Raw genomic sequence first — 454,198 nt, 5'->3', positions numbered from 1 at the left:
AGGTCGCGGCGGCGGCCGGGGTGGACGACCTGCGGATCGTGCACGTGCCCGCGGACGCGATCAACGCTGTCGACCCGGAGTGGGGTGCGGCGCTCCTCGGCGACAAGGCGAACAGCTCGGTGTTCGACAACAGCAAGGTGCGCTCGCTCGTGCCGTGGTACCGGCCGCGGATTCCCTACCGGCAGGGCGTGCGCGAGGTCATCGCCTGGTACGAGGCGCACCCGGAGGAGCAGGTCGTCGACGAGCGGCTCGACGGGCTGATGGACGAGCTCGCGGAGCGCTGGGCGGTCTGACGCGGGGCGGTCGCACGGCGCACGGCGCACCGAACCGCGAAAGCGACATCGAACCGGGTTGGGGACCTGGTTCGATGTCGCTATCCGAGTGCGACTCGCGGGGCGTGCACGGGACGACCGCCCGGGAGGCACGGCGCGCGCCCGCAACGTCAGCTGCGGGCGCGCAGGACCTCGCCGAGCGCGTCGACCGCGTGGCGCACCTCGTCGTCCGTGACGACGAGCGGCGGTGCGAAGCGGATCGTCGACCCGTGGGTGTCCTTCACGAGGACGCCCCGGTCGGCCATGTCGTGCGCGATCTCCTTGCCGGTGCCGAGCGCGGGGTCGATGTCGATCCCCGCCCAGAGCCCGGCCACGCGGTGCGTGACGACTCCGTGGCCGACGAGGTCGTCGAGCAGACCACGGAGCAGCGGCTCGCCGTCGAGTGCCCGCTGCTGGAACGTGCCCTCGCCGAGCATCGCCACGACCTCGGAGCCGACGGCCGCCGCGAGCGGGTTGCCCCCGAACGTCGAGCCGTGCTCGCCCGGACGCAGGACGCCCAGGACGTCGCGGCGACCGACCACGGCGGAGACGGGGACGATCCCGCCGCCGAGCGCCTTGCCGAGCGTGATCAAGTCGGGTGTGACGCCGACGCGTTCGACCGCGAGGGTGTGGCCGGTGCGGCCGAGGCCGGACTGGATCTCGTCGGCGACGAGCAGCGCGCCGAACTCGTCGCAGACCTCGCGGACCGACGGCAGGTACGACGCCGGCGGGATGACCACGCCGCCCTCGCCCTGGATCGGCTCGAGCAGCACGGCGACGACGGTCTCGTCCATCGCGGCCCGGAGGGCGTCGGCGTCGCCGTACGGCACCGTGCGGAACCCGGGGGTGAACGGCCCGAAGTCGTTCCGGGCCGAGGGGTCGTCCGAGAACGACACGATCGTCGTCGTGCGGCCGTGGAAGTTCCCGGACGCGACGATGATCGTGGCCCGGTCGGTCGGCACACCCTTGACCCGGTAGCCCCAGGCTCGGGAGACCTTGATCGCGGACTCGACCGCCTCGGCCCCGGTGTTCATCGGGAGCACCATGTCGGTGCCCGTCAGGTCGGCGAGCGCCTCGGCGAACGGTCCGAGCCGGTCGTTCACGAACGCGCGGCTCGTCAGGGTCACCCGATCGAGCTGTGCACGTGCGGCGTCCAGCAGGCGGGCGTTGCCGTGGCCGAAGTTCACCGCGGAGTACGCGGCGAGCCCGTCGAGGTAGCGCTTCCCGTCGACGTCCGTCACCCACGCCCCGTCACCCGACGCGATGACGACGGGCAGCGGGCTGTAGTTGTGGGCGAGGGCACGGTCCTCGACGGCGAGCGCAGCAGCGGTGGCGGTGCCGGTCGCGGTGGTCATCAGGACCGCGCGACCGAGTTGCCGGTGCCGACCGGGTGCAGGTCGAGCGTGCAGCACTTGACGCCGCCGCCGCCGAGCAGCAGCTCGGAGAGGTCGACGCCGATCGGGTTGTAGCCCTTCTCCCGCAGCTGCTCGGCGAAGGTCGTCGCGCGCGAGGCGATCACGACGTTGTAGCCGTCCGAGTAGGAGTTCAGGCCGAGGATCGCGGCGTCCTCCTCGGTCGCGATGATGGCGTCCGGGAAGCGCTCGCGCAGGATCGTGAGCGAGGCCGCGTCGAAGGCGCTCTCGAGGTACGCGATGTTCGAGCGGCCGGAAGCGTCCGGCTCGGGGTCGAGCACGGCGATCGCGGTGTCGAGGTGGTAGAAGTTCGGGTTGACCAGCTTGAGCGTGACGACCTCGCGGCCGTAGATGCGCGCGAGCTCCTCGTGCGACGTGCTGTCCGAGCGGAAGCCGGTGCCGGCGAAGATGGTGTCCCCGATGAGGAGGAAGTCGCCCTCGCCCTCGTTCGTCTCCTCCGGCTCGGCCACGGTCAGACCGGCGCTGCGGAACCAGTCCATGTACGCGGGGCCCTCGGGCTGGCGCTCGGGGTACTGGAACTTCGCGCCGTACGCGACGCCGTCGAGCACGAACCCCCCGTTGGCCGCGTAGACCATGTCCGGCAGGCCCTCGATCGGCTCGATGTACGAGATGTCGAAGCCGAGCTGCTCGTAGACGTCGACGAGCGACTGCCACTGCTCGACGGCCTTCGACGTGTCGGTCGGCTCCTCCGGGTGCATCCACGGGTTGATCCGGTAGCTGACCGTGTAGTGGGTCGGCTTGCACATGAGGATCGTGCGCTTCGTGGCGACGCGGGTCGGTGCGGCGAGGGATTCGGGAGCGGTGTTCGACATCAGTCCTCCTGGGGGACCGGGGCCCGAGCCTGCCAGGAACCACCACTGGACGAGTTGCAGAGCTCCGGCGAGATGCAGGCTCACTCGCCGTAGCGGACCAGGTCGACGCCGATCGAGAGTCTTGCACACACCGTCCGGGCAGTGCAGTCACGGAAGCATCACGGAGTGGCACCCGTTCGGGTGACGCACATTTCGTGCGCGGGACCCACCTGACGTGCAAGAAGCACGCGTAGCATTGGTGCAATGGATTCGCTCGACCACCGCATCCTGGACCAGCTCCGGGAGAACGCCCGTGCCGGCTACGGCGACATCGGGTCGGTGGTCGGACTCTCGGCCTCCGCGGTGAAGCGTCGCGTCGACCGGCTCGTCGCGGACCGGGTCATCCAGGGCTTCACGATCAAGGTCGACCCGGCCGTCGAGGACCGCGGCACCGAGGCCTGGGTCGAGCTCTACTGCCGGGGCACCGTCTCCCCCGACGAGCTGCGCTCCCTGCTCGACAGCGTGCCCGAGGTGATCGACGCCGGCACCGTCACCGGCAGCGCCGACGCCGTGGTGCACATGCGGTCCAGGGACCTCCCCGCCCTCGAGGAGGCCCTCGACCGGGTGCGGCTCGCACCGCAGGTCGACCACACCCGGAGCGCCATCGTGCTGTCCAAGCTGGTCACCCGCGAATCCGCCTGACGGCTCCCCGCCCTCGGGCGCGTAGGTTCGCCCCTGTGGGACGGAAGACGACAGCCGGGAGGCGCGGTGTGCCTCCCGGACGGTCCGTGACTGCCCGCCGGACGGTCGCCGCCGCCACCGCTGCGTACGCGGCCAACTGCCTCTGGGGCACGGCCGTCGCCGTGCGCCTCATCCGGACGGAAAAGCTCCGTGTCGTGCACCACGGGCTGTTCGTCGTCACCGCGACGCTGACCGTCGCCGCTGCGACCACGCCGGCCTGGACCCGCGACCGGAGCGGGCTGTTCCTCCTGCCCGCACTCGTCCCGCTCGCCGTCGCTCCACGCACGAACCCGCGCTCCGGAGCACACTGGAGAGTCGCGGTCGCCGCCGCACCGTCCTACCTGGGGGCGATGCTCGCACGCCGCGGACCAGAGAGGTAGCAGTGGAGCTCTTCGAAGCCATCCGACGTCGACGCACGACCAACGGCGCGTTCCTGCCCGACCCCGTGTCCGAGGAGCACCAGCGCCTGCTGATGGAGCTCGCCGGGCGTGCGCCGTCGCAGCTGAACAGCCAGCCGTGGCGGTTCGTGCTCGTCGAGGAACGGGCGACGATCGACCGCGTCGCCGAGATCAGCGGCTCGTCGATGACCCGGACGATGGCCGAGGGCACGTTCTTCGAGCGGTACAAGCCGTACTTCCGCTTCTCACAGGCCGAGATGGACGAGCGGCGCGACGGGATGCTGTTCGACAAGCTCCCCGGGCCGCTCAAGCCGTTCACGAAGCAGGTGTTCACGAAGCGCGGGCAGTTGCTCATGAACACCCTCCGCGTGCCGCAGACCCTCGGCGAGGAGAACCGGAAGCTCGTCGCCGGGTCGCCGCTGCTGCTCGGGGTGATGCTCGACCGCCACGAGTACCGGAAGGAGGAGCTGTCCGGCTTCTACTCGGTGTTCAGCATGGGCGCGGCGATGGAGAACATCTGGCTCGCCACCACCGAGCTGGGTCTCGGCATCCAGTTCGTCTCGTTCCCGATGGAGACCCCGGGTGCGTGGGAGGAGATCGAGGGGCTGCTCCGGGTCCCTCCGTCGCTGGAGTTGATGGCCGTGTACCGGATCGGGTACCTGCCGCCCGAGCGTCGGCGCCCGGCCATCGACTGGACGTCGAGCGAGCGGAAGCGGCCGTCGCAGTACGTGTTCCGCGGCACGTGCGACACCCCGCAGCAGGGGTGGGACGACGCGCCGTCCACCGGCGGGGCGGACCTCCGGTGACCGCGATCTCGTCGGTCGCACCGCGGTTGCCCGGCCGACCGTGGATCCAGCAGGACTGGCTCGACGTCGTGTTCGTGCACTGGCGGGTGGACGTCTCGGCGGTCGCGCCGCACCTGCCGGCCGGCGTGCGCCCCGACACGCTCGGAGCGGACGGCGTCGACGACGGCGCGACCACCTGGGTGGGACTCATCGCGTTCCGGTTCACCGACACCGCGTTCCCGCCCGTCCGCGTGGGTCGCATCGGCGACTTCGTCGAGGTGAACGTCCGCGTCTACACCGTCGACGACCGGGGCCGCCACGGCGTCGTGTTCCTGTCGCTCGACGCCGGCAAGCTGCTACCGACGCTCGGCGCCCGGGTGGCGACGGCGCTGCCGTACTGGTGGGCGCACGCCGAGTTCCGCCGCCCGGAGCCCGACCGGGCCGCCTACGCGATGCGACGGCACGGCACCCACACACGCTCGATGGTGGACGTGCGGATCGGCGACCCGATCGAGGAGCCGTCCGCGCTCGAGACGTTCCTCACCGCGCGGTGGGGCATGCACGTGCACCGGGCCGGCCGGACGCGGTTCTGGCCGAACGAGCACGAGACGTGGCCGCTGCACCGGGCATCGATCGTGCACCTGCGGGACGACCTGGTCGCCTCGGCGGGGCTGCCGTTCGCGCTGACGGAGCTCGAGCCGGACTCGGTGCTCTACGCGCCGGGGGTCACGACGCGGTTCGGTCTGGGGCGCTGAGCGGTTCGTCGGCGAGGTCAGGGTCGGACGTCCTCGACGCACCTCGTCGGTCCACGACGGCCGAGACGACGCTGACGGGCACGATCACGATGCCCCAACCGATCCACCGCGACGCGTGGGCATCATCGACACCCGGAACGGTCAGGGCCACGACGGCGAGCACCGCCGACAGCACGGCGACGGCGGCGGCAGCCCAGGACCGGCCGAGGAGTTCGAACCGGGAAGGGTCGTCGCGCCGGATCGTCCGGGCACCGGCGAGGCCGAACACGACCGCGAGCAGGATCGTCTGCGCTCCGACGACGAGGGCACACAGCGCCAGCGCGACCCCACCGACGCTCCACGCGGCGACGCGGACGCGGTGGAGTCGCCACGCGGTCACCCGACCGGGGAACTGGTAGGCGCGGTGCCCCACGAGGCCGAGCGCGACCGCGCCCGCGATGCCGACCGCCCCGGCGACGGCCGTGGCGGGGAGCGCGCCCGAGAGGCCAGCACGGTGCAACCAGGTCCCGAGCGCGACGAGGCCGAACGATCCGACGAGCTGCGCCAGCGGCGGGCCCCACCACTCCACCGGACGGATCGGAGCACGCCGGAGCCACCGGGGCACGATCGCCCCCGCGTCGTCCCGCTCGTCCACTCCCCCATGATGCTCGCCTCGGGTGGTGCAGGCCGTCCGGACGGGTGCGGCGTGGGGGACGGCGGGCTGGGTGGGGCGCGATGCGCGCGTCGGTACAACGGATCAATGACACGTGTGGCTGTGGTGACGGGTGGTTCGGCTGGACTCGGACGGGCGACGGTGCGCGAGCTCGCCGCCCGCGGGTGGGACGTCGCCGTCCTGGCACGAGGGGAGGACGGTGTGGACGCCGCGGTCGCGGAGGTCGAGGCAGCTGGCCGCCGCGGGCTCGCACTCGTGGCCGACGTGTCGGACCGCGACGCCGTCGAGGCTGCGGCCGACCGCGTCGAGCAGGAGCTCGGGCCGATCGACCTGTGGGTGAACGGCGTGATGGTCGGCGTGTTCGGGAAGTTCCTCGACACCGCGCCCGAGGACTTCGAGCGCGCCCTGCACGTGACCTACCTCGGCTTCGTGAACGGCACCCGCGCCGCGCTCTCCCGCATGGTCCCGCGCGACCGCGGACACGTGATCCAGGTCGGGTCCGCCCTGGGGTTCCGCGGCATCCCGCTGCAGGCCGCCTACTGCGGGGCGAAGCACGCGATCGTCGGCTTCACCGAGTCCGTCGTGTCCGAACTCGAGGAGCAGGGCAGCAGCGTCGCGGTCTCGCGCGTGGACATGCCGGCGCTCAACACGATCCAGTTCCAGTGGGTGAAGTCGAAGCTGCCGCACCACCCGCAGCCCGTCGCACCGATCTACCAGCCCGAGGTCGGGGCGCGCGCGATCGCCACGACGGCCGAGCGACCCCGCCGCCGCACGTGGGTCGGTGAGTCGACCGTGTACACGATCCTCGGCAACCGGATCAGCGGGCGCTTCGCCGACTGGTACGCGGCGAAGACCCTCGTGTCCGGGCAGCAGGCGCCGCAGAAGGACGGCGACCAGCTGGGCGACAACCTCTACGAGCCGATACCCGGCGACCACGGGGCACACGGCGTGTTCGACGACTCGGCGCACGCCTGGTCCCCGCAGACCTGGTGGGTCGAGCACCGGCGACTCGGCAACGGGATCCTCGGAGCGGCCCTCGGTGCCGCCGGAGCGATCGCCCTCGCGGCGGGACGACGCCGGTGAGCACGGTCGAGACGCTCCGTCTCGTGGTGGCGACGGGCCACGCGGTCCGGCTGGTCGGTCGGCGCGGCACCACGGTGCTCGACGCGGTGCTCGCGGTCCGCCAGACCGGCCAGGCAGCGCTCGTCGGTCGTTCCGGCTCGCCCGACGCCCACACCCTCAGTGCGGTCGTGGACGTGCTCCACGGCACCTCGATGGTGCCGGTCGCGCTGTTCGGCGGGCGGCTCCGCGGGTACGCCGCCGTCCAGGTGCTCCTCGCGACCGCGCTCGCCGTCGCGGAGGTCGCCGCGGTCGGGCAGGGTCACGGCCGGCGTCACCCCTGACGTCCTGGTGTCGGAGGTGGTCGGTACCGTCCCGACATGACCACGACCTACTCCGTCGCATCGTCGCTGGACGGCTTCGTGGCCGCACCCGGTGACGATCTCGAATGGCTGCTCCGGTTCGGGTTCGAGCCGTTCCAGGAGCACCACGACCGGTTCCTCGCAGACGTCGGTGTGCTCGTCATGGGAGCGACGACGTACGAGTGGCTGCTCGAGCACGACGACACGTGGGCCTACCCGGACCGACCGACGTGGGTCTTCACGAGCCGTGCGTTCCCCGTCCCAGGGGGTGCCGACGTCCGGTTCGTGTCGGGAGCCGTCGCCCGGCACCACGACGCGATCGTGGCCTCGGCCGGCGGTCGCGACGTCTGGGTGGTCGGCGGTGGGCTGCTCGCCGCGCAGTACCAGCAGGCCGGCATCCTCGACGAGCTCCGGGTGACCGTCATGCCCATCGCCCTCGGGGCGGGTGCGCCGCTGCTGCCGGTCGCGGCTCCGACCCCCGTCTTCGACCTGGTCGGCACCACGTCCTTCGACGGCGGAGCGGTCGAACTGCACTACCGACGCACGGGCGCCTGACGCGGCGCCGGAGCGCCTGACGCAGCGGGGGCGCCGAGCAGCGGAGGACAGCACGACCGCGCCGCAGGGCGGGGACGGCTCCCGGGAGGCGCTGGTCACGCGACGTCCACACGGAGGGTGCGCAGGGCCTCCGAGCGGTCCGCGTCGAGGCCGGGCCGCTCGGCGGGACGCTCGACGTCGAACCCGTGGACCGCCGCGTGGAACGCACCGGCGACGGTGGTGCTGCTCGGCGCACAGCGCATCGATCTTCCCCTCGGGGAACGGCCGACCTGCAGCGCGCCGTCGTCAGACCCGGAGCTCCTGGAACTCGGGGTCGAGGTCGCCGAAGCGGTGCGCGGTGATCGACACGGACTGCTCGCGGAGGAACGGGAGCATCTCGATGACGCCGGACTCGACCACGGGTGCGTCGTGGATCGCCGTGTCCACGCTGACGCCGAGCGCTTCCTCGAGCGCGAGCGGGTCACCGCCGAGCAGGCGGATCCGGCTCCCGGGGCCGCCGAACGCGGTGTGGCGCGGCCGGTCGTCGGGCTGCGCGAGCACCTGGTCGAGGGCGTCCTGCTGCTCCTCGTCGGGGTCGCTCCACCGCTGGTCGAACACCGCACCGGACGCGGCGCGGGCGAGGAACTCCTCATCGCTCTCGACGACGTGGTCGACGACGTCGAGCGGGGAGCGGGAGGACGCGAGCAGCTGCGTGAGCGGCCCGGGCAGCGGCCGGGCCGTGCTGAGCATCAGGTGTGCCCGGGCAGCGGTGGCGGCAGCCAGCACCCGGACGAGGTCGCCCGTCGCGGAGTCCTCGGCGTGCCGGACGATCACCGACTGCGGGCGGTAGCGGAGCACGTTGCGCTGCACCACGAGCCCGGAGTCGTCGTGCGATCTGCCGTAGTGCGACTCACGGGCGCGGACGTCGCTCAGGGCGCCGGCCCGCACCTGGTCGAACTCCTCGAACGACAGCCCGCTCCTGGCCGCCTCGACGAGCGCCGTCACGCGCGGCGGGAGCCCGTGCAACTGGATGCTCTTGTGGACGGTGCGCTCGGTCCGCTCCCACCGGCCGAGCGTCGCGACGTAGAGCGGTCCGCCTGCCTTGGTGCCGGTGCCGACGGACGACCGCTTCCAGCCGCCGAACGGCTGCCGACCGACGATCGCGCCGGTGGTGCTGCGGTTGACGTACAGGTTGCCGGCCTGCACGGTGGCGAGCCAGTCGGCGACCTCGTCGACGTCGAGCGAGTGGATGCCGGCAGTGAGGCCGTAGTCGGTCCCGTTCTGGATCGCGACGGCCTGCTCGAGGGTCTCCGCCCGCATGATGCCGAGCACCGGACCGAAGTACTCGGTCTGGTGGAAGTCGCTGCCGGGCCGGACGCCGTCGCGGATCCCGGGGGACCACAGTCGACCGGAGTCGTCGAGCGGCGTCGGCTGCACGAGCCAGGACTCGCCCGGACCGAGCTCGGTCAGCCCGGTGAGCAGCTTGCCCGTCGGCTGGGCGATCACCGGGCCGACCTGCGCACCCGGGTCGTCGGGCCACGCGACCCGGAGCGTCCGCGTGGCGTCCACGAGCTGACGTCGGAACCGCTCGCTGTCGCCCACGGAGCCGACGAGCACGACGAGCGACGCGGCGGAGCACTTCTGTCCGGCGTGCCCGAACGCGGACTGCACGATGTCCTGCACGGCGAGGTCGATGTCGGCACTCGGCGTGACGACGATCGCGTTCTTGCCGCTCGTCTCGGCCGTCAGCGGGAGCCCGGCGCGCCACCACCGGAAGGAGCGGGCGGTGTCGGCGCTGCCCGTGAGCAGGACCCGGTCGACCGCGGGGTGGGCGATGAGCTCGCGGCCGAGGGCGTCCTCGTCGAGGTCGACCAGCTGGAGGAGCGAGTGCGGCACCCCGGCGTCCCAGAGCACGTCGGCGAGGAGCGCGCCGCACCGCTTGGCCTCGGGCGCCGGCTTGAGCACGACCCCGCTGCCCGCGGCGAGCGCGGCGAGCACCCCGCCCGCGGGGATCGCGACGGGGAAGTTCCACGGCGGGACGACGACGGTCAGCCGCGGCGGGACGAACCGGGCTCCGTCGCCGTCGAGCGTCGCCAGCCGGCGGGCGCTCTCGGCGTAGTAGTGGGCGGCGTCGACGGCCTCGGTGACCTCGACGTCGGCCTCGCTCAGCGTCTTGCCGGTCTCCGCGGCCATCACCTCGACGAGGTCGGCACGTCGCGTCTCGAGTTCGTGCCCGATGAGGTCGAGCAGTTCGGCGCGGTCGGTCGGGTCCTGGCGTCCCCAGTTCACGCCGGCCTGCGCGGTCCGGGCGACGATGCGCTCGAGCGTCGAGCGGTCGACGACCCTGGCGCCACGGATCGTCTGCGCCCCGAGCTGGGACCGCGGGACGCGCCGCAGGACGTCGAGCGCCCAGGAGCGGTTCGCGGCGATCGAGGGGTCGGTGTCGGGAGCGTTCCGGAAGCCGTCGCGGTGGTCGGGCTCCCCGAGCGGACGACGGCGGTCCTGCGTGCGGTTCGTGGTGGGGACCGGCTCGTCCAGGGCGGCGACGGAGGCCAGGTACCGGCCGTGCTCGCGTTCGAAGACGCTGGCGTCGCGGTCGATGTCGAAGGCTCCGGAGATGAAGTTCTCGGGACTGGCGCTCTCCTGCAGGCGGCGGGCGAGGTAGGCGATCGCGGAGTCGAACTCCTCCGGCTGGACGACCGGCGTGTACAGCGTGATCCGGCCGACGTCGGCGCGGACGGCTTCAGCGTGCGTGGACGCCATGCCGAGCAGCATCTCGACGTGGACCGCGTCGGTGACCCCGCGGCGCTGGGCGAGCACCCACGCGGTCGCGAGGTCGAAGAGGTTGTGCCCGGCCACGCCGATCCGGACGGCGTCGGTGCGTTCGGGCGTCAGGCCGGTGTCGAGCAGCCGGAGGTAGGCGGTGTCGGTCTCGCGTTTGCTGCCCCACGTCGCGAGCGGCCACTCGTGCAGGATCGCGTCGACGTGCTCCATCGCGAGGTTCGCGCCCTTGACGAGCCGGACCGTGATCGGTGCTCCACCTCGGGCCCGGCGCGCCTGGGCCCAGCTCGTCAGTCGGTCGAGGGCCCCGGCGGCGTCGGGGAGGTACGCCTGGAGCACGATCCCGGCTTCGAGTCCCGTGAACTCGTCGCGGTCGAGCAGCGTCGTGAACACCGCGAGGGTGACGTCGAGGTCGCGGTACTCCTCCATGTCGAGGTTGATGAACTTCGCCGGCCGCCCCTCGGCCAGCCCAGCGGCGGCGAGGCGGTACAGCGGGACGAGCCGGTCGACCACGCGCTCCACGGTCTGGTCGAACGCCCACGCCGACATCTGCGGCACGACCGAGCTCGCCTTGATCGACACGTGGTCGACGTCGTCGCGGGAGAGGAGCTCCAGGGTGCCCTGCAGCCGACGGTCGCTCTCGGCGGTGCCGAGCACGGCCTCGCCGAGCAGGTTGACGTTGAGTCGGATGCCGTCGCCGCCGACCTTCGCGAGCGCCGGGCCGAGCTTCGCCGGGGTGGCGTCGATCACGAGGTGTCCGGTCATCCGGCGCAGGATCCGCCGCGCGGTCGGGATCACGGCCCACGGTGCCATCGTCGCGAAGCCGCCGCCGATCGTGACCGCGCCGCGGAGGTACCAGGCGAGGAACTCGGGCACGTCCTGGCTGAGCTTCTCGAGGTTGCGTGCGGCGACCCGCGGGTCCTCGGGCCGGACCACCCGGTCGACGAAGCCGCGGGTGAAGTCCAACCCCTGCTCGTCGCGGAGGACTCCCGCCAGCCGTGCCGCACCCGGGTCCGGCTTGGTGCCCGCCGAGGCCGCCAGCCAGCGTCGCACGAGGGCGACGGCGTCGTCGGTGCAGTCGGCGATGCGGGGACTCGGCATGCCCCTGATCGTATGCGCCCACACCGACGCTCCCTCGGAGGACGCCGTGCGTCACCGGAGCGTCATCCGGACGGATGAAACCGGGCTCGTCCGGGTCGCCCGTCGATACGCTGTCGAGCATGGCGACGCAGGACGACGAGGGCCACGACTGGGCCACGTGGGACACCTACCACGACGCCTGGCGACGGCTGGACCGTGCGCTCGACCACGCCGTGCAGGAGGGCGCCGGCATCTCGATCCCCGAGTTCGAGATCCTGATCGGCCTGCACCGTGACCCGGACCACCGCCTGCGGGTACGCGACATCGCCGCGGGCATCGGCTGGGAGAAGTCCCGCGTCAGCCACCAGGTCACGCGCATGGTGGCGCGTGGCCTCGTGGAGCGCGCCGACTGCCCCACCGACGGTCGTGGCAGCTGGGTGTCGATGACCCCGGCGGGCCGTCGCGCGGTGTTGTCCGGCATCCGCGCGCACACCGGTGCGCTGGAGGAGCTGTTCTGGAGGCCCGTGGGGACGGACGCGGACACGCTGCGGTCCGTCAGCGAGCGCCTCCACACCGCGATCGGTCCCGTGAACCTCGAAGCCGAGGCCGGTTAGAGGTCGACGTCCGCGAGGACGCGGTCGTCGCCGCGGAGCCGGACCTGCACGCTGGCGATGTCGCTCCGGGGGACGGTCGTCGAGGCCGACAGCCCACGGGCTGCCTCCCCCGCTGCCGACCACGACGCCACCGTCTCCGCCGTGCCGTCGTCGCGCACCACGACGAGGTCGTACTGGACCGATCCGTCGGCCGCCCAGGACTTCCCGCCGTACGAGCAGCCCCAGTCGAAGCGCGTCCCCCACGGCTCGCCGCTGACGGCCAGGTCGACGTCGAGACCGCGGGCGCCGACCAGCGAGTACCGATCGGCCGGCCCCTGGGAGGCCGCCTGCACGTCACCGGGGTCGACACGGGCGGTCCCCACGGCGAGCCCGCCGAGCACGGCCGCCAGGACGGCCGCCGCCGCGGTCGCGACGACCCACACGCGACGGCTGCGCCGGCGGCGCCGGACCCGGTGCGCGACGGACGCGAGGGTGCCCTCGGAACCGGTGACGGGCCTCCCGTCCGACTCCGCGATCTCGACCGCCTGGTCGGCCGGGAGCTTCCCGAGCAGGCCGGGCAGCCCGACCAGCTCGGCGACGGCGGCCGCGCAGCGGTCGCACGTCTCGAGGTGCCGCTCGTACTCGAGCCGCTCGTCCGCCGGCAGCGAGCCGAGCACGTAGGCGGCGTCCCACTCGGCGTAGCGGTCGTCGCTCATCGGGTCACTCCTCGTTCCTGCAGTGCGAGCCGGAGGGCCCGCAGACCGTAGTGCAACCGCGACTTCGCGGTGCCCTCCGGGATGTCGTGCCGCCGGGCGATCTCCGGCACGGTGTGGCCGAGCCAGTACGCGTCCACCACGACCCGGCGGTGCTCCGGGCTGAGCGAGGCGAGCGCGTCCGCCACGACGATGCGGTCGAGGACGGCGTCGGTGCGGTCGGCCTCGGCGCGGTCGACCGGGTGCTCCGTGCCGTGCTCGTGTCGGTTCCGGGCCGACCGGGCGTCGTCGACCACGAGGTTCCGGGCGACCGTGAACAGCCAGGCCCGAACGCTGTCGGGGGTCCGCTCGAGCACGGCCGGGCGCTGCCAGGCGCGGACCATCGTCTCCTGCACGACGTCATCGACGGCGTGGCCGTCCCGCGTCAGGTGTCGGACGTACCGCGTGAGCGCGTCGCCGTGCTCACGATGGAGCGTCGCGAGCAGCTCGTCGGCTCCCCTGCCCGTGGCCATCACTTCTCCAGGTCGAGCGAGAACTCGACGGAGCCCTTCGGGTCCACGGTGACGAAGCCGAGCGACGGCGCCTGGACGCCGTAGTCCTCGAAGGTGATCGGGACGCTGCCCGCGACCTGCACCCTGCCGTCCTTCCCGACGGCGACCTGGGCGTCGGCGGTGACGGGCTTCTGCACGCCGTGGAGGTCCATCGTGCCGGTGAGCGTGACGTCCTGGGTGGAGCCGTCGAGCGCGCCGGAGACGTCGACGGGCTCGGTCAGCGTGAAGGTCGCCGTGGGGTGCTGGTCGGTCTGCAGCGCGGTGGTGCGGAAGTACTCGTCGCGGGCTGCCTCGGGCGTGCTGATCTTCGCGACCTGCACGGTGACGGTCGCCTTCGTGAGGGAACCGCCGCTGACCTCGGCGGTGCCCTCGACGTCCTCCGTGCGTCCGACCACGTTCACATCCTGGCCCTGGAGCACCTCGTGGACGCGGTAGCCCGCGAACGAGTCGCCCGTGGACTTCCAGGTGCCGTCGGCCTCGGCTGCCGTCAGCGAGCCGCTGCCGCCGGACGGCGCCGCGCTGAGCGACGGGGCGGCCTCGGCCTGCGCGTTGACGGTGTTCGCGTAGATGACCGGGCCGGCGATCGCTGCGGCCGCGCCGACGACCACGACGCCGGAGGCGATGCCGATGATGACCTTGGTGCGTGTGCGGAGTCCCATACCGAGGACACGAGACAACGCCCCGGATCGTTCACCGGGTGCTCGACCCGCGTGTCGATCCGTGCCAGGCTCGGAGGGTGGAAGCGCGTACACCGGTCGTCGTCGCCGTGGCCCGTGACGGGGGTCACCACTTCAGCAAGCCGCTCGTGGACGAGGTCGTGCTCGTCGCCGGGTGGGGCATCGAGGGGGACGCGCACGCCGGCACGACCGTGCAGCACCGGTCCCGGGTGGCGCGGGACCCCTCGCAGCCGAACCTCCGCCAGGTGCACCTGCTGCACGCCGAGCTCTTCGACGAGGTCGCGGACGCCGGGTTCGAGGTCGCTCCGGGCGACATGGGCGAGAACGTGACGACGCGCGGCGTCGACCTGCTCGGGCTGCCGACCGGGACCGTCCTGCACCTCGGGGAGTCGGCGCGCGTCCGGGTGACCGGCCTGCGGAACCCGTGCCAGCAGATCAACGGGTTCGAGCCGGGGCTGCTCAAGGCCGTCCTCGGGCGCGCGGAGGACGGGAGCGTCGAGCGGAAGGGCGGCGTGATGTCCGTCGTGCTCACGGGTGGAACCGTCCGACCGGGCGACGCCGTGCGGGTGGAGCTGCCCGAGGGCGAGCCGGAGCCGCTGCAGCCCGTGTGAGGCGGAGGGGTCGCCGCGAAACGCGCGCGGCTCGACGTCCCGTGCGTCGATCGACGTGTGCGACGTCGAAGCGCGCGCGTGTCCTCGACATCCGCCTGGCACAGTGGATGCGTGCAGCACCACGGAACCGTCGTCATCGCCGGCTGCGGCGACCTGGGCACCGAGGCCGGTCTCCGCTTCGCGGAGCGCGGCCACCACGTCATCGGCCTGCGCCGTCGCGGCGAGCTCGTGCCGGCTCCGCTCGAGGGACGGAGCACCGACCTCAGGACGCAGGTGCCGACGATCCCCGACGACGCGGCCGTGGTGGTCGTCGCGACAGCGGCCGGCAGCCGGGACGTCGACGCGTACCGGGCGACCTACGTCGACGGACTCCGGAACGTGCTCGACGGGATCGACGCGTCGGGTGCTCGGCCCCGCCTCGTCGTGGTGTCGTCGACCGCGGTGTACGACGTGGACGACGGGAGCGAGGTCAGCGAGGACACCCCGGCACGTGGCGGCACCCCGACCGCCGCGGTGCTCGTCGAGGCCGAGGAACTCCTTCAGCAGCGCGCACCCGGTGCCGTCCTGCTCCGACTGTCCGGCGTCTACGGCCCGGGTCGCGAGCGACTGATCGACCAGGTGCGTTCCGGCAGCGCCCGACTCTCGCCGGGCACCTCCCCGCACACGAACCGCATCCACCGCGACGATGCGGCCGAGGCGCTCGTGCACCTCGCGACGATCGAGGACCCGGCGCCGACCTACCTCGGGACGGATGACGAGCCGGTGCGCCTGGACGACGTGCTCCGGTTCCTCGCCGCCGAGCTCGGCGTCGAGGAACCGGCCCGGGGCGACGGCGACGGACGACAGGCGGGCGGGGACAAGCGCCTCTCGAACGCGTTGCTCCGCTCGTCGGGCTGGGCGCCGCGCTACCCGACCTTCCGCGAGGGCTACCGAGCCGTCCTCGCCGGCGAGGGCACGCGGCACCCCTGACGCGCCGCACCCCGTCCGTCCGGTGGTCGTGCCGCCGCGACGGCGCTCAGACGCGGATGAGGTTCGGCGCGAACCGGCACCAGTAGTCGGTGATCGGCCCGTCGGACTCTCGGATGCCGACGCCGAACGACTGCCCGTCGACGACCCACGACCCGAGCACCGGGTGGTTGTGCCCGTTCCGGCCGGGGAAGTCCGGCAGCTCGTGGTACTGCTGCCACACCCGCTCGCCCCCGGTACCCGCGCGGCGGTACTCGGTGCCGTTCGACGTCACCGAGCCGTCGGCGCGGTGCACGGCGATGCCGTCGCCCTCGCGTCCGAACACCGGCTTCACCACGAAATCCGTCATCCCACTGGGTCCGTCGGCGAACGAGGGAAGCAGGTTGTCGTGGCCCGGGAAGAGCCGCCACAGCGCGACGAGCAGGAGCTTGTTCGAGAGGAACATCTTCCACGCCGGCTCGTACCAGCGGCCGAGGCGGCCCCGGTCGGACACGAGGAACGCGCCGAACTCCTGGTCACCGGACGCCCGGTCGTCGCCCGACACGAGGTCCTCCCACGGGTAGAGCTTGAAGAGGTTCCGGATCACCGGCCACTGCATGCCCGGCGCGTCACCGGGCAGGGTGTAGGCGCTCCGCGACGACCCGACGGGCTCCTCGTTGCCGACGAACTGGCGGGCGGCGGCGTGCCAGCCCACGTCCTTCATCTCGATGCCGGTGTGCTCCCAGCCCGCCTCACCGGCGAGGTCCCGCATGTAGGCGACGGTGTCCCAGTCCTCACCGGCGGTGTCGAGGTCGGAGTGCGCCACGAACAGGCGTCCGCCCTCCTCCGCCCGGAGCGACTCGTGCAGGAGCGTCCGCCAGCGTGCGACGAGCGCCTCGTGGATGCCGTTCCACTGGTCGGTGTCGGCGGGCAGGTCACCGGAGCCGACTCGGTCACGGAGCCAGTGCCACTGCGTGACCGACGCCTCGATCAGCCCGGTCGGCGTGTCGCCGTTGTACTCGAGGAGCTTCGCGGGCGACCCGTCACCGGCGTAGGCGAGATCGAAGCGGGCGTAGACGTCGGGTTCGCCTTGCTCGAGCGACCAGGACGCGAGCTCGAAGCCCTCCGGGGTGAGCCCGAGCGTGCCGAGCTCGCCGGACGCCAGGTACCGCGCGGCCTCGAGGCTCATCCGGTGCAGTTCCTCGGTCTGCTCCTCCAGCGCCTCGACCTCCGGGAGGGTGAACACGTAGGCCGCGCCGTCGTTCCAGTACTCGACCGCCGTCCCGTCCTCGCGCTCGGACCGGGAGTAGACCAGCCCGGTCTGCTGGATCTTCCGCTGCCAGTCCGGCCGCTCGGTGAACTCGACGCGCTCCATCAGCCACCGAACCCGCCGTGCTCACCGGACCCGCCGAAGCCACCCTTCGACACGGAACTGCCGCGGGAGGAGACGCCGGACTCCGCGGTCTTGCCGGCCGGGAGCGAGGTCCGTCCGCCGGACACCGTGTCGCCGACCGCCGGGACCTTCGTCGTCCGGCTGCTGCTGAGCGGCAGGAAGTACCAGCCCGCGTGCCCGCCGTGGTTGTTGCAGTCGTCGTCCGGCAGCCGCTTCTGGGTCGCGTTGTCGCGGCAGATCTTCGCGTAGTCGGCGTCGACGCCTGAGCCCTCGCCACATCCCGTGAGGGACGCGGCGAGCGCGGCGACGACGCCGATCGAGACGACCCGAGACGCGCGGCGACGATGACGATCAGCACTCACGAACGTCGACACTAGGCGGTCCGCGTGACGGCGGCACGGCGTCGGTCGCCGCGCGCAGCGACCAGGTCGCGGACGGGAGGCCCGTGGCGGCGCCGCCACGGGCCTCCCGTCCGTCCTGTGGTCGCGTCAGCGACCGTCAGTGCTCGTCGTAGTGGTCATCGTGCCGAGCGTGGCGGTGGCCGTCGTGGACGAAGTCGACGTGGTCGCCGTGCTCGACGGTCTCGTGCTCGCCGCCGTCGTGCTCGTGGTCGTGCTCCGAGACGTCGTGCTCGGCGATGCGGTGCTCGTCGTCGCCGGGTGCCGGAGTGGGGTCGGTGTCGGTCATGATTCCTCCTGAGATCGGTTCTCAGCAGGAGGATACGGGTGAGGACGGCGTGTGTCCGGCGACTGTGTCGACGCTCAGTGGTGCCGGTGGTCCTGGATCGTCATGCGCGGCCCGAACGACGGCTTCCGGAAGCCCGAGCCCCCGATGAGCCGCACGACCCGCTCCCGGTGACCGCGGTACGGCTCGAGCAGCTCGAGCATCCCGTCGTCGTCGACCGGACCGCCCGTCAGCGCCCACCCGACGAGGGCCGGCACGTGGTAGTCGCCCACGCTCGGAGCATCCGGATCCCCGTGCGCCCGCTGGGCCGTCTCGGCGGCGGTCCACCCGCCGACACCGGGCACCGACTGCAGCCGGTCGGACACCACCGCGCCACCACGGCCGAGCGCCAGGGTGCGCTCGAGGGCCGGCGCGACCCGCATCGCGCGCATCACGGTGGCCGAACGCCCGGGCTCGATGCCGGCACGGTGCCACTCCCAGCTCGGGATCGCCGCCCACCCGGACGCGGTCGGCTGCACCCACATGTCGGCCGGGGCCGGACCGGGGGCGGGCGACCCGAAGCGCCGCAGGAGGTACCGCCACGCACGCCATGCCTGCCGCGAGGTCACCTTCTGCTCCATGATCGCCGGCACGAGGGCGGCGACCACCGCGTTCGTCCGGAGCAGCCGCAGGCCAGGCTGGCGGTGCCGAGCATCGGCGAGGAACGGGTGCGCGGACACGTCGAGCGCCGACCAGTCGTCACCGCGACCGAGCATCTCGGGGGCGTGTACCACCGCCCACTCGGCGCCGTCGCCCCAGGCCGAGACGGCGATCGCGTCCGGTCCGGCCCTGCGCACGAGCACCGATGCCGGCCCGACCGGCGTGCGCAGTGCGAGCCAGGTGTCCGCACCGACCACGCGGAACGCGGGGTCGCCGGAGCCGCGCTGCAGTGGGCGGAGCGTCGCGCGGACGTCCACCGGGCCGTCGGGGCGGTACACCGTGTCGATCCGTCCGGCCGCGTGGTGGGGACCACCGGCCGCGCGGCGGGCAGCGTCGGCCGCGTCGTCGACACCGCCTGCGGCGGAGGCGGGCGCAGCGAGGGACACCCCAGGATGGTAATGCGGAACCACCGTCAGCCATGATGGGCGTGTCCCACCACCACCGACGATGGAGTTCCCGTGCGCATCGGCATCCTCACCTCCGGCGGCGACTGCCCCGGCCTCAACGCGGTCATCCGCGCGATCGTGCTCAAGGGCATCGCGATCTACGGCCACGACTTCGTCGGGTTCCGCGACGGCTGGCGCGGCGTGGTCGACGGCGACATCGTGCCGCTCGGACGCAAGGACATCCAGGGCATTGCGAAGCAGGGCGGCACGATCCTCGGCACGAGCCGCACCAACCCCTTCGAGGGCGAGCGCGGTGGCGTCGAGAACATCGAGCGCACGCTGCAGCGGCACGGCATCGACGCCATCGTCGCGATCGGCGGCGAGGGCACCCTGGCCGCCGCCAAGCGCCTCACCGACGCGGGCCTGAAGATCGTCGGCGTCCCGAAGACCGTCGACAACGACCTCGGCGCCACCGACTACACGTTCGGCTTCGACACGGCCGTGGCGATCGCTACCCAGGCGATGGACCGCCTCCGCACGACGGGCGACTCACACTCCCGCTGCATGGTCGCCGAGGTCATGGGCCGCCACGTCGGCTGGATCGCCCTGCACTCGGGCATGGCCGCCGGTGCGCACGCGATCCTCATCCCCGAGCAGAAGACGAGCATGGAGCAGATCGCGCAGTGGGTGCGCGCCGCCTACGACCGCGGCCGTGCACCGCTCGTCGTCGTCGCGGAGGGTTTCGTGCCCGACCACGAGGACAACGCCCACACCGAGCGCGGGCTCGACGCGTTCGGGCGGCCACGGCTCGGCGGGATCGGTGAGCGGCTCGCGCCACTGATCGAGGAGATGACGGGCATCGAGACGCGCGCCACGACCCTCGGGCACATCCAGCGCGGTGGCACGCCGACCGCCTACGACCGGGTGCTCTCGACCCGTCTCGGGCTCGCGGCGATCGACTCGGTCGTCGAGGAGCGGTGGGGCCGCATGGTCGCGCTCAAGGGGACGGACATCGTGCACGTCTCGTTCGACGAGGCACTCGGCGAGCTCAAGACCGTGCCGCAGGACCGGTACGACGAGGCCGCCATCATGTTCGGCTGAGTGGCGCAGGACCGGGCAGTGCCCACCCCCGGCGAAGCCGCCACCATGCTCGGCTGAGTGCCGCAGGACCGGGCAGTGCCCACCCCCGGCGAAGCCGCCATCATGTTCGGCTGCGCCCGGTCGACCTCCGGACGGTCGCCCCGCGACCCGGCCTGGAGGCACGGGGTAGCGTCCGACGCGTGACCCGCGCCGTCCTCGTCTCCAGTTCCGCACCGCCCGCCATCACCGATGTCGACCTCGCCGACCCCGCCGATGGCGAGGTCCTCGTCGACGTCTCCGCATCGAGCGTCAACTACAAGGACGGTCTCGCACTCGCCCGGAACCCAGGTGTCGCGCGGGTGGACCCGCTCGTGCCGGGCATCGACGTCGTCGGGACGGTCTCCGCTCTCGGACCTGGTGTGCGCGACGTCGCGATCGGCGACCGCGTGACGTGCAACGGCGCCGGCCTCGGTGAGACGCGGCACGGCGGGTGGGCCGCACACACGATCGTGCCCGCGGACGCACTGGTCGTGCTACCGGACGACGTCGAGGACTCCTTCGCCGCCGCGATCGGCACCGCGGGCTTCACGGCGCAGCTCAGCGTCCTCGCGCTCGAAGGGATGGTCGCGCCCGACGACGGCCCCGTCCTCGTGACCGGCGCGTCCGGTGGGGTCGGAACCGTGGCGATCGCGCTGCTCGCGGCCCGCGGGTACTCCGTGACGGCGTCGACCGGACGGACGTCGAACGCCGAGTCGCTCCGGCGTCTGGGCGCGACCGAGGTGGTCGACCGGGCCACGCTGTCGGACCTCGGCAAGCCACTGCAGCGTGCGACCTGGGCGGGTGCGGTCGACAGCGTCGGGGGCGCGACGCTGGCCAACGTGCTCGCCGCCACCCGGTGGGGCGGAGCCGTGACGGCCTGCGGACTCGCCCAGGACTCCGCCCTGCCGACGACCGTGATGCCGTTCATCCTGCGCGCCGTCTCGCTGCTCGGCATCAACTCGGTCGAGGCGCCGCACGCGCTGCGGCAGCGGGCGTGGGACCGCCTCGCGACCGACCTCGACCCGGCGCTGCTCGCCGACGTCACCCGCACGGTGTCGCTGTCCGACGCGATCGCGGTCGGGGCCGAGGTCGTCGCCGGCCGCGTGCACGGTCGCACCGTCGTCGACGTGACGGCCCGGTGACCAGCGAAATACTACTACCCCATCATTTCACAAACGCTTGCACATTGACACGTTAGGATTGGAGTACAACACGCCCGACCCGTGAGGAGCAGCGATGCCCGTCCCGAAGTCCACCGTCGAGAACTCGCCGCGGAAGCTCCTGCGCGACGTCGTGCTCGAGAAGATGCTCGCCGCGATCCAGGACGGCACCCTGCAGGCCGGCGAACGCCTCAACGACGACGAGCTCGTCGCGTGGCTCGGCGTCAGTCGCACCCCCATCCGCGAGGCCATCGCGAAACTCGTCGACTACGGCCTCGTCGAGATGGAGGCGAACCGCTACACGCGCATCGCCTCGCCCACGCTGCAGCAGTTCGACGACACCCTGCAGGTCCTCGGCGGGTTCACCGAACTCGCCGCGAGGTGGGCGGTGCCGAAGCTCGACGACGCCGCCGCCGCGCAACTGCTCGACATGCTCGAGGCGCTGCGTGCCGCGGCCGACTCCGAGGACCGCTCCTCGATGAACCAGCACATCGGCGCGATCGTCACCTTCCTCATCGGCGCGACCGAGAACGCGCTGCTCGTCCAGCTGTCGACCTCGCTCCTGCCGCGGACGAACTTCCTCGCGCTCACGCACCCCACCGGGGTCTTCTGGGACGTCAAGCACTTCATCGACCCGCTCCGAGCGGCCGTCAAGAAGCGGGACGGGGAAGCTGCCGGAGCATCGATCCGCACGCTCACGACGACCGTGGAAGAGCACGCCGACCACGTCCGCGAGGTCGCGCCCACGGAGAGCACGCTCGCGCAACAGGGTCGGAAGCGCTGACGACCGGGGCCGCGCGGTGACCGACACGCTGATCGAGGCCACCGGCGTCCGGGTGACACGATCCGGCCGTGACCTCCTCCACGACGTCGACCTGACCGTCCGGCAGGGCGAGCACTGGGCGCTGCTCGGGCCGAACGGCGCCGGCAAGTCCACCCTGCTCGCCGTGCTCGGCGCGACCGGGCACCCGACGGCCGGCACCGTGGAACTGCTCGGACGTCGGCTCGGTCGAGTGGACGTCCGGGAGCTCCGCGAGCGCATCGGCCACGTCGACCCCCGGCACCGCATGACCTCGCCGCTGACCGTCCTCGAGACCGTCCTGACCGGCGTCACCGGGACGACCGACCTCATGCTCCGGTGGACCCCGACGACCGAGCAGGTCGCCGCTGCCGAGCAGCACGTCGCCGACGTCGGGCTCGCCGCACGGCGTGACGCCCGGTGGCCGGTGCTGTCCCAGGGCGAACGCGGGCGAGCGCTCATCGCCCGGGCCCTCATGGCCGAACCGCGGCTGCTGCTGCTCGACGAACCCGCGACCGGGCTCGACGTCGCCGCCCGCGAGCACCTGCTCGAGACCGTCGATGCGCTGCGGCACCGGCACCCCGAGCTCGGCAGCGTGATGGTCACCCACCACCTCGAGGACCTGCCGACGTCGACCTCGCACGCGATGCTGCTGCGTGACGGTCGCGCGGTCGCACAGGGCTCCGCGGACGAGGTGATCACGTCGTCCGCGGTGTCGCACGCCTTCGACTTCCCGCTCGCCATCGTGCGGTCGGAGGGTCGCTGGCACGCACGCCGAGCGGTGTAGGCGACCCGCGCCTCCAGGCCGGTCCCGCGGAACCAGGTTCCGGACGCAGCGGACGCGCCGGAGTTGCTACGCCGTGGCGGCCGCCGCCGCGCGTGCCGCGGCCGGCAGCGCGTCGAGGACCCGCCCGACCGCACGGTCGTCGTGCGCAGCCGTGACGAACCACGCCTCGAACACGCTCGGCGGCAGGGTGACGCCCTGGTCGAGCATGCTGTGGAAGAACGGCGCGTACCGGAACGCCTCCTGCGCCCGCACGTCGTCGTAGTTCCGCGGAGCGGTGTCCGTGAAGGCGAACGAGAACAGGTTGCCGGCGTGCTGCACGGTGTGCTCGACCCCCGCCGCCGACAGCGCCTCGCTCGTCGCGGTCGCGATCGTCGCCGCCGTCCGGTCGAGGTGCGCGTAGACCTCGGGCGTCGCCGCACGGAGGGTCGCGATCCCGGCGGCGACCGCCAGCGGGTTCCCGGACAGGGTGCCCGCCTGGTAGACCGGGCCGAGCGGCGCGAGGAAGTCCATCACCTCGCGTCGACCACCGAGCGCGGCGAGCGGCATGCCGCCGCCGATGACCTTGCCGAACGTCACGAGGTCGGGCTTCCAACCGGCGCCGTCGGGCACGACCTTCGACGCCTCGAGGCCCCACCAGCCGGCCGGGCCGACACGGAAACCGGTGAGGACCTTGTCGACGATGAGCAGCGCACCGTGCGACTGCGTGATCTGCGCCAGAGCACGGTTGAACCCGCGCTCGGGGGCGAGCACGCCCATGTTCGCGGCGGCGGCCTCGACGATCACGGCGGCGATCCGCTCGGAGTGCTCGTCGAACGCGCGGCGGACGGCATCGAGGTCGTTGTACGGCAGCACGAGGGTCTGCGCGGCGGTCTCGGCGGTGATGCCGGCGGACCCGGGCATCGCCAGCGTCGCGACCCCCGACCCGGCCTCGGCGAGGAGCGAGTCGGAGTGGCCGTGGTAGTGCCCGGCGAACTTCACCAGGAGGTCGCGGCCGGTGTAGCCCCGCGCGAGACGGATCGCCGTCATCGTCGCCTCGGTGCCCGTCGACACCATGCGGATCTTCTCGATGGGACCGTCGCCGTCCACCGAGACCCGCTGCTTGACGAGTTCGGCCAGCTCGGTCTCGCCCGGCGTCGACGCGCCGAACGACAGCCCGCGCGACGCCGCCTGCTGCACGGCCTCGACCGTGCCGGGGTGGGCGTGCCCGAGGATCGCCGGCCCCCACGACGCGACGAGGTCGACGTACTCGCGACCCTCGGCGTCGGTGACGTACGCGCCCTTCGCGGCGGTCAGGAACCGGGGCGTGCCGCCGACCGAGCCGTACGCCCGCACGGGCGAGTTGACGCCGCCGGGGATGCTGTTCTTGGCACGCCCGAAGAGCTGGTCGTTCGTGGTGGTCGTCGTGGTCGTCATTCGGGGGCCTTCCCGGTCGAGGCGACGCCGGACACCGCCGCGGTGCTGCCGGACGTGCGCAGGCCGGCCTCCTGGTTGAGCTTCCGTGCGACCTCCACCGCGAAGTAGGTGAGGATCGCGTCGGCACCGGCGCGCTTGATGCCGACGAGTGCCTCCATCGCGGCGGCGTCGCGGTCGATCCAGCCGTTCTGTGCCGCTGCCGTGATCATCGCGTACTCGCCGCTGATCTGGTACGCCCACACGGGGACCTCGGAGACGTCGGCCGTCCGGGCGAGCACGTCGAGGTAGCTCATCGCGGGCTTCACCATGACGACGTCGGCGCCCTCCTCGATGTCGAGCAGCACCTCGCGGAGACCCTGCCGCCCGTCCGCGGCGTCGATCTGGTACGTGCGGCGGTCGCCCTGGAGCGAGGATGCGACGGCTTCGCGGAAGGGCCCGTAGAACGCGCTGGCGTACTTCGCCGAGTACGCCAGCAGCGCGGTGCCGCTGTGGCCCGCGGTGTCGAGGGCGTCCCGGGCGGCGGCGATCTGGCCGTCCATCATGCCGCTCATGCAGACGAGCTCGGCCCCGGCCTCGGCCTGGGCGACGGCCATGTCGCGGTAGCGGAGCAGCGTCGCGTCGTTGTCGACCGAGCCGTCCGCAGCGAGGACCCCGCAGTGCCCGTGGTCGGTGAACTCGTCGAGGCACAGGTCGGACTGCACGACGAGGGCGTCGCCGACCTCTTCGCGGGCGACCCGTATCGCGACGTTGAGGATGCCGTCCGGGTCGGTGGCTCCGGAGCCGGTGGCGTCCTTCGAGGTCGGGACGCCGAACAGGTTCACGCCGCCGATCCCCTGCTCCGCCCCCTCGACGAGCGCGCGCCGGAACGAGTCGAGCGAGTGCTGCGACACGCCGGGCATGCTCGAGATCGGCACGGCCTCGGTCGCGCCCTCGCGGATGAACATCGGCAGCACGAGCTCTGCGGGGTGCAGACGGGTCTCGGCGACGAGACGGCGCATGGCCGGGGTGGCGCGCAGTCGGCGGGGGCGGACCTGGGGGAACTGTCCGGTCACGATGACCTTCCTGATCGGGGTGCTTCTGGTGCTTCTGGTGCTTCGGTTCGGAGTGCCTCGGCGACGGCGTCGAGCAGGGCTTCCGCGGAACGGCTGCGTGCCACGACGTGCACGGGCAGGCCGACCTCGCGTGCGGCCGATGCGGTGCCGGGGCCGATGCACGCGATCCGGGTGCGGGGGTCGAGCGGGGTCATCCGGCGGGCGACCTGCGAGGCGACGCTGCCGCTCGTGACGAGCACCGCGTCGGGTGCCCGGTCGAGACGGACCGGCTCGTCACCGGTCCCCACGGTACGGTACGCGACCACGTCCTCGACGTCGATCCCGCGGGCACGCAGCCCCTCGACGAGCGTGGGGGCGGCCAGCTCGGAACGCGGGAAGAGGACACGTCCGGCGGATCCCGGGAAGGCAGCGACGAGTCCGGCGGCGGACTCCGTCTCGGGCACGAGGTCGACCCGCCAGCCCGCCTGCCGCGCAGCCCGCGCGGTCGCCTCACCCACGCAGGCCACGCACACCCCGGCCGGGAGGCGCGACACGCGTCCGGCGACCACCCGCACGGCCGTCGCACTGGTCACCGCGAGCCAGGGGGCGGTCGAGCCGGCCCCGTCGGCACCGGTCGCGTCCGCCGGGGCCGCGCCGTGCCTCCCGTCCGACGGCGCGCCGACCGCGTCCGCGAGCCGCGCGAGCGCGGCGTCGAGACCTGCCGGGTCGGCCGGCGGCGCGTCGGTGACGAGCGGGACGACGACGGGGTCGAGCCCGCGCGCCCGCGCCGCGGCCGCGACCTGCTCGCCCCAGGCGCCACCACGAGGGACGAGCACGACCGGGCGTCGTGGCTCGTCCTGCGCGGGAGCGAGGCCGTCCGTGGCTAGTCCGTGCTGGTCGCCGTCGTGGTCCCGGTGCCCGACGTCGAATCGTCATCCGCCGGCTGGGCGGCGGCCGGGGTGGCCAGGCCGGGTCCGGCCGAGTGGTCACCGTCGGCCGGGGCGTCCGACACCGACGACGCGAGATCGGCGAGCTCGGCCGCGCCGTTCTCGAGGAGCTCGGCGGCGACCCGCCGTCCGACGTCGAGGGCTTCGTCGAGACGTTCCTGGGCAGATCCGTCGAGGTGCGCCGCGTGCGACGCCGTCCGGTACTCGGACCCGTCGGGTCGGTACACGGTCGCGCTGACGAGCAGGAGTTCGGCGTCCACGACCGCGGTCGCACCGATCGGGGCCGAGCACCCGGCCTCGAGCTTCGCCAGGACCTCGCGTTCGGCGGTGACCGTCAGGCGGGTCGGCGCGTGGTCGAGCTTGCGGAGCGCGGCGAGCAGGTTGCGGTCCGACTCGTCCGAGCGGATCTCGACCGCGAGTGCTCCCTGCCCCGGGGCGCTCGGCCAGAAGCCGAGGTCGAGGAGCTCCGTCGCGGCGCCCAGGCGGTCGATGCGCCCGAGACCGGCGGCGGCGAGCACGACCGCGTCGAGGTCGTCCTCCACCCGACCGAGCCGGGTGTCGATGTTCCCGCGGATGTCCACGACGTCGAGGTCCGGACGCTTGGCCTTGAGCTGCGCGACCCGGCGGGGCGAACCCGTGCCGACCTTCGCACCCACGGGCAACGAGTCGACCGTGGCGCCGTTGCGCGCGACGAGGACGTCACGCGCGTCGGCACGCTTCGGGACCGCCGCGATCGTCAGGCCCGGGTAGGGCGCGGTCGGGAGGTCCTTGAGCGAGTGCACGAGGACGTCGACCTCGCCGGCGACGAGTGCTTCGCGCAGGGCGCTCGCGAACACCCCGGTGCCACCGAGGCTCGCGAGCGACGCGCGGTTCGTGTCGCCCTCGCTCGTCACCTCGACGAGCTCGACCGGTCGGCCGGACGCCTTCGCGAGCCGGTCGGCCACGTCCTGCGACTGGGACATCGCGAGCCGGCTGGCGCGGGTTCCGAGCCTGATCGGGGTCGGCGTGCCCTGCTCGGCCGCCGTCTGGTCGCTCACGGGGCGAGGCCGGCGGCGGCGGGCTTGAACCCGGCGCGCACGTTCTCGCAGCAGCCCGGACGGCAGACGTCGTACCAGGGACCGAGGTCGGTCAGGTGCGGACGCTCCGAGGTCGGGACGCCGTTGACGCGCTCGAGCACGAGGTCGATCAGGCCTGCGACGTACGCCGGGTCGACACCGGGCGTCTGAGTCCGGATCGACCAGAAGCCGAGCTCCTGCGCGGTCTCGGTCGCCTCTTCGTCGAGGTCCCACATGACCTCCATGTGGTCGCTCACGAAGCCGAGCGGGACGATGAGCACGGCACGGGTCGGACCGCCCTTGAGCTCTTCGTTCATGTAGTCGTTGATGTCGGGCTCGAGCCAGGGCTGCGTCGGGGGCCCCGAGCGCGACTGGTAGACGAGCTTCCACGCGGGCTTGCTCGTGCCCTGCAGGTGCGCGTGCTCGGGTTGCTCGAGGAGCTCCGCCCACGCCTGGTCGAGGACCACCTCGGCCACCGCGAGGTGCTGCGCCTCGTACGCGCCGTGCTCGTCGAAGCCGCGGAAGTCGGGCCCGGAGCGCGCAGCGTCGGCCGAGGGGATCGAGTGCGTCGAGAAGAGCACGTGGAGCTCGGTCGCGAGGTCGAGGCCCTCGTTCTCCGCGATCGCCTTCGCGAGGCCGTCACGCACGCCGTCGACGAACGGCCGGACGAAGCCGGGGTGGTCGAAGAACTGCCGCACCTTGTCGATCTTGATCGTGTCGATCAGGCCCGTGGCGTCGAGCACGCGGGCGTAGTCCTCGCGGTACTGCCGGCAGCTCGAGAACGACGAGTACGCGCTCGTCGCGATCGCGATGAGGTTCGTGAGTCCCCGGTCTGCGGCCTCCGTGAAGGCGTCCTCGAGGTAGGGGTCCCAGTTGCGGTTGCCCCACAGCACGGGCAGGTCGATCCCGCGCTTCGCGAGCTCCGCCTCGAGCGCGGCCTTGAGGGCGCGGTTCTGCGCGTTGATCGGGCTCACGCCGCCGAAGTGCCGGTAGTGGTGCGCGACTTCCTCGAGACGCTCGTCCGGGATGCCACGGCCGCGGGTGACGTTGCGGAGGAAGGGGATGACGTCGTCCTGCCCCTCCGGACCGCCGAACCCCGCGAGGAGGATCGCGTCGTAGGCGGTCGGGACCTCGACGTGCTCGGGCCCGTCGGCGGCCGCGGGGGTCGCGGCGAGGACGGCTCCGCGTCCGTTCGTGATCTGGCTGGTGTCGGTCACGAGAGCACCTCCGGCAGCTCGGCGGTCGTCACGCGACGACCCGTGTAGAACGGCACTTCCTCACGGACGTGGAGGCGTGCCTCGGTGTAGCGCAGGTCGCGCATGAGGTCGACGAGGTCCACCAGGTCGGGGCTCTCGAGCGGGAGGATCCACTCGTAGTCGCTGAGGGCGAACGTCGCGATCGTGTTGGTGAGCACCCGCCGGTACTTCGCGCCGGCGATGCCGTGGTCGCGGAGCATCTTCGAGCGCTCGTCCTCCGGCAGCAGGTACCACTCGTAGGAGCGGACGAACGGGTACACCGTGATCCACGCCTCGGGGTCCTTGCCGCGGAGGAACGCGGGGGTGTGCCGCTTGTTGAACTCGGCCTCGCGGTGCATGGCCATCGCGTGCCAGACGGGCTCGGCGTCGCGGAAGAGTGGGGTGCGGCGGATCTCGCGCAGCACGGCCTGGATCGCCTGTGCGTCGTCGCCGTGCAGCCAGATCATGACGTCGGCGTCGGCGCGGAAACCGGAGACGTCGTAGAAGCCCCGGATCGTCACGCCACGGTCGGCCGCGGCGGACACCACGCCGTCGAGCTCGGCGACACCGGCGTCCCCGGCCGGGGTGACGGCGCCGACCGGACGGCGGAAGACGGCCCACAGGGCGTAGGCCGTCAGGAGGTTCGGGTCGATGCCGGAAGCCGGGTCGGTCTCGTGGGCGTCGCCCGGAGCGGGCACGGTGGAACTCATGGGTCCTTTTGTCCTATCGGTTGCCAGGGATTACCTCGGCCCCCTGCCGAAGAGCGCCCGACGAGGACGGACCCGCGCGGCGACGATGCGTCGGCCGGTCACCGCCGTCGGAGCACCGCTACGACGATACCCCCGACCACCGCCACGCCCGCTGCCAGCCCGGCCAGGTACGGCACCGGGTTCTCGTCCGCGCGCTGCTTCACCTTCGCGGCGGCGATGCCGAGCTGCTTCGGGACGTTGAGCTTGTCCTCGATGGCGTCGAGGGTGTCGAACAGCTGCGCGCGGGTCGCCGCGACGCGGTCGGCCAAGTCGTCGTGCTGGTCGGTCACGGTTCCTCCGTCGGTGGTGCTGGTGCCGGATCCGGCTGTCATGGTGCGCGGTGTGGTGCTCGGAGCGCCTGCGTCGTCAGAACCGGCCGCCGACGTCGGGGCGCCGGGAGCCGTACTGCGTGCCGGGGGTCGGCTTCTTGCCGAGGCCCTTCACCGCGTTGACGTCGTTCTTCACGCTGTCGATCGTGCGCTTCGGGGTGAGGGGCAGGCCCTTCTTGAAGCGCTTCCACCCGATCAGCCCGAGGATCGCCGCCACGATGAGCATGACGACGGCCACGATCAGCGCGGCGAGCCACGCCGGCATCACGGTCGCGAGGCCCATCACGGCGGCCGTCAGGAGCACGCCGATCGCGTAGAGCACGATGACGAGCGCCGCGATGAGGAGCCCGGCCGCGAGCGCGAAGATCTTGACCTTCGCCAGCATCTCGGCCTTGAGCAGGTTGAGCTCACCGGTCACGAGCTCCTTGACGAGCTTCGGGACGTCGCCGACCAGACCGAACAGCGAACGCGGCTTGCGGTCGCGGGTGTCGGTCATGAGGTGTGAGCGTCCTTCTTCTGCCCGACCTTGCGGACGACCTTCTTGGTCTGCTCGCCGACGAACTCCGCGACGTCCGGGGTCTTGTCGGCGATGAAGTCCTCAGCCTTGTGGACGCCCTTCTGGAATCCGTTGCTGTTCCAGATCTTGCCGCTGACGGTCTTGATCTGCTCGTACCGCGCCCGTCCGGCTCGTGATCCCAGGACGTACCCGAGTGCTGCGCCGGCGACGAACAGGAGCTTGCCTCGCATGTGCGATTCCTCCGTTGGGTCAGTGTGCGGTGGTCATGCGCCGAGCGGAATACGTCCGGCGTTCCCCCAACAGTAGCCCTCGGCCGCTGGCGGGTCCGCCCAGGTTCACAGGTCCGCGTCGTCCAGGATGCGTTCAGCGGCTGCCCGGGCTGATGCGACGATGCCGGACAGGCCACGACCGGTCGTCGCCTCGCCGATCCCGACGACGCCCTCGGCCAGTCCGGCGGCGGTGGTGTCCGGTCCGTGCCAGCGGACCCGGGCAGCGCCACGGACGCGGTCCGCCCCGAACCGCACCCCCAACAGGGTGCCGGCGTCACGGACGGCTCGCGTCCCGGTCGGGTCCGCCGGGTCGACCGGGAGGCTCGTGGCCACGTCCGGCAGGTCCGCCCCGTTGGATCCGGTGTGCGTCGACGGTCCCGTTCCGGTTCCGGCGGCGTGCGTCGCGTAGCTGAGCCGGAGGACGTGCGCGCCGCCCGTGGCATCGGCGAGCCAGGGCCACTTGACCGTGGCGTGCGTCAGGGCCTTGGCGCCGACACCCTCGGCGTCCGGGTGGACGAGCATGCCCGTCCCGCGAGGGGCGGCGTTGAGGGCGGGTTCGTCGACGACGAGCGTCACGAGCTCGATCCCGGTGCGGTCGGCGGCCGCCGTGCGCTGCGGGTCGGCCGTGGAGGACAGGACGTGGTCGGCCACGAGCGTCTCGGTCTCGCCGTCCGCCCCGGTGACCTCGACGTGGTGCTCGGACACGGCGGTCGCTCGCGTGTGCAGCCGGACGTCGACCCGGTAGGTCTCCGTGTCCGCCACGAGTTCGTCGACCAGGCGCACGATCCCGCCACGGATGCCCTGGACCGCGGAGCCAGCGGCGGCGCGGGATCGGAGCGCGAGCACCGCGCGGCCGAGGGAGCCGTCCCGGAGCAGTGCGGCACGCAGGCCCGGTGCCGCCCGGTCCGGATCGAGCCGGTCCGGGTGCGTCGAGTGCACCCCGCCCGCGATCGGGACCACGAGGTCGTCGAGCACCCGCTCGCCCATCCGCTTCCGGACGAGCTCGCCGAGGGACGCCGCCTTCGCGCCGACGGGCGACGGCAGCAGGGAGTCCATCTGCGCGCGGAGCCCGGCCCTCTGCCCGATCACGGCGAGCACGTCCGCCGCCATCGGCGTGCTCGGGATGCCGAGGAGGCCCGTGGCGGGGATCGGCGCAGTGCGGCCGTCGCGGGTCATCAGCCAGGCGCCGCGCTGGTCCGGGGTCACGATGTCGTTGCCGAGCCCGAGCTCGATCGCGAGCCGGCTGACCGCGTCCGTCCGCGTCGCGAAGGAGTCCGCGGCCATGTCGAGGTCGATGCCGGCGACCGTGTGCCGGCGGACCATGCCACCGAGCACGCCGGACGCCTCGACGAGCACCACGTGGGCACCCCCCTTGGCGAGGTCCCGCGCGGCGACGAGGCCGGCGACACCACCACCGACCACGACGACGTCGGTCACGCCGGCTCTCCCGCCGTCCGGCCGTCGCCCAGGGAGTGCACGAGCTCGACGACGCGGGTGATCACGGTCGGGTCGGTCTCGGGCGGGACCCCGTGGCCGAGGTTCGCGACGTGCGCGCGGGCCGAGCCACCCCGGCGGACGACGTCGCGCACGTGGTCCTCGAGCACCGGCCAGGGAGCGGAGAGCATCGCCGGGTCGATGTTGCCCTGCACGGTGACGTCGGTGCCGACGCGACGGACGGCCTCGTCGAGCGGGATGCGCCAGTCGACACCGACACCGTCGACCACGGCGGAGTCGCCGCCCAGGGTGGTCATGTCGTGCAGGACCTCGCCGCTGCCCACGCCGAAGTGGATGCGGGGGACGCCGAGGTCCGCGACGTGCTCCAGCGCGCGGGCGGAGTACGGTGCGACGGAGGCGAGGTAGTCGGCGCGCGGCAGCGACCCCACCCACGAGTCGAAGAGCTGCGCGGCGGAAGCACCGGCGAGCACCTGCGCGCGGAGGAAGGCACCGGACACGTCAGCCGCCCAGGCGAGCAGCCGCGACCAGGTCTCCGGGTCGGCGTGCATGAGCGTCCGGGCGCGGATGTGGTCCTTCGACGGACCGCCCTCGACCAGGTACGCCGCGAGGGTGAAGGGCGCGCCCGCGAACCCGATGAGCGGCGTGCTGCCGAGCTCGGCGACCGTCCGGGCGACGGCCTCCGAGATCGGTGCGAGCGACGCCGGGTCGAGCGGCTCCAGGGCGTCCACGTCCGCTGCCCTGCGGATCGGCGCACCGAGGACCGGGCCGCGACCGGGCACGATCTCGACGTCGACGCCCGCGAGCTTGATCGGCACGACGATGTCACTGAAGAAGATGCCGGCGTCCACCCCGTGCCGCCGGACCGGCTGGAGGGTGATCTCGGACGCCATCGCCGGGTCGAGGCAGGCGTCGAGCATGGCCGTGCCGACGCGAAGCTCGCGGTACTCCGGCAGCGAACGCCCTGCCTGCCGCATGAACCAGACGGGGAGGCTCTCGGGACGGTCCCCACGGAGCGCACGGACGAGCGGGGAACCGCTGGTCAGGCCGGAGGTGAGGGGGTGCGTCCCGGGGAGGGCGGAGGCGGGGGCGTCGGTCACCGGACGATTCTCCCACCGCCTGTCGGGGTGCTTCCCGCACATCCGTGCAGGGAGCCGTCCGCACACCGAGCGCGGGTTACCATGGAACACGTGCTCATCTGTCTCACGGCGTCGCACCGCAACGCCAGCTTCGACCTCCTGGAGCGACTGAGCATCGGCGCACCGACCGCCGCGAGCCGTCTCGTGACCGACTCCGACGTGTTGGACGGGGCCGTCGTCCTGGCCACGTGCAACCGCTTCGAGGCCTACCTCGACATCGCGGGGGACGACCGTGACTCCGCCGTCTCGGCCACCGTCGACGCCGTCGCCGCCGCCAGCGACCTCTCCCCGACCGAACTCCGCGACTCCGTCCGGGTGCTCGGCGGCAAGGACGTCGTGCAGCACCTCTTCGCGGTGTCGAGCGGCCTCGAGTCCGTCGTCGTCGGCGAGACCGAGATCTCCGGGCAGGTGCGTCGTTCCCTCGAGGACGCCCGCTCGAACGGCACGACCACCTCGGACCTCGAACGGCTCTTCCAAGAGGCAGCGCACACCTCCCGCGGCGTCAAGACCCGCACCCGCATCGGCGCCGCCGGCCGCTCGCTCGTCCGGCTCGGCCTCCAGCTGGCGTCCTCCCGGGTCACCGACTGGGCGCAGACCCGCGTGCTCCTGGTCGGCACCGGCAGCTACGCGGCGACGACCATCGCGGCTCTGCGCGACCGGGGCGCCGTGAACATCCAGGTGTTCTCGCCGTCGGGTCGCGCGGCCTGGTTCGCGGCGAAGCACGACCTCGTCGCGGCCCGCGACCTCCGCCAGGCGATCGGGTCGAGCGACGTGGTCATCACCTGCACCTCGAGCGAGGTCCCGGTCGTCGCGCCGGCGGACCTCGACGACGGCGTCCGCCGGATCGTGATCGACCTCGGGCTCCCCCGCAACGTCGACCCCGCTGCGGCCGGTGTCGACGGCGTCGAGTTGCTCGACCTCGAGACCATCAGCATCCACGCCCCGATCAACGAGCTGAACGCCGAGTCCGAGGCACGCGCCATGGTCGACGACGCCGTGTCGCGCTTCCGTGCCCAGGCGCTCGAGCAGTCGACGACCCCGGCACTCGTCGCGTTCCGGAAGCACGTGTTCGACATCCTCGACGACGAGATCGACCGTGCGAAGCGTCGTGACGGCGACCCCGAGTCCGTGGAGCAGACCGAGCGTGCGCTCCGCCACCTCGTGGGCGTCCTGCTGCACCGCCCGTCGGTCCGCGCGCGTGAGCTCGGACGCGCCGGTCGCGGCGAGGAGTTCGTCGGCGCGCTCGACGCCCTGTTCGGCGTGCAGCCCGCCCCCGAGACGCAGGTACCGAGCCCGGTCGTGCCGCTCGCGGAGCGCACCGCGCCCGGCCGCGACGAGGCGGACCGCACCGACGAGGCGGACGCGAGCTGAGCCTCCCGTCCGCCCCGACACTGCGCGTCAGCGCGCTGCTGCTGGTGCGTGACCGGAAGGTGCTCATGGTGCGCGCCCGCGGGCGCGACGTCCTCTACCTGCCCGGCGGCAAGGCCGAGCCGCACGAGAGCGACGTCGAGGCCGCCATCCGCGAGGCGTTCGAGGAGACCGGGCTGCGCCTGACGGCGCGGGACCTCGAGGCGTTCGGGACGGTGGTGGAACCCGCGCACGGGCAGGCACCAGGCACGATGGTGGCGATGGCGCTGTTCACGGTCCGGCCTGGAGGCACGCTCGACTCCGCCGCGCCCGTCGCCTCGGCAGAGGTGGACGAGGTCGAGTGGGTCACCTCCGCGGACGCGGACCGGTGCCCGCCCGCGGGTGTGGAGACGCTCCGACGGCTCGTCGCCGCGGACCTCGTCGACTGACGAGCAGGACGCCCGCCACTCGTCCTCGTCGGTCGCTACTCGTCCTTGTCGGTGTAGTGGCCGACGCCCTCGGTACCGGTCGGCTCCGGCTCGCCGGGGATGTCGCTCTCCACGTACTCGCCCTGCTCACCGTCCGGCGTCGGGCGGCCTTCGCCGGGGATGTCGCTCGACACGAACTCGCCGACGGGCTCGGAGCTCGCGACGTGCTCCTCGCCCGGGATCTCGCTGTCGGTGAAGGACCCGGCGCGGGGTTCGACGCCGTCCGCGCGACCGTCGTCGCCGCGTGCCTGCTCGTGCTTGTCCGTCATCTCGGTCTCCGTCGTCCGTGGCGCGGGCGCTCCCGTGCCGGTGACCGCGAGTGTGCCCGCGGAGGCTGGATGCTGCCCGAGTCCGGGTCGCTCCGCGGTGGTTGCGTGGACCCATGTATCGAAGCGCCGTTCCCAGGGTCGTGTCCGTCGCCGTCGGGCTGGTCGCCGTCGGTGTGCTCGCCGGGTGTGCAGGCGGTGGTGCGGCGACGCCGACCGCCGCGACGTCCACCGCGACCGAGACGGTGACGGCGACGCCGTCGTCGTCCGCGTCCCCGACGTCGTCCGCGTCATCGTCGTCGACCACGTCCGGATCGTCGTCCGGCACCGGGTCGACCGGGTCGGGCTCGTCGGGGTCCGTGGCGGCGTGCGCCACGGCATCGCTCGCCGTCGGATCGGAGCCCGGCAGCGGCGGCGCCGCCGGGAGCACGATCTTCCACATCACGCTGGAGAACACCGGCTCCGCGACCTGCACGCTGCAGGGCTGGCCGGGTGTCTCGTTCGTCGGCGGCGGAGACGGGCAGCAGATCGGCGCCGCGGCGTCCCTCGACCGGTCGTCCCCGCACCCGACCGTGACCCTGCGGCCCGGGCAGCTCGCCGTCGCACCGGTCAAGGTCGTCCGAGCGGAGAACTTCCCGACGTCGGAGTGCACGCCGGTGACGCCCGACGGCTTCCGCGTGTACCCGCCCGGATCCAGGACGTCGCTGTTCCTGAAGGACGAGGGCTACACGGCGTGCCGGTCGTCCGGTGCGGCCTTGCTCAGCGTGCAAGCACTCGTGCCGGAGGGGCAGGCGACCGACTGAGGTCTGCCACGATGGCCACATGGTGACCATCGCGACGGGCATGCCCACGGTCGACGAGCTGCTCGACCTGTACGGGGCGGTCGAGTGGACGGCGTACACCGGCGACCCGGAGCTGCTCGTCGCCGCGGCCCGAGGCTCGCACGCCGTGGTCACCGCCCGCGACGCCGGTCGTCTGGTGGGACTCGCGCGCACGGTGTCGGACGGTGCGACGATCGTGTACGTGCAGGACGTCCTCGTGCACCCCGAGCACCAGCGGTTCGGGATCGGTAGCGCCTTGCTCGCCGAGGTGCTCCGCCGGTACGAGCACGTGCGGCAGACGGTCCTGCTGACCGATGCCGAACCCGGCCAGCGGGCGTTCTACGAGTCGCTCGGGTTCGTCGAGGTGCACGACGTCGCACCCGGTCCGCTGCGGTCGTTCGTGCTGTTGCGCTGACGTCCTGCCGGTGTTCGTCCCACACGGAAGCGCCGCTCCCGGGGGTCCCGGGGGCGGCGCTTCGGTGTGGTGCTGGGTGTTACTTGATCTTGGCGGTGATGGTCGCGGTGCCCACGAGCAGGCCACGCTTGACCGCGTCGGTGCCGAACGTCTTGTTCAGCAGCCCGGCAGCGTCCTCCGAGATGTGCACCGTGGTGCCGGTCAGGACCGCGTTGTCGCCCTCGAGCTGCAGCGGCTTGAGGGTGCCGCCCCACAGCTCGAACAGGTACGCGTTCGCTGCAGCGACCTTGCCGTTGACCAGCACGTCACCGTAGAGCTTGGACGAACCCGGGTTCACCACGAAGTTCTCCAGCGTCACCGTCGTGTCACCGGCCTTGAGCGTCAGGCCCGAGTCGTCGTGGTTGAGCAGCCCCTGCACGTACGGACGGTACGAGCCGTCCGGGTTCCAGTACGTCACCGAACCGGCCGTGATCGGGAACGACACCGACCCGTCCTCGAGCTTGGCGTTGCCCGACACACCCGGGGTGAGCTTCAGCGCGGTGAGGGCGTCGGTGAAGCCCGAGTCGAGCTTCACGGCCGTGGTGCCACCCAGCACCTCCGGCACCGACGCGACCGGCGCGGGGATCTTCGACGAGCTGGACGACACGGTGTGCACCGACGGGGTCGACGCGTTCGCGGCGCCGACACCGAACGCGGCGCCACCGAGGACGAGCGCGCCGGTCGTGGCGAGGGTGATCGAGGTCTTCAGGCTCTTGCGCATGGTGTTCGTTCCTTTGCTTGGTCGCGCTCGGCGCGGCGTTCGATGGCGCGCCGAACCCACCCGGTGACGGGTGGAGAACCAGCTGGTTGCGGCTGGTGAGCGCTCCGGGTGGTTCCCGGTCTGTGCAGGGGATTCGACGCCCTCCGCAGAGTGGATTGGGGCGACTTCTCACCGTTACCGTTCCGTGACATCAGGCGGTCGGTAGCCTTGCCCCGTGGCCGCCACGACCCAGCAGGACCCCGCGACGGAGCAGACGGTCGTCGACCACGGCAGCGCGCTGCTCGGTCGGCCGCTGCACCCCGTCCGCATGCTCACCGGCGGACAACACGCCCGCACCGTCCTCGCCGTCGACGGCGAGCAGCACGTCGTGGTCAGGACGTTCCCACCCGGGGACGACGCCGTCGTCCGGGAGGTGTCCGTGCTCGGGCGGCTCTCGCCCCTCGGTGGGCTCGCGCCCCGGCTCCTCGCACACGGAACGGTCGGGCGCGTCCCGACCATCGTGACGTCGGCGCTGACGGGGACCGTTCCGTCCGTCTCCCTCGACCTCGACGCCGCCGCCGAGCAGCTCGGTGCAGCCCTCGCCCTGGTCCACGGACTCGACCCCGTCGGACTGCCCGACGACGGGCGGGAGCCGAAGCGCACCGCGGGACGCCTGGGTGGTGCTGCACGTCTCGCCTGGCCGACGACCGACCAGACCCGGGTCCTCACCCACGGCGACTTCTGGAGCGGGAACGCCGTGTGGCAGGGCGACCACCTCACCGGGATCGTCGACTGGTCGGGCGCGATGGCCGCCCCGCGGGGTGTCGACGTCGCCTGGTGCCGACAGGACCTCGTGCTCCTCGGCGCTCCGTCCGCAGCCGATCGCTTCCTCGCCACGTACGAGCGCGAGCGCGGTGTGCGGGTGGGCGACGTGCACGCGTGGGACGTCCTCGCCGCTGCTCGGGCCGATCCGTACCTCGAGTCGTGGGAGCCGAACTACGTGGGCATCGGGCGCGCGGAGGTCACGGCGCGGGTCATCCGGCAGCGGTTCGACGCCTGGGTGCGGCGGCTCCTCGGCTGAACCGCTGGCCGCCCGTGCGAGTGCCTGCGCGCGTGACCGCCCGATCAGCGACGAGCGGGCAGGTGCACGGCCTCGAGCACCTCGGTGCCCATCGTGCGCAGGGCGTCCACGACCGCCAGCCTCCGCTGGAGCGTCGCGTCGTCGAACGTCACCGTGACCGCGTAGCTCACCGACGATGCGGGGCCGCGGAGGATGCCCGCCTCAGCGCGGACCCCGAGCGACGAACCGGTGGCCGAGACGAGCTGGAGTCCGTGGTCGAGCGAACGGTGCGCGAGCGGGTCGAGCGCGAAGGAGCCCGCCACGAGCGAGAGGTCGCTCGACAGGGACAGCCACCCGAGCACCCGGTTCGAGACGGCCTCGTCGACGACCTCGCCGAGCGCGAGCCCGCGGAACAGCCAACTGAGCTCCCCCGTCGCCGCCACCGAGGCATCGGGCGCGTCATCCGGACCCCGGCGGTCACGGACGCGGTCGATCAGTGCCGTCCGCTCGATGCCGAGCGACTCCGCACGCTCGCGGACCGCATCGATCCCGACGGTCGAGAGCAGCGCGTTCATGGCCCAGGCGTCGGACGTCGCGCCCACGAGGGTCGCGAGGTCCGACACCTGCATGGTCGACTCCTGCAGGAACTGCCACAGACCAGCACCCGTCGCGGTGTCCCGGGCCATCCGCTGCAGACGGTCACCGTGCAGACCACCGTCCTCGAGCAGCGCAGCCACCTCGATGAGCAGCAGCACCCGCCCGAGGCTCGCGACCGGCTGGACCAGTGTGTCGTCGACCGCGAGCAGCGCCTTGCCGGTCGACGTGTCGATGACGGAGGCGCTGACCCCCGCGCCGTCCCTCGCCAACGCGCCCAGTGCCTCCAGGGTGGCCCCGAACCGCTCGTCGGCGCCGCCGCGGTGGCGGCCGTGCGCGCGACCACCGCCGCCCCCGCGCGGTCGGTCGCCGTCGCCGTCGCCGGCGCCGGTCTGGCCGTGACGGCGCCGCCGGGACGGCAGCGCCGCATCCGGCTCGACCATCACCAGATGGCGACGCGCTCGGCCGGGTCGAGGTACATCGAGTCGCCCTCCGTCACGCCGAACGTGTCGTGGAAGCCGTCGATGTTGCGCACGACCTGGTTGCACCGGAACTCGTTCGGGGAGTGCGGGTCGATGCTGAGCAGGCGCGCGGCCTCCTGCGGACGGATCGCCATCCGCCAGGCCTGGGCCCAGCTCAGGAAGAACCGCTCCGCGCCGCTGAGACCGTCGACGACCGGCGGCTCCTGACCGTCGAGGGACAGCAGGTAGGCCTTCCACGCGATCGAGAGGCCACCGAGGTCACCGATGTTCTCGCCGATCGTCAGGGCGCCGTTGACGTGGCCGTCCGGGACCTCGGTCGGGACGAGGGCGTCGTACTGCGCGATGAGGGCCTTGGTGCGTTCCTCGAACGCGGCGCGGTCGGCCTCGGTCCACCAGTTCTGCAGGCGGCCGTCCCCGTCGTACTGGGATCCCTGGTCGTCGAAGCCGTGCCCGATCTCGTGGCCGATGACGGCACCGATCGCCCCGTAGTTGGCGGCGGCGTCCCGCCCGGCGTCGAAGAACGGGAACTGCAGGATCGCCGCGGGGAACACGATCTCGTTGAAGCCCGGGTTGTAGTAGGCGTTGATCGTCTGCGGGGTCATGAACCACTCGTCGCGGTCGATCGGCTTGCCGATCTTGCCGAGCTCGCGGTCGACCTGGAAGTTCGCGACGGCGCGGACGTTGCCGATGAGGTCGTCAGCGGAGACCTCCAGCGCGGAGTAGTCGCGCCACTTCACCGGGTACCCGATCTTCGGCGTGAACTTGTCGAGCTTGTCGAGTGCACGCGCGCGCGTCTCGTCGGTCATCCAGTCGAGACCCGTGATGCTCTGCCGGTAGGCCTCGACGAGGTTCGCCACGAGCTCGTCCATCTCGGCCTTCGAGGTCTCGTCGAAGTGCTCCTGCACGTAGATGCGGCCGACGGCCTCGCCCATCGCACCCTCGACGAGCGAGACGCCGCGCTTCCACCGCTCGCGCTGCTTCGGTGCGCCGGTGAGTGCCGTGCCGTAGAACGAGAAGTTCGTCGCGGAGAACGCGCTCGTCAGGTAGGCCGCCGAGCCGCGCACCACCTGCCAGCGGAGCCAGTCCTTCCACGCTGCGAGCGGCTCGGTGCGGAGCAGGCGGGCGAGTCCGGTGATGAACGAGGGCTCACGGACGACGACGGTCTCGAACGCGCCGGCCGGGGCGTCGATCGCCTCCCACCACTGCTGCAGGTCGATGCCCTCGGCGAGCGCCGCCACCTCCGACCACGGCAGCTTGTTGTAGGTCTTCTGGCTGTCACGCGTGGTGACGTTGTCCCAGTGCTCGGCGGCGAGCGCGGTCTCGAGGCCGATGACGTTGTCGCTGCGCTCGCCCGCGTCGTCGAAGCCCGCGAGGGGGAACATCGCGGCGACGAACTCGCGGTACTTCGTACGGATGTCGGCGAAGCGGTCCTCGCGGTAGTAGGACTCGTCCGGCAGCCCGAGTCCGCTCTGCTCGAGGAACACGACGTAGGACTCGGGGTCGCCCGGGTCGTTGTCGACGAACAGCTGCAGGAAGCTCGGCAGACCGAGGCGCTCGAAGCGGCCGACCATCCGGACGACGTCCTCGACCGAGTCGACCGCGTCGACCTCGGCGAGCAGCGGCTCGATCGGGCCGGTGCCGAGCGCCTCGAGCCGCTCCTCGTCGACGAACGCCGTGTAGAGGTCGCCGACCTTGCGCTCCTCGGTGCCGGGTGCCGCCTGCTGCGACCGCTCGACGATCTCCCGGACGGCGAGTTCCGCCTCTTCCGCGAGGATCGTGAACGCGCCGTACCGCGCCTTGTCGTCGGGGATCGGTGTGGCTGCGACCCAGCTGCCGTTGACGTGCCGGTAGAGGTCGTCCTGGGGGCGCACACCTGCGTCGAGCTCGTCGGTGTGGATGCCGGAGGTGCTTGCGACGTCGGTCATGGCGTCCACGATAGCCACGGTTGCCCTGTGCGCGGGCGGACGGCCGGAACGGTCACCAGCGGCGCTCCTCCACAGATCCGGCAGGTCCTCGTCACGGGCATCCGGGTGCCACTACCGTTTCTGAGCATGGGACTCCCTTGGAAGCTGCACGGCGACGGCCGCACCGTCTCCGCGACGACGATCGTGGCCCCCGACGAACGCCTCGGCTGGGGGCGGACCGTCGGTCTCGGCGTCCAGCACGTCGTGGCGATGTTCGGGGCGACGTTCCTCGTCCCACTCATCACGGGGTTCCCGCCGTCGACCACGCTGCTGTTCAGCGGCATCGGCACGATCCTGTTCCTGCTCATCACCGGCAACCGCCTGCCGAGCTACCTCGGGTCCTCGTTCGCGTTCCTCGCCCCGATCGGCGCCGCGACGAAGATCGGCGGCATCCCCCTCGCACTGTCGGGCATCATCGTCGTCGGGGCGCTGCTCGCGGTCGTCGGGCTCGTGGTGCACCTCGCCGGTGCCGGGTGGATCGACCGGGTGATGCCGCCGGTGGTGTCCGGTGCGATCGTCGCGCTGATCGGGTTCAACCTCGCCCCGTCCGCGAGGAAGAACTTCGTCGAAGCGCCCGTCATCGCGGTGATCACGCTGCTCACGATCATCCTCGTGACCGTCCTCTTCAAGGGCCTCATCGGACGGCTCTCCATCGTCATCGGCGTCGTCGTCGGCTACGTCGCGGCGATCGTCGCGGGCGAGGTCGACTTCTCGAAGGTCGCGGCGGCACCGTGGATCGGACTGCCGACGTTCACCGCTCCGGCGTTCGACGCCGGCCAGCTCGCGATCTACCTCGGCTTCGTCCCGGTGGTCCTGGCGCTGGTCGCCGAGAACGTCGGCCACGTGAAGGGCGTCGGGCAGCTGACCGGCCGCGACCTCACCCCGCTGACCGGCCGGGCACTGTTCGCCGACGGGGTCTCGACGGTCCTCGCCGGCATCGGCGGAGGCTCCGCGACCACGACCTACGGCGAGAACATCGGCGTGATGGCCGCGACCCGGGTCTTCTCGACGGCCGCCTACTGGGTCGCCGCGATCGTCGCGGTCCTGCTCGGGCTCTCCCCGAAGATCGGCGTGATCATCTCATCGGTGCCGGCAGGGGTGCTCGGGGGCGCGACGACCGCCCTCTACGGCCTGATCGGCATCATCGGCATCCGGATCTGGGTCGAGAACCGCGTCGACTTCGCGAAGCCGAAGAACCAGCTCACGGCGGGGATCGCGCTCATCATGGGCATCGCGGACTTCACGTTCGCGTTCGGCAGTGCCACGTTCGGCGGGATCATCGTCGGCACGGTGGCGGCGATCGTGGTCTACCACGTGATGGACCTCATCGGTCGGGCCCGCGGCACGGACCCGGCGACGCCGGCGGCGTCCGATGCGGACCACGCCGCCACTGGCGCGGTTCCCGCGGAGCCACGCGTCGGCTGAGACGCAGGATCAGGTCTGACGGGAGGCACGGTGCGGGCCCGCCCCGTGCCTCCCGTCAGACGCGGCGCGAGCCGCCAGGATGGTCGGGTGACCCAGAGGATCGAGAGTCGTCGCGTCGACCGGGACATCGTCCGGCTCGCCGTGCCCGCGCTCGGCGCCCTCGTCGTCGAGCCACTGTTCCTCCTGACGGACACGGCGTTGATCGGTCACCTCGGGGCGACACCGCTCGCCGCCGTCGGGATCGCGAGCGCCGTGCTCCAGACCGTCACGGGGCTGCTCGTGTTCCTCGCGTACTCGACCACGCCAGCCGTCGCCCGTGCGCTCGGAGCCGGTGACCGACGCGGAGCCGTGCACGCCGGGATCGACGGCATGTGGCTCGCGCTCGTGCTCGGGGTCGTGCTCGCCCTGGTCGGCTGGCCCCTCGCCGGACCGCTCGTCGGCGCGTTCGGCGCCTCGGCCGAGGTCTCCGCCGCCGCCACCGCCTACCTCACCCTGTCGCTCGTCGGACTGCCGGGGATCCTCGTCGTCACCGCGTCCACGGGACTCCTCCGCGGGCTGCAGGACACCCGGACCCCGCTCGTGGTCGCGACCGTCGGCTTCGTCGCGAACGGGCTGCTGAACGCCGCGCTCATCTACGGAGCCGGCTGGGGCGTCGAGGGGTCCGCGGCCGGGACCGTGCTCGTGCAGTGGGCGATGGCAGCGGTCTACGTCGTGATCGCGGTGCGGGCGGCACGGGCGTCCGGTGCCCCGTTGCGCCCCGGTGCTTCGGGTGTTGCGCGCGCGCTCCGCTCGGGGGCCTGGCTGTTCCTGCGCACTGCATCGCTCCGGATCGCCATGCTCGCGACCGTGTCGGTGGCGACGGGACTGGGCACCACGGGGCTCGCCACGACCCAGGTCGGCCTCACCGTGTTCTCGACGCTGGCGTTCGCGCTCGACGCCCTCGCCATCGCCGGCCAGGCGCTCGTCGGGCACGGGCTCGGCGCTCGCGACCCGGACCGGGTCCGCCTCGTGACCGGTCGGCTGGTGCTGCTCGGGATCGTGGGCGGCGTGGTGCTGGGACTCGTGACCGCCGCGGTGAGCGGGGGGCTCGGCCCGGTGTTCTCGGACTCGGCTGCGGTGCAGCGGGCGCTCCCCCTGGTGCTGGTGATCGTCGCCGTCGGGATGCCGGTCGCGGGCTACGTCTTCGTGCTCGACGGGGTGCTCATCGGCGCCGGTGACGCGCGGTACCTGGCGCTCGCGGGCGGCGTGAACCTCGTCGTGTACCTGCCACTCCTGTGGTGGGCGGGCGGGACGCTCGCTGGGCTCTGGGCTGCGTTCGCGCTCGGGTACATCGGCGTGCGCGCGGTGACGCTCGGGGTGCGGGCGCACCGGCGGGGCTGGATCGAGGTGGCGCTGGCCCGTTGAGCGGCGGCGTCCGCGCGCCCTGGTGAGGGCGCGCGGGTGCCGTGACAGCGACAGTTGTGCCGTGTCGCTTTCGCGAGAGCGACAAGAACCGAGCGGATCCCCGCGGCAGACTGTCGCTTTCGCGGAAACGACGATCGCCGGCGCGCGCCGCGCACTGGCGTCAGTGCGCGGGCGGGGGCGCCGTCGTGTCGCCGATCCGGAGCTCGGAGCGGAAGGCCGCTGGTTGCGCCGGGGCCCCCTCGAGCATGGCGATCGCCGCCCGGGCCGCGGCCTGACCCTTCTGGACGAAGGGCTGCACGAGCGTGGTCAGCTGCCGGATCGGGGTGCGGTGGAACAGGCTGTCGTCGACGGGGATGCCGTCGAACCCCACCACGCTGACGTCCTCGGGCACGCGGAGTCCGGCGTCGAGCGCCGCCGAGATCACCCCGACCGCGAGGACGTCGCTCTGCACGACCACCGCGGTGGGGCGGGGTCCGTCCGGGGCGAAGAGCGCAGCGCCCGCGATCCGACCCTCTTCCACGGAGCTGCCCGCGGCCTCGTACGCCCGGGCCGCGGGGAAGACACCCCGGACGCCGCGGAGGCGCTCGAGCGAGGTGTGCGCGATGCCCTCGGCCTCGCGCTCGGGGCTGATCGGGCCGCGTCGGTGCGTGCCGTCCAGCGGCAGCGTCACGACGACGAGGTCGGTGTGGCCGAGGTCACGGAGGAAGGCAGCGGCACGGCGCGAGGCCTCGCGGTTGTCGAGCTGGACGGGGACCGCGCCCTCGATGTCGTCGGCCTCGATGGCGACGACGGGGATGTTCCGCCGGCGGAGGACGGCGACCGCCGGGTCGATCCGGACGTTGCAGCCGACGAGCACGACGGCGTCCACCGGCGCATCGACGAGCGGCCCGACGAGGCCGGCGTCGTCGAGCGGACTGCGGACGAGCAGCAGGGAGGTCCCCGCCTCGCCCGCGACCTCCGCGATGCCGTCGAGCGTCAGGACGTTCACCGGGTCGCGGAACGCGTCGCTCAACCGCTCGTCCATGACCACGCCGATGACCCCGGACCGTCCGCGGCGGAGGGAGCGTGCTCGTGGGTCGGGCCCGCCGTAGCCGAGTTCCGCGGCCGCCGCGAGGACCCGCTCGCGAGCCTCGTCCGAGACCGGACCGGCTCCGCTGAACGCGAGCGATGCGGTCGAGGGAGCCACGCCGGCGGCCCGTGCGACCGCGGCGAGGGTCGGGCGCGCGACACGACGACCCGTCGTGGGTCGCGCCGCGCCGTTCGCGCTTGCCGGTTCGTCCATCGCCCGTTAGCGTAATCGTCATCGACGGTCGAATCGATTCGACAGAGCAGCCGACACGCATGACGACGCAGCTGTCGAGTGACAGCCACGCGTGACCACGCACCAGCACGGAACCCGGAAGAACACCATGACGACGACGTCCGCCCGCACCGCACCGACCACCCGCGCGTGGATCACCGCCGTGTTCGCGGCCTTCACCATGTCCGGCCTCGCGATCGCCACCTGGCTCGGTCGGATCCCGAGCGTGCGCGACTCCCTCGGCGCGACCACGTTCGAGATGGGGCTCCTCGTGCTCGGCATGGCGGTCGGCTCGATCGGTGGCCTCACGTTCGCCGGGCACATCGTCGCCAAGGTCGGGGCTCGTCGGGGCGTGCAGGTCGCCTCGGTCTGCCTCGCGGTCGGGATCGTCTTCGCGGGCTTCGCCCTCACCTTCGGGTGGGGCTTCGCCGCGATCTGGACCAGCCTCGTTGCGTTCGGCTTCGGCAACGGGCTCGTCGACGTCTCGATGAACGTCTCCGGTGCCGCCGCCGAGAAGGCCGGCGGCCGCACGATCATGCCGCTCTTCCACGCCGCGTTCAGCGTCGGCACGCTCGCGGGTGCCGGCATCGGCGCGCTGACCGAGGCGCTCGACGTCCCCGTGGTCCTGCACTTCGCGGTCCTCGGTGTGGTGACCTGCCTCGTCATGCTCGCAGCAGCCGCACGCTTCGGCGACGAGCACCGGTACGACGAGCACACGAGCACCGAGACCAGCCCGACGCCGGTGCAGCTCACCCGCTGGCAGGTGTGGGCGCAGCCCTCGACGCTCCTCATCGGCATCATCGTGCTCGGCATGGCGCTGGCCGAGGGGTCCGCGAACGACTGGCTCCCCCTCGCGATGATCGACGGCCACGGGCTCGACAACGCCGCGGGCTCCGCGGTGCTCACGGTGTTCCTCGCCGCGATGACCGCGGGACGCATCGCCGGCAGCCCCCTGATCGACCGGTTCGGTCGCGTCCCCGTCCTCCGGGTCAGCGCCGCCGTCGCCGTGGTCGGCCTCGGCCTGCTCATCTTCGTGGACGTCATCCCGATCGCCGTCCTCGGCGTGGTCCTGTGGGGTCTCGGCGCGAGCCTCGGCTTCCCGATGGGGATGTCCGCCGCGGCCGACGACCCCCGCTCCGCCGCGCTCAAGGTCAGCGCGGTCGCGACGATCGGCTACGTGGCCTTCCTCGCCGGGCCGCCGCTCATCGGCTTCCTCGGCGAGCACGTGGGGCTGCTCGGTGCCCTGCTCGTGGTCTTCGTCTTCATCATCGGCGCGGGCCTGGCGTCCGGCGCCGCCCGCGAGACGGGCGCAGCTGCCGAGGCGCTGCGCAGGCGGCGTGCCGGGGGCGGCGACCACGGCGGAACCCGCTCGGCCGCCCGCGACCACGGCACCGGCGGCGCCCACGGGGCCGGACACGACCAGCACGCACGCGGGGCGGCACCCGACCACCAGGCGGACGCGACGCAGCACGGCGGGGGCGACCCGCGCCTCCAGGCCGACCACCCAGACCACACGGACCACACGGCCCACTCGGACCACCCGACGGACGACACGATGGCGGACCCGGCGTCGTCGGGCGGGACACGCACCGACCGTTAGGATCGCCGGGTGCGTCTCGTCATCGCCCGCTGCTCCGTCGACTACGCGGGGCGACTCTCGGCCCACCTCCCCCTCGCCACGCGCCTGCTCATGCTGAAGGCGGACGGCTCGCTGCTCGTGCACTCCGACGGCGGCAGCTACAAGCCGCTGAACTGGATGAGTCCGCCGTGCTCGATCGAGATGGGCGAGCCGAGCGAGGAGCAGGCCGAGGCCGGCATCACGCAGGTCTGGACGGTGACCCAGAAGAAGACGCAGGACAAGCTCGTCGTCAGCCTGTACGAGGTGATCGCGGACGAGACCCACGACCTCGGCGTCGACCCGGGGCTCGTGAAGGACGGTGTCGAGGCCCACCTGCAGCAGCTCCTCGCCGAGCAGATCGAGCTCCTCGGCGACGGGCACACCCTCGTCCGCCGCGAGTACATGACCGCAATCGGTCCGGTGGACATCCTGGCGCGGGACGAGGCCGGGGCGAGCGTCGCGGTCGAGATGAAGCGGAACGCGAACATCGACGCGGTGGAGCAGCTCACCCGGTACCTCGAGCTCATGAACCGCGACCCACTGCTCCGTCCCGTGCAGGGCGTCCTCGCGGCGCAGACGGTGGCACCGCAGGCCCGCACCCTGGCCGAGGACCGCGGCATCCGCGTCCTCGTGCTCGACTACGACGCGATGCGCGGCATCGAGGGCGGACACACCCGCCTCTTCTGACGGTCGGTCGGCTGACGGGACGCGCGCATCCCGACGTCGCGCGCGTCGATCGACGGGTGCACGGTCGAACCGCGCGCGTTTCGTGGACCGCGCTCACACACGACCGGGAGGCACGGCGCGGGCCCGCCCCGTCGGCGCGCGCACCGGGACGGCCCGGTCCAGGGCCCCCGGCTAGGCTGGGCGGGACATGACGCGCCCGTTCACCGCCATCCTCTTCGACCTCGACGGCACCATCAGCGACTCCGCTCCGGGCATCCTCGAGAGCATGACGCACACCTTCACCACCGTGGGCGTCCCCGTGCCGGACCACGCGACGCTCATGTCGTTCGTCGGCCCGCCGATCCTCGACACCTTCCACGACGCGATGGGCATGGACGCCGAGCAGGCCGAGCACACCCTCGCCGTGTACCGCGAGCACTACCTCTCGCACGGTGCCCTCGACTCCGCGATGTTCCCCGGCATCGACGTGGTGCTGCACACCCTGCACGAGGCCGGGCTGCCGATCTCGACCGCGACGAGCAAGCCGGAGACCCCGGCGACGTACATCCTCGAGCACTACGGCCTCACCGGCGACATCGACATCATCACGGGCGCGAGCGACGACGAGGTCCGCAGCTCGAAGGCCGACGTGGTCGCGGAGGCGCTGCGCCGACTCGACGCCCGCGGGTTCGACGTCAGTCGGCCGGTGCTGATCGGCGACCGCAGGCACGACGTCGAGGGCGCGGCCGCCCACGGCGTCCCGACGATCTTCGCGGCGTGGGGCTACGGCTCCCCGGACGAGGCCGAGGGCACCGTCGCCCGGGCCGCGACGCCGCTCGACCTCCTGCCGATCCTGCTCCCGTGACGGGCGCCGTCCGCACCGGGCTCCGCGGGGCCGCGTGGCTGCTCCCCGCCGCGGTCGTCCTCATCGCGCTGAACCTCCGTGGGCCGATCGTCGCGACCGCGCCGGTCATCGGCGACGTGCGGGCCGACCTCGGGCTGACGGCGAGCACCGCCGGGCTCCTGACGACCATCCCGGTGCTCTGCTTCGCGCTCGCGACACCGCTGGCGAGCTGGGTGATCGCGAAGGCGGACCCCGAGCGCGCCGTGTCGCTCTCGCTCGTGGTCGTCCTGGCGGGCACGGTCGTCCGCTCGCTGCCCTCGTCGGTGGCGCTGCTCGTCGGGACCGCGATCATCGGCATCGGCATCACCATCGGGAACGTCGTGATCCCGGTCGTCATCCGACGCGACACGTCCCCGGAGCGGGTCGGACTCGTCACGGGCGTGTACACGTCGGCACTCAACGTCGGGTCGATGATCACCTCGCTCGGGACGGCGCCGATCGCGGCGGTCTGGGGCTGGCCGGTCGCGATCGCGATCTGGGGCGTGCTGGCCGTCCTCGCCGGCGTCGGGTGGACGTACACCGTCGGCGCCCGGGCAGCTTGGCGTCGACCGGCCGTGGTCGAGCCCGTCGTCGAGACCGGGCCGATCGACCAGGTGCTCGGCACCGGGGCGGTCCGGACGGTGGACGACAGCGTGGGCGTGGCCCCGGTGCGTCCGGCCCGGCGGCTCATCACGTGGGGGCTGACGCTGGCGTTCGGCGGGCAGGCGTTCTCGTACTACGCCCTCACCGCGTGGATCCCGACGCTGCTGCACGACGAGATCGGCTTCTCGAAGGAGTCCTCCGGCGCGAGCTCGTCGGTGTTCCAGATCCTCGCCGTCGTCGGGGCGCTCGGGGTGCCCCTGCTCGCGACGAGGTGGCGGCCCCGGGCGATCATCGCGCTCGTGGCGTTCTTCTGGCTGGCGATGCCGCTCGGGCTGCTGTTCGCGCCCCAGCTCTGGTTGCTCTGGTCGGTCCTCGGCGGTGCGGCGCAAGGCGGTGGCATCACGGTCATCTTCATCGTGATCGTCCGGATCGTGTCGAGCGACGCCGATGCGCGGCGGATGTCCGCGTTCGTGCAGGGCGGCGGGTACCTCCTCGGCAGCGCCGGGCCGCTCGTGGCCGGGTCCCTCCACGGCGCCACGGGTGACTGGACGGCACCGCTGCTCGTCGTCCTCGTGGCCGTGCTGACCCTCGGCGTCGCGGGGACGATCTCGGCGCGTCGCGTCGGCTGACGGGCGCCGCGTCCGCCGAGACCTCGGCGTCGGCTGAGCCGCAGGCCGGTCGAAGCCGTACGTCCGCTGGACGTTCCTCGAACGACCCGCGGATCGACTCAGCGCGCCGGCCGTCTTCGCGGCGCGCTGGCGGCGGTGTCGCGGCGCGCCGTCACCCGGCACCGCCAAGGTCCAGGGGTGGACACCCGACGTCCGGCCAGATGGGCCGATCACCACCCCGCGGCACGGGTCGCGCTGCTCGCCGTGTTGCTCGGGTCCACGGTGCTGCTCGGGTGGAACCTCGCCCGCGGCGGTGACGCACCCTTCTACGCGGCGGCCGCCCGCTCGATGTCCGGATCGTGGCACGCGCTGTGGTCCGGCTCGTTCGACCCCTCGGCGACCGTGACGCTCGACAAGCTCAGCGGCTTCCTCGTGCCGCAGGCGCTGAGCGTCCGGCTGCTCGGGGACTCGACCTCGGCCCTCGCGCTGCCGCAGGTGGTCGAGGGCCTCGTCACGGTGTGGGCGTGCTCGGTGGTCGGCCTCCGCTGGGCCGGGGTCGGGACGGGACTCGTCGCTGCCCTCGCCGCGGCCACCACGCCGATCTTCGTGTCGGTGTTCGCGCACCCGATGGAGGACGCCCTCGTCACGGCCGCCCTCGCCGTCGCACTGCTCTGGTGGCAGCGCGCCGCGATCACCGGGACCTGGTGGCCGCTCGTGGCGTCCGGCCTGGCGGTCGGGGTCGGGTTCCAGGCGAAGATGCTGCAGGCGTGGTTCGTCCTGCCCGCGCTGGTGCTCGGGGCACTGCTCGCGGACGCCCGGCCCGGTGGACGACGGTGGAGCGTGTGGGTGCGGCTCGGGCGGTCCGCGGTGCTCGGCGGCGTCGCCGTCGCGGCCTCGCTCGTCTGGGTGGTCTGGCTCGCCCGGACGCCCGTGGGGGTCCGGCCGTTCGTGGACGGCTCGACGGACGACGACCCGTGGGCGATGGTGTTCGGCTACAACGGGATCGACCGCTTCCGGCCGGGGGCGTTCCCGGGGGCGGTCGCCGTGCGCCCTCCGGCCTCGTCCGGGTCGTCCCCTGACACGCGCCCGCTGACGGGACTGCTCACGCCACACCTCGCCTCGCAGGTCTCGTGGCTGCTGCCGGCCGCGCTCTTCGCCGTCGTCGTCGGTGTCGTCGTCCTGTGCCTCCGGCGAAGCGACCGGGCCGCGCCGCTGTGCGGTGGTGCGTTCGGCACCCGAGCCGGAGCGGTCACGCTCGTCGTCGTGGCGGTCTGGCTCGTGACCGCCGGGGCCGTGCTGTCCGTGGCCCGGATCCCGCACACCGCGTACGTCGCCGCGGTCGGTGTGCAGCTCGCGGTCCTCGCCGCCGTCGGCTGGTGCGGAGCCGTCGCCCTCGCACGCTCCCGGTCAGCGTGGCTGCGTGCCCTGCCGGTGGTCCTCGCGGTCGGGCAGGAGGCGTGGTGGCTGTACCTCGCGCACGGCGCCGACGAGCCGGCCGTCCTCGCCCACGTGGCGCACGTCGTCGCGAACGCGACCCTCGTCGCGGCGGTCGTCGCGCTGCTCTGCCGACCTCGGCCGGTCGTGGGTGGACCGTCGGGGCTGCACCGTGCCTCCCGAGCGGTCATCGCGGTCGCCACCGGACTGGCCGTCGTCGCGGGACCGGCCGCCTTCTCGCTGCAGGCGCTCGACGCGGCACGCGACGGCAGCGGGCTCGACGCGTCGGTGGGTCGCACGGCCGACCCCGCGGAGCGGTTCCGTGTCTCGTCGCCGGACTGGCGCGGCGGCGAGCCGACCTCCTACCCGACTGCGCTGCGCCGGCTCGTCACGCTCGCGGAGCGCATCGACGGTCACCGCCACGGTGCCCCGCTGTTCCTCACCGACACCTGGCGGCTGTCGTCCCGCATCATCTCGGCGACCGGGCTGCCGGTCCTGACCGACGGCGGCTTCTCCGGGACCGTCCCGGTGTTCACGACGCACCAGGTCCGGGAGCGGATCGACCACGGACTCCGCGTGGTCGTGGTGCGCGAGGGCACCCGCCTCGACGACCCGGTGCTCCGCGCGGTGCTGCTCGGCGGGTGCCGGACCGTGGCCGACGTCCTCGCGGGTGGGCACCACGCCCGCGGGCGGTGGGCCATCGCCGGGTTGCGCTGGTCGGTGTGGCGCTGCGGGTTGCCGGGGCCGACCGTCGGGCGGGTGCTCGTCCACCCGGCCGACGGGCACGGCCCGGTCGAGCTGCTCGTCAGGCCTGCTCGAGCACCTCGCGCAAGGAGAGCGGTCGCCGACCGGTGACCCGTTCGACGTCCCCCGAGACGTGCGCGAGCGCTCCCTCCGCGATCGCCGTGTAGGTGCTCACCCACGCGTCGGCCTGCCACGGCTCCGGCTCCCAGCGGGCGCGGGATGCGTACGCCTCGTCGATGGTCTCCGGGTGGTACGTGACGGCGCGCCCGCGGACCTCGGAGACGATCGCCGCCGCCTGCGCGAGCGTGATCGCGGTCGGTCCCGTGAGTTCGTACGTCCGGTCGAGGTGCGACGTCGGCGCCTGCAGGACGACCGTCGCGGTCCGGGCGACGTCGGCGCGTGCGACGGCGGCCATCGCTCCGTCCGCCGCCGGCCCACGGATCACGCCGTCCTCACCGACGAGGTCCTCCACGAAGTCGAGGTAGAACGAGTCCCGGAGGAACGTGTGGGCCATCGAGGTCGCCCGGATCGCCTGCTCGGTCGCCCAGTGGTCGCGGCCGAGGGTGAACGTGGCGTCCTCCGCCGCGCCGACGAACGACGTGTAGACGACGTGGCGGACCCCCGCCGTCGCGGCGGCGCCGACGAAGGTGCGGTGCTGCGCGAGGCGGTCCTGGGCTTCGGCACCGGACACCATGAGGAGGAGGTCGACGCCCTCCAGCGCGGACCGGCTCGCCTCGGCGTCGCCGTAGGAGGCGACCGCGACCTCGGTGCCCGGGAGCTGCGGCGCACGGGAGGCGTCCCGGACGATCATGCGGAAGGGCACGCCGGCCGCGGCGAGCGCGTGGGCGACCGCGCCGCCGATCTTGCCGGTGGCGCCGGTGACGGCGATGGTCATGGTCGGTCCTCTCGTGGGGCGCGGGGCCTCGCGGCCCGCGTCGGTCGGGTGGCGTGCGTCGGTCGGGTGGCGCGCGTCGGTCGGGTCGTCACGTCCGGACCGTCCTGGAGGCGCGGCTCACCGTGGCAGCGACCCGTGCGGCGTTCACGCCGTCCACCTCCAGCGCCCACGCACGCGCCGCGTCGTGGTCGCGGCCGTGCCGCATGTGGCGACCGACCAGGCGGTCGACGCGCACCGCGTCGTCGACGACGCAGGCCCAGGTCTCGGTGAGGAGCTCCGGCAGTCCGGTCCACGGTGCCTCGGCGTCGAGGAGGTAGTTGCCCTCGGTCACCACGAGCCGGGTCGTGCTCGGGACGGCGATGCTCCCGGCGACGGGCTCGTCGATCCGTCGGTCGAAGTCCGGGGCCCAGACGACCGGTTCGTCGGCGGTCGCGAGTCGACGGACGAGCGCGACGTACCCGGCAGCGTCGAAGGTGTCGACCGCGCCCTTCCGCTCGTGCCGGCCGAGGGTGTCGAGTGCGGCGTTCGCGAGGTGGAACCCGTCCATCGGCACCTGGACGGCCGTCCCGGCTCCGAGGCGTTCGTCGACCGCGACGACGATGCGTCGGGCGAGCGTCGACTTCCCCGCACCGGGGGCGCCGGTGATGCCGAGGACCACGCGGTCCGCACTGCGCGCGAGGTCGACGGCTCGCTCGACGGCCTCGTCGACGGACATCTCCTGCTGCGGCACGGTGTCATCCTCGCAGGCGCGGTGGTTCACTGGCCGCATGGTCGATGCGACGAAGGCGTTCAGCGGGTTCTCGGTGCGTGACGTCGCCGAGGCGCGGGCGTTCTACGAGGGGGTGCTCGGCGTCCCGGTGACCGAGGAGCACGGCATGCTCTCGCTGCAGGTCGGCGGGACGCACGTGCTGGTCTACCCGAAGGGTCCGGCGCACGAGCCGGCGTCCTTCACGGTGCTGAACTTCCCGGTGTCGGACATCGACGCGGCGGTCGACGAGCTCACCGCAGCCGGTGTCGCGTTCCTGCACTACGACGGCGCGACCGACGAGCGGGGCGTGAACCGGCAGGGCGGCCCGCTCATCGCGTGGTTCACCGACCCGTCGGGGAACGTGCTGAGCCTCCTCGAGGAGTAGGCCCGCTGCGACCGCGCGGCAGTTCCCCGCCGAGACGGCCGCCGGTCCGCTCAGTCGGTCAGCGTGTGAGCGCTCCCGCCCACGCGAGCGCGATCGGCACGAGGAGCCCGTGCCGGTGGTGGGGCAGCTCGGCGATCGGGATCCAGCGGGCCTCGTCCGTCGAGCCGTCGAGTTCGTCACGCAGTTCCCCGCCGACGATCGTCGCCCGGAACACGACCTGCACGGCCTTCATCGGGCGCCCCTTCGCGCTCGCGTGCATGCGGCGCTCGGCGGGGACGACGTGGTGACGGATCCCGAGCAGGGGGCCGACGCGCGCCTCGAGTCCGGTCTCCTCCCGCACCTCCCGGACGACGGCCTGCTCCACGGTCTCGTCGAACTCCACACCGCCGCCCGGCAGCGTCCAGGTCCCGGCCTCCGGGAAGCGCAGCTTCGCGAGGAGCACCCGGTCGCCCTCCGTGACCACGGCGTAGGCCGCGAGCCGGGTGTCGTAGTCGGTGTACTCCATGACCCGACCATGCCAGCAAGGTGAGCGGGTGTCGTCCAGCCGCGCCGCGCCTCCCGGCCGACGCGACACCACGCTGAGGCGGGTCGGTCAGACGGGAACCGTGCTCCACCCGGCCCGGAGCCGGGCGACCGCCCGGTCGAACGCGCCGAGCGGCTCGGTGTCGTCACGGAGCACGGCCTGCAGCTGCAGGCCCTCGTACAGGGCGACGAGCTGCTCGGCCGCGTGCCGTGGCGACGCGCCACGCGGCTCGCGCCCGGCGACGACGTCGCGGGTGAGTCCGAGCGTGATGTCCTCGAACGAGCGGGCGTACTGCGCCCGGAACCAGCCCTCGGCGGGGTGACCCGGTGTGGACGCCGCACTGAGGAGCGCGATCCGCAGCCGGACGAGCGCGGGTTCGTCGAGGCCGGCCTGCAGTCGGGCGCGGAGGTAGGCCACCACGCCGTCCCGCTCGGCGACGCTCCACAGCGCCCGCCGACTGCCGTTGTTCCACCGGTCCATGACCGCCACGATCAGCAGGTCCCACAGCGGGTAGGCGCGACGGACGTCGTCCTCCCCGAGGCCGGCCGCGCGGGCGACCTCGGCGAGGCCCACGCTGTGGAAGTCACCGGATCGGTAGGCCGCGACGGCACCGGTGACCACGCGGGACCGGAGGTCGACGTCGGAATCGGGCATGCCGTCGATCCTGTCCCGACCACCGGGCCGGGAGCACCGCCCAGTTCAGGGGGTCAGTCCGCTCCTCGCGCCACGCCCGCTTCGCCGGCAGCGGGCCGCGAACCGCGGGCAGCAGGTCAGCCGCGGTCGAACGCGATCGTCTCGTCGTCCGGCTCCTCGACCCGGCCGGTGCGCGCGAACCCGGCCCAGATCGCCCGGATGCGGCGACCGCGCTCCTCGACCGCCGGCCAGTCCCGCTCGGGCACGAACGCCGACCCCGCCCACGCCGCGCGGCCGCCGAGCAACATCGGCAGGTCGCTCATGTGCACCGCGCCGGTGGGCCGGGCCGTGGCGCCCCGGAGCAGGCGGTACGACGTCGCTCGCCCGCCCGCTGCTCGGTGCCGGTCGCGGAACCGCCGGACGTCGCGTCCGTAGATGACGTCGGACAGCGGTCGGACCAGCCACCAGCGCACGAGCGAGCGCAGCGGGCGGATCCGGGTGACGGCGGCCAGCGCCGGGACGGCCCGGACGAACATCGCGGCCTCGTCGACCGCCGAGCCGATGAGCACGTCGATCCGGGGAGCCACCGCACGCCAGGCCTCGGCGGCCCGCCGCTCTGCCGGCAGCGGGTCGTGACCGTACTGCGTGCCGAAGGGCATGCCCCCGCGGAGGCCGAACGGCGCTCCCGCCCGCGTGCCGGCCAGCTGTCGCTCGAGGACCTCGTCGAGCGGGGTGGTCGCATCGACGACCCCGACGGCCCGGAGCACCGCGCGGGTCATCCGTGCTCGCCGTCGGGAGATGCCGAGCGGAGCGCTCTGGATGACCACGCGACGGAACAGCCCCTCGGTGCCGCTGCTGATCATGAGGTGCGCGATCGCGTCGCCCCCGGCGGACTGCCCGAACAGGGTCACGGAGTCCGGGTCGCCGCCGAAGGACCGGATGTTGCCGTGGACCCACCGCAGCGCCTCGACGAGGTCGAGCAGCCCGAGGTTGGCGGGGACGCGCTCCCCGTCGCCGAGGAACCCGAGCACCCCGAGCCGGTAGGTCACGGACACGACGACGACCCGCTGCTCGACGACGAGGTCGCGGGCGTCGTGGATCGGGAGGTCGCCACCGCCGATGACGTAGGAGCCGCCGTGGACCCAGACCATGACCGGCAGCAGCTCGTCCTGACGCAGGTCGGCGGGCAGCGTGATCGTGAGGCGCTGACAGTCCTCGTCGACGGCGAGGTGCTGCATCGGCGGCAACAGCTCGTCGACGAAGGCCGCGGGGGGCTGCGGCGCGACCGGAGCAGGGGTGTCGGCGACGAACGGCGTGGTGGACGCGGGTACGGGTCGGGGTCGGCCGAAGCGCTCGGCGACGGCGTAGGGGATCCCCTGCGCTCGGACGACGTCACCGTCGACACGGGCCTGGACGGTGCCGACCGGGGTGGGGAACGCGCGCAGGTCGGTCATGCGTCCACGCTACCCACGAGCGAGACGCCTCCTCACGCGCGAGACGCCTCCCACGCGCGAGACGCATCCCCACCCGCGTGAGGTCCTTCCCCGCGCACGGCACGTCCATCCCCGCGCGCTGCACGGCCGGCGCCGTCGGCTCAGCCGCGCACGACCGGGCGCAGCGAGCCCGCCGCCGCGAACGCCGCGACGAAGAGGACCGCGACGAGCCACAGCGCGGTCAGCGCTCCCACGTGCTCTGCGACCGCACCGACCAGGGGCGGGCCGGCGAAGTTGGCGAAGTACCCGATGGACGCGACGACGCTCACCCGAGCCGCAGGGTCCGCACCGCTCTGCGCCGCGGCGGACATGCCGAGCGGGAAGCCCATGGAGACCCCGACCGCCCACAGGACGACCCCGGGGGAGGGTCACCCACGAGGACGGCCCGAGGATGAAGAGGACCGCGCCGACGATCCCGAGCGCCGTCGTCACCCGGACGGTGCGGACCCGTCCGAGTCGGTCGACCACCGGTCCGGCGGCGACGCGCGTCACCGCCTCGGAGACTGCGAACACGGTGAAGAACAGGGCGCCGACCGCGGGCGTCCCGCCGTGCCCGTCCGTGGTCGCGAGCGCGAGCCAGTTGTTCGCCGATCCTTCACCCAGCTCGACCCCGAGCATGACGACACCGATGAGGAGCAGGCGGACGTCCGTCCATCCCCGTGCCCACCGCCGGAGCCGCTGCCCGGGCGTGAGCGTGGTGTCGGGTTCCTCGGCGCGGCTGCCGTCCGGCACGGCACGCACCGCGAGGACGCCGACCACGAGGATGATCGCGGCCTGGCCGAGCAGCTGCTGCGTCGGGGTGACACCGAGCCAGGCACAGAGCGCGGCGACGCCTGCTCCGAGTGCGGCGCCCCCGGACCACGCCGCGTGCATGAGTGGCAGGAGCGTCCGCCCGGCGCGGACCTCGATGGCGGTGCCCTCGACGTTCGCCATCACGTCGAGCGACCCGATGCCAGCGCCGGCCACCACGAAGCCGACGGTCGCGAGCGGGGCGGAGTGCGCCGCCACCGCGATCCCGACGAGTGCGACCGCGGCGGGTACGACCACCACGACCAGGGTGAGCGCCCGCCGCCCGCCCAGCCGACGGAGGAGCGGAGCGGCGCCGAGCAGGCCGGCGACGCTGCCGACGGTCACCCCGGCGAGCATCACCCCGATCGTGCCGACGTCGACGCCGAGGTCGGCACGCAGTTCCGGGAGACGGGGACCCCACGCTGTGAGGCTCACGCCGCCGATGGCGAACGCGACGATGATCGCGTTCCGCCAGCGGGCGAGGGCAGGGGCGTCGACGTCGACCGGTTGCACCCCGCCATCGAACCCGCTCGACCGGGTCACCGCAAGCGCACGGCGGACGGCGCCGCAGGGCACCCCCGTCGACCGCGAGCAACACGGCGTCGAAAACTACCCACCGGGTGGTTTTTCCGGTAGCGTCGTCCTCGATCTCGCCGTGGAGCATCGCTCCTCTGCGGGCTGCGACGACCAGGGCCGCGACGACACCGTCACGGCGACCAGTGCCGCGACACCAGTCAGGACCGAAGGAGCCTCTGCAATGCCCACCACCTCTGTGCAGCTCTACTCGCTGCGCGACGCCATCGCCGAAGACCTCGACAAGGCCATCGCCCGGGTCCGCGAGATCGGCTACGAGAACGTCGAGCCGTACGCGTTCGTCGAGCGCGTCGACGACCTCGAGCGGGCACTGCAGGCCAACGGTCTCACGGCGCCCTCCGGTCACGTCGCCGTGATCGACGCCGAGGACACCGCCCCGATCTGGGACGCCGCGAAGCGCCTCGGCATCCAGACCGTCATCGACCCGTTCATCCCGACCGACCGCTGGCAGACCGCCGACGACGTGAAGAAGATCGCCGACCGCGTGAACGAGCTCACCGCCGAGGCCGCCGGCCACGGCCTGCGGTTCGGCTACCACAACCACCAGTGGGAGTTCACGAACAAGGTCGACGGCCGCACCGTCTACGACCTCTTCGTCGAGCAGCTCGCGCCCGAGACCGTCCTCGAGGTCGACACCTTCTGGGCGACCGTCGGTGGTGCGGACGCCCCGGCCGTGCTCCGCTCCCTCGGCGACCGAGTGGTCGCGATCCACGTGAAGGACGGCAAGGTCGACGGTGACATCCTCACCGCCCTCCCCTCCGCCGAGAGCGCCCTCATCGTCCCCGAGGCGCTCCAGCGCGCGTTCGAGAACCAGAAGCCGGCAGGCCAGGGCGACGTCGACGTGGCGGGCATCCTCGCCGCTGCGCCGCAGGCGATCCGCGTCGTCGAGTTCGACGCCTACGCCGGCGACGTGTTCGAGGGCATCGCGGAGTCGCTCGAGTGGCTCGGGACCAACGACACCGCCGGGAGCGCCGCGTGACCCGCGTGGGTGTCGGCATCATCGGTGCCGGCAACATCTCCGACCAGTACCTCACGAACCTCACGCAGTTCGCCGACGTCGAGGTCCTGTTCGTCGCCGACCTCATCCAGGAGCGCGCGAAGTCCCAGGCCGAGAAGTACGGCGTCCCGTCGTACGGCACGGTCGAGGAGCTGCTCGCCCGCGACGACGTCTCGATCGTGGTGAACATCACGATCCCGGCGGAGCACGCGAAGGTGGGCCAGCAGATCATCGCCGCCGGCAAGCACACCTGGAGCGAGAAGCCGGTCGCCACCACGGCCGAGGACGCCCAGGCGCTGCTCGCCGCTGCCGAGGCCGCTGGTGTCCGCTACGCGACGGCGCCGGACACCGTGCTCGGTGCGGGCATCCAGACCGCGATCCGCGCCATCGCCCGCGGGGACATCGGCACGCCGCTCACCGCGACGACGATGTTCCACGTGCCCGGCCCGGACCAGTGGCACCCGGACCCCGAGTTCCTGTACGCGCAGGGTGCCGGACCACTGTTCGACATCGGCCCGTACTACGTCACGACGCTGCTCCACGCGTTCGGCTCCGCCTCGCGCGTGCAGGCCGTGTCGTCGAAGTCGCGTGAGACCCGTGTGATCGGTTCGGGACCCCGCGCCGGCACCGAGTTCCCGGTCGAGGTGCCCACGCACCACGCCGCGCTCATCTCGTTCGCCGACGGGCAGTCCGCGCAGACGACGCTGTCGTTCCAGCACGCCCTGCCGCGCAACGGCTTCGTCGAGATCAACGGCTCGGAGGGCACGATCGTGCTGCCGGACCCGAACGTCTTCGACGGTGACAGCACGCTGTGGACGCTCGGCGAGGACGAGCCGACCACGCTGGCGCACAAGGGCTCGACCTGGGGTCGTGGCACGGGTGTCGTCGAGATGGCCCGTGCGATCGCCGAGGGCCGCCCCGAGCGTGCCTCCGGCGCCGTCGCCTCGCACGCGCTCGACGTCATGCTCGGCATCCGTGATGCCGCCGAGTCCGGCCAGGCCGTCGAGATCGCCTCGCGCATCGCGAAGCCGGAACCGCTGCCCGAGGACTTCGACCCCGCTGCCGCGGTCCTCGCCGAGGGCGTGAACGCCTAGTCACCCGCACGATGAGGGGCCGGTTCCGTCAGGAGCCGGCCCCTCCGGTGCGTCCGCGGTCCGTCGTCGTCGGCCGGGAGGCGCGGCCCGCCTCCGCCGGGTCGCCGGCGTCGGCCACCATGATGGTCGGAGGCCGCCGGGCGGCGGACGAGCAGGAGGGCCCAGCATGGCAGTACCGACGACGGACACCGAGGTCACCTACCCCGCGGGGGCCCTGACGAGCGAGGGGACCGTCGTGTCGGTCGAGCCCGCCGGTGACGACCGGTGGGCCGTGTTCCTCGACCGCACGGCCGCGCACCCGGTCGACACCGCGTGGCCGGACCAGCCCGCCGACCGGGTGACCCTCCGGACACCCGACACCGCCCACGAGGTGGCCGAGGTGCGCGTCGCGGGGTTCCACGACGGGCACGTGCACATCGGTGACGCCCTGCCCGTGCGGACCGGCACCGAGGGGTGGGTCTTCGGCGTCGCGCACGTCGTCGTCGGTACCCCGCCGCAGGTCGGCGAGCCCGTCACGGTCACCGTCGACCCGGAGCTCCGCGCCGCCCTCAGCGTCGCGCACAGCGCCTGCCACCTCGCCGCCCTGGCGCTCGACGCCGTCCTCGCCGACCGCTGGTCGAAGCCGGTGTCGACGGACGCGCTCGGCCACCCGGCGTTCGACTCGCTCGCGATCGTCCGGTCCTCGATCCACGAGCACCGCTCCGTGGACGACTACCGGATCGGGAAGTCGCTCAGGAAGAAGGGCTTCGACCCGACGGCCTTCGACGATCCGGAGGCGATCGCGAGCCAGGTCACCGCGCAGCTCCGGTCGTGGACGGACACGGGCGGCGCGATACACGTCGACGCCGAGGGCACCGGTCTGTCCGCACGGCGGCAGTGGCGGTGCGAGCTCCCGGAGGGCACCGCGACGATCCCCTGCGGCGGCACGCACCCGGACTCCGTGTCCGAACTGGTCGACCCGGTGGTCGTGATCGCGGTCGAGGACGTCCCCGGCGCCCGGCTCGTCACCATGACGACCACCGTCGCGCCCCGCTGAGCGTTCAGTCGGAGCGCGGCACCAGTCGTTCGAGCATCCGGAGCACCCGCTCGCCGTCGACCGCGTCCGGATCGAGCAGCCACTGCACCTGCAGACCGTCCGACGCCGCGATGCTCAGGCTGGCGAGGTCCACCGCGTCGACGTCCTCCCGGATCCGGCCGGCAGCCTGGTCGGCCCGGATCCACTCGGCGAGCTCGGCGCGCAGGGACGCGAAGCGCTCGCGCATGAACTCCCGCGTGGCCGGGTGACCCTCGCCGACGGCATCGGCGGACAGGGTCGTGTAGAGCTGCACGAGGCCGGGGACCGCGCGGTTCCGGACGGCACTGTCCCGCATGTCGCCGATCGCCGACTTGTCACGTCCGGGGTCGGCCTGCGACCGGACCTCGTGCTCGTGGTAGACCGCGAGCAGGAGTTCGTCCCGGCTGGGGAAGTAGTGCCGGAGTGCCGCGTGGGTGATCCCGAGGGCGTCGGCGACCGATCGGAGGGACGAAGCGTCGACTCCCTGCGCGGCCACCATGCGGATCATCTCGTCGAGGATCTGCGCCCGGCGCTCGGCACCCTTGCGGTACCCGCGTCGCTGCGGGACCGCGTCGTCGTCGGCCGGGGTGGTCACCCCGCCAACTTACCGCTGGAAGGTTTTCCGCGCGACCGCGAGGTCAGGCGCCCTCCGGCACGACGGTGTACTCGTCGACCGGCTGCGGCGATCGCGCACCGATCGCGTCGACGACCGCGGAGAGTGCCCGCGTGAGCACCTGGTTGTCCCGTTCGGAGAGCCCGTCGAGCACCTCGACCACCGCCTCGTGGAAGGACGCGTAGGACGCGCCGATCTTCGCGGCGGCCTGGTCGGTCGGCTCGAGGACCTGCTGGCGGCGGTCCGTCGGGTGCGCTGCCCGGATCAGGTCACCCGATGCGACGAGCCCGTCGACGAGCTTGGTGACGGAGGCGTTGGACACCGACAGCATCACCGCGAGGTCCTTCGGCCCCATCGGCCGTTCGTCGCGGTGCGCCTGCAGCAGGTACCGGAGCGCGAGCGACTCGTTCTTCGTCAGACCGGTCTCGACCCGTGCCGCCTCGATCTGCTGCTCCTCGGCGTGCTGCAGGCGCAGCAGAGCGTCGACAGCGGTCTTCGCGGCGGCCGAGCGGGGCTGGCGGGCGTAGAGGTGGGCGTGCTCACGGCGGACGACGGTCAACGGCATGCGGTCATGCGCTCCTGGTCAGACGAGGGGGGCCGAGAAGAAGTCGGCGTAGGACGGTTCGGTCTGCTTCGAGAGCAGCGACGGGTCGTCGATCCGCCGCTGGACGAAGGCGTCGATCACTGCCTGGTCAGTGAGGCCGACGCGAGGGTGGCTCCGGCCGCTGGCTGCGAGTCGCGGCATCCCCGTGTACGTGCTGCGCATGTCTGATCCCGCCTTCCTGCTGTGGTCGAGGTGTCCGTGCGGACACCCGAACTCTTTCACGACGTGAACGGTTCGTGCAACGAACAGTTTTTGTTCTGGACGATTCGCGCACTGAACCACCTGGACGGTGCCCCACAGCGATCTCCGAGCGCACTGTTGGCACTCTCTGGGTTCGAGTGCTAAAACTGATGCCAGTTGAGTCGAGGGGACTCAACAGGGACCACCAGAAGGAGTTGACGACGATGACGATGAACTTCGACCCGTTCCGCGAGCTCGACCGCCTCGCCGGCTCCCTGCTCGGGAGCGCCGGCGGACCGCGTTCGATGCCGATGGACCTGTACCGCACCGGGGACCACTACGTCCTCGACGTCGACCTGCCGGGCATCGACCCGGGCAGCGTCGACGTCGACGTGGACGGCTCGGTCCTCACGATCCGCGCCGAGCGCACCCTCGGCGCCCCGGAGGGCTCGCAGTGGATCACACGCGAGCGGCAGCCCGGCACCTTCGTCCGACAGCTGACCCTCGGCGACCACCTCGACGCCGGGCGGATCACCGCGAACTACGACAACGGTGTGCTGAGCATCACGATCCCGGTCAAGGAGTCGGCGAAGCCGCGCAAGATCGAGGTCGCGGTGGGCGGCGGCTCGCAGCAGCTCGCCGTCGGCAGCGGGACCGCCGAGTAGGTCGGAGGTGCGGTGGCAGGACTGCTGAACGCACTGATCGCGATCGCGGCCGTGACCGCCGCGCTCACCGCGACGAGTCTCGACCGGCGGGTGGCCCTGGTGCTCGGGGCGACCGGCAGCACGGTCGGCTCGTTCCTCGCGTGGGTGGTCGCGCCGGCCGCGTTCTCCGGGCTCGTTCCGTGGGCCGCCGCGGTCCTCGGGACGGCGGCGCTCACGGCCGGGTGGAGCGTCGTCCGGCTCTACGACGGCGTCTTCAGACCGCCGTCGGAGCCGGCGGACGACACCGGGACGCTGGCGACGACCGCGCGGTGACGACATGACGGACTGGAGGCACGGTGCCGGCTGGCACCGTGCCTCCAGTCCGTTCGTCGGTTTCCGGGGGTGCACGAAACGCGCGCGTTCCGACGTCGCACCGGTCGATCGACGGATGCCGCGTCGAAACGCACGCGTTTCGTGCTGCGGACTACTCCTTGTTGAGCTTGTCCTGCACGGTCCCTGCGGTCTTCTCCACGACGTTCGGGAGCTCGGTCGTGCCGTAGAACCGCACGTCCGGGTGCGTGGGCGGCGGCATCGGCGACGTGGTCGTCGGCCCGTCGTGGTACGTGTACTCGCCCTTTCCGTCGAACGAGGGGCCGCTCGCCCAGGGGCCGTTCGCCGCTTCCTTGCCGTCGGAGAAGTTGAGGTACTGGTAGTTGACCTCCTGGTTCTCCTTCGCCTGCGGGAAGTTGCTCGGCACCGGGAAGTCCTCGATGCCCTTCTCGCGGAGCTCCGCGGCGGCCGTCGACCACATGTTCTGGTGCATGGTGTCGCGCGCGAGCAGGAAGCTCAGCAGGTCACGGATGCCGTGGTCGTCGGTCATGTGGTACAGCCGGGCGACCTGCACGCGTCCCTGCATCTCGGCGTTCGCATTCGCCGTGAAGTCGGCGAGCAGGTTGCCGCTCGCGGTGATGAACGATCCCTGCCAGGGGTTGCCGTTGCTGTCGACCGGGCGGGCGCCGGCACCGGCGACGATGCCCTGCTGGACGTCCGTACCACCGACGATCGCGGCGACCGTGGGGTCGTCCTGCACGGCGTCCTCGGTGATGCCGAGCGGGCTCTTCTCGAGCAGCTGCGCGATCATCGTCGCGAGCATCTCGACGTGGCCCATCTCCTCCGCGCCGATGCCGAACACCAGGTCGCGGTACTTGCCGGGCATGTGCATGTTCCACGCCTGGAACTGGTACTGCAGCGCGACGGTGATCTCACCGTACTGACCGCCGAGCACCTCCTGCAGCTTCCGCGCGTAGACGGCATCGGGCTTGTCCGGGGTGGACTTGAACTGGAGTTCCTGCTTGTGGAAGTACAAATCGTGCTCCTGTCTTCGTTCGGTCGTTCGGTTCAGAGGATCGGGGTACCGCCGGTGACGGCGACGCGGGCACCGGAGACGTAGCTGCCGTCGTCGCTCGCGAGCAGCACGTAGACCGGGGCGAGCTCCGCGGGCTGCCCGGGACGACCGAGCGGCGTCTGCTTGCCGAACTGCTCGACCTCCTCGGGCGGCATCGTCGAGGGGATGAGCGGCGTCCAGATCGGCCCGGGCGCGACGCTGTTGACGCGGATGCCACGCGGCCCGAGCAGCTGTGCCAGCGCCGCCGAGAGGTTCGCGACGCCCGCCTTCGTGACGTCGTAGGGCGCGAGGTCGGGCTTCGGGTCGTCGGAGTTCACCGAGCTCGACCCGATGATCGCCGACCCCGGCCCGAGGTGCGGCAGCGCGGCCTTGACGAGGTGGAAGTAGGCACTGAGGTTCGTCGCGAGGGTGTGGTCCCACTCCTCGTCGCTGATCTCCTCGATGGTCTCGTGGGTCATCTGGTACGCCGCGTTGTTCACGAGGACGTCGAGTCCACCGAGCTGCTCGACCGCGGTGGCGACGACCGACCGGCAGTACGCCGGGTCGCTCACGTCACCGGGCAGCAGGACGGCCGTCCGACCGGCCTCCTCGATCCAGCGCTTCGTGTCCTGGGCGTCGTCCTCCTCGTCGGGGAGGTAGCTGATGAGCACGTCGGCACCCTCACGGGCGAAGGCGATCGCGACGGCCTTGCCGATGCCACTGTCACCGCCCGTGATGACCGCCCGCTTGCCGGTGAGCTTGCCGGACCCCCGGTAGGACCGCTCGCCGTGGTCGGCCGTCGGGCTGAGCTCCTGGTCGCTGCCCGGGGGCTGCTGCTGGTCGGTCATGTTGCCTCCTGATCGCTTCACGTGCCGGTCGGACCTCGGTCCCGCGCCGACCGGTCTTCGTCGACGCGCCCGATGGTCGGCTGCGCGCTCTGGACGGGTGACCGGGAGTGGCCCGATCACGCGGGCAGCGTGGCCGGATCGCGCGAGCACGTGTGGTGTGGCTCGCGCGTAGCGTGCAGCACATGGACCTGCAGCTGTCGGATCGTGTCGCACTCGTCGTCGGGGGGAAGGGCTACATCGGACGGGCGGTGGTCGACCGTCTCCGAGCAGAGGGGGCGACCGTCGTGGTGGCCTCCCGGAACGCCGGGGACGACGAGCACAGCGTGTCGATCGACACCGCGTCGCAGCCGTCCGTCGACGCCGGAGTCGCATCGGTGGTCGAGCGGCACGGACGGATCGACGTGCTCGTGGTGACCGCCGCCCCGAGTGCGCAGACCCTCGACCCGGCCCGGAAGTCCGACCCCGAGCAGGTCGCCGAGGCGATCGACGGCAAGGCGCTCGGCTTCCTCCGCGTCGCGAACGCCGTCCTCCCCCACCAGCGCGATGCTGGCTTCGGCCGCGTCGTCGTGGTCAGCGGCCAGAACGCCTACATCGCGGGCAACATCACGGCGTCGCTGCGGAACACCGCGACGAACGTGATCGCGAAGAACCTCGCCGACGAGTTCGCCGGCACCGGCGTCGCCGTGAACGTGGTGAACCCCGGAACCGTGACGGACGAGCCCTCCTCGGAGGTGCAGCGCGGAGCCGGCGGGGAGTCGAGCCCGCAGCAGATCGCGGACCTCGTCGCCTTCCTGTCCTCACCGCTCTCGGCGCTGAGCGGGGAGTCGATCTCGATCGCGCACCGGATGCTCGGGTCCGTCGTCGTCTGAAGCCGCGGTGCGGCGGCCCGGAGGCCCGGCGCGGGGCCGCCCCGCGCCTCCCGTCCGCCTCGTGGCACGTCACGCGCCCGGTCCACGCGCCCGGTGCGGGGTCACCGTGGGGCATGGACAGTGCGGAGCAGGACGTCGTCGGGCTCGTCGGGTACGCCGCCGATCGGCTGACGGACCGGATGACGGGCCTCACCGACGACGAGTGGGTGTGGCAGCCGATCCCCGGGGACGCGGAGGTCACCGTGCGGTGGCGGCTCGACCACGTCGTCGAGGTGCTCACGGCGAGCCGGAACCGGGAGTGGCTGGGACTCGCGGCGACGGCCGACCCGACGCCGGACGGTCCGGTGACCGCCGCCGAGGCCCTCGTGGCCCTCGATGCGGCGATCCGAGTGTTCCTCGCGACGGCGACGGAGGCCAGCGACACCGCGTCCGAGCCGATGGGTGCGGTCGCCGGGCCGAACGCTGCGGCGACGAAGCGGTCGTTCGTCCTGCACGTGGCGGACGAGCTGGTCCACCATGGGGCCGAGGCGGCACTCCTCCGCGACCTGTACGCCGCGCGCTGAGCATCGTGCTGGTGTCCGACGCCTGACCGATCGGTAGGCTCCCGGGCGTGACGAAGGTGTTGATCACCGGGATGTCGGGGACGGGCAAGTCCTCGGCACTGGAGCGGCTGGCGACGCTCGGCCACCGGGTCGTGGACACCGACGACCCCGGCTGGCGTGCCTACCACCCGTACCCGCACCCGTCCGATGAGGCACACCGGGGCAAGTGGCTCTGGGTCGAGGAACGGATGACGGCGCTCCTCGACGAGGAGGACGATCGGGCGCTCTTCGTCCAGGGGTGTGTCCGCAACCAGGACCGCTGGTACGACCGCTTCGACGCGGTCGTGCTCCTCGACGCACCACTCGACGTCCTGCTCGAACGGGTCGCGCGCCGGACGACGAACCCGTACGGGAAGACCGCGGTGGAGCGCGCGATGATCGAGGCCGACTTCGCCGAGGTGCTCCCCCTCCTCCGTGCGGGGTGCACCCACGAACTCGATGCGACCCGGCCGATGGCCGACGTGGTCGCTGACCTGGCCGCCCTCGCTCGCTGACGACCGGACGGTGACCGCGTTCGTCCCCGCGGCCGATGCGCTTCGGCCGTCCGCCCGATGCGGTCCCGCCCCGGTTCGTCGAGGCTGAGGAGCATGGACTCCTCGATCAAGCACGTCATCGCCACCCTGTCGGTCTGCGCCGGCATCGTCGCCGTCACCGCATGGGCGCTCATCGCGATGTCCCCCGTGGCGTGAGGCGCCGGGCCGACCCCTCCCAGGGCCGCGGGGGCGTCCCGGCCCGCAGCCGAGCGACGGACGCCTCCGTGCGATGATCGGACCCGTGACGGAAGGGCGCACGTTCATCCGACCGCTCGCCACGCGCTCGATCGTCGTCGACGTGGTCTGGGCGGTCGTCGCGGCGCTCGCGTTCCTCGCCCCCGTCGACCTCGAGCTCGAGCACGCCAGCGTGCCCGCCGTCGTCGCGGCCGCCGGGGCCATCGCCGTGCGACGGATCTCGCCGTCCGTCGCGATGCTCCTCATCGTCGCCCTCGGGTTCGTCCAGGTCGCCGGCGGCGAGCGTCCGTCCCTGGTCGACCTCGCGATCTTCGTCGTCATCGGCACCACGGCGATCGTCGGCACCCGCGCCGAGGTGGTGCTCTCCGGCCTGCTCGCGTTCTTCGCCGGAGTGGGCGCGACCCTCTACCTGACCGTCACCGGCTTCCGGTTCGCGGTGCTCGTGAACGGGCCGCGCGACCAGGCCTTCCTGGCGATGGCGGCTCCTGCGGCCGCCCTGCTCGCAGTCTGGGCCGGCGGCCTGGCCGTCCGCGCCTTCCGCTCCCGTGACCGCGAATCCGAACGGCGCGCCCATGCCGAGGCCGCGCGGTCCCGAGCCGAGGCCGTCGCCACCGAGGCCGAGGCCACCGCCACCCGCGCCATCGACGTCGCGGAGTCGGAGCGGATCCGAGCGGCGATCGCCCGCGACGTGCACGACGTCGTCGGCCACTCCCTCGCCGTGATCATCGCCCAGGCCGACTCGGTGCCGTTCCTCGCCGACGAGGCGCGCGTCCGCGAGGTCAGCGCGACGATCGCCAGCACCGCGCGCAGCTCGCTCATGGAGGTCCGGCAGGTGCTCGGGCAGATCGACGGCACCGGGGACGCCGGTCCCGCGACGCTCGACGAGATCGTGCAGGGCATCCGCGACGCCGGGGTCACCGTGGAGCACACCGTTCGTGGCGTCCCGCGTCCGTTCGGCCCGGACGCCGGCACCGCTGCCCGCCGGGTGCTGCAGGAGATGCTCACGAACGCACTCCGGCACGGCGCTCCGGGCATGCCCGTCACGGTCCGTGAGACCTGGCGCTCCGCGGACCTCGTCCTCGAGGTCGAGAACGTCGTCGGCGGGGGCGCCACCGGCGGTTCCGGCCGCGGCGTCGACGGCATGCGCTCCCGGCTCGCCGCGCTCGACGGCTCCTTCGACGCCGCGGTCCTCGACGACGTGTTCGTCGCCCGCGCCCGCATCCCGATCGACATCCCAGGGGGGAACCACCGATGACCGACACGACCGACCAGGGGACCGGCGCGACCGACCAGCCGACCGGCACGCCCGCCGGAGCCACCGGCATCGCCGGCTCCGCGCCCATCCGCGTCCTGCTCACCGACGACCAGGCGCTGTTCCGTGCGGGACTCCGGGTCGTGCTCGACGCCCAGGACGACATGGTCGTGGTGGGTGAGGCATCGGACGGCGCCGAGGCCCTCGCCACGATCCCGGCCGTCCGCCCCGACGTCATGCTGCTCGACATGCGGATGGCGGGCATGGACGGCGTCGAGACCGTGCGCCAGCTCTTCTCCGGCGCGGTCGGCGGACCGATCCCGCGCGTCATCGTCCTGACGACGTTCGGCCTCGACCCGGCGGCGGCGACGGCGATCCGGCTCGGCGCCAGCGGGTTCCTCCTCAAGGACACGACGCCGCCGTTCCTGTTCGCGGCCATCCGCGCCGTGCACGAGGGCAGCTCGGTCATCGCCCCGAACGACCTCGCCCAGCTGTTCGGCGCCGACGTCGAGCGCGCGCCGAAGCCGCAGCCGCCGGAGTTCCAGACGCTCTCCGACCGGGAACGCATCGTGTTCGGCTGGGCCTCGCGGGGCCTGTCGAACGCGGAGATCGCGGCGAAGGAGTTCGTCACCGAGTCCACGGTGAAGACCCAGATCTCGAGCATCCTGGGGAAGCTCCAGCTCCGCGACCGGGTGCAGCTCGTCGTGTACGCGCACGACCACGGGCTCGCCGGCGCTCGGGACGAGGGCTAGGCGGAGTCGACCTCGTCGAGGATGGTGGCGATCGCGGCCGGGTCGTGGGCGAACCGTCCGAGGAACAGCCCGCCGATCCGGCCCCGCCCCCGGGTCAACAGGCCCGGTCCGGCGCTGCCGCCGTAGATCACCGTGCTGCCGGCGAGCTCCGGCCGCGTCGTCAGGTGCTCCTCGATGCCCGCGAGGACCTCGACGATGTGCTCGTCCGGCGCGGGCGCCGGCGCACCGATCGCCCACACGGGTTCGTAGGCCACGATCAACGGCCCCGCGAGGCCGTCCGCGGTCGCGGCGGCCAGCGACCGGTCCAGCTGCGCGGTCACCTCCACGATCGCGTCCGCACGGGAGGCACGGTGCGGCTCCCCGACGCAGACCAGCGGCCGCAGGTGGTTGCGGTACGCCGCGTGCACCTTCCCCGCCACGTCCTCGTCGGTCTCGTGGAACAGGGAGCGCCGCTCGGCGTGCCCGATCTCGACGAGGTCGACCCCGATCTCACGCAGCTCGGCTCCGGAGACCTCCCCGGTGAACGCGCCCTCGTCCGCCCACGACAGGTCCTGCGCGCCGAGCAGCACCGGGGCGTCGCCGATGACCTGCCGCACGGGGACGAGCGACGGGAACGTCGGCACCACGAACAGCTGCGCGGCCCCGGAGCGCACGGCGGGGTGCCGCTCGGCGATGTCCACAACCTGCCGGACCCACTCGAGGGTCCTGGCGTGCGAGAAGTACATCTTGAGCGACACCCCGACGAGCGTCATGCGCGGTCGGCCCCTGCCGCGTCGATGCCCTCGGCAGCCGACCCGTCGTAGGAGCAGATCGCCGCGACCTTCTCCGCACTGGCGGAGGAGGTGTCGAACTCGTACCCGAGCCACTCCTTCGCGAGCCGTCGCGCGAGCTCCAGGCCGATGACCCGCTGCCCCATGCAGAGCACCTGCGCATCGTTCGACAGCACCGACCGCTCGACACTGTAACTGTCGTGGGCGGTCACGGCACGGATCCCGGGGACCTTGTTGGCGCTGATCGCGACCCCGAGCCCCGTCCCGCAGATCAGGATCGCCCGGTCGGCCTCGCCGTTCGCCACCATCCGAGCCGCGTCGACGGCGATGTGCGGGTAGGCGGTGTGCCCGTCCGCGTCCACCCCGACGTCGGCGACGTCGGAGACCCGTTCGTCCGCGAGCAGGTCGGCCTTGATCGCCTCCTTGTACTCGAAGCCGGCATCGTCCGATCCGACCACCAGTCGCAGCGTCATCGTGCTGCTCCTTCCTCGATGACCGAGGTCACCGTCTCGACGATCAACGCGAAGGACACCGCTCCGGGGTCCTTCGTCCCCACCGCCTGGTCGGCGTGGGTCTTGGCGCGTCCCTTGCGGGGCACGAGGTCCGCCGTGGCGTCCGCTGCCTCGCGAGCCGCGGTCGCGGCCGCGCGCCAGGCGTCCAGGGTCGAGGCACCGCCCTCGATCGCGGACCCGAAGGCCTCGTCGAACGGCACGAGGGCGTCCACCAACGTCTTGTCCCCGGGTACGGCACCGAAGGCCGACACCGCCGCCGTCGCGGCGTGCACCGCCTCCGCGAGCTGCGCCGACGACGGACGCGACTCGTCCCCGATGACGCGACCCAGTGCCTCCAGGGCGGCTCCCCAGATCGCGCCGGAGGTGCCGCCGGCCTTGTCGGACCAGGCGTCCGCAGCGATCGCGAGGAGCCCTCCGGCGCCGACCTCGCGGTGCAGTGCACCGGAAGCCGCCGCGTCCGCGGCGTGCACGCCGCGCTGCATGCCGATGCCGTGGTCGCCGTCGCCGGCGACCGCGTCCATCTCGCCCAGCTCGTCGACGTGCTCGTCGATGACCCGCCGCGCCGCGGCGAGCGCGGCGGCAACCCGGGTCGCGACCGCTTGCGACTCCGTGGAACCGGTGCCGACCTCGATGCCGTCGGACGCCTCGAGCTCGGACTCCGGCAGGCGCTCGGCGGTGACCGCGCCGCCCTTCCGGAAGGCGGGGGTGTCGGCCGGAGCAGCCCAGAGCCGCTCGAGTTCGTCGTCGAGCCAGAACAGCGTGAGCGAGACGCCGGCCATGTCGAAGCTCGTGACGAGTTCCCCGACCTCGGGTTCGACGATGACGACGCCGGCGTCCTCGAGCAGTCGGGCCACCGAGCGGTAGACGACGAAGAGCTCCTCGTACTTGACGCTGCCGAGGCCGTTGAGGATCGGGACCACCCGCGCGCCGGACGCCGTGACGCCCGTCGGCAGTTCGTCGAGCAGCCGCGACACCAGGAGGGACGCGAGCCCCTCGGCCGTGGGCACCTCGGTCTCGTCGATGCCGCGTTCACCGTGGATGCCCATGCCGATGGCCATGCGGCGCTCCGGCACCTCGAACAGCGGCTCGGCGGCGCCGGGGAGGGAGCAGCCGGAGAACGCGACGCCGAACGAGCGGGTCCGGTCGTTCGCTCGCGACGCCACCGCGGTGACGTCGTCGAGCGTGCGGCCCTCCTCGGCGGCGGCACCGGCGACCTTGAACACGCAGAGGTCGCCGGCGATGCCGCGGCGCTCGGACGCCCGGTCGGCGGGTGCGGACACGACGTCGTCGGTGACCCGGACGGTGCGGACCGGGATGCCCTCGCCCTCGAGCGTGCGTGCTGCGGCGTCGAAGTTGAGGCAGTCGCCCGCGTAGTTGCCGTACGAGAAGAGCACCCCGCCGCCGTGCTCGGACGCGCGGGCGACGCCGGCGACCTGCTGCGCGGACGGGCTCGCGAACAGGTTGCCCATCGCCGCGCCGGCGGCGAGACCGTGGCCGACGAGTCCGCCGAAGGCCGGGTAGTGGCCGGAGCCACCGCCGATCACGACCGCGACCGTGTCGTCCGGGCTGGTCGTGGCGCGGGCGACGCCGCCGTGCACCCGGCGGACCCACCGCTGGTTGGCGAGGACGAACCCGTCCGCCGCCTCGTCCGCGAAGTCCGCGGGGTCGTTGAAGAGCCTGGTCATCGTGTCGTCTCCTTCGACGCACTCGTCGCCACGTGGGACGTGTCGAGCAGATCATCCGCCTTCGCGCCTCGGAAGAACTTCGTGCAGAAGATCATCACGGCCGCCACGAACGCGAGGACACCGAGCGAGACGATGCCGAACGCGCCGCTGTCGGTCGGGACCACCTCGTTGATCGCGGTCCGCATGATCGGGGCGACGAAGCCGCCGAGGTTGCCGAGCGAGTTGATGAGGCCGATGCCCGCGGCCGCCGCGGCACCGGTGAGGAACGCCGTCGGGTACGCCCAGGTGATCGGACCGACGGCGAGGAAGCTCGCCACGGCCAGGGTGATGAACAGGATGCCGAGGACCGGTTGCCCGTTCGCACCGGCCCACGCCGACCCGAGGATCGACAGGCCGGTCGTGACGTAGAACATGGTGCCCCAGCGACGGCGACGTCCGACGGTGTCCGCCTTCGAGCCGACGAGGTAGCAGGCGACGAGGCCGACGAGCCACGGGATCGCGGCGACGAGGCCGACCTGCCAGCCGACGTCCTGCCCGAGGAGCGACGACACCTGCTGCGGCAGGTAGAACGTCGTCCCGTAGACGGCGACTTGCAGGCAGAAGTAGATGATCGTGAAGTACCAGACGCGGCCGCTCGCCATCGCCTTCCAGATGCCCTTCGGGCCGTCCTCGTTCCGGGCGTGGTCCTCACGGGCCATCGCCGCCGTGAGGGACGCCTTCTGTCCGTCGTCGAGCCACTTCGCCTGCTGCGGGCTGTTCGTCAGGAAGAACAGGGCCGCGACGCCGGCGAGCACCGCGAGGATGCCCTCGCCGAAGAACATGACCTGCCAGCCGTGGAACGGTGTGACCTGGTCGCCGACGCTGATGAGGCCGCCGGAGAGCGGCGCGCCGATCATCTGCGAGAACGGCTGCGCCAGGTAGAAGATCGCGAACATCCGCACGCGGACCTTGTTCGGGAACCACTCGGAGAGGTACATGATCACGCCGGGGAAGAGCCCGGCCTCGGTCACGCCGAGCAGGAACCGCAGGATGATGAACATCGTGTCGTTCGTGGTGAACGAGAACAATGCGGCGACGATGCCCCAGGTGACGGCGATGCGGGCGAGCCAGAAGCGGGCGCCGAACCGCTTGAGCAGCAGGTTGGACGGGATCTCGAAGATCGCGTAGCCGATGAAGAAGATGCCGGCGCCGAGGGCGAAGGCGGCGTCGGAGATGTTCCGGTCGACGCTCAGCGCCTCTTCGGCGAACCCGACGTTGGTGCGGTCGAGGAAGGCGACGAAGTACAGGATGACGAGCATCGGCATGAGGTGCTTCGTCGCCTTGCCGATCGCCGACCGCAGGGCCGGATCGTGGGTGGACCCCAGGGCGGGGCTGGTTGTGGACACGAATCGCTCCTTCGCGATCGGGTGGGTCGGTCGGCCGGTGGCGGCCTGGAGGCACGACCGACGACGAGCACGTCGGCTCGCTCTGGTCGTGGGGCCGGTCTGGGCCCGGTGCGCGCTGGGTGCGCTGGTGCGCGCGCTGCGCGGCGCGGGCGCGCTGGTGCGCGGGTTGCGCGGGTTGCGCGTCGGTGCCGTTCTCAGTGCATGTAGAGGCCGCCGTCGACGTTCAGCGTCTGCCCGGTGACGAACCCGGCGTCCTCGCTGATGAGGTAGGCGATCGCCGCCGCGATGTCCCGAGGGGTGCCGATGCGCGGCAGCACACCGTCGGCCGCCATCGCGGTCTTGCGTTCCTCGGAGAGCGTGCCGCCCATGATGTCGGTGTCGATCGGGCCGGGTGCGATCGCGTTCACGGTGATCCCCCGGTGGCCGAGTTCGCGGGCCATGCCACGGGTGAGCCCGATGACCCCGGCCTTCGCGACCGAGTACGGCGTCTTGCTGAAGGTGCCGCCGCCACGCTGGGCGGAGACCGACGACAGGTTGACGATGCGGCCGTACCCGTGCTCGACCATGGACTGCGCGGCACGGAGGCTCGCGAAGTGCACGCCGTCGAGGTTGATGCTCAGGACGCGGTGCCACTCCCCCTCGGGCAGGTCGAGGTACTCGTGGGCGGACGAGACGCCCGCGAGGTTCACGAGCGCCGCGATCGGCGGCAGCGCGGACTCGATCCTGTCGAACGCGGCGCGGACGGCGGCCTCGTCCGCGACGTTCGCCCCGGCGCCGACGGCCTGGACGCCGTGCTCGTCACGGATCGCTGCGGCGACCTGCTCGCTCGCTGCCTGGTCGAGGTCGATGATGCCGACGTTCCAGCCCTGCTCGGCGAGGTGGTGGGCTGCGGCCCGGCCGATGCCGCGCGGTGACGCTGCGCCGGTGAGGACCACGGTCTGCTGTTCGTTGCTCATGACGGGCCCCTCAGTGGATCGGCGCCGGGCCGAGCTCGTCGAGGAGCTTCTGCATCGCGACGTACGCCCGGTTGCGGTAGGCGACGAGTTCGGGCGTGCGGTCGGCGGCGACGTCGAGGTACCCGGCGCCGGACTTCGTGCCGAGCTCCCCGGCGTCGACGTGCTGCTGGAGCGACGGCGGGGTGGCGAACCGCTCGGGCCAACGGGTCTGGAGCGACTCGAAGCAGAACGCGTACACGTCGAGGCCGGCCATGTCGGCGATCGCGAAGGGTCCGAAGAACGGCAGGCGGAAGCCGAACGTCGTGCGGACGATGGTGTCGATGTCGTCCGGGCTCGCGATGCCCTCGTCCGCGATCTTCGTCGCCTCCTCGAACAGGGCGTACTGCAGGCGGTTGAGCACGAAGCCCGTCGAGTCCTTCACCCGTGCGGACTGCTTGCCGGTCGCGGCGACGACGGTCTCGCCGACCTCGATCGCGTGCTCGTTCGTGGTCGGGTGCGGGATGAGCTCGACGCCGGGGATGAACGGCGCCGGGTTCGAGAAGTGCACGCCGAGGAACCGCTCGGGTCCGGTGACCGCCTCGGCCAGAGATTCGATGAGGATCGTCGAGGTGTTCGAGCCGATGACGGCGTCCGGGCGAGCGGCCTCGCTGATCCGGCGGAGGGTGGCGTGCTTGATCTCGAGCTTCTCGGGCACGGCCTCCTCGATGAAGTCGGCCGTGGCGACCGCGTCCTCGATGGAGTCGGCGGCGCTGAGGTGGGCGTCCACCCGCTCCACGGCGTCGGCCGGGAACAGGCCGTCGGCGACGAACTGCTCGGTCTCGGCGATGAGCCGGGCGCGGTTGGACGCGGCGATCTCGGCGGACACGTCCGCGATCCGGACGGTGTGGCCGGCGAGGGCGAGGACCTGGGCGATCCCGCCGCCCATGTAGCCGGACCCGACGACGGCGATGTCGAGGGTGCTCATCGAGTTGCTCCTTGCTTCGTCGTCCCGACCACCGAGGTGGCGAGGACGGATCGGATGTACTGCTGGTTCGTGGCGCAGACGCCGAGGCTGTCCCCGCCGTACTGCTCGGTCATGACGATCCCGCGGAACCCGTCGGCGACGGCGTCGCGGAGCACCTGCCGGTAGTTGATGAGTCCGGTCTCCATGGTGCTCGGCGCACTCGTCGCCCAGCTGCCGTCGCCGGCTTCGTCACGCGTGTAGTTCTTCACGTGGAGGTAGTTCGTGTGGGGCATGGTCTTGGCGAACAGCTCCTTCCAGTCCTCGACCGGACGGTGGAGGCGGATGAGGTTCGCGACGTCCGCGTTGAGGCCGACGGTGTCCAGACCGATCTCCTCGACCAGGCGGACGGCGCTGTCGGCGGTGCCGAGGTAGGTGTCTTCGTACAGCTCGAGCGCCATCGGCAGTCCGACGCTCGCAGCGTGCTCGCCGAGCTCCCGCAGGCGCTTCACCGCAGCGTCCCACACCTCGGGGTCGTCGGGGTCCTTCGGGCCCGGTGCCGTCCAGAACCAGAGCGCCTTCCGCTGCGCCTCGGTGAACGGCTGGTGCAGCCCGGTCGAGAACACCTGCATGCCCCACTCGGCCGCGGCGTCGATCGTCCGGTGCGCGTACGCGAGGTTGTCCTCCTCGTGCCCGGGCTGGATGACGCTCTTCCGCTGCAGGTGCACCGAGGGGATGCCGACCCCGTGCGCGGCGGCGACCGCGAAGAGCTCGTCGCGGCGGGACCGCTCGAGGTCGGCGGGGCGGATGTGGCTGTCGGCGAGCTCGGCCAGCGAGAAGCCCGCGGCCGCGATCTGCGCGAAGACGTCGTCCCACACCTCGGCGGGGGCGTCGTGGAAGGCCGTACCGTCGCGGGTGACCTGGGCGAACCCGTGCAGGCAGGCGGCGATCGGCCACGTCTCGTCGGTCCAGGTCGTCGGGTCCCAATCCTGGGTGACCCAGTCCTGTGGTGATGCCACGTGCATGCTCCTTCGCAGTCGTGCGGTGCGGTTCAGCGCCGAACCTCTTTCCTATAGGAAAGATACTCGCAAACGACCGGAGCGCAACCCGGCCCGCGCGATCGGTACGGTGAGCGCGTGGACATCCAGGTGGCCGAGGACGACCTGATCGTCCGCGTGCGCATCGCGTTCCGACCGATCCGGTCGGCCCAGCTGTCCGAACCGACCGGCCCCCGTGGCACGGAGACCCACCCGTACGTCAGGTGCCTGTACCGGGCCGAGGACTGGGCGACGAACATGCACCTCATGACGGGCGCGGTCGTCCTGGAGCCGTTCGTGCTCTACGAAGCCGACGCCGTCTTCCTCGACCCCGGGTTCGCCCGGGAGCGCGTCACCCTCGGCCAACGCTTCGAGGTGTTCGGCCGGCCGGATCCACTCGGCCGCGGCGAGGTGCTCCGACCGCGATCGGACCTCACCCTCGGCGTCGTCCCGGTCGGCGACGGTCTCGACCACTTCCCCGCATGGACCGGCTGACCCGGCGACGACCCATCAGGCCCCGTGGGACGCGTCGGCCCGCGAGCGCACCCGGACGTTGTCGATGTGCACGCGCATGGCCGACACCGCGGCCGACGGGCTGATCGCGAGCGCGTCGAGGATCGACCGGTGCTCCGCGACGGCCCGCGACGTGTCGTCGTCACCACCGCCGACGATCTGCCGCATCCGGTGCACCCGGGTGGTGATGATCTCGGACATCTCCTCGAGGAACGGGTTGTGCGTCGCGTCGAAGAGCACCTGGTGGAAGTCCCAGTCGCTGCGGAAGAACCGGGCCATCAGCTCGTCGGGCACCGTCCCGACCTCGATCGCGGCGACCTCGGCGGCCACCTCTGCCTGCACCGCGAGCGCCGCGTCGAGCCTGCTCCGGAGCGCCTCGACGTCGCCACGGGCGGCGAGTTCGACGGCACCGCTCTCGACGATGAGCCGCGCGTCGAACAGCGCCTCGAGCTGGTCGCCGGCGAGGGGTGGAGCGACGCGGTACCCCTTGTTCGCCTCGCGGGTGATCAGCCCGGTCCGCTCGAGTTGGACGAGCGCCTCGCGGACCGGGGTCGGTGAGACGCCGAGCGTGCGGGCGAGTCCGTCGATCGACAGGCGCATGCCCGGTTCGACGTCGTGGCCCATCAGGAACTCGAGCACCCGGTCGTAGACCCGGTCGCGCAGGCCGAGCTGGGTGATCCGCTCGTCGCCGAAGCCGGCCATGGTGCTCGTCATGCCCTGATCATAGAGAATCGACGATCACAGGAGGCGCCGGACGGACGGACGGACGGGAGGCCCGTGGCGGCGCCGCCACGGGCCTCCCGTCCGGTGGGTCCGCCGGCCATCAGTCCAGCGCAGGGACCTCCGGGACCTGCGCGAAGCGGATCGCTCCGCGATCACGCTGGCGGAAGCCGAGGTGCTCGTACAGGGCGATCGCCCCCGTGTTGGTCGCTGCGGCGTGGAGCATCGGCGTCTCGCCGCGCTCCCGGATGCCGTGCGCCACCGCGAGCACCAGCCGCCGACCGAGCCCCTGCCCGCGGAACCCGGGATCCGTGCACACGGCGCTGATCTCGGTCCAGCCCGGCGGGTGCAGGCGTTCACCGGCCATCGCGACGAGGCGGCCGTCGCGGCGGATGCCGAGGTAGGTGCCGAGCTCGATCGTGCGCGGGAGGAACGGACCGGGCTTCGTGCGGGCGACGAGGTCGAGCATCTCGGGGACGTCCTCGGTCGTCAGCCGGACCGCCTCGGGATCGGGTTCGCCGAGGACCGCCTCGCCGGTGAGCTGCACGCCTCCGGCACCCTGCAGGTCGTGCCACCCGGGCGGCAGCACGGCGGACGGGTCGACCCGGAACCCGGCGCCGGGGCCGAGGAGCGCAGCGATGTCCGCCCAGTCCTGTTCGGTCGGGTGGACAGGGACGCCGGTCCACACCGAGACGTCCGGCAGGTACCGCACGATCTCGCCCCGGCGCTCGGCGAAGCGGGCGTGCGCACCGTTCAACGACGCGAGCGCGGGGTTGTCGAGCATCCGCGTCGCGGTGCCGTCGTCGGCGATCGTCAGGTCGAGGGAACGCACCGCGGTGCCGCGGGGGTCGCGGGCGAAGTCGCGGGCCTCGAGGAGCCGACGGACCCCGTCCGGGAGTCCGGCGGTGTCGACCACGACCGCCGACGCGTACCGCGCGGCCGCCGTCGCCACCACGGCGTCCACGAGGTCGGAGAGAGCCCGGTCCACGCCGTCCGCTCCGTCGTGGGTGAACCGCAGTTGGACCTCGCCCGGTCTGGTCAGCGCGCTGAGGTGCTCGCCAGGGGCGGCCGACTCGACGACGGCGCCTGTGTGCGTCCATCGCTCGGCGCGCGGGTCGGTGGCAGCGGCACGGCGGACGGCGGACACGGACGGGGCGGTCATGCGTCCAGTCTCCGACCGCACCGCGGCGTCCGACGGATCGTTGCGGAGCATGACGGATACGCTGCTCCCGTGACATCCCGACAGGCCCGTCCGCAGGTGGTGACCGTGTCGGTCGTGCTCTGGGCCGTCTGGCTCGTCGGGTGCGTGCTCGCGTCGGTGATCGGCTTCGTGGAGTTCCCGGCGAGCGCCCTCGTGACGGTGATCTCCGTCGTGCTCTCGCTGGTGATCTGGGCGCTCGTCGCCTGGGCGGTGCTGCGGGTCTGGCGAGGATCCGCGACTGCACGCATCGTGCTCGTGGTGGTCGCGGCGGCGCGGGCGCTCCTGAGCATCGGCGACGGCGTGTCGACGCTCCTGCTCGTGGCGCTGTCCGCGGTGGCCGCGGTGCTGCTCTTCCTGCCGGCCGCTCGCCCGTTCTTCGGCCGGCGGTAGCGTCCGGTGACTCTTGGTCCCACGAAACGCGCGCGTTTCGACGAACCACCGGTCGATCGACGCGTGCGACGTCGGAACGCGCGCGTTCCGCTGACCCGCCCGGCCTAGCCGCGCGTCCGTGCCAGCCGGCGGTTGAGGGCACCGTTGAGCAGGGCCACGAGGAGACCCACCGCGAACACGAGCGTGCCGAAGCAGAGCACCTGCGGCGGCATCCCGGCCTTCGCGGCGCCGTACACGAAGAGCGGGAACGTGACCGACGGTCCGGCGACGAACGACGTGATGACGTAGTCGTCGATCGACATCGCGAGCGCCAGCAGCCCCGCAGCGAGCATGCCCGGCGCCAGCAGCGGCAGCGTGACGAGCCGGAACGCCTGGAAGGGCGTCGCGCCGAGGTCACCCGCGGCCTCCTCGAGCACCTTGGACGTGCCGGCGATCCGCGCCCGGAGGACCACCACGACGTACGCCACGTCGAAGGCCACGTGGGTGATGAGGATGGTCCAGAATCCGGTGCCGAGGCCGACCGACAGGAAGAACGACAGCGACGCCGACCCGACGACGATCGACGGCGCCGCGATGTCGGCGAACACGATCGAGCTGACGATGCCGCGGCCGGGGAACCGGTAGCGCTCCAGGGCGAGGGCGAGCGGCAAGCCGATCGCCACGGAGACGACCGCCGCCAGGAACGCGACGAGCACCGACGTCCCGAACGCCGCCCCGAGGCCCGAGACGTTCCAGAGGTTCTGGTACCAGTACGTCGTGAAGCCGTTCCACGCGAAGGTCAGCCGGTTGGTCGGGGCGTCGTTGAACGAGTACGCGACCATGGAGACGATCGGGACGAGGGTGATCGCGATGACGACCCAGTAGACGATCGCGAGCCACGGCCCGCGACGCTGGGCCCCGCGACGGCGGCGCTGCGGCGGGACGGCCGTGCTGGACGCGACGGGCGACAGGGGTGCGGTCGACCCCGGACGGGTCGGTGTGACGGCGGTCATACGAGGTCCTCGAGGTCGTCGGTGCCGGACACCCGGGCGTAGATGAACAGGATGATGCCGAGCACGACCATGAGCACGGTCGACAGCGCGGCGGCGACGTTGTACTGCTGGTTGCCGGAGTAGGCGTCCTGGATCGCCTGGCCGATCGTGTACGTGTTCGTCCCGCCGAGGAGCGCCGAGTTCACCGGGTCGCCCACGCAGTCGATGAAGACGAGCAGCACACCGGCGAAGATGCCCGAGCGGGACAGCGGCAGCGTGGTGTGCCAGAACGCGCGGAACCTCCCGGCGTACAGGTCGTTCGCGGCCTCGCCGAGCCGGGGGTCGATCCGTTCGAGGGCCGCGTAGATCGGCAGGACCATGAACGCGAGGTCGTTGTAGGCGTCGCCGAAGATCACCGCGCCCGAGGTGCCGAGGATGTGGAAGTCCTTGCCGGCGAGGCCGATCGCCTGCAGGGTCGTCACGACCGGCCCCTGCGACGCGAGCACGAACGCCCACATGTCGGTGCGGATCACGAACGACACCAGGAAGCTGATGAACACGAGCATGAGCAGCGGGTTCTTCCACCGCGGGGACACCCGGAACGCGATGAAGTACGCCACCGGGTACCCGACCAGGATCGTCACGATCGTCGCCGCGACGCCGTACCAGAGCGACCGGAGCAGGAACGTCAGGTAGGGCACCTGCGGGTCCACGAACAGGGACGAGTAGATGCCGAAGTTCCACGTGAACGTGTACCCGTCGTCCGGGTTGCCCGACATGAGCGACACGATGAGCCCGGACACGAGCGGGATGACGAAGAACACGCAGAGGTACGCGGTGCCGACGATGCCGAGCAGGAACGGCACCCGCAGACGGCGACGACCCGGACCGGTCCCGACTCCGGCGACGGCGGCGGTCCCGACGGCGGTCACGACTGCACCACCGCGTTGAAGATGCTGTTCCACTCCGAGTACTCGTCGTAGTTCTCGAACACCCGGAACTCGTGGGAGCGGTCGAGGACGTCCTTCGACGGGAACACGAGCGGGCTGTCGGCGACCGTCGGGTCGTCGAGGACGTCGCGCACGTAGTCCTCGGCGCCGGGGACGGGGCACACGTAGTTGACGTAGTCCTCGACGATCCCGGCGATCTTCGGCGTGTAGTAGAAGTCCATCCATGCGAGCGCCGACACCGGGTTGGCCGCCTGCCTCGGGATCATGAGGTTGTCGTGCCACATCATCTGGCCTTCCTCGGGCGTGACGAACTCCAGGTGCTCGAACCCGGACTGCTGCGCCTGGAAGACGTCACCGGACCAGGCCTGCGTGATCCAGGTGTCGCCGTTCTCGAGCTTGTTGATGTAGCTCTGGTCGTAGAACCCGGTGACGCTCGGCCGGAGCTTCCGCAGCCAGTCCTGGGCCTTCCGCCAGTCCGACGGGGTCGAGGTCTCGGGGTTGATCCCGTTCGCCAGGAGCCCGAGCGACCCGAGCTCGGTGTTGTCGCTCATGAGGCCGACCCGCCCGCGGAACGCCGGGTCGAGGAGGTCCTGGAAGGACGTGATCTCACGGTCGATGTACTTCGGGTTGTAGGCGAGTCCGGTGAAGCCGGTCTGCCACACCACGGAGTGCTTGTTGTCCGGGTCGTACGTCGGGTCCTTCACGGAGTCGCCGGCGTACTTCGCGAAGTTCGGCAGCCGCGCGTGGTCGAGCTCGCACACGAACCCGTTCTTGATCATCTGCGTGAGCTCGAACCCGTTCGTCATGACGACGAGGTCGTACCCCGTCGCGCCCTGGGCACGGAGGATCGGCGAGACCGTGGCGTAGAACGTCGCGTTGTCCTGGATGACCGCCTGGTAGTCCACGGAGATGCCGGTGGCCTGCTCGAACAGCTGGATCGACTCGGACTTGCCCTTGTCGGAGTCGATGTAGAGCGGCCAGTTCGCGAAGTTGAGCTGCTTGGTCGCCTTCGCGTCGGCCCAGAAGCGCTGCCAGTCGACTTCGGTGCCGGCGAGGGAGGCCGCCGAGCCCTTGATGCTGCAGCCGGCGAGCAGCGCGGCGAGCGCGGCGGCCCCGCCGCCAGCGAGGAACCCGCGTCGGCTGACGCGTGCGGACGTCAGGCCGCGCACCAGGTCGGGTCGGCTGGTCACGCGACCGCTCCTGCGGTCGCCGGCTCGGACTGGAGGCCCGGATCACCCTGGGTGGTGACGGTCGCGTCCGACGCGGGGTGCGCCTCCAGGCCGAACCCGTGGTCGACACCCCACGTCAGCCAGACCTCGGTGCCGGTGGCGATCCGTGGCCCGCCCTTCGAGTTCTGCGCGAAGACCGACACCTGCCCGGCGCCGGGGACGTCGACGAGGTACTGCGTGCTCACGCCGGAGAACGACACGTCCACGACCCGGCCGGGGCCGAGGATGTTCCGTCCGGCCTCCGGCGACGGCTCCGCTGTCCGGATCTTGAGCTTCTCGGGGCGGACGCCGACGACCACGCTGCCGGACGTCGCGACGGCGCGGGCGGTGGGGACCGCGAGGGTGCCTGCCGCGGTCGTCACGACCAGGAGGTCGCCGTCGGTGCCGCGCACCTCGCCCTCGAGCAGGTTCGACTGGCCGAGGAAGTTCGCGACGAATGCGGTGCGCGGGAGTTCGTAGAGCTCCTGCGGGCTGCCCATCTGCTCGATCCGCCCGCCGTTCATCACGGCGACCGTGTCGGCCATCGTCATCGCCTCTTCCTGGTCGTGCGTGACGTGCAGGAAGGTGAGCCCGACCTCGGCCTGGATCGACTTCAGCTCGAACTGCATCTGGTGCCGGAGCTTCAGGTCGAGCGCGCCGAGCGGTTCGTCGAGGAGCAGGAGCGCCGGTCGGTTCACGATGGCGCGGGCGAGGGCGACGCGCTGCTGCATACCGCCGGACAGCTGGGCGGGACGCTTCGACGCGGAGCCCTCGAGCTCGACGAGCCGGAGCGCCTCGGTCGCCTTCGTCATCGGGTCCGGGATGCGCCGACGCTTGAGACCGAACGCGACGTTCTCGAGCACGCTCATGTGCGGGAAGAGCGCGTAGTTCTGGAACACCGTGTTGACCGGCCGCTGGTACGGCTTCGTGTCGGTGACGTCCCGCCCACCGATCGTGATCGTGCCGCTCGTGGGCTCCTCGAGACCGGCGACGAGTCGCAGCGTGGTGGTCTTGCCGCAGCCGGACGGACCGAGCAGGGCGAAGAACGACCCGGCGGGCACCGTGAGGTCGAGCGAGTCGACCGCGGTGTGGCCCGGGAAGGCCTTGGTGATCCGGTCGAGCCGCAGATCGGCTCCCGATTCGGCGAACGTGCCGGTCATTGCCATGGTGCCTCCTGCTGCTGGTGCGCGGGTCGGGTCCGGGGTCAACCGGTGTAGGACATGACGTGCTTGATGCGGGTGTAGTCGTCGAACCCGTACTGCGACAGGTCCTTGCCGTAGCCGGAGTGCCGGAAGCCGCCGTGCGGCATCTCGGCGACGATCGGGATGTGCGTGTTGATCCACACGCAGCCGAAGTCGAGGTCGCGGGAGCACCGCATCGCCCGCGCGTGGTCGGTCGTCCACACCGAGCTCGCGAGGCCGTACTCGACGTCGTTCGCGAGCCGGAGCGCTTCGTCCTCGGTCCGGAAGCGCTGGACCGTCTGCACCGGGCCGAAGACCTCTTCCTGCACGATGCGGTCGTCCTGCCGGAGCCCCGACACGATCGTGGCCTCGTGGTGGAAGCCGCGGTCACCGACCCGGTGGCCGCCGATCTCGACCGTCGCGTGGTCGGGGAGGCCGTCGAGGAAGGAGCGCACCTGCGCGAGCTGGCCGGCGTTGTTGACCGGGCCGAAGGCGGGGTCGGCGACGTCGGGTCCGGTGCGGGCGTTCGCGCGGGCCTCGGCGACGAGGGCCGCGACGAATTCGTCGTGGATGCCGTCCTGCACGAGCAGCCGGGTGGCGGCGGTGCAGTCCTGCCCGGCGTTGAAGAACCCGGCGGCGACGATCCCGGCGACCGCGGACGGGACGTCCGCGTCGTCGAACACGATGACCGGGGCCTTGCCGCCGAGCTCGAGGTGCGTGCGCTTGAGGTCGGACGCGGCGGCGCGGGCGACCTGCATGCCGGCGCGGACCGAACCGGTGATGCTCACGAGCTGGGGCGTCGGGTGGTCGATCATCGCGGCGCCGGTGGTCCGGTCGCCGAGCACGACGTTGAGGACCCCAGGTGGCAGGAACTCCGCGGCGACCTCGGCGAGCAGGAGCGTCGAGCGCGGCGTCGTGTCACTCGGCTTGAGCACGGTCGTGTTCCCCGCGGCGATCGCCGGGGCGACCTTCCACACCGCCATGTTGAGCGGGTAGTTCCACGGCGTGACCTGGGCGACGACGCCGATCGGCTCCCGGCGGACGAAGGACGTGTGGTCGGCCGTGTACTCGCCGGCGCTCCGACCCTCGAGGTTCCGGGCGGCGCCGGCGAAGAAGCGGATCTGGTCGACGGACAGCAGGATCTCGTCCCGCACGAGGGTCGCCCGGGGCTTGCCGGTGTCGAGCGACTCGAGGTCGGCGAACTCCTCGGCGCGCTGCTCCATCGCGTCGGCGATCCGGAACAGGGCGAGCTGTCGTTCACCGGGTGTCGTGCGCCGCCACGAGCGGAAGGCCTCGCTCGCGGCGGTGAACGCGGCGTCGACGTCCCCGGCGGTGGAGACCGGTGACGTGCCGTACACGTGCTCGTCCGTCGGCGCGACGAGGTCCATGGTCGCGTCGCCGCGCGCCTCGACCCGCCCGCCCCCGACGAAGTTCCGGAGCACCCCCGTGTCCGCCCCGAGCCGAGCGGCCGGGCCGGAGACGGCCGTCGCGCCGCCCGAGGAGGCTGTGTCACTGTCCAGCATGGCGGCGATACTGGCACGGAATCCGCCGCTCCGGAAGAAGATTCCGCAGGTTGTGGAGAACCGTAACAACGGAAATCGTCGCGAAACATCGTGTTCACAACGAAATCCCTTGCGTCGCTCGGACGCCGCTGCCATGCTGTCCGGCATGGCGGCAGCACCACGACGTCCGGGACCGATCGACGAGACCTCGAAACGGATCATCGAGCAACTCCAGGCAGACGGACGCCGCCCGTACGGCGAGATCGGCAAGGCGGTCGGTCTCAGCGAGGCGGCGGTCCGCCAACGGGTGCAGAAGCTCACGGAGACCGGCGTCATGCAGATCGTCGCGGTCACGGACCCCCTGCAGTTGGGGTTCCACCGGCAGGCGATGATCGGCATCCGGGTCAGCGGTGACACCCGAACCGTCGCCGATGCACTCGAACGGCTCCCGGCGGTCGACTACCTCGTCATGACCGCCGGGAGCTTCGACCTCATGGTGGAGGTCGTCTGCGAGGACGACGACGGCCTCATCGAACTGCTCAACGGCACGATCCGGGCGATCCCGGGCGTCGCCGAGACCGAGACCTTCGTCTACCTGCAACTCCGCAAACAGCTCTACGACTGGGGAACGCGATGACCATCTCCGAACCACGTGCACGCCTGGGGTCCTACGACCCGTTCGCCCCGGTGGACGACGCCGCGCTGCAGCAGAAGTCGCGCGACCACCTCTGGATGCACTTCGCCCGGCACGGCGCGAACCAGGCGGGCGCCGACGTCCCGATCATGGTCCGCGGCGAGGGGCACCACGTCTACGACAGCCACGGCAAGGAGTACATCGACGGGCTCTCCGGTCTGTTCGTCGTCGCCGCCGGGCACGGACGCAGGCGTCTGGCCGAGATGGCGGCCAAGCAGGCCGAGACCCTGTCGTTCTTCCCGATCTGGTCGTACGCCCACCCCGCTGCGATCGAGCTCGCCGACCGGCTCGCCGACCACGCCCCCGGCGACCTCAACAAGGTGTTCTTCTCGACCGGTGGCGGTGAGGCCGTCGAGACCGCGTTCAAGCTGGCGAAGTACTACTGGAAGCTCCGCGGCAAGCCGATGAAGCACAAGGTGATCTCCCGCGCGGTCGCGTACCACGGCACGCCGCAGGGCGCCCTCGCGATCACGGGCATCCCGGCGATGAAGCAGATGTTCGAGCCGCTGACCCCGGGTGGCTTCCGCGTCCCGAACACGAACTACTACCGCGCCGAGGAGATGGGCTTCGCCGGCGGCTCCGAGGAGGAGTTCGGCTTCTGGGCGGCCGAGCGCATCCGCGAGATGATCGAGTTCGAGGGGCCGGACAGCGTCGCCGCGGTCTTCCTCGAGCCGGTGCAGAACTCCGGCGGCTGCTTCACCCCGCCGCCCGGGTACTTCCAGCGGGTCCGCGAGATCTGCGACGAGTACGACGTGCTGCTCGTCTCCGACGAGGTGATCTGCGCGTTCGGCCGGATCGGCACGATGTTCGCTTGCGACACGTACGACTTCGTCCCGGACATGATCACCTGCGCGAAGGCGATGACCTCCGGGTACTCCCCCATCGGCGCGACGATCATCAGCGACAAGCTGTTCGAGCCGTTCTCGACCGGCGACACGACCTTCTACCACGGCTACACGTTCGGCGGGCACCCGGTGTCGGCGGCGGTCGCGATGGAGAACCTCGACATCTTCGAGGAGGAGGGCCTGCTGCAGAACGTCCAGCAGAACGCCCCGCTGTTCAAGGCCGAGCTCGACACGCTCCGCGACCTGCCGATCGTCGGTGACGTGCGCGGCGACGGGTACTTCTACGGCATCGAGCTCGTCAAGGACAAGGCCACGAAGACGACCTTCGACGACGTCGAGTCGGAGCGCCTCCTCCGCGGGTTCCTGTCGAAGGCGCTGTTCGACGCGGGGCTGTACTGCCGCGCGGACGACCGCGGCGACCCCGTCGTGCAGCTCGCACCGCCGCTGACCATCGGGCAGCCGGAGTTCCGCGAGATGACGTCGATCCTGCGGAGCGTCCTGACCGAGGCCTGGACGAAGATCTGACCATGACGGGGTACCGGGGCGTCTCGTTCTGGCTCGACGCGCTCGTCACGAGCGGTCGCGACGACCTGATGCCCCGGCCCCCGCTGGACGGCGACACGACCGCCGACGTCTGCATCGTCGGTGCCGGACTGACGGGTCTCTGGACCGCCTGGTACCTGCACCAGGCCGACCCGGGCCTCCAGATCGTCGTCGTGGAACGCGAGATCGCGGGGTTCGGCGCATCCGGCCGCAACGGCGGCTGGTGCTCCGCGCTCTTCCCCGCCTCCGCGGCGTCGATCGCGGAACGCGACGGGTGGGACGCAGCCCACGCGCTCCGCGCCGCCATGCGCGACACCGTCGACGAGGTCGGCCGAGCCGCTGCCGAAGCCGGGATCGACTGCGACTTCGTCAAGGGCGGCACCGTCCTCTACGCCCGGTCCGCCGTGCAGGAGCGCGCCGCCCGCGACGAGGTCGCGTCCTCCGCCGCGTGGGGCGACCGCACGACCTACCGCGACGCGCGTGCCGGGGACGCCGCCGGCACCGCCGGGGTCGCGTGGACCCCGGACTGCGCCCGGGTGCAGCCGGCCGCGCTGGTCCGTGGCCTCGCGGCCGCACTGGAGGAACGGGGCGTCCGGATCGCGGAGCACACGCCCGCCTCCTCCTGGGACCGGGGCCAGGTGGTCACGGCGCGCGGGACCGTCACGGCGGGCGCCGTCGTCATCGCCGTCGAGGGCTACGGCGCGCAGCTCGAGCAGACCCGACGGCGCATCCTCCCGCTGTACTCGCTCATGATCGCGACCGCACCGCTGCCGGCAGCGGTGTGGGACCGCATCGGGATCGAGCACGGGCAGACGTTCTCGGACTACCGGCACATGCTCGTGTACGGCCAACGGACCGCCGAAGACCGCATCGCGTTCGGCGGACGCGGCGCGCGCTACCACTGGGGCTCGTCGATCACGCCGGGCCACGACCGGGTGCCGCGGGTGTTCGCCCACCTGCGGAAGGCACTCGTCGACCTGTTCCCCGCCGTCGCCGACGCCCCGATCACGCACACCTGGGGCGGTCCGCTCGGCGTTCCCCGCGACTGGTGCGCCTCGGTGACGTGGGACGGTCACGTGGGCACTGCTGGCGGCTACGTCGGTGACGGTCTCTCGACGACGAACCTCGCGGGCCGGACCCTCGCCGACCTCGTCCGCGGAGTGTCGACGCCACTGACCGCGCTGCCGTGGGTGAACCACCGTTCGCCGGACTGGGAACCCGAGCCCCTGCGCTTCCTCGGCGCGAACGCCGGACTCCTGGCGACCGACCTGGCCGACCGCGAGGAAGCACTGACCGGGCGGCCGAGCCTCGCCGCGCGGCTGCTGGCACCACTGACGGGAGGGCACTGATGGACGCCGACGTCGTGGTGGTGGGAGCCGGGGTGTCCGGGCTCGCCGCAGCACGCGCACTGACCCAGGGCGGGCAGCGCGTCGTCGTGCTCGAGGCCCGGGACCGCATCGGTGGCCGCACCTGGACCGACGACACGCTCGGTGTCCCGGTCGACCTGGGCGCCTCGTGGATCCACGGCGTCGACGGCAACCCGCTGTGGGAGCTCGCGCCCGCACTCGGCATCGACACGGTCGAGTTCACCGTCGGCAGCTTCCAGTTCGACGGTCGGCCGATCGCCTGGCACGGGCCCTCCGGCCGCCGGCTCAGCGAGGACGAGGCCGCGTCGTTCGTCGCCGACCTGCACGCCCTCGACGCCGCCCTGCCCGAGGTGGTGGAGCACGCCCCGCCGCCGTCCACCTACGCCAGTGCCGTCAACACCGCTCTGCGGGACCTGCGGATCGACGGCGACCGGGCCGCCCGGGTCCGGGAGTACACCGCACACCGATCCGAGGACCTCTGCGGTGCGCCCGTCACGGTGCTCGACGCGCACGGCCTCGACGAAGAGCACGTACCCGGGGACGAGGTCGTCTTCCCCCGCGGCTACGGCCAGTACGCCCGTGTCCTCGCCGAGGGTCTCGACGTCCGGCTGTCCTCGGTCGTCCGGGCCGTGCGGCAGTCCCCGGACGGTGCTGCCGTCGAACTCGCGGACGGCAGGGTCGTCACCGCCGCCGAGGTCGTCGTCACGGTCCCGCTCGGCGTCCTGCAGGCCGGCGCCGTCACCTTCGAGCCCCCGCTCGACCCCGACGTCCTCGACGCGATGGGGCGGCTCGGGATGGGTGTCTACGACAAGGTGTTCCTCCGGTTCCCCGAGCGGTTCTGGGGCGACGACTGGGTCGTGCGGCAGCAGGGCCCGGCCGGGGTCGACTGGCACTCCTGGTACGACATGTCCCGGGTGACCGGCGAGCCGGTGCTCGCGGCCCTCGTGGGTGGTGCCGGCGCTCGGCGGATCGAGTCGCTGCCGGACGCGCTGGTCGTCGACGAGGGTGTCACCGCGCTGCGACGGATGTTCGGTCCCACCGTCCCCGACCCCGATGCCGTGCGGATGACCCGGTGGGCGGCCGATCCGTTCGCGCGGGGGTCGTACTCGTACCTGCACGTCGGGGCGTCGCCGGACGACCACGACCTGCTCGGCTCACGGTCCGGCCGGGTGCAGCTCGCCGGGGAGGCCACGTGGGGCGACGACCCCGCGACCGTCCACGGGGCGCTGCTGTCCGGGCTGCGGGCCGCGGGGCGGTTGCTCGGGCACGAGGTCCGTCCGACGTCCCTCGCCGACCCGATCCCCACCTGAACCGGCGGAAGCCCCGACGGGTTCGTCGTCATGCGACATCCGGACCACCTTCCGTGTCGGCCTCCTGATGTTCCACGTCCCGTCGGCGTGACACGGGGTGCCGCGCTGAGAGGGTCCGCACGGGTCGCACGGCCGCCGAGCCGGGTCGCGGTGCCACACTCGACCCGTGACGTCGACGCGGCCCCTCCACCAGCACGAGCACCGAGCGCCGGTCGCCGTGGCCGTGCTCGTCAACCTCGCACTGAGCCTCCTCCTGCCTGACGAGGTGCTGTTCTTCCCCGCGTGGGTGGTGCCGCTGCTCGGCCTCCTGCTGCTCACCCCGCTCGTCGTCTTCAACCCGCGGCGGCTCACGCGGGAGACCACCTGGTCGCGCTGGCTGTCGACCGGGCTCGCGGTCCTGCTCACCGTCGCGAACCAGCTCACCGTCGTGAAGACGATCGACCAGCTCCTGCACGGGCATCCCGACGGCGGCGCGGTCCTGCTCACGGCCCTGCAGGTGTGGGTGAGCAGCATCATCGCGTTCGGGCTCGTGTACTGGGAGCTCGACCGCGGTGGCCCGGTCGCGCGTCGGCAGCCGCAGCTCTGGGCGAGCGGCGAGGCCGACTTCCTGTTCCCGCAGGAGTCCGATCCCTCCAGGGCAGCGTGGCGACCGGTGTACCTCGACTACCTCTACGTCGCGATGACGAACATGGTGGCGTTCAGCCCGACGGACACGATGCCGTTGACGGTGCGGGCGAAGATGATCATGGCGTACCAGGCGATCGGCGGGTTCATCCTGCTCGCGCTCGTCATATCGCGCGCGGTCAACATCATCAACTGACCCTTGCGCTTGTTGATCAATGGATCAACAATGGCGACATGGACGTCATCACCGCCGCCGACCAACCGTCACCACTGCACGAGGACACCGGGACCGCCCGTCGTCGGGTCCGCGTCGCGCTCGTCCAGACCCGCTGGCACGAGGACCCCGACGAGCACGCACGCGTGCTCGCGGACGGCATCGCGTCCGCGACGGCGGCCGGGGCCACGGCGGTGTTCCTGCAGGAGCTCACGCTCTCCCGCTACCCCGGCGACGTCCCCGCGGACGGGGTCCCGAAGGACGGCGCGGAGTCGCTCGAGGACGGGCGCACGGTGACCTTCGCGCGTGAGCAGGCACGGCGCCACGGCGTCTTCGTGCACGCGTCGCTGTACGAGCGACCCGCGGACGACGACCTCCCCGACGACCCGCGCGGCTACAACACCGCAGTGCTGCTCGCCCCGGACGGCTCCCTCGTCGGACGGACCCGGAAGACCCACATCCCGATCAGCGCCGGCTACCACGAGGACACCTACTTCCGGCCGGGCCCCGACGACGACGCGTTCCCCGTGTACGAACCCGAGGGCCTCGGCGTACGGATCGGGTTGCCCACGTGCTGGGACGAGTGGTTCCCCGAGGTCGCCCGCTCCTACGGGCTCGCCGGCTCGGAGGTGCTCGCCTACCCCACCGCGATCGGCTCCGAACCGACCTTCCCCGACTTCGACACCGCTCCGATCTGGCGGCACGTCATCGTCGCCAACGGCATCACCGCCGGGCAGTTCATGGTCGTCCCGAACCGCTGGGGCGACGAGGGCGCGATCACCTTCTACGGCTCGTCGTTCATCTCGGACCCGTTCGGCCGCGTGCTCGTCGAGGCTCCACGCGACGCGGACGCAGTGCTCGTCGCCGACCTCGACCTCGACGCCCGAGCCGAGTGGCTGCGACTGTTCCCCTTCTACGTGACCCGGCGCCCGGACCTCTACGCCCCGCTCACCGCTCCGGTCGACCGCCTGCGCGACGGGTACGGCGCGGACGAGGCGATCCGTGCCTCCCTGGCGGAAGCGCCGACCGCACACCGGGCAGACGGCCCGCGGACCGCGGCGGCCCGAGCGTGACCTGGCGGATGCCGTCGGAGACGGCACCCCAGGACCGCACGTGGATGGCCTTCCCCCGACCGGGCGCGACCCTCGGCGACGACGCGGCGAGCGCCGACGCTGCCCGCTCGGCATGGGCGACGACGGCGAACACCATCGCGGAGCACCAGCCGGTCACGGTCGTCGTCGACCCGGTCGCCCGGGCGGACGCCGCGCGCCTCCTGTCCGGTGACGTCGACGTCCTGGAGGCACCGCTCGACGACTTCTGGATGCGGGACATCGGGCCGACGTTCGTGCAGGACGAGACCGGACGCCTCGGTGCGGTGGACTGGGTCTTCAACGGCTGGGGTGCGAACGCGTGGTCGACCTGGACGCGCGACGCCCGGATCGCCGCCGTGGTCGCCGAGGCCGCCGAGGCGGGACGGATCCCGTCGCTCCTCGTCAACGAGGGCGGGGCGATCCACGTGGACGGTCGGGGCACCGTGCTGGTCACGGAGACGGTGCAGCTCGACCCGCGGCGGAACCCGTACGCGGACCACCTCCGCGTGGAGGAGGAGCTCGCACGGACCATCGGCGCCACCGAGGTGGTGTGGCTCCCGCGCGGGCTGACCCGGGACTACGACGGACTCGGGACCCGCGGGCACGTGGACATGGTCGCGACCTTCGCCTCGCCGGACGTCCTGCTCCTGCACGCGCAGCCGGATGCCGGCCACCCTGACCACCTCGTGATGCCGCAGATCCGGGCGGCGCTCGAACGAGCGACGGACGCCACGATCGTCGAACTCCCGGCGCCGTCGACCCTCGCCGACGACGACGGCCCGGTGGACTGGAACTACGTGAACCACGTCGTGGTGAACGGCGCGGTGATCGCGTGCGCGTTCGGGGAGCCGACTGCCGACGACCGGGCTCGTGGGATCCTCGCGGACGTGTACCCGGGGCGCGAGGTGCGGTCGGTGGACGCGCGGGAGGTGTTCGCGCGCGGCGGTGGACTGCACTGCATCACCCAGCAGCAGCCGAGCGTCCGGCTGCGCTGAGCGGCCGGGGCCGTCGGGCCCGTCGCGCGCAGCCGGACACGAGCACCGGCCCGCTCCGACGTGCCCGCAGCGGGCGGACGTGCGCGCGAGCGTCGATCGGGGTCAGTCGCCGGACGGCGCCAGCCCGATCCGCGACTGCATCCAGGCCAGCCCTGCGGCGAGCGCGGCCCGTGCGGTCGTCCAGTTGTGCTTGTCACCGGGCACCACCCAGGTCGCGACGTGCATCCCGGCGGCGCGGGCACGAGCGGCCTGGACCGGCATGACGGGCCCGTAGGTGTGGTCGAGCTGTCCGGCGGCGAAGAACGCGTTCGTGTCCCGGTACGGCGCGTTCGCCCGTAGCAGGGCCTCCGGCTGCGCGGCGAGGTACGCGGCCCGGCTGCCGTCGAAGCCGTCCGCGATCGTCTTCGCCTCGCTGCCGAGCGTCGGGCCGTCCTCGCCGGAGACGTCGATGAGGTTGCCGAACCGGGCGGGATCACCGGCACCGAGCTGGATCGCGCAGGTCCCGCCCTGGGAGAACCCGCCGATGGTCCACGCCGACGCCGCGGTCTGCACCTTGAGGTGACTCGTTATCCACGCCGGGACGTCCTTCGTCAGGTAGGTCCGGCTGTTGCCGAGCTTCCCGTCGACGCACATCGGGTTCGCGGACTGCGGGCCGAGCTGGTCGGGCACCACCACGATCGGGGTGAGCCCGCGGTCGACGGTGGCGAGGGCGTCCATCGTCTGCTCGATGTGTCCGCCGCTCTGGACGTCGTTCGGTCCGGCGCCCTTCGACTGGCCGGACAGGAGCACGTCCACCGGGAGGTGCGGGGGGTCGGCGGTCAGCGCGGCGGGCGGCAGGTACACGAGGGCCTGGCGCGCGGTGAAGTGGGACGTCGTCGCGGGGATCGTCTCGTGCAGCAGGCGCCCCTGGGTCGGCATGCCGTCGGGTGCCGTCCACGAGGTCGCGAGGTCGACGCTGCTCGGCGCGGTGGAGCTGCCGGGTGCCTCGCTCGCCGGGATGCCGAGCGACGAGGTCGGCACCGGGGTGTACGTGGGCACGGGTCGCGACGAGGTCGGGGTCGAGGTCGCGGGTGTCGCGGCCTGCGCGTCCGACCGGGCCGCCGCGTGACTCGCGGTCCACCCGCCGAGCCCGCCGACGGCGAGGCCGACCACGAGGCCGCCGACGAGCCCGCCGGCGAGCAGGGCTCCGCCACGGCGTGGGCGGGGGGTGCTGGGTGTGCGTGCCATCGGTCGTCCTCGTCCTGCGTGCGCTCTCCTCGGAGGGGTTCTCCGGCCGCGAGCGTAGGGATCGGGTCCGGGAACTCGCTGCCGTCCGGCACCGTCCGGCTGAGCGTCCTCCCCGACCGCCCACAGCGACCGTCGGGCGTCCTCCGAGCAAGCGACATGACGTACAACCGGCTCCGAGTCCGTGTACTCCGCGGCGAGCCCGGTCCGCTGGCCGCCGTCGGTATCGTCTGCGCACCGGCTCGCTCCGACGGGGCGTCCCGGTACCCGTACCGGTCAGGGCACCGTCGCCCCGACCCCGGCCCCGCGGCAGCGCCGCGAGCAGGAGGGAACCACCCTTGGCAACACCGACCCTCGCCACAGCGGCGCCCGGCACGACCGCCCGCGGCGGTTCGTTGAAGCGGAACCTCGGCCTCTGGGCCATCGTCGGACTCGGGCTCGGCTACATGACCCCGACGGTCGTGTTCGACACGTTCGGCATCGTGTCCGACGAGACGAACGGCGCCGTCCCGAGCGCGTACGTCGTGGCCCTCGTGATCATGCTCCTGACCGCGGTGAGCTACGGGAAGATGGTGCGCGTCTACCCGGCGGCCGGCTCGGCGTACACGTACGTGCGCGAGTCGATCCACCCGAACGCCGGGTTCATGGTGGGCTGGGCCTCCCTGCTCGACTACCTGCTGCTGCCGATGGTCAACGCGCTCATCATCCGGCTGTACCTCGAGCAGGTGTTCCCCGGGTTGCCGGCGTGGGTCACGGTCGTCGTCTACACGCTCTTCGTCACCACGGTGATCTGCCTGTCCATGCGCGGGACGTCGAACCTCAACATGGTCCTGCTGATCGGCGCGATCCTGGCGATGATCGCCTTCGTGGTGTTCGCCGTGATCGAGCTCGTGCGCGGGGCCGGCGCCGGCACCGTGGTCAGTACCGAGCCGTTCGTGCACGACGGCGTGACCATGACGGCCCTGCTCACCGGAGCCACCGTCGTGTGCTTCTCCTTCATCGGCTTCGACGCCGTGACGATGTACACGGAAGAGGCCAAGAGCATCCGGATCATGCCGAAGGCGATCCTGCTCACCGTCCTGCTCGGCGGCCTGATCTTCCTGGTGTCCGCGTACTTCGCGCAGCTCCGCTTCCCGACCAACGCCCCGTTCGGCGAGTTCACCGACGACCCGCTGCCGCAGATCGGCCTGCTCGTGGGAGGCCCGGTCTTCCAGGCGATCCTCGTCGCCGCGGGCTTCGTCGCCGCCCTGGCGTCCGGACTCGCGTCGCACGCCAGCGTCGCCCGGATGCTGCTCGTGATGGGCCGCAACAACGTCCTGCCGAAGAAGGTCTTCGGCTACGTGAGCCCGAGGACCCGCACGCCGATCCCGAACATCGTCATCGTCGGCGCGGTCACGCTCCTGGCGATGACGTTCTCGCTCGACACGATCTCGTCCTACATCAACTTCGGCGCCCTCATCGCCTTCACCTTCGTCAACCTGACCGTCATCGTGCACTTCGCCTGGCGCCAGGGCCGACGGCACACCGCCCGTGACCGCTTCGCCTACATCGTGCTGCCGGGCGTCGCGATGCTCCTGACGGGTGTTCTCTGGTCTCAGCTGCACGCCGACGCGCTCATCGCCGGCGGGGTCTGGGCCGCGATCGGGTTCGTGTACCTCCTGGTCATCACGAAGGGGTTCCGGATCCAGCCGAGGGGCTTCGACGAGAACCAGCCCGTGACCGGCGTCAACAAGCAGCTGACCGACCAGGTCTGAACCACACAGGAGACACGATGAACGACACGGCCACCGTCTACGCGGTCACCGACCCGGCCTCCGGGGAGACCCTCGCCACCTTCCCGACGATCACGGACGCCGAGCTCCAGCAGGCGATCGCCGACGCCGACCGGACGCACGCGAGCTGGAGTCGGTCCACCAGCGTGGCCGACCGAGCCGCCCTCCTGCACCGCGTCGCCGAGCTCTACCGGGAGCGCCGCGAAGACCTGGCGACGACGATCGTCCGCGAGATGGCGAAGCCGATCGACCAGGCGTACGGCGAGGTCGACTTCTGCGCCGACATCTACGACTACTACGCCGCTCACGCCGAGGAGTTCCTCGCCGACGAGCCCATCACCCTGGCCGAGGGCAGCGAGGGCAGCGCCTTCATCCGGAAGTCCTCCGTCGGTGTGCTGCTCGGCATCATGCCGTGGAACTTCCCCGCGTACCAGATCGCCCGGTTCGCCGGCCCGAACCTCGTCATCGGCAACACCGTCCTGCTCAAGCACGCCCCGCAGTGCCCCGAGTCAGCCCTCGCGATCGAGGTGATCTTCACGGACGCCGGGTTCCCCGATGGTGCCTACACGAACGTCTTCGCCACGAACGACCAGGTCGCCGACGTCATCGCCGACCCGCGGGTCCAGGGCGTCTCGCTGACCGGCTCCGCCCGTGCTGGCGCCGCCGTCGCGGAGATCGCCGGACGCAACCTCACCAAGGTCGTGCTCGAACTCGGCGGCTCCGACCCGTTCATCCTGCTGTCCACCGACGACCTCGACGCGGTGGTGGAGTCCGCCGTCGCCACCCGCCTGGAAGGCAACGGCCAGGTCTGCAACGCCGCGAAGCGCTTCCTGGTGGCCGACCACCTGTACGACGACTTCCTCGCGAAGTTCACCGCAGCCATGTCCGCCGTCGAGCCGACCGACCCGAGCGTCTCCGGCGCCGAGCTCGGACCGCTGTCGTCCCCGACCGCGGCCGATCGGCTCGAGGCGCAGTTGGCTGCGGCGAAGGAGCAGGGCGCGACGGTCGTCACCGGGGGCGAGCGCCGGGGCAACGCCTTCACGCCGACAGTGCTGACGGACGTCACGCGGGAGAACGACGCCTACCGCGAGGAGTTCTTCGGCCCGGTCGCCGCCGTGTACCGCGTCGCAGACGAGGACGCCGCGATCGAGCTCGCGAACGACACCCCGTTCGGCCTCGGCTCCTACCTCTTCACCACCGACGCCGACCAGGCACTCCGTGTCGCGGACCGCATCGAGGCCGGCATGGTCTACGTGAACATCGTCGGCGCGGACAGCCCCGAGCTGCCGTTCGGCGGCGTCAAGGCGAGCGGCTTCGGGCGGGAGCTCGGCCCCCTCGGGGCCGACGAGTTCGTCAACAAGAAGCTCATCCGCATCGGCTGACGGTCCGACCGGACCAGCGACGTCCGGGAGGCGCGGTGCCAGCCGGTACCGCGCCTCCCCTCCATCCGGTTGCCCAGCGAGGGTGCCTCCGGAAGCGCTCTGATGTCAGGTATGTTTCGTTTCGCGGCCCCGATCAGCACAGCGCCACCGACGATCGCGGCCGTTTTGGTGATCGTTCTCGTGAACATGTTCCCTCCCAGCCAGCCCCTTGCCGACATTTCAGCGTTGACATAGCGTGCGTAGCATGGTTGCGAGAACAACGGAAAGACAGCCTGGTGAAGACCAGATGCCCGGCGACGGCGCGGAAGACCGACCACGGGTGCCACTCGTTGTGTGGCACCAGCGGAGCGCCGTCGAGCGGCTCATCAGACGCGACTTCTCGGACGAGCAGGTGAACGCAGTCGTGATCCGGTACAGCGAAACGTGAACATGTCGGAGCTGACCACCCTCCATGTGGGAGGGATCACGCGGAACCCGAGTTCAGCACCTGTGAGCGGCTCAGTAACGGCCAGGACGGACGGGAGGCGCGGTGCCAGCCAGCACTCCTCCCTCGCAGGCTCGGTCGGCGCGCCCCGCGCAACGCTTTGCGTTGCCGCTGAGCGGGGCGCGCTCTCGTCCGTCCTCGGTCTAGACCAACGCCGTGAACGACGCGTCCCGCACCAGCACGGTCGCGGCGTCGCCGCCGATCGCCTGCTCCTGGTCGCTCGACAGCCCGAGCGACCAGCTCCCACCACCGTGCTTCTCGGGGAGCGTGAACTCCACGGTCGTGTCGGACGCGTTGAGGAGCACCGCCACCGTGTCGTCGCCCTGCGTCAGCACGAGGATGACGGCCCGGTTCCCACCGTCGGCCCAGTCGGCGTCCTCGAAGCCCTGCGCATCGGCTCGGAGCATCTGCACGGTCGAGTCGGAGTCACCGGGGGCGGTGCGGTACCACTCGGGTCGGAGCGCCGTGTGCTCGCGGCGGAAGGCGATCGCCGCCGTGGTGAAGGCGAGCAGGTCGTGGTCGGCAGCGGCCCAGTCGAACCAGGAGATCTCGTCGTCCTGGCAGTAGGCGTTGTTGTTGCCGCCCTGGGAGCGAGCGATCTCGTCGCCGCCGAGGATCATCGGCACACCGGCGGAGAGCAGCAGCGTCCCGAGGAAGTTCCGGCGTTGACGGTCGCGGTAGTCGTTCACGGCGCCGTCGTCGGTCGGCCCCTCGATGCCGCCGTTGAACGACGTGTTGTCGCTCTCGCCGTCGTTGTTGTCCTCGCCGTTCGCCTCGTTGTGCTTCTCGGCGTACATCGTCAGGTCGGCGAGGGTGAAGCCGTCGTGCGCGGTGATGAAGTCGACCGAGCACAGCGGCGAGCGCCGGGACCCCTCGTACACGTCCGGGCTGCCGAGCACGCGCTGGACGGCGTCGCCGAGCGTCCCCTCGTCGCCGCGCCAGAACGCGCGGAGGTCGTCGCGGTACTTCCCGTTCCACTCCGACCAGTCCGCGGGGAAACCACCGACCTGGTACCCCGCGGTGTCCCACGGCTCGGCGATCATCTTCACCTCGCGGAGCACCGGGTCCTGGTGGATGATGTCGAGGAACGCGGAGTGCTTCTCGGCCTCGCCGTCCTGCCGGGTCAGCGTCGTGGCGAGGTCGAAGCGGAAGCCGTCGACGTGCATCTCCTCGACCCAGTACCGGAGCGAGTCGGTGATGAGGCCGAGCGCGGACGGATGCGACACGTTGAGGCTGTTGCCCGTGCCGGTGGTGTCGAAGTAGTTCGCCTCGTCGCCCTCGACCAGCCGGTAGTACGACTGGTTATCGATGCCCTTGAAGGACAGCGTCGGGCCCATGTGGTTGCCCTCGGCGGTGTGGTTGTAGACGACGTCCATGATGACCTCGAGCCCGGCGGCGTGCAGGGCCTTGACCATCTCCTTGAACTCGGCGACCTGCTGCCCAGCGGTACCCGAGGACGAGTACTCGTCGTGCGGGGCGAAGAAGCCGATGGAGTTGTAGCCCCAGTAGTTGCGGAGGCCCTTGTCGGCGAGCGTCGAGTCCTGCACGAACTGGTGCGTGGGCAGGAGCTCGACGGCGGTGACCCCGAGGTCGGTGAGGTGCTTGATCGCTGCCGGGTGTGCGAGCCCGGCGTAGGTGCCGCGGATCTCCTCGGGCACGTCCGGGTGCTGCTTCGTGAAGCCCTTGACGTGGACCTCGTACACGACCGTGTCCGCGAGGGGGGTCCGGAGTCGGGTGTCGCCGTCCCAGTCGAACCCGCGGTCGGCGACGACGGACTTCGGCATCGCGCTCGCGGAGTCGGTGTCGTCGCGCTGGTCCGGCTGCTCCATGTCGTGGCCGAACAGTGCCTGGCCCCACTCGTAGGTGCCGTCGATCGCCGTGGCGTAGGGGTCGAGCAGGAGCTTGGCCGGGTTGTGCCGCAGGCCGTTCGCAGGGTCCCACGCGCCGTGGACGCGGAAGCCGTAGCGGGTTCCGACGGTGACGTCGGGGACGATGTCGTGGAAGGTGTAGCCGGTGCGGTTCCGGAGCTCGGTGCGGTGCTCAGTGCCGTCCTCGTCGAAGCGGCAGAACTCGACGCGCTCGGCGGTGCTCGAGAAGAGGGCGACGTTCGCGCCGCCGTCGACGAGCGTCACGCCGAGCGGGGTGCGGGAGGAAGTGGTCATGTCGTCCTTGTACCGGTCGGACGCTGTGACCTGCGCCGGGCTGCGTACCCCGGCTGACGGTGCACCCGACGGGGAGGTGCGGACGGGAGGCGCGGTGCGGGCCCGCCCCACGCCTCCCGTCCGGCTCTGGGCCGCGTCAGACCGCGATGCGCCCGCCGTCGACGGGCAGCACCGCGCCGTGCACGAACGAAGCAGCGTCGGTCGCGAGGAACACGATCGCCTCGGCGACCTCCTGCGCCGTTCCCGGGCGTCCGGCGGGTCCGGCCTCGGCGAGCTGGTCGAGCGCCGCACCCATGGCGGCGGTCCCCTCGGTGCGGGTCGGTCCGGGGCTGACGGCGTTCACCCGCACCCCGGCCGGCCCGAACTCGGCCGCCCACGACTTCGTGAGGAGCACGAGGGCGGCCTTGGTCGAGCCGTAGAGGCCCATGCCGGCGGCACCGAACTCGGCGACCATCGTCGTGACGTTCACGATCGAGCCGGTCCCGCGCTCAGCCATCCCGGGTGCGAGCGCCGCGACGAGGAAGTACGGCGCCTTCACGTTGATGTCGAAGACCTCGTCGAAACCGTCCGGGGTGGTGTCCGCCGTTGCGCCGAACGGGAAGATGCCCGCACTGTTGACGAGGACGTCGACGCGGCCGCCGCCGATGCGCAGGGCCTCGTCGGCCAGGGCTCGGGCGCTCGGGGCGTCCCGCAGGTCGGCGGCGACGAAGTCGGCCGTGCCGCCGGCGGCTCGGATGCCGTCGACGACCGCGGCACCGCGGTCCGCGTTGCGGCCGGAGACGACGACGTGCACGCCGCGGGCGGCGAGGAGTTCAGCGGCCGCGCGGCCGATCCCGCTGGTGGATCCGGTGACGAGGGCGGTGGTGGTCATGAGCGTGGTCCTAACTGAACAGATCGGTACGGTTTGGGTGCTGGTAACTGTACAGATCGGTGCAGTAAAGTCAAACCGTGTCCGATACGACCTCCGCGCGCACCCGTCGTCGTCCCGCCCGGGAACGAGCCGTCGCCACCGCCGACCGGCTGTTCTACGAGCAGGGCATCCACGCAGTGGGGGTCGATCAAGTCGCTGCCGAGGCGGACATCTCGAAGGCGAGCCTGTACACGCACTTCCGGACGAAGGACGACCTCGTGCTCGGGTACCTCCGCGGACGCAGCGCGTCGTGGCAGGAACACGTGGCGACCGAACTCCCCTCGCGCGGAACGGAGCCTGCGGAGCGTGTCCTCGCGGTGTTCGACCTGCTGGGCGAGTGGTTCGACGAGCCCGGGTACCGCGGGTGCCCGTTCATCAACGTCGAGGCCGAGTACGGCGCCGGGCACCCCACGCACCAGGTCACCCTCGAGCACCGCGCGTGGGTGCGCGGTCTGTTCACGTCACTGCTGACCGAGGCCGGTCACGAGGACGTGGAGTCGACGGCCCTGCAGCTCTGCCTCCTGTACGACGGCGCGATGGCGAGCGCGCAGGCCGACCCCGATCGTCCGTGGGCCGCGGCAGCACGGGCCGCCGCCGCCCGTGTCGTCGGCGTCCCGGGCGGACGGTCCTAGGATCGGCTCGTGACCACCGGTGCTCCGCGCTCCCGCCCCGCCCTCGTGACCGCTGCCGTCGTGCTCTGGCTTCTGGTCTCCGCCGCCCAGCTCATCGGCAACACCCTGGTGATCGGCCGGACCGCCGCGCAGTACGGGCCGTGGTCCGTGGCCGGGTACGTCATCGGGCTCGGGCTCATCGGGTTCGTCGCCTTCGGAGCGATCCGACTGGCGCGGGGCTCCGGCCGCGCACGCTTCTGGCTGGCGGTGCTCGCGGCGTTCGCCCTGCTGAACGCGGTGGTCCCGCCCTACGGCCTGACCACCGCCGAGCGCGTGGCCGCGGCCGTCGCCGGGGTGCTCCCGTACCTCCCGCCGGCGCGGGCCTGGTTCCCGCCGCGTCCGGCTCGCGCTCCGAGGGCGCAGCAGCCGCGCGTGGTCGGCTGGGACCCGGAGACGGGCGAGCCGATCCGCGCCAGCGAGTGACGGACTAGTCCGCCTGCGGCTCCTCGGGCTCACCGCCCGAGTCGTGGTCGCTGTCCTGCGACGGGTCCTCGGTCGCGTCGCCCGACGGCGATCCGTCCGGCAGCTCCTCGGTGTACTCGCGCTCGGCGTCGGACGGCTGGCTGCTGCTCGTGTCGCTCATGGCCGGGACGCTACGCGCGGCGCGTGTCACACCCATCCAGGTGACCAGGAGGAGGACTGGAGGCGCGGTGCGGGCAGGCACCGCGCCTCCCGGCCGTCGTCCGGTCCCGTCTACCGCACCGCCGGCTGCGGCAGAGCCGCGAGGATCTCGGCGGCCACCTCGCGACCGATCCGCACCGCCCCGTCGACGTGCTGGTACCCGTGCCCGGCGAGGTCGCTCGACGCGAACCGCAGCGGTCCGACGGCCGCGCGCTGGTCGGCGCCGTACCGGACGAGGCCGCCGAGGTCGAAGCTCGCGGCGTACGCGCCGCGGGTCCACTCCTCGGTCCCCCAGTCGCTCTCGTAGTAGACGACCGGGCGGCGCGCCTCGTCGCCGTAGTAGTGCGCGAGTGAGTCGAGGACGCGCGCCTTGCGCTCCTCGGCCGACAGCGCGAAGACGTCGTCCGCGTGCTGGTCGGAGACGAAGCCCACGAGCGTGCCCTGCTCGGAGCCGTGCATCGAGTTGTCGTACGCCTCGTGCACGAGCTCGTACGGGCTGAACGCCGTACCGGACAGTCCGGCGCCGCGCCAGAACGGCCGGTCGTAGACGGCGTGCACCTTGATGACGAACCCCATCGAGAGGTGCTGGTGGAGCTGGTGCTGCCGGCGGGGCAGCGGCGGCTCGTACGAGATGCGGGAGTAGAGGGGCGGCGGGACGGCCACGAGGGCTTGCCGTGCCCGAACCTCGATGCCACCGTCCGCGATCGCGACCACGCCCTCGTCGTCCCAGCGGAGCGTGCGGACCGGTGCGTTCAGGTGCACGTCGTCGCCGAGCTTCGCCGCGAGCCGCTCGGAGACCTGCTGCATCCCGCCGACGACGCGCTTGTCGAGGATGAAGTCGGCGTCGACGAGGTTCGAGAAGCTCCCCGCCGAGGCCGCCATGAGCAGGGCCTGCAGCGCGGAGAACGTGTGCGCGGGCTTCGTCAGCATGGCGCCGGCGATGAAGAGCTCGACGTTCTCGGTCGCGACCCGGTCGTCGCTGAGGCGCCGGAGCCACTCGCGGAAGGACACTTCGTCGAGCGCCGCGGCGTCCGGCGTCTCCCAGGGCCGGGAGGGATCGACCTTCGCGACGTACTCGTCCACCACCGCCACGAGCCGTTCGATCTCGGTCGCGGTGGCCTCCGGGAGCGGGAAGATGTCCCCGGTGTACTCGGTGCGGGAGCCGTGCTGGTCGATGTAGACGCTCGAGCCCTCCCGGTGGCGGTCGTAGGTCTCGAGACCGAGCTCCTCGAGCGTCTCGAGCAGCGCGGTCTGGTCCGGGGAGACCCACTGGCCGCCGATCTCGAGCGTGACGCCCTCGATGTCGTTCGTCCACGTCCGGCCGCCGACCCGGTCACGGGCCTCGAGCACGGCGACACTCCGGCCCTCCGCGACGAGCCGGTTCGCGGCGACGAGCCCGGTCACCCCGGCGCCGATGACGACGACGTCCTTCTCGATGGTCATCGCTGCGTTCCCTTCGTGCGCCCGAACGGGTCGGGCGTCAACGTGTACATGGTCTCGAGGTACTCGTGCAGGCCCTCGCCGCCGCCCTCACGCCCGAGGCCGGACTGCTTGACGCCGCCGAACGGTGCGGATGCGTTCGACACGATGCCGGTGTTCAGGCCGAGCATGCCGGTCTCGAGCCGCTCCATGAGCCGCTGGCCGCGCGCGGGGTCCTCGGTGAACGCGTACCCGACCAGGCCGTACTCGGTGTCGTTCGCCGCGGCGATGCCCTCGTCCTCCGACGAGAACGTGCGGATCGCGAGGACCGGTCCGAAGATCTCGTCGCGGAGCAGGTCGCTCCCGGGCTGCACGTCCGTGATGACGGTCGGCGCGTAGAACGTCCCGGGGCCGTCGACGGGCCGCCCGCCGGTGCGCAGGGTGGCACCACGGTCGAGCGCGTCGGTCACGAGCCGGTGCGCCTTGTCGACGGCACGCTGGTCGATGAGCGGTCCGATCGCGACGCCGTCCTCCGTGCCCCGGCCGACCGTCATCGCCTCGACGCGTTCCGTGAGCCGGCGGGCGAACTCCTCGGCGACCGATTCCTGCACGATGAACCGGTTGGCCGCGGTGCACGCCTGCCCGGTGTTGCGGAACTTGGCCGCGAGGGCGCCCTCCACCGCGAGGTCGAGGTCGGCGTCCTCGAACACGAGGAACGGTGCGTTGCCGCCGAGCTCCATGCTCGTACGAAGGACGTTCTGCGCGGCCTGCGCGAGGAGCGTCCGGCCGACGGGGGTCGACCCCGTGAACGACAGCTTCCGGAGTCGGGGGTCGCTGAGGATCGGCTCGGAGAGCGCACCCGCCTGGCTCGTCGGGACGACGTTCACGACCCCGGCCGGCACCCCGGCCTCGAGCAGCAGGTCCGCGAACAGCAGGGTGGTGAGCGGGGTGAGCTCCGCCGGCTTGACGACCGCGGTGCACCCGGCGGCGAGCGCCGGGGCGATCTTCCGCGTCGCCATCGCGAGCGGGAAGTTCCACGGGGTGATGAGGAACGTCGGCCCGACGGGCTTGTGCGTGACGATCGCCCGGCCGGAGCCCTCGGGGTTGGTGCCGTAGGAGCCGCCGATTCGGACGGCCTCCTCGGAGAACCAGCGGAGGAACTCGCCCCCGTAGGTGACCTCGCCGTTCGCTTCGGCGAGGGGCTTGCCCATCTCGAGCGTCATGAGGAGCGCGAAGTCCGCTCGGCGCTCCTGGAGCAGGTCGAACGCCTTCCGGAGCACCTCGGCGCGCCGCCGGGGCGGGGTGGACGCCCACGCCTGCTGGGCTGCGGCGGCGGCGTCGAGCGCTCGGACACCGTCCTCGGGGGTTGCATCGGCGATCTCGAGGAGCGTCTCCCCGGTCGACGGGTCGAGGACGGGGAACGTCGCGCCGTCGGCCGCCTGCTGCCAGGTGCCGTCGATCAGGAGGCCCGTGGGGACCTTCGCGAGGAGCTCGCGTTCGGCGTCCGAGCGGCCGGCCGTGCTGTGGTCGGTCCGGGTGCCGTGGTCGGTCTGGGTGTCGGTCATGCTGCGGCGAGTCCTTCCAGGACGACGTCCAGGCCTTCGCCGAGGAGGGCGTCGTCGATCGCGAGCGGGGGGAGGAAGCGGAGGACGTTGCCGTACGTCCCCGCGGTGAGCGCGATCACGCCGTGCTCGTACGCGTACTTGACCACACGACCGGTGAGCGCGGCGTCGGGTTCGCCGGTCGCCGGGTCGACGAGCTCGATCGCGACCATGGCGCCGCGACCGCGGACGTCGCCGATGCGGGGGTCCGCGGCCTGTGCTGCGCGGAGGCGCCCGAGCAGCAGCTCGCCGATCGCCGCCGCGCGTTCCACGAGGCCGTCGTGCTCGAACGCGTCGATCGCGGCGAGGGCTGCGGCGCAGGCGACGGGGTTGCCGCCGTACGTGCCGCCGAGGCCACCGACGTGTGCGGAGTCCATGATCTCGGCGCGACCGGTGACGGCCGAGAGCGGCATCCCGCCGGCCATGCCCTTCGCGGTCGTGACGAGGTCGGGGACGATGCCCTCGTGCTCGCTGGCGAACATCGCGCCGGTGCGTGCGAACCCGGTCTGGACCTCGTCGGCGATGAAGACGACGTCGTTCGCGGTCGCCCACGCGGACAGCGCGGACAGGAAGCCCGGTGCCGGGACGACGAAACCGCCCTCGCCCTGGATCGGCTCGATGAGCACGGCTGCCGTGTTCTCGGCGCCGACCTGCTTCTCGATCTGGGTGATCGCACGCTTCGCGGCCTCGGCGCCGGACAGGCCGCCGTCGCGGAAGGGGTAGGACATCGGCACGCGGTACACCTCGGGGGCGAACGGTCCGAACCCGTTCTTGTACGGCTGGTTCTTCGCCGTCAGCGCCATCGTGAGGTTGGTCCGGCCGTGGTAGGCGTGGTCGAACACCACGACGGCCTGCTTGCCGGTGTGCTTGCGGGCGATCTTCACGGCGTTCTCGACGGCCTCGGCGCCGGAGTTGAACAGCGCCGTGCGCTTCTCGTGGTCACCCGGGGTCAGTCGGTTCAGCGCCTCCGCGACCTCGACGTACCCGTCGTACGCGGCGATCGTGAAGCACGTGTGGGTGAACGACGCGACCTGCGCCTGCACGGCCTCGACCACGCGGGGGTGGGCGTTGCCGACGCTCGTCACCGCGATGCCCGATCCGAGGTCGACGAACGAGTTGCCGTCCGCGTCGACGACCACGCCGCCGCCGGCCGCGACGACCGCGATCGGCACGGCGACCCCGACACCGGCGGCGACGGCGGCACGCTTGCGGTCGAGGAGCTCCCGGGAGCGGGGACCCGGCACCTCGGTGACGAGCCGGCGCTCCTGCGGCAGCGAGGGGCCACCCGTGGCGGCGCTGGTCGAGGGTGCGACGGTGGAGGTCATGCGGCGATCGTAGGAGCCTCCTCTCGCGAGACGCACCGTCCACGACGTACACCCGCAGGGTGCTCCTTCGCCACAGCGGATACAGTCCTGCCATGTCCGCCACCCTGCGCTCCCTGCTCCGCCGAGCCGACCTGCGGCTCCGGCTGCTCACCAGCGACGACGCCCCGGCGCTGGACGCCCCGCTGTCCTGGTTGCACAGCTCGGACCTCGAGGACCCGACGCCGTTCCTCGCCGACGGGCAGGGCCTCCTCACGACGGGCACGCAGTTCGGGGACGCCGAGGTGGATGCGGACGCGGCCGAGGCGTACGTGGGACGACTCCGTCGACGCGGCGTGGTCGCGCTCGGCTTCGGGACCGAGGTCGTCCGCGCCGGGACCCCGGCGTCGCTCCTCGAGGCCTGCGACGCCCTCGGGCTGCCGCTCTTCGAGGTGCCGTACGAGACGTCGTTCATCGCCGTCGCGCAGGCCAACGCGGACGCGGTGTCCCGCGAGGCGAACGCCCGGAACGCCTGGGCCCTCGCGGCGCAGCGGGCGATCTCGCTGGCCGCGATGCGTCCGGACGGTCTCGGTGCGACGATCGCCGAGCTCTCCCGGCAACTCGACGGTTGGGTCGGGCTGTTCGACCTCTCCGGGCGGCTCGACCGCGGGTTCCCCGACGGTGCCGTCCCGGTCGCCGACCTCGACGTGCTGCGGTCCGAGGCGCTCCGTCTCCTGCGTGCGGGCCAGCGAGCGAGCCTGCCGGTCACCACCGAGCACCGGACCGGGTACACGCTCCAGACGCTCGGCAGCGGCGGCCACCTCGCCGGCGTGCTCGCGATCCAGAACGGGGGGACGCTCGACCGGGCGGGACGCGAGGTCGTCACCGCCGTCATCGCCCTCGCCGGGCTCGCGCTGCAGCAGAACCGCGAGCTCGCCCGCGCGCGCGGCCTCCTGCGCACCGGGCTCCTCACGATGCTGTCGGTCGGGGACCCGGCCGTGGTGGACTCGACCTCGCGTGAGGTGTGGGGGCCGCTCCCCCCGGAGCCGGTGCGGATCGCGGCCGTCGACGTCCCCGACCAGGACGTCGACGCGGTCGTCGACCTGCTCGAGCTCTGGGTGCAGGACCGACCCGGTCGGCTGTTCTTCGCCGTGGACGACGCGCTCTTCCTCTGCGTCGGCGCGGAGGACACCGCCGTGGTCGAGGAACTCGTCGACCGGTTCGAGCTGCACGCCGGACTGTCCGACGGCGCCTCCTACCGGTACTTCGGCCGAGCGCGCACCGAGGCCGTGCAGGCGCTGGACCGCCGCCGCGAGGGACGCCCCGGCACCACCGAGTTCGGCGACCTCGCACGGGAGGGCGTGCTCGCCCACCTCGCGCACGTCGACGTCGACGCGGGGGCCGTCGCCCGCGCGTTCCTCGCCCCGCTGCTCGACCACGACCGCGACGCCGGTACCGAGCTCACCCGCACGGTCCGCACGTGGCTCGAGCAGAACTGCGAGTACGACCGTGCCGCGCAGGCCCTCGGCGTCCACCGACACACCGCCCGCGCCCGGGTCGAGCACGCCGGGCGGCTGCTCGACCGCGACCTCTCCGCCTTCGCCACCCGCGCCGACCTCTGGGCCGCGTTCGTCGTCGACGGCAGCACCGGCCCGACCAGCGGCACCGGCCCGTCCAACGGCACCGGCGCGACCGGCAGCACCGGCCCGACGGCCAGCACCGGCGTTCCCGCCGTCTAGGCTGTGCGCGTGCCGACCACACCGACCCGCCGGCGCCTCAGTCCCGCGGAGCGGGCGGCCCAGATCACCGAGGCGGCCGTCGCGGTCGCCCGTGCTGACGGCCTGACCGCGGTCACCCTGCGCGGGGTCGCCGCCGCGGTCGGCGTCGCCCCGTCGCTCGTCGCGCACTACCGCCCCTCGATGGAGGAGCTCGTCGGCGACACGTTCCGCTCGATCGCGTCCGCCGAGGTCGCGGAGGTCGCCCGGCTCGTCGCGGACGAGGACGACCCGGTGGCTCAGCTGGCCGTCCTCGTGGCGGCGGTGACCGATCCTGCACGCGACGACGTCGCCGTCCTCTGGGCCGACGCCTGGAGCCTCGGCCGCACGAACGACGTGCTCGCCGCCGCCGCGCGCGACGTCATGGACGACTGGCAGCGACTCGCGACCGACGTCGTCGCAGTGGGCGTCCGCGGAGGGGTCATGCACGCCGAGGACCCGGCGGCGGTCGGCCGGCTGCTGTTCGCCCTCGTCGACGCCACGAACGGGTACGCCCTCGTCGACTACCTCGACCGGCCCACCCGGGAGGGCCTCGTGCGCGACACGATCGCCCGTGCCGTCGGCCTCGACCCGCGCGCGCTCGACGCACCTGGCCCGGACGCCTGACCCGCGCTCGTGCCCGCGGCGCGCTCGGTGCGAGGTTCCCCGCACGGTGGCAGGGCGTTCCCCTCGCACGGTGCGCACAACCTCGCACCGAGTGGGGAGCCGCGCCGCGCGGCGCACGGCGGGACCACACGACGGACGGGAGGCACGGTGCCAGCCCGCACCGTGCCTCCCGTCCGTCAGCGCGTTGCCGAATCGGTCCCGGCCACGCTGGGAGCGAGGCACCGGACGGCTACGCTCGCGGCGTGGAACACCTCACCGACGTCGGTCGCGGCGACTGGCTCGTCCGGCGGGCCGGTGCGTGGTCGACGATCGGGGGTGTCGTCGGCACCGGCTTCACCGCGTGCGCGCGGGTGCTCCACCCGGTGACCGCGCACCGCGACGACCGGGGCACCACGGACCGGTGGGGCGACCATCCCGTGCTCGAGACGGCGACGTGGCGCTGGGCCGACGTCGCGGCGCGCACGGGCGGGACCGTGGACGCACGGACGCGCTGGGATCGCCTGACGGGTCTGGACGACGAGTCGGACCTTCCGTTCCCGGACGGCTGGCGTGCTGAACCCCCGCAGGAGGGCTGGCTCGACCCGTCCGTACTCGCGGTCCTCTTCGGTCACCTGGCGACAGCCACGTCGACGCCCGACGACCTCGTCGCCGGGATCTGGGACGGGTGGGGCGACCTCAACGGCAGTGGGACGCTGGTCGTCGGCTGGCAGCGGTCCGACGACGAACCGGGGCCGACGCACGCCGAGCGTGTCGCGATGCAGGCAGACGCCGACCAGCGCATTGCCCGGCACCGCGCCGACCAGGACGCCCTCGTGGCCGCGCTCGCCGGGCCGCGCCTGCAGTGGCCGCTGCGAGACCTCGTCTGCTTCGCGACGGACGCCTCGGAGCTCGCCGACCCGACCTGGACCGATCGAGCGACGGTCGGTGACGGTCACCCGATGCGACACACGCCACAGCTGCTGTGGCCCGAAGACCGTGCGTGGGCGATGGCGACGGAGATCGACCTCGACTCGACGTTGGTCGCCGGATCGCGGGCACTCGTCGAGGCGATCCTCGACGACCCGCGGCTGGAGGCGTTCGAGGTCCACGAGGACGACTCGCTGAGCTGACGTCACGGAAGCCGCGACGACCCCGGACGGGGCGTTGCGGCACGGGTTCGACGACGGGCATGCTCGGGACGTGCCGACACGCAGTCCCGCCCGCATCGCTCTCGTGGGGACCGTCGTCGCCACCGCACTCGTGCTCACGGGCTGCTCGCAGCATGATTCGGCGCCGGACCACGACGGCCAGGCGTGGCTCGACCGCATGTCGTCCGCCCTGAGCGATGCGCACGGCCAGGGCGGTGCCGGTGGCCGGCTCACGGTCGGCGACGACGGACGCGCCTTCGCCGGAGCGGCGCTGTCCTCGGTGTCGCCGGGGTCCTACGACGTGCTCGCCGTCTGCCGGTCCACCGCGAGCGTGCGGATCAGCGTCCGCGCCTTCACGTCGACGAAGGACGGCGACGGCGAGGACCTGCACCCCGGGAAGGCACTCGCGGAGCGGGACGTCCCCTGCGGCGCGACGGCGCGACTCCCGATCACCGTCGACCGGAGGGTGGACGGCATCGAGCTCGACGCCGAGACGTCCGACCGGTCGGGCCGGGCGCTCTGGTCGGCGCAGATCACGCGCCGGGGTTGGCAGCCGGACCTCCATCGGGTCGGCTGACGCCACCGCCGCGGGCACGGGGTCGTGCCCGCGGCGCGCTCGGTGCGAGGTTTCCCACACGGTGGCAGGGCATTCCCCTCGCACGGTGCGCACAACCTCGCACCGCGTGGGGAGCCGCACCGCGCGGCGCACGGCGGGACCACACGACGGACGGGAGGCACGGTGCCAGCCGGCACCGTGCCTCCCGTCCGTCAGCGCGTCAGCGCCTCAGCCCGTCAGGGCGTCAGCCCTTGACCGGGATCGACTGCGCCTTGAGCGCCGCGACGGTCTTCGACTGCCCCGACTGGAGCGCCTCGAGGAGCGTGCCGTTCCCGGACGCCGCCTGGCCGAACCCGTCGGACACGTCCGAGTAGGTCTGGGTCATCGTCGGACCCCAGGTGAAGGGCTGGATGTCCTTCGCCGCGGACGCGAACTCCTCGTAGATCTTCTGGTTGCCGTAGAAGGGGAGCCCCTCGGTCAGCGCGGGGAGGTCGGCGCCGGTGGTCGACGCCGGGTAGAGGTTGGCCTCCTTGTTGAGGGCGGCGAGCGCCTCCTCCGAGGTGTTCAGCCACACGAGGAACTTCGACGCCTCGGCCGGGTGCTTGCTGCCCGTGAAGACGACGTTGGACGAGCCGCCCCAGGCAGCGGACTTGGTCTCACCCGCGGTCCACTGCGGCATCGGCGCGACGGCCCACTTGCCCGAGGTCGAGGGCGCACCGCTCGAGATGGTGTTCGCGCCCCAGACGGCCGAGACCCAGGTCCAGTCCTGGCCCTTGTCGTAGGCGTTGTTCCACTGGTCGGTGAAGCTCGGCAGGGTGTTGACGAGCTTCTTGTCGATGAGGTCCTGCCAGTAGTCCGCGACCTTCTTCGAGGCGCTGTCCGTCAGGTTCACCGTCCAGTCCGAGCCGGAGTTCGAGAACCACTGGCCGCCGGCCTGCGAGACGAGCCCGGCGAACTGGTTGACGTCGCCCTTGGCGAAGTTGGTGATGTTGCCGCCCATCGCCTTGATCTTCACGGCGTCCTGGGCGTACTCGTCCCACGTCTTCGGGACGGACAGGCCGGCCTTCTCGAAGAGGTCCTTGCGGTAGTACAGCGCCATCGGGCCGGAGTCCTGCGGCACGGCGTAGACCGACTTCGACTCGCCGAACGTGACCTGGTTCCAGAGGCCGGACGAGAAGTCCTTCTTCGCGTCGCTGATGCCCGCGCAGGCGCCGATGTCCTCGAGGCCGCCCTGCACCCGGAACGCCGGCAGGGTGTCGTACTCGACCTGGCCGATGTCCGGCGCCTGCTTCGCCTTCAGCTGGTTGAAGAAGTTCTGGTACGTGCCGCTGTTGCCGTTCGCGACGATGGAGACCTTGACCTGGATGTCCGGGTTCTCCTTGTTCCAGATCGCCACGACCTTGTCCATGTTGGGGACCCAGGTGGTGAAGTCGAGCGTGACCTTGCCGCTCGACGGCTTGCAGCTCGCGGCCGCGGTGTCGGAACCGCTGCCGGAGCCGCTGCCGCCGGCGCTGCAGCCGGCGAGGGCCACGGTCGCGGCGACCGCCACGGCGGCGACGCTGAGGAACTTCGTTGTCTTCATGCTGTTTCCGTTCGGATGTGGGTGGAGGGTCGGTGGTGCTGGTGGAGGCCGACGCGGCTGCGGCTGGGGGGACACCGCCGCGACGGGGTCGGGGTCGCTGCTACTTGAGACCGCCGGCTCCGAGGCCGGACCGCCAGAAGCGCTGGAGGGAGAGGAACGCGACGAGCAGCGGGATGACCGAGACGAACGACCCGATGAGCACGAGGGTCCGGAGGTCCGGGTACTGGTTCACGCTGGAGTTCCACGTGTAGAGGCCGAGGGTGACGGGGAACAGCGACGAGTCGCGGAGCATCACGAGCGGCAGGAAGAAGTTGTTCCAGATCGCGACGAACTGGAACAGGAAGATCGTCACGAGCGCGGGCGACATGAGCCGCACCGCCACGGTGAAGAAGGTGCGGACCTCACCGGAGCCGTCGATGCGGGCAGCCTCGATGATCTCGTCCGGCACACTCGACGCCGCGAACAGGCGCGACAGGTACACGCCGAACGGGCTGACGATGCTCGGCAGGAACACCGACCAGAACGTGTCGGTCAGGTCCACCTGGCTGAAGATGAGGAACAGCGGCAGGGCCAGTGCGGTCGCCGGGACGAGCACCCCGCCGAGGAACACGTTGAAGAGGACCTTGCGGCCGCGGAACCGGTACTTCGCGAGCGCGTAGCCGCACATCGCGGAGAGCACGGTGCCGAGGAGCCCGGCGACGCCTGCGTAGGCGATGCTGTTGAGCATCCACCGGACGTAGACGCCGTCCTGGTACGTGAACAGCCGGCCGAGGTTGCCGACGAAGTCCTGCACGGACGAGGCGCTGAACCACAGCGAGAACGTCGTGTTGAAGTTCGCGGTCGTCTTGGTCGACGACACCAGCAGCCAGAAGATCGGCAGCAGGAAGTAGACGGTGAAGACGCCCATGACGAGCATCGCCGCGCCACGCGAGATGACGCTCTCGCGCGGTCCCCGCGCTCCGCGCTGGTGCGGCCGGGAGGCACGGTTCGGTTCGAGCGGACGGCCAGCGTCCGCCACGAGGTCGCGTCGGGAGGGTGCGTTGACGGTCACTGGGCGGCCTTCCGCTGGGTCAGTCGGAGGAACCCGATCGACAGGACGAACGTGGCGACGGCGAGGACGACCGAGAACGCCGCCGCGAGGTTGAAGTTCGGTACCGAGGAGGTCGAGTAGACGAGCATGTTCGGCGTGAAGGTCGACGAGATCGTCGAGGTGAACTGCCGGAACACGGTCGGCTCGGTCAGGAGCTGCAGGGTGCCGATGATCGAGAACACCGCGGTGAGGACGATCGCGGGGATCACCATCGGGATCTTGATCGACCAGGCGATCCGGAACTGGGACGCGCCGTCGAGCTTCGCGGCCTCGTAGATCTCGGTCGGGATCGCGAGGAGCGACGAGTAGATGATCAGCATGTTGTAGCCGACGTAGACCCACGTGACGACGTTCGCGACGGCCCAGAGGACGGTGCCGGACCCGAGCAGGTCGACCTTCGACGTGACGGCGGAGAACGGCGAGAGGTCCGGCGCGTAGAGGTAGCCCCACATGATCGCCGCGATGACCCCGGGGACGGCGTACGGCGCGAAGAACGCCAGGCGGAAGAACCGCTTGCCGCGCAGGAGCGGGGAGTCGAGCAGGAGCGCGAAGACCAGGGCGAGGGCGAGCATCACGGGCACCTGCACGACGCCGAACAGCAGCACGCGGAGGATCGAGCCCCAGAACTCGCTGTTCTGGAAGACGAGCACGTACTGGCTGAGGCCGCCGAACACCTGCGTCGGGGCGCCGAACGTCCCCTGGCGCTCGATCTTCAGCAGTGACTGCCACACCGCGTAGAGGATCGGGACGAGGTAGAACGCGGCGAAGAGCACGGCGAACGGCGTGACGAAGACCGCGATCGCGCGGCGGTACCGGAAGCCCCCGCCGCGTCGACGTCGGGCGACCCGGGGTCGCTGGGCTGTGGTGGTCATGAACGCTTCCTGTCCGTGCGGATGATCTGGGTACCACCGGGGGCGATGGTCGTGGTGCCGGCCACGGCGCGGTCGGCGACGAGCTCGTGGCCCGCCTCGTGGTGCTCGACCGCCCGGTCGGAGTGGTTGAGCAGGAACACCCACTCGTGCTGGTCGTCACGGCGACGGACGACCTCGAGGCCCGGCTGGGCGGCGGGGTCCGGTGTCACGCCGGCCTCGTCGAGCACCCGGCGGAGCAGGTCGGCCCGTGCGGCGTCCTCGAGGACGGTCGACACGTACCAGGCGCTGCCGGCACCGTGCGCGTTCCGGGTGACCGCGGGCGAGCCGTCGAGCGGACCCTCGGCGTAGTGCGTGACGGCCTCGGCGCCGCGGAGCTCCACCGGTTCGGACCAGGTGTGTGCGCGGGTGCCGTCGGAAAGCGCGAGGGTCTGGTCGGCGGCGAGCGGGAGGAACTCGTCGACCCGGACGCCGAGCAGGTCGCGGAAGGCTCCCGGGTAGCCGCCGGTGCGGACCCGGTCGCGCTCGTCGACGATGCCGCTGAAGAAGGTGACGACCGCGCTGCCACCGCCGGCGACGTGGTCGGCGATCACCGCGGCGTGCTCGTCGCGGACGAGGTACAGCTCGGGCACGACGACCACGGCGTAGCCGTCGAGCGGTGCACCGGGGGCGACGACGTCGACCGTCACGCCGAGGTCCCACAGCGCGCCGTGGAACGCGTGGACCTGCTCCAGGTACCGCAGCGCGGTGGTGGGGTGCGCCTCCAGGTCGGCCGCCCACTGGTTCTCCCAGCTGAAGACGAGGGCGACGTCAGCGGCGACGCGGGAGCCGCGGAGCTCGCCGAGGCGCTCGACGAGTGCGCCGAGGTCGACGACGTCGCGCCAGGTGCGGGACTCCGTGCCGGCGTGGGGCAGGAGCGCGGAGTGGAACTTCTCGCTGCCCTGCACCGACGCGCGCCACTGGAAGAAGCAGACCCCGTCGGCGCCGCGGGCGATGTGCGCAGCGGTGTTCCGGAGCATCTCGCCGGGGGCCTTCGCGACGTTGTGCGGCTGCCAGTTCACGGCACCCGTCGAGTGCTCCATGAGCAGCCACGGGGCGCCACCGGCGAGCCCACGGGTCGTGTCGGCGGCGAAGGCGAGCTCGACGTGCGGCCGGGGCAGGCGGTGGTCGAGGTAGTGGTCGTTCGCGATGACGTCCATGTCACCGGTCCACGTCCAGTAGTCCATCGCGGTGATGTGCGCGGCGACCATGAAGTTCGTGGTGACGGGCTTGTCGCTGAGCCCGCGGAGGACCTCGGCCTCGGCACGGTGGTGCGCGAGCAGTTCGTCGGAGGAGAACCGGTCGAAGTCGAGGGTCTGGCCGGGGTTGGTGAAGGAGAGCGTGGCGCGCGGCGGCAGGACCTGCTCCCACGCGGAGTAGCGCTGGCTCCAGAACGCGGTGCCCCAGGCTGCGTTGAGCTCCTCGACCGTGCCGTAGCGGGCCCGCAGCCAGGTCCGGAAGGCCTCCGCCGAGACGTCGCAGTAGCAGTGCGCGTTGTGGCAGCCGAGTTCGTTCGAGACGTGCCACAGCTCGACGGCCGGGTGGTCGCCGTAGCGCTCGGCGGTGGCACGGACGAGCGCGAGCGCGTGCTCACGGTAGACCGGGCTGCTCGGGCAGAACGCCTGGCGTCCTCCGGGCCAGCGGGTGGTGCCGTCGGCGACGACCGGCAGGACCTCGGGGTGCGCGGTGGTCAGCCACGGCGGGGTCGACGCGGTGCCGGTGCCGAGATCGACCCCGATGCCGGCGTCGTGCAGCAGCTCGATGACGCGGTCGAGAGCGGTGAAGTCGTACTCCCCCTGCCGCGGCTCGACGTGCGACCACCCGAAGACGTTGATCGCGACGAGGTTCACGCCGGCCTCGCGCATGAGCCGGACGTCCTCGACCCAGACCTCCGGGTCCCACTGCTCGGGGTTGTAGTCGCAGCCGAACGCCAGGCCGGTCGAGCCGAGCCCGAGCGCACCGGTGGCGACGGTCGGCTGGGTGGTGGTGGTCACGGGCGTCCTCGCTGGTCGGGGCGGCCCTGCCGTCCGGTCGCGTACGACCCCTTCGACGGCGAAGGCCACCCAGGATTCTGGGAGCGCTCCCAGTCAGCTGCGGACGAACGGGTCCGTGTCGTTCTGGGAGCGCTCCCAGAGTGAACACCAGCACGCAGCGGATGTCAACACGGCACCGGCACGGAGCGCGGCGGACGGTCGGTACGCTTGCCGCATGTCCGACGTCCGTGCCGCCCGTTCCCGCGCCACGATCCAGGACGTCGCGGACGAAGCCGGCCTCTCGCGCGGCACCGTCTCCCGGGTCCTCAACGACGAGCCGTACGTCTCCCCGAAGGCCCGCGAGGCCGTGCAGGAAGCGGTTCGTCGCGTCGGCTACGTCCGCAGCGCCGCAGCGCGCAGCCTCGTCACCCGTCGCTCCGGAGCGGTCGCACTCATCGTCCACGAGCCCTCGGTCCAGGTGCTCGACGACCCCAACATCGGCAACATCCTCATCGGCACGAACACGGTGCTGTCCGAAGCCGACCAGCAGCTCGTGACAATCATGGTCGACTCCGCCCGCGACAACGAGCGCGTGGTCGAGTACCTCCGCGGGGGCTTCGTCGACGGAGCGATCGTGCTCTCCGCCCGCGACGGCGACGCCGTGACCCGGGCCGTCGAGGAGATCGGCCTGCCGGCGTGCTTCGTCGGCCATCCGTCGGACGCGCCGAACACCTCGTACATCGCGATCGACAACCGTGCCGCCGCGTTCGAGATCACGAGTCGGCTCGTCGAGACCGGACGGCAGCGGATCGGGATGCTCGCGTCCGGACTCGACCGCGACTCGGGGCAGGACCGCCTCGCCGGCTTCGAGGCCGCACTCGGCGACCGCTTCGACCCCGCCCTCGTCGCCCCGAACCCGCTCTTCAGCTACACGGCCGGTGTCGAGGGCATGCGCGAGCTGCTCGTCCGGGCGCCGGACATCGACGGGGTCTTCGCGGCGTCGGACGCCGTCGCCGCGGGGGCGATGGACGTCCTGCAGCGCGCCGGACGCTCGGTGCCCGGCGACGTCGGCGTGGTCGGGTTCGACGACAGTGCGTGGGCGCTCCGCTGTGACCCGCCGCTCTCGACCGTGCGGCAGCCGGCGAAGACCCTCGGCGAGCACGCGGCGCGACAGGTGCTCGAACAGATCGCCGGGACCGACGACGGCCCGCACGGACTCATCCTGCCGACCGAGGTGGTCTGGCGCGCGAGCGCCTGACCAGCGGCCCGGTCAGTCGCGGGCGCCCCGGTGCAGGGCGGTCCACTGCAGCAGCATGATCGTCTTGCCGTCCGCGATCCGCCCGTCGTCCACCATCGCGAGCGCCTCGGCGAGCGGCAGCTCGAGCACCTCGATGTCCTCGCCCTCGTCCTCGAGGCCACCGCCGGCGTCCACCCGGTCGCGCGGCGAGTACTCGCCGACGTAGCCGTGCACCCGCTCGGTGACCGACCCCGGACTCATGAACGCGTCGAACACCTCCGTCAGCCGGCCGAGTCGGATGCCGAGCTCCTCCGCTGCCTCGCGACGCACGGCGGTCTCGGGGTCGTCCTCGTCGAGCAGTCCCGCCGCGGCCTCGACGAGCATGCCGTCGGGGTGACCGTTGACGTACGCCGGCCAGCGGAACTGCCGGGTGAGCAGCACCGTGTCCCGCTCCGGGTCGTGCGGCAGCACCGTGGCGCCGTTCCCCCGGTCGTACGTCTCGCGCTGCTGCCGGTCCCACCGGCCGTCGCGGCGCCGGACGTCGAGGGTCGTCCGTCGGAGCACGTGCCAGCCGTTCGACACGACCTCGACGTCGCGGACGACCACGTCCGGGTTGCGGTCGAGGTCGCGGCCGACCTTGTCGAGACCCGTTCGTCCCCGGTCGTCCGGGATCGTCTGGCCCGGCCGCGCGTCCGTCGTCGGTGTGTCCACGTCGTCACGGTAGCGCGGCCGTCGGCGCCGGCAGTGCGCCGCGGTCGACGCGACCGACGAGGCGGGGCCGAGCCGTGCCTCCCGGCCGGGTGACGGGCGGCGCCGGGCGGACGCGGGCGGAACGGAAGAGGCCCCCGGATTCCTCCGGGGGCCTGTTCCTTGCTCGGTGCGCGAGGGGGGACTTGAACCCCCACGCCGTTTCCAGCACACGGACCTGAACCGTGCGCGTCTACCAATTCCGCCACTCGCGCCAGCCCCAGAACACTACCATGCACAGACGGTGCCAGGAGCCAACCACTACCATGCAGAGGTCCCTGACCGAGAACACTGGAGACCCATGGGCCTGTTGGACAGCTTCGAGCGAGGGTTGGAGCGTGCCGTGAACGGCGCGTTCGCCAAGACCTTCCGCTCCGGCGTGCAGCCCGTCGAGATCTCGAGCGCTCTCCGGCGCGAGCTCGACACGAAGGCCGCGGTCGTCTCGCGCGAGCGCATCCTCGTCCCGAACGAGTTCACCGTCCGGCTCGCCCCGCCCGACTGCACGCGCATGACGGACATCGGGCAGCCACTCATCGACGAACTGCGCCAGATGGTGCAGCAGCACGCGGTGGCGCAAAACTACTCGTTCTCCGGGCCCGTGTCGATCACCCTCAAGCAGGACGGCACCCTGTCCACCGGGATCCTGCAGATCGACTCCTCGACCGTCCAGCGCGACGTCGCCTGGGTCGCGGTCCTCGACATCGGTTCCCAGCGGCACAAGCTGCACCGCGGGCGCACCGTGATCGGACGCGGCTCCGACGCCGACATCACCGTGGCGGACACCGGCACGAGCCGGAAGCACGTCGAGGTGATCTGGGACGGCAAGCACGCCCAGGCCAACGACCTCGGGTCGACGAACGGCTCGAAGCTGAACGGCGAGCGCTTCCAGCAGGCGATCGTGGAGCCGGACTCCACCATCGAGATCGGACGTACCCGTATGGTGTTCCGGGTGATCCCGGAGAACGACGGAGGTGCTCGATGACCACGGGGCTGACCCTGCTCGTCCTGCGCTTCGCGTTCCTCGCGGTGCTCTGGCTGTTCGTGTTCGTGATCGTCTTCGCCCTGCGGAGCGACCTGTTCGGGCAGCGCGTCCGGACCATCCCCACCGACCCGAAGGCCGGGCCGTCCGGACCGACGACCCCGTCGATCCCGACCACCGCGACGACCGCGCCCGCCTCGGCCGGAGCGTTCACGGAGCTCATCGACCAGCGCGGCGGCACCGCGTCGAACACCGCCGTCGCCACCAGGCTCGTCATCACCGAGGGGTCGCGCGAGGGCATGGAGATGCCCCTCGGCGGCGGTCCGATCACCATCGGACGCTCGAGCGAGTCGAACGTCGTCATCCGTGACGACTACACGTCCACCAACCACGCCCGACTCGATCTGCGTGCCGAGGGCTGGGTCGTCACCGACCTCGAGTCCACCAACGGCACGTTCGTCAACGGTCAGAAGGTGACCTCCCCGGTGCTCGTCGCCGAGGGGACGCCCATCACGATCGGGACGACGACGTTCGAGCTGCGGCGGTAGGCGCGGATGACGGCACGGACGCTGAGCGCCGCTGTGTCCCACGTGGGGCGCATCCGCGCGAACAACCAGGACTCCGGCTACGCCGGGGCGCACCTGTTCGCGGTGGCGGACGGCATGGGTGGCCACGCCGGCGGTGACGTCGCATCGGCGATCGCGATCCGCCGCATCCGCGAGGTCGACCGTGAGTTCCCGTCGGCCCACGACGCCGAGTTCGCCCTGCAGTCGGCGCTCATCGCGGCGAACCAGCTCATCACCGAGACGGTCTTCGAGCACCAGGAGCTCACCGGCATGGGCACCACGGTGTCCGCGCTCATCCGGGTCGGCGACCAGATCGCGATCGCGCACATCGGCGACTCCCGCATCTACCGGTTCCGCGACGGCGAGCTCCAGCAGATCACGTCCGACCACACGTTCGTGCAGCGCCTCGTCGACAGCGGGCGCATCACCCCGGAAGAAGCGGCGGTCCACCCGCGGCGCTCGGTGCTCATGCGCGTGCTCGGCGACGTCGACGCGGCGCCCGAGGTCGACACCGCGGTCATGGACATCCAACCGGGCGACCGGTGGCTGCTCTGCTCCGACGGCCTGTCCTCCTACCTGGCGGAAGAGCGGATCCGGCACGCGCTCGCGTCGAACATGGACGCGAACCAGGCCACCCAGCGCCTGGTCAAGGAGACGCTGGACCACGGCGCCCCGGACAACGTGACCGTCGTCGTGATGGACGTCACGGACGCCGACGTCGTCGACGAGGACGACGCCGCCACGACGGTCGGCTCCGCGGCAGCGCCGCTGACGTTCGAGGCGTCGACCGGCCGCAAGCCGATCCGCCTCCCCACCATCCTGCTGCACCCGCTCAAGGTCACCACGGCCCCGGAGGACTCCCACTTCGAACCCGAGTCGGACCAGTTCTTCGCCGAACTCATCGCGGAGGACCGCCGTCGCCGCGTCCGGCGGCGCGTCGCGTGGAGCATCGCGCTCGTCGTCGCGATCGCGGCCCTCGTCGGCGCCGTGTTCCTCGGGTGGCGCATCACGCAGGACCACTACTACGTCGGCTCCGACCGCGGGACGGTGGCGATCTACAAGGGCGTCCAGCAGTCGATCGGACCGATCGCGCTCTCGGACGTCTACGAGGACACCGACATCAGCGTGAGCGGGCTGCCCGAGTACACGCGGGAGAACGTCCGGTCGACCATCAACGCGCAGTCGCTGTCCGACGCCCGCGACATCGTCGACCGACTGCGGAAGGCCGCCGAGACCGGGCAGGACCAGGCGGGGACGGGCGGTTCGTCGCCGTCGGCGTCGCCGTCCGCGACCGGTTCGCCGTCGCCGTCACCCACCCCCGGGAAGAAGCGATGAGCAACGCGACCGCCCAGTCCTTCACGCAGGCGATCACGATCAAGCTGCGCGAACCGGCGCGGGCCCGGAACCTCGAGCTCGTGCTGCTGGTCATCGCGTGCGGCATCTGCGCGGGCGCGATGGTGCTCGTGCAGCTCGGCACGAAGGGGCGGCTCTTCGACACGTCCGTGCTCTGGATCGGCGCCACCATCCTCGGTCTCGCGTTGATCATGCACGTCGTGCTGCGGATCGTCGCGAAGAACGCCGACCCGTTCATCCTGCCGGTGGCCCTCGCACTCAACGGCATCGGCATCGCGGAGATCTACCGCATCGACGTCCACAACGGCCTGACGGGCTGGGCGGCGATCGGCGTCAAGCAGATCGTCTGGACGATCCTGGCGATGGCCGTGGCGATCATCGTGCTCTTCGTGGTCCGCAACCACCGGTTCCTGCAGCGCTACCGCTACATCTTCATGCTGCTGACCATCGTGCTGCTGCTCCTGCCGATGCTGCCCGTGATCGGGTACGCACCCGGCGGGGCGCGCGTGTGGATCCGCCTCGGGCCGTTCTCGTTCCAGCCCGGCGAGCTCGCGAAGATCACGATGGCGCTCTTCTTCGCGGGCTACCTCGTCACGGCGCGCGACTCACTGTCGATCGTCGGCCGCAAGGTCCTCGGCATGACCCTCCCGCGAGCGCGCGACCTGGGCCCGATCCTCATCATCTGGGCTGCGGCGATGAGCGTCCTCGTCTTCCAGCGCGACCTCGGCACCGCGCTGCTCTACTTCGGGCTGTTCCTCGTGATGATCTACGTCGCCACCGCGCGGCTCAGCTGGGTGCTCATCGGGCTCGTGCTGTTCGTCGGCGGTGCGCTCGTGGCGCAGTCCGTCCTCGTGTACGTGCACGGCCGGTTCGAACAGTGGCTCAACCCCTTCGACAACGCGATCTACAACGCCGACACCCAGGCCAGTTACCAGCTCGTCCAGGGCCTGTTCGGCTTCGCGAACGGTGGCATCACCGGAACCGGACTCGGGCAGGGACGCCCGTACATCACCCCGGTCGCCAACGCCGACTACATCATCGCGTCCCTCGGTGAGGAACTCGGGCTCATCGGCGTCTTCGCGATCCTGGCCCTGTTCATCATCTTCGCCTCGCGTGGCATCCGCGTCGGGTTCATGGCGCAGGACGACTTCGGCAAGCTCCTCGGCGTCGGGTTCGGCTTCACCATCGCCCTGCAGGTGTTCGTCGTCGTCGGCGGGATCACGCGGGTGATCCCCGTGACGGGCCTCACGACGCCGTTCATGGCCGCCGGCGGTTCATCGCTGATCGCGAACTGGATCATCGCGGCGATGCTGCTGCGGCTGACCGACTCGATCCCGGCCGAACAGCGCGTGCAGCAGGGGTCGATCCCGGCTGCTCGCGGACGAGGGGCGACCAGGAAGGAGCGTGCCCGGTGAACCGACAACTCCGCGGTGTCTCCACCGTCATCGTGCTGATGTTCGTCGCGCTCTTCGTGTCGACGACGTCGATCCAGTTCTTCTCGGCGGAACAGCTCCGGGCAGATCCCCGCAACTCCCGGACGATCCTCGCGAGCTACTCCACGAAGCGCGGCGCCATCCTCGTCGACGGCAGCCCGATCGCGGAGTCCTCGCCGTCGAACGACCAGTACCAGTACCAGCGGAAGTACACCAACGGCGACCTGTACTCGGCCGTCACCGGGTACTTCACGATCGGGCAGGGCAACGCCGGCATCGAGAGCGCCGAGAACGGCGTGCTCTCCGGCAACTCGGACGCCTCCTTCTTCCAGAACCTCAACGCGATCCTCACCGGCCAGGACGTCCAGGGGGACAACGTCAACCTGACGATCGACCCGGACGTGCAGAAGGCCGCGTACGACGCCCTGGGTTCGAACACCGGGGCCGTGGTGGCGATCCAGCCGAAGACCGGCAAGATCCTGGCGATGGTGTCGAAGGAGTCGTACGACCCGAACGTCCTGACCTCGCACGACACCGCTGAGGTCGTCGCCGAGTACAAGGCACTCGAGCAGGCGGCCGGACAGCCGCTCAAGAACCGCGCCATCGCCGGTGACCTGTACACGCCCGGTTCGGTCTTCAAGCTCATCGTCGCGTCGGCGGCGCTCGAGGGCGGCAAGTACACGCTCGACTCGACGTTCCCGAACCCGTCGCGGCTGCAGCTCCCCGGGACGAGCACGTACATCAACAACGCCGAGGGTGGCAGCTGCGGCGGTGGCGACAAGGTCAAGCTCCGCACCGCGATCCAGTACTCCTGCAACATCCCCTTCGCGGAGCTCGGGCAGAAGCTCGGGTACGACGCGATCAAGAGCATGGCGGACAAGTACGGGTTCGGCGACCAGATCGAGGTCCCGATGAAGGCCACCGCGAGCCAGTACCCCGACGTCAGCGACGACACCGCCCAGCTCATGCTCAGCGCGTTCGGGCAGGCGAGCGTCCGAGTGACCCCGTTGCAGATGGCGATGGTGTCGGCGGGCATCGCGAACGGCGGTACGGTGATGCAGCCGACGCTGATCGACTCGATCACGACGAGTGACCTCAAGACGGTCGAGTCGTTCTCCCCGAAGGAATTCAGCAGCCCGCTGTCCTCGTCGGAGGCCGGTGACCTCACCGAGGCGATGCAGAGCGTCGTCAACGCGGGGACCGGGACGAACGCCAAGATCCCCGGGGTGGACGTCGCGGGCAAGACCGGGACCGCCGAGGGCGGGACCGGCGACCCCTACACGCTCTGGTTCACGGGCTTCGCTCCGGCGAAGGACCCGGAGGTCGCCGTCGCCGTCGTCGTCGGCAACGGCGGCGGTCTCGGGCAGTCCGGGGTCGGCAACACGGTCGCGGCCCCGGTCGCGAAGAAGGTCATGGAGGCGGTGCTGAACAAATGAGACCCACCAGCGGGCTCACCTTCGGTGGGCGGTACCAGCTCTCGTCCCGCGTCGCGATCGGCGGCATGGGTGAGGTGTGGCAGGCGACCGACCTGGTCATCGGCCGCACCGTCGCGCTCAAGATCCTCAAGGACGAGTACCTGGGCGACCCCGGGTTCCTCGAGCGCTTCCGCGCCGAGGCCCGGCACGCGGCGCTCGTCAACCACGAGGGCATCGCGAACGTCTTCGACTACGGCGAGGAAGACGGCAGCGCGTACCTCGTGATGGAGCTCGTCCCGGGCGAGGCCCTCTCCACCATGATCGAGCGGGAGCACACGCTCCCGGTCGACAAGGTGCTCGACATCGTCGCCCAGACCGCGAACGCCCTGCAGGCCGCGCACGCGGTCGGCCTGGTGCACCGGGACATCAAGCCCGGGAACCTGCTCATCACGCCCGACGGTCGCGTCAAGATCACCGACTTCGGCATCGCACGCATCGCCGACCAGGTCCCGCTGACCGCGACCGGCCAGGTGATGGGGACGGTGCAGTACCTCTCGCCGGAGCAGGCGAGCGGTCACCCCGCGTCGCCGTCGACGGACATCTACTCGCTCGGCATCGTGGCGTACGAGTGCCTCGCGGGCCGCCGCCCCTTCACGGGCGAGTCGCAGGTCGCGATCGCGATGGCCCACATCAACGAGCAGCCCCCGGCCCTGCCGGCGGACGTGCCGGAGCCGGTCTCCGCGCTCGTGATGTCCTGCATCGCCAAGAAGCCAGCTGACCGTCCGGCGACCGCCGCGAACCTGGCCCGCGCGGCGCAGGCGCTCCGGCGCGGTGACGTGGCCGCGGCGACGGTCGCCGTCCCGATGCTCGCCGACGCCGGCACCGTCGCGTTCAACCCGCCGCAGCGGCAGGGTGACGACGCGGCGACCGCGCTCCTCGGCACCCAGGCGGGTGCAGCGGTCGGTGGTCCCCGGACCCCGCCGTCGCCCACCGCGCAGGACGAGGAACCGAAGAAGAAGCGCGCCTGGATCTGGTGGCTCGTCGGCATCGTCGTCCTGCTCGCGATCGGTGGTGTGATCGCGGCGGTGGCCCTGAACGGCAACGCGGAGCCGCAGACGCCCGCGTCGACCAGCTCCGCCCCGCGGCCGTCGCAGACCCGGAGCACCCCGACGCCCACGCCGACCCAGGTGCAACGGATCGACATCGACTCGTCGGACTACGTCGGCCGTTCCACGAGCGAGGTCGAGGCGGAGCTGCGGAACCTCGGACTGGTCCCGAACGTCGTGGACGGCGACGCCGCGACCGGGTCCAACCAGGCGAACACGGTGCAGTCGCTCGACCCGACCGGCAGCCTGACCGCCGGCACGACCGTCACGATTCGCCAGTACACGACGCCTCCGAGCGTGGAGAAGCCCGCGACCCCGTCGGCCAGCGACGTCTCCGACACCGGCGCGGTCACCTTCAGTTGGCCCGAGGCGACCTGCCCGACCGGGTACACGGTGTCGACCTACACGTGGAACGCCACCGGGGGCAAGGACTCCTCGGGCGCCACGTCCGGGACGATCTCCTCGACCGCCGTGAACATCCAGGCCGACGCTGCTGACGAGCCCGTCACGTTCAAGTACTCGGTCACCTGTGGTGCCGGCGGCAACAACCTCGCCAAGTCGCCCGGCTCCGACGCCGCCACGGCGACCTGGACGGTCGGTGACACGACGGACCCGGGCGACGGCACCGATCCGAGCGACGGCACGAACCCGAGCCAGGGCGCGCAGGACTGACCCCCGGACGGGGGCTCGACACCGTTCCGTAACGGTTCGGTCCGAGCGCCCGTCACCAGCGTCCCACCAGGTCGTCCTGCCGTACACTTGGCCGGACGAACAGACGGAGGAGTACGTGCCAGAAGGTGTGACCGCGGGGATCACGCTCCTCGCCGACCGCTACGAGATCGGTGACGTCATCGGTCGTGGTGGCATGGCCACGGTGCACCTGGGCAACGACACCCGGCTCGGGCGCAAGGTGGCCGTCAAGCTGTTGAAGCCCAGCCTCGCCAACGACCCGGCGTTCCGGACGCGCTTCCGGCAGGAAGCCCAGTCGGCCGCCCGGATGGCCCACCCGACGATCGTGCGCGTGTACGACGCCGGCGAGGAGACCGTCACGGAGACCTCCGGCGCCGAGGTCCAGGTGCCCTACATCGTCATGGAGCACGTCGAGGGACGCCCGCTCTCCGACATCATCGCCGACGGCCCGGTCGCACCGGCCGAGGCCGTCCGCATCACCGAGGGCATCCTCACCGCGCTCGAGTACTCGCACCGCGCCGGCGTCGTCCACCGCGACATCAAGCCGGCGAACATCATGGTCACGCACTCCGGCCAGGTGAAGGTGATGGACTTCGGCATCGCCCGCGCCATCACGGACACCTCCGCCACGGTCGCGCAGACCACCTCGATCCTCGGCACGGCGTCGTACTTCTCGCCGGAGCAGGCGCGCGGCGAGACCGTCGACGCCCGCACCGACCTCTACTCGACCGGCGTGGTCCTCTTCGAGATGCTCACCGGACGTCCGCCGTTCATCGGCGACAGCCCGGTCGCCGTGGCGTACCAGCACGTGAGCGAGCAGCCTGCCGCTCCGTCCACGATCGCGACGTCGGTCTCCCCGGCGCTCGATGCGGTGACCCTCCACGCACTCGTCAAGGACCGCACCCGCCGGTTCCAGAGCGCGGCGGAGTTCCGGACGGACCTGCAGCAGGCGGCCGCGGGTCAGGTCCCCTCCTCGACGCGCAAGCTCCAGCAGCAGCACGCGAACGACGCGTCGACGATGCTGTTCGGGGTCAACCCGCGCACCACGTCGAACCCCGCGGTGGCGTTCCGCGAACTCGACGACGACACTGCCGAGCACCGTCCGCAGCGCACGCAGAACCGGCCCCCGGTGGCGTGGATCTGGGTCGGCATCGTCCTCATCGTCGCGATCATCGCCGCGACGGTCTTCTTCGTCGCCAACCTGCAGCCCGGCAAGGCTCCGGTGTCGTCCTCGGTCACGGTGCCGAACGTCGTCGGGGCCACGTGGGACTCGGCGGCGTCGCGGCTGAAGAAGGACGATCTCGTCCCGGTGAAGGTGCCCGAGGCCTCGGACGACGTCGACAGCGGCTCCGTCATCCGGACCGAACCGGGATCGGGCAACACGGTCGCCCGCAAGTACAAGGTGAACGTGGTGGTGTCGACCGGTCCGGCCAAGGTCACCGTCCCGAACCTCGCCAACCAGACGCAGGACGCCGCACAACAGGCGCTCCAGGCAGCCGGGCTCGAGGTCGGGGCGGTCAGCTCCGACTACTCGTCGACCGTCCCGGAGGGCACCGTCCTGAGCAGCGACCCGAGCAGTGGTGCGACCGCCACGAAGGGCACGGTCGTGAACCTCACGGTGTCGAACGGCAAGGTGCAGCTGCCGGACGTCACGAACCAGCAGTTCACCGCCGCGAACCAGACCCTGCAGAACCTCGGCCTCACCGTCGGGCAGAACCCCTCGTACTCCTGCACCGGTGGCCTCGTGACCCAGCAGGACCAGCCCGCCGGTGACATCGCACAGGGCAGCACCGTCACGCTGACCTACTGCGCCGGCTCGGCGCAGCCGCAGCAGACCGAGCAGCCGTCACCCGGCGACTCCTCGGGCGGCAAGGGCAACGACGGCAAGGGCAACGACGGCAAGGGCAACGGCGGCCAGGGCAACAACGGCTGACGTCGAAGCGGCCAGGAGGCCCGTGTCGGGCCCCGAGAACACGGCGCGCTGGCGCCTCGTCGCTCCCACAGAGACATGAGTCTCCAGGGGCGGTCGAGGTTCCGGTTCTGCAGCGACGATCGCGGCGTCGGCGGTACTGCCGTCCGTCCGGAGCAGGGCGTTCTCCGGGCGCTCGGCCCGGAAGCGCGCGAGCGCGCCGTCCTGGAGCGCACGCCGGTCCGCGGACGTGCCCTGGGGTCCGGAGCGCGCACCGGCCGGAGCGGCGGACCGCGCCGGGAACGTCAGGGGCGGTGCGCGGCGATGAGCGGGTTGAGGTCCGCGGCGCGCTCGGCTGCGCCGTCCAGGCCGGTCGTCTGGAGCCAGTTGCCCACCATCCGGTACCCGCCCTCGGTGAGGACGGACTCGGGGTGGAACTGCACGCCGTACACGGGGTGATCCCGGTGCTCGACGCCCATGATCACCCCGCCACCCGTTCGAGCAGTGACGACGAGCTCGTCGGGAACGGTGCCGTCGACGATCGCCAGGGAGTGGTACCGCGTCGCGGTGAACGGATGCGGGACGCCCGCGAAGAGCGTGCTGTCGTCGTGGTCGACCTGCGACGTCTTGCCGTGCATCAACTCGTCGGCGTGGGTCACCGTCGCGCCGAGGGCCTCGGCGATGGCCTGGTGACCGAGGCACACGCCCAGCAGCGGCTTGTCCGCAGCGATCGCAGCGCGGACGGTGGGGATCGAGACGCCGGCGTCCGCGGGGGTTCCGGGGCCAGGGGAGAGGAGCACGCCGTCGTAGTCGGCGATGCGCTCGGCGATCTCGTCCTCGGAGAACGAGTCGTTGCGGACGACGTCCGTCTCGGCGCCCAGCTGCTGGACGTACCCGTTCAGCGTGTAGACGAAGCTGTCGTAGTTGTCGACGACGAGGATCTTGGTCATGAGCGGTTCACCGTACTCCTGGGGGATGTGCACAGTCGGAACGAGCCCCTGCACACCTGTGTTGACGGTAGGATACCGGCCATGGCCAAGGACAAGGACCGCACCAAGCCCGCCCGGAAGACCCGAGCCGACTCGGTCGACACCGCGGGGGACAGCCCGAACCCCGTGTGGTTCAAGCCGGTCATGTTCGGCTTCATGCTCCTCGGACTCGCCTGGGTCATCGTCTTCTACGTGTCGCAGGGATCGCTGCCGGTCCCGTCGCTGGACTCGTGGAACATCCTCATCGGCTTCGGGATCATGTTCATCGGCTTCCTCATGACCACACGGTGGCGCTGACCGCACCCCAGATCCCTCGACGCCCGTCGTACCGCTCGGTACGACAGGCGTCGTCGTTTGTCCACAAGCTGCAGATCGACGCTCACGCCAGTGGGCGATTTCTCCACCGACGAAGCGCAGCTGTCCACACTTTCCACACCACTCTCCACACAATCGTCCCCGAGTTATCCACATGCGCATCCACAGTGGGGATAATCACACGCGTGTAACTCACCGATCTGTCCACAGTTGTGGAGAACTTGGGCACCATGCTGTGGAATGCGACGCGCCCGCCGTGGACGACGAACGCCCCGCCGCACAGAGCGACGGGGCGTTCAGAGGACTGGCCGCGCGTCCTACCCGAGGAGTGCCGCGTAGCCGAGGCCGATCCCCGTGAGCAGCACGACGGCCTCACCCACGAGCAGGCCGATCTGCAGCCCACGCTGCCGAACGTTGCGCGTCTTGGAGAACACGAACCCGGTGATGAACCCGAGCACGATCCCACCGACGTGTGCCTGCCACGAGATGTTCGTCCCCGGGAGGAAACCGACGATGAGGTTCAGCCCCATGATGACGAGCAGCTGCACCGCGTTGTACCCGAGGCTCCGCTGGATCACGAAGAAGGCGGCGAACAGCCCGAAGATCGCTCCGGACGCACCGACGACCGGCGTCAGCGGGCTGAGGAGCGTGACCGCGAGGTCACCGCCCAGTCCGGCCAGGAAGAAGAGCGCCACGAAGCGCCACGTCCCGAGCATGTTCTCGAGCATCCGTCCGAAGATCCACACCGCCCACATGTTGAAGAGGATGTGGAGGAACGACGAGTGCACGAAGAGCCCGGTGACGATCCGCCAGGGCTGGCTCCCGAGGAGCCGGGTGTCGTACGCCAGGTAGAGGTTCACGTACCCGCCGGCGACCTGGTTCAACAGCCAGAGCGCCACGGACACGATGACGATGACGAGCGTCGCCTTCTGGTCGAGCATCGCGAACCGACGCCGGGCGACCGTCAGGCCACTCGGAGCGCCGGACGCCCGACGGTTCGCCTGGAACTGCGCCCGCTGCTCACGCACACACTCGGGGCAGTGCACACCGACCGCCGCCGGGGTCTGGCACTCGGGGCAGATCGTCCGGCCGCACCGTTGGCAGAGCACGAAGCTCTGCCGATCAGGGTGCCGGTAGCAGGTGTTCGGGTTGGACGCGGGGTCGGTCAACGGGTTCAGACGTCCTCGACGTCGATGCTCTCGATGACGACGTCCTCGAGCGGCTTGTCCCGGCCATCGGTCGCCACGCCCTCGATCGCGTCGACGACCTTGCGCGACTCGTCGTCCGCGACCTCACCGAAGATGGTGTGCTTGCCCTGCAGCCACGGCGTCGCCACGGTGGTGATGAAGAACTGCGAACCGTTCGTGCCGCGGCCGCCCTGGATGCCGGCGTTGGCCATCGCGAAGATGTAGGGGTTCTGGAAGGTGAGCTCCGGGTGGATCTCGTCGTCGAACCGGTAGCCCGGGCCGCCGATGCCCTGACCGAGCGGGTCACCGCCCTGGATCATGAAGTCCTTGATGATGCGGTGGAAGATGACGCCGTCGTAGAGCTTGTCGGTCGAGACCTTGCCCGTGCCCGGGTGGGTCCACTCCTGCTTGCCCGTCGCGAGGTCGACGAAGTTCTTGACGGTCTTGGGGGCGTGGTTGCCGAACAGGTTGACGCGGATGTCGCCCTTGTTGGTGTGGATCGTTGCGACAGCGGTGTGCAGAGACATGTTCCGATTCTCGCATGTACTGCTGACGTACAGACGGTACGCACAGGCAAGCCTCCGTGACCTGTCAGGCGGCGCGGTGGCAGGATGGGGTCACGCCGATCCTGTGGAGGTACCAGATGACGATCGAGATCCCGCGCAAGCGCAGGAAGCAGATCAAGAAGCTCAAGGGCAAGACCGCCTCACTCCTGGGTGAGCAGCGCAAGGTCCTCGAGCACGCGAACGCGATCCTGGCCGAGGCCCGCTCGAACGCCGCCGACGCCGCGCGCAAGGACATCGCACCTCGTGTGCAGAACGCCATCGACAACGGGATCCGTCCCGCAGTCGCCACGGGCGTGCACGCCACGAAGAGCGCTGCCCAGACCGCTTCGCACCGCTTCCAGACCGAGGTCGTGCCCGGCCTCGTCGCGACCGCCGGCTCCGTGATGAGCGTCAAGGACCTCGCGAGCGACCCGCGGGTCAAGAAGATCGTCAAGGAGGCCCAGAAGAAGGGCAAGAAGGCGAAGAAGACCGCGGAGAAGTACGCGCCGCACAAGAAGAAGGGCCTCGGCTTCGGGGGCGTCGCGCTGATCGTCGTCGGTGTCGTGGCCGTCGCCGGTGCCGCCTACGCCGCCTACCAGACGCTCCGCGCCGACGACGACCTGTGGGTCGCCGACGACGCCGACACGGCGGAGAAGCCCGCCGCCTGACCTCCTCGGTTCGTACGAAGGCCCCCGGCTCGTGCCGGGGGCCTTCGTCGTCCGCGGGTCCCCGGTCCTCACGATGCCGATGTTCGATGGGCTCCGCCGAGGTTCCACGACATGCCGGTCACGTTCGCTGAGGTTCCGAGGACGGCCACGAATCGGGCCGAGATGCCGTAATTTCGGCATCAAGAACGAGCACCATCGGCCGGGCGGTGCGGTGCACGTCGAACCGGAGACATCAGCTCGGTGACGACGCGCCGCAGGGGCGGCGGCGCGGGTCGGCACAGAACGAAGCCCCTGGGAAGCGACGGAGTCGCGACCAGGGGCTTCCGCGAGTGGAGCCTAGGAGAATCGAACTCCTGACATCCTGCTTGCAAAGCAGGCGCTCTACCAACTGAGCTAAGGCCCCGGGAGGTCCAGCGTACTGGACCGGGAGGGAGATGGTGGGGCTACAAGGACTTGAACCTTGGACCTCTTCGTTATCAGCGAAGCGCTCTAACCGCCTGAGCTATAGCCCCTCAGACCAGAAGAGAGCCTACCGTACCGATCTCGCAGAACGAAATCGAGCCGTCGGCCTCATCCGGCCCGGGTGTGTCAGTTGTTCGTGAACCCGACGAGCAGTCCGCCGGTGATCCGGACACTGAGGTTGTAGAGGACGCTCACGATCGCGCCGAGCACGGTGCCGACGACGACGTTGAGGATCCCCACGACGATCGAGAACCCGAGCACCTGGCCCAGCGAGAACTGGTCCATGATCGAGTAGTTGTTCTGGCCGGTGACGTCCTTCAGCAGGGCATCCACCTGGGTGAACACGCCCGTCTGGTTCAGGATGACCCAGACCAACGCCGTTGCCACGACGATCACGATCGATCCGGCGAGGGCGATGAGGAAACTGAGCTTCACCATCGACCAGAAGTCGACGTACACCAGACGCAGGCGGACCTGCCGGGTGCCGACGGGCCGCTTCGCCTTCTTCTGGAGCTTCTCGGCGACACTACTCATTGCTTGACTGGTCCTCTCCGGCCTCGCGGTCGGCGGGCTGGTCGTCGGCTGCTTCGGTCGGGCTGACCGTCTCCACCGGGCCCGCGGGCTCGATCTCGGCGTCGTCCTGGTCGTCCAGGTTCCGCTCACTGTTCCGGGCCACTGCGATGATGCGGTCGTTGTCCGCGAACCTCGCGAAGACGACGCCCATCGTGTCGCGGCCCTTGGCGGGCACCTCGGCCACGGCAGACCTTACCACCTTGCCCGATTGCAGCACGACGAGCACTTCGTCGTCCTCACCGACGATGAGAGCCCCCACAAGGTCGCCTCGGTCGGCGGCCAGCTTGGCCACCTTGATGCCGAGACCACCGCGGCCCTGCACGCGGTACTGGTCGACGGAGGTGCGCTTCGCGTACCCACCCTCGGTCATCACCCAGACGTACCCGTCGTCCGACACGACCCTCGCCGCGAGCAGCGAGTCGTCGTCGCGGAAGGACATGCCCTTCACACCCGAGGTCGACCGCCCCATCGGACGCAGTGCGTCGTTCGAGGCGGTGAAGCGCAGCGACATGCCGTGCTTCGACACGAGGAGCAGGTCGTCGGTCTCGTCGACGAGCAGCGCCTGGACGAGGGTGTCCCCGTCGCGGAGGTTGATCGCGATGATGCCGCCGCTGCGGTTCGTGTCGTACTCGGTGAGCGCGGTCTTCTTGACGAGTCCGTGCGCCGTGGCGAGCACGAGGTACTGGGCGGCCTCGTAGTCACGGATGTCGAGCACCTGCTGGATCTGCTCGTCGGGCTGCATGGCGAGCAGGTTCGCGACGTGTTGGCCCTTGGCGTCGCGGCCGCCCTCCTGGAGCTCGTACGCCTTGGCGCGGTAGACCCGGCCCTGGTCGGTCAGGAACAGCAGCCAGTGGTGCGTCGTGGTGACGAAGAAGTGCTCGACGATGTCGTCGGCGCGGAGCTGGGCGCCCTTCACGCCGCGTCCGCCGCGGTGCTGCGACCGGTAGTTGTCGCTGCGCGTGCGCTTGACGTAGCCGCCGCGGGTGATGGTGACGACCATCTCCTCTTCGGGGATGAGGTCTTCCATCGACATGTCGCCGTCGAACCCGAGCATGATCTCGCTGCGACGGTCGTCCCCGAAGCGCGCGACGATCTCGTCGAGCTCCTCGATGACGATGGCGCGCTGCCGCTCCGGCTTGACGAGGATGTCGTTGAAGTCGGCGATCTTGCGCTCGAGCTCCTCGGCCTCGTCGTGGATCTTCTGACGCTCGAGGGCGGCGAGGCGACGGAGCTGGAGCTCGAGGATCGCCCGGGCCTGGATCTCGTCGACGTCGAGCAGCTCCATCAGGCCCGATCGGGCCTCTTCGGCGTCGGGCGAGCGACGGATGAGCGCGATGACCTCGTCGAGGGCGTCGAGCGCCTTGAGGTAGCCGCGGAGGATGTGCGCGCGCTTCTCGGCCTCGCGGAGCCGGTACTGGGTCCGGCGGACGATGACGTCGATCTGGTGGTCGACCCAGGCGGAGATGAACCCGTCGAGCGCGAGGGTGCGGGGCACGCCGTCGACGATCGCGAGCATGTTCGCGCCGAAGTTCTCCTGCAGCTGCGTGTGCTTGTAGAGGTTGTTGAGGACGACCTTCGCCACCGCGTCGCGCTTGAGCACGATGACGAGGCGCTGACCGGTGCGGCCGGACGTCTCGTCGCGGATGTCGGCGATGCCGGCGAGCTTGCCGTCCTTCACGCCCTCGGCGATCTTGATCGCGAGGTTGTCCGGGTTCACCTGGTACGGCAGCTCCGTGACGACGAGGCACGTGCGGCCCTGGATCTCCTCGACGTTCACGACGGCGCGCATCGTGATCGAGCCACGACCGGTCCGGTAGGCGTCCTGGATGCCCTTCGTACCGAGGATCTGGGCGCCGGTCGGGAAGTCGGGTCCCTTGATCCGCTGCATGAGCGCGGTCAGGAGCTCCTCACGCGTCGCCTCGGGGTTCTCGAGCGCCCACTTCGCGCCGTCCGCGACCTCGCGGAGGTTGTGCGGCGGGATGTTCGTCGCCATGCCGACCGCGATGCCGACCGAGCCGTTGACGAGCAGGTTCGGGAACCGCGACGGCAGGATCGCGGGCTCCTGGGTCCGGCCGTCGTAGTTGTCCTGGAAGTCGACGGTCTCTTCCTCGATGTCCCGCACCATCTCGAGCGCGAGCGGGGCCATCTTGGTCTCGGTGTACCGCGGAGCCGCGGCGCCGTCGTTGCCGGCGGAGCCGAAGTTGCCCTGACCGAGCGCGAGCGGGTACCGGAGCGACCACGGCTGCACGAGGCGGACCAGCGCGTCGTAGATCGCCGAGTCGCCGTGCGGGTGGAACTGGCCCATGACGTCGCCGACGACACGGGAGCACTTCGAGAACGCGCGGTCCGGGCGGTAGCCGCCGTCGTACATCGCGTAGATCACGCGGCGGTGCACCGGCTTCAGTCCGTCACGGACCTCCGGCAGGGCGCGACCGACGATGACCGACATCGCGTAGTCGAGGTACGACCGCTGCATCTCGAGCTGCAGGTCGACCTGCGAGATGCGGTCGCCGGAGACGACGATGTCCCCGCTGTCGCCGTGCACGACCTCGGGCTCGTCGTGGTTCTCGTTCTCGTCAGCCATGTGGCCTGGTCACCTTTCTGCACTGCCTGGAGGCAGGGGTTCCGTCGGTCGCGCCGGGCGCGACCACAGGGGGTCGGGACTGTCGACGCGGCTGGCACCGCGCCTCCAGGCCGGGGTCAGATGTCGAGGAACCTGACGTCCTTGGCGTTCTGCTGGATGAACTGGCGACGCGCGTCGACGTCCTCGCCCATCAGCGTCGCGAAGACGCTGTCGACGGCCGCGGCGTCCTCGAGCGTGACCTGCAGGAGCGTGCGGGTGTCCGGGTTCATCGTGGTGTCCCAGAGCTCCTTGTAGTCCATCTCGCCGAGACCCTTGTAGCGCTGGATGCCGTTGTCCTTCGGGATCCGCTTGCCGGACGCGAGGCCGGCCTGCAGCAGGGCGTCGCGCTCGCGGTCCGAGAACACGTACTCGTGCGCCGAGTTCGACCACTTCAGGCGGTACAGCGGCGGCTGCGCGAGGTAGACGTAGCCACGTTCGATGAGCGGCCGCATGTAGCGGAACAACAGCGTGAGGAGCAGCGTCGTGATGTGCTGCCCGTCGACGTCGGCGTCGGCCATGAGCACGATCTTGTGGTACCGCGCCTTCTCCGGGTCGAAGTCCTCCCCGATGCCGGCGCCGAACGCCGTGATCATCGACTGGATCTCCTGGTTCGCGAGGGCGCGGTCGAGCCGCGCCTTCTCGACGTTCAGGATCTTTCCCCGCAGCGGCAGGATCGCCTGCGTGAGCGGGTTGCGCCCCTGCACGGCCGAACCACCGGCGGAGTCACCCTCGACCATGAAGATCTCGGAGATCGTCGGGTCCTTCGACTGGCAGTCCTTGAGCTTGCCGGGCATCCCGCCCGACTCGAGGAGCCCCTTGCGGCGGGTGGTCTCGCGCGCCTTGCGGGCGGCGAGTCGGGCCTGGGACGCCTGGATCGCCTTGCGGATGACGTCGCGCGCCTGCGTGGGGTTCCGGTCGAACCAGTCGGCGAGCTCGGTGCCGACGACCTTCTGCACGAATCCCTTGGCCTCGGTGTTGCCGAGCTTGGTCTTCGTCTGGCCCTCGAACTGCGGCTCGCCGAGCTTGATGGAGATGACGGCGGTCAGGCCTTCGCGGATGTCGTCACCCGTGAGGTTGTCGTCCTTCTCCTTGATGATCCGGTTCTCGCGCGCGTACTTGTTGACGAGCCACGTCAGCGCGGCGCGGAAGCCCTCTTCGTGGGTGCCGCCCTCGTGCGTGTTGATCGTGTTCGCGAAGGTGTGGACGCTCTCCTGGTAAGAGGTGTTCCACTGCATCGCGATCTCGAGCGCGATCTGACGCTCCTTGTCCTCGGCCTCGATCGAGATGACGTCCTCGTGGACCTTGTCGGACTTCTTCTGCGCGTTGAGGTACTCGACGTAGTCGATGAGTCCGCGCTCGTAGTGGAAGGTGTCCTTCCGGGCCTCTTCGCCCTCGTCCGGGGTGCGCTCGTCACGGAGCTCGATCTTCAGGCCCTTGTTGAGGAACGCCGTCTGCTGGAACCGCGTGCGCAGCGTCTCGTAGTCGAACTCGGTCGTCTCGAAGATCTGGTCGTTCGGCCAGAAGGTGATGGTCGTTCCGGTGCGGTCGGTCTCCTCGCCCTCGGCGACCGGGGCGACGGGAACGCCGTCGGTGTAGCTCTGCCGGTAGACGTGCCCGTCACGCGCGACCTCGACGTCGAGTTCGGTGCTGAGGGCGTTGACGACGGACGAGCCGACGCCGTGCAGACCACCGGAGACCGCGTAGCCGCCACCGCCGAACTTGCCGCCGGCGTGGAGGACGGTCAGGACGACCTGGAGGGTGGAGACACCCTCGGTCGGGTGCGTGCTGACCGGGATGCCACGACCGTTGTCGACGACGCGGATGCCCCCGTCCTCACGGATGGTGATGCCGATCGTGTCGCAGTAGCCGGCGAGGGCTTCGTCGACGGAGTTGTCGACGATCTCGTAGACCAGGTGGTGGAGACCGCGCGGACCCGTCGAGCCGATGTACATGCCCGGGCGCTTGCGGACGGCTTCGAGGCCCTCCAGCACCTGGATCTGGTCTGCACCGTAGGACGGTTCGTTCTTCTGTGCGTCGTCAGATCCTGATGTCATGTCGAGAGAGCTCCTGCCTGCGCGCGGAACACCCGCACACTGCACTGCCCAGTCTACCGCCTCGGGCGTTCGTTCGAGGCGGAATCCGGGCGCTGACGGGCCTTTTTTCGCCCGGCAGGATGAAATTGTCGGCTCAGCCGTAGGTGTCGCGAGGACCGCGCCCCTGGACCGTCCTGGGACCGCGTTTCCACGTGGGGGCGTCGGGCCCGGAAACCCGGATCGACTGGACCCCTGCCTGCGGGTGCCGTTCCGCGATCGTAGTGGTGACGGTCGACCGCATGAGTCGGAGCTGCGTCGCCCATGCCGTCGAGTCGCACCGGATGACGAGTGCACCGTCGTCGATGGTCACCGGACGGGAGTGCTTCGCGAGCTCCTCGCCGACGACGCCCGGCCAGTCGACGAACAGCTCGGAGCGCGCGAGGGGCTCCACCCAGCCGAGCTCGTCCGCGAGCGAACCGACGACGTCGCCGAGGCCCTTCGGCTCACGACCGCGACCGTACGGGACCGAGTCGGCGTCGACCTCGCGCGCTCGACGTCGGCGGGCGTCGACCGTCCGGAGCGATGGGTCGCCGAACACCGCCTTGAGGTGCCGGTAGAACCGGGCGGGTTCGGTCGGCTTCCACGGCTTCGGCATCAGACGCCGGCTCCCGCGGACCGGTCGGTCGCCTGGACCGGACGGGAGGCGCGGGTCGCGTCCGTCGCGTCGGTCACGTCCGGCGCGTCGGTCACGCCCGGTCCGTCGGCCACGGCCGGGCCCACGGTCACGCCCGGTCCGTCGGTCGCGCTCGACGCGGTGGTCGCGCTCGGGGCCTCGGGGTCGACGATCGTCCCGGCCTCGATGTGCACGGTGTGCGCCGCGAGCTGCGACGGAACGTCTCCGAACACCGCCGCCGTGATGAGCACCTGCTCGTAGTCGGCCACCGCGTTCGCCAGGCGTTCGCGACGCGACTCGTCGAGTTCCGCGAACACGTCGTCGAGGATGATGATCGGGTCACCGAGGGTCGACTGCGCCCGGAGCACCGCGGCGCTCGCGAGCTGGACGGCGAGTGCGAACGACCAGGACTCGCCGTGACTGGCGTACCCGCGCGCGGGTAACCCGTTCAGCTGGAAGAGGACGTCGTCGCGGTGTGGGCCGACGAGGGTCAGTCCGCGGTCGAGTTCGTCGCGACGACGGCGTTCGAGCGCGCTGCGGAACGCCTCGGCAGCCGCGGGCACGCTCACCGGCTCGTCCGGCGTCCCGAGGACCGGGTCGGTGGCGGCCGCGTCCTCCGGGTCGCCGCCGCGGACGCTGAGCACGCCGGCGATCGTCGCCTCGTGCCGTTCTCCGGCGACGGTCGCGTACGCCTCGGTCACGAACGGTGCGAGCCGACGGGTGAGGTGGTCGCGCGCGGCGATGATCTCGGCACCGAACTGCACGAGCCGGTCGTCCCACACGTCCAGCGTCGACAGGGCGCCCGCCTTCGAGCCCGTCGCCCGGGCCGACTTGAGCAGGGTGTTCCGCTGGCGGAGTGTCCGGTCGTAGTCGGCGAGGACCCCCTGCATCCGGGGGGCAATCTGCCCGAGGAGCTCATCGAGCATCCGGCGGCGTCCGGCCGGTTCCCCGCGGACCAGCGCGAGGTCCTCCGGGGCGAAGAGCACACTGGTGCAGTAGCGCGGGAGCTCGCGGGGCTTGATCGCCGCACGGTTCACCTGCGCCCGGTTCGACCCCGAGCGGTTGATCTGCACCTCGGCGAGGATGCTCCGGTCCTCGTGGGCGAGCCGCGCACGGACGATCGCGGCGTCGCAGCCCTGCCGGACGAGTGCCGCGTCGGTGGGGACGCGGTGTGAGCCGAGCGTGGACAGGTAGCCGATCGCCTCGACGAGGTTCGTCTTGCCCTGGCCGTTCCTGCCCACGAACAGGTTCGGCCCGCGTGCGAGGTCGACCTCCGCCTCCCGGTAGTTCCGGAAGTCGGTGAGTTGCAGGTGGTCGACGTGCACGCGGGCCGAGACGAGCTCAGGTGGTTACCCGAGCTACGCCTTCTTGACGGCGTGGCCGCCGAACTGGTTGCGGAGCGCCGCGACGGCCTTCATCGTCGGGGACTGGCTGCCCTGACGCGAGACGAAGCGGGCGAACATCGCCGCCGAGAGCGCGGGCATCGGGACGGCGAGCTCGATGGCCTCCTCGAGGGTCCAACGGCCCTCACCGGAGTCGTCGACGTAGCCCTCGAGCTCGTCGAGCTTCGGGTCCTCGTTGATGGCCAGCACGAGCAGGTCGAGCAGCCAGGAGCGCACGACGGTGCCGCGCTGCCAGCCGGCGAAGACCGCGGGGACGTCGTGGACGATGTCCTTCGCCTCGAGGAGCTCGTACCCCTCGCCGTAGGCCTGCATGATCGCGTACTCGATGCCGTTGTGGACCATCTTCGCGTAGTGACCCGCGCCGATGCCGCCGGCGTGCGAGAAGCCCTCTTCACGCGGACCCTCGGGGCGGAGCGCGTCGAAGACCGGCATGGCGAACTCGACGTCCTTGACGTCGCCGCCGACCATGAGACCGTAGCCGTTGTCCTTGCCCCAGACACCGCCGGAGACACCGGCGTCCACGTAGCGGATGCCGTTCGCGGCGAGCTGCTCGGCGTGCTTCGCGTCGTCGAGCCACTTCGAGTTGCCACCGTCGATCACCAGGTCGCCCTCGCCGAGGATGCCCGCGAGCTCCGTGATGACGTCGTCGGTGATCTTGCCGTGCGGGACCATGACCCACACGAGCTTCTGCCCCTCGGGCAGCGCGGCCGCGAGGTCCGCGAGGCTGGCGACGTCCGAGACGGCGGGGTTCGCGTCGTACCCGGTGACCTCGATGCCTGCGTTGCGGAGACGGGCACGCATGTTGTTGCCCATGCGACCGAGGCCGACAAGACCGATGTGCATGATTTCCTCTTCTGTTCGTCGTCGCGCTGATGCAGGGGTGGCGCGTCAGCGCAGTGTTCGGCTGTTGCGCTTACCGCAGCAGGAGATTGGGCTGCAGCAGGTACCGGTATCCGTCCGTGGCAGGTGCTTCCTGCGAAGTCTGGCCGGTGAGGAGCACCGGACCCGGCTTGTTCGGGTTCTCCGTCTTGGTGAAGGAGATGCGGACGAACTCGGAGTGCACCGCGTTCAACCCGTCCAGGAGGAAGGCGGGCTTCAGCGAGACCACCGTTTCCTCTCCGGTCAGCAACGCACTGATCGACTCTGACGCCTGCGCTTGTTCGGACCCGATCGCCTCGAGCGTGAGCCCGTCGACCGAGAAGGAGAACCGGAGCGCCGCTTCGCGCTCCAGGACGAGGGAGACCCGTCGGACCGCCTCGACGAGTTCCGCGGTGTTGATCACCGCGTGGTCGTCGACGGTCTCGGGGAAGAGCCGGCGGACCGGCGGGTAGTTGCCCTTGATGAGCAGCGACGTCACGGTCTTGTCGTCTGCGTGGAACGCGATGAGCTCGCGGTCCGAGGTGCCGCTGATCGAGACCGACACCGTGGACGCCGACCCGAACGTGCGGCCGACCTCCTGCAGGGTGCGGGCCGGCACCAGGGCGTGCAGCGGCTCCGAGCCGACACGGCCGGAGTCCCACGCGATCGTGCGGACTGCGACGCGGTAGCGGTCCGTCGCGATGAGCGAGAGGTCGTTGTCGCCGACCTCGAGCTGCACGCCCGTGATCACCGGTGTGACGTCGTCACGGCTGGCGGCCACGGCGACCTGCGAGACGGCCTCGGAGAAGGCGTCGCCGGGGATGACACCGGTCTGCGGTCCGATCTCCGGCAGCGTGGGGTACTCCTCGACCGGCATCGAGAGCAGCGTGAAGTGCGCGGAGCCGCAGGTGACCGAGATCTTCGTGTCCTCGGTGGTGAACGTGACCGGAGCGTTCGGGAGCCGGCTCGCGATGTCGTTGAGCAGGCGGCCCGAGACGAGGACGGTGCCCGGCTCGTCGATCTGCGCGGTGATCGACGTCTGCGCCGAGACCTCGTAGTCGAACGACGAGAGCGTGAGGCGGTCGCCCTCCGCGTGGATGAGCACGCCGGAGAGGATCGGGAGGGTCGTGCGCTGTGGGAGGAGCTTCACCGCGAAGGAGACGGCTTCGGAGAAGACGTCCCGGTTGACCTCGAACTTCACAGCTGGGACCCCTGTCGATCGTTTGGACTGTCCGGCCGCCCCATTGTGGCACAGCGGAGCGAGCGCCGGATTCTTGTCATCCCGCCGTCCACAAGGTTGTCCCGCGGAGATTCATCGTTGTCCAGGATCAATGGTGTTAACGCCTGTGCACACTGTGGACAACTCTGTGCATCCCGCTTGTCCACAGGGAACTACACAGGTGTGAGTTGTGCATCGTGTGTTGACGAGGTCTGGATGAGGGATAGTCATCTATCCACTTCCATCCCCAGTCTCCACAGGTGGGTACAGATCTGTGTACAACAGCACCGCGTGTCATCCACAGTTATCCACAGGCTTTCCACACTGTGGGAATCTCGCCGCCTGGAACCGTCTCAGATGGTGGACATGCGCGCATCCACACTGATCGCGAGGCGTGTCGCGTGCATCCGACATGTCGCAGAGGCGACGAACGACGGCCTGGAGGCACGGTGCCAGCCCGCACCGTGCCTCCAGGCCGTCATGCGGTCGCGTCGTCGACGCGACCCGCTTCCTCAGCGGTAGCGGCGGTCCTGCTTGATCCGGCTGGTGAGCTCGGTGACCTGGTTGTAGATCGACCGCCGCTCCTTCATCAGCTCGGTGATCTTCTTGTTCGCGTACATGACCGTGGTGTGGTCGCGGTTGCCGAACAGCTGCCCGATCTTCGGCAGGGACAGGCTCGTCATCTCCCGGCAGAGGTACATCGCGATCTGCCGAGCGGTCGCGATCGCCTGGGAGCGGGAGGAGCCGTAGAGGTCGTCCACGGAGAGCTTGAAGTACTCCGCGGTGTGGTTGATGATGTCCGTCGGCGCGATGACGTTGTCGTCGTCGAGCGTGATCAGGTCCTTCAGGACGGTCTGCACGAGCGCCATGTCGACGGCTGTCCGGTTGAGGCTGGCGAACGCGGTCACCCGGATCAGGGTGCCCTCGAGCTCCCGGATGTTGCTCGACACCTTCGACGCCATGAACTCGAGGATGTCGTCTGGTACCTGCAGGTGGTCGGACTGGGCCTTCTTGCGGAGGATCGCGATGCGCGTCTCGAGGTCGGGTGCCTGGACGTCGGTGATGAGGCCCCACTCGAAGCGTGAGCGCATCCGGTCCTCGAAGCCGGTGAGGTGCTTCGGTGCGACGTCCGACGTGATGACGACCTGCTTGTTGTGGTCGTGCAGCGTGTTGAACGTGTGGAAGAAGGCCTCCTGGGTGGAGTCCTTGCCCTGGAGGAACTGGATGTCGTCGATCAGCAGGATGTCGATGTCGCGGTACCGCTGCTGGAACTGGTTCGACCGGTTGTTCGCGATCGAGTTGATGAAGTCGTTCGTGAACTCCTCGCTCGACACGTACCGCACCCGGATGCCCGGGTAGAGGCTCTCGGCGTAGTGGCCGATCGCGTGGAGGAGGTGGGTCTTGCCGAGCCCGGAGTCGCCGTAGATGAAGAGCGGGTTGTACGCCTTGGCCGGAGCCTCGGCGACCGCGACCGCTGCGGCGTGGGCGAAGCGGTTCGAGGACCCGATGACGAAGTTGTCGAAGTTGTACTTCGGGTTGAGCCGGGACTCCGGCCGGCCACCGGTGCCCGGGGAGTCGATCTGGCTCGGGACGAACGGTGCCTCGATGTACTGCCGGGGCGCGACGCTCTGTTCGACGGTCGCCTGGGATGGTTCGGCGTAGTCGGGCACGTGCGTCGGGGCGACGTCCACGCGGGGCTCCGAGGCCATGTCCGGGTTGACGGTGATCGCGAAGTTGGCGACCCTGTCGTCACCGATCCGGGCTATCGCCTCGGTGAGGGGGATACGGATGCGCTGTTCGAGCATCCCGCGGGTGAGGTCGTTCGGCACCTCGAGGTACAGGGTCCCGGCCAGCACGCCCTTCGGTTCGACCAGGTTGAGGAAGCCCTGCAGCTGCGGCGTGATGCGGTCGTCCTCGGCGAGGAGTCCGAGCACCGAGGTCCAGAGGTCCTCGACGGGGTCGGCCGGCATCGTCATGTCGCGCTCGTCTCCAGGTTCGTTCGTGCTCGTGTGCTGGTCGGGTCATCGTCGGCGGTGGCGGCTGCACGCCGCAGGACCCCCGGCACCGCTCGGTCGGGGACGGCGTCGGCGCGTACGTCGGCACCCGTGGCGGACACTGTGCCGGACCAAGCGGTCCACAGGGTTGTCCACAGCCTTGTCCACGACCGCCCGACCGAGCTCTGGAAGGGGACTCCCCTGTCGTACCGGGCCGAGGGCGGATCGATCACACCACTGTACGGGACCGCGGCGCGTCGTACCGAACCGAAGTTTTCCCCAGTGTGGACAATGGTCCTGCTCACCGCGGTCCCGACTGCCGTTTGACCTGCCCGCCGCTGTCACGTACCGTTAACCAGTTGACTGCGGCCAGTTGGTCGCGCCCGTTACGCGTCGTTCGGTGCTCCGAGCGGCAACACACATACATACGTGACGGCTCACACGGACACTCGCGCGGTGCACCAGCGGCGCGGTGATCGGTGCAGCCGCGTGGAGATCATCATGAGCAAGCGCACCTTCCAGCCGAACAACCGCCGCCGCGCCAAGAAGCACGGCTTCCGCGCCCGCATGCGTACCCGTGCCGGCCGCGCCATCCTCGCCGCGCGCCGCGCAAAGGGCCGCACCGAGCTCAGCGCCTGAGCAGGCAACGCCTGATCGGCCACCGACCGGTCCGCTCGCGGATCGGCCTCCGGTAGCGAGCATGCTGGCCCGCGCCAACCGCATCGTCCGAGGGGACGACTACCGGTCCGTCGTGCGCCGTGGACGCAAGAGCGCCACGGCGCACGTCGTCGTATCCGTGGTCCGTCACCCCGCCGGGCTGGTCGGTCCGACCCGGTTCGGCTTCATCGTCGCGAAGACCGTCGGCAACGCCGTCACCCGCAACCTCGTCCGTCGACGGCTGAAGGCGATCGCGCACGACCTGCTCGCGGACGTGCCGACCGGGCACGACGTGGTCATCCGCGCACTGCCAGCCGCTGCGCAGGCCGGATGGCCTACCCTGCTCGGAGACGTTTCGCGCTCGTTCGCGCGCGGAGTGGAGAAGGCAGCATGAACCGCAGTCGGCTGACCCGCATCGCATGGGTCGTCGCGTTGCTCCCGCGCAACGCGTGCGTCGTCGTGCTCCGCGCCTACCGAGCGGTCATCTCGCCGCTCTACGGGAACGTCTGCCGGTACCACCCGTCGTGCTCCCGGTACGCGCTCGAGGCCATCCAGCAGTACGGGGTGGTCCGCGGCACGGCCATGGGAGCGTGGCGGATCGCCCGCTGCAACCCCTGGGCAGCCGGCGGCATCGACGACGTCCGGGAACGTCGCCGTCCCTACACCGTGAACCGGTTCGGCTTCGTCACCGGCCCGGCTGACGGACCCAGCACCACCCCGCAGCACCAGCAGCCTGCGATCACCCCGCTGCTGCTCCCCCAGCGAACGCGAAAGGCGTGACCGCCCCCATGGACTTCATCGGAACGATCCTCTGGCCGCTCAAGTGGGTGGTCTCCGCCATCCTCGTCGGATTCCACTGGGTCTTCGAGAACCTCGGCATGGACCCCAGCGCCGGTATCACCTGGGTGCTGTCGATCATCTTCCTGACCTTCGTGGTCCGCGCGGCCCTCATCCCGATCTTCGTGCGCCAGATCAAGTCGCAGCGCCGCATGCTCGAGGTCGCGCCGCAGCTCAAGAAGATCCAGGACAAGTACAAGGGCAAGAAGGACCAGTTCTCGCGTGAGGCCATGAGCCGCGAGACCATGGCGCTCTACAAGGAGACCGGGACGAACCCGCTGAGCTCCTGCCTGCCGCTGCTCATCCAGATGCCGATCTTCTTCTCGCTGTACTCGGTGCTGCACGAGGCACAGATCAACAAGACCGGCATCGGCCTGCTGACGAACGACCTGGCGGCGAGCTTCGGCAACGCCTCGCTCTTCGGCGCCCCCCTGCACGAGACCTTCACCAACGCGTCGGGTTGGGAAGTCCGGGTGATCGCCGGCTTCATGATCGTCGTGATGACGGCATCGCAGTTCATCACGCAGCTGCAGCTCGTCGCGAAGAACATGTCCCCGGAGACCAAGGAGTCTCCGATGTACCGCCAGCAGAAGATGATGCTGTACATCCTCCCGCTGGTCTTCGTCATCTCGGGTCTCTCGTTCCCCCTCGGCGTCATGTTCTACTGGCTCGCCTCGAACATCTGGACGATGGCGCAGCAGTACTTCGTCATCCGCAGCATGCCGACGCCGGGCTCCGAGGCCGCCCTCGCCCGCGAGGCCCGCCTCGCGAAGAAGGCACAGCGCCGGGGCACGCCGGTGCTCGCCGAGGCAGGTGCCGGTGCCACGGCCGTGGAGGTCGAGCCGGTCCGGGTCACGACACAGCGTCAGCAGCCGGTCGGCAAGAACCGAGCGAAGAAGAACGGGAAGAAGTAAGTGACGGACGACAGCACCACCGCTGAGGCCACCGAGGTCGACCGCGACGAGGCGGACATCGCAGCGGACTACATCGAGGAACTCCTCGACATCTGCGACCTCGACGGCGACATCGAGATCGAGGAGCGGGGCGGCCGCGTGTACCTGTCCGTCACGGACGACAGCGACTCCCTCCGGGTGCTGTCGAAGCCGGAGACGGTGACTGCGCTCCAGGAGCTCACCCGCATCGCGGTGCAGGCCGAGACGGGCGAGTTCAGCCGTCTGATCCTCGACGTGGCCGGCTCGCGCGACACCCGGGCCTCGGAGTTGCAGCGCCTCGTCGACACCGCGGTCGAGCGGATCGAGGCTGGTTCGTCCTCGGCGGCACTCCCCCCGATGTCGTCGTACGAGCGCAAGCTGGTCCACGACCTCGTCGCCGAGAAGGGCTTCCACTCGGAATCCGAGGGCGAGGGCCGCGACCGGCACACCGTCGTCACCCGATGACCGAAGCTCGCGTCCCGGAACTGGAGGTCGAGCCGGCCGCCGCCGCAGCCCTGTTCGGAGACCGTCTCGACCGTGCACGGTCCTTCACGAACGAGCTGGCGCGACGGGGAGAAGAGCTGGGCCTGATCGGCCCACTCGAGTTGCCCCGACTGTGGACACGACATATCCTCAATTCCGCGCTGCTTGCTCCCCTCCTGGAGGCACAGGGCCGCGTTGCCGACGTCGGCTCCGGTGCCGGGTTGCCCGGCCTGGTGCTGGCCATCGCACGTCCGGACGTGCACTTCACGCTCATCGAGCCGATGGAGCGTCGAGTCGACTGGCTGAACGCCGAGGTGGAGCGACTCCCCCTCGACAACGTGACGGTGGTCCGGGCGCGCGCCGAGGACGTTGCCGACGACATCGTCGTGGACCAGGTGACCGCGCGGGCGGTGTCGGCTCTGTCGAAGCTCATCCCGCTGACAGTTCCGCTCGTCCGGTCCGGCGGGCAGTTGATCCTGATGAAGGGTGCGCGTGTCGACGAGGAGGTCGAGAAGGCGCGGAAGGTCATCCTGCGGAAGCGCCTGACTGACGTCGAGGTGCTCGAGCTCGGAGACGGTGTGGTCGAGGAGACCACGCGGGTGTTCCGGGCTACAGTTGATTGACGCCGGCAGCAGCGCTCCGCGTTCCACGTGAAACACGAACCGGGGAAGAGAGCACTCGTTGAGTTCATCCACCGACTACGACGCATCGACGCCGCTCGCTCGTGAGATCGCTGATCTGAACCGTCGCCGCCGTGCGATCGCGACGCAGCAGTTCCCCCTCCCCAGCAAGACGCGCATCATGACGGTTTCGAACCAGAAGGGCGGGGTCGGCAAGACCACGACCACGGTCAACCTGGCTGCCGCGCTGGCGCACGGTGGTGCTCGTGTGCTCGTGATCGATCTCGACCCCCAGGGAAATGCGTCCACCGCGCTTGGTGTCGATCACCAGGCAGAGGTGGCGAGCATCTACGACGTCATCGTCGACGAGGCACCGATCGCCGACACTGTCCAGCGCTCCCCCGAGTCCGAGACGCTGTGGTGCGTCCCGGCCACGATCCACCTCGCCGGCGCGGAGATCGAGCTCGTGTCGCTCGTCGCGCGCGAGCAGCGGCTTCGGACCGCACTCGACCAGTACCTCGAATCGCTCGACGAGCCGTACCACTACGTCTTCATCGACTGCCCGCCGTCGCTGGGTCTGCTGACGATCAATGCCTTCGTCGCCGCAGAAGAAGTGCTGATCCCGATCCAGTGCGAGTACTACGCGCTCGAGGGGCTGAGCCAGCTCCTGCGCAACATCGAACTGATCGAACGGCACCTCAACCCGAAGCTCCGCGTCTCCACGATCCTGCTGACGATGTACGACGGCCGCACGAACCTCGCGAACCAGGTTGCCGCGGACGTCCGTGAGCACTTCGGCGACCAGGTGCTCAAGTCGATGATCCCGCGCTCGGTCCGTGTCAGCGAGGCCCCGAGCTACGGCCAGAGCGTCGTGGCCTACGACGTCAACTCAACCGGCTCGCTCTCCTACTTGGAGGCGGCTTCCGAGATCGCAGCACGAGGAGCACAGAACTGATGGCACCCAAGCGAACCGGACTCGGCCGTGGGATCGGCGCGCTCATCCCGACGGCGACCGAGCAGCAGGACCGCCCCGTGGACGTGTTCTTCCCGACCGGGGGCTCGCCGGCATCGGCGCCGACGGCAGACGACCTCGTCGCCGTCCCGGGCGCCCGACTGGCGAACCTCAACCCGCTGGACGTGGTGCCGAACGCCCACCAGCCGCGCAAGGAGTTCCGCGAAGAGGAGCTCCAGGAGCTCGTCCATTCCATCCGTGAGATCGGCGTCCTCCAGCCGATCGTCGTCCGTCCCATCGCTGGCGCGTCCGGTACCGAACCGCAGTACGAGCTCATCATGGGTGAGCGTCGGCTGCGTGCGACGAAGGAGCTCGGTCTCAGTACGATCCCCGCGATCGTGAAGGACACCCCAGACGACGCGATGCTCCGCGATGCGCTGCTCGAGAACCTGCACCGAGCGCAACTCAACCCGCTCGAAGAGGCATCGGCGTACCAGCAGCTCCTCGCGGACTTCGGGATCACGCAGGAGCAACTCGCGCAGAAGATCGGCCGATCACGGCCTCAGATCACGAACACGATCCGACTGCTCCGTCTGCCCTCCCCCGTGCAGCGGCGCGTTGCTGCGGGCGTGCTGTCTGCCGGACACGCGCGCGCGATCCTCGCCGCGCCGGACGCCGAGTCGATGGAGTACCTCGCCGAGAAGATCGTGAACAAGGACCTCTCTGTTCGGACGGCAGAGGCACTGGCGCAGCAGCTCGCGGCCGGAACCCCGGCGAAGCCCAAGCAGCAGACGACGAAGCGTCAGGCACACTTCGATGACCTTGCGGAACGTCTGGGTGACCGCCTCAACACCCGGGTGAAGATTGCCGTCGGAGCGCGGAAGAGCTCGGTGACGATCGACTTCGCGAACGGCGAGGACCTGAACCGCATCCTCGGCGAGCTCGGCATCAGCGACATCGCGGAGTAGCGAGTCGAGTCGCGGGCGTTCGCGAGCACTACGGCGCTCTGACGGATGATTCTCGGACCGCGGACGAGCGCAGCTGCGAACCGGGCCGGTCGGTCGACCAGCCGCCGATCAAGGGAGCGTACCGCGGGGAAGAGTGGTCTTCGCCTGCTGGTTCCCCGTCGGGATGTCCGGCGTTCGACGCGGAGCCTGCGAGACGGGGCACCAGCGGCCTTCTCCGGGCCGTTTCCACCTGCGACGCTTACGTGGACGCAACGAGCCTTCTGTGACCTCAGAGTGGCACCAGGCGGCCGCAGCTGGGCCTGTGCGAGGAACGGGCGAGGTGATTGCTTCCCGATGCTCGACTCAATCCCCGTTGTTCCACGTGGAACACCGGTCGCGCGGCGGAGGCCGATGACAACCAGTGCGCGGCACGGCTTCCGGTGACCGCTCCCCGGGTCCTGAGCGGGTTGGCGTTGTTTCACGTGGAACACCGCTTCGTATTGCGTGCGCTCAGAGCGGCGATTGCTGACGGCACTCTTTCACTCGGAACGCTCGACTCCGAGCGAGCTTCCACAGACCCACTGCAGCGAACATGGGCTTCAGCGCTGCCATCTCGCCCCACCGATGATCACGGCCCGGAACGAGTCTTGCCGCGAGTCCTGGTTGCTGCCGGCGAAGGTATGCCCGGGCCCTCTCAGCGTGCAGGCTGTTCGAAGCGAAGATGATCCAATCCGCATCGACGAGCAGTGGTGCGACATTGCGAACGTTCTCCCAAGTTGTTCGGCTCTCGTCCTCCACGATGATCCGACCCGACCAACCCAAGCCCGACCGCAGGTACCGGTGCAGGAGCTCTGCTTCTGCCACGGAACCGCGGACCGGTCCCCCGCTGCAGATGATCGTCACTCCAGGATGGCGACGAGCGGAACGAACAGCAATGCGCGCGCGCCAGCGGTTGATCATGTTGATCTGCGGTCCCCGGTTCGCGGAGCCGAGGAGCACGACGTAACCGTTCGTGGCGTCGTGGGCTAGGTCTCGGGTACCGTGACCGCGTTGTGCAGCCCGCGCATGCAGCACGTCTGCGAGCACGATGGTCCCCGCAGTGGTGGCGGTGGCGATCGCGATCACCAGGGGCGATGTTCCACGTGGAACGCACCTGCGACCCACGCTGCGCTCAGTGTGCGTCGTCGCGGATCGCTTGCTCGGCAAGCTCCGCGTACGTCCATCCGAGGTCGAAGCCTGACGCGGTCAACGCCTGGGGGACCAAGGAGGTTTCCGTGAGGCCGGGCAGGACGTTGGCTTCCAAGAACCAGGGCGTTCCGGCGCCGTCGATGATCAGGTCGACCCGGGAGAGGTGACGCAGACCGAGTGCGCCGTGCGCAGCGATGGCGGCAGTGGACACCGATGCTGCCTGTTCCTCCGACAGTCGTGCCGGCGTGTAGAACGTCGTCTCGCCGGCGTTGTACCGGGCCTCGAATCCGTAGGTACCGCTCCGAGGAACGATCTCGACTGCGGAGAGTGCGACCGGACCATCGCCGGTGTCGATGATGCCGACGGCGACCTCCACGCCTCGGATGAGCTGCTCCACGACGACGTCGTCGCAGTAGGTGTACGCGGTCACCATCGCTCGCGGGAGGTCGTCGACGTCGTCCACGAGGGTGACGCCTTGCGCACTGCCGCCGCGTGCCGGCTTCACGGCGAGCGGAACGGGGTGCTCGCCGGCGATCGCCTCGAGGACGCCGACTGCGCCGAGCTCACGGAACACGTCGTGCGACAGCGTGATCGATCGCGGCGTCTTGACGCCGGCACGTGCGACGAGCGCGGACGCCGTGGGCTTGTCCCATGCGAGTCGGGCCGACGTCGACCGTGAGCCGACGAACGGGATGTCGAGTGCCTCCAGGATGCCTCGCAGGGCACCGTCCTCTCCGGAGGCGCCGTGGAGGGCGGGCCAGACGACATCCGGACGAGACTCGGCGAGCACAGGCAGCAGCGAGGCGTCCGCGTCGCGGAGGTCGACGTCCCAGCCGTAGCCGGTCAGGGAGTCGGCGACCCGTCGACCTGAGCGGAGGGAGACGTCACGCTCGTGGGAGATCCCTCCGGCGACGACGACGACGTGACGATGTGCGGGCGCGGCCATGCGAAGGGTCCTTCGTGGTGAAGATGTACGAAAGTGCTGATCAGGAGATGTTCGGCGGCGGAGCGGACACCGAGCTCGTGCCGCGGATGACGGTGTTGGGCCGCGTGGCGGATCCGAAGGTCTCGAGCAGCTCGAGCTCGTCGTTCACGACCGTCGCGAGGCGCTTGACGCCGACCCTGATCTGCTCCGCTGTCGGGTAGCAGAAGGACAACCGGATGTTCCCGCCGCCGCGGCCGTCGGCGTAGAAAGCGGTTCCCGGCGTGTACGCCACGAGCTCCTTCACCGCGCGCGGCAGCATGCCCTTCGAATCGAGCGTCTCAGGCAGGGTGAGCCACACGAAGAATCCGCCGTTCGGTCGGGTCCAGGTGAGGTCGGGCAGGAACTCCCCCAGGGCGGAGAGCATCGCGTCGCGGCGCTCGGCGTAGAGACCTCGGAACGTCTCGATCTGGCCCTTCCAGTCGGCGGCGTCCAGGTAGGCGTTCACCACGTACTGCCCGAAGGAGTTCGGGGCGAGCACGGCGGACTCATTGGCGAGGACGAGCTTCTCGCGGATTGCGTGCGGTGCGAGCGCCCAGCCGACGCGGAACCCCGGTGCGAGGGTCTTCGAGAAGGACCCGAGGTACACCACGCCCTCGTCGTCGATAGACCGGATCGCCTGCGGCGCCGGCTCGTCGAACCACAGGAGCCCGTACGGGTTGTCCTCGAGCACGAGGATGCCGTTCGAGCGGCAGATGTCGAGGACCTCGATCCGACGCTCACGACTCATCGTGACGCCGGCAGGGTTGTGGAAGTTCGGGATCGTGTAGAGGAACTTGATCCGCTTGCCCCGGGTGCGGAGGTTCGCGATCGCCTCGCGCAGGGCCTCCGGGACGAGACCGTGCTCGTCGGTCGTGACGTGGACGGTCTCGGCCTGGTACGAGCGGAAGACCCCGATCGCACCGACGTAGGACGGCGACTCGGCGAGGACGACGTCGCCCGGGTCGATGAAGAGTCGCGTGACGAGGTCCAGGGCGTGCTGCGAGCCCGTCGTCACGACGACGTCGTCCGCGGACGCCCGGATGCCCTCGAGGCTCATCACGTCCACGATGTGCTCGCGGAGGGATCGCAGGCCCTGACCGCCGCCGTACTGGAGCGCCATCGCGGCGTCCTCGGCCATCACACGGTCGATCGAGCCGGTCACGAGCTCACGGGGCAGGGCGGAGACGTACGGCATGCCTCCGGCCAGGGAGACCACCTCGGGGCGCGATGCGACGGCGAACAGGGCTCGGACCTCGGAGGCGCTCAACCCGGCGGTGCGCTGGGCGTAGGAGTCGTACCAGGGGTCGAGGCTGGTGCCGTTCGTCATCGTGTGCTCCGTTCACTGAGGCATTCCCGCCACACTACGACATGTGCTGCGGAAACCCGGGGTCCGATCGGCGTCACGTGGCCTGCAGCGTGAGAGAACGCACCACCGGACACACAGGTGCTCCGCACTGCGACGGCAGAACGCCCCGCCCCCGGGACCGGGGACGGGGCGTTCGTGCGTTGCGGGTCGACTACGCGAGGAACTCGGCGAGGTCCGCTTCGAGCGCGGGCTTCGGCTTCGCACCGATCACGGTCTTGACGACCTCACCGCCCTTGAAGACCTTCATCGCGGGGATCGAGGTGATCTGGTAGTTCATCGCGGACTGGGGGTTGTCGTCGACGTTGAGCTTGACGATCTCGATCTTGTCGGCGTGCTCCGCGGCGATCTGGTCGAGGATCGGCGAGACCGCGCGACACGGGCCGCACCACTCAGCCCAGAAGTCGACGAGGATCGTCTTGTCGGACTTCAGGACCTCGTCCGAGAAGGTGGCGTCGGTGACTGCCTTGGCGTTGGACATGTGTGCTCCTTCGTGGATCCCGGTCGCAGCCGAGAAGTCGTTCGGTGGGTACAACGGCGGGGCCGCTGTGACATTCCCCGCGGTCAGGCGCGAGCGGCCTCGACGTCGACCGTGACGGGCGATTCCAGGGTGACGCCCTCAGCCGGCCCCGTCAGTTCGTCGTCGAGTTCGGCGAGGTACTTCTCTGCGTCGAGCGCGGCGACCGTGCCCGAACCGGCTGCGGTGATCGCCTGCCGGTAGGTCGGGTCGATGACGTCACCGGCCGCGAACACACCCGGCAGGTTGGTCTTCGACGAACGGCCCTGGACGGCGATGGTGCCCTCCGGGGCGATGTCGATCTGCCCGTGGACGAGGTGGGTACGCGGGTCGTTGCCGATCGCGATGAAGAGTCCGTCGAGCTCGAGCGACGAGGTCTCCCCGGTCACCGTGTCGCGGAGCTGTACACCCGTCACGGAGGACTCACCGTCGATGCCGATGACCTCCTTGTTCCAGGCGAACTCGATCTTCGGGTCGTTGTGGGCACGGTCCTGCATGATCTTCGACGCGCGCAGGGTGTCCTTGCGGTGGATGACCGTGACCTTGTCGGCGAAGCGGGTGAGGAACGTCGCCTCTTCCATGGCGGAGTCGCCACCGCCGACGACCGCGATGTTCTTCTGACGGAAGAAGAAGCCGTCGCAGGTCGCGCACCACGAGACACCGTGGCCCGACAGGCGCTCCTCGTCCGGGAGGCCCAGGTGACGGTAGGCGGAGCCGGTCGCGTAGATCACCGCGAGGGCCTCGTACGTCTCGCCGGAGCCCACGGTGACCTTCTTCACCTGGCCGGTGAGGTCGACCGACACGGCGTCGTCGTACAGGACCTCGGCCCCGAACTTCTCGGCCTGCTCCTGCATCTTGATCATCAGGTCGGGGCCCTGGATGCCCTCGGGGAAGCCCGGGAAGTTCTCGACCTCGGTGGTCTTGGTGAGTTCGCCGCCGGTCTCGACGCTGGACGCGACGATCAGGGGCTTGAGCTCCGCGCGCGCGGCGTAGATGCCGGCGGTGAACCCGGCCGGACCGGAACCGATGATGATGAGCTGGCGCATGCCTCGCTGCCCTTCCGTTGAGTGCTGACCGGGTCAACACATGCTACCGGCGCGACATTCCACGGCACCCGTGCAGCGCGGCCAGCGGCCGACGGGCCGCGGTCGACGGGTCAGCGCCCGACCGGTCAGCGGCCGAGGCGAGCACGCACGATGTCGACCGCCCCGCGGATCTCCTGGTTCCGCGCGAGCGCCAGCACACCGAAGTAGACCAGCGCCATCACGACGCCGGTCAGGACGATCGTCAGGACCGCACCGGTCGCGTCGGACATCGCGAAGCCGCCGGCGCTGAACGCACCGAAGAACCAGACGACCACCAGGCCGACCGCTCCCGCCACGAGCGCGGCGACGACGAACTGCAGGTGCGACCGGGTCACGTTCGCGCCCTCCATGCCCTTGAGCCGCCGGGACACGAGGACGAGTGCGAGGACGGTCTGGGCCGAGCCGGCGAGCGTCGTGCACGCCGCGATCGAGAACCCGATGGCCTCGCCGGGGAGCAGCGACACCGCCAGGGCACCGATCACGAAGAGCACCGACTGGACGCACTGCATCAGGAACGGCGTGCGGTGGTCGTGCAGCGCCCAGAACACCCGCTGGATCACGAACAGCATGCTGAACAGGACGAGCCCGGGCATGTAGGCGAGGAGCACGGCACCGATCGACAGGGCACCGTCGAACGTGCTCGCGAAGATCCGGCCGAACGGCACCGACACCACCATGAGCGCCACGGAGGCGAACACGGTGAAGAGCCCGACGATCCGCAGGCTGAGGGACAGGTTCCGACGGACGGCGTCGAGGTCGCCGCGCTCGGCGTCGTGGCTCATCCGCGTGAAGTACGCGGTCGCGATCGACACGGTGATGATCGAGTGCGGAAGCATGAACAGCAGCCAGGCGTTCTGCAGCACCGCGTTGCCCGCGGCCCCGGTCCCGAGGGACGAGACCCGCGACTGGACGAGGCCGGCGAGCTGCGTGACGAGGATCATCGCGAAGAGCCACCCGGCAGCGGTCCCCGTCGCCTTGAGGCCGACTCCCCGCCACCGGAAGTCCGGGCGGTAGGTCAGACCGGCACGACGCCAGAAGAACGGCAGGAAGGCGGCCTGCGCGACGACGCCGAACGAGGCGCTGCCCGCGAGCACCGCGATCTTCGCCGGCGTCCAGTCGTCGAGGCCGGCGTTCACCGAGCGGTCCCCGAAGAGCGCCATGAAGACGATGAGGCCGCCGACCGCGATCACGTTGTTGATGAGGGGCGCCCATGTGAAGGGTCCGAACACCTGCTTGGCGTTGAGGACCTCGCCGAGGAGCGAGTACATCGCGTAGAAGAGGATCTGCGGCAGGCACCAGAACGCGAACGCCACGGCGAGGTCCGTCTGAGCGGCACTGAAGCCCTTCGATCCGTCGCCGCCCTGGATGCTGTAGACGCGGACGAGGAGCGGCGCCAGGGCGGTGGCGATGATCGTGATGACCACGAACACCGATCCGCCGAGCGTCACGATCTTGTTGACGTACGCGGTGCCGCCGTCGATGTGCTGCTGCATCGACCGGACGATCTGCGGGATGAGCACGGCGGAGAGGAGGCCGCCGGCGATGAGCGCGTAGATGTTGTTCGGCAGCTGGTTCGACACCGCGAAGGCGTCGGCCGCGACCGATCCCTGCTGACCGATCGCGTAGGCCAGGATGATCGTCTTCGCGAACCCCAGGACGCGCGACACCATCGTCCCGGCTGCGAGCATCGCGCTCGCTCGTCCGAGGCTCCGCTCGGCGACCGGTTCGGCGTCGACGACGGGCTGCGGCTGGGTGGTGCTGATGAGGGGCTCCTGGGGTGCGGGCTGGTCGGTGGTCCGGTCGTTCGGCAGGCTCGCGTCGTCCTCCCACGGATCGTCGCCCTCCCGGGCGCCGGCCTGGAGGCGGGTCTCGCCTCCGTCACGGCGGCTCACGTCACGGGGATCCACGTCGCCACGGTGCGGCGCCGTCCCGGTCGGGACGGCGCTCGAGGTGACGGCCGAGGCAGCGGCCGACGCAGCGGCCGACGGGCCGGCCTGGCTGACGCCGCCCGCGGCGGACGCCGACGGGCCGGCCTGGCCGACGCTGCTCCCCCGCGCTCCGTCGGGGGGCCCTGCGACGGTGGCAGCCCGTGTGCCGGCGGCGGCGTGGCGGACGGGCACCGCGCCTCCCGGCTGACCCGACCTGCCCGGCTGGACTGCCGGAACGGCCTGACCTGGCTGACGCGCCCCACCCGACGGACCGGGCTGGCCCGGCTGCTCGGCGAGCGGGCGGTTCGGGTCGTCGTCCTCGTCGTCCGCTTCACCGCGGCGACGACGTGCACGCTTGCGGATGCTCCGGAAGATGCCGAAGCCGAAGATCGCCACGAGCGCGATGCCGGCGGCCGCCGTGATGACGGTCTCCCACTGCGCCTGCACGTTCAGCTCGACCGTGGCCGGCTGCGCGATGGTCTGTCCGGTGGGGGTCGTCAGCACGAGGGTGAGCGACACCTTGCCGTTCGCCACCGACTGCACCGGGACCGTGGTGCGCGTCGAGGAGTCGCTCTGGACCTTCACCTCGATGTCGTTGCGGACGACGCGGAGCGCCGAGTTCGACGGCTGCACGGAGAGCCGCACGGTCACCGGGTACTTCGACTCGTTCCGGATCGAGATCGGCAGGGACGACCGGTCCCCCAGCAGCGTGAGGCTGCTCGAGTCCGTGATCGTCACCGAGTCGGTCGTCCTCGCCCAACTCGCCACACGGTTCGTGATCGCCGCGTCGAGGGCGTCGTCGTCCGTCCGCCACGAGTTTGAGGCGAGGGCCAGGAGCTGGAGACGAGCCGGCGCGGTGACGTCCTCCGGGGTGTCGAGTGCCGTCGAGAAGTCGGTGAGCGAGTCAGACGCGCGGACCAGCTGCTCGAGGCGGTCGATGCGGGCGTCTCCGTCCGACGCCTTGGTCAACGTCAGCGAACCGGGGGTCGCCGCTGCCGTCGACGACAGGTCGGTCGGGGCGGCCCAGGGGGTGCTCTCGAGCGCGTCGAGGGCCTGCGACAGCCGCGTGGAGTCCGACGGCCAGTCCCGCCCGAGGGTGAGGAGGACCGGGGACGTCGCGGTGCCGGCGCGGGCCGCGCTGGCGAGCGTCGCGGTGAGTTCGGACATCGCCGTGTCCCAGGTGCGCTGGTCGGACGCGGTGGCCGCCTGGCGCAGGAGCGACGACATCGCCTGGTCGGCGACGAGCACCTTGTCGGAGCCGATGCGCTCGGACGCGGGGATGGTGGTGTCCGCCCCGGCGGAGGTGTTCCCGCTCGCGACGATCGTCGTCGTGGTGCCGGCTGCCCGGAGTGCCGGGAGGTCACCCTGGGAGACCGTGCCCTCGACCGGCCACGCGACGTCGTCCATCGAGTAGTCGAAGTCGAGCAGCGACGAGGTCGTGGGGAGGACCTCGGTGCTGTCCGGGTCGGTGCCGTCGGCTGCTCCGGTGGGCCCGTCCGTCGGGGTGTCGGTCGCGGTGTCGCCCGGCGTCGCGGTGGCGGGCGCGTCCGTCGGGGTGGTCGTCGAGGGGGTCGGGGACGGGGTGGAGGCACCGGGGAAGTTCTGCGGGTCGATGCCCGGGTCGAGCGAGATCGGCGCGAGGATCCCGTCCGCACCTGCCTGCCGGAGCCCCGTGACGTCGGCGTCGGCCCAGGGGAGCGCGAAGGTCTCGTTGCGGATGCCCTCGAGGTCCTGCAACCAGGCGATGGCGCTCGACGGCGCGTTCTGGCCCAGGACCCGGATCGACGCGATGATGCGCGGGTCGATGCCGACCGCGACGTTGTGGCCCTCGGCAGCGCGGAGTTGCTGCGTCAGGGTCCCGTCGACGGCGGTCGCGGCGGCGAGTTCGTCGGCGCCGACGAACATGGTCGACGAGTGCGGCAGGGTGATCGGCATCGCGACCGAGACCCCGACCGGGGTGACGCCCACCGACGTCTCGGCCGAGGCTGGGTCCCAGGTGATGGCGGAGCGGGCGATGGCAGTGGTCTCGCCCGCGCTGTAGACCGCTGCGATCCGTCGCGGACCGAACGACCCGTAGCCTCCGAGACCGACGTTGCCGGGGACGATCTTGACCGAGCGCAGGGTGACCGCTCGGTGCGCCGGGACGGCCGGGACGTCCACGGTGTCCATCGGAGCCCCGGGGTAACCGTTCATGCTGGTGTCGTCGAGCCAGTCGGAGAGCTGGTCGCGCGAGCTCACCACGCGGGAGATGTCGAGCTCGGCCGTCCCTGCCGGGAGCTGCTGGTCGGTGTCGTTCGTCACGGTGACCGAGAGCGTCAGGTCCTCGTCGCGGTGCACGATCCCGCGGTTCGCCGGGGCCACCGTGACGGTGGTCCCGCCCTCGGCACCGGAGGCGGGATCGGCCGCCGAGGTCGACACCCCCGACGCGGTCGTCAGGGCGCTCGCGGACGGGGCGGCGACGGGCGCCACGACGAGGCCGAGCGCGACGAGGGTCGACGCTGCTGCGGCGAACATGGTGCGGAAGGGCTGCATAGAGGAGTGTCCGGGGGATCGACCAGGACCGTGCACGAGTGTATGAGGCCCCACCATGAACACCGCCCGTGCGCGCGCACGCTGTGGAGAACTCGTCGGCACGATCTGGGAGGATTGGTCCGTCATGCAGTCCGTTGCCCAGGCCGTCGAGCGACTCGACGCACTCGCCGAAACCCTCCCCGTGGCCACCCTCGCGCGGGCGTTCGCCGACGCCGGACACGAGCTCGCCCTCGTCGGCGGACCGGTCCGCGACGCGTTCCTCGGACGTCCGGTCACGGACCTCGACTTCACCACGGACGCCACCCCGGACGACGTGCTCCGCATCGTCGAGCCGATCGCGAGCGCCACGTGGGACGTCGGCCGCCAGTTCGGCACCATCGCCGCACGGGTGCACGACGAACAGGTCGAGATCACGACGTACCGCAGCGACGTCTACGACGGCGAGACCCGCAAACCCGAGGTCGCGTTCGGCGAGACCATCGAGGACGACCTGCTCCGCCGTGACTTCACGGTGAACGCGATGGCGCTCCGCCTCCCCCAGCGCGAGCTCGTGGACGTGCACGGCGGCGTCGAGGACCTCCTCGCCGGGCGCCTCCGCACCCCGCAGCAGGCGACGGTGTCGTTCCGCGACGACCCCCTGCGGATGATGCGGGCGGCGCGCTTCACCTCGCAGCTCGGGTTCACCGTGTCGGACGACGTCCGCGACGCGATGGCCGAGCTCGCCGACTCGATCGAGATCGTCTCCGCGGAGCGCGTGCGCGAGGAACTCGTCAAGCTGCTGAACACCGCCGACCCGGTGCCCGGTCTCCGGCTGCTCGTGGACACCGGGCTCGCCGAGCGCTTCCTGCCCGAGCTGCCCGCGATGAAGCTCGAGATCGACGAGCACCACCACCACAAGGACGTGTACGAGCACTCGCTCACGGTGCTGACCCAGGCCATCGGGTACGAGGCCGAGCGCCACCCCGGCGAGGCCCCGGACACCGTGCTCCGGCTCGCGGCACTCCTGCACGACATCGGCAAGCCCGCGACCCGGAAGCTGGAGCCCGGCGGTGCGGTGAGCTTCCACCACCACGACCTCGTCGGGTCGAAGCTGGCGAAGAAGCGGCTCCGTGCCCTGCGGTTCGACAACGACACGATCGCCTCCGTGGCCCGGCTCATCGAGCTGCACCTGCGCTTCTTCGGCTACACCGACGGCGCCTGGACCGACTCGGCCGTCCGTCGCTACGTCCGCGACGCCGGTCCGGAGCTGGAGCGGCTCCACGAGCTCACCCGCTCGGACGTGACCACGCGGAACCGTCGCAAGGCGGACCGCCTCGGCTTCGCGTACGACGACCTCGAGGACCGCATCGCGGCCCTGGCGGAACAAGAGGAACTCGACTCGATCCGTCCCGACCTCACCGGTGACGACATCATGCGGATCCTCGACATCGCCCCCGGCCGCGCGGTCGGCGAGGCGTACCGCTTCCTGCTCGAGACCCGGATGGACGAGGGGCCGCTCGGTGCCGACGAGGCCGAGGCGCGCCTGCGCGCCTGGTGGGCGGCACGCGACGCCGACTGAGCGTCCGCACCACGGGGAGCGCCCCGCGCCCAGGGTGACTGCCTGGAGGCCCGGGGTGTCTTCCACAGGTGGTGGCGCGCCTCCAGGCGGTCGGGTAGGCTACCCGGGTTGTCCTCTGCGCGTTCGCGCACGACACATGCATCAACCCTCCTGCTCCGGGAACCGCCCGGAGCCGCCGAGACCAAAGGAGGTGGGTTCCGCATGCACCAGTACGAACTGATGGCGATCCTCGACCCCGAGATCGACGAGCGCACCGTCGCTCCCAGCCTGGACAAGTTCCTGGCCGTGATCCGCAACGACGGTGGGACCGTCGACAACGTGGACGTCTGGGGCCGTCGTCGTCTCGCCTACGAGATCGCGAAGAAGTCCGAGGGCATCTACGCCGTCGTCGACTTCACGTCCTCCCCCGAGGCCGCCAAGGAGCTCGACCGTCAGCTCGGTCTCTCCGAGGCCGTCCTCCGCACGAAGGTCCTCCGCGCCGAGGAGGCGATCGCTCAGGTCGCCGCCCAGAAGCAGCGCGACGAGGCCCGCGCGGCCCGCAAGGCCGCGAACGCGACCGCGAGCGCCGAGTAAGTCATGGCCGGCGAAACCGTCATCACGGTGGTGGGCAACCTCACCGCGGACCCCGAGCTGCGCTACACGCAGAACGGGCTCGCGGTGGCGAACTTCACCATCGCCTCCACCCCTCGCACGTTCGACCGTCAGGCGAACGAGTGGAAGGACGGCGACGCGCTGTTCCTCCGTGCGAGCGTGTGGCGCGAGTTCGCCGAGCACGTGGCGGGCTCGCTGACGAAGGGCTCGCGCGTCATCGCGCAGGGTCGTCTGCGTCAGCGCTCGTACCAGGACCGTGAGGGCCAGCAGCGCACGAGCATCGAGCTCGAGGTCGACGAGATCGGCCCCTCGCTCCGCTACGCGACCGCGCAGGTCACCCGTGCTTCGGGTGGCAACGGCGGCGGTCGTGGCCAGGTCGGCGGCGGCAACGCTGGCGGCAACGGCGGCGGCAACTGGAACAACGGTGGCGGGCAGTCGGACGCGCCCTGGTCCCCCCAGGGCGGCCAGCAGGGCGGCGGCAACGCACAGTCGAACGACGTGTGGTCGACGCCCGGCGGCTCGTACGACGACGAGACCCCGTTCTGATCCCTCCGGTCCACCGGACACAACTTCTTCATCTCTAAGGAAAAACAATGGCTGGAAAGAGCACCGGCGACCGCCGGAAGCCTCGCGGCAAGGGTGGCAAGAACGCCGCTCCCGCGAAGTCGATCAAGGTCGGCGTCATCGACTACAAGGACGTCGCGACCCTTCGCAAGTTCATCTCCGAGCGTGGCAAGATCCGCGCCCGTCGCATCACCGGCGTCTCCGTCCAGGAGCAGCGCCTCATCGCCCGTGCCGTGAAGAACGCCCGTGAGATGGCGCTCCTCCCCTACGCCGGCTCCGGCCGCTGATCGGAGGATCTCCCATGTCGAAGCTCATCCTCACCCACGAGGTCTCCGGCCTCGGTTCCGCCGGTGACGTCGTCGACGTCAAGAACGGCTACGCCCGCAACTACCTCATCCCCCAGGGCTTCGCTGTCGCGTGGTCCAAGGGCGGCGAGAAGCAGGTCGAGTCGATCCGCGCCGCGCGCACCGCTCGCGAGCTCGCCACCATCGAAGAGGCCCAGGACCTCAAGATGAAGCTCGAGAACGCCACCATCCAGCTGTCGGTCAAGGCCGGCAAGGACGGCCGCCTGTTCGGCTCGGTCCGCCCGGCGGACGTCGCCGCTGCGGTCGAGGCGCAGGGCGTCGGCTCGCTCGACAAGCGCAAGGTCGAGGTCCCCGCGACCATCAAGACCGTCGGTGACCACGAGGCCACCGTGCGTCTGCGCGAGGACATCACCGCGGTGATCTCCCTCAAGGTCGTCGCCGCCAAGTAAGGCCGCGAACACCGCTCACGACGGGCGGGTCTCCTCCGGGAGGCCCGCCCGTCGTCGTCCCCTCGGCCGGCTGTTCACGCCTGGCTGGTTACCGTTCAGGCGGCTGCCGTGAACCTGGGAGGGGCGTGAGAACGTTGTCCTCAGGTTCCGGTTTGTCAACTGGTTTTACACACCCGAAACGACCGATTCGCCAACCTTCAATGGGGACTTGAACCCCACTTCTCCACACACGGTGTGGAAGAGAAAACCCCAGGTCGCGCGGTCGAAACTGTGTTCGAGGGTGGTGTTGTCCACATCTCTCTCCACAGTTCTCCACACGGCACCCCGGCGTGTTCCGCAGCCTCTCCACAAAGTTATCCACAGGGTCCGTTTGTGGGGATAACTCTGTCCCCGTACGGTGGCCCAGCGACTCGCTGATGTCGGTCGCTCGGGGTAGACCTTCAGTGCGAGCAGGGGCTCGTGCCGTTCCAACGACAGGAGTCCGTGTGTCGATCGCGCATCTCGATCCGTCCCCCCGCGACGTCGCAGACCGTGGTGGCATGGAGCGGACGCCGCCGCACGACCTCCTCGCCGAGCAGTCGACCATCGGCGGCATGCTGCTGTCCAAGGACGCCGTCGCCGACGTCATCGAGACCGCGCGCGGGGTGGACTTCTACATCCCCAAGCACGAGGTCATCTTCGACGCGATCCTCTCGCTGTACTCCCACGGCGAGCCGACCGACGTCATCGCGGTCACCGACGAGCTGACGAAGACCGGTCTGCTCTCCCGTGCCGGCGGGGCCGAGTACCTGCACAGCGTGACGAGCATGGTGCCGACCGCGGCCAACGCGGGCTACTACGCCGCGATCGTCGCCGAGAAGGCCGTGCTCCGGCGTCTCGTCGACGCCGGCACCCGCATCGTGCAGATGGGCTACGCCTCCGAGGGAGAGGTCACCGACCTCGTCAACAGTGCCCAGGCCGAGGTCTACAACGTCGCCGGCGGGGTCCAGACCGAGGACTACGTCCCGCTCACCGACGCGATCGGTGCCGCCATCGACGAGATCGAGGCCGCGAAGGGTCGCGACGGGCAGATGACCGGCGTGCCGACCGGGTTCAGCGGCCTCGACGGCCTGACGAACGGCTTCCACCCCGGTCAGCTCATCATCGTCGCCGCACGACCCGCACTCGGCAAGTCGACCCTCGCGCTCGACCTGTGCCGAGCGGCCGCACTCAAGCACAACCAGACCGCCGCGTTCTTCTCGCTCGAGATGGGGCGCGCCGAGATCGCCATGCGTCTGCTCTCCGCCGAGTCCAGCGTGCCGCTGCAGAACATGCGCAAGGGCACCGTCGACTCCCGCGACTGGACGACCATCGCGCAGACCCGCGGGCGGATCAACGACGCCCCGTTCTTCATCGACGACTCCCCCAACATGACGCTCGTCGAGATCCGGGCGAAGTGCCGCCGTCTGAAGCAGCAGCACAACCTCAAGCTGGTCGTCATCGACTACCTGCAGCTGATGACCTCGGGCAAGCGCGTCGAGTCCCGTCAGCAAGAGGTCTCCGAGTTCTCTCGTGCCCTCAAGCTCATGGCGAAGGAGCTCGGTGTGCCGGTCATCGCGCTGTCGCAGCTGAACCGTGGGCCCGAGCAGCGCGCCGACAAGAAGCCGATGATCTCCGACCTGCGTGAGTCCGGGTCGATCGAGCAGGACGCCGACATGGTCATCCTGCTGCACCGTGAGTCGGCGTACGAGAAGGACAACCCGCGGCAGGGTGAGGCCGACCTCATCGTGGCGAAGCACCGCAACGGGCCGACGGACACGATCACGGTGGCGTTCCACGGGATGTTCTCGCGGTTCGTCGACATGCCGCAGTAGTGCTCCTGTTGTCGTCCGCCAGCTAACTTGTCCTACTGCCACGTAACGTGTCCTGCAATACGGAGTTGGACAGGTTGTTTGGCAGCGCGGACAGCCACGTCGCCTAGTGCCCGGCTCAGCCCTCGTGCGCCGGGAGGCGTCCGTATAGCGTGCGTGAACTGAGATAGTCCGCGGACCACCTATGTGAGACAGGCTTCTCTCCAGAGCAGGGCCGTAAGAGTCCGAAGCCCCCGCAAGTACCGCGATGCTCACTGGCGGACCCACTATCGGGACGGTGCTCTCTCGGCTTTCAGGCCGCGAGCACGCGGTCTTCAATTCGCTCGAGAGCTTCCCGGCCTATCGGCCACCCTCCGAGCTTGCTGGCTGAGTTGATGTGCCCGGCCCGCTCGACCTGAACGAGATCACTTCCCCAAGCAGCCGCCAGCTGCTCGGCGACCCGAAGTTCGCAGTACGGGTCATTTGTGCTCGCCACCACCATGCTGGGGACAGGCAACCTTCTCGCCTGCAGCGTGACGAACGTCGAAGCGTCCTCGGACGGGAACACATCACCCGTCGGGTCTGGCGGTGCCACGAGGAACGCGGCGATCGGGACTCGAACTGGTGTGCGCAGCAGCCACTCAGCCACCGCCCAACACCCGAGACTGTGCCCGACCAACGCGATCCCGTCGACCCGTGGGGAGAGGAGATGCACGGCCCGGTCCACTGCAGCGACCCAGTCATCGAGATCAGGCTGCGACCACGACCCCGGGTCGATGCGGACCGCGTCCGCGCCCCACTGCTGCTGCCACAGCGTCTGCCAGTGCGTCCCGTCGGATCCGCCGATCCCGGGAACGATCACGCGTCCGATCACCTGACACCCCTGCTTCCGTTCTCCTGCCGCCAGTCGGAGGAGCTCACCCGAGCCAGCATGATGGAAGGCATCGCACGGACGGTCCGCCTGCGAGTGATCACGAAGCGGAAGGCACTGCACACGATGGAACCGCTCGACCAAACCGACCGGAAGATCCTCGCCCTCCTGCAAACCGACGGCCGCCTCAGCGGCGCGGAGGTGGGACGACGGGTCGGCCTGTCGCAGCCCGCGGCCAGCGCTCGGATCCTCCGCCTCGAGCGGCAGGGCATCATCACCGGCTACCGCGCCACCGTCGACCCGGCCGCCGTCGGCCTCAACATCCACGCAGTCGTCCGCCTTCGGACGACCCACGCGCACCTCGGCGCAGCGCTGCAACTCGCAGCGCGCACCGACGAGGTCACCTCCACCCGTCGCGTGACCGGCGAGGACTGCCTCATCCTCGACGTCCATTGCGGCGACGCCGGTCGGCTCGAACAGGTGGTCGACTCACTCGCCCGATTCGGACCCGTCAGCACCGCGCTCGTGCTGCGCGACTACCCCGACAAGCCCCTCATGCAGTATCGACCCACAGGAGCTTGAAGCGTCCCAATGACGATCGGCTTACGGACAGTGACGATTTCAGTCGAATTGGTCGGGGTGGTACGGCGCTGACGCGCCGGCGTAGAAGATGACCTGGGCGTGCGGCCCGACATCGCTCTGCAAGCGCCCGGCAGTTTGAAGTCCAAGGACGCGGGTCTCAGCGTCGCCGAACGGCGTCCCGACTCGTTCGGTGAGGGAACGCCAGTGAACGAGTGCTTTGGCTGTTCCCTCACGGGCGCCCGCAGCACGAGCCGATCTGACGTCGCGCTTCCCGTCATGCAAAAACTCGACCTCTGTCCCTGGTCGTCTGCTCGGCAGTACCACGGCCGTCCCCGACTCGGTCAACATGTCGATGCCTTCGCCTGCGCCGCACCAGACGTGCGTGTCGTCACCGAGCTCGAGCTGAACGCGGCTCGCGAGGGTGAATGCCTCGACCCTGTGGGCGGCCAACACCTCAGGGGACACCGAAGGCGACGGGACAGGGCGGGACTCGTCACGGTCGTCAAAGACGGCGTCCCACGCCTGCTCGAAGACGTCGTTCCACGCCTGCAGGTCGCGCCGGAGGGACGTGCTCAGTCCGAGGCTCGTGGCTTCCGCGGCGCCGGAGTGTTCACTCGACCGCGATCCGCGGTACCACAGCGGGGAATCGTCGACCATGTACTCGGCCATCACGAGGATGATCACGCTCACCACCAGGACAGCGTACGACGGCGTCCGGCAGAGGATCGGCTATCGGACACGAAAACGCCCCGCTGCACTGACTGGTGCTGCGGGGCGTTTGGGGCGGCTCAGCCCCGGTCGCGCGCCATCCCGGCTTCAGTGTTGCGGGTACCGACCGCGACACCGTGCGGGGAAGCCGCCTCGATGCGTTCGAGGTCCCGTGTGGTGAGGACGATGTCGGCTGCGGCGACGTTCTCCTCCACTCGCGACGGCTTGGTCGTTCCGGGGATCGGGACGGTGCCGGCTTGGATCAGCCAGGCGAGGGCGAGTTGCGCGGTGGTGACGTTCTTCTCGTTGGCGATGACTTCGAGTGCTTCGACGACGCGCAGGTTCGCGTCGATCGCTTCGTCGGAGAAGCGGGGGAGGTTTCGTCGTGCGTCACCCTCGGGGAGGTCGTCCTTCCGAGTGATGGTGCCGGAGAGGAACCCGCGACCAAGCGGGGAGAACGGCACGAAGCCGATACCGAGCTCCGATGCGGTGTCGAGGACGCCGTTGTGCTCGGCGTCCCGCTCGAAGAGGCTGTACTCGGACTGGATCGCGGTGATCGGGAACGTCGCGTGCGCCCGGCGCAGGGTGTCGGCTGAGGTCTCGGAGACGCCGATGTAGCGGGCCTTGCCGGCGGTGACGGCTTCGGCCATCGCGCCGACGGTGTCCTCGATGGGCACGTTCGGGTCTGCCCGGTGCAGGTACCAGAGGTCGACGAGGTCGGTGCCGAGATGACTGAGGGACCGGTCGATTGCGCGACGTGCGTGTTCCGGGGACCCGTCAAGACCGATGGGCTTACCGTCGTCAGTGAAGTCGGTGGCGAACTTCGACGCGACAACCACCCGGTCCCGGTCGGTGCCGAGGACGCGGCCGAGGAGCTTCTCGTTCTCGAACGGCCCGTACGCCTCAGCGGTGTCAAACAGGGTGATTCCGAGGTCGAGAGCATGCCGGATGGTGTCGACGGAGCCGGCTTCGGTCGCGCCGCCGTAGAAGGCGCTCACGCCCATGCATCCGAGGCCGAGCGCGGACGTGACGAGGCCCTGGGAGCCGAGAGGGATCTGCTGCATGCGTGTTCTCCGTTCGTCGCCGGGATGACCCGGACGATGACGACCCTCCGCCCTGGTGTGCGCACCATGTCAAGTGGGAGACTCAGCTCATGCTGCTTCCCGAGGTCCACGTCGATGAGCCGGTCACGATCAGCGCCGCGGCGGAGCTGCTCGGCATCACCGTCGACACGATCCGCTACTACGAGAAGGAAGGCATCGCGCCCGTTCCGGAGCGTGGGCCGGATGGGTGGCGGCGGTACGACACGGCGGCGCTGAGCTGGCTCGCCGGAACCGTGATGCTCCGCGGGACTGGAATGAGCGTGCAGGAGATGCGCGAGTACGCGGCCGCGTACCGGGCCGGCGCCGACGACGCTGCACGGCTGACGCTCCTCGAGCAGCATCACGCGGCCGTCCTCATCCGGCAAGCCGAGGTGCAGCGGCATCTCCTGGCGCTGGAACGAAAGATCGCCGCGTACCGCGAAGCTATCGCCGCAACTGGGGCACAAACGGCAGCTTGACGTTTGTCCGTTTCCCCATCGTCTCGTGCGACGATGTGACTGTCAGCGCCTTGGTCGCGGCGGAAGTGGGTTGCGGTCCGGCACATCATCCGGGTGCCCGGATGATCGTCCGCAGCGGCCCGCACCGGATCCGATGTCGGTGGGACCGGCGACCCCACGCACACCGACGCGGACACTCTGGAACGGCTCGCCGAGGACGCCCACCGACAGAACGCATGAGGGGCAGCGCTGCATGGTGAAGAACACAGGGCCTCGCCCGACCGTGACCGTCCGAGACGCGCGGCAGGCCGATGCCCGACCGATCGCAGAGCTCATCAAGCAGGCGAAGGCGGACGCCATGCCGTGGCTGCCGGTCGTCCACTCGCTCGAGGAGGACGTCGCCTGGGTCAGTGCGGTGCTCCTGCCGGAACACCGGGTCCGAGTAGCGGCGGTGCGGTCCGACCACATCGTGGGTGTCGTCGCCGCTCGCCCGGGCTGGATCGACCAGCTCTACGTCGCGACCCCACACCGTCGGAGCGGACTCGGCTCCCTGCTCCTCGCCGACGCGCTCGACGAGCAGCGCGGCGCTGTGCGGCTCTGGGTGTTCGCGCGGAACGCCGCCGCTCGCCACTTCTACGAATCGCGGGGCTTCCACGCCGTGCGCACCACAGACGGGCACGACAACGAAGAGCAAGAACCTGATGTCCTCTACGTATCGACTGAGCCAGCCATGAAGAAGGACGAACTCGAGACGCGGGAGGAGCGCCGGGCGCGCACCCGGTCCAGCAGCGACGACGCGCGGGACCGGCACGCCGACTGAGCACGGTCCAGACACCGGACCCGGTGGTCCGGAGGGCGCACGGGTCCGGCGGTGCGGGGCGACGACGCCTAGCCTCACGGTGTGTCGACCTCGACCAGGCGCCTCTTCGGCGCGACCACAGCAGCACTGCTCCTCGGTGCCCTGACCGCCTGCACCGGAGCCGGCGGCACCGCAGCGAGCAGCACCGGCACCGGGAGCACGGGCGCCACCACCGGCAACCCGTCCGCCGACCTGCACGCTGTCCGCCTCACGGTCGCCGACGGCGCCGACGCCGGCACGGCGCAGGGCCGCGAGCTGCGGATCCCGAGCGGCTGGCGAGCCGAGGTGTGGGCCGACGTCCCCGACGCCCGCATGGCCGCCTGGCTCCCGGACGGCAGCATGCTCCTCACGACCGGCGACCGCGGCACCCTGCTCCGCCTCGACCCGCGGAGTGACGGGAGGGCCCCGGCGGTCGACGAGCTGGCCACCGGACTCGACGACCCGCAGGGCGTCGCCGTGACCGAGCAGGACGGCCAGACCGTCGTCGTCCTCGGTGAGGGCACCCGCATCGTGACGTGGCACTACCGGAACGGCGAGCTGTCGGACCGATCGGTCCTCGTGGACGACCTGCCGACGGGTGGCCACGGCGGGAAGTTCGTCGCCGTGCACGACGGCATCGTGGCGTACGACATCGGCTTCGCGTCGAACAGCGACGGCTCGGACCGACGAGACCACCCGGACCGCGCGGTCATCCGGCAGGTCCGACTCGACGGCAGCGACGACACGTTGCTCGCGACGGGCGTCCGGAACGGCGAGGGGCTCGGCTTCGCCCCGGATGGCACACTCTTCGCCGCCGTGAACCAGGCCGACAACCAGCCGTACCCGTTCCGCGACGACACCGGGCAGTACGGCAAGCGCGTCCAGTCGTACGTCGACGAGCACCCGAACGACCAGGTGACGCGCATCGCCCGCGGCACGGAGCTCGGCTGGCCGTTCTGCCAGCCGGACTCCCGTGGGAAGCCCGACCTGCTCGACCTCGGGTACGTCGATGACCCCACGAACAACCCGGACGGGAAGTCCCTCGACTGCTCGACCGTCTCGCCGACGATGGTCGGCCTGCCGGCGCACAGCGCTCCGATCGGGTTCGTGTTCACCCACGGCAGCGCGCTCCCCGCCGCGTTCCGGGACGGTGCGATCATCACGACGCACGGCTCGTGGAACCGCGAGCCGCCGCGGCCGCCGTCCGTCTCCTACAGCGCGTGGGACGACGCGACGAAGACCCTCGGGCGGCCGCACACGATCGTCGAGGGGTTCCAGGACGCCGACGGCTCACGCTGGGGCCGTTCCGTGGACGCCGTCCCCGGTTCGGACGGCTCGCTGTACGTGACCGACGACGCGGCCGGACTCGTCTACCGACTCACGCCACCCGCATGACCGGCGGCCACCGGCCGTGAACGGCCCAGCACCGGACTGGAGGCCCGTGGCGGCGCCGCCACGAGCCTCCAGTCCGGTTCCTGGTCGCGGCCACCCTCCGGCCGCACGTTGCGTCCGTGGCCGCTTCCCGACCTGCGCGGCGCCTCCCCAGCATCGGCGCGCAGGATGAGCGCACGCATTGACGACCGCGAAGGAGCAGCCATGTCGGACACCAGCAACAGCCACCCCGAGGACCGCACCAACGACGGGGACGGCACCCCCAAGTCCGGCGGCCTCGGCGACGACGCGACCATCCCGAACCACCCGGAGGGGGTCGCTGCCGGGTTCTCCGAGACCGACTCGCACTTCAACCCGGAGGAAGACCCCGAGCACGAGTGACCCGGCCGCGGCGGCGGTAGGTTGCGGGCAGGAGGTACCCATGGCCGACGACGCCCGCACGACCGTCCCCGCGTACGCGGTGCGCCCGCTCGACGAGTCGACGTGGGACGCGTTCGAGGAGCTCTGCGCGTCGAGCGACGGGTACCCGAGCGGGTGCTGGTGCAACGGCATGCACGCGGAGGGGCTCTCGCGTGATGCTGCGGCCAACCGCGAGCGCAAGCGGACCCGGGTCCTCACGGGGACGGCGCACGCAGCACTCGTCTTCGAGGGGGCGCTGTGCGTCGGCTGGTGCCAGTACGGCCCCGCGGACGAGATCGTGCACATCAAGAACCGCCGCCGCTACGACCAGACGCAGGACGGCACGCTGCCCGACTGGCGGATCGGGTGCAACTACGCCCGCGCGGGGTTCCGACGTCGGGGCGTCGCGACGACGGCGCTGCGGGGTGCGCTCGACCTCATCGCCGCCGCGGGTGGCGGACGGGTCGAGGGCTACCCGGAGCCGGCAGGAGCGGTGCCGGCCGGGTTCCTCTTCCACGGGGCGCTGTCGACGTTCGAGCAGGCAGGGTTCACCCGGGACCGGATGATCGGCAAGCACCGGTGGGTGGTCACGAGAACGGTCGAGGGGCTGGGCTAGGGGCGCTCGTCGACCAGTGCGACGAACCGACTCCCGATGCCCTCGACCTCGTGCCGGGTGAACCCGGCCGGCGGCTCGGGCGCCTGGTACGAGGCGTGGTAGTCGCACATGAGGTGGTCCCAGTCCGGCCACCACTTCTTCGGCCGGGCCGTCTCCGAGTACCCGCAGACGACGCACTCGAGGCGCTGCCAGACCTGCTTCTTCCCGGTGCGGTTCGCCCGCGACTGCACGAGCCAGGCGGGCGGATCCTGCTCGATCGCCGCGAGGTCGTCCTCGCTCAGCCGGGCCGGGATGCCGTGACGGGTCGCCATCTCCAGGGGGATGTCGAGCCGGACGGCGGCCTCACGTCGCGAGAGCATCCGCCAAGGATAGGCCGACGCAGCACTGGCCGCCGACGTGGCGGGGCCGGAGCGGGGACTGCGGACTCAGTGCCCGTCGAGTGCGTGGCACCCGCCGTCGAGCACCCAGCCGGCGGCCGACACCTCAGCGGTACCGTCGCGCTGCACCGACCCGACGAGGCACCCGCTCATCTCGACCTGTGTCTCGAACTCCACCCGGTCGTCGTGGTCGACGATCCACGGGTCGGCCGCGCCGACCGCGCGCAGGACCTCGGTCACGTCGGCGAGCGTCACCGGGGCGGGCAGATCGGCGATCCGCCGGTCGGCTTCCGCGCGCGCGACGGCGAGTTCGGCTGCTGCCTCTGCCCCGAGCTCCGTCCGCTCGTGGTGCCGCTTGTTCAGCGAGTACTGCGGCGGGCCGTCCGCACCGGGTCCGGCTCCGTCACCCGACGGGGCGTACGTCCCCGCGGCACCGGTGGGATCGGCGGCCCCGGTGGGACCGGCCGCTCTGGTGGGACCGGCGGCTCCTGTGGCTCCGGTCGGCCCGTCGGTTGCGGGAGTGTTCCCGTCCGCGCAACCCGTCACCAGGCCCACCGCGAGCAGCATCCCGAACACCGTCGCCACGATCCGCCGTTCCCCCATGCCCGCAGCCTGACAGGTCCGCACGGTCCAGAGCAGGACCGTCACCGCATCGTGACCCGCGCCGGCGTCGTCGGGCGTTCCGGCGTCAGTACTCGATCCGCCCGGACCGGTCGTGGAACTCCCCGGTCGGCCCGTCCGCTCCGAGCAGCGCGAGCGCGACGGTCGCGTCGGTCCCCTCCGTCACGGTCTGGTGTCCGCCGAAGCCGTTGAACTCGGTCGCCGTGTACCCGGGGTCGCTCGCGTTCACCCGGAAGCCGGGCAGGTTCTTGGCGTACTGCACGGTGAGGGCGACGAGCGCGGCCTTCGACGCCGCGTAGGGCACGGCCGGCACCGGGTACTCGTCACGGCCGGGCGTCGTCAGCCACCGCGGGAAGCCCACCCCGGACGCGACGTTCACGATGACCGGGTTCGCGGAGGCACGCAGCTTCGGCAGGGCCGCCTGGGTCACCCGGACGACGCCGGTCACGTTGGTGTCGAGGACGGACGCCATCGCCGCAGCGTCCAGGTCGTCGACGCCGAAGGAGGTGCCGAGGACCCCGGCGTTGTTCACGAGGACGTCGAGCTCCGGGAGTTCCGCGACGGCCCGGTCGACGGATGCCTGGTCGGTGACGTCGAGCTGCACGACGTGGGCGCCGAGCGCCCGGGCTTCGTCGGCGCTCGACGTGTCGCGCACGCCGGCGTACACGGTGTGGCCGGCCTCGATGAGACGTCGTGCGGTCTCGAGCCCGAGACTGCGGTTGGCTCCGGTGATCAGTGTGGTGGTCATGCATCGAGCCTGCGCCCGTCCCGCAGCGGCTCCCAGGCACCGGGTGACGGTGGGACCGGCAGTACCAGGACGGACGCCGGGCGCGGGGCGAGGATGGTGGGCATGAGCGAGTTCGCGACGGTACTGCGTTCCTGGCGGGACCGGGTGCGTCCCGAGGAGGTCGGCCTGCCGGCCGGACCCGGCCGTCGCACGCCCGGTCTCCGCCGCGAGGAGCTCGCGGCGCTCGCCGGGGTCAGCGTCGACTACGTCGTGCGGTTGGAACAGGGCCGAGCGACGAACCCGTCGGCGCAACTGCTCGGTGCCCTCGCGACCGCACTCCGGCTCTCCACTGCCGAGCGTGACCACCTCTTCCGGATCGCGGGAGTCGCACCGCCGTCGAGGCAGGTCGTGCCCCGGCACGTGACCCCGGGTGTGCAACGGATGGTCGACCGGCTCGGGGACGTGCCGCTCGCGGTGTTCACGGCCGCGCACGACATCGTGCTCTGGAACGACCTCTGGGCCGCGGTGAACGGGGACCCGAGCCGCTGGACGGGGCTGGAGGGCAACCTCGTGTGGCGGCACTTCACGCACGGGCACGACGGCACCGACTGGGACGACGAGCACCAGGAGGAGTTCTCGAGCGACCTCGTGGCGGACCTCCGTCAGGCGACCGGTCGCTACCCCGCCGACCGTGAGCTCGCCGCCCTCGTCGAGCGGTTGCGTCGGGAGTCGCCGGAGTTCGAGCGGCGCTGGGACACCGGTCGCGTCGCCGAGCACCGGGCGAGCCGGAAGCGCGTGCACACCCCGGTCGGGCCGATCGAGGTCGACTGCGACGTGCTCACCGTCCCGGGTGGCGACCTGCGCGTCGTGGTCTACACGACGGTCCCCGGCTGCGAGGACGACGCGAAGCTCGACCTGCTCCGCGTCACCGGCATCCAGGACCTCGCGCCACAGCTCCCCGTGACACGATGACGAGGTGCCCGGACCCGAACACGACGCCCTGATCGCCGCCGCCGAGGCAGTGCCGTCCCCGACGTGGAGCGATCGCGCGCTGCTCGCCTGCCTCCGCAAGCTCCGTGACGGCGGCCCGACGGAGTGGCGCTCGATCACGGTCCACGATGCCTGGCCGCTGCGGGACACGGCGGGCTTCTGCGTCGTCTACTCCTGGCCCGGACTCGGACCGGTCGGACTCCGGGCGGCTTTCGAGGGCAGTCGGGACGCACCGCTCTGGGCCGACGGCGTGTACGCGGAGCCCTTCTCCGGTGGCGAGCCGACGGCCGAGCAGTTCGGGTGGGAGATCGCCGACTTCGGCATCGCGGAACCGCTGGGTACCCGGGCAGACCACCTGGTGGTGGACCGCGATGGGGTCGGATGGTGGGGCGTCGCGCCGCTCCCCGTCTGAGACGCTCCCCCTTGACGGACTGGAGGCGCGGGGCGGGCCCGCAATGCGCCTCCAGTCCGTCGACCAGCCGTGTCCGCGTCAGGACACGGGCTCGTCCGTCACGACCACCTTCCCGACGACCCGTCCGCCCTCGACGAGACGGTGCGCCTCGCGCAGGGTCTCGACGGAGACCGGACGGAGGACGGTGGTGGCGGTGGTCCGGACCGTCCCGGCCTCGACCAGGTCCGCCACGGCCTCGAGGACCTCGTGCTGCCGGGCGATGTCGGTCGCACGGTGCAGGGACCGGGCGAACATGAACTCCCAGTGCCAGGTGATGGCCTTCGACTTCAGCGGCAGGACGTCGACCTCGGCCGGGTCGTCGATCGCCACGATCTGGCCGAACGGTCGCAACACCCGCTCGTACACCGGGAGCTGTCCCGACGAGTTCGTCGTGAAGACCCAGTCGATCCCCTCCGGAGCCAGTGCGAGCACCTGGGCCGGGAGGTCCCCGTGGTGGTCGACGACCTCGTGCGCGCCCATCTCCCGAGCCCAGGCGGAGCTCTCCGGGCGTGAGGCGGTCGCGACCACGCGGACGCCGGGCAGGAGCGCCCGGACGAGCTGGAGGGCGACCGAGCCGACCCCGCCCGCTCCGCCGACGACCAGTAGCGTGCCGGTCGACTCCTCGTCGAGGCGGAGCTTGTCGAACAGGGCCTCCCACGCGGTGATCGCGGTGAGCGGGAGTGCGGCGGCCTCGGCGTGCGAGAGGGTCGACGGCTTGCGACCCACGATGCGCTCGTCGACGAGCTGGAGCGCGGCGTTGCTGCCCGGGCGGTCGATCGCTCCCGCGTAGGCCACCGCGTCGCCAGGAGCGAAGCGGGTCACCTCGGATCCGACGGCCCGGACCGTGCCGGAGGCGTCGAACCCGAGGACGCGCAGCCCGCCTCCCGGCTCCGAGCCGCTGCGGAGCTTCACGTCGACCGGGTTCACCGAGACCGCGCTGACCTCGACCAGCAGGTCGTGCGGCCCCGGGTCGGGGACGTCGACCGTCGTCTCGACCAGGCTCTGCGGGTCGCTGATGGGGAGGGCTGCCGTCTGGGCGATCGCCCGGACCTCGTTCGTCGTCATGTGTCCACCGTGCACTGTCCCCGGTGGTGACCCACAAGGGCACCTGGTCACCCCGGGGTGACCACTGCAGTCTTGTCGCTCGGCGGAGCGACGGTCTAGCGTTCCGCTGTGACCGTCACCAGCACCGGACCGCGACCAGCAGTCCACGTCGGAGCCTGCGACCGGAACGACGTGTACGCGGAGGCGTGCCCGTGCCGCGAGATGCTCGACCTGCTCGCGAACAAGTGGACCGCGCTCGCGATCGGGGTGCTCGAGGCAGGACCGCGCCGGTTCGGCGAGCTCCGGCGGCAGCTGCCCGGCGTCAGCCCGAAGGTGCTCTCCGCCTCGCTGAAGCGCATGGAGGCCGCAGGACTCGTCGACCGCACGGTGTTCGCCGAGGTCCCGGCGCGTGTCGAGTACGCCCTCACCCCGCTGGGCGTCGGGGCGGCGGTCCCGCTGGCGCACCTGCGCGACTGGGTGCAGGAGAACGTGCCGCGACACTGATCCGGGTCGTCGTCGACGAGACGGTCAGCGGTCAGGTGATGACGACCTGCGCGTTCATTAGGATCTCGTGGAGGTCGTCGCGGAGCACGTCGCGGGACGGCACGTCGATCTTCACGGTGAGCGCGACGCCGGGGCGGGCGAACGCCCGGGCGACCGTCGCGGTCCAGGTGCCGTCGGCCTGCCCGGCGATCGACAGGAACTGCGCGGTCCCGCCGCCGGCCGTGGGCAGCAGCTGCTCCTCGAGCCCCTCGACCGGAGCGCCGGACGCCCGGAAGAGCTGCTCGGTCGCGGCACGGTCGCCCATCGTCGGGTCGAGGCCGGTGACCCGCTGCTGCGTGACGGTCGCCACGGCGCCGTCCGAGCGGGTGTACTCGGTCGACCCGGCGCTCGGGTCGGAGCGGGTCAGCTCCCAGTCACGCAGCGAGGACACCGAGACGCCGAACGCGGGCAGGCGGGTGGGCGAGAGCTCCGCGCCGTCCTCGAAGGTCAGGTCCTCCGGCTGCGCTCCGGCCGCGGTGCCGCCGACCCCGTCGTCCCCGTCCGCTTCCGCCGTCGGGGTGGCGGTCGGCGTCGGTGTGGCCGTGCGCGAGGCGGACTCCCCGTCGCCCGGGCCGGTACCGCCCGTGCTGCAGCCGGTGAGTGCGAGTGCGCCGACGACGAGCGCGGCGCCGATGGTGGTCGTCCTGGACAGCGTCATGGTGTGTTCCCCCTCGTGGATCCGCCGGGCGCCCCTCGCTCCGGCGGCTCGTCGACGAGCATACGGACCGCCGCCTCCACGCGGGCGACGGCGTGCACCCGGACGGCCTCCTCCGAAGGATGCAAGTCCCCGAGGTGCGTCCTTCCGCCGGTCGTCCGGCGCGCGTCGCGTTCCTAGCGTCGGAGGCATGACGAACCACATCCACACCGGCGCGGACCGGCCTGGCATCCGGGGCACGATCGCCCGGAACCCCATCCGCGCGTTCTTCGTGCTCGCCCTCGGCCTGAGCTGGGCCGCGTGGGTGCCGTACATCCTGTCGCCGCACGGCCTCGGGGTGTGGGACCTCCACTTCCCCGAGTTCCTCGGCACCGCGCAGTTCACGGGCGTCCTGCCCGGCGCACTCCTCGGGCCGCTCGGCAGCGCCTTCCTCGTGACGGCGGTCACGGACGGCCGTCCGGGGCTCCGCCGCTGGGTCGGCCGGCTCTGGCGCTGGCGGGTGTCGTGGCGCTGGTACGCCCTGGTGCTCGTCGGGGTCCCCGCGATCATCGTCGTCTCGGGGCTGCCGCTGTCCGGCGGCCAGGTGCAGGCACCGAGTGCCGCGGCGCTGCTCATGCTCGTCCCCGGGCTCGTCGTGCAGGTCTTCACGACGGGGCTGTCGGAGGAGCCGGGCTGGCGCGACTTCGCGCTCCCCCGCCTCCAGGACCGGTTCGGACCGCTCGGCGCCGCCGCTGTCCTCGGTCCGCTCTGGGCGCTCTGGCACATGCCGCTCTACCTGAGCGACTGGGGCGGGTGGCCGGATGCGCACTGGACCGAGCCGCTCGTGTTCGCCGTCTTCACGATCACGTTCAACGTGGTGATGATCTGGGCGTTCAACCGCACCGGCGAGAGCCTGCCGCTGGTCCTGCTCCTGCACGTCGGCGTGAACAACACGATCTCGACGCTCTGGGCCGACATGTACCCGGGCATGACCGCCGGCACGATGATGCTCGGGCTCGCCGTGATCTCGACCGTGGCCGCCGCCGTGCTGCTCATCGTGACCCGGGGCCGACTCGGGTACGTCCATCCGCGCGCGACCGATCTGCCGACGCCGTCCGCCCCCGCCCTCGTAGGATCGAACGATGGCACGCGCTGACGCCCGCACCGACCTCGTCGTCGCGGCCGGGACGGCGCTCGTGTCGGTCGGGCTCCTCAGCGGCCTGCCCAGTCTCGACGCCCTCGACCGGCTCGACGAGACCGGGTCGTCCGCGGCGGTCGCCGCCGGGACCCCTCCGGTCGGCAGCGCACCCTGGGTGACCCTGTTGATCTCCCTGCTCGTCGCGTCCGCGCTGCTGCTGTTCGCACGCAGCGCGCCGCGGACGACCACCCTCGGAACCGCGATCGTCGCGGCCGCCGCGGCCTCCACGCCGAGCGGTGCCTACAGCCTGGTCCTGCTGCCCGTCGCGGTGGCGGTCGTGCTGCTCGGCTCCCGCGAGCCCCTCGCCCGCTCGTGGCCGGCCCTCGTCGGCACGGCCGCGCTCGTCGTCGCGGGGACCGCCGTCAACGACCTCGTCCTGTCCGGTGGCGTGCGCTCGCAGCCGACCGAGCACCTCGCCACCTCCCTCGGCGCCGGCGTCCTGCAGGCCGTCGGTGCCGTCGGACTCCCGCTCCTGGTCGCCCTGCTCATCCGCTCCCGGCGCGACGTCCGTGCCGCCCGGACGGCCGAAGCGTCCGCCGTCGACCGCGAGCAGGACGCCTGGGTCGAGGCCGCGATCGGCCGGGAACGCGCCGCCATGGCACGGGAACTCCACGACATCGCCGCGCACCACCTCTCCGGGATCGCCCTGATGTCGGCGGCCATCGACCGGCAGATCGACACCGACCCGGACCGCGCCCACGAGGGCGTCCGCCAGGTCCGGGAGCAGAGCACCGCCGTGCTGGAGGACCTCCGCCGCCTGGTCGGGCTCCTCCGTGACGACGGCCCCGCCGAACGCGCGGTCGAGACGATCGCGGGCATCGTCGACCTCGTCGAGCGGTCCCGCGTGCGGATGCCGGTCGAGCTCGAGGTCCTCGCGTCCGACCAGCACCCCCTCGCGGACGGCGTCGGCCCCCTCGCGCAGCTCGCGGCCTACCGGGCCGTGCAGGAGTCGCTCGCGAACGCGGTCATGCACGCTCCTGGGGCGACCTGCACCGTGACGATCGACGACCGTGCTGCGGAGCAGCTCGTCGTCCGCGTCGCGAACGGCGAACCGACGCTGTCGACCGGCGGCGGGCCCGCCGCCGGCGGCAACGGGCTCCGCGGCATGCGCGAGCGGGCGGACCTGGTGGGGGCGCGCCTCCACGCCGGTCCGCAGGACGGTGGCGGGTGGCTGGTGGAGCTGGTGCTCGGCCGGGAGGCACCGCTCACGCCCGCCACGGAGGTGCAGCCGTGATCCGCGTCCTGGTGGCGGACGACCAGCCGCTGGTCCGCGCGGGCGTCTCCGCGCTCCTCGACGCGGAGCCCGACATCGAGGTCGTCGCGGTCGCCGCCGACGGCGGCGCGGCACTCGAGCTCGCCCGTCGGACCCGGCCGGACGTCGCGTGCCTCGACATCCGGATGCCGGTGCGCAACGGCATCGAGGTCGCCCGTGAGCTCTGCGCTCCCGGGGCCGACCCCGAGGTCGCGGTGCTGGTGCTCACGACGTTCGACCTCGACGACTACGTGTTCGGCGCCCTCGAGGCCGGCGCATCCGGGTTCCTGCTCAAGGACGCCGAGCCCGACACCATCGCCGGGGCCGTCCGGCAGGTGGCGGCGGGGAACGGCACGCTCGACCAGGCGCTCACCCGTCGGGTGCTCCGCGAGTTCGTGTCGCGCCGGAGCCTCCGACCGGTGACGGGGGACCGGGCCGACGGGCTGCTCACCGCACGCGAGCGTGACGTCCTCCTGCTCCTGGCGCAGGGGATGTCGAACGAGGACATCGCGGCCGCGCTCGTCGTCGAGGTCTCCACGGTGAAGTCGCACCTCGCGCGGATGCTCCCGAAGCTCGGGGTGCAGTCGCGCTTGCAGGCCGTGGTCTGGGCGTACCAGAACCGCATCGTGTCGGTGCCCGACCAGTAGCGCCCGACCAGGTGCCCCCGAGCCGGATCGCCCGCGGCGTGACGCGCGTCCCGAACGAGGGCCGGACGCGCGCGGGGGTCCGTGCCTACCATGGGCGCGATCAGGGACGGCGGAGGGACAGGGCCCCCGCCGGGGGAGGCACGACCATGCCCGTACGAACCACGTGGTGGACCACCGCGGTCGCCGTACTCGTCGCCGCGGCGGCGCTGACCGATCCGGCCGCGCCCGCCAGCGCTGCGACGCCGCACCCGGGTGCGCCGTGCCCGGCCGGGACGCTGAGCATCGCGACGATCCGGTCCGGGTGCACGACGCCGGACGGTACCGTCCGGGTGCCCGACGGACGCACCTTCGCGATCCCGGCCAGCGGTGAGTCCGTCGTCGCACTGAGCGTCGCCGCACCTGGGGCCAGCGAACTGCCCGAGGTCGTGGTCGCGAACACGGGTCGCTCGGGTGTCGCCGTCCGGGTGGACGACACCTGGCAGGGCGCACCCGCGGCGGTCCGGCAGCAGCGCGCCGCCGCCGGTACAGTGGCGGGCAGTGTCGGCGTGACGGGCAGCGCCGGTGCGCCTGGCAGCGCCGGTGTGACGGGAAGTGCCGCCACGACGGGCAGTGCCGCCACGACGGGCGCGAAGGCCACCGCCTCGACGAAGTGCACGAGCACCGCCAACGTGCAGAACCGCTACCGCTGGTCGAGCACCGTGCAGTGGTACTACAACGCGACGGGGTCGAAGGGCACCTACGCACAGTCCGCGTTGCAGAAGGCCGCGAACGCCTGGACCGGGACGATCACCGCCTGCGGGAAGACCGTGACCTCGACCGCGAGGAACGCGTACGTGCGGATCGCGGCGCAGGCCCCGAACGTGACCGCCGAGGGGGGCTGCTCGACGAGCAGCGGCTACAGCGTCGCCGGATGGGGTGCGTTGCCGACCGGGACCCTCGGCGTGACGTGCGTCTGGTTCGACCAGGCCGGCGTCGCGAAGGAGGCCGACCAGCGATACTCGACGAGGTACGCGTGGTCGTCCACGGCGTCGTGCTCCGGCAACCGCTACGACGTGCAGGCCGTCGCGACGCACGAGTGGGGGCACCTGTACGGGCTCGGTCACGTGGCGAGCGGTACCGGCCAGGTCATGGAGCCGTCGGGTGGCACGTGCGCGCTCGGCTCGCGGACCCTCGGGCTCGGGGACATGACGGGCATCGCGGCGAAGTACTGACACGTCGGCCCGCCGCGTTCGCCGGCGCAGCGCCGGGGCCGCCCAGTCGTCCCCTGGTTGGTTGGGGACATGGCAGTGCCCCCGTCCGTCACGGTCGTCGTCCCCGTGCTCGACGACGCGGAGCACCTCCGTGCCTGCCTCGCCGCCGTCGCCCGGCAGACCCGACCCGCGGACGAGGTCGTGGTCGTCGACAACGGCAGCAGCGACGACAGCGTCGAGGTCGCGCTCGCCGCCGGGGCCCGGGTGGTGCACGAAGCCCTGCGCGGGATCGCCGCGGCGGCGAGCGCCGGGTACGACGCCGCCACCGGGGACGTGGTCGCCCGCGTCGACGCCGACACGATCGTGCCGGACGACTGGCTCGAGCGAGCGCTGCCGTGGTTCGACGACCCGCTCGTCACCGCCGTCACCGGCCCCGGTGTGTTCCGTGACCTCGGGCCGGTCGCATCGGCGTTCTGGCAGACGATGTACATGCGCGCGTACTTCGTGACGATGACCGCGGCGCTCGGTCGGCCGCCGCTGTTCGGCTCGAACGCGCTGTTCCGTCGGACGGCCTGGCGTGCCGTGCGCCACCGGGTGCACCGCACGGACCCGAAGGTGCACGACGACGTCGACCTCTCGCTGCAGTTCGACCCTCGGTGGCGGATCGTGCTCGACCGGACGCTCGTCGTCACCGTGTCCGGCGGCCCCGTCCGGGACCTCCGTGGCCTGCTCCGGCGGACGCTCAAGGCCGAGCACACCTTCACGGTCTCGGGGCTCCGTGCGTTGCCGCCCGGACGACTGCTGCGACGCTTCCGGTCCGAGACCCGCCCGGTGCCGACCGGCGGTGGGGCGGCCGGCCGCGGCACGTCGTCCCGCGAGTCCGTCTCCGCCGAGGCCTCCGCGTGACCGACGCGCCCGACCTGCACTGCACGACCCTCAACGTGCGGCGGCCGGTCCCGCACCTCCGCCGCGACCACCCGGACGCCTGGGACGTCCGCCACGCGGCGCTCGCCGCGTTCCTGGACGCCGAGCGCCCGACGCTGCTGGCTGTCCAGGAAGCCGTACCCACCCAGCTCGCCACCGCACGAGCAGCCCTCGGGGCCCGGTGGCAGGCAGTCGTCTCGCCGCGGAGCCGAGCCCGCGAGGCCGAGCACGTCGGACTCCTCCTCGACACCGAGCGGCTGCGGGTCGTGGCGCACCGAACCACCGCCCTCTCGCGTCGACCGGAACGGATCGGCTCCCGGTCCTGGGGCAGCCTCTTCCCGCGCATCGCCGTCAGCGTGACCCTCGACGACCGCGCCACCGGCGTCCGGTTCACGGCGATCGCCACCCACCTCGACCCGTTCTCGCCGCTCGCGCTCCGGAACGGCGCCCGACTCGTCGGTTCCCTCGCGCGGGACGCAGGGACACCCGTCGTGGCGATGGCGGACTGGAACGCGTCCGAACGCTCAGGCGTCGCCCGGGAGCTCGGCACGTCCGGCCTCGTCGACACGTGGGACCTCGCGGAGACGCACGACTCCCCTGCGGTGGGCACCTTCACGAACCACCGGCCGCCGAGGCCGCGCGGCGCACGCCTCGACCGCGTCCTGGTGCGTCCCGGTGCCGGCGTCCGGGCTCGGGTGCGGTCCACGGCGATCACCACGGCCGCGCCTGGCGGGGCGGCGTTCTCCGACCACGCCGCCGTCTCGGCCGTCCTCCGCTGGGAGGCCTCGTGAGCACCCGTGCCCTGCTCGGGTCGCTCGGTCCGACGTTCCTCCGACCGCCGCGCGGTGCCGGGTGGGCCGCCGACGTCGTCCGCGTGTTCGTGGCGCTCAGCGTGCCGGTCGCGGCGATCGGCTGGGGTGCGATCGACCTCGCCGTCGCGATGCTCGCGCTCTTCGGGGCCGTGGTCCCCCGGATGCTCGGGCTGCGGCCGGCGGTCGACGTCGCCGTGGTGGTGTCGTCCTCCGTCGCCGCGTGGAGCAGCACGCTCGACTGGTACACGACGGTCCCGGGCTGGGACAAGGCCGTGCACGTCGTGCTGGTCGGCCTGCTCGGCATCCTGCTGTGCCTGATCGCGTACGACCTCGGTGTCCTGCACGACGTCCGGACGCTGCCGGTCGCCGCGCTGGTCGTGGTGTGCGGTGCGGCGGGCCTGGCGATCGGCGCCGTGTGGGAGATGGGCGAGTGGGTCGGGCACACGTTCCTCGACGCGACCATCTTCGTCGGGTACGACGACACGATCGGCGACCTGCTGGCCGACCTCGTCGGCGCGCTCGGCGGCGGTGCGCTCCTGCGGTGGGCGGCGTCCGGCCGGCGCGTGGTCCGGCCGTCGGAGCGTCCACCTACGATCGTGGCATGACCCGCAGCACCCGCACCGGTGGCGGCGTGGGCACCCACCGGCCGGGAGGCCCGTGGCGGGGCCGCACCGTGCCTCCCGTCCGTCCCCCGGTCACCGCGTGAACCGCACGGACCGGCTCTACGCACTGGTCGAGGCACTCCGCGCGGTCGCGCCGCGACCGCTGAGTGCCCGCCGCCTGGCCGAACGGTTCGAGGTGAGCGTGCGCACGGTCGAGCGTGACCTGTCGGCGCTGCAGCAGGCGGGCGTGCCGATCTGGGCCGAGCCCGGCCGGACCGGTGGGTACTGCCTCGACCGCGAGCACACCCTCGCGCCGCTCGGTCTGACCGCGGACGAGGCGCTCGCCGTCACCGTCGGACTCGGCGTACTCGCCACGGGTCCGTTCCGCGACGCCGCCGCGAGCGCCCTCGGCAAGGTGCACGCGGCGACCCGGGACGAGCGGCTGGCGGAGTCCCTCCTCGTCGCACGGCGGATCGCGTTCCTCGAGCCGGACGAGGACACCCCGGCCCGTGACGTCGTGGCCACGGCACTGCGCGGCGGGCAGGTCCTCCGACTCCGCTACCGCGACCGGGACGGCGAGCTGAGCGACCGCGAGGTCGAGCCCCTCGGGTACGTGGTCCGCGACGGCGTGTGGTACCTCGTCGCCTGGTGTCGTCTGCGCCGGGCGGTGCGCGCCTTCCGGGCCACGCGGATCGAGTCCCTCGAGCCGATCGGTGAACACGCGCCCCTCCGTCCGTTCGACGCCGCCGACCTCGACATCCCGCACGGCACGACCCGCCACGCGGTCGAGGACTGAGCCGCCGGGGAACACCGACAGGACGGTGTCGCGGAGCACCCCCAAACTGCCGACATGGCATTCGCATCGATCCGCATCATCACCGACGACCTCGACCGACTCGTCGCCTTCTACGAGCAGGTGACCGGGACCACCGCACACCGACCGGCACCCGTCTTCGCCGAGTTCCGCGGTGACCACGGTCCCGTGCTCGCGATCGGCACCACCGCCACGGTCGCGATGCTCGGCGACCGTGCACCACGGCCCGGCCGGAACGACTCGGTGCTCGTCGAGTTCGAGGTCGCGGACGTGGACGCCGAGTTCGCGCGGCTCCGGGACCTGCTCGACGACGTCGTCCTCGAACCCAAGACGATGCCGTGGGGGAACCGCTCGACGCTGTTCCGCGACCCCGACGGCACCGTCGTGAACCTGTTCAGCCGACCGCGGGGCTGACCGGTCGGCGGGCCCTCACGCTCCTGTCGACAGGAACGCCGCGATCTCGGTGGTCCCGCCGTTGAAGCGGAACGTGTGCCCGGCGGTCGACGGGTCCTCGACGACGTCGGCGACCACGTGTGCGACGTCCCCGCGGGGCACCTGCGACGACGAGCCGTCCCAGTCCACGCGGCCGGTCGGCTCGTCGTCGGTGAGGGTGCTCGGTGCCACCACGGTCCACGCGAGCCCGGAGTCGCGGAGCACGGCGTCGGCGACGTACTTCGACTGCGCGTACGCGAAGAAGTCGTCGCCCTGGGGTACCCCGTGGTCGAGCACCGAGCCCGACCAGGACACCATGACGTAGCGGTCGACGCCGGCGCGGGCCGCGGCCTGCACCGTCAGCACCGCAGCGTCGCGGTCGATCGCGTAGGTCCGGTCGGCCGACCCGCCGCCGGCGCCCGCCGACCACACCACGGCGTCGTGCCCGCGCACGAGGTCGGTGAACGACTCGAGGGTCTGCTCCTGGATGTCCGCGACGAGGGGCTCGCCCCCGTGTGCCCGGACGTCGTCGGACTGGTCGGCGTTGCGGATGACGGACGTGACGGTGTGGCCGCGGTCGGCGAGGATCTGCGTCGCGAGGAGTGCGACCTTCCCGTGACCGCCGAACAGGATGACGTTGCTCATCACCGGGACGGTACCCGGCGGGCCTCCGTGCGACTCAGCCGCGCTCCGCGACGACCTTGAGCTGTCGCAGGCCCTTCTCGAAGTCGGGTCCCACGAGCTTCTCGAGCGGGAACACCCGGGTCATGAAGGTCCGCGGGCTCTCCATCCGCCAGGTGACGTCGGTACCGCTGCCCGACGGCACGAGCACGAACCGGCAGACGCTGCTCGACCGGAACGGCTTCGTGAACTCCAGTGCGACGACCACCCCGTCCGGCGTGACCTCGGTGACCCGCATGGTGCCGGCTCCGGCCTTCCGGTTGCCCGACCACGCGTACGTCGCACCGACGCTCCCCGGCTCGCCGCCGTACTCCCGGTGCAGGTCGGGATCTGCCCCCTCCCACGGGGACCACGTCGGCCACTGGGTGAGGTCCGCCAGCAGGGGCAGGACGGCGGCGGGTGAGGCGCCCACGTGCTCGCGCCGCTCGACCGTGATCGTGCTCATGCGCCGATGGTAGGAGGAAGCGCGCGCCCACGGTAGAGGCACGGCTCCGTCGGTGGGTACGACGCCTCCCAGCGCGGGTGCGTAGCGTCGTGGACGGGCCGCCGCACGTCGATCGAGCGGTCCGTGATGCGTCAGCCAGGAGGAGACAGCGATGAGCACCGACCACGAACAGCGAACCCTCGTCCGGACACTCGCACTCGGCGTCCTGAGCGGCGGCCGGAGCGCCACGCCCCTCGCCGTGCTCGCGCTGAACCACGACAACAAGAAGCTGTCCGGTGCATGGCAGGACTGGAAGGTCTTCGCGACACCGCTCGGTCGTGGCCTCCTCGTCGCGGGCGCTGTGGGCGAGGTCATCGGGGACAAGCTCCCCGCGACGCCGAGCCGCATCGGCTTCCCCGCGATCCTCGGGCGCGTGGCATCGGGCGCCCTCGCCGGGGCGGCCCTCGGCACGACCGGTCGCCGCAACCTCGCCGTCGAGGGCGCGATCCTCGGCGGTGTCGGCGCCATCGTCGGCAGCTTCGTCGGCTGGGCGGCGCGCAAGGCCGTCGGCGGCGTGACGCACCTGCCGGACCCGGTGGTGGCGCTCGCCGAGGACGCCGCCGTGATCGCCGGCTCCGTGAAGGCCGTCACCGCCGACTGACGCGGGCCGCGCGGCGCCGCGCGGCTGTGCCACGACACCGCGCCGCGCCGCGGTGTCCGCGACGCCCGAGACTCGGCCCGGCGGACAGTTTCGCGGCTCCCGCCCGCGAAAGTGTCCGCGGAGCCGAGTCTCGGCACCGGCGGCCCGACCCCAGCGGCCGGGAGGCGCGGGGCGGACCCGCACCGTGCCTCCCGGCCGGTGCGTGGTGACCACCTCAGGCGGTTGCCGGCTCCGCCGCGGCAGTCGCCTCCGCGCGTCGACGGTGTGCCGGCATGAACGACACCGCGGCGAGCAACACCACCGCGATCACCGCGATGGACACGAACACGAGGTGCATCGCCGTCATCAGGCCGGGCCCCTCGGGTGCCCCGGTCGCGTTCAGCCGCACGTGCGCGTTGACGACCGCGCCGAACACCGCGACACCGACCGCCGAACCCATCGACCGCGCGAACATGTTCGTCCCCGTCACCGCGCCGCGTTCGTGGTGTGCTGCCGACGACTGCGCGGCGATCAGGGTCGGGACGGCCGTGAGACCCATGCCGGCACCGACGACGAAGCAGAACACCGCGACGAGCCACACCGACGAGGACGACCCGAGCACGATCGTCAGTGCGGCACCGAGCAGCACCAGGGTCGACCCGAGGAGCGCCGTCGCGCGGAAGCCCCAGCGGAGGTAGAAGCGGCCGGCCTGCGATGCCGAGATCGGCCACCCGAGGGTCAGGGCCGCCAGGGCGAAGCCGGCGACCAGTGCGGACGTGCCGAGGACGTCCTGCGCGTAGATCGGGACGTAGGTAGAGAGTCCCATCACGATGACCCCGATGACGAGGGACGCGGTGGTGGAGGCGGCGACGACCCTCCGCCGGAGCAGCGCGAGGGAGAAGATCGGGTGTCCGGTCCGCAGCTCCACGACGATGAACACCGAAAGGAAGACGACTGCCGCGGCGAAGATGCCGATCGAGGCACCCGAGCCCCACGCCCACGTCGTCCCGCCCTCGAGCAGCCCGAGCAGCAGGGCGGTAGTCCCGAGCGTGAGCAGCACGGCCCCCGGGTAGTCGATGCGCTGGCGGGGTCCGTCGGTCGAGCGGTGCTCCGTGTATGCCCGGACGAGCATGAACCCCGCGACGAGAGCCAGCGGGATGTTGATCCAGAAGATCCACCGCCAGGCGCCCAGCTCGCTGAACAGCCCACCGAGGGTCGGACCGACCACCGACGAGATGCCCCACACGGACGCGAGGTAGCCCTGGGTCTTCGCCCGCTCCTCCAGCGTGTAGATGTCGCTCGTGATCGTCATCGAGATCGGCAGCACCGCACCGGCACCGAGGCCCTGCACCACGCGACCGGCGATGAGCGCCGCCATCGACCACGCCGCTCCGCACAGCACCGACCCGAGCAGGAAGAGCCCGATGCCGACGAGGAGCAGGCGCTTCCGGCCGAGCACGTCCGCGAGCCGGCCGTAGATCGGCACCGACACCGCCTGCGCGAGCAGGTAGACGGAGAACAGCCACGGGAGCTGCTGGAAGTGTCCGAGGTCCCGGGCGATCGACGTCGACGCCGTGGCGATGATCGTCGAGTCGAGGGCGACCAGCGCGGTCGCGAGCATGAGGGAGAGCAGGATCGGCCCGCGCTCGGAGCGCAGGCCCACACCACCGGATCGTGCAGCCATGCGGGCAGCAAGTCCGTTCCGCGTCGGAACATTCCGACGCGCAGGGCAGCAGGCCTAGCGTGGCCGTCATGCGCATCGTCGTCATCGGGGCCACCGGCCACATCGGCACCTTCCTCGTCCCGCGTCTCGTCCGTTCCGGCCACGACGTCGTGGTCGTCTCCCGCGGCACCCGTTCCGCCTACGTCGACGCTCCGGAGTGGGAGCGGGTCGAACGGGTCACCGCCGACCGCGAGCAGGAGGACCGCGACGGGACCTTCGGCCACCGCATCGCCGCACTGCGCGCCGACGCGGTGATCGACCTCGTGTGCTTCACCGTCGACAGCGCGCGGGCGATGCTCGACGCCCTCCGCGGGACGGACACGCACCTCGTGCACTGCGGCTCGATCTGGCGGGCCGGCGTCTCGCACGTGCTGCCGATCGCCGAGGAGAACGCGACCCCGCCGTTCGGCGAGTACGGCGAGCAGAAGGACGCGATCGCCCGGCTGTACAAGGAGGAAACCGCATCAGGGGGTGTCGCGACGACGACCCTGCACCCGGGGCACATCAGCGGGCCGGGCTGGGTGCCGATCGGTCCGCTGGGCAACCTGGACACCTCGGTCATCACCCGGCTGTCCGCCGGCGAACCGATCGAGGTGCCGGGCCTCGGTGCCGAGTCGATGGCGCACGTGCACGCCGACGACGTCGCGCAGGCGTTCCAGCTCGCCGTCGAGCACCGGGACACCGCCGTCGGCGAGGACTGCTTCGTCACGGCCTCGACGGCGCTCACCGTCCGCGGCTACGCGCACCTGGTCGCCTCGTGGTTCGGCCAGGAGGCCCGGCTCGAGTCCGTCACGTGGGACCGCTTCCGCGAGACCACGGCTCCCGACGACGCCGACGCCAGTTGGCAGCACCTGTCGCGGTCGCAGGTGTTCAGCCTGGACAAGACCCGGCGGGTGCTCGGGTACGAGCCGGCGTACACGGCCGAGGAGACGGTGCTCGACGCGGTGCGGTGGCTCGTCGACAACGGGGAGGTCGAGGTGGCGCGGCCGCTCGTCGTGTGACGGGTCAGTGACCCGCGGTGACGACGAGTCCGCGGCTCCGGTGCACCGCCCACACGGTGAGCGCGAAGCCGAGCAGCACGGCACCGCCGATCGTCACCGCGGTCCAGCCGCCGACGTTCCAGAGCACCGAGGCCACGGCCGACCCGACGGCACCGCCGACGAAGTTCCCGGTCACGAACGCCGTGTTGAGCCGGCTCCGCGCGGCCGGGTCGATCGCGAACAGCCGCGTCTGGTTGAGCACGTTCGCCGCCTGCACCCCGACGTCGAGCAGCACGACCGCGACGAGCACGACGACGATCGATCGGGCGCCGAGGCCCGCGACCACAAGCGACGCAAGCACGAGGGCCAGTGCCGCACCGGTCACCGGGACGGAGAGGCCCCGGTCGTGCAGCCGTCCGACGCGCTGGGCCGCGACCGCACCGGCCAGGCCCGCGAGCCCGACCAGCCCGATCGCCGAGGTCGAGTACCCGTAGGGCTCTCCGCTCAGCAGGAACGTCAGGGCCGTCCAGAACATCGTGAACACGGCGAACACCGTCGCGCTGATCACCAGCGTGACGCGGACGGAGCGGTGTGCCGCGACCGCCCGGAACACCGAGACGATCAGCGTCGGGTACGGCACGCGCTCGCGGCGATCGAGGCGGGGGACCACGCGGCGCAGCAGCACCGCGAGGACGAGCGCAGCGACCGCGGCGATGACGGAGATCGCCCGCCACCCGAAGACGTCCGCGACGAGTCCGCTCACCGTCCGTGACACGAGGATGCCGGTGAGGACGCCCGAGGCGATCGTGCCGACGACCCGACCCCGGGACGCCGGATCAGCGAGGTCGCCGGCGAGTGGGATGAGCAGCTGCCCGGCGACCGTGGTGAGCCCCACGAGTGCGAGGGCGACGAGCAGGACCGCGAACGAGGGGGCCACGGCGGCGAACAGGAGCGCGGCGGCCGAGGCGATCAGCACACCGGGGATCAGCCGCTTGCGGTCGAGGACGTCGCCGAGCGGCACCACGAGCAGGATGCCGAGGGCGTACCCGACCTGGGTGAGGGTGACGAGCAGTCCGGCCAGCGCGGCGGACGTGCCGAGCGACGACGCGATGTCGTCGAGCAGGGGCTGCGCCCAGTAGAGGTTGCCGACGGCCGCGCCGCCCGCGACGGCGAACAGCAGCGTGCGGCCCGGCGTCATCCCGGCTCGGCCGTGGTCGGTCACCGGCGGAAGAGCTCGGCGAAGGCGGCCGCGCTCGGAGCGAGCCGGACGGCGGCCTCGGCGCGCACCCGGTCCTCCCGGGCACGGTCGCGGGTCAGCTCGTGGAGCTCCTGCTCGGCCTGCCAGCGGAACCGCAGCCGACCCCAGGACGACGTCGTGCCGGAGGCCGCGGCGGGGGTCTCGATGGACGAGGTGTCGGTCATCGTGCGTCCTTCCGGATCGGGTTCGGTCCCTCCACGCTAGGACCGACGCGACGGCCGAGACAGGGGCTGCCGACACCCCTCACGGCAGGGCCTCCGTCACACGTCAGACGAGCGCGCGGGCCCGCTCCCCGATGCGCTCCGTCGCGGCCCACGAGGCGAGCACCCGGAGGGCGTCGGCGGTGGGGCTGCCCGGGGTCGCCGGGTAGATCGTCAGGGACAGCCCCGGGTCCTCGGCGAGCTCCAGCGTCTGGAAGTGCAGCTCGAGGGGGCCGACGACCGGGTGCCGGAAGGACTTCACGCCCGCGTAGTGCCGGCGGACGTCGTGCGAGGCCCAGAGTTCGCGGAACTCGTCGCTCCGCATCGACAGCTCCCCGATGAGCGCCGCGAGGTCCTTGTCGTGCGGGTTCCGTCCGGCCTCACGGCGGAGGATCGCGACGTTCGTGTGCGCGGCCCGTTGCCAGTCCGGGTAGAACTCCCGGGCGACGGGGTGCAGGAAGATGAAGCGCGAGAAGTTCATCGGCCGGTCCGGGGAGTCGACCTGGACGGAGTGCATCGCGTACCCGAGGTCGTTCGCCGCGACGATGTCCTGCCGGTTGTTGAGGATCATCGCCGGCGCGTCCGTGATGACGTCGAGCAGGTACTGCAGTTCCGGGCGCACCGCGGCGACCGGGGTGGTCCGCCCGGCCCGCCTCGGGGAGTCGTTCTGGTGCTTCGCGAGGTCCCGGAGGTGTTCGTGCTCGGCGCCGTCGAGCTGCAGCGCCCCGGCGATCGCGTCGAGCACGCTGTCCGAGACGCCCTGCAGGTTCCCCCGCTCGAGTCGGGTGTAGTAGTCGATGCTCACGCCCGCGAGCCGTGCGACCTCTTCACGGCGGAGTCCGGTGACGCGTCGGCGCCCGCCGAAGGTCTCCACGCCGGCCTGCTCGGGGGTGATCCGCGCGCGGCGGCTCGAGAGGAAGTCGCGGGCTTCGTCACGGTGGTCCATGCCGTCACCGTACGTCCGCGGTCGCGCGGCCTGCGAGGTGCTGCCGGAACCCCTGTTCAGCCCCGGGACAGCGGGACGGCGACGATGCGGTCGTCGTCGTCCCGGGGGTCACCCCGTCCGTCGGTGTTGTTCGTCACGAACCAGAGCACACCCTCGGGACCTTCCAGCACGGTGCGGACGCGCCCGAAGTCGCCGCCGAACCACTCGGTCGACTGCGACGGGTCGGACACGGGGACCGCCCGGACCGACTCGCCCTGCAGGTTCGCCACGAAGACCGTGTCACCGATCACCGCGAGGCCGCTCGGGGAGGCGTCGCTCGTGGCCCACTGCTGCACGGGGTCGACGAACCCCTCGTCCGTCCCGCCCTTCCCCTCGAACTCCGGCCAGCCGTAGTTCGAGCCCTTCTCGACGAGGTTGAGCTCGTCCCAGGTGTTCTGCCCGAACTCGGCGGCGAACATCGTGCCGTCCTCGGCCCAGCCCATGCCCTGCACGTTGCGGTGCCCGAGGCTCCACACGTACGAGTCCGGGAACGGGTTCGCGGCCGGGACGTCCCCATCGGCCGTCATCCGCAGGATCTTGCCCGCGAGGGAGTCACGGTCCTGCGCATCGGGCCCGTTGCCGGCGTCCCCCACGCTCGCGTAGAGCATGCCGTCCGGACCGAACGCGATGCGTCCACCGTTGTGGATGCCGCTCGACGGCAACCCGTCGAGGATCGTGGTGGCGTCGCCGAGACGGTACGAGCCCGTGTCGCCGGTGAGCGCGAAGCGTTGGATGCGGTTGCCGTCCTCGGCGGTCGAGTACACGTACAGGTCGCCGTCGTGGAGCGCGAGCCCGAGCAGTCCGCCCTCGCCGCCGGACCGAACGCCGGGGACCGTGCCGACCTCCCGCGTGCTGCCGTCCGCCGCGAGTTCGAGCACCTTCGCCGAGTCGCGTTCGCTGATGAGTGCCTCGGGACCGTCGCCGGTGCGGACGACCGACCACGGTGCGTCGAGGCCGGTCACGACGTCGGCGGGCTCCCCGTCCGGCACGAGTGACGCGACGGTCGCCGTCGACGAGGGCGCCGGACTCGACGTGACGGTGTCCGGTGCCGTCCGTGCACCGCCGCCGGTGCAGGCCGACAGGACGAGGGCCGTAGCGGCGGCCGCGCCGATGGCGCTCCAGGTGCGGCGGGTGGTCGTGTGCACGGTGTGCCTCCCGGGGTCGTGTCCCGATTGCACACGCTCCGGTCGTGAGGAGCCTGTACGGGGACTCAGTGCCGCCACGTGTCTGCCGGGAGGCGCGTGGCGGCGACGGCCCGCGCCTCCCGGCCGAGAGGGGGTACGACAGGACCCGTCTCTCGCGGAGGCGCGCTGGTTCAGTGGGTCCCGGCGGGACCGGTCGGTCCCGCCGACGGGCCGCAGCCCGGACACCGTCGTCCCGGAAGGACCACACCATGACCACCATCGCCATCGTCGGCGCCGGCAAGGGCCTCGGCGTCGAGACCGCCGCCCGCTTCGCCCGCGAGGGCTTCTCGGTCGCGCTGATCTCGCGCAACCAGGACCGCCTCGACTCCCTCGCCGCACAGCTCCGCGAGCAGGGCCACACGGCTGCCGGCTTCGCCGCGAACGTCCGCGACGGGGACTCCCTCCGTGCCGCCCTCGAGCGGGCCACCGAGCAGCTCGGACCGATCGAGGTGCTGCAGTACAGCCCGCTGCCCGCGAAGGAGTACATGCGCCCCGTGCTCGAGACGACCGCGGAGGACCTCGTCGGACCGATCGAGTTCTCCGTGTACGGCTCCGTGAACGCCGTCCGCCAGGTGCTCCCCGGCATGCGGGCGCTCGGGAAGGGCACGATCCTCTTCGTCAACGGCGGCAGCGCGGTCCGGCCCGGTGCTCGGGTGACCGGGACGTCGGTGGCGTTCGCCGGCGAGAGCGCCTACGCGCAACTGCTGCACGACGCCGTCGCCGAGGAGAACGTGCACGTCGCGCAGCTCATCATCCCCTTCGGGATCGACGACGGGCAGGAGGACCACTCGGGCGCAGCGGTCGCCGAGCGCCTGTGGACGATGCACGCCGAGCGCGGTGCGTTCCGCACGTACGCGGAGCCGCTGCCCGAGTGACCCCTCCGGGCTGAGCGCACGGGTCAGCGGATCCGCGGGAACTGGGCGGCGAGCGTCTCGTTGCGCAGTTCCCGCGCGGTCCTCGCGCTCCGGGCCTCGTGGACGAGCGCCGGGGACATCAGGTCGGGCGTGCGCCGCGCCGCCCGGGTCTGCCCGGCGCGGGCGACGCGGCGTTCACTCCATCGGAGGAGGAAGACGCCGGTGGCGTGCGCGGCGCGTTCGAGCGGGCCGGCGTGGGTGAGACGGAGTGCGGCAGTCATGATCCCTCGGTTTCGTCGTCGAAGACGGGTACGGCCGCGAAACGGACGAACACTCGACCGGAGCCGGGTTCGTCGGCGTCCGGGTCACGGCGCTGACGGAAGGTGGTGAGGAGCTCGAGCGTCGAGTCGGTGAGCTCCTGGAGTTCTGCGGGCGTCAGGCGCATGACGAGCGTCGACAGGGTCGCGGCGTCGCGCCACTCACCGAGCGAGCGTTCGTCACGGGCGATGAACTCGCGGATGACCTGCTCCGCGTGGTCGTTCGAGCCGGCGGCCACGAGGCGTGCCGCGGCGAGTGCGGCCGGTGACTGCGGTCCCTCGGAGCCGCCGCTGTGCAGCGTCGCCGGGGTCCGACGCCACCAGCGTTCGCGTCCGTTCCCTCGGCCGTCGACCTCCTGGATGAAGCCGTGCTTCTCGAGCTGCCGGAGGTGGTAGCTCGTCGAGCCCGACGACTCCCCGACGCGTTCGGCGAGGGTGGTGGCCGTCGCTGGGCCGTGCGTCGCCAGCTCGTTGAGCAGCTGTGCCCGCAACGGGTGCGAGAGCGCCTTCATCTCAGGGAGGTCGAGGACGCGGTGTTCGGTGGCCATGACACGAAGCTACTCGTGCAAAGACATATTTGCAACAATTTGTTTGCAGCGGTATCTCTGCGGTCAGCGCTGTGATGGACGCTGGCCGAGGCTCCCAGGGAGCGGGTTGCGAGTACCCCTAGCCTGACGCCGTGGAGCTGGGGGCGTTCGACACGGCGGTGGGGGCCGCGCTGCTGTTCGGCATGCCCGCGGCGGTGCTCTTCGTCGCCGCGGCGCTCCGTCGCCTGAGCGTGCCACGGAGGGTGTGGGGCGTCTTCGCGGCCGGCATCGTCGGGGTCCTGGTCCTGCTCGACGGGGCGGGTCGCGTCCGCTACCCCGTTCCCGACGAGACTCCCTTCGATGGCTTCGGTCAGTTCGTCGGGCTCGGCCTGGGGTGCGTCGGCGTCGTCGTGAACGGCGTGGTCTGCGCGGTGCTGGGCGGGTTCCGCAGGCCGGCTCGCCCCTCCCTGCAGGTCTCCGGCCGGGAGGCACGGATCCTGTCCGGCGCGTACCTCGCCCTGGCAGCGACCCTGGTCGTACCCGTGATCTCGTGGTCGTGCGGACTCGGCCTGCCCACCCCGCTCGTGACGGTGCCGCTCCTGGCGGTCGGGGTCGCGCTCTTCGTGCTCGCACTCGCACTGCGCTCGCGACGGCTGGGGCTGCTCCCCGAGGACGACCGGCCGTCCGTGGTCTCGCTCTGGCCCGCCGACGCGGTCGTCGGGGTCCTGCTGACCGCGATGCTTGTGGTCGCGGTCGGGTCGCTCGGCGGTGGCGTGCCCGACCGGTTGCGGACCGTGCCGGACGCGGAGGACCGACCCAGTGCGTCGGCGAAGTCGGACGCGGAATGGCCGGGGCCGGTCCCGACGGAGCGCACGACGCTCGATGCCACCGCGGTGGAGACCGGGACGCGACGGGCGCTCACCGACTCGGTGCGGTGGGCGGGACCGCTCGACGACCTCTCGTCGCCGACCCCCGCGCGGGCATCCGCTCCGCCGGTCTCCCTGACCGAGGAACGCTGCGAGGGCGGCGTCCGCTGGACCGGTTCGCTCGTGCTTCCGTCGGTGTCCCCGCAGGACGTCGCGGACGCGGTGCAGCGCGGGTGGGAACGATCCGGCTACGCCGTCGTGGACCGGGCCATGGGCACCGACTTCCTGATGCCCGTGGAGGACGCGCTCCCGGTGCGCCGCATGGCCCTCAGCGGCGGGCAGGACGGCGTGCACGTCAGCGTGGAGTCGTTCTGCGTCCCTCGCTGAGCCCTGCTCGGTTCGCGGGTGCCCGGGTCAGCGCGCGGCTGCCTCGATCGCGTCCGCCATGTCCTGGGCGACCCGGACGTTCGCCGCGGCGGTGGGGTGGATGCCGTCTGGGGTCGTCCCGGGCTCGTACGCGCCGTCGGCCGTGCGGATCGCCGTGAACGGGTCGACGTAGGACCACCCGTGCTCCTGGGCCTCGGCGCGGAGCTCCCGGCTGAGGACGAGCTGCCCGGCCCGCCGGTCAGCGCCCCAGAGGCTCGTCGTGCGGTCCGACGGCGGCCCGGCGACGATCAGCACGTGGCGCGCGTCGACCTTGCGGACCAGGGCGTCGACGTTCGCGGTGATCCGTCCGACAGGGACGGCCTGGTTGACGTCGTTCGTCCCGAGCTCGACGACGAGGACGTCGGCGTCCGGCACCGGTCCGATCTCGCGGAGGACCTGGTCGGAGCGGTACCCGCTGTGCGCGTACCCGCCCACGGCGTGGAGGTCCGGGTCACCCTCGAGCTGGTGCAGCCACGAGTCCGGCCGCGCCGTGATGGAGTCCCCCGCGTACGCGAACGTGACGGCGTCCGCAGCGTGTGTCGTGTCGAGCGCGCCCCGCACGACCTGGTCCGGCGTCCGCCGGAGCTCGGCGTCCTGCCGGAGGACGGCGTCCTTCCGGATGATCGTCTCCTGCTGGACGGCGACGGCTCCGTCGGCCGCCGCGGTGTGCGCGGTGGCGATGACGACGGCTCCGGTACCGACGAGGGCGGCGGAGGCGATGATGCTCATGAGGACCACGAGGTGGCTGGTGCGGGACACGACTACAGGTATCCCGCGGAACGGCTCGGGACACCAGGCCCCAGACCTGGGGAATCGTCGCGGTGACTGTGGCTTCTCGCACCCGTTCGAGGCAGCGACTCAGTGAGCACGTCGCACCGAAAGGCGTCGACCACGACCTGCGGTCAGCCACGTCCCGGCCGTCACGAGCACGGGGAGCCCGATCGCGAGCAGCGCCAGCACGGGCCAGTCGGCCACGAACGGCATGTGGCTGACCCCGGGTGGCGTCTCCCCGAACCGCAGGGTCAGCGCCCGGATCGGGAGGAGCCCCAGGACGGTCCCGATCACCGCGCCGACCGTGGTGAGGATGGCGGCCTGCCAGGCGGTGGTGCGCCGACGCAGACGTGGTGCGGCACCGATCGCGTCGAGCACCTCGTCGTCACGGCGGCCGTCCGCCCGGGCGAGACCGATCGCGACCGCGGTGGCGCCGATGGTCACGGCCGCCGCGAGGGCGAGCGCCAGTGCCCGGACCGGGGCACTCGCATCGACCGGGCCGGACTCGTAGAAGAAGGTCGGCGCCGAGGCCTGCGCCCGTGCGGAGCCGCCGTAGCTCTGCCATGCCGAGGCGAGCGCGCCCCACTGCTCCGGTGAGACCTCACCGTCGAGCCGGGTCACGAGCAGGCCGTCCACGGCGGGGACCCGGTACCGCTCGGCGGTCGCCTTCGTCATGAAGACGCCGATCTGGATCGGCGGGTCCTGCTCGTCGAGGACCGCCGGGATCGTCGTCGTGGCGTCCGGGTGCTCCGGGTCGGGCGACGTCGCGTCCTTCCAGCTGCGGTCCCGGAAGGTGTCGAGCCGGACAGCGTCGTCGTGGACGTACTCGGGCCAGAGCGACACGGCCTTCCCGTCGGCGAGGGCGTCACGGACCGCTGCGGACGGCCGGTGTCCGGTGAGCACGGCGTAGTCGTCGACCGTCCCGGTCAGGACGTGCGCGCTGCCCCCGGGCTCGAGCCACGAACCGCAGGACGCATCCGTGCAGTCGGCGGGGCGCTCCCAGAGGTGGAGTTGCGTCAGGGTGCTGGGTTCCTCGGACGGCTGCTCGTCGACGAGGCCGAGCACGCGGATGCGGTCGTGGTCGAGCACGCGGGCGCTGACCTCGGCAGCCCGTGCCGTCACCGCGGCGTCGTAGCCCTGCGGGTACGACCGGCTGTCAAGCCGACGGACGTCCGCCGTGGCCACCCCGACCGCGGTGCTGTACTGGTAGTCGCGGACGTACTGGGCGTGCTGCGAGGCGTTCCACGTGATCACCACGGAGGCCACGAACACGACGCTCATCACGCTCGCGAGCACCGGCACGGTCCGGACCGGGTTCCGACGCGCGTCTCGTCCTGCCATCCGCGCCGCGAGCCCGAACCGGCTCGACACGCCCGCGACGAGGGCGAGCACCCACGGCGAACAGATCGCCACCCCGAGCTGCACGAGGCACGGCCCGATCGCCACACCGGCGCCGACGACCCATGCCCAGTCGTCCCGTTGCCCGCTCTGCTCCGGCCGGTCGTTCAGGACGAGGACACCGATGCCGCACGCGACGGTCATGACCGCGCCGAGGACGATGAGGAGCGGTCCCCACACCCGACGACGGCGGGTCGTCGCCCGGCTCGGGGTCTCCGGGCGGAGCGACCCGCGGAGTCCGGCGAGGACGTTCACCCGTGTCGCTGCCCGCGCGGCGGCGAGGGACGACAGGACACCCGCGACGACGCCGGCCACGGCGATGCACAGGAGCATGACCACCGGGACGTGCAACCCGGGGAACGCGTGCACGTTCCCGTTGTCGAGCAACCGGAACGCGAGCGCTCCGATCCCGACCCCGATCGCCGTCCCGAGGACCGCACCGGCAGTGCCGAGCACGAGCCCGGACCCGGCGACGACCGACCGGACCACACCCCGTTCGGCACCGACACTGGTCAGGATCGCGTACGACCGGGCGTCGGCACGGGTGCCGACGAGGAACGCGGCACCCGCGAGCAGGCCGACCTCGAACAGGGCGAACACGCCGACGAGCCCCAACCCGGCGATGTACCACCCGAGGCTCTGCGGACCGGAGACGCCGTCGATCCGTTCGTCCGGTGGATCGAGCACGACCGGACGCGACTGGACGACGATGCCGTGGTCGTTCAGCCGCTTGATCTCCGACCACGTCGGGGCGACCGTCGGCAGGTACACCGTGACCGCACCCGCCTCAGAACGGCCCGTCGAGATCGGGGCCGCGTCCGCGGCGATGCTCCCCCACGGCAGGTAGACCGCCGTCTCGTCCGGGTCCTGCCCGAGGTCGCGCATCGTCCCCGTGATGGTGAACCGCTTCGTCACCGGGTCGGTCACGTCGACCGTGTCACCGATGCGGAGCCCGGTCTTCGCGAGCATCGCCGGCGTCATCATCGCCTGGTCGCGTGCCGTCGGAGCCGTGCCGTCGAGGACGTGCCAGTGCCCGTCGAGCACCGGGTCCCACGTGTCACCGAGGGTCGCCGTGGTGCCGACCGGGCCGTGCGCACCGCGCAGCACGACGTCGGTACTCGTCACCGGGATCGCGAGCGCACCCTTCGGCACGTACTCGGTGACGTCGGCGTAGGGGGTGTCGTCGTCGGCCTTCGCTGCGGGGCTGTTCTCCTCGGTCTGGGTGTTCGTCCAGTGCACGGGGTCCTGCCGCATGCCCCGGGCGTCCGGTTGCTGCGTCGTCATCTGCGCCTGGGCGTGCCCGAGGTCGTACCGGAGCTGCTCGGTGGTGGTCGGCTGCGTCGAGGTGAACAACACCGAGACTCCGGCGAAGCCCATGGTCGGCAGGCCGATCAGTGCGACGATGAGCGCCGCGCGCCCGGTCTTCGCGAACGCCATCCGTCGGCCCAGCCGGAGTGCCGGCCGGAGCCGGATCACGAGTGGGTCCGGTCCGCGAGGGCCATCTCGACGCCCGAGTACACCGTCTCGTCGACCACGCGTCCGTCCCGCAGGAACACGATGCGGTCCGCCCAGGCAGCGTGCCGGGCGTCGTGGGTCACGAGGAGCGCGCCGGCACCTGCGTCGACGTGCCGACGGAGCATGCGGAGCACCACCTCGCCGGTCTGCGAGTCGAGCGCGCCGGTCGGTTCGTCGGCCAGGACCAGGCGGCGCTCGCCGACGACCCCGCGGGCGATCGCCACACGCTGCTGCTGCCCGCCCGACAGGTCGTCCGGGAACGCGTCGGCCCGGTGGCCGAGTTCCACGTTGTCGAGCGCCAGCTGCGCGGCACGTCGCGCACGGCTGGTCTTCCAGCCGTCGAGCTCGAGCGGCAGCGCGACGTTCTCGATGGCGGTCAGGGACGGGATGAGGTTGAAGTCCTGGAACACGAACCCGACGAGCCGTCGACGCAGGGCGGCGAGCTCCTTCGCCGGACGGTCCGCCACCCACTCGCCGTCGATACGGACCTCGCCGCTCGTCGGGGGCAGCAGCGTGCCGGCACAGGCCAGGAGCGTCGACTTCCCCGAACCCGAGGTGCCCATCACGGCGACCATCTCCCCGCGGCGGATGGTCAGGTCGACACCGGCCAGGGCGGTCACGGCCTTGGCGCCGGTGCCGTACTGCACGCTCACGGCGTCCAGCTCGAGGAGTGGAGCCGCGGCGTTCACCGGGCGCTCCGGACGGTCTCGTCGGCGGACGCGGACACGGCCGTGCGGTGATCGGCCGGTCGGTACCGGGAGACGCTCGACTCCACGTGGTCGAGCCAGCGGACCTCGGCCTCGGCCTGGAACACCATCGACTCGAGCACGAGCGACCACGCGAGGTCGGTGGCCGGATCCGCGGTCCGCTTCAACCGTGTCAGGTCCTGGAGGTTCCGGACGGCTGCGCCGCGCTGCACCTGCACGAGTCGCTCGACGTCGACACCGGGCACCGTCACGGCGAGCGCGAACTTGATCGCGAGCTCGTCGCGACCGCGCTTCGCCGGGACCGGCTCGCTGAACCACCGCGTCACGGCGTCGCGGCCGGCCTCGGTGGCCGTGTAGACGACGTGCCCGTCGTCGTCGGCGTCGCCGCGCGCGACGAGCCCGTCGCGCTCGAGCCGGTCGAGGGTCGTGTAGACCTGGCCGATGTTGAGCGGCCAGCTCCCACCGGTGCGCTGCTCGAACTCCCCCCGGAGCTGGTACCCGTACCCGGGTCCGTCCACCAGCAGCGCGAGCACGCCCATCCGTACGCTCATGACACTCCCCCTCGTCCGGCCCGCTGTATGGGCATACCGAGTATGCCCATACCCGGTATGCAAGCGCAACTGTGCGGCGGCGCACCCTCGGCGGACGCAGACCGGACGCGCACCGGACGCCCCGGCCGCTGTCAGACCGGCTGCCTACGCTCGGGCCGTGCCCCTCCGTCCCCGCAGTCGGAACCCCGGTCGCACGGTGGTCGTCACCCTCGTCGGTGCCGCGCTCGTCGCCGGGGTCGTCGTCCTGCTCGCCCCGCGCGTGCTCGACGTGCTCGGGTCGCCGGGGTCCGCCATCGGGTCACTGCTGCCGTGGATGGGCGTCCTGCTCGTCCCGGTCGCCGGGCTCGCACTCGGGACGAGGTCGAAGCGGCTCGCCGTCCTCTCGGTCGCGTACGCCGCCGCCTGGGCGGTCGCGGTGCTCCCCGGCGTGCTCGCTCCCGCAGCGACCGGCGAGCCCCAGTTGACGGTCGTCACGCAGAACGTCGAGGCCACCAACGAGGACCCGGCGGCCACCGCCTCCGCCATCGCGGCCCGGCACCCGGACGTCATCGCGCTCGAAGAGCTCACCGGTGACTCCGGCGACGCCGTGCAGACCGCGCTCGCGGGTGCCTACCCGCACCACTACCGCGTCGGCTCCGTCGGGGTGTGGAGCCGGACGACGCTGAGCGACGGGGAGCCCCTGACGCTCGGCCTCGGATGGGCGCGCTCGCTCCGGGTGACGGTCGCCACCGCGATCGGCGACGTGCGGCTCTACGTCGTGCACGTGGACTCGTTGCGTCTGCGGACGGAGGACGCCCGGCCGACGATGCTGCGCTCGCTCACCACGGAGGTCCGCGACGACCCTGCCGAGCGGCTCGTGGTGGCGGGGGACTTCAACGGCGGCGCGTCGGACCCGCTCATGGCGCCCCTGCGGGCCGAGCTGTCCGAGGGCGGTGGCTTCGGGTTCACCTGGCCGGCGCAGATGCCGGTCGTCCGCCTCGACCACGTCTTCGTCCGCGGGCTCGGCACGGTCTCGACGAGCGTCCTGCCGGCGAACGGCAGCGACCACCGCGCCGTGCTGGCGCGCCTGCGCGCTGTCTGATCCGCTGGCGACGGACGCCGCTCCGGGTGACGGACGGGAGGCGCGTGACCAGCCGCCATGCGCCTCCCGTCCGTCGTGTGGTCGCGTCGGCGACGCGACCCGCCGCGCTCAGTGACCGAGCCCCGAGAGCTCCTCGAACTCCTCGTCCGTGAGCTCGACGACGGCGCCCTGCAGGTTGTCCTCGAGGTGGTCGACGCTGGACGTGCCGGGGATCGGTAGCATCACGGGTGAACGCTTGAGCAGCCATGCGAGGGCGAGCTGCGCCGGCGTCGCGCCCTTGCGCTCGGCGATCGCGGTGAGTGGCGAGTCGTCTCCGGTGAGTCCGCCGGTCGCGAGCGGGAACCACGGGATGAAGCCGATGCCCTGCTCCTCGGACCAGTCGAGGAGCTCCTCGGCGTCGCGCTTCTGCAGGTTGTAGAGGTTCTGCACGGTGACGATCGTGGCGTGCTCCTGCGCCGCCTTCACGTCGTCGACCGAGACCTCGGACAGACCGATGTGGCGGATCTTGCCCTCGTCCTGGAGCTTCTTGAGCTCGCCGACCTGGTCCTCGAGCGGGACCTTCGGGTCGATGCGGTGCAGCTGGAACAGGTCGATGCGCTCGAGGCCGAGGCGGCGCAGGCTCATCTCGCACTCCTGGCGGAGGTACTCCGGACGGCCGACCGGCGGCCACTCGTTCGGTCCGGTGCGGGTCAAGCCGGCCTTCGTCGCGATGACGATGTCGTCGCCGTACGGGTGCAGGGCCTCGCGGAGGAGGTCCTCGGCGACGTACGGGCCGTAGGAGTCGGCGGTGTCGAAGAAGTCGACGCCGAGCTCGACGGCGCGCTTGAGGACGCGGACGGCTTCGTCGTGGTCCTTCGGCGGTCCCCAGACGCCGGGGCCGGTGAGCTGCATCGTGCCGTAGCCGAGGCGGTGGACCTCGAGGTCGCCACCGATGCGGAAGGTGCCGGAGGACGCGGCGGGACGGGTGGTGTCGGTACCAGTGGTCATGCACGCCGTTGTACGCCGCACGCGTGACGCGTCCCTGAGCGCCCGTCCCCCGCGCGAGGTCAGGCGGACGGCTTCCGTGGGTACGGGGTCTCGCCGCGCTGCAGTCCACCGACGAGCTTCGCGATCCGGTTCGCCCGGGCCGTCGCACTCGGGGCCGTCGTCACCCGGTGCAGCACCGCGTACCGGTTCGTGGCGTCGAGCTCGGCGAACAGCGCTGCGGCGTCCGGGGCGGCGTCGAGCGCAGCCTGCAGGTCGTCCGGCACCGTCGCGGTCGCAGCCCCCGCGTAGGCGCGGTCCCACCGACCGTCGCCCTTCGCCCGGTCGATCTCGGCCTGTCCCCGTTCCCGCATCCGGCCGCCCGCCACGAGCGTCGCGACCAAGCCGATGTTCCGCTGCGACCAGAGGGACGCGCGGCGTCGGGGTGTGAAGCGCTGCCGGAAGGTGGCGGTGTCCCGGCCGCGCTTCTGCCCGTCGATCCAGCCGGAGCACAGCGCCTCGTCGAGCGCCTGGTCGTAGGTCAGCGACGTGGGCTCGGTCGTGCCCTTCTTGGCGAGGACGAGCCACACGCCGTCGGGGTCGTCCTCGTGCTCGTCGAGCCAGGCGCGCCACGCCGCGACGTCGGGCAGGACGAGGTCCTCGATGTCCATGCGCCGATGCTAGGCCGCACCGCCGACGCAGTGACGACCGCGACGGACCCGCACCGCGCCTCCAGGCCGGATCGCCGCATCGCCGGACCGCCGGGGCGGGAGCCGACCGCTCAGACCCAGTGCGGCTGCGACAGCAGCCCGTCCGGGTCCACCTGCTCGGCGATCCGGTGCAGCCGCGAGGTGTTCACGCCGAAGTAGGCCGAGGGGTCCGTGATCGCCGCGTCGCAGTAGTTCGCGTACGCAGCACTCCCCCACGCCGGCGTCATCGCCTTCCGGAACGCGCGCACGTAGGCGTCGAACGGCGCCGGGTCCGTCCCGTCCGCGAACACCGACGTGTACTGGACCGTCATGAGCGCCGACCGCCACGGGAACGCCGAGTCCGTCCGCCCGATCCGCGCGACCGCCCCGCCGAGGGCGTCGAGCGAGACACCGCCCTCGAGGTTCCCGGACACGTCACCGGCGGCCTCCGCGTGCTGCACCAGGACGTCGATCTGCGCATCCGTGAGCTTCGTGCCGCCGATGGACGACGTCGCCGCCTCGGACACGCGCTGCGGCTTGCCGGCGAGTGCGGACATCGCGGCGCCGTACGACAGCTGCTCGGCCGTGTGGCGCGTCGGTGTCGCTCCGGTCGCGGCGACGAAGCCGTCGACGGAGGCGTCGGCACCGGTCTTCGAGCCGGTCCACACGCCGGTCACGGTGACCGACAGCGAGGAGTGCCGGGATCCGCCGAGGAGCTTGAGCGTCGACCAGAGCTCGTCGTCGGCGGTGGGAGCCCAGTCCTGCCACGCGCGGACGACGTCGGCCGCTGCCGACGCGGGGAACGCGAGCTCGAAGAGCAGGACGTTCGGAGCCTCGCGGGTCCGGAACGTCATCGAGGTCACGACGCCCACCGTCCCGCCCCCGCCGCCGCGGCAGGCCCAGAACAGGTCCGGCTCCGCCTGTGCGGAGACGTCGTGCACGGCACCGTCGGGCGTGACGAGCCGCACGGCCGTCAGCTGGTCGCAGGTCAGACCGAAGGAGCGGGTGAGCACCCCGACACCGCCGCCGAGCGTCAGTCCGCCGGTGCCGACCGTCGGGCAGGAGCCGGCGCCGATCGCCCGACCCTGGGCGGCGAGCGTCGCGTAGACGTTCGCGAGCTGGGCCCCGGGGCCGATCGTCGCCGTGCCGTCCTCGTGGACCTCGATGCCGTCGAGCGCCTTCGTGCTGATGACGAGCGAGCGCGGGACCTCGGTGCCGGGGGCGCCGCCGGCCGACCACCCCGTGTACGAGTGGCCGCCGGCGCGCAGGGCGACCGGCGTGCGCGTGTTCCGCGCGAAGGCGAGCCCGGCCTGCACGTCCGCCTCGCTCGCGGCGAGCAGGATGCCCTGCGGGTCGGCGTCGTCGTAGCGTGGGTTCTCGAGCACCCGGGCGTCGTCCCAGCCCTGCGAGCCGGAGCGCAGGAGCCGTCCCGACACCGCGGCTGCGAGCGCCTGCCAGGAGTCGGGGCCACCCGGTGTCGGGGTCGTGCTCGGTGTGCGGACCGGCGCCGCGTCCGTCGCGGAGGACGAACCCGACGGCGTCCTGCCCGGCTTCGGCGCCGCGCCGGAGCACGCCGCCAGGAGTCCGGCGAGCCCGATGCCGACGCCGCCACCGATCAGTGCGCGCCGGCTGGTCCGGCGGAACGCGCGGTCGGCAGCTTCGGCGGGCTCGGGGTGCATCGCCCCTGTCTACGCCATCCGCGTGGCATGCACGAGACCCCGGTCAACGCGGGCTGCTGCTGATCCGCACAGCGTCGGCCCACTCCCGGACCCAGCCCGGCACGGTGAGGTCGCGGGGTGCGGGACCGGTGATCGCGAGCAGCTCGGACGGGGTCACGTGCCCGCCGTCCCGGTGCAGGAACCGCGCCTGCACGACCGCCCGCGCGATGACGGCGTCCCGCCGCACGAGGGTCTGCTCCATGTACACCGAGCGCTCGTCCATCCCGAGCACCCGTGTGCGCAGGACGAAGCGCTGCCCGAGCGTCAGCGACCGCTTGTACGTGATCGTCTGCGCCGCGACCACCGCGTACCAACCGCGCTCGGAGGCCGCCTGCCAGAACCCGGAGCGGGTGAGCAGGTCGTACCGGCCGAGGTCGAGCAGCGAGAGGTACTTGCCGTTGTTGACGTGCCGCAGCGGGTCGAGGTCGGTGAGCGTGACCCGGAACGGTGTGCGTGCCTCGTCCCACAGCGACGTCCCGCGGCCTCGACGCGACGAGGTCAGACGGGTGCGCAGGGTCAGGAGCAGCAGCCGGAAGTACAGGTTCACGGACCGATCACACCAGTTGCACCGTGCACCGGGCGACACCGTTGGAGGATCCGCACGAGCGCGTTCCCAGCTGGGCGGGCACCGACAGTGCCTCCCTCCAAACGCGGGTCGGCGAGTAGACCGGACGCATGCAGACACGCAAGCTCGCAGACCTCGAGGTCGGCCCGATCGGCCTCGGCACCATGGGCATGAGCGCCTTCTACTCCGGCGCCGGCTCCGACGACGACGAGTCGATCCGCACGATCCACCGCGCGATCGACCTCGGCGTCACCCTGTTCGACACCGCCGAGGCCTACGGGCCGTACACGAACGAGGAGCTCCTCCGCCGGGCCCTCGCCGACCGCCGGGACGACGTCGTCATCGCGACGAAGTTCGGCCTGATCACGCACCGGGCGGGCGAGGCCACCCCGGCGACCGAGCGCGGGATCAGTTCCGCTCCCGAGTCGGTCCGGGAGGCGCTCGAGGGCTCGCTGCGTCGACTCGGCACGGACCACATCGACCTCTACTACCAGCACCGCGTCGACCCGGCCGTCCCGATCGAGGACGTTATCGGGCAGCTCGCCGGCTTCGTGGGGGAGGGCAAGATCCGCCACATCGGGCTCTCCGAGGCGTCGGCAGCGACGATCCGCAAGGCCCACGCCGTGCACCCGATCACGGCGCTGCAGAGCGAGTACTCGCTGTGGACGCGCGACCCGGAGGGCGAGGTGCTCGACACCCTCCGGGAGCTCGGCATCGGCCTCGTGCCCTACTCCCCGCTCGGCCGGGGCTTCCTCACGGGCGCGATCACGAGCCCGTCCGACCTGGACGACGACGACTTCCGTCGCGCGAACCCCCGCTTCGCGGAGGAGGCCTTCGCGCAGAACATGCGGATCGTCGACTCCGTCAAGGAGATCGCCGACGAGGTCGGCGGCACCCCGGCCCAGGTCGCGCTGGCCTGGCTCCTCGCGCAGGGCGACGACGTCGTGCCGATCCCGGGGACGAAGCGGGTCAGCCGACTCGAGGAGAACGTCGGTGCGACCGAGATCACGCTCTCGGCGGACCAGCTCACGCGGCTCTCGTCGCTGCCCGTCCCGACGGGCGACCGGTACCCGGACATGTCCTCGATCGGTCGCTGACGCGCGTCGCCCACGCGATGGTCGCGTCGCCGACGCGACGCGGGGGTCGCCGACGCGACCACCTGACGGCCTGGAGGCCCGTGGCACGCTCGCCACGGGCCTCCAGGCCGTCTCCTGGTCCCGCTGGGATCAGACCTCCGCGGCGAACGCGGCCGCGCGGAGCTGCAGGTCCTCGATGCGCTGGAGCCGGGCGGCCTCGACGTCGTACCCCTCGTAGGCGGGCGGCGGCAGCTTCCGGACGTTCCGCGAGCACTGGAAGTCCTGGCAGACGAGCGTGCCGACGGTGTTGCCGTTGCGGCCGGCCTTCCCGGACCGCTTGGCGCTGTAGAACACGACGTCGTTCGGCAGCTTGACGTCCTGGCACCACGAGCACTGCGCGCGGTTGCGGGGCGACGCCTCGGCCTGCCGGAAGAGGATCCCGACGAGCTCGCCCTCGAGCGTGGGGACGACGGCGTAGGCGCGGCGGCCGATCTTCGGGTCCCGCCAGCCGAGGTAGTCGTGGGCGTCCCAGTCGATGGTCTCGAAGCCCTCAGGGAGGGTGATGTCGGCCGTCTCCTTGCGGGAGGCGTTGACGAAGGACGTGCGGATGGTCTTCTCGCTGATGGGCAGCATGGTGTGTCGCTCTCGACGGGGGCCCGGGGCACGCGGACGCGTGCCGCACCGGGCAGGGGTGGTCAGGGGTCGGTGACGGCGGCCGCACCGCACGGTGCGACCGGGGGCGTCACGCCCTGATGCCGGCGCTCTGCGCGCCGACCACCTCCTGGAAGCTCACCCGACCAGCCTACGACGGGGTGTCAAGCCGGGCGTGTCGGGACCGGTGCGCGACGGCGTCACGCCGGTCGCGGCATCCCTCGCAGCAGCACGAGGGACCCGTCGTACGAGGGCCGCACCCGGAGCGAGCCGTGGCGGCGGTCCCACTCACCGGACTCGAGCGCGTCGCGGAGGGCCGTGACCGATCGCCGCGCCGTGAGCTCGTCCACCGCAGACCACGCCGGGTCCGCAAGCCGAGCGCCCGGGTCGAGGAGCCGTTCGGGCCGGGCGTAGTACGCCTCCGAGAAGCCGTCGACGCACGTGAAGGGGATCGGCAGGCGGGTCGTCTCGACCGCGCCGCCGAGTGCTGTCGCGATCCGGTCGAGGGCCGGGTACCGCCGGGCCTCGGCCGCCGTCACTTCCGGGGCGTACTCGGTCAGCCAGGAGTCCTGCACGCGGTCCGGGTCGTGGGTCACGACGACGACCGGCCCCCTCGTGACCCGTCGCACCTCCGCGAACACGCGCTCGGGGTCCGAGCACCCCACGACGTCGACCGTGATCACGGCCGCGTCGAAGGCACCGGCGACGAACGGCACGTCGCCCGCCGTGACCTCGACCGGTGTCGTCTCGCGGTCGGTCGGGGTGTACGACACGGCGCCGGGCGCGACGTCGAGCACCGTCCGGGCGTCCCCGAGCGCCTTCGTGACCGCCCGGGCGAAGGACGGCTCCGGCCGACGCCAGCGACTCTGGTCAGGGCTCACGGCCCCAGCCTACGGACCGCCGCAGCTCCGCTCGCCCGGCCCGTCCCGCTGACCCACGAAACGCGTGCGCTCCGACGAAGCACCCGTCGAACGACGCGCGGAACGTCGGAACGCGCGCGTTTCGTCACCGCCGCGCGCCGGCTACACCGCGGCGGACCGCTCCGAGCGCTCCGTCGCCGCCCAGGTCCCGAGCAGCGCGAGGTTGCGCTCCGACTCGCTCCCGGGCTCGGCCCCGTACGTGAACATCGTCAGCCCGGGGTCCGCGACGAGGTCGAGCGCCTCGTACGTCAGCTCGAGCCGGCCGACGACCGGGTGCTCGATGCGCTTCCGCCCCGTGCGGTGCGACCGGACGTCGTGCGCCGCCCACCAGGCGCGGAACTCCTCGCTGCGGGTCGAGAGCTCCCCGACGAGCGTCACGAGCCCGGGCTCGCACGGGTTCGCGACCGCCGCGGCACGGAGGATCGCCACGGCGTCCCGCGCGGTCTGCGCCCAGTCGGGGAAGAACTCGCGCGCGGCGGGGTCGAGGAACGTGAACCGCGCGGTGTTCACCGGACGGCCCGGCCCCGCGAACATCGGCGAGTACAGCGCCCGTCCGAGCTCGTTCGTCGCGACGACGTCGCCGCGCTCGTTCCGCACCCACGCCGGTGCGCCGGTGATCGCGTCGAGGAGCTGCTGCACCCCGGGACGCACCCGCGTCGGGACGTTCCGGTGCATGGTCTTCACGCCGGCGTTCGCGAGCCGCGCGAGGTCCCAGAGGTGCGTGCGCTCGTCGTCGTCGAGCCGGAGGGCCGCGGCGAGACCGTCGAGCACGCTGTCGGAGACGCCCTTGAGGGTCCCCCGCTCGAGCCGCGTGTAGTAGTCGACGCTCACGCCCGCGAGCATCGCCACCTCGTGCCGGCGGAGGCCCGGGACCCGTCGGACTCCCCCACCGAAGGTCGGCATGCCCACCTGGTCCGGGGTGAGCCGCGCCCGTCGTGAGGACAGGAAGTCCTGGATCTCCTTGCGCACGTCGATACCCATGTCGGTCAGGGTACGTGGCGGGATCGGCACCGGGACAGGTACCGGGAGTGCCTGCCTCGGTACCGGGTCCACACGGGTCGGACGGGAGGCGCGTGGCGGTGCCGCCGCGCGCCTCCCGTCCGGTGGCGGTCCCCGCTACAGCGCGCGCTCGCGCGCGGCCAGGCGCACCCGCGCCACGCGGTGTCCGTCCATCTCGGTGACCTCGATGGTCCAGTCGTCGAGCTCGACGACGTCACCGACCACGGGGATGCGGTCGAGGTGGACCTGCACGAGTCCGCCGACGGTCTCGTAGTCGCCGTCGGGCAGGACCGGGCCGCCGTCGGCCGCGAGGTCCTCGAGCACGAGCGACCCGTCGACGCCCTCGGGGGCGCCGGACGAGGAGTCCGCCTCGGCGGTGTCCCACTCGTCCTTGATGCGGCCGACGAGGTCCTCGAGCAGGGCCTCGAGCGTCACCATGCCCGCGCTGCCGCCGTACTCGTCCACGACGAGTGCGATCTGGTGGCCGTCCGTGCGCATCTGGGCGATCGCGCTCGACAGCGACTTCGTCTCCGGCATCGCCAGCACCGGCCGGACGAGCGTCGCGAGCGGCGCTTCCGGGTCGGCGGGGCGGAGGAGGTCTCGGAGGTGCACGAAGCCCGTGACGTGGTCGCGCGAGCCAGACGTCACCAGGTACCGGGAGTGCCCGGCGTCGAGCGCGAGGTCCGTCGCCCGGCGGACGGAGAGGTCGGCGTCCATCGTGGAGACGTCGTACCAGGGACGCATGGACTCGCGGAGGGTGCGGTCGCCGGCATCGAGGGCGCTCTTGGCGATCTGCCGGCCCTGCGCGTCGATGGCGTCGTGCTCGGCGACGAGGTCACGGAGCTCCTCCGTGCTCATCGACTCGCTGCGGGCGTTCGGGTCGCCGCCGAGCAGCCGCACGATCGCGTTCGTCGTGCTGGACAGCACCCAGATGACCGGGCGCATGAGGGTCGCGAACCGGTCGAGCGGCGGGGCCACGATCATCGAGAAGCCCTCGGCGCGCTGGAGGGCCAGGCGCTTCGGGACGAGCTCGCCGAACACGAGCGACAGGTACGCGATGACGAGGGTGAGCAGCACGAGGGCGACGGCTTCGGCGGCACCGCGGTCGAGGCCGACGCCCTGCAGCAGCGGTGCGATGTCGGGTGCGATCGTCGAGGCGCCGTACGCCGCCGAGAAGAACCCGGCCACGGTGACGCCGATCTGCACCGCGGAGAGGAAGCGGTTCGGGTCACGGCTGAGCTGGGCGACCCGGGCGCCGCGCGGTCCCTTGCGCTCGAGCTGCTGCAGCTGCGATTCGCGGAGGGAGACGAGGGCGATCTCGGCGGCGGCGAACACACCGCCGACGAGCACGAAGAGGATGACGAGCCCGAAGGCGATCCAGGTGTCCGCGCCCATCAGCGGGCGGTCCGCTCGGGTCGGGGTGGAACCGGTCGCGATCGGGCGCTGGGCCTGTGACAGTCGTCCATGCCTGTGAGCCTGCACAGGCGTTCTGGGAGTGCGCCCCGCGGTGACTGCGGGGGCGCTGTGATTCGTCTGCCTAGGCCGTGATCGGGCGCCCGGTGCGGGCCTCGAGCCACGCGGCGGGGTCGATCGGGGTGACCCCGTCGAGGAGCACCTCGAGGTGCAGGTGCGCTCCGGTCGAGACGCCCGAGTTGCCCACCTGGCCGATGAACTCGCCGGCCTCGACGGTGTCGCCGACCCTGAGCGGGGTCGATCCCGGGATCATGTGGCCGTAGAGCGTGGCGACCTTGCGGCCGTCGATCACGTGGTCGATGACCACAGCGGTGCCGTAGTTGAAGTACGGGCCGGCGACACGGACCGTGCCCTTCGCGATCGCGCCGATCGGGGTCCCGAGCCCCGGGGTGAAGTCGAGGCCCTCGTGCAGCGACGAGCACGCGCCGCACGGAGCCGAGCGGTAGCCGAAGCCGGAGCTCATCTGCACCGGGCCCGGGAACGGCGACCGGACCTCGCCCCCGAAGGAGACCGAGCCGCTCGCGGTGGCCTGCTCCGTCGTCGTCGAGCCGCCGCCGACCGTGAAGCCGTCGCGTGCGGGGTCGGCGAGGGCGGCGAGCTGCGTGACCGAGTAGTCCTGTCCGGTGACGCTCGGGGCGAGGGTCGCCGTGGCGATCGCGGTGCTGGACGCGGCGTGGGCCGGCGTCGCCGAGGCGGCGAAGAGCACGAAGGCGGCGAGGGCGCTGGTGAGGGTGACGCGGCTCGCGCGGTTCGCCGAGCGGAGCGGGTTGACCCGGGCGCGCAGCGGGCGTCGCGGCTGGGCTGTTGCAGACGACCTGACCGTGCGGGCGGCGCGAGTCGGGCCTGTGACGTCGCGGTCGACCCGGCGGATACGGGCCGCGCTGTGTGCGGTGCTGGCGTGCTCCGTGGTGGCCCGTGCGACGGCGACCCCGCGCCCGCTCGCCGCCCCGCGAGCCGTGTCGGTCGGACGGTCGGTGGTGGCCGCTCGACCGGGTGCGGCCGTGCGGTCGGTGACGACCGGGCGACCGGTCCGGCGCGGTTGCTTGCGGGCCGCGGCGCGCTCGGCCTCGAGGGCTGCACGGCGCGACAGGTGCACGACCGGGGTGTCCGGGTGCTGGTCTGGATGGGGTGCAGTCGTCATGGCCGCCCACCATTCTGCACGACTCTGTCCGTTTGTACAGACCCCAGTGTGATCATTCCGTTACACGACGCACACCGACGCCACGGGCTCCCGTGTCGATCGGTACTGTCCGAGGAGAGCGACCGGAAGGACCGAAGCCCATGGCCCGAACGCCGCGTGAACGTCACGAACCGATCGACCTGCGCTCCGCCGAGGTCGTCCTCGCCGGCACCCAGGAACTCCTGCCCGTGCTGCGCGCCGCCGCGGTCCGGGCCGGGGTCGACGCCATGCGGATGCGGGTCGTCGGCGTCGACGACCTCCCGGACCCGGGCGAGACCGGGGACGCCGAACTCGCCGTGATCGCGATCCGCCGCCCCGGCGACGATCCCGCGTTCCACCGGGCCCACGAGGCCGCGGAACTCATCGACCCCTTGCTCGCGCCGAACGCGGTACGGATCGTCGTGACGGTGTCGGGCATGACCCGCCTCGCCCCGAAGGTCGAGCGCACGCTGACGTCCGAGGTGCTCCACCAGATCGGCGCGGCCGCAGCCCCCACCGGTCGGGACCGCCCGTTCCGGAACCTCCGGATGCGCCTCGGGCTCGCGGCGCTGAAGACCTCGGGCGTGCGGGTGTTCCGGATCACCATCGGTCGCTAGCGGACCGCCCCTCCCGGTCTCCGCGCCCCGCGCGACACCGGTCGGCGTCAGTCCCCGTGCGGGTCCGCGGTCTGCGCGGCCGAGGCGTCCACCCGGTGCTGGACGGGGACGGAGTGCGCCACGGCCGCCACGCTCCCGACCGCGAGCACGAGCGCGAGTGCGCCGGCGGTGCACGCGGTCCCGATCCGGCGCAGTCTCGACCCAGCTCCGCGCTGCCGCGGTGCGAACCGGGCGATCCCCTGCGCCGGTTCCGGTCCGACGAGCCACGGACCCGATCCGTCCACGCCGTACGAGAAGGGACCCGAGCCGTCGGGGGCGTACCGGTACGGCCCGCTGCCGTCCACCGCGTAGGCGGAGCGGAGGTCCTCGGCCGCCCACCCGAAGTCCTCCGGGGTCCGTCGTCGTGTCGTCGTCACGGTCTGCTCCTCCCACCGCGGCGTGGAGCCGCGGGAGACCAGTCCACGCGTGGTGTCCATGCGTCGGCCATGTGCCTCCCGGGCGGCTGCCGTCCGTTCGCTGTGAGGTGGCCCGACCAGGTATCTTGACATCGAGACATCCCGCGCCTGCGAGTAGCGTGGGGCGTACCGACGGCATGAACAAGGGAGTACCCGCCAGCATGGCCAAGATCATCTACACGCTCACGGACGAGGCGCCGTTCCTGGCGACCCACTCCTTCCTCCCGATCATCCAGGCCTTCGCCGGCACCGCCGGTGTCGACGTGGAGACCCGCGACATCTCGCTCTCCGGCCGGATCATCGCGCAGTTCCCGGAGCGGCTCACCGACGAGCAGCGCCTGGACGACGCCCTCACCGAGCTCGGGGAGCTCGCGACGACCCCCGAGGCGAACATCATCAAGCTGCCGAACATCTCGGCGTCGATCCCGCAGCTCAAGGCGGCGATCAAGGAGCTGCAGGCGCAGGGCTACGACCTGCCGGCCTACCCCGACGAGCCGGCCACGGACGAGGAGCGCGACGTCCGCGCCCGCTACGACCGCGTCAAGGGCAGTGCCGTGAACCCCGTGCTGCGCGAGGGCAACTCCGACCGCCGTGCCCCGCTCTCGGTGAAGAACTACGCCAGGAAGCACCCGCACCGCATGGGTGCCTGGAGCCACGACTCGAAGACGAACGTCGTGACGATGGGCAAGGACGACTTCCGTTCGAACGAGCAGTCCTGGATCGCCCCGGCGGACGACACGCTGACGATCGAGTTCGTCGGCGCCGACGGCGAGACCACCGTGCTCAAGCAGTCGATCCCGGTCCTCGCGGGCGAGGTCGTCGACGGCACCGTCCTGCACGTCCGCGCGCTCGAGGCCTTCCTGCAGGACCAGATCGCCGCGGCGAAGGCCCAGGGCGTCCTGTTCTCGGTGCACCTCAAGGCCACGATGATGAAGGTCTCCGACCCGATCATCTTCGGCCACGTCATCCGGGCGTTCTTCCCGACCGTGTTCGAGCGCTTCGGCGCCGACCTCGCCGCCGCCGGGCTGAACCCGAACGACGGCCTCGGCTCGGTCCTCGCCGGGCTCGACGCACTGCCGAACGGTGCGGAGATCAAGCGAGCGTTCGACGAGGGCATCGACGCCGGCCCCGACCTCGCGATGGTCGACTCCGACAAGGGCATCACGAACCTGCACGTCCCGAGCGACGTCATCGTCGACGCCTCGATGCCCGCCATGATCCGCACCTCCGGCCACATGTGGGGCCCGGACGGCGAGGAGCACGACACCCTCGCGGTCATCCCGGACTCGAGCTACGCCGGCATCTACCAGACGGTGATCGAGGACTGCCGCGCGAACGGCGCCTTCGACCCGGCCACCATGGGCTCGGTGCCGAACGTCGGCCTGATGGCGCAGAAGGCAGAGGAGTACGGCTCGCACGACAAGACCTTCGAGGTCCCGGCAGCCGGTCGTGTGCGGGTCGTCACGAGCGGCGGCGAGACCGTCATCGAGCACGAGGTCGAGGCCGGCGACATCTGGCGCGCCTGCCAGACCAAGGACGTGGCGATCCGCGACTGGGTGAAGCTCGCGGTGACGCGTGCCCGTGCCTCGGCGACCCCGGCCGTGTTCTGGCTCGACGAGACCCGTGCGCACGACGCGAACCTCATCGGGCTCGTGCGGACGTACCTCGGTGAACACGACACCGACGGGCTGCAGATCGAGATCATGTCGCCCGAGGACGCCATGGCCTTCTCGCTCGAGCGGATCCGCCGCGGCGAGGACACGATCTCCGTCACGGGGAACGTGCTCCGCGACTACCTGACCGACCTGTTCCCGATCATGGAGCTCGGCACCTCCGCCAAGATGCTCTCCGTCGTCCCGCTGCTCGGCGGCGGCGGCCTGTTCGAGACCGGAGCCGGTGGTTCCGCCCCGAAGCACGTGCAGCAGCTCGTCGAGCAGAACTACCTGCGATGGGACTCCCTGGGCGAGTTCCTCGCGCTCGCAGTGTCGTTCGAGCACCTCGCGGGCGTGACCGGCAACCAGCGGGCGAAGATCCTCGGCAAGACCCTCGACCGTGCGACCGGGACCTTCCTCGACGAGAACAAGTCCCCGGGCCGCAAGATCGGCACGATCGACAACCGCGGCAGCCACTACTACCTCGCCAAGTACTGGGCCAAGGAGCTCGCGGCGCAGACCGACGACGCGGAGCTCGCGGCGGCGTTCTCGGACGTGGCAGCGCGCCTCGGGTCGGACGAGCAGACGATCGTGGACGAGCTGAACGGCGTGCAGGGACACCCGGCGGACATCGGCGGTTACTACCGTCCGGACGACGCCAAGACCGCCGCGGTCATGCGCCCGTCCACGACGCTCAACGGGATCCTCGCCGCGCTGTAGACGCGACCCACGGACGGACGGGAGGCGCGGTGTCGGCCGGCACCGCGCCTCCCGTCCGTCGTGTGGCCGGGTCGGCGCCGGGGCCGGGGCCGGAGAGCGACCGGGGTTCCGAAGTCCTGGACTTTCCGGCGCTCAGCGCCCCGCGATCGGAACCTCGGCGGACGTGAGCGGCGAGTCGCGGAACCTCGACGGGGTCGTCGTCAGCGTGCCGCTCCGGGTGTCAGCTGCGGGCGGGCACCGGCGGGCCGACGACGAGCAGCCCGGAGAACACGAGCGCCACCGCCACGACGCCGATCACGACCGAGAGCGCGGGGCGCCGCACCACGAAGAACAGCAGGCGGTCCCGGAACCCTGCGCGGCCCTCGGCCGAACGGCGCCACCCGCCGTCGAGCATCCCGCGACGGGCGACCGCGACCTCGAACGGCACCGTCGCGTACGGCACGACGGCACTCGCCCACCCGAGCACGAGCGCGCCCGCCGACCAGCGCTGGTTCACCGCGACCACCGTCGTCACGACGAGGTACGCCAGGAACACGAAGCCGTGCACGCCGCCGCCGATCCGGACGCCCCGATCGCCCGCATCGAAGCCGTACTTCATCACCATCCCGGCGATGAGGAGGGTCCAGGTCACGAGTTCGGCGACCGCAGCCGCGCGGAACAGGGATCGGGGAGTCATGCCGACATGGTGGCGCACCGTCCCGACAGAACCCCGACACCGTCCCCGACCGAACCCCGGCACCGTTCCGACCGAGCCCGCACCGACACCCCGACACGCCGCGGGTCGTATCGATTCGACCCGCGTTCCGACTAGCGTTGACGGCATGTCGACGACGACACCAACGGACACCACACCACCCCTGCGCGTCGGGGTGATCGGTCTCGGCTTCGCCGGCACCACGCACCTCGACGCCTACACCGCGTTGCCCGGGGTCGAGGTCATCGCCCTCGCGGGCCAGGAGACCGACCGGCTGCACGAGCTCGCCGACTCGCGGGGCGTGCCGCACCGCTACGCGGACTGGCAGGACCTCGTCGCCCGCGACGACCTCGACATCGTGTCGATCGGCGTCCCGAACGCCCTGCACCACCCGATCGCGGTGGCGGCGCTCGAGTCCGGCAAGCACGTCTTCTGCGAGAAGCCGCTCGCCACGACGGGCGACCAGGCGCAGGAGATGGTCGATGCCGCCGTACGGAACGACCGCGTGCTCGAGGTCGCGTACAACCACCGCCGGCGCGCGGACGTGCAGTTCCTCAGCGGCCACCTCGCACAGCGCGACGCCGCCGGGAACGGCCCGCTCGGGCACGTCTACCACGCACGAGCGAGCTGGCTGCGACGAGCCGGGATCCCCGGCATCCGGAGCTGGTTCGCGAACAAGGAGACCGCGGGCGGCGGTCCGCTCATCGACCTCGGCTCGCACGTGCTCGACATCGCCCTGCACCTGCTCGGCGAACCGCGCGTCGTGACCGCGAGCGCCGTGGCGTACAACGAGCTCGGCAGCGCCGGTCGGGGCGGGAGCGACCGCGACCCGGTGTCCGCCGCCACGGGTCGCCCCTTCGACGTCGAGGACTTCGCGAGCGCACTGCTCCGGTTCGAGGACGGATCGAGTCTGCAGCTCCAGGCGAGCTGGGCCAGCTACTCCAAGGACGTCGAGGACATCGAGGTCGAGCTGCTCGGATCGACCGGCGGCGCCCGCCTGTTCGTCCGCGACTACGCCACCGAGGGCACCGTGACGCTGTACTCCGACGAGCAGGGTGTGCCGACGGTCACCCGGCCGGGTGTGCGCGTCCCCGCCGGACACCACCAACGCGTGATCGAGGAGTTCCTCGCCACGATCCGCTCCAGGGACCACGAGGGGCACCACGGGGAGTTCGCACTGCACCGCAGCCGTGTCGTCGACGCGATCTACGCGTCCGCTGCTGCGGGTCGAGAGATGGAGGTCACCGCATGAGCAACGACGCACCCAGGATCGTCGTCTGGAACGAGAACGTGCACGAGAGCCGCGGCGACGCCACGGTCGTCGGGCACTACCCGGACGGCATGCACGCGGTCATCGCCGCCGCGCTCCGCGAGCTCGTGCCGGGCGCCGACGTGTCCACCGCGACGCTCCAGGAACCCGAGCACGGCCTCACCGCGGAGCGCCTGGCGCAGACGGACGTGCTGTTCTGGTGGGGGCACGCCGCCCACGACGAGGTCTCCGACGAGGTCGTGCAGCGCGTGGTCGACGCGGTGCACGCGGGGATGGGCCTCGTGGTGCTGCACTCCGGCCACTACTCGAAGCCGTTCAAGCGCCTGATGGGCACCACGTGCTCGCTGAAGTGGCGCAACGACGGGCAGGACCGCGAGCTCGTCTGGACGATCGCCCCGGACCACCCCATCGCCGAAGGGGTCCCGCACCCGATCGTCATCGATCAGCAGGAGATGTACGGCGAGTTCTTCGACATCCCCCGCCCGGACGAGGAGGTCTTCCTCTCCACGTTCTCCGGCGGCGAGGTCTTCCGGTCGGGCGTCGCGTACCGTCGTGGCCTCGGCCGGGTGTTCTACTTCTCCCCCGGCGACCAGGAGTACCCGGTGTACCACCACCCGGACGTGCAGCGGGTGCTCGCGAACGCCGCACGCTGGGCCGCTCCGGTGTCCGAACGCCGCGAGCTGACGGCTGACCCCCACCCTCGGGACTGGTTCACGGCGGAGGGTGCGGGTAGACAGGGCGTGTGACGCAGTCCCCCACCGCACCCCCGCTCGACCCCGCGGCGCGGCGCACCGCCGTCGTCGAGGCGCTCGGCGTGCTCGGCAGCGGTCCCGAGGAGCGCTTCGACCGGATCACCCGGATGACGCAGGAGGCCTTCGGCGTCCCGCTGACGTTCCTCAACCTCGTGCACCACGACGTCGTCACCACGCAGTCGACGTTCGGGTGGCAGCAGGGGACGAGCGTGCCGGCGTCGGAGCAGTTCTGCGCGACGACGGTCCTGACGCCCGAGCCGATGGTGATCCCCGACACGACGCTCGACGCGCGCTTCGCCGCCACGGCAGCGGTCGCCGAGCACGGGATCCGCTTCTACGCGGGCGCTCCCCTGTCGATGCTCGACGGCACGCGTGTCGGGACGCTCTGCATCATGGACGCCCAGCCGCGCACGTTCGGCGCCGAGGACGTCGCCCTGCTCCGCGACCTCGCACGGTGGGCGGAGCGTGAACTCGGGCACGCGATCGACGAGCGGCGGGTCCGTCGGGTGCTCGAGGGCCTCGCACCAGAGCCCGTCGAGGTGCCTGGACACACCGTCACGACGGTCACGGTGCAGCCCGGCGGCGGCGGAGGCGACATCGTGGACCAGCGGCTGGCTCCGGACGGCGCGCTGCACCTGACGGTCGGCACCGTGGTCGCGGGGCGCGCCTCGGCGCTCCTCGCCTCCGCGGTCCGGGGGGCGGTCGCCGCCCGGATCGACGTCCCCGTCGAGCACGCGGTCGCCGGCCTGGAGGCACAGATCGCCCCCGACCTGTCCCTCGCCGGGGCGGTCGCCACGCTCGTGCACGCGCGGCTCGACCCGGGGACCGGTCACGTGGACCTCGTGGACCTCGGGCACGGCCTGGCGGCCGTCGTCCGCCGCGACGGGTCGGTGGAGGAGCTCCGGAGCGCGAGCCTGCCGATCGGTCTGCGACCGCAGGACTCCGACCGGACGCCGGTCCCGGTCGACCTCGAGCCCGGGGACGTCCTCGTGATCGCGTCCGACGGCGCGCTCCTGCTGCCCGGGGTGGACGACCTGACCGACCTCGCGCGGACGGCCGCCACGGGTTCCGCTGCCGTCAGGTCACTGCTCGACACCGCCGCACCGTCGCTCGCCGCGACCGTCTCGACCGTCCGCCGGGACTGAGCCCGCTCAGCGCTGGTGGGGGCGAGCGGTGGGTCCGGTCAGGGCGACCACGAGCAGCGTCGCGAGCATCCCGACGCCCGCGAGCACGATCCCGAGGCCGAGGAGCATCCAGTACGCGCTGCCGACGACCTGCGGCTGCGTGATCGCGTCGGGCCACCACGCATCGACGAGCGGGAACGTCGGCGGGAAGGGGTCGAGCGCGAACACCACGAGACCACCGAGCAGCATCGCGACGCCGACGCCGGCCATCGCGCGGCGGGAGCGCCGGAGCATCCGGACGACCAGGGCGGTCGCCATCGCGGCGAGTCCGAGCACCGCGACGAGGAACGCGGTCACGACCACGGCCTGCGGGGCGAGCGCGAACCAGTCGAGCACGGCGATGGGCAGCAGCAGCCACCGACCCGTCCGGGCCAGGAGTGCCGGGTTCGTCCACGCCTGCATGCCGACGACCGTAGGGCACCGCTGCTGGGCGACAGCCGGTGGTCGGCTGTGACCGGGCCGGGCGCTGGACGTCGGTAGCATCCAGGGCGGAGGTCGTGCATGCCACAGGACGGACCCTCCCGGCAGCGGCGGGCGGTCGCGACCCGGGCGGCGATCATCGAGGGTGCCGCGAGGGAGTTCGACGAGCGCGGCTACGTCGGTGCCTCGATGGACGGCGTCGCCGAGCGCGCCGGGGTGACGAAGGGCGCGCTGTACTTCCACTTCGCGTCGAAGGCCGACCTCGCCGGTGCCGTCGTCGCCCGCCAGCACGAGGTGTCCCGCGCCTACGCCGAGGTCGCGCACGCCCGGGGTCGGACCCCGCTCGAGTCGATGATGTGGATGTCACAGGGGCTCGCGGTCCAGATGACCACCGAGGTCGTCGTCAGCGCGGGCATCCGGCTCTCGACCGAGCCCGCCGGCAACGGCATCGACCGCCAGGACCCCTTCACCGACTGGATGCGCGTGACGGCCGACATCTTCCGCGAGGCCATCGCGGCCGGCGAGGTCGACGCGCGGTGGGACCCGGCGCTCATCGGCCGTGTCGTCAGCCCCGCGTACACCGGTGTGCAGGCCGTCTCGGACGTCCTGTCGGACCGCGCCGACCTGTTCGAGCGGCTCCGCGAGCTCTGGACCGTGCTCCTCGCCGCGTTCGTGACCGAGCGGACGCGGCCGGAGATCCCCCGCCTCGTCGCGATCATCGCCCCGGACGCCGAGGGACGACCGGCGCGGTGACGCGGGTCCCCCCAGCGACACCCACGTCACCTGACCACGAGGATACCAACCGGTACGTTGCGGCTCCGACCCCAGTTCACGGGTGCCGACGGCGGTAGCCTCGAGGCGTGCCCACCCCCGCCGCCGAGGTGCACGTCGACGTCCGGCTCGTGCGCGCGCTCCTCCGTGCCCAACACCCGGACCTCGCCGACCGACCGCTCGAGGTCGCCGCGAACGGCTGGGACAACGTGCTCGTCCGGCTCGGCGAGGACCTGGCGGTCCGACTCCCCCGACGAGCAGCGGCCGCACGGCTGATCGAGCACGAGCAGCGGTGGCTGCCGGAGATCGCCCGTCGCGTCGCACCCGTGGTCGCGGTCCCCGCGCCCGTCCGCACCGGGACCCCCACCGACGACTACCCGTGGGCGTGGAGCATCGTGCCGTGGCTGCCCGGCGTCGTCGCCGGCGAGCGGCTCGGCGGGAGCGGGGTCGCCACCGCGCTCGCCGCCTTCCTCGAGCGCCTGCACGTGCCCGCACCCGCAGATGCCCCGGTGAACCCCGTCCGGGCCGTCCCCCTCGCGCAGCGCTCCGTCGCGGTGCTCGACCGACTGGCGACCGCGGACGTGCCACGGGCCCGGGAACTGGCCGCAGCCTGGCGGGCCGCGGCCGCGCTGCCGGCGTCCACCGCGCCTCCCGTCTGGGTGCACGGCGACCTGCACCCCTTCAACCTGCTCGTCGAGCCGGACTGCGAGGGCGACCGCCTGTCGGCGGTCCTCGACTTCGGCGACGTGACGTCGGGCGACCGCGCCGTGGACCTCGCGACCGCGTGGCTGACGCTCGACCGGGAGGCCCGCTGCGGCTTCCGGACAGCGCTGGCCGTCGACGACGCGACCTGGGGACGGGCCCGTGGTTGGGCCGTCTCGATCGCCTCGGCGCTGCACACCACCTCCGACCCGGCGTTCCGCGCGGTCGGCCGTCGCGCGATCGACGCGGTCCTCGACGACTGAGGGCTGTTGCGGGCCACGGACCCGGGGTTACCCTGACCCCCACACATCCGTGCACGTGAAGATCGGAGGGGCCTGATGACCCTCGAGTTCCGCGTCCAGCACGACGTCGCCACCGACGCCTCCCCCGTCCCCAGTCCGCCCGAACGCCGAGGGATCCGCGGCCTGCTCGACCGATGGGCCGTCCACCGGGCGGCCGTCCGGACCCGACGTGCCACAGCGCGCGTCGAGGAGCTGCGCGAGCTCGAAGCGCTGCTCTCCGACGCCCGCGCGGTCATCGAACGCGGCTGGATCCAGCACGCCTGGTTCGCGTACCTCGACGACCACGGCCGGGTGCGCAAGGCCTCGAGCGCCTCCGCCGTCGGCGTGCAGGGACGCCCGCTCGTCGGCGCCTGCCTCGTCGGCTCGGTCGTCTACGCGGCCGGCGGTCCCACGGCCGTCCATTCGCAACGCGTCCAGCGCGCACTCGACCTCGTCTGGAACGCGCTCGCGGTCGAGGAGGGCTCCCCCGTGCTCTGGTGCCCGGCCCCCGACGTCCGGATGGCGCGTGTCCGCGACCTGACGAGCTGGAACGACCGGGCCTCCCGCACCGCGGCGGAGGTCGCGGGGCTGCTCCTGACGGCCGAACGCGTCGCCGTGCACGAGTCGGCGCGCGTCCGGGCGACCGTCCCCGACCCGGGTCTGGCACGATCGGGAGCATGAACGACGAGGTCCCCGACGACGACGTCCCCGAGGTCCGCCCCGCGGCCCCGGGGACGGCCGTCACCGAGCGTCCGGTGACGGGATCCGAGAAGGAGACCCTGCACCGCTACCTCAGGAAGCACCGAGCGGCCCTGCTCGCCAAGGTCGACGGGCTCGCCGAGCGGCAGGCTCGCTGGCCGCTCACCCCGACGGGCACGAACCTGCTCGGGCTCGTCAAGCACGTCGCCGGCGTGCAGGCGGGCTACCTCGGCGAGGTGTTCGGGCGTCCGCTGCCCGACTCCCCCGCCTGGCTCGACTCGTGGGAGGGCGACGACATGTACGCGACCCCCGACGAGACCATGGCCGACGTGATCGCGTTCCACCACCGGAGCGCCGAGCACGCGGACGCCACGATCGAGGCGCTCGACCTCGACGCCCGCGGTACCGTCCCGTGGTGGCCGGAGGACCGCCGCGAGGTCACGCTCCACCAGGTCCTCGTGCACCTCGGGTACGAGGTCGCACGGCACGCCGGGCACGCCGACATCGTCCGCGAGATGCTCGACGGCACCGCGGGCGACGGCGACGGCAACCTCGCCGAGAAGAGCGCCGCCGACTGGGTCGCGTGGCGGGAGCACCTCGTCGACGTCGCCGAACGGGCGGGTCTCCGCGACCTCCGCACATAGCCGACCACTGCTCGGCATCGTTACCGATCTCCCAGGGTCGACGTGCGCCCCCGGTCCTGACCAGGCGTTTTCATCGCATCCGCGCGGGCTTGACCCGCCGATCCGAACATTTGCAGATGTACAAGAAGCGAAGCGCTGCGTAGCTTGGTCCGCGTTCGTGCCCCGATCTGTGGGTACTTCGACCGACCAGGAAGGAGCGCCCACCCGTGTTCCAGTACGTCGTGGAGCGATGGGACCAGATCTGGTTCTCCTCGTGGCAGCACTTCTCGCTGGTGGTCCAGTGCGTCGTCCTCGCCACCCTCATCGCCGTGGTGCTCGCCGCACTTGTCTACCGCATCCCCGGACTCCGGGCCGCCGCGAACGAGGTGTCGACCGTCGGGCTGACCCTGCCGTCGTTCGCGGTGATCGGCCTGCTGCTCGTGCCGCTCGGCTTCGGTGTCGTCCCGTCCGTGGTGACGGTGACGTTCTTCGCCGCGCTGCCGATCCTCCGGAACGCGGTCGTCGGGCTCGGTGAGATCCCGGACACCGTCGTCGAGTCGGCGCGTGGCATCGGCATGAGCCGTTTCCGCACGCTCGTGCAGGTCGAGCTGCCGATGGCGTGGCCGATCATCCTCACCGGCGTGCGGGTGTCCGCGCAGATGGTGATGGGCGTCGCCGCGGTCGCCGCCTACGCACTCGGCCCTGGGCTCGGCGGCTTCATCTTCTCCGGGTTGTCCCGACTCGGCGGGGCGAACGCCCTCAACTCCGTGGTCGTCGGCACCGTGGGCGTGGTCCTCCTCGCCCTGGTCCTCGACCTCCTGCTCCTCGGCCTCGGCCGTCTGACCACCTCGCGAGGTATCCGTGTCCAGCACTGAACGCACCAGCCCCGACCAGGCCAGCGCTGCCGGCTCCGCCACCGGCATCGCCGACCCCGCCGTCACCGGACGCAGCATCCTGCTCGACGAGGTCACGAAGCGCTACCCCGGCCAGGCGAAGCCGGCGGTCGACGGCATCACGCTCGAGATCCCGGCCGGCAAGGTCGTCATGCTCGTCGGCCCGTCCGGCTGCGGCAAGACCACCACGCTCAAGATGATCAACCGCCTGATCGAGCCCACCGAGGGCCGCATCGTCGTCGGCGAGGACGACGTCACGAACATCGACGGCGACGAGCTCCGTCGGCGCATGGGCTACGTCATCCAGGCCGGCGGACTCTTCCCGCACATGACCGTCGCAGCGAACATCGCGATCGTGCCGAAGATGCTCGGCTGGTCGAAGGAGAAGATCGCCGCCCGCGTCGACGAGCTCCTCGACCTGGTCTCCCTCGACCCGGACACCTACCGCGACCGCTACCCCCGCGAGCTCTCGGGCGGTCAGCAGCAGCGCGTCGGCGTGGCCCGGGCGCTCGCCGCGGACCCGCCCGTCCTGCTCATGGACGAGCCGTTCGGCGCCGTCGACCCGATCACCCGGCAGCGGCTGCAGGACGAGCTGCTCCGCATCCAGGAGGAGCTGCACAAGACGATCGTCATCGTCACGCACGACTTCGACGAGGCCGTGAAGCTCGGCGACTGGATCGTCGTCTTCTCCGAGGGTGCCCACATCGTGCAGTACGACACCCCGGAGCGGATCCTCGCCGAGCCCGCGAACGAGTTCGTGGAGAACTTCATCGGGTCCGGGGCGGGGCTCAAGCAGCTCACGCTCAACCGCGTGCGGGACGTCGAGGTCGAGTCTGCCGTGACGTGCTCCCCCGGTGAGGAGGCGAAGGCCGTCCTGCAGCGCATGCGCGAGGCCGGCGGGCACGGGCACGCCGTCGTGGTCGACCGTCGTCAGCGCCCGATCGGCTGGCCGACCCGTCGGCAGATCGAGCGCCTCGAGCGCATCCCCGAGGGCATCGAGCCGAACCTGCCCGTCGTCGGCGAGGCCGCGACCCTGAACGACGCGCTCGACACCATGCTCGTGTCGAGTGCCGGTGCCGCGCTCGTGACCGGGCGCCGTGACGCGTTCCGCGGGGTCATCACCGTCGAGACCGTCATGGACGCCATCACGAAGTCGCGGGCCGCCGCGGCCGAGGAACAGGCGTACACCCCGGTCGGCACGAACACGAACCCGATCGAGACGATGCCGTCCGCACCGGCACCCGCGGCGTCACCGGCCGCCGACGACACGGAGCGCGCCGATGGCTGACGTCGTCGCAGCCGGTACCGACCGCCCGACGCGCGTCACGTGGCGCGGGCTCGTCGTCCAGCCGGTCGTCATCGTGCTGGTCCTCGTGGCCTTCGTCGTCTGGCTGAACACCGCCGCTCTGACCCCGACCGAGCGCACGACGCTCAACCCGGCGGACATCCTCGCGCTCACCGGGCAGCACCTGTACCTGACGCTCGCGTCGACGGTCATCGTGCTCCTGATCGGCATCCCGCTCGGTGTCGCCCTGACCCGCGGCCCGTTCCGGCGGGCGAGCGGCGCGATCCTCGCCGTGGCGAACGTCGGGCAGGCGGCTCCGGCCGTCGGCCTCGTGGTGCTGCTCGCGGCGTGGCTCGGCTTCACCTCCTGGGCCGCGATCGTCGCCCTCGTCCTCTACGCGATCCTGCCGGTGCTCCGGAACACGATCATCGGCATCGAGAGCGTCGACCAGCGACTCGTCGAGGCCGGTCGCGGCATGGGCATGAGCGCCGCGTCCGTCCTGTTCAGGGTCGAGCTGCCCCTCGCGGTCCCGGTGATGCTCGCCGGCATCCGCACCGCGCTCGTGCTGCTCGTCGGTTCCGCGGCCCTCGCGACCTTCATCGGTGCCGGAGGGCTCGGGCTGCTCATCACGACGGGCGTGAACCTCTTCCTGCCGAAGGTGCTCGTGTCCGGAGCGCTCCTGATCGCGCTCCTCGCCCTGTCCATCGACTGGGTGGGCCGGATCGTCGAGACCGTCGCACGACCGAAGGGACTCCGATGAAGCGCCGCTCCGTCGCCGCCGCCGTCCTCGTGGGGGCATCGGCCCTCGCCCTGACCGGCTGCGGCCTGCAACCCGCCGCGTCGTTCGTGCCCGCCGCGGGTCCCGGCACCATCGAGCGCATCGACGACCTGCCGGACGGCGCGCACATCACCGTGACGTCGAAGAACTTCACCGAGCAGCTCGTGCTCGGGAAGATCGCCGTGCTCGCCGCGAAGGCCGCCGGGTTCGACGTCACCGACGAGACGAACGTGCCGGGCAGCGTCGCCGTCCGTCAGCTCATGACCGGGCACCAGGCCGACATGACGTACGAGTACACCGGCACCGCGTGGCTGACCTACATGGGGCACGAGGCCGGGATCCCGGACAAGCAGGAGCAGTACGAGGCCGTCCGCAAGGAGGACGCCGGCAACGGACTGACCTGGCTGCCGCCCGCGCCGATGAACAACACGTACGCGTTCGCGGTGCGCGAGGAAGCCGTCGACGAGCTCGGTGGGATCACGAAGCTGTCGCAGATCGCCGACCTGCCGGCCGACCAGCGCACGTTCTGCGTCGAGTCCGAGTTCAACTCCCGTGCCGACGGCTTCAAGCCGATGCTGCAGAAGTACGGCCTGCAGGTCGGTGGATCGGGCGACACCGCGATCCCGTCGGGCAACGTCGACATCCTCGACACCGGCACCGTGTACACCGCGACCGACCGTGGCAAGTGCAACTTCGGCGAGGTCTTCACGACCGACGGCCGCATCAAGTCGCTCGGCCTGCAGGTGCTCGAGGACGACCGCGGGTTCTTCCCGGCGTACAACGTCGCGCCCGTGCTCGCCACGACGACGCTGGAGGAGTACCCGCAGCTCGAGGACGTCTACGACCAGATCTCCCCGAAGCTCACCGATGCCGTCCTGCAGGAGCTCAACCGTCAGGTCGACGTCGAGGGCCGCGAGCCCGCGGACGTCGCCTTCGACTGGATGACGAAGGAAGGCTTCATCAGCGAGGGCTGACGCGACCAGGAGCCGGCCGGGAGGCCCGTGGGGACGCCGCCACGGGCCTCCCGGCCGTCTCGGGGTCGCGTGTCAGTCCGTCGCGATCCGCGACGCCGTGTCGCGGATCAGCGCGACCACCTCGGCGCGGACCTCCTCCGCGTCGGAGCCGTCGTGCCGAGCTGCACTGCGCATCGCCGTCATGCACATGCCGAGGAGCATCTCGGCGGCCTGGGCGGTGGCGGCCTCCGGGCCCCAGGCCGGATCGCGCGCCAACACGGTCCGGACCGCGCCGACCATCGCCTCCGACACGGTCGTCATCCGGGTGACCTGCCGCTTCATCAGCTGCGGGAACCGCACGACGAGCTCCTTGCGGGCCGTCCGCTCGTCCTCGTCCGCGAACGTGTCGCCGAACACGAGGAACGCGAGGTCGACGACGGCCTGGGCCGCCGGCTCCCCCGCGACCGCCTCGAGGTGTGTCGCCAACGCCTCCGCCGACAGGTCGAGCTCGGTGTGCCCGAGGACGGCGTCCTCCTTCGAGTCGAAGTAGTTGAAGAACGTCCGGGGCGAGATGTCCGCCCGCGCGGCGATCTGCTCGATCGTCGTGTGGTCGATCTCGTGCTCGAGCGCCAACGACCGGGCGGACTCGGCGATCCGACGTCGCGTCTCGATGCGCTTCCGGTCGCGCAGACCCAGTGGTTCGGGCATGCTCCGACTGTAGCCGTCGGCGGACGCTGCGACGCCGACGTGCATAGTGTCGGGTCCGTGGCGGCGTTCGGACGGGACATCGGGGACGGGTGCACGTTGACCCTGCGCGACCTCACCACCGTCGAGCCGCTGCACGAGCTCGTCGTCGCCAACCTCGACCGGCTCAGGGCCGCCGAACCCTGGGCGTGGCAGGTGCAGAGCGTCGACACGATCGCGATGCACACCGAGCACCTGCTCGGTCAGTACGCGATGGACCGGTCGCTCCCGTGCGTCATCCGGTCGGACGACCGCATCGTCGGGGCGGCCTCGCTCGCGTTCGACCCGTACCTCGGGCAGGCGTCACTCGGCTACTGGATCGACGCCGGCACGGAGGGCCGGGGCATCGTGCGCCGCGCGGCCACCGTGCTCATCGGTGTGGCCAGGGCACGGGGGTGCGCTCGGGTCGAGATCCGGACGGCCGTGGACAACGAGCGGAGCCGTCGGCTCGCGGAGCGGCTCGGGTTCGTGCACGAGGGGACGCTGCGGAGCGCGATGCCGCTCGGGTCGCGGCGCGTCGACGTGGCCGTCTACGGGCTGGTGCTCTGAGCGGTCCGCTGACGACCCCGGCGCTACCGAGTCGCGCTCTTCGTGTCGCCGACGCCGCTCGCCGCGCGAAGGTGCGCGACGACCCGCTCAGCGAACACCGGGCAGCCGGCGTCCCGCAGCGCGACCGCGAGGCCCTTCCGGTTCGGCCGTCCGTTCCAGTACCGGTTCTGGTCGAGGACGACGTTTCGCACGAGCCACGGAACGGCGTCGTCCGCCAGCACGAAGAAGTCGTCGCACCCGTACACCTCGTACGGCAACGCATCGAATTCCTCGAAGCCGCGGTCCTCGGTCAGGAGCACGTCCGCTCGGCATGCGATGGCCGCGGCGTGGACGTGCCGGTCCTTCCGATCGCTGCCGGGCCAGTCGACTCGGCCGTCGAAGTCCTCGACGAGTTCATCGACGGCTCCCCTGAGGCTCCGTACGAGCTGCGTCGTCGCACCGCCATCGCGGTCGGGATGAACCGTCCGCAGTCGCGCCACGGTCTCCGCCAGGACGTCCTCGGTGGTGTGGAGCTGGAACATCTGCGGCACTTCGGCGCGGAGCAGGCAGAGCCAGTCGCGCAGGGTCCTGCTGAAGAACACGTTGGCGTCGACGAAGACCCGCTGGAGCACACCGCAAGACTACGGGTGGCGTGTGACACTTCAGTCGAACGCTTCGCCGGCGGTTCGGACATCGCGCGCCGCGGCTCGACGATCGGCGTCGCGGCGCTGCCGGAGCTCGAGCACGTCACGTCGACGGAGTCGCGTGTGAGTTCCCACCTTCGTCGAGGGGATCGCGCCCGCTCTGATCAACTTCATGAGCGTCGGGCGGGAGATCCCGAGTTCCTTGGCGGCCGTCGTGGTCGTGAGTTCCTCGGGGATCGAGACGGTCACGACCGCCGACCCGTTCGCGGTCGAGCGGAGTGTGTTCACCAGGAAGGCGGCGAGGTGTCCCGGCACCGCGATGCTCGTTCCGTCGTCCAGCGTGAGCGACATGCCCACCACCTGGCGGTCGTGCGCGCGCTCGACCGTGTCCGCGGCTTCGTCGCGGACTGCCGGATCCGGAGTGGTGTCTTCCGTGACCACGCTGCGTACGGGGGGCATCGCGCTCTCCTGTCGTTCAGTGGAGTAGGTGGTGACCACACTACGAGGGTTGCACTTACAAGTGCAACCCTCCTGCTTCCGGTGCGCGCGGTCCGGAGAGCTGGTCAGCGGCCGGTCGTCGCCCCGTGCCAGACGGCGAACGAACCGCCGATGACGAGCAGCGCGCCCACGAGGATCCACACCGCGAGGGCGACGAGGTTGAGCAGGATGCCCCACCCGGCACGTCCGCGGGCCATCGGCTCCCGCGATCGGGAGGCGATGCCGAGGCAGAGCCCGACGATCGGAGCGAAGAACGTCCAGCCCGCCAGCAGCGAGCAGATGCCGAGGACGAGGCTGGCCGTCCCGAGGCCGGTACGAGGAGCAGTCGGGTACGAGGTCATGGCTCCGAGCGTACGGACGGTGCCGGCGCGCGTCGTCCGTCCGTGCGCTGATCCGAGGTCCGTCGGGCGGTTGACGGTCACTCGTCGCCGGTATCGTCGTGGCATGGCCCTGTTCGGACGACGCAGCAAGAACGACGTGCGCGACCGACCCGTGAGTCAGGTCGAACTGAAGCGCGCCGTCGACGAGGGGTTCCTCATCGCCAAGGCGGCGATCGTCGTGGCGGTCGCGAACCGCATCATCACGAACGCCCTCCGCGACCAGGGGTACTTCGACCACGCGCTCATCGCCGACGCCGCCCGCCAGGAACTCCACCGGATGGCCGAGGAGCAGCGCGGCGACGCTGCCCGCATGCGCGAGATCCGTGCCACCGCGAGCAAGCAGAAGGGGCGGTCCCGGCACCAGCACGACTACCGCCGTGGCGACGACCACAAGCTCCGCACACGCGAGGCCACGTACGAGGAGCTCGCCGCCCTGCTCGACCGCCGCCGGGACGACCAGAAGTTCGTCGACGGCATCGTGCTGCAGGCCCGGGCCCGCGCGTGGGACGACATCGGCACGACGGTGGTCGGACGCCTCGGGTGGGCGCAGCGCCCGACCGACGACTACGAGATCGGTCGCGACGAACGCCTGCAGCAGATGCTCGACGAGGACTTCGCGGCCCTGCTCGCAGAGCACCCGGTCGGCTCCACGGCCCCGGACGCCGACGAGCCCGACGACGTCGACGGCGACGAGGACGGCTCCGACCCGGCCGACGCCGACACCGCCCGCGCCTGACGAACACTGCTGAGCGCGAGCGCACGGTCGCGTCCCTAGGCTCTGGTGCATGGTGGACGCGGTGGTGGTCGGAGCAGGGCCGAACGGACTCGCGGCAGCGGTGACGCTCGCGCGCGCCGGGCTCAGCGTCGAGGTCGTCGAACGGAACGCCACCATCGGTGGGGGAGCACGGACGGCCGAGCTCACCCTGCCCGGCTTCCGCCACGACGTCTGCTCCGCCGTGCACCCGATGGCGCTGCAGTCCGAGTTCTTCCGCGCGTTCCGGCTCGAGGACCGCATCGAGCTCCGGCTGCCCGAGGTCCAGTACGGCCACCCGCTCGACGGCGGCCGCGCCGGCATCGCGTACCGCGACATCGCGGAGACCGCGGCCGGCCTCGGAGCGGACGGCCCGGCGTTCCACCAGCTGATGGCCCCGCTGGCGCGGCACTCGGACCAGGTCGCCGACTTCGCGACCGACGCGCTCCTGCACGTCCCTCGGCACCCGGTGACCGTCGCGAAGTTCGGACTCCGCGCGCTCGAGCAGGGGACCCGCGCCTGGAACGCCCGCTTCCGCGAGGACGTCGCACCCGCGATGGTCACGGGCGTCGCCGCGCACTCGATCCAGCACGTGCCCTCGCTGTCGACGGCGGCCGCTGCGCTGTCACTCGGCTCGTACGCACACGCCCGGGGCTGGCCCGTCCCGATCGGCGGGAGCCAGGCGATCGTCGACGCGCTCGCCGCGGACCTCCTGGCACACGGCGGCACGATCGAGACCGGTCGCGAGGTCACGAGCCTCGGCGACCTCACCCCCGCGAAGGCGGTGTTCTTCGACACGAGCGTCCCGGGGATGCTCCGGATCGCGGGGAGGCAGATCCCGACGCCGAAGCGTGGCGCGCTCCGGCGGTTCCGGTTCGGCAACGCCGCGGCCAAGGTCGACTTCGCGCTGTCCGGGCCGGTCCCGTGGGAGAACGAGCTGCTCCGGAAGGCGGGCACGGTGCACATCGGCGGGACGCGGGCCGAGATCGCCGCAGCGGAGGGGGCCGTCGCCCGCGGGCAGCACGCCGAGCGGCCGTACGTCCTGGGTTCCGAGCCGACCGTGGTCGACCCGAGCCGGGCTCCGGAGGGGAAGCACGTCTTCTGGGCGTACGCGCACGTCCCGGCCGGCTCCGACGTCGACCAGACCGAGGCCGTCACCCGGCAGATCGAGCGCTTCGCCCCGGGGTTCCGCGACCTCGTGCTGCACGCGTCGAGCCGCACTGCGGTGCAGATGGCCGAGTACAACCCGAACTACGAGCGAGGCGACATCGCGGCGGGGGCGGCGAGCTTCTGGCAGCTCGTGAAGCGTCCCGTGCTGTCATCGGACCCGTGGCGCATGGGCGGCGGCATGTACCTCGCCTCGCAGAGCGCGGCGCCGGGCCCCGGCGTGCACGGCATGGCCGGGTGGCACGCCGCGAAGAGCGCCCTGCGGCACACGTTCGGCCTGCCGGTCGACGTCGACCTCGCACCGGAGGAGTGACCCATGGCGAAGAACGTCCGCATCCTGCACTGCCGCCCCGAGGACGTGTTCGACGTCCTGCGTGACGGCTGGCTGTTCACGACCTGGGTGGTCGGGGCCTCCCGGATGCGCGGACAGGACGCCACCTGGCCAGCGGTCGGCACCCGCATCCACCACTCGTTCGGTGTGTGGCCGTTCGTCATCGACGACACCACGACCGTCGAGGTCTGGGATCCGCCCCGCGCGATGACGATCCGTCCGAAGGGGTGGCCGATCGGCGAGGCGCGGGTACAGCTCACCGTCGAGGAGCACCGTCGCGGCTGCAAGGTCACGATCGTCGAGAACGCGATCGCCGGACCCGGCTCCTACGTTCCGGACCTCCTCATGCAGCCGGCCATCTGGGTGCGGAACCGCGAGACGCTCCGGCGGCTCGGCTGGGTCGCCGCGGGTCGCGCCGGGCGCGACTGAGGACGGCCTGGAGGCCCGTGGCGGCGCCGCCACGGGCCTCCAGTCCGTTGCGACGACGGCCGCTGCCCCTACTCGGCGCGGCTGAACTCGCTCGCGCGACGCACCTGGTCATCCGTCAGGGCGACGCCGGTGTACCGCTCGAACTGCCGTGCCGCCTGCAGGGCGATGACCTCCGCGCCCGTGATGACGTGCTTGTCGGCCGCTCGTCCCGCGCGGACGAGCGGGGTCTCGGACGGGAAGGCGACCACGTCGAAGACGGTCGTCGCGGCGGCGATGCGGGCGTCCTCGAAGGCGAGCGCGTCCTGGTCCGCACCACGCATGCCGAGTGGGGTGACGTTCACGAGGACGTCCGCGTCACCGGCGTCGCGCTCGTCGGCGACCCGGTCGTAGCCGTACTGCGCGGCGAGGGCCGGACCGGTCTCGTCGTTGCGGGCGACGACCGTGAGGTGCTCGAACCCGGCACCGCGGAACGCCGCCGTGACGGCCTTGGCCATGCCGCCGGATCCGCGCAGCAGCACCTGCGACGAGGGGTCGACGTCGTGGGTCGCGAGCAGCGACGCGACCGCTTCGTAGTCGGTGTTCGAGGCCGTGAGGACGCCGTCGTCGTTCACGACGGTGTTGACGGACTGGATCGCGGCCGCCGACTCCTCGATGACGTCGACGAGCGGGATGATCGCCTCCTTGAAGGGCATCGACACCGAGCAGCCACGGATGCCGAGTGCCCGGATGCCCGCGACGGCACCCGGGAGGTCGGTGGTCGCGAACGCCTTGTAGAGGAAGTTCAGCCCGAGCTCGTCGTACAGGAAGTTGTGGAACCGGGTGCCGATGTTGCTCGGACGGGCCGCCAGCGACATGCAGACCTGCATGTCCTTGTTGAGGATGGGCATGGCGCCAGTGTCGCACGGTTGCGCTGATGGAGCGGTCCATGTTCGTCGGGGCGATCGCGGGCGTAGCGTCGACGGCATGGCAGAGCTCCCTGAGACCATGCGCGCCGTCCGGTTCTCCGAGTGGGGTGACCGGTCCGTGCTCCACGTCGAGCAGGTCCCCGTTCCCGAGGTCGAGGCGGGCCGGGTGCTCGTCCGGGTGCGCGCCGCCGGGATCAACCCGGGCGAGTCCGCGATCCGCCAGGGTCTGTTCGACGGCGAGGACCCGTCGAAGCTCCCTTCCGGCCAGGGCACGGACTTCGCGGGCATCGTCGTGGCGGTCGGTGAGGGTGTGGACGGCGTCGACGAGGGCGAGGAGGTCCTCGGCTGGTCGTGGGAGCGGTCGAGCCAGGCCGAGTACGTGTCCGTGCCGGCCGGTCAGGTCGTGCAGAAGCCGCACCTGCTGCCGTGGGAGGTCGCCGGCGGACTCGACGTCGTCGCGACCACCGCGGCCGCCGCCGTCCGAGCCGTCGATCCGCGACCGGGGGAGACCGTCGTGGTCTCCGGGGCTGCCGGTGGTGTCGGAGGTTTCGTCACGCAGCTGCTCACCAACGAGGGGATCGACGTCATCGCGATCGCCTCCGAGGCGAACCACGACTGGCTCCGGTCGAAGGGTGCTCGACCCGTCGCCTACGGCGAAGGTCTGCAGGAGCGGATCACGGAGCTCGCGACGAACGGCATCGACGCGCTCATCGACACGTACGGCCCCGAGTACGTGCACCTCGGCGTCGCGCTCGGCGTCCCGGTCGACCGCATCGAGACGATCATCGCGTTCGAGGCCGCGTCCGAGCTCGGGGCGAAGGCCTCGGGCAGCGCGGACACGGCGGACCCGGAGATCCTCGGAGCGCTCGCGCTGCAGGTCGCCGAGGGAGCCATCGAGGTCCCGATCGCAGCGACCTACCCGCTCGACCGCGTGCAGGACGCGTACGCCGAGCTCGAGCAGCGGCACACGCGGGGGAAGATCGTCCTCGTCCCGTAGCGCCCAGGGGGGGGTAGCCCCCACCGTCGCTCGCGGGGTACCCGGGTGTCCGGGAGCGGTGCGGGTTCCGTAGCGTGGTCGGCATGAGCACCTTCCTCCGTCCCCGTTCCGGACGACTCCTCGCCGGGGTCTGCGCCGGCATCGCCGACCGCCTTGGCTGGTCCCGCGCCCTCGTCCGCGTGGTGTGGGTGATCCTGAGCCTCTTCCCCGGCCCGCTCTGGGTCCTCTACGTCGTGCTGTGGATCCTCATGCCGGCCGAGGGCTCGCAGCGGCTGCGTCGCGTCCCTCGTCGATGACCGGCGCCGGTGTCCGACACCGGTGACCGGCACCGAGCCCCCGTCCGTCCGGACGGGCTAGTGTGGCGGCGTGCCGGTCTCCGTCTTCGATCTGTTCAGCATCGGTGTCGGCCCGTCGAGCTCCCACACGGTGGGGCCGATGCGCGCCGGGGCCGCCTTCGCAGCCGCCCTGCCCGACCACGGCGTGGCCTCGGTCCGCGTGGACCTCTACGGTTCGTTGGCGTCGACCGGCCACGGGCACGGCACGCTCGGTGCGGTCGCGGCAGGCCTGGGCGGTGCGGACCCCGAGACGGTCGACCCCGACCGGATGGCGATCGGACTCGGCGACCTCGAGCGCACGGGCGAGCTCCGCCTGGCGAACGGCACCACCGTGCCCTTCCGGCTCGGGGACATCGTCCTCCACCCGCTGACGATGCTGCCGCGTCACCCCAACGGCATGCGGCTCCGGGCGTCCGCCGCCGACGGCAGCCTGCTCGCCGACGAGACCTACTACTCGATCGGCGGCGGGTTCATCACCCGTGACGGCGAGACCGAGGGCGGCGAGACCGCCGGCGTCGGTGCGGCGGCCGAGGTCGCGGTGGCCGAGGTCGCGGCGGCCGCGGAGGTCGCGGGGGCTGCCATCCCCGTCGACGACCACGTGCCCCACCCGTTCTCGAGCGGCGCCGAGCTCCTCGCCGAGTGCGCGCGGACCGGCCTGCCCGTGAGCGGCATCGCGCTCGCGAACGAGGTCGCCCTCGACACGTCCGAGGCCGCCGTCCGCGAGCGACTCCTCGGCATCCACGCCGTCATGGAGCAGTGCGTCGAACGCTCGGTCCGCCGGACCGGCACGCTCCCGGGCGGTCTCGACGTCCGCCGTCGGTCGGCCACCTGGTACGAGCAGCTCGTCCGGGACGACCCCGACCACGACCCGCTCTTCGCGATGGAGTGGGTGAACCTCGTCGCGATGGCCGTGAACGAGGAGAACGCGACCGGCGGCCGGGTCGTCACCGCCCCGACGAACGGCGCGGCCGGGATCATCCCCGCGGTCCTGTCGTACGCGCTCACCTACGTCCCCGAGATCACCGCCGACCGCCGTGGCGACGCCGTGGTCCGGTTCCTGCTCACGGCCGGTGCGGTCGGCTCGATCTACAAGGAGCGGGCGTCGATCTCCGGCGCCGAGGTCGGTTGCCAGGGCGAGGTCGGCTCGGCGGCGTCGATGGCGGCCGCCGGGCTCGCGGAGGTCCTCGGCGGGACGCCCGAACAGGTCGAGAACGCGGCCGAGATCGCGATGGAGCACAACCTCGGGCTGACCTGCGACCCGATCGGCGGCCTCGTGCAGATCCCCTGCATCGAGCGGAACGCGATCGCGGCGAACAAGGCGATCAACGCCGCGCGGATGGCCCTCCGCGGCGACGGCGTCCACCACGTGTCCCTCGACCAGGTCGTCGAGACCATGCGGCAGACCGGCGCCGACATGTCGTCGAAGTACAAGGAGACGGCGATGGGCGGCCTGGCGGTCAACGTCCCGCTGTGCTGACCGGCTTCCCGCTCGCCCGGACCTCGTCGACCCGCATCTCGAGCCGGGCCGAGGTCGGGACCACCCTCGGTGCGCCGTCCGCGTCGAGCACCACGAGCGCGGTCGCACCCGGTGTCGCGAGTTCGTCGACCACCGTGCCGACGAGTCGCTCGCCGCGGTCGTCGTAGCGCACGGTCGCGTTCACGGGCACCTCGTCCGCAGGCACCTCCTGCCACGCGTCGTGGTCGTCGATCGTCCGTTGCACCGCTCCATCATCGCCCAGATGTCCAGAAGACGCAGAATCGCCGAACCATCGTCACGTTCAACGGGCGCGCGTACCGTCTGGCCCATGACCGAGCACGACGGACACCAGCACCCCGACCGCGACCACCTCGAGGACGGCGTCGACATGTCGTTCGAGGAGCGTCGGCAGGACACCCTGCGCCGCATGTCCGGGTCGGACGAGCACGACGCCGACCCCCGCGTCGAGGTCTCCGAGGCACCCGACGGCGACGTCCGGATCGACGTCGCCGACACCGCTGCGGTCCGACCGGGGGAGTGACCGTCACGGGAGGACGGTGGTCCACGGCATGATCGTCCCGTGCACCACGTCCTCCGCCGCGTCGACGGCGGCGTCCTCGCGACGCCCCTGACCGACGCGGGGACCGCGCAGGGCGAGCCGGTCCGCTTCGCCGAGTCGGGCCTCCCGGCCTTCGTCGCAGCACACGACGGGCCGAGCGTGCGCTGGGTCTGGGACGACACCTCCCGTTGGTACCCGGCCGTCCTCGCGGCCGGCGGTCGGGTCGCGCGGTGCGTCGACCTCCGGCTGGGCCGTCGCGTCCTCCGGGGCGCCCTCGCAGCGCGCGGGACGGCACTGCAGGCGTCCCCGCCCGACGCGCTCGACGCGCCACCCGCCCTGGAGGCACGGGCCGCCCAGCCGACGCAGGCCCGGCTCTTCGACGACGCGCTCTTCGCCGCGCCGGTGCCGGACGACGCGCTCGACCCGGTCGCCGAGTTCCGGGCACAGCTCGACGCCGTCGCGTCGTCCTCCGCGCCGGGCGCGCTGCGGCTGCTCCTGACCGCGGAGTCCGCGGGTGCGCTCGTCGCCGCCGAGATGCTGCACGCCGGACTCCCGTGGCGCGTCGACGTCCACGAACGGCTGCTCGAGCAGGAGCTCGGGCCGCGGGTGCCGTACGGCGTGCGCCCGCAGCGGCTCGAGGAGATCGCCGCCGTCATCCGCGAGCGTCTCGACGACCCCGGCCTGAACCCCGACTCGCCCGCCGACGTCCTCCGTGCGCTGCGCCGGGCCGGGCTCACCGTCACGAGCACCCGCAAGTGGGAGCTCCGCGAGCTCGACCACCCCGTCATCGAACCGCTCCTGGAGTACAAGCGGCTCGCCCGGCTCCTCACCGCGAACGGCTGGACGTGGCTCGACGACTGGGTCCGCGACGGCCGCTTCCACCCGAAGTACGTCGTCGGGGGCGTCGTCACCGGGCGGTGGGCGGCGGACGGGGGCGGAGCGATGCAGCTGCCGAAGGGCATCCGGAGCGCCGTGGTCGCCGACCACGGTTGGAAGCTCGTCGTGGCCGACGCCGCACAGCTCGAGCCTCGGGTGCTCGCGGCGATGGCGGGGGACCGCGCGATGGCCGCCGCCGGCGACGGTCGGGACCTCTACGACGGCGTCGTCGCCTCCGGGGCGGTCGAGACGCGTCAGCAGGCGAAGGGCGCGATGCTCGGCGCGATGTACGGCGCGACGCAGGGCGAGGGCGGCCGGCTCGTGCCCCGGCTCGCCCGCGCCTTCCCGCAGGCGTTGGCGCTCGTCGAGCGGGCAGCGCGGGCGGGGGAGCGCGGCGAGCCGGTCACGACCCTGCTCGGCCGGACGTCGCCCGTGCCGGAGGCGTCCTGGTTCGAGGCCCGCAACCGTGCCTACGCGGTGGAGGGCACCCCGGCGATGCAGCGGGCCGTCGAGTCGCGGGCCCGGAGCTGGGGGCGGTTCACCCGGAACTTCGTCGTGCAGGGCACCGCAGCGGAGTGGGCGCTCGCGTGGATGGGCTCGTTGCGGACGCGCCTCGCCGGGCGCTTCCCGGGGCCGGTCACGGCGGGACCGCACCTGGTGTTCTTCGTGCACGACGAGCTCGTGGTGCACGCGCCGGCCGAGCACGCCGAGTGGGTCGCCGACCAGGTCCGCGCGGCAGCGGTCGACGCCGGCCGGCTGCTGTTCCGCGACTTCCCGGTGACGTTCCCCCTGAGCGTGGCCGTGGTCGACTCGTACGCCGACGCGAAGGACTGACCGCTCACACCGACGACCGGGCAGGGTGGGTCGATGGACGGTACCCACGCCGAGACCCCCGACGAGCGCGTCGGCGACGTCGACCTCACCCGGTGGCGGACCCGGGCGGGTCGGACGATCGCCGACACCTGGGCCGCCCTGGGCCACCGGTACGGCGCGCTGCCCGTCCTCGTGCTCACGTTGGCGATCGGCATCGCCGTGGCCGTCACGGCGACGTGGGCCGCCTCCGAGGTCTACGACGCCGTCCGTGCCGGGGACGACGTCGCGGTGCTCGACCGCCCGGTGCTCGACTGGGTGCTCACGCTCCGGTCGCCCACCGCGGACACGCTCGTCACGTGGTGGACGGACGTGGCCGGCACCATCGGGATGCCGATCGTCGCCGTCGGGTTCCTGGTCGGGTTCACGATCCAGCGCCGGGCGTGGACGCCGTTGGTCCTGCTCGTCGCGGCGAGCGGTGGCTCGCTGCTCATGACCATCGCCGGCAAGGACCTCATCGGGCGTGCTCGTCCGCCCCTCGCCGATGCGGTGCCCCCGTACGAGCACTCCGCGTCGTTCCCGTCCGGGCACACCCTCAACGCCACGGTGGTGGTCGGGACGATCGTCTACCTGCTCGTCCTCCGGCAGTCCCGGCTGGTCGTGCGCGTGTGGACGATCGCCCTCGGGACGGTGTTCGTGCTGTCGATCGGTGCGTCCCGCGTGTTCCTCGGGCACCACTGGCTGACCGACGTGCTGGCGGCGTGGGCGCTCGGGCTGGCGTGGCTCGCGATCGTCGTCACGGCCCACCGGCTGTACCTGACGGCGCTCCGCCGTGGTGCGCGGCCCGTCAGGTCACCCCGGTAGGTTGCCGGACATGGAGGAACGGGTCTTCGGCGGCAGGTACCGCGTCACGGGCACGCTCGGGCACGGCGGGATGGCGTCCGTCTACCGGGCGGTCGACGAGATGCTCGGACGCGAGGTCGCGGTCAAGGTGTTCCGCATCGGGCCCGTCGACCACGGGGAACGCGCGCGGGCCGAGGCGGAGATCCAGGTGCTGGCGTCGCTCCGCAGCCCGACGCTCGTGACCCTCTACGACGCCGCACTCGACGACGTCGACGGTGACTCCTACCTGATCATGGAGCTCGTCCCGGGCAGTGACCTCGCGACGCGGCTCCGCGAGGGACCCCTCGACACCGTGACGACCGCGCGCGTCGGTGCGCAGATCGCCGAGGGCCTCGCCGCGGCCCACGCGCAGGGTGTCGTCCACCGCGACGTGAAGCCCGCGAACGTGCTGCTCGAGTCCGACGGCACGCACGTCAAGCTCGCCGACTTCGGCATCGCCCTGCTCCGCGACTCCGCCCGCGTCACCGGCACGGGCACCGTGATGGGCACCGCCGCCTACATCGCGCCGGAGCAGGTGATGGGGCAGCCGATCACGGGCAAGGCCGACGTGTACGCCCTCGGCCTGGTGCTCCTCGAGACCCTCAGCGGCAAGCGTCCGTTCCCGGGCAGCGCGGTGGAGTCCGCGACGGCCCGGCTCGCCCGCAGTCCGGAGATCGACCAGCACCTCCCGACCGCGTGGCGCACCCTCCTGCACGTGATGACCGCGACCGACCCGGACGAGCGTCCGACCGCAGCAGAGGCGGCCGAGCGACTCCGGGCCCTCGGCCGAGACGATGTGGCACCGGCGACGCAGCTCCTCCCGGGTGCGCCGGGGGCGATGACCCGCGCCGGTGTCGCCGGTGCCGCCGGAGCAGCGGCAGCCGCCGCGGCGGCCCGTCCGGACGACGCGCAGGCAGCGACCGCCCGGATGGACGCGACCGCACCCATGGACCCCGCCGACCGACCGGACGACGCGACCCGCGTGATGCCGGCGACCCGTGCCTCCCGGTCGGACGACGTGGCGACCACCGTGCTCGGTGCGGCTGGTGCCGGAGCAGCTGGTGCCGGTGTGGCCGGTGGTGGAGCAGCAGGAGTCGGTGCAGCAGGCGCCGGAGCGGGCGGCGGCGCAGCCGGCACCACGCCGCCCCGTCCGCCGGCCGGCGGCCCGGGCGGGCGACCGGACGAGGACGACCGTCGCCGTCGGCGTGGACCGATCGTCCTCGCGGTCGTGATCGCGGTGCTCGTCATCGCGGGCATCGTCGCCGCGGTGGTGGCCCTCGGCTCCGGATCGACGCCGGCACCGACGGAGTCGAGCACGTCGAGTCCCGGCGACCAGCAGCCGAGCAGCGAGCCGAGCCAGCCGGAGGAACAGCCGAGCCAGCCGGAGCAGCAACCGAGCGAGCCCGAGCAGCAGCCCTCCGAGCCGGAGCAGCAGCCGAGCGAACCCGCCGAGCCGAGCGAGGAGCCCTCGCAGGACCCCGTGCCGTCCGAGGTCCCCCAGCCGTCGAGTCCGGCGTCGAACCCGGTCGAGGCACCCCAGGGCAGCACGGACACCGCGGCCGACACCGGACCGGGCAAGGGCCGTGACACGGGCCCCGGTGCCGGCCCGGGCAACTCCGGCAACGCGCCCGGACACGGCGGGTAGGTTTCCTCCAGTCGATGGAGCAAATAGGCTCGTCGTGTGGATGAGCTGCAACGGAGCGGCGGGCCGACGACGGCCGTCGCGGCACGCAACGGTGTCGGGTACGTCTCGGCGGAGGCCTGGCTGGTCGAACGACCGTCCGGAGCCGACCCGACCGAGGGGATCGTGCCCGGGTTCGTCGGCCGCACGATCGCGCCCGGTGACGAACTGTCGTGGGTGTGGTTCCCCGAGCGGACCCTCCCGGAGGGCCTGACCGAACCCACCGAGGCCGAACTCCCGCACTTCTGGGACGCCACCGCGTTCAGCATCGACCTCGTGTGCACCGACGGCACCCGGCTCAGCGACACGGCACGCGACCAGTACGGCGACGCGCTGACCCCTGAGGCGCAGGACGCCGCGCGCAAGCAGTGGGTCGACCAGTGGAACCGTCGCGCGGTGGACCTCACGCCGCTCGCGGGTCGGGTCGTGGACCGCCTGGAGGCACGGCTCGGCTCCGCCACGCCGCACCCGGCCGGCGACGGCGCGCGTCCGGCGCTCCGCGGCTGGCTCGACGACGTCCGGCTCGGTCCGGCGCGACCCGAACCGCAGACGCCGCTCGACCACGTCCGCACCACCCGGGGCACGCAGGCGTCCTCCCGGTTCTCCCGCGGCAACAACGCGCCGCTCGTCGGACTGCCGCACGGCGGGGTCTTCGGGCTGCCCATGACCGACGCCTCGAGCAACCGGTGGCCGTACGCGTTCCACGAGCACTCGCTCGTCGACGACGCCGGACGGGTCCGCCCGGCGATCCAGGCCTTCGCGACGAGCCACATCCCGTCGCCGTGGATGGGGGACCGCGGCGTGTTCCAGGTCATGCCGTCCCCGCTCGACACCCCGGACCCGGACCGGACCGCCCGGGCGCTCGGGTTCGACCACGACGACGAGCAGGACGGTCCGCACCGCTACCGGGTCGCGCTCGACCACGGCGTCACGGCCGAGGTGACCGCGGGGGAGTTCGCCCTCGGGTTCCGGTTCACGGGCACCCGCAGCGTGGTGCTCGACCACCACGGCCGGGTCGCCGACGTCACGGTGACGGTCGCCGACGGGACGGCCGTCGTGGAGTGCCTGCTGGACGACCGACCCGGCACGCCGCCGCACCACGTGCACCTCCGGGTGCCCGGTGTCACCGCGGACCACACCACCGTGACGGACGACGAGCTCCGCGGCTGGTTCGCCGTCGACGGGGACGTCGACGTGCTGCTCGGCATCTCGACGGTCTCGGCGGAGGACGCCCGCGCGAACCTCGACGCCGCCGGCGACTTCGACACGATGCGCGTCCGGGCCGAGGAGCGCTGGACCGCGGAACTCTCCACGATGTCGTTCGAGGGCGCGACCCCGGACCAGCTGACGTCGCTGTACTCGGGCCTCTACCGGCTGTTCCTCTACCCGAACCGCGCCGGCGAGACGGCCCGCGACGGCACCCCGCGCCACCGCTCCCCGTACGGCTCCGTCCAGGCGTCACCGATCCGCGACGAACCCGGCCCCGAGGTCGTCGAGGGGCTGTTCACCACGACCAACGGGTTCTGGGACACCTACCGGACGGCGTGGCCGCTGCTCGCGCTCCTCACCCCGGAGACCGCGGGCGAACTGGCGCAGGGCTTCGTCGAGCACCACCACGACGGCGGGTGGACACCCCGGTGGAGTGCCCCCGGCGCCGAGGACTGCATGACCGGCACCACGAGCGACACCGTCTTCGCCGACCTCGCCGCGAAGGGCATCGACGGGTTCGACCTCGCGGCGGCGTACCGGAGCGCGGTGCGCAACGCGACCGTCCCGCCGCGTGACGAGCGCGTCGGACGGAAGGGGAGCCTCCCGGGCGCCTTCCGCGGCCACGTCGACACCGCCACCCACGAGGGGATGAGCTGGACCCTCGACGCCGCGATCAACGACTGGGGACTCGCCGTCATGGCGGACCTGCTCGCGCGTCGCGCGTCGACCGACGCCGAGCGCCTCCGGGCGGAGCACGAGTGGTTCGCCCGGCGCTCCCTGCAGTACCGGAACGTGTTCGACACCGAACGCGGCTTCTTCATCGGACGGGACCCGGACGGCTCGTGGCGGGTCGGCACCGAGTTCGACCCGCGGGACTGGGGCGACGACTACACCGAGACCAACGCCTGGGGCACGGCCTTCACCGCACCCCACGACGGCGCCGGCATCGTGGACCTGCACGGCGGCCCTGCTCGGTTCGACGCCGCCCTCGACGCGTTCTTCACCACCCCCGAGACCGGCTCGACCGAGCGGAGTGGCTCCTACGGCTTCCCCATCCACGAGATGACCGAGGCCCGGGACGTCCGGACGGGCATGCTCGGGCTGTCGAACCAGCCGGCGCACCACATCCCGTTCTTCCCGATGTTCACCGGGCGGCACGACGACGCGCACCGGATCGTCCGCGGAGCACTGGAACGGCTCTTCGTCGGTTCCGACCTCGGACAGGGGTACCCGGGGGACGAGGACAACGGCGAGATGAGCGCCTGGTACGTCTTCGCGACGATCGGCCTGTACCCGCTGGCGCCCTCGACGGGGACCTACGTGCTCGTGCCCCCGTCGGTGCGTCGGACGGTCCTGCGTCCCGCGTCGTCGGACGGGAGCGCGACGCCGACCGTGGTCGAGGTCGTGTCGGGACCGGTCGGCGGGTACGTCGCGTCGGTGACGGTCGACGGGGCGCCCTGGGAGTCCGTCAGCATGCCGCACGAGATCGTGGCCGCCGCGTCGCGGATCGAGTTCACGCTGTCCTCGGAACCCACCGGGTGGGCATCCGACTCGCGCCCCGTCTCGGCGTCCGACGTGCACGGGTTCCGGGACACCCCGGTCGACCTGCTGCGGGCCGGGTCGCACCCGCTGAGCGACGACACCGGCCGGACGGCCACCGCGCTCGCGGCGGGGACGTCCGTGACGTTCGAGGTGCCGCCCGTGCCCGTGTCCCTGTACACGGTGACCGTCGAGGCGGCGGGGACGTACTCGTGGGACGTGTCGCTCGACGGGGTGACGGCGTCCGTCCACGGGGCCGAGTTCGCCTGGGCGGGCCAGACGCGGGTCTTCCGGCTGGAGGGCACCGGGTCGTCGTTCACGTTCTCCGCCGTCACGGACGTCGCGCTCACGCAGCTCGAGCTCGTCGCGGCGGACGGACAGCGTTGACCCGGCGTTCACCCGTGCGGAGCATGCTCAGCCCATGTCGATGAGCACACCGTTCGATCCCGAGCAGCCCGGCGCGTCCGTCCCCGTGGACGGCTCGGACGCCACCGAGCTCGAAGTGGAGGAGGAGCGCGGCGCGGACGTCGGGCCCGATGCCGGCGACCCAAGCGTCTCGCCGGTCGACCACCACGACGAGGACGAGGCCGGTGGCGGCCCGGTGTTCCGTCGTCCGCAGGCCGGCGAACGGCTGCACCCGGACGACCTCTGACGAGCTTCTTGGCTGATTGCCATGCGCGTCGGGCATGCTCGGCCGCATGTCGATCGCGAACTCCTGGGATCCCTCCGGTGGCCGGGCCATCCCCGAGGACCAGGTGAAGGAAGACGGGCTCGAACTCGACGAGGACACGGCTGCCGAGCTCGGTGTCTCGTTCGACGTCGTCGGGGGAGCGTCGGCCGACCCGGCGCGGGTGTCCCCGGTGGACGTCGCCGTGCCGACACCCCCGTCCGAGGACTGACCCCCGTCAGCGCGCGTACTTGAACCCGACGTGCGACCCGACGAACCCGAGCCGCTCGTAGAAGCGGTGGGCGTCCGTCCGGGCGGCGTCCGACGTCAGCTGCACCAGCGAGGCCCCGAGCGCCGGAGCGGCCTCGTCCGTCACCCACCGCATCAGTGCCGTTCCGACCCCACCCGAACGCCGCGTGCTGCTGACCCGTACGGCCTCGACGAGCAGGCGCGTCGCCCCGCGGCGAGCCATTCCGGGGATCCGGGTGAGCTGGAGCGTGCCGACCACTGATCCCGAAGCGTCCTCCGCGACGAGCAGGGCGTTGGACGGGTCGTCGACGACACCGCGGAGCGCAGCGGCGTAGCGCGGATGGTCCTCCGGCGCGGACAGGTCACCGCGGGCGGCGCTGATCGGATCGTCCGACAGCAGCGCGATCAGTGCGTCGAGGTCGTCGTCGGCCGCGTTCCGGAGCACCAGCGTCCCGGTGGGAGCGTCGAGTCGGACGGGCAGCGCGAGTTCGGTGAGCACGGGACCACCCTGCCGTACGTGGCGTCGATGTCTGCACAACCAAAGTCACCTCGAACCGTGCGGAGCCGCGGTTCGAGGTGACTTCGGTTGTGCGTGGCGCGGCGCGAACGCGCTCAGGGGACCGTGTGCCCCGCCGCAGTGAAGATCCGGTACCACTCCTCGCGCGAGAGCTCCACGTCGGAGCCCGCTGCCGAGTCGCGCACCCGCTGTGGGTTCGTCGTCCCGAGGACCACCTGGAAGTGCGCCGGGTGCCGGGTGATCCACGCCACCGCGATGCCGGTCGGGGTGACACCGTGCGCCGCCGCGACCTCGTCGAGCACGTCGTTCAGTTCCGCGTACTGCTCGCGGTCGCCGAGGAACACCCCGTCGAAGAAGCCCTTCTGGAACGGCGACCAGGCCTGCAGCGTGATGTCGTTGAGGCGCGAGTGGTTGAGGATGTCGTTGTCCCGGTCGACGGACTGGTCGAGCCCGCCCATGTTCGCCGCGACGCCCTGAGCGATGACGTTCGCGTGCGTGATGCTCAGCTGCACCTGGTTGAAGGCGAGCGGCTGGTTCACCGAGCGACGCAGCAGATCGACCTGGCCGGGCGTGTGGTTCGAGACGCCGAAGTGGTGGACCTTCCCCGCGGCGTGCAGCTCGTCGAAGGCCTTCGCGACCTCCTCCGGCTCGACGAGGGCATCGGGGCGGTGCAGCAGCAGGACGTCGATGTAGTCGGTGCGGAGGGCCTCGAGCGACTCCTCGACCGACGACGTGATGTGCTCGTACGAGAAGTCGAAGTACCCCTGTCGGATGCCGACCTTCGTCTGCAGCACGATCTCGGAGCGCTCGGACGGCGACAGCGTCACGGCCTCGGCGAACCGGGCCTCGCAGCCGTGCCAGCCGCCGTAGATCGCGGCGTGGTCGAACATCGTGACGCCCGCGTCACGCGACGCCGAGTACAGCGAGCGGACGTCCTCGTCGCTCATGTCGTTGATCCGCATGAGCCCGACGACGACGTCGGACGCGGTGAGGTCGGTCTGTGGCAACTCCAGTGTCTTCACGACGTCGATCCTGCCAGCGGGGGCGGGCGCGCGGCAGGCCCTGGCAGTACCCCGGGCGCGCGCCGCGTCGAGCGCCCTCCTGCCGTGTCGCGCCGGCGACGACGGCTCAGTCGGCGAGCACCACGAGCACCCCGGACCCGGTCGACCAGGATGCCCGCAGGGTCTCGCCGGACGGCACGGGCGACCCGACCACCCGCAGGACGACCAGCTCGCCGTGCCCCGTGTCGATCGTCGTCTCGCCCTCCTCGGTCCGGGTGTCGATCGTCGTGACCGTGGGCGACGAGGGGGCCGAGCCACTGCCGACCGCCGTGCACTCCTTGTCCCAGGTACCCGGTCCGTCGGCCCGTTCGAGCTCGGCCTCGTGGTCGCCCGTCGCGATCGTGCGGCGCACCACGTCGGCGTAGACCGGATCGCCGGTGGCGTCGTAGACCCAGCGACGGCCGAGGACCGAGTGGTCCATCTCGGTGACGAGGAAGGCGTCCGCCCGGTCGAGTGGCGCGTCCCGGTACGTCAGCGGCGTGTGCAGGAGCCGCCCCGAGGCGGTCCGCACGACGATCGTCTCGATCCCGACCTCGCCCTCCGGGTCGTCGAGCCGGAAACGAGCGACGACCTCGATCTCCTCGCCCGGCGTGACCCCGCTCCAGGCCTGGGACGGCAACCAGGCGGCGAGCGCCTCGGCCTTGGACGGTCGGAGTTCCGCACGGTGGATGATCGCCATGCACCGACCGTACCGAGGACTGCTCAGGTCAGGTACGACATCCGGCCAGGGCACCGACGGCCCTACGCTGGGAGGGTGCGCGACGACCTGCTCCCCGTGCTCGCCTGCCCCGTCTGCGCCGAGCCGCTCGGCCGTGTCGACGGGCAGGTGGGCTGCGCGGACGGGCACCGCTTCGACGAGGCCAAGCAGGGGCACCTGACGCTCCTGCCCGCCAAGCGTCGGTCGCTCACCGCGGACACCCCGGAGATGGTCGACGCGCGGGTCCGGTTCCTCGGTCGTGGGCACTACGCGCCCGTCGAGCGGGCGCTCGCCGCGGTCGTCACGGCGGCGACGGCCCCCGGCATCGTCCTCGACGTCGGGTCCGGACCCGGCACCTACCTCGCGCATGCGCTGCGCGCGGCGGACGGGAGGCCCGTGGGCGCGCCCGGCGCGCCGCCGGCGGCGCGGCTCGGGGTCGCGCTGGACCTCTCGCCCGTCGCGATCCGGCGTGCGGCGCGCGTCCACGAGCGCGCGGGAGCCGTCATCGGGGACGTGACCGAGCGCCTCCCGGTCGTCGACGGCGCCGCCGCCGTCCTGCTCGACGTGTTCGCGCCACGCAACCAGACGGAGTACGCCCGAGTCCTCCACCCCGACGGCGTGCTCGTCGTCGTGACCCCGCGGGTCGGGCACCTGGCGGAGCTCGCGGAGGCGACCATCTCGGTCGACCCCGAGAAGGAGCGCCGCCTGTACGACTCGCTGTCGCCGTCGTTCGTCCGTGGGTCCTCCGAGGACCTCACCTGGACGATGGAGCTCGACGCCGAGGACGTGCACGACGTCGTGCACATGGGTCCGAGCCACCACCACGTCGCCGCGGACGCCGTGTACGCCCCGACCGCGGTCACGGCAGCGGTGACGATCAGCACCTGGAGCCCCGCACCGTGACCGTTCCCCGGGCCCTCGCCGCACAGCCCGTGCTCCGGACGGGGCGTCTGACACTGTCGCAACTCGGCCCGGAGCACCTGGATCCAGTGATGGCTGGCCTCGCGGACGAGGAGGCGATGCGCCTCACCGGTACCCGTGCCCGCTTCACCCGTGAGCAGGTGCTCGCACACCTGTCGGGCCTCCCCGGCGCCGATGACCGGGCGGACTTCGCGATCACCGGGCCGGACGGTGCGTACCTCGGCGAGGTCGTCCTCAACGAGCTCGAGGAGGACGACCGGTCGATGAACTACCGGATCGCACTCGCCGGCCCGACCCTGCGCGGACGCGGGTACGGGACCGAGGCGGGCCGTGCGGTGGTGGCGTGGGCCTTCGACGTCGTGGGTCTGCACCGGGTGTCGCTCGAGGTGTACGCGTTCAACCCCGCGGCGCAGCGGTCCTACGAGAAGATCGGCTTCGTCGTCGAGGGGCGGGCCCGCGAAGTCCTGCGGGACGGTGACGGCTGGGTCGACGCGATCACGATGGGGTTGCTCGCATCGGACCCTCGCCCGAGATGAGGGGTGGCGCGGAGCAGAGCGCGGCGAGCCCTCCTCCTTCCGGAACCGGGCTGTGGAGGCCTCCCTGTCGAGTGACCGGCCCCGGGCCGGGTGACGGGTGGATCCGGTAGAAGTGATGCATGATGACGATGTGTCGAGTCGTCGTCATGCCCGTGTCACCGCCACCGTCCTCCTGCTGTCGGTCGGAGCGAGCGTGGCGTTGACGGGGTGCACCGCATCGCCCGAGTCCGGGACGACCGGCTGCGTCCCGCGGTTCACGGTGACCCCGGAGACCGCGCGGGCCGGCGACACCGTGACGTTCTCGACGGCGGACGAGTGTGATGTGGACGTGCCGGACGGTGGGTGGCGGATCGGGGTCAGCGACGACCGCGGTGTCCGCGACGACGACCTCGTTCGCTCGTCCGGGACGTTCGACGGTTCGTGGTCGGTCTCCGTCCCACTGCCCGCCGACCTTCGCTCGGGGGAAGGGATGCTCGGTATCGAGAACTGGGACTACTCGTCCTGCCCGGACAACGCGAGCTGCGCGGGACCGTTCGGCAACCTGACGATCACCCGCTGACCGTCACTGGCCTCGGGCTGCGCGACGTCGAGCGGCGTGCGCCCGGACCCGTGCACGATCCAGGGTCCCGCCGAGCTGCACGAGCAGCCACAGCACACCGACGGCCCCCGCCGCGATCGGGGTGACGAACAGCTCGACGTCGATGCCCGGCGCCCGCCACCAGTCGATCGACCACCCGGCGACGACGCCGAACAGCAGGACCGCCGTCCCGATCCACCAGCCGCGGCCGGGCAACGTCCAGAGGCCGGCCGAGGCGAGGACGACGAGCGCCCACGAGCCGATCGGCGCGAAGGAACGGGGGTCGTCCGTCCCGCACGACGACACCGCGCACTCCCAGACGACGGTGTGCGCGACGCCCGCGTACCAGTGCACCAGGAGGCACGCAGCCACGAGCGCCAGGAGCCCGATCAGCGGGCCTGCCCACCGCCGGACGCGGGCGGACCGGGAGCGACGACGCCGCCCACCGGTCCACCCCTCGCCGAGCTCGTAGCCGGGCATCGGTCGGTACTCGGGCATCCAGGCACCGTACCGTCCGCAGGTTTTCGTGCAGAAGTGCTCCGGAACGGCGTCAGCCCTGCGCCCCGGCCACGTCGAGCGCCCAGACGACGCCGAAGCGGTCGCGGAGCTGCCCGGCGAGCGCCGACCAGGCCGACGGTGCGAGCGGCTGGCGGACCTCCGCGCCGTCGAGCAGCCCCGCCCAGTACCGCTCGATCTCGGCGGCGTCGTCCCCGTGGACGAAGACGTAGAAGGCGTCGCTGCCCTGGTCGTAGGGCTGACCGGGCCAGACGTCGAACGCCATGATGCGGAAGCCGGCGTCGGTCGTCACCTGTCCGAAGACGATCCGATCGGCCCAGGCCGGCTCGTCGGAGGCGCCCATCGCGCCGTAGGTCATGGACGCGACCTCGCCGCCGAAGACGCGGGCGTAGTGGTCGAGGGCCTCGCGGGCCTGTCCGTCGAAGTTGAGGTGGGTCGTGGTCTCGATGCTCATGGGACGAGCATCTTGGGCGATGCGGTCAGATCGTGACCGCTTCTCCACGGATACTTGCAGCATGGCCGGACCGTCGTCGCGCATGCTCACGCTGCTGTCCCTGCTGCAGGTGCACCGGGACTGGCCGGGCGACGAGCTCGCCGGTCGCCTCGAGGTCAGCCCGCGCACGCTCCGCCGGGACGTCGACCGCCTCCGGGAGCTCGGGTACCGCATCGAGGCGCTCCGCGGACCTGCCGGCGGGTACCGGCTCGCCGCGGGCGCCGACCTCCCGCCGCTGCTCTTCGACGACGACCAGGCCGTCGCGATCGCGGTCGCCCTCGCGGTGGCCCCGGCGTCGGGCGCCGACATCGCCGAGGGGGCCGTCCGTGCACTCGCGACGATCCGGCAGGTGATGCCCGAGCGGCTCCGGAACCGCGTCGGTGCGGTCGAGGTCGTGGCCACGGCCGCGCGCACGACCGTGGACCCGGACGTGTTGGTCGAGGTCAGCCGCGCGGTGTCTGCGCACGAGGTGCTGCGGTTCGGCTACGGACCGGACGAGCACCCCCGCCGGGTCGAGCCGCACGCCGTGGTCGCCCGGTCCGGTCGCTGGTACCTCCTGGCGTGGGACCTCGAGCGGTCGGACTGGCGGACGTTCCGGGTGGACCGCATCGTGCCGCGGGCGCCGACGCGGCTGCGCTTCGCGCCGCGCGAGGTCCCCTGGAACGACCCGGCGTCCTTCGTGGCGGCGCGCTCCAAGGGGTCCGCGGTCGAGGACGTGTGGCCGTGCACGGGCACCGTGGAACTGCACTGTCCGGCCAGCACGGTCGAGCCCTACCTCGAAGCGGCGGACGACCTTGTCGAGACGGGGCCCGACCGCTGTCGTCTGACCACCGGTTCGTGGTCCTGGGAGGCGCTCGCCGCGCGGGTCGCCGGGTTCGCCGTCGAGTTCACGGTGAGTGGCCCGCCGTCACTCCGGGCGGCGACGGCGGCCGTCGGGGACCGTCTCCACGCAGCGTCCCGTTAGGACCGCGCATGCGTCCGTCAGGACGCCGTCAGGGATCCGTTAGGACCGGCCTGGAGGCACGACACCGGTCGCACGATCGGTGACGCACCAGGAATGGTGCGGTCCGCACCGCCCGGTGCTGGACCCGTGCAACCTACGGAGTCCTCGTGTTCGACGTGTTCGTCGTCGCCGGTGTCCTCGCCGTGTTCGGTGTGGTCGCCCTCATCGCCAAGGGGCTGGAGCGGCTGTGATCGGCATCACCATCGCCGCGGCCGTCCTCGGCGTCGCCGCTGTCGTCTACCTGGTCTGGGCGCTCGTCCGGCCGGAGGAGTTCTGATGAGCGCGGGGGACACGTGGGCCGGCATCGCCCAGGTCGCGCTGCTCGTCCTGCTCCTCGTCGTCTGCTACCGCCCCGTCGGTGACTGGATGGCGAGCGTCTACACGCCCGTTCGGCACGGTCGCGTCGAGCGCGGGGTGTACCGGGTCATCGGTGTCGACCCCGACGCCGAGCAGTCCTGGCCCGCGTACCTGCGGGGTGTCCTGCTGTTCAGCGTCGTCGGGCTGCTCGTCGTCTACCTCCTGCAGCGCATCCAGGTCGTGCTACCGGGTGACCTCGGGCTGCCGAACGTCGGGCCGTCGCTCGCGTTCAACACGGCGGCGTCCTTCGTCGCCAACACGAACTGGCAGTCCTACTCGCCCGAGGCGACGGTCGGCTACAGCGTCCAGATGGCGGGCCTCGCGGTGCAGAACTTCCTGTCCGCGGCCGTCGGTCTCGCGGTCGCCGTGGCACTCGTCCGTGGGTTCGCCCGTCGGACGTCGGGCGTGCTCGGCAACGTGTGGGTGGACGTCGTGCGCGGCACGGTCCGACTCCTGCTGCCGGGTGCCTTCGTCTTCGCGATCGTCCTCATCGCGGGCGGTGTCATCCAGTCCTGGGGTGCCGGTACGGACGTGACGACCCTCGCCGGTGGGACCCAGCACATCCCGGACGGCTTCGTCGCCTCGCAGGAGGCCATCAAGGAGCTCGGCACGAACGGCGGCGGGTACTTCAACGCGAACTCGGCGCACCCGTTCGAGAACCCGCAGGCGTGGACGAGCCTCCTCGAGGTGTTCCTCATGCTCGTCATCCCGTTCTCCCTGCCGCGGACGTTCGGACGGCTCGTCGGCGACGACCGTCAGGGGTACGCGATCCTCGCCGTGATGGGTGGGATCTTCCTCGTGTCGCTCTCGGTGATGTCGATCGCCGAACTCGGCGGGGGCGGCACCGCCACCCACGCCGCCGGCGCGGCGATGGAGGGCAAGGAGGCCCGGTTCGGCATCCTCGGCTCGACGCTCTTCGCCACCGCGACGACCTCCACGTCCACCGGCGCCGTCAACGCCATGCACGACAGCTTCACGCCGATCGGCGGCATGATGGCCCTGCTCAACATGATGCTCGGCGAGATCAGCCCCGGCGGGACGGGATCCGGCCTCTACGGCATGCTCGTCCTCGCCGTGATCACGGTGTTCATCGGCGGCCTGCTCGTCGGCCGCACCCCGGAGTACCTCGGCAAGAAGATCCGGGCGCGTGAGATGACCTTCGCCGCCCTCTACATCCTCGTCACGCCGACGCTCGTGCTGCTCGCCACCGGGCTGTCCCTCGTGATCCCCGGCGTCCGCGAGCAGGTGGTCGGGACGAGCATCTTCAACCCGGGCAACCACGGCCTCTCGGAGCTGCTCTACGCGTACACCTCGGGCGCGAACAACAACGGCTCGGCGTTCGGCGGCCTCACCGCGAACACGACGTGGATGAACTCCTCGCTCGGCGTCGTGATGCTCCTCGGACGCTTCCTGCCGATGGTGCTCGTGCTGGCGCTCGCCGGCTCGCTCGCCCAGCAGGACAAGGTCCCGGCGACCTCCGGCACCCTCCCGACCCACCGGCCGCTGTTCATCGGCCTCCTCGGGGGTGTGGCGGTCATCGTCACCGCCCTCACCTACTTCCCGGTGCTCGCACTGGGCCCCCTCGCAGAAGCGCTCGCACGATGAACGCACCGTCGACGTCCAAGGACAACCTCATGACCACCGCGACCACCGCGCCCGAGGCGACCACCGCCTCCAGGCCGACCACCTCGTCCGCCTTCGGACCCCGCCAACTGCTGGCGGGCCTCCCGGGCGCCCTGCGCAAGCTCGACCCGCGCCTCATGTGGCGCAACCCCGTCATGTTCATCGTCGAGGTGGGCGCAGCCCTGACGACCGTCACGCTGTTCGTCGAGCCGTCCGCCTTCACCGTCGCCATCGCCGTCTGGCTCTGGCTGACCGTCGTCTTCGCGAACCTCGCCGAGTCCGTGGCCGAGGGCCGCGGCAAGGCGCAGGCCGACACGCTCCGCAAGACCCGCTCGACCACGAGCGCCCGCCGGGTCATCGGCTACGCCGCCGCCGATCCCGCCGCCACCGGCAACCAGACCGAGGAGGTCGCGTCCGTCGACCTCGCCAAGGGCGACGTCGTCGTGGTCGTCGCGGGCGAGGTCATCCCGGGCGACGGCGACGTGGTCGACGGCATCGCGTCCGTCGACGAGTCCGCCGTCACCGGGGAGTCGGCCCCGGTCATCCGCGAGTCGGGCGGCGACCGCAGCGCCGTCACGGGCGGCACCCGGGTGCTGTCCGACCGCATCGTCGTGCGGATCACCTCGACCCCCGGCGAGACCTTCATCGACCGGATGATCCGGCTCGTCGAGGGTGCTGCCCGGCAGAAGACGCCCAACGAGATCGCGCTGAACATCCTCCTCGCGTCGCTGTCGATCGTGTTCGTCATCGTCTGCCTCACGATGCAACCCATCGCCGGACTCGTCGGCGCGACCGTGAGCATCCCGGTGCTCATCGCCCTGCTCGTCTGCCTCATCCCGACCACCATCGGCGCGCTGCTCTCCGCGATCGGCATCGCCGGCATGGACCGCCTCGTGCAGCACAACGTGCTCGCGATGTCGGGCCGTGCGGTCGAGGCGGCCGGTGACATCACGACCCTGCTGCTCGACAAGACCGGCACGATCACGTACGGCAACCGTCGTGCGTCCCGCGTGGTGCCGGTGCCCGGTGTCACCGAGGCCGATCTGATGGAGGCGGCGGCACTGTCGAGCGCCGCCGACAGCACCCCCGAAGGCCGCTCGATCGTCGACCTGGCCGCCGAGGCCGGGATCGGCGCCGGACTCCCCGCCGGTGCGGTCGAGGTGCCGTTCACCGCGCAGACCCGCATGTCCGGCCTCGACCTGACCGACGGGACCGAGGTCCGGAAGGGCGCCGCCGCAGCGGTGCTCGCCTGGGCCGCCGCGTCCTCCTCCGCGCCGGAGCCGCACATCGTGTCCGCGATCGACGCCACGGTCGCGGAGGTTTCCGACCAGGGCGGCACCCCGCTCGTGGTCGCCCGCCGCTCGGCCTCGGGCGCGGTCACGCTGCTCGGCGTCGTGCACCTCAAGGACGTCGTGAAGGACGGCATGTCCGCGCGGTTCGCGCAGCTGCGCGAGATGGGCATCCGCACGGTGATGATCACGGGCGACAACCCGCGCACCGCCAAGGCGATCGCGGCCGAGGCCGGCGTCGACGACTTCCTCGCCGAGGCCACCCCGGAGGACAAGCTCGCACTGATCCGCAAGGAGCAGGAGGGCGGCAACCTCGTCGCGATGACCGGCGACGGCACGAACGACGCCCCGGCCCTGGCGCAGGCGGACGTCGGCGTCGCGATGAACACCGGCACCACGGCGGCGAAGGAGGCGGGCAACATGGTCGACCTCGACTCCGACCCGACCAAGCTCATCGACGTCGTCCGGATCGGCAAGCAGCTGCTCATCACCCGCGGCGCGCTCACCACGTTCTCGATCGCCAACGACGTGGCGAAGTACTTCGCGATCATCCCGGCCATGTTCCAGCTGGCGTTCCCGGGCCTCGCAGCGCTCAACATCATGGGGCTGCACAGCCCGTCGTCCGCGATCCTCTCCGCGGTCATCTTCAACGCGCTCGTCATCGTGGCGCTCATCCCGCTGTCACTGCGCGGCGTCACGTACCGCGCCGCCTCGGCGTCGTCGATCCTCGGCCGCAACCTGCTCGTCTACGGGCTCGGCGGCGTGGTCGTCCCCTTCATCGGCATCAAGCTGATCGACCTCGTGGTCGGTCTCATCCCGGGGTTCTAGTCATGGCATCTGCACGTTCGACCTTCCGTTCCGCTTCGGTGGCGGTCCGCCTCACCCTCCTCTGCACCGTCGTCCTCGGCGTCGCCTACCCGCTCGCGGTTTGGGGCGTCGGGCAGGCCGCCTTCCACGACCAGGCGAACGGCTCGATGGTCACCGACTCGTCCGGGAAGGTCGTCGGCTCGTCGCTCATCGGCCAGTCGTTCGACGGGTCCGGCTCCGCCCGCTGGTTCCAGTCCCGCCCGAGCGCGGCGGGTGAGAAGGGCTACGACGCGAACGCGTCCAGCGGCTCGAACCTCGGCCCGAACAACCCGGACCTGCTGAAGGCGATCGAGGAGCGCAAGGCCGCGATCGCGAAGGCCGACGGGGTTCCCGAGTCATCGGTCCCGGCGGACGCGGTCACCGCCTCGGGCTCCGGGCTGGATCCGGACATCAGCCCGGAGTACGCGATGCTGCAGGTCTCGCGCGTGGCGGAGGCCCGCGGGCTCCCGGAGTCGACGGTCCGCGCGCTCGTCGAGCAGCACACCGAGTCGCGGCAGCTCGGGTTCCTCGGCGAGCCCGTCGTGAACGTCCTCGAGCTGAACCTGGCGCTCGCGAAGGCGTCCTGACGGTGGTGCCGATCGCTCCCGCGCAATCGAAGTCACCTCGAACCGCGTCGAACCGTGGTGCGTACCGACTTCGGTGGTGCGGGGAGCATCGGCACCGCCCCGTCCACCACCGCCGCCCCGAACACGACCCCGACGCGAGAGGATGAGCACGTGAAGCGAGGCAAGCTGCGGGTCCTGCTCGGCGCCGCACCGGGCGTCGGCAAGACGTACACGATGCTCGAGGAAGGGCACCGGATGGCCGCCGAGGGCCGTGACGTGGTCGTCGCCGTCGTCGAGACCCACGACCGAGCCGCCACCGCCGCGCTGGTCCACGGGCTGGAGGTCGTCCCGCGCCGGGTCGTCGAACACCGCGGCGTCCAGCTCGACGACATGGACCTCGACGCCGTCCTCGCCCGGCAGCCCGACGTCGCGCTCGTCGACGAGCTCGCCCACACGAACGCCCCAGAGGGCCGGCACGAGAAGCGCTGGCAGGACGTCGAGGCGCTGCTCGCCGCGGGCATCAGCGTCATCTCCACCGTGAACGTGCAGCACATGCAGTCGCTCGGCGACGTCGTCCGCGAGATCACCGGGACCGTGCAGCGTGAGACCGTCCCCGACGCCGTCGTGCGTGCCGCCGACCAGATCGAGGTCGTCGACCTGTCCCCGGCAGCCCTGCGCGACCGGCTGTCCGACGGTCTGGTGTACCCGGCGGCGCGGATCGACGCGGCGCTCTCGAACTACTTCCGGCTCGGCAACCTGACCGCGCTCCGCGAGATCGCCCTGCTCTGGCTCGCGGACGAGGTCGACGACGCGCTCCGTGCGTACCGCGCCGAGCACGGCATCGACCACCGGTGGGAGGCCCGGGAGCGGGTCCTCGTCGCGCTGACCGGCGGACCGGAGGGCGAGACGCTGCTCCGGCGTGCGGCCCGCATCGCCGCGAGGAGCGCCGGGGGCGAGATCGCCGCCGTGCACGTCACGACGAACGACGGCCTCCGCGAACGGCACCCCGGCGCACTCGGCAAGCAGCGCGCGCTGCTCGAACAGCTCGGCGGCACCTACCACCAGGTGGTCGGCGACGACGTCCCGGGCACCCTCGTCCGGTTCGCACGGTCGATCGACGCCACCCAGATCGTCATCGGCGTCAGCCGGCGGACACGTCTCGCCGCCGCACTCACCGGACCGGGCATCGGCAACACGGTGATCCGCGAGTCCGGCGACATCGACGTGCACGTCGTCACGCACGAGCGGGCCGGCGGCGGGTTCGCCCTGCCCCGGCTCGGCGGCAGCCTGTCGCGCGGCCGGATCGTCGCCGCGTTCGTCCTGAGCCTCGTCGCCGGACCCCTGCTGACCTGGCTGCTCTCGCTCGGCAGCGATCCGGACGCCATCACCGTCGACGTGCTCGCCTACCAGCTGCTCGTGCTCGTCGTGGCGCTCGTCGGCGGCATGTGGCCCGCGGTGTTCGCCGCGGTGCTGTCCGGGCTGAGCCTCGACTTCTTCTTCGTGCAACCCCTCTACATGGTCACCGTCCAGCAGCCGTGGCACCTCGTGGCGCTCGTGATGTACGTCGTCAGCGCCGTGCTCGTGAGCTTCGTCGTCGACCGCTCTGCCCGACGCTCCCGTGCAGCGCGCCGTGCCGCAGCGGAGTCGGGGCTCCTCGTCGGCATCGCCGGCAGCGTCCTGCGCGGGGACGACGCCCTGCAGGCCCTGCTCGACCGCACCCGTGAGGCCTTCGGCTTTCAGGGCGTGCGGATCCGGCAGGGCGACGACGTCCCGGCCACGTCGGGGACGTTCGGCGACGCGCCGGACGCGACCACGAGCCTCCCGTCCGGCGCCGTGCTCGAGTTCGCGGGCGCACCCGACGACCCGACCCAGCGGCGGCTGCTGCGCGTCGTCGAGCAGCAGCTCGACGCGGCGGTGGAGCACCGTGAGCTGACACGGACGGCCGTGGACGCGGAGCGGATCGCGGCGGTGGACCGCGTCCGCAGCGCCATCCTCGCGGCCGTCGGCCACGACGTCCGGCGGCCGATCGCGGCCGCCTCGGCAGCCGTGCAGACCCTCCGGGCGGCGGACATCGAGCTGTCGGACGCCGACCGGGAGGCACTGCTCGCGACCGCCGACGAGAGCCTCGGACAGCTCGCGGTGCTGTTGGCGGACCTCCTCGACGTCAGCCGTGTGCAGGCCGGGGTCCTCGCGGTGCGCACCGTCCCCCTCGCGGTCGAGACGGTCGTCGCACCAGCGCTCGACGAACTCGAACTCGGGCCGGAGGACGTCGACCTCGACCTCCCCGCGGACCTGCCTCCCGTGCTCGCCGACCCCGTGCTGCTCCAGCGCGTCGTCGTGAACCTGCTCGCCAACGCCAGCCGGTACGCACCCGAGGGCACGCGGGTCCGTGTCGCCGCGAGCGCCTTCGGCGGCGGGGTCGAGCTCCGCGTCGCCGACCACGGGCCCGGCATCCCGGAGGACCGCCGCGGCGAGGTCTTCCAGCCGTTCCAGCGGCTCGGCGACACCGACAACGACACCGGACTCGGCCTCGGGCTGGCGCTCGCGCGCGGGTTCACCGAGGGTATGGGCGGCACGATCGAGGTCGACGACACCCCCGGCGGCGGCCTCACCGTCGTGGTGCGGCTGCCGATCGCCGGGCACGTGGGGGTGTCGGTCCTGTGAGCACCAAGGTCCTCATCGCCGACGACGACGCCCAGCTCGTCCGGGCGCTCGCCGTCACCCTCGCCGCCCGCGGGTACGACGTCGTCACCGCCCGGGACGGCCGCGCCGCGCTCGACGCGGTCATCACCGAACGGCCCGACCTCGTGCTGCTCGACCTCGGCATGCCCCGGCTGGACGGCATCGGCGTGCTCGAGGGGCTCCGCGCCTGGACGCAGGTGCCGGTGCTCGTGCTCTCCGGCCGGACCGACTCGTCCGACAAGGTCGACGCCCTCGACGCCGGCGCCGACGACTACGTGACGAAGCCGTTCCAGATGGACGAACTGCTGGCCAGGCTCCGGGCGCTCGGCCGTCGGCAGGCCGCGGTCGCAGCGTCCGCCGGGGGAGCGCCGACGGTGTCGATCGGCGACCTCGTCGTCGACCTCGTCGCGAAGCAGGTCACCCCGCCGAGCGGCCCGGCGATCCGTCTGACGCCCACCGAGTGGCGGTTGCTCAAGGTCCTCGTGACGAACCCGGACCGGCTCATGACCCGCGAGATGCTGCTCACCGAGGTGTGGGGCCCGACGCACGGGAACGACTCGGGGTACCTGCGGCTCTACATGGCGCAGCTCAGGCGGAAGCTCGAGCCGGACCCCGCGAACCCGCGCTACCTCGTGACGGAGTCGGGCATGGGGTACCGCTTCAGCCCCGGTCACCCGTGACGGAGCTCCACCCGGTCGGGGTGGCGGACGCCGAGGACGTGCGCGCGTTCCTGACGGCGAACGACCTCACCGTGGCGGGTCTCGGCGATCCCGGCGTGCGGCTGTGGGCGGTCCGCGACACGGCTGGCTCCGTCGTCGGATCCACCGGCTTCGAGACGTCGCCGGACGGGAGGCACGCCCTCCTCCGCAGCGTCGCCGTCGACCCGGCGTTCCGCGCCTCCGGCACCGGCACGCGGCTCGCGCGCTTCGCGATGGCGCAGGCGGCCTCGACGGGTGCCGGTCGTGCGTGGCTGTTCAGCCGACGGTCCGGGCCGTTCTGGCAGGCCCTCGGGTTCACCCCGGCGGACCGGGACGCCCTCGCGACGGCCTTGGCCGGCACCACCCAGGTCGCACTGTTCCGGTCGACCGGCCAGCTCGCCCAGGAGGTCGCGTGGAGCCGCCCGCTGTAGCGTCAGCGCGTGACGATCGAGCTCCGCCGGGTGACCGCCGACGACTGGGCCACGTGGCGCCCGGTCCGGCTCGCCGCGCTCGCCGACGCTCCCGACGCGTTCGGCTCCCGTCTGGTCGACTGGCAGGACGCGCCCGAGCACCGGTGGCGCACCCGACTCTCGCTGCCCGGTGCGGTGGACCTCCTCGCCGTGGACGCCGAGCGCGACCGCCCCGTCGGCATGGCGAGCGGCGTCCCCGATGCCGACGACCAGCACCGCGTCGAACTCATCTCGATGTGGGTCCATCCCGCAGCACGCGGCCGCGGCGTCGCTCGGCTGTTGATCGACGCGGTCGCCACCTGGGCGGTCGAGCACGGCGCACACGAGCTGGTGCTCTCCGTGATGCCGGACAACCTCGGCGCGCAGGAGACGTACGTCCGCACGGGCTTCGTCCACACGGCGGAGCCGGGCGAACCGCTGTCCGACGGCCGGCGCGAACGCGTCATGCGCCGAACACTGGAGGAACGACCGTGAACCGAGCACTCCGCACCACCGCCTGGGTCGTCGCCGTCGTCGTCCTGCTCGCCGTCGTGTTCCTCGTCTACGCGAACATCGTCATGCAGGGCACGCGCAGCGCGGCGCTGCAGGTCTGGCGCGACGACCGGGTGTCCGTCCGCGACGCCGGCGACTCGATCGTGATGACGCCGACCGGGCAGGCCGACGGCAAGGGCATCGTGTTCATCCCCGGCGCGAAGGTCGACCCGTACGCGTACATGGCGACGTTCCGTCAGGTGGTGGCGACCGGGACGACGGTGGTCATCACGAAACCGACGCTCAACCTCGCGTTCTTCGACACCCGGCCGCTCTCGACCTTCGAGGCGCACGCCCCGGAGGTCACGACGTGGGCCGTCGGCGGGCACTCCCTCGGCGGGGTCCGCGCCTGCCAGCTCGCGAAGGACGCCGACGGGCTGCTGCTCCTCGGGAGCTACTGCGCGAACGACATCAGCCGGTCGTACATCCAGGTCCTCAGCATCTCCGGCTCGCGCGACGGGCTCTCCACCCCGGCGAAGGTCGACGCAGCCCGGCACCTCCTGCCGTCCACCGCCACGATGGTCGAGATCCGGGGCTCGAACCACGCGGAGTTCGGTGCCTACGGCGACCAGCCCGGCGACCGTACGGCGACGATCTCCCCGGCCGAGGCCCGCTCCGAGATCAGCGCGGCGGTCGAGCGGTGGGTGCAGGCACTGCCCCCGGGGACCGGGCTGCGCTGACGGCCGTCCGCACCGCGTCGACGGCGAGCGCGGGCACGAGCCCGACCGTGCCCAGGTCGGCGATCGGCACCCACCTCGGCTCGTAGCGGTTCGTCGGCGTCGTCCGTTCCCGTTCCGGCGCGTCCGCGGCCAGCTCCGGCAGCCCCGGGCCGGTGTCGACGTGCAGGTACACGACGGGCGCAGCACGGTCGAGCCCGACGGGAAGCAGCGCGACCAGCTCGCCGTCGAGCCCGGTCTCCTCGCGCAGTTCGCGCAGGCAGGCCTGCTGTGGGGTCTCGCCGGGCTCGACGCCGCCGCCGGGCAGGACGGCGTACCGCCGTCCGTCGCGCTCGCGGAGGACGACGAGCACCCGGCCGTCGCGGACCGCCACGGCGGCCGCCCGGAGACGCACGGGGGTTGAGCCGGTCACGTGGTCACCGTACGCGGTCCGGTCGCGGTGATCCGTGCCTCCCGGCAGTCGCCCTGGAGGCACGGCGGCCGTACCGTCAGTCGGCCTGCGTGTCCTGCCGGTCGCGTCCGCGGCCCCGCGACCCGCGGCCCCCGGTGAGGCGCGCGACGAAGTACAGCACGACGCCGACGGCGAGCAGCAGTGCGGCGTACAGCCAGACCTGCCCGCTCTGCTGCGTGAGCAGCAGGACGCACGACGCGACGCCGAGGACGGGGACGAACGTCCACACCCGGAAGTGCTCGTGGTCCACGCGATCGCGGCGGAGCACGAGCACCGCGACGTTCGTGCTGATGAAGACGAACAGGAGCAGCAGCACGACCGTCTCGGCGAGCGTGCCGACGTCGCCGACCAGGGTGAGCAGCATCGCGACGACGGTGGTCGCGACGATCGCGGTCCACGGGGTCTTCCGGTTCGGCAGCACCTTCGCCAGCACGGTGGGCAGGAGCCGCTGCTCGGCCATCCCGTAGGTGACGCGGCTCGCCATGATCATCGTGAGCAGGGCGCCGTTCGCCACCGCGACGAGTGCGATCAGGCTGAACACCCAGTCCGGGATCGGCACGCCGGACGCGGACACCACGGCGAGGAGCGGGCCCGACGAGCCCGCGAGCGCGCTCGCGGGGAGCGCGATCGCGCTCGCCAGTCCGACGAGCACGTAGACGACGCCCGCCGTGGCGAGCGCGCCGAACAGGGCCCTCGGGTAGACGCGGCGGGGCTCGCGGACCTCCTCGGCGACGTTGGCGCTCGTCTCGAAGCCGACGAACGAGTAGTAGGCGACGATCGCGGCGCTCAGGGTCGCGAGTGCGGGGTTCGCGTCGGCCGGGAACGCCCCGATGCGGCTCACGTCACCGCCTCCGCCGCCGAGCATGACGGCCACGACGACGATCACGATGACGAGACCGGACACCTCGATGATCGTCATCACGACGTTGCTTTTAAGCGAGTCCGAGATGCCGCGGGCGTTCAGGCAGGCGACGAGCGCGAGGAACACGATCGCTGTGGGCACCGGCGGGAGGTCGACGAACGTCCCGAGGTAGTCGCCGGCGAAGGCCAGGGACAGGCCGGCGGCACTCGTGACCCCGGCGGCGAGCATGCTGAACCCGACGAGGAACGACACGAGCGGCACCTTGTACGCCCGCTCGGCGAACACCGCTGCGCCGCCGGCCTTCGGGTACTTCGTCACGAGTTCGGCGTAGGAGCCCGCGGTGAGCAGGGCCAGCAGCAGGGCGAGGACGAGCGGTGCCCAGAGCGCCCCGCCGACGTCCTCCGACAGCGTACCCATGAGGGCGTAGATGCCGGCGCCGAGGACGTCGCCGAGGATGAAGAGGTAGAGGAGCGGGCCGGTGATCGCCTGTCGGAGCTTCGAGTCCTGCCGTCCCGGAGCGGAGCGTTCCGCGGTGTCGCTGGTCATGGGGGTACCTTCCGTCCCCGTCAGGGTGTCGGACCGCTCCCGAGCGACTTCACCGGTCCGTCCGCATCGCGCGGAGTCCTGCACGCTCCGCTCTCGGTGAACTCTCTCCACACATCGGCGTCGCGCCTGGGTGCCCGGACGGGGGCGGTCCTAGAGTGGGCGCATGACCGCACCGGACCGGCCCACCCCCGCCCGCCTCGCGGATCAGCGCGCGCTGCTGTTCGACCTCGACGGAGTCCTCACACCGACCGCCGAGGTGCACATGCGTGCGTGGAGCCGCCTGTTCACGCCGTACCTCGCCGCGCACGGCGCCGCGCCGTACACGGAGCAGGACTACTTCGACCACATCGACGGCAAGCCCCGCTACGACGGGGTCCGGTCGCTGCTCACGTCGCGCGGCATCGACCTGCCCGAGGGCGCTCCCGACGACGACCCGTCGCTCGACACCGTGTGCGGCCTCGGCAACCGGAAGAACGCCGAGTTCACGGCCGAGCTCGAGGAGCACGGGGTCGAGCCGTACCCGGGTTCGTACCGGTTCCTCGTCGCCGCGATCGACGCCGGCTACTCGGTCGCCGTCGTGTCGAGCTCGGCGAACGCGGTGCCCGTGCTCCGGACCGCCGGGATCCTCGAACGCTTCCCCGTGATCGTCGACGGTCTGGTCGCCCGGCAGGACGCGCTCGAGGGCAAGCCGTCGCCGGACACCTACCTCGACGCGGCGAGCCGCTTCGGGCTCACCGCTGCCGAGTGCGTCGTGGTCGAGGACGCCACGAGCGGGGTCGAGGCCGGCCGCAACGGCGGCTTCGGGCTCGTCATCGGCGTCGATCGCGGGGCCGGTGCGGACGCACTGCGCGCCCACGGGGCGGACGTGGTGGTGGGAGACCTCGCCGACCTCGTCGACGACCTCCGCGCAGTCCCCTCCCCGGCGGCCTGACGGGTCGCGGCCGATCCCGGGCCGCGACGACACCCCCACACCTCTCCTCCCCCTCACCGGAGCAGCATGAACCCCATCACCTCGGACCCGCTCGACCGCGTCCGCTACCCGATCGACGAGTGGGCGCTCGTCGAGACCGAGTACACGCCCGACGAGCAGGGCGTGGCAGAGACGAACTTCGCGGTCGGCAACGGCTACCTGGGCCTCCGCGGCAACCTCGACGAGGGCCGCGGCGGCGTCCAGTACGGCACCTACGTCAACGGCTTCCACGAGACCTGGCCGATCCGGCACGCCGAGGACGCCTTCGGCTTCGCGAAGACCGGGCAGACGATCATCAACGCGCCGGACGCGAAGGTGATCCGGCTGTACGTCGACGACGAGCCGCTCGTCCTGGCCGAGGCGGACATCCTCCGGCACACGCGTCGCCTCGAGTTCCGCGGCGGGTACCTGTTCCGCGAGACCGAGTGGTCGACGCCGTCCGGCAAGCGGGTACTCATCCGGTCCCGTCGGCTCGTGTCGTTCACGGACCGGCACCTGGCCGTCATCGACTACGAGGTGACCGTGCTCGACGCGGACGCCTCGATCCTGCTCTCCAGCCAGATCCTCAACCGGCAGGACGTCCAGGACGAGTACCACGCCGGGATGCGTGCCGCTGCGAACGCCTTCGACCCGCGCAAGGCCGAGGCCTTCACCGAGCGCGTGCTCGAGCCGAAGCTCAAGCGCAGCACGGGTGCGCGGTCGCTCCTCGGGTACCAGGCGGCGAGCTCGGGCATGACGATCTGTGTCGGCGTCGAGCACCACCTCGAGACCGACAACTCGTGGGACGAGTCGTCCTCGATCGAGGACGACCTCGCCAAGCACGTCTACCGGGTGCAGGCGAAGGCGGGTGTCCCGATCCGCCTGGTGAAGAGCATCGTCTACCACACCTCCCGCGGTGTCCCGGCGCGGGAACTCGCCGATCGCTGCGACCGTACGCTCGACCGTGCGCACGCGGCGACCGTCGACGACGTCTTCGCCGCCCAGCGCGCGTGGATGGACGACTACTGGGCAAGGAGCGACGTCGAGATCGCCGGCAAGCCCGACCTCCAGCAGGCGGTCCGCTGGAACCTCTTCATGCTCGCGCAGGCCACGGCCCGGACCGACGGCCACGGCATCGCGGCGAAGGGCGTCACGGGCTCGGGCTACGGCGGGCACTACTTCTGGGACATGGAGATCTACGTCCTGCCGTTCCTGTCCTACACGGCACCGATCGTCGCCCGGAACGCGCTGCGGTTCCGCTACAACATGCTCGACGCGGCGCGGTCCCGAGCTCGCGAGCTGAACCAGCGCGGTGCCCTGTTCCCCTGGCGCACGATCAACGGGGAGGAGTCAAGCGCGTTCTACGCGGCGGGCACCGCGCAGTACCACATCGACGCCGACATCACCCACGCGCTCATGCAGTACGTCCGAGCATCGGGCGACAGCGAGTTCCTCAAGCGCGGCGCGATCGACATCCTCGTCGAGACCGCCCGCCTGTGGGAGGACCTGGGGTTCTGGCGCTCGAACGGTGACAAGAAGTTCCACATCGACGGTGTCACCGGCCCCGACGAGTACACGACGGTCGTCGACGACAACCTCTACACGAACGTCATGGCCCGGGCGAACCTCTGGTACGCCGTGCAGGCGTGCCGGGAGCTCGCCGCCGACGACCCGGAGGAGTACGGCCGGATGGTGCGGCGCACCGGGCTCGACGCTGCCGAGATCGCCGGCTGGGAGCACGCCGCCGAGTCGATGGAGATCCCGTTCGACCCGCACCGCGGCATCCACCCGCAGGACGCCCAGTTCCTCGACAAGGAGCTCTGGGACCTCGAGAACACGCCGGAGTCGAAGCGGCCGCTGCTGCTGCACTACCACCCGCTCGTGATCTACCGGTTCCAGGTGCTCAAGCAGGCCGACGTCGTGCTCGCGCTGTTCCTGCAGGGCCACGAGTTCACCGCCGCGGAGAAGCGTCGGGACTTCGACTACTACGACGCGCTGACCACGGGCGACTCGACCCTGTCCGCCGTGGTGCAGTCGATCATGGCGGCGGAGGTCGGCTACTGCGAGCTCGCGGTGCAGTACTTCCTGACGGCGCTCTACGTCGACCTGGCCGATCTGCACGGCAACACCACCGACGGCGTGCACATCGCGTCGACGGGCGGTGTCTGGGGCGCCCTGGTGAACGGCTTCGGCGGCATGCGCGACCACGGCGGCCGCATGACCTTCAACCCGCGGCTGCCGAGGGACTGGGAGCGCATCACCTACCGCATCACGGTCCGGGGCAACCGCGTGCGGGTCGACCTCGAGCAGGACACCCTCACGTTCACGATCGAGCAGGGCGACGGCTTCACGGTGTGGGTCCACAACCAGCAGTGGGACCTCTCCGCCGCTGAGCCCACGGTGGTGCCCCTGCCACACCAGGGGCCGCGCATGACCGGGCGGGCACCGACGACGAGCGACATCCAGGGCACGCTCCGTGCCGACGGGTCGGTCATCACCGCGTCGATCCCGACGATCTCGCTGGAGCGTGACCTCGAGCCGGACGACCAGACGGCGTAGCGCCGCGGCGGGCGGGAGGCACGGCGGGCGTCCGCCACGTCGCCGCCGTCAGCGGTCGGCCGCCACCAGTTCGACCTTCAGCCGCTCGGCGTCCTCGAGGAACGCCGCGTGGTGGTCCGGTCCGCCGGCGAACGGGTGGCGGTCGGCGTAGAGGGGCGACCACCCGTGCGCCGGGGCTGCCTGCCAGAGGCGGTCGACGTCCGCCGGGCTGCCGGCGTGGAACGCGAGGTGGCTCAGGCCGGGTCGGCGCCGGTCGTGCGCACCGACGAGCGGTGCCGCTTCGAGCACGACGTACGTCCCGCCCGCGGTCCAGCTCCGGCCGCCGTCCCATCGCTGGTACGGCTGGTACCCGAGCTCGCCGAGCAGCCATCCCCAGGTCGGGACGGCTCGGTCGAGGTCGGCGACCCGGAGCTCGACGTGGTGCAGCGTGCCACGGCGGGGGCCACCGGTGGTGCCGGTCACAGGAGCTTCCGCAGCGTGTTCGTGTTCCGCGTCGTGGTCGTGCGCCTGAACCGGGCGGCTCCGGCGCGCTTCGCGAAGACCGTGTCGGTGCTCGAGCCCTTCGGGCAGGACCAGTACACGACGCCCTCGCCCCGAGCGACCCGTTCCACCGAGCCGTCGAGCGTGAGGTCGGCCAGCAAGTCGTCGAGGGCCGGGGGCTCGGACGCGAAGACGACGTAGTCGTGTCGGTCGGGTGCGGCGGAGAAGGGGAACCCGGCCATGATGCCCGCGAGGTCGTCGTGTCGGAGCAGGACGATCCAGGCGTCGTAGCCGAACCGGTCCCGGAGGGCCTGCTCGACGGTGCTCTTCACGTGCGCGGCGCTGCCGGCGGCGGTGAACACGACGTTGCCCGACGCGAGCACCGTCCGGACGTCCTCGTGTCCGAGTCCGCGGAAGGTCTCGGCGAGGTCCGCGTTCCGGATGGTGATGCCGTTCACGTTGACGCCGCGGAGCAGCGCGATCCACCTGGTCATGCCCGGACCGTAGCGCGCGGTCACGTCCACGTCCGCGCGACGCCCCATCCGCCGCCCTCCGGCACGATGTCGAGGACCAGCGTCTCGCCGTCCTCCGCGGTCGCCTGGAACCGCCACCCGACGGTCCGCTCGGGTGCGTGTGTGATCGCGGTGGGCAGCTCTGCACGGGTGACGGTGAGTCGGGTCGGTGTGTCCGTGACGCGCCAGCGGCGGCCGGACCACACCAGCCGCTCGGGGACGCCCGCGGTCCACCAGACCGTCGCGGCCGTGTCGATGATCATCACGATGACCTCCTGCTGTTCGAACGTGTGTTCGAATGGTAGGCCACGTCCGTGCACTCGGCAACGGCACGGTGCGGTGCGCGGACGGCTGGTCCGGCGTCGGGGGACACCCACCTCGGAGGGGCCGGAGCGGTCATCCGGTAGACGAGAGCCATGACGGATCAGGACCACGACGACCAGGGCCCCGACGCAGCGCACCAGGTGCCCGAGGGGGTGTCCGAGGCGACCGTCGAGGCCCTCGGGACGCTGTCCGCGGCGCTCGAGGTGATCGAGCACGCCCGGGGCCTCCTGTACGGCTTCCACCGCCTCACCGGCAAGGCCGACCTCGACCTCGGCGACGCCGTCGAACAGCTCCGGAAGGCGGGGCACACCGACCTCGCGGACCGGATCGCCACCGAGCTCGTCGGCCGCAACGTCATCGCCGGCCGGTGGACCTTCCAGATCATGGAGGACTACGACGACGGCTACTACGCGCTCGCCAAGGAGCTCGAGCAGACCGCGCGCGACCAGCTCGTCGGCGGGAAGCGCCACCTGTTCGAGGCGAGCATGAAGGAGGACCGGCGCACGCAGGGCCGACGCCACCACGAGGCCCGGCCGGCCGACCTGCCGGACTGAACCCGGGCCTCCCGGCCAGCCGAACGCGAAAGCGACAGTTTCCTGGGATCTGATCGCAGGAAACTGTCGCTTTCGTGGAGCAGTCCGGGAGCTCGCCCCCGCCGCCGGCGCTAGCCGACGCCGAGCAGCGCCTCCAGCGGCCCGCGGGCGAAGTACAGCAGGAAGCCGAACGCGACGACGTACAGCAGCCACGAGACCTCGCGACCGCGGCCGGACAGCAGCTTGATGAGCACCCAGCTGATGAAGCCCGCACCGATGCCGTTCGCGATCGAGTAGGTCAGCGGCATCACGACGATCGTCAGGAACGCCGGCAGCGCCGACCCGAAGTCCGTCCACGAGATGTCCGCGACCTGCGCGACCATGAGCGCACCGACGACGACGAGCCCGGCGGCGGCGACCTCGAGCGGGACGACCTGCGTCAGCGGCGTGAGGAACATCGACGCCAGGAACAGCAGACCGGTCACGACCGATGCCATGCCCGTCCGGGCACCCTCACCGATGCCGGACGCCGAGTCGATGAAGACGGTGTTGGACGACACCGAGGCGCCACCGCCGGCGATCGCCCCGACGCCCTCGACGACGAGCGCCGACTTGAGCCGCGGGAACGTGCCGTCGGGGTGGGCGACGCCGGCGGCCTTCGCGAGCCCCGTCATCGTGCCCATGGCGTCGAAGAAGTTCGTGAAGACGAGGGTGAAGACGAGCATCGACGCGGCGAGCGGCCCGATGCGGCTGAAGGCGCCGAAGTCGAAGTGGCCGACGAGCGACAGGTCCGGCACGGCGAACAGGGCGGACGGGAGACCCGGGGCGTTGAGGTTCCAGCCGGTCTTCGACTCCACCGACGTCGGCACCTGGAAGATCGCCTGCAGGATGATCGCGATGATCGTCGTCGCCACGATGCCGATGAGCAGGGCGCCCTTCACGCGACGGGCCATCAGCGTGCCGATGATGACGAGGCCGATGAGGAACACGATCGTCGGGAGTGCTCCGACGGAGCCGTCCTCACCGAGCTGCAGCGGCGGCGAGGCGATCCCCGAGGACCGGACGAACCCGGAGTCGACGAGGCCGATGAACGCGATGAAGAGGCCGATGCCGACCGTGATCGCGGCCTTGAGCTGCGCCGGCACGGCCGTGAAGATCATCGTCCGGATCCCGGTCAACGCGAGGATCACGATGATGACGCCGTTGATGACGACGAGCCCCATGGCCTCGGCCCAGGTGACCTGGTGCACGACGCTCACGGCGAGGAACGAGTTGATGCCGAGTCCGGCCGCGATGCCGAACGGCAGGTTCGCGATCACCCCCATGGCGATGGTCATCAGGCCGGCGACGAGGCCGGTGGCCGCCGCGACCTGCGCGTTCTGCAACCAGCCTCCGTCGACGTCCTTCGCGGCCTGCGCCGCGCTGAACCCCCCGAGGATGAGCGGGTTGAGGATGACGATGTAGGCCATCGTCACGAAGGAGACGAGACCACCACGGATCTCTCGGGGGATCGTCGACCCGCGGCTCGTGATCGAGAAGTAGCGGTCGAGGCCGGATGCGAAGCGGTTCCGGGGCGGCGTTTCGGTCTGCTGGGCGCTCACCGGACGAGTTTACAGAACGCTGGGAGCGCGGCGCGTCGCGCCGGGGGCGTCGGCCGGGAGGCACGGGTCGCCTGGCCGGGGTACGTCACCTCGGGTGCCCGCTCGCGATCTGCGGCCAGTGACGGTGTTGGATGAGGACGTGAACGAACGACTGGACCGCGCGCGGATCGAAGCCGCCGTGCGCGAGCTCCTCCTCGCGGTCGGGGACGATCCCGACCGCCCCGAGCTCGCCCGGACCCCTGCCCGTGTGGCGGACTCCTACGCGGAGTTCTTCTCCGGCATCGGGACCGACGCCGTCGCGATCGCGAGGAACGGTGTCGTGCACGCCGAGGACGGCGACCGCGGTCAGCTCGTCGTCGTCCGGGACGTGAAGTTCCGCTCGATGTGCGAGCACCACCTGCTGCCCTTCATCGGGGTCGCCCACCTCGCGTACGCACCGGGCGACCAGCTCATCGGCCTCGGCACGCTCTCGCGCGTGCTCGACGCCGTGGCCTCGCGCCCGCAGCTGCAGGAACGGCTCGGCGAGCAGGTCGCCGCCACGGTCGCCGAGGGCCTGGACGCCACGGGCGTGCTCGTCGTCCTCGACGCCCAGCACCAGTGCGTGACGACCCGCGGCGAGCGGCAGACGGGCTCGACGACGGTGACGGTCGCCGCCACCGGGACCCTCGCGACGCCGGTCGGACGAGCCGAGGCGATCGCGCTCATCGGTGCGGGGATCGGGACGGCGGGCGGCCCGACCGCCGGGGCCGACCACGGGGCGGACGCATGACCACCGAGCAGCGCGAACCGAGCCTCCAGGCCCAGGCGACCGGACCCGGCTGGGTGGTGCCCGACCTGCGCGACCCGGTCCGCACCATCGGCCGCCGCACGTTCGACTTCGACCACCGTGTGGCCGTGATGGCGATCGTCAACCGCACACCGGACTCGTTCCACGACCAGGGTGCGACGTTCGCGCTCGACCAGGCCGTGGCCGCCGCGGTCCGCGCCGCCGAGCAGGGCGCCGACTGGGTCGACATCGGCGGCGTGAAGTTCGCCCCGGGCCCGGAACTCTCCGCCGCCGACGAACTTGACCGGGTCCTGCCGGTGGTGACGCAGCTCGCGCAGGAGTCCGACGTCGTCATCTCGGTGGACACCTTCCGCCCCGAGGTCGCCGAGGCCACGATCGCCGTCGGCGCCAGTGTCGTCAACGACACCACCGGCCTGTCCGACCCGCGGATGGCCGCGGTCGTGGCGGACTCCGACGCGACGATCGTCATCACCCACTCGACGGCTCCGCCCCGGCAGCACCTGCCCGAACCGCCGCACTACGACGACATCGGCCGCGAGGTCGTCGACTTCCTGCAGGAGCGCGTCGACCGCGCGCTCGCCGCGGGCATCCCGGAGTCGCGGATCATCGTCGACCCCGGGCACGACCTCAACAAGAACACCGTGCACACCCTCGAGCTCACGCGTCGACTGCCGGAGGTCGTGGCGCTCGGCTACCCGGTGCTCGCGGCGGTGTCGAACAAGGACTTCGTGGGGGAGTCGCTCGGTCGACCGCGTGGCGAGCGACTCTCCGGGTCGTTGGCCGCCGCCACCGTCAGCGCGATGCTCGGTGCGCGGATCGTCCGGATGCACGACGTCGTGGAGAGCGTCGACGCGATGCGCATGGTCGAGGCGGTCCTCGGCTGGCGCGAACCCGTGGAAGCGAGGCACAACACGTGAACACCGTCCCCCCGGTCGTCCTGGCCGCGATCGGTGACCAGAGCGACGACGACCTGCTCGAGCTCTACGCCGACGGCGTCCCCGACGGGCCCTGGCTCCGTGTGAACTTCGTGACGACGCTCGACGGCTCGGCCTCGGCCGGTGGTCGGACGGCGGACCTCGGCGGTGACGACGACCTCCGCGTGTTCGACCTGCTGCGCCGCACGGCCGACGTGGTCCTCGTCGCCGCCGGCACCGTCCGCGACGAGGAGTACGGGCCGATGGTCCTGCACGACGCCGACGTCGAGTGGCGTCGAGCGCACGGCATGCCCGACCACCCGGTGTTCGCGATCGTCACCGGCTCGGCGGGCCTCGACCCGTCATCGCGGGTCTTCACCGACGCGCCGGTCCGTCCGGTCGTGCTGACCTCGGCGTCCGGCGCATCGTCGGAGCGGGGTCGGGCGCTCGCCGCGGTCGCCGACGTCGTGGCGTGCGGGGACGACTCCGTGGACGTGGTCGCCGTCGTGCGGGCACTGGCCGACAGGGGCTTGGAGCGGATCCACTGCGAGGGCGGTCCGTCGTTCTTCGGGGCGCTCATCGCGGCGGACCTCGTCGACGAGCTGACACTCACCGTGGACCCGACGCTCGAGGGCGGGGACGGGCCTCGCATCGCCACGGGCTCGTCCCCGGAGCTGCGTCGGATGCGGCCGACGCACGTCCTGCTCGGCGACGGCGGGGTGCTGCTGACCCGGTACGTGCGCGCCTGACGCGTGCGCGAGCGGCGGCGTCGCGCGATGCCGAGTCTCGTGCTGCGCGACGCTCCTCGCGCTCCGGAGCGCGAGGACCGTCGCCCACCCCGGGTCTCGGGCCGCGGCGGCCGCTAGGGTCGGGCGTGTGATCGACGTCGTGGTGTCCGGGGTCCTGTTCGACATGGACGGGACGCTCGTCGACTCGACCGCGGTCGTCGAGGCGGCCTGGACCCGGTTCGGCGCGGAGCACGGACTCGACCCGGTCGAGATCCTCGGCTTCTCGCACGGCCGCCAGACGATCGACACGATCCAGCGCTTCCTGCCCGGCCTGCCACGTGCCGAGCAGCAGGTGATCGTCGACACGATGATCGCCGCCGAGATCGACCACGTCGAGGGCATCGTCGAGGTCCCCGGCGCCGGCGCGTTCGTCCGGCGGCTGCAGGACGTCGGCGTGCCGGTCGCCCTCGTCACCAGTGCGCCGCGGGAACTCGCCGTGAAGCGCATGATCGCTGCCGGTGTCCCCGTCCCCGACGCCCTCGTGCCCTCCGAGGACGCCGAGCGGAGCAAGCCACACCCGGAGGGCTACCTCCGCGGTGCCGCGCTGCTCGCGGTGCCGGCCGAGGCGTGCCTCGCGTTCGAGGACGCCCCCGCCGGGATCGAGGCCGCGCTCGCCTCCGGGGCGACCACGGTCGTCGTGGGCACCCTCGAGGCTGACGTCACGACCGGCCTCCCGCGGATCGCGGGGTACGACGGGCTGACCGTCGAGCGCGAGGGATCCGCTTTCCGCATCCGCGGCTGACCGCAGCCCCCGCGAAGCTGTGCGGAGCCTCCCGACTGCGAGCGTGTCCAGCGCGCCGGGACGACCGTGGTCACCTGCGGCCGGAACCACCGGGCCGCGGAAGGAGTCACCATGGCAGCCCTCGACGGCAAGAAGATCCTCGTCATCGCGACGAACTACGGCGTGGAGCAGGACGAGATCGTCGTCCCCACCGAGCAGCTCCGTGAGCGCGGTGCGGACGTGACCGTCGCGGCGCAGGAGTCCGGCTCGATCCAGACCCTCGTCGGCGACAAGGACCCGGGCAAGTCGGTCGACAGCGACACCACCATCGGCAGTGTCAGCGGTGCGGGCGACTACGATGCACTCGTCGTCCCCGGCGGCACGATCAACGCGGACACCATCCGCCAGGACGCCGACGCGGTCGCGCTCGTCTCGGCCTTCGCCGATGCCGGCAAGCCCGTCGCGGCGATCTGCCACGGCCCGTGGACCCTCATCGAGGCCGGGGTCGTGTCCGGGAAGACCCTCACGTCCTTCCCGTCGCTGCAGACCGACGTCCGGAACGCCGGTGGCGAGTGGGTCGACCAGGAGGTCCAGGTCGACGGCGGCCTCATCACCTCCCGGAACCCCGACGACCTGCCCGCGTTCGTCGACGCGATCGAGCACGCGCTCACGGCCTGAGACCCCTCGCCCCGAGACTCGGCTCGGCGGACACCGCGCGGCCGTCGGCAGCGCGGAACAGTCCGCGGAGCCGAGTCTCGGCGTGCGACGTGGTGCGCCCAGGACAGCGGCGCGGCGCCTGACGCCCTCAGGTCAGCGCCACGGGCACCGCGGTCCACAGTGTCGCGGGTCCGACGGTGAGCACCCCGTCGGTCTCCGGGTCGCACCGGACCCCCGCCCGTCCGCGCATCGCCCGGAACGCGCCCGGAGCCACCTCGTGGTCCATCCACGCGCACGGGTTCGCCGGGCGGTACCCGCGGAACCGCACGACCCCCTGCCCGGAGTCGAGCGCGAACGGCTGCCCGCGGAGCGCCTCGACCTCGGCGCCGCGGAGGAACACGTTCCGTCGGGTCGCCACCGGGTCGACGACCGCGTCGAGGGAACGCGCGACGTCCTCGAGGCCCTCGAGCCCGACCACCGTGACGCTCGCGTGCACGTGGGCCCGCGCCGCGAAGTAGCGGTCGCCGACGATGCCGAGCCCCGCCCGCAGCTCGACGCGGTCCCGCAGCTCAGGCGTCGACGGATCGGCCGGCAGCGCGCCGTCGGCCGGACGCCCCTCGTACCGGTGCCGGGGTGACGCGAGCAGCAGCGCGACCACGACGTCGGTGCGGCAGGGCAGCCCGTCGGGCGCGACCAGGTCGTCGGCAGAGGTCATGCGGCCAACGCTAGCCGTGCCTCCCGGCCGTCACTGCCGTGTCCGATTCCCGCCAGTCGATGTCGGTGAGCCGTGCGACGCTGGACCCATGTCCACCACCGCAGCCGACACGCTGCACGCCGAGCGGTACCGCGCCGTCGCCTCGCGCGACGCGCGGTTCGACGGCCAGTTCGTCACCGCCGTGCACTCCACCGGCATCTACTGCCGCCCGTCGTGCCCCGCACGCACGCCGCGCGAGACCGGCGTGACCTTCTTCCGGACCAGCGCCGCCGCACACCTCGCGGGCTTCCGCGCCTGCAAGCGCTGCCTGCCCGAGGCGACCCCCGGCAGCCCCGAGTGGGACCTCCGCGAGGACGTCGCCGGCCGTGCCATGCGCCTCGTCCTCGACGGCGTCGTCGAGCGCGAGGGCGTGCCCGGCCTCGCGGCCCGCGTCGGCTACTCCGAGCGGCAGCTCGGCCGCATCATGACCGCCGAACTCGGCGCCGGGCCGAAGGCGCTCAGCCGCGCGCACCGGGCGCAGACCGCCCGGGCGCTCCTCACCTCGTCGGACCTGCCGATCGCCGACGTCGCGTTCGCGGCCGGCTTCGCGAGCGTCCGCCAGTTCAACGACACCGTGCGCGAGGTCTTCGCCGTCACACCGTCCGAGCTCCGCGCCCGTCGCACCCTCCGACCGGTCGCCGACGGCACGCTGCACGTCCACCTGCCGGCCCGCGCGCCGTTCGACGTGCAGGGACTCCTCGAGTGGCACGCGCTGCACGCGCTGCCCGGCGCCGAGCAGGTGGACGTGGACCCCGACGGTCGGGTCACCGCGTACGGGCGGCTGGTCACACTGCCGGGAGGCACGGGCTGGTTCCGCGCGACGGCCGCCGCCGGGCGGGCGGTCGGCATCGACCTGCAGGTGCGGGTCGAGGACCTGTCGGACCTCCCTACGCTGGTCGCGCGCGTGCGCGCGCTGTTCGACCTCGACGCCGACCCCACCGCGGTCGACTCGGTCCTCGCCACCCTCCCCGAGCTCGCGCCGGCGGTGGAACGGGTACCCGGCATCCGACTCCCCGGCACCGTGGACGCGCACGAGGTCCTGATCCGCACGCTCATCGGGCAGCAGGTCTCGGTCGCGGCGGCACGCACGGCGCAGACCCGGCTCGTCGCTGCCCTCGGAGGACCGGCGCCGGAGTCGGTGCTCCCCGGCGGGCGGCTCTTCCCCACGGCGGACGTGGTCGCCGAGCGCGGCGGGACGGTGCTCCGCGGCCCCGGTGCCCGGGTGCAGACGATCCTCCGTGTCGCCGCCGCGCTCGCCGACGGGTCGCTCGTGGTCGACGCCGGGCAGTCGGTGCACGAGCTGCGCGCCGGACTCCTCGCCGTGAAGGGCATCGGGCCGTGGACGGCGGACTACGTGGCACTCCGCGTGCGCCACCACCCCGACGTGTTCCTGCACAGCGACCTCGCGGTGCGGAACGGTGCACAGGAACTCGGGTTGCCCGGTGCAGTGCGCGAGCTCTCCCTACGGTCGGAGCAGGTGGCGCCGTGGCGGAGCTACCTGACGATGCACTGCTGGCGACCGATCGTCGACCGCGCGATGGCGACGGCCGGCGTCAGCCACATGACGACCGCGGCTGCCGCCGCACGGAAGGACGAACGATGACCGACGCGACCATCCAGACGCTGGACACCCCCGACGGCGCCTTCACCGTGCTCGAGGACTCCGAGGGCCGGGTGCTCGCATCCGGCTGGACGGACTCCGTCGACCAGATCATCGGCCGACTGGCCGAGCGGGACCGGCCCGAGCGGGTGGTCGACGGACGGGTCGCCTCCGCCGATGCCGTCGACGCGTTCTACGCGGGCGAGGTCGAGCACGCCATGCAGGTACCGGTCCGGCAGTCCGGCACCGAACTGTTCACCGAGGGGTGGCGGCAGCTCCGGCGCATCCCGGCCGGCGCGGTGCTGACCTACCGGGAGTTCGCCGCGGCGATGGGGCGACCGGATGCGGTCCGGGCTGCCGCGAGCGTCTGTGCGCGGAACGCCCCGGCGCTCTTCGTGCCGTGCCACCGGGTGCTCCGGAGCGACGGGACGCTCGGCGGGTTCGCGTGGGGGCTCGACGTCAAGCGGTCGCTGCTCGAGCGGGAGTCGGTGGGGACGACGGCGCTCGTCTGAGGGCTGCACCGCCGGTTCCTCCCCCTGGTTGCGGGTGTTGGCGCGCGCTCCGCGTCCTGCCATGCTCGAGAAGACCTCACGCACGGTCCGTCCCGAGGACCCGGCGAACCGCCGTCGCACGACCCTCGAGGACCGCATGCACCCACACGCTCCCCCGCCCGCCGTCGACCGCACGGTCCGCTCCGACGACGGCACCGAGCTCGCGGTGACGGAGACCGGCTCCGGACCGTCGCTCGTGGTGGTCGGCGGCGCGTTCGACCACCGCGGCACCCCCTACCTCGACCGACTCGTCGCGGCGCTCGCCGACCGGTACCGCGTCGTCACCTACGACCGCCGGGGCCGAGGTGCGTCCGGGGACACCGAGCCGTGGGCGATCGAGCGCGAGGTCGAGGACCTGCGCGCCGTCGTGGAGTCGGTGCCCGGTCCCGTCGTGGCCTTCGGTGCGTGTGTCGGCGCCGGGGTGCTGCTGCACGGGCTCGCGGCCGGGGTCCCGATCACCCGCGCCGTGCTCTTCGAACCGCCGTTCCGGGCGAGCGTCGAGCACCACGTGGACGACGTCGTGTTCGCTGACCTGCTCGACGAGCACGTCGCCGTGGGTCGGCGCTCCCAGACGGTCCGGGCGTTCCTCGCGCACGTCCTCGGCGTCCCGATGGGGCAGGTCGCGCTGCTCCGGCTCCGGCCGGCCGTGTGGTCCGCCCTGCTCGGGGACGCGCACGTGCTGCCGCGTGACGTCCGCGTGCTCAACGGGCTCGTCATCCCCGAGCGGGTCGCCGCGGCGGTCGGGGTGCCGGTGCTCGTGGCCTCCGGGGACACCGGACCGGACTTCATGGGGCAGGCGGCACGAGCGCTCGCCGAGGCGATCCCCGGTGCGGCGCACGTGCTGCTCCCCGGGCAGTGGCACCGGCCGGAGCCTGCGGTGGTCCGACGGACGGTGGACCGGTTCGTGGACGCCTCCCTGCCCGCGGCGACCGAGTCGTGACGACCGAGTCGTGACGGCGGGGTCTGGTTCTCCTGCGAAGATGGGGCGGTGACTGCACCCCGTCTCGGCCTCCTGCTCGACGTCGACGGCCCCATCGCCAGTCCGGTGACCCGGACCATCGCGATCCCGAGCATCGTGGAGGACCTCGTCGCCCTCGCCGCCGAGGGCATCCCGATCGTCTTCAACACCGGTCGGAGCGACGCGTTCATCCGCGCCGAGGTCGTCGCACCGCTGCTCGCCGGTGGCTTGGCCGAGGGCACCCGCGTGCACGCCGTGTGCGAGAAGGGCGCCGTCTGGTGCTCGATCGGCCCGCAGTACGAGGGCGGCATGGGCGAGCTCACGGTCGCCGACGACCTCGCGCTGCCGAGCGACTACGCCGACGAGATGCGCGAGCTGGTCCGGACCGAGTACGCCGACCTGGTGTTCTTCGACGAGACGAAGCGCGCGATGGTGTCGATCGAGCAGCGCGTCGAGGTGCCGAACGCCACCTACCTCGCACGGCAGGCCGAGTTCGACGCGCAGGCGATGGCCGCGCTCGTGCGTCGCGGGCTCGGCGTCCGTCGGCTCGACGACGTCCGACCGGCGTCCGACGGCAGCGTCGCGTGGCGCGTCGACCCGACGATCATCTCGACCGACGTCGAGTCGGATCGGAGCGGCAAGGACCTCGGTGCCGAGCGATCCCTGGAGCTCCTCGCGGCCGACGGCGAGCTGCCGGTCGCCTGGCGGACGATGGGCGACTCCCGGAGCGACTACGCGATGGCGGACTGGCTGCACGCGAACGGCCACGACGTCGCGCACGTGGACGTCCGTCCGGCCGACGGGGTGCCGGCGACGCCGTACCCGGTGCTCACCGCTCCCGAGGGCGTCATCCACGACGAGGCCGGCGCACGCTTCCTCCGCGACTGGACCCGCGCGGCCTGACCGGACCCGCGCCGCCTGACCGGACCGCCGCCGGCCGGTGGCTGCGCACCGGAGCCGACCCGTGCCTCCCGGCTGTCATCGCGACCGCCGCGACGCGAGCCGCCGCGAGCCCGCCGCCCCGAACCGTTCCGCCACGGAAGGACCGTCCGACCGGACGCTTTGCGTGCCGGGGTGGTACACCAGTACCCTCACGGGGTCCGCCGCCCAGCCGATGACGGGAACCACCCCATGGCAACACCGCTCCGTGTCAAGTCGATCGAGGCCTCCCTCGCCGACTCCGAAGAGCAGGGACGCTCGCTGAAGCGGTCCCTCAAGACGTTCGACATCGCCGCGATGGGCATCGCGGTCGCGGTCGGCGCCGGCATCTTCTCCGTGGGCGCGAACGCCGCCGCGAACTTCGCCGGGCCGAGCGTCATCGTGTCGTTCATCCTCGCCGCCGTCACCTGCGGCCTCGCGATCATGTGCTACGCCGAGTTCGCCTCGACGATCCCCGTCGCCGGGTCCGCGTACACCTTCACCTACGCGACCATGGGTGAGCTGCTCGCCTGGATCGTCGGGTGGGACCTCATCCTCGAGACCCTGACGGCCAGCGCCGTGATCGCGAAGTACTGGGGCATCTACCTCAGCACCGCGTTCCAGGTCTTCGGCGTGCAGCTGCCGGATTCGATCGCCCTCGGCCCGGTCGGCTTCGCATGGGGGCCGGTCCTCATCGTCGCCGTGTTCACCGTGCTCCTGGCCTTCGGCACCCGGCTGTCGTCCCGCGTCTCCGCGGTCATCACGATCGTCAAGGTGGCCATCGTCGTGTTCGTCATCGTCGCCGGGGCGTTCTTCGTCAAGGCCGCGAACTTCACGCCGTTCGTCCCGCCGGCCGCGCCGTCGAAGGGTGCCGACGGGAGCTTCTGGACGCAGTCGCTCGTCTCCTGGGCGACCGGTTCGGCCCCGGCGCAGTACGGCGTCTTCGGGCTGCTCGCCGCGGCGTCGCTCGTGTTCTTCGCGTTCATCGGCTTCGACGTCGTCGCCACGAGCGCCGAGGAGACCGAGAACCCGCAGAAGACCCTGCCGCGCGGCATCTTCCTCGGCCTCGGCATCGTGACCGTCCTGTACGTCGCCGTGTCCGTCGTCATCACGGGCATGGTGTCCTACCAGCGGCTCGCGCAGGAGGACTCGCCGTCGCTCGCCTCGGCCTTCTCGATCGTCGGTCTGCCCTGGGCCGCGGGGATCATCGCGATCGGCTCACTCATCGGCCTGACCACGGTCGTCATGGTGCTGCTCCTCGGGCTGTCCCGCATCGTGTTCTCGATGAGCCGCGACGGCCTGCTGCCCCGCTGGTTCTCGCAGACCAACCCGAAGACGCAGACCCCGGTGCGCGTCCAGGTCGTGGCCGGTGTCGTCGTCGCGGTGCTCGCCGGGTTCTTCCCCGTCGAGAAGCTCGAGGGCATGATCAACATCGGCACGCTGTCGGCGTTCGTCCTCGTGTCCGTCGGCATCGTCGTGCTGCGTCGCTCACGCCCGGACGCGCCCCGTGCCTTCCGGGTGCCGTGGTCGCCGGTGCTGCCGATCCTGTCCGCGGTGCTGTGCTTCTGGCTGATGCTCAACCTCGAGGTCGAGACCTGGTTGCGGTTCGTCATCTGGCTCGCGATCGGCTTCGCGATCTACTTCGGCTACAGCCGGCGCCACAGCCGGGTCGGGCAGCGCCTGCAGTAGCACGCACGTCCGCCTCCGGAACCAGGTTCCGGACACAGCACCGCGCACCAGCGCGGTGCTGTGTCCGTTCCGCGGTGCCGTGCCGCGCGCCGCGCGCTACGCGCCCACGATGAGCGCGATCCCGAACCCGAGCATCACGACGGCCACGAGGCCGTCGAACACCCGCCAGGTGAGCGGCTTCGCGAACAACGGCCGGAGCAGCCGTCCGCCGAACCCCACTGCCGCGAACCACACGCAGCTCGCGAGGACCGCCCCCACCGTCCACGGCCACCGATCGACGGCGCCCTGCTGGTTGGCGACGGACCCGAGGAACACCAGCGTGTCCAGGTACACGTGCGGGTTCGCCCACGTGAACACGAGCATGGTCGCCACCGCGGTGCGCACGGTCGGGACCCGGCCTGGAGGCGCGGTGCGCGTCGCCCGCGCCGCGTGCGACGGTGCGCTGGTTGCGTCCACGGCCCCCTCGGCGACGCCGTCCGGCGCGGGGACCGCGACGCCGTCGTCCGCCGCAGCGTCGTCGAGCCGCAGCGCATCGCCCGAGGGGCGCAGTGCGCGGCGTGCGGCGAGCACGCCGTAGGTCACGAGGAACGCGGCCCCGACGAAGCGCACGACGACGAGCGCGACCGGGAACCGTTCCACGACCGCGCCGACGCCGAGCACCCCGGCCACGATGAGGACGGCGTCGGACAGGGCGCAGACGACCACTGCGGCGGTCACGACACGGAGACCCGCGGACACCGCGAGCCGGAGCAGGTACGTGTTCTGCACGCCGATCGCCACGATCAGCGCGAGACCGGTGCCGAGGCCGGCGAGCAACGGGAGGAGCATGCTCCCGACGGTAGAGCGCGTACGACCTGAAGCACAGTTCACGTTCCTGCAGGGCCGTAAGCTGTGCTGCATGCTGCGGTTCCGAAGCGAGCACCTCGAGACTCTGCTGGCCGTCGTCGACCACGGAACCCTCGACGCCGCCGCTCGTGCCCTGTCGGTGACACCCTCGGGGGTGTCGCAGCGCCTCAAGGCGATGGAGCAGCAGGTGGGCCGGGTCCTCGTCCGCCGGAGCGTCCCGGTGGTCCCGACCGCGGCCGGCGAGGTCGTCCTCCGGCACGCGCGCCAGGCCAGACTGCTCGACGAGGAGACCGCGCGCGCCCTCGACGGGGACGCCGGCTCCGTCCCGTCGATCCCGCTCGCCGTCAACGCCGACTCGCTCGGCACCTGGTTCCTCGACGCGCTCGCCCGCGTCCGGGCCGACACCGAGGTGGTGTTCGACCTGCACCGTGAGGACCAGGACCGCACAGCGGAACTCCTGCGCGCGGGCACCGTCATGGCCGCCGTGACCGCCGAGGCCGAGCCCGTCCAGGGATGCTCGTCGGTCGCCCTCGGCATCGACCGGTACCGGGCCGTCGCCGCTCCGGCGTTCGTCGCCCGGTACCTCGGCGACCTCGATCCGCGGAGCGCGAGTGAACGGCGGGTGCTCGACCGCCTCGACGGGGTGCCGCTCGTCGACTACGACCGCGACGACGACCTGCAGCAGGGGTACCTCCGCACGGTGCTCGGGCACGCGCCGCACGGCCCGCGGCACTTCGTCCCGACGTCGGCCGACTTCGCCCGGGCAGTCGGCCTCGGGTTCGGGTGGGGGCTCCTCCCCGAGGCGCAGTGCACGGCGCTCCTCGCGCGCGGCGAGCTCGTCGAACTCGTCCCCGGCCGGCACGCCGACGTCGCGCTCTGGTGGCAGCGGTGGAACCTGGCGTCACCGCTGCTCGAACGGGTCACGGAGGCCGTGCGGGCGACGGCGGCCGAACGGCTGCACGCGCCCGGTTGCACGACCACACCGTGAGCTGCACGGCACTGCGCCGTGTCCGTGGGTGCCCGGCTGTGCGGGATGCGGCAGATGGTCATCCGATCCGCGCACTCGGGCGATCGGTGCGCGATCGCGCAACCGTCCCGGGTGGCCGCGGAGCAGCCCCGCGGCAAGCCGCAAATCCGGCGGGAACCGACGCGAGTTCACTTTCGGGTCACCCCACCAGCGGTGTCCGTCCGTAGTCTCGAACCATCCCGGCGGTCACCCGCCGCCGCGGTGCTCGCCCTGCCGGCCACCCACCGGCGGGGGTGCCCCACCGGGCTGCCGCGTGCCTCCCGGTCGGGGCCCGACGGACGCCCGTCCGCCGGCCGAGCGCACCACCACGAGAACACCGAACACCCGCGGCCCACCCAGCCGCATGCACCACCCGGGTCGCCGACGTCGCCGACACCACCCCACGCGTCGGCGCCCGAAGCCGACGCGCGGGGTGACCGGGACCGAGCCTGCCGCAGGAGGCCGCGCTCTCCGGACGCTCCTGGCGCTGCCCGGAGCCGCACCGGCGCACCGTCGACGGCATGACGAGCACAACCAGGACCACCGTCGCGACGATCATGGCCGCCAGCGTCGCCGTGCTCCTCGCCGGGTGCACCGGCGCGGGCGCCCAGAACGGCAACCCGGTCGGCAAGGGCCCGGCGAGCGACGACCCGGCGCGGACGACCTGCCCGGTCGCGGCGAAGGAAGCCGTCGACGCGATCGACGCTGCCGTGGGAGCACACGACGACACCGACTTCGCGAGCGTCCGGAAGGGCGACGGCGGGTGGTACCTCGGGGCATCGATCGCTCCGGCGGAGAAGGACGACCCGAACGACGACGACGTCACCGTCTGGGCGACGTCGTCCGACCCGACCTCGGAGGACTTCGACGGCCCCCTCTGGCCGGTGAACCGTGCCGCGAAGGACGCCGCGGGCGGCCAGGACAGTGCGGCATCGGCGGCGCCGTCGGCGTTCGCGGACGACTCGGACGCGGCTCGGTCGGTCCAGCAGTGCGTGGTGAACGCCGCGAACCGCTGAGCAGGTCGGCGCTCAGCTCTGGCAGCGCGGACACCAGTAGGTGTCCCGCAGGGTGAGCTCGGATTCGCCGAGCTCCCCGCGGCGCACCGGCGTCCCGCAGCGCAGGCACGGCTTCCCCGCGCGCCCGTAGACCCACAGGCGGCGGCCGGGGCGGTCGACCCCGGTGGTGATCCGGGCGTTCCGGTCGCGGTTCGCGGTGATGAGCCGCGATGCCAGCGCGATCACCCGCGCCGGATCCGGCACCTGCCCGACCGGTCGCGTCGGGAGCACACCCCGGAGGAAGCAGAGCTCGGCGCGGTACACGTTGCCGAGGCCTGCGAGGACGCGCTGGTCGAGCAGGGCGAGCCCGATGGGGCGCTCCGGGTCGCGCGTGAGGTTGGCGAGCGCCAGGTCGGCGTCCCAGTCGTCGCCGAGGAGGTCCGGCCCGAGGTGCACGACGATCTCCGACTCCTGCGCGCGGGGGACCACCTCGAGGATGCCCAGCGTGAACCCGACCGTCGAGACATCGGCCGCGTCGAGCACCACGCGTGCCTGGTGCGCCGGTCGACGCCACCGCTCTCCGGGGGCGTAGACGTCCCAGCGGCCCTCCATCTTGAGGTGCGAGTGGACGGTGAGGTCACCGATCCGGTGCAGCAGGTGCTTGCCGCGGGGGACGACCTCGTCGACGGTGCGGCCCACGAGGTCGAGCGTCGCGAACGCCGGCACGCGGAAGTCGCTCCGGGTGAGCTCCTTGCCGGCGAGTGCCGCGTGCAGGCGGTGAGCGGCTCGGAAGACGGTGTCGCCCTCAGGCACGGAGGCGCACCCCCTGGGGCGTCGCGGTGAAGCCCGCGTCGCGCAGCGCCTGCCCGAGCGGGGACTCGAGCACGAATGCGCCGTCGACCCGTTCGACCGACAGCTTCCCGAGCCCGCGTCGGACCGTCGCGGCGATCGACGACGCGGCTGCCGCGAGGTCTCCGGCGTCGTCGGTGAAGGTCAACACCGACTTGCCGCCGCGCTCGACGTAGACCGTCAGCGCACCGTCGACGAGCACCACGAGGGCGCCGGCCTTGCGCCCGGGGCGGTGTCCGCGGGCAGCCGTCTTCCCGGTCGCCGCAGCCGCGGTGACGGACGCCGCGGACGCCGCGCCGGACGTCGTGGACGCACCTGCGGGCGGGTCCGTCCCGTGGTCCGGGTCGTCGGTGCTGACGCCGTCGTTCGGCCACGGGAGTGCCGCACCGTACGGGTTCGCCGGGTCGGTGGCCGCGAGGGTGATCGCCTGCCGGGTCCGTTCCGGGTCGGCTCGCTCGTCGTCGTCGAGGTCGCGCGCGAACGTCCGCAGCCGGTCGACCGTCGGACCGGTGGCGAACTGGGCCGCCCCGAGCCCCTCGACGAAGTACCCGCGCCGGGCGCGGCCGGTCTCCTCGAACCGCGCGAGCACCCGGTAGACGCCCGCGAACCCGCCCCGGACACCCTCGACCTGGACGGCCCCGCGGGTGACGACGCCGTACCGCTCGAGCAGCTGCTCGGCCGTCGCGGCCGCCCGTACCGTGGCGTCGGACTGCGCCAGCGGCAGGATCGACCAGCGTCCGCCGACGGTGGGCGGGCCGGACTGCGTCGGCAGGGTCGGCCGACGGCGTCCGCGGTAGGCGCGGGCCCGGGGCGTGCTCGAGCTCTTCGCCTTGCCGCCGAGCATCGACCGCAGCGGAGCGAGCGTGTCGTTGGTGATCTGTCCTGCCCACACGAGGTCCCACAGTGCGGTGGACAGGGCCGTGTCGTCGGTGCTGCCGACGGCCTGGGCGAGCTGGCGGAAGAAGTACGCGCCGCCGCCGGCGAGGGCCCCGAGGACGTCGCGTTGCAGCTCGGTCGTCTCGCCGCCGTCCGGCTCCACCAGGGTCGTGTCCGCGGTCTCCGCGAGGTGGAACCGCACCCACCCGTCGTTCCCCGGCAGGGTGCCCCCGCCGGACCACAGGACCTCGCCCGTGGCGGTGAGCTCGTCGAGCATGCTCGGTTGGTAGTCGGTGACGCGGGACGGCAGCACGAGGGACTCCCACGCGCTCGCGGGCAGGGCGACCCCGGCGAGCTGGTCGAGCACCTGCAGGACGCCGTCGATGCCCCGCAGCCCCCCACGGGTGCCCGGCGTGTGGACGTGCTGCCACGCCGGGAGGAAGCGTGCGAGCGTGTCGGGCGACACCGGCTCGACCTCGTGCCGGAGCGCCGCGAGCGACTTCGTGCGGATGCGGCGGAGCACCTCGGCGTCGCACCACTCCGCACCCTGGCGGTCGGGTCGGAACTCGCCCTCGACCACCCGGCGGTCGGCGGCGAGCCGTCGCAAGGTGTCCTGCACGACCGCGATGCCGAGACCGAGCCGGGCCGCTGCCTCCTGCGCGGAGAACGGGCCGTGCGACCGCGCGTACCGGCCGACCAGGTCACCCAGCGGATCCGCGACCGGCTCGACGAAGGCCGTCGGCACGCCGATCGGCAGCGGGACACCGAGGGCATCCCGGAGTCGGGAGGCGTCCTCGATGACGGCGTACCGGGTCTGCCCGGCGTGCGAGAACGACAGCACACGGCGGTCCCGCTCGAGGGCCTGCAGCGCCGACTCGACCGCGGTGGGGTCGCCAGCGGTCGCCACGTCGCCGTCCGCGGCCGCCCAGCTCCGCGCGGTGAGCTCGGTCAGGTCGAGCGCGCCGACCAGCCGCAGGACGTCGACGAGCCCCTCGGCGTCGCGTGCCCGGCGGTCGGGGGAGAGGCGCTGGAGGTCCTGCTCGACCGAGGCGATCACGGCCGGGTCGAGCAGCTCCCGGAGCTCCGCCCGGCCGAGGAGCTCGCCGAGCAGGGTCGAGTCGAGCGACAGCGCCGCGGCCCGACGCTCGGCGAGGGGCGAGTCGCCCTCGTACATGAACGCGGCGACGTACCCGAACAGCAGTGTCCGCGCGAACGGCGACGGCTGCTCGGTCTCCGTCTCGACGAGCTTGATCCGCCGCCCGGCGATGTCGTCCGCGATGGAGAGCAGCGACGGCACGTCGTAGACGTCCTGCAGGACCTCGCGCACGGTCTCGAGCACGATCGGGAACGTGGGGTACTTCTGCGCGACCTCGAGCAGCTGCGACGCCCGCTGCCGCTGCTGCCAGAGCGGGGACCGCTGCCCGGGGTTTCGCCGGGGCAGGAGCAGCGCCCGCGCCGCGCACTCGCGGAACCGCGCCGCGAACAGCGCCGAACCGCCGACCTCGTCGGTCACGAGGACCTTGAGCTCGTCGCGGTCGAACACGAACAGGTCGGCACCGGGCGGCTCGGCGTCGGTCTCCGGGATCCGGACCACGATGCCGTCGTCGGCCGCCATGGCGTCGCCGTCGATGCCGTGCCGCTCCCGCAGCCGGGCCCCGACCGCGAGGGCCCACGGAGCGTGCACCTGCATGCCGTACGGCGAGTGCATAATCATGCGCCAGTCGCCGAGCTCGTCGCGGAAGCGCTCGACGACGAGGGTCGTGTCGTTGGGCACGTACCCGGTCGCGGCACGCTGGTCGCGGAGGAAGGTCAGGAGGTTGGTGACGGCGCGCTCGTCGAGACCGCCGGAGGACACCCGGGCGCGTGCGTCGTCGTCGGAGGCCGACTCGACCTCACGCACGAACGCACCGGTCGCCCGACCGAGCTCGGCAGGACGACCGAGGCCGTCGCCCTTCCAGAACGGCACCCGTCCGGGCTGCCCGAACGCCGGGCTCACGAGCACCCGGTCGTGGGTGATCTCCTCGATCCGCCAGCTCGTCGCCCCGAGCGCGAACACGTCGCCGACGCGGGACTCGTAGACCATCTCCTCGTCGAGCTCACCGACGCGCGAGGCCCGCTCGCCGACCATGAAGACGCCGAACATGCCGCGGTCGGGGATGGTGCCACCGCTGGTCACCGCGAGCCGCTGCGCCCCCGGACGCCCCGTCAGGGTGCCGTGGACGCGGTCCCAGACGAGCCGGGGTCGCAACTCGGCGAACTCGTCGCTCGGGTACCGACCGGTCACGAGGTCGAGCGTCGCTTCGAACGCGGACCGCGGCAGGCTGCTGAACGGTGCGCTCCGGCGGACCAGCTCGAACCAGTGCTCGACGTCGACCGTGTCCACCGCACCCGCGGCGACGGTGTGCTGCGCGAGCACGTCGAGCGGGTTCGCCGGGACACCGATCGACTCGATCTCGCCCGCGACCATCCGCTCGACCGTCACCGCACTGTTCACGAGGTCCGCGCGGTGCTTCGGGAAGAGGACGCCGCGGGAGATCTCGCCCACCTGGTGTCCGGCGCGACCGACGCGCTGCAGGCCGCTCGCGACCGACGGCGGCGCCTCGACCTGCACGACGAGGTCGACCTCGCCCATGTCGATCCCGAGCTCGAGGGAGCTGGTCGCCACCACGCACCGGAGCCGTCCGGACTTGAGGTCGTCCTCGATGATCGCCCGCTGGTCCTTCGACACCGAGCCGTGGTGCGCGCGGGCGAGCACCGGCACACTGGAGTCGGACCCACCCCCGGAGGTCTGCCCGGACGCGCCGATCACCTCGGCCGGCGGCCGCTTCGGCTGGGCGACCGGCGCGTGCCCGGACGCCCTGCCCGGTGACTGCGTCACGACACCGCCGCTGCTGTGCCCGGCAGCGACCGCGCCGACACCGACCGCGCCGGCTCCGGCGGCGACGGGCTCCCCTGCGCCCGACGCGGCGAGCACCCGCTCCTCGTGGATCTCGTTCAACCGTGCCGTCAACCGCTCGGCCAACCGTCGCGAGTTCGCGAACACGATCGTCGAGCGGTGCTCCTCGATGAGGTCGACGACACGCTCCTCGACGTGGGGCCAGATCGACCCGTTGGTCGGGGACTCCGTCGCGTCCGCGCCGACCGGTGGGGCACCGAGCTCGGTCATGTCGTCGACGGGGACGACCACCCGGAGGTCGAACGTCTTCTGCGCCGGTGGCGCGACGATCGTCACCGGGGCCCGGCCGCCGAGGAAGCGCGCCACCTCTTCCGGGGGGCGCACGGTGGCCGAGAGCCCGATGCGCTGCACCGGCTTCTCGAGCAGGTCGTCGAGACGCTCGAGCGACACGGCGAGGTGTGCCCCACGCTTGGTCGACGCGACCGCGTGCACCTCGTCCACGATCACCGTGTCGACGTTGACCAGGGTCTCGCGCGCGCTGGACGTGAGCATGAGGTACAGCGACTCGGGGGTCGTGATGAGGATGTCCGGCGGCTGCCGGAGGAGCCGCTGGCGGTCGGACGACGGGGTGTCGCCGCTCCGGACACCCACGGTGACGTCCGGGGGTTCGAGCCCGAGCCGTCGCGCCGTCTGGGTGATGCCGACGAGCGGACTCCGGAGGTTCCGCTCGACGTCGACACCGAGCGCCTTGAGCGGCGAGACGTAGAGGACGCGCGTCCGTTGCTTGGCTGGCGGTTGGTCGGTCGCGCTGATGAGCCGGTCGATCGACCAGAGGAACGAGGCCAGGGTCTTGCCGGACCCCGTCGGCGCGATCACGAGCGCGTGCTGCCCGGTCGAGACGGCGTCCCACGCTCCCGCCTGCGCCGCGGTCGGGGCCGGGAACGCGCCGCGGAACCACTCCGCGGTCGCGGGGGAGAAGCGCTCGAAGACGTCCGTCATGGTCCGTCCCATCCTGCCCGCGGCCACCGACAACGGCGCGAAGGAGGAACAGGGTTGACACAGCGATACGTACCGATCTATCGTTACTACATCGCGATACGACGAAGGCCCATCGGTCAGACCGGATCGCGAGCCGACTCAGCACGACGGAAGGACACCCCATGCGCTTCGACGACATGAACCCCCAGCAGCACCAGCACCAGCGCGGCCCCCGCTTCGGCGGCCCGCGACACCACCACGGCGCCGGGTTCCCCGGCCGTGACCGCGGTGACCACCAACGCGGCGGCTTCGGCGCCGGCCGCGGCTTCGGCCCGGGCTTCGGTCCCGGCTTCGGCGGCCCGGGCTTCGGTCCCGGTTTCGGCGGCCGCGAACGCCGTCGCCGTGGCGACGTCCGTCTCGCGATCCTCGGCCTCCTCGCCGAGGGCCCGCAGAACGGCTACGCCGTGATCAAGACGATCGCCGAGCGCACCGGCGGCGCCTGGAAGCCGAGCCCCGGCTCGGTCTACCCGACGCTCCAGCAGCTCGTCGACGAAGACCTCGTCGTCTCGACGGGCGACGGCCGCAAGACGCTCTTCGAGCTCACCGATACCGGCAAGGCCGAGGCCGAGGCGAAGGCGGACGAGATCGCGGCGGCGTTCGAGGCGCCCGGCATGCCGGACGCGCAGCGCGCCTTCGTCGAGTCGCTCCGGAAGACCATGGGCGTCCTGCACATGTACCGGACGACGGCGACCGACGAGCAGATCGCCGCGGCGACCGACAAGGTCGACCAGCTCCGCAAGGACCTCCTGCAGATCCTCGCGGACTGACGACGCGACCGCACGACGGACGGGAGGCACGGTGCCAGCTGGCACCGTGCCTCCCGTCCGCTCATCGGTCACCGTGGGTTCTCGGAAAGCGACAGATCTCGGTGTCGCTTTCGCGAAAGCGACAGTTCGGCGCGCGCACGAGGCACGGATCTGTCGCTTTCGCGTCATCGACCGACCCCGGCCGTAGTACCGCCGGCGCGCGGCGCGCGGCTCCCTACGCGCCGTCGCCGACGAACGCGGCGACGTCCGCCAGCTCCGCGGCGGACACCGCGTGCGGCAGCCCGACGTACTCCCGGTCGGTCACGTCCGTGTGCGCGGCGGCCCACGCCTGCGTCCGGGCGGTGGCCTCGGCCGGGATCACGGGGTCGAGGTCGCCGTGCCCGAGGAACACCCGCGGACGGACCGCTGCCACGGCCTCGTCCCGCGAGTCCGTCACCCCGGGCACCACGAACCCGGAGAGCGACACCGCGAACGCGAAGCCCGCCGGTCGGGCACGGAGGAGCTGCAGCGCCATCGAGCCGCCCTGGGAGAACCCGAGCAGTCCGATGCGCGGGTGGTCGGCGGCGACCGAGTCGACCCAGTCGAGCACCCCGGCCACGGCGTCGTCCACCGGACCGAGTGCGGGGGACCCCGGCGTGCTGAGCGGGTACCACGAGTACCCCGGGCCCCACTCGAGCGGCGCCCGCAGTGAGGCCACCGTCCAGGCCGGCGGCAGTGCCGGTGCGAGGCCGAGGAGGTCGCGCTCGTTCGACCCCACCCCGTGCATCGCGACCACGAGTGGGGTGCCCGCACGCTCGGACGGGCCGCGGGTCCACTGCACGAGGTCGCTGTCGATCATGCGACCAACGCTAGCCGTGGCGTCCGCCGAACTCGCCGCCGTGCCTGGTAGACACGGTGCATGGCCTCGCTGCGCACCCCCGACCCCGACTCCGGCTGGCTGTCCGACGAGGAACTCGCGAACATCCGCCGGCGCCTGCCGATCTGCTACGTCGAGGCGATCCCCGTCCGGACCGACGGCCTCGGCGTCGTCACCGAGGTCGGGGTGCTGCTCCGGGTCGCGCCGAGCGGGTCGATCGCCCGGACGCTCGTCTCCGGCCGGGTGATGTACGGCGAGTCGATCCGCACGGCGCTGTTCCGGCACCTCGAGAAGGACCTCGGACCGATGGCCTTTCCCCAGCTGCCTGCGAGCCCGACGCCCTTCACCGTCGCCGAGTACTTCCCGCTGCCCGGCGCGTCCGTGTACACCGACGAGCGGCAGCACGCGATCTCCCTCGCGTACGTCGTCCCGGTGACGGGGACGTGCGAGCCGCGCCAGGACGCCCTCGAACTCACGTGGATGAGCCCCATCGAGGCAGCCTCCGACGCCGTCGCCGACGAGATGGAGGGCGGCCGCGGCGCACTGCTCCGCGCGGGCCTGGCGTCGGTCGGCGCCCTGCACTAGCGGCCCCGCCCGCCGCCCGCACACGACCCCGGCGGTTCCGCTGGCCGCCGCACAACCAAAGCCGCTTCGCACTGCGCGAAACCGTGGTGCGGATGAACGTTGGTCGTGCGGACATCAGACCTCGGCGCGGACGCACCCGCGTGCCCGCCCGCCCGCACACGACGAAGCCCCCGGGACCACGTGGTCCTGGGGGCTTCGCAGCTCGGTCGTGCGACCGGCTTCAGTGCTTCTCGTTGCGGAGGCTGTCTGCGACGCCGTGCGCCGCGTCCTTGACGTCATCGACGCCCTGCTTGGCCGACGCCTTGGCCTGGTCGGTCTGACCCTCGGCCTTGAGCTTGTCGTTGCCGGTGAGGTTGCCGATGCCCTCCTTGACCTTGCCGACGAGCTTCTCGCCGGTGTGGTTCTCTTCGCTGCCAGCCATACGGTCTCCTTCCAACGACGGACGTTTCCCCGTCAGCCGCTCGCGCGGCATCCGGTGCAGGAGAAGTTACGCCCGACGCCCGGTCACGTTCGGAGGAGACGTCGAGGTTCGGGGGACGACGAGCCTCAGTGGCGGTCGGCAGCACCCGCCGGACGGGAGGCACGGCGCGACCCACGACGACGGCTTCCGCCCGACTCGGACCCGGCTCCACGGCCCGCCGCGTAGCCACCCTCGGACGACCACACCGGAGCGGACCCGCCACGGACGACGTCGCTCGACGCGCGACGGCTGCCGCCGCGGCGCTGACCGCCCGACGGAGCGCCATCGGACCCGCGACGCTGACCGCCCGATGCAGCCGCGTCGGCACCACGGCCGCCACGACGACCACCGGTCGCCTGGCCGCCACGACCGCCCTCGGCGTCCGCCGGACGACCACCACGACGGTTGCCGGAGCCGGCCGACCCGGCGGCCGGGGCTGCCTGCGCGGCCTGACCCGTGCCTCCCGACCGGCCACCGCGACCACGACGACGACCGCCGCCCGCGCTGTCGGACTCGGCCGTGCGCTGCTTCGGCGCACGCTGCTGCTGCGCCGGCTGCTCCGGGGCGACGTGGCGGATCGGAGCGACCTCGCCGACGAGCTCCGCCACGGCGGGCGACTCCGACGTGACCTGCTGCGGCTTCACCGAGATGGCGGCGGCGCGCATCATCTGCGCGACGTCACGCCGCTCGGTCGGCAGCGAGATCGTCACGACGTCACCCGAGGAACCGGCACGCGCGGTCCGGCCCGAGCGGTGCAGGTACGCCTTGTGCTCGGTCGGCGGGTCGACGTGCACGACGAGCTCGACGTGGTCGACGTGCACACCGCGGGCGGCGACGTCGGTGGCGACGAGGACGAGGGCCTCACCGGAGGAGAACTTCGCGAGGTTGCGCTCCCGGGCACCCTGCGACAGGTTGCCCTGCAGGTCGACGGCCGGGATCCCCTGGCTCGTGAGCTGCTTCGCGAGGCGCTTCGCGTGGTGCTTCGTGCGCATGAACAGGATGCGACGACCGGTACCCGAGGCGAGCGTGCGCACGAGGGCCTTCTTGGCGTCGGCGTCCGGGACCTCGAAGAGGTGGTGCGTCATGGCCTCGACGGGGCTGGTCTCGTCGTCGACCGAGTGCAGGACCGGGTCGTGCAGGAACCGCTTGACGAGCTTGTCCACGCCGTTGTCGAGCGTCGCCGAGAACAGGAGCCGCTGCCCCTGCTCGGGCGTCGCCTGCATGATCTTGGTCACACCGGGGAGGAAGCCCATGTCGGCCATGTGGTCGGCCTCGTCGAGGACGGTCACCTCGATGTCGCCGAGGGACACGTGGCCCTGCTGCATGAGGTCGGCGAGACGACCCGGGCAGGCGACGACCACGTCGACGCCACCGCGGAGTGCGTCGACCTGACGTCCCTGCGAGACGCCGCCGAAGACGGTCGTCGTCTTGAGACCCATGGCCTCGGCGAGCGGCGCGAGGGTCGCGTCGATCTGCGTCGCGAGCTCGCGGGTCGGGGCGAGCACGAGCGCGCGGGGGCGGCCGGCGCGGCGCTTCCGGGGGTTTGCCGCGAGGCGGGCGGCCAGCGGGATCGCGAACGCGATGGTCTTGCCGGAGCCGGTGCGGCCGCGGCCGAGGACGTCCTTGCCGCGGAGGGAGTCGGGGAGCGTGTCCGCCTGGATCGGGAAGGCGGTCTCCTTGCCCTGGCGGGCGAGGACGTCGGCCATCGGCGCGGGGACGCCGAGGTCGGCGAAGCGGATGTCGGTGGTGGTGGCGGTCATCGTGACCTTTCCAGCCGGTTCGACCGGCTGTGGGCGCGCTCGTGTGCAGCGCGCGGGCGGGATGCGCACCAGCACGGGTGGCTGGCGCAGTCGCCGCAGCAGAGAGCCTGGGCACCTTCGTGAGGTGCTCGATCATCGACCAACAGGTGGTCGGGAGTCGGGGGCGTCCGTACGACGCACGAGGCGATCGGCGCCTCGAGTACCCCCAGCATAGCGGGTGCACCCCCGCGGACCGGGGGTGGGGCCGTTCGCCCTGCGCGTGCGAGGATGCCCGGATGCGTGCCAGGACCCTGCTCATGACCGTCGCGACGACCCTGGTGGCCGTGCTCGGCACCGCCGCCTGCGCCACCGCGACCCCGGCGTCCTCGTACCGGAACCTGCCGACCTCCGGTGTCCCCGACTACCAGCTCGGTGGCGCGTACACACCCCCGGCCGGTGTCACGATCGTCGAGCGGGACAGCACCGCGCGCCCGGCGACGGGGAAGTACTCGATCTGCTACGTCAACGGCTTCCAGACCCAGCCCGAGGACGCCCGGATGTGGAAGCGGGACCACCCGACCGCGATCCTCCGGGACGCGGCGGGGAAGCCCGTCTCCGACCCGGGCTGGCCGGACAAGATGCTCCTCGACACCACGACCGCGGCCAAGCGCGCCACCATCGTCCGGGTGCTGACGAAGACCGTCAGCCGGTGCGCCGACCGGCGGTTCGACGCGGTCGAGTTCGACAACCTCGACTCGTGGACGCGGTCGAAGGGCAGGCTCACGCGCTCCGGCAACCTCGCGCTCGCCGCCGCGCTCGTGCGGCTCGGGCACGGCAAGGGCCTCGCCGTCGGGCAGAAGAACACCCCGCAGCTCGGGGCCTCCGGGCGGAAGCAGACCGGGTTCGACTTCGTCGTCGCCGAGGAGTGCTTCGTCTACCAGGAGTGCGGCGCGTACACGAAGGCGTACGGGAAGCGCGTCATCGACGTCGAGTACACGGACAACAGCGTGCGGCCGTGGTCGTCCGTGTGTGCGTCGACGAAGCGGCCGGCGATGACGATCCTCCGGGACCGCGACCTGGTGCCGGCCGGCGACGACGCGTACGTCTTCCAGCACTGCTGACGCGGCAGCGCGGGCCGCGTCGCGTCCGCGAGGAGCCGGCCTGGAGGCGCGGGTCGCTCCCGCCCCGCCGGGCGCGTCAGGCGGGCCAGGCCTCGTGCAGCGCCGTGGCGGCCTGGTCGGCCGACAACCCGGCACTCCGTGCGGCGACGGCGAGGGCGTGCGCTGCCTCCGCGACCTCCGCCGGCACCGTGGCCGGGCGCACCACGCGGGTGCCGGCGCCGCGTGCGGTGTGGACGAGTCCCGACTCCTCGAGCAACTGGTACGCCTTCGCGACCGTCCCTGCGGCCAGCCCCAGCTCGTCCGCGAGTCCTCGGACGCTCGGCAGCCGCTCGCCGTCGACGAGGTAGCCCGCCTGGATCTGCGCGGCGATCTGCGCGCGGACCTGCTCGAACGGCGGGACGCTCCCGCCGCGGTCGAGTGCCACCAGACCGTTCATCTGCACCTCGCTAGAAGTCGTACTGCTCGCCGACGGGGATCGGGACGGGGACGGTGTTGCCGGGCGGCGCGAGCGGGCACGCCCACGCGGGGTCGTACGCGCACGAGGGGTTGTACGCGAAGTTGAAGTCGAGCACGAGCTCGTCGTCCTCACCACCGAGGTCCGCGCCCTTGATCGTGTCGAGCAGGTAGCGGCCACCGCCGTAGGTGCCGCGGGCCTTGCCGGCGCTGGCGTCCTTCACCGGCACGAAGACGCCGCCTGCGTACCCGCCGTGGGACCAGACGTCGAGCGTCCCGACGCCGGGGAGCCGCACCACGCCGAGACGGTCGAAGTGCACGACGCCGTCCGTCCCGGTCTCCACGTCCATCGCCTGCGGCTCCGCCGGCTCGATCCGGGCGTGGAACCGCCAGTCCGGGTCGTACGTCGGGACCGGCAGCGACTCGAAGTCGGCGGCGTCCTCGGGCAGCAGGGGCGACGCCGGGTGGTCGGCGAACATCGCGTCCCGGGTCTCCCGCCAGAACGCGTGCGCGGTCTCGGGGTCCGGGGTCGCCCGGACCCGGCGGTACAGGTCGAACGTCATCCGCCGCCAGTCGACCGTCGCGAGCGTGCTCGCGACGGTGCCCACGTCGTCGGTCCGGGGCTCGGTTCCTGCTCGCAGGTCGCTCACCCGACCAGGCTACGCCCGGGGCGCTCACGCAGGCGAGCACGGCTCCGCGGGTCCGTGCAGGTCACGCCGGACGTCGCCATGTGGGGGCGAGCTGCCGCATCCGCAGTCCGCGCCACTGCCAGATGACCCACATCCCCGGCCACAGCAGCACCCCGAGGACCGGCGGCCGCATCCGGTAGGTCAGCCGGTCGAGCAGCAGGGTCGTCCCGTCGCCGAGGTCGACCGTGGCCATCCGGTGTGCCATGGTCATGCGGCCGAAGAGTCCCGACACCCCGCCGCCGTTGTCGCGCTGCACGGGGACGCCCTGCACCTCGTAGCGGTCGATGTCCACGTGGGTGTCGCCGCTCGGGAACAGTCCGAAGGCGTCGGCCGCGATCGGGTGCGGCTCACCGGGCGTCCAGCGGGCCGGGAAGCCCTCGGGGGAGCGCGACCGGTAGCGGAGGAACGGCTTCGTGACCGCGACCATCACCGACGGTGACAGGAGCGCGTCGCGGACCGTGTCCACCGGGGCGTCGAGGACGGTGCGGAGACCCACGTGCATGTGCTCGACGCTACGCGGGCCGACTGTGACGGGAGCGCTGCCGGACGGACCGGTGTGCTCAGGCGTGCCGGGCGGACCGGCGGCGGGAGCCCTCGGCCCGGTCGTGCCGACGGAGGCGCTCGGCGAGGGACATCCGGACGGTGGGCCACTCGGACGCGGTGATCGAGAACACGACGGTGTCGCGGAGGGTGCCGTCGCGGCCGATCTGGTGGTTCCGCAGCACACCGTCCTGCTTCGCACCGAGCGCCGTGATCGCCGCGCGGGACTGCATGTTGTGGAAGTGCGTCCGGAACTCGACCGCGATGCACTGCCACGACTCGAACGCGTGCGAGAGCTGCAGGAGCTTGGCCTCGGTGTTGATGCCCGTGCGCTGTGCCGACCGGGCGAGGAACGTCGAACCGATCTCGACGCGACGGTTCGCCTGGTCGACGTTCATGAACGTGGTCGACCCCACCACGCGGCCGGTCGGGCGATCCCGGACCGCGAACGGCACCATGCGACCCGCCTCGTGCTCGGCGAGCCGCCGCTCGATCTCGGCGTCGACCTGCGCCGGCGCCGGGATCGAGGTGTACCAGGTCCGCCACAGATCGCCGTCCGTGACCGCCGCCCGCAGGTCGTCCGCGTGCTCCGCCCCGAGGGGTTCGAGGGTCACACGGTCGCCGGTCAGGGTGGGAACGGGGGCGATCTCCATGACACGGGATCCTACGGTGACCGACCGTCACCGAGCCTGGGGGGACGGCCCACCTGTGGAGACGGACAGGGGGCTGTGGACGGCTACCCTGTGCTCGTGGCAGCACGCACGCAGCAGCAGTACCAGGTCCGGTTCGCGTGGGGCGTCGCCGGCGCCGAGCGGATCGCGCACGACACCCACCTGCTCGTCTGGGTCGACGTGCTCCCGGCGCCGCGCGGCCACGACGACACGCTCCGTCGCACCGTCGCGGCGCTGCCGGACGGTCCGGAGGTCGTGCTCGGCCACCTCGGCAACGCGAGCGCGATCGCGGAACGCGTGACGCGCCTCCAGGCCGACCGTGGTGACCGCTGCGTCGTCGCGATCGTCGCCGCCGGAACCGACCACGCTGCCCGCTCGGACGCGGCGGACGCCGCCGGCGAGGCGTGGGACGTCCCCGGATCACCGGACTTCGCGGTGGAGGACCTCCTCGCCGCCGGCGCCGTCCTCGACGCGCTCGCCGCGGTCGGGATCGACCACACGTCGCCCGAGGCCGCAGCCGCCTGCGCGGCGTACACCGGGCTCCGGCGGGCCACGAAGCACCTCGTCTCGGCGTCCGAGGGGGCGCGGGAGCTCGACCGGGCCGACGTGCAGGCGGCGCTGGCCCGCGGTGGGGAACTCGTCACCCTGCGGGCGTAGCGTCCACAAGCGACAACGGACCCGAGAAGGAGCACGTCATGAAGGCAGTCGTCGGTGACACCGTGATCGCGGAGAGCGACAAGGACGACCTCATCCAGATCGAGGGCAACTGGTACTTCCCGCCGTCGAGCGTGAAGACCGAGCTCCTCACCGAGAGCCCGACGCAGTACCACTGCCCGTGGAAGGGTGACACGCAGTACTACACCGTGCACGTCGACGGGCAGGAGCTGCCGGACCGCGCCTGGTCGTACCCGACGCCGATCCCGTCGTCGTTCGACCGTGTGGGCAAGGACTACTCGGGCTACGTCGCGTTCTGGAAGGACGTCAAGGTCGTCGAGTAGACCCGGCGGCGCGCGCGTGGGCGGGCCGACGGTGCGTGCGCGCGGCCGGGCCCGCGGCGCCGCGCGTCAGCCCGCCAGCGTCAGCCAGACCAGCGCGACGTTGAGCGCCACGATCACCAGCGCGATGACCCCCGCGACCACGCGGGTGGTCATCGCGTTGACGTCGTCCCCCATCACGCTCCGCCGCGAGGTGTAGACCACCAGCGGCACGATCGCGAACGCGATCCCGAAGCTCAGCACGACCTGGCTGACCACGAGCAGCATCGTCGCGTCCGCGTTCACCGCGAGCAGCACGATCGCGGGCACCAGGGTCACGAGCCGCCGTGCGATCACCGGGATCCGCACGTGCAGCAGTCCCTTCATGATCTCGGCGCCGGCCATGCAGCCCACCGAGGTCGACGCCAACCCGGACGCGAGCAGTCCCACCGCGAACAGCACCCCCACGACCGGGCCGACGTGCGCCACGATGGCAGCCTGCGCGCCCGGGATGGTGTCCGTGCCCTCGACCCCGGGCAGCGTCGCCGCGGCGAGGACGAGCATGCAGACGTTCACGCCGCCGGCGACGACGAGCGCGAGTGCCACGTCCCACCGCGTCGCGACGAGCACGCGTCGGCGCTCCGGACCCGCGGGGACGTCCCCGTGCCGGTCCCGGGCGAGGGCCGAGTGCAGGTACACCGCGTGCGGCATCACGGTCGCACCGAGCATCGACGCCGCGAGCAGCACCGACCCGGAGCCCTCGAAGCGCGGGACGAGCCCGGCGACGAGCTCGCCGGGCGACACCTGCGCGAACAACAGCCCCGCGCAGAACCCGACCGTCAGGATCGCGAGCATCGCGGTGACCACGGCCTCGAACGCCCGGGTCCCCCGCCGGTTCTGCAGCAGCAGGATCGCCATCGACACCACGCCCGTGATCACCCCGCCGGCGACCAGCGGCAGGCCGAAGAGCAGGTGCAGCGCGAGTGCACCACCGATGACCTCGGCGATGTCCGTCGCCGCCGCGACGACCTCGGCCTGCGCCCAGAACAGCAGCCGGGGCGTGCGCCGCATCCGCAAGCCCAGGTGCTCCGGGAGGGACCTGCCCGTGACGACGCCGAGCTTCGCGGAGAGGTACTGCACCACCACCGCGCTCGCGTTGGCGGCCACGAGCACCCAGAGCAGGAGGTAGCCGTACTCCGCCCCGGCCGTGAGGTTCGCGGCGACGTTGCCGGGGTCGACGTAGGCGATGGCCGCGACGAACGCGGGGCCGAGGAGCGTCAGACCGGCGGCGCGCTTCCGGGGTGCGGTCGCCTCGGCGGGGCGGGTCGCGGTGTCGGTCATGCGGACCAGTGTGCCAGAGGATTCGGTACACCGAATCCTTGTTTTCGAGCCGTGTGCACATTGCGATCCGGACTGCCAGGTCAGACCCCGCCTGGCGTCAGCCCGCCGCGCGCCGCGCCCGGTGCGCGCGGACCTTCGCCCGGTTGCCGCACCGCTGCATCGAGCACCACCGACGGGTCCCCCCGCGCGAGGAGTCGTAGAACACGAGGCCGCAGTCCTCGGCCGAGCACCGGCTGAGCCGCGTCGGTCGCCCGTCGGCCTCGGCGTCGTCGAACCCGACCTCGGTGAAGAGCGCGACGGCGTCCCGTGCGACGCTCGACAGTGCCTGCGCCAGACGCACGCGGTTCGCCCCGGCCCGGCGGCGACCACCCGGGAGGCTCGGCGGCACGTCCGGCAGCGCCGCGAACAGGTTCACCGTGTCGATGTCGTCGGGAGCCGGCCGGGTCCGACCGGTCCCTGCGCGGAGTCCCGCCGCCACCGCGGTCCGCTCGGCCGCTGTCGACGCGGGAGCCGGGGCAGCGGCCACCGCGAGCCGGGCGATCGCCGCCCGCAGCGCCCTGGCGTCCTGCAGCTCGCGCGCCGTCGCACCGACGTCGATCGGCTCGGTGTGGTCGCCGAGCCACTCGTCGAGGTCGGCCGGCGTCGCGAGGAGCTCCCCGAGCTGCGACCGCGGTCTGCGTCCGTCGGGGTCGTCCGCGAAACCCCCGGTGTGCGCGAAGTCGAGGGCGATCCGTCCGGCGTCGAAGAACCAGGACGATCCGGCGTCCGTGCGGATGTGCTGCCCCGTGTGCATCCGCCCAGGCTAACGGGTTACCGCCTCCGCGCCAGCGGCAGCCGTCGACCGCCGCTGCCAGGTGATCACGTTGCGGGCGTCGAACCGCCGGGAGCACTTCGCACACGCCAGCGGCCGCGTCGGCGTGCGGTACCGGACGTGCTCGTGGCCCGCCGGACACGTCCCCACCCACGGCGCGAGCTCGGTCGCGACGGGTCCGTCGTACAGCCGCGACCCCCGGTACCCGATCCCCGCGGCCGTCCGCCGCCACACCGGGCCGTGCGCTGCTCGTGCCCCGGCGAGTGCGTGCGCGATCTCGTGCAGCAGGACCTGGTCGGCGTCCTCGTCCGTGAACCGGGCGGCCAGGTGACGGCTCACCGTGATGCGTCGCTTCGTGAAGTCGCACTGGCCGGCCCGCGTCTTCGCGTGGTCGAACGCGAACGTCCAGGACGGGTCGAGGTGCTCCGCCATGAGCCCGGCGGCGCGCTGACGGACGGCGTCGAGCCGTTCCGTCATCGTTCTGCGCGGGGGTCCGCCTGGCCCTTCCGCGCGGCGCGGGCCGCGATGCGGCCCCAGATGTCGTCGGCCTCGGTGCGGGCCGCGTCCGGCGCACCCAGCACCCGACGTCGCACCGGCGGCTCCTGGTCCGCGACCTGCGGCTCCGGCCGGGAGGCCCGCGGCGCCGCCTCGACGTCGTCCTCCGCCCGGCGGGCGGCCACGTCACGGGCCGTTCGCGGCTTCTCCTGCTGGTCGTCGGTGGTCGAGATGGCGGCGCGCATCGCTGCCTCGACCGCGGTGCGGAGGGCGTCGGTGCGCTCCGACGGTGCCCCGGCCTGGCGGAACGCCTGGTAGGCGCGGGAGAGGGCCGAGCGGGCCTCCTCGAAGCGGCCGCTCTCGAACAGCGACCAGCCCTCGAGCTCGGCGGCGGCGCCCTCGAGTTCGGGCCACTCCTCGGTGCGGGCGGTGTCGCGGGCGAGGGCGGCCTCGGTGGCGGCGCGCTCGTGGCGCCCGAGGTCGTGCAGCACGTGCGCGCGGCGGATCCGGGCGGCGACCTTGTCCTGGCGCTCCCCGGTGAACATCGTCAGGCGGAAGACCTCCTCCGCGACGACGAGGGACTCGTCCAGCCGACCGAGCAGGCGCAGCAGTTCGGCCCGCTCAGCGAGAGCCTCCGTGCTGCGGCTCTGCCCGAGGTCGCGGAGGCGCTGCTGCACGCCCTCGGCGTCGACCGCGGGTCGGAGGCTGATCGGCGCGAAGGTCGAACCCGGGCTGACCCCGGCGGTGACGGGCGCGACGTGGCGGCCGTCGCGGGCGCGGTCGGTCCGGTCGTGCGGCTGCGGGTTCTCGGGCGGGAGGGACATCGGTTCGAGGGTAACCGCGCTCCGCCGAGAGCGAGCGGTGCCACGCGCACGGGGGTCACCCGGACGCGGAACGGCCCGCCGTGCCGGAGCACGACGGGCCGTCGGAGGTCGTCCGGTGGCCGTCAGCCCGCGTTGCCCACCGCGGCGGCAGCGGCGACCCCGACGTAGGTCGCGAACGTGGCGATCGTGGCGACGACCGCGAGGATGATCGCGAACACGCCCCAACCACGGCCGCGCTTGGTCACGATCGCGACGATGCCCTGGACGAGGGCCCAGATGCCGAGGATCGCCGCGATGCCCGCCACGATCGCTCCGGTCCCGAGCTGCGAGATCACGTTCGGGTCGTTCATGAGCTGCTGCTGCAACTGCGACTGGTCCGGCGTCGATCCGTCCGTGGGGACGAGGTCCCGGATGGCGCTGCTGTTCGCCAGTGCCGACCCCATCAGCCATCCGCCGACGACACCGATGACCACGGACGCGAGCCCGAGGACGAACGCCACGACGCCGACCGTCTTCTTCTTCGGCTTCGGCTCGTCGTACTGCTGCCACGACGGCCCGCCGTGGTTCGTCGCTGCCGCGGCGGCGTAGGGCTGCTGCTGGTGGTCGTGGTTCCACGCGGGTACGCCGGACCGGTCGTCGTGCTGGCCCTGCCCGTACTGCGACTGGCCGTACTGCGGCGCGGCCGTCTGCTCGCCGTACCGGGGCGCGTCGCCCTGCTCGCCGTACTGCGGCGCCGACGCGGGTTCGGCGCGCTCGCCGTACCGGGGCGCGTCGCCCTGCTCGCCGTACCGCGGGGCGTCAGCGGCGGCGGCATCCGGCGCGGACCCCCAGCTCGGCGCCTGGCCGTCGGCCGGCCGGTCCTCGTTGCTCCGGTCGTTCGTCATGGCGTGCGGTCCCTTCGCTCGGTCGTGCCCTGCACGGTCGTTCATCCCATCCTGCCCGTCGGGTCCTCCGAACGCCCGACAACTCCGCCGGGGTGCACGGCGCGCGGGGCCGACGCGACGAACCACGCGTCGATCGACATGTGGTTCGTCGCAATAGTGACCGAGAACTCCATGCGCGCCCATCGTGCGACGAACCACCTCGGGTTCGACGCGCACGACGTCGAAACGCGCGCGTTTCGTGAGGGAGGTGAGAGAGGTGGAGGACGAGGAGGGGAGGGCCACCCCGCCCGGGGATCAGGCGCCGAAGACGCTCCGGTTCGGCTCGGGCGACGCCACCGCCGTCTGGTCGGTGACGATCGGCGCCCCGGCGACGAACGCCCGCAGCTCGGCCCCGTGCACGACCTTCGCCGGCATCGGGTCCGAGGAGTACCGCCGCGGCATGTCCGCCACGGGCAGGTCCGTCGGGGAGCCGAGCAGCACGATGTTCCCGAACCGGCGGCCCTTGAGCATCCCGGTGTCCGCGACCGCCGCCACCGAGGGCAGCACGGACTGCAGCGTCGACGCCTGGCCCCGGGCGAAGGCCAGTCCCGCGCCGTCCGCCACGTTCACCGCGACGATCCCGGTCGGCGACAGGAGCGCCGCGACCTCCCGGTAGAACTCGACGCTCGTCACGTGCGCGGGGATCTGCGACCCGCCGAACACGTCCACCACCACCAGGTCGACCGAACCCCGCAGCCCCGCGGGCAGCTTCGACAGGACCTCGCGCGCGTCGCCGTACCGCACCCGGATCGACGCCCCACGGGGGAACGGCAGCACCGAGCGCACCTGGTCGACGAGGTCCCGCTCGAGTTCGATGACCTGCTGTCGCGAGCCCGGCCGGGTCACCGCGACGTAGCGGGGCAGCGTGAGCGCACCCGCTCCGAGGTGCAGCGCCGTGATCGGCCCGGCCGGCAGCAGGTCGATCGCGTGCCCGATCCGCCGGATGTACTCGAACGCGAGGTGCGTCGGGTCCTCGAGGTCCACGTGCGACTGCGGCGTGCCGTCGACCACGAGCGTGTACGACCCGGGCCGGTGCTTGTCCGGCTCCACGACCGCGTACCCCGCACCGATCCGGAACCCGTCGAACGCATCAGCCATGCCCCAATCGAACACCACCGCGGATCACCACCCGCACCCCCACCCCTGGTTGGTGTGCCCACGGGTGCCCGCGAACGAGGCTGGGGACACCCCGACGGGAACCCCCGCCGGACGCCGACGGGACCCCCGCCGGACCCCGAACGGAAAGGCCCACCCGATGTCCGCCCAGCTCGTCGTCAACGTCCTCCTCGGTCTCGCCCTCGTCGGCTTCCTCGCCTACCGGCAGGCCACCTGGCAGTACCTCGACCCGACCCGCATCTGGCGCACGCCGCTCGTCATGGGCGTCGTCGGCGTCGTCGTCCTCGCGAACTCGGGGCTCACGGTCACCACCACCGACGTGGTGTTCCTCGCGATCGAGGCCCTCGTCACGATCGGCGTCGGTCTGACCATGGGCACGATCACCCGCTTCCGCACCGTGTCGACCCCGGACAGCAAGGGCCGCACGCTCCAGTCCCGCACCGGCTGGACGGGCGCAGCGCTCTGGGTCGTCCTCATCGTCGTGCGCATCGGCCTCGACGTCCTCGGCGGCCACCTCGGCGCCCACCTGCTCACCTCGACCGGCACGATCCTGCTCGTCCTCGCCCTGAACCGTGCCGCCCGCGCCGTCGTCGTGGATCAGCGCATCCCCGGCCGCAGCGCCCGTCGGACGAGCGGCATGATGGTCCGGTGACCATGCTCACCGAGCCCGAGCGGGCCGACCTCCCCCGCGACGGGGGCGGCCGGCCCCGCTCCGGTTTCGCGTGGGCACTGAACGCGCTCGGGGTCGTCGTCGTCGGCTTCTGGTTCGTGAGGAACGGCACCGCCCTCCACCACCCGGCGTGGGTGTGGGTGTCCGGGGGTGTGGCGCTCGCCGCCTGGCTCCTCCGCGAGTTCGGTCGGTCCACGCGGGTGGTGCTCGCCGCCGGCGCCGTCATGGTCCTCGCCGGCTCCCTGGTCGTCGTCCCCACCGACTCGCTGATGATCGTCCCGGTCATCGTCGGCATCGTGCTCCTCGGTGCCACGGTCAGGCTGCCGGTCTGGGTCGGTGCCGTCGGGGCGGTGGTGGCCCTCGTCGTGATCGCGCTCTCCGCGACCGTCCTCCAGACGTCGGTCCAGTTCGTCCTCGGCACGAGCGCCGGACTGCTCCTCGGCGTCCTCATCGGGTTCAGCCGTCGGCAGTACCGGGTGGCCGAGCAGCGTTCCCGAGAGGCGCTCGCCGAGCAGCAGCGGGCCGCCCTCCTCGCCGACCGCGCCCGCGCCGCACGGGACGTCCACGACGTGCTCGCCCACTCCCTCGGCGGACTCGTGCTCCAGCTCGACGCGGTCGAGGCCCTCCTCGAGGCAGGCCGCGTCGACGAGGCCGCCCGACGTGCGGCCGAGGCGCGCACGCTCGCCGCCGACGGGCTGTCGGAGGCCCGACGAGCCGTCCGCGCCCTGCGCGAGGACCAGGCGGCACCGACGCAGGCCGACGTCCCGGACCCGAGCCGTGCCTCCCGGCTGGAGACGCTGTTCGCAGACCACCGGTCCTTCGGCGGGACGGTGACGACGCAGGGTGGCGAGACACTCGCCGACCTCGACGCGGCGCACCGCGCCGCCGTGATCCAGGTCTGCCGGGAGGCACTGAGCAACGCCCGCAGACACGCCCCCGGCCGTCCCGTGGCCGTGTCGGTGGTCCGGGACGGCTCCGCCGTGTCCGTCACGGTCGCGAACCCGCTCGGCTCCGACGGCCACGGCATCACGGGCATGCGGGAGCGCTTCGCGGAGCTGGGCGACGACTCGACGGTCGACGCCGGGATCCGCGACGGGGCGTTCGTCGTGGCCATGCGCGTGCCCGTCGCCGACCGGGCGGGGGAGTCGTCGTGACGATCCGCGTGCTCGTCGTCGACGACCAGGCGATCGTGCGGGACGGGCTGGTGACGGTGCTCTCGCTCGTGCCGGACCTCGAGGTCGTGGGCGAGGCGGCCGACGGCGCCGAGGCCGTCGCCGCCGTCGAGCGCGACCGTCCGGACGTCGTCCTGATGGACCTCCGGATGCCCGTCGTCGACGGCCCCACCGCGACCGCCCGCATCACCGCGGCGCACCCGGAGGTCGGCGTGCTCGTCCTCACGACCTTCGCCGACGACGACTCGATCGTGACGGCGCTCCGTGCCGGCGCCCGCGGCTACCTCACGAAGGACGCCGGGCGCACCGAGATCGCCACCGCCATCCGCGCGGTCGCGTCCGGGCAGGCCACCTTCGACGCCTCGGTCGGGGCGCGGCTCGTCGCGCAGCTCGCGGGGCCCGCGTCGGCGTCGACGACGCCGTCGACCGACGTCCGCGACCGCTTCCCGGACCTCACCCCGCGCGAGGCGGACGTGCTCGAGCGGATCGCCGCGGGACGGTCGAACCCGGAGATCGCCGCGGAGCTGTTCCTGACGGTGCCGACCGTGAAGTCCTACGTGAACCAGGTGTTCGCGAAGCTCGGGGTGCGCAGCCGCGCGGAGGCCGTCGCACTCGTCCTGCGCTGAGTCCGGAGCCGGCCGGCCCGGCCCGGCGCCCGCGGTCTCCGGCCATCGACGTCCGCTGCCCAGCCCGCGCCAAGGGACGTCACGTACCGTTCACGCAGTCGTCACCCGGACCGTGTCGATGCCGGCGGCCCCACACCGCCCGCGTCCGCCCTCCGCCGTGACCGCGACGAGCCCGCCCGGGCCGACCCCACCGACCGGTGCCCGCTCGTCGCCGGCGCGTCGCCGCGCCGCCGCCCGGTGCGCCCTGCGCGCCGGGCCGCCCGCAGCGTGCGCAGCACGCCGTCCCGTGCCAGCAGGAGCCCCCGCATGACCGACACCATGAGCGTCCCGACCCTGGGACTGACCACCGCGAGCCGACCGCTCGCGCCGACCCGGGCCTCCCGGCCGGTCCACGGCGACCACGACGTCGCACCCGCCTGGATGCGTGCGACCGGTGCGGTCCTGCTGCTCGCCGGCCTCGCGCTGTCGAGCGCGGTCCTCGCCTGGCCCGGTGACGCACCCGAGGCGGCGCTGCTCGTACCCGGCGTCGTCGCGGTCGTGACCGGGTTCCTGCTCGTCCTCGCGCGCACCGGTGTCACCGTCACGGACCGGCAGGTCGTCCTGCGCTTCCGGCCGCTGCCCGCACGGCGCATCGACCGCTCCCGGATCGTGGACGTGCGTCTCGTCGAGGCGGATGCGTCGACGTTCGGCGGCATCGGCCTGCGCCGCGCGCACGGCGTGCGTGCGCTGCTCCTGACGCCCGGCCTGGGCGTCGAGATCACCGACGACCGGGGCCGCGTGACGTTCGTCCGGACGGCGCGCCCCGAGGCGACGTACCGCGCCCTGGCGGTCTGAGCACCGGGGAATGATCGACCGGTCCACCGGCTTATACACGTCACGGTTGAAGAAGGTCAAGCCGGGACTGGACATCGGGGGACAAGCCGACCTATGATGACAGTTCGCGCTCCCTGGCTCGTCGTGTCGTCATATTGCGGTCGACCGACGGTTCACCTCGAACCCGCCTGGTGACGCCGGACCCGTATATGGCGGCGGGTCCCGCTCACTCCGATCATCGCACAGGTCGCATCCGACGGATGCGCACCGTTCCCCGTGTGTTGGTCACCAGGTCGCGCTGAAGCGTCAATCCACCCACCAACGTGCTGCTCGTCAGTACCGGCCCGACGGGGCCTACCGGAGGTCACACCCTTGGCTGCTGCGCCCAACGCATCCACCAACCCCAAGAACGGTCGCAACCACTCGCGACTCTCGTTCGCCAAGATCACGGACACCCTCACGGTTCCTGATCTGCTCGCCCTCCAGACGGAGAGCTTCGACTGGCTCGTCGGCAACGACGTGTGGAAGGCCCGACTCGCGGAGGGGCAGGAGCAGGGTCGCACCGACCTCGCGCTGCACTCCGGGCTCGAGGAGATCTTCGAGGAGATCTCCCCGATCGAGGACCTCGGCGAGACCATGCAGCTCGGCTTCACGTCGCCCGAGCTCGAGGACCCCAAGTACTCGATCGACGAGTGCAAGGAGCGTGGCAAGACCTACGCCGCACCGCTCTACGTCAACGCCGAGTTCATGAACCACATGACCGGTGAGATCAAGACGCAGACCGTGTTCATGGGCGACTTCCCGCTCATGACCGAGCGCGGCACGTTCATCATCAACGGCACCGAGCGCGTCGTCGTCTCGCAGCTCGTCCGTTCCCCGGGCGTGTACTTCGAGCGCGCGCAGGAGAAGACCTCCGACAAGGACATCTACTCCGCACGCGTCATCCCGTCGCGCGGTGCCTGGCTCGAGTTCGAGATCGACAAGCGCGACCAGGTGGGCGTGCGCATCGACCGCAAGCGCAAGCAGTCCGTCACGGTCTTCCTCAAGGCCCTCGGCCTGACGAGCGAGGAGATCCTCGACGAATTCCAGGGGTTCGCCTCGATCGAGTCGACCCTCGAGAAGGACGCCATCCTCACCAAGGAAGAGGCGCTCAAGGACATCTACCGCAAGCTCCGTCCGGGCGAGCAGGTGGCGGCCGAGGCGGCGCGTGCGCTCCTCGACAACTTCTACTTCAACCCGAAGCGCTACGACCTGGCGAAGGTGGGCCGCTACAAGCTCAACCGCAAGCTCGGCATCGACGCGCCGCTCAGCGACTCGGTGCTGACCGTCAAGGACATCGTCGCGACGATCAAGTACCTCGTCTCGCTGCACGCCGAGCGCACCACGATCGACGGCGTCCGTGACGGCGAGCCGGTGCAGCTCCGCCTCGACGTGGACGACATCGACCACTTCGGCAACCGTCGCATCCGCGCGGTGGGCGAGCTCATCCAGAACCAGGTCCGCACCGGTCTGTCCCGCATGGAGCGCGTCGTCCGCGAGCGCATGACCACGCAGGACATCGAGGCGATCACGCCGCAGACCCTGATCAACGTGCGCCCTGTCGTCGCCGCGATCAAGGAGTTCTTCGGGACGTCCCAGCTGTCGCAGTTCATGGACCAGAACAACCCGCTCGCGGGCCTGACGCACAAGCGTCGTCTCTCGGCCCTCGGCCCGGGTGGTCTGTCCCGTGAGCGTGCCGGCGTCGAGGTCCGCGACGTCCACCCGTCGCACTACGGCCGCATGTGCCCGATCGAGACCCCGGAAGGCCCGAACATCGGCCTGATCGGCTCGCTCGCGTCGTTCGGTCGGATCAACTCCTTCGGCTTCATCGAGACCCCGTACCGTCGCGTCGTCGACGGTCAGGTCACGACGCAGATCGACTACCTGACCGCGTCCGAGGAAGACGACTTCGTCGTCGCCCAGGCGAACGCGCCGCTGACCGACTCCTTCCACTTCGCGGACGACAAGGTGCTCGTCCGGAAGAAGGGCGGCGAGGTCGAGCTCGTCGGCAAGGACGAGGTCGACTACATGGACGTCTCCCCGCGCCAGATGGTGTCGGTCGCGACGTCGCTCATCCCGTTCCTCGAGCACGACGACGCGAACCGCGCCCTCATGGGCGCGAACATGCAGCGCCAGGCCGTGCCGCTGCTCCGTTCCGAGTCGCCGCTCGTCGGCACCGGTATGGAGGGCTACACCGCGATCGACGCCGGTGACGTCGTCACCGCCGACAAGGCCGGTGTGGTCTCCGAGGTCTCGGCCGACGCCGTGACCCTGCAGCTCGACGAGGGCGGCACGCAGACCTACTACCTGCGCAAGTTCGACCGCTCCAACCAGGGCACGAGCTACAACCACCGCGTCATCGTCTCCGCAGGCGAGCGCGTGGAGCAGGGCGAGGTCATCGCCGACGGCCCCGCGACGGAGAACGGCGAGCTCGCGCTCGGCAAGAACCTCCTCGTCGCGTTCATGCCGTGGGAGGGCTACAACTACGAGGACGCGATGATCCTGTCGCAGAACCTCGTGAAGGACGACACGCTCTCCTCGATCCACATCGAGGAGTACGAGGTCGACGCCCGCGACACGAAGCTCGGCAAGGAGGAGATCACCCGCGACCTCCCGAACGTCAGCCCGGACCTCCTGGCCGACCTCGACGAGCGCGGCATCATCCGCATCGGCGCCGAGGTCCGCCCCGGCGACATCCTGGTCGGCAAGGTCACGCCGAAGGGCGAGACCGAGCTCTCCGCCGAGGAGCGCCTGCTCCGCGCGATCTTCAACGAGAAGTCGCGCGAGGTGCGCGACACCTCGCTGAAGGTGCCCCACGGTGAAGAGGGCACGATCATCGGCGTCAAGGTGTTCGACGCGCAGGACGGCGACGACGAGCTCGGCTCGGGCGTCAACCAGCGTGTGGTCGTCTACATCGCCCAGAAGCGCAAGATCACTGCGGGTGACAAGCTCGCCGGTCGTCACGGCAACAAGGGCGTCATCTCGACGATCCTGCCGGTCGAGGACATGCCGTTCCTCGCGGACGGTACCCCGGTCGACATCGTGCTGAACCCGCTCGGCGTCCCCGGCCGCATGAACTTCGGACAGGTCCTCGAGATCCACCTCGGGTGGCTCGCGAAGCAGGGCTGGAACGTCGAGGGCATCCAGGAGTGGGCGTCGGCCCTGCCCGAGGCCGCTCGCCACGCGGAGCCCGGCACGAAGGTCGCCACCCCGGTGTTCGACGGTGCGTACGAGCGTGAGATCGAGGGCCTCCTCGACAGCACCCTCCCGAACCGCGACGGCGAGCGCCTGATCGGTTCGTCCGGCAAGGCGCAGCTCTTCGACGGTCGCTCCGGCGAGCCGTTCCCGGAGCCCGTCTCGGTCGGTTACATGTACATCCTCAAGCTGCACCACCTGGTCGACGACAAGATCCACGCGCGTTCGACCGGTCCGTACTCGATGATCACGCAGCAGCCGCTGGGTGGTAAGGCGCAGTTCGGTGGACAGCGCTTCGGTGAGATGGAGGTGTGGGCACTCGAGGCGTACGGCGCCGCCTACGCCCTCCAGGAGCTCCTGACGATCAAGTCCGACGACATCCTCGGCCGCGTGAAGGTCTACGAGGCGATCGTCAAGGGCGAGAACATCCAGGAGCCCGGCATCCCGGAGTCGTTCAAGGTCCTCATGAAGGAGATGCAGTCGCTCTGCCTGAACGTCAAGGTCCTCTCGGCCGACGGCCAGGCGGTCAGCCTCCGCGACACGGACGACGAGGTCTTCCGTGCCGCCGAAGAGCTCGGCATCAACATCTCCTCGCGGTTCGAGTCGTCGTCCGTCGACGACATCTGATCCCGCCCGTACACGTAACGAATCCAGCTAGAGAGAAGAACATTGCTCGAAGCAACTTCATTTGACGCACTGCGGATCGGTCTCGCCACGGCCGAGGACATCCGCCAGTGGTCGTACGGCGAGGTCAAGAAGCCGGAGACCATCAACTACCGCACCCTCAAGCCCGAGAAGGACGGTCTGTTCGGCGAGCAGATCTTCGGTCCGTCCCGCGACTGGGAGTGCGCCTGCGGCAAGTACAAGCGCGTCCGGTTCAAGGGCATCGTCTGCGAGCGCTGCGGCGTCGAGGTCACCAAGTCCTCGGTCCGCCGTGAGCGCATGGGCCACATCGAGCTCGCCGCGCCCGTCACGCACATCTGGTACTTCAAGGGCGTCCCGTCGCGCCTCGGGTACCTCCTCGACATGGCGCCGAAGGACCTCGAGAAGGTCATCTACTTCGCGGCGTACATGATCATCGACATCGATGAAGAGGGCCGTCACGCCGACCTCCCGGGTCTCGAGAACGAGATGCGTCTCGAGATCAAGACCCTCGAGGGCCAGCGCGACTCGATCATCGCCGACCGCCTCAAGAAGCTCGAGGACGACCTCGCAGCGCTCGAGGAGGAGGGCGCCAAGGCCGACGTCAAGCGCCGCACCAAGGACACCGCCGAGAAGGAGATGGCCCAGGTCCGCAAGTCGTTCGACGAGGACATCACCCGCCTCGAGCGCGTGTGGGAGGACTTCCGCAACCTCAAGGTGGGCGACCTCAAGCCCGAGGACGCCGTCTTCCACGAGCTGCAGGACCGCTTCGGCATCTACTTCGACGCCTACATGGGCGCCGAGGCGATCAAGCTCCGTCTCGAGGCCTTCGACCTGGCCGCCGAGGCCGAGTCGCTGCGCCTGCAGATCGCCGAGGGCAAGGGCCAGAAGAAGATCCGCGCGATCAAGCGTCTGCGCGTGGTCTCCTCCTTCCTCGCCACCGGCAACTCGCCGGCCGCGATGGTGCTCGACGTCGTCCCGGTCATCCCGCCGGAGCTCCGCCCGATGGTGCAGCTCGACGGTGGCCGCTTCGCCACGTCGGACCTCAACGACCTCTACCGTCGTGTGATCAACCGCAACAACCGTCTCCGCCGCCTGCTCGACCTCGGTGCCCCCGAGATCATCGTGAACAACGAGAAGCGCATGCTGCAGGAGGCCGTCGACGCGCTGTTCGACAACGGTCGTCGCGGTCGTCCGGTCACGGGTACCGGCAACCGCGCCCTGAAGTCCCTGAGCGACATGCTCAAGGGCAAGCAGGGTCGTTTCCGCCAGAACCTGCTCGGCAAGCGCGTCGACTACTCGGGCCGTTCGGTCATCATCGTCGGCCCGCAGCTCAAGCTCCACCAGTGCGGTCTGCCGAAGCAGATGGCGCTCGAGCTGTTCAAGCCGTTCGTCATCAAGCGCCTCATCGACCTGTCGCACGCGCAGAACATCAAGTCGGCCAAGCGCATGGTCGAGCGTTCGCGTCCGCAGGTGTGGGACGTGCTCGAGGAGATCATCCGCGAGCGCCCTGTCCTGCTGAACCGTGCGCCGACGCTGCACCGTCTGGGCATCCAGGCGTTCGAGCCGCAGCTCGTCGAGGGCAAGGCCATCCAGCTCCACCCGCTCGTGTGTGCTGCGTTCAACGCGGACTTCGACGGTGACCAGATGGCCGTGCACCTGCCGCTCTCGGTGGAGGCCCAGGCCGAGGCCCGCATCCTCATGCTCGCCTCGAACAACATCCTGAAGCCGTCCGACGGCCGTCCGGTGACCCTGCCCGCGCAGGACATGATCATCGGTCTGCACCACCTCACGACCGTCCGCGAGGGCGCCGTGGGCGAGGGTCGTGCGTTCTCCTCCGTCGCCGAGGCGATCCTCGCGAAGGACCAGGGCACGCTGCACCTCAACGCGCTCGTCAAGATCCGCATGTCCGACGTGTACTTCGCCGAGGGCGAGGCTCCGGAGGGCTACGTGCAGGGCGAGCCGGTGCTGCTCGAGACGACCCTCGGCCGTGCGCTCTTCAACGAGACCCTCCCGGCGAACTACCCGTTCGTGCAGAAGGTCACCGACAAGGGCGTGCTGTCCGCGATCGTCAACGACCTCGCCGAGCGCTACTCCAAGACCGAGACGGCCGCCGCGCTGGACCGGATCAAGGACGCCGGCTTCTACTGGGGCACCCGCTCCGGTGTGACCGTGGCACTCTCGGACGTCGTGACGCCTCCTCGCAAGAAGGAGATCATCGCGGGCTACGAGGTCCAGGCCGCCAAGGTCCAGGGCGAGTTCGACAAGGGTCTGATCACCGACGCGGAGCGCCGCGCCGACCTGATCAAGATCTGGACCGAAGCCACGAACGAGATCGCGCAGGAGATGCGCGACAACTTCCCGGTCGACAACACCATCAACCGCATGGTCTCGTCGGGTGCTCGTGGTAACTGGCTGCAGGTGCGCAACATCGCCGGTATGCGTGGTCTGGTGAACAACCCGAAGGGTGAGATCATCGCCCGCCCGATCATCAACTCGTACCGCGAGGGCCTGACCGTGGCGGAGTACTTCATTGCCACGCACGGTGCCCGCAAGGGTCTGGCGGACACGGCTCTCCGTACCGCCGACTCGGGCTACCTGACCCGTCGTCTCGTGGACGTCTCGCAGGACGTCATCATCCGCGAGGACGACTGCGGCACGACCCGCGGTCTCGAGCTGCCGATCGCGACGAAGGGTGCCGACGGCGCCCTGGTCCGCGACCCGCGCGTCGAGAACACCGTGTACTCGCGCACCCTGGCCACCCCGGCCGTGGACGCGCAGGGCACGGTCGTCGCCGAGGCCGGTGAGGACGTCGGTGACGTCCTGATCGACAAGCTCATCGCGGCCGGTGTCGAGAGCATCAAGGTGCGCTCGGTCCTGACCTGCGAGTCCGCCATCGGTGTCTGCGCGAAGTGCTACGGCCGTTCGCTCGCCACGGGCAACCTCGTCGACATCGGCGAGGCGGTCGGCATCATCGCCGCCCAGTCCATCGGTGAGCCCGGTACCCAGCTGACGATGCGTACCTTCCACACGGGTGGTTCGGCCTCGGCCGACGACATCACGCAGGGTCTGCCCCGCGTGACCGAGCTCTTCGAGGCCCGCACCCCGAAGGGCGCGTCCCCGATCGCCGAGGCCCCCGGCCGCGTCGTCATCGAGGACACGGACAAGGGTCGTCGGATCATCCTCACGCCGGACAACGGTGACGAGCCGTTCATCTACCCGGTGCTCAAGCGCGCGACCCTCCTCATCGAGGACGGCCAGCACGTCGAGCTCGGCGAGCAGTTCATCGCCGGCACGGTCGACCCCAAGGAGGTCCTCCGGGTCAAGGGTGTGCGCGAGGTCCAGAAGCACCTCGTCAACGGTGTGCAGGACGTGTACGGATCGCAGGGCGTGCCGATCCACGACAAGCACATCGAGGTCATCGTGCGCCAGATGCTCCGCAAGGTCACCGTCGTCGACCACGGCGACACCGACCTGCTCCCGGGCGAGCTCGTCGACCGTTCGCGGTACAACGAGCTCAACCGTGCGGCGCTGCAGGAGGGTCGCAAGACCGCTTCCGCTCGCCAGGAGGTCATGGGCATCACCAAGGCGTCCCTCGCGACCGAGTCGTGGCTGTCCGCCGCGTCCTTCCAGGAGACCACCCGCGTCCTCACGCAGGCGGCCATGGAGGGCAAGCAGGACCACCTCGTCGGCCTCAAGGAGAACGTCATCATCGGTAAGCTCATCCCCGCCGGGACGGGCCTCAGCCGGTACCGCGACGTGGACGTGAACGCGACCGAGGAAGCGAAGGCCGAGCGGTACCCCAACCGCATCTTCGCGGACGACTCGTCGTTCTCGGACGCCGACCTGAGCTTCGTCGACTTCGACAGCTTCTCGTCGGACGACTTCACGCCGGGCACGTACAACTGAGCCTGAAGTGACCCACGAGGGGCCCCGCATCCGTCAGGATGCGGGGCCCCTCTGCGTTGCGGCTCGCCTCCGCGGCCACGAGCCGGCCGGGAGGCGCGGTGCGGGCCCGCCACGGGCCTCCCGGCCGATCCGTCGCTGGTACGCGATATGTTGGTCCGGTGGGAAACGAGGCGCAGCAGTTGACGACAAGACGGCGACGCGCCGCCCTGGCGGTCGGAGTCGCATCGGTGGGACTGGCGGTGACGTCGCTGGTGCTCGTGTTGGCCGACGGGCCGTTGGCGGTCGCCGCAGGCGGAGGGGCCGTCCTCCTCGCCAGCGCGATCGACCGGATCGACCGCAACGGAGGCAGGGCGCCGAACACCTTCCTGATCGTCATGGGCGTCTTGGCCGTCGCAGGGATCGCGTGGCTCGTCCGCACGTGACGGTCAGGCGGTGCGGCCCTTCTCGTCGACCAGCGAGTACAGACTGAGGACGTTGCCGTCGGGGTCGCGGACGTCGAACCAGTTCGTGGCGCCGTCGATGCACTCGACCGGGCCGATGTCGATGCCGAGGGCGCCGATGCGGCTGTGCTGCGCAGTGACGTCGTCGACGCCGAACCGGACGGTGACGGGGTTCTCCTCGGCGTGCTCGTCCTCGTAGAGCTGGATCCAGATGCCGCCGACCTCGTACTCGGCGACGCCGTCCTCGGGTTCGAGGTCCGGCTCGGTGCGCTCGAAGACCGCTCCGTACCAGAGGCAGGACGCCTCGATGTCGGTGACGGGCAGCCCCACGGTCACGCTCGTGATGTCCATGACTCATCATGTCCCGGCGGGGCCTCGCACGTCGAGGGTTTCCTGCCGTGCTGGCAGGCTGGGGACATGGCGACACTGCGCGAACGGATCACCGCTCCGGCCCACCTCGAGCCCCCGGCTCCGGTCGCGGGCCTGACGTTCCGTCCGGCGACCCCGGACGACACCGCCGGGGTGCTCGCCGTGGCGGTCGCCGCCGCCGCGGTGGACGACCCGCGCAGCCGTCCCTCCACAGCGGACATCGAGCGCACGTTGTCCACGGAGGGACTCGACGTCGCCCGGGACACCCTCGTCGGCGTCGATGCTGATGGCCATGTGCAGGCGTACGGCATCGTCATCGACATCCCGTCCCGGGTCACCGCTGCCCGGGCGGTGCTGGAGGGCGCGGTCCATCCCGAGCTCCGCGGTCGCGGCATCGGTCGGCGGCTCCTCGCTTGGCAGGTCGGTCGGGCGCGGCAGCGACTGGCGCAGCTCGACGTGGACCTCCCGGCGACGCTCGACGTCGGCGGGCCGGAGGGCTCCTCGGTCCTCCGGCTGGCGTCGCGGGCCGGGTTCGAGCCCGTGCGGACGTGGCTCGACATGGAGCTCGTGTTCGACGGCGCCCCCGCGAGCGAGGTCCCGGCGCTGCCCGAGGGCCTCCTGGTCCGGCCCGCGACGGAGGACGACATCGAGCCGCTGCGGACGGCCAAGAACGACGCCTTCCGCGACCACTGGGGTTCCCAGCCGATGGTCGCGTCGGACTGGCGCGGGTTCCTCACCTCGGCCAAGAGCCGGCTCGACCTGTCCCGTCTGGTCGTCGACGACGCCGGCGCCGTGCTCGCCTTCGCGATCGTCGAGGTGGAGCCGTCCGCGTTCGAGGCCCGCGGGCACGGCTTCGGGTACGTCCACTGGGTCGGGGTCGTCCGTGCTGCGCGCGGTCGGGGCCTCGCGCCGCTCGTGCTCGGTGCTGCGCTCGAGGCGATCCGGTCCGAGGGGCTCGCGGCTGCGGTGCTCGACGTCGACGCAGAGAACCCCAGCGGAGCCGGCCGCATCTACGAGCGCCTCGGCTTCGTCGCGGGCGACACGCACGTCACGGCGTCCGTGTCCCTCTGACGCGGGCCGTCCGGGCTGCACGCACCGCCCGACACCCTCGCACTGGGGGCACCCGTGCGCCCTCCGCCCCCTCTTTCTGGGACTGCGGCGGCCCTCCGGCGCGACCGTAGCGTGGTCGAGCGCCGTTCCCCGCACGGTGCCACTCCCGATCCGCGCGCGAACCGAAGGAGGCTCGGAGCCCATGGCCACGCTGTCCAAGATCCTCATCCTCAACGGTGCCCTGCCGATCGAGCACCTCGACTCGATGACCGGCGACGAAGACGTCGACGACCGGTCCATCCGAGCGCTCGTCGACCAGGGCATCGTGAGCGAGGCACAGTACATCACCGCTCGTGCCGCCTCGAGCAACTCCCGCACGGTGCCCCTGACCGACTACCCGGTCGACGGCACGGCGGTGTCGATGCTCCCCGCTGCCCTCTGTCGCCGCCATGGCGTGCTCGGCATCGGGTTCGAGGGCGACGTGCTCGTCCTCGCGATGGTGAACCCGACGAACGTCCTCGCGATCGACGACGCCCGGACCGCGTCCGGCCGGAGCGTCAAGCCGCTCCAGGTCGAGGAACGTGACCTCGTCGCCGCGCTCGACCGCTACCTCCGCGCCGACGACGAGCTCAACGACCTGACGTCCTCGCTCGAGGAAGAGGCATCGCAGCAGGCCCAGCAGCAGGCCGACCTGACCGACGGTTCGCTCGACGACGTCCCGATCGTCCGGTTCGTGAACCTCCTCGTGTCGCAGGCGATCCAGGACCACGCGTCGGACATCCACATCGAGCCCGGCGAGCACGAGGTCCGCGTGCGCTACCGGATCGACGGCGTGCTGCACGAGATGGCGCCGGCGCCGAAGAACATCCAGAACGGCGTCGTCAGCCGGCTCAAGATCATGAGCGACATCGACATCGCCGAACGTCGGAAGCCGCAGGACGGCCGCATGTCGGTCCGGCACGGCGGGCGCCAGATCGACCTGCGCGTCGCGACCCTGCCGACCGTGTGGGGCGAGAAGGTCGTCATGCGGATCCTCGACAACACGAACACGTCGATGTCCCTCAAGGACCTCAACCTCCTCGAACACAACTTCCAGGCGTACCAGCGCTCCTACTCGAAGCCCTACGGCATGATCCTCGTCACCGGGCCGACCGGTTCCGGGAAGTCGACCACGCTCTACACGACGCTCAACGCCGTGGCGAAGCCCGAGATCAACGTCATCACCGTCGAGGACCCGGTCGAGTACCGGATGGCCGGCATCAACCAGGTGCAGGTCAACCCCAAGGCGGGGCTGACGTTCGCGTCCGCACTGCGGTCGATCCTCCGTTCCGACCCCGACGTCGTCCTGCTCGGCGAGATCCGTGACCACGAGACCGCGCAGATCGCCATCGAGGCCTCCCTTACCGGTCACCTGGTGCTCTCCACGCTGCACACCAACGACGCCCCCTCCGCGGTGACCCGGCTCACCGAGATGGACATCGAGCCCTTCCTCGTCGGGTCCGCGCTCGACTCGGTGGTCGCGCAGCGTCTCGCGCGCCGCCTCTGCGACCGCTGCAAGGCACCGGCGGTCTACGAAGCCGAGCAGCTGCACGCCCTCGGGTTCCTGTCCAGCCCGGACGCCCCGGTGCCCGAGTTCTCCGCACCCATCGGCTGCTCGGTCTGCTCCAACACCGGGTACCGCGGGCGCATCGCCCTCCACGAGGTCATGACCGTGACCGAGGAGATCGAGCGGCTCGCCGTCGCCCGGGCGTCGAGCGCGGAGATCAGCCGCGTCGCCCAGGAGCAGGGCATGCTCACCCTCCGCCAGGACGGGTGGGAGAAGGTCAAGCTCGGCATGACGAGCGTCGACGAGATCCTGCGCGTGGTCGCGTAGGCCCGGGAGCACAACGATGACCGATTCCGTCTACGACATCACGCCCGCGGACGACCCCGTCCACGGATGGCACCCCGGAACGCCCGGCAACGAGGTCGGCGGAGGACGCCGAGCGGCGCGCCTTGCGGCCGCCGCCGCAGCCGCGGCGTCCCATCCGACTTCGCCGGACGTCGCGAGCTCCGTCGTGCCACCGCCCGCCGCGTCGCCCGTCTACGACCTCGCCGACGACGCCGCCTGGGTCACGCCCGCCGCGCCGGCTCCGACGCCCGCGTGGGACGCGCCCGTCGCTCCCGCCGCCTCGGCGTCCGCCTGGGACACACCCGCCGCCGCCGCTCCCGTTCCCGTTCCCGCCTGGGAGGTGCCCGCCGACGCGGCCCCCGGGGCGACCCCCGCGTGGCCCGCCCCCGCCGGCGACCCCGTCGCCGTCCCGGTCGCGCAGCCCCAGGCGGCGCCTGCGACGCCACCCGCAGCCGTCCCGCCGTCGACCGCGTCCTACGGGTACGCCGACGAGGCGACCCGGTACCTGCCGGTCGTACCCGGCGGGGTCCCCACGGGCCTCCCGGCTGGATCTGCTGCGGACGGGAGCGAGGTGATCAACTTCACGCGTCACGCGCGCGAGGTCGCCGATCCCGACCTCATCACCGCGCTCGCGCAAGTCGTCTACCAGGGCGCGTCCGACCTGCACGTCACCGCCGACGCACCTCCGACCGTGCGCGTCGACGGATCGTTGCGACCCGCCGTGCCGGGAGGCCCGTGGTCGCGCGCGAAGGTCATCGCGGCGCTCAAGACGATGCTGTCGGTCGAGCAGGCCGGCCAGTTCGACCACGAGCAGGAACTCGACTTCGCCTACTCGCTCTCGCCCGACTTCCGGTTCCGCGTGAACTACTACCAGCAGCGCGGCAACTGGGGCGCCGCGTTCCGCATCATCCCGACGAAGATCAAGACCCTCAAGCAGCTCGGCATCCCCGAGCACGTCGGTGAGTTCGCAAAGCTCCCACGCGGGCTCGTCCTCGTCACCGGGCCCACCGGCTCCGGCAAGTCGACCACGCTCGCCGCCCTCATCGACCTCGTCAACGAGACCCGTGCCGACCACATCGTCACGGTCGAGGACCCCATCGAGTTCATGCACGAGCACAAGAAGGCGATCATCAACCAGCGCGAGGTCGGCGCCGACACCCACTCCTTCGCCGCCGCGCTCAAGCACGTGCTGCGGCAGGACCCCGACGTCATCCTCATCGGCGAGCTCCGCGACCTCGAGACCATCTCCGTCGCCCTCACCGCTGCCGAGACCGGGCACCTGGTCTTCGCGACCCTCCACACCCAGAGCGCACCCGGCACCATCGACCGTGTCATCGACGTGTTCCCGCCGCACCAGCAGGGCCAGATCCGCACGCAGCTCGCGTCGACGCTCGAGGGGGTCGTCTGCCAGACGCTCGTGCCGAAGGCCAACGGCGCCGGCCGCGTCGTCGCCACCGAGATCATGAAGACCACCCCCGCGATCGGTAACCTCATCCGCGAGGGCAAGACCTACCAGATCACCTCTGCGATGCAGGCCGGCCGCGACGCCGGCATGCACACCATGGACCAGGACCTCGCCGAGCTCGTCAACGTCGGCACCGTCACCCGTCGCGCCGCCATGGAGAAGGTCCACGACCACGACGGCTTCGACCGGCTCGTGCAGCGCGTCGAATCGCCGTCCGACTCCTCCGCCGCCGCGATCGCCGCGTCCGAGATCGACTTCGGCGACAAGTACTCGGGAGGCCACTGATGTCGCTCGCGTTCGACTACCGCGGCCGTGACGGCAGCGGCAAGCTCGTCAAGGGGCGGCTCGATGCCGCGTCGGAGAACGCGGCGACCTCCCGCCTCCGATCGATGGGCATCGCCCCGATCGCCATCAGCGAGGCTCGTGCTGGCACGGGCCTCCAGACCGAGATCAAGATCCCCGGCTTTGAGAAGGGGGTCAAGCTCAAGGACCTCGCCATCATGTCGCGGCAGGCGTCGACGATGCTCACCTCCGGCCTGTCGCTGCTCAAGGCGCTGACGATCCTCGCGGACCAGACCGAGAGCAAGAAGCTCAAGGCGATCCTCGCCAAGGTCCGTGACGAGGTCGAACAGGGCGTCTCCCTGTCGGACGCCGTCGCGAAGTACCCGGTGGACTTCCCGCCGATCATGATCAACATGATCCGGGCGGGGGAGGCGGGAGGCTTCCTGGACAAGGCGATGGACTCGATCGCGACGAACTTCGAGAAGGAGCACAAGCTCCGGTCGACGATCAAGTCGGCGATGACCTACCCGGTCGTCGTGCTCGTCATGTCGCTCGTGAGCGTCGTCGTCATGCTGGTCTTCATCGTGCCGATCTTCTCGAAGATGTTCTCCGGCCTCGGGAGCGCCCTGCCTTGGCCGACCCAGGCGCTCGTCGTGCTCTCGCACGCGATGGTGTGGATCGCGCCGGCGCTCGCCGTGGTGTCTGTCATCGTGTGGCTCTGGTACCGGATGAACAAGAACACGGACCGCGTACGGGCCTTCCTCGACCCGATCAAACTGCGGATGCCGATCTTCGGGCAGCTCAACCGGAAGATCGTCATCGCGCGATTCGCCCGCAATCTCTCGAACATGATCGGCGCTGGCGTGCCCATCTTGCACGCATTGCAGATCGTCGGCCAGGTGTCGAACAACTTCGTCGTTCAGAAAGCACTCGAGCGTGTTTCCGAATCAGTTCGAAAAGGTGAGTCGATCAATGCGCCACTGCAGCGCGAGAACGTGTTCCCGCAAATGGTCTCGCAAATGGTCGCGGTCGGCGAGGACTCCGGCTCGATGGAAACGATGCTCGAGAAGATCGCGGTCTTCTACGACGACGAGGTCGAAGCGACCACCGAGGCCTTGACGTCGCTGATCGAGCCGCTGCTCATCGCGTTTCTCGGCGTCGTCGTCGGAGGAATGATCGTCGCACTCTACTTGCCGATCTTCGACATCACGAGCGCCATCCAGCACTCCTGATCGGCAGCCCCATTGCAGGGGACACCCACCCGCAATTCGCCCCCGGACTGGGGGCGTTTTGCATGCAGAACACCCCCGTTCTCGGGATGACGCCCGGGAATGTGCTCGGAATACGCTTCAGTCGGCGGCGCGAGCGCAGCCCACCCATCCTCCTGAACCATTCCGAAGGAACGACAACAATGTACTTCCGTCTCATGGGCAAGCTGAATGCTCGCCGCAATGCGATCACTGCTGAGAATGAAAAGGGATTCACCCTGATCGAGCTCCTGGTGGTCGTCATCATCATCGGTATCCTCGCGGCGATCGCCATCCCGGTCTACTTGGGCGTGCAGAACAACGCGAAGAACTCCGCGACGCAGTCCGACGTCACGAACCTCAAGACGGCTGTCGTGAGCCTGCAGACCAGCGGTGGCTCGCTCCCGGCGAAGTTCTCCTCAGCCGTGGCCTCGAGCGGCAGCTTCCCGACCGGCTTCGCCAACGCCGGCGCCACGATCAGCTCCAACACCACGTCGCTCAACTACGGCCCGGTCGGCACCAACGGGGACTTCTGCATCATCGGCGTCAGCAGCGGCGGATCCACCTTCTACGCGACCTCCACGTCCGGTGTGACGAGCACCGCGTGCACGATCTCCTGACCATCCGAGAGGCAGAGGCAATGACCTTCACCGCACTTGCGACGCTCGAGGAGCGTCGGAACCGCCTCCGTGACCAGGACGACCGGGGCTTCACCCTGATCGAGCTCCTCGTCGTCGTGATCATCATCGGCATCCTCGCCGCGATCGCCATCCCCGTGTACCTCGGCGTGCAGAACAACGCCAAGAACTCGGCGACGCAATCCGACGTCTCCAACCTCAAGACCGCGGTCGTCAGCGTCCAGACGAACAAGGGTGCTCTCCCCACGACCAGCACGAGCTGGACTGCGCTGCCCGCGACCGGCAGCGACCCGGACTGGGCGGCTGCAGGCATGACGCTGTCGAGCAACACCAAGACGCTCTACTACCAGTACATCACCGCGACGACCTTCTGCGTGGCCGGCTGGAGCGCTGCAGGGAGCGCCTACTACGCCACCGAGTCGGGTGGCGTCACGGGTACGAAGCCGTCGCAGTGCACGGCCGTGACGTCCTGACTTGAGTCATGACCGGGCAGGGCATCCGGACCTCCGCTTGCCCTGCCCGGACGTAGGTCCAGCTCGACTCGCAACGGCCCAGACCAGGAGGTGACCATGATCCGACGCATCGCCGCGGTGTTCCGCCCCGTAGATCCTGCCGACCGCGAAGCGGGGTTCACGGTCGTCGAGGTCATGGTCGCCATGATGGTATTCGCGATCATGTCGATCGGCATCGCCTACGGCATCGTCAATGCCCTCACCCTGAGTCAGAACAGCCGGAGCCGCACGACCGCGATCGCGCTCGCCTCGCAGGACATCGACGGTCTGCGTCAGACAGCCAGTGCGACGGCGTCGGGCATCCAGCAGGTCACGAGCCTGCCCGCGAACCCGGGCGACCCCGTGCCGACGAAGACGATCGGTGGGGTCACCTACACCATCTCCCGCGACGTCAACTGGGTCGACAGCACCGGAGCCACGAACGCCTGTGGCTCCGCGTCCGGCGGGTACCTCGCCTACAAGAGCGTCGTCGAGACGGTCTCGTGGAAGAGTCGCAACCAGAACTACTCCACGACGATGACCTCGGCCATCGCGCCGTCGAGTGCGGTGACGTCGCCCGGGAACGGGTCGATCACCATCTCGGTGAAGACCGCGGCCGGTACGGGGAACGCCGGGGTGGCCATCACGATCACTCCCGTCGCAGGCGGCGCTGGCGGTCAGCTCACCGTGCAGCCAGACCCGACGAACGCACAGGGGTGCGCCATCGCCGTCGATGTGCAGCAGGGTGACTACACAGTGACCGCCACTGAGACCGGTGGCATCGACACGGACCAGAAGCAGCCAGCGAGGAAGACGCCGGTGACCGTGATCGCGGGAGCGAGCGCCTACGTGCCGTTCGTGTACGACCAGGCGTCGACGATGACGCTTCAGTACGCCTCGACCTACAGCGCGACCCTGCCGCAGAGCATGCCGACCACACTGTCCTCGACCGGCGGTGGACAGGACGTCATCACGCCGTGGGGCACGACCCCGACGGTCACCTCCGCGACGAAGACCGCCGTCAGCGTCTTCCCGTTCGGGAACTACGCGGTGTTCGCGGGTGCGTACAACTCCGCTCCCGGAGCGACGAGCTGTCTCAGCCCGAACCCGGGAGCCTGGAGCACGCCGAACGCGCAGGACCAGGTCGGCATCGCGCCTTCCCAGGTCGGTACCTCACCCGGACAGCCGGCGTCCGTGTCGCCGGTCCAGGTGATGACCGGCGTGGTCCAGGTCGGCGGTATGAGCAGCAGCACGTACGTCGTCGCCACCACGGCGACGACAGCGGGCGCCGGGGACCCCGGCTGCACCGCCGGGTACACGCTGAAGTTCCCGACCAGCTCGTCCGGTTCACAGGCGCTCGCGCTGCCGTTCGGCACATGGAACGTGTCGTTCTACTCGAGCATCACGGGCACAGTCCTCAACGTCCTGAACGGCGCCTCAGTGAAGAACGTGACGCCGGGGACCTCGAGCGGCGGGGTGCTCGGCGGCTACACCGTCGTGGTCGACCCGAGAGGACAGACGAAGTGATCCGGCAGGTCGTGGATCGATCTCGCGATGACCGCGGGATCACCCTCGTGGAGCTCCTGGTGGCGATGAGCGTCGCGACGATCATCATCGTGGCGGTCGGAGGTTTCTTCGCGGCGACCGTCAAGGCGACGAACACCGACCAGGTCAGTGAGACCGGCATGCGACAAGCCTCGAACATCATGAACGCTGTGACGCAGTACGTTCACGCGGCCACGGTCCTGCCGCTGCCGGACGGGACGTTCCAGACCGCGATCCAGCGTGCAACACCGACCGACGTGGCTTTCTACGCGTACGTCAACCTGTCGGGTTCCACCTCGCAGCAGCCGATCCAGGTCGAATTCGTCCGTGACTCGACATCTGGCCTCCTGCTCGAGAAGCAGTGGGACGGCATCGCAGACCAGACCGGGTACTACACCTTCCCTGCGCTCACGGCCGCGCCGACCCGCACCATCACCCTCGGCGGTCCGATCGCGTCCCCGACGATCGACAACCGCCCCCTCTTCGAGTACCTGGACGGCTCCGGCGTCGTCCTCCCCACCCCGGCGAGCACCCCTGCCTCGGTCCGAGCGATCCGCGTGAACATCGAGGCAGGATCGATCACAGCGGGGCGCCCGGGGAACACGACGCTCCAGAACACCCTCTACCTCTTCAACGTCGGCTACGCCACGACCTCGAACGCGGGAGCGACACCGTGATGCGGTCGATGCAGTCGATGCTCCGGCGGGCGAGCGACGACGATCGCGGGGTCGTCCTCGCGAACGTCATCATCTTCGGCACCGTCATGATGCTCATCGTCGCGGGTCTGTTGGTGCTGTCGACTTCCGGCGCCGTGAAGTCGTCGAACGACCGCGACTACCAGAACGCTGCGGCTGCTGCCTACGCGGGACTCGCGGATTACCAGTCGAAGATCTCGAACGACAACGGGTACGCCGTCTACGGTACGACCGCGAACGCGCAGTTCAGCTCCACCGCGAGGGCCGTCTTCCAAGGTCTGGGGCCGAACGGCACCACCAATCCGGCCTTCGTCGGCTGGGTCGGTGTCCCGAAGACCAGTGACCAGTGGTTCCGCTACGAAGTCGACAACTCCTTGTACGCCGCGCAGGGCATCCTCCGTGTCCGGGTGACCGGCAAGAGCGGATCGACGACACGCTCCCTCGTCGCGAACCTCAAGGGCGACGGCTTCATCAACTACCTGTACTTCACGAACTACGAATCAGCGCAGCCGTCGATCACCGGTTCGACCTGCACGTCGAACTACCAGTGGCAGACGGGCGTCTCGAACACCTGCGGGTACGTGCAGTTCGCCGCTCGTGACGTGCTGAACGGTCCCATCCGGACGAACGACACGTTCACGTCCTGCGGCGCGACCTTCAACGGAACGGTCGAGGACCACGACGGGACGGTGACGAGGCCGAGCGGTTGTGCGTCGTCGACCTACAACGGCGGAACGCCGGCAGCGGCGGCTTACCTCGGTCTGCCCGCACTGAACTCGAACATGTCCCAGGAGGCCCGCACCGACCTGCCCACCACCGTCCCTCGCCCCGGGTGCCTCTACACAGGCCCCACCACTATCACCTTCAACGGAGACGGCACGATGACCGTGAAGTCGCCGTGGTCCAGGGCAACCCAGTACAACGTCTCGGCCAGTGGGGCGAGTTCGGCGTCCGACACCGCGAAGGCCGCGTCGCTCTGCGGGTCGATCAGTGCGCTGCAGAGCTCGACCGGCGCCACCGTACCGACCCTGCCGTCCAACCTCGTGTTCGTGCAGGACGTCCCGCAGACGAACAGTCCGACGAACGTCAACTACTGGGGGACCTCCTACCCGAGCGGCTACACGAACACCTACTGCAACACGAAGGTCACAGTGAGCGGGAGCACCGTGTCGACCTCGGCGAGCACGAACTACAGCAACGGGATGGGCTACCCGACCTCAGGAGAGTGGATCAACGGCGGGTCGTACCAGTCCTACTACAACACCTACTGGCGAACTGGTTCCACCTCGGACACCTACGGCTGCACCGACGGCGACGTCTTCGTCTCCGGTCGATTCTCCGGCGCCATGACGATCGCCGCCGCGGGGACGGTCTGGCTCACCGGCAACGTCACCTACGTGAACGCGAACCAGGACATCCTGGGGCTGGTCGGACAGGATGCGGTCGAGGTCTGGAACCCGGCCAAGTGCTCGAGCTTCTCAGGTACGTCCTGTACCAACCCGACACTCCTCCGGCGGACGGGCGGTGAGAGTTTCGAGGTAGATGCTGGGATCGCGAGCAACGCCGGCACGTTCTGGAACCAGAACTACGACCTCGGGCAGCCGCTCGGCGTCCTCACGGTCAAGGGGTCGATCGCGCAGAACTGGCGCGGCATCGTGGCGACCGGTGGTGGAACCATCGCGACGGGCTTCGCGAAGAACTACGTGTACGACAGCCGCTTCCTCACGACGGCGCCGCCCAAGTTCCTCCAACCGGTCTCGACGTCGTACGGGGTGACGACGCAGGTGGAGGTACAGCCGGCGTACCTCGCGAACGGCCTGTGCGCGAAGACCGCAGCGGGAGTCTGTCGATGAGCGCCCCTCTACCGATCGGTCTCGTCGCGTCGTTCGCGGCGATGTTCGGCTTGCTCATCGGGTCGTTCCTCAACGTCGTCGTGTACCGCGTGCCGGCTGGCCTCTCCGTCGTCCGGCCAGCGAGCGCCTGCCCAGCGTGCCAGCACCCGATCCGCAGACGAGACAACGTCCCCGTTCTCTCGTGGATCGTCCTGCGAGCCCGCTGCCGGGACTGCGGGGTCCGCATCCCGGCCCGTTACCCGGCGGTCGAGGCGGCGACGGGTGTCCTGTTCGCGCTGGTCGTGTGGAGCGTCCTCCGTGCGCGCGTCGTGACCGACGGAGACGCCGCGGTCAACCTGACAGTCACGGTCGCGTTGCTGTACCTCATGGCGATCAGCGTCGCGCTCACGCTGATCGATCTCGACGTCCACCGACTCCCGAACGCGATCACGTACCCGTCCGCAGTCGTCCTGGTGGTGCTCCTCGTGATTGCCTCGGCTCTCGGCGGCGATTGGGGGGCCCTGTCGCGCGGCGTCCTCGGAGCCGCAGGCCTCGGTCTCTTCTACCTCCTCCTCGCCGTGGCAGTACCGGGCGGGATGGGGTTGGGTGACGTGAAACTCGCCGTGATCCTCGGCCTCGTCCTGGCGTACCTCGGATGGGGACCCCTCGCAGTGGGCGCTTTCGGAGCCTTCGTGGTCGGAGGTATCTTCGCGGTCGTCCTCCTCATCACCGGCCGGGTTCGGTGGCGCGGCGGTGTGCCCTTCGGTCCTGCCATGCTCGCCGGAGCCTGGATCGGTGTGTTCTTCGGTACGCCCGTCTGGACGGCGTACACCGCGGTCCTCGGCACGGCCTGACCCCTCCATCGAAAGCAGACGAACATGGCGAAGAGCATCGTCGGTCTCGACCTCACTGGCACGTCCATCCGTGCCGTGGAGGTCGCGGATGCCGACAAGCCGCAACCGTCGGTCCTTCGCGTCGCTGAGGTCGCCGCACCGGAGGGGGCGATCAGTCGAGGCGAGGTCCTTGAGCCGAACACCGTCGCCCAGGCGCTCCGGACACTCTGGCGGACAGGACGCTTCCGCACACGCCGAGTCGTGCTCGGCATGGGCAACCAGCGTGTGCTCGCCCGTGACCTCACGGTCCCGCGCGTGCCGTGGGCACAGATGCGCGAGACCCTCCCCTTCCAGGTCCAGGACATGCTGCCGGTTCCCGTCGGCGACGCCATCCTCGACTTCTACCCGACATCCGAGAGCGTGGGGGACAACGGGCCGGTCGTGTCCGGCCTGCTCATCGCTGCGGTCAAGGACGCCGTCCTGGCGAACGTCCGCGCTGTGCAGTTGGCCGGGCTGAGGCCGGTGGGGGTCGACCTCATCCCGTTCGCACTGAGCCGGACACTCGTCACGCGGCGACGGACGCCGGGCACCGTCGCGCTCATCGGACTGGGTGCGGACACCACGAGCGTCGTGATCCTCACGGAGGGCACCCCGCAGTTCGTCCGGATCATCCCGACGGGCGGGAACGACATCACGCGGACGCTGAGCGGGCGGCTCGACATCCCGCTGGACGAGGCCGAAGCCGTCAAGCAGTGGTTCGGGGTCGAGCAAGGCGCCAAGACACCGGACGACGCCCGCGCGATCGCCGCGACGAGGGAGGCGGTCGACGAACTCCTCTCGAGCTTGCGGAACACGATCAACTACTTCGCGAACACCCGGCCGGATCAGTCGGTGCGGCGCGTCGTCCTGACCGGTGGCGGCGCTCTAATGAAGGGATTCGGCAACGCCCTGGCGCAGACAACGCGTCTGCCGGTCGAACACGGAGACGTCTTCGCTGGGGCGGTCCTTTCACGGTCCATCGACCCAGATGACCTCGCGGCCCACGGTGAGTCAGTGTCGGTCGCCTACGGCCTCGCGGTGGGGAGTCGAGCAGTATGAGCAACATCGAGGTCAACGTCGTCGACGACCGCCGACGTGCCCGTGGAGTGCGCGTTCGGATCGATCGCCGACGAGGAGGCGGCCCCACGCCCGATCGAGACAACGTCGATGACGCGACACAGGCGCGTCGACCCAAGCGCCCCGTCCGGGGCCCGGTCCAGACCGTCGGCGGAGAACCACGGGTCGACCTCCTCCCGTCCGAGGTGCACTCGGAGCAGCGTGCCGCTGCCGTCTCACGGCGTGCGTGGCTCGCCGTCATCGTGGTGGGTGCGGTCGTGCTCCTCGGGGTCGGTGCAGCGACGACGGAAGGCGTCCGTGCTCGATCCGACCTCGCCCAAGCCCAGTCCGACGGTGCATCGGTCCTCCAGCAGCAGCTCCGCTTCAATGATGTGCGGGCCGTCCAACGGGACACCGAGCTCTTGAAGGCAGCCCAAGCTGTCGGCGGCTCCGCCCAGATCGACTGGAGCGAGGTTCTCGGATCGCTTGCCGACGCGCTGCCGGCCGGGACGACGGTCACGGGCCTCACGATCACGTCGATGGATCCCGTCAAGGGCTTCGTGCAGTCGACCGAACCGCTCGCACCGAGCCGTGTCGCAACGCTGGACATCACGATCAGCAGTGCGTCCGTGCCGTCAGTCCCCGATCTCTCCGATCGTCTGACGACCGTGCAGGGCTACGCAGGCGCTCGGATCACCAACATCGCGAGTGCCAGCGACAGCGGGACCTACTCTGGACAGATCACCCTCGATCTCGACTCGAAGGCCTTCGACAAGGCGTACGTCTCCGAGAAGGGGGATTGACATGGACCGGCAGAAGCTCTCCCTCATCGGTGCAGCACTCGCTGCGGTGGTCCTGATCGCCGGCGGCTGGTTCGTCGGCGTGCAGCCGCAACTCGCCTCCGCCTCCGCGGCGGACGCCCAGCGCGGCTCGATCGAAGCCACGAACGCCGGCAATCGTGACGTCCTGCGGAAGCTCGAGGCCGAGTTCCGGGAGCTGGGCCGTTCGAAGGCCGAGCTGGCAGCGCTCCGGAGGTCTGTTCCGGCAACCGCTGACACCGCTGGCTTCACTCGCGAGGTGCAGGCCGCCGTCACGGGCGCCGGCGTCACGATGACGTCGCTGACGTTCGGCACCGCGCAGGCGTACGCGCCGGCGGGCCAGACCACCGCGACCAGCGGAGCAGCACCCGCGGCATCGTCCTCAACGCCTTCGCCCTCGTCGGCTCCGGCACCGGCCGCGACTCCGTCTGCGCCATCCACACCGGCAGCGCCCCAGCCGTACCAGAACGGCCAAATCACGTCGAGTACCTTCGACCTGATCCCAGTGAGCGTCGCGGTCGACGCCGCGAGTTGGGCGCAGGCACTCGACTTCACCAAGCGGATGCAGCACAGTGATCGGCTGTTCCTGGTCGACACGCTGTCGCAGACCGCCGGAGAGGCGAAGGGGCCGAGCCAGTCGTGGTCGCTTTCGGGGTACGTCTATGTCGTACATGCCGCGGGAGGGACCTCAGCGGCTGCCACGCCCGACCCAACGAACGGCTGACAGCCCCCAAGACCCCCGCGGACTGGGGTGTGACGCGCCACGCCACACCCTCTTCCGTCGGGGGTCCCCGTCTGCGTACGATGCTCCCGACGCCGCGATCGTGGCTGATCACCCCCCTCTCGGACGGCCCCGCTCGTGGGCTGCTCCTCGTCGTGCCCGGAGTCGCGCGTGTTGAACGGAATCGTGGAGTTCCTCGGCTGGTTCGGAGCCGTAACCGTCTTGGCTGGTTACATCCTCTTCTCGACCGGCAAGCTGCCGAACGGCCCGGTCTACCAGCTGCTCAACCTCGTCGGCGGACTCGCGATCGCCGTCAACGTCGGAGCACACCGCGCGATCCCGTCGCTCATCGTCAACGGCATCTGGGCGATCGTCGCCGTGGTGGTGCTCGCGAAGATGCTGCGCACGCGCCGTGCGGCGAAGCGCGGTGAGCCCGTGGAGGCGACGACGGCCCATGTCCTCGTCGAGCCGCCGACCACGACAGCGGTCCTGCCGGTCGTCGGTCCCGCCCTGCGCGACCACGACGACTCCACCGAGTCGACCGCCGGAGCGGGTGTCCGGACCGCCGAGCACGACGCCGCGCGAGCCGACGCCCCGGCCGACGCGCCCGCGGCCCCGGCCCCGATGACCGAGACCGTCCCGGTGATCACCGCGACGATCGCGCTCGCGCTGGTGGCAGCAGCTCAGCGGGAGCAGCAGGAGAACGCACCCGAGCAACCCGAGCACGCCTGACCCCGGGGCGGCCCGCGGAGCCGACTCGCCCAGCCGAACCCCGCGGCCCCCGCCCGCGCCACCGGCCCCGGCGATACGATCGCTGCATGTCCCGGTGGCTGATCGCGACGATGACGTCCGTGCTCTTCATCGCGCTCGTCGTCGCGGTGTCCGGCTTCGAGGCGCTCCTCGCCGACGTCGAGCCGATCACCCAGCCCGACGCGACCCCGTACCTGGGCCCCGCGATGGTGGTCTCCGTCGCGATCGTGGTGTTCCTCGCCACCGCCGTCGGAGCCCGCGAGGGCAACCCCGGCGTCACGGGCCTCGTCGCGGCCGCCACCTCGTACCTCGTGATGCTCGGCGTCGGAGCCGTCGGCTACGCGCTCGTCCGCGGTGACGCCACGGAACTCCTCGTCTTCCCGGCGGGCTCCGCGCTCGGACCCTTCGTGGTCGGGACGGTGGTGGTCGCGCTCCTCTGCGTCGTCGGCGGGATCGCCGTGCTCCGGCACCAGGAACGAGCGACGAACGGCCCCGGCAGCACGGCCGCACCGGCCCAGGACAGCCCCGGTGGCAGGTCCGTTCCGGCCCCGGACGCCCGCGGGGGTGACGGCGGTCCGCGGTAGGATCGCCCCGCACGACGCCACACCGCGAACCGCGTCGTGCGACGACCACGCGCGGCGACCGGGGGCAGGATGACCGACCACGACCACGGCTGGGGAGCGGTCCCGCCCGTCGACGCCGTCCGGGGCGAGGGAGACGCTGCTCCCCGACGTCCGCGTCGCCGCATGCGTCGAGGTGCGCTCATCGGAATCGTCGCGGGCGCCGCTGCGCTCGTCCTCCTCGTGGTGGGCGGCGGCATCGGCTACGCGAACGGCATGAGCACGCACGCGGCCGACCGCCCGGTCCGTGCCTTCCTCGACGACCTCGTCGCGGGCAAGGCCGCGGCGGCGCTGGAGGCGGCCGGCATCGAGCACGCGAAGGGCGACGTCCTGCTGACCGACGCCGCGTACGCGAAGGCCGAGCAGCGGTTGACGGGCTACCGCATCACCGCTGTCCGGACGAGCGGTGACAGCGCCGCGGTCACGACCGCACTCCGTCAGGGAGGTCAGGACGTCCCCGCGACGTTCGAGCTGAGCAAGACCGGCGAGGACTGGGGCGTGTTCCCGGTCTGGCAGCTGCAGCCGCCACGGCTCGGCGCCGTCGACGTGTCGGTGCGCGGCCCCGCGCGCACCCCGCTCCGCGTCGCCGGGAAGGCCGTCACGACGTCGAAGGACGGCACGGCGACGCTCACCGCGCTCCCCGGCACCTACGACGTCGCGATCGCGGGCGGCAAGTGGGTCGAATCCGGCAGCGCGACCGCGACGGTCAGCGGCTTCGGTGGCACCGCCTCGAGCCCCGTCGCCCTGACCGCGACGCTCACCTCAGCAGGCAAGACCGCGGCGACGAAGGCGGTCGATGCCTGGGTCGACACCTGCATCGCGTCGCACGACCCGGCGCCGTCCGGGTGCAGCTTCTACGCCTACGGCGAGGACCCGTCCTACACGTACACGAACGAGCGTTGGACGCTCGGCACCCGTCCGGTCGTCTCGATCGGGGAGTGGTCGTCCGGCGGCTGGTTGGTCACCACCACGACGTACGGTCGCGCGACCTTCACCGCGGACATCTCCGGTCCAGGGGGCGTCGGCACGGCGTCCGCCGGCCCCATGAACGTCAACGCGAGCGGGTACATCACGGGGTTCGACAGCGACGGGGCGACGTTCCGTTCCGCGGTCGCCCCGACCACCTCCGAGTCCGGTTCCTGACGGGCAGCGTCCGGCCTGGAGGCACGAGTCGCCCCCGGCGGGCAGCCCGCCTCGGGCGCGACGCGTCCTGCCCGCCGGGGCGGGACGCTCCTGCCGGGTCTCCGCCCAGGTGGGGCGGACCTCGACCCGGTGAGACGCGGCCCGCCGCCCGCGCGGGGACCTGGCGGACCGGTGTTCGCCCAGGGCGGTCCCCACGGGCCTCCAGGGCGACGCGCCCGGATTGATTTCGACCGGTGCCGCGGGTAGTCTCTACCGGGTGTGCGCCCTCGGGCGCGCCCGAAAGTCCGGCCGGTCGACTGGCCGTCGCCGGACCACTCCGTCCCCCACTGAACCCCTCCGCCGTCAGGCGGTCCTCGGTGTGGGACGAGGAAGCCGGCGGTCCGCGCCGGCCGGAGAGCACGAGCGAAGAACCAGGAGAACAGTTGCCTACTATCCAGCAGCTGGTTCGCAAGGGTCGTACGCCGAAGGTCACCAAGACCAAGGCGCCTGCCCTCAAGGCGAACCCCCAGCAGCGTGGTGTGTGCACCCGCGTCTACACCACCACCCCCAAGAAGCCGAACTCGGCACTGCGCAAGGTCGCTCGTGTCAAGCTCTCGAACGGCACCGAGGTCACGGCCTACATCCCCGGTGAGGGCCACAACCTCCAGGAGCACTCGATGGTGCTCGTCCGTGGCGGTCGTGTGAAGGACCTGCCCGGTGTCCGCTACAAGATCATCCGCGGTGCGCTCGACACGCAGGCCGTGAAGAACCGTAAGCAGGCGCGCAGCCGCTACGGCGCGAAGAAGGGTTGAGTCAATGCCTCGTAAGGGTCCCGCTCCCAAGCGTCCCGTCGTCGCAGACCCGGTCTACGGCGCGCCGATCGTCTCGCAGCTCGTGAACAAGATCCTGCTGGACGGCAAGAAGGGCCTCGCTGAGCGCATCGTCTACGGTGCACTCGAAGGCGTCGCCGCCAAGAACCAGCAGGACGCCGTCGCGACGCTCAAGAAGGCGCTCGACAACGTCCGTCCGACCCTCGAGGTCCGCAGCCGCCGCGTCGGTGGCTCGACCTACCAGGTCCCGGTCGAGGTCAAGCCGCACCGCGCGAACACCCTCGCGCTCCGCTGGCTGACCTCCTACGCCAAGGCCCGTCGCGAGAAGACGATGACCGAGCGTCTCATGAACGAGATCCTCGACGCGTCGAACGGTCTCGGTGCCGCGGTCAAGCGCCGCGAGGACACGCACAAGATGGCCGAGTCGAACAAGGCCTTCGCCCACTACCGCTGGTAGTCCCGGCACCGTTCCGGGGCGTCGGCGGTCAAGAACCCCGGCGCCCCGGAACGGACGCCCATCTCTCCTACAACTCTTCCGGAGGAACCCTGTGGCACAGGACGTGCTCACCGACCTGAACAAGGTCCGCAACATCGGCATCATGGCGCACATCGATGCCGGCAAGACCACGACGACCGAGCGCATCCTGTTCTACACGGGCATCACGCACAAGATCGGTGAGGTCCACGACGGCGCTGCGACGATGGACTGGATGGCGCAGGAGCAGGAGCGCGGCATCACGATCACGTCGGCCGCGACGACCTGCTTCTGGGACAACAACCAGATCAACATCATCGACACCCCCGGTCACGTGGACTTCACGGTCGAGGTGGAGCGCTCGCTCCGCGTCCTCGACGGTGCCGTCGCCGTCTTCGACGGCAAGGAGGGCGTCGAGCCCCAGTCCGAGACCGTGTGGCGTCAGGCGGACAAGTACAACGTCCCGCGCATCTGCTTCGTCAACAAGATGGACAAGCTGGGTGCCGACTTCTACTTCACCGTCGACACCATCATCAACCGCCTCGGCGCGGAGCCGCTCGTGCTCCAGCTCCCGATCGGCGCCGAGAACGACTTCGTCGGTGTCGTCGACCTCATCGAGATGCACGCCAAGGTCTGGCCGGGCGACGCCAAGGGTGATGTCACCATGGGCGCCCAGTACGAGGTCCAGGAGATCCCCGCGGACCTCCAGGCCCGTGCCGAGGAGTACCGCGCGAAGCTGGTCGAGCGCGTCGCGGAGTCCGACGACACCCTGCTCGAGAAGTTCTTCGACGGCCAGGAGCTCACCAAGGACGAGATCCGCGCCGGCATCCGCAAGCTCACGATCGCTTCCGAGGTGTACCCGGTCCTCTGTGGCTCGGCGTTCAAGAACCGCGGTGTCCAGCCGATGCTCGACGCCGTCATCTCGTACCTCCCGTCGCCCCTCGACGTCCCGCCGATGATCGGCCACGACGTCAAGGACGAGGAGAAGGAGATCATCCGCAAGCCCGACGCCACCGAGCCGTTCTCGGCCCTGGCGTTCAAGGTCGCGGTGCACCCCTTCTTCGGTCGCCTGACCTACGTCCGCGTCTACTCGGGCTCGATCGAGTCGGGTGCCCAGGTCATCAACTCGACCAAGGGCAAGAAGGAGCGCATCGGGAAGATCTTCCAGATGCACTCCAACAAGGAGAACCCGGTCGACAACGTGACCGCCGGCCACATCTACGCGGTCATCGGCCTCAAGGACACCACCACCGGTGACACGCTCTGCGACCCGAATGACCAGGTCGTCCTCGAGTCGATGACGTTCCCGGAGCCGGTGATCGAGGTCGCCATCGAGCCGAACACGAAGGCCGACCAGGAGAAGCTCTCCACGGCCATCCAGAAGCTCGCGGAAGAGGACCCGACGTTCCGCGTCGAGCTCAACGCCGAGACCGGTCAGACCACGATCAAGGGCATGGGCGAGCTCCACCTCGACATCCTGGTCGACCGCATGAAGCGCGAGTTCAAGGTCGAGGCGTCGGTCGGCAAGCCCCAGGTCGCCTACCGCGAGACCCTGACCAAGCCGGTCGAGCGCTACGACTACACCCACAAGAAGCAGACCGGTGGTTCCGGTCAGTTCGCGAAGGTGCAGATCGCGCTCGAGCCCATGGAGGTCACGGCCGAGAAGGTCTACGAGTTCGAGAACGCCGTCACCGGTGGCCGCGTCCCGCGCGAGTACATCCCGTCGGTCGACGCCGGTATCCAGGACGCCATGCAGGTCGGCATCCTCGCGGGGTACCCGACGGTCGGTGTGAAGGCCATCCTCAAGGACGGTCAGTCGCACGACGTCGACTCGTCCGAGATGGCGTTCAAGATCGCCGGTTCGATGGCCTACAAGGAAGCCGCCCGCAAGGCCGGCCCGGTCATCCTCGAGCCGATCATGGCCGTCGAGGTCCGCACGCCCGAGGAGTACATGGGCGACGTGATCGGTGACCTGAACTCCCGTCGTGGCCAGATCGCCTCGATGGAGGACGCTTCGGGCGTCAAGGTGGTCCGCGCGAGCGTGCCGCTGTCCGAGATGTTCGGCTACGTCGGCGACCTCCGGTCGAAGACCTCTGGTCGCGCCGTCTACTCGATGACCTTCGAGACCTACGCACAGGTCCCGGCCAAGGTCTCCGAGGAGATCGTCGCGAAGAGCAAGGGGGAGTAGCGCTCCAGCGCTGCTCCACAGGCGAGGGTGCCCGGCGACGGGCCCCTCGTCACCAAGTACAGTAAAGACACACACCCTGCAGGCCAACGGTCCACGACCGGGGGCATGCGATCCGAGTCCTGAGGAGGACCCACAGTGGCCAAGGCCAAGTTCGAGCGCACCAAGCCGCACGTCAACATCGGAACCATCGGTCACGTCGACCACGGCAAGACCACGCTCACGGCGGCGATCACCAAGGTTCTGCACGACCAGTACCCGGACCTCAACGAGGCTCGCGACTTCGCGCAGATCGACAACGCTCCCGAGGAGCGCCAGCGCGGCATCACGATCAACATCTCGCACGTCGAGTACCAGACCGAGAAGCGTCACTACGCGCACGTCGACGCCCCCGGTCACGCCGACTACGTGAAGAACATGATCACGGGTGCGGCGCAGATGGACGGCGCGATCCTCGTGGTCGCCGCCACCGACGGCCCGATGCCCCAGACGCGTGAGCACGTCCTGCTCGCCCGCCAGGTCGGCGTCCCCTACATCGTCGTCGCGCTGAACAAGTCCGACATGGTGGACGACGAGGAGATCCTGGAGCTCGTCGAGCTCGAGGTCCGCGAGCTCCTCGGCTCGCAGGAGTTCGACGAGGACGCCCCGGTCGTGCAGGTCTCGGCCGTCGGCGCGCTCGAGGGCAACGAGAAGTGGGTCAAGTCCGTCCAGGACCTGATGGCCGCTGTCGACGAGAACGTCCCGGACCCGGTGCGCGCCACCGACCAGCCGTTCCTCATGCCGATCGAGGACGTCTTCACGATCACCGGTCGTGGCACCGTCATCACCGGCCGTGTCGAGCGCGGTCAGCTCAACGTCAACGAGGAGGTCGAGATCGTCGGCATCCGCCCGACGCAGAAGACCACCGTCACCGGCATCGAGATGTTCCGCAAGCTGCTCGACTCGGCTGAGGCCGGCGACAACGCGGGTCTGCTCCTCCGTGGCCTCAAGCGCGAGGACGTGGAGCGCGGCCAGGTCGTCGTCAAGCCGGGTACGGTCACGCCGCACACGAACTTCGAGGCGAACGCGTACATCCTGACCAAGGACGAGGGTGGGCGTCACAACCCGTTCTACGCGAACTACCGTCCGCAGTTCTACTTCCGCACCACCGACGTCACGGGTGTCATCACCCTGGACGAGGGCACCGAGATGGTCATGCCCGGTGACACCGTGCACATGTCGGTCGAGCTGATCCAGCCGATCGCCATGGAGGAGGGCCTCCGCTTCGCCATCCGTGAGGGTGGTCGTACGGTCGGCGCCGGTACGGTCGAGAAGATCATCAAGTAACTCCGGTTACCTGCTGCAGCGGGGTCGGGCCTTCGGGCCCGACCCCGCTGTCGTCGTTCCGACTCGGTGTTCAACCGCCGTTCTCCCGCGCAGACCGGACAGGACGTGAGGTTTCGTGCACCATGTACGGCAAGCGGCCGGAGGGACCGGCCACCGAGTGGTCTGCCTGTGCCGGCCGGACAGGGAGGGCACCATGGCCGGCTTCGACGACATGCAGAAGAACGTCTCCGCCAAGGCGGAGGAGGTCACCGACAAGGCGAAGGCCTTCGTGGACGAGAACCGCGACAAGATCGAGGAAGCGCTGAAGAGCGACAAGGCCGAGGAGGTCTCGGACAAGATCATCCACGGTCTCGCCGACGGTCTGAAGAAGGTGACCGGCGGTCGCTTCGACGAGCAGATCGACAAGACCGCCGAGAACCTCGACGACAAGATCGGGAACAGCGGGGACAGCACTGGGGCGTAGCGCCCCGCCCACGCGATCACCCACCGGACGGGAGGCACGGCTCACCACGTGAGCGGTGCCTCCCGTCCGTCGCGTGGCCCGTCTGGCACTTGTCCCCACAAGGTGGGACGTGGTGTACCCCGCTCGGGGTGTTGTTGCGGTTTGCCGCACGTCGATACCGTCGAGTCGCGGGACCATAGCGGTCCTGTGTGGTGACCCGAACGCCGCCCTTCCTCCCCGCGCCGGCCCCTGCCCGCGAGGTGTCGTCGTGCTGTCCGTGGGTCGCCTGTCGACCCGAAGGACAACCGTGTCTGCGAAACACCGCGCTCACCTCCCACTGCTCTCTCGCAAGCTCCTCGCAGGGGTGACTACCGCTGCCCTCGTCGCGACCGGGGCGATCCTGGTCGACGCTGCGGGCGCGACGGCCGCTGAACCGTTCGCAGCTTCGGACATGCTCGCGACACAGCGACAGTCCGACGGGACGGGGTCGCCGAACATCGTCAAGATCGATCCGTCGTCGGGGACCGCGACGACGGCCCTGACGGCCCCCAGCGGCACCTCGGTGTTGAACCAGATCGGCATCTCCGGTGACGGTCGGACGGTGTACGCCACCGACGCGAACAAGGTGTACATCTACGACACCGACACCGAACAATGGTCGACCGTCGACCGCCCGACCACCAACAAGGTGACGACGACGATGGGCGGGGTCGCCCCCAAGTCACAGCGGTTCTACTTCGGCGGGCAGACCACGGGGGAGCAGGTCTTCCGGTTCCGCTCGTACGACCCGGCGACGGGTGCCCTCAGCGCGAACCAGCTCGTCGTGAGCACGCCGTCGAACGCGCCCGGTGGCAACGGAGACCTCGCCTTCGACCGCCAGGGCAACATGTACTTCATCTCGAGCGCGCAGCAGGCCAGCGACGGCACGAACCTCGCGCAGCTGTACCGGGTCGATGCAGCGGATCTGACCGGGACCACGGCGAATGCGGCGATCGTCGGTCCCCCCATCAAGGACACTCCGACCCTCAACTCCCTCGCCTTCGGAGCAGACGGCTACCTGTACGTCGCCGGGGGCGGCACGAACGCGTTCCTCAAGGTCAATCCGGTGACCGGTGACATCCTCAGCCGGTCGACGGTGACGCAGGGCGGTGCAGCCGTGGCCCTCACCGACCTCGGTTCCCGCGCGGTCCCGTCCACGGGGGCGGCCTCCGGCGGCTTCACCGGCGGTAAGGCCAAGCCGAGCGACCAGCTCACCATCAGTGTCGGCGGTGGTGACGTGCCGAAGCCGGCCACCGCGACCACCTCGGACGGCAACGACACCGTCACGGCGGGGCCGATCATCCTGCTCCCGGGAAGCTCGTACACCGTGACCCAGAGCCCCGGGAACTCCTCCACGGACCCGAACGACTACGACACGTCGTACGTCTGCACCAACCTCGTCGACAACACCACCGTGTCGAAGGGCACCGGCTCGACGGCCCCCTTCACCGTCCCTGCGGGCGGCGGCGACGTGAGCTGCGCGTTCTCCAACCCGCTGAAGCCGAAGGTCGAGAACACCTCCTCGACGGGGAACACGCCGGGTCAGCCGGCCACCGTCGACGTCCTCGCGGGCTCCACGGGCGACATCGACCCCACCACGGTGCAGCTGACCGACGCGGGGGTCCCCGGCTCGTCCGTGGGCGACGGCGGCAAGACCCTCACCGTCCCCGGGCAGGGCGTCTGGACCGTCGACCCGAAGACCGGCGCGGTGACCTTCACCCCGGAGAACGGGTTCACGAAGAACCCGACCCCGGTCACCTACACGGTCGAGGACACCCGAGGGAACACGACGCAGGGACAGGTCTCCGTCACCTACCGCGGGGCAGCTCAGAACGACGCCGCGACCACGAAGCAGGGTGCGGCCGTCTCCGTCGACGTGCTCGCGAACGACCAGGGCGGCGTCGTCGCCACCTCGGTGGTCTTCCCGACCGCCGGGCAGCCGGACGGAGCCACCGTTTCCGGGGACGGACGCACGATCGTGGTCCCCGGCCAGGGCTCGTACACGGCCGACCCGACGACCGGCGCGGTGACGTTCACACCGGAGTCGACGTTCCGTGGGGATGCGTCCCCGGTGACCTACCGTATGGCCGACGCCGACGGCGCGACCTCGACCGCCCAGGTCTCGGTCACGGTGACCCCGATCGGCCCGAAGGCGGCGGCTGAGACCGTGGACACCCAACAGAACACCCCGGTCACGATCGACGTCGCCGGGGACGCCACCCCCGGCGTCTCGGGCGGGACGCCGATCGACCCGACCTCCGTCGTGTTCCCGGACTCCGGCCAGCCGACCGGCGCGACCGTGTCCGACGGGGGCAAGCAGCTCGACGTCCCGGGACAGGGCACGTACACGATCGACCCCGACACCGGGAAGGTGACCTTCACCCCCGCGCCGGGACACACCGGGACGACGACCCCCGTGACCTACCAGGTCGGTGACACGGGCGGCGCCACGGGCACCGGCACCATCGTCGTCACCATCACCCCGGTGTCCCCGACGGCGAACCCGGACACGGCGACGACCACCCAGGGCGCCGCGACGACCGTCGGCGTCCTCGGCGACGACACCGCCGGCAACGCGGGGACACCGCTCGACCCGACCACCGTGGCGTTCCCGACCGCCGGGCAGCCGGACGGTGCGGTGGTCTCGGCGAACGGCAAGGGAATCACCGTCCCCGGTCAGGGCGCGTACACGATCGACCGCGACACCGGGAAGGTCACGTTCACGCCGGAGCCGACGTTCCGCGGCGCTGCATCCCCCGTGACCTACCGGGTCGCCGACGTCGACGGCACGAGCACGTCCTCGCCCCTCACCGTCACGGTCTCCGCGGTCGGACCGGTCGCCCAGGCCGACACCGCGAGGACCGGCCAGAACACGCCGGTGTCGATCTCCGTGACCGGCAACGACCGCCCCGGCGTCGAGCGCGGGACACCCATCGACCCGACGTCCGTCGTGTTCCCCGCCTCCGGCCAGCCCCAGGGCGCGGTCGTGTCGGCCGACGGTCGGAGCCTGACGGTTCCCGGCCAGGGCACCTTCGCAGCCGACCCGACGACCGGTTCCGTGGTGTTCACCCCGGCCCAGGGGTGGTCGGGCACCGCTGCCCCGGTGACGTACCAGGTCGGTGACACCGGCGGCCGGACCACGACCGCCACGATCACCGTGACCGTCGTCGCCGCTGTCCCGACGGCAACCGCCGACACCGCTCGGACCCCGCAGGACACCCCGGTGACGGTGTCGGTCCTCGGGAACGACCGCGACGGCAACGACCGCACCCCGATCGTGCGTGGATCCGTTCGCCTGCTCGACGCGGACGGCCGGCCGGTCACGACCCTCGCGGTCCCCGGCAAGGGCACCTTCACGGTCGACACGACGACCGGTGAGGTGACCTTCGCCCCGGCGAAGGGCTGGACCGGGACGCTCGAGGCGCCGTACCAGCTCGCCGACGCCGACGGCGGCACGGCTTCCTCCACCGTCACGGTCACGGTCGGTGCCGCCCCCCGTGCCGTGGACGACGTCCGGACCGGAACCCCGGGCAAGCCGATCACCGTCTCGGTGACGGGCAACGACGGTGCCGGGTCGTCGCCGGTCGACCCGACGTCCGTGCGGCTCGTCGACCCGGAGACGGGTGCGCTCGTGACCAGCGTGACCGTTCCCGGGAAGGGCACCTTCACGGTCGCGAACGACGGGGCGATCACCTTCACGCCGGTGGAGGGCTTCCACGGCCGGGCCGAGGTGTCCTACTCGGTGGCCGGTGAGGACGGCAGCCGCGCGACCGCCACGCTGACGATCACCTACCCGGTGCCGGCGGCGGGTGCCGTCCGACCGACCGCCGACGGCGGGCAGCTCGCCTTCACCGGGACCGACGTCGCCTGGCAGGGCTCGATCGCGGCGCTGCTCCTGCTGGCGGCCGGCGGGACGATGCTCCTCCTCCGACGTCGGAAGCGGGCAGGATCGCGCTAGCGACCGGGTGGTGACCCACCACCGGACGGGAGGCACGGTGCCGGCTGGCACCGTGCCTCCCGTCCGTCACAGGGTCGGGTGGGCATGCTCGGAGGCGTGACCCGCCTCCGACGCTCCGCGACCAACGGTCGCGGCTACCACCGCGTCCGCTCCGGCCGCGGATTCTCGTACCGCGACCCGGACGGGAAGACCGTGACCGATCCCGCGGTCCGGCAGCGCCTCGAGGACCTCGTCATCCCGCCGGCGTGGGACGACGTCTGGATCTCGCCGTACGACAACGGGCACATCCTCGCGACCGGGATCGACGGCGCTGGGCGCCGGCAGTACATGTACCACCCGGGCTGGCGCGAGCGCATGGACCGGATCAAGTACGACCGCGCGCTCGCCCTCGCCGAGTCGCTGCCGTCGGCACGGCGGATGGTGACGCAGGACCTCCGGCGCCCGGAGCCCGACCGGCAGCGGGCGCTCGCCGCGGCGTTCCGGATGCTCGACCAGGGATCGCTGCGCGTCGGCTCCGAGCGGTACGCGACCGAGCACGGCAGTCGCGGTCTCTCGACGCTGCTCTGCGCCCACGCCCACGTCTCCGGCGACGACATCGAGCTCGACTTCCCGGGCAAGAGCGGGCAGGAGTGGTCGTCCACCATCCACGACCACGACCTGGCGCGGGTCATCGCCGGGATGAAGCGTCGCGGTCCGAACGCCCGGCTGCTGTCCTTCCGCGCAGGACGCGGTGCCGAGTGGGAACCCCTGGCCGCCGAGGACATCAACGAGTACGTGAAGGAGCGGGCCGGCGACGAGTTCACCGCGAAGGACTTCCGCACGCTGCACGGCACCGTCGCCGCGGCGGTCGACCTCGCGAAGACCGGGCCGGAGTCGAGCCAGGCGAAGCGCAAGAAGGCCGTGTCGCACGCCGTGAAGGCCGCGAGCGAGGAGCTCGGGAACACCCCGACGGTCTGCCGGCAGAGCTACATCGACCCCCGCCTGCTCGACGCCTACGAGCACGGCGAGACGATCGATCCCGCACGCCTCCACGCCGCGGAGTCCGAGGTGCGTGCGCTGCTCTACCGGCAGTGACCGCGGAGACCCTCCGATGACGTACCGTTGACCACCGTGCCGCCCACCCCACACCCGGCACGGAAGGACCCCCGACAGTCGTGACCGACGAGTGCATCCACGGTTTCCCCACCGAGCTCTGCGACATCTGTTCCCCCCGCCAGCGGGAGACCCCCGCTGAACCCACCGCCCCGGCACCCCGCCGGACCCGCATCACCACCGACCTCCGCTCCACGCCGGCCCCCGCCCGGGTCCCCGGCGGCCCGCTCCGCTCGGCCGTCCCGGACCTGCCCGAGCCCCGCGTGTTCGCCGCGCTCCGGGCCCACCACGCGACCCACATCGACAACCTGCCGGGCATCGTGTCGGCCGGCGCGATCGTCGCCGCCACCGAGGCGTCGCCGGCCGTGGACGTCAGCTCCGACGCGACCCGGGAAGCCCGTACCGAGGCGACCGCGCCGGACGGGTCGCCCGTCGCGGCCCACGTCACGTTCTCGCTCTCGCCCGATGCCACGCGCTGGGACGAACTCCGACGCGGTGCGGAGGGGGAGCGGTGGTCCGACGCCGCCCGCCGGACCCGCGCGACCGACTACGTCGTGCTCGTCGTCCCGGTGTCCGCGTTCGGCGCCTCCGTGATCGTGGCCGACCAGGACGCCGAGGCCGAGGACGTGCGGTTCGCGGTCGGTCCGGAGGCGGCGACGAACCTCATCCGTCGGACCGACTTCACCGACCCGGAGATGCACGGCCTCGAGCTCCTCGCCGGGCCGAGCGTGCCGTTCTCGTCCGTCGCCGTGATCGGCGTCCCGAACGACCGTGCGCGTCAGCAGGTGAAGGCCGTCCTCGCTGAGCACGGCGGTCACGCACCCCGCGTCGCCGTGTTCCCCCCGTGGTTCGTGCCCCCGGTGACCGCCGAGTAGCGCCCGCGCGCGAGCCGGCGGCCGGCGCTTCCGGGCCGCGTTCCAGGTGCCCTCCCGACCACGTCGGGAGGGCACCTCGCGTGTCGGGCGTGCATCGTGCCTCCAGGCCGTCCGATGCCCGTCGTTCCGGGGGAGCACGCCGATCCCGACACGCCCGTGATCCGCGACACGCCCGGGTTGCACGGATGCCGCGCCTATGGGAGACTTGTCCGGTTCCGAATTCCGCAGGGCGTCCGCGCCCGCAGGATCACTGCTCTGGCAGTGCACAACCCCCTTGTTCAGCAGGGCTGGGTTGGGCCGCAGGCAGCAGAACACGATCGAATCCCCCGCGAGGCACGACGAGCACTGCTGTGCCCGGAGTGTGGGGGAAGCGACATGCCCACGCTGGACGGCCCAGGTCGCCCGCGCGGTTGACAGGAGAACAGCGGTCATCCCCAGTGGATGCGGCCGGTTGGTTCAGGTAAACGGCCTGGCCCGCAGGAATGCGGAGTGCAGGCGGCGTCAGGCGGCCCGAGAGGGTGCGCGGCGCAGAGAGGACAAAGAGACACATGGCGGGACAGAAGATCCGCATCCGGCTCAAGTCGTACGACCACGAGGTCATCGACACGTCGGCCCGGAAGATCGTCGACACGGTGACCCGTGCCGGTGCGACCGTGGTCGGCCCGGTGCCGCTCCCCACCGAGAAGAACGTGGTCACCGTGATCCGTTCTCCCCACAAGTACAAGGACTCGCGCGAGCACTTCGAGAAGCGCACGCACAAGCGGGTCATCGACATCGTCGACCCGACGCCGAAGGCCGTCGACTCGCTCATGCGACTCGACCTCCCGGCCGACGTCAACATCGAGATCAAGCTGTAAGGGGGCTGACCAATGGCGAACTCCACCAAGACCGTCAAGGGCCTCCTCGGCAAGAAGCTCGGGATGACCCAGGTGTGGGATGAGAACAACAAGTTCATCCCCGTGACCGTGATCGAGGTCGGCCCGAACGTGGTCACCCAGATCCGCAACGTCGAGCGTGACGGCTACGAGGCGATCCAGATCGCCGCCGGTGCCATCGACCCGCGCAAGGTCAACAAGCCGACCGCCGGCCACTTCGAGGCCGCAGGCGTGACCCCGCGTCGCACCCTCACCGAGATCCGTACCAACGACTCCGCTGAGTACACGCTCGGCCAGGAGCTCACCGTCGACACGTTCGAGGCGGGCCAGAAGGTCGACGTCGTCGGTACCTCCAAGGGCAAGGGCTTCGCCGGTGTCATGAAGCGCCACGGCTTCGCCGGCGTCTCGGCATCGCACGGTGCGCACCGCAACCACCGCAAGCCCGGTTCGATCGGCGCCTCGTCGACCCCGTCGCGTGTCTTCAAGGGCATGCGCATGGCCGGTCGCATGGGCGGCGAGCGCGTGACCGTCCTCAACCTCACGGTGCACGCCGTCGACGCCGAGAAGGGTCTGCTGCTCGTCAAGGGCGCCGTCCCCGGTGCTCGTGGCCGCTCCGTCTTCGTCCGCACCGCCGTGAAGGGTAAGTGATCATGGCCACCGAGACCGCAACCACGATCGACGTCCTCGACGCGACCGGGGCCGTCGCCGGCAGCATCGAGCTGCCCGCCGCGCTCTTCGACGTCGAGACCAACGTCCCGCTGATCCACCAGGTCGTCACCGCGCAGCTCGCCGCCGCGCGTCAGGGCACCCACAAGACCAAGAACCGCGGCGAGGTCCGCGGTGCGGGTCGCAAGCCGTTCAAGCAGAAGGGCACCGGCCGCTCCCGTCAGGGTTCGGTCCGCGCTCCGGAGCACACCGGCGGTGGCGTCGTCCACGGACCGACCCCGCGCGACTACTCGCAGCGCACCCCGAAGAAGATGATCGCCGCAGCCCTGCTCGGCTCGCTCTCGGACCGCGCCCGCGGTGGCCGCATCGCCGCTGTGGAGGGCTTCGTCCCGGCCGAGGTCCCCTCGACCAAGACCGCCCGCACGCTCATCGAGAAGGTCGCGCCCGTCAAGAACGTGCTCGTCGTGCTCGAGTCGGACGACGAGCTCGCGCTCAAGTCGGTCCGCAACCTGCCGAACGTCCACGCGCTCTCGTACGGCCAGCTCAACGCCTACGACGTGCTCCGTGCCGACGCGCTCGTCTTCAGCAAGAGCGCACTCGACGCCTTCATCGCGTCGAAGACCGCGAAGGAGATCTCCGCATGAGCGGCTTCAACAAGGACCCGCGCGACATCATCATCTCGCCGGTCGTCTCGGAGAAGAGCTACGGCCTGATCGACCAGGGCAAGTACACGTTCATCGTGGACCCCCGTTCGAACAAGACCGAGATCAAGCTCGCCATCGAGAAGATCTTCGACGTCAAGGTCGCGAGCATCAACACGCTGAACCGCCCGGGCAAGACCCGTCGCACGCGGTTCGGCATGGGCAAGCGCAAGGACACCAAGCGCGCCATCGTGACGCTCAAGTCCGGTTCGATCGACATCTTCACGGCTGTCGGCTGAGGACCAGAGGGATAAATCATGGCTATTCGTAACTACAAGCCGACGACCCCTGGTCGTCGCGGCTCGTCGGTCGCCGACTTCGCCGAGATCACCCGTTCGACGCCGGAGAAGTCGCTGCTTCGTCCGCTGCCGAAGACCGGTGGGCGCAACAGCTCCGGCCGCATCACGACCCGTCACATCGGTGGTGGCCACAAGCGCCAGTACCGCGTGATCGACTTCCGTCGTCACGACAAGGACGGCGTCGACGCCAAGGTCGCACACATCGAGTACGACCCGAACCGCACCGCGCGCATCGCGCTCCTGCACTACGTGGACGGCACGAAGCGCTACATCATCGCGCCGAACAAGCTCAAGCAGGGCGACGTCGTCGAGCAGGGCCCCGGCGCCGACATCAAGCCCGGCAACAACCTGCCGCTGCGCAACATCCCCGTGGGTACCGTCATCCACGCGATCGAGCTCCGCCCCGGTGGCGGCGCGAAGATGGCCCGCTCCGCCGGTGCCTCGGTGCGTCTCGTCGCCAAGGACGGCCCCTACGCGCAGCTCCGCCTGCCGTCGGGCGAGGTCCGCAACGTCGACGCGCGCTGCCGCGCCACCATCGGCGAGGTCGGCAACGCCGAGCAGTCCAACATCAACTGGGGCAAGGCCGGCCGCATGCGCTGGAAGGGCGTCCGCCCGACCGTGCGTGGTGTCGCCATGAACCCGGTCGACCACCCGCACGGTGGTGGTGAGGGCAAGACCTCCGGTGGTCGTCACCCGGTCAGCCCGTGGGGTCAGGCCGAGGGCCGGACGCGCAAGCCGAACAAGCCGAGCGACAAGCTCATCGTCCGTCGCCGTAACGCCGGCAAGAAGCGCAAGTAGGAGTTCAGAAGATGCCACGCAGTCTGAAGAAGGGCCCCTTCGTCGACGAGCACCTGCTCCGCAAGGTCGTCACGCAGAACGAGGCCAACACCAAGAACGTGATCCGCACCTGGTCGCGTCGCTCGATGATCGTCCCGAACATGCTCGGGCACACGATCGCCGTGCACGACGGCCGCAAGCACATCCCGGTGTTCGTCACCGAGTCGATGGTCGGTCACAAGCTCGGCGAGTTCGCGCCGACCCGCACCTTCCGTGGTCACGTGAAGGACGACAAGAAGGGCCGTCGCCGCTAACGCGGGGACGCAGAGGAGGAACGAAATGGTGGAGTCGATCGCACGCGTGCGACACATCCGCGTCACGCCTCAGAAGGCCCGTCGCGTCATCGAGCTGATCCGCGGCAAGCAGGCCCACGAGGCGCTCGCCATCCTGAAGTTCGCGCCGCAGGCCGCTTCGGAGCCCGTGTACAAGCTGGTCGCCTCGGCGATCGCGAACGCCCGGGTGAAGGCGGACTCGACGAACAGCTTCCTCGACGAGCGCGACCTCTACGTGAGCCGCGTCTTCGTCGACGAGGGCACGACCCTGAAGCGGTTCCAGCCGCGTGCCCAGGGCCGCGCCTTCCGCATCAACAAGCGCACCAGCCACATCACGGTCGTCCTCGCGACGCCGGAAGAGGCTGAGGCCGCCGCGACGAGCAAGAAGGCGAGCAAGTAATGGGCCAGAAGGTCAACCCGTACGGCTTCCGTCTCGGGATCACGACGGACCACGTCTCGCACTGGTTCACCGACAGCACCAAGGCCGGTCAGCGCTACGCCGACTACGTGGCCGAGGACATCAAGGTGCGCGAGTACCTGAAGAAGACCCTCGACCGTGCCGGCGTCGCCCGCATCGAGCTCGAGCGCACCCGTGACCGTGTCCGCGTGGACATCCACACGGCGCGTCCGGGCATCGTCATCGGTCGTCGTGGTGCCGAGGCCGAGCGCGTCCGCGGTGAGCTCGAGAAGCTCACCAAGAAGCAGATCCAGCTCAACATCCTCGAGGTGAAGAACCCCGAGACCGAGGCCCAGCTCGTCGCGCAGGGCATCGCCGAGCAGCTCTCCGCCCGTGTCGCGTTCCGTCGCGCCATGCGCAAGGGCCTGCAGGGTGCACAGCGCGCCGGCGCCAAGGGTGTCCGCATCCAGGTGTCGGGTCGTCTCGGCGGCGCCGAGATGTCGCGCTCGGAGTTCTACCGCGAGGGCCGTGTGCCCCTGCACACGCTCCGCGCGAACATCGACTACGGCTTCTACGAGGCCCGGACCACGTTCGGCCGCATCGGCGTGAAGGTCTGGATCTACAAGGGCGACATCACGAACAAGGAGCTCGCTCGCGAGCAGGCGAACCAGCGTTCGTCGCGCCCGGAGCGTCGTGGCGGCCCCCGTGGCGAGCGCGGCGACCGTCGTGGCGGCGACCGTGGCGGCCGTCAGCAGCAGGCCCCGCAGGACGCGCCGGCCGGCGCAGGAGTTGAGGCGTAACCATGCTTATCCCCCGTCGAGTCAAGCACCGCAAGCAGCACCACCCGAAGCGTTCGGGTCAGGCGACCGGTGGCACCAAGGTCAGCTTCGGCGACTTCGGTATCCAGGCGCTCACCCCGGCGTACGTGACGAACCGGCAGATCGAGTCCGCTCGTATCGCCATGACCCGTCACATCAAGCGTGGCGGCAAGGTCTGGATCAACATCTACCCGGACCGTCCGCTCACCAAGAAGCCGGCCGAGACCCGCATGGGTTCCGGTAAGGGTTCCCCCGAGTGGTGGGTCGCCAACGTCAAGCCGGGTCGTGTGCTCTTCGAGCTCTCCGGCGTCAACGAGGACATCGCCCGCGAGGCGTTGACCCGTGCAATCCACAAGCTGCCCCTCAAGGCACGCATCATCAAGCGCGAGGAGGGCGACGCATAATGGCGATCGGTTCCAAGGAGCTCCGTCCGACTGAGCTCGACACGTTCGAGAACGAGCGGCTCGCCGACGAGCTGAAGAAGGCCAAGGAGGAGCTGTTCAACCTCCGCTTCCAGTCGGCCACCGGCCAGCTGGAGAGCCACGGTCGTCTTCGTGCCGTCAAGCGCGACATCGCCCGCATCTACACCGTCCTCCGCGAGCGCGAGCTCGGCATCCGTGCCACCCCCGCGCCCGTCGAGACCGCCCCGAAGGCCAAGAAGTCGACGAAGAAGGCTGAGAAGCCCGCCGAGTCGACCGAGGCCGAGACCGCCGAGGAGAACTGATGGCGAACGAAGAGAACACCTCCGCCGCCTCGACCCGCGGCTACCGCAAGACGCGCCGCGGCTACGTGACGAGCGACAAGATGGACAAGACCATCGTGGTCGAGGTCGAGGACCGCGTGAAGCACGCGCTCTACGGCAAGATCATCCGCCGCACGTCCAAGGTGAAGGCCCACGACGAGCTCGGCACGGCTGGTGTCGGCGACCTCGTCGTGATCAGCGAGACCCGTCCCCTCAGCGCCTCCAAGCGCTGGCGCCTGGTCGAGATCCTCGAGAAGGCCAAGTAGGCCTCGGCCTGCTTCGGAACAGGAGACAACAGTGATTCAGCAGGAATCCCGCCTGAAGGTCGCCGACAACACGGGTGCCAAGGAGATCTTGACCATCCGCGTGCTCGGTGGCTCCGGTCGTCGCTACGCCGGTCTCGGTGACGTCATCGTCGCCACGGTGAAGGACGCCATCCCCGGCGGCAACGTGAAGAAGGGTGACGTCGTCAAGGCGGTCATCGTTCGCACCAAGAAGGAGACCCGTCGTCAGGACGGCTCCTACATCAAGTTCGACGAGAACGCGGCAGTGATCCTCAAGGCTGACGGCGACCCGCGCGGCACGCGCATCTTCGGTCCGGTCGGTCGCGAGCTCCGTGACAAGAAGTTCATGAAGATCATCTCGCTCGCGCCGGAGGTGCTGTAAGCCATGGCGAACATCAAGAAGGGTGACCTCGTCGAGGTCATCACGGGCGCCGCGCAGGAGCGTGGCGGCGACCGCGGCAAGCAGGGCAAGGTCATCGAGGTGCTCGTCGACTCCGAGCGCGTCGTCGTCGAGGGCGTGAACTTCGTCACGAAGCACGTCCGCGTCGGCCAGACCCAGCGTGGTTCGAAGACCGGTGGCATCGAGCAGCACGAGGCTCCGATCCACGTCTCGAACGTCGCGATCGTCGACCCGAAGACCAAGAAGCCGACCCGCGTCGGTTTCCGTACCGAAGAGGTGGAGAAGGACGGCGTCAAGAAGACCGTCCGTGTCCGCTACGCCAAGAAGTCGGGTGAGAAGCTTCTGATGACCGACACGACTGCCGCGCCGGCGACCAAGGTCGAGCCGCGCCTCAAGCAGAAGTACAAGAACGAGATCAAGGCTGCCCTCACTGAGCAGTTCGGGTACGCGAACGTCAACCAGGTCCCCGGCCTGGTCAAGGTCGTCGTGAACACCGGCGTCGGCGAGGCCGCTCGTGACTCGAAGATCATCGAGGGGGCCATCAAGGACCTCACGGCGATCACGGGTCAGAAGCCCCAGGTCAACATCGCTCGCAAGTCCATCGCGCAGTTCAAGCTGCGCGAGGGCCAGGCGATCGGTGCGCACGTCACCCTCCGCGGTGACCGCGCCTGGGAGTTCCTCGACCGCCTGATCTCCCTCGCCCTGCCCCGCATCCGCGACTTCCGCGGACTCAGCGACAAGCAGTTCGACGGGAACGGCAACTACACGTTCGGTCTCACGGAGCAGTCCGTGTTCCACGAGATCGACCAGGACCGCATCGACCGCGTGCGTGGCTTCGACATCACCGTCGTGACCACCGCGAAGTCGGACGACGAGGGCCGCGCGCTGCTCAAGCAGCTCGGGTTCCCGTTCCGTTCTGCCGAGCAGACGGTCTAAGATACTTCGGGCGGTGCGGGCCGGGGGATTCACGTCCTCCGGCCCGCACGCACGAACACACAGGTCTCCGGGAGCCGCCCGGGGACCCCGATCGCTCAGGTCGGCATTCGTGGAACGGGTGTCGAAACCAGGCGAGAATGGATACGCATCATGACGATGACCGATCCGGTCGCAGACATGCTGACCAGATTGCGGAACGCGAACTCGGCGCACCACGACGCCGTCTCGCTTCCCAGCTCCAAGCTGAAGAAGAACATCGCTGAGATCCTCAAGCGCGAGGGTTACATCAACGAGTGGAAGGTCGAGGACGCCCGCGTCGGGCAGACCCTCACGATCGACCTGAAGTACGGCCCCGAGCGCGAGCGCTCGATCGCCGGCATCAAGCGCGTCTCGAAGCCGGGCCTCCGGGTCTACGCGAAGTCGACGGAGATCCCCCAGGTCCTCGGTGGCCTCGGCGTGGCGATCCTCTCGACGTCGTCCGGCCTCCTGACCGACCGCGAAGCCGAGCAGAAGGGCGTGGGTGGGGAAGTCCTCGCCTACGTGTGGTGATCGACAATGTCTCGAATCGGACGTCTTCCCATCGACATCCCCGCCGGCGTCACCGTCTCCATCGACGGCCAGAACGTGGCGGTCAAGGGCCCGAAGGGCGAGCTTGCGCTCGTCGTCGCTGAGCCCATCCAGGCCAAGGTCGAGGAGAACCAGGTCCTCGTCACCCGTCCGGACGACGAGCGCTCCTCGCGTTCGCTCCACGGCCTGACCCGCACCCTGATCGCGAACAACATCGTCGGTGTCACCGAGGGCTACTCCAAGGGCCTCGAGGTCGTCGGCACCGGTTACCGCGTGCAGGCGAAGGGCACCAGCGTCGAGTTCGCGCTGGGCTACTCCCACCCGATCACGGTCGAGCCGCCTGCGGGCATCTCGTTCGCCGTCGAGGGCAACAACAAGCTCACCGTGACCGGCATCGACAAGCAGGCCGTCGGCGAGGTGGCCGCCAACATCCGCAAGCTGCGCAAGCCCGAGCCCTACAAGGGCAAGGGTGTCCGCTACGCCGGCGAGATCGTGCGCCGCAAGGCCGGAAAGTCAGGTAAGTGATCATGGCTCTCGGTATCCGAGGAAAGAGCAAGTCGGCCGCCAAGGCGCGCCGTCACAACCGACTCCGCAAGAAGATCACCGGCACCGAGGCGCGTCCGCGTCTGGCCGTCACGCGTTCGTCGCGTCACGTGTTCGTGCAGGTCATCGACGACGCGAAGGGTCACACCCTCGCCAGCGCATCGACGATGGAGGCCGACCTCCGCTCGTTCGACGGCGACAAGACCGCCAAGGCCCGTCGCGTCGGTGAGCTCCTCGCCGAGCGCGCGAAGGCTGCCGGCGTCGAGGCCGTGGTCTTCGACCGTGGTGGCAGCAAGTACGCCGGTCGCGTCGCCGCGATCGCCGATGGCGCCCGTGAAGGAGGGCTGAACCTGTGAGCGACACCGCGAACACCACCAGCAACACCGCCAAGGAGACGACCGAGGCTGCGGCCACGGCCGAGCGTCCGGTCGAGACCGCCGCTGGCTCCGCGTCGAACAACCGCGACTCCGCCGACCAGCGCGGCCGTCGTGGTGGCGGGCGTGACCGCCAGCAGGGCCGCGACCGCAACAACCGCGGTGGCGACAGCCAGTTCCTCGAGCGCGTGGTGACCATCAACCGCGTCTCGAAGGTCGTCAAGGGTGGTCGTCGCTTCAGCTTCACGGCGCTCGTCGTCGTGGGCGACGGCAACGGCCTCGTGGGCGTCGGCTACGGCAAGGCCAAGGAGGTCCCGACGGCGATCTCCAAGGGTGTCGAGGAAGCGAAGAAGAACTTCTTCCGCGTCCCGCGCGTCGGCAACACCATCCCGCACCCGGTGCAGGGTGAGGCCGCTGCCGGTGTCGTGCTCCTGCGTCCGGCCGCTGCCGGTACCGGTGTCATCGCCGGTGGTCCGGTCCGCGCCGTGCTCGAGTGCGCCGGTATCCACGACGTCCTGAGCAAGTCGCTCGGCTCGTCGAACACCATCAACATCGTGCACGCGACCGTCGAGGCGCTGCAGCAGCTCGAGGAGCCCCGCGCGGTCGCAGTCCGTCGTGGCCTCGACGTCGACGCGGTCGTTCCGGCCCGTCTGCTGCGTGCCGAGGCCGCCGCCGCGCGTGCCGTGTCCGAGAAGGCAGGTGCGTGATGGCCATGCTGAAGATCACGCAGACGAAGTCCGTTATCAGCGAGAAGCAGTACCAGCGCGACACCCTGCGCAGCCTGGGCCTCAAGCGCATCGGCCGTACGGTCCTGCGTGAGGACAACGCCCAGAACCGCGGGTACATCGCGACGGTCGCGCACCTCGTGAAGGTCGAGGAGGTCGACGCATGAGCGACGAGAAGAACGAGCGCGTGCAGGTCCTGAAGCTGCACCACCTCCGCCCGGCCACCGGTGCGAAGAAGGACCGCACCCGTGTGGGTCGCGGTGAGGGCTCGAAGGGCAAGACCGCCGGCCGCGGTACCAAGGGTCAGAAGGCTCGGTACCAGGTCAAGGTCGGCTTCGAGGGTGGGCAGATGCCGCTGCACATGCGCACCCCGAAGCTCCGCGGGTTCAAGAACCCGTTCCGTGTCGAGTACCAGGTCGTGAACCTGGACAAGATCGCGGAGCTCTACCCGAACGGTGGCGACGTCACCGTGGCGGACCTGGTCGCGAAGGGCGCCGTCCGCAAGAACGAGAAGGTCAAGGTTCTCGGTCAGGGCGACATCAACGTGAAGCTCACGGTCTCGGTCGACAAGGTCTCGGCGTCCGCCGCCGAGAAGATCGCGGCTGCTGGCGGCACCGTCTCCCAGTAACCCCCGTCGGCGGCCCGTGCGTTTGCGCACGGGCCGCCGTTACGGTTTCCTTGACAGTGGCCGACGTCCGTCGGCCTGGTCGGCCCTGCCGGCCGACACCGGAACGGTCGCGTTCGACGGCCCCGGTCCCAGAAGTTCGGAGTCCTCGTGTTCAGAGCGGTCGCGCGCATCATGCGCACCCCAGACCTTCGCAAGAAGATCGGCTTCACCCTCGCGATCATCGCGCTCTTCCGCCTGGGGTCGTACATCCCCGCCCCGTTCGTCGACTACGCGTCCGTGCAGAGCTGCCTCGCCAGCGCGTCCTCGCAGCAGGGCCTCTACGACCTGATCAACCTCTTCTCCGGCGGCGCGCTGCTGAAGCTCTCCGTCTTCGCGCTCGGCATCATGCCGTACATCACGTCGTCGATCATCGTGCAGCTCCTGCGCGTGGTCATCCCGCACTTCGACGCCCTCTACAAGGAGGGCCAGTCCGGTCAGGCCAAGCTGACGCAGTACACGCGCTACCTCACCATCGCGCTGGGCGTCCTGCAGTCGACCACCCTGATCACGGTCGCGCGTTCCGGCGCGCTCTTCGGCACGAACGCGTCGGCCTCCTGCTCGTCGATCATCTCGAACGACAGCTGGTACGCGATCATGCTGATGGTGATCACGCTGACCGCCGGCACCGGCCTGATCATGTGGATGGGCGAGCTCGTCACCGAGCGCGGCATCGGCAACGGCATGTCGCTCCTGATCTTCACGTCGATCGCGGCGCAGTTCCCGTCGGCCCTCTGGGCGATCGAGCAGTCGAACGGCTTCGAGGTCTTCCTCCTCGTCATCCTCGTCGGGCTCGTCATCATGATGGCCGTCGTGTTCGTCGAGCAGTCGCAGCGCCGGATCCCCGTGCAGTACGCCAAGCGCATGGTCGGGCGTCGCACGTTCGGCGGCAACAACACGTACATCCCGATCAAGGTGAACATGGCCGGCGTCGTGCCCGTCATCTTCGCCTCCTCGCTGCTCTACCTGCCGGCCCTGGTGGCGCAGTTCAACCAGCCCTCGGACGGTTCCGCACCGGCCGCGTGGGTGACCTGGATCCAGACGAACCTGACCTCGGGCGACAACTGGTTCTACATGGTCCTGTACTTCCTGCTCATCGTCGGGTTCACCTACTTCTACGTCGCGATCACCTTCAACCCCGAAGAGGTCGCTGACAACATGAAGAAGTACGGCGGCTTCATCCCGGGCATCCGCGCTGGACGCCCCACCGCCGAGTACCTCGACTACGTCCTGACCCGGGTGACGTTGCCCGGTTCGCTCTACCTCGGTCTGATCGCACTCATCCCGCTGGGCGCCCTGGCGTTCTTCGGTGCGAACCAGAACTTCCCGTTCGGCGGCGCCAGCATCCTCATCATCGTGGGTGTCGGCCTCGAGACGGTGAAGCAGATCGACTCCCAGCTCCAGCAACGTCACTACGAAGGGCTTCTCCGTTGAGCGCACGTCTCATCATCGTCGGACCTCCCGGAGCCGGGAAGGGCACGCAGGCCGGCCGCATCGCCGACGCGTTCGGCGTCCCGGCGATCTCGACGGGCGACATCTTCCGCAAGAACGTCGCCGAGGGGACCCCGCTCGGCATCGAGGCGAAGAAGCTGATGGACGCCGGCGAGTACGTGCCGGACGAACTCACCAACGAGCTCGTGAAGTCGCGGCTGGCCGAGTCGGACGCTGAGCACGGGTTCCTGCTCGACGGCTACCCCCGCACCCTGAACCAGGTCGCGTACCTCGACGCACTGCTGACCGAGCAGGGCACCCAGCTCGACGCCGTCGTGCAGCTCGTCGCGGACCAGGACGAACTCGTCGGTCGGCTCCTCAAGCGTGCCGAGGACCAGGGTCGCAGCGACGACAACGAGGAGACGATCCGTCGTCGGCAGGAGGTCTACGTCGAGCAGACCGCCCCGATCATCGGCGCGTACGCCGAGCGTGGGCTCGTGCTCGACGTCGACGGTCTGGGCGGCATCGACGAGGTCGGCGACCGCATCCAGTCGGCGCTCGCATCGCGTGGGCTCACCGCGGGCGTCTGACCCGACGTGGTCCGCTTCCGCAAGCCGTCGATCTACAAGACGCCGGAAGAACTCCGCGCCATGGTGCGTCCGGGGCTCCTCACGGCCCAGGCACTCGACGCGGTGCGCGCCGCGATCCGACCCGGCACCACGACGGGCGAACTCGACGCCATCGCCGAGCGGACCATCCGTGACGGCGGTGGTGTGCCGAACTTCCAGCTCGTCCCGGGGTACCGGCACACCCTGTGCGTGTCGGTGAACGACGAGATCGTCCACGGCATCCCGGGCGACCGCGTGGTGCAGGCCGGCGACATCGTGTCGGTGGACGCCGGCGCCGAGGTCGACGGGTGGAACGGGGACAGCGCCTTCACGATCGTCGTCCCCGGCGGGGACGCCTCGGTCGCCGGGGCACGGCGGAAGCTCTGCGACACGACCGAGCGGTCGCTGTGGCACGGCATCGCCGCCCTCGCCGCAGCGAAGCACCTGAACGAGGTCGGCGCCGCGGTCGAGGACGCCATCGAGGACACCGGTGCCTGGGGCATCGTCGAGGACTACACCGGCCACGGGATCGGTCGGTCCATGCACGAGGAACCGCCGGTCTTCAACTACCGCGTGCGCGGCGCGGGTCCGACCGTGAAGCCCGGTCTGGTCGTCGCCATCGAACCGATGGTGACAGCCGGGACGATCGACAGCTCGACCGACGACGACGACTGGACGGTCCGGACGCTGGACGGCTCCGACGCGGCGCACTGGGAACACACCGTCGCGGTGCACGCGGACGGCATCTGGGTCACCACCGCCGCCGACGGCGGCGCTGCGGGCCTGGCCCCGCTGGGTGTGACGCCGGTCCCGATCCCGTAGGGCGGGCCTCCCGGCGGCGCTTCGCGTCAGGTGGCACCGTCGCCCGTGACACCGCGCTGCCGCTCGGGCGACGCTGCCCGTCGGTGGGGACCGCGCGTCCGCAGGCAGGGCGGGCCGGTTGGAGCGTCGTCACCCGACCGGCCTGGAGGCGCGGCGCGCCCCCGCCCCGTCGGCTCGGTCGCCGACCGAGCAGGTCTGCGCGCGGCGCGCCGGCCCCGTCGGCTCAGTTCCCGACCGAGCAGGTCTGCTCGTTCGCACTCTGTCCCGTGATCGAGGAGGGCAGCGGCGTCGCACTCGCCGTCGCCTTCGCGGTGGCGGATGACGATGCCGACGACCCCGAGGTGGATCCGGTCGAGGAGGTCCCGGACGCCGAGGACGATCCGGTCGTGGAGGACGTCCCGGAGGTCGCCGAGGACGAGCTCGTCCCACTCTTCGACTCCTCCGACGCCCGGCCCGTCGTGGAGTCCGACAGCGACGTCTTCTGGTCGGTCTGCAGTGCGACGTTGAGCGCGTGCGCCGCCTCCTGCGACACGATCACGCGGGCGTTGTCGGCCGGGTCGTCGACGACGGGGTACTGCACGAAGAGCATGTTCGAGGTGCTCATGCCGCGGAGCGTGGTGGCGAGGCCGACGAGACTCCGCGCCTTCGCGAGGCCGTCGGAGAGCGTCATGTTCTGCAGGGCGGCCGTCGCGAGCCGGTAGAGCGTGACCGGGTCGGAGAGCGTGTCGCCCGAGGTGATCTTCCGGAGCAGCGCGGACAGGAACACCTGCTGCGAGCTGATCCGTGCGAGGTCGCTCCCGTCGCCGACGCCGTGGCGGGTACGGAGGAACGCGAGCGCGTCGGAGCCCTCGAGCGTGTGCTCGCCGGCCGTCAGGTGGAGTCCGGTGTAGGTGTCGTTGATCGGCTGCGCCACGCACACGTCGACGCCGCCCAGCGCGTTCGACATCGAGATCACGCCGTCGAACGTGATGAGTCCGGCGTAGGGGATCTGCAGCCCGGTGAGGTTCTCGACGGTGTCGACGACGCAGGAAACCCCGCCGTTCCCGAGCGAGGTGTTGAACTGCGCGGACGCGACCGCGGGGTACGTGGTCCCGGTGGCCGGGTTGCTGCACGCCGGGATCGGCACCATGAGGTCGCGCGGGAAGCTCACCGCGGTCAGCTGTTGGTGGTCCTGCGAGATGTGCACGAGGATCGTGACGTCGTTCCGGGCGCCCTGGACGTCCTCGTCGGAGTCGAACTGCCCGACGCGGGTGTCGCTGCCGATGAGCAGGATGTTCGCTCCGCCCGGCATCGCCGTGATGTCGGCGGTGTCCGCGACCCGCTGGTCGTCCTTGCTCAGCGCGACGGTCTTCGGCTTCGCGGCGAGCGTGCCGGTGGCGATGGCGGCGACGCTCGTGCCGCTGACGAGGGCGACGGCGAGGACGGACGCGACGATGCCGAGGGCCGACGCCCAGGCGCGGTGACGGGGCAGGCGTCCGTGGCGGGCCAGGGGGCCGCGGGTCTTCGGCACGGTTCTCTCCGTTCGGTGGGCTGCCGTGACACGGTACGGCCGGTGCACTCGAGACGGCCCAGAACGGGCCAGGCAACCACTGTGGAACGTTCAGGCTCGGACCGGGAAGCCCCAGGTCGAGGGGGCGGTGCCGCCAGCACTTGGCAATCGGGCGTCTGACAAGTAGGATCGATCTTTGGTGTGTCATGCCCTCCGGGCGTGGCGCCCGACCCGCAGACCGGCTCGGGGATCACACCGGTAATCCAACCAAGCGACAGTGAGGCTATGGCCAAGAAAGACGGCGTCATCGAGATCGAGGGCTCGGTGCTCGAAGCTCTGCCCAACGCGATGTTCCGCGTTGAGCTGACCAACGGACACAAGGTCCTCGCGCACATCTCCGGGAAGATGCGCCAGCACTACATCCGCATCCTCCCCGAGGACCGCGTGATCGTGGAGCTAAGCCCGTACGACCTGACCCGCGGCCGGATCGTCTACCGCTACAAGTGATCCGCGAGCTGGAAAGGAACGGCTCGGCGAACCCGCCGAGCACGAAGCCAGCGAGCACGAGGAACCAACCATGAAGGTCAACCCCAGCGTCAAGCCCATCTGCGAGCACTGCCGAGTGATCCGCCGGAAGGGCCGCGTCATGGTGATCTGCAAGAGCAACCCGCGCCACAAGCAGCGCCAGGGCTGAGCTCCCAGCAGGACCCACAACTCAACACCGAACACGCAGTACCAGAACCCGCGGCTCCGGCAGCGGGGGACACCTCGGGGTGGAGGCCCGGGCACCGGTACTGCGCCACACCTCCACCAACCACAGGAGCAGCCAGCACATGGCACGTCTAGCAGGCGTCGACATCCCGCGCGAGAAGCGCGTGGAGATCGCACTCACGTACATCTACGGCGTCGGCCGTACCCGGTCCGTCCAGGCTCTCGCCGAGACCGGCATCTCGGGCGACATCCGCGTCAAGGACCTCACCGACGACCAGCTCGTCGCCCTCCGCGACTACATCGAGGGCAACTTCAAGGTGGAGGGTGACCTCCGCCGCGAGGTCGCCGCCGACATCCGCCGCAAGGTCGAGATCGGTAGCTACAAGGGTCTCCGCCACCGTCGTGGTCTCCCGGTGCGCGGTCAGCGCACCAAGACCAACGCGCGTACCCGCAAGGGACCGAAGCGCACCGTGGCAGGCAAGAAGAAGGCCCGATAGGAGATCATCATGGCTACCCCCAAGACTGCCGCGCGCAAGCCGCGTCGCAAGGAGAAGAAGAACGTCGCCGTGGGCCAGGCCCACATCAAGAGCACGTTCAACAACACGATCGTCAGCATCACCGACCCGTCGGGTGCCGTCCTCAGCTGGGCGTCCTCGGGTGCCGTCGGCTTCAAGGGTTCGCGCAAGTCGACGCCGTTCGCGGCGCAGCTCGCCGCCGAGTCCGCCGCGCGTCAGGCGCAGGAGCACGGCGTCAAGAAGGTCGACGTCTTCGTGAAGGGTCCGGGTTCGGGCCGCGAGACCGCGATCCGCTCCCTCCAGGCCGCCGGCCTCGAGGTCGGTTCGATCAACGACGTCACGCCGCAGGCGCACAACGGGTGCCGCCCGCCGAAGCGTCGCCGCGTCTGACGCGAGGAGCAACCGGCCGTTCCCCGCTCGTTCCCGCAACCGGGGCGAGCGGGGCCGGCCATTCCTGGTCGTTCGATCGCGCACGCCGGACCCCCGCGGGCCGGCGGTGCGCGTGATCACAACTCAACAGACCCGTCGGGGCCCGGTCGGCCCCGTCGTACCGCCGAGTGTCATATAGCGGACACTCCGCCGAAAGGAATCCCACAGTGCTCATTGCACAGCGCCCCACCCTGACCGAGGAGTCGATCTCCGAGCACCGCTCGCGCTTCGTCATCGAGCCGCTCGAGCCGGGCTTCGGTTACACCCTCGGCAACTCGCTGCGCCGCACGCTCCTCTCCTCGATCCCCGGCGCGGCTGTCACCAGCATCCGCATCGACGGCGTCCTCCACGAGTTCAGCACCGTGCCCGGTGTCAAGGAAGACGTCACCGAGATCATCCTCAACATCAAGAGCCTCGTCGTCTCCAGCGAGCACGACGAGCCGATCACCGCGTACCTGCGCAAGCAGGGTGCCGGTCAGGTCACCGCGGCGGACATCTCCGCCCCGGCCGGCGTCGAGATCCACAACCCGGACCTCGTCATCGCGACCCTGAACGACACCGCGCGGTTCGAGCTCGAGCTCACGATCGAGCGTGGCCGTGGCTACGTGTCGGCGACGCAGAACCGCTCGGAGTTCTCCGAGGCCGGTCAGATCCCGATCGACTCGATCTACTCGCCGGTCCTCAAGGTCACCTACCGCGTCGAGGCGACGCGTGCCGGTGAGCGCACGGACTTCGACCGCCTGGTCGTCGACGTCGAGACGAAGCCGGCGATCTCGCCGCGCGACGCCATCGCCTCGGCGGGCCGCACCCTGGTCGAGCTGTTCGGTCTCGCCCGCGAGCTGAACACGGCGGCCGAGGGCATCGAGATCGGCCCCGCGCCGGTCGACGCGGTGCTCTCGAACGAGCTGCAGACCCCGATCGAGGACCTCGACCTGTCGGTCCGCAGCTACAACTGCCTCAAGCGGGAGGGCATCAACACGGTGTCCGAGCTCGTCGCCCTCTCGGAGACGCAGCTCATGAACATCCGCAACTTCGGTCAGAAGTCGGTGGACGAGGTCAAGGACAAGCTCACCGAGCTCGGCCTGTCCCTCAAGGACACCGTCCCCGGATTCGACGGCGCCCACTTCTACAGCGGGTACGACGAGGACGAGTCCAACTGACCTCGCGCGCAAGCGCACGCGCGCTGAGTCAGCGCGCACCACATTCACCACTGGAGAACTGACATGCCGAAGCCCACCAAGGGCCCCCGCCTCGGTGGCGGTCCCGCCCACGAGCGCCTGCTCCTGAGCAACCTCGCCAACGCCCTCTTCACGCACGGTCGCATCACCACGACCGAGACGAAGGCCAAGCGCCTCCGTCCGGTCGCCGAGCGGCTCATCACGTTCGCGAAGCGCGGCGACCTGCACGCCCGTCGTCGCGTGATCAGCATCCTGCGTGACAAGTCCGTCGTGCACACGCTGTTCACCGAGATCGCCCCGCAGGTCGAAGACCGTCAGGGCGGCTACACCCGCATCACGAAGCTCGGCTTCCGCAAGGGCGACAACGCTCCCCTCGCGTCGATCGAGCTCGTCCTCGAGCCGGTGTCGGGCAAGCCCGCCCCGGTGAAGCGCGACGCCGCCCCCGCCGCTGCCGCGCCTGTCGAGGAGCCCGCGGCCGAGGAGCCCACCGCCGAGGAGGCCCCGGTCGACGAGACCGAGACCACCGAAGAGTCCGCTCCGGTCGCCGAGGAGACCGAGACCGAGGCTGCCGCCGAGGTCGAGGACGACGCTGCCGCCAAGGCGGACGACACGAAGGCCGACGACGCCAAGTAGTCCTCAGCACCACACGAGGAAGCCCCCGCGATGCACGTCGCGGGGGCTTCCTCGTGTCCGGCGCCGGGAGGTGGTCGCGTCCGCGACCAGGCGTCGGACGGGAGGCATGGTGCCGGCCCGCCACGGGCCTCCCGTCGGACGGGAGGCACGGTGCCGGCCCGCCACGGGCCTCCCGGCCGTCGTCGCGCGACACGGACCGATCCGCCGTGGCTCACAGGCGCACCCACGTAGCGTCTCGGGCGCCATGGCACGAGCAGAACGCATCACGGGCGCCGGACGCCGCATCTGGCGGTGGAGCCGCGACTCCGGCACCCAACCGCGCCTGCTGCTCGCGGCGAAGGCAGCCCTCGCCGCGACGATCGCGTGGGTCCTCGCGAAGTACGCACCGGGCGTGGCCGCGGAGTACCCGTACTACGCGCCCCTCGGCGCGATCGTCGCCATGCGCACGACCGTGTTCGCCGGGATCCGGTCGGGCGTGCAGACCCTCGTGGGGATCACCCTCGGGATCGTCATCGCCTGGGTGACCATGCTCGTCGGCGACCCCGGCGGCATCGCGGTCGCGCTCGTGGTGGGGCTCGGTGTGCTCGTGAGCGGCTTCCGCATCCTCGGCGAGGGCTACTCGTGGGTGCCCATGGCCGCGCTCTTCGTCCTGCTCGTCGGCGGCGGGAACGCGGAGGGCTACTCCTTCGCCTACATCGTGCAGATGGCGATCGGCATCGGGATCGGCCTCGCGGTGAACTTCGCCGTGTTCCCGCCGCTGCACTTCTGGGACGCGGAGCGCCGCATCGACCAGGTGAACGCGGTGCTCGCACGGCAGCTCGACGACCTGGCCGACGCGCTCGTCGACGGCGAGCCCGACACGGCCGCGTGGGACCGGCAGCAGGCGCGGCTCGACAAGGCGATCGCGGACGTGCGGGACCGGGTCGCGACCGCCCAGGAGAGCCGGCGGATGAACCCCCGGGGCGCGCTCCGGGGGTCCCGGGCGCGACTGGAGTCCGACGGTGCCCGGTTCCGCGCGGTCGAACGCGCCGCCTGGTACACGACCGACCTCACCGAACTCGTCGCCCGGTCCGGCCCGGTGGCGGACAACATCGGCCGGCCGGATCGTGTCTTCGCCGATCCCTTCGCGGCCGCACTGCGGCAGGTGGCGTGCGTGGTCCGCGGTGACTGCCCGGCCGAGGAGGGAGACGACGCCCTCGCGAAGCTCGAGCAGGCGCTCGACGCCAGTCGGTCGAACCCGTCGCAGGTGACGGTCACGGCGAGTGCGATCGTCGCGCTGCGGGGTGTCATCGAGTCCGAGAAGCGGGCGACGGAGGACGTGGACACCGAGACGGGGCCGTTCGGGAAGGAACGGCGGGACCGCCGTCCTCGACAAAGATAACACTGTGGTTATATGGTGTGGCCGTGCACGCATTCGACGTCCTCGGTGACCCGGTTCGCCGGCGCCTGACCGAGCTCCTGGCCAGCGGCGATCGCCCCGCGGGTGAGCTGGTCGACGTCATCGCGTCGGAGTTCGGGATCTCGCAGCCGGCGGTCTCGCGGCACCTGCGGATCCTGCGCGAGGCGGGTTTCGCGTCGTCGGAGGCACGTGGGACCGTGCGCGTCTACCGCCTCGAGCCCAGCGTGGTGGCCGAGCTCGACGGCGCCGTCGAACGCTACCGCGCGCTCTGGCGACAACGCCTCGACGCGCTGGGCACCGAGATCGCCAGGGGGCAGCGCGAGGCCCGATCGGCGGCAGGTGGGCCCGCGTCCATGACCGGAACACCCACACGACACGACGAGGAGCCCTGACATGCGCACCACCGACGGCACCGCAGAACCGCTCTCCGAGGGCGGGTACCTCATCCGCTTCGCCCAGACCTACCCGACCACCCCGGAAGACCTCTGGCACGCGGTGACCGACCGCGAGCGACTTTCCCGCTGGATGGCCCCGTACGAGGGTGACCTGCGACTCGGCGGGCACTGGACCGCGCGGTACGACGACGGGAGCGTGTTCACCGTCGGCCAGGTCACGGCGTGCGACCCGCCCCGGAGCTTCACGACCACCTGGCACGCCGTCGAGGAGCAGCAGACCACGATCACGGTGACCGTCGAGCCGGCCGAGCGCGGTGCGGCGCTCCGGCTCGAGCACGAGGGGGTCGGCAGCGTGGACTACCTCGCCGGGTGGCACACGTACCTCGAGCTGCTCGAACTCGATCTCGACGGCGACGCGGCCGCGGCCTCGACGTTCGACTGAAATGCCCGGTACCGGGAGCTCCGGACGCGGTACCGGGAGAACGGCGCGGGAGGCCTGACGCCCGAGCGTCCGTAGACTCGGGACGTGACCGCGCGTCCCCGCCTCGCCGTCCTCGGACCCGTACTGGTCGAGGGGACGTCGGGGACGCCCACCGTGGTCACGGGCGCGCTCGCCCGGTCGTTCCTCACCGCGCTGGTCCTCGCGCCCGGGCTGAGCCTGTCGAGCGGCTCGCTCATCGACGACCTCTGGCCCGGTGAGCAGCCCCGTGCGGCACGGGCGGCGCTCCAGACCATGGTGTCGCGCCTGCGCCGCACCACCGCCAAGGGGCTCGTGCGCTCCACCGCCACGGGCTACGCCCTCGCGTGCGACACGGACGACGTCGATCTCCTCCGGGCGGAGCACGCGGCGGCGTCGACCGACGCCGGCGGCGTCGAGGACGCCCTCGCGCTCTGGCGGGGTGTCCCCGGCGAGGACGTCGAGGGCGACCTCGGCGACGCGCTCGCCGCCCGGGCCGCGACCGCACGCGGCGCCCTGCGACGATCGCTCGGTGCCCTCCTGCTCGACACCGGGCGGGCGGACGAGGCGGTCGCGGTGTGGCGGTCCGCCGCCGAGGCGGACCCCTTCGACGAGGTCACGGTCGCGGGCACGATGCGTGCCCTCGACGCTGCCGGCCGTCCGGCCGAGGCGCTCGCCGTGTTCGCCGCGCACCGTGACCGGTTGGCCGACGAACTCGGCGCAGACCCCTCCGGCGACCTCGTCCGACTGAACGCGGACCTCCTGCGCCGGTCGGCCGACCAGGTAGGGCGGGCGCGACGCATCGGCCTGCGGGCTGCGCCGAACCGGTTGGTCGGACGGGAGGCCGACCTCGCCGCCGTCACGGGCCTCCTGTCGCGCGAGCGGTTGGTCACGGTCCTCGGTGCGGGTGGGCTCGGGAAGACCCGCCTCGCACAGGCGGTCGCGGCGGGGTTGCCGGACGACGTCGGCGTCGTCGTGGTGGAGCTCGCGTCCGTCGCGGCCCCCGAAGACGTCCTCCCCGCGCTCGGCGCCGTGCTCGGGATCGTGGAGGTCCGATCGGCCCGGACGCTGCGCGACGCCGTGGTGACCGACCTGTCGGCGAGGGTCGTGCGGTCGCTGTCGGACGGTCCGACGGTGCTCGTGCTCGACAACTGCGAGCACCTGCTCGGGCCGGTCGCCACGCTGACCGCCGAGCTGCTCGCAGCGGCCCCTGACCTGCGGGTGCTCGCCACGTCGCGGGCGCCACTCGCGATCGCCGGCGAGGTCGTGGCGCCCCTGGCACCCCTGCCCGTCGAGGCGGACGGCGCCGCGGTGCGCCTCTTCACCGAGCGTGCCCGCGCAGCCCGACCCGGCGCCGTGCTGCCCGTGGACGCCGTCCGCCGGATCTGCACCCGTCTCGACGGCTCACCCCTCGCGATCGAGCTCGCCGCCGCGCGGATCCGAGGCATGAGCACCGACGAGATCGAACGACGCCTCGACGACCGCTTCGCGTTGCTGCGGGGCGGCGACCGGAGCGCACCGGAACGGCACCGCACCCTGCTCGCGGTCATCGAGTGGAGCTGGCACCTGCTCGACGACGGCGCCCGCGACCTCCTGCCCCGACTCGCGCTCTTCCCCGACGGGCTCGCGGTCGACGCGGTGGAGGCGGTCGCGGCCCCGGACCAGCCCGACGCGCTGGACGACCTCGCCGACCTCGTCGAGCAGTCGCTCGTGCAGCTCGTCGAACGCGAGGGCGAGCCCGTCCGCTACCGCCTGCTCGAGACCGTCCGGGAGTTCGGTACGGCGCGGCTCCGCGACCTCGGGCGCACCGACGAGGTCCGACGTGCGATGCTCGGTTGGGCCCACGACTTCGGCACCACCCACGACCTGTTCGCCATCGCCGGCCCGGAGCAGCTCGGCCGGTTCCACGAGGTCCGCCGCGAGGCCGACAACCTCGTCGGGCTCCTGCGGTGGGCGCTCCGCGACGAGGACGCCGGGACGACCGCAGCGGTGTTCGGCGCCCTCGGCGCCTACTGGACGCTCCGTGGCACGCAGGAGGAGATCACCGCGGTCGCGCCGGACGTCGTGACCGTCCTGCGGTCCCGCGAGCCGGCACCGGCAGACCGCACCGCCGCACACGTCGGGCTCGTCGTGGCAGGTGGCGCGTCCGCGTTCGACGACCGCCGCACGACGGCGTGGGCCGTGTCGACGCTCCGCCGGTGGCGCCGGACCGCGACCGCCGACGATCCCGTCGTCGACGCCCTCGCCGCGCTCTTCGTCGAGTTCGGCCGCCCGGAGGCCGCGACCGCCCTGCTCGCCCGGTTCCGTGCCGATCCGGACGACCGCGTCGCCTGCATCGGCAACCTGCTCAGCGCGCCGCTCGCCGAGAACGGCGGGGAGCCCGCCGAGGCGCTCCGCTTCGCCGTCGCCGCCCAGGACCTCGCGAACCGTGCCGGTGACCTGTGGACCACCGGCACCTCCGCGGTCACGATGACGCAGCTCCTCGCGCAGACGGGCCGGTACCGGGACGCCCTCGACGCGGCCGAACGCGCTCGGGGGCGTCTCGAGCTCCTGGGTGCCGACGACGACCTGTCCGAGATCGCCTGGTCGGTCGGACTCTGCGCCGCTGCGACCGGCGACGTCGACCGGGCCCGGGCGGTCGCCCGTGAGTTGCAGCACCGGCCGGCCGGTGGTCGTGGCCCCGAGGCCGACGGCGCGATGGTGGCCCTGATCGCGCTGGCGATCGAGGCGGAGTGTCGGCGGGCGGAGGGCGACCCGGCAGCGGCTGCCGAACGGTACACGGCGGCGTGGGAGACGGCATCGGACCGGCGTGGCCCTGCCCCGAACTGGCGACTCATGGCGGGCGCGGCCCGCATCGCCGCGGTCGACGAGACCGCGGGCGGGTTCGACGGACTCCGGCCGGCCGAGCGGGCGGTCGCGCGACGGATGCGGAACGTGACACTCGCCCTGCTCCGCGTCCGACCGTGGTGGACCGACCTCCCCGTGGTCGGGACGACGCTCGCCGGCCTCGCGCTCGCTGCCGCCCGCGAGGGATCCTTCGACGCGGCTGCGCGGTGCTGGGCGCTCGCCGTGCGCTTCGGCACCCGGCAGGACTTCGCCGTGCTCGCGCACGAACGGCTCCGGCCCCTGCTGGCGGCTGTGATCGGTGCCGACGTGCTCCGGGACGCCGAGTCGGCCTCGGCCCGGTGGGACCGGGCCGAGGCCGAGACGGCGGCGCGCTGCGTGCTCGAGGACCTCCGGTCCGGACCTCAGGCCTTCCGCATGTAGGTCCGGACCGTGAGCGGGGCGAACACCGCGACGATCACCGCCGCTCCGAGGAGACTGATCCAGAGGTCACCGGTCACCGCGCCGTGGTTGACCAGCTCGCGGACCGCGGTGATGAGGTGCGAGATCGGGTTGACCTCGGTGAACCACCGCAGCCAGCTCGGCAGGGTGTCGACGGGGACGAACGCGTTCGAGAGGAAGGTCAGCGGGAACAGCACGAGGTTCGCGATGCCGGAGACGCTCGACGCGGTCCGGGCGACGACACCGAAGTACGCGAAGATCCAGCTGATCGCCCACGCGACGACGATCACGAGGAGCCCGGCGAGCACGACGGCCGCGGGGCCGCCCTCCGGCCGCAGACCCATGATGATCCCCACCGTGAAGGTGATCGCGGTCGCGATCGCGTACCGGACGGTGTCGGCGAGCAGGGCCCCTGCCAGCGGTGCGATCCGCGCGATCGGCAGCGACTTGAACCGGTCGAACACGCCCTTGTCCATGTCCTCGCGGAGCTGCACGCCCGTCACGATCGACGACGTGATGTTCGTCTGCACGAGGATGCCGGGGATGATCACGGGCAGGTAGCTGCCGATGTCGCCGGAGATCGCGCCACCGAAGATGTACGTGAACATCACGGTGAAGACGATCGGCATGAGCGTCACGTCGAAGAGCTGCTCGGGCGTCCGGCGGATCTTCACGAGGCCGCGGTAGGCCATCGTGAAGGACTGTCGGACGGTCGCGCCGAGTCCGGTGCTGCCGACGCCGGCGCGGGGCGTGACCCGGGGCGTGGACGTCGGGGTCGGGGCGATGGTGGTCATGCGATGCTCCCTTCGAGCTCGCGGTCGGCGCCGTCGGTCGCGTCGGCGTCCGTCGGCTTGCCGGTGATGGTCAGGAAGACCTCGTCGAGCGTCGGCTTCTGCACGCTCATCTCGGCGAGGGAGATGCCGGCCTCGCGGAACGACACGAGCAGGTCGGTCACCCGGTCGGGGTCGGTCATCGGCGCGGTCAGCCGGGAGCCCTCGGGACTCGCCACCGCGTCGACGCCGAGCGTGGTGCGCACGATCGTCCGCGCGGCGTCCAGCCGGAGGCCGTCGGTCAGCCGGAGCTGCAGCGACGAGGTGCCGATCGACGCCTTCAGCTCGTCACCCGTGCCCTCGGCGACGACCCGCCCGTGGTCGATGACGGCGATGCGGTCAGCGAGCTGGTCGGCCTCGTCGAGGTACTGCGTGGTCAGCAGGACGGTGGACCCGGTCGCGACGAGCTCCCGGATCGTGTCCCACATCTGCGCCCGGGTGCGCGGGTCGAGCCCGGTGGTCGGTTCGTCGAGGAAGATGAGCGGCGGCTGCGCGATGAGGCTCGCCGCAAGGTCCAGCCGACGACGCATGCCGCCGGAGAACGCCTTGAGCGGCCGGGACGCGGCCTCGGTCAGGCCGAAGCGGTCGAGCAGTTCGGAGGCCTTCGCGCGTGCGTGGCGGCGGGAGAGCCCGAGCAGCCGCGAGAAGATCACGAGGTTCTCGGTCGCGCTGAGGGTCTCGTCGACGCTCGCGTACTGGCCGGTCACGCCGATGAGCGAACGGACCGTCTGGGCCTCGCGCCGGACGTCGTGTCCGAACACGCGGGCCTCACCGGCGTCCGCCGCGAGGAGGGTCGCCAGCATCGAGATCGTGGTGGTCTTCCCGGCGCCGTTCGGGCCGAGCACGCCGTAGACCGAGCCGGCCTCCACGCGGAGGTCGACACCGTCCACGGCGCGGTTCGTCCCGAAGGTCTTCACGAGGCCGGATGCCTCCACCGCGAGGGGTGTCGTGGTCATCGCAGGTTCCTTTCGTCGATGTCGGGGTCGATCGTGCCGCCGCCCGCTCACACGCCACTCACGTGCCGCTGACACCGCTACCGTGGGGGCGTGAGCGACACCGAGACCCCCGACGGCGTGCGGCTCCGGCTCGACATCGCCTACGACGGCGCCGCGTTCTCCGGGTGGGCCCGTCAGCCGGGCCTGCGCACCGTGCAGGGTGCGCTCGAGACAGCGCTCGCCACGGTGTTCACGCGGTGGGGCGAGCCGCCCCTGCTGACCGTGGCCGGCCGGACCGACGCCGGGGTGCACGCCACCGGCCAGGTCGCCCACCTCGACCTCTCGGCCGAGCAGTGGGAAGCGCTGCGGTCGAAGCGCGGCAGCACCGGGCGCTCGCCGCTGGATGGGCTCGTCAAGCGCGTGAACGGCATCGCGGCACCGGAGGGCGACGTCGTCGTCACGCGCGCCTCGGTCGCGCCACGGGGCTTCGACGCCCGGTTCTCCCCCCTCTGGCGTCGCTACCAGTACCGGGTCGCCGACCTCGAGGCGCCACGGGACCCACGCCGGCGCGGGCACACCACCTGGCACCCGACGCGCCTCGACCCCGCGGCGATGGAGCGCGGCGCGCTGGTGCTGCTCGGGCTCCACGACTTCGCGACCTTCTGCAAGCCGCGGGAGGGCGCGACCACGATCCGGACACTCCAGGAGTTCCGCTGGGACCGCGAGCCGGACGGCACACTCGTGGCGAGCCTCCAGGCCGATGCGTTCTGCCACTCCATGGTGCGTGCGATGGTCGGGGCGACCATCGCCGTCGGCGAGGGCCGCTTCGGGCCGGAGCGCCTCGAGGAGCTGCGCGTCGCGCAGCGCCGGACGAGCGAGTTCAAGGTCGCGCCCGCCCGCGGGCTCACGCTGACCGAGGTCGGCTACCCGGCCGACGACGAGCTCGCCGCGCGGGCCGACCAGACGCGAGCGCGCCGGACCGGGGACGGGGCGGAGGCCGGTACGGTCGGGGGATGAGCTCCCGCGCCGCACGGTCCGTCGTCTCCGTCGCACCCGGCGTGGTGTTCGTCGAGGGCCCGGTGTCGAACTGGGTCGTCCTCGCCGAGGAGGACGGCGTCGCCCTGATCGACGCCGGCTACCCCGCGGACACGGATCTCGTGCTCGACACCGTGCGCTGGGCCGGACACGACCTCGACGACCTCCGGCGCGTGTACGTCACGCACGGGCACGTCGACCACGTCGGCGGCATCCCCGGGATCCTCGAACGGTTCCCGCACGTCGAGGTGCTCGCCCACGCGGACGAGGTCGACAACGTCCGCGGTCCCGAGCGGCAGCAGGTCACCCCCGCGGAGATCGGCGGGCGGCTCGCGGCGCCACGGGTGCTCCGGTGGCTCACGAAGGCGATCGCGTCCGACGCGCTCCGACCGACGACCGTCCCGACGGTCCGTGCCTTCACCGCCGCGGACTTCGACGGCCGGGCGATCACCCCGTTCCCGGCCGACGGTGACACCGCCGGGTCGACCGCGTACCTCCTCCCGGCCGCGGACGCGATCGTCACGGGTGACGCGGTGGTGTCGCGGCACGACACGCAGCCGGCGTCCTGGGCGCCACGTCCCCGCATGATCACGCCGTTCTTCACGGCCGACCCGGAACGCGCCCTCGAGTCCGCGCGAGCGCTGCCGATGCCGGGCATCCTGCTCCCCGGCCACGGTCCGGCGGTGCACCGCGTCGGGTCGGAGTGGATGCCGGTCTCGTCGTGAGACCGACTCCGTACCGGGAAGCGATCATTTACCTGACCGCAACCTGAGCGACCGGTCAGGCAGGTAGGTTCCGAGGGTCGTTGCCCCCCGACCGGGGGGAGCCAACCCACGAACGCGAAGGTCCTCATGCTCCGAACCGAACGCTCGGCGGGGGTGACGAGCCGCACGCTGGTGTGCGCCGTCACCGCCGCAGCCCTGCTCGCCGCCCCGCTCGTCGCCGCCGGACCGGCGTCGGCGAACCCGGACGGCACCGGCCTCGTCATCGAGGAGGCCTACCTCAAGGGCGGCAGCGCGAACCAGCCGTTCACGAACAAGTTCGTCGAGCTCGGCAACCCGACCGACGCGCCGATCAGCGTGGACGGCTGGTCGCTCCAGTACCGCGCCGCGACGAGCACGGGTGCCCCGTCGGTCGGCAAGCTCGCCGGCTCGGTCCCCGCGCACGGCACCTACCTCGTGCAGATGGGGTCGAACGGGTCGACCGGCCAGGCGCTGCCCGAGGCCGACGCCGTCACGGGCCTGAACCCGTCGGGGTCGACGGGCACGCTCGTCCTCGCCGACCAGGCGACCGCGCTGACCCTTCCCGCGGGCGGTGTGACGACCGGCACGCCGGGTGTCGTCGACCTGCTCGGCTACGGCACGTCGAACACCTTCGAGACCGCGGTCGCGACGACCGGCACCGCCAACTCCGTGCCCGACGCGCTGACCCGCACGGGCACGACCGACACGGACTCGAACGCGGCGGACTTCTCGCTCACCAGCTCGGTCACCCCGGAGAACGCCGCCGGCGAGACGACGCAGCCGACCGACCCGACCGACCCCTCCGACCCGGGCACGCCCGCGACACCGGCCGAGCAGGTCACCATCGCGCAGCTCCAGGGCACGACGGACACCTCGCCGTACGTCGGCAAGACCGTCCGCACCGACGGTGTCGTCACCGCGGTCTACGCGACCGGCGGGTTCGCCGGCTACACGATCCAGACCGCGGGCACCGGTGGCGCGCTCGACCTGTCGACGCACACCGCGTCCGACGCGGTCTTCGTGTACTCCGCTGCGACCGCAGCCAAGGTTGCGATCGGCGACGCGGTGCGGCTCACCGGCACGGTCTCCGAGTTCAACGGTCTGACCGAGCTCACGGTGCCGACCGCGGCCGGTCTCGAGCAGCTCCCGAAGGCGGGCGTCGCGCAGCCCGTCCCCGCCTCGCTCACCTTCCCGCGGACGGACGCCCAGCGCGAGTCCCTCGAGAGCATGCTCGTCGCGCCGCAGGGCGACTACACGGTCGCGGACAACTACACGACCAACCAGTACGGCGAGGTCGTGCTCGCCAGCGGGAAGCAGCGCCTGCTCCAGCCGACCGAGGTCGCCCGTCCGGGCAGCGCCGAGGCCGCCGCGGTCGCCGCCGACAACGCCGCTCGCCAGGTCACCCTCGACGACGGTGCGAGCACGAACTTCCTCAGCGCCGCGAACCAGTCGATCCCGGTGTCCTGGCTGACCCAGGGCCCGGTCACGGTCGGTGCCGCGGCGACCTTCGACGAGCCGGTCGTCCTCGACTACCGGAACGACTCGTGGAAGTTCCAGCCCACCTCGCCGATCACCGGCGCGACGCCGGCCGCGGACCTGCCGGTGTCGTTCTCGAACGTCCGCACCTCGGCTCCGGAGAACGTGGGCGGGGACGTCAAGCTCGCCGGCTTCAACGTCCTGAACTACTTCCCGACGACCGGCGACCAGCTCACCGGCTGCACGTACTACACCGATCGTGACGGCGACCCCGTGACGGTGCGCGGTGGCTGCGACGCCCGCGGTGCGGCGAACGCCGACGACCTCGCCCGCCAGCAGGTCAAGATCGTCAAGGCGATCAACGGCCTCGGCGCCGACGTCGTCTCCCTCGAGGAGATCGAGAACTCGGCCCGCTTCGGCCAGGACCGCGACGCCGCCGTGGCGACCCTCGTGTCGGCGCTGAACGCAGCGACCGGCAAGGACACCTGGGCGTACGCGAAGTCGCCGGCGAAGCTCCCGGCCAGCGAGGACGTCATCCGGCTGGCGCTCATCTACAAGCAGGACCGCGTGCAGCCGGTCGGCGGGTCGACGATCCTCGACGACGCCGCCTTCGCGAACGCACGACGGCCGCTCGCGCAGGCCTTCGCCCCGGTCGTGACCAGGCCCGGCAAGGGGAAGGGTGCCGACAAGCCGAAGCAGGCCGACACCTTCCTCGTCATCGCGAACCACTTCAAGTCGAAGGGGTCGGGCAGCGGCGCAGACGCCGACCAGGGCGACGGCCAGGGTGCGTCGAACGCCTCCCGCGTCGCGCAGGCGAAGGCTCTCGTGGCGTTCTCGACCGCGATGCAGAAGACGGCCCGCACCGACAAGGTGTTCATGCTCGGCGACTTCAACGCCTACAGCCAGGAGGACCCGGTGCAGGTCCTCGACGACGCCGGCTACACGGACCTCGGCCCGACCGAGGACCCGACCGAGTGGTCGTACGTCTTCAGCGGGCTGAGTGGGTCGCTCGACCACGTGTTCGCGTCGAAGGCCGCCCTGAAGACCGTGACGGGCGTGGACATCTGGAACATCAACTCGGTCGAGTCGGTGGGGCTCGAGTACTCGCGCTACGACTACAACGTCACGGACCTGTACCGCGACGACGTCTACCGCGCCAGCGACCACGACCCGATCCTGGTCGGCATCGACCTGCCCGGCGTGGGCCAGCCCGGCGGGCCCGGCGACGGACCCGGCAAGCCCGGTGACGGACCCGGCAAGCCCGGCCACAGCGGGACCGGCCCGATCGCGGCGGCCATCGCGGCGCTCATCGACTGGTTGCGCGGCCTCTTCGGGTGACGGCCGTCCTGTCGGACGTGACCACCTGACGGACTGGCGCGCCCCGCTCAGCGGCGACGCGGAGCGTTGCGCGGGGCGCGCCGACCGAGCCTGCGAGGGAGGACGGTGCCAGCGGGCACCGTGCCTCCAGTCCGTTACCGGGCGCGTTCGACAACGCGAGTCGCGTCGGGTAGGCTCTCTCCTTGGTCTGTGCGCCCCGTGCGCCGGACAGTCAGATGAGCCCTCCACCGGGCAGTTCCACGTGCGTCGCGCGGGGAACACCCACCGGAGCGGGATTCACGGACTCCTCACCTCGACACGAAAGCAGCACACCTGTGACTCGTACGTTCTCCCCGAAGCCGGCAGACGTCCAGCACGACTGGATCGTCATCGACGCGACCGACGTCGTCCTCGGCCGCCTCGCCACCCACGCGGCTGCGCTCCTGCGCGGCAAGCACAAGGCCACCTTCGCCCAGCACATGGACATGGGTGACTACGTCATCATCATCAACGCGGACAAGGTCGCCCTCACCGGCTCCAAGCTCGCCAAGAAGGTCTACTACCGTCACTCGGGCTACCCGGGCGGCCTCACGGCGACCTCCTACCCGGAGATGCTCGAGAAGCACCCGACCCGCGCCGTCGAGAAGGCGATCCGCGGCATGCTGCCGAAGAACACCCTCGGCCGTGAGCAGCTCAAGAAGCTGAAGGTCTACGCCGGCGCGGAGCACCCGCACGCCGCGCAGCAGCCCAAGGCGTACACCTTCGACCAGGTCGCGCAGTAACGACGGCCACGACGACTTCAAGGACTGATACAACTCATGGCACAGATCGCTGACTCCCTCGACCAGACCCCGGAGAGCTTCACCACGGAGAGCGCACCCGTCGCTGCCGAGGCTGCTCCCCGCCAGATCCTCAACGTCTCGGGCGGTGCCGTCGGGCGCCGCAAGGAGGCCATCGCCCGCGTCCGCCTCGTCCCCGGTGGCGGCGCGTTCACGGTCAACGGCCGCACGCTCGAGGACTACTTCCCGAACAAGCTGCACCAGCAGCTGATCAACGACCCGTTCAAGGTGCTCGAGCTCCTCGGCGCCTACGACATCACCGCCCGCATCACCGGTGGTGGCCCCTCGGGTCAGGCCGGTGCGCTCCGCCTCGCCATCGCGCGTGCGCTGAACGAGATCGACCGCGAGAACAACCGCCCGGCGCTCAAGAAGGCCGGCTTCCTCACCCGTGACGCCCGCGTCATCGAGCGCAAGAAGGCCGGTCTCAAGAAGGCCCGCAAGGCGTCGCAGTTCTCGAAGCGCTAGTCGCTCACCGAACCCGATCGCAATGCCGCGTCTGTTCGGTACCGACGGTGTTCGTGGTCTCGCCAACGGCGAGCTGACGGCCGCGCTGGCTCTGGGTCTCGCCCAGGCCAGCGCGGCCGTGCTCACACACGGACACCATGCGGACGCCCGTCGGGCGTCCGGTCGACCGCGCCCCCGCGCGGTCCTGGCGCGCGACCCGCGCGTCTCCGGTGAGTTCCTCGGCGCGGCCGTCGCCGCCGGGCTCGCCTCCGCCGGTGTCGACGTGCTCGACGCCGGGGTCATCCCCACCCCCGCTGCCGCGTTCCTCGTCGCGGACATCGACGCCGACTTCGGCGTGATGATCTCCGCATCGCACAACCCGGCCCCCGACAACGGGATCAAGTTCTTCGCAGCCGGTGGCCGCAAGCTGCCGGACGAGGTCGAGGACCGCATCGAGGCGGCCATGCACGACCACTCGGCGCCCACGCCCACCGGTGGCGACGTCGGACGGATCACGCGGTTCGCCGACGCCGAGGACCGCTACGTCGTCCACCTGCTCGGCACGCTGCCGGCCCGGCTCGACGGCATCCACGTCGTGCTCGACTGCGCGCACGGTGCGGCGTCGGCGGTCTCGCCCGAGGTGTTCCACAACGCCGGCGCCCGCGTCACGGTGATCGGCGCCGACCCGGACGGCGTGAACATCAACGACGGCGTGGGCTCGACGCACCTCGACAACCTCGCTGCGGCCGTCCTCGAGCACGGCGCGGACGTCGGGATCGCCCACGACGGCGACGCCGACCGGTGCCTGGCGGTCGACGCCGCGGGCAACGTCGTCGACGGAGACCAGATCATGGCGATCCTCGCGCTGTCCCTCAAGGAGCGCGGGCTCCTCGCGTCGGACACCCTCGTCGCGACCGTCATGTCGAACCTCGGACTCTTCCGGGCGATGTCGGACGCCGGCATCACCGTCGAGCAGACCGCCGTGGGCGACCGCTACGTGCTCGAGCGCATGAACGAGGGCGGGTTCTCCCTCGGCGGTGAGCAGTCCGGTCACGTGATCTTCCACGAGTACGCCACCACGGGCGACGGCATCCTCACGGGGCTGCACCTCGTCGCGGAGATGGCTCGGACGGGCAAGACGCTCGCGCAGCTCGCGGAGTGCATGACGGTGTTCCCGCAGGTCCTGCTGAACGTCCGGGGCGTCGACCGCACCGGCCTCGACGACCAGGGCGTGCAGGACGCCGTCGCGGCGCACACCGCAGCCCTCGGTGACTCCGGTCGCGTGTTGCTGCGGCCGTCCGGTACCGAGCCGGTCGTGCGCGTCATGGTCGAGGCGGCGTCGCAGGCCGATGCCGAGCGGATCGCCGAGGACCTCGCAGACGTGGTGCGCGCGCGGCTCGCGATCGACGACGCCGCGTAGGGTCCACCCGGCACCTCCGCGTCGAACCACGAAACCGACGTCGAACCAGGCTGAGCAGCTGGTTCGACGTCGGTTTCGTGGTTCGGAACGGGGTCGCTAGATCTTGCGGAGCAGCACCGAGTTGACCTTGTGGTTCGCGCCCTTCTTCAGCACGAGCGTCGCTCGGGACCGCGTCGGGAGCACGTTCTCGACGAGATTCGGCTCGTTGATCGCCCGCCACACCTCGGTCGCCGTCCGCACCGCGTCCTCGCGTGAGAGCGAGGCGAAGCGGTGGAAGAACGAGTCCGGGCTGGAGAACGCCTCCTCCTGCAGGGCGAGGAACCGGTCGACGTACCAGGACTCGATGTCCTTCGTCTTCGCGTCGACGTAGATCGTGAAGTCGAACAGGTCGGACAGCGCCAGACGTCCGTTCGTCGGGGCAGCCAGCACGTTGAGCCCCTCGACGATGAGGATGTCCGGCTGCCGGACGACCACCTCGGCGTCGGGCACGATGTCGTACACGAGGTGCGAGTAGAACGGCGCGCGGACCTCGGCCGCGCCGCTCTTCACCTGGCTCACGAACCGGAGCAGGGACCGGCGGTCGTACGACTCCGGGAAGCCCTTGCGGTCCATGATCCCGCGGCGTTCGAGTTCGGCGTTCGGGTACAGGAACCCGTCGGTGGTCACGAGTTCGACCCGCGGTGTGTCCGGCCAGCGCTTCGTCAGTTCACGCAGCAGTCGGGCGACGGTGGACTTGCCGACCGCGACCGACCCGGCGACGCCGATGACGAACGGCGTCCGGCTCGCGCGCTCCCCGAGGAAGGCCGACGTCGACGCGTGCAGGTTCCGGGCACCGGCGGCGTACAGCGTCAGCAGACGTGAGAGCGGCAGGTAGACCTCCTGCACCTCCCGCATGTCCAGCCGGTCGCCGAGTCCGCGCAGCTGCACGATCTCGGTCTCGGTGAGGGACAGGTGCTCCCTCGGTGCGAGCTGCGCCCACTCGTCGCGGGGGATCTCCACGAAGGGGGTGGGGTGCGCGACGGTGGTGTCCGTGATCGGCATGGGGACGAGCGTACCGACGGGAGGCCCGGATCACGTGAGCGGGCGCGCTCACGTGGTCCGGGCCTCCCGCCCGGTGCTCCGGCTGCGTCCGCAGGACGCGCTCGCGTACCCGTCAGGCGGGCAGCGCCGCCTCGATCGCGGCGACGACCTCGGGGGCGTCCGGCTTCGTGGTCGGACGGAACCGCGTGACCGTGCCGTCGGGTGCGACGAGGAACTTCTCGAAGTTCCAGCTGACGCGGCCGGCCTTGCCCGCGCTGTCCGGGGTCTCCTTGAGCGCCTGGTAGAGCGGGTGGGCGCCCTTGCCGTTGACCTTGACCTTCTCCGACATCGGGAACGTCACACCCCAGGTCGTCGAGCAGTACTCCTCGATGGCCTCGGACGAGCCGAGCTCCTGCAAGAACTGGTTGCTCGGGAACCCGAGGACCGTGAAGCCCCGCGGGCCGTACTCCCTCTGCATGGCCTCGAGCTGCTCGTACTGCGGCGCGAGTCCGCACCGCGAGGCGACGTTCACCACGAGCACGGCCTTGTCGGAGAACTGCCCGAACGTGGTGTGCTCACCGTGCAGCGTCGTGATCTCGATGTCGTCGAACCGGCCCATGACCAGAACGGTATCCCTCCTGTGGCGGGCATGCAGGGTCGTGGCCCAGGCAGACCGTAGGATCGAAGCCATGTGTGGAATCGTCGGCTACGTCGGCAGCAACAGCAGCCAGGACGTGCTCCTGGGAGGACTCCGTCGACTCGAGTACCGCGGCTACGACTCGGCGGGCATCGCCGTCGTGGACGCCGGGTCGGACCTCGCCTCGGCGAAGAAGGCCGGCAAGCTCCAGGCCCTCGTCGACGAACTCGAGTCGCACCCCATCGCCGACGGCGGCACCGGCATCGGCCACACCCGCTGGGCGACGCACGGCGGCCCGACCGACGGCAACGCGCACCCGCACCTGGCGGACGGCGGCAAGCTCGCCCTCATCCACAACGGCATCATCGAGAACTTCGCCGAGCTCCGCGCCGAGCTGCAGGCCGAAGGCGTCGAGTTCGTCAGCGAGACCGACTCCGAGGTCGCGGCGCACCTCGTCGCGCGGTCGTTCCGCGAGACCGGCGACCTGACCGCCGCCATGCAGCAGGCCGTGCAACGGCTCGAGGGCGCCTTCACGCTCCTCGTCGTGCACGCCGACCAGCCCGGCGTCGTCGTCGGTGCCCGGCGCAACTCCCCGCTCGTGGTCGGCCTCGGTGACGGCGAGAACTTCATGGGCTCCGACGTCGCCGCGTTCGTCGCGTACACGCAGCGGGCCCTCGCGGTCGGCCAGGACGAGATCGCCACGATCCGCCCCGACGGCGTCGACGTCATCCACTTCGACGGCAGCCCGGCGTCGCCGAGCGAGTTCGAGGTCAACTGGGACGCGTCCGCCGCCGACAAGGGCGGTTGGTCCTCGTTCATGGCGAAGGAGATCAGCGAGGAGCCCGAGGCCGTCGCCAAGACGATCCTCGGCCGCGTCCACGACGGCGCGGTCACGCTGACGGACCTCGACCCGATCGCCGAGCGCCTGGCGACCGTCGAGCGTGTCATCGTCATCGCCTGCGGGACCGCCGCGTACGCCGGCATCCTCGGCAAGTACGCGATCGAGCAGTGGGCCCGCGTCCCCGTCGAGGTCGAGCTCGCCCACGAGTTCCGCTACCGCGACCCCGTGCTCGACGAGCGCACGCTCGTCGTGTCGATCAGCCAGTCGGGCGAGACGATGGACACCCTCATGGCAGTGAAGTACGCGCGGGAGCAGGGCGCGCAGGTGCTCTCGATCTGCAACACCCAGGGCGCGACGATCCCGCGCGAGTCCGACGCGGTGATTTACACGCACGCCGGTCCCGAGGTCGCCGTCGCGTCGACGAAGGCGTTCATCGCGCAGGGCGTCGCACTGTACCTGCTCGGGCTGCACCTGGCGACCCTGCGCGGGACCCTCACGGCCGAGCAGATCGCCGAGCAGGTCGCCGAGCTCGAGGGGCTCGCGCCGAAGCTGCAGCAGACCATCGACGACGCGTCCGGCATCAAGGACCTCGCCCGCTGGATGGCCGACACCCGCAGCGTGCTCTTCCTCGGCCGCCACGTCGGCTACCCGATCGCGCTCGAGGGTGCGCTCAAGCTCAAGGAGCTCGCGTACATCCACGCCGAGGGCTTCGCCGCCGGTGAACTCAAGCACGGACCGATCGCGCTGATCGAGCCGGGCCAGATCGTCTTCGTGATCGTGCCGTCCCCGCGCGATCCGCGGTCGCTGCACCCGAAGGTCGTGTCGAACATCCAGGAGATCCGCGCTCGCGGCGCACGGGTCATCGCCATCGCGGAAGAGGGCGACGCCGCCGTGCTGCCCTTCGCGGACGAGGTCCTGCGCATCCCGCTCGCGACGCCGCTGTTCGAGCCGCTCCTCGCGGTCGCGCCGTTGCACATGTTCGGCATGGAACTCGCCGCCGCCAAGGGCCTCGACGTCGACCAGCCGCGCAACCTCGCGAAGTCGGTCACCGTCGAGTAGTCGCTCGTGATCATCGGCATCGGGGTGGACGTCGTCGACCTGGAACGCTTCCGGGGTGTGCTCGAGCGCACCCCGGCGCTCCGGACGCGCCTGTTCACCCCGGCCGAGCTCGTCCGCGACGGGGAGCCGCGACCACCCGCGTCGCTCGCCGCACGGTTCGCCGCGAAAGAGGCACTGATCAAGGCCTTCGGCACGAGCGCCGGGCTGAGCTGGCAGGAACTCGAGGTCGTCGCGGACGACCAGCGGAACCCGTCACTGACCCTGCACGAGGGTGCGCGCCGGGTCGCGGAGCAGCGTGGCGTGACCAACGTCCACCTGTCGCTGTCGCACGATGGAGGGATCGCGACGGCGTTCGTGATCATCGAAGGGAAGTCGGATTGACCAGCCACCAACGGTCGCCGCGCCGGTCGGCGCGGCTGCACCCGCGCCTCCAGGCCGGAGGAGGTGATGCACGGTGAGCGCGTTCACCGGGATCACGGTCGACCGGGAGGCCCTGATCGCCAACTACGCGACGGTCGCCGAACAGGTGGCCCCGTCCGGCGTCATCGCGGTCGTCAAGGCGAACGCGTACGGCCACGGCGCGGCCGACGCCGCGCGGGCGTTCGTGGACGCCGGTGCGGAGTGGCTCGGCGTCGCGGACATCGACGAGGGCATCGCCCTGCGCGAGGCCGGCATCGACGAGGGCACCCGCATCCTGGCGTGGTTGCACGCACCCGACGAGGACTTCCGCCGTGCCGCGCAGTACGGCATCACCCCCGCGGTCTCGAGTGTCTCGCAGCTGTCGGCGGCCGCCGACTCCGAGGTGCCCGCCGTGCACGTGTGCGTCGACACCGGGCTGAGCCGCAACGGCGCCGTCGAGGCCGAGTGGCCCGAGCTCTTCGAGACCGCCGGTCGGCTCGCCCGCAGTGGCTCGCGTACCCGGGTCGAGGGGCTCATGTCGCACCTGGCGAACGCCTCGCGAGCCGACGACCTCGACCAGGACGCCGCGCTCCAGCGGGCGCTCGACGGCCTCGCGGCGAACGGCATCGTGCCGGACATGGTGCACCTCTCGGCCAGCGCGGCGAGCATCGCCGTTCCGGAGACCCGGCGGGACGTCGCGCGCGTCGGCGTCGCGCTGTACGGGCTGAGCCCGTTCGCGGACCGGACCTCGGCCGACCTCGGGCTCCGGCCCGCGATGCGTGTGACCGCGGCGGTGCTCCGGACGGTCCCCGTCCGCGCCGGCGAGGGCGCCAGCTACGGGTTCACGTGGCGCGCCGAGCACGACACCCGTCTCGCGGTCATCGGGCTCGGGTACGCCGACGGCTTCGACCGGGCACTCGGCAACCACGTCTCGGTCCGCATCGGCGACCGCCGCTTCCCCGTCGTGGGCCGCGTGGCGATGAACGCCATGCACATCGACATCGGTGACGCCGAAGTGCAGGTGGGCGACGAGGTCGTCCTCTGGGGCGACCCGGCCGACGGCGACCCCGCGGTCGAGGAGTGGGCCGACGCGATCGGCACGATCAACTACGAGGTCGTCGCCCGCATCGGCCGCAGCGTCGAACGGAGGACCACGTGAGCGCCTTACTGCGACAGGCATCGGTCGACCTGGACGCGTACCGGGCGAACCTCGACCTCGTCCGCGAGTGGATGGAACCGGTCGAGCTCATGGCGATCATGAAGGCCGACGCGTACGGCCACGGGCTGGAGCCGATCGCGCTCGCCGCGGTGGACGCCGGGGTGCGGTGGATCGGCGTGCTGACCGTCCCGGCCGCCCTCCGGCTGCGCGCCATCGGCGTCGACGAGGATGTCCGCGTGTTCACCTGGCAGCACGCCCCGGACCTCGACTTCCGCGACGCGGTCGACTCCGCGATCGATCTCGGGGTCTCGAACGTGCCCGAGCTGCAGCGGGTCGTCGACGCCGTCGACCACCGTCCAGCGCGCGTGCACCTCGGGTTCGACTCCGGCCTCCACCGGGACGGAGCGACGCCGGAGGACTGGCCCGCCCTCGTCGCCGCCGCGCTCGACGCCCAGCGCGCCGGCCGGATCGAGGTCGTCGCCGCGTACACCCACCTCGCCGAGTCGTCGGACGACGAGGACACCGCCGCCGTCGCCGCGTTCGACGCCGCCGTCGAGCAGGCCGAGGACGCCGGGCTCGACATCCCCGTGCGGCACGTCGCCGCGTCGCTCGCGGGGCTGGAGCGCAAGGAGTTCCGGAAGGACATGGTGCGGATGGGGGCGAACCTGTTCGGCATCCCCGGCGCGGACGGCGTCTCGGCGGCCGACCTCGGTCTCGAAGCCGTGATGACGCTGCGCGCCTCGGTCGCGAAGACGAAGCGCGTGCCCGTCGGCACGGGCGTCTCGTACGACTACACCTACCGCACCACCGCCGAGACGACCCTCGCGCTCGTCCCGGTCGGGTACGCAGACGGTGTCCCACGGCTCGCGCAGGGACGGCTGCAGGTGGCGATCAACGGGAAGCGCTACCCGATCGCGGGTCGGGTCGCGATGGACCAGTTCCTCGTGGACGTCGGCGACGACGAGGTGCGGGTCGGCGACGTCGTGACGCTGTTCGGCACCGGGGAGCACGGCGAGATGACGGTGCTCGAGTGGGGTGCCGCCCTCGACACGATCGGCGAGGAGATCGTCTGCCGCATCGGTGAGCGCGTGCCCCGCGTGTACGAGGGCCACGAGGCCGAGGGGCACGTGGCCGAGTACCTCCGGGGGGAGCGGTGACCGAGCCGCGCGTCCTGCTCGACACCACCGTCGCGACCACCGACGGGATGGGCGTCATCGGTGCCCGGCTGGCGGCCGTGCTGCGCGCCGGGGACCTCGTCGTCCTCACGGGGCCGCTCGGCGCGGGCAAGACGACGCTCACCCGGGGCCTCGGAGCCGCACTCGGTGCCCGGGGGCAGGTCTCCAGCCCGACCTTCGTGCTCGCCCGGACGCACCCCACGACGAGCGGCCCGGACCTCGTGCACGTCGATGCCTACCGCCTGTCCGACCCGCTGGAGCTCGACGACCTCGACCTCGACTGGGACGGCTCGATCGTCGTGGTGGAGTGGGGTCGTGGGTTCGTCGACGGGATCTCCGACGACGTGCTCGACGTCGAGATCGTCCGGGCGACCGGCGACGCCGGTGACTCGGCAGCAGCCGACGACGACCTCGACCCGGACGACGTCCCCGACGAACCCCGACGGGTCGTCGTCACCGCCACCGGATCCCGCTGGACCGACGTCCGGCTCTGACGCCCGGGATCGGTTCCCCGAGCCGCGTCTCGACACCCACCCGGACTGACGCGTACGACCGCCTACGATGGTCTGGTGCTGCTCGCGATCGACACCTCCGCCGGGACGTCCGTCGCCCTCGTCGACCCCACCACCGGTCAGCCGCTGGCCGAGCGCAGCACCGACGACTCCCGCCGTCACGCCGAGGTCATCGGTCCGTTCCTCGCCGAGGTGCTCGCCGAGGCCGGAGTCGCGCCGGCCGACGTCACCGGCGTCGTCGCCGGCATGGGCCCCGGCCCATTCACCGGCCTCCGTGTCGGCATCGCCGCCGCCCGCACCTTCGCCGCTGCACGCGGCCTCCCCGTCCTCCCCCTGGTCAGCCACGACGCCGTCGCGGCGGACCAGCCGCAGGCCGGTCCGTTCGTCGTCCTGACGGACGCCCGCCGCCGCGAGGTCTACTGGTCGGCGTACGACGCCGACGGGGTCCGCATCGCCGGCCCGGGACTCGCCAAGCCGGCGGACCTCGACGAGGCGATCCGCGCCTCCCGTCCGGAAGCGGCCACCTGGGACCGGGTCACCGCCACCGCGATCCCGGCCTGGAGGCTCGGCGCGCTCGCCGCGGACCGCCTCGCCTCGGGCGCTCCCTTCGCCGACGACACCCCGCTCTACCTGCGCGACCCCGACGTGACGATGCCGGGAGCCCCGAAGCGGGTCGTCCGGTGACGGCGCTCCCCGACGGACTGCGGCTCCGGCCGGCCCACCCGCAGGACCTCGACGACATCATGTGGCTCGAGCACGTGTCGTTCCCGACGGACGCGTGGTCCGCGTCGCAGATGTCCGGCGAGCTGTACTCGCCGCACGGGTACTACGTGGTGGTCGAGACCGTGGCCGACGGTGCCGCGCCGACCGTCGTCGGCTACGCCGGGCTGTCGTCGCTCGCTGGGAACCCGGTCGCGGACGTGCAGACCATCGCCGTCGCCGCCGACCAGCGCGGGCGGGGCGTCGGCAAGGCGCTCTTCACCGAGCTCCTCGACGAGGCCCGGCGCCGCGGCGTTTACGAGGTCTTCCTCGAGGTCCGCGCCGACAACCCGGTCGCGCAGGCGATGTACACGGCCTTCGGCTTCGAGCACATCGCGACGCGGCCCCGCTACTACCAGCCCGACGGCGTCGACGCGTGGGTCATGCGCGCGGAGCTGCCCACGGCACCCGGCGCCGGTCGCGTCGGGCCCATCGGACAGGAGGCGCTCGATGAGCACAGCTGAACCCCTCGTGCTCGGCATCGAGACGAGCTGTGACGAGACCGGCGTCGGGATCGTCCGCGGGACCACCCTGCTCGCGAACGTCATCGCGTCGAGCATGGAGGAGCACGCCCGGTACGGCGGCGTCGTGCCCGAGGTCGCCGCACGGGCGCACCTCGAAGCCATGACCCCGACGCTGCGCGAGGCGCTCGACCGGGCCGGCGTCACGCTCGACGAGCTCGACGCCGTCGCGGTCACCGCGGGGCCGGGGCTCGCCGGCGCGCTCATGGTCGGGGTCGGGGCGGCGAAGGCCCTCGCGGTCGCGACCGGCAAGCCGCTCTACGGGGTGAACCACCTCGTCGGGCACGTCGGCGCCGACGTCCTGCGTGCGGACGGCTCCGAGATCGACCTGCCGACCGTGGCACTGCTCGTCTCCGGCGGGCACACGTCGCTGCTGCTCGTACGGGACCTCGTCGGTGACGTCGAGCTCCTCGGCGAGACCATCGACGACGCCGCGGGGGAGGCGTTCGACAAGGTCGCGCGGCTGCTCGGCCTGCCCTACCCGGGTGGTCCCCAGATCGACCGGGCCGCGGCGGACGGCGACCCGACGGCGATCCGGTTCCCCCGCGGGCTGACGCTGCCGAAGGACATGGCGGCGCACCGCTACGACTTCTCGTTCTCGGGGCTGAAGACCGCGGTCGCCCGCTGGGTCGAGAAGTGCCGCGACGAGGGTCGAGAGGTCCCCGTCGCCGACGTGGCAGCGTCCTTCCGCGAGGCCGTGGTCGACGTGCTCCTCACGAAGGCCCTGAACGCGTGCCGTGACACCGGGGTCGACCGGCTCCTGCTCGGCGGAGGCGTGGTGGCGAACGCCCGACTGCGTGCGGTCGCGACCGAGCGCTGCGCTGCCGCCGGCGTCGAGCTCCGGATCCCCCCGTTCGACCTCTGCACCGACAACGGCGCGATGATCGCAGCGGTGGCCGCGCGGCTCGTCGCCGAGGGGCACGCGCCGAGCGACCTCGGGATCGCGGCGGACTCGACGCTGCCGGTGACCACCGTCCAGGTCTGACGTCCGCGGGTCCGACGGGTCGTCCGCCCTCCTGCACGGGCTCGGGCTGCGTGTGGAACGATGGGGGCCGGTACCCGACGTGCGGTGCCGGGAGGGGTGGACACGGTGTCCGATCAGAACCAGTGGCCGAGGCCGGGCCAGTCCGACGAGCCGTCGCGCAGCGGGTACGACGGTGCGCAGCAGTCCGACGGCAGCCGTGCGTCCGACCCGACGTCGACCCCGGCGCCCGGTGAAGCGCCGAGTGCACCGCAGCCGCCGAGCGCGCCGCAGCCGCCCGAGCACCCGTACGGCGCGAACCCGTACGGATCGGCCCCGACCGGAGCGTCGGGCCAGCACCCTGGCTACGGTGCGCCGCAGAACCCGTACGCCGCGCCGAGCAACCCCTCCGCGGCGCCGAGCGACCCCTACGCGGCCCCGGGCAACCCGTACGCTGCGCCGAACCAGCAGCAGTACGGCCAGCCGCAGTACGGGCAGCAGCAGTACGGCCAGCAGTACAGCGGGCAGCAGTACGGGCAGCACCAGTACGGCCAGCAGCAGCAGTACGGCGCCCCGTACGCCGCGCCGGGCTACCAGCCGTACGCGCAGCGCCCGAGGACGAACACCCTGTCGATCCTCTCGATCGTGTTCGCCTTCGCCGGCATCCTGATCTGGCCGATCATCATCCTCACGAGCCCGGCGGGCGCCATCATGGGCCACGTCGCCCTCGGCAAGATCAAGCAGACCGGTGAGGGTGGCCGCGGGCTCGCACTCGCCGGCATCTTCGGTGGCTGGGCGCTGACGGCACTCTGGATCATCGGCATCGGGCTCCTGATCGCCATCTCCATCGCGTCCCGCAGCGGCTCCGGTTACTCCGACGACTTCGGCTCCACCGGCGCGTTCATCCTCTGAGCCACGGCGCAGCCGCGCCGCTCTCGACCACGGCGCATCGGCGCCGCCGCGCACACGCACCACGACGGCCCCCGCACCGGCGGGGGCCGTCGTGGTGCTGCGACCTACCCGGCCACCTCGCCCAGCCGCTCGCACAGGATCGCGGTGTGGCGTCCCTCCAGGCGGGTGAGCACGAGCGTGACCGCACCCCGCCCCCGGAGCCGCAGCCGCTTCCGGAACTGCGCCGGGTCGACGTCGACCCCGCGCTTCTTGATCTCCACGGTGCCGACGTCGTCCGCGGCCAGTCGTGCCGCGAGCTGCTTCACGTCGAGGGGCATCGTGTCGACGACCCGGAACCCCTGGGCGAACGGCGTCGAGACGGCGCGGTCCGACGTGACGTAGGCGATGCCGTCCGAGAGCATGCGACCGTCGATCGACCGCGCGAGGTCCCCGATGAGGCGTGCGCGGATCACGGCGCCGTCGGGCTCGTAGAGGTACGTCCCCAGTGCACCGACGGGCACGTCGGGTGCATCGGCCGCCGCGGTCAGTTCGGCCACTCCGTGCGCCCCGATCACGGTGGCAGCGCGCCGGACCCCGTCGCGGGCGAGCGGGCCGAACCAGAGGGCGAGCTCGACGACCTCGCGGTCGACGGACACCCACTGCGCCTCGGCCGTGTCGGGGACGAGGTCGCGGTCGATGCCCGGGCCGAGCTTCACGCCGGTGGGCGTCGTCGTCGCGGCGGCGAACACGGTGTCGAGCGACGGCGACCAGTCGTCCGGGTCGGCCAGGCGTCGGGTGTTCCCGTGTCCGGCGGTGCGACGCGCGGGGTCCATCCACACGCCGTCGACGCGCGAGAGGTCGAACGCTTCGGCGTCGCCGAGTTCCACGCGGGCATCGGGCCACGGCGCGAGGTTGTGCGTCGCGACCGCCGCGGTGACCTCGTCGCGGTCCACCGCGGTGACGTCGAGGTCGAGCGCTGCCATCGCCATCGCGTCACCGCCGATCCCGCACCCGAGGTCGGCCACCCGTTCCAGCCCGGCGGCGGCGAACCGGCCGGCGTGCTGCGCGGCGACCTGCAGCCGGGTCGCCTGCTCGAGCCCGGCCTCGGTGAACAGCATGCGCGCGGCGAACGGGCCGAACTTCGCGCCCGCCTTCTGCCGGAGCTTCGCCTGGGTCAGGACGGCGGCGACGAGCCCGGGGTCGTGCCCCTCGCCACGGAGGCGCGAGACGACCCGGACGATCTCGCCACCGTCGGAGACGCTCGGAGTACGGTCGAGCAGGGCCATCCCCTCGGGGGTGAGCAGCTGGGCGAGTTCGGCGGCGTCCACCCGACGATCCTCCCAGGTCGCCGGGGAGCCCGACACGTGCTGGCACTCGGATTGACCGAGTGCCAGACTGTCCCTAGAGTTGGCGTTGGCACTCTCCTGTGCGTAGTGCCAACCGGTTCCCATCTGTACCGAGTCAGTACCGAGAAAGAAGAGGTCACCGTGGCCGTCAGCATCAAGCCGCTCGAGGATCGCATCGTCATCCGCCAGGTCGAGGCGGAGCAGACCACCGCTTCCGGTCTGGTCATCCCGGACACCGCCAAGGAGAAGCCCCAGGAGGGCGAGGTCGTGGCCGTGGGTCCGGGCCGCGTCGACGACAACGGCAACCGCATCCCGCTGGACATCGCCGTCGGCGACAAGGTCATCTACTCCAAGTACGGCGGCACCGAGGTCAAGTACTCGGGCGAGGACCTGCTGGTCCTCTCGGCCCGCGACGTCCTCGCGGTCGTCGTGCGCTGATCCAGCCCACACTGCGAACGCCCCGTCGGCCACCTGGCCGGCGGGGCGTTCGTCCGTCCGCGCTCGGTCCGGCGGTGCGCACCGCGCCTTCCGTCCGGGAGGCACGGTGCCGGTCCGCAGCGTCGGCGTGGCTTCCTAGGATGGTTCCGTGAGTGAACCGACGACCACGCGACCCGTCCGCAGCGAGGCATCCGTCGGGGTCCTCCAGGCGATCGTGGCCTACGGGCTGTGGGGACTCATGCCGCTGCTCTTCGCGGCGATGTCCCCGGCCGGAGCGTTCGAGATCGTCGCCTGGCGGATCGTCTTCGGGCTGGTGTTCTGCGCGGTCGCCATCGCCGTCACCCGCTCGTGGCTGCGCACCCGTTCCCTGGTCGCCCAGCGCCGGGTGATGCTCGTGATGGGGCTCGCGGCGGTGCTCATCCTGGTGAACTGGACGGTGTACGTCGCGGCGACGACCACCGGGCACACGGTCGAGGCGGCCCTCGGCTACTTCATCAACCCGCTCGTCACGATCGCGCTCGGCGTCGTCGTGCTCCGTGAGCGGCTTCGACCGGCGCAGTGGGCCGCGGTCGGCATCAGTGTCGTCGCGGTGGTCGTGATCGCGGTCGGGTACGGGCAGATGCCGTGGATCTCCCTCGCGCTGGCGTTCTCGTTCGGACTGTACGGGCTCGTGAAGAAGCGGGTCGGCGGGACGGTCGACGCACTGAGTGGTCTGACGATCGAGACCGTGTGGCTGCTGCCGCTCGCGGTCGTCGCGCTCGTGGTGATGGGGGTGACGGGCCTCGGCGGCGGCGTGACGTTCACGAGCGAAGGGTGGGCGCACGTCCTCGTCACGGTGCTGACCGGACCGGCGACCGCGGTGCCGCTGCTGCTCTTCGCGTCGTCGGCGCGGCGGGTGAGCCTGTCGACGCTCGGGTTGACGCAGTACCTCGCGCCGGTGATGCAGCTGCTCGTCGGTGTGGTCGTGCAGCACGAGCCGATGCCGCCCGAGCGGTGGATCGGCTTCGCGATCGTGTGGCTGGCCCTCGTCGTGCTCACGGTGGACAGCTTCGCTGCAGCACGCTCCTCGCGGCGCCGCTCCCAGGCCGCGCCGGTGGCGGACCCGGCCTGACCTGCCGGACGCGCGCCGTGCCTCCCGGCCGGCCCTGCGGACGGTCATGCCGAGAACGCAACGCGATCCGCCCTCTCCACCGCGAAAGCGACAGTCCCCCGCGGTTGAACTGCGGGGGACTGTCGCTTTCGCGCACTGGTCGTGCCTACCTGGTCGGACCTACTTCGAGACCGAGCCCTGGATGGCGCTCTGGTAGACGGGCTTGTTGTCCGCGTCGAACTTGTAGATGCCGATGTAGGCGCTCGACGGGTCGTTGTTCTCGTCGAACGGGCCGATGCCGGACGGACCCGTGTAGTGGATGTCCTTGCCGTCTCCGAGGAGCGACGAGCACTCCTTGAACGTCGAGCACTCGGTGCCGCCGTCCGCCCCGGAGACCGCGGCCATGTTGGCCTGGATCGTGCCGGAGTCGGTGCCCTTGCCCTTCACGGCGGCGAGGGCGGCGAGCATCGTGGCGTCGTAGGACTCGGCCGCGTACGAGTAGTCGGCGAGGTCCTTGCCCGAGGACTGCTTGTAGAAGTCGGCGAGCCGCTTCTTCAGGTCGTCCTTCGGCGATGCGCCCGGGATCGTGCCCTGCGCACCCGTGAGGGTGCCCTTGTCGAAGTCCTTCGAGTAGTCGGCGGTGTTGCCGTCGGACATGTAGATCTTCGACATGTCGGCGTTCTGCGCCTTGAGCTCCGGGATGATCGACTTCGTCTCGTCGAAGGCGAGGACGACGATCGCGTCCGGCTTCGAGTCGAGCGCCGCCGTCACCTCGGACGAGAACGTGGTCTGTCCGGGCGGGAACTCCTGACCCTTGCCCTTGCCGCCGTAGACGACCTGGCCACCGGACGCCTCGACCGCGGCCTGGACCGAGTTGCGGAGACCGGTGCCGTAGGTGTCGTTGAAGACGAGGAACGCGACCTTGGCGTTGCCGTCACCCGTGACGAGCTGGCCGAGTGCCGAACCCTGCACCGAGTCCGGCGGTGCCGTCCGGAAGTAGTACGACGAGTAGCCGGAGAGGTCGGTCGCGGTGTTCGCGGGGGAGATCTCCACGATGCAGTTGCTCGTGAGCTGGTCGATCACGTTGAGCGTCACGGACGAGGACTCGGCGCCGATCGCGACCGGGACCTTCGCGTTCACCAGCTTGTTCGCGGCCGCACTCGACACGGTCATGTCGTTGCTGTCGCCGGAGTCCGTCGCCGGGCTGATCGAGACGTCCTTGCCGAGCACGCCGCCCGCTGCGTTGATGTCCTCGACCGCGAGACCGACGCCGGACTCGGCGGGCGGGTTGAGGTACGCGAGGGAGCCGGTGAGCGGCAGGATCGTGCCGATCTTCAGCGCGTCGGTGCTCGGGGATTCCGGAGCCTTGCAGCTCGCGGCCGGGTCCTTCTTCGCGCCGCCGGAGGCGGACTCCGAAGGCGAGCTGCCGCCCGAGGTGGTGGAACACGCGGCGAGCAGGAGTGCTGCAACTCCCGCCACTGCCAGTGCCGAGGTGGCACGGGTGGTTCTGATCATCCGTGGAGCCCTTTCTCTGCGCGGAAGGCCGGACCGGATCGGGTCGAGCGCGGTGTCCTCCGCGTGGGATGTCGAGAAAGCTAGAGCGGATACGTTTCGCCCGTGTGTCGATCATCCACCCCTGGATGTTTCGTTACAGACCCGTGATGAAAGCTGAGCGGCTGCACAACACCGTCGTCCCCCGGACGCACGAACGCCCCGCTCCACGGTGGGAGCGGGGCGTTCGAGGCGCGGGGTCAGCGGCTGTAGTTCGGCGCCTCGACGACCATCTGCACGTCGTGCGGGTGCGACTCCTTGAGCCCGGCGGGGGTGATCCGGACGAACTTGCCGCGGGCCTTGAGCTCCGGGACGGTCCGGCCGCCGACGTAGAACATCGACTGCCGCAGGCCGCCGACGAGCTGGTAGACCGCGTTCGCGACCGAGCCGCGGTACGGCACCTGGCCCTCGATGCCCTCGGGGATGAGCTTGTCGTCGGACGGGACGTCGGCCTGGAAGTAGCGGTCCTTCGAGTACGAGGTCTTCTTGCCACGGGTCTGCAGCGCGCCGAGGGAGCCCATCCCGCGGTACGCCTTGAACTGCTTGCCGTTGACGAAGACGAGGTCCCCGGGGGACTCGTCCGTGCCCGCGAGGAGCGAGCCGAGCATCACGGTGTCAGCACCGGCGACGAGGGCCTTCGCGATGTCGCCGGAGTACTGCAGACCGCCGTCGGCGATTACCGGGACGCCGGCCTCACGCGCGGCGAGGGAGGCCTCGTACACCGCGGTGACCTGGGGGACGCCGACGCCCGCGACGACGCGCGTGGTGCAGATCGACCCCGGGCCGACACCGACCTTGACGGCGTCGACGCCGGCGTCGATGAGGGCCTGTGCGCCCGCACGGGTCGCGACGTTGCCGCCGATCACGTCCACGCCCGCGAAGGCCGGGTCGGCCTTGATGCGGCGGACCATGTCGAGCACGCCCTCGCTCTCGCCGTTGGCGGTGTCGACGACGAGGACGTCCACCCCGGCCTCGAGCAGGGCGGTCGCACGCTGCCACGCGTCGCCGAAGAAGCCGATCGCCGCGCCGACGCGGAGGCGCCCCGCGTCGTCCTTCGTGGCGTCGGGGTACTTCTCGCTCTTGTCGAAGTCCTTGACCGTGATGAGGCCCTTGAGCCGGCCGGCCTCGTCCACGAGGGGGAGCTTCTCGATCTTGTGCTCGGCGAAGATCGCGACGGCGTCGTCGGGGTCGATCCCGACCGGTGCCGTGATGAGCGGCGCCTTCGTCATGACGTCGCGCACGAGCGTGGTCTGGTGCTCGAACGGGGCGACGAAGCGCATGTCGCGGTTCGTGATGATGCCGACGAGCTTGCCGTCACCCTCGACGACCGGCAGGCCGGAGACCCGGAACTGCCCGCAGATCGCGTCGACCTCCGCCACGGTGGCGTCCGGCGTGGTGGTCACCGGGTTCGTGATCATGCCGGACTCGGACCGCTTCACCTTGTCGACCGCGGCCGCCTGGTCGGCGATGGACATGTTGCGGTGCAGGATGCCGATGCCGCCCTGGCGCGCCATCGCGATCGCCATGCGGGCCTCGGTCACGGTGTCCATCGCGGCGGAGAGCAGCGGGACGTGCACCTGGATGCGCTTGGTGAGCCGGGACGTCGTGGACGCCTCGCTCGGGATGACGTCCGTGTGCCCCGGCAGGAGCATGACGTCGTCGTACGTGAGTCCGATGAATCCGAACGGATCCGGCTGGTCCATGAGTCCCCTTCGTGGGCTGGGTGCCGTGGGGCGGCACCTGAAGTGGTCGAGAACACCGGGAACGCAGCGACGGGTTCCGGATGAGCAATGGTAACGCGCGCGGGTGGGCGCGCATTCCGGACCGCGGCCCACCGCCGAACCTGTGCAGGATCACGGTCAGGGCACGATTTCTCCAGGGAACGTGGTGGAAACACGGGGGACACAAAAACTCCCTAGGGTCCTCGACTATCCGAACGAGAGGCTCATCCGTGGGTTCCATCACTCCGCCGGGGCCGGCGCTCCTACGCCGGTTCCGCCGAGGGGCACCAGGCCGCAGCCGCCTGCTCCTCGCCGCAGTACTCTTCCTCGCTTTCCTCGCCACCTTCGCGGTCGACTGGGCAGTGTCGCCCGCGGCCCACGCGGCGACCAGCAGTCCCTCCGCCAGCGCCAGCACGTCGGCGTCGAGCGGTCCCTGCGTGGTCAGCCCGACGAACGGGTGCATCCGCGGCACGATCCTCGACTCCGAGCGGAAGCCGGCCGTCGGAGTCGCGGTCGACGTGGCGGGCGTGGGCGGGTTCGCCCAGACCGCCACCACCGACGACTCCGGTCGCTGGTCGGTCTCCGTCACCACGGCCGGTCAGTACACCGTGAGCGTCGACCAGAGCACGCTGCCGAAGGGCCAGTACCTGACGAACGCCGCGGACGCCGAGCGGAAGGTGAACGCGACGTTGAACGCCAACGTCGGCCAGATCTTCCAGCTCTCCGACCAGCAGGGCGCGACGACCCAGGCGGACACGAGCAGCTTCAGCTTCGCGCGGGCCTGGCAGCAGTTCGCCTCCGGCATCCGGCTCGGGCTCCTCATCGCCCTCGCCTCGATCGGCCTCTCGCTGATCTACGGCACCACGGGCCTGTCGAGCTTCTCGCACGGTGAGCAGGTCACCCTCGGCGGCCTCCTCGCCTACGTGTTCGCGAACCAGCTCGGGTGGAACATCTGGGTGACCGGCATCGTCGTCACGCTGCTCTGCGCGGCCACCGGCTACCTGCAGGACGCGGCGATCTGGCGGCCGCTGCGGCGGAAGCGGATCAGCCTGACGCAGCTCATGATCGTCACGATCGGCCTCTCGATCGCCGCGCAGTACGCCTTCCAGTACTTCTTCGGCGCCTCGACCGTCCGCATCCAGCAGGGCAACCCGGAGACGGTGTCGTTCGCGGGCATCACGCTGACGGTGCAGTCCTACGTGGCCATGGCGATCGCGCTCGTCGTGCTCGTCGCCACCGGGCTCTTCCTCGCGAAGACCCGCTTCGGTCGAGCGACCCGCGCGGTGTCGGACAACCCGGCGCTCGCCGCTGCGTCCGGCATCGACGTCGACCGGGTGATCCGGTTCGTCTGGACGCTGGCCGCCGGCCTCGCAGGGCTGTCCGGCGTGATGCTCGGCCTCGTGCTCAACGGCGTGAACTGGCAGACCGGACTCCAGCTGCTGCTCCTCATGTTCGCGTCGGTGACCCTCGGCGGTCTCGGCACCGCGTACGGGGCACTCGCGGGCTCGATGATCATCGGCGTCGTCGTCGAGCTCACGAACCTCGTGCTCCCCGGTGACTTCAAGTACGCGACCGCCCTCGTGATCCTCATCCTCATCCTGCTGTTCCGGCCGCAGGGCATCTTCGGTCGTGCCGAGCGGATCGGCTAAGGAGCGCCGCCATGGACTACTTCCTCTCCCTGCTCTCCGCGCTCTCGCAGGAGGCACTCGCCCCGACCACGGCGGCGTTCGCGCTCGCCGCGATCGGCCTGAACATCCACTTCGGGCTCACCGGCCTCATCAACATGGGTCAGGCCGCGTTCCTCCTGCTCGGCGCGTACGGCTTCGCCATCGCGATCACGAACGGCCTGCCCTTCGTCGTCGCGGTGCTCATCGCCCTCGCGATCGCGATCCTCTTCGCGATCATCCTCGGCATCCCGACCCTGCGGCTCCGCGGCGACTACCTGGCGATCGTGACGATCTCCGGCGCCGAGATCATCCGCATGGTCGGCCGATCGAGCCTCCTCACCGACACCACCGGCGGATCGAACGGCATCACCGGCGCGAGCTACCGTGACCCGTTCAACGCGCTGAGCCCCCTGCCCGACGGCACCACGACGATCCTGTGGTTCACCTACGCGAACAACGGTGTCAACGGCTGGTGGATCCGGATCGCGGCGTGGGGCCTCGTCGCCCTGTTCACCCTCGTGCTGTTCCTCCTCATGCGCAGCCCCTGGGGCCGGGTCGTGAAGGCGATCCGCGAGGACGAGGACGCCGTGCGCTCCCTCGGCAAGAACGTCTACTCGTACAAGATGCAGGCGCTCGTCTTCGGTGGCGCGCTCGGAGCCCTGGCCGGCGTGATCTACGTCCTGCCGAGTTCCGTGCAACCCGACGCCATGGGCCGCTCGATGACGTTCTTCATCTGGACCGCGCTCATCCTCGGCGGTGCGGCGACGGTGTTCGGGCCGGTGCTCGGCGCCGTGCTGTTCTTCGTCGTCCGACTCTTCATCCGCACGGTGGCGAGCGACTTCATCCCCGACTCGATCATGAACCAGCAGCAGGCGGAGCAGTTCTCCTACGTGCTCGTCGGCGTCGCGCTCATGCTCCTCATCGTGTTCCGTCCACAGGGACTCCTCGGCAACAAGAAGGAGCTGACGTTCAGTGTCTGAGTACAGCCACCCCAAGGCCGACCCGATCCTCACGGTCGACACCGTCACCCGGCGCTTCGGCGGCATGACCGCGGTCGACGTCGACCACCTCGAGGTCCAGCGCGGCTCGATCACCGCGCTGATCGGTCCGAACGGCGCCGGCAAGACGACGTTCTTCAACCTGCTCACCGGGTTCGACAAGCCGCGCCCCGGCGCGACGACCCGCTTCAACGGCGACACGCTCCAGAAGACGAGCGCGACGCACATCGCGAACAAGGGCATGGTCCGCACGTTCCAGCTCACCAAGGCGCTCTCGCGGCTCACGGTGATGCAGAACATGCTGCTCGGTGCGCGCGACCAGCCCGGCGAGAACTTCTTCGCCGCGCTCGTGCCCGCCCTCTGGCGTCCCCGCGAGCGGGCCATCACCGCGAAGGCCGAGGAGCTCCTCGCCCGCTTCAAGCTCGACACGAAGGCGGACGACTACGCCGGTTCGTTGTCCGGCGGCCAGCGGAAGCTCCTCGAGATGGCGAGGGCGCTCATGTCCGACCCGACGATGATCATGCTCGACGAGCCGATGGCCGGCGTGAACCCGGCGCTGACCCAGTCGCTCCTCGGGCACATCCAGTCCCTGCGCGACGACGGCATGACCGTGCTCTTCGTCGAGCACGACATGCACATGGTCCGGCACATCTCGGACTGGGTGGTCGTGATGGCCGAGGGCAAGGTCGTCGCCGAGGGGCCTGCGGACACCGTGATGGACGACCAGGCCGTCATCGACGCGTACCTCGGCGCCCACCACGACACCGACCTGGGCGACGACTCGCTCCTCACCGAGGAGACCTACGAGGAGCTCGCCGAAGAGGTCAAGGAAGAGGACGAGCAGGAGGCGACCCGATGACCGACGCAACCGACCCCACGAACGCGAGCCGCGCCTCCAGTCCGGCGACCGACGCGACCGGCGCGACCGCCACCCTGGACCGTGGCGAACCGGTCCTCAGTGCGAAGAACCTCGTCGCCGGGTACCTGCCCGGCGTGAACATCCTGAACGGCTGCGACCTCGACTGCTACCCAGGCGAGCTCATCGGCATCATCGGCCCGAACGGCGCCGGCAAGTCGACGCTCCTCAAGGCGCTGTTCGGCCTCGTGTCCATCCGCGAGGGCTCGGTCACGCTGCAGGGCGAGGACATCACGAACCTCAAGGCGAACAAGCTCGTCCAGGCGGGCGTCGGCTTCGTCCCGCAGACGAACAACGTGTTCCCGTCGCTCTCCATCGAGGAGAACCTGCAGATGGGGCTCTACCTGCGTCCGAAGAAGTTCGCCGAGCGCCTCGAGGTCATCTACGACCTCTTCCCGGTGCTCGCGCAGCGACGGAACCAGCGCGCGGGGTCGCTCTCGGGCGGTGAGCGCCAGTCGGTGGCGATGGCACGCGCCCTCATGATGGACCCGAAGGTGCTGCTCCTCGACGAGCCGAGCGCCGGCCTGTCGCCCGTGCGGCAGGACGAGACGTTCATCCGCACACGCCGGATCAACAAGGCCGGTGTGTCGATCATCATGGTGGAGCAGAACGCGCGACGCTGTCTGCAGATCTGCGATCGTGGGTACGTGCTCGACCAGGGGAGGAACGCGTACTCGGGCACCGGGCGTGAGCTCGCCGACGATCCGAAGGTCATCGAGCTGTACCTGGGGACGCTCGCCAAGGACGTCGACTCGGCGCGGTAGCGCCGGTCGGCCGCGGGTCCCGCTGTGGGGGTGGGATCCGCACCGGGTGGGGCCGTGCGTGGACGCTCCGCGCCGCACGGCCCCATTCCCGTCTGCCTGGTCCCGGTGGTCCGGGTACGTGGGCTGCCGGGTCCCGCCGCACACCGGCCTGGAGGCACGGGCCGGCCCCGCCGGTCGGCTACCGTTGCGCGCGTGCGCACCTCCGACCCCCGTCCGCGCGGCTCCCGTCCGCTCGGACCCCTCGCGCTCGACGCCGTCGTCTGGCTGCTCTTCGCGGCACTGTTCGTCGGCGCCGCACTGCTCGTGAAGGTCGCCGCGGTGCTCCTCGTCGTGCTCGTCGTGCTCGCGGTCCTCCTCGGTCTCGCACTGCGGGTCCTGCGGAAGCGTCGGTCGCGCGGCTGAACGCGGTTCATCCTCCGGGAGGACAGTGCTCACCCGCGGCCCCGATCCGCCGCGCGCACCCTGCCGACACGCTGGGTGCGTGACCACGCTCATCAACGACCCTCGCGTCCTCGCGGTCCCCGTCCGCCCGACGCTCGAGCCGCTGGTGCGCCTGGCCGACCTCGGGGTCCGGACCTCCTCGACCGGTGCCGGCGGACTCGTCCGCCGCAGTGTGGCGCAGCGCCTCGCCCGCGCCGACCGCGCCCTGCCCGCCGGCGTGCACCTGCTCGTCGTCGAGGGCTACCGCACCCTCGCGGCGCAGTGCGCGATCATCGCCGACTACCGCGCGACACTCGCCGCCCTGCACCCGCAGGCCTCCTCCGCCGAGCTCGACGACCTCGTCTCCCGCTTCGTCGCACCCGCGCAGGCGGCTCCGCACGTCGCGGGTGCCGCGGTGGACTGCACCCTCGTCGGCGACGACGGCGAGCAGCTGTGGATGGGCACGGCGATCGACGACACCCCCGAGCAGAGCGGCGGCCGCTGCTTCACGGCATCCCCGGACATCGACGACGAAGCCCGGGCGAACCGGGCACTGCTGGCCGATGTCCTCGAGCCCGTCGGCATGGTGAACTACGAGACCGAGTGGTGGCACTGGAGCCACGGCGACCGCTACTGGGCACACCGGACCGGTGCCGCCGCCGCACGCTACGAGGCGGTCCCGGAGGCGCCCGGCGCCGCGGTCCGCGACTCCGGCGCGGGAGACCCTCGGGTCGTCGCATGACCGTCCTCACCGCGTCGGTGCCGTTCACACCGACGGTCAGACCGCTGCGGACCGTGCACCCCGCCGCGATCGCCGCGAACGTCCGCCGGGTCACCGCCCGCGGACACGACCTCGTCGCCGTGGTGAAGGCCGACGGGTACGGCCACGGTGCCGAGCTGGTCGGCCGCACCGCGCTCGCCGCGGGGGCCGTCGCGCTCGGGACGGCCACGCTCGGCGAGGCGCTCGCGCTCCGAGCCGTCGGCGTCGACGCCCGTCTGGTCTGCTGGCTGCACCTGCCCGGAGCCGACTTCGCCGCCGCCGCGCGGGACCGGGTCGAGGTCGCGGTCGGCGACGAGGACACGTTGGCAGCGGTGACCGACGCCGGACGCCGGGCGCGCACCCCCGTCGTCGTGCACCTCCACATCGACACCGGGATGGCGCGCGAGGGCGCCGAACCCCATCGCTGGCAGGGGCTCCTCGACGCCGCAGCCACCGCCGAGCGTGCCGGTCACGTGTCCGTCCGGGCGGTGATGGGGCACGTGCCGAACGCCGACCGTGCCTCGGCCGCGCGCGCGGCGACCCTGCTGCGGCTCGCCGGACTCGCGGCCGACCTGACGCTCGGACACCCGGTCGACCTGCACCTCGGTGGGACCCCGGCCGCGTTCGCCGGCGCCGACCTCACCGGGATCGCCGTCCGCGTCGGTGCAGGGCTCGTCGGCATCGGGCCCGCCCACGCCGGACTCGCCCCCGCCATGACCGTGACCGCGCCGGTCGTCGCGGTGCGGTCGGTCCGTGCGGGGACACCGGTCGGGTACGACGGCACCTGGACCACGCAACGGGACACCGTGCTCGCCGTGCTGCCGGTCGGGTACGCGGACGGGGTCCCCCGCGCCGCCTCCGGATCCGCGTGCGTGGGCCTGCGCGGCCGACTCGTGCCGGTGGTGGGGCGGATCAACATGGACCAGGTCGTGCTCGACGTGACCGGACTGCCCGGGCCGCCCGTGGTGCCGGGCGAGGTCGCCACGCTGATCGACGGCCCGGCCCGCACCGCCGGGCAGCCCGGCGCCGCGCTCGCCGAGACCGCACCCGTCGCCGCCGGACCCACGGCCGCGGAGTGGGCTGCGTGGGCCGACACGAACCCCCACGAGATCGTCACCGGACTCGGCGGCCGCATCGAGCGCGCCGTCGACACCTCGAACAGCAGGAGCACCGCATGAGCACCACCGAGCCCGTCCGCGTCGCCGTCATCGGCGGCGGCGCCAACAGCGAGCACGAGGTGGGGCTCGCGAGTGCCGCCTCGGTCGCGTCCGCCCTCGACCCGACCCGGTACGCGGTCGTGCGCCTGACCATCGACCGCGACGGCGGGTGGCGCTCGGCCGGCCTGCCGTGCTCGTTCCCCGAGGCCGCCGCCGTGCTCGCCTCGGCCGACGTCGTGTTCCCCGCCGTGCACGGTCCGGACGGCGAGGACGGGTCGCTCGCGGCGCTCGCCGCCCTCGCCGGGGTGCCCGTCGTCGGGTCGCCCGTCGGTGCGGGGGCGATCGCGATGGACAAGTGGGCGACGAAGCTCGTGGCCGAGGCGTCGGGGGTCGCGGTCGCGCCGGGCACCCTGCTCACCCGCGCCGAGGCGCCGACCGTCGACGCCGCCGCGCTCACGGAGTCCGTCGGTCCCCTGCCCTGGATCGTCAAGCCCGTCGCGGGCGGGTCGAGCTTCGGCGTCAGCCGCGTCGACACCGCCGACGAGCTCGACGTCGCGCTCGCCGAGGCCTTCGCCCTCGACGACCGCGTGCTCGTCGAGCGGATGGTGCCCGGCCGCGAGGTCGACGTCGCCGTCCTCGAGCGCCCGGACGGTGCGCTCGTCGTGGGTCCGCCGCTCGAGGTGCTCAACGCGGCGGACGGGTTCTTCGACGCGGACACGAAGTACGACGGCTCCGCCCGGTTCGTGCTGCCGGCACCGCTCACCCCCGTCGTCGGGGAGCGCATCGAGGCGGTCGCCCGGACGCTCTTCACCCGGCTTGGCTGCGCCGGGCTCGCACGGGTGGACTGCTTCGTCACGCCCGGGGGCGAGGTCGTCCTCAACGAGGTGAACACGATGCCCGGCCTGACCGCGCAGTCCCAGCTCCCGAAGATGTTCGCGTCGGTCGGCATCGACTACCCCGACCTGCTGTCCGACCTGGTCGAGACCGCACTCCGCACGACGGCGAGGGGTGACGCGGTGGGGCGAGCAGCGGGCTGCACGGTCGGTGCGGGACCGTCCACCCGGTCGGGGACCCCCGTGGAGGCCGCCCGCTAGGCTGTGCGCGTGAGTGAAGTCGAGATCGGTGCAGGCAAGCGCGGACGGCGGGCGTACGCGTTCGACGACATCGCGGTGGTCCCCTCGCGACGCACGCGTGACCCGCGCGACGTCAACGTCCAGTGGACGATCGACGCGTTCACGTTCGAGTCACCGATCCTCTCCGCCCCGATGGACTCCGTCGCCTCCCCGGCCACGGTCATCCAGATGGGCAAGCTCGGCATCCTCGGTGTCCTCGACCTCGAGGGTCTGTGGACCCGCTACGAGGACCCGGCGCCGTACTACGAGGAGATCAAGGCCCTCGCCGACGGCAACGTCACGAAGCGCATGCAGGAGATCTACGCCGAGCCGATCAAGGCCGAGCTGATCACCGCACGCCTGGCCGAGATCCGGGCTGCAGGGGTCCCCGTCGCCGGCTCCTTGAGCCCGCAGCGCACGCAGGAGTTCTCGCAGACCGTCGTCGACGCCGGTGTCGACCTGTTCGTCATCCGCGGCACGACCGTCTCGGCCGAGCACGTCTCGCAGGACGAGGAGCCCCTCAACCTCAAGAAGTTCATCTACGAGCTCGACGTCCCGGTCATCGTCGGCGGCGCCTCGACCTACACGTCGGCGCTCCACCTCATGCGCACCGGTGCCGCCGGTGTCCTCGTCGGCTTCGGCGGCGGCGCGGCGTCCACCACGCGTGCGGCGCTCGGCATCCACGCGCCGATGGCGACCGCGGTGGCGGACGTCGCCGGTGCCCGGCGCGACTACATGGACGAGTCCGGCGGCCGGTACGTGCACGTCATCGCCGACGGCGGCCTCGACACCGCGGGCGACGTCGTCAAGGCGATCGCCACGGGTGCCGACGCCGTCATGCTCGGCACCGCGCTGGCCCGGGCGACCGAGGCTCCCGGCGGCGGCTTCCACTGGGGTGCCGAGGCGCACCACCCGGAGCTGCCCCGCGGCCGCCGGGTCGAGGTCGGCACGATCGCACCGCTCGAGAACGTCCTGCACGGTCCGACCCCGACGTGGGACGGGCGCGCGAACATCGTCGGCGCCCTGCGTCGGTCGATGGCGACGACCGGATACTCCGACGTCAAGGAGTTCCAGCGAGTAGAAGTGGTCGTGGCGCCGTACCACCAGCAGTGACGCTCCGGCGCCGCCCGTGAACCGGAGGCGACCATGGCGAAGGCAACGACCACCAGCACCACGACCGACGGCCTGCCCGGCGGTGTCGGGTTCGACCCGACCGTGAAGCTCGGACCCGACGAACGCGCCGCGGCGATCGCCGCACTCAAGGAGCACGAGGTCGACGTCCTCGTCGTCGGCGGCGGCATCGTCGGTGCCGGCAGCGCACTCGACGCCGCCACCCGTGGGCTGAGCGTCGGGATCGTCGAGGCACGCGACTGGGGATCGGGCACGTCCAGCCGCTCGTCGAAGCTCGTGCACGGCGGCATCCGCTACCTCGAGCAGCTCAACTTCGCGCTCGTCCGCGAGGCACTGATCGAACGCGGCCTGCTCCTCCAGCGCATCGCTCCGCACCTGGTGAAGCCCGTGCGCTTCCTCTACCCGCTGAACCACCGCGTGTGGGAGCGCTTCTACATCGGCATCGGCATGGCGATGTACGACGTGTTCAGCTGGTCCGGCGGTCGTCCCCCGGGTGTCCCACACCACCGGCACCTCAGCCGCAAGCAGGTGCTCAAGAACATGCCGGGCCTGAAGAAGGACGCCTTCATCGGCGGCATGACCTACTACGACGCCCAGGTCGACGACGCCCGTTACGTCGCCTCGCTCGTCCGCACGGCCGCGTCCTACGGCGCCCACGCCGCGAGCCGCGTCCGCATCGAGGGCTTCATCAAGGTGGGGGAGCGGGTCGTCGGGGCGCATGCGCACGACATCCAGACCGGGGAGCAGTTCGACATCCGGGCGAAGCAGGTCGTCAACGCGACCGGCGTCTGGACCGACGACACGCAGGCGATGGTCGGCACCCGCGGGCAGTTCAAGGTCCGTGCGTCGAAGGGCGTCCACCTCGTCATCCCGCGCGACCGCTTCCAGTCGAACACGGGCATGATCCTCCGCACCGAGAAGAGCGTCCTCTTCGTGATCCCGTGGGGTCGGCACTGGCTCGTCGGCACCACCGACACCGACTGGAACCTCGACAAGGCGCACCCGGCGGCGACCGCAGCGGACATCGACTACATCCTCGAGCACGTCAACAAGGTGCTCGCGGTCCCGCTCACCCGCGAGGACGTCGAGGGTGTCTACGCCGGCCTCCGACCGCTGCTCGCGGGGGAGTCGGACCAGACCTCGCAGCTCAGCCGCGAGCACGTCGTCGCGCACACCGCCCCGGGCCTGGTGGTGGTCGCGGGCGGCAAGTGGACGACCTACCGCGTGATGGGGAAGGACGCCATCGACGAGGCCGTCGCCGCGATGGACGGCAGGATCCCGGAGTCGACGACCGAGGACATCCCGCTGCTCGGCGCCGAGGGCTACCCGGCGGCGTGGAACCGCCGCGGTCGCACGGCACGGCAGGTCGGCGTGCACAAGGTCCGGATCGAGCACCTGCTCAACCGCTACGGCACGCTCGCCACCGAGGTCCTCCAGCTCGTCGAGCAGGACCCCTCGCTCGCCGAGCCGCTCCCGCAGGCGGACGACTACATCGGCGCCGAGGTCGTCTACGCGGCCTCGCACGAGGGCGCGCTGCACCTCGAGGACGTCCTCGCCCGCCGGACCCGCATCTCGATCGAGGCGTGGGACCGCGGTGAGTCTGCGGCACCGGTCGCGGCGAAGCTCATGGCCGACGTCCTCGGCTGGGACCAGGAGACCACCGAGAACGAGGTCGCGAACTACCTCAAGCGCGTCGCCGCGGAGCGCGCGTCGCAGCTCCAGCCCGACGACGAGTCGGCCGACCGTGTCCGCCTCGAAGCGCCGGACATCGCGTTCGGCTTCGACGAGGACGACGTCGTCGTCGGCGGCGGCCGGTCGGACGGTGCGGACGGCGCGAAGGCGTCCGACGAGCAGGTGGTCGGGGAGAAGACGAGCGAACCCCGCTAGGCGACGCACGTCGCCGACCCGCACCGTGCCTCCAGACCGGCCTGGAGGCGCGGTGCGCGTCCGTCACACGCCCGCGCCCCCGTCGGATGCGCCCGCCTGGCGTCGCGTGCGGTCGGCGGCGGCCGTCAGGACCGCCAGGATCGCGACGACCGCGACTGCGCTCGTGCAGCCGAGCACCGTCGGCCAGACGGTGTGCGGGCCGTCGGAGCCCGGGTAGGAGTCCGCGAGGTCCATCCCGAGGAACCACGACGACTGGAAGACCGCGCCTGCGCCGAGGACCACCAGGCCGAGGTGCATGATCACGACGACGGTGGTGGGCAGGTGCTGCCGGACGCCGAGCACCGCGACGCCGATGCCGAGCAGCGCGCCGATCCCGGCGACGACGAGCGCGCCGACGGCGTCCTGTGCGGAGGAGTTCCCCATCGCGTCCACGTGCGCGTACACCGACGCGAGCGGGCGGTCCGGGGCGACCGAGAGCGGCTCGGCCACGAGCGCGTTCACCGCGAGCAGTGCTGCGTAGGCGACGACGACGGCGGCGCCCGCGATCGGGACGGTCCTGGAGGTCATGCGGCGACCGTAGCCTCGCCGCGCGTCCACCCGCATCGGCCCGGAGGACGATGCCGACCGCCGGAATGCCCCGACCCCGCCGGTGGTTATCATCGTGGTACTCGGAAAGGGAGGCCATCTCATGGTCGACGTCCATCGCGTCAAGCTCCCCGGAGTCGGCGTGCTGCACAGCTTCTACACCGACGACGGTGGCAAGTGCGGTGTCATCACGCACCGGTCGGGACACTCCGACCTCATCTCCTTCGCGGACGTCTCGGACGGCGCGGACAAGTCGGAGAAGGTGTCGCTGCGCCTCAGTGAGGACGAAGCGCACACCCTCGCGGAGCTGCTCGGCGGCACCCGCATCACCGAGGGCCTCGACAAGCTCGACGAGATCCCCGGCCTCAGCATCGACTGGTTCTCCGTCGACTACGAGGACGCCATCGCGGGCAAGCCCCTCGGTGACCTGCACGACTCGGGGTTCATCGGCCTGACCGTCGTCGCGGTGGTCCGTGGTGACAGCGCCAACCCCGCCCCCTCCCCGGACTTCGTCGTGTTCCCGGGCGACACCATCGTCGTGGCCGGAGCGCCCGAGAAGGTCGCGAAGGCGTTCTCGTTCTACCGCAGCGGAGAGCTTGCGGCCGCCTCGGCCGAGGCCCCGCGCCGGAGCTGACGCGTGCACCTGGGTGGTGAGCTGCTCACCATCGGTGTGCTCTTCGTCATCGCCTACGTCCTCGGACGCCTCGGCAAGACCATCGGCCTGCCGGCCATCCCGATCTACATGGTCGTCGGGCTCGTCGCGAGCCCGCACACGCCCTGGTTCGGCCTGAGCGTCGAGTCCGACACGATCGAGCTGATCGCGACGTTCGGGCTCGTCCTCCTCCTGTTCAACCTCGGGCTCGAGTTCGACCAGGAGGAGTTCTACGGCAACGCCGGCAAGCTCCTCGTGTCCGGCGGCACCTACGTCGCCATCAACATGGGCATCGGGTTCGCGTTCGGGTTCTCGCTCGGGTGGGGCACCCGCGAGGCCCTGATCATCGCGGGCATGACCGCGACGTCGTCGAGTGCGATCGTCACGAAGCTCCTCATCGAGCTCCGGCGGCTCGCGAACGACGAGACACCGATGATCCTCGGCGTCACGGTCATCGAGGACGTCTTCATCGCCATCTACCTGGCGATCGTGTCGGTCGTGCTCTCCGGCGACACCAACGTCTGGGGCGTCGTCGGGAAGCTCGCGCTCGCGTTCGGCTTCCTCATCGTGATGTTCACCCTCGCCCGGTTCGCCGGCAGGTGGGTCTCGCGGATCTTCGCCACCCGCGACGACGAGCTCTTCACGGTGCTCTTCTTCGGCCTCGCGGTGATGTTCGGTGGCATCGGCGAGATCCTCGGCGTGACGGACGCGATCGGGGCGTTCGTGATCGGCCTGCTCTGCGGTGCCACGCGCTACCGCGACCGCATCGAGCAGCTCGCCCTGCCGATGCGCGACGTCTTCGCGGCGTTCTTCTTCGTGAACTTCGGCCTCGGTCTCGACCTGTCGACGTTCGGCGAGGTGCTCTGGCCGGTCCTCGGCGCGATCGGCATGACCGTCGTGCTCAACGCCGTCGCCGGGCAGATCGTCGCCCGGATGAACGGGTTCAACGTCCAGCAAGGGATCAACACCGCGGTCATCCTGGTGAACCGCGGCGAGTTCGCGCTCATCCTCGCGACGCTCTCGGCCGCCGCCGGCCTGGAGGCGCGGATCACCGCGTTCGCGGGCCTCTACGTCCTCGTCATGGCCGTCCTCGGTCCGCTGCTCGCCGTGAACTCGGACCGCATCGGCCGCCTCGTGGTGCGTCCGGCGCGGGTCGCGCGGCTGCGCCAGCGCCTCCGCGCTCGGCTCGGTCGCGGCGCCGGCGCGGGGGTCGGCAGTCACCCGGCCGGTGCCGGGATCCCGGCGGGTCCGGCACTCGACGAGGCGATCGACACCGCCGCCGCGGCCGCCGTCGCTGACGAGGACGCCTCGCGGGCTGCTCGTCGCGCCGAACGAGACCGCCAGTTCGCGGAGGAGTTCGCCCTCGTGGAGGCCGCTGGGAGGGAAGAGCGGGAGAATGGTGCACCGGAGCCCCGCGACGAACCCGTGACGTCGTCGGTCGAGATCCCCGCCGAGCGCCCGAAGCGCCCGGCCCGCCAGCGCGATCCGGAGTACTGATACGAATGTGGGCCGTCGCCCGTCGACCGAAGTGGATCGCGCTGCTGCTGCTGGCGCTCGTGCTCGCGGCGGTGTTCGCGTTCCTCGGCAAGTGGCAGCTCGAGCGGAGCATCCAGAACGGCAAGCCCCTCCCGGCGACGACCGAGACGCAGAAGACCCTCGACGACGCGCTCGCACCGATGCAGCCCGTCACCGAGTCCCTCGCCGGGCAGAAGATCACCGTCACCGGCACGTTCGTCGCGGGTGACACGACCGTCCTGACCGGGCGGAGCGGCGGCGGGACCTACCAGACCGTCGGTCACCTGGTCGACTCCGGGACGGGTGCGAGCCTCCCCGTGGTGATCGGCTGGTCCGACCGACGAGCCGCGGCGGTCGCCGGCGGAGACCGGCTCGCCGACGGGAAGACGATGACGGTCGAGGGCCGGCTCTACCCGGAGGAGTCCCCCGACCAGGACACCTACGACAAGGGCGAGTACTCGGCCGTCGCGCCGGCCCGGTTCGTCAACACGTGGAAGCAGTTCGACGACCGCATGTACCTCGGGTACGTCGTCGCCGACGCCTCGACCGCGAAGGCCGCCGACCTCGGCACGATCGCCGACCGTGCCCCCACGCGCGAGGTCCAGTTCGACTGGCTGAACCTCTTCTACGCGATCGAGTGGGTCGTGTTCGCCGGGTTCGCGGTCTTCCTCTGGTACCGCTTCGTGAAGGACGCCTTCGAGCGTGAGGAGGAGGAACGCCGTGAGCGCCTGCTCAGCGCCGACGGGGCGAGCACCGACGGGGCCCTCCTCGACCGACGGTAGGATGGCGGATATGGCCCTGACCGTCCGACCCCGCGACGTCCCGAAGATCCCGGGTGCGGTGAAGTGGTACCGCGTCTCCGCGTACATCACCGGTGTCCTGCTCCTCGCCCTCGTGGTCGAGGTCATCATCAAGTACACGCCGCTGCAGCTCGAGATGCAGCTCGGCAACGGCCCGTTCTTCGTCCCGAACGGCACGGCCGGCGAAGCCCCCGGCACGTTCAACCTCTCGATCGCGATCCTCATCGCGCACGGCTGGCTGTACGTCCTCTACCTCTTCACGGACTTCCGTCTGTGGAGCATCATGCGCTGGAGGCCCTCGCGCTTCCTGCTCATCGCCCTCGGCGGCATCATCCCGTTCATGTCCTTCGTGGTCGAGCACCGCATGCAGCAGAAGGCCATGGAGACCTACCACGAGCTGACCGCTGCCCAGCAGCGTGAGAAGGAGGCCGCTCGGTGAGCGAGACCGACCAGCGTCCCGTCCTCGTCGTCGACTTCGGAGCCCAGTACGCGCAGCTCATCGCTCGCCGTGTGCGCGAGGCCAACGTCTACAGCGAGATCGTCCCCCACTCGATCACCGCGGACGAGGTGAAGGCGAAGGACCCGGCGGCCATCGTGCTCTCCGGCGGTCCGTCGTCCGTCTACGAGCAGGGTGCGCCCGCGCTCGACGGCGACATCCTCGACCTCGGCGTCCCGGTGCTCGGCATCTGCTACGGCTTCCAGGCCATGGCGACCGCCCTCGGCGGCGAGGTCGCGCAGACCGGCCAGCGCGAGTACGGCGCGACCGACGTCACCGTCACGGGCACCGACAGCGTGCTCCTCGGCGACCAGCCGGCGTCGCAGGTCACGTGGATGTCGCACGGCGACTCCGTGGCGAAGGCCCCGGAGGGCTTCGAGGTCCTCGCGTCGAGCGCCTCGACCCCGGTCGCCGCGTTCGCGTCCGACGAGCGCAAGCTCTACGGCGTCCAGTGGCACCCCGAGGTCAAGCACTCGGTCTTCGGCCAGGCCGTCCTCGAGAACTTCCTGCACCGTGCCGCAGGCCTCCCCGGCGACTGGAACTCCGCCAACGTCATCGACGAGCAGGTCGCGCGGATCAAGGAGCAGGTCGGGTCCGCGCGGGTCATCGCCGGGCTGTCCGGCGGCGTCGACTCGGCCGTGGCCGCAGCCCTCGTGCACAAGGCGGTCGGTGACCAGCTGACGTGCGTCTTCGTCGACCACGGGCTGCTGCGCGCCGACGAGCGCAAGCAGGTGGAAGAGGACTACGTCGCCTCGACCGGTGTCCGGCTCGTCACGGTCGACGCCGAGCAGCAGTTCCTCGACGCCCTCGCCGGCGTGAGCGACCCGGAGCAGAAGCGCAAGATCATCGGCCGTGAGTTCATCCGCACGTTCGAGGCGGCGGCGGAGGTCCTCGTGCTCGAGGCCCGCGCTGACGCAGCGGCGTCCGACTCCGACTCGGGCGAGGTCAAGTTCCTCGTCCAGGGCACGCTCTACCCCGACGTCGTCGAGTCCGGCGGCGGATCCGGCACGGCGAACATCAAGTCGCACCACAACGTCGGCGGCCTGCCCGAGGACATGACGTTCGAGCTCGTCGAGCCCCTGCGCACCCTGTTCAAGGACGAGGTCCGCGCGGTCGGTCGTGAGCTCGGGCTGCCCGAGGTCATCGTCGGACGCCAGCCGTTCCCCGGCCCGGGGCTCGGCATCCGCATCGTGGGCGAGGTCACGAAGGACCGCCTCGAACTGCTGCGCGCGGCCGACAAGATCGCCCGCGAGGAACTCACCGCAGCCGGCCTCGACGAAGAGATCTGGCAGTGCCCGGTCGTCCTGCTCGCCGACGTCCGCTCGGTCGGTGTCCAGGGCGACGGTCGCACCTACGGCCACCCGATCGTGCTGCGTCCGGTCTCGTCCGAGGACGCCATGACCGCCGACTGGACGCGCCTGCCGTACGACACCCTCGCGAAGATCTCGAACCGCATCACGAACGAGGTCCCGGACGTGAACCGCGTCGTGCTCGACGTCACGTCGAAGCCGCCGGGGACGATCGAGTGGGAGTAACCACTCCCTGATACGAGGGCCCGGCACGCATTCTGCGTGCCGGGCCCTCGTGCGTGCGGGGCGCTCGCGTGCGGCGGGGACGTGCGTGCGGGGGTGCGTGCGGGGGTGCGTGCGGGGCGCGTGCGCGATGTCCTCCCCGAGGTTCCGCAATCTCGGCATCCTCGCGGGCCCCGCGCACGGTTCGTGGAACCCCGGTGAACCCGAGCGGCATGTCGTGGAACCTCGGTCACGGCGACGAGCTCCCGCACCCGTCGAGGGACGACGAAGGGCCCCGGCGAGTACGCCGGGGCCCTCCGTGTTGCGCTGGTGCTAGTTGCGCGAGCTGCTCGCGATGATGGCGAGGATGCGCAGGATCTCGAGGTACAGCCACACGACCGTCACGACGAGTCCGAACGCCGCGGTCCACGCGTAGATCCGGGGGGCACCACGCTGGACGCCCGTCTTGATCTGGTCGAAGTCGAGGACGAGTGAGTACGCCGCCATCAGCACGACGAGGATGCCGATGAGCACGCCCCACGGGATCCCGAAGAGGAAGCTCGGCTGGCTCATCAGTCCGAACGTGCCCTGCGTCACACCCGTCCACATGAGCACGAGGTTGACGAGCTGGAAGACCAGGTAGCCGACCATCGCGACGAGGAAGAACCGGGTGATCTTCGGGGTCGCACGCACCTTGCCGGAAGCGAAGAGCGCGAGCGTGATGCCGAAGACACCGAGGGTGCCGAACACCGCCTGCGGGACGATGCCGCCGAACGCGGCCTGGTACGTCGCCGAGATGCCACCGACGAACAGACCCTCGACACCGGCGTAGGTCAGGACGAGCGCGGGCGACGGCTTCTTCTTGAAGGTGTTCACCAGGGCGAGGACGAAGCCGACCACCATTGCGACGATCCACACGACCGGCGGGAGGTTCCAACCGGCCACCGCGCCGACGACGAGCACGCCGAACGCGAGGAGCGTCTTGACGATGGTGTCCTCGTACGACATGCGATCCGTGTCGACGGTCGATGCCGACGGGCGGTCGTACATGTACTGCAGCTGTTCGGGCGTCATGCCGGCCTGCGGCGTCTGACCCCAGCCAGCCTGCTGCTGTCCGGCGCCCGCGCCCCAGGCGTTCCGGCCCGCGTCGTTGAAGGCGGGGGACTGGTCGAAACCGGGCTTGAAGGCCATGGTGTCCTCTCATGGATGATTCGAGTCCTCTCAGCCTACGGACCTGGCGGCCCCGAAGGCTGTGGATTCGCGGCGAGCGGAACGGCTGTCCCGTGGTCGCCTGCGGCGATCGTCGCAGGCCAGGCTCGGAGTTGGCCGTGGCAGGCCTGAGTACCCGTCGGAGGTGGGCTGGACGGCGGCAGCGAGCCGCGCCTCCAGGCCGGTACCGTGCACGCATGACCCTCGTCATCGCCCACCGCGGCGCGTCCGGACACCGTCCCGAGCACTCGCGCAGCGCCTACGACCTCGCGATCGCGATGGGGTGCGACGCGATCGAACCGGACCTCGTCCCGACGCGCGACGGCGTCCTCGTGCTGCGGCACGAGAACGAGATCTCCGGCACGACGGACGTCGCCGAGCACGCGGAGTTCGCCGACCGTCGGACCACCAAGACGGTCGACGGGCAGGCCCTGACCGGCTGGTTCACCGAGGACTTCACGTGGGCGGAGCTGCAGACCCTGCGGACGCGCGAGCGCCTGCCCGCCCTGCGACCGCTGTCGGCAGCGCACGACGGCGAGGACCCGATCCTGCGCCTCGAGGACCTGCTCGCGATCCTCGACGGTGCTCCGCGACCCGTCGGGCTCGTGGCCGAGGTCAAGCACGCCACCTTCTTCGAGCAGTCGGGGTTCCCGATGGGGGCGATGCTCGACGAGGTGCTCGCGACCGCGGGCTGGCGGCAGGACGGGCGGCTCACGGTCGAGAGCTTCGAGAAGGGCGTCCTCCGTGACCTCCGCTCGCGACGGACGGGTGGCCGGCTCGTGTACCTCCAGGAGGCGCGGGGCAGCGCCGCCGACGAGGTCGCGTCCCACGGGTCGCTGGCTCCGTCCTACGCGTCCGAGCGGTCCGACGAGGCGCTCGCGGAGCTCGCGACCGAGTTCCACGGGATCAGCGTCGACCTCAAGACCCTGATGGCGGGGGTGGACACCAGGGCGGTGGACGACCGCGGTCCGGTCCGCAGCGCGATCGTCGACCGGGCGCACGACGCCGGGCTCGACGTGTTCACCTGGACCCTGCGGCCGGAGAACCGTTTCCTGCCAGCACCGCTCCGACGTGGCGGGGACGTCGCGGCGCACGGCGACTGGGAACGGTGGTTCACGTCGATCATCCGGACGGGCGTGGACGGGGTGTTCGCGGACCACACGGACCTCGCCGTCCGCGCTCGTTCGGTCGTCGGGCCCGGTCCGGCTGTCGGGAGCCCCGCCTAGACTGTCCCGGACATGACGATCGTGCTGGACCCATTCGACTCGTCCCCCGAGCAGGGTGGCGGGGCCGCTGCCTACGAGGACCCGTTCACCGCGGGTCTGAACCCCCAGCAGAAGGAAGCCGTGGAGTACCGCGGCGAGTCCCTGCTCATCGTCGCGGGTGCCGGCTCGGGCAAGACCAGTGTCCTCACGCGACGCATCGCGCTGCTGCTCGCCAACCGTGAGGCCTGGCCGTCCCAGATCCTCGCGATCACGTTCACGAACAAGGCCGCGGCCGAGATGCGCGAGCGGGTCCGTGCCCTCGTCGGCAACGAGGCCGAGGGCATGTGGATCTCGACGTTCCACTCGGCGTGCGTGCGCATCCTGCGGCGCGAAGCCGAGCGGTTCGGGTTCTCGCAGTCGTTCACCATCTACGACTCCGCCGACTCGCGTGCCCTCCTCAAGCGGATCATCAAGGAGTACGAGGCCGACCAGCTCGGGCTCACCGTCGGGGCAGCGGCGTCGAAGATCTCGAAGCTCAAGAACGAGCTGCAGGACGTCGACACCTACGTCCGTAACATCAACGCGAACGACCCGCAAGACGTCATGTTCGCCCAGGTGTTCCGTCGCTACACCGACGAGCTCCGTCGGGCGAACGCCTTCGACTTCGACGACCTCATCGGGCAGACGGTCTTCCTGTTCCGGGCATTCCCGGACGTCGCGGCGCTGTACCAGCGGCGGTTCCGGTTCATCCTCGTCGACGAGTACCAGGACACCAACCACGCGCAGTACGCCCTGATCCGCGAGCTCACCCGCCCGGTGCCGGTCGAGCAGGTCGACGCACTCGAGGACGCCGGCCAGCACGTCGAGCGCATGCGGGAGCGTGACGGCTCGATCGCGCCCGCCTCGCTGACGGTCGTCGGCGACTCGGACCAGTCGATCTACGCCTTCCGCGGCGCCGACATCCGCAACATCGTCGAGTTCGAGCGGGACTTCCCGAACTCGAAGGTCATCCTGCTCGAGCAGAACTACCGGTCGACGCAGAACATCCTCGACGCCGCGAACGCCGTCATCGCGAACAACTTCGACCGGCAGGCGAAGAACCTGTTCACCGACGTGGGCGCGGGCGACAAGATCGTCGGCTTCACCGGGTACACCGGCCACGACGAGGCACAGTTCGTCGCGGACGAGGTCCAGCGGCTGCACGAGGGCGGCACGGCCTACCGCGACATGGCGGTCTTCTACCGGACGAACTCGCAGACCCGTGCGCTGGAGGAGATCTTCATTCGGGCGGCGATCCCGTACCGGGTGCTCGGCGGCACGAAGTTCTACGAGCGTGCCGAGATCAAGGACGCCATGGCGTACCTGATCACGATCGCCAACCCGGCCGACCCGATGGCGCTCCGCCGCATCCTCAACGTCCCGAAGCGCGGCATCGGCGCGGTCACCGAGACGACCCTGCAGCGCTACGCCGACGAGCACGAGACGACCATGCGCGAGGCCCTGCGCCACGCGGATGAGCTCGGCTTCGGCCCGAAGGTCCGGACCGCGATCACGGCGTTCGCGGCGCTCCTCGACGAGGTCTCCGCCAAGGCGCAGGACCAGCCCGTCGTCGACACCCTCACGCAGCTGCTCGACGGGTCCGGGCTGCTCGAGAACCTGCGGAAGTCACCGGACGCGCAGGACGCTGCGCGGGCGGACAACATCGACGAGCTCGTGGCCGTGACGCGCGAGTTCCAGAAGAACAACCCGGACGGCACGCTCTCCGACTTCCTGACCGAGGTCTCCCTCGTGGCGGCTGCGGACGAGCTCGACGACTCCTCCGGCACGGTCTCGCTCATGACGCTGCACACGGCGAAGGGCCTCGAGTACGACGCGGTGTTCCTGACCGGCGTCGAGGAAGACCTCCTCCCGCACCGGATGTCCGCGAACGAGCCCGGTGGTCCGGCGGAGGAACGCCGGCTCTTCTACGTGGGCATCACCCGCGCGAAGAAGTCGCTCTTCCTGTCCCTGGCGATGACCCGAGCCCAGTTCGGCGACGTGAACGTGGCGATGCCGTCGCGCTTCCTGCAGGAGATCCCCGAGGGGCTGATCGAGTGGAAGCAGTCGCCGGGCATGGCGAACAGCCGCGGCGGCACCGAGCCCCGCGCCCTGAACGCCCGACGCGGTGGCATCGGCGGTGCCGGTGGCGGCGGGGGGTACCGCGGCGGCGGAGGCTGGGGTGGCGGCTCGTACGACCGTGCGGCCGCGGCGCAGAAGACCCGCCCGAAGACCGAGTGGGCGAACCGGGTGTCCGGGCAGGTCCGCGACAACGGCGACCTCGAGCTGGTCGCCGGTGACCGCATCAAGCACCTCGACTTCGGCGAGGGCACGGTGTCCGCGGTGACCGGTCAAGGAGCCAAGCGCATCGCGGAGATCGCGTTCGACTCCGCCGGTCGCAAGAAGCTGCTCATCAAGATCGCCCCGATCAAGAAGCTCTAGGGGACCGGGCCGGTCGTTCCGGGGCGCGATCCCGCTACGGCTGGAGCCGCGCGGCGTCCCACCCGTCGGGCGTCCGGACGTACTGCAGGCGTCGGTGCATCCGGTCTCGGCTGCCGTGCCAGAACTCCACGATCTCGGGTTCGAGTCGCCAGGCCACCCAGCCCTCCGGGCGGGGTACGTCGTCGTCCGTGTCCGACAGCAGCACGTTCGCGTCGTCGATGAGGTCCTGCAAGGTCCGCGGTTCGAGCACGTCCGACTGGTCGGCGATCGCGGTCGCGGCGCGGGACTTCGGCGACCGGTCGGCGAACAGGGCGTCGGACGCCTCGTCGGAGAGCTGCACGACTCGACCCTCGAACCGGAGCTGCTGCATGGTCTCCCGCCAGTACACCTGGAGCGCCGCGTGTGGGTTCTCGGCGAGCTGTCGACCCTTCGGGCTGAGCGTGGAGGTGCCGAACACGAGTCCGTCGTCCTCGAGGCGCTTCACGTCCACCGTGCGTGCGGACACCCGGCCGTCGGCGCCCGCGGTGGCGAGGGTCATCGACATCGGCTCGGACACGTCTCGCTCGTCGGCGTCGTGGAGCCACTGCCGGGCGAGGTCGATCGGCGACGACGGCGGCGCGTCGAACTCGGGCAGGTGCAGGGAGTCGTCACCGGACAGCGAAGCGGACATGACCCCAGCCAACCGCGCTCAGTCCGCCCACGTCCAGGTCGCCGGGGGACGCCCGCCCCGCGTGCTCGCCGCCGCGGGCTCCGTGGCTCGCACGAGGGCCGCGTTCGTGCGCAGGGAGCGGTTGAGGTTGCCCGCGTCCGGGGCGCTGCCGTGCAGCGCCGTGTGCAGTTGTGCCGCGGCCGAGGTCGTGAAGACGTCGCCGAGCAGCGCTCGGGTCAGCGGGACGTCGCGCCACAGCCGGGTCCGCACCTGGTCGACGGCGGTCCGGACGATCGCGTCGTGGTCGAACGGGAGGCCCGGCTCGGCCCCGTCGACCGGCCGCCAGACCGCGGGCGGGGCGTCCACCCCCGGCCTCGTCACCGCGATGAACGCGATGCTGATCGCTGCGTCCCGCGGGTCGCGCGACGGTCCGTCGAACGCGCCGACCTGCGCGAGGTGCCGGACCGCAGCCGCCCCGATCCCGGTCTTGGTCCGCAGTGCTCGTCGCGCACCGTCGACGAGGCGTTCCGCAGCCTCCAGGAGCACGCCGGGCAGTGCCTCCCGGCCGGCGAAGGGGGCGTACGGCCTCCGCGCGGTCGCGACCCGCAGACCGTCCGACGTCGTGAAGGACATCGGGACGACGTCGATCGCGATGAGCGGCTGGTCGCGGGCCGCGGAGACGGCGCCGGTCACGCGCGCGCCCGGCGGGCTGCGCGATCGGCCCGCTCCGCGCGGAGGGTGGCACGGACGTCCGCGAACGACTGCAGGACGGTGAAGCGTCCGTCGACCCACACCGTCTGGAGGAGACTCGTGGCCTCGTCCTCGGCGCTCGCCTCGTCGGTCTGCCGGATCTCACCGTCCGCGTCGCGGTGCAGGGCGATCCGGCCCTTCGCGCTCTTCTTCCCGCTGCCGGTCTTCGGGTCCTTCTGGATGTCGACCGGCTTCCCGTCGACGAGGGCCCAGGTCGCCTTCACCGCGCTGCCGAGGTTGTCGCGGGTCATGTACTGGTACGTGTACGACCCGATCCCGAGGACGATGTTGTCGCTCGCGTAGCCCTTGGCGGCGAGGCGCTTGTAGATGCGCCGGGCGCGGTCGAGGGTGATGCTGTCGCCGTAGATCACGCCGATGTGCTGGTCGAGGACCTTGAAGCCCTGCTCGTTGACGGTGTGGCCGAACAGCTCGTCGAGGAGCTCGACGACGCCCTTCTCCTCGTTGCTCCGTCCGGGGCGGAACAGCTCGTCCACGGGGACGCCGTGCACCGTGCCGGTGACGATGTCGACCGGGTCGCCCGAGTCCGGGCGGATGACGAGCTTGCCGTCGCGGGCCGTGATGCGGTCCTTGAGCTGCGGGAGGGTCTCGGTGATCACCTTGAACAGGTCGAAGCCGTCGCTCACCGCGGAGACGATGCCGGTCGGGTAGACGTCGAGGATCTGCTCGAAGGTCTCGAGCTCGCCGTCGGCACCGCGCACGCACATGACGCTGTGCTCGGTCGCGGGGACGCTCGCGCCGACCCAGCCGTTGTCGCCCGGGTAGTAGCGGTCGATGAAGTCGAGCGACGGCATCGAGTCGGTGCCGAGGAACGAGAGCAGGTGCCCCGCGCCGGCAGCGGCGGCCGACTCGATGCTCGACTGCCCCCGGAACGAGAAGTCGTGGGCGGCGAAGTCGATGCTCGCGGGGTCGGCGCCGGTCCGGTCTGCCCACTCCTCCATGAGGTCGCGGTACTCGAGCGCCTTCGTCGCGACGGTGGACGGGTGCCAGATGGACGCGGAGAGAGCGGTCTCGATGTAGTTCGGGAGCCAGAAGAACTCGTCGATCGTGTTCTCGATGGTCAGGGTCGCGACGCCGATCGGGGCGAGGGTGCCCTCGGGCAGGGCCTTGACGTCGAGTGGCAGGTAGCCGAGTCGGTGCAGCGCTCGGACGTGGTCGGTCCCGATGTGGTTCGGGCCGAAGTACCCCTGCAGCGCCTGCTCGAACAGGCCCGCGACCTCGTCTTCGTCGGCGGCGAAGAACGGCGCCCAGGCCTCGTTGAGGTGGCGCTGGATGAACGCCTGCAGACCGAACACCACGGCGTGGGTGGACTCGGGCATGTGGCTGTTCGACCGGTTCGTCCAGTTGATGAGGATCCGGGTCGTGCCGGCCGGGTAGACCTGCCGGTGCGAGTGCTTGTAGCCGTCGACGGCCAGCAGCGGGGCGATCGGGCTCGGGGTGGTGATGCGGGGCTCGATGCCCGTCGTCGTGCTGGTGGCTGCGGTGTGCGTCATCGGATCTCCTTCGTGAGGTACGGGCTGAGCGGGACGGTGCGCAGGCCCGGCACGTCGTTCTGCGCCGGGTACGAGTCGGTGGTGACGATCTCTCCGAAGTGGTCGGCGAGCTGCGGGGCGCGGCCGGAGAAGACGCCGTGCGAGACCCAGAGGCCGAGCCGTTCCTTCGGGAGTCCGGTCGAGCCGGCGAGGCCCATGAAGGTCCCGCCGCCGTCGCAGATGTCGTCGACGACCAGGAGGCGGCCGGTCTCCGGGAGCGGCTCGCAGGAGAACCCGTCGAGCTTCCCGGTGCCGGGGTTGCGGTGCTTCTCGGCGCGGAAGAGCGGCAGGTTCGCTGTGCTGGCGACCGCCGATGCGCGAGCGACCGCGCCCTTGTCCGGGGCGATCACGCCGCTGTAGTCAGATCCGGCGAGCACGGCGTCGCACACGACCTGCTCGCTCGTGACCACCGTGAGCCGCTCGACCAGTCCGACGATGACCGGCGAGTGCGGGTCGAACGCGATCACCTGGTCGATGTGGAAGCCGTTGACGACGTCGGCGTAGACCTTCGCGCCGAAGGGGAGGCCGCGGTCCTGCCGTGCGCCGGGGAGGTACGGGACGAGCGCGACGGACCGCGCACCCCGCTGCCGGACGGCGTCCGCCCACATGCCGAGCATGAGGAGGTCGTCACCGCTCGTGCCGCGCAGGGTCGCGATCTCGGTGGTCGCCCCCGCGTCGGCGTCGTCCACGACCTTGACGTGCGCCTCACCCGCGGGGAACCGCATGGTGGAGAACGTGGGTGTCGTCGGTGTGCCCTGGGCATCCCAGGTGCTGAGTTCGACTGCCATGACACGACCGTACCACGGTATTTGTCAGAAGGACAAGTACCTCTGCCTCAGGGGACGGGGACCTGGACCGAGACCAGCTCTCCGTCTCCGAGGTGCACGATCGCCGACCCCGGCTGGACTCGGTCGACCACGGAGCTCCGGGGCAGGCGCATGCCGAGCAGGTCGCCTTCGGTGATCGCCTGCGGGCTGAGGAGCGCCCCCGAGCGAGCCCGCTTCATGTCGACCTGCCAGCCCGTGAACCCGACCCCGAACTCGGCGGTCAGCCCCGCTGCGACGATCGCCTGACCGCTGTCCGCCGCGCGCTTCACGAAGCCCTGCAACCACGTCTTCGCCGGCGCGTCCTTGACGAGTTCGGCGTCGTCGATGACGAGCACGCGTCGGCCGGGCTGGTCGTCGAACCACGGCGCGAGGAGGTCGTCCGTGAGCTCGGCACCCTCGTGCGCGGCGAGCACGCCCGGTTCCGACGCGAGTGAGCGCAGCGGCGACTGCCTCGGCGTGACGAGGACGACCTGGCCGCCGGAGCGCAGTACCGACCGGGTGATCGACAGGAGCACCGAGCTCCGGCCGGACTTCGCCGGACCGCCGATCGCGAACGAACCGGCCCGCGCGAGGTCCGGACCGATCGCGGCGAGGTCGTCGCCACCGATGCCCACGAGCCCGAAGAGGTCGGCGTCGTCGGTCCGCATCTCCCACGCACGGTCGAACGGCACGGGGCCGCTGAGCTGGTCGACCCGGAACGGTCGACGCGAGCGCTCGACGCTTGCGTCCCGCCCGGTCGCGAAGGTCGCCAGTGCCGTGATGGCGGCGGCCTGCGCCTGACCCGTCCCGGCGGCGGCGAGCAGGGCGATCTGCGTCTCGACGGCGGTCTCCGAGGCGAAGCCCCGACCGTCCGGGATCTGCTCCGGCAGCTTCCGCGGGTTCAGTGCCGCGAGGCCGTAGTCGCCCCGGTCGGACAGACGCAGCACGAGCTTGTCCTCCACCAGGGTGGCCATCCGGCTCGACAGGAGTTGCCGGTCGCCGGTCACGACCAGGTGGATGCCGACGCTGGCGCCCTCGCGGAGCATCGTCATGACCTGGTCGGTCGGCGCGCCGTGGTCGAGTTCGCCGAGCGACCCGACGAACCCCTCCCACCGATCGAGCATGAACACGATGTGCGGTAGACGGTCGGCCGGTGAGACCGCCGCGGCGCGCTGCTCGACGATGCTCGCGAACCCGCCCTCGGCGAGGACCTGCTGCCGACGGGCGAGCTCCTGGGTCAGCTTGGCGAGGAGCCGCTGCGCCCGCTCGGTCTGCACGCGCTGGACGACCGCGCCGGCGTGCGGCAGCGCCTGGACCGGCAGGAGCGCACCGTTCCCGCAGTCGAGGGCGTACACGTGCACGTCGGCCGCCGAGGTGTTGCGCGCGATGGCCGCCGCGATCGTCCGGAGCACCTGGGACCGTCCGCTGCGCGGTGCGCCGACGACGTAGAGGTGGCCGTCCGTGTCGAGGTCGAGGCTGCGGACACGCTGGGCCTGTTCGCCCGGGAAGTCCTGGAGGGCGAACGGCAGCGGGTTCACGCGCGACGACGTCGTCAGCTCGTCGAGCTCCCAGGCGGAGTCGTTCACGTCCGTGAAGAGCAGGGTCTCGGGCAGAGCGTCGAGCCACGGACGGTACGGCTCCGGCCCGCCCAGGGTCTCGGCAGCGCCCGCCACCGCGGCGACGAGCTCCTGCAGGTCCGTGCGGTCGTCGTCGGAGCGGTCCTCGGACTTCGGCGGAGCCGGCGGCGGTGAACCGAGCGAGGACCAGGACACCGAACCCGCCCAGACCGGACGTCGCCGGTTCGACGTCGTGCCCGGACGCCGACCCCCCACCCGACCGGACTGGAACGGCAGCAGGGCTCCGGCACCGAGACGGATGTACCCGCGCCCGGGCGTGCTCTTCTGGATCTGCGCGGCGTCCCCCGCGTCGATGACGTCGGTGCTCTCGCTCGAGTCCGTCACGCGCAGCGCGATCCGCAGGTTCGTGTTCGCCCGGATGTCGTTCGACACCACGCCGGTCGGGCGCTGCGTGGCGAGGATGAGGTGGATGCCGAGCGAGCGCCCGCGCTGGGCGATGTTCACGAGACCGGTGACGAAGTCCGGGAGCTCCCGCACCAGGCTGGCGAACTCGTCGATGACGATGAGCAGCCGCGGCATCGGGGGCAACGGCTCACCCCGGCCGAGGCGCTCGACGTAGTCCTCGATGTCCTTCGCGGCGGCTTCGGCGAGCAGGTGCTCGCGGCGGCGCAGCTCGGCCCCGAGCGACTCGAGCGCGCGCTCGACGAGGTGCGTGTCGAGGTCCGTGACCATCCCGACCGTGTGCGGCAGCGGTGCGAAGTCCCGGAAGGCGGCCCCACCCTTGTAGTCGATGAGGACGAAGTTCATCCCCTCCGGCGTGTTCGTGGCCGCGAGCGAGGCGACGATCGTCTGCAGGAGCTCGGACTTCCCGGAGCCGGTCGTCCCGGCGACGAGCCCGTGCGGGCCGTCCCGGCGGAGGTCGAAGGCGAACGGTCCGTCGAGGCTCTCGCCGATGACCACCTCGGTCGTCCGGGGCCGCACGCCCCACTTGCCCGTGATCGCCCTCGCCGTGGGTGGCTCGAGCAGCATGACGTCGAGCAGGCGCGAGGACGTCGGGAGCCCTCCCGCATCGCTCTCGTCGTCGGCGTCGACCATCGGGGCGATCGCCCGGGCGACCGACTCGAACCAGCCGTCCGGCACCCGGTCGGGACGGACGTCGGTGATCGTCGCCTGCCGCTGGGCGGCCACCCGGATGCGCTCGGGACCCACCGTCACGACGACCGAGCACTCCTCGGGCAGCAGCCGGGCCTCTTCCTCGATGCAGATCGCCCGCACGCCGACCGCCGGGCCCTCCTTGAGGATCCGGATGAGCCCGGGCAGAGCCCGGAGCCGTCGGGCGCCGTCCAGCACCACGACCACGTCGGGACCGGCGATGACCCGCGCGCCGGACTCCCGCAGCGCGCGCTGTCGGGCGTCGATCACCTGCCCCAGTTCCGCCACGCGAGCGCCGAGCGTCTCGGCGTCGTTGCCGATCGCGATGACGGCGTCCTGCCCGAAGCCCGGGCGGGCCTGCGGAACCCAGCGGAGCCACGCCCACTCGGCTGATGACTGCGCGTCGGTCAACACGACGAACTGCGTGTCCCGGGGGCTCTGCAGCACGGCGAGCTGCGCGACGAGCCACGACGTGAGGTGCTTCGTGTGCTCCTCGCGCCCGGCGACACCCACGACGCCGCTCTCGGCGAGGTCGACGACCACGGGGACGTCCTCGGCCAGCCTGTCCACCGCCCGACGGTGCTCGAGCGCCGCGGGGTCCTCGAGCACCACACCGGACGGTACGTCCGCCGTCCCGACGCGCAGCGTCAGGTAGTCGGGGTCGGTCCGCCGACGCTCCCACAGCCGGGCGCGACGCCGCAGGGCGATGTCGAGCACCGTCGCCGGGTCCGGTGCGCTGGTCCGGGACTCGCGCTGGTACCGGGCCACGGCCTCCAGGGCGTCCGCCTCGACCGCCTTCTTCGTCTCCTCGTACTCGGCCACCCGCTGCCGGTGCGTCTTCTTGCCGTTCCGACGGTCCCACCAGGCGTTGCCGAACATGATGATCGGCGACATGAGGCCGAACGCCAGGTAGGCGACGTTGTGGAAGATCGAGATCATCACGGCCGCCATGCCGAGCGGCGCCAGCGCCGCGATGATCGGGATCGACCGTCGCGACTGCTGCCCCGGAGCGGCCGGCAGCTTGAAGACCGTCGGGGTCTCCTCCGGCAGCAGGCGTGGCGGCCGCGTGTAGTCGAGGGTCCCGCCACCAGGAGTCAGCGTGATCGCAGCGCGGTCGGCATCGGGAACCGCGACGGCCAGGAGCGTGTCGCCGATCGCGACGACGACACCCGGTTCGACCGGGGTCTCGACGTCGACCTCTGTCCCGTCGACGAGGACACGCGAGCCCTTCGTCGGGATGATAGTGAAGCGACGGTTGAGGTCGAGCCGCAGCACCGCCGCGTACTCCGGCGCCGTGCGGTCCGGCAGGTGCACCGTGGCGTCCGGCGCCGACCCGACGTGCGCGATCCCCGCGTCGAGCACCACGACCGTGCCGGCACCCGGGCCACCGACGATGCGGACGCTGGGCAGGTCGGCCGGAAGCGGCAGGACCGGAGCGGCTGCGCCGAACGTCAGCCGGGCACCCTCGAGCAGGACACCGTCGCCGAGGCGGGCGTGCGGCGTCGTCGGTACCGCGTCGACCGCCACCTCGACGATGGACTCGGCGCTCAGCCCGAACCGGCGCGCGACGATCTCGACGACCTCGCCGAGGACGGTGTCCTCGTCGCACTCCACCACGAAGTCGGCGGTGGCGTCGGTCGGCAGGTGGGTCGCGGTGAACGTCAGGCGCACGCGGCACCTGCCACGTGATGGGTCGTGGTCGTCGCGGGACACCCCGTCGAGGCCCCCCGCAGCGTCATGCTGCCGCTCATGTGTCGATTCTCGCAGGTTGTCGCGGCGTGCAGGTCGGGTTGCGCCCGGCCTGTGGACGGGTGGTCGGACTGGAGGCGCGGTGCAGGGAAGCGGGGCTGCTCACGTCGCACTGCGGATGCGTCTGGCGAAAGCTTTCAGCGACGTCTCAGCGGCAGCGAAGGCAGCAGGGTGACCGCCGATCCCGGTGACGGTGATGGTCGAGGAGCCCGAGCGGAACTGCCAGCGACGGGCGACCACTGCCCCTGTCGCGTCCATGAACGGCCAGGTCTTGGCCGCTTCGCCCCAACGGGTACCGGTACCGGTCCGGAGGCCGTCTGCTGGAGCTCGACCGGGACCGACGAGAAGCTCGTCGGTCGTGGCGACCGCGACGGTTGTCGTGTCCGTAATCGAGGTGACCTGTGAGAGGAACGCAGCGAATCGCAGGTCGGACGAGCTCATCCTGCACAGGGTCTCGAGCGACGCCGCTGTCGCGACCATCTCCACCGTCTTGAACGGGCGGACGTACCAGGGGAAGAGCCGGTACGTGGTCGAGTTCGCCCATCGCTTCGGCTTGCCGCGGACGTCCTCCGGGAGCGGTACGACGAGCCAGTCCTCGCCGGCGAGGTCCTCGAGGCCCCGGAACAGCGAGTCGAGGATTCCGGTCATGATGCTTCCCTGAGTGCGAGGCTGAGCGCGAGACGGCCGACGTGGGCAGGGCGAGGTCGACGTTGCTCTCGTGCGCGATCACCGATGTGAGCACGGCCGTGTGGGAGAGCGATTCGTCGGAGAACGGCTGGACCCATCGGACCGAGGTCTTGACGGATCGTCTCCGGAGGAACTCGCTCGGTTCCGAGGCATGTCTGAGCAGGACTCTCGTGGCCGTGCCCATCGTCGAAGACGCTCACCCCCAGTCGATTCGTAGGTCGCGGAGGAGTTCGTCGAGCATGGGCCGTGCGAGGGCGCTGTCGTGCTCGTCCGGGACGAAGAAGGACACGACCACCGTGAGCTCGTTCAAGCCGTCGACGATCGGGATGATCGCACGGACTACCTGCATCACCGACCGTGCCCGACCGCCGGTACTGCGTTCCCGCATCTCGACGAGCGTTGCTCTACCAACGGGAAGATCCAGTGTCCCCACACTGGCGTCGCCGATGCCGTTCGCCCGCGGTGCACGAGCGTCGTCGATGAAGGTGTCCGCGCGGTCGACACCGGCGACAGTGTGCACGACCGCGTACGCGATCGCTCGGACTGTCGGCGCCGTGGTCGAGAGCACGAAGCACGTCTCAGCCTTCGCTGCTTCCTGGAACGCAGCGATGTCGCGGATCACTGTCCTGAGGATCGCCCGTTCTCGACGTTTCGGCCGCTGCTTCGCCTGTCCGAGTGCGTGCTCGACCGCAGCGTCTGTGACGTCATCGACCTGCCCCTCGTCATCAAGCAGTGTCCAGGCGCGATTGTAGTTCCACAACAGGCGAGTCATTCGTCTCCTCTCGGGGTGCCGATCACGATCCACCGGCCGAAGCCGACGGGGGCTCTCCCTCGTTCCGCGCGGCGCCGTCGGAAGCTCAGCCAGGAGACGAGGGGAACGGTGAGCACCAGCAGCAGGATGCTCACAGCAGAGAACGGATTGCCTCGTGTGATGTAGAAGACAGCGACCGCCGCACCCAGGATCGGGACCCCGAGTGCCGTGAGCTGGCGTCGAGCGAACTGCGGCCGGTCTGGCCGGCCGTGCTGCTCGGGGTGGATGCGAGCGACAGGAAGACGAGAACTCGACTCGACGACGAAGATCGTGGTGACGACTGCGACCGCGATGGCTGCGAAGACCAACGTGACGAGTGTCGACGCTGCCCCCGGACGGACCGAGCCGGCTCCAACGAGAACGATCGTCGTGAAGGCCGATGACGCGAGGAACGGGTACGCCGGGACCGACCCCACGGCGTTGCGCAGCATGAGGGACGAAGGCCCCACTCCTCTGCTGCGCATCTCATCCAACGCGAGTGCTGGCCGGTTGCGCGCGTCAGTGTGGGCCGAGGTGATGACGCCGAGTCCTTGCAGGAGCCCCTCGAGAGCACGAGCGTCCTCCGGGGCAGGTGCCCAGGTACGGAGCGGCAGCTGCGCACGCAGCGTGTCCGTTCCGTCGATGAGCAGCACCCGTGGGTCGTCGTCATGCACGAACACCGCGCGCACGACGGCATCACGACCGAGATGTCGATCCGGAGTCGCCAGTCGCTGTGTGATGCCTTGTCCGTCCGTGAGAACCAGTCCGTGATCGTCAGTGCTCACGGACGCTGTGGAGAGGAACCAGGAGGGCCCGACCAAAGGTCGTAGCACGGTTCCTCCGGGCGTCGACCGTCGATGACGCCGACCTGCAGCGATGACCAGGACGACGAGTGCATTAGCGGCGGCAGCGGCCGCGGCCAGCCAACCGAACGTCCCAGTTCCCGGACCGCCCGCGATCGCGACCACGATCGGTCCGAAGACGTCGGCCGAGAAGGCGCCCAGGCCGAGGAGGATGACGACGACGAGAATCCTCTGCTCCATGAGTCGTCGTCGCTCGTTTGTCGGCGTGAGGACCTGAGCAGCATCGAGGTTTCCGGGAATGGGTTGGTCGGTGCCGAACCTGTCTAACAGCGCCGCGAGACCGCTCGAGGCGAGTGCGACTTCGTTCGTCACGATCGAGATGGGTGACATCCACCACTGGTCGACTGGGACAAGGTAAAGGCTGCCGGTTGTGTCCTTGAGCAGGACTGCCCCATTGCTGGCGGTGGGAGTGAGACGCTTCGGAAGAGCATCCTCGTCGAGGAACCATGAATGGACGAGGCGAGCCGTCTTGATCCGTTCTCCTCGAGGACTGGCGAACACGATCCGATCCTGGTCGTCCAAGGAGAGGCTCGTAGCACCGGTGACGGCGGCCGCCCGGTCACTCGACACGGCTGGGCGGGCAATCGATTCAGACATCGATGACGATCTTCGCAGCGAGTGCGTCCACCTGCGCGATCAACAGCTCGGCGAGAGCGGGCTCCGCGCTGCTCGTCGAGAGGACGACGAGTTCGTTCCCCGCAACCCAGGACCAGGAGGCCTGGACAACGACGAACGCTCTCCCCTCCGGCACTTCGAGCGCGAGGCGTTGCACCAATCGGAGCGCATCACCGCTCGTCGTGCTGAGCATCGATTCTTCGATCGGACCGATCGGGTGAGTCGCACGAAGACCCGCCCGGACCACTCCAGCCGAGCGGCCGGCGAGCGGGGCGGTGCGAGCAGCGAGCCAGCCGACTTCTCGGGAGTCATCCAAGACGACCCTCCAAGCGGCTGCCGCATCCGTCTCGTTGAGGAGTTGGACGATTCTCGGTGCGATCGTGCTATCAAGCCGGCCTGCCAGGAGGTCGAGCGGGCGTAGAGCATCGTTTGCCGGCCAGGTGATCTTCAATGCTCACCGATCCAATCGAAGCCGGTCATGAGGATGTCGAAGTGCGCGACACACTCCTCCGCGAACGCTGCGCCGGCACACTGGAACGACACCAGCGCGAAGGATCCGTGCTCCTGCGGCACGGGCAACAGGTAGTCCAAGCGGGTCATCAGGGCTGGGCCGCTCGGTTCGGCACCGGCCAAGAACGCCGCAGCAAGATCAGTCGGAAGGGCCGGCGGAAGGGCGCCCCCGTCGCCGAGTTCATCGTCCGAGCGAGACCTCAGAGCTGCGCCTGCGGGCAGCTCCTCGAGCGTCGTCGGTGCACCGAGCACTGGTGCGACCTCGGTGAGATCGAGTTCGGCGATCGCCGGTCCGAGGTAGACGACACCGACGGTGAACAGCATGTGCATCGGCACACCGCCGAACCGGCCGTCGAAGTAGAAGAGATCGGTTGTCCCCGCCTCCGCCATCCGCTGAAAGGCGGACCTGATGTCCTCACGCGCGCGCCGCCTCGCTTCGACGGCCGTCGGCTCATCGCCGCCCTGCAACACGAGGTGCCGGTCTGCGAAAGCGCGAGAGGCGCGCTGCGGATCACGATCAACCGAGTATCGGTACCAGCCGTCGGGAAGCAGAACTCGATACTGCGTCACAGTGAACCGACGTGGATCTCGCTCTTCGACTTCCAGTACCCGTCCCAGTCGGTACCGGCGGATACGACGTTCTCCACAGACTCCGGCAGGCCCGGAAGGCTGGGAAGTCCAGATCCAGCGACGACCCCGTTCGCCAGAGCTGCGTGCTTCGCGGCCTCCCGCGCGAGTGCGGAATCCGGGGCGAGCTTGAGCACCTGAGCCGTTTCCATGAGACCGCCGGTCACGAAGGTGTCCAGGAAAGCCGTGAGCGGCTTGCGACCGATGGCTTCCGCTTCTCTGATCCCTGCATCACCTCCGCGGAGGAAAGCGGTCAGCTCTCCACCAACGCCGGCATTCGAATTCCGTGCCGCAGTGGCAGCCGATGCCGCGCGAGTCTCTCCGACTGCTCCGCGGAGCATCCCCATCGCTGAACTCGCGTACTTCGCGGCACCGAACCCGACCGCTGCGAGAGCGAACCCGATGGCGTCCTTCCCGACATCGCCTGCGCTCGCGTCACCCGCCATCGATTGCGTCGCTGTGATCAGGAGCTTCGCACCTGCCACGGCGAGGCCGATGAGCGCGATCACGGGCAGCGCTGCAGGGAAGAAGATGGCGGCAACCACGGTGACGACGAGGAGGACGGTGCCCACGGCGTCCAGCGCGTCCTTGATCACGTTGAGCACGCCCCGCGCCCCGTGGATCGCTTGCTTCACGTGGTCGAACCAGCCGTCCTTCAGCCCGTCGTCCGCACCCTGCCGTATCCGGTCGGCGACCCGACCGGCCAACTCCCCGTACTCGCCCTCTTCCCCGAACGGGCCGCCGATCCGACGCACGATCGCCTTCGCCGCGTCGATGTCGCCCTGCGCCGCACTCAGCGCACGGTCCTGCGCATCGACCTGGTCCTGGTGTTCCGGGGTGTCCGCGTCCGCCGTGATGGTCTGGTTCGCCGCGGCCCGGTGCGCGTCCTGCGCGTCCTGGGCCTGCAGCAGGGCGGCGTCGGCTTCGCGCTGCAGCCCCTCGAGTCCGTTCGCCCACTCGTCGAGCGCCGCGGCGAGCTGGGTGTAGCGCCCCTTGGCCTTCTCGATGGCACCGGCGAGATCGCCGGCGGAGTCGCGGAACTTCTCCCCCGACTCGCTCTCCCAGCCCTCGCCGTCCTTGAGGCTGTTGAGACGCTCGACCTGCTGGGCGATGGCCTGCTCGATGGATCGGGCGCTCGAGGCGGACTGCCGGATCTCTGCCGGATCGCCGGGCACCGGGTCGAGCTGCATGCCGACGGCGCTCCAGTCGGTGGGGCGGGCCATCAGCTGTCCTTCCCGAGGATCTTGTTCGCGAGCTCGACCTCGGTCTGCGTGAAGCCGTCGTGCGCGCTCTCGGCCATCTCGGCGACGGCCTTGATCGACTCCTGGAGGCGTCCGCGCCGGATGTCCCAGTTGCCGGCGAACTCGTCGATGGCGCTGGTGATCGTCATCGATCCGACACCGGTCTTGTAGTCGGCCGCACTCGAGGCGACGTGTTCGAAGTCGCCGTGCAGCCGGGAGAGGTCAGATGCGAGATTGCCGATCAGGTCGAGATCGAGCTTGATTGTGCCGGCCACGGTTCCCCCGGTGGATTCCTGGTCTTGCTGTTCCTGGTCGCCGCCCCTGCGGCGAGAGCGGTGGCCGGCACCCGAGAGCGCCGGCCACCGTCGTGCAGAGCCTGACTAGCCGATGCTCGACGCGAGCTGCTCGTCCGTGGACTCGAGCGTGTTCGCGGCGCTCTCGAGGAAGCCGGCCATGCCGTCGATCGCCTGGATCGTCTGCGTCGCGCCGGAGTTGAACTCCGAGTACGTCGCGTCGAACGCCTTCGACGACTTGTCGGTGACGTAGCCCGACGACACGAGGTTGTCGATCTGGCTCTTGAGCTGGCTCAGCTGGTCCTCGATGGCCTTCTGGCCGTTGCGGAGCTGCGAAGCCTGGTTGCGGAGATCGTCGTAGGTGACGTTGACGTTTGCCATGTGCATACCCTCCCGATGCGGTATTTGATGTACCGGGAGCCCCCCGGCCGACTCGACGATACTTGATTCCGTTGCGTCCCGCAGCAGGTGGGGACAAGAACGAGGACGAGGGGTACACCGTGGCACGACGCCGGAAGGACGAGGGGGTGCCGGAGCGACCGGTCGTCACGCACGCCGAAGTGGAGCGTGACCGTCAGGCCGGACACCTCTCCCGCGCGTGGGTCCTCCCGAGCGCTCCGGTGTCCGACCACGAGCCCGACGCCGTGGTCAACACCGAGCCGCCGCTCCCGACGATCGGGGTGGTGCCGCGGCTCGTGCTCGAGGTCGCGCCGGGGAACGTGGTCCCCCTGGACCAGCCGGTGGTCCTGGGGCGCAAGGTCACGACCGCCCCTGGTCGACGGGCGGTGCTGCTCGACGATCCCGGGCGCTCGGTCTCGCGCGAGCACGCCGCGATCCGTCCGACGGACGACGGCGGCCTCGTCGTCGAGGACCTCGGTTCGGCGAACGGCACGGTGGTGGTCCGGGCCTCCGGTGCGCAGGAGCCGAGCGTCGGCGGCGCACAGGTCGTGGCGCGACCCGGAGACGTCGTCATGGTCGGCGACTACGCGGTCCGGGTGCTCGCCGGCTGACGCCGACGAGCTGCCCGCCGCATCGCCCGCACCAACAGCGGCCCCGGCAGCCGCAGCAGCCACCCTGGCACCACCCGGCGCACGGCCCGCAGGACCCGCACGGCCCGCTCGTACCGCCGCTGCTCCCGAGGCCCCCACGCGAAGCCGTAGTCCGAACGCAGTCGGTCCGGCAGCATCCCGACGGTCACGATCCGGACGAGCGGCATCGCCACCCGCACCCACCACGGAGCGAACCGCGGGTGCAGGAGGTCCCGCACGACACCGCGGGCGTCCTCGGTGACGATCAGCTGGTCGAGCGTCTGCGCCCAGTAGCGGTCGAACGCTGCCACCGACCCCGGCCAGCGCGACGGTGGCACCCGGAGCGCGGTCCCGATCGGCGCGTACGCCTGCAGGACCTCCTCGGCCCGTGCGGCGAACACGGCGGACCCGAAGGCCGCGTGCGCCTGCCGCGCCGAGTCGAACAAGGTGGCGGCGACCCAGAGCTGCCGGTCCTCGTCGTCCGCACCCACGACGGGGACGTGCGCGCGGTTCACGAAGGAGGCCGCGATCGCCGCGTCCTCCGGGGTGCCCGACACCACCGCGAAGACGAACGACAGGGTGTGCGCGAGCCGCTGCTGCGGTCGCCGAGCGAAGTCGGAGTGCCGGCGCACGCCCGCCGCGACGACGGGGTCCGCGATCTGCAGCAGGATGGCGCGGCCGCCGGACGCGACGGGCGTGCTGTCCGCGAGCAGGTGGCGGAGGGCGCGATCGCGACCAGACGACGGACGGGAGGCGCGGTGCCGGTCGTGCGCCGCGCCTCCCGTCGGGTCGGCGCCAGCCCACTCCTCAGTGGTCACGTCGTGCCCGCTGCCGCCGGGCGCGGGGTGAGAGGTCGTACCCGACCGCCGCGGCGAGCCCGGCGAGGCCGAACGCGACCGCGACGACGACGAACGTCGCGCTGCCGACATCGTCGCGTACCGCCGAGAGCAGCGCTGCGACCGTCCAGATGGCGGGGAGCGGCCAGGACACACCGGAGCCGGCGACGAGGGCCGCCGTCACGCCGACGGCGAGGAAGAGCACCCAACCGACGTTCCCGACCGAGCCGGACCGGACGCCGAGGGTGGCCGCCGCGGCGATCAACAGCAGCCCGGCCACCGACACCAGCCGCGCCGCGCCGGGGTGACGGCGCAGGCGCTGCTGGAGTCGGGAGATCACGCCCCGATGCTAGTCAGCGCCGGTGTCAGAGCGGCTTGGTGCCGAGGTCGTTCCCGAGGTCGGGGTGGTCCTCGTCGCCGTCGTGCTCCCACAGGTCCGGGGCCTCTTCGCGCTCGGCGCCGCCGGTCGGGCCGGACGCGGTGCCGTCGCCGGGCTGCGGCTCGACGGTCTCGCCGCCGACCGCGTCGTTCGTCACGGTCTCGAGGGACTCCTCGCGGTCGTCGACCTCGTACGGGCCGGCGTGCTCGGTGTCCACGTCGTCGTCACGGAAGCCCTCGGTGTCGAAGCCGTCGTTCGGGGTGGTGCCGGGGTCGGTCATGGGGTTCCTCTCGTTCGTGGGTGTCCTGTCTACGCGCCGTGCCTCGGCGCACACGAAGCGGACGCCTACGCGGACACGAAACGGACGTCGCCGTGGCCGTCGCCCGCGTCCGACGCGCCGTCGAGCCCGAGCTGCTGCGCCAGACCCTGCTCGTCGGTGGCACCCCAGCGCTCGACGATCTTGCCGTCGCGGAACTTCGCGACCTGGATGCCGCGGACCTCGAACGACCTCCCGGTCGGCTCGTGTCCCTGGAACGGCCCGGTGTGGGTCCCGCGGATCGTGAACACCGCGGTGACGAAGTCGTCGGTGACGACCAGCGGGTCCGGGGTCAGCTCGAGGTCCGGGAACGCCGTCGTGAAGTCCTGCCAGAAGTCGACGATGCCCGCGAGCCCGGGGGCCTGGCCCGGCGCCGGGTCGTGGTCGACGACGTCCTCGGCCCAGACCTCGCCGAAGCGGTCGAAGGCGCGGTCCTGGATGATGCCGCCGAGGCGCTCCTGCGCGGCCTGGTTGACGTCGGTGCTCATGTGGTTCCTCTCGTCGTGGTCCTCCTGCGTACGCGACGGAGGTCCGAGGGACCGGACGGTCCGGGGGACGGGTGTCCGGTGCACGCACCGGAGCTGCCGGGAGGCGCGCGGAGCGGCCCGGGTTCGGGTCGCGTTCACCCGGTGGTCACCTCCGCGACACGACACCGGTGCATGCTCTGGCGTGCTCGGGGGAGTGGAGCGCGGTCGCCGACGGGTGGTCGAGCGACCGCGCCTTCCCCTGCTCGAGCGACGTGCGGTGGGTGTCACACGCGTTCGAGCAGGTGCCGTCCCTCGACGTCGGCCAGCGAGAGCGTCCGGTAGCCGGCGGCGTCGAAGAACACCGTCACGCGGTCGTCCTCGGTGCTCATGACGGTGCCGCGCCCCCACTCGGGGTGCTCGACGGTCGACTCCGGGGGCCACGTGTCGTCGTGGGCGCCGTCCGCGCCGTGTGCGCCGTCCTGGTAGGCGGTGCCGGACGTGCAGGTGTCGCAGTTGCCGCACGGCTCCGCGAGTTCGTCGCCGAAGTAGCCGAGCAGGAACTGCCGTCGACAGCCGAGGGTCTCCGCGAACCGGCGCATCATCGCGATGCGGGACTGCTCGACTTCCTCGCGCTGGTCGGCACGTGCCGAGGCGGCCTTCGCCGCTGCCTCCGCGCTGGTCGGGCCGCCGTCAGTGCGCGCGAGCCCGTCGGGCCCGTCGTCGAGCACCCCCGCCTCGACGAGGGCGTTCGCGGCGCGGCCGGCCGTGCGCGCAGAGAGTCCCGAGGCGTCCGCGAGGGCCGAGCGCGGGATCGACCCCGAGGCGGGCACGGCGTCGAAGAGCGCCCGGAGGGACGCCGGCTTCGGGCTCCCGGACGCGAAGAAGCGCCGGAGCCCGAGGTCCTCGGCACGGTAGTGCAGGGTCGCGGTCGCCGGCTCGCCGTCGCGTCCGGCACGACCGATCTCCTGGTAGTGGGCGTCGACGGACTCGGCGACGTCGGCGTGCAGGACGAAGCGGACGTCGGGCTTGTCGATGCCCATGCCGAACGCGCTCGTGGCGACGACCACGTCGAGCTCGCCGTCGTGGAAGGCGTGCAGGACGGCCTCGCGGTCGCGCACCCGCATCCCCGCGTGGTACGGCCGGGCGTCCTTGCCGCGGGCACGGAGGGCGTCGGCGTACTCGTCGGTCTCGCGCCGGGTGGCGACGTACACGATCCCGGTGCCAGTGGCCGCCGCGGCCTGCTCGACCACGGCGGCGCGCTTCTCGTCAGCGTCGGCGTACCGCTCGACCTCGATGCGGATGCCCGGGCGGTCGAAACCGGCTGCGAGGACGACCGGGTCCCGCATGCCGAGGCGCGCGGTGATGTCGTCGCGGACCGGCGCCGAGCCGGTTGCCGTCAGGGCGAGGACCGGCGGACGCCCGAGGCGTTCGGCAGCCTCACCGAGGGCCAGGTACGCGGGCCGGAAGTCGTGGCCCCACGACGACACGCAGTGCGCCTCGTCGACGGTCAGGAGCGCGACGCCGGCGTCGGCGAGGCGTTCGACGACCTCGTCCTTCGCGAGCTGCTCGGGGGCGAGGAACACGTACCGGACGTCGCCGGCGGCGATGGCGTCCCACGCATCGGCGACGTCGGACGCGGAGACGGTCGCGTTGATCGCCACGGCGGGCGGCGCGTCCGGGTGCGACCGCAGCCCGACGACCTGGTCCTGCTGCAGCGACACCAGCGGCGACACCACGACGACCAGGCCGTCCAGGGCGAGGCCCGCGACCTGGTAGATCGCGGACTTGCCCGAGCCGGTCGGCATCAGGGCGAGGGCGTCGCGACCGCGGAGCACGGCGTCGATCACGGTCGCCTGGGCGTCGCGCAGGTCCCAGCCGAAGACGTCGGCGGCGCGGGTACGGAGTTCTTCGAGCACCCGATCACCCTCGTCGCCCGCCCCTGTGTGCGCACCCGGCCCTGCGTCCTGCGGACGGTGCCCTGCCAAACCGACCCGTGCCTCCCGGCCGGGCCTGTACGGACGGCGCGACGCGCGCGCACCGCGCGTCCACCTGCCGGCGCTAGGCTGACCCGCGGCCGTTGTCTCGACATCGAGCGACCCTCGATGTGGAGTGTGGCAACCAGGTGACCGATGCCGATCGCACGGAACGTGCGGGAAGAAGAACAGCGTGGATCTTTTCGAGTACCAGGCCAGGGACCTCTTCGAGTCCTACGGCGTCCCCGTCCTCCAGGGGATCATCGCCGACACCCCCGAGGAGGCGAAGGCAGCGGCCGAGAAGATCGGCGGCGTGGTCGTCGTCAAGGCGCAGGTGAAGGTCGGCGGTCGCGGCAAGGCCGGCGGCGTCAAGGTCGCGAAGACCCCCGACGAGGCCTACGAGCACGCGCAGGCGATCCTCGGCCTCGACATCAAGGGCCACACCGTGCAGCGCGTGATGGTCGCCCAGGGCGCCGACATCGCCGAGGAGTTCTACTTCTCCGTGCTGCTCGACCGGGCGAACCGCTCCTACCTGAGCCTCGTCAGCGTCGAGGGCGGCATGGAGATCGAACAGCTCGCCGTCGAGAAGCCCGAGGCCCTCGCCCGCGTCGAGGTGAACCCGCTCACCGGCATCAACAAGGAGGCCGCGCTGGAGATCGCGCGGCAGGCGAACTTCCCCTCCGAGCTCCAGGACCAGGTCGCGGACGTCTTCGTGAAGCTCTACGACGTGTTCGCCGGCGAGGACGCCACCCTCGTCGAGGTCAACCCGCTCGTCCGCACGGGCGACGGCCAGATCCTCGCCCTCGACGGCAAGGTCTCGCTCGACGACAACGCCGACTTCCGCCACGAGGGCCACGCGCAGCTCGAGGACACCGCCAGCGAGGACCCGCTCGAGGCGAAGGCGAAGCAGCACGGCCTCAACTACGTGAAGCTCGACGGCGAGGTCGGCGTCATCGGCAACGGCGCCGGACTCGTCATGTCGACGCTCGACGTCGTCGCCTACGCCGGTGAGCGCCACGGCGGCGTGAAGCCCGCGAACTTCCTCGACATCGGCGGCGGTGCCTCCGCGGAGGTCATGGCCAACGGCCTCGACGTCATCCTCGGCGACCCCCAGGTCAAGAGCGTCTTCGTGAACGTGTTCGGTGGCATCACCGCGTGCGACGCCGTCGCGAACGGCATCGTCGCCGCGCTCGGCATCCTCGGCGACTCGGCGACCAAGCCGCTCGTCGTGCGCCTCGACGGCAACAACGTGGACGAGGGTCGTCGGATCCTGGCGGAGGCGGCGCACCCGCTCGTGACCGTCGCCGCGACCATGGACGATGCGGCCGAGAAGGCCGCCGAGCTCGCCGCGGCCGCGGCGTAAGGAGCCTGCAGAACAATGTCGATCTTCCTCAACAAGGACTCCAAGGTCATCGTCCAGGGCATCACCGGCGGCGAGGGCACCAAGCACACCGCGCTCATGCTCAAGGCCGGCACGAACGTCGTCGGTGGCGTGAACGCCCGCAAGGCCGGCACGACCGTCACGCACGGCGACGTCGAACTCCCGGTGTTCGGTTCCGTCCGCGAGGCCGTGGACACCACCGGCGCCGACGTCTCGATCGTCTTCGTGCCACCGGCGTTCGCGAAGGACGCCGTGATGGAGGCCATCGACGCCGAGGTCCCGCTCGTCGTCGTCATCACCGAGGGCATCCCGGTGCAGGACTCCGCGGAGTTCTGGGCTCACGCCAAGGCACTCGGTGGGAAGACCCGAATCATCGGACCGAACTGCCCCGGCATCATCACCCCGGGGGAGTCGCTCGTCGGCATCACCCCGGCGACGATCACGGGCAAGGGCCCGATCGGTCTCGTCTCGAAGTCCGGCACGCTGACCTACCAGATGATGTACGAGCTCCGTGACCTCGGCTTCTCGACGGCCATCGGCATCGGCGGCGACCCGGTCATCGGCACGACGCACATCGACGCGCTCGCCGCGTTCGAGGCCGACCCGGAGACGGAGGCGATCGTCATGATCGGCGAGATCGGTGGTGACGCCGAGGAGCGTGCGGCCGACTACATCAAGGCGCACGTGACGAAGCCCGTCGTCGGCTACGTCGCGGGCTTCACCGCACCCGAGGGCAAGACCATGGGGCACGCGGGCGCGATCGTGTCCGGCTCCGCGGGCACGGCGGAGGCGAAGAAGCAGGCGCTCGAGGCGGCCGGTGTGAAGGTCGGCAAGACGCCGTCCGAGACCGCGGCGCTGCTGCGCGAGGTGGTCGCCGCCGCGAAGGCGTAGCGGCTTCGTCGGACCACGCGTCCGGACAGACCGTCGGGAGGCACGGTGCGGGTTCGCGCCGTGCCTCCCGTCGTTCACGCTGCCGCCGTGATGCGTGCGAGGACGTCGCGCGTCCACGCCGCTGCGACCTGACGGTCGTTCCCGCCGGCGTCGACGTTCGTCTCGGCGAGCGTCGGGCCGTACCCGATCGGCAGGTGCAGGATGTGCCGGTGGTCGTAGCGGCCGATCGACTTGGGCGCGGTGCCCGACTCCACCGCGACCCGGTGCAGCCAGATGTCGTCGGCCCGCGGCGCGGACGCTCGGAACTCGTGGTGGCGGTCACGCAGCGCGTCGAGCATGCGCGGGGTCAGGACGTGCCCCCAGCCGCCCGTCGCCAGGTTCCGCGGCGAGGAGCCCCGCGCACCGATCCGTCCCCACTGCACGTACGGCGCGACGGCTCCACCGACGACGGAGATGTCTCGTGCGCGGTGCGTGGTGTTCGTCGTGTCGTCGACGACGTGCTCGCGCATCAGGGTCTCGAGCCAGCGGCGCGGGAAGAGCCAGTCGTCGTCGGCCGTGACCAGCGGCACCCGATGGACACGCTCCGACTGCACGTACGGGTAGTACTTCTTGTGCGGACCGTCGTCCTCGGCGAGACGGACTTCGAGTCCTCGTCGGATCAGCCGTCGGAGGCCGGGCGTCGGGGACTCCACGGCGTGCGCGTCATCGAGCCACAGGATCAGCCGACTGGGCCGGACGGAACCGGCCGCGATGCTCTCCAGTGCGAGGTGTGCCGACGCGATGCGTTCGCCGTAGCTCGTCATGCTGACCACCGGGCCGTCGCCGCCGACGCACGCTCGCCTGCCCGTGCTGGCGTTGCGGAACCGGAGCGCACCGATGCGGGCGGCTTTCTTCGGGGCGAGCGCAATCGTGTGCATACAAACATTATGAATACGAAATACTTACCGGGCAAGGACTCGGGTGGTGCTCCTCCGCGCGGCTTCCTCCTCGACGACGGGCGAGCACGTACCCTGGCCCGGATGAACCGCCTGGGAACCGCCGTGCTCGCCGCGATCGAGGGGATCGTGACGGTCGGCGTCGGCGTCGGGATCGCCCTCGTGCCGCTCACCCTGCTCTGGGGCTTCGAGTACGGGCTGCAGGTCGACTGGGACGTGTTCTGGAAGGCGAGCGGCAGCGTCTGGCTCGTCGGGCACGGGGTCGACGTCACCTTCCTGCTCGGCGCAGCGGCTGCGAAGGCGTCCGGCGTGGGCGGGGCGTCGGCGCCGATCCACGTCACACTCGCCGCGCTCGGGTTCGCGATCGTCACGGCCTGGCTCGGGGGCCGTGCCGGACGCCGCTTCGCCGAGACCGCGCACCGGACCACCGGCGTCCTCGTCGGCACCGCGGTCGTCGCCGTCCTCGGCCTCGCCGTCGCTCTGTCGTCGACCTCCGCCGCGACGGACCCGAGCGTCTGGCAGGCGGTCGTGTTCCCGGCGCTCTGGTTCGGCGTCCCGGCGTTCGTCGCCTCCGAGGTGTGCCGCGTGCGCCGGATGCTCCCGGCGGACGCGCTCTCACAGCGGGCGATCGACCTCGTGGACCGGGTCCCCGCGGTCTGGCGAGCGATCGCCGGCTTCGGCCTCCGAGCCGGCACCGCCGCGACCGCCGCGATCGTCGCCGTCGCCGGGCTCGTGGTGGCGGTCCTGCTCTTCACCTCGTTCGCCGAGGTCATCACCCTGTACGAGCGGTCGCACGCCGGGGTCGTCGGTGGCATCGCCCTGACGGTCGGACAGCTCGCGTTCGTGCCGGACCTCGTCGGGTGGGCCACCGCGTGGCTCGTCGGGCCGGGGTTCGCCATCGGCACCGGCTCGAGCGTCTCGCCCATCGGTACGGCGCTCGGCCCGATCCCGGGCATCCCGGTCTTCGGTGCGCTGCCGGCGTCCGGGCACACCTTCGGACTCGTCTGGGTCCTCGTGCCCGTCGTCGCCGGGTTCGCGGTCGCCGGGCTCCTGCGTCCGCGCATCGTCCGGGCGCTCGGTCGCGCGGACTCGGCCCTGCACCGGGCCCTGGGCGGGGTGGCGGTCGGACTCGTCGCCGGCGTCCTGACCGGTGCCGTCGCGTGGGTGTCCTCCGGCTCGCTCGGACCGGGGCGCCTCGCCGACGTCGGCCCGCACGCGCTCGTCGTCGGGGCCTTCGCGGCGCTCGAGGTCGGGCTGCCGGCCGTCGTCGCTCTCGCCGTCGGCAGCGACCTGGTGCGTCTCCCGGAGCGGCGCGAGCGCTGGACGGAGACCGAGGAGGACGACGCCGACGCGGTCGCCGCGGAGGGGTCCCTGATCGACGCGCTCGACCGCGCGGGGGCGGGACGGACCACGGACGTCCACCGCTTCGTCGTCGAGGAGGTCCACGACCCGCACCCCACGCGGACCACGGACACCGAGCAGGCCACGCGCACCTCCGGCGCCACAGCAGCGGCCGCGGTCCCGTCCGCCACCGGGGCCGTCACCGAACCGGTCACCGGGCTCGCCGACGAGGAAGCGGACCGCGCCCGGGCACCCCACGCCGACGGGACCGCGCCACACGCCGGCGCAGCACCCGTGGACGAGGACGTCGAGCTCCCCGAGTGGGCACGCACCGACGTCGTCGCGTCCGACCGGGTCGATCGCACCGTCGACGGCGAGCGCGGGGCCCCGTCCCGTGCCGCCCTCGGCAGCGTGCGGGACCGGCTGCGCAGTGCAGCGGACGGGGTGCGGGGTGGTGTCCGCGACCGCGCCGCCGCCGTCCGCGACCGGATCGGCGGCGGTCACACCGACGACCGCTTCGGGGATCCGCCCACGCCCCTGCCGACCGCACCAGGGACCGAGCAGCAGCCGGCGTTCCCGTGGAGCACGGAGGAGTTCGTCGCCGGACACCACGACGAGACGGCCGACGTCACGGACGACACGCCCGCCGAGAGCGCACGACCCGCGCGGGATGATGCTCGAGCCGCCGGGGCCGGCTCACGCCCGACCTGGGACCGCACCGACCAGATCCCCGAGGACGAGCTGCCCTGGTGGCGCAGGCCGAAGTCGACGGAGTAGCACCCCCGGGCGCCCCGGTAGGCTGGACCCCGTGCTCGAACTGGTCGTCCTGATCTCCGGTACCGGGTCGAACCTGCGGGCGCTGCTCGAGGCGACCACGGACGCTGAGTACCCCGCCCGCGTCGTCGCGATCGGGGCCGACCGTGACGCCGAGGGACTCGGCCTCGGCGAGGAGTTCTCGATCCCCACGTTCACGGTCCCGTACTCCCGGTACGCGAGCCGTGCCGAGTGGGGCGCCGCGCTCGCCGAGCAGATCCGCCCCTGGTCGCCCGACCTCCTGGTGCTCTCGGGCCTCATGCGCCTGCTGCCCCCGGCGGTCGTCGCGGAGTTCTCCCCGATGATCATCAACACCCACCCCGCGTACCTGCCCGAGTTCCCCGGCGCCCACGGCGTGCGGGACGCCCTCGCCGCCGGCGTCACCGAGACCGGCGCGAGCGTCATCGCGGTCGACGACGGCGTCGACTCCGGGCCGATCCTCGCGCAGGAGCGCGTCCCGGTGCTGCCGGGCGACTCCGAGACCACGCTGCACGACCGCATCAAGCCGGTCGAGCGCCGCCTGCTCATCCAGACCGTCCTCGACATCGCCAACGGCAAGACCGACCTGAAGGGCCCCTCGAACGCATGAGCGTGCACGCCGCCGACCCCAGCCTGTACCGCGACCGTGACGTGGTGCCCGTGCGCCGCGCGCTGATCTCCGTGTCCGACAAGTCCGGTCTGCTCGAGCTGGCGGGTGCGCTCGCCGAGTCCGGCGTCGAGATCGTGTCGACGGGCTCGACCGCGCAGACGATCCGCGACGCGGGCTTCGCCGTCACCGACGTCTCGAGCGTGACCGGGTTCCCGGAGTCCCTCGACGGCCGCGTGAAGACCCTGCACCCGTCGGTGCACGCGGGACTCCTCGCCGACCTCCGGCTCGAGTCGCACGAGCAGCAGCTCGCCGAGCTCGGCATCGAGGCGTTCCAGCTCGTGGTCGTGAACCTCTACCCGTTCGTCGAGACGGTCGCGTCCGGCGCGGACACCGCGACCGTGGTCGAGAACGTCGACATCGGCGGCCCGGCGATGGTCCGTGCGTCGGCGAAGAACCACCCGAACGTCGCGATCGTCGTCTCCCCCTCGTCGTACGCCGAGGTCGTCGAGGCCGTCCGCGCGGGCGGGACGACGCTCGAGCTCCGGAAGCGCCTGGCGGCGCAGGCGTTCGCGCACACCGCGGCCTACGACACGGCGGTGGCCTCGTACTTCGCGACGGAAGTGGTCGCGGCGGCTGCGGGCGCCGGCGACGACCGGGAGGCCCGTGCGGACTTCCCGGAACACCTCGCGGTCGACGCGGGGCTGGCCGCCACCCTCCGGTACGGCGAGAACGCGCACCAGCGTGCGGCGCTCTACCGCTCCGAGCACGGCACCGGCATCGCGCAGGCGACACAGCTGCACGGCAAGGAGATGTCGTACAACAACTACGTCGACGCCGACGCGGCCGTCCGTGCCGCCTTCGACTTCGCCGAGCCGGCCGTCGCGATCATCAAGCACGCGAACCCCTGCGGCATCGCGGTCGCCCCGACGGACGCGTCCGACCCGATCGCCTCCGCCCACGCCGCGGCACACGCCTGCGACCCGCTGTCCGCGTTCGGCGGCGTCATCGCGGCCAACCGTCCGGTGACGCTCGGGATGGCCGAGACCGTCGCCGACATCTTCACCGAGGTCGTCGTCGCCCCGGCGTTCGACCCCGAGGCGCTCGAGGTCCTCTCCCGCAAGAAGAACATCCGCCTCGTGCAGCTGCCGGCCGACTTCGCGCTCGCCCCGCAGGAGGTCAAGCAGGTCTCCGGCGGCTTCCTCGTGCAGGACGCCGACCGCTTCGACGGCTTCGACCAGTCGACGTGGACCCTCGTGTCGGGCGAGCCCGCGGACGAGCAGACCCTCGCTGACCTCGCGTTCGCGTGGAAGGCGTGCCGTGCGGTCAAGTCGAACGCGATCCTGCTGGCGAACGCCGGTGCGAGCGTCGGTGTCGGCATGGGGCAGGTCAACCGGGTCGACTCGTGCCACCTCGCGGTCAGCCGTGCCGGTGAGCGCGCTGCCGGATCGGTCGCGGCGTCCGACGCGTTCTTCCCCTTCGCCGACGGCCTGCAGGTGCTGCTCGACGCGGGTGTCCGCGCCGTCGCCCAGCCCGGTGGCAGCGTCCGCGACGACGAGGTCATCGCCGCCGCGAAGGCAGCCGGCGTGACGATGTACCTCACGGGCGAGCGGCACTTCTTCCACTGAGTCGAAGAACCGGCAACTCCGGAAAACGCTTGCGCGCCACGTTCGACTGTGAATAGTCTGTAAGGCTCCGCGACAGGCACGCCGACGACCCCAGCACGACACCGTGCACGGGTCGGCGGCACCGCGGGACACAACGGTGACGAAGACGACGACTGGAGTGACGATGCACACGACGACCGGAACCACGGCCATGGCAGCCCGTGCGGACATCGTGCGCATCGTGGGGACCGCTCCCGACGCACGACCGCGGACGGCATCCGCGGCCGTCGCGCCGTACCCGTTCCCGGGTACGCCCGCCGTCTCGGCACCGATGTCCGCGTAGGGCTGCTTCCCACAGCCAGCGACGAGCCACCGGTCACGACCGGCGACGACGAGCACGCGACGAGCCGCCGGACGAGCACCGGCGACGACGAGCACGGGCCCGCGCGAGCCCACGCCTGAACCCGGGGACGACCACGTTCCCGGTGCACTCCGACCGAACCGACGCCGCACGACCAGCGGCGGCGAGCGGCCACGACGCGGAACCGGACCCGCCCGACCAGGCGGGCCCGCCCGTGACGCGACCGCCCGCTCGGCCGACGACCACCACGCAACGGACACCGTGCCTCCAGGCCGGCTGCTGCGACAGCAGCGACCGATCCGGGGGACCGGCACGACGCACGAGGACGCAGACCCCATGTCCAAGACGCCAGACCAGGCGCGCCCGTCCACCGACCGCCCCTCGACCTTCCGTGCCATCGCGCGGATCTACCCCTACGTGAAGCCGTACCAGCGGCGCCTCATCGGCGGCATGCTCGCCGCCATGGGTGCCTCGCTGGTCGCGCTCGCGATCCCGTACGTCCTGCAGTGGCTCGTCGACGGGCCGCTGTCCTCGAAGGACGCCGCGCAGATCTGGCCCGCCGGCCTCGGCGTGCTCGTACTCGGTGTGCTCGAGGCGTTCTTCATCGCCTCCCGCCGCCGGCTCGTCATGCGTCCGTCCACCCGGATCGAGACGAGCATGCGGAACGCGCTGTACGCGAAGCTGCAGGACCTGCCGGTGGCCTTCCACGACCGCTGGGAGTCCGGCCAGCTGCTGTCCCGATCGGTCTCCGACCTGTCGCTCATCCGCCGTTGGCTGGCGTTCGGCGTCGTCCTGCTCGTCGTCAACATCGTGACGATCGTGGTCGGCTTCGTCGTGCTGTTCACCTTCGGGTGGCTGCTCGGCCTGGTGTTCCTCGTCGCGTCGATCCCGCTGTGGATCAACGGCCTGCTGTTCGAGCGGAAGTACTCGGTCGTGGCCCGTCGCAGCCAGGACCAGGTCGGCGACCTCGCCACGAGCGTCGAGCAGTCCGTGCACGGCATCCGCGTCCTCAAGGCGTTCGGTCGCGGTCGGTACAAGCTCGACGAGTTCAGCGAGCAGGCCGAGGCCCTCCGCGGCACCGAGATCGAGAAGGCGAAGGCCGTCGCGAGCATCTGGCTCTGGCTGCTGCTGGTGCCGGACGTGGCGTTCGCGCTGTGCCTCCTCGCCGGCATCTTCCTGGCGTCCCAGGGGCAGCTCACGGTGGGGCAGCTCTTCGCGTTCTTCGCGACCGCCACGGTGCTCCGGTTCCCGATCGAGTCGATCGGCTTCCTGCTCTCGATGACGTTCGACACCCGCACCGCGGTCGACCGCTTCTTCGAGGTCATGGACTCGGAGAACACGATCACCGACCCGGAGCACCCGAAGACGATCGCGGAGCCGCACGGCGCACTGTCCTTCAACGCGGTGCACTTCCGCTACCAGGACTCGGCGCCGCAGTACCCGGACCTCATCAACGGCGTCGAGCTGCAGCTCCGGCCGGGCGAGACCATGGCGCTCGTCGGGCTCACCGGCTGCGGCAAGACCACGCTGCTGTCGCTCGTGCCCCGGCTCTACGACGTCACCGGCGGTTCGGTGACGATCGACGGCGTCGACATCCGTGACCTCACGCGCGAGGAGCTCCGGCGGCACGTCGGCGTCGCCTTCGAGGACGCCACACTGTTCTCGACGTCGGTGCGCGACAACGTGCTGCTCGGTCGCCCGGACCTGTCCGGCGACGAGGCCGAGGCCGTCATGCGGGAGGCGCTCGACATCGCGCAGGCGTCGTTCGTGGACGACCTGCCCGAGGGTGTCGACACCCGCGTCGGGGAAGAGGGCCTGTCGCTCTCCGGCGGACAGCGGCAACGTCTGGCGCTCGCCCGAGCGATCGCCGCTCGCCCGTCGGTGCTCGTGCTCGACGACCCCCTGTCGGCGCTCGACGTCGACACGGAGGCACGGGTCGAGGCGGGCCTCCGCCGCGTCCTCGCCGAGACCACGTCCCTCATCGTGGCGCACCGTCCGTCGACGGTGACGCTCGCGGACCGCGTCGCGCTCATGGAGAACGGCGTCGTCACCGCCGTCGGCACCCACTCGGAGCTGATGGCCACCAACGACCACTACCGCTACGTCATCTCGTCGCTCGACGAGGACGACGCCACCGCACGAGAGGAGGCGATGGCATGAGCCAGCAGGAACAGCAACTGCCCGTCGAGACGGCAGCAGAGCCGGGAGGCCCGGCCTCCGTCCCGCAGGAGGGCGCCGACACGCAGTCGGCGGCTCCGATCACCGCGTCGATCTCCACGCTCGGCGTGCGCGGTGAGGAGCGCGACGACTTCACCAAGGCGGAGAGCAAGCGCCTGCGCCGTCGCTCCCTCGCCCTGCTCGGGTCCCTCGCGGCACCGCTCAAGGCGCGGCTCGTGCTGCTCGCCGTCGTCGTGGTGGTCTCCACCGCGGGCACGGTCGCGGGGCCGGCACTCATCGCGTGGGGCATCGACAACGCCCTGCCGGCGGTGCTCGACCGGAACGACTGGGTGCCGGCGTTCGGTGTCGTCGCGACGTACATCCTCGTGGCGATCGCCGGCGCCGTCCTGACCGCCTGGTACACCGTGCTGGCGGCGCGGATCAGCCAGGCGATCCTGTTCGACCTCCGCAAGCGGGTGTTCCTGCACACCCAACGGCTGTCGCTCGAGTTCCACGAGACGTACACGTCGGGTCGGATCATCTCGCGCCAGACGAGTGACCTCGACTCCATCCGCGAGCTGCTCGACTCCGGTCTGAACCAGCTCATCCAGGGCGTGCTGTACATGGTGTTCACGGCGATCGCCCTCGTGGCGCTCGACCCGACGTCCGGGCTCGTGCTCGCCGTGTCGCTCGTACCGCTGTGGTTCCTGATCCGCTGGTTCCAGTCGAACTCGCAGACCCTCTTCCGGGCCACCCGCGTCACGTCGGCCCGGGTGATCGTGCACTTCGTCGAGACGATGACGGGCATCCGGGCGGTGCAGGCGTTCCGCAAGGAGTCCCGCAACCGTGACGAGTACGGCCGCTACGTCGAGGACTACCGAGTGGCGAACACGAAGGTGTTCAACCTGTTCGGGACGTTCGACCCGGTGCTCGTGCTCATCGGCAACGCCACGCTCGCGGCGGTCGTCATCGTCGGCGGCTTCCGGATCGTCGGCGGGTCGCTCGAGGTCGGCGCGCTGCTCGCGGTCGCGCTGTACGCCAAGCGGTTCTTCGACCCGGCGCAGGAGCTCGCGATGTTCTACAACGGGTACCAGTCGGCTTCGGCCGCGATGGAGAAGATCTCCGGCGTGCTCGAGGAGCGGCCGAGCGTGCCGGACCCGGTGAAGCCCACCCGCCTGGCCGACGCCACCGGGAAGATGGACTTCGACGACGTCGTGTTCGCCTACAACGCCGACAAGGTCGTGCTGCCGGCGTTCGACCTGCACATCCCGGCGGGGCAGACCATCGCGCTCGTCGGGTCGACCGGTGCGGGCAAGTCGACGCTCGCCAAGCTCATGGCGCGCTTCTACGACCCGTCCCAGGGATCCGTGCAGCTCGACGGCGTGGACCTGCGCGAGCTCGACACGAAGGACATGCGCCGCGCGATCGTCATGGTCACGCAAGAGGCCTACCTGTTCTCCGGCTCGGTCGCGGACAACATCGCGCTCGGGAAGCCCGGAGCATCGCGGGAGGAGATCGAGCGTGCGGCCAAGGCCGTCGGCGCGCACGAGTTCATCATGGCGCTGCCGGACGGCTACGACACCGACGTGAACAAGCGCGGTGGTCGGGTGAGCGCGGGGCAGCGCCAGCTGCTCTCGTTCGCGCGGGCGTTCCTCGCCGACCCGAAGGTGCTCATCCTCGACGAGGCGACGGCGTCGCTCGACATCCCGTCCGAGCGGCTCGTGCAGGAGGGCCTCGAGACCCTGCTCGCCGACCGCACGGCCGTGATCATCGCGCACCGCCTGTCGACCGTCGCGATCGCGCACCGTGTGCTCGTGATGGAGCACGGCCGCATCGTCGAGGACGGCACGCCGGACGACCTCATCGCCGGCACCGGGCGGTTCGCCCAGCTCCACGCGGCCTGGCGGGACTCGCTCGTGTAGATCGCGTTCCGCTGTTGATACTTGATATCCTGATGTGGTGACGCGCGCAGGGGAGTTCCGCACCGACGTGAACGCCCTGCGCGCGTTGTCCGTGCTGATCGTCGTGACGGTGCACGCGGCTGGGCTCCCGCGAGCCGGATGGCTCGGGGTCGACGTCTTCTTCGTGATCTCGGGGTACTTGATCGCCCGCTCGATGGTCCGCGAGCGGATCGCCAGCGGCCACTTCGCGCTGCGAGCGTTCGCGGCGCGCCGGTTCTGGCGACTGCTGCCGGCTGCCCTCGTCACGATCGTCGTCGTCGTCATCGTCGCTGCTGCGGGGCTCCGCCAGGCGTCGGCCGGCGCCGTGGCCGGCGACGGAGCCGCGGCAGCCCTGGGGGTCGCCAACTTCGTCTTCCTCGCACGCGACGCGGACTACTGGGCAGCGTCGTCCGCGACCTCGCCCTTCCAGCACTTCTGGTCGTTGAGTGTCGAGTTGCAGTTCTACGTCGTGTTCCCCGTCCTGCTGCTCGCCGCGTGGCGCGTGTTCGGCGCCCGGGACGCCGAACGTGTCCGGGCGCTCGCCGTCGGTGTCGGCGGCACGCTGGGCCTCGTCTCCGCGGTGTGGGCCGCAGCCGAGGGTGCGCTGGCACCGGGCGTTGCGTACTTCGACACCGGAGCCCGGCTCTGGGAGCTCGCGCTCGGCTCCGTCCTCGGCGCCGTGTCGGTACCCATCGCGACGCCGACGGGCTCGACGGGCAGCGCGTCGGCCGGGCCGCGGCGGATCGTCCCGTGGCCCGAGCCTGGTCCGCGCGCACGGACGCTGCTCGTGATCGCGGGCTTCGCCGTGATCGGTGCGGCGAGCCTCGTCGGACCGGCCTCCGACGGGGTCCCGATGCCCGACGCGCTGCCGGCGGTCGTGGGTGCTGCACTCGTCCTCGTCGCCGGGGACAGTCTCCAGCCGCTGCCGCTGCTGCGGTGGCGTCCGGTACAGCTGGTCGGCGACGCGTCGTACTCGATCTACCTCTGGCACTACCCGGCAGTCGTCGCCGCAGGACTCCTCGGCCCCGGGCAGCGCGTCCTCGGTGCAGCTCTCGGCATCGGCGTCGGGGTGGGGCTCGGGATCCTCTCCCGGCTGCTCGTCGAGCAGCCGGGCACGCGGATGGGCAGGAGGAGTCGGGCGCTGTCGCGCGGTGTGTTCGTGACGGTGTCGATCGCCGCAGTGCTCGCCGTCGGCAGCGTGGCGACCGCGACGCCCGCGCGCACCGGGCCGGACGACCGCGTGACGGCCGCGCTGCCGGATGCCCGGGCCCTGTCCGCGGCGATCGACTCCGGCGTGCGCGCCGACTCGTGGCCGCACGACCTCCGCCCGGGCCTCGACACTGCGTCAGCCGGACCGGCGGCGGGCTTCGAGGAGTGCGCCTGGACCGACATCGACGACCCAGCTTCGTGCCGCTTCGGGGACGTCCGCACCACCCGATCGGTGACGGTCGTCGGGAGCTCGGTCGGGACGTCGTTGATGCCGGCCGTGGTCGATGCCTTCGCCGCGGACGCCGTCGTCCGCGGGCTGACGGCCGAGGGGTGCCCCATGATCGGCATCACCGTCGAGGGCAAGACCGCCGACGACCGAGCGCGGTGCAACGCGCAGCGCGCCGCGGCCGTGCGGGAGATCAACCGTGCACGCCCGGACGTCGTCATCGTCACACATTCGTACGACGGTCTCGCGCAACAGGTCGGTGACCCGCCGCTCCGGGAGGCCGCGGCGCGGTGGTACCGGGCCGCCGCCGTGTTCGCGGACCGCATCCGTCCGTCCGATGCGGCGGTCGTCTTCGTGGCGGCAGCGCCCCAAGCGCCCGACCGAGCGCGATGTGCTGCACTGCGGTGGGCTCGACCGTCCGCATGTGCCACCACGCTCTCGGAGGCCTACGCCGCCGCCGCCGATGCCGAGCGACTGGTCGCATCCGAGCGCGCTGCCGTCCACTTCGTCGACTCGAGTCGCTGGTACTGCGACGCAGCCGGTGCCTGTCCGGCGATCGCCGGTGACGTGCTCATCCGCGAGGACGGGCAACACATCACGCGGGAGTTCGCGCACTGGATCGCCGGGGTGCTCCGGGACGCGGTGACGACGGCGACCGCGCCGACGGCGGCAGCTGTCGTGACGTCGGCCTCCGGACCTGACGGTGCAGGCCGCTGATCCGCCACGACGGACCGTTTCAGCATGGTTGGCTTGCACCATGAGCAACGACAGCCTGCAGCCCGGCGGCGTCGCCCTGCGCGACCCCTTCTACGGCGCACCCTTCGTCGAGGCCGTCCGACGGTTCTGGCGGAAGTACACCGTGTTCTCGGGCCGGGCGTCCCGGGCCGAGTTCTGGTGGTGGTGGATCACGTCGTTCGCCGTCGGTCTGGCGCTGCAGCTCGTCCCGCAGGCGTTCACGCCGGACGCGCCGCTGCTCGAGAGCCCCGTCGGGTCGTACCTGTTCGTGCTGTGGGGTCTCGCGACCCTGATCGGTTCGCTCGCCCTCGGCGCCCGTCGACTGCACGACGTGAACCTGTCGGGCTTCTGGCAGTTCCTGCACGTGGTTCCCGGCATCGGGTCGCTCGTCGTGTACGTCCTCTGCCTGCTGCCGCCGAACCCGAAGGGCACCCGCTTCGACCGCTGACCGGCCCGGCGGCGGGAACCCGCAAGAGTCGCCGGACCACAGGACGAACCCGGCCGGACCGCCCTACTGTTCGCGTGTGACCCACACCCCGAGCGGCCCGGCGGCCCGCCTCCGCGAAGACCTCACGTACGGCACCGAGCACGTCCTCTTCAGCACGCTCCTCGGCTCGGCGCTCGTCCCGCGGGTGGTCCGCCGCGCTCTCCTGAACCTCGCCGGCGCGCACGTCGGGTCCGGGCCCGGCGTCGGCTTCGCGCTCACCGGCTCTGCCCGCAACCTCACCATCGGCACCGGTGTCTTCTGCAACAAGCACGTGTCGATCGAGGCCGTCGCCCCCGTGACCATCGGCGACGACACCGCGATCGGCATGCAGGTGCTCATCGTCACGAGCCACCACGGCATCGACGCCGCTGGTGACTGGGACCGCACGGCCTCGGGTCGCGCGGTGGCGATCGGCGAGCGGGTCTGGATCGGCGCCCGGACGATGGTGCTCCCCGGTGCCGTGATCGAGGACGACGTGGTGGTCGCCGCGGGTGCGGTCGTCGCCGGGCACCTCCGCACCGGCGGGCTCTACGCGGGCGTCCCCGCCCGACGCATCCGCGACCTGCGGCCGTCGGAGTCCGCGGGCGTGCCGGACGTCGCCGTGACGGCAGCGGTCGCGAGCGGGTCGGGCGGACCCGTGCCGGGTCCGCGCACGGCGGGCCGCGAGGAGGCGGGGCCCGGCCTCGCGGTTCAGAACGGGTCGACGGGGAACCCGGGATCCGCCGGGTCGTAGCCACGGTCCGGTCCGTCGTCGACCCGACCCGGCCGGGAGGCGCGGTGCGCGCCCGCCGCGCCGGTCACGTCGTCCGACCGGTCACCCCGCTCGGGTGACCAGCGTGCGCGACGCATGTCGAGCCTCCAGGCCGAACTGCCGTGCACGAGCGGCGTGCCCTCCGCGCGGTAGTGCTCGAGCGCGCGGGCCTCGTGGTGGACCGGCGGCAGGCCACCGGACCGCACCACGCGCCACCAGGGCAGGTCCGACCCCTCGTGGGCCATCACCTTGCCGACCGCCCGTGCGGCCCGCGACCCGAGGGCCGCTGCGACGTCGCCGTACGTCATGACGCGACCGGACGGGATGCTCCGCACCACCTCGGCGACGGCGGCGCCGAAGTCGAGCGGCTCCGGCTCCGGCTCCGCGGTCACCCGAGGGTCAGGACCGCGAAGTGGTCGCCGTACTGCGTCTCGCGCACGAACTCGAAGCCGAGCGCGCGGAAGAACGCCTCGGGGCTGCCGCTCCCGCCGGGCTCGTAGACGACGGTCAGGCGCTCGAAGCCCCGGCTGCGTGCCTCGTCCGCGAGGCCGTGCACGGCGAAGCGCCCGACGCCCCGACCCTGCGCCGTCGCCGCGACGTTGACGCGCCAGATCGCACTGCGCAGCTCCTCCTCCGGGTTGTCGGCGTCGAACGTGCCGATGATCATGCCGACGACCTCGTCGCCGTCGAGCACGACGCGGGTCCACGCGGAGCTGGGCTTGACGTCCGACTCCGCCTGCCCGTACGTGGTCGGCTGCACGAACTGTTCCTGCCCCGGCTTCAGCGTCAGGGAGTTGGCCGCGGCGGCGGTCGCTGCGGAGAGCTGTTCGAGACGGAGATCGGCCATGCGGTCAGCGTATCCGTGCCGCCAGTCCGGGGGCCAGCGAGCCGCGTGGACCGATACCGCACCGTTGTCACCGTCCGCGAGGCCCGGGGGCGGGTTTCGGCGCGGTATGGTCGCGACATGGCAGAGCACCGGCGAGGAGCGAACCTCCCGTCGATCGGGGGGTTCAACCGGACCGTCGTGCTCGACGCCGTCCGACGCTCGCCCGAGGGTCTCAGCCGGGTGGAGCTCGCGGGGCGCACGGGCCTCAGCGCCCAGACCGTGTCGAACGTGACCCGGTTCCTCATCGAGGCCGGCATGATCGTCGAGTCCGGCACAGTCGTCTCCGGCCGGGGCAAGCCGCGCACGATCCTCCGGCTCGAGGCCGGCAGCCGCTACGCGGTCGGCGTGCACGTCGACCCCGCGATCGTGACCTACGTCCTGCTCGACCTCGCCGGCACGGTCGTCGCACAGAGCACCACGTCGACGCCCACCGCGGACGACCCCGCCGAGGTGGTCCGCACCATGGCCGACGCCGTGGACGCGCTCGTCGTGGGGGCCGAGGTCGACGTCGACACCGTCCTCGGCGTCGGCATCGCGAGCCCCGGGCCGATCGACGCGGAGGCCGGCGTCGTCCTCGACCCGCCGTTCCTGCCGCGGTGGCGCGACGTCCCGCTGCGCGACGCGCTCGCCGAGGCCACGGGCTACCCGGTGCTGCTCGAGAAGGACGTCACGGCGGCCGCGGTCGGCGAGATGTTCCTGGCGGGGGAGTCCGCCGCCCGGAACTTCGCGTTCGTGTACTTCGGCACCGGGTTCGGCGTCGGGCTCGTCCTCGACCACGAGCCCGTACGGGGCGTCGGTGCGAACGCGGGCGACGCCGGGCACATCATGGTCGACCAGGGCGCACTCGCCGGGACCCCGGACGGGTCCGGCACCCGTGGGGAGGTCGGCGCCGCGGTGGCCCCGGACCGACTCGTCCAGATCGCCGCAGCCCGGGGGCTCGTGCTCGGGGAGGTGACCGACGCGGCCTCGGTCGACCGGGCGTGGGACGCGCTCGCGACGGCGATCGCGGCAGGTGAACCGGACGCTCACGCGCTCGCTGCGGACGCCGGACGGGTCATGGGCAACGCGGCCGTGCTCATCGTGAACCTCCTCGACCTCGACCGTGTGGTGTTCGGCGGGCCGTTCTGGTCGCGGATCGCGCCGGCGGCGCTCCCGGCTGCGCGTGCCGCGATCGTGGAGTCGCCGCTGCTCGTGCCGAAGCACCCGATCGCGGTGGTCGAGAGCGACCGTGGCGCCGACGTCGCGGCGGTCGGCGCGGCGTGCCTCGTGCTCGACGCCGCGCTGTCGCCGCGAGCGAGCACCCTGCTCATCCGCCGCTGACGCGGGATCGGCGCACGGGGGACATGACCGCCGAGGTGCTGTGAGGTCTGCTCGGTAAGAAGGGCCGGTGACCGACGACGTGCAGCCACCTGTCGGGACGGCCTGGCACCGAGCCACGTTCCTGGCGTCCTTCGGCCGGTTCTGGCGCGGGTACACCGTGTTCTCGGGCCGGGCAGCCCGAGCCGAGTTCTGGTGGTGGGCGCTGTGGTGGTACATCCTCGCCAACGTCGCGCAGATCCCGTACCTGATCGGGATCCTGACGTGGCGGCCGCAGGACATCTCGCCTTCGGACGAAGCGGTCATGGACGAGGCGCTCCGCGCGATGAACCCGTTCCCGGTCTGGTGGACGCTCCTGTCCTCGTTGCCGCCGGTCGGCCTGGTCGGCCTGCTGCTGGTCGCGCTCCTCGCGCTCGCAGCACTGCTCCCGTGGATCGCGGTGACCGCTCGTCGTCTGCACGACACGAACCGTTCCGGCTGGTGGGTGCTCCTGGCAGCCGTCCCGATCGGCAACGTCGTCCTGATCGTGTTCCTCACGCTCCCCTCCGACGAACGCGGGGCGCGCTTCGATGGTCAGTCGTCCGGGTCGGGCGTCGGTCCAGGACCGGGCAGGCCGGGCGGTACCGTCGGGGGATGACCTCCGAGATCCTCCGGTACACCGCCTTCGCCGCCGAACCGGGCGGGGGCAACCCGGCCGGGATCGTCCTGGACGCCGCGGGGATGTCCGATGCCGAGATGCTGACCACGGCGCGCGAGGTCGGGTACTCCGAGACGGCCTTCGTCGTCGGCGGGACCCTCGACCGCCCGGTCGTCCGGTACTTCTCGCCCGCGGCCGAGGTGCCGTTCTGCGGGCACGCCACGGTCGCCACCGGGGTCGCGCTCGCCGAACGGCACGGCACCGGTGACCGCGTGTTCGTCACCCCTGCGGGCGAGATCGCGGTGCACACGTCGACCGGGGACGACGGCGCGGTGCTCCTCGCGATGACGAGCGTCGAGCCGCGGACGGCCGCGGTGGACCCGGGGCACCTCGCGCGACTCTTCGACGTCACGGGGCTCGGGCCGGACGACATCGCCGACGGCTTCCCGGTGCTCGAGTCCTTCGCGGGCAACCGTCACCCCGTGCTCGTCCTCGCCGACGACGAGCTGTTCCACCAGTTCCGCTTCGACCCCCGGGTGCTCGCGGAGCTCAAGGACGCGGCGGGGTGGGCCGGCACGGTGACGGTGCTGCACCGCACGGGGCCGCTCGAGTACGAGGCCCGGAACCTGTTCCCCGCGGGTCGGATCACCGAGGACCCGGCGACGGGCTCGGCTGCGGCGTCGACCGGGGCGTACCTCCGGGCGGTCGGAGCCGTGCAGCCGGGCGACCGCGTGGTGATCCGGCAGGGGCGGCACGTCGGGCGTCCGAGCGTGCTGCTCGTCGACGTGCCCGAGTCCGGCGGCATCACGGTGACGGGCGGCGCCACCCCGGTGTGAGGTCCCGGACCCCGGAAACAGTTCCGGAACGGTACCGGAATCCCTCTTGACACGGATAAGTCAATACGCTGGACTAATCCTGCGCGCGGGTGACAGCACCCGCGGACATCCCGTGCAAAGGAGCACCGATGAAACGCCGCACCCGAATCATCGCCGGTCTCGCAGCCGTGGCAGTCGCCGCGGTCGGACTGGCGGGTTGTTCCAGCTCAGGGTCCGCCTCGAGCGACACCATCAAGATCGCCTACCAGAAGTTCGGCGCCTTCCAGCAGCTCGACGCCCAGATGAAGGAAGTCAAGACGGCGTACGAGAAGGAGTACCCGGGCAAGAAGGTCACGCTCGTCCCGATCCAGGCGCAGGGCAACGACTACTACACGAAGCTCGCGCTCATGAACAAGGCGCCGGCGACCGCTCCCGACGTCATGTACGAGGACACCTTCCTCATCAAGGCGGACGCGCAGGCCGGGTACCTCCTGCCGCTGGACAAGTACACGGCGAAGTGGAAGGACTGGGACCAGTTCTACGACAACGCGAAGCAGGCCGGTGAGGGCGTCGACGGCAAGACCTACGGCGTCTCGATGGGCACCGACACCCGGGCCCTCTGGTACAACAAGGACATCTTCAAGAAGGTCGGTCTCCCCGTCCCGTGGGAGCCGAAGACCTGGGACGACGTGCTCGCCGCGGCGAAGACGATCAAGGAGAAGGACTCCGGCGTCATCCCGTTCAACATCTACTCGGGCAAGGCGCAGGGCGAGGCGTCGACCATGCAGGGCTTCGAGATGCTCCTGTACGGCGCCGACGGTGACGGCAACACGCTCTACAAGGACAAGAAGTGGGTCACGGGCTCGAAGCAGTTCCAGGACTCGCTGCAGTTCGTGAAGGACGTCTACCAGGGCGGCCTCGGCCCGACCCCGCAGCAGGCGCTCGACACCAACGTCGGCACGACCATCGCGCAGACGTGGCTGCCGCAGGGCAAGCTCGCGATCGACCTCGACGGCTCGTGGCAGTCCGGCACCTGGCTGAAGACCGGCACCGCCCCGTGGTCCCAGTGGAACGACGTGATGGGGACGGCAGCGTTCCCGACGCAGAACGGTCAGGAGCCCGGCTACAACTCGATGTCGGGTGGCTGGACGCTCGCGGTCGGCAAGAACTCGAAGAACCCGCAGGCCGCGTTCGACTTCATCACGAAGTTCCTCGACAAGGACGGGTCGCTCAAGTACGACACGGAGAACAGCCAGATCGCCGTCCGCAAGGACGTCGCCGAGGACAGCGCCTACACCGACGCGAACCCCACGTTCAAGTTCTTCTCCGGGCTGGTGGAGCACACCAACTTCCGCCCGGCGACGAGTGACTACTCGCAGATCTCGAACGCCATCCAGGTCGCGATGGAGTCGGTCATGACCGGGCAGCAGAGTCCGAAGCAGGCCGCTGCCGCCTACGACCAGGCCGTCGAGCAGGTCGTCGGGAAGGACAACACCGTCTCCGCCGGCTGACGGACGTCAGGTCCTGACGGACGTCACCACCTGACGGACGGGAGGCACGGCTCACGTCGTGCACCGTGCCTCCCGTCCGTCCCTCCCCATCCTTCGGAACCCTCTCCGCACCCGGAAGGCAACCACGTGTCCAGCACCCCCCTCGCGCCGACCCTGTCGGCGCCCGGTGCGCCGCAGCGCACCGATCCGCCGGCTCCGCGCAAGCGGAAGCCGCTGCGGAACGTCGGACGGGCCGTCCCGCTCCTGCCCGCCGTCGTCCTCCTCGTCATCTTCCTGCTCGGCCCCGTCATCTCGTCGTTCTACGGGTCGTTCACCAACTCCGCCCTGACCGGCGTCGGCGCCTCCGACCAGCAGTTCGTCGGCCTGAAGAACTACGTCGAGCTGTTCCAGGACCCGGACTTCCCGAAGTCGGTCATCCTCACCGTCGTCTTCCTCCTCGCCTCCGCCGTGGTCGGGCAGAACGTGCTGGGCCTCGGGCTCGCGCTCCTCATGCGCAGCGCGAACAAGGTCGTCCGGTCGATCGTCGGGACCTTCGTCGTGGCCGCGTGGGTGCTGCCCGAGATCGTCGCCTCGTTCGCCGCCTACGCGTTCTTCAACGACCAGGGCACGCTCAACGAGTTCCTGAAGCTCTTCGGCATCACCGGGCCGAACTGGCTTTACACGCTGCCGATGTTCTCCGTGATCCTCGCGAACATCTGGCGCGGCACCGCGTTCTCGATGCTCGTGTACTCCGCCGCCGTGCAGGAGGTCCCCGAGGAGATCACCGAGTCCGCCGAGGTCGACGGCGCCGCCGGCTGGCAGCGCCTCGTGTACATCACGATCCCCGTCATCCGCCGCTCGATCTCGACCAACCTCATGCTCACGACGCTGCAGACGCTGTCCGTGTTCACGCTCATCTTCGTGATGACCGGCGGCGGCCCCGGCACGAACTCGTCGACGCTGCCGATCCTGGCGTACCAGGAGGCGTTCAAGTTCTCGCAGCTCGGCTTCGGGACGGCCATCGCGACGATCCTGCTCATCGTCGGCGCGGTGTTCTCGATCATCTACATCAAGGCGTTGAAGCCGGAGGTGGACTGACATGGCGATCACCGCCGCTCGTCCCGACACGACCACCACCCGGGCTGTCACCGCCCCCGGTGCGCTCCACATGACCTCGCCACGCGGCCGCACGATGCGCTGGGTGTCGAACGTCGTGCTGCTCGTCATCGCCGTCTGCTTCGCCGTACCGCTGCTGTGGCTCGTGCTCGCCTCGCTCGACACGCAGGCGTCGCTGTCCGTGAAGATGCCGACGCAGTTCACGCTCGACAACTTCGCCAAGGTGCTCACGCCGGACCTGTCGTTCATCCCGCTCGGCAACAGCCTGCTGCTCTCCGGTGGGACCGCGGTCGTCACGGTCGTCGTCGCGATCCTCGCCGCGTACCCGCTCTCCCGGTACAAGATGCGGGTCAACAAGCCGTTCCTCTACAGCATCCTGTTCGGCACCGGCCTCCCGATCACCGCGATGATGGTCCCCGTCTACGCCCTGTTCGTGTCGCTCAACCTCATCGACAACGTGTGGGGGTGCATCTTCTTCCTCGCGGCCACCTCGCTGCCCATGGCGATCTGGATGGCGAAGAACTTCATGGACTCGGTGCCGGTGTCGCTCGAGGAAGCGGCCTGGACCGACGGCGCCTCGATGCTCACCACGCTGTGGCGGATCGTGATCCCGCTCATGCGGCCCGGCATCGCCGTGGTGTTCATCTTCGTGTTCATCCAGGCGTGGGGGAACTTCTTCGTCCCCTTCGTGCTGCTCCTCTCGCCCGACAAGGTGCCCGCCGCGGTGAGCATCTTCAACTTCTTCGGCCAGAACGGCGCCGTCGCCTACGGGCAGCTCGCCGCGTTCTCGATCGTGTACTCCGTGCCGGTCATCGCCCTCTACGTGCTCGTGTCCCGGGGCCTCGGCGGCGGCAACGCCCTCGCCGGCGGCATCAAGGGCTGAGCCAGAAGGAACCTCCTCCATGCACTCCGACGAACCGCTCGTCCACGCCCGGATCGCCCGGCTGGTCCGCGACCGCATCGACCCCGCCGTGCACCGCCGCTCGGCCCCGGTGACGATCGACGCCTGGCAGGTGCCGGACGAACCGGTGCCCTTCGCCACCGCCGTCGCCGCCGACTACGCCCCGTTCGACGGCGGCGCCTGGGGCGGGAAGCCCTGGGGCACGACGTGGTTCCGGATCCGCGGTACCGTCCCCGCCGACTTCGGCACCGCACCCGGCACCACCGCCGAACTCCTCGTCGACCTCGGGTTCACGAAGCGGAACCCCGGCTTCCAGGCCGAGGGGCTCGCGTGGCGTCCGGACGGCACGACGATCAAGGGCATCGAGCCGCACAACGACACCGTCCCGATCGAGGTCGGCCCCGGCGAGTCGTTCGAGGTCTACGTCGAGGCCGCCGCGAACCCGGACATCGGGGGCGACTCCTTCCAGGGCGCGACCCCGCTCGGTTCGAAGTCCACCGCCGGCTCCGATCCGATCTACCGCGTCCGCCGCATCGAGCTCGTCGAGCGCGACGACACCGTGTGGGAGCTCCAGCAGGACTTCTGGGTGCTCCGCGGGCTCATGGGCGAGCTGCCCACCGACGGCACCCGCGGTGCGGACATCCTGCGCGGCCTCGAGCGCGCCGCCGACGCCCTCGACCCGGACGACGTCGCCGGTACCGCTGCCGACGCCCGCGGGGTCCTCGCGCCCCTGCTCGCCGTGGGCGCATCCGGGTCCGCGCAGCGCGCGATCGCCGTCGGGCACGCGCACATCGACTCCGCCTGGCTCTGGCCCGTCCGCGAGACGATCCGGAAGTGCGCGCGGACCTTCTCGAACGTGCTCGACCTCATGGACCGCGACCCGGACTTCACGTTCGCCTGCTCCTCTGCGCAGCAGTACGCCTGGATCCGTGACGGGTACCCGTCGATCTGGGAGCGCATCAAGCAGCGGGTCGCCGAGGGTCGGTGGATCCCGGTCGGCGGCATGTGGGTCGAGTCGGACACCAACCTCCCGGGTGGCGAAGCCCTGGCCCGGCAGTTCGTCGCGGGCAAGCGGCTGTTCCTCGAGGAGTTCGGCATCGACACCCCCGAGGCCTGGCTCCCGGACTCGTTCGGGTACTCGGGCGCGCTGCCGCAGATCGTCCGCGCCGCCGGCTCGAAGTGGTTCGTCACCCAGAAGCCGTCGTGGAACGA

459 protein-coding genes, 3 tRNA genes and 1 pseudogene (1 of these 463 cut by a window edge) are annotated in these 454,198 nt (G+C 71.3%); 279 read left to right on the top strand and 184 right to left on the bottom strand.

Annotated features, from left to right (window positions below; all coding sequences use genetic code 11):
* Positions 1–293 carry the end of an NAD-dependent epimerase/dehydratase family protein gene (locus ABC270_RS02340; RefSeq protein WP_412879319.1) on the top strand. 700 nt of this gene lie to the left of the window's left edge, so 293 of the gene's 993 nt are visible here — the last part of the coding sequence; the start codon falls outside the window, past its left edge; it ends in the stop codon at positions 291–293.
* A 149-nt stretch (positions 294–442) separates the two neighbouring features.
* On the opposite strand, the gene rocD is transcribed toward ABC270_RS02340, so the two are convergent.
* The gene (gene rocD, locus ABC270_RS02335) at positions 443–1,666 is read right to left on the bottom strand and encodes an ornithine--oxo-acid transaminase (RefSeq protein WP_412879318.1); all 1,224 of its coding nucleotides are present in this window, start codon (positions 1,664–1,666) and stop codon (positions 443–445) included.
* Entirely contained in the window at positions 1,666–2,556 is an 891-nt protein-coding gene (ddaH, locus tag ABC270_RS02330; protein ID WP_412879317.1) for a dimethylargininase, read from the bottom strand. Before ddaH ends, rocD begins: the two co-directional genes overlap by 1 nt.
* Before the next feature lie 243 nt (positions 2,557–2,799).
* Between ddaH and ABC270_RS02325 the strand changes: the two genes are divergently transcribed.
* From ABC270_RS02325 to ABC270_RS02310, 4 genes are all read left to right on the top strand, one after another.
* Entirely contained in the window at positions 2,800–3,237 is a 438-nt protein-coding gene (locus ABC270_RS02325) for an Lrp/AsnC family transcriptional regulator (RefSeq protein ID WP_058726295.1), read from the top strand.
* 86 nt (positions 3,238–3,323) lie between these two features.
* On the top strand, positions 3,324–3,656 hold the full coding sequence (locus ABC270_RS02320; protein ID WP_412879316.1) for a hypothetical protein: 333 nt from the start codon (positions 3,324–3,326) through the stop codon (positions 3,654–3,656).
* A gap of 2 nt (positions 3,657–3,658) precedes the next feature.
* Positions 3,659–4,480: a nitroreductase family protein gene (locus ABC270_RS02315; RefSeq protein ID WP_412879315.1), complete on the top strand. Its 822-nt coding sequence runs from the start codon at positions 3,659–3,661 to the stop codon at positions 4,478–4,480.
* Positions 4,477–5,214 (top strand): YqjF family protein, encoded by a 738-nt coding sequence (locus tag ABC270_RS02310; protein WP_412879314.1) that lies wholly within the window; start codon positions 4,477–4,479, stop codon positions 5,212–5,214. Before ABC270_RS02315 ends, ABC270_RS02310 begins: the two co-directional genes overlap by 4 nt.
* On the opposite strand, the gene ABC270_RS02305 is transcribed toward ABC270_RS02310, so the two are convergent.
* On the bottom strand, positions 5,186–5,848 hold the full coding sequence (locus ABC270_RS02305) for a hypothetical protein (RefSeq protein ID WP_412879313.1): 663 nt from the start codon (positions 5,846–5,848) through the stop codon (positions 5,186–5,188). The two genes, ABC270_RS02310 and ABC270_RS02305, sit on opposite strands and share 29 nt — an antisense overlap.
* A gap of 105 nt (positions 5,849–5,953) precedes the next feature.
* Between ABC270_RS02305 and ABC270_RS02300 the strand changes: the two genes are divergently transcribed.
* From ABC270_RS02300 to ABC270_RS02290, 3 genes are read left to right on the top strand one after another with little or no spacing between them, the layout of a single operon-like run.
* Complete coding sequence (locus ABC270_RS02300) at positions 5,954–6,949, top strand: SDR family oxidoreductase (RefSeq protein WP_412879312.1); 996 nt, start codon at positions 5,954–5,956, stop codon at positions 6,947–6,949.
* On the top strand, positions 6,946–7,269 hold the full coding sequence (locus ABC270_RS02295) for a hypothetical protein (protein WP_412879311.1): 324 nt from the start codon (positions 6,946–6,948) through the stop codon (positions 7,267–7,269). The genes ABC270_RS02300 and ABC270_RS02295 overlap by 4 nt, the downstream gene beginning before the upstream one ends.
* 36 nt (positions 7,270–7,305) lie before the next feature.
* Positions 7,306–7,842 (top strand): dihydrofolate reductase family protein, encoded by a 537-nt coding sequence (locus tag ABC270_RS02290; RefSeq protein WP_412879310.1) that lies wholly within the window; start codon positions 7,306–7,308, stop codon positions 7,840–7,842.
* A gap of 95 nt (positions 7,843–7,937) precedes the next feature.
* On the opposite strand, the gene ABC270_RS02285 is transcribed toward ABC270_RS02290, so the two are convergent.
* Together ABC270_RS02285 and ABC270_RS02280 are read right to left on the bottom strand one after the other, a co-directional pair.
* The gene (locus ABC270_RS02285) at positions 7,938–8,084 is read right to left on the bottom strand and encodes a hypothetical protein (RefSeq protein ID WP_412879309.1); all 147 of its coding nucleotides are present in this window, start codon (positions 8,082–8,084) and stop codon (positions 7,938–7,940) included.
* 43 nt (positions 8,085–8,127) lie between these two features.
* Positions 8,128–11,703, bottom strand: coding sequence for a proline dehydrogenase family protein (locus ABC270_RS02280; RefSeq protein WP_412879308.1), 3,576 nt, complete (start codon positions 11,701–11,703; stop codon positions 8,128–8,130).
* A 119-nt stretch (positions 11,704–11,822) separates the two neighbouring features.
* Between ABC270_RS02280 and ABC270_RS02275 the strand changes: the two genes are divergently transcribed.
* Complete coding sequence (locus ABC270_RS02275) at positions 11,823–12,296, top strand: MarR family winged helix-turn-helix transcriptional regulator (RefSeq protein WP_412879307.1); 474 nt, start codon at positions 11,823–11,825, stop codon at positions 12,294–12,296.
* On the opposite strand, the gene ABC270_RS02270 is transcribed toward ABC270_RS02275, so the two are convergent.
* Genes ABC270_RS02270 through ABC270_RS02260 form a run of 3 tightly spaced genes read right to left on the bottom strand, consistent with a single transcriptional unit; the run spans position 12,293 to position 14,198 of the window.
* Entirely contained in the window at positions 12,293–12,991 is a 699-nt protein-coding gene (locus ABC270_RS02270) for an anti-sigma factor family protein (protein WP_412879306.1), read from the bottom strand. The two genes, ABC270_RS02275 and ABC270_RS02270, sit on opposite strands and share 4 nt — an antisense overlap.
* The gene (locus ABC270_RS02265) at positions 12,988–13,500 is read right to left on the bottom strand and encodes a sigma-70 family RNA polymerase sigma factor (protein WP_412879305.1); all 513 of its coding nucleotides are present in this window, start codon (positions 13,498–13,500) and stop codon (positions 12,988–12,990) included. Before ABC270_RS02265 ends, ABC270_RS02270 begins: the two co-directional genes overlap by 4 nt.
* Complete coding sequence (locus ABC270_RS02260; RefSeq protein WP_412879304.1) at positions 13,500–14,198, bottom strand: YceI family protein; 699 nt, start codon at positions 14,196–14,198, stop codon at positions 13,500–13,502. The genes ABC270_RS02265 and ABC270_RS02260 overlap by 1 nt, the downstream gene beginning before the upstream one ends.
* A gap of 77 nt (positions 14,199–14,275) precedes the next feature.
* Between ABC270_RS02260 and ABC270_RS02255 the strand changes: the two genes are divergently transcribed.
* Together ABC270_RS02255 and ABC270_RS02250 are read left to right on the top strand one after the other, a co-directional pair.
* Entirely contained in the window at positions 14,276–14,827 is a 552-nt protein-coding gene (locus ABC270_RS02255; RefSeq protein ID WP_412879303.1) for an MOSC domain-containing protein, read from the top strand.
* A 111-nt stretch (positions 14,828–14,938) separates the two neighbouring features.
* The gene (locus ABC270_RS02250) at positions 14,939–15,796 is read left to right on the top strand and encodes an NAD-dependent epimerase/dehydratase family protein (RefSeq protein WP_412879302.1); all 858 of its coding nucleotides are present in this window, start codon (positions 14,939–14,941) and stop codon (positions 15,794–15,796) included.
* Positions 15,797–15,842: 46 nt separating this feature from the next.
* Here ABC270_RS02250 and ABC270_RS02245 read toward each other — a convergent pair whose 3' ends face one another.
* The 4 genes from ABC270_RS02245 to ABC270_RS02230 all read right to left on the bottom strand — a co-directional run bounded on the left by ABC270_RS02245 (position 15,843) and on the right by ABC270_RS02230 (position 18,934).
* Entirely contained in the window at positions 15,843–17,147 is a 1,305-nt protein-coding gene (locus ABC270_RS02245; protein ID WP_412879301.1) for a glutathionylspermidine synthase family protein, read from the bottom strand.
* The gene (locus tag ABC270_RS02240) at positions 17,147–17,527 is read right to left on the bottom strand and encodes a tRNA-dihydrouridine synthase (RefSeq protein ID WP_412879300.1); all 381 of its coding nucleotides are present in this window, start codon (positions 17,525–17,527) and stop codon (positions 17,147–17,149) included. Before ABC270_RS02240 ends, ABC270_RS02245 begins: the two co-directional genes overlap by 1 nt.
* Before the next feature lie 136 nt (positions 17,528–17,663).
* On the bottom strand, positions 17,664–17,852 hold the full coding sequence (locus ABC270_RS02235) for a zinc transporter permease (RefSeq protein ID WP_412879299.1): 189 nt from the start codon (positions 17,850–17,852) through the stop codon (positions 17,664–17,666).
* Between the two features lie 74 nt (positions 17,853–17,926).
* Positions 17,927–18,934, bottom strand: a complete 1,008-nt coding sequence (locus ABC270_RS02230) for a DNA-3-methyladenine glycosylase family protein (protein ID WP_412879298.1) — start codon at positions 18,932–18,934, stop codon at positions 17,927–17,929.
* A gap of 72 nt (positions 18,935–19,006) precedes the next feature.
* Here ABC270_RS02230 and ABC270_RS02225 point away from each other — a divergent pair, with 72 nt between their 5' ends.
* The 4 genes from ABC270_RS02225 (at position 19,007) to ABC270_RS02210 (ending at position 22,799) form a co-directional block, all read left to right on the top strand.
* Entirely contained in the window at positions 19,007–20,035 is a 1,029-nt protein-coding gene (locus ABC270_RS02225; RefSeq protein WP_412879297.1) for a 6-phosphofructokinase, read from the top strand.
* 179 nt (positions 20,036–20,214) lie between these two features.
* Positions 20,215–21,195: an MDR family oxidoreductase gene (locus tag ABC270_RS02220; protein ID WP_412879296.1), complete on the top strand. Its 981-nt coding sequence runs from the start codon at positions 20,215–20,217 to the stop codon at positions 21,193–21,195.
* 94 nt (positions 21,196–21,289) lie between these two features.
* Entirely contained in the window at positions 21,290–21,997 is a 708-nt protein-coding gene (locus ABC270_RS02215) for a GntR family transcriptional regulator (RefSeq protein ID WP_412879295.1), read from the top strand.
* A 16-nt stretch (positions 21,998–22,013) separates the two neighbouring features.
* The gene (locus ABC270_RS02210; RefSeq protein ID WP_412879294.1) at positions 22,014–22,799 is read left to right on the top strand and encodes an ABC transporter ATP-binding protein; all 786 of its coding nucleotides are present in this window, start codon (positions 22,014–22,016) and stop codon (positions 22,797–22,799) included.
* Between the two features lie 66 nt (positions 22,800–22,865).
* Here ABC270_RS02210 and hemL read toward each other — a convergent pair whose 3' ends face one another.
* From hemL to hemE, 11 genes are all read right to left on the bottom strand, one after another.
* Complete coding sequence (gene hemL / locus ABC270_RS02205; RefSeq protein WP_412879293.1) at positions 22,866–24,212, bottom strand: glutamate-1-semialdehyde 2,1-aminomutase; 1,347 nt, start codon at positions 24,210–24,212, stop codon at positions 22,866–22,868.
* Positions 24,209–25,264 carry a porphobilinogen synthase gene (hemB, locus tag ABC270_RS02200; RefSeq protein WP_412879292.1) on the bottom strand — a complete coding sequence of 352 codons (1,056 nt, stop codon included), beginning with the start codon at positions 25,262–25,264 and terminating at the stop codon, positions 24,209–24,211. Before hemB ends, hemL begins: the two co-directional genes overlap by 4 nt.
* The gene (locus tag ABC270_RS02195; protein WP_412879291.1) at positions 25,261–26,079 is read right to left on the bottom strand and encodes a uroporphyrinogen-III synthase; all 819 of its coding nucleotides are present in this window, start codon (positions 26,077–26,079) and stop codon (positions 25,261–25,263) included. Before ABC270_RS02195 ends, hemB begins: the two co-directional genes overlap by 4 nt.
* A gap of 47 nt (positions 26,080–26,126) precedes the next feature.
* Positions 26,127–27,227 carry a hydroxymethylbilane synthase gene (gene hemC, locus ABC270_RS02190; RefSeq protein ID WP_412879290.1) on the bottom strand — a complete coding sequence of 367 codons (1,101 nt, stop codon included), beginning with the start codon at positions 27,225–27,227 and terminating at the stop codon, positions 26,127–26,129.
* Positions 27,224–28,462: a ferrochelatase gene (locus tag ABC270_RS02185; RefSeq protein WP_412879289.1), complete on the bottom strand. Its 1,239-nt coding sequence runs from the start codon at positions 28,460–28,462 to the stop codon at positions 27,224–27,226. Before ABC270_RS02185 ends, hemC begins: the two co-directional genes overlap by 4 nt.
* On the bottom strand, positions 28,459–29,190 hold the full coding sequence (gene hemQ, locus ABC270_RS02180; protein ID WP_412879288.1) for a hydrogen peroxide-dependent heme synthase: 732 nt from the start codon (positions 29,188–29,190) through the stop codon (positions 28,459–28,461). Before hemQ ends, ABC270_RS02185 begins: the two co-directional genes overlap by 4 nt.
* Before the next feature lie 98 nt (positions 29,191–29,288).
* Complete coding sequence (locus ABC270_RS02175; protein ID WP_412879287.1) at positions 29,289–29,519, bottom strand: DUF3618 domain-containing protein; 231 nt, start codon at positions 29,517–29,519, stop codon at positions 29,289–29,291.
* Between the two features lie 76 nt (positions 29,520–29,595).
* Positions 29,596–30,054, bottom strand: coding sequence for a phage holin family protein (locus ABC270_RS02170; protein WP_412879286.1), 459 nt, complete (start codon positions 30,052–30,054; stop codon positions 29,596–29,598).
* Positions 30,051–30,305: a hypothetical protein gene (locus ABC270_RS02165; protein ID WP_412879285.1), complete on the bottom strand. Its 255-nt coding sequence runs from the start codon at positions 30,303–30,305 to the stop codon at positions 30,051–30,053. The genes ABC270_RS02170 and ABC270_RS02165 overlap by 4 nt, the downstream gene beginning before the upstream one ends.
* 105 nt (positions 30,306–30,410) lie before the next feature.
* Complete coding sequence (locus ABC270_RS02160) at positions 30,411–31,781, bottom strand: protoporphyrinogen/coproporphyrinogen oxidase (protein WP_412879284.1); 1,371 nt, start codon at positions 31,779–31,781, stop codon at positions 30,411–30,413.
* Positions 31,778–32,938 carry a uroporphyrinogen decarboxylase gene (hemE, locus tag ABC270_RS02155; RefSeq protein ID WP_412879283.1) on the bottom strand — a complete coding sequence of 387 codons (1,161 nt, stop codon included), beginning with the start codon at positions 32,936–32,938 and terminating at the stop codon, positions 31,778–31,780. Before hemE ends, ABC270_RS02160 begins: the two co-directional genes overlap by 4 nt.
* Before the next feature lie 48 nt (positions 32,939–32,986).
* On the opposite strand from hemE, the gene ABC270_RS02150 reads away from it, so the two are divergent.
* Together ABC270_RS02150 and ABC270_RS02145 are read left to right on the top strand one after the other, a co-directional pair.
* Entirely contained in the window at positions 32,987–34,306 is a 1,320-nt protein-coding gene (locus tag ABC270_RS02150; protein WP_412879282.1) for a glutamyl-tRNA reductase, read from the top strand.
* Complete coding sequence (locus ABC270_RS02145) at positions 34,303–34,731, top strand: NUDIX hydrolase (RefSeq protein WP_412882021.1); 429 nt, start codon at positions 34,303–34,305, stop codon at positions 34,729–34,731. Before ABC270_RS02150 ends, ABC270_RS02145 begins: the two co-directional genes overlap by 4 nt.
* 35 nt (positions 34,732–34,766) lie before the next feature.
* On the opposite strand, the gene ABC270_RS02140 is transcribed toward ABC270_RS02145, so the two are convergent.
* A complete protein-coding gene (locus ABC270_RS02140; protein ID WP_412879281.1) occupies positions 34,767–35,039 on the bottom strand; it encodes a hypothetical protein in 273 nt (90 codons plus the stop codon).
* Positions 35,040–35,152: 113 nt separating this feature from the next.
* Between ABC270_RS02140 and ABC270_RS02135 the strand changes: the two genes are divergently transcribed.
* Positions 35,153–35,839, top strand: coding sequence for a DUF4232 domain-containing protein (locus tag ABC270_RS02135; protein WP_412879280.1), 687 nt, complete (start codon positions 35,153–35,155; stop codon positions 35,837–35,839).
* Positions 35,840–35,858: 19 nt separating this feature from the next.
* Positions 35,859–36,272 carry a GNAT family N-acetyltransferase gene (locus tag ABC270_RS02130; RefSeq protein ID WP_412879279.1) on the top strand — a complete coding sequence of 138 codons (414 nt, stop codon included), beginning with the start codon at positions 35,859–35,861 and terminating at the stop codon, positions 36,270–36,272.
* 79 nt (positions 36,273–36,351) lie between these two features.
* Here the strand turns inward: ABC270_RS02130 and ABC270_RS02125 are convergent, their stop codons facing one another.
* The gene (locus tag ABC270_RS02125; protein ID WP_412879278.1) at positions 36,352–37,032 is read right to left on the bottom strand and encodes a hypothetical protein; all 681 of its coding nucleotides are present in this window, start codon (positions 37,030–37,032) and stop codon (positions 36,352–36,354) included.
* Positions 37,033–37,246: 214 nt separating this feature from the next.
* Here ABC270_RS02125 and ABC270_RS02120 point away from each other — a divergent pair, with 214 nt between their 5' ends.
* Positions 37,247–38,092 (top strand): phosphotransferase family protein, encoded by an 846-nt coding sequence (locus ABC270_RS02120; RefSeq protein ID WP_412879277.1) that lies wholly within the window; start codon positions 37,247–37,249, stop codon positions 38,090–38,092.
* A gap of 44 nt (positions 38,093–38,136) precedes the next feature.
* Here the strand turns inward: ABC270_RS02120 and ABC270_RS02115 are convergent, their stop codons facing one another.
* Positions 38,137–39,108 carry a serine hydrolase gene (locus tag ABC270_RS02115; protein ID WP_412879276.1) on the bottom strand — a complete coding sequence of 324 codons (972 nt, stop codon included), beginning with the start codon at positions 39,106–39,108 and terminating at the stop codon, positions 38,137–38,139.
* Positions 39,108–41,072, bottom strand: a complete 1,965-nt coding sequence (locus ABC270_RS02110; RefSeq protein ID WP_412879275.1) for a M13 family metallopeptidase — start codon at positions 41,070–41,072, stop codon at positions 39,108–39,110. Before ABC270_RS02110 ends, ABC270_RS02115 begins: the two co-directional genes overlap by 1 nt.
* 126 nt (positions 41,073–41,198) lie before the next feature.
* Between ABC270_RS02110 and ABC270_RS02105 the strand changes: the two genes are divergently transcribed.
* Both ABC270_RS02105 and ABC270_RS02100 read left to right on the top strand, forming a co-directional pair.
* Positions 41,199–42,536, top strand: a complete 1,338-nt coding sequence (locus ABC270_RS02105; protein ID WP_412879274.1) for a uracil-xanthine permease family protein — start codon at positions 41,199–41,201, stop codon at positions 42,534–42,536.
* 87 nt (positions 42,537–42,623) lie between these two features.
* Positions 42,624–43,940 (top strand): MATE family efflux transporter, encoded by a 1,317-nt coding sequence (locus tag ABC270_RS02100; RefSeq protein ID WP_412879273.1) that lies wholly within the window; start codon positions 42,624–42,626, stop codon positions 43,938–43,940.
* A gap of 160 nt (positions 43,941–44,100) precedes the next feature.
* Here the strand turns inward: ABC270_RS02100 and ABC270_RS02095 are convergent, their stop codons facing one another.
* On the bottom strand, positions 44,101–45,222 hold the full coding sequence (locus ABC270_RS02095; RefSeq protein ID WP_412879272.1) for a LacI family DNA-binding transcriptional regulator: 1,122 nt from the start codon (positions 45,220–45,222) through the stop codon (positions 44,101–44,103).
* Positions 45,223–45,349: 127 nt separating this feature from the next.
* Between ABC270_RS02095 and ABC270_RS02090 the strand changes: the two genes are divergently transcribed.
* The 5 genes from ABC270_RS02090 to ABC270_RS02070 all read left to right on the top strand — a co-directional run bounded on the left by ABC270_RS02090 (position 45,350) and on the right by ABC270_RS02070 (position 51,907).
* Positions 45,350–46,840: an MFS transporter gene (locus tag ABC270_RS02090; protein ID WP_412879271.1), complete on the top strand. Its 1,491-nt coding sequence runs from the start codon at positions 45,350–45,352 to the stop codon at positions 46,838–46,840.
* A gap of 9 nt (positions 46,841–46,849) precedes the next feature.
* Positions 46,850–47,545, top strand: a complete 696-nt coding sequence (gene nucS, locus ABC270_RS02085; protein WP_412879270.1) for an endonuclease NucS — start codon at positions 46,850–46,852, stop codon at positions 47,543–47,545.
* Positions 47,546–47,732: 187 nt separating this feature from the next.
* Complete coding sequence (locus tag ABC270_RS02080) at positions 47,733–48,389, top strand: HAD hydrolase-like protein (protein ID WP_412879269.1); 657 nt, start codon at positions 47,733–47,735, stop codon at positions 48,387–48,389.
* The gene (locus tag ABC270_RS02075) at positions 48,386–49,639 is read left to right on the top strand and encodes an MFS transporter (protein WP_412879268.1); all 1,254 of its coding nucleotides are present in this window, start codon (positions 48,386–48,388) and stop codon (positions 49,637–49,639) included. Before ABC270_RS02080 ends, ABC270_RS02075 begins: the two co-directional genes overlap by 4 nt.
* Before the next feature lie 177 nt (positions 49,640–49,816).
* Positions 49,817–51,907: a glycosyltransferase family 39 protein gene (locus tag ABC270_RS02070; protein ID WP_412879267.1), complete on the top strand. Its 2,091-nt coding sequence runs from the start codon at positions 49,817–49,819 to the stop codon at positions 51,905–51,907.
* Here the strand turns inward: ABC270_RS02070 and ABC270_RS02065 are convergent.
* Positions 51,858–52,691, bottom strand: a complete 834-nt coding sequence (locus ABC270_RS02065) for an NmrA family NAD(P)-binding protein (RefSeq protein ID WP_412879266.1) — start codon at positions 52,689–52,691, stop codon at positions 51,858–51,860. The two genes, ABC270_RS02070 and ABC270_RS02065, sit on opposite strands and share 50 nt — an antisense overlap.
* Before the next feature lie 88 nt (positions 52,692–52,779).
* Positions 52,780–53,421, bottom strand: a complete 642-nt coding sequence (locus ABC270_RS02060; protein ID WP_412879265.1) for a nucleoside/nucleotide kinase family protein — start codon at positions 53,419–53,421, stop codon at positions 52,780–52,782.
* A gap of 37 nt (positions 53,422–53,458) precedes the next feature.
* On the opposite strand from ABC270_RS02060, the gene ABC270_RS02055 reads away from it, so the two are divergent.
* A complete protein-coding gene (locus ABC270_RS02055) occupies positions 53,459–53,824 on the top strand; it encodes a VOC family protein (protein ID WP_412879264.1) in 366 nt (121 codons plus the stop codon).
* 58 nt (positions 53,825–53,882) lie between these two features.
* On the opposite strand, the gene ABC270_RS02050 is transcribed toward ABC270_RS02055, so the two are convergent.
* The 4 genes from ABC270_RS02050 to ABC270_RS02035 all read right to left on the bottom strand — a co-directional run bounded on the left by ABC270_RS02050 (position 53,883) and on the right by ABC270_RS02035 (position 57,775).
* Positions 53,883–54,329, bottom strand: coding sequence for an NUDIX hydrolase (locus ABC270_RS02050; protein ID WP_412879263.1), 447 nt, complete (start codon positions 54,327–54,329; stop codon positions 53,883–53,885).
* Between the two features lie 87 nt (positions 54,330–54,416).
* A complete protein-coding gene (locus ABC270_RS02045) occupies positions 54,417–55,001 on the bottom strand; it encodes a TetR/AcrR family transcriptional regulator (RefSeq protein ID WP_412879262.1) in 585 nt (194 codons plus the stop codon).
* Positions 55,002–55,117: 116 nt separating this feature from the next.
* The gene (locus ABC270_RS02040; RefSeq protein ID WP_412879261.1) at positions 55,118–56,434 is read right to left on the bottom strand and encodes a carboxylesterase family protein; all 1,317 of its coding nucleotides are present in this window, start codon (positions 56,432–56,434) and stop codon (positions 55,118–55,120) included.
* 9 nt (positions 56,435–56,443) lie between these two features.
* Positions 56,444–57,775 (bottom strand): MFS transporter, encoded by a 1,332-nt coding sequence (locus tag ABC270_RS02035; protein ID WP_412879260.1) that lies wholly within the window; start codon positions 57,773–57,775, stop codon positions 56,444–56,446.
* Positions 57,776–58,019: 244 nt separating this feature from the next.
* Here ABC270_RS02035 and ABC270_RS02030 point away from each other — a divergent pair, with 244 nt between their 5' ends.
* The 3 genes from ABC270_RS02030 to ABC270_RS02020 all read left to right on the top strand — a co-directional run bounded on the left by ABC270_RS02030 (position 58,020) and on the right by ABC270_RS02020 (position 60,983).
* The gene (locus tag ABC270_RS02030; RefSeq protein WP_412879259.1) at positions 58,020–58,835 is read left to right on the top strand and encodes a sugar phosphate isomerase/epimerase family protein; all 816 of its coding nucleotides are present in this window, start codon (positions 58,020–58,022) and stop codon (positions 58,833–58,835) included.
* Positions 58,832–59,947, top strand: a complete 1,116-nt coding sequence (locus tag ABC270_RS02025) for a Gfo/Idh/MocA family protein (protein ID WP_412879258.1) — start codon at positions 58,832–58,834, stop codon at positions 59,945–59,947. Before ABC270_RS02030 ends, ABC270_RS02025 begins: the two co-directional genes overlap by 4 nt.
* 166 nt (positions 59,948–60,113) lie before the next feature.
* The gene (locus ABC270_RS02020) at positions 60,114–60,983 is read left to right on the top strand and encodes a metal-dependent hydrolase (RefSeq protein WP_412879257.1); all 870 of its coding nucleotides are present in this window, start codon (positions 60,114–60,116) and stop codon (positions 60,981–60,983) included.
* A 4-nt stretch (positions 60,984–60,987) separates the two neighbouring features.
* Here the strand turns inward: ABC270_RS02020 and ABC270_RS02015 are convergent, their stop codons facing one another.
* Genes ABC270_RS02015 through ABC270_RS02005 form a run of 3 tightly spaced genes read right to left on the bottom strand, consistent with a single transcriptional unit; the run spans position 60,988 to position 62,380 of the window.
* Complete coding sequence (locus tag ABC270_RS02015) at positions 60,988–61,596, bottom strand: TetR/AcrR family transcriptional regulator (RefSeq protein ID WP_412879256.1); 609 nt, start codon at positions 61,594–61,596, stop codon at positions 60,988–60,990.
* Between the two features lie 43 nt (positions 61,597–61,639).
* Complete coding sequence (locus ABC270_RS02010) at positions 61,640–62,179, bottom strand: MarR family winged helix-turn-helix transcriptional regulator (protein WP_412879255.1); 540 nt, start codon at positions 62,177–62,179, stop codon at positions 61,640–61,642.
* 18 nt (positions 62,180–62,197) lie between these two features.
* The gene (locus ABC270_RS02005) at positions 62,198–62,380 is read right to left on the bottom strand and encodes a hypothetical protein (protein ID WP_412879254.1); all 183 of its coding nucleotides are present in this window, start codon (positions 62,378–62,380) and stop codon (positions 62,198–62,200) included.
* 242 nt (positions 62,381–62,622) lie between these two features.
* Between ABC270_RS02005 and ABC270_RS02000 the strand changes: the two genes are divergently transcribed.
* Positions 62,623–63,063 (top strand): Hsp20/alpha crystallin family protein, encoded by a 441-nt coding sequence (locus ABC270_RS02000; RefSeq protein ID WP_412879253.1) that lies wholly within the window; start codon positions 62,623–62,625, stop codon positions 63,061–63,063.
* A gap of 12 nt (positions 63,064–63,075) precedes the next feature.
* Positions 63,076–63,375: a hypothetical protein gene (locus ABC270_RS01995; RefSeq protein ID WP_412879252.1), complete on the top strand. Its 300-nt coding sequence runs from the start codon at positions 63,076–63,078 to the stop codon at positions 63,373–63,375.
* 151 nt (positions 63,376–63,526) lie between these two features.
* Here the strand turns inward: ABC270_RS01995 and ABC270_RS01990 are convergent, their stop codons facing one another.
* Together ABC270_RS01990 and ABC270_RS01985 are read right to left on the bottom strand one after the other, a co-directional pair.
* A complete protein-coding gene (locus tag ABC270_RS01990) occupies positions 63,527–64,408 on the bottom strand; it encodes a manganese catalase (protein ID WP_412879251.1) in 882 nt (293 codons plus the stop codon).
* Positions 64,409–64,440: 32 nt separating this feature from the next.
* Entirely contained in the window at positions 64,441–65,274 is an 834-nt protein-coding gene (locus ABC270_RS01985) for an SDR family oxidoreductase (RefSeq protein WP_412879250.1), read from the bottom strand.
* Between the two features lie 182 nt (positions 65,275–65,456).
* Here ABC270_RS01985 and ABC270_RS01980 point away from each other — a divergent pair, with 182 nt between their 5' ends.
* From ABC270_RS01980 to ABC270_RS01960, 5 genes are all read left to right on the top strand, one after another.
* A complete protein-coding gene (locus tag ABC270_RS01980; protein WP_412879249.1) occupies positions 65,457–66,143 on the top strand; it encodes an SDR family NAD(P)-dependent oxidoreductase in 687 nt (228 codons plus the stop codon).
* A gap of 113 nt (positions 66,144–66,256) precedes the next feature.
* Positions 66,257–66,706, top strand: coding sequence for a DinB family protein (locus ABC270_RS01975; RefSeq protein WP_412879248.1), 450 nt, complete (start codon positions 66,257–66,259; stop codon positions 66,704–66,706).
* A gap of 47 nt (positions 66,707–66,753) precedes the next feature.
* Entirely contained in the window at positions 66,754–67,239 is a 486-nt protein-coding gene (locus ABC270_RS01970; protein ID WP_412879247.1) for an AAA family ATPase, read from the top strand.
* Positions 67,240–67,519: 280 nt separating this feature from the next.
* Positions 67,520–68,728 carry a sensor histidine kinase gene (locus ABC270_RS01965; protein ID WP_412879246.1) on the top strand — a complete coding sequence of 403 codons (1,209 nt, stop codon included), beginning with the start codon at positions 67,520–67,522 and terminating at the stop codon, positions 68,726–68,728.
* On the top strand, positions 68,725–69,477 hold the full coding sequence (locus ABC270_RS01960) for a response regulator (protein WP_412879245.1): 753 nt from the start codon (positions 68,725–68,727) through the stop codon (positions 69,475–69,477). Before ABC270_RS01965 ends, ABC270_RS01960 begins: the two co-directional genes overlap by 4 nt.
* Here ABC270_RS01960 and ABC270_RS01955 read toward each other — a convergent pair.
* The 7 genes from ABC270_RS01955 to ABC270_RS01925 all read right to left on the bottom strand — a co-directional run bounded on the left by ABC270_RS01955 (position 69,474) and on the right by ABC270_RS01925 (position 76,744).
* Positions 69,474–70,229 (bottom strand): triose-phosphate isomerase family protein, encoded by a 756-nt coding sequence (locus ABC270_RS01955; protein WP_412879244.1) that lies wholly within the window; start codon positions 70,227–70,229, stop codon positions 69,474–69,476. The two genes, ABC270_RS01960 and ABC270_RS01955, sit on opposite strands and share 4 nt — an antisense overlap.
* Positions 70,226–70,720 carry a ribose-5-phosphate isomerase gene (locus tag ABC270_RS01950; RefSeq protein WP_412879243.1) on the bottom strand — a complete coding sequence of 165 codons (495 nt, stop codon included), beginning with the start codon at positions 70,718–70,720 and terminating at the stop codon, positions 70,226–70,228. The genes ABC270_RS01955 and ABC270_RS01950 overlap by 4 nt, the downstream gene beginning before the upstream one ends.
* The gene (locus ABC270_RS01945) at positions 70,717–72,444 is read right to left on the bottom strand and encodes a dihydroxyacetone kinase family protein (RefSeq protein ID WP_412879242.1); all 1,728 of its coding nucleotides are present in this window, start codon (positions 72,442–72,444) and stop codon (positions 70,717–70,719) included. Before ABC270_RS01945 ends, ABC270_RS01950 begins: the two co-directional genes overlap by 4 nt.
* Positions 72,441–73,829, bottom strand: a complete 1,389-nt coding sequence (locus ABC270_RS01940) for an MFS transporter (RefSeq protein WP_412879241.1) — start codon at positions 73,827–73,829, stop codon at positions 72,441–72,443. Before ABC270_RS01940 ends, ABC270_RS01945 begins: the two co-directional genes overlap by 4 nt.
* 194 nt (positions 73,830–74,023) lie before the next feature.
* The gene (locus ABC270_RS01935) at positions 74,024–74,785 is read right to left on the bottom strand and encodes an SDR family NAD(P)-dependent oxidoreductase (protein ID WP_412879240.1); all 762 of its coding nucleotides are present in this window, start codon (positions 74,783–74,785) and stop codon (positions 74,024–74,026) included.
* Between the two features lie 10 nt (positions 74,786–74,795).
* Positions 74,796–75,749 (bottom strand): 3-hydroxyacyl-CoA dehydrogenase family protein, encoded by a 954-nt coding sequence (locus ABC270_RS01930; RefSeq protein WP_412879239.1) that lies wholly within the window; start codon positions 75,747–75,749, stop codon positions 74,796–74,798.
* On the bottom strand, positions 75,746–76,744 hold the full coding sequence (locus ABC270_RS01925; RefSeq protein WP_412879238.1) for a sugar phosphate isomerase/epimerase family protein: 999 nt from the start codon (positions 76,742–76,744) through the stop codon (positions 75,746–75,748). Before ABC270_RS01925 ends, ABC270_RS01930 begins: the two co-directional genes overlap by 4 nt.
* Positions 76,745–76,861: 117 nt before the next feature.
* Here ABC270_RS01925 and ABC270_RS01920 point away from each other — a divergent pair, with 117 nt between their 5' ends.
* Positions 76,862–77,257, top strand: a complete 396-nt coding sequence (locus ABC270_RS01920) for a hypothetical protein (RefSeq protein WP_412879237.1) — start codon at positions 76,862–76,864, stop codon at positions 77,255–77,257.
* A gap of 15 nt (positions 77,258–77,272) precedes the next feature.
* Here ABC270_RS01920 and ABC270_RS01915 read toward each other — a convergent pair whose 3' ends face one another.
* Both ABC270_RS01915 and ABC270_RS01910 read right to left on the bottom strand, forming a co-directional pair.
* Entirely contained in the window at positions 77,273–77,989 is a 717-nt protein-coding gene (locus ABC270_RS01915; protein WP_412879236.1) for a GntR family transcriptional regulator, read from the bottom strand.
* Positions 77,990–78,098: 109 nt separating this feature from the next.
* Positions 78,099–79,157 (bottom strand): GNAT family N-acetyltransferase, encoded by a 1,059-nt coding sequence (locus ABC270_RS01910; protein WP_412879235.1) that lies wholly within the window; start codon positions 79,155–79,157, stop codon positions 78,099–78,101.
* A gap of 69 nt (positions 79,158–79,226) precedes the next feature.
* Between ABC270_RS01910 and ABC270_RS01905 the strand changes: the two genes are divergently transcribed.
* A complete protein-coding gene (locus ABC270_RS01905; protein WP_412879234.1) occupies positions 79,227–79,586 on the top strand; it encodes a hypothetical protein in 360 nt (119 codons plus the stop codon).
* 104 nt (positions 79,587–79,690) lie between these two features.
* Here the strand turns inward: ABC270_RS01905 and ABC270_RS01900 are convergent, their stop codons facing one another.
* Genes ABC270_RS01900 through ABC270_RS01880 form a run of 5 tightly spaced genes read right to left on the bottom strand, consistent with a single transcriptional unit; the run spans position 79,691 to position 85,419 of the window.
* Positions 79,691–80,578 (bottom strand): ABC transporter permease, encoded by an 888-nt coding sequence (locus ABC270_RS01900; protein WP_412879233.1) that lies wholly within the window; start codon positions 80,576–80,578, stop codon positions 79,691–79,693.
* Positions 80,575–81,489 (bottom strand): ABC transporter permease, encoded by a 915-nt coding sequence (locus ABC270_RS01895; RefSeq protein WP_412879232.1) that lies wholly within the window; start codon positions 81,487–81,489, stop codon positions 80,575–80,577. The genes ABC270_RS01900 and ABC270_RS01895 overlap by 4 nt, the downstream gene beginning before the upstream one ends.
* A complete protein-coding gene (locus ABC270_RS01890) occupies positions 81,486–82,697 on the bottom strand; it encodes an ABC transporter substrate-binding protein (protein ID WP_412879231.1) in 1,212 nt (403 codons plus the stop codon). Before ABC270_RS01890 ends, ABC270_RS01895 begins: the two co-directional genes overlap by 4 nt.
* Positions 82,694–83,881 carry an ABC transporter ATP-binding protein gene (locus ABC270_RS01885; protein WP_412879230.1) on the bottom strand — a complete coding sequence of 396 codons (1,188 nt, stop codon included), beginning with the start codon at positions 83,879–83,881 and terminating at the stop codon, positions 82,694–82,696. Before ABC270_RS01885 ends, ABC270_RS01890 begins: the two co-directional genes overlap by 4 nt.
* A 38-nt stretch (positions 83,882–83,919) precedes the next feature.
* Positions 83,920–85,419, bottom strand: a complete 1,500-nt coding sequence (locus ABC270_RS01880; RefSeq protein ID WP_459562655.1) for a gamma-aminobutyraldehyde dehydrogenase — start codon at positions 85,417–85,419, stop codon at positions 83,920–83,922.
* Between the two features lie 133 nt (positions 85,420–85,552).
* On the opposite strand from ABC270_RS01880, the gene ABC270_RS01875 reads away from it, so the two are divergent.
* The 7 genes from ABC270_RS01875 (at position 85,553) to ABC270_RS01845 (ending at position 93,081) form a co-directional block, all read left to right on the top strand.
* Complete coding sequence (locus tag ABC270_RS01875) at positions 85,553–86,035, top strand: Lrp/AsnC family transcriptional regulator (protein ID WP_412882019.1); 483 nt, start codon at positions 85,553–85,555, stop codon at positions 86,033–86,035.
* Positions 86,032–87,462 carry an aspartate aminotransferase family protein gene (locus tag ABC270_RS01870; RefSeq protein ID WP_412879229.1) on the top strand — a complete coding sequence of 477 codons (1,431 nt, stop codon included), beginning with the start codon at positions 86,032–86,034 and terminating at the stop codon, positions 87,460–87,462. The genes ABC270_RS01875 and ABC270_RS01870 overlap by 4 nt, the downstream gene beginning before the upstream one ends.
* Positions 87,463–87,464: 2 nt before the next feature.
* The gene (locus tag ABC270_RS01865) at positions 87,465–88,829 is read left to right on the top strand and encodes an NAD(P)/FAD-dependent oxidoreductase (RefSeq protein WP_412879228.1); all 1,365 of its coding nucleotides are present in this window, start codon (positions 87,465–87,467) and stop codon (positions 88,827–88,829) included.
* Positions 88,829–90,157 carry a flavin monoamine oxidase family protein gene (locus ABC270_RS01860; protein ID WP_412879227.1) on the top strand — a complete coding sequence of 443 codons (1,329 nt, stop codon included), beginning with the start codon at positions 88,829–88,831 and terminating at the stop codon, positions 90,155–90,157. Before ABC270_RS01865 ends, ABC270_RS01860 begins: the two co-directional genes overlap by 1 nt.
* A gap of 166 nt (positions 90,158–90,323) precedes the next feature.
* Positions 90,324–90,977, top strand: a complete 654-nt coding sequence (locus ABC270_RS01855; RefSeq protein ID WP_412879226.1) for a hypothetical protein — start codon at positions 90,324–90,326, stop codon at positions 90,975–90,977.
* A 38-nt stretch (positions 90,978–91,015) separates the two neighbouring features.
* Positions 91,016–92,068: a nitrilase-related carbon-nitrogen hydrolase gene (locus tag ABC270_RS01850; RefSeq protein WP_412879225.1), complete on the top strand. Its 1,053-nt coding sequence runs from the start codon at positions 91,016–91,018 to the stop codon at positions 92,066–92,068.
* The gene (locus ABC270_RS01845; RefSeq protein ID WP_412879224.1) at positions 92,065–93,081 is read left to right on the top strand and encodes an agmatine deiminase family protein; all 1,017 of its coding nucleotides are present in this window, start codon (positions 92,065–92,067) and stop codon (positions 93,079–93,081) included. Before ABC270_RS01850 ends, ABC270_RS01845 begins: the two co-directional genes overlap by 4 nt.
* 102 nt (positions 93,082–93,183) lie before the next feature.
* On the opposite strand, the gene ABC270_RS01840 is transcribed toward ABC270_RS01845, so the two are convergent.
* Positions 93,184–94,308: an alpha/beta hydrolase gene (locus tag ABC270_RS01840; RefSeq protein ID WP_412879223.1), complete on the bottom strand. Its 1,125-nt coding sequence runs from the start codon at positions 94,306–94,308 to the stop codon at positions 93,184–93,186.
* Positions 94,309–94,643: 335 nt separating this feature from the next.
* On the opposite strand from ABC270_RS01840, the gene ABC270_RS01835 reads away from it, so the two are divergent.
* Complete coding sequence (locus ABC270_RS01835) at positions 94,644–96,059, top strand: APC family permease (protein WP_412879222.1); 1,416 nt, start codon at positions 94,644–94,646, stop codon at positions 96,057–96,059.
* Positions 96,060–96,076: 17 nt separating this feature from the next.
* Positions 96,077–97,459: an NAD-dependent succinate-semialdehyde dehydrogenase gene (locus ABC270_RS01830; RefSeq protein WP_412879221.1), complete on the top strand. Its 1,383-nt coding sequence runs from the start codon at positions 96,077–96,079 to the stop codon at positions 97,457–97,459.
* Positions 97,460–98,086: 627 nt separating this feature from the next.
* Here ABC270_RS01830 and glgX read toward each other — a convergent pair.
* Together glgX and ABC270_RS01820 are read right to left on the bottom strand one after the other, a co-directional pair.
* The gene (glgX, locus tag ABC270_RS01825; RefSeq protein ID WP_412879220.1) at positions 98,087–100,105 is read right to left on the bottom strand and encodes a glycogen debranching protein GlgX; all 2,019 of its coding nucleotides are present in this window, start codon (positions 100,103–100,105) and stop codon (positions 98,087–98,089) included.
* A gap of 136 nt (positions 100,106–100,241) precedes the next feature.
* On the bottom strand, positions 100,242–100,976 hold the full coding sequence (locus tag ABC270_RS01820) for an SDR family NAD(P)-dependent oxidoreductase (RefSeq protein WP_412879219.1): 735 nt from the start codon (positions 100,974–100,976) through the stop codon (positions 100,242–100,244).
* 77 nt (positions 100,977–101,053) lie between these two features.
* Here ABC270_RS01820 and ABC270_RS01815 point away from each other — a divergent pair, with 77 nt between their 5' ends.
* Together ABC270_RS01815 and ABC270_RS01810 are read left to right on the top strand one after the other, a co-directional pair.
* Complete coding sequence (locus ABC270_RS01815) at positions 101,054–101,647, top strand: TetR/AcrR family transcriptional regulator (protein ID WP_412879218.1); 594 nt, start codon at positions 101,054–101,056, stop codon at positions 101,645–101,647.
* A 9-nt stretch (positions 101,648–101,656) separates the two neighbouring features.
* A complete protein-coding gene (locus ABC270_RS01810) occupies positions 101,657–102,109 on the top strand; it encodes a hypothetical protein (protein ID WP_412879217.1) in 453 nt (150 codons plus the stop codon).
* 4 nt (positions 102,110–102,113) lie between these two features.
* Here ABC270_RS01810 and ABC270_RS01805 read toward each other — a convergent pair whose 3' ends face one another.
* From ABC270_RS01805 to gabT, 4 genes are all read right to left on the bottom strand, one after another.
* Positions 102,114–102,269 (bottom strand): hypothetical protein, encoded by a 156-nt coding sequence (locus ABC270_RS01805; protein WP_412879216.1) that lies wholly within the window; start codon positions 102,267–102,269, stop codon positions 102,114–102,116.
* A gap of 110 nt (positions 102,270–102,379) precedes the next feature.
* A complete protein-coding gene (locus ABC270_RS01800) occupies positions 102,380–103,750 on the bottom strand; it encodes a flavin monoamine oxidase family protein (protein WP_412879215.1) in 1,371 nt (456 codons plus the stop codon).
* On the bottom strand, positions 103,747–105,291 hold the full coding sequence (locus ABC270_RS01795; RefSeq protein WP_412879214.1) for an NAD-dependent succinate-semialdehyde dehydrogenase: 1,545 nt from the start codon (positions 105,289–105,291) through the stop codon (positions 103,747–103,749). Before ABC270_RS01795 ends, ABC270_RS01800 begins: the two co-directional genes overlap by 4 nt.
* Entirely contained in the window at positions 105,288–106,652 is a 1,365-nt protein-coding gene (gene gabT / locus ABC270_RS01790) for a 4-aminobutyrate--2-oxoglutarate transaminase (protein ID WP_412879213.1), read from the bottom strand. The genes ABC270_RS01795 and gabT overlap by 4 nt, the downstream gene beginning before the upstream one ends.
* A 92-nt stretch (positions 106,653–106,744) precedes the next feature.
* Here gabT and ABC270_RS01785 point away from each other — a divergent pair, with 92 nt between their 5' ends.
* The 4 genes from ABC270_RS01785 (at position 106,745) to ABC270_RS01770 (ending at position 110,713) form a co-directional block, all read left to right on the top strand.
* Positions 106,745–108,367 (top strand): PucR family transcriptional regulator, encoded by a 1,623-nt coding sequence (locus ABC270_RS01785; protein WP_412879212.1) that lies wholly within the window; start codon positions 106,745–106,747, stop codon positions 108,365–108,367.
* A gap of 9 nt (positions 108,368–108,376) precedes the next feature.
* Entirely contained in the window at positions 108,377–109,009 is a 633-nt protein-coding gene (locus ABC270_RS01780; protein WP_412879211.1) for a TetR/AcrR family transcriptional regulator, read from the top strand.
* Positions 109,010–109,251: 242 nt separating this feature from the next.
* Positions 109,252–110,118: a hypothetical protein gene (locus tag ABC270_RS01775; RefSeq protein WP_412879210.1), complete on the top strand. Its 867-nt coding sequence runs from the start codon at positions 109,252–109,254 to the stop codon at positions 110,116–110,118.
* Positions 110,119–110,188: 70 nt separating this feature from the next.
* A complete protein-coding gene (locus ABC270_RS01770) occupies positions 110,189–110,713 on the top strand; it encodes a hypothetical protein (protein WP_412879209.1) in 525 nt (174 codons plus the stop codon).
* 223 nt (positions 110,714–110,936) lie between these two features.
* On the opposite strand, the gene ABC270_RS01765 is transcribed toward ABC270_RS01770, so the two are convergent.
* The 4 genes from ABC270_RS01765 to ABC270_RS01750 form a co-directional block, all read right to left on the bottom strand.
* Positions 110,937–112,274, bottom strand: a complete 1,338-nt coding sequence (locus tag ABC270_RS01765) for an ABC transporter substrate-binding protein (RefSeq protein WP_412879208.1) — start codon at positions 112,272–112,274, stop codon at positions 110,937–110,939.
* A gap of 100 nt (positions 112,275–112,374) precedes the next feature.
* On the bottom strand, positions 112,375–113,325 hold the full coding sequence (locus tag ABC270_RS01760; protein WP_412879207.1) for a carbohydrate ABC transporter permease: 951 nt from the start codon (positions 113,323–113,325) through the stop codon (positions 112,375–112,377).
* Complete coding sequence (locus ABC270_RS01755) at positions 113,322–114,236, bottom strand: carbohydrate ABC transporter permease (RefSeq protein ID WP_412879206.1); 915 nt, start codon at positions 114,234–114,236, stop codon at positions 113,322–113,324. Before ABC270_RS01755 ends, ABC270_RS01760 begins: the two co-directional genes overlap by 4 nt.
* Positions 114,233–116,266, bottom strand: a complete 2,034-nt coding sequence (locus ABC270_RS01750; protein WP_412879205.1) for a beta-galactosidase — start codon at positions 116,264–116,266, stop codon at positions 114,233–114,235. The genes ABC270_RS01755 and ABC270_RS01750 overlap by 4 nt, the downstream gene beginning before the upstream one ends.
* Before the next feature lie 214 nt (positions 116,267–116,480).
* Between ABC270_RS01750 and ABC270_RS01745 the strand changes: the two genes are divergently transcribed.
* Positions 116,481–117,503: a LacI family DNA-binding transcriptional regulator gene (locus ABC270_RS01745; protein WP_412879204.1), complete on the top strand. Its 1,023-nt coding sequence runs from the start codon at positions 116,481–116,483 to the stop codon at positions 117,501–117,503.
* A 12-nt stretch (positions 117,504–117,515) separates the two neighbouring features.
* On the opposite strand, the gene ABC270_RS01740 is transcribed toward ABC270_RS01745, so the two are convergent.
* Both ABC270_RS01740 and ABC270_RS01735 read right to left on the bottom strand, forming a co-directional pair.
* Positions 117,516–118,193, bottom strand: coding sequence for an NUDIX domain-containing protein (locus tag ABC270_RS01740; RefSeq protein WP_412879203.1), 678 nt, complete (start codon positions 118,191–118,193; stop codon positions 117,516–117,518).
* 167 nt (positions 118,194–118,360) lie between these two features.
* Positions 118,361–118,444, bottom strand: a tRNA-Leu gene (locus ABC270_RS01735).
* An 86-nt stretch (positions 118,445–118,530) separates the two neighbouring features.
* On the opposite strand from ABC270_RS01735, the gene ABC270_RS01730 reads away from it, so the two are divergent.
* The 7 genes from ABC270_RS01730 (at position 118,531) to pknB (ending at position 127,704) form a co-directional block, all read left to right on the top strand.
* Positions 118,531–119,211 carry an FHA domain-containing protein gene (locus ABC270_RS01730; RefSeq protein ID WP_412879202.1) on the top strand — a complete coding sequence of 227 codons (681 nt, stop codon included), beginning with the start codon at positions 118,531–118,533 and terminating at the stop codon, positions 119,209–119,211.
* Positions 119,208–119,756 carry an FHA domain-containing protein FhaB/FipA gene (locus tag ABC270_RS01725; RefSeq protein WP_412879201.1) on the top strand — a complete coding sequence of 183 codons (549 nt, stop codon included), beginning with the start codon at positions 119,208–119,210 and terminating at the stop codon, positions 119,754–119,756. Before ABC270_RS01730 ends, ABC270_RS01725 begins: the two co-directional genes overlap by 4 nt.
* Positions 119,757–119,762: 6 nt before the next feature.
* On the top strand, positions 119,763–121,109 hold the full coding sequence (locus ABC270_RS01720) for a Stp1/IreP family PP2C-type Ser/Thr phosphatase (protein ID WP_412879200.1): 1,347 nt from the start codon (positions 119,763–119,765) through the stop codon (positions 121,107–121,109).
* Positions 121,106–122,542 carry an FtsW/RodA/SpoVE family cell cycle protein gene (locus ABC270_RS01715; RefSeq protein ID WP_412879199.1) on the top strand — a complete coding sequence of 479 codons (1,437 nt, stop codon included), beginning with the start codon at positions 121,106–121,108 and terminating at the stop codon, positions 122,540–122,542. Before ABC270_RS01720 ends, ABC270_RS01715 begins: the two co-directional genes overlap by 4 nt.
* Positions 122,539–123,996, top strand: coding sequence for a peptidoglycan D,D-transpeptidase FtsI family protein (locus tag ABC270_RS01710; protein ID WP_412879198.1), 1,458 nt, complete (start codon positions 122,539–122,541; stop codon positions 123,994–123,996). Before ABC270_RS01715 ends, ABC270_RS01710 begins: the two co-directional genes overlap by 4 nt.
* Positions 123,993–125,753 carry a protein kinase domain-containing protein gene (locus ABC270_RS01705; protein WP_412879197.1) on the top strand — a complete coding sequence of 587 codons (1,761 nt, stop codon included), beginning with the start codon at positions 123,993–123,995 and terminating at the stop codon, positions 125,751–125,753. The genes ABC270_RS01710 and ABC270_RS01705 overlap by 4 nt, the downstream gene beginning before the upstream one ends.
* 115 nt (positions 125,754–125,868) lie before the next feature.
* Positions 125,869–127,704 (top strand): Stk1 family PASTA domain-containing Ser/Thr kinase, encoded by a 1,836-nt coding sequence (gene pknB, locus ABC270_RS01700; protein WP_412879196.1) that lies wholly within the window; start codon positions 125,869–125,871, stop codon positions 127,702–127,704.
* Positions 127,705–127,985: 281 nt separating this feature from the next.
* Here the strand turns inward: pknB and ABC270_RS01695 are convergent, their stop codons facing one another.
* Positions 127,986–128,630, bottom strand: a complete 645-nt coding sequence (locus ABC270_RS01695) for an anthranilate synthase component II (RefSeq protein ID WP_412879195.1) — start codon at positions 128,628–128,630, stop codon at positions 127,986–127,988.
* An 81-nt stretch (positions 128,631–128,711) separates the two neighbouring features.
* Here ABC270_RS01695 and ABC270_RS01690 point away from each other — a divergent pair, with 81 nt between their 5' ends.
* A complete protein-coding gene (locus ABC270_RS01690) occupies positions 128,712–128,966 on the top strand; it encodes a cell division protein CrgA (protein ID WP_412879194.1) in 255 nt (84 codons plus the stop codon).
* 335 nt (positions 128,967–129,301) lie between these two features.
* Here ABC270_RS01690 and ABC270_RS01685 read toward each other — a convergent pair whose 3' ends face one another.
* Together ABC270_RS01685 and ABC270_RS01680 are read right to left on the bottom strand one after the other, a co-directional pair.
* Complete coding sequence (locus tag ABC270_RS01685; RefSeq protein ID WP_412879193.1) at positions 129,302–130,012, bottom strand: rhomboid family intramembrane serine protease; 711 nt, start codon at positions 130,010–130,012, stop codon at positions 129,302–129,304.
* A 146-nt stretch (positions 130,013–130,158) separates the two neighbouring features.
* Complete coding sequence (locus ABC270_RS01680) at positions 130,159–130,698, bottom strand: peptidylprolyl isomerase (RefSeq protein ID WP_412879192.1); 540 nt, start codon at positions 130,696–130,698, stop codon at positions 130,159–130,161.
* Between the two features lie 116 nt (positions 130,699–130,814).
* Between ABC270_RS01680 and ABC270_RS01675 the strand changes: the two genes are divergently transcribed.
* A complete protein-coding gene (locus tag ABC270_RS01675) occupies positions 130,815–131,384 on the top strand; it encodes a hypothetical protein (RefSeq protein ID WP_412879191.1) in 570 nt (189 codons plus the stop codon).
* A gap of 330 nt (positions 131,385–131,714) precedes the next feature.
* Here ABC270_RS01675 and ABC270_RS01670 read toward each other — a convergent pair.
* The 10 genes from ABC270_RS01670 to dnaA form a co-directional block, all read right to left on the bottom strand.
* A tRNA-Ala gene (locus tag ABC270_RS01670) sits at positions 131,715–131,787 on the bottom strand.
* 32 nt (positions 131,788–131,819) lie between these two features.
* A tRNA-Ile gene (locus ABC270_RS01665) sits at positions 131,820–131,896 on the bottom strand.
* A gap of 76 nt (positions 131,897–131,972) precedes the next feature.
* Complete coding sequence (locus tag ABC270_RS01660) at positions 131,973–132,380, bottom strand: DUF3566 domain-containing protein (RefSeq protein ID WP_022904049.1); 408 nt, start codon at positions 132,378–132,380, stop codon at positions 131,973–131,975.
* Complete coding sequence (gene gyrA / locus ABC270_RS01655) at positions 132,373–135,003, bottom strand: DNA gyrase subunit A (protein ID WP_412879190.1); 2,631 nt, start codon at positions 135,001–135,003, stop codon at positions 132,373–132,375. The genes ABC270_RS01660 and gyrA overlap by 8 nt, the downstream gene beginning before the upstream one ends.
* 116 nt (positions 135,004–135,119) lie before the next feature.
* Positions 135,120–137,096 (bottom strand): DNA topoisomerase (ATP-hydrolyzing) subunit B, encoded by a 1,977-nt coding sequence (gene gyrB / locus ABC270_RS01650; RefSeq protein WP_412879189.1) that lies wholly within the window; start codon positions 137,094–137,096, stop codon positions 135,120–135,122.
* Positions 137,097–137,229: 133 nt separating this feature from the next.
* Complete coding sequence (locus tag ABC270_RS01645; RefSeq protein ID WP_412879188.1) at positions 137,230–137,730, bottom strand: DciA family protein; 501 nt, start codon at positions 137,728–137,730, stop codon at positions 137,230–137,232.
* Positions 137,730–139,073, bottom strand: a complete 1,344-nt coding sequence (gene recF, locus ABC270_RS01640; RefSeq protein WP_412879187.1) for a DNA replication/repair protein RecF — start codon at positions 139,071–139,073, stop codon at positions 137,730–137,732. Before recF ends, ABC270_RS01645 begins: the two co-directional genes overlap by 1 nt.
* Positions 139,074–139,106: 33 nt before the next feature.
* Positions 139,107–139,994, bottom strand: coding sequence for a phosphogluconate dehydrogenase (NAD(+)-dependent, decarboxylating) (gnd, locus tag ABC270_RS01635; protein WP_412879186.1), 888 nt, complete (start codon positions 139,992–139,994; stop codon positions 139,107–139,109).
* A gap of 70 nt (positions 139,995–140,064) precedes the next feature.
* Positions 140,065–141,210, bottom strand: a complete 1,146-nt coding sequence (gene dnaN / locus ABC270_RS01630; RefSeq protein ID WP_412879185.1) for a DNA polymerase III subunit beta — start codon at positions 141,208–141,210, stop codon at positions 140,065–140,067.
* A gap of 530 nt (positions 141,211–141,740) precedes the next feature.
* Positions 141,741–143,204 (bottom strand): chromosomal replication initiator protein DnaA, encoded by a 1,464-nt coding sequence (gene dnaA, locus ABC270_RS01625; RefSeq protein WP_412879184.1) that lies wholly within the window; start codon positions 143,202–143,204, stop codon positions 141,741–141,743.
* 519 nt (positions 143,205–143,723) lie between these two features.
* Here dnaA and rpmH point away from each other — a divergent pair.
* From rpmH to ABC270_RS01585, 8 genes are all read left to right on the top strand, one after another.
* Positions 143,724–143,861: a 50S ribosomal protein L34 gene (gene rpmH / locus ABC270_RS01620; protein ID WP_058724833.1), complete on the top strand. Its 138-nt coding sequence runs from the start codon at positions 143,724–143,726 to the stop codon at positions 143,859–143,861.
* A gap of 61 nt (positions 143,862–143,922) precedes the next feature.
* Positions 143,923–144,273: a ribonuclease P protein component gene (rnpA, locus tag ABC270_RS01615; protein WP_412879183.1), complete on the top strand. Its 351-nt coding sequence runs from the start codon at positions 143,923–143,925 to the stop codon at positions 144,271–144,273.
* The gene (gene yidD, locus ABC270_RS01610) at positions 144,270–144,659 is read left to right on the top strand and encodes a membrane protein insertion efficiency factor YidD (protein WP_412879182.1); all 390 of its coding nucleotides are present in this window, start codon (positions 144,270–144,272) and stop codon (positions 144,657–144,659) included. The genes rnpA and yidD overlap by 4 nt, the downstream gene beginning before the upstream one ends.
* 8 nt (positions 144,660–144,667) lie before the next feature.
* The gene (gene yidC / locus ABC270_RS01605; RefSeq protein ID WP_412882018.1) at positions 144,668–145,630 is read left to right on the top strand and encodes a membrane protein insertase YidC; all 963 of its coding nucleotides are present in this window, start codon (positions 144,668–144,670) and stop codon (positions 145,628–145,630) included.
* Positions 145,631–146,113, top strand: coding sequence for a Jag family protein (locus tag ABC270_RS01600; RefSeq protein WP_412879181.1), 483 nt, complete (start codon positions 145,631–145,633; stop codon positions 146,111–146,113).
* A complete protein-coding gene (gene rsmG / locus ABC270_RS01595; RefSeq protein WP_412879180.1) occupies positions 146,110–146,754 on the top strand; it encodes a 16S rRNA (guanine(527)-N(7))-methyltransferase RsmG in 645 nt (214 codons plus the stop codon). Before ABC270_RS01600 ends, rsmG begins: the two co-directional genes overlap by 4 nt.
* A 58-nt stretch (positions 146,755–146,812) precedes the next feature.
* The gene (locus ABC270_RS01590) at positions 146,813–147,706 is read left to right on the top strand and encodes a ParA family protein (protein WP_412879179.1); all 894 of its coding nucleotides are present in this window, start codon (positions 146,813–146,815) and stop codon (positions 147,704–147,706) included.
* Positions 147,706–148,671, top strand: coding sequence for a ParB/RepB/Spo0J family partition protein (locus ABC270_RS01585; protein WP_412879178.1), 966 nt, complete (start codon positions 147,706–147,708; stop codon positions 148,669–148,671). Before ABC270_RS01590 ends, ABC270_RS01585 begins: the two co-directional genes overlap by 1 nt.
* A 489-nt stretch (positions 148,672–149,160) precedes the next feature.
* On the opposite strand, the gene ABC270_RS01580 is transcribed toward ABC270_RS01585, so the two are convergent.
* The 6 genes from ABC270_RS01580 to ABC270_RS01555 all read right to left on the bottom strand — a co-directional run bounded on the left by ABC270_RS01580 (position 149,161) and on the right by ABC270_RS01555 (position 158,227).
* Positions 149,161–149,775: a YdcF family protein gene (locus ABC270_RS01580; protein WP_412879177.1), complete on the bottom strand. Its 615-nt coding sequence runs from the start codon at positions 149,773–149,775 to the stop codon at positions 149,161–149,163.
* 46 nt (positions 149,776–149,821) lie between these two features.
* The gene (locus tag ABC270_RS01575) at positions 149,822–150,784 is read right to left on the bottom strand and encodes a D-alanine--D-alanine ligase family protein (protein WP_412879176.1); all 963 of its coding nucleotides are present in this window, start codon (positions 150,782–150,784) and stop codon (positions 149,822–149,824) included.
* A 40-nt stretch (positions 150,785–150,824) separates the two neighbouring features.
* Positions 150,825–152,129 carry an aminotransferase-like domain-containing protein gene (locus ABC270_RS01570; RefSeq protein WP_412879175.1) on the bottom strand — a complete coding sequence of 435 codons (1,305 nt, stop codon included), beginning with the start codon at positions 152,127–152,129 and terminating at the stop codon, positions 150,825–150,827.
* A 190-nt stretch (positions 152,130–152,319) separates the two neighbouring features.
* Positions 152,320–152,646, bottom strand: coding sequence for a thioredoxin (gene trxA / locus ABC270_RS01565; RefSeq protein ID WP_022832611.1), 327 nt, complete (start codon positions 152,644–152,646; stop codon positions 152,320–152,322).
* A gap of 83 nt (positions 152,647–152,729) precedes the next feature.
* Positions 152,730–153,728 carry a thioredoxin-disulfide reductase gene (trxB, locus tag ABC270_RS01560; RefSeq protein WP_412879174.1) on the bottom strand — a complete coding sequence of 333 codons (999 nt, stop codon included), beginning with the start codon at positions 153,726–153,728 and terminating at the stop codon, positions 152,730–152,732.
* A gap of 125 nt (positions 153,729–153,853) precedes the next feature.
* Positions 153,854–158,227 carry a DUF6049 family protein gene (locus ABC270_RS01555; RefSeq protein ID WP_412879173.1) on the bottom strand — a complete coding sequence of 1,458 codons (4,374 nt, stop codon included), beginning with the start codon at positions 158,225–158,227 and terminating at the stop codon, positions 153,854–153,856.
* Between the two features lie 124 nt (positions 158,228–158,351).
* Between ABC270_RS01555 and ABC270_RS01550 the strand changes: the two genes are divergently transcribed.
* The 6 genes from ABC270_RS01550 (at position 158,352) to dnaB (ending at position 163,547) form a co-directional block, all read left to right on the top strand.
* On the top strand, positions 158,352–159,785 hold the full coding sequence (locus ABC270_RS01550; protein ID WP_412879172.1) for a CCA tRNA nucleotidyltransferase: 1,434 nt from the start codon (positions 158,352–158,354) through the stop codon (positions 159,783–159,785).
* A 201-nt stretch (positions 159,786–159,986) separates the two neighbouring features.
* On the top strand, positions 159,987–160,358 hold the full coding sequence (gene rpsF, locus ABC270_RS01545; protein ID WP_058724526.1) for a 30S ribosomal protein S6: 372 nt from the start codon (positions 159,987–159,989) through the stop codon (positions 160,356–160,358).
* A 3-nt stretch (positions 160,359–160,361) separates the two neighbouring features.
* Entirely contained in the window at positions 160,362–160,922 is a 561-nt protein-coding gene (locus tag ABC270_RS01540; RefSeq protein WP_412879171.1) for a single-stranded DNA-binding protein, read from the top strand.
* Between the two features lie 47 nt (positions 160,923–160,969).
* The gene (gene rpsR, locus ABC270_RS01535) at positions 160,970–161,227 is read left to right on the top strand and encodes a 30S ribosomal protein S18 (RefSeq protein ID WP_017887834.1); all 258 of its coding nucleotides are present in this window, start codon (positions 160,970–160,972) and stop codon (positions 161,225–161,227) included.
* Positions 161,228–161,241: 14 nt separating this feature from the next.
* On the top strand, positions 161,242–161,694 hold the full coding sequence (gene rplI, locus ABC270_RS01530) for a 50S ribosomal protein L9 (protein WP_290133388.1): 453 nt from the start codon (positions 161,242–161,244) through the stop codon (positions 161,692–161,694).
* 539 nt (positions 161,695–162,233) lie between these two features.
* Complete coding sequence (gene dnaB, locus ABC270_RS01525) at positions 162,234–163,547, top strand: replicative DNA helicase (RefSeq protein WP_152998015.1); 1,314 nt, start codon at positions 162,234–162,236, stop codon at positions 163,545–163,547.
* A 289-nt stretch (positions 163,548–163,836) separates the two neighbouring features.
* Here dnaB and ABC270_RS01520 read toward each other — a convergent pair whose 3' ends face one another.
* Positions 163,837–164,397, bottom strand: a complete 561-nt coding sequence (locus ABC270_RS01520) for an RBBP9/YdeN family alpha/beta hydrolase (RefSeq protein WP_412879170.1) — start codon at positions 164,395–164,397, stop codon at positions 163,837–163,839.
* Between the two features lie 57 nt (positions 164,398–164,454).
* Here ABC270_RS01520 and ABC270_RS01515 point away from each other — a divergent pair, with 57 nt between their 5' ends.
* The gene (locus ABC270_RS01515) at positions 164,455–164,976 is read left to right on the top strand and encodes an Lrp/AsnC family transcriptional regulator (RefSeq protein WP_412879169.1); all 522 of its coding nucleotides are present in this window, start codon (positions 164,455–164,457) and stop codon (positions 164,974–164,976) included.
* A 39-nt stretch (positions 164,977–165,015) separates the two neighbouring features.
* On the opposite strand, the gene ABC270_RS01510 is transcribed toward ABC270_RS01515, so the two are convergent.
* Together ABC270_RS01510 and ABC270_RS01505 are read right to left on the bottom strand one after the other, a co-directional pair.
* A complete protein-coding gene (locus tag ABC270_RS01510; RefSeq protein ID WP_412879168.1) occupies positions 165,016–165,666 on the bottom strand; it encodes a hypothetical protein in 651 nt (216 codons plus the stop codon).
* Between the two features lie 98 nt (positions 165,667–165,764).
* Entirely contained in the window at positions 165,765–166,748 is a 984-nt protein-coding gene (locus ABC270_RS01505) for an aldo/keto reductase (protein WP_412879167.1), read from the bottom strand.
* Between the two features lie 2 nt (positions 166,749–166,750).
* Here ABC270_RS01505 and ABC270_RS01500 point away from each other — a divergent pair, with 2 nt between their 5' ends.
* The 5 genes from ABC270_RS01500 to ABC270_RS01480 all read left to right on the top strand — a co-directional run bounded on the left by ABC270_RS01500 (position 166,751) and on the right by ABC270_RS01480 (position 170,469).
* Positions 166,751–167,245 (top strand): MerR family transcriptional regulator, encoded by a 495-nt coding sequence (locus ABC270_RS01500; RefSeq protein ID WP_412879166.1) that lies wholly within the window; start codon positions 166,751–166,753, stop codon positions 167,243–167,245.
* A gap of 232 nt (positions 167,246–167,477) precedes the next feature.
* Positions 167,478–168,044: a GNAT family N-acetyltransferase gene (locus tag ABC270_RS01495; protein ID WP_412879165.1), complete on the top strand. Its 567-nt coding sequence runs from the start codon at positions 167,478–167,480 to the stop codon at positions 168,042–168,044.
* Between the two features lie 81 nt (positions 168,045–168,125).
* Entirely contained in the window at positions 168,126–169,457 is a 1,332-nt protein-coding gene (locus ABC270_RS01490; protein ID WP_412879164.1) for a PQQ-dependent sugar dehydrogenase, read from the top strand.
* Positions 169,458–169,658: 201 nt separating this feature from the next.
* Entirely contained in the window at positions 169,659–169,835 is a 177-nt protein-coding gene (locus ABC270_RS01485; RefSeq protein WP_412879163.1) for a hypothetical protein, read from the top strand.
* Between the two features lie 40 nt (positions 169,836–169,875).
* The gene (locus tag ABC270_RS01480) at positions 169,876–170,469 is read left to right on the top strand and encodes a GNAT family N-acetyltransferase (protein WP_412879162.1); all 594 of its coding nucleotides are present in this window, start codon (positions 169,876–169,878) and stop codon (positions 170,467–170,469) included.
* On the opposite strand, the gene ABC270_RS01475 is transcribed toward ABC270_RS01480, so the two are convergent.
* The 3 genes from ABC270_RS01475 to ABC270_RS01465 form a co-directional block, all read right to left on the bottom strand.
* Complete coding sequence (locus ABC270_RS01475; protein ID WP_412879161.1) at positions 170,466–170,828, bottom strand: hypothetical protein; 363 nt, start codon at positions 170,826–170,828, stop codon at positions 170,466–170,468. The two genes, ABC270_RS01480 and ABC270_RS01475, sit on opposite strands and share 4 nt — an antisense overlap.
* 66 nt (positions 170,829–170,894) lie before the next feature.
* Entirely contained in the window at positions 170,895–171,449 is a 555-nt protein-coding gene (locus ABC270_RS01470) for a hypothetical protein (protein WP_412879160.1), read from the bottom strand.
* Between the two features lie 85 nt (positions 171,450–171,534).
* Entirely contained in the window at positions 171,535–172,215 is a 681-nt protein-coding gene (locus ABC270_RS01465) for an SDR family NAD(P)-dependent oxidoreductase (RefSeq protein ID WP_412879159.1), read from the bottom strand.
* Between the two features lie 102 nt (positions 172,216–172,317).
* Here ABC270_RS01465 and ABC270_RS01460 point away from each other — a divergent pair, with 102 nt between their 5' ends.
* Complete coding sequence (locus ABC270_RS01460) at positions 172,318–173,166, top strand: helix-turn-helix domain-containing protein (RefSeq protein WP_412879158.1); 849 nt, start codon at positions 172,318–172,320, stop codon at positions 173,164–173,166.
* 4 nt (positions 173,167–173,170) lie between these two features.
* Positions 173,171–173,596, top strand: coding sequence for a hypothetical protein (locus ABC270_RS01455; protein ID WP_412879157.1), 426 nt, complete (start codon positions 173,171–173,173; stop codon positions 173,594–173,596).
* Positions 173,597–173,674: 78 nt separating this feature from the next.
* Here ABC270_RS01455 and ABC270_RS01450 read toward each other — a convergent pair whose 3' ends face one another.
* On the bottom strand, positions 173,675–174,700 hold the full coding sequence (locus ABC270_RS01450) for a zinc-binding alcohol dehydrogenase family protein (RefSeq protein WP_412879156.1): 1,026 nt from the start codon (positions 174,698–174,700) through the stop codon (positions 173,675–173,677).
* A 108-nt stretch (positions 174,701–174,808) separates the two neighbouring features.
* Here ABC270_RS01450 and ABC270_RS01445 point away from each other — a divergent pair, with 108 nt between their 5' ends.
* Complete coding sequence (locus tag ABC270_RS01445; RefSeq protein ID WP_412879155.1) at positions 174,809–175,183, top strand: winged helix-turn-helix transcriptional regulator; 375 nt, start codon at positions 174,809–174,811, stop codon at positions 175,181–175,183.
* A 31-nt stretch (positions 175,184–175,214) separates the two neighbouring features.
* On the opposite strand, the gene ABC270_RS01440 is transcribed toward ABC270_RS01445, so the two are convergent.
* Positions 175,215–175,880, bottom strand: a complete 666-nt coding sequence (locus ABC270_RS01440; protein WP_412879154.1) for a hypothetical protein — start codon at positions 175,878–175,880, stop codon at positions 175,215–175,217.
* Positions 175,881–176,067: 187 nt separating this feature from the next.
* Here ABC270_RS01440 and ABC270_RS01435 point away from each other — a divergent pair, with 187 nt between their 5' ends.
* The 9 genes from ABC270_RS01435 to ABC270_RS01395 all read left to right on the top strand — a co-directional run bounded on the left by ABC270_RS01435 (position 176,068) and on the right by ABC270_RS01395 (position 183,709).
* The gene (locus ABC270_RS01435; RefSeq protein WP_412879153.1) at positions 176,068–177,012 is read left to right on the top strand and encodes a CPBP family glutamic-type intramembrane protease; all 945 of its coding nucleotides are present in this window, start codon (positions 176,068–176,070) and stop codon (positions 177,010–177,012) included.
* Positions 176,999–178,288, top strand: a complete 1,290-nt coding sequence (locus tag ABC270_RS01430) for a sensor histidine kinase (RefSeq protein ID WP_412879152.1) — start codon at positions 176,999–177,001, stop codon at positions 178,286–178,288. The genes ABC270_RS01435 and ABC270_RS01430 overlap by 14 nt, the downstream gene beginning before the upstream one ends.
* Complete coding sequence (locus ABC270_RS01425; RefSeq protein WP_412879151.1) at positions 178,285–178,953, top strand: response regulator; 669 nt, start codon at positions 178,285–178,287, stop codon at positions 178,951–178,953. The genes ABC270_RS01430 and ABC270_RS01425 overlap by 4 nt, the downstream gene beginning before the upstream one ends.
* 146 nt (positions 178,954–179,099) lie before the next feature.
* The gene (locus ABC270_RS01420; RefSeq protein ID WP_412879150.1) at positions 179,100–180,164 is read left to right on the top strand and encodes a zinc metalloprotease; all 1,065 of its coding nucleotides are present in this window, start codon (positions 179,100–179,102) and stop codon (positions 180,162–180,164) included.
* A 69-nt stretch (positions 180,165–180,233) separates the two neighbouring features.
* Complete coding sequence (locus ABC270_RS01415; protein ID WP_412879149.1) at positions 180,234–181,049, top strand: glycosyltransferase family 2 protein; 816 nt, start codon at positions 180,234–180,236, stop codon at positions 181,047–181,049.
* A complete protein-coding gene (locus ABC270_RS01410; protein ID WP_412879148.1) occupies positions 181,046–181,858 on the top strand; it encodes an endonuclease/exonuclease/phosphatase family protein in 813 nt (270 codons plus the stop codon). Before ABC270_RS01415 ends, ABC270_RS01410 begins: the two co-directional genes overlap by 4 nt.
* Positions 181,855–182,484: a DUF2238 domain-containing protein gene (locus ABC270_RS01405; protein ID WP_412879147.1), complete on the top strand. Its 630-nt coding sequence runs from the start codon at positions 181,855–181,857 to the stop codon at positions 182,482–182,484. Before ABC270_RS01410 ends, ABC270_RS01405 begins: the two co-directional genes overlap by 4 nt.
* A 97-nt stretch (positions 182,485–182,581) precedes the next feature.
* Positions 182,582–183,277 carry a helix-turn-helix transcriptional regulator gene (locus ABC270_RS01400; RefSeq protein WP_412879146.1) on the top strand — a complete coding sequence of 232 codons (696 nt, stop codon included), beginning with the start codon at positions 182,582–182,584 and terminating at the stop codon, positions 183,275–183,277.
* Positions 183,278–183,331: 54 nt separating this feature from the next.
* Entirely contained in the window at positions 183,332–183,709 is a 378-nt protein-coding gene (locus tag ABC270_RS01395) for a VOC family protein (protein WP_412879145.1), read from the top strand.
* Between the two features lie 15 nt (positions 183,710–183,724).
* On the opposite strand, the gene ABC270_RS01390 is transcribed toward ABC270_RS01395, so the two are convergent.
* Together ABC270_RS01390 and ABC270_RS01385 are read right to left on the bottom strand one after the other, a co-directional pair.
* Positions 183,725–184,372 (bottom strand): NAD(P)H-binding protein, encoded by a 648-nt coding sequence (locus tag ABC270_RS01390; protein WP_412879144.1) that lies wholly within the window; start codon positions 184,370–184,372, stop codon positions 183,725–183,727.
* 34 nt (positions 184,373–184,406) lie between these two features.
* Positions 184,407–184,853, bottom strand: a complete 447-nt coding sequence (locus ABC270_RS01385) for an SRPBCC family protein (RefSeq protein WP_412879143.1) — start codon at positions 184,851–184,853, stop codon at positions 184,407–184,409.
* Between the two features lie 151 nt (positions 184,854–185,004).
* Here ABC270_RS01385 and ABC270_RS01380 point away from each other — a divergent pair, with 151 nt between their 5' ends.
* Positions 185,005–185,493 carry a DUF4126 family protein gene (locus ABC270_RS01380; RefSeq protein WP_412879142.1) on the top strand — a complete coding sequence of 163 codons (489 nt, stop codon included), beginning with the start codon at positions 185,005–185,007 and terminating at the stop codon, positions 185,491–185,493.
* A gap of 214 nt (positions 185,494–185,707) precedes the next feature.
* Here ABC270_RS01380 and ABC270_RS01375 read toward each other — a convergent pair whose 3' ends face one another.
* Positions 185,708–187,156, bottom strand: coding sequence for an MDR family MFS transporter (locus ABC270_RS01375; RefSeq protein ID WP_412879141.1), 1,449 nt, complete (start codon positions 187,154–187,156; stop codon positions 185,708–185,710).
* A gap of 68 nt (positions 187,157–187,224) precedes the next feature.
* On the opposite strand from ABC270_RS01375, the gene ABC270_RS01370 reads away from it, so the two are divergent.
* Positions 187,225–188,196, top strand: a complete 972-nt coding sequence (locus tag ABC270_RS01370; protein ID WP_412879140.1) for an NAD-dependent epimerase/dehydratase family protein — start codon at positions 187,225–187,227, stop codon at positions 188,194–188,196.
* Positions 188,197–188,200: 4 nt separating this feature from the next.
* Here ABC270_RS01370 and ABC270_RS01365 read toward each other — a convergent pair whose 3' ends face one another.
* The 4 genes from ABC270_RS01365 to ABC270_RS01350 form a co-directional block, all read right to left on the bottom strand.
* Positions 188,201–189,397 carry an MFS transporter gene (locus ABC270_RS01365; RefSeq protein ID WP_412879139.1) on the bottom strand — a complete coding sequence of 399 codons (1,197 nt, stop codon included), beginning with the start codon at positions 189,395–189,397 and terminating at the stop codon, positions 188,201–188,203.
* Positions 189,394–189,597 carry a hypothetical protein gene (locus ABC270_RS01360; protein ID WP_290133415.1) on the bottom strand — a complete coding sequence of 68 codons (204 nt, stop codon included), beginning with the start codon at positions 189,595–189,597 and terminating at the stop codon, positions 189,394–189,396. The genes ABC270_RS01365 and ABC270_RS01360 overlap by 4 nt, the downstream gene beginning before the upstream one ends.
* Positions 189,598–189,700: 103 nt before the next feature.
* On the bottom strand, positions 189,701–190,579 hold the full coding sequence (locus tag ABC270_RS01355) for a helix-turn-helix transcriptional regulator (RefSeq protein WP_412879138.1): 879 nt from the start codon (positions 190,577–190,579) through the stop codon (positions 189,701–189,703).
* 56 nt (positions 190,580–190,635) lie between these two features.
* Positions 190,636–191,763, bottom strand: coding sequence for a PQQ-dependent sugar dehydrogenase (locus ABC270_RS01350; protein ID WP_412879137.1), 1,128 nt, complete (start codon positions 191,761–191,763; stop codon positions 190,636–190,638).
* A 248-nt stretch (positions 191,764–192,011) separates the two neighbouring features.
* On the opposite strand from ABC270_RS01350, the gene ABC270_RS01345 reads away from it, so the two are divergent.
* On the top strand, positions 192,012–192,677 hold the full coding sequence (locus ABC270_RS01345) for an SDR family NAD(P)-dependent oxidoreductase (RefSeq protein ID WP_412879136.1): 666 nt from the start codon (positions 192,012–192,014) through the stop codon (positions 192,675–192,677).
* Between the two features lie 23 nt (positions 192,678–192,700).
* Here the strand turns inward: ABC270_RS01345 and ABC270_RS01340 are convergent, their stop codons facing one another.
* Positions 192,701–192,937, bottom strand: a complete 237-nt coding sequence (locus tag ABC270_RS01340; protein ID WP_412879135.1) for a hypothetical protein — start codon at positions 192,935–192,937, stop codon at positions 192,701–192,703.
* The gene (locus ABC270_RS01335; RefSeq protein ID WP_412879134.1) at positions 192,934–193,521 is read right to left on the bottom strand and encodes an ArsR/SmtB family transcription factor; all 588 of its coding nucleotides are present in this window, start codon (positions 193,519–193,521) and stop codon (positions 192,934–192,936) included. The genes ABC270_RS01340 and ABC270_RS01335 overlap by 4 nt, the downstream gene beginning before the upstream one ends.
* Positions 193,522–193,652: 131 nt before the next feature.
* Between ABC270_RS01335 and ABC270_RS01330 the strand changes: the two genes are divergently transcribed.
* Positions 193,653–194,753 carry a hypothetical protein gene (locus ABC270_RS01330; RefSeq protein WP_412879133.1) on the top strand — a complete coding sequence of 367 codons (1,101 nt, stop codon included), beginning with the start codon at positions 193,653–193,655 and terminating at the stop codon, positions 194,751–194,753.
* A gap of 27 nt (positions 194,754–194,780) precedes the next feature.
* On the opposite strand, the gene ABC270_RS01325 is transcribed toward ABC270_RS01330, so the two are convergent.
* From ABC270_RS01325 to ABC270_RS01310, 4 genes are all read right to left on the bottom strand, one after another.
* Entirely contained in the window at positions 194,781–195,551 is a 771-nt protein-coding gene (locus ABC270_RS01325; protein ID WP_412879132.1) for an SGNH/GDSL hydrolase family protein, read from the bottom strand.
* Positions 195,552–195,650: 99 nt separating this feature from the next.
* A complete protein-coding gene (locus tag ABC270_RS01320) occupies positions 195,651–198,437 on the bottom strand; it encodes an FtsX-like permease family protein (protein WP_412879131.1) in 2,787 nt (928 codons plus the stop codon).
* Positions 198,434–199,165 (bottom strand): ABC transporter ATP-binding protein, encoded by a 732-nt coding sequence (locus ABC270_RS01315; protein WP_412879130.1) that lies wholly within the window; start codon positions 199,163–199,165, stop codon positions 198,434–198,436. Before ABC270_RS01315 ends, ABC270_RS01320 begins: the two co-directional genes overlap by 4 nt.
* On the bottom strand, positions 199,162–199,734 hold the full coding sequence (locus ABC270_RS01310; RefSeq protein WP_412879129.1) for a PadR family transcriptional regulator: 573 nt from the start codon (positions 199,732–199,734) through the stop codon (positions 199,162–199,164). Before ABC270_RS01310 ends, ABC270_RS01315 begins: the two co-directional genes overlap by 4 nt.
* A 157-nt stretch (positions 199,735–199,891) precedes the next feature.
* Between ABC270_RS01310 and ABC270_RS01305 the strand changes: the two genes are divergently transcribed.
* A complete protein-coding gene (locus ABC270_RS01305) occupies positions 199,892–200,815 on the top strand; it encodes an endonuclease/exonuclease/phosphatase family protein (RefSeq protein WP_412879128.1) in 924 nt (307 codons plus the stop codon).
* Positions 200,816–200,923: 108 nt separating this feature from the next.
* On the opposite strand, the gene ABC270_RS01300 is transcribed toward ABC270_RS01305, so the two are convergent.
* The 4 genes from ABC270_RS01300 to ABC270_RS01285 form a co-directional block, all read right to left on the bottom strand.
* Positions 200,924–201,802 carry an aldo/keto reductase gene (locus ABC270_RS01300; RefSeq protein ID WP_058726988.1) on the bottom strand — a complete coding sequence of 293 codons (879 nt, stop codon included), beginning with the start codon at positions 201,800–201,802 and terminating at the stop codon, positions 200,924–200,926.
* Positions 201,803–201,861: 59 nt separating this feature from the next.
* Positions 201,862–202,449 (bottom strand): YdeI/OmpD-associated family protein, encoded by a 588-nt coding sequence (locus ABC270_RS01295; protein ID WP_412879127.1) that lies wholly within the window; start codon positions 202,447–202,449, stop codon positions 201,862–201,864.
* A gap of 110 nt (positions 202,450–202,559) precedes the next feature.
* Positions 202,560–204,146, bottom strand: coding sequence for an FAD-binding oxidoreductase (locus ABC270_RS01290; protein WP_412879126.1), 1,587 nt, complete (start codon positions 204,144–204,146; stop codon positions 202,560–202,562).
* A 43-nt stretch (positions 204,147–204,189) separates the two neighbouring features.
* Positions 204,190–204,732, bottom strand: coding sequence for an acyl-CoA thioesterase (locus ABC270_RS01285; RefSeq protein WP_412879125.1), 543 nt, complete (start codon positions 204,730–204,732; stop codon positions 204,190–204,192).
* Between the two features lie 128 nt (positions 204,733–204,860).
* On the opposite strand from ABC270_RS01285, the gene ABC270_RS01280 reads away from it, so the two are divergent.
* A complete protein-coding gene (locus tag ABC270_RS01280; RefSeq protein WP_412879124.1) occupies positions 204,861–205,847 on the top strand; it encodes an aldo/keto reductase in 987 nt (328 codons plus the stop codon).
* A 129-nt stretch (positions 205,848–205,976) separates the two neighbouring features.
* Here the strand turns inward: ABC270_RS01280 and ABC270_RS01275 are convergent, their stop codons facing one another.
* The 5 genes from ABC270_RS01275 to ABC270_RS01255 form a co-directional block, all read right to left on the bottom strand.
* Positions 205,977–206,459, bottom strand: a complete 483-nt coding sequence (locus ABC270_RS01275; protein WP_412879123.1) for an FBP domain-containing protein — start codon at positions 206,457–206,459, stop codon at positions 205,977–205,979.
* 218 nt (positions 206,460–206,677) lie between these two features.
* A complete protein-coding gene (locus ABC270_RS01270; RefSeq protein WP_412879122.1) occupies positions 206,678–207,358 on the bottom strand; it encodes a class I SAM-dependent methyltransferase in 681 nt (226 codons plus the stop codon).
* A gap of 141 nt (positions 207,359–207,499) precedes the next feature.
* The gene (locus tag ABC270_RS01265; protein WP_412879121.1) at positions 207,500–208,378 is read right to left on the bottom strand and encodes a helix-turn-helix transcriptional regulator; all 879 of its coding nucleotides are present in this window, start codon (positions 208,376–208,378) and stop codon (positions 207,500–207,502) included.
* A gap of 135 nt (positions 208,379–208,513) precedes the next feature.
* Positions 208,514–209,791 carry a hemolysin family protein gene (locus ABC270_RS01260; RefSeq protein ID WP_412879120.1) on the bottom strand — a complete coding sequence of 426 codons (1,278 nt, stop codon included), beginning with the start codon at positions 209,789–209,791 and terminating at the stop codon, positions 208,514–208,516.
* 142 nt (positions 209,792–209,933) lie between these two features.
* Positions 209,934–211,010: a M23 family metallopeptidase gene (locus ABC270_RS01255; protein WP_412879119.1), complete on the bottom strand. Its 1,077-nt coding sequence runs from the start codon at positions 211,008–211,010 to the stop codon at positions 209,934–209,936.
* A gap of 140 nt (positions 211,011–211,150) precedes the next feature.
* Between ABC270_RS01255 and ABC270_RS01250 the strand changes: the two genes are divergently transcribed.
* A complete protein-coding gene (locus ABC270_RS01250) occupies positions 211,151–211,645 on the top strand; it encodes a hypothetical protein (protein ID WP_412879118.1) in 495 nt (164 codons plus the stop codon).
* Positions 211,646–211,692: 47 nt separating this feature from the next.
* Here ABC270_RS01250 and ABC270_RS01245 read toward each other — a convergent pair whose 3' ends face one another.
* Entirely contained in the window at positions 211,693–212,061 is a 369-nt protein-coding gene (locus tag ABC270_RS01245) for a hypothetical protein (protein ID WP_412879117.1), read from the bottom strand.
* A 200-nt stretch (positions 212,062–212,261) separates the two neighbouring features.
* Between ABC270_RS01245 and ABC270_RS01240 the strand changes: the two genes are divergently transcribed.
* Positions 212,262–214,472: an NADP-dependent isocitrate dehydrogenase gene (locus ABC270_RS01240; protein WP_412879116.1), complete on the top strand. Its 2,211-nt coding sequence runs from the start codon at positions 212,262–212,264 to the stop codon at positions 214,470–214,472.
* A 220-nt stretch (positions 214,473–214,692) separates the two neighbouring features.
* Here the strand turns inward: ABC270_RS01240 and ABC270_RS01235 are convergent, their stop codons facing one another.
* Entirely contained in the window at positions 214,693–215,148 is a 456-nt protein-coding gene (locus ABC270_RS01235; RefSeq protein ID WP_412879115.1) for a DUF3817 domain-containing protein, read from the bottom strand.
* A 145-nt stretch (positions 215,149–215,293) separates the two neighbouring features.
* Between ABC270_RS01235 and ABC270_RS01230 the strand changes: the two genes are divergently transcribed.
* The 3 genes from ABC270_RS01230 to ABC270_RS01220 are packed head-to-tail and all read left to right on the top strand — an operon-like array spanning position 215,294 to position 218,333.
* Complete coding sequence (locus ABC270_RS01230; RefSeq protein WP_412879114.1) at positions 215,294–216,418, top strand: Gfo/Idh/MocA family protein; 1,125 nt, start codon at positions 215,294–215,296, stop codon at positions 216,416–216,418.
* Complete coding sequence (locus ABC270_RS01225; protein ID WP_412879113.1) at positions 216,415–217,182, top strand: ThuA domain-containing protein; 768 nt, start codon at positions 216,415–216,417, stop codon at positions 217,180–217,182. Before ABC270_RS01230 ends, ABC270_RS01225 begins: the two co-directional genes overlap by 4 nt.
* A complete protein-coding gene (locus tag ABC270_RS01220) occupies positions 217,179–218,333 on the top strand; it encodes a PP2C family protein-serine/threonine phosphatase (RefSeq protein WP_412879112.1) in 1,155 nt (384 codons plus the stop codon). Before ABC270_RS01225 ends, ABC270_RS01220 begins: the two co-directional genes overlap by 4 nt.
* Before the next feature lie 6 nt (positions 218,334–218,339).
* Here the strand turns inward: ABC270_RS01220 and ABC270_RS01215 are convergent, their stop codons facing one another.
* Complete coding sequence (locus ABC270_RS01215; protein WP_412879111.1) at positions 218,340–218,774, bottom strand: hypothetical protein; 435 nt, start codon at positions 218,772–218,774, stop codon at positions 218,340–218,342.
* Between the two features lie 99 nt (positions 218,775–218,873).
* Here ABC270_RS01215 and ABC270_RS01210 point away from each other — a divergent pair, with 99 nt between their 5' ends.
* The 8 genes from ABC270_RS01210 (at position 218,874) to ABC270_RS01175 (ending at position 225,798) form a co-directional block, all read left to right on the top strand.
* Positions 218,874–219,545 (top strand): ScbR family autoregulator-binding transcription factor, encoded by a 672-nt coding sequence (locus tag ABC270_RS01210; protein WP_412879110.1) that lies wholly within the window; start codon positions 218,874–218,876, stop codon positions 219,543–219,545.
* 107 nt (positions 219,546–219,652) lie between these two features.
* Positions 219,653–220,528, top strand: coding sequence for a phosphotransferase (locus ABC270_RS01205; RefSeq protein WP_412879109.1), 876 nt, complete (start codon positions 219,653–219,655; stop codon positions 220,526–220,528).
* A 75-nt stretch (positions 220,529–220,603) separates the two neighbouring features.
* Positions 220,604–221,227, top strand: a complete 624-nt coding sequence (locus ABC270_RS01200; RefSeq protein ID WP_412879108.1) for a DUF6197 family protein — start codon at positions 220,604–220,606, stop codon at positions 221,225–221,227.
* Positions 221,224–221,889, top strand: coding sequence for a DinB family protein (locus ABC270_RS01195; protein WP_412879107.1), 666 nt, complete (start codon positions 221,224–221,226; stop codon positions 221,887–221,889). Before ABC270_RS01200 ends, ABC270_RS01195 begins: the two co-directional genes overlap by 4 nt.
* Before the next feature lie 206 nt (positions 221,890–222,095).
* Positions 222,096–222,743, top strand: coding sequence for an ABC transporter permease (locus ABC270_RS01190; protein WP_412879106.1), 648 nt, complete (start codon positions 222,096–222,098; stop codon positions 222,741–222,743).
* 46 nt (positions 222,744–222,789) lie between these two features.
* Positions 222,790–224,049 carry an ATP-binding cassette domain-containing protein gene (locus ABC270_RS01185; protein WP_412882017.1) on the top strand — a complete coding sequence of 420 codons (1,260 nt, stop codon included), beginning with the start codon at positions 222,790–222,792 and terminating at the stop codon, positions 224,047–224,049.
* Entirely contained in the window at positions 224,042–224,806 is a 765-nt protein-coding gene (locus ABC270_RS01180) for an ABC transporter permease (protein ID WP_412879105.1), read from the top strand. Before ABC270_RS01185 ends, ABC270_RS01180 begins: the two co-directional genes overlap by 8 nt.
* Positions 224,803–225,798 carry a glycine betaine ABC transporter substrate-binding protein gene (locus ABC270_RS01175; RefSeq protein ID WP_412879104.1) on the top strand — a complete coding sequence of 332 codons (996 nt, stop codon included), beginning with the start codon at positions 224,803–224,805 and terminating at the stop codon, positions 225,796–225,798. Before ABC270_RS01180 ends, ABC270_RS01175 begins: the two co-directional genes overlap by 4 nt.
* Before the next feature lie 72 nt (positions 225,799–225,870).
* Here the strand turns inward: ABC270_RS01175 and ABC270_RS01170 are convergent, their stop codons facing one another.
* Positions 225,871–226,485, bottom strand: a complete 615-nt coding sequence (locus tag ABC270_RS01170; RefSeq protein ID WP_412879103.1) for a TetR/AcrR family transcriptional regulator — start codon at positions 226,483–226,485, stop codon at positions 225,871–225,873.
* Between the two features lie 57 nt (positions 226,486–226,542).
* Between ABC270_RS01170 and ABC270_RS01165 the strand changes: the two genes are divergently transcribed.
* Positions 226,543–227,070: a GNAT family N-acetyltransferase gene (locus tag ABC270_RS01165; protein WP_412879102.1), complete on the top strand. Its 528-nt coding sequence runs from the start codon at positions 226,543–226,545 to the stop codon at positions 227,068–227,070.
* A gap of 23 nt (positions 227,071–227,093) precedes the next feature.
* On the opposite strand, the gene ABC270_RS01160 is transcribed toward ABC270_RS01165, so the two are convergent.
* From ABC270_RS01160 to ABC270_RS01150, 3 genes are all read right to left on the bottom strand, one after another.
* Positions 227,094–227,681, bottom strand: coding sequence for a PIN domain-containing protein (locus tag ABC270_RS01160; protein ID WP_412879101.1), 588 nt, complete (start codon positions 227,679–227,681; stop codon positions 227,094–227,096).
* A 30-nt stretch (positions 227,682–227,711) separates the two neighbouring features.
* Positions 227,712–228,152, bottom strand: coding sequence for a helix-turn-helix domain-containing protein (locus ABC270_RS01155; protein ID WP_412879100.1), 441 nt, complete (start codon positions 228,150–228,152; stop codon positions 227,712–227,714).
* 104 nt (positions 228,153–228,256) lie between these two features.
* Entirely contained in the window at positions 228,257–228,532 is a 276-nt protein-coding gene (locus ABC270_RS01150) for a hypothetical protein (protein WP_412879099.1), read from the bottom strand.
* Positions 228,533–228,635: 103 nt separating this feature from the next.
* On the opposite strand from ABC270_RS01150, the gene ABC270_RS01145 reads away from it, so the two are divergent.
* The 3 genes from ABC270_RS01145 to ABC270_RS01135 are packed head-to-tail and all read left to right on the top strand — an operon-like array spanning position 228,636 to position 231,249.
* Positions 228,636–229,307, top strand: a complete 672-nt coding sequence (locus ABC270_RS01145; RefSeq protein ID WP_412879098.1) for a hypothetical protein — start codon at positions 228,636–228,638, stop codon at positions 229,305–229,307.
* A gap of 49 nt (positions 229,308–229,356) precedes the next feature.
* Entirely contained in the window at positions 229,357–230,802 is a 1,446-nt protein-coding gene (locus tag ABC270_RS01140; protein WP_412879097.1) for a phytoene desaturase family protein, read from the top strand.
* 3 nt (positions 230,803–230,805) lie between these two features.
* Complete coding sequence (locus tag ABC270_RS01135; protein WP_412879096.1) at positions 230,806–231,249, top strand: SRPBCC family protein; 444 nt, start codon at positions 230,806–230,808, stop codon at positions 231,247–231,249.
* Positions 231,250–231,317: 68 nt separating this feature from the next.
* Here ABC270_RS01135 and ABC270_RS01130 read toward each other — a convergent pair whose 3' ends face one another.
* A complete protein-coding gene (locus ABC270_RS01130; protein WP_412879095.1) occupies positions 231,318–232,136 on the bottom strand; it encodes a shikimate 5-dehydrogenase in 819 nt (272 codons plus the stop codon).
* Positions 232,137–232,212: 76 nt separating this feature from the next.
* On the opposite strand from ABC270_RS01130, the gene ABC270_RS01125 reads away from it, so the two are divergent.
* From ABC270_RS01125 to ABC270_RS01115, 3 genes are all read left to right on the top strand, one after another.
* Positions 232,213–233,151 (top strand): NADP-dependent oxidoreductase, encoded by a 939-nt coding sequence (locus ABC270_RS01125; protein ID WP_412879094.1) that lies wholly within the window; start codon positions 232,213–232,215, stop codon positions 233,149–233,151.
* Between the two features lie 83 nt (positions 233,152–233,234).
* A complete protein-coding gene (locus ABC270_RS01120; RefSeq protein ID WP_412879093.1) occupies positions 233,235–233,447 on the top strand; it encodes a PspC domain-containing protein in 213 nt (70 codons plus the stop codon).
* Between the two features lie 70 nt (positions 233,448–233,517).
* Positions 233,518–234,963, top strand: coding sequence for an L-serine ammonia-lyase (locus ABC270_RS01115; protein WP_412879092.1), 1,446 nt, complete (start codon positions 233,518–233,520; stop codon positions 234,961–234,963).
* On the opposite strand, the gene ABC270_RS01110 is transcribed toward ABC270_RS01115, so the two are convergent.
* The gene (locus tag ABC270_RS01110; RefSeq protein WP_412879091.1) at positions 234,944–235,207 is read right to left on the bottom strand and encodes a hypothetical protein; all 264 of its coding nucleotides are present in this window, start codon (positions 235,205–235,207) and stop codon (positions 234,944–234,946) included. The genes ABC270_RS01115 and ABC270_RS01110 overlap by 20 nt on opposite strands.
* 84 nt (positions 235,208–235,291) lie before the next feature.
* On the opposite strand from ABC270_RS01110, the gene ABC270_RS01105 reads away from it, so the two are divergent.
* From ABC270_RS01105 to ABC270_RS01075, 7 genes are read left to right on the top strand one after another with little or no spacing between them, the layout of a single operon-like run.
* Entirely contained in the window at positions 235,292–235,504 is a 213-nt protein-coding gene (locus ABC270_RS01105) for a hypothetical protein (protein ID WP_412879090.1), read from the top strand.
* Positions 235,505–235,543: 39 nt separating this feature from the next.
* The gene (locus ABC270_RS01100; protein WP_412879089.1) at positions 235,544–237,232 is read left to right on the top strand and encodes a bifunctional 3'-5' exonuclease/DNA polymerase; all 1,689 of its coding nucleotides are present in this window, start codon (positions 235,544–235,546) and stop codon (positions 237,230–237,232) included.
* Between the two features lie 33 nt (positions 237,233–237,265).
* Positions 237,266–238,072 (top strand): phosphatase PAP2 family protein, encoded by an 807-nt coding sequence (locus ABC270_RS01095; protein ID WP_412879088.1) that lies wholly within the window; start codon positions 237,266–237,268, stop codon positions 238,070–238,072.
* 10 nt (positions 238,073–238,082) lie between these two features.
* Positions 238,083–239,735 (top strand): serine/threonine-protein kinase, encoded by a 1,653-nt coding sequence (locus ABC270_RS01090; protein ID WP_412879087.1) that lies wholly within the window; start codon positions 238,083–238,085, stop codon positions 239,733–239,735.
* 36 nt (positions 239,736–239,771) lie between these two features.
* Complete coding sequence (locus ABC270_RS01085) at positions 239,772–242,906, top strand: GH92 family glycosyl hydrolase (RefSeq protein WP_412879086.1); 3,135 nt, start codon at positions 239,772–239,774, stop codon at positions 242,904–242,906.
* A gap of 34 nt (positions 242,907–242,940) precedes the next feature.
* On the top strand, positions 242,941–243,171 hold the full coding sequence (locus ABC270_RS01080) for a hypothetical protein (RefSeq protein ID WP_412879085.1): 231 nt from the start codon (positions 242,941–242,943) through the stop codon (positions 243,169–243,171).
* A 46-nt stretch (positions 243,172–243,217) separates the two neighbouring features.
* Positions 243,218–243,418 carry a hypothetical protein gene (locus ABC270_RS01075; RefSeq protein WP_412879084.1) on the top strand — a complete coding sequence of 67 codons (201 nt, stop codon included), beginning with the start codon at positions 243,218–243,220 and terminating at the stop codon, positions 243,416–243,418.
* A gap of 6 nt (positions 243,419–243,424) precedes the next feature.
* On the opposite strand, the gene ABC270_RS01070 is transcribed toward ABC270_RS01075, so the two are convergent.
* The 3 genes from ABC270_RS01070 to ABC270_RS01060 form a co-directional block, all read right to left on the bottom strand.
* Complete coding sequence (locus ABC270_RS01070; RefSeq protein ID WP_412879083.1) at positions 243,425–243,934, bottom strand: GNAT family N-acetyltransferase; 510 nt, start codon at positions 243,932–243,934, stop codon at positions 243,425–243,427.
* 113 nt (positions 243,935–244,047) lie between these two features.
* The gene (locus tag ABC270_RS01065) at positions 244,048–244,974 is read right to left on the bottom strand and encodes an aldo/keto reductase (RefSeq protein WP_412879082.1); all 927 of its coding nucleotides are present in this window, start codon (positions 244,972–244,974) and stop codon (positions 244,048–244,050) included.
* 106 nt (positions 244,975–245,080) lie between these two features.
* A complete protein-coding gene (locus tag ABC270_RS01060) occupies positions 245,081–245,692 on the bottom strand; it encodes a CG0192-related protein (RefSeq protein ID WP_412879081.1) in 612 nt (203 codons plus the stop codon).
* Positions 245,693–245,767: 75 nt separating this feature from the next.
* On the opposite strand from ABC270_RS01060, the gene ABC270_RS01055 reads away from it, so the two are divergent.
* The 3 genes from ABC270_RS01055 (at position 245,768) to ABC270_RS01045 (ending at position 247,726) form a co-directional block, all read left to right on the top strand.
* On the top strand, positions 245,768–246,613 hold the full coding sequence (locus ABC270_RS01055; protein WP_412879080.1) for a putative RNA methyltransferase: 846 nt from the start codon (positions 245,768–245,770) through the stop codon (positions 246,611–246,613).
* Positions 246,610–247,167 (top strand): GNAT family N-acetyltransferase, encoded by a 558-nt coding sequence (locus ABC270_RS01050; protein WP_412879079.1) that lies wholly within the window; start codon positions 246,610–246,612, stop codon positions 247,165–247,167. The genes ABC270_RS01055 and ABC270_RS01050 overlap by 4 nt, the downstream gene beginning before the upstream one ends.
* A 115-nt stretch (positions 247,168–247,282) precedes the next feature.
* Positions 247,283–247,726 carry a hypothetical protein gene (locus tag ABC270_RS01045; RefSeq protein ID WP_412879078.1) on the top strand — a complete coding sequence of 148 codons (444 nt, stop codon included), beginning with the start codon at positions 247,283–247,285 and terminating at the stop codon, positions 247,724–247,726.
* A 3-nt stretch (positions 247,727–247,729) separates the two neighbouring features.
* Here the strand turns inward: ABC270_RS01045 and ABC270_RS01040 are convergent, their stop codons facing one another.
* A complete protein-coding gene (locus tag ABC270_RS01040) occupies positions 247,730–248,242 on the bottom strand; it encodes a hypothetical protein (RefSeq protein ID WP_412879077.1) in 513 nt (170 codons plus the stop codon).
* A gap of 52 nt (positions 248,243–248,294) precedes the next feature.
* Positions 248,295–248,714: a VOC family protein gene (locus ABC270_RS01035; protein ID WP_412879076.1), complete on the bottom strand. Its 420-nt coding sequence runs from the start codon at positions 248,712–248,714 to the stop codon at positions 248,295–248,297.
* A 61-nt stretch (positions 248,715–248,775) separates the two neighbouring features.
* On the opposite strand from ABC270_RS01035, the gene ABC270_RS01030 reads away from it, so the two are divergent.
* From ABC270_RS01030 to ABC270_RS00985, 10 genes are all read left to right on the top strand, one after another.
* Entirely contained in the window at positions 248,776–249,717 is a 942-nt protein-coding gene (locus tag ABC270_RS01030; protein ID WP_412879075.1) for a helix-turn-helix transcriptional regulator, read from the top strand.
* 226 nt (positions 249,718–249,943) lie between these two features.
* On the top strand, positions 249,944–250,033 hold the full coding sequence (locus ABC270_RS01025; protein ID WP_412879074.1) for a potassium-transporting ATPase subunit F: 90 nt from the start codon (positions 249,944–249,946) through the stop codon (positions 250,031–250,033).
* Positions 250,033–251,718 carry a potassium-transporting ATPase subunit KdpA gene (kdpA, locus tag ABC270_RS01020; RefSeq protein WP_412879073.1) on the top strand — a complete coding sequence of 562 codons (1,686 nt, stop codon included), beginning with the start codon at positions 250,033–250,035 and terminating at the stop codon, positions 251,716–251,718. Before ABC270_RS01025 ends, kdpA begins: the two co-directional genes overlap by 1 nt.
* 29 nt (positions 251,719–251,747) lie before the next feature.
* Positions 251,748–253,853, top strand: a complete 2,106-nt coding sequence (gene kdpB / locus ABC270_RS01015) for a potassium-transporting ATPase subunit KdpB (protein WP_412879072.1) — start codon at positions 251,748–251,750, stop codon at positions 253,851–253,853.
* Positions 253,854–253,855: 2 nt separating this feature from the next.
* Positions 253,856–254,458: a potassium-transporting ATPase subunit KdpC gene (gene kdpC / locus ABC270_RS01010; RefSeq protein WP_412879071.1), complete on the top strand. Its 603-nt coding sequence runs from the start codon at positions 253,856–253,858 to the stop codon at positions 254,456–254,458.
* 150 nt (positions 254,459–254,608) lie between these two features.
* On the top strand, positions 254,609–257,101 hold the full coding sequence (locus tag ABC270_RS01005) for an ATP-binding protein (protein WP_412879070.1): 2,493 nt from the start codon (positions 254,609–254,611) through the stop codon (positions 257,099–257,101).
* The gene (locus ABC270_RS01000) at positions 257,098–257,799 is read left to right on the top strand and encodes a response regulator (protein WP_412879069.1); all 702 of its coding nucleotides are present in this window, start codon (positions 257,098–257,100) and stop codon (positions 257,797–257,799) included. The genes ABC270_RS01005 and ABC270_RS01000 overlap by 4 nt, the downstream gene beginning before the upstream one ends.
* On the top strand, positions 257,796–258,248 hold the full coding sequence (locus tag ABC270_RS00995; RefSeq protein WP_412879068.1) for a GNAT family N-acetyltransferase: 453 nt from the start codon (positions 257,796–257,798) through the stop codon (positions 258,246–258,248). Before ABC270_RS01000 ends, ABC270_RS00995 begins: the two co-directional genes overlap by 4 nt.
* A 9-nt stretch (positions 258,249–258,257) precedes the next feature.
* Complete coding sequence (locus ABC270_RS00990) at positions 258,258–258,761, top strand: GNAT family N-acetyltransferase (RefSeq protein ID WP_412879067.1); 504 nt, start codon at positions 258,258–258,260, stop codon at positions 258,759–258,761.
* Entirely contained in the window at positions 258,758–259,498 is a 741-nt protein-coding gene (locus ABC270_RS00985) for an alpha/beta hydrolase (protein ID WP_412879066.1), read from the top strand. The genes ABC270_RS00990 and ABC270_RS00985 overlap by 4 nt, the downstream gene beginning before the upstream one ends.
* Here ABC270_RS00985 and ABC270_RS00980 read toward each other — a convergent pair.
* Both ABC270_RS00980 and ABC270_RS00975 read right to left on the bottom strand, forming a co-directional pair.
* A complete protein-coding gene (locus ABC270_RS00980) occupies positions 259,440–259,907 on the bottom strand; it encodes an NUDIX domain-containing protein (protein WP_412879065.1) in 468 nt (155 codons plus the stop codon). The two genes, ABC270_RS00985 and ABC270_RS00980, sit on opposite strands and share 59 nt — an antisense overlap.
* 76 nt (positions 259,908–259,983) lie before the next feature.
* Complete coding sequence (locus tag ABC270_RS00975; protein WP_412879064.1) at positions 259,984–261,354, bottom strand: APC family permease; 1,371 nt, start codon at positions 261,352–261,354, stop codon at positions 259,984–259,986.
* 163 nt (positions 261,355–261,517) lie between these two features.
* On the opposite strand from ABC270_RS00975, the gene ABC270_RS00970 reads away from it, so the two are divergent.
* On the top strand, positions 261,518–262,285 hold the full coding sequence (locus ABC270_RS00970; protein ID WP_412879063.1) for an HAD family hydrolase: 768 nt from the start codon (positions 261,518–261,520) through the stop codon (positions 262,283–262,285).
* Positions 262,286–262,351: 66 nt separating this feature from the next.
* A complete protein-coding gene (locus ABC270_RS00965; RefSeq protein WP_412879062.1) occupies positions 262,352–264,862 on the top strand; it encodes a glycoside hydrolase family 65 protein in 2,511 nt (836 codons plus the stop codon).
* Positions 264,863–264,910: 48 nt separating this feature from the next.
* Here the strand turns inward: ABC270_RS00965 and ABC270_RS00960 are convergent, their stop codons facing one another.
* The 3 genes from ABC270_RS00960 to ABC270_RS00950 are packed head-to-tail and all read right to left on the bottom strand — an operon-like array spanning position 264,911 to position 266,120.
* Positions 264,911–265,324 carry a VOC family protein gene (locus ABC270_RS00960; RefSeq protein ID WP_412879061.1) on the bottom strand — a complete coding sequence of 138 codons (414 nt, stop codon included), beginning with the start codon at positions 265,322–265,324 and terminating at the stop codon, positions 264,911–264,913.
* The gene (locus tag ABC270_RS00955; RefSeq protein ID WP_412879060.1) at positions 265,321–265,836 is read right to left on the bottom strand and encodes a DUF1697 domain-containing protein; all 516 of its coding nucleotides are present in this window, start codon (positions 265,834–265,836) and stop codon (positions 265,321–265,323) included. Before ABC270_RS00955 ends, ABC270_RS00960 begins: the two co-directional genes overlap by 4 nt.
* A 20-nt stretch (positions 265,837–265,856) precedes the next feature.
* Positions 265,857–266,120: a hypothetical protein gene (locus tag ABC270_RS00950; RefSeq protein ID WP_412879059.1), complete on the bottom strand. Its 264-nt coding sequence runs from the start codon at positions 266,118–266,120 to the stop codon at positions 265,857–265,859.
* Positions 266,121–266,270: 150 nt separating this feature from the next.
* On the opposite strand from ABC270_RS00950, the gene ABC270_RS00945 reads away from it, so the two are divergent.
* Complete coding sequence (locus tag ABC270_RS00945; RefSeq protein WP_412879058.1) at positions 266,271–266,732, top strand: hypothetical protein; 462 nt, start codon at positions 266,271–266,273, stop codon at positions 266,730–266,732.
* A gap of 110 nt (positions 266,733–266,842) precedes the next feature.
* Here ABC270_RS00945 and ABC270_RS00940 read toward each other — a convergent pair whose 3' ends face one another.
* Positions 266,843–268,312, bottom strand: coding sequence for an NCS2 family permease (locus tag ABC270_RS00940; RefSeq protein WP_412879057.1), 1,470 nt, complete (start codon positions 268,310–268,312; stop codon positions 266,843–266,845).
* Between the two features lie 139 nt (positions 268,313–268,451).
* Between ABC270_RS00940 and folE the strand changes: the two genes are divergently transcribed.
* From folE to ABC270_RS00915, 5 genes are all read left to right on the top strand, one after another.
* The gene (folE, locus tag ABC270_RS00935) at positions 268,452–269,081 is read left to right on the top strand and encodes a GTP cyclohydrolase I (RefSeq protein ID WP_412879056.1); all 630 of its coding nucleotides are present in this window, start codon (positions 268,452–268,454) and stop codon (positions 269,079–269,081) included.
* Positions 269,078–270,016 carry a dihydropteroate synthase gene (folP, locus tag ABC270_RS00930; protein ID WP_412879055.1) on the top strand — a complete coding sequence of 313 codons (939 nt, stop codon included), beginning with the start codon at positions 269,078–269,080 and terminating at the stop codon, positions 270,014–270,016. Before folE ends, folP begins: the two co-directional genes overlap by 4 nt.
* A complete protein-coding gene (locus ABC270_RS00925; RefSeq protein ID WP_412879054.1) occupies positions 270,013–270,762 on the top strand; it encodes a pyrimidine reductase family protein in 750 nt (249 codons plus the stop codon). The genes folP and ABC270_RS00925 overlap by 4 nt, the downstream gene beginning before the upstream one ends.
* A 127-nt stretch (positions 270,763–270,889) precedes the next feature.
* Positions 270,890–271,543, top strand: a complete 654-nt coding sequence (locus ABC270_RS00920) for an HAD-IA family hydrolase (RefSeq protein WP_412879053.1) — start codon at positions 270,890–270,892, stop codon at positions 271,541–271,543.
* Between the two features lie 111 nt (positions 271,544–271,654).
* Positions 271,655–272,200, top strand: a complete 546-nt coding sequence (locus ABC270_RS00915) for a type 1 glutamine amidotransferase domain-containing protein (RefSeq protein ID WP_412879052.1) — start codon at positions 271,655–271,657, stop codon at positions 272,198–272,200.
* 127 nt (positions 272,201–272,327) lie between these two features.
* Here ABC270_RS00915 and ABC270_RS00910 read toward each other — a convergent pair whose 3' ends face one another.
* A complete protein-coding gene (locus tag ABC270_RS00910; RefSeq protein WP_412879051.1) occupies positions 272,328–272,894 on the bottom strand; it encodes a molybdenum cofactor biosysynthesis protein in 567 nt (188 codons plus the stop codon).
* Between the two features lie 88 nt (positions 272,895–272,982).
* Here ABC270_RS00910 and ABC270_RS00905 point away from each other — a divergent pair, with 88 nt between their 5' ends.
* The 5 genes from ABC270_RS00905 to ABC270_RS00885 all read left to right on the top strand — a co-directional run bounded on the left by ABC270_RS00905 (position 272,983) and on the right by ABC270_RS00885 (position 278,649).
* Positions 272,983–274,536, top strand: a complete 1,554-nt coding sequence (locus tag ABC270_RS00905) for an AlkA N-terminal domain-containing protein (protein WP_412879050.1) — start codon at positions 272,983–272,985, stop codon at positions 274,534–274,536.
* Positions 274,533–275,045: a methylated-DNA--[protein]-cysteine S-methyltransferase gene (locus ABC270_RS00900; protein ID WP_412879049.1), complete on the top strand. Its 513-nt coding sequence runs from the start codon at positions 274,533–274,535 to the stop codon at positions 275,043–275,045. The genes ABC270_RS00905 and ABC270_RS00900 overlap by 4 nt, the downstream gene beginning before the upstream one ends.
* 61 nt (positions 275,046–275,106) lie before the next feature.
* Positions 275,107–276,024 (top strand): alpha/beta fold hydrolase, encoded by a 918-nt coding sequence (locus ABC270_RS00895; RefSeq protein WP_412879048.1) that lies wholly within the window; start codon positions 275,107–275,109, stop codon positions 276,022–276,024.
* Between the two features lie 48 nt (positions 276,025–276,072).
* Positions 276,073–276,945 carry a hypothetical protein gene (locus ABC270_RS00890; protein ID WP_412879047.1) on the top strand — a complete coding sequence of 291 codons (873 nt, stop codon included), beginning with the start codon at positions 276,073–276,075 and terminating at the stop codon, positions 276,943–276,945.
* A 228-nt stretch (positions 276,946–277,173) separates the two neighbouring features.
* Positions 277,174–278,649: an APC family permease gene (locus tag ABC270_RS00885; protein WP_412879046.1), complete on the top strand. Its 1,476-nt coding sequence runs from the start codon at positions 277,174–277,176 to the stop codon at positions 278,647–278,649.
* A 96-nt stretch (positions 278,650–278,745) separates the two neighbouring features.
* Here ABC270_RS00885 and ABC270_RS00880 read toward each other — a convergent pair whose 3' ends face one another.
* Positions 278,746–279,477, bottom strand: coding sequence for a LysE/ArgO family amino acid transporter (locus ABC270_RS00880; RefSeq protein WP_412879045.1), 732 nt, complete (start codon positions 279,475–279,477; stop codon positions 278,746–278,748).
* 70 nt (positions 279,478–279,547) lie between these two features.
* Between ABC270_RS00880 and ABC270_RS00875 the strand changes: the two genes are divergently transcribed.
* Positions 279,548–280,483, top strand: a complete 936-nt coding sequence (locus tag ABC270_RS00875) for a LysR family transcriptional regulator ArgP (RefSeq protein WP_412879044.1) — start codon at positions 279,548–279,550, stop codon at positions 280,481–280,483.
* A gap of 539 nt (positions 280,484–281,022) precedes the next feature.
* A complete protein-coding gene (locus ABC270_RS00870; RefSeq protein WP_412879043.1) occupies positions 281,023–281,517 on the top strand; it encodes a hypothetical protein in 495 nt (164 codons plus the stop codon).
* Between the two features lie 12 nt (positions 281,518–281,529).
* On the opposite strand, the gene ABC270_RS00865 is transcribed toward ABC270_RS00870, so the two are convergent.
* A complete protein-coding gene (locus tag ABC270_RS00865; protein WP_412879042.1) occupies positions 281,530–282,309 on the bottom strand; it encodes a DNA-formamidopyrimidine glycosylase family protein in 780 nt (259 codons plus the stop codon).
* Entirely contained in the window at positions 282,302–287,116 is a 4,815-nt protein-coding gene (locus ABC270_RS00860) for an Lhr family ATP-dependent helicase (RefSeq protein ID WP_412879041.1), read from the bottom strand. The genes ABC270_RS00865 and ABC270_RS00860 overlap by 8 nt, the downstream gene beginning before the upstream one ends.
* Positions 287,117–287,277: 161 nt before the next feature.
* On the opposite strand from ABC270_RS00860, the gene ABC270_RS00855 reads away from it, so the two are divergent.
* Positions 287,278–287,922, top strand: coding sequence for a PadR family transcriptional regulator (locus ABC270_RS00855; protein WP_412879040.1), 645 nt, complete (start codon positions 287,278–287,280; stop codon positions 287,920–287,922).
* A gap of 214 nt (positions 287,923–288,136) precedes the next feature.
* On the opposite strand, the gene ABC270_RS00850 is transcribed toward ABC270_RS00855, so the two are convergent.
* Entirely contained in the window at positions 288,137–288,760 is a 624-nt protein-coding gene (locus tag ABC270_RS00850) for an alpha/beta hydrolase (protein WP_412879039.1), read from the bottom strand.
* Positions 288,761–288,820: 60 nt separating this feature from the next.
* Between ABC270_RS00850 and ABC270_RS00845 the strand changes: the two genes are divergently transcribed.
* Positions 288,821–289,363: an NUDIX hydrolase family protein gene (locus ABC270_RS00845; RefSeq protein ID WP_290133519.1), complete on the top strand. Its 543-nt coding sequence runs from the start codon at positions 288,821–288,823 to the stop codon at positions 289,361–289,363.
* 220 nt (positions 289,364–289,583) lie between these two features.
* On the opposite strand, the gene ABC270_RS00840 is transcribed toward ABC270_RS00845, so the two are convergent.
* Positions 289,584–289,784 (bottom strand): CsbD family protein, encoded by a 201-nt coding sequence (locus ABC270_RS00840; RefSeq protein ID WP_290133520.1) that lies wholly within the window; start codon positions 289,782–289,784, stop codon positions 289,584–289,586.
* A gap of 125 nt (positions 289,785–289,909) precedes the next feature.
* The gene (locus ABC270_RS00835; protein ID WP_412879038.1) at positions 289,910–291,583 is read right to left on the bottom strand and encodes a DEAD/DEAH box helicase; all 1,674 of its coding nucleotides are present in this window, start codon (positions 291,581–291,583) and stop codon (positions 289,910–289,912) included.
* A gap of 275 nt (positions 291,584–291,858) precedes the next feature.
* On the opposite strand from ABC270_RS00835, the gene ABC270_RS00830 reads away from it, so the two are divergent.
* The gene (locus tag ABC270_RS00830) at positions 291,859–292,683 is read left to right on the top strand and encodes an endo alpha-1,4 polygalactosaminidase (RefSeq protein WP_412879037.1); all 825 of its coding nucleotides are present in this window, start codon (positions 291,859–291,861) and stop codon (positions 292,681–292,683) included.
* A gap of 76 nt (positions 292,684–292,759) precedes the next feature.
* Here the strand turns inward: ABC270_RS00830 and ABC270_RS00825 are convergent, their stop codons facing one another.
* From ABC270_RS00825 to ABC270_RS00810, 4 genes are all read right to left on the bottom strand, one after another.
* A complete protein-coding gene (locus ABC270_RS00825; RefSeq protein ID WP_412879036.1) occupies positions 292,760–293,119 on the bottom strand; it encodes a GntR family transcriptional regulator in 360 nt (119 codons plus the stop codon).
* Between the two features lie 10 nt (positions 293,120–293,129).
* Positions 293,130–293,699 carry a DUF1684 domain-containing protein gene (locus tag ABC270_RS00820; protein ID WP_412882016.1) on the bottom strand — a complete coding sequence of 190 codons (570 nt, stop codon included), beginning with the start codon at positions 293,697–293,699 and terminating at the stop codon, positions 293,130–293,132.
* 148 nt (positions 293,700–293,847) lie between these two features.
* Entirely contained in the window at positions 293,848–294,327 is a 480-nt protein-coding gene (locus tag ABC270_RS00815) for a hypothetical protein (RefSeq protein ID WP_412879035.1), read from the bottom strand.
* A gap of 58 nt (positions 294,328–294,385) precedes the next feature.
* On the bottom strand, positions 294,386–295,018 hold the full coding sequence (locus tag ABC270_RS00810) for a GNAT family N-acetyltransferase (protein ID WP_412879034.1): 633 nt from the start codon (positions 295,016–295,018) through the stop codon (positions 294,386–294,388).
* Positions 295,019–295,114: 96 nt separating this feature from the next.
* On the opposite strand from ABC270_RS00810, the gene ABC270_RS00805 reads away from it, so the two are divergent.
* Together ABC270_RS00805 and ABC270_RS00800 are read left to right on the top strand one after the other, a co-directional pair.
* The gene (locus ABC270_RS00805; protein WP_412879033.1) at positions 295,115–295,693 is read left to right on the top strand and encodes a 2-phosphosulfolactate phosphatase; all 579 of its coding nucleotides are present in this window, start codon (positions 295,115–295,117) and stop codon (positions 295,691–295,693) included.
* Positions 295,694–295,731: 38 nt separating this feature from the next.
* Positions 295,732–296,034 carry a DUF427 domain-containing protein gene (locus tag ABC270_RS00800; protein WP_058724861.1) on the top strand — a complete coding sequence of 101 codons (303 nt, stop codon included), beginning with the start codon at positions 295,732–295,734 and terminating at the stop codon, positions 296,032–296,034.
* A 66-nt stretch (positions 296,035–296,100) separates the two neighbouring features.
* Here ABC270_RS00800 and ABC270_RS00795 read toward each other — a convergent pair whose 3' ends face one another.
* From ABC270_RS00795 to ABC270_RS00770, 6 genes are all read right to left on the bottom strand, one after another.
* Entirely contained in the window at positions 296,101–297,351 is a 1,251-nt protein-coding gene (locus ABC270_RS00795) for an Nramp family divalent metal transporter (RefSeq protein WP_412879032.1), read from the bottom strand.
* A 97-nt stretch (positions 297,352–297,448) separates the two neighbouring features.
* Positions 297,449–298,144: a CGNR zinc finger domain-containing protein gene (locus ABC270_RS00790; RefSeq protein WP_412879031.1), complete on the bottom strand. Its 696-nt coding sequence runs from the start codon at positions 298,142–298,144 to the stop codon at positions 297,449–297,451.
* A 9-nt stretch (positions 298,145–298,153) separates the two neighbouring features.
* On the bottom strand, positions 298,154–298,639 hold the full coding sequence (locus ABC270_RS00785) for a SprT-like domain-containing protein (protein ID WP_412879030.1): 486 nt from the start codon (positions 298,637–298,639) through the stop codon (positions 298,154–298,156).
* Positions 298,636–299,481 (bottom strand): hypothetical protein, encoded by an 846-nt coding sequence (locus tag ABC270_RS00780; protein ID WP_412879029.1) that lies wholly within the window; start codon positions 299,479–299,481, stop codon positions 298,636–298,638. Before ABC270_RS00780 ends, ABC270_RS00785 begins: the two co-directional genes overlap by 4 nt.
* 122 nt (positions 299,482–299,603) lie before the next feature.
* The gene (locus ABC270_RS00775) at positions 299,604–300,365 is read right to left on the bottom strand and encodes a DUF308 domain-containing protein (RefSeq protein ID WP_412879028.1); all 762 of its coding nucleotides are present in this window, start codon (positions 300,363–300,365) and stop codon (positions 299,604–299,606) included.
* Positions 300,366–300,659: 294 nt separating this feature from the next.
* Positions 300,660–301,502 carry a spermidine synthase gene (locus tag ABC270_RS00770; RefSeq protein ID WP_412879027.1) on the bottom strand — a complete coding sequence of 281 codons (843 nt, stop codon included), beginning with the start codon at positions 301,500–301,502 and terminating at the stop codon, positions 300,660–300,662.
* Positions 301,503–301,659: 157 nt separating this feature from the next.
* On the opposite strand from ABC270_RS00770, the gene ABC270_RS00765 reads away from it, so the two are divergent.
* From ABC270_RS00765 to ABC270_RS00735, 7 genes are all read left to right on the top strand, one after another.
* Positions 301,660–302,172 carry a hypothetical protein gene (locus ABC270_RS00765; RefSeq protein ID WP_412879026.1) on the top strand — a complete coding sequence of 171 codons (513 nt, stop codon included), beginning with the start codon at positions 301,660–301,662 and terminating at the stop codon, positions 302,170–302,172.
* 2 nt (positions 302,173–302,174) lie between these two features.
* The gene (locus tag ABC270_RS00760) at positions 302,175–303,344 is read left to right on the top strand and encodes a sensor histidine kinase (RefSeq protein ID WP_412882015.1); all 1,170 of its coding nucleotides are present in this window, start codon (positions 302,175–302,177) and stop codon (positions 303,342–303,344) included.
* Positions 303,341–303,988 (top strand): response regulator, encoded by a 648-nt coding sequence (locus tag ABC270_RS00755; RefSeq protein ID WP_412879025.1) that lies wholly within the window; start codon positions 303,341–303,343, stop codon positions 303,986–303,988. The genes ABC270_RS00760 and ABC270_RS00755 overlap by 4 nt, the downstream gene beginning before the upstream one ends.
* A 306-nt stretch (positions 303,989–304,294) precedes the next feature.
* A complete protein-coding gene (locus ABC270_RS00750; protein ID WP_412879024.1) occupies positions 304,295–304,822 on the top strand; it encodes a hypothetical protein in 528 nt (175 codons plus the stop codon).
* A 351-nt stretch (positions 304,823–305,173) separates the two neighbouring features.
* Positions 305,174–308,662, top strand: a complete 3,489-nt coding sequence (rpoB, locus tag ABC270_RS00745; RefSeq protein WP_412879023.1) for a DNA-directed RNA polymerase subunit beta — start codon at positions 305,174–305,176, stop codon at positions 308,660–308,662.
* 42 nt (positions 308,663–308,704) lie between these two features.
* Positions 308,705–312,586, top strand: a complete 3,882-nt coding sequence (gene rpoC, locus ABC270_RS00740; RefSeq protein ID WP_412879022.1) for a DNA-directed RNA polymerase subunit beta' — start codon at positions 308,705–308,707, stop codon at positions 312,584–312,586.
* A 158-nt stretch (positions 312,587–312,744) separates the two neighbouring features.
* Entirely contained in the window at positions 312,745–313,008 is a 264-nt protein-coding gene (locus ABC270_RS00735) for a hypothetical protein (protein WP_412879021.1), read from the top strand.
* A 3-nt stretch (positions 313,009–313,011) separates the two neighbouring features.
* Here the strand turns inward: ABC270_RS00735 and ABC270_RS00730 are convergent, their stop codons facing one another.
* The gene (locus tag ABC270_RS00730) at positions 313,012–313,377 is read right to left on the bottom strand and encodes a VOC family protein (RefSeq protein WP_022904460.1); all 366 of its coding nucleotides are present in this window, start codon (positions 313,375–313,377) and stop codon (positions 313,012–313,014) included.
* A 66-nt stretch (positions 313,378–313,443) separates the two neighbouring features.
* Here ABC270_RS00730 and ABC270_RS00725 point away from each other — a divergent pair, with 66 nt between their 5' ends.
* From ABC270_RS00725 to map, 47 genes and pseudogenes are all read left to right on the top strand, one after another.
* The gene (locus ABC270_RS00725) at positions 313,444–314,466 is read left to right on the top strand and encodes a GNAT family N-acetyltransferase (RefSeq protein ID WP_412879020.1); all 1,023 of its coding nucleotides are present in this window, start codon (positions 313,444–313,446) and stop codon (positions 314,464–314,466) included.
* Between the two features lie 181 nt (positions 314,467–314,647).
* A complete protein-coding gene (locus ABC270_RS00720; protein WP_412879019.1) occupies positions 314,648–316,318 on the top strand; it encodes a GspE/PulE family protein in 1,671 nt (556 codons plus the stop codon).
* Between the two features lie 16 nt (positions 316,319–316,334).
* Complete coding sequence (locus ABC270_RS00715) at positions 316,335–318,086, top strand: type IV pilus twitching motility protein PilT (protein ID WP_412879018.1); 1,752 nt, start codon at positions 316,335–316,337, stop codon at positions 318,084–318,086.
* The gene (locus ABC270_RS00710; protein ID WP_412879017.1) at positions 318,086–319,315 is read left to right on the top strand and encodes a type II secretion system F family protein; all 1,230 of its coding nucleotides are present in this window, start codon (positions 318,086–318,088) and stop codon (positions 319,313–319,315) included. The genes ABC270_RS00715 and ABC270_RS00710 overlap by 1 nt, the downstream gene beginning before the upstream one ends.
* A 179-nt stretch (positions 319,316–319,494) precedes the next feature.
* Positions 319,495–319,950: a type II secretion system protein gene (locus tag ABC270_RS00705; protein WP_412879016.1), complete on the top strand. Its 456-nt coding sequence runs from the start codon at positions 319,495–319,497 to the stop codon at positions 319,948–319,950.
* 20 nt (positions 319,951–319,970) lie between these two features.
* On the top strand, positions 319,971–320,441 hold the full coding sequence (locus tag ABC270_RS00700; RefSeq protein ID WP_412879015.1) for a type II secretion system protein: 471 nt from the start codon (positions 319,971–319,973) through the stop codon (positions 320,439–320,441).
* Positions 320,442–320,537: 96 nt separating this feature from the next.
* Positions 320,538–321,986 (top strand): prepilin-type N-terminal cleavage/methylation domain-containing protein, encoded by a 1,449-nt coding sequence (locus ABC270_RS00695; RefSeq protein WP_412879014.1) that lies wholly within the window; start codon positions 320,538–320,540, stop codon positions 321,984–321,986.
* A complete protein-coding gene (locus tag ABC270_RS00690) occupies positions 321,983–322,681 on the top strand; it encodes a PulJ/GspJ family protein (RefSeq protein WP_412879013.1) in 699 nt (232 codons plus the stop codon). The genes ABC270_RS00695 and ABC270_RS00690 overlap by 4 nt, the downstream gene beginning before the upstream one ends.
* A gap of 8 nt (positions 322,682–322,689) precedes the next feature.
* Positions 322,690–324,552 carry a hypothetical protein gene (locus ABC270_RS00685; protein ID WP_412879012.1) on the top strand — a complete coding sequence of 621 codons (1,863 nt, stop codon included), beginning with the start codon at positions 322,690–322,692 and terminating at the stop codon, positions 324,550–324,552.
* The gene (locus ABC270_RS00680; protein WP_412879011.1) at positions 324,549–325,385 is read left to right on the top strand and encodes a prepilin peptidase; all 837 of its coding nucleotides are present in this window, start codon (positions 324,549–324,551) and stop codon (positions 325,383–325,385) included. The genes ABC270_RS00685 and ABC270_RS00680 overlap by 4 nt, the downstream gene beginning before the upstream one ends.
* A 24-nt stretch (positions 325,386–325,409) precedes the next feature.
* Positions 325,410–326,462 (top strand): type IV pilus assembly protein PilM, encoded by a 1,053-nt coding sequence (gene pilM / locus ABC270_RS00675; RefSeq protein WP_412879010.1) that lies wholly within the window; start codon positions 325,410–325,412, stop codon positions 326,460–326,462.
* A gap of 203 nt (positions 326,463–326,665) precedes the next feature.
* On the top strand, positions 326,666–327,262 hold the full coding sequence (locus tag ABC270_RS00670; RefSeq protein ID WP_412879009.1) for a hypothetical protein: 597 nt from the start codon (positions 326,666–326,668) through the stop codon (positions 327,260–327,262).
* 1 nt (position 327,263) lies between these two features.
* Positions 327,264–328,001 (top strand): hypothetical protein, encoded by a 738-nt coding sequence (locus tag ABC270_RS00665; RefSeq protein WP_412879008.1) that lies wholly within the window; start codon positions 327,264–327,266, stop codon positions 327,999–328,001.
* A 168-nt stretch (positions 328,002–328,169) separates the two neighbouring features.
* Complete coding sequence (locus ABC270_RS00660; protein WP_412879007.1) at positions 328,170–328,730, top strand: CBU_0592 family membrane protein; 561 nt, start codon at positions 328,170–328,172, stop codon at positions 328,728–328,730.
* An 86-nt stretch (positions 328,731–328,816) separates the two neighbouring features.
* Positions 328,817–329,332, top strand: coding sequence for a DUF6121 family protein (locus ABC270_RS00655; RefSeq protein ID WP_412879006.1), 516 nt, complete (start codon positions 328,817–328,819; stop codon positions 329,330–329,332).
* A gap of 69 nt (positions 329,333–329,401) precedes the next feature.
* Positions 329,402–330,511 carry a hypothetical protein gene (locus ABC270_RS00650; protein WP_412879005.1) on the top strand — a complete coding sequence of 370 codons (1,110 nt, stop codon included), beginning with the start codon at positions 329,402–329,404 and terminating at the stop codon, positions 330,509–330,511.
* A gap of 422 nt (positions 330,512–330,933) precedes the next feature.
* A complete protein-coding gene (gene rpsL / locus ABC270_RS00645) occupies positions 330,934–331,302 on the top strand; it encodes a 30S ribosomal protein S12 (RefSeq protein WP_017885540.1) in 369 nt (122 codons plus the stop codon).
* 4 nt (positions 331,303–331,306) lie between these two features.
* Positions 331,307–331,777, top strand: coding sequence for a 30S ribosomal protein S7 (rpsG, locus tag ABC270_RS00640; RefSeq protein WP_058724694.1), 471 nt, complete (start codon positions 331,307–331,309; stop codon positions 331,775–331,777).
* Between the two features lie 91 nt (positions 331,778–331,868).
* Positions 331,869–333,983, top strand: coding sequence for an elongation factor G (fusA, locus tag ABC270_RS00635; protein ID WP_412879004.1), 2,115 nt, complete (start codon positions 331,869–331,871; stop codon positions 333,981–333,983).
* A gap of 135 nt (positions 333,984–334,118) precedes the next feature.
* Positions 334,119–335,306 carry an elongation factor Tu gene (gene tuf / locus ABC270_RS00630; RefSeq protein ID WP_412879003.1) on the top strand — a complete coding sequence of 396 codons (1,188 nt, stop codon included), beginning with the start codon at positions 334,119–334,121 and terminating at the stop codon, positions 335,304–335,306.
* Positions 335,307–335,499: 193 nt separating this feature from the next.
* Entirely contained in the window at positions 335,500–335,769 is a 270-nt protein-coding gene (locus tag ABC270_RS00625; protein WP_412879002.1) for an Rv0909 family putative TA system antitoxin, read from the top strand.
* Between the two features lie 343 nt (positions 335,770–336,112).
* Positions 336,113–339,745 (top strand): Ig-like domain-containing protein, encoded by a 3,633-nt coding sequence (locus tag ABC270_RS00620; RefSeq protein WP_412879001.1) that lies wholly within the window; start codon positions 336,113–336,115, stop codon positions 339,743–339,745.
* Between the two features lie 96 nt (positions 339,746–339,841).
* The gene (locus tag ABC270_RS00615) at positions 339,842–340,819 is read left to right on the top strand and encodes a DNA topoisomerase IB (RefSeq protein ID WP_412879000.1); all 978 of its coding nucleotides are present in this window, start codon (positions 339,842–339,844) and stop codon (positions 340,817–340,819) included.
* An 80-nt stretch (positions 340,820–340,899) separates the two neighbouring features.
* A complete protein-coding gene (locus ABC270_RS00610; RefSeq protein ID WP_412878999.1) occupies positions 340,900–341,712 on the top strand; it encodes a DarT ssDNA thymidine ADP-ribosyltransferase family protein in 813 nt (270 codons plus the stop codon).
* Positions 341,713–342,260: 548 nt separating this feature from the next.
* Positions 342,261–342,569 carry a 30S ribosomal protein S10 gene (gene rpsJ, locus ABC270_RS00605; protein WP_022903286.1) on the top strand — a complete coding sequence of 103 codons (309 nt, stop codon included), beginning with the start codon at positions 342,261–342,263 and terminating at the stop codon, positions 342,567–342,569.
* Between the two features lie 12 nt (positions 342,570–342,581).
* Positions 342,582–343,235, top strand: a complete 654-nt coding sequence (gene rplC / locus ABC270_RS00600) for a 50S ribosomal protein L3 (RefSeq protein WP_058725377.1) — start codon at positions 342,582–342,584, stop codon at positions 343,233–343,235.
* A 2-nt stretch (positions 343,236–343,237) separates the two neighbouring features.
* Positions 343,238–343,897, top strand: a complete 660-nt coding sequence (rplD, locus tag ABC270_RS00595; RefSeq protein WP_412878998.1) for a 50S ribosomal protein L4 — start codon at positions 343,238–343,240, stop codon at positions 343,895–343,897.
* Entirely contained in the window at positions 343,894–344,193 is a 300-nt protein-coding gene (gene rplW / locus ABC270_RS00590) for a 50S ribosomal protein L23 (RefSeq protein ID WP_022903283.1), read from the top strand. Before rplD ends, rplW begins: the two co-directional genes overlap by 4 nt.
* Positions 344,194–344,211: 18 nt before the next feature.
* Positions 344,212–345,051 carry a 50S ribosomal protein L2 gene (gene rplB / locus ABC270_RS00585; RefSeq protein ID WP_022903282.1) on the top strand — a complete coding sequence of 280 codons (840 nt, stop codon included), beginning with the start codon at positions 344,212–344,214 and terminating at the stop codon, positions 345,049–345,051.
* Between the two features lie 11 nt (positions 345,052–345,062).
* Positions 345,063–345,344, top strand: coding sequence for a 30S ribosomal protein S19 (rpsS, locus tag ABC270_RS00580; protein ID WP_017885529.1), 282 nt, complete (start codon positions 345,063–345,065; stop codon positions 345,342–345,344).
* A 25-nt stretch (positions 345,345–345,369) separates the two neighbouring features.
* Entirely contained in the window at positions 345,370–345,762 is a 393-nt protein-coding gene (gene rplV / locus ABC270_RS00575) for a 50S ribosomal protein L22 (RefSeq protein WP_058725380.1), read from the top strand.
* Entirely contained in the window at positions 345,762–346,559 is a 798-nt protein-coding gene (rpsC, locus tag ABC270_RS00570) for a 30S ribosomal protein S3 (protein WP_022903280.1), read from the top strand. The genes rplV and rpsC overlap by 1 nt, the downstream gene beginning before the upstream one ends.
* Positions 346,560–346,561: 2 nt before the next feature.
* On the top strand, positions 346,562–346,981 hold the full coding sequence (rplP, locus tag ABC270_RS00565; RefSeq protein ID WP_022903279.1) for a 50S ribosomal protein L16: 420 nt from the start codon (positions 346,562–346,564) through the stop codon (positions 346,979–346,981).
* Complete coding sequence (rpmC, locus tag ABC270_RS00560) at positions 346,981–347,301, top strand: 50S ribosomal protein L29 (protein ID WP_412878997.1); 321 nt, start codon at positions 346,981–346,983, stop codon at positions 347,299–347,301. The genes rplP and rpmC overlap by 1 nt, the downstream gene beginning before the upstream one ends.
* Positions 347,301–347,585 carry a 30S ribosomal protein S17 gene (gene rpsQ / locus ABC270_RS00555; RefSeq protein ID WP_022903277.1) on the top strand — a complete coding sequence of 95 codons (285 nt, stop codon included), beginning with the start codon at positions 347,301–347,303 and terminating at the stop codon, positions 347,583–347,585. The genes rpmC and rpsQ overlap by 1 nt, the downstream gene beginning before the upstream one ends.
* A gap of 31 nt (positions 347,586–347,616) precedes the next feature.
* The gene (gene rplN / locus ABC270_RS00550; RefSeq protein ID WP_017885523.1) at positions 347,617–347,985 is read left to right on the top strand and encodes a 50S ribosomal protein L14; all 369 of its coding nucleotides are present in this window, start codon (positions 347,617–347,619) and stop codon (positions 347,983–347,985) included.
* A gap of 3 nt (positions 347,986–347,988) precedes the next feature.
* Positions 347,989–348,330, top strand: a pseudogene (rplX, locus tag ABC270_RS00545) (50S ribosomal protein L24); the annotation flags it as partial.
* 18 nt (positions 348,331–348,348) lie between these two features.
* Positions 348,349–348,939: a 50S ribosomal protein L5 gene (rplE, locus tag ABC270_RS00540; protein WP_058725383.1), complete on the top strand. Its 591-nt coding sequence runs from the start codon at positions 348,349–348,351 to the stop codon at positions 348,937–348,939.
* Positions 348,940–349,089: 150 nt separating this feature from the next.
* Positions 349,090–349,488 (top strand): 30S ribosomal protein S8, encoded by a 399-nt coding sequence (gene rpsH / locus ABC270_RS00535; RefSeq protein ID WP_412878996.1) that lies wholly within the window; start codon positions 349,090–349,092, stop codon positions 349,486–349,488.
* A 6-nt stretch (positions 349,489–349,494) separates the two neighbouring features.
* Positions 349,495–350,031 (top strand): 50S ribosomal protein L6, encoded by a 537-nt coding sequence (rplF, locus tag ABC270_RS00530; RefSeq protein WP_412878995.1) that lies wholly within the window; start codon positions 349,495–349,497, stop codon positions 350,029–350,031.
* 2 nt (positions 350,032–350,033) lie between these two features.
* Entirely contained in the window at positions 350,034–350,405 is a 372-nt protein-coding gene (rplR, locus tag ABC270_RS00525) for a 50S ribosomal protein L18 (protein WP_058725386.1), read from the top strand.
* Positions 350,402–351,130, top strand: coding sequence for a 30S ribosomal protein S5 (gene rpsE, locus ABC270_RS00520; RefSeq protein WP_412878994.1), 729 nt, complete (start codon positions 350,402–350,404; stop codon positions 351,128–351,130). Before rplR ends, rpsE begins: the two co-directional genes overlap by 4 nt.
* A complete protein-coding gene (gene rpmD / locus ABC270_RS00515; RefSeq protein WP_031273241.1) occupies positions 351,130–351,315 on the top strand; it encodes a 50S ribosomal protein L30 in 186 nt (61 codons plus the stop codon). The genes rpsE and rpmD overlap by 1 nt, the downstream gene beginning before the upstream one ends.
* Positions 351,312–351,776 (top strand): 50S ribosomal protein L15, encoded by a 465-nt coding sequence (rplO, locus tag ABC270_RS00510; protein WP_031273239.1) that lies wholly within the window; start codon positions 351,312–351,314, stop codon positions 351,774–351,776. Before rpmD ends, rplO begins: the two co-directional genes overlap by 4 nt.
* A 147-nt stretch (positions 351,777–351,923) precedes the next feature.
* A complete protein-coding gene (secY, locus tag ABC270_RS00505; RefSeq protein ID WP_412878993.1) occupies positions 351,924–353,246 on the top strand; it encodes a preprotein translocase subunit SecY in 1,323 nt (440 codons plus the stop codon).
* A complete protein-coding gene (locus ABC270_RS00500; RefSeq protein ID WP_412878992.1) occupies positions 353,243–353,833 on the top strand; it encodes an adenylate kinase in 591 nt (196 codons plus the stop codon). Before secY ends, ABC270_RS00500 begins: the two co-directional genes overlap by 4 nt.
* A 6-nt stretch (positions 353,834–353,839) precedes the next feature.
* The gene (gene map / locus ABC270_RS00495; RefSeq protein ID WP_412878991.1) at positions 353,840–354,673 is read left to right on the top strand and encodes a type I methionyl aminopeptidase; all 834 of its coding nucleotides are present in this window, start codon (positions 353,840–353,842) and stop codon (positions 354,671–354,673) included.
* A 223-nt stretch (positions 354,674–354,896) separates the two neighbouring features.
* On the opposite strand, the gene ABC270_RS00490 is transcribed toward map, so the two are convergent.
* On the bottom strand, positions 354,897–356,183 hold the full coding sequence (locus ABC270_RS00490) for an LCP family protein (RefSeq protein ID WP_412878990.1): 1,287 nt from the start codon (positions 356,181–356,183) through the stop codon (positions 354,897–354,899).
* Positions 356,184–356,447: 264 nt separating this feature from the next.
* Here ABC270_RS00490 and infA point away from each other — a divergent pair, with 264 nt between their 5' ends.
* From infA to ABC270_RS00440, 10 genes are all read left to right on the top strand, one after another.
* Positions 356,448–356,669, top strand: a complete 222-nt coding sequence (gene infA, locus ABC270_RS00485; RefSeq protein ID WP_017885509.1) for a translation initiation factor IF-1 — start codon at positions 356,448–356,450, stop codon at positions 356,667–356,669.
* 70 nt (positions 356,670–356,739) lie between these two features.
* Positions 356,740–356,856: a 50S ribosomal protein L36 gene (gene rpmJ, locus ABC270_RS00480; RefSeq protein ID WP_022903266.1), complete on the top strand. Its 117-nt coding sequence runs from the start codon at positions 356,740–356,742 to the stop codon at positions 356,854–356,856.
* A 139-nt stretch (positions 356,857–356,995) separates the two neighbouring features.
* Positions 356,996–357,370 (top strand): 30S ribosomal protein S13, encoded by a 375-nt coding sequence (gene rpsM / locus ABC270_RS00475; protein ID WP_412878989.1) that lies wholly within the window; start codon positions 356,996–356,998, stop codon positions 357,368–357,370.
* 9 nt (positions 357,371–357,379) lie between these two features.
* Positions 357,380–357,778 carry a 30S ribosomal protein S11 gene (gene rpsK / locus ABC270_RS00470; protein ID WP_017885507.1) on the top strand — a complete coding sequence of 133 codons (399 nt, stop codon included), beginning with the start codon at positions 357,380–357,382 and terminating at the stop codon, positions 357,776–357,778.
* A gap of 206 nt (positions 357,779–357,984) precedes the next feature.
* A complete protein-coding gene (locus ABC270_RS00465) occupies positions 357,985–358,977 on the top strand; it encodes a DNA-directed RNA polymerase subunit alpha (RefSeq protein WP_412878988.1) in 993 nt (330 codons plus the stop codon).
* Positions 358,978–359,040: 63 nt separating this feature from the next.
* Positions 359,041–359,628, top strand: coding sequence for a 50S ribosomal protein L17 (rplQ, locus tag ABC270_RS00460; RefSeq protein ID WP_412878987.1), 588 nt, complete (start codon positions 359,041–359,043; stop codon positions 359,626–359,628).
* 244 nt (positions 359,629–359,872) lie between these two features.
* Complete coding sequence (locus ABC270_RS00455) at positions 359,873–361,009, top strand: FUSC family protein (RefSeq protein WP_412878986.1); 1,137 nt, start codon at positions 359,873–359,875, stop codon at positions 361,007–361,009.
* 23 nt (positions 361,010–361,032) lie between these two features.
* Positions 361,033–361,419 carry an ArsR/SmtB family transcription factor gene (locus ABC270_RS00450; RefSeq protein WP_412878985.1) on the top strand — a complete coding sequence of 129 codons (387 nt, stop codon included), beginning with the start codon at positions 361,033–361,035 and terminating at the stop codon, positions 361,417–361,419.
* A 1-nt stretch (position 361,420) separates the two neighbouring features.
* Positions 361,421–361,864: an SRPBCC domain-containing protein gene (locus ABC270_RS00445; RefSeq protein ID WP_412878984.1), complete on the top strand. Its 444-nt coding sequence runs from the start codon at positions 361,421–361,423 to the stop codon at positions 361,862–361,864.
* 84 nt (positions 361,865–361,948) lie between these two features.
* Complete coding sequence (locus tag ABC270_RS00440; protein WP_412878983.1) at positions 361,949–365,146, top strand: ATP-binding protein; 3,198 nt, start codon at positions 361,949–361,951, stop codon at positions 365,144–365,146.
* Here the strand turns inward: ABC270_RS00440 and ABC270_RS00435 are convergent.
* Both ABC270_RS00435 and ABC270_RS00430 read right to left on the bottom strand, forming a co-directional pair.
* Complete coding sequence (locus tag ABC270_RS00435) at positions 365,128–365,958, bottom strand: ABC transporter permease (RefSeq protein ID WP_412878982.1); 831 nt, start codon at positions 365,956–365,958, stop codon at positions 365,128–365,130. The two genes, ABC270_RS00440 and ABC270_RS00435, sit on opposite strands and share 19 nt — an antisense overlap.
* Positions 365,955–366,950: an ATP-binding cassette domain-containing protein gene (locus tag ABC270_RS00430; protein ID WP_412878981.1), complete on the bottom strand. Its 996-nt coding sequence runs from the start codon at positions 366,948–366,950 to the stop codon at positions 365,955–365,957. The genes ABC270_RS00435 and ABC270_RS00430 overlap by 4 nt, the downstream gene beginning before the upstream one ends.
* Before the next feature lie 90 nt (positions 366,951–367,040).
* Between ABC270_RS00430 and ABC270_RS00425 the strand changes: the two genes are divergently transcribed.
* From ABC270_RS00425 to glmM, 6 genes are all read left to right on the top strand, one after another.
* On the top strand, positions 367,041–367,946 hold the full coding sequence (locus tag ABC270_RS00425) for a tRNA pseudouridine synthase A (protein ID WP_412878980.1): 906 nt from the start codon (positions 367,041–367,043) through the stop codon (positions 367,944–367,946).
* The gene (locus ABC270_RS00420; protein ID WP_412878979.1) at positions 367,943–368,689 is read left to right on the top strand and encodes an MBL fold metallo-hydrolase; all 747 of its coding nucleotides are present in this window, start codon (positions 367,943–367,945) and stop codon (positions 368,687–368,689) included. Before ABC270_RS00425 ends, ABC270_RS00420 begins: the two co-directional genes overlap by 4 nt.
* A gap of 126 nt (positions 368,690–368,815) precedes the next feature.
* On the top strand, positions 368,816–371,521 hold the full coding sequence (locus ABC270_RS00415; protein WP_412878978.1) for an ExeM/NucH family extracellular endonuclease: 2,706 nt from the start codon (positions 368,816–368,818) through the stop codon (positions 371,519–371,521).
* Positions 371,522–371,835: 314 nt separating this feature from the next.
* On the top strand, positions 371,836–372,282 hold the full coding sequence (gene rplM, locus ABC270_RS00410; protein WP_022904636.1) for a 50S ribosomal protein L13: 447 nt from the start codon (positions 371,836–371,838) through the stop codon (positions 372,280–372,282).
* A gap of 36 nt (positions 372,283–372,318) precedes the next feature.
* Complete coding sequence (gene rpsI, locus ABC270_RS00405) at positions 372,319–372,804, top strand: 30S ribosomal protein S9 (RefSeq protein WP_412878977.1); 486 nt, start codon at positions 372,319–372,321, stop codon at positions 372,802–372,804.
* Between the two features lie 22 nt (positions 372,805–372,826).
* Complete coding sequence (gene glmM / locus ABC270_RS00400; protein WP_412878976.1) at positions 372,827–374,203, top strand: phosphoglucosamine mutase; 1,377 nt, start codon at positions 372,827–372,829, stop codon at positions 374,201–374,203.
* Between the two features lie 96 nt (positions 374,204–374,299).
* Here glmM and coaA read toward each other — a convergent pair whose 3' ends face one another.
* On the bottom strand, positions 374,300–375,244 hold the full coding sequence (gene coaA / locus ABC270_RS00395; protein ID WP_412878975.1) for a type I pantothenate kinase: 945 nt from the start codon (positions 375,242–375,244) through the stop codon (positions 374,300–374,302).
* A 112-nt stretch (positions 375,245–375,356) separates the two neighbouring features.
* Positions 375,357–375,842 carry a glutathione peroxidase gene (locus ABC270_RS00390; RefSeq protein ID WP_412878974.1) on the bottom strand — a complete coding sequence of 162 codons (486 nt, stop codon included), beginning with the start codon at positions 375,840–375,842 and terminating at the stop codon, positions 375,357–375,359.
* A gap of 70 nt (positions 375,843–375,912) precedes the next feature.
* On the opposite strand from ABC270_RS00390, the gene glmS reads away from it, so the two are divergent.
* From glmS to ABC270_RS00345, 9 genes are all read left to right on the top strand, one after another.
* A complete protein-coding gene (gene glmS, locus ABC270_RS00385; protein WP_412878973.1) occupies positions 375,913–377,760 on the top strand; it encodes a glutamine--fructose-6-phosphate transaminase (isomerizing) in 1,848 nt (615 codons plus the stop codon).
* A gap of 6 nt (positions 377,761–377,766) precedes the next feature.
* Positions 377,767–378,141, top strand: a complete 375-nt coding sequence (locus tag ABC270_RS00380) for a holo-ACP synthase (protein WP_412878972.1) — start codon at positions 377,767–377,769, stop codon at positions 378,139–378,141.
* 73 nt (positions 378,142–378,214) lie between these two features.
* Positions 378,215–379,318 carry an alanine racemase gene (gene alr / locus ABC270_RS00375; RefSeq protein ID WP_412878971.1) on the top strand — a complete coding sequence of 368 codons (1,104 nt, stop codon included), beginning with the start codon at positions 378,215–378,217 and terminating at the stop codon, positions 379,316–379,318.
* Complete coding sequence (gene alr / locus ABC270_RS00370) at positions 379,315–380,475, top strand: alanine racemase (protein WP_412878970.1); 1,161 nt, start codon at positions 379,315–379,317, stop codon at positions 380,473–380,475. Before alr (ABC270_RS00375) ends, alr (ABC270_RS00370) begins: the two co-directional genes overlap by 4 nt.
* Positions 380,472–380,987: a tRNA (adenosine(37)-N6)-threonylcarbamoyltransferase complex ATPase subunit type 1 TsaE gene (tsaE, locus tag ABC270_RS00365; RefSeq protein WP_412878969.1), complete on the top strand. Its 516-nt coding sequence runs from the start codon at positions 380,472–380,474 to the stop codon at positions 380,985–380,987. The genes alr (ABC270_RS00370) and tsaE overlap by 4 nt, the downstream gene beginning before the upstream one ends.
* Positions 380,988–381,062: 75 nt before the next feature.
* The gene (tsaB, locus tag ABC270_RS00360) at positions 381,063–381,689 is read left to right on the top strand and encodes a tRNA (adenosine(37)-N6)-threonylcarbamoyltransferase complex dimerization subunit type 1 TsaB (protein ID WP_412878968.1); all 627 of its coding nucleotides are present in this window, start codon (positions 381,063–381,065) and stop codon (positions 381,687–381,689) included.
* Positions 381,686–382,228 (top strand): ribosomal protein S18-alanine N-acetyltransferase, encoded by a 543-nt coding sequence (rimI, locus tag ABC270_RS00355; protein ID WP_412878967.1) that lies wholly within the window; start codon positions 381,686–381,688, stop codon positions 382,226–382,228. The genes tsaB and rimI overlap by 4 nt, the downstream gene beginning before the upstream one ends.
* Entirely contained in the window at positions 382,215–383,270 is a 1,056-nt protein-coding gene (tsaD, locus tag ABC270_RS00350; protein WP_412878966.1) for a tRNA (adenosine(37)-N6)-threonylcarbamoyltransferase complex transferase subunit TsaD, read from the top strand. The genes rimI and tsaD overlap by 14 nt, the downstream gene beginning before the upstream one ends.
* A 105-nt stretch (positions 383,271–383,375) precedes the next feature.
* The gene (locus tag ABC270_RS00345) at positions 383,376–384,158 is read left to right on the top strand and encodes a DUF4190 domain-containing protein (protein WP_412878965.1); all 783 of its coding nucleotides are present in this window, start codon (positions 383,376–383,378) and stop codon (positions 384,156–384,158) included.
* 104 nt (positions 384,159–384,262) lie between these two features.
* Here ABC270_RS00345 and ABC270_RS00340 read toward each other — a convergent pair whose 3' ends face one another.
* Positions 384,263–385,465 carry a class I SAM-dependent methyltransferase gene (locus tag ABC270_RS00340; RefSeq protein WP_412878964.1) on the bottom strand — a complete coding sequence of 401 codons (1,203 nt, stop codon included), beginning with the start codon at positions 385,463–385,465 and terminating at the stop codon, positions 384,263–384,265.
* Positions 385,466–385,624: 159 nt separating this feature from the next.
* Between ABC270_RS00340 and groES the strand changes: the two genes are divergently transcribed.
* Both groES and rarD read left to right on the top strand, forming a co-directional pair.
* Positions 385,625–385,921 (top strand): co-chaperone GroES, encoded by a 297-nt coding sequence (groES, locus tag ABC270_RS00335; protein ID WP_022904625.1) that lies wholly within the window; start codon positions 385,625–385,627, stop codon positions 385,919–385,921.
* A 148-nt stretch (positions 385,922–386,069) separates the two neighbouring features.
* Positions 386,070–387,032, top strand: coding sequence for an EamA family transporter RarD (rarD, locus tag ABC270_RS00330; protein WP_412878963.1), 963 nt, complete (start codon positions 386,070–386,072; stop codon positions 387,030–387,032).
* A 159-nt stretch (positions 387,033–387,191) separates the two neighbouring features.
* On the opposite strand, the gene ABC270_RS00325 is transcribed toward rarD, so the two are convergent.
* Together ABC270_RS00325 and guaB are read right to left on the bottom strand one after the other, a co-directional pair.
* Positions 387,192–388,526, bottom strand: coding sequence for an ABC transporter substrate-binding protein (locus ABC270_RS00325; RefSeq protein WP_412878962.1), 1,335 nt, complete (start codon positions 388,524–388,526; stop codon positions 387,192–387,194).
* A 236-nt stretch (positions 388,527–388,762) separates the two neighbouring features.
* Entirely contained in the window at positions 388,763–390,265 is a 1,503-nt protein-coding gene (gene guaB / locus ABC270_RS00320) for an IMP dehydrogenase (protein ID WP_412878961.1), read from the bottom strand.
* A 455-nt stretch (positions 390,266–390,720) separates the two neighbouring features.
* Here guaB and ABC270_RS00315 point away from each other — a divergent pair, with 455 nt between their 5' ends.
* The 10 genes from ABC270_RS00315 to ABC270_RS00270 all read left to right on the top strand — a co-directional run bounded on the left by ABC270_RS00315 (position 390,721) and on the right by ABC270_RS00270 (position 401,095).
* Positions 390,721–391,932: a branched-chain amino acid ABC transporter permease gene (locus ABC270_RS00315; protein ID WP_412878960.1), complete on the top strand. Its 1,212-nt coding sequence runs from the start codon at positions 390,721–390,723 to the stop codon at positions 391,930–391,932.
* Positions 391,933–391,943: 11 nt separating this feature from the next.
* Entirely contained in the window at positions 391,944–392,930 is a 987-nt protein-coding gene (locus ABC270_RS00310) for a branched-chain amino acid ABC transporter permease (RefSeq protein WP_412878959.1), read from the top strand.
* On the top strand, positions 392,923–393,807 hold the full coding sequence (locus tag ABC270_RS00305; RefSeq protein ID WP_412878958.1) for an ABC transporter ATP-binding protein: 885 nt from the start codon (positions 392,923–392,925) through the stop codon (positions 393,805–393,807). Before ABC270_RS00310 ends, ABC270_RS00305 begins: the two co-directional genes overlap by 8 nt.
* A complete protein-coding gene (locus ABC270_RS00300; protein ID WP_412878957.1) occupies positions 393,804–394,628 on the top strand; it encodes an ABC transporter ATP-binding protein in 825 nt (274 codons plus the stop codon). Before ABC270_RS00305 ends, ABC270_RS00300 begins: the two co-directional genes overlap by 4 nt.
* 192 nt (positions 394,629–394,820) lie before the next feature.
* The gene (locus tag ABC270_RS00295; protein WP_412878956.1) at positions 394,821–395,030 is read left to right on the top strand and encodes a hypothetical protein; all 210 of its coding nucleotides are present in this window, start codon (positions 394,821–394,823) and stop codon (positions 395,028–395,030) included.
* Between the two features lie 79 nt (positions 395,031–395,109).
* Positions 395,110–395,790 (top strand): M15 family metallopeptidase, encoded by a 681-nt coding sequence (locus tag ABC270_RS00290; RefSeq protein WP_412878955.1) that lies wholly within the window; start codon positions 395,110–395,112, stop codon positions 395,788–395,790.
* A complete protein-coding gene (gene alr, locus ABC270_RS00285; protein ID WP_412878954.1) occupies positions 395,787–396,986 on the top strand; it encodes an alanine racemase in 1,200 nt (399 codons plus the stop codon). Before ABC270_RS00290 ends, alr (ABC270_RS00285) begins: the two co-directional genes overlap by 4 nt.
* The gene (locus tag ABC270_RS00280; protein WP_412878953.1) at positions 396,983–398,059 is read left to right on the top strand and encodes a D-alanine--D-alanine ligase family protein; all 1,077 of its coding nucleotides are present in this window, start codon (positions 396,983–396,985) and stop codon (positions 398,057–398,059) included. Before alr (ABC270_RS00285) ends, ABC270_RS00280 begins: the two co-directional genes overlap by 4 nt.
* A 9-nt stretch (positions 398,060–398,068) precedes the next feature.
* Positions 398,069–399,190 (top strand): GuaB3 family IMP dehydrogenase-related protein, encoded by a 1,122-nt coding sequence (locus tag ABC270_RS00275; protein WP_412878952.1) that lies wholly within the window; start codon positions 398,069–398,071, stop codon positions 399,188–399,190.
* 33 nt (positions 399,191–399,223) lie between these two features.
* Positions 399,224–401,095, top strand: coding sequence for a glycerol-3-phosphate dehydrogenase/oxidase (locus ABC270_RS00270; RefSeq protein ID WP_412878951.1), 1,872 nt, complete (start codon positions 399,224–399,226; stop codon positions 401,093–401,095).
* A gap of 63 nt (positions 401,096–401,158) precedes the next feature.
* On the opposite strand, the gene ABC270_RS00265 is transcribed toward ABC270_RS00270, so the two are convergent.
* Positions 401,159–401,662, bottom strand: coding sequence for a hypothetical protein (locus tag ABC270_RS00265; RefSeq protein WP_412878950.1), 504 nt, complete (start codon positions 401,660–401,662; stop codon positions 401,159–401,161).
* Between the two features lie 121 nt (positions 401,663–401,783).
* On the opposite strand from ABC270_RS00265, the gene ABC270_RS00260 reads away from it, so the two are divergent.
* The 5 genes from ABC270_RS00260 to guaA are packed head-to-tail and all read left to right on the top strand — an operon-like array spanning position 401,784 to position 406,678.
* Positions 401,784–402,314, top strand: coding sequence for a cation:proton antiporter regulatory subunit (locus ABC270_RS00260; protein WP_058725426.1), 531 nt, complete (start codon positions 401,784–401,786; stop codon positions 402,312–402,314).
* A 3-nt stretch (positions 402,315–402,317) separates the two neighbouring features.
* Entirely contained in the window at positions 402,318–403,829 is a 1,512-nt protein-coding gene (locus tag ABC270_RS00255) for a cation:proton antiporter (RefSeq protein ID WP_412878949.1), read from the top strand.
* A 5-nt stretch (positions 403,830–403,834) separates the two neighbouring features.
* Positions 403,835–404,629, top strand: a complete 795-nt coding sequence (locus ABC270_RS00250; protein WP_412878948.1) for an SURF1 family cytochrome oxidase biogenesis protein — start codon at positions 403,835–403,837, stop codon at positions 404,627–404,629.
* Positions 404,630–404,639: 10 nt separating this feature from the next.
* A complete protein-coding gene (locus ABC270_RS00245) occupies positions 404,640–405,086 on the top strand; it encodes a DUF3817 domain-containing protein (protein WP_412878947.1) in 447 nt (148 codons plus the stop codon).
* A complete protein-coding gene (gene guaA / locus ABC270_RS00240; RefSeq protein WP_412878946.1) occupies positions 405,083–406,678 on the top strand; it encodes a glutamine-hydrolyzing GMP synthase in 1,596 nt (531 codons plus the stop codon). The genes ABC270_RS00245 and guaA overlap by 4 nt, the downstream gene beginning before the upstream one ends.
* Before the next feature lie 309 nt (positions 406,679–406,987).
* Here guaA and ABC270_RS00235 read toward each other — a convergent pair whose 3' ends face one another.
* On the bottom strand, positions 406,988–407,845 hold the full coding sequence (locus tag ABC270_RS00235; protein ID WP_412878945.1) for a Bax inhibitor-1/YccA family protein: 858 nt from the start codon (positions 407,843–407,845) through the stop codon (positions 406,988–406,990).
* A gap of 215 nt (positions 407,846–408,060) precedes the next feature.
* Here ABC270_RS00235 and ABC270_RS00230 point away from each other — a divergent pair, with 215 nt between their 5' ends.
* Positions 408,061–409,089 carry a glycerophosphodiester phosphodiesterase family protein gene (locus ABC270_RS00230; protein WP_412878944.1) on the top strand — a complete coding sequence of 343 codons (1,029 nt, stop codon included), beginning with the start codon at positions 408,061–408,063 and terminating at the stop codon, positions 409,087–409,089.
* A 12-nt stretch (positions 409,090–409,101) separates the two neighbouring features.
* Positions 409,102–411,546, top strand: a complete 2,445-nt coding sequence (locus tag ABC270_RS00225) for an ATP-dependent helicase (protein WP_412878943.1) — start codon at positions 409,102–409,104, stop codon at positions 411,544–411,546.
* Positions 411,547–411,580: 34 nt separating this feature from the next.
* Here the strand turns inward: ABC270_RS00225 and ABC270_RS00220 are convergent, their stop codons facing one another.
* The 13 genes from ABC270_RS00220 to ABC270_RS00160 all read right to left on the bottom strand — a co-directional run bounded on the left by ABC270_RS00220 (position 411,581) and on the right by ABC270_RS00160 (position 425,786).
* Positions 411,581–412,216: a pyridoxal 5'-phosphate synthase gene (locus tag ABC270_RS00220; RefSeq protein ID WP_412878942.1), complete on the bottom strand. Its 636-nt coding sequence runs from the start codon at positions 412,214–412,216 to the stop codon at positions 411,581–411,583.
* A gap of 18 nt (positions 412,217–412,234) precedes the next feature.
* Complete coding sequence (locus ABC270_RS00215; protein ID WP_412878941.1) at positions 412,235–412,888, bottom strand: NUDIX hydrolase; 654 nt, start codon at positions 412,886–412,888, stop codon at positions 412,235–412,237.
* Positions 412,885–414,456: a nicotinate phosphoribosyltransferase gene (locus ABC270_RS00210; protein WP_412878940.1), complete on the bottom strand. Its 1,572-nt coding sequence runs from the start codon at positions 414,454–414,456 to the stop codon at positions 412,885–412,887. Before ABC270_RS00210 ends, ABC270_RS00215 begins: the two co-directional genes overlap by 4 nt.
* Positions 414,453–415,283 (bottom strand): ribose-phosphate pyrophosphokinase, encoded by an 831-nt coding sequence (locus tag ABC270_RS00205; protein ID WP_412878939.1) that lies wholly within the window; start codon positions 415,281–415,283, stop codon positions 414,453–414,455. The genes ABC270_RS00210 and ABC270_RS00205 overlap by 4 nt, the downstream gene beginning before the upstream one ends.
* A gap of 47 nt (positions 415,284–415,330) precedes the next feature.
* Positions 415,331–419,701: a type VII secretion EssC family protein gene (locus ABC270_RS00200; protein ID WP_412878938.1), complete on the bottom strand. Its 4,371-nt coding sequence runs from the start codon at positions 419,699–419,701 to the stop codon at positions 415,331–415,333.
* Positions 419,702–419,881: 180 nt separating this feature from the next.
* Positions 419,882–420,427, bottom strand: a complete 546-nt coding sequence (locus ABC270_RS00195; RefSeq protein WP_412878937.1) for a hypothetical protein — start codon at positions 420,425–420,427, stop codon at positions 419,882–419,884.
* Positions 420,428–420,662: 235 nt separating this feature from the next.
* A complete protein-coding gene (locus ABC270_RS00190; protein ID WP_412878936.1) occupies positions 420,663–421,238 on the bottom strand; it encodes a hypothetical protein in 576 nt (191 codons plus the stop codon).
* Positions 421,235–422,716 carry a hypothetical protein gene (locus ABC270_RS00185; protein ID WP_412878935.1) on the bottom strand — a complete coding sequence of 494 codons (1,482 nt, stop codon included), beginning with the start codon at positions 422,714–422,716 and terminating at the stop codon, positions 421,235–421,237. Before ABC270_RS00185 ends, ABC270_RS00190 begins: the two co-directional genes overlap by 4 nt.
* The gene (locus tag ABC270_RS00180) at positions 422,709–423,185 is read right to left on the bottom strand and encodes a hypothetical protein (RefSeq protein ID WP_412878934.1); all 477 of its coding nucleotides are present in this window, start codon (positions 423,183–423,185) and stop codon (positions 422,709–422,711) included. Before ABC270_RS00180 ends, ABC270_RS00185 begins: the two co-directional genes overlap by 8 nt.
* Positions 423,182–423,814: a hypothetical protein gene (locus ABC270_RS00175; protein WP_412878933.1), complete on the bottom strand. Its 633-nt coding sequence runs from the start codon at positions 423,812–423,814 to the stop codon at positions 423,182–423,184. Before ABC270_RS00175 ends, ABC270_RS00180 begins: the two co-directional genes overlap by 4 nt.
* A complete protein-coding gene (locus tag ABC270_RS00170; protein WP_412878932.1) occupies positions 423,811–425,094 on the bottom strand; it encodes a WXG100 family type VII secretion target in 1,284 nt (427 codons plus the stop codon). Before ABC270_RS00170 ends, ABC270_RS00175 begins: the two co-directional genes overlap by 4 nt.
* Positions 425,094–425,387, bottom strand: coding sequence for a hypothetical protein (locus tag ABC270_RS00165; protein ID WP_412878931.1), 294 nt, complete (start codon positions 425,385–425,387; stop codon positions 425,094–425,096). Before ABC270_RS00165 ends, ABC270_RS00170 begins: the two co-directional genes overlap by 1 nt.
* Before the next feature lie 105 nt (positions 425,388–425,492).
* A complete protein-coding gene (locus ABC270_RS00160; RefSeq protein WP_058725445.1) occupies positions 425,493–425,786 on the bottom strand; it encodes a WXG100 family type VII secretion target in 294 nt (97 codons plus the stop codon).
* Between the two features lie 119 nt (positions 425,787–425,905).
* On the opposite strand from ABC270_RS00160, the gene ABC270_RS00155 reads away from it, so the two are divergent.
* Positions 425,906–426,415 carry an FHA domain-containing protein gene (locus tag ABC270_RS00155; protein WP_412878930.1) on the top strand — a complete coding sequence of 170 codons (510 nt, stop codon included), beginning with the start codon at positions 425,906–425,908 and terminating at the stop codon, positions 426,413–426,415.
* Here ABC270_RS00155 and ABC270_RS00150 read toward each other — a convergent pair.
* The 5 genes from ABC270_RS00150 to ABC270_RS00130 all read right to left on the bottom strand — a co-directional run bounded on the left by ABC270_RS00150 (position 426,388) and on the right by ABC270_RS00130 (position 430,347).
* Complete coding sequence (locus ABC270_RS00150; protein ID WP_412878929.1) at positions 426,388–427,251, bottom strand: oxygenase MpaB family protein; 864 nt, start codon at positions 427,249–427,251, stop codon at positions 426,388–426,390. The two genes, ABC270_RS00155 and ABC270_RS00150, sit on opposite strands and share 28 nt — an antisense overlap.
* Complete coding sequence (locus ABC270_RS00145) at positions 427,241–427,609, bottom strand: hypothetical protein (RefSeq protein WP_412878928.1); 369 nt, start codon at positions 427,607–427,609, stop codon at positions 427,241–427,243. The genes ABC270_RS00150 and ABC270_RS00145 overlap by 11 nt, the downstream gene beginning before the upstream one ends.
* 25 nt (positions 427,610–427,634) lie before the next feature.
* Positions 427,635–427,928 (bottom strand): hypothetical protein, encoded by a 294-nt coding sequence (locus ABC270_RS00140; protein ID WP_412878927.1) that lies wholly within the window; start codon positions 427,926–427,928, stop codon positions 427,635–427,637.
* Between the two features lie 65 nt (positions 427,929–427,993).
* A complete protein-coding gene (locus tag ABC270_RS00135; RefSeq protein ID WP_412878926.1) occupies positions 427,994–428,452 on the bottom strand; it encodes an ester cyclase in 459 nt (152 codons plus the stop codon).
* 263 nt (positions 428,453–428,715) lie between these two features.
* Positions 428,716–430,347, bottom strand: coding sequence for a RecQ family ATP-dependent DNA helicase (locus ABC270_RS00130; RefSeq protein WP_412878925.1), 1,632 nt, complete (start codon positions 430,345–430,347; stop codon positions 428,716–428,718).
* 250 nt (positions 430,348–430,597) lie between these two features.
* Between ABC270_RS00130 and sucC the strand changes: the two genes are divergently transcribed.
* On the top strand, positions 430,598–431,767 hold the full coding sequence (sucC, locus tag ABC270_RS00125) for an ADP-forming succinate--CoA ligase subunit beta (protein WP_412878924.1): 1,170 nt from the start codon (positions 430,598–430,600) through the stop codon (positions 431,765–431,767).
* A 15-nt stretch (positions 431,768–431,782) separates the two neighbouring features.
* Positions 431,783–432,676, top strand: coding sequence for a succinate--CoA ligase subunit alpha (sucD, locus tag ABC270_RS00120; protein ID WP_412878923.1), 894 nt, complete (start codon positions 431,783–431,785; stop codon positions 432,674–432,676).
* A 74-nt stretch (positions 432,677–432,750) separates the two neighbouring features.
* On the opposite strand, the gene ABC270_RS00115 is transcribed toward sucD, so the two are convergent.
* Positions 432,751–433,593 carry a hypothetical protein gene (locus ABC270_RS00115; RefSeq protein WP_412878922.1) on the bottom strand — a complete coding sequence of 281 codons (843 nt, stop codon included), beginning with the start codon at positions 433,591–433,593 and terminating at the stop codon, positions 432,751–432,753.
* A 102-nt stretch (positions 433,594–433,695) separates the two neighbouring features.
* Here ABC270_RS00115 and ABC270_RS00110 point away from each other — a divergent pair, with 102 nt between their 5' ends.
* The 8 genes from ABC270_RS00110 to ABC270_RS00075 all read left to right on the top strand — a co-directional run bounded on the left by ABC270_RS00110 (position 433,696) and on the right by ABC270_RS00075 (position 445,806).
* The gene (locus ABC270_RS00110) at positions 433,696–435,729 is read left to right on the top strand and encodes a cell division protein PerM (RefSeq protein ID WP_412878921.1); all 2,034 of its coding nucleotides are present in this window, start codon (positions 433,696–433,698) and stop codon (positions 435,727–435,729) included.
* 31 nt (positions 435,730–435,760) lie between these two features.
* Positions 435,761–436,354: a phosphoribosylglycinamide formyltransferase gene (gene purN, locus ABC270_RS00105; protein WP_412878920.1), complete on the top strand. Its 594-nt coding sequence runs from the start codon at positions 435,761–435,763 to the stop codon at positions 436,352–436,354.
* A complete protein-coding gene (gene purH / locus ABC270_RS00100; protein WP_412878919.1) occupies positions 436,351–437,979 on the top strand; it encodes a bifunctional phosphoribosylaminoimidazolecarboxamide formyltransferase/IMP cyclohydrolase in 1,629 nt (542 codons plus the stop codon). The genes purN and purH overlap by 4 nt, the downstream gene beginning before the upstream one ends.
* Before the next feature lie 676 nt (positions 437,980–438,655).
* A complete protein-coding gene (locus ABC270_RS00095) occupies positions 438,656–440,479 on the top strand; it encodes an ABC transporter ATP-binding protein (protein ID WP_412878918.1) in 1,824 nt (607 codons plus the stop codon).
* 110 nt (positions 440,480–440,589) lie between these two features.
* Entirely contained in the window at positions 440,590–442,398 is a 1,809-nt protein-coding gene (locus ABC270_RS00090; protein WP_412882014.1) for an ABC transporter ATP-binding protein, read from the top strand.
* 37 nt (positions 442,399–442,435) lie between these two features.
* Positions 442,436–444,568, top strand: coding sequence for an acyltransferase family protein (locus ABC270_RS00085; protein WP_412878917.1), 2,133 nt, complete (start codon positions 442,436–442,438; stop codon positions 444,566–444,568).
* 40 nt (positions 444,569–444,608) lie between these two features.
* On the top strand, positions 444,609–445,034 hold the full coding sequence (locus ABC270_RS00080; RefSeq protein ID WP_412878916.1) for a DUF805 domain-containing protein: 426 nt from the start codon (positions 444,609–444,611) through the stop codon (positions 445,032–445,034).
* Positions 445,035–445,110: 76 nt separating this feature from the next.
* Positions 445,111–445,806 (top strand): acyltransferase, encoded by a 696-nt coding sequence (locus tag ABC270_RS00075; RefSeq protein ID WP_412878915.1) that lies wholly within the window; start codon positions 445,111–445,113, stop codon positions 445,804–445,806.
* Here ABC270_RS00075 and ABC270_RS00070 read toward each other — a convergent pair.
* The gene (locus tag ABC270_RS00070) at positions 445,764–446,216 is read right to left on the bottom strand and encodes an MGMT family protein (protein ID WP_412878914.1); all 453 of its coding nucleotides are present in this window, start codon (positions 446,214–446,216) and stop codon (positions 445,764–445,766) included. The genes ABC270_RS00075 and ABC270_RS00070 overlap by 43 nt on opposite strands.
* Complete coding sequence (locus ABC270_RS00065) at positions 446,213–446,671, bottom strand: GNAT family N-acetyltransferase (RefSeq protein WP_412878913.1); 459 nt, start codon at positions 446,669–446,671, stop codon at positions 446,213–446,215. Before ABC270_RS00065 ends, ABC270_RS00070 begins: the two co-directional genes overlap by 4 nt.
* 117 nt (positions 446,672–446,788) lie before the next feature.
* Here ABC270_RS00065 and ABC270_RS00060 point away from each other — a divergent pair, with 117 nt between their 5' ends.
* The 7 genes from ABC270_RS00060 to ABC270_RS00030 all read left to right on the top strand — a co-directional run.
* Complete coding sequence (locus ABC270_RS00060; RefSeq protein WP_412878912.1) at positions 446,789–448,030, top strand: ROK family transcriptional regulator; 1,242 nt, start codon at positions 446,789–446,791, stop codon at positions 448,028–448,030.
* 67 nt (positions 448,031–448,097) lie between these two features.
* Entirely contained in the window at positions 448,098–448,664 is a 567-nt protein-coding gene (locus tag ABC270_RS00055; RefSeq protein WP_412878911.1) for a DUF805 domain-containing protein, read from the top strand.
* Positions 448,661–449,500, top strand: a complete 840-nt coding sequence (locus ABC270_RS00050) for a PhzF family phenazine biosynthesis protein (protein ID WP_412878910.1) — start codon at positions 448,661–448,663, stop codon at positions 449,498–449,500. Before ABC270_RS00055 ends, ABC270_RS00050 begins: the two co-directional genes overlap by 4 nt.
* A 128-nt stretch (positions 449,501–449,628) precedes the next feature.
* Positions 449,629–450,990, top strand: coding sequence for an extracellular solute-binding protein (locus ABC270_RS00045; RefSeq protein ID WP_412878909.1), 1,362 nt, complete (start codon positions 449,629–449,631; stop codon positions 450,988–450,990).
* A 126-nt stretch (positions 450,991–451,116) separates the two neighbouring features.
* Positions 451,117–452,067, top strand: coding sequence for a carbohydrate ABC transporter permease (locus ABC270_RS00040; RefSeq protein WP_412878908.1), 951 nt, complete (start codon positions 451,117–451,119; stop codon positions 452,065–452,067).
* A 1-nt stretch (position 452,068) separates the two neighbouring features.
* Positions 452,069–452,968: a carbohydrate ABC transporter permease gene (locus tag ABC270_RS00035; RefSeq protein WP_412878907.1), complete on the top strand. Its 900-nt coding sequence runs from the start codon at positions 452,069–452,071 to the stop codon at positions 452,966–452,968.
* Positions 452,969–452,987: 19 nt separating this feature from the next.
* A partial coding sequence (locus ABC270_RS00030) for a glycoside hydrolase family 38 N-terminal domain-containing protein (RefSeq protein ID WP_459562654.1) occupies positions 452,988–454,198 on the top strand: 1,211 nt, incomplete at its 3' end.

The sequence above is a fragment of the Curtobacterium phoenicis genome, from assembly GCF_047238015.1.
In the GTDB taxonomy this organism is placed as follows: Bacteria; Actinomycetota; Actinomycetes; order Actinomycetales; family Microbacteriaceae; genus Curtobacterium.
This window is presented reverse-complemented; position numbering and strand designations above follow the sequence as displayed.

Bases quoted from the DNA above. Each gene is read 5' to 3' on its own strand.
- rocD (WP_412879318.1), bottom strand. From the start codon at position 1,666: ATGACCACCGCGACCGGCACCGCCACCGCTGCTGCGCTCGCCGTCGAG.
- ddaH (WP_412879317.1), bottom strand. From the start codon at position 2,556: ATGTCGAACACCGCTCCCGAATCCCTCGCCGCACCGACCCGCGTCGCC.
- ABC270_RS02325 (WP_058726295.1), top strand. From the start codon at position 2,800: ATGGATTCGCTCGACCACCGCATCCTGGACCAGCTCCGGGAGAACGCC.
- ABC270_RS02300 (WP_412879312.1), top strand. From the start codon at position 5,954: ATGACACGTGTGGCTGTGGTGACGGGTGGTTCGGCTGGACTCGGACGG.
- ABC270_RS02290 (WP_412879310.1), top strand. From the start codon at position 7,306: ATGACCACGACCTACTCCGTCGCATCGTCGCTGGACGGCTTCGTGGCC.
- ABC270_RS02285 (WP_412879309.1), bottom strand. From the start codon at position 8,084: ATGCGCTGTGCGCCGAGCAGCACCACCGTCGCCGGTGCGTTCCACGCG.
- ABC270_RS02280 (WP_412879308.1), bottom strand. From the start codon at position 11,703: ATGCCGAGTCCCCGCATCGCCGACTGCACCGACGACGCCGTCGCCCTC.
- ABC270_RS02275 (WP_412879307.1), top strand. From the start codon at position 11,823: ATGGCGACGCAGGACGACGAGGGCCACGACTGGGCCACGTGGGACACC.
- ABC270_RS02270 (WP_412879306.1), bottom strand. From the start codon at position 12,991: ATGAGCGACGACCGCTACGCCGAGTGGGACGCCGCCTACGTGCTCGGC.
- ABC270_RS02265 (WP_412879305.1), bottom strand. From the start codon at position 13,500: ATGGCCACGGGCAGGGGAGCCGACGAGCTGCTCGCGACGCTCCATCGT.
- ABC270_RS02260 (WP_412879304.1), bottom strand. From the start codon at position 14,198: ATGGGACTCCGCACACGCACCAAGGTCATCATCGGCATCGCCTCCGGC.
- ABC270_RS02245 (WP_412879301.1), bottom strand. From the start codon at position 17,147: ATGGAGCGCGTCGAGTTCACCGAGCGGCCGGACTGGCAGCGGAAGATC.
- ABC270_RS02235 (WP_412879299.1), bottom strand. From the start codon at position 17,852: ATGACCGACACCGACCCCACTCCGGCACCCGGCGACGACGAGCACCGC.
- ABC270_RS02215 (WP_412879295.1), top strand. From the start codon at position 21,290: ATGCCCGTCCCGAAGTCCACCGTCGAGAACTCGCCGCGGAAGCTCCTG.
- hemL (WP_412879293.1), bottom strand. From the start codon at position 24,212: ATGACGACCACGACGACCACCACGAACGACCAGCTCTTCGGGCGTGCC.
- hemQ (WP_412879288.1), bottom strand. From the start codon at position 29,190: ATGAGTTCCACCGTGCCCGCTCCGGGCGACGCCCACGAGACCGACCCG.
- ABC270_RS02170 (WP_412879286.1), bottom strand. From the start codon at position 30,054: ATGACCGACACCCGCGACCGCAAGCCGCGTTCGCTGTTCGGTCTGGTC.
- ABC270_RS02165 (WP_412879285.1), bottom strand. From the start codon at position 30,305: ATGCGAGGCAAGCTCCTGTTCGTCGCCGGCGCAGCACTCGGGTACGTC.
- hemE (WP_412879283.1), bottom strand. From the start codon at position 32,938: ATGTGCGGGAAGCACCCCGACAGGCGGTGGGAGAATCGTCCGGTGACC.
- ABC270_RS02140 (WP_412879281.1), bottom strand. From the start codon at position 35,039: ATGACGGACAAGCACGAGCAGGCACGCGGCGACGACGGTCGCGCGGAC.
- ABC270_RS02135 (WP_412879280.1), top strand. From the start codon at position 35,153: ATGTATCGAAGCGCCGTTCCCAGGGTCGTGTCCGTCGCCGTCGGGCTG.
- ABC270_RS02130 (WP_412879279.1), top strand. From the start codon at position 35,859: ATGGTGACCATCGCGACGGGCATGCCCACGGTCGACGAGCTGCTCGAC.
- ABC270_RS02125 (WP_412879278.1), bottom strand. From the start codon at position 37,032: ATGCGCAAGAGCCTGAAGACCTCGATCACCCTCGCCACGACCGGCGCG.
- ABC270_RS02115 (WP_412879276.1), bottom strand. From the start codon at position 39,108: ATGGTCGAGCCGGATGCGGCGCTGCCGTCCCGGCGGCGCCGTCACGGC.
- ABC270_RS02110 (WP_412879275.1), bottom strand. From the start codon at position 41,072: ATGACCGACGTCGCAAGCACCTCCGGCATCCACACCGACGAGCTCGAC.
- ABC270_RS02105 (WP_412879274.1), top strand. From the start codon at position 41,199: ATGGGACTCCCTTGGAAGCTGCACGGCGACGGCCGCACCGTCTCCGCG.
- ABC270_RS02095 (WP_412879272.1), bottom strand. From the start codon at position 45,222: ATGGACGAACCGGCAAGCGCGAACGGCGCGGCGCGACCCACGACGGGT.
- ABC270_RS02090 (WP_412879271.1), top strand. From the start codon at position 45,350: ATGACGACGACGTCCGCCCGCACCGCACCGACCACCCGCGCGTGGATC.
- ABC270_RS02080 (WP_412879269.1), top strand. From the start codon at position 47,733: ATGACGCGCCCGTTCACCGCCATCCTCTTCGACCTCGACGGCACCATC.
- ABC270_RS02065 (WP_412879266.1), bottom strand. From the start codon at position 52,691: ATGACCATCGCCGTCACCGGCGCCACCGGCAAGATCGGCGGCGCGGTC.
- ABC270_RS02055 (WP_412879264.1), top strand. From the start codon at position 53,459: ATGGTCGATGCGACGAAGGCGTTCAGCGGGTTCTCGGTGCGTGACGTC.
- ABC270_RS02050 (WP_412879263.1), bottom strand. From the start codon at position 54,329: ATGGAGTACACCGACTACGACACCCGGCTCGCGGCCTACGCCGTGGTC.
- ABC270_RS02045 (WP_412879262.1), bottom strand. From the start codon at position 55,001: ATGCCCGATTCCGACGTCGACCTCCGGTCCCGCGTGGTCACCGGTGCC.
- ABC270_RS02040 (WP_412879261.1), bottom strand. From the start codon at position 56,434: ATGACCGACCTGCGCGCGTTCCCCACCCCGGTCGGCACCGTCCAGGCC.
- ABC270_RS02030 (WP_412879259.1), top strand. From the start codon at position 58,020: ATGCCCACCACCTCTGTGCAGCTCTACTCGCTGCGCGACGCCATCGCC.
- ABC270_RS02020 (WP_412879257.1), top strand. From the start codon at position 60,114: ATGGCAGTACCGACGACGGACACCGAGGTCACCTACCCCGCGGGGGCC.
- ABC270_RS02010 (WP_412879255.1), bottom strand. From the start codon at position 62,179: ATGCCGTTGACCGTCGTCCGCCGTGAGCACGCCCACCTCTACGCCCGC.
- ABC270_RS02005 (WP_412879254.1), bottom strand. From the start codon at position 62,380: ATGCGCAGCACGTACACGGGGATGCCGCGACTCGCAGCCAGCGGCCGG.
- ABC270_RS02000 (WP_412879253.1), top strand. From the start codon at position 62,623: ATGACGATGAACTTCGACCCGTTCCGCGAGCTCGACCGCCTCGCCGGC.
- ABC270_RS01985 (WP_412879250.1), bottom strand. From the start codon at position 65,274: ATGACCGACCAGCAGCAGCCCCCGGGCAGCGACCAGGAGCTCAGCCCG.
- ABC270_RS01980 (WP_412879249.1), top strand. From the start codon at position 65,457: ATGGACCTGCAGCTGTCGGATCGTGTCGCACTCGTCGTCGGGGGGAAG.
- ABC270_RS01975 (WP_412879248.1), top strand. From the start codon at position 66,257: ATGGACAGTGCGGAGCAGGACGTCGTCGGGCTCGTCGGGTACGCCGCC.
- ABC270_RS01960 (WP_412879245.1), top strand. From the start codon at position 68,725: ATGACCGACACGACCGACCAGGGGACCGGCGCGACCGACCAGCCGACC.
- ABC270_RS01955 (WP_412879244.1), bottom strand. From the start codon at position 70,229: ATGACGCTCGTCGGGGTGTCGCTCAAGATGTACTTCTCGCACGCCAGG.
- ABC270_RS01950 (WP_412879243.1), bottom strand. From the start codon at position 70,720: ATGACGCTGCGACTGGTGGTCGGATCGGACGATGCCGGCTTCGAGTAC.
- ABC270_RS01945 (WP_412879242.1), bottom strand. From the start codon at position 72,444: ATGACCAGGCTCTTCAACGACCCCGCGGACTTCGCGGACGAGGCGGCG.
- ABC270_RS01935 (WP_412879240.1), bottom strand. From the start codon at position 74,785: ATGAGCAACGAACAGCAGACCGTGGTCCTCACCGGCGCAGCGTCACCG.
- ABC270_RS01930 (WP_412879239.1), bottom strand. From the start codon at position 75,749: ATGAGCACCCTCGACATCGCCGTCGTCGGGTCCGGCTACATGGGCGGC.
- ABC270_RS01915 (WP_412879236.1), bottom strand. From the start codon at position 77,989: ATGACGAGCACCATGGCCGGCTTCGGCGACGAGCGGATCACCCAGCTC.
- ABC270_RS01910 (WP_412879235.1), bottom strand. From the start codon at position 79,157: ATGACCGCCCCGTCCGTGTCCGCCGTCCGCCGTGCCGCTGCCACCGAC.
- ABC270_RS01900 (WP_412879233.1), bottom strand. From the start codon at position 80,578: ATGACCGCCGTCACACCGACCCGTCCGGGGTCGACCGCACCCCTGTCG.
- ABC270_RS01885 (WP_412879230.1), bottom strand. From the start codon at position 83,881: ATGGCAATGACCGGCACGTTCGCCGAATCGGGAGCCGATCTGCGGCTC.
- ABC270_RS01880 (WP_459562655.1), bottom strand. From the start codon at position 85,419: ATGCTGGACAGTGACACAGCCTCCTCGGGCGGCGCGACGGCCGTCTCC.
- ABC270_RS01875 (WP_412882019.1), top strand. From the start codon at position 85,553: ATGCTGTCCGGCATGGCGGCAGCACCACGACGTCCGGGACCGATCGAC.
- ABC270_RS01870 (WP_412879229.1), top strand. From the start codon at position 86,032: ATGACCATCTCCGAACCACGTGCACGCCTGGGGTCCTACGACCCGTTC.
- ABC270_RS01865 (WP_412879228.1), top strand. From the start codon at position 87,465: ATGACGGGGTACCGGGGCGTCTCGTTCTGGCTCGACGCGCTCGTCACG.
- ABC270_RS01860 (WP_412879227.1), top strand. From the start codon at position 88,829: ATGGACGCCGACGTCGTGGTGGTGGGAGCCGGGGTGTCCGGGCTCGCC.
- ABC270_RS01850 (WP_412879225.1), top strand. From the start codon at position 91,016: ATGGACGTCATCACCGCCGCCGACCAACCGTCACCACTGCACGAGGAC.
- ABC270_RS01840 (WP_412879223.1), bottom strand. From the start codon at position 94,308: ATGGCACGCACACCCAGCACCCCCCGCCCACGCCGTGGCGGAGCCCTG.
- ABC270_RS01830 (WP_412879221.1), top strand. From the start codon at position 96,077: ATGAACGACACGGCCACCGTCTACGCGGTCACCGACCCGGCCTCCGGG.
- glgX (WP_412879220.1), bottom strand. From the start codon at position 100,105: ATGACCACTTCCTCCCGCACCCCGCTCGGCGTGACGCTCGTCGACGGC.
- ABC270_RS01820 (WP_412879219.1), bottom strand. From the start codon at position 100,976: ATGACCACCACCGCCCTCGTCACCGGATCCACCAGCGGGATCGGCCGC.
- ABC270_RS01805 (WP_412879216.1), bottom strand. From the start codon at position 102,269: ATGAGCGACACGAGCAGCAGCCAGCCGTCCGACGCCGAGCGCGAGTAC.
- ABC270_RS01800 (WP_412879215.1), bottom strand. From the start codon at position 103,750: ATGACCATCGAGAAGGACGTCGTCGTCATCGGCGCCGGGGTGACCGGG.
- ABC270_RS01795 (WP_412879214.1), bottom strand. From the start codon at position 105,291: ATGACCGACACCCAGACCGACCACGGCACCCGGACCGACCACAGCACG.
- gabT (WP_412879213.1), bottom strand. From the start codon at position 106,652: ATGACCTCCACCGTCGCACCCTCGACCAGCGCCGCCACGGGTGGCCCC.
- ABC270_RS01785 (WP_412879212.1), top strand. From the start codon at position 106,745: ATGTCCGCCACCCTGCGCTCCCTGCTCCGCCGAGCCGACCTGCGGCTC.
- ABC270_RS01765 (WP_412879208.1), bottom strand. From the start codon at position 112,274: ATGAAGACAACGAAGTTCCTCAGCGTCGCCGCCGTGGCGGTCGCCGCG.
- ABC270_RS01755 (WP_412879206.1), bottom strand. From the start codon at position 114,236: ATGACCACCACAGCCCAGCGACCCCGGGTCGCCCGACGTCGACGCGGC.
- ABC270_RS01745 (WP_412879204.1), top strand. From the start codon at position 116,481: ATGTCCGACGTCCGTGCCGCCCGTTCCCGCGCCACGATCCAGGACGTC.
- ABC270_RS01730 (WP_412879202.1), top strand. From the start codon at position 118,531: ATGGGCCTGTTGGACAGCTTCGAGCGAGGGTTGGAGCGTGCCGTGAAC.
- ABC270_RS01725 (WP_412879201.1), top strand. From the start codon at position 119,208: ATGACCACGGGGCTGACCCTGCTCGTCCTGCGCTTCGCGTTCCTCGCG.
- ABC270_RS01720 (WP_412879200.1), top strand. From the start codon at position 119,763: ATGACGGCACGGACGCTGAGCGCCGCTGTGTCCCACGTGGGGCGCATC.
- ABC270_RS01715 (WP_412879199.1), top strand. From the start codon at position 121,106: ATGAGCAACGCGACCGCCCAGTCCTTCACGCAGGCGATCACGATCAAG.
- ABC270_RS01705 (WP_412879197.1), top strand. From the start codon at position 123,993: ATGAGACCCACCAGCGGGCTCACCTTCGGTGGGCGGTACCAGCTCTCG.
- ABC270_RS01695 (WP_412879195.1), bottom strand. From the start codon at position 128,630: ATGACCAAGATCCTCGTCGTCGACAACTACGACAGCTTCGTCTACACG.
- ABC270_RS01690 (WP_412879194.1), top strand. From the start codon at position 128,712: ATGGCCAAGGACAAGGACCGCACCAAGCCCGCCCGGAAGACCCGAGCC.
- ABC270_RS01680 (WP_412879192.1), bottom strand. From the start codon at position 130,698: ATGTCTCTGCACACCGCTGTCGCAACGATCCACACCAACAAGGGCGAC.
- ABC270_RS01675 (WP_412879191.1), top strand. From the start codon at position 130,815: ATGACGATCGAGATCCCGCGCAAGCGCAGGAAGCAGATCAAGAAGCTC.
- ABC270_RS01660 (WP_022904049.1), bottom strand. From the start codon at position 132,380: ATGAGTAGTGTCGCCGAGAAGCTCCAGAAGAAGGCGAAGCGGCCCGTC.
- gyrA (WP_412879190.1), bottom strand. From the start codon at position 135,003: ATGGCTGACGAGAACGAGAACCACGACGAGCCCGAGGTCGTGCACGGC.
- gyrB (WP_412879189.1), bottom strand. From the start codon at position 137,096: ATGACATCAGGATCTGACGACGCACAGAAGAACGAACCGTCCTACGGT.
- ABC270_RS01645 (WP_412879188.1), bottom strand. From the start codon at position 137,730: ATGCCGAAGCCGTGGAAGCCGACCGAACCCGCCCGGTTCTACCGGCAC.
- gnd (WP_412879186.1), bottom strand. From the start codon at position 139,994: ATGCACATCGGTCTTGTCGGCCTCGGTCGCATGGGCAACAACATGCGT.
- dnaA (WP_412879184.1), bottom strand. From the start codon at position 143,204: ATGACGATGCCGGCCGACCCCGTCGAGGACCTCTGGACCTCGGTGCTC.
- rpmH (WP_058724833.1), top strand. From the start codon at position 143,724: ATGAGCAAGCGCACCTTCCAGCCGAACAACCGCCGCCGCGCCAAGAAG.
- rnpA (WP_412879183.1), top strand. From the start codon at position 143,923: ATGCTGGCCCGCGCCAACCGCATCGTCCGAGGGGACGACTACCGGTCC.
- yidD (WP_412879182.1), top strand. From the start codon at position 144,270: ATGAACCGCAGTCGGCTGACCCGCATCGCATGGGTCGTCGCGTTGCTC.
- yidC (WP_412882018.1), top strand. From the start codon at position 144,668: ATGGACTTCATCGGAACGATCCTCTGGCCGCTCAAGTGGGTGGTCTCC.
- rsmG (WP_412879180.1), top strand. From the start codon at position 146,110: ATGACCGAAGCTCGCGTCCCGGAACTGGAGGTCGAGCCGGCCGCCGCC.
- ABC270_RS01585 (WP_412879178.1), top strand. From the start codon at position 147,706: ATGGCACCCAAGCGAACCGGACTCGGCCGTGGGATCGGCGCGCTCATC.
- ABC270_RS01575 (WP_412879176.1), bottom strand. From the start codon at position 150,784: ATGGCCGCGCCCGCACATCGTCACGTCGTCGTCGTCGCCGGAGGGATC.
- ABC270_RS01570 (WP_412879175.1), bottom strand. From the start codon at position 152,129: ATGACGAACGGCACCAGCCTCGACCCCTGGTACGACTCCTACGCCCAG.
- trxA (WP_022832611.1), bottom strand. From the start codon at position 152,646: ATGTCCAACGCCAAGGCAGTCACCGACGCCACCTTCTCGGACGAGGTC.
- trxB (WP_412879174.1), bottom strand. From the start codon at position 153,728: ATGCGCCAGCTCATCATCATCGGTTCCGGTCCGGCCGGGTTCACCGCC.
- ABC270_RS01555 (WP_412879173.1), bottom strand. From the start codon at position 158,227: ATGCAGCCCTTCCGCACCATGTTCGCCGCAGCAGCGTCGACCCTCGTC.
- ABC270_RS01550 (WP_412879172.1), top strand. From the start codon at position 158,352: ATGCAGTCCGTTGCCCAGGCCGTCGAGCGACTCGACGCACTCGCCGAA.
- rpsF (WP_058724526.1), top strand. From the start codon at position 159,987: ATGCACCAGTACGAACTGATGGCGATCCTCGACCCCGAGATCGACGAG.
- ABC270_RS01540 (WP_412879171.1), top strand. From the start codon at position 160,362: ATGGCCGGCGAAACCGTCATCACGGTGGTGGGCAACCTCACCGCGGAC.
- rpsR (WP_017887834.1), top strand. From the start codon at position 160,970: ATGGCTGGAAAGAGCACCGGCGACCGCCGGAAGCCTCGCGGCAAGGGT.
- rplI (WP_290133388.1), top strand. From the start codon at position 161,242: ATGTCGAAGCTCATCCTCACCCACGAGGTCTCCGGCCTCGGTTCCGCC.
- dnaB (WP_152998015.1), top strand. From the start codon at position 162,234: ATGGAGCGGACGCCGCCGCACGACCTCCTCGCCGAGCAGTCGACCATC.
- ABC270_RS01515 (WP_412879169.1), top strand. From the start codon at position 164,455: ATGATGGAAGGCATCGCACGGACGGTCCGCCTGCGAGTGATCACGAAG.
- ABC270_RS01505 (WP_412879167.1), bottom strand. From the start codon at position 166,748: ATGCAGCAGATCCCTCTCGGCTCCCAGGGCCTCGTCACGTCCGCGCTC.
- ABC270_RS01495 (WP_412879165.1), top strand. From the start codon at position 167,478: ATGGTGAAGAACACAGGGCCTCGCCCGACCGTGACCGTCCGAGACGCG.
- ABC270_RS01485 (WP_412879163.1), top strand. From the start codon at position 169,659: ATGTCGGACACCAGCAACAGCCACCCCGAGGACCGCACCAACGACGGG.
- ABC270_RS01480 (WP_412879162.1), top strand. From the start codon at position 169,876: ATGGCCGACGACGCCCGCACGACCGTCCCCGCGTACGCGGTGCGCCCG.
- ABC270_RS01475 (WP_412879161.1), bottom strand. From the start codon at position 170,828: ATGCTCTCGCGACGTGAGGCCGCCGTCCGGCTCGACATCCCCCTGGAG.
- ABC270_RS01470 (WP_412879160.1), bottom strand. From the start codon at position 171,449: ATGGGGGAACGGCGGATCGTGGCGACGGTGTTCGGGATGCTGCTCGCG.
- ABC270_RS01465 (WP_412879159.1), bottom strand. From the start codon at position 172,215: ATGACCACCACACTGATCACCGGAGCCAACCGCAGTCTCGGGCTCGAG.
- ABC270_RS01460 (WP_412879158.1), top strand. From the start codon at position 172,318: ATGAGCGAGTTCGCGACGGTACTGCGTTCCTGGCGGGACCGGGTGCGT.
- ABC270_RS01450 (WP_412879156.1), bottom strand. From the start codon at position 174,700: ATGACGACGAACGAGGTCCGGGCGATCGCCCAGACGGCAGCCCTCCCC.
- ABC270_RS01440 (WP_412879154.1), bottom strand. From the start codon at position 175,880: ATGACGCTGTCCAGGACGACCACCATCGGCGCCGCGCTCGTCGTCGGC.
- ABC270_RS01435 (WP_412879153.1), top strand. From the start codon at position 176,068: ATGACGAACCACATCCACACCGGCGCGGACCGGCCTGGCATCCGGGGC.
- ABC270_RS01430 (WP_412879152.1), top strand. From the start codon at position 176,999: ATGGCACGCGCTGACGCCCGCACCGACCTCGTCGTCGCGGCCGGGACG.
- ABC270_RS01420 (WP_412879150.1), top strand. From the start codon at position 179,100: ATGCCCGTACGAACCACGTGGTGGACCACCGCGGTCGCCGTACTCGTC.
- ABC270_RS01415 (WP_412879149.1), top strand. From the start codon at position 180,234: ATGGCAGTGCCCCCGTCCGTCACGGTCGTCGTCCCCGTGCTCGACGAC.
- ABC270_RS01395 (WP_412879145.1), top strand. From the start codon at position 183,332: ATGGCATTCGCATCGATCCGCATCATCACCGACGACCTCGACCGACTC.
- ABC270_RS01390 (WP_412879144.1), bottom strand. From the start codon at position 184,372: ATGAGCAACGTCATCCTGTTCGGCGGTCACGGGAAGGTCGCACTCCTC.
- ABC270_RS01385 (WP_412879143.1), bottom strand. From the start codon at position 184,853: ATGAGCACGATCACGGTCGAGCGGCGCGAGCACGTGGGCGCCTCACCC.
- ABC270_RS01380 (WP_412879142.1), top strand. From the start codon at position 185,005: ATGAGCACCGACCACGAACAGCGAACCCTCGTCCGGACACTCGCACTC.
- ABC270_RS01375 (WP_412879141.1), bottom strand. From the start codon at position 187,156: ATGGCTGCACGATCCGGTGGTGTGGGCCTGCGCTCCGAGCGCGGGCCG.
- ABC270_RS01370 (WP_412879140.1), top strand. From the start codon at position 187,225: ATGCGCATCGTCGTCATCGGGGCCACCGGCCACATCGGCACCTTCCTC.
- ABC270_RS01360 (WP_290133415.1), bottom strand. From the start codon at position 189,597: ATGACCGACACCTCGTCCATCGAGACCCCCGCCGCGGCCTCCGGCACG.
- ABC270_RS01355 (WP_412879138.1), bottom strand. From the start codon at position 190,579: ATGGACCACCGTGACGAAGCCCGCGACTTCCTCTCGAGCCGCCGCGCG.
- ABC270_RS01345 (WP_412879136.1), top strand. From the start codon at position 192,012: ATGACCACCATCGCCATCGTCGGCGCCGGCAAGGGCCTCGGCGTCGAG.
- ABC270_RS01340 (WP_412879135.1), bottom strand. From the start codon at position 192,937: ATGACTGCCGCACTCCGTCTCACCCACGCCGGCCCGCTCGAACGCGCC.
- ABC270_RS01335 (WP_412879134.1), bottom strand. From the start codon at position 193,521: ATGGCCACCGAACACCGCGTCCTCGACCTCCCTGAGATGAAGGCGCTC.
- ABC270_RS01310 (WP_412879129.1), bottom strand. From the start codon at position 199,734: ATGAGCGTACGGATGGGCGTGCTCGCGCTGCTGGTGGACGGACCCGGG.
- ABC270_RS01300 (WP_058726988.1), bottom strand. From the start codon at position 201,802: ATGACCACTGGTACCGACACCACCCGTCCCGCCGCGTCCTCCGGCACC.
- ABC270_RS01295 (WP_412879127.1), bottom strand. From the start codon at position 202,449: ATGGACATCGAGGACCTCGTCCTGCCCGACGTCGCGGCGTGGCGCGCC.
- ABC270_RS01290 (WP_412879126.1), bottom strand. From the start codon at position 204,146: ATGCACCCCGAGCCCGCCGAAGCTGCCGACCGCGCGTTCCGCCGGACC.
- ABC270_RS01280 (WP_412879124.1), top strand. From the start codon at position 204,861: ATGCAGACACGCAAGCTCGCAGACCTCGAGGTCGGCCCGATCGGCCTC.
- ABC270_RS01275 (WP_412879123.1), bottom strand. From the start codon at position 206,459: ATGCTGCCCATCAGCGAGAAGACCATCCGCACGTCCTTCGTCAACGCC.
- ABC270_RS01265 (WP_412879121.1), bottom strand. From the start codon at position 208,378: ATGGGTATCGACGTGCGCAAGGAGATCCAGGACTTCCTGTCCTCACGA.
- ABC270_RS01260 (WP_412879120.1), bottom strand. From the start codon at position 209,791: ATGGGCGCGGACACCTGGATCGCCTTCGGGCTCGTCATCCTCTTCGTG.
- ABC270_RS01255 (WP_412879119.1), bottom strand. From the start codon at position 211,010: ATGACGACTGCACCCCATCCAGACCAGCACCCGGACACCCCGGTCGTG.
- ABC270_RS01250 (WP_412879118.1), top strand. From the start codon at position 211,151: ATGGCCCGAACGCCGCGTGAACGTCACGAACCGATCGACCTGCGCTCC.
- ABC270_RS01240 (WP_412879116.1), top strand. From the start codon at position 212,262: ATGGCCAAGATCATCTACACGCTCACGGACGAGGCGCCGTTCCTGGCG.
- ABC270_RS01235 (WP_412879115.1), bottom strand. From the start codon at position 215,148: ATGACTCCCCGATCCCTGTTCCGCGCGGCTGCGGTCGCCGAACTCGTG.
- ABC270_RS01230 (WP_412879114.1), top strand. From the start codon at position 215,294: ATGTCGACGACGACACCAACGGACACCACACCACCCCTGCGCGTCGGG.
- ABC270_RS01225 (WP_412879113.1), top strand. From the start codon at position 216,415: ATGAGCAACGACGCACCCAGGATCGTCGTCTGGAACGAGAACGTGCAC.
- ABC270_RS01215 (WP_412879111.1), bottom strand. From the start codon at position 218,774: ATGCAGGCGTGGACGAACCCGGCACTCCTGGCCCGGACGGGTCGGTGG.
- ABC270_RS01210 (WP_412879110.1), top strand. From the start codon at position 218,874: ATGCCACAGGACGGACCCTCCCGGCAGCGGCGGGCGGTCGCGACCCGG.
- ABC270_RS01200 (WP_412879108.1), top strand. From the start codon at position 220,604: ATGACCCTCGAGTTCCGCGTCCAGCACGACGTCGCCACCGACGCCTCC.
- ABC270_RS01195 (WP_412879107.1), top strand. From the start codon at position 221,224: ATGAACGACGAGGTCCCCGACGACGACGTCCCCGAGGTCCGCCCCGCG.
- ABC270_RS01180 (WP_412879105.1), top strand. From the start codon at position 224,042: ATGGCTGACGTCGTCGCAGCCGGTACCGACCGCCCGACGCGCGTCACG.
- ABC270_RS01175 (WP_412879104.1), top strand. From the start codon at position 224,803: ATGAAGCGCCGCTCCGTCGCCGCCGCCGTCCTCGTGGGGGCATCGGCC.
- ABC270_RS01170 (WP_412879103.1), bottom strand. From the start codon at position 226,485: ATGCCCGAACCACTGGGTCTGCGCGACCGGAAGCGCATCGAGACGCGA.
- ABC270_RS01155 (WP_412879100.1), bottom strand. From the start codon at position 228,152: ATGCCCCCCGTACGCAGCGTGGTCACGGAAGACACCACTCCGGATCCG.
- ABC270_RS01150 (WP_412879099.1), bottom strand. From the start codon at position 228,532: ATGACCTCGTACCCGACTGCTCCTCGTACCGGCCTCGGGACGGCCAGC.
- ABC270_RS01145 (WP_412879098.1), top strand. From the start codon at position 228,636: ATGGCCCTGTTCGGACGACGCAGCAAGAACGACGTGCGCGACCGACCC.
- ABC270_RS01140 (WP_412879097.1), top strand. From the start codon at position 229,357: ATGGTGGACGCGGTGGTGGTCGGAGCAGGGCCGAACGGACTCGCGGCA.
- ABC270_RS01135 (WP_412879096.1), top strand. From the start codon at position 230,806: ATGGCGAAGAACGTCCGCATCCTGCACTGCCGCCCCGAGGACGTGTTC.
- ABC270_RS01130 (WP_412879095.1), bottom strand. From the start codon at position 232,136: ATGCCCATCCTCAACAAGGACATGCAGGTCTGCATGTCGCTGGCGGCC.
- ABC270_RS01125 (WP_412879094.1), top strand. From the start codon at position 232,213: ATGGCAGAGCTCCCTGAGACCATGCGCGCCGTCCGGTTCTCCGAGTGG.
- ABC270_RS01120 (WP_412879093.1), top strand. From the start codon at position 233,235: ATGAGCACCTTCCTCCGTCCCCGTTCCGGACGACTCCTCGCCGGGGTC.
- ABC270_RS01105 (WP_412879090.1), top strand. From the start codon at position 235,292: ATGACCGAGCACGACGGACACCAGCACCCCGACCGCGACCACCTCGAG.
- ABC270_RS01095 (WP_412879088.1), top strand. From the start codon at position 237,266: ATGGACGGTACCCACGCCGAGACCCCCGACGAGCGCGTCGGCGACGTC.
- ABC270_RS01090 (WP_412879087.1), top strand. From the start codon at position 238,083: ATGGAGGAACGGGTCTTCGGCGGCAGGTACCGCGTCACGGGCACGCTC.
- ABC270_RS01080 (WP_412879085.1), top strand. From the start codon at position 242,941: ATGTCGATGAGCACACCGTTCGATCCCGAGCAGCCCGGCGCGTCCGTC.
- ABC270_RS01075 (WP_412879084.1), top strand. From the start codon at position 243,218: ATGTCGATCGCGAACTCCTGGGATCCCTCCGGTGGCCGGGCCATCCCC.
- ABC270_RS01060 (WP_412879081.1), bottom strand. From the start codon at position 245,692: ATGGCGATCATCCACCGTGCGGAACTCCGACCGTCCAAGGCCGAGGCG.
- ABC270_RS01045 (WP_412879078.1), top strand. From the start codon at position 247,283: ATGCATGATGACGATGTGTCGAGTCGTCGTCATGCCCGTGTCACCGCC.
- ABC270_RS01040 (WP_412879077.1), bottom strand. From the start codon at position 248,242: ATGCCCGAGTACCGACCGATGCCCGGCTACGAGCTCGGCGAGGGGTGG.
- ABC270_RS01035 (WP_412879076.1), bottom strand. From the start codon at position 248,714: ATGAGCATCGAGACCACGACCCACCTCAACTTCGACGGACAGGCCCGC.
- ABC270_RS01030 (WP_412879075.1), top strand. From the start codon at position 248,776: ATGGCCGGACCGTCGTCGCGCATGCTCACGCTGCTGTCCCTGCTGCAG.
- kdpA (WP_412879073.1), top strand. From the start codon at position 250,033: ATGAGCGCGGGGGACACGTGGGCCGGCATCGCCCAGGTCGCGCTGCTC.
- kdpB (WP_412879072.1), top strand. From the start codon at position 251,748: ATGACCACCGCGACCACCGCGCCCGAGGCGACCACCGCCTCCAGGCCG.
- kdpC (WP_412879071.1), top strand. From the start codon at position 253,856: ATGGCATCTGCACGTTCGACCTTCCGTTCCGCTTCGGTGGCGGTCCGC.
- ABC270_RS00975 (WP_412879064.1), bottom strand. From the start codon at position 261,354: ATGACCAGCGACACCGCGGAACGCTCCGCTCCGGGACGGCAGGACTCG.
- ABC270_RS00970 (WP_412879063.1), top strand. From the start codon at position 261,518: ATGACCGCACCGGACCGGCCCACCCCCGCCCGCCTCGCGGATCAGCGC.
- ABC270_RS00965 (WP_412879062.1), top strand. From the start codon at position 262,352: ATGAACCCCATCACCTCGGACCCGCTCGACCGCGTCCGCTACCCGATC.
- ABC270_RS00955 (WP_412879060.1), bottom strand. From the start codon at position 265,836: ATGACCAGGTGGATCGCGCTGCTCCGCGGCGTCAACGTGAACGGCATC.
- ABC270_RS00945 (WP_412879058.1), top strand. From the start codon at position 266,271: ATGACGGATCAGGACCACGACGACCAGGGCCCCGACGCAGCGCACCAG.
- folP (WP_412879055.1), top strand. From the start codon at position 269,078: ATGACCACCGAGCAGCGCGAACCGAGCCTCCAGGCCCAGGCGACCGGA.
- ABC270_RS00915 (WP_412879052.1), top strand. From the start codon at position 271,655: ATGGCAGCCCTCGACGGCAAGAAGATCCTCGTCATCGCGACGAACTAC.
- ABC270_RS00910 (WP_412879051.1), bottom strand. From the start codon at position 272,894: ATGACCTCTGCCGACGACCTGGTCGCGCCCGACGGGCTGCCCTGCCGC.
- ABC270_RS00905 (WP_412879050.1), top strand. From the start codon at position 272,983: ATGTCCACCACCGCAGCCGACACGCTGCACGCCGAGCGGTACCGCGCC.
- ABC270_RS00900 (WP_412879049.1), top strand. From the start codon at position 274,533: ATGACCGACGCGACCATCCAGACGCTGGACACCCCCGACGGCGCCTTC.
- ABC270_RS00895 (WP_412879048.1), top strand. From the start codon at position 275,107: ATGCTCGAGAAGACCTCACGCACGGTCCGTCCCGAGGACCCGGCGAAC.
- ABC270_RS00885 (WP_412879046.1), top strand. From the start codon at position 277,174: ATGGCAACACCGCTCCGTGTCAAGTCGATCGAGGCCTCCCTCGCCGAC.
- ABC270_RS00880 (WP_412879045.1), bottom strand. From the start codon at position 279,477: ATGCTCCTCCCGTTGCTCGCCGGCCTCGGCACCGGTCTCGCGCTGATC.
- ABC270_RS00875 (WP_412879044.1), top strand. From the start codon at position 279,548: ATGCTGCGGTTCCGAAGCGAGCACCTCGAGACTCTGCTGGCCGTCGTC.
- ABC270_RS00870 (WP_412879043.1), top strand. From the start codon at position 281,023: ATGACGAGCACAACCAGGACCACCGTCGCGACGATCATGGCCGCCAGC.
- ABC270_RS00860 (WP_412879041.1), bottom strand. From the start codon at position 287,116: ATGACGGACGTCTTCGAGCGCTTCTCCCCCGCGACCGCGGAGTGGTTC.
- ABC270_RS00855 (WP_412879040.1), top strand. From the start codon at position 287,278: ATGCGCTTCGACGACATGAACCCCCAGCAGCACCAGCACCAGCGCGGC.
- ABC270_RS00850 (WP_412879039.1), bottom strand. From the start codon at position 288,760: ATGATCGACAGCGACCTCGTGCAGTGGACCCGCGGCCCGTCCGAGCGT.
- ABC270_RS00845 (WP_290133519.1), top strand. From the start codon at position 288,821: ATGGCCTCGCTGCGCACCCCCGACCCCGACTCCGGCTGGCTGTCCGAC.
- ABC270_RS00840 (WP_290133520.1), bottom strand. From the start codon at position 289,784: ATGGCTGGCAGCGAAGAGAACCACACCGGCGAGAAGCTCGTCGGCAAG.
- ABC270_RS00835 (WP_412879038.1), bottom strand. From the start codon at position 291,583: ATGACCGCCACCACCACCGACATCCGCTTCGCCGACCTCGGCGTCCCC.
- ABC270_RS00830 (WP_412879037.1), top strand. From the start codon at position 291,859: ATGCGTGCCAGGACCCTGCTCATGACCGTCGCGACGACCCTGGTGGCC.
- ABC270_RS00825 (WP_412879036.1), bottom strand. From the start codon at position 293,119: ATGAACGGTCTGGTGGCACTCGACCGCGGCGGGAGCGTCCCGCCGTTC.
- ABC270_RS00820 (WP_412882016.1), bottom strand. From the start codon at position 293,699: ATGACGTTCGACCTGTACCGCCGGGTCCGGGCGACCCCGGACCCCGAG.
- ABC270_RS00815 (WP_412879035.1), bottom strand. From the start codon at position 294,327: ATGCACGTGGGTCTCCGCACCGTCCTCGACGCCCCGGTGGACACGGTC.
- ABC270_RS00810 (WP_412879034.1), bottom strand. From the start codon at position 295,018: ATGGAGATCGCCCCCGTTCCCACCCTGACCGGCGACCGTGTGACCCTC.
- ABC270_RS00800 (WP_058724861.1), top strand. From the start codon at position 295,732: ATGAAGGCAGTCGTCGGTGACACCGTGATCGCGGAGAGCGACAAGGAC.
- ABC270_RS00795 (WP_412879032.1), bottom strand. From the start codon at position 297,351: ATGACCGACACCGCGACCCGCCCCGCCGAGGCGACCGCACCCCGGAAG.
- ABC270_RS00790 (WP_412879031.1), bottom strand. From the start codon at position 298,144: ATGCACACGGGGCAGCACATCCGCACGGACGCCGGATCGTCCTGGTTC.
- ABC270_RS00785 (WP_412879030.1), bottom strand. From the start codon at position 298,639: ATGACGGAACGGCTCGACGCCGTCCGTCAGCGCGCCGCCGGGCTCATG.
- ABC270_RS00780 (WP_412879029.1), bottom strand. From the start codon at position 299,481: ATGTCCCTCCCGCCCGAGAACCCGCAGCCGCACGACCGGACCGACCGC.
- ABC270_RS00775 (WP_412879028.1), bottom strand. From the start codon at position 300,365: ATGACGAACGACCGGAGCAACGAGGACCGGCCGGCCGACGGCCAGGCG.
- ABC270_RS00770 (WP_412879027.1), bottom strand. From the start codon at position 301,502: ATGGCTGATGCGTTCGACGGGTTCCGGATCGGTGCGGGGTACGCGGTC.
- ABC270_RS00765 (WP_412879026.1), top strand. From the start codon at position 301,660: ATGTCCGCCCAGCTCGTCGTCAACGTCCTCCTCGGTCTCGCCCTCGTC.
- ABC270_RS00760 (WP_412882015.1), top strand. From the start codon at position 302,175: ATGCTCACCGAGCCCGAGCGGGCCGACCTCCCCCGCGACGGGGGCGGC.
- ABC270_RS00750 (WP_412879024.1), top strand. From the start codon at position 304,295: ATGACCGACACCATGAGCGTCCCGACCCTGGGACTGACCACCGCGAGC.
- ABC270_RS00730 (WP_022904460.1), bottom strand. From the start codon at position 313,377: ATGGACATCACGAGCGTGACCGTGGGGCTGCCCGTCACCGACATCGAG.
- ABC270_RS00725 (WP_412879020.1), top strand. From the start codon at position 313,444: ATGGCGACACTGCGCGAACGGATCACCGCTCCGGCCCACCTCGAGCCC.
- ABC270_RS00720 (WP_412879019.1), top strand. From the start codon at position 314,648: ATGGCCACGCTGTCCAAGATCCTCATCCTCAACGGTGCCCTGCCGATC.
- ABC270_RS00715 (WP_412879018.1), top strand. From the start codon at position 316,335: ATGACCGATTCCGTCTACGACATCACGCCCGCGGACGACCCCGTCCAC.
- ABC270_RS00710 (WP_412879017.1), top strand. From the start codon at position 318,086: ATGTCGCTCGCGTTCGACTACCGCGGCCGTGACGGCAGCGGCAAGCTC.
- ABC270_RS00705 (WP_412879016.1), top strand. From the start codon at position 319,495: ATGTACTTCCGTCTCATGGGCAAGCTGAATGCTCGCCGCAATGCGATC.
- ABC270_RS00700 (WP_412879015.1), top strand. From the start codon at position 319,971: ATGACCTTCACCGCACTTGCGACGCTCGAGGAGCGTCGGAACCGCCTC.
- ABC270_RS00695 (WP_412879014.1), top strand. From the start codon at position 320,538: ATGATCCGACGCATCGCCGCGGTGTTCCGCCCCGTAGATCCTGCCGAC.
- ABC270_RS00685 (WP_412879012.1), top strand. From the start codon at position 322,690: ATGCAGTCGATGCTCCGGCGGGCGAGCGACGACGATCGCGGGGTCGTC.
- ABC270_RS00680 (WP_412879011.1), top strand. From the start codon at position 324,549: ATGAGCGCCCCTCTACCGATCGGTCTCGTCGCGTCGTTCGCGGCGATG.
- pilM (WP_412879010.1), top strand. From the start codon at position 325,410: ATGGCGAAGAGCATCGTCGGTCTCGACCTCACTGGCACGTCCATCCGT.
- ABC270_RS00665 (WP_412879008.1), top strand. From the start codon at position 327,264: ATGGACCGGCAGAAGCTCTCCCTCATCGGTGCAGCACTCGCTGCGGTG.
- ABC270_RS00655 (WP_412879006.1), top strand. From the start codon at position 328,817: ATGTCCCGGTGGCTGATCGCGACGATGACGTCCGTGCTCTTCATCGCG.
- ABC270_RS00650 (WP_412879005.1), top strand. From the start codon at position 329,402: ATGACCGACCACGACCACGGCTGGGGAGCGGTCCCGCCCGTCGACGCC.
- rpsG (WP_058724694.1), top strand. From the start codon at position 331,307: ATGCCTCGTAAGGGTCCCGCTCCCAAGCGTCCCGTCGTCGCAGACCCG.
- ABC270_RS00625 (WP_412879002.1), top strand. From the start codon at position 335,500: ATGGCCGGCTTCGACGACATGCAGAAGAACGTCTCCGCCAAGGCGGAG.
- rpsJ (WP_022903286.1), top strand. From the start codon at position 342,261: ATGGCGGGACAGAAGATCCGCATCCGGCTCAAGTCGTACGACCACGAG.
- rplC (WP_058725377.1), top strand. From the start codon at position 342,582: ATGGCGAACTCCACCAAGACCGTCAAGGGCCTCCTCGGCAAGAAGCTC.
- rplD (WP_412878998.1), top strand. From the start codon at position 343,238: ATGGCCACCGAGACCGCAACCACGATCGACGTCCTCGACGCGACCGGG.
- rplW (WP_022903283.1), top strand. From the start codon at position 343,894: ATGAGCGGCTTCAACAAGGACCCGCGCGACATCATCATCTCGCCGGTC.
- rplB (WP_022903282.1), top strand. From the start codon at position 344,212: ATGGCTATTCGTAACTACAAGCCGACGACCCCTGGTCGTCGCGGCTCG.
- rpsS (WP_017885529.1), top strand. From the start codon at position 345,063: ATGCCACGCAGTCTGAAGAAGGGCCCCTTCGTCGACGAGCACCTGCTC.
- rplV (WP_058725380.1), top strand. From the start codon at position 345,370: ATGGTGGAGTCGATCGCACGCGTGCGACACATCCGCGTCACGCCTCAG.
- rpsC (WP_022903280.1), top strand. From the start codon at position 345,762: ATGGGCCAGAAGGTCAACCCGTACGGCTTCCGTCTCGGGATCACGACG.
- rplP (WP_022903279.1), top strand. From the start codon at position 346,562: ATGCTTATCCCCCGTCGAGTCAAGCACCGCAAGCAGCACCACCCGAAG.
- rpmC (WP_412878997.1), top strand. From the start codon at position 346,981: ATGGCGATCGGTTCCAAGGAGCTCCGTCCGACTGAGCTCGACACGTTC.
- rpsQ (WP_022903277.1), top strand. From the start codon at position 347,301: ATGGCGAACGAAGAGAACACCTCCGCCGCCTCGACCCGCGGCTACCGC.
- rplE (WP_058725383.1), top strand. From the start codon at position 348,349: ATGACCGACACGACTGCCGCGCCGGCGACCAAGGTCGAGCCGCGCCTC.
- rpsH (WP_412878996.1), top strand. From the start codon at position 349,090: ATGACGATGACCGATCCGGTCGCAGACATGCTGACCAGATTGCGGAAC.
- rplF (WP_412878995.1), top strand. From the start codon at position 349,495: ATGTCTCGAATCGGACGTCTTCCCATCGACATCCCCGCCGGCGTCACC.
- rplR (WP_058725386.1), top strand. From the start codon at position 350,034: ATGGCTCTCGGTATCCGAGGAAAGAGCAAGTCGGCCGCCAAGGCGCGC.
- rpmD (WP_031273241.1), top strand. From the start codon at position 351,130: ATGGCCATGCTGAAGATCACGCAGACGAAGTCCGTTATCAGCGAGAAG.
- rplO (WP_031273239.1), top strand. From the start codon at position 351,312: ATGAGCGACGAGAAGAACGAGCGCGTGCAGGTCCTGAAGCTGCACCAC.
- infA (WP_017885509.1), top strand. From the start codon at position 356,448: ATGGCCAAGAAAGACGGCGTCATCGAGATCGAGGGCTCGGTGCTCGAA.
- rpmJ (WP_022903266.1), top strand. From the start codon at position 356,740: ATGAAGGTCAACCCCAGCGTCAAGCCCATCTGCGAGCACTGCCGAGTG.
- rpsM (WP_412878989.1), top strand. From the start codon at position 356,996: ATGGCACGTCTAGCAGGCGTCGACATCCCGCGCGAGAAGCGCGTGGAG.
- rpsK (WP_017885507.1), top strand. From the start codon at position 357,380: ATGGCTACCCCCAAGACTGCCGCGCGCAAGCCGCGTCGCAAGGAGAAG.
- rplQ (WP_412878987.1), top strand. From the start codon at position 359,041: ATGCCGAAGCCCACCAAGGGCCCCCGCCTCGGTGGCGGTCCCGCCCAC.
- ABC270_RS00455 (WP_412878986.1), top strand. From the start codon at position 359,873: ATGGCACGAGCAGAACGCATCACGGGCGCCGGACGCCGCATCTGGCGG.
- ABC270_RS00445 (WP_412878984.1), top strand. From the start codon at position 361,421: ATGCGCACCACCGACGGCACCGCAGAACCGCTCTCCGAGGGCGGGTAC.
- ABC270_RS00435 (WP_412878982.1), bottom strand. From the start codon at position 365,958: ATGACCACCATCGCCCCGACCCCGACGTCCACGCCCCGGGTCACGCCC.
- ABC270_RS00430 (WP_412878981.1), bottom strand. From the start codon at position 366,950: ATGACCACGACACCCCTCGCGGTGGAGGCATCCGGCCTCGTGAAGACC.
- ABC270_RS00420 (WP_412878979.1), top strand. From the start codon at position 367,943: ATGAGCTCCCGCGCCGCACGGTCCGTCGTCTCCGTCGCACCCGGCGTG.
- ABC270_RS00415 (WP_412878978.1), top strand. From the start codon at position 368,816: ATGCTCCGAACCGAACGCTCGGCGGGGGTGACGAGCCGCACGCTGGTG.
- rpsI (WP_412878977.1), top strand. From the start codon at position 372,319: ATGGCACAGATCGCTGACTCCCTCGACCAGACCCCGGAGAGCTTCACC.
- glmM (WP_412878976.1), top strand. From the start codon at position 372,827: ATGCCGCGTCTGTTCGGTACCGACGGTGTTCGTGGTCTCGCCAACGGC.
- coaA (WP_412878975.1), bottom strand. From the start codon at position 375,244: ATGCCGATCACGGACACCACCGTCGCGCACCCCACCCCCTTCGTGGAG.
- ABC270_RS00390 (WP_412878974.1), bottom strand. From the start codon at position 375,842: ATGGGCCGGTTCGACGACATCGAGATCACGACGCTGCACGGTGAGCAC.
- glmS (WP_412878973.1), top strand. From the start codon at position 375,913: ATGTGTGGAATCGTCGGCTACGTCGGCAGCAACAGCAGCCAGGACGTG.
- tsaD (WP_412878966.1), top strand. From the start codon at position 382,215: ATGAGCACAGCTGAACCCCTCGTGCTCGGCATCGAGACGAGCTGTGAC.
- ABC270_RS00325 (WP_412878962.1), bottom strand. From the start codon at position 388,526: ATGATCAGAACCACCCGTGCCACCTCGGCACTGGCAGTGGCGGGAGTT.
- guaB (WP_412878961.1), bottom strand. From the start codon at position 390,265: ATGGACCAGCCGGATCCGTTCGGATTCATCGGACTCACGTACGACGAC.
- ABC270_RS00310 (WP_412878959.1), top strand. From the start codon at position 391,944: ATGGACTACTTCCTCTCCCTGCTCTCCGCGCTCTCGCAGGAGGCACTC.
- ABC270_RS00300 (WP_412878957.1), top strand. From the start codon at position 393,804: ATGACCGACGCAACCGACCCCACGAACGCGAGCCGCGCCTCCAGTCCG.
- alr (WP_412878954.1), top strand. From the start codon at position 395,787: ATGACCGTCCTCACCGCGTCGGTGCCGTTCACACCGACGGTCAGACCG.
- ABC270_RS00280 (WP_412878953.1), top strand. From the start codon at position 396,983: ATGAGCACCACCGAGCCCGTCCGCGTCGCCGTCATCGGCGGCGGCGCC.
- ABC270_RS00270 (WP_412878951.1), top strand. From the start codon at position 399,224: ATGGCGAAGGCAACGACCACCAGCACCACGACCGACGGCCTGCCCGGC.
- ABC270_RS00265 (WP_412878950.1), bottom strand. From the start codon at position 401,662: ATGACCTCCAGGACCGTCCCGATCGCGGGCGCCGCCGTCGTCGTCGCC.
- ABC270_RS00260 (WP_058725426.1), top strand. From the start codon at position 401,784: ATGGTCGACGTCCATCGCGTCAAGCTCCCCGGAGTCGGCGTGCTGCAC.
- ABC270_RS00250 (WP_412878948.1), top strand. From the start codon at position 403,835: ATGTGGGCCGTCGCCCGTCGACCGAAGTGGATCGCGCTGCTGCTGCTG.
- ABC270_RS00245 (WP_412878947.1), top strand. From the start codon at position 404,640: ATGGCCCTGACCGTCCGACCCCGCGACGTCCCGAAGATCCCGGGTGCG.
- ABC270_RS00235 (WP_412878945.1), bottom strand. From the start codon at position 407,845: ATGGCCTTCAAGCCCGGTTTCGACCAGTCCCCCGCCTTCAACGACGCG.
- ABC270_RS00230 (WP_412878944.1), top strand. From the start codon at position 408,061: ATGACCCTCGTCATCGCCCACCGCGGCGCGTCCGGACACCGTCCCGAG.
- ABC270_RS00225 (WP_412878943.1), top strand. From the start codon at position 409,102: ATGACGATCGTGCTGGACCCATTCGACTCGTCCCCCGAGCAGGGTGGC.
- ABC270_RS00220 (WP_412878942.1), bottom strand. From the start codon at position 412,216: ATGTCCGCTTCGCTGTCCGGTGACGACTCCCTGCACCTGCCCGAGTTC.
- ABC270_RS00210 (WP_412878940.1), bottom strand. From the start codon at position 414,456: ATGACGCACACCGCAGCCACCAGCACGACGACGGGCATCGAGCCCCGC.
- ABC270_RS00205 (WP_412878939.1), bottom strand. From the start codon at position 415,283: ATGGCAGTCGAACTCAGCACCTGGGATGCCCAGGGCACACCGACGACA.
- ABC270_RS00195 (WP_412878937.1), bottom strand. From the start codon at position 420,427: ATGACCGGAATCCTCGACTCGCTGTTCCGGGGCCTCGAGGACCTCGCC.
- ABC270_RS00190 (WP_412878936.1), bottom strand. From the start codon at position 421,238: ATGACTCGCCTGTTGTGGAACTACAATCGCGCCTGGACACTGCTTGAT.
- ABC270_RS00185 (WP_412878935.1), bottom strand. From the start codon at position 422,716: ATGTCTGAATCGATTGCCCGCCCAGCCGTGTCGAGTGACCGGGCGGCC.
- ABC270_RS00170 (WP_412878932.1), bottom strand. From the start codon at position 425,094: ATGGCCCGCCCCACCGACTGGAGCGCCGTCGGCATGCAGCTCGACCCG.
- ABC270_RS00160 (WP_058725445.1), bottom strand. From the start codon at position 425,786: ATGGCAAACGTCAACGTCACCTACGACGATCTCCGCAACCAGGCTTCG.
- ABC270_RS00140 (WP_412878927.1), bottom strand. From the start codon at position 427,928: ATGACCGACCCCGGCACCACCCCGAACGACGGCTTCGACACCGAGGGC.
- ABC270_RS00135 (WP_412878926.1), bottom strand. From the start codon at position 428,452: ATGAGCACCGACGTCAACCAGGCCGCGCAGGAGCGCCTCGGCGGCATC.
- sucD (WP_412878923.1), top strand. From the start codon at position 431,783: ATGTCGATCTTCCTCAACAAGGACTCCAAGGTCATCGTCCAGGGCATC.
- ABC270_RS00115 (WP_412878922.1), bottom strand. From the start codon at position 433,593: ATGCACACGATTGCGCTCGCCCCGAAGAAAGCCGCCCGCATCGGTGCG.
- ABC270_RS00110 (WP_412878921.1), top strand. From the start codon at position 433,696: ATGAACCGCCTGGGAACCGCCGTGCTCGCCGCGATCGAGGGGATCGTG.
- purH (WP_412878919.1), top strand. From the start codon at position 436,351: ATGAGCGTGCACGCCGCCGACCCCAGCCTGTACCGCGACCGTGACGTG.
- ABC270_RS00095 (WP_412878918.1), top strand. From the start codon at position 438,656: ATGTCCAAGACGCCAGACCAGGCGCGCCCGTCCACCGACCGCCCCTCG.
- ABC270_RS00080 (WP_412878916.1), top strand. From the start codon at position 444,609: ATGAGCAACGACAGCCTGCAGCCCGGCGGCGTCGCCCTGCGCGACCCC.
- ABC270_RS00065 (WP_412878913.1), bottom strand. From the start codon at position 446,671: ATGGCCGATCTCCGTCTCGAACAGCTCTCCGCAGCGACCGCCGCCGCG.
- ABC270_RS00060 (WP_412878912.1), top strand. From the start codon at position 446,789: ATGGCAGAGCACCGGCGAGGAGCGAACCTCCCGTCGATCGGGGGGTTC.
- ABC270_RS00050 (WP_412878910.1), top strand. From the start codon at position 448,661: ATGACCTCCGAGATCCTCCGGTACACCGCCTTCGCCGCCGAACCGGGC.
- ABC270_RS00045 (WP_412878909.1), top strand. From the start codon at position 449,629: ATGAAACGCCGCACCCGAATCATCGCCGGTCTCGCAGCCGTGGCAGTC.
- ABC270_RS00035 (WP_412878907.1), top strand. From the start codon at position 452,069: ATGGCGATCACCGCCGCTCGTCCCGACACGACCACCACCCGGGCTGTC.